The organism is Bacillus sp. FSL K6-1033, assembly GCF_038630765.1.
Taxonomy (GTDB): Bacteria; Bacillota; Bacilli; order Bacillales; family Bacillaceae; genus Bacillus; species Bacillus altitudinis.
The window spans coordinates 2,492,855-2,954,227 of sequence record NZ_CP152041.1; the positions used below are offsets into that span (position 1 = coordinate 2,492,855).

The 461,373-nt window shown below is 41.4% G+C and carries 474 protein-coding genes, 23 tRNA genes, 3 rRNA genes, 2 pseudogenes, 4 riboswitches and 4 other annotated features (2 of these 510 only partly in view); of the genes and pseudogenes, 128 read left to right on the forward strand and 374 right to left on the reverse strand.

Features of this window, described 5'->3' with window-relative positions:
- From dltB to MHH31_RS12780, 4 genes are all read right to left on the reverse strand, one after another.
- On the reverse strand, window positions 1-261 hold the 5' end (the start) of the coding sequence (gene dltB / locus MHH31_RS12765; protein ID WP_035391213.1) for a D-alanyl-lipoteichoic acid biosynthesis protein DltB. The gene continues 924 nt to the left of window position 1, outside the view; only the first 261 of its 1,185 coding nucleotides appear in the window; the start codon lies at window positions 259-261; the stop codon falls past the left edge of the window.
- Window positions 258-1,763: a D-alanine--poly(phosphoribitol) ligase subunit DltA gene (gene dltA / locus MHH31_RS12770; RefSeq protein WP_342494863.1), complete on the reverse strand. Its 1,506-nt coding sequence runs from the start codon at window positions 1,761-1,763 to the stop codon at window positions 258-260. The genes dltB and dltA overlap by 4 nt, the downstream gene beginning before the upstream one ends.
- Before the next feature lie 14 nt (window positions 1,764-1,777).
- On the reverse strand, window positions 1,778-1,927 hold the full coding sequence (locus MHH31_RS12775; protein ID WP_024427820.1) for a teichoic acid D-Ala incorporation-associated protein DltX: 150 nt from the start codon (window positions 1,925-1,927) through the stop codon (window positions 1,778-1,780).
- A gap of 254 nt (window positions 1,928-2,181) precedes the next feature.
- Window positions 2,182-3,456, reverse strand: a complete 1,275-nt coding sequence (locus tag MHH31_RS12780; RefSeq protein ID WP_342494864.1) for a DUF1668 domain-containing protein — start codon at window positions 3,454-3,456, stop codon at window positions 2,182-2,184.
- 1,050 nt (window positions 3,457-4,506) lie between these two features.
- On the opposite strand from MHH31_RS12780, the gene MHH31_RS12785 reads away from it, so the two are divergent.
- On the forward strand, window positions 4,507-5,022 hold the full coding sequence (locus MHH31_RS12785) for a hypothetical protein (protein ID WP_046527223.1): 516 nt from the start codon (window positions 4,507-4,509) through the stop codon (window positions 5,020-5,022).
- 83 nt (window positions 5,023-5,105) lie between these two features.
- Here the strand turns inward: MHH31_RS12785 and MHH31_RS12790 are convergent.
- The 17 genes and pseudogenes from MHH31_RS12790 to MHH31_RS12870 all read right to left on the reverse strand — a co-directional run.
- Window positions 5,106-5,284: pseudogene (locus MHH31_RS12790) on the reverse strand (HNH endonuclease); the annotation flags it as partial.
- A gap of 83 nt (window positions 5,285-5,367) precedes the next feature.
- Window positions 5,368-6,195, reverse strand: coding sequence for a hypothetical protein (locus tag MHH31_RS12795; protein ID WP_342494865.1), 828 nt, complete (start codon window positions 6,193-6,195; stop codon window positions 5,368-5,370).
- 174 nt (window positions 6,196-6,369) lie between these two features.
- Window positions 6,370-6,657 (reverse strand): hypothetical protein, encoded by a 288-nt coding sequence (locus tag MHH31_RS12800; protein WP_342494866.1) that lies wholly within the window; start codon window positions 6,655-6,657, stop codon window positions 6,370-6,372.
- Window positions 6,658-6,782: 125 nt separating this feature from the next.
- Window positions 6,783-7,079, reverse strand: coding sequence for a hypothetical protein (locus MHH31_RS12805; protein WP_342494867.1), 297 nt, complete (start codon window positions 7,077-7,079; stop codon window positions 6,783-6,785).
- A gap of 86 nt (window positions 7,080-7,165) precedes the next feature.
- On the reverse strand, window positions 7,166-7,504 hold the full coding sequence (locus MHH31_RS12810; protein ID WP_342494868.1) for a hypothetical protein: 339 nt from the start codon (window positions 7,502-7,504) through the stop codon (window positions 7,166-7,168).
- Between the two features lie 17 nt (window positions 7,505-7,521).
- Window positions 7,522-8,760, reverse strand: coding sequence for a PIN domain-containing protein (locus MHH31_RS12815; RefSeq protein WP_342494869.1), 1,239 nt, complete (start codon window positions 8,758-8,760; stop codon window positions 7,522-7,524).
- Window positions 8,761-9,538: 778 nt separating this feature from the next.
- Entirely contained in the window at window positions 9,539-9,982 is a 444-nt protein-coding gene (locus MHH31_RS12820) for a GIY-YIG nuclease family protein (RefSeq protein ID WP_342494870.1), read from the reverse strand.
- 439 nt (window positions 9,983-10,421) lie between these two features.
- Window positions 10,422-10,495, reverse strand: a tRNA-Arg gene (locus tag MHH31_RS12825).
- Between the two features lie 120 nt (window positions 10,496-10,615).
- A complete protein-coding gene (locus MHH31_RS12830) occupies window positions 10,616-11,140 on the reverse strand; it encodes a metallophosphoesterase (RefSeq protein WP_008345914.1) in 525 nt (174 codons plus the stop codon).
- A 14-nt stretch (window positions 11,141-11,154) separates the two neighbouring features.
- Window positions 11,155-11,757, reverse strand: coding sequence for an XTP/dITP diphosphatase (locus MHH31_RS12835; RefSeq protein ID WP_342494871.1), 603 nt, complete (start codon window positions 11,755-11,757; stop codon window positions 11,155-11,157).
- A 10-nt stretch (window positions 11,758-11,767) separates the two neighbouring features.
- The gene (gene rph, locus MHH31_RS12840) at window positions 11,768-12,496 is read right to left on the reverse strand and encodes a ribonuclease PH (RefSeq protein ID WP_007501599.1); all 729 of its coding nucleotides are present in this window, start codon (window positions 12,494-12,496) and stop codon (window positions 11,768-11,770) included.
- A gap of 151 nt (window positions 12,497-12,647) precedes the next feature.
- Window positions 12,648-13,709: a GerMN domain-containing protein gene (locus tag MHH31_RS12845; RefSeq protein WP_035701809.1), complete on the reverse strand. Its 1,062-nt coding sequence runs from the start codon at window positions 13,707-13,709 to the stop codon at window positions 12,648-12,650.
- Between the two features lie 101 nt (window positions 13,710-13,810).
- The gene (gene racE / locus MHH31_RS12850) at window positions 13,811-14,629 is read right to left on the reverse strand and encodes a glutamate racemase (protein ID WP_100218322.1); all 819 of its coding nucleotides are present in this window, start codon (window positions 14,627-14,629) and stop codon (window positions 13,811-13,813) included.
- Between the two features lie 7 nt (window positions 14,630-14,636).
- Window positions 14,637-15,077 carry a MarR family transcriptional regulator gene (locus MHH31_RS12855; protein ID WP_007501606.1) on the reverse strand — a complete coding sequence of 147 codons (441 nt, stop codon included), beginning with the start codon at window positions 15,075-15,077 and terminating at the stop codon, window positions 14,637-14,639.
- A 149-nt stretch (window positions 15,078-15,226) separates the two neighbouring features.
- On the reverse strand, window positions 15,227-15,451 hold the full coding sequence (gerE, locus tag MHH31_RS12860; protein WP_003184172.1) for a spore germination transcription factor GerE: 225 nt from the start codon (window positions 15,449-15,451) through the stop codon (window positions 15,227-15,229).
- Between the two features lie 206 nt (window positions 15,452-15,657).
- The gene (locus MHH31_RS12865) at window positions 15,658-16,974 is read right to left on the reverse strand and encodes a citrate:proton symporter (RefSeq protein ID WP_024718630.1); all 1,317 of its coding nucleotides are present in this window, start codon (window positions 16,972-16,974) and stop codon (window positions 15,658-15,660) included.
- Between the two features lie 155 nt (window positions 16,975-17,129).
- The gene (locus tag MHH31_RS12870) at window positions 17,130-17,990 is read right to left on the reverse strand and encodes a LysR family transcriptional regulator (protein WP_007501609.1); all 861 of its coding nucleotides are present in this window, start codon (window positions 17,988-17,990) and stop codon (window positions 17,130-17,132) included.
- A gap of 135 nt (window positions 17,991-18,125) precedes the next feature.
- Here MHH31_RS12870 and MHH31_RS12875 point away from each other — a divergent pair, with 135 nt between their 5' ends.
- Window positions 18,126-19,256 (forward strand): PrpF domain-containing protein, encoded by a 1,131-nt coding sequence (locus MHH31_RS12875; protein WP_046344165.1) that lies wholly within the window; start codon window positions 18,126-18,128, stop codon window positions 19,254-19,256.
- A 142-nt stretch (window positions 19,257-19,398) separates the two neighbouring features.
- Here MHH31_RS12875 and MHH31_RS12880 read toward each other — a convergent pair whose 3' ends face one another.
- From MHH31_RS12880 to MHH31_RS12900, 5 genes are all read right to left on the reverse strand, one after another.
- Window positions 19,399-20,115: a biotin--[acetyl-CoA-carboxylase] ligase gene (locus MHH31_RS12880; protein ID WP_039166900.1), complete on the reverse strand. Its 717-nt coding sequence runs from the start codon at window positions 20,113-20,115 to the stop codon at window positions 19,399-19,401.
- Between the two features lie 71 nt (window positions 20,116-20,186).
- Window positions 20,187-20,645 carry a thioesterase family protein gene (locus tag MHH31_RS12885; RefSeq protein ID WP_007501614.1) on the reverse strand — a complete coding sequence of 153 codons (459 nt, stop codon included), beginning with the start codon at window positions 20,643-20,645 and terminating at the stop codon, window positions 20,187-20,189.
- 123 nt (window positions 20,646-20,768) lie between these two features.
- The gene (gene sdhB / locus MHH31_RS12890) at window positions 20,769-21,533 is read right to left on the reverse strand and encodes a succinate dehydrogenase iron-sulfur subunit (RefSeq protein WP_008345969.1); all 765 of its coding nucleotides are present in this window, start codon (window positions 21,531-21,533) and stop codon (window positions 20,769-20,771) included.
- A gap of 1 nt (window position 21,534) precedes the next feature.
- Window positions 21,535-23,295, reverse strand: a complete 1,761-nt coding sequence (gene sdhA / locus MHH31_RS12895; protein ID WP_008345971.1) for a succinate dehydrogenase flavoprotein subunit — start codon at window positions 23,293-23,295, stop codon at window positions 21,535-21,537.
- A 37-nt stretch (window positions 23,296-23,332) separates the two neighbouring features.
- Entirely contained in the window at window positions 23,333-23,941 is a 609-nt protein-coding gene (locus MHH31_RS12900; protein ID WP_007501622.1) for a succinate dehydrogenase cytochrome b558 subunit, read from the reverse strand.
- Window positions 23,942-24,224: 283 nt separating this feature from the next.
- Between MHH31_RS12900 and MHH31_RS12905 the strand changes: the two genes are divergently transcribed.
- Window positions 24,225-24,668: a YslB family protein gene (locus MHH31_RS12905; protein WP_008345974.1), complete on the forward strand. Its 444-nt coding sequence runs from the start codon at window positions 24,225-24,227 to the stop codon at window positions 24,666-24,668.
- Window positions 24,669-24,800: 132 nt separating this feature from the next.
- On the opposite strand, the gene MHH31_RS12910 is transcribed toward MHH31_RS12905, so the two are convergent.
- The 3 genes from MHH31_RS12910 to MHH31_RS12920 are packed head-to-tail and all read right to left on the reverse strand — an operon-like array spanning window position 24,801 to window position 29,606.
- Window positions 24,801-26,594: an ABC transporter substrate-binding protein gene (locus tag MHH31_RS12910; protein ID WP_096881713.1), complete on the reverse strand. Its 1,794-nt coding sequence runs from the start codon at window positions 26,592-26,594 to the stop codon at window positions 24,801-24,803.
- Between the two features lie 20 nt (window positions 26,595-26,614).
- Window positions 26,615-28,135 (reverse strand): ABC transporter permease, encoded by a 1,521-nt coding sequence (locus MHH31_RS12915; protein ID WP_342494872.1) that lies wholly within the window; start codon window positions 28,133-28,135, stop codon window positions 26,615-26,617.
- Window positions 28,136-28,148: 13 nt separating this feature from the next.
- The gene (locus MHH31_RS12920; protein ID WP_342494873.1) at window positions 28,149-29,606 is read right to left on the reverse strand and encodes an ABC transporter permease; all 1,458 of its coding nucleotides are present in this window, start codon (window positions 29,604-29,606) and stop codon (window positions 28,149-28,151) included.
- 129 nt (window positions 29,607-29,735) lie between these two features.
- Here MHH31_RS12920 and MHH31_RS12925 point away from each other — a divergent pair, with 129 nt between their 5' ends.
- On the forward strand, window positions 29,736-31,484 hold the full coding sequence (locus MHH31_RS12925) for an ABC transporter ATP-binding protein (protein WP_135009377.1): 1,749 nt from the start codon (window positions 29,736-29,738) through the stop codon (window positions 31,482-31,484).
- Between the two features lie 43 nt (window positions 31,485-31,527).
- Here the strand turns inward: MHH31_RS12925 and MHH31_RS12930 are convergent, their stop codons facing one another.
- The 15 genes from MHH31_RS12930 to zapA all read right to left on the reverse strand — a co-directional run bounded on the left by MHH31_RS12930 (window position 31,528) and on the right by zapA (window position 48,403).
- On the reverse strand, window positions 31,528-32,763 hold the full coding sequence (locus MHH31_RS12930) for an aspartate kinase (RefSeq protein ID WP_056705939.1): 1,236 nt from the start codon (window positions 32,761-32,763) through the stop codon (window positions 31,528-31,530).
- 131 nt (window positions 32,764-32,894) lie between these two features.
- Window positions 32,895-33,072, reverse strand: a riboswitch (Lysine riboswitch).
- A 61-nt stretch (window positions 33,073-33,133) separates the two neighbouring features.
- Window positions 33,134-34,906 (reverse strand): excinuclease ABC subunit UvrC, encoded by a 1,773-nt coding sequence (gene uvrC / locus MHH31_RS12935; RefSeq protein ID WP_178896981.1) that lies wholly within the window; start codon window positions 34,904-34,906, stop codon window positions 33,134-33,136.
- A 139-nt stretch (window positions 34,907-35,045) separates the two neighbouring features.
- Complete coding sequence (trxA, locus tag MHH31_RS12940; protein ID WP_007501629.1) at window positions 35,046-35,360, reverse strand: thioredoxin; 315 nt, start codon at window positions 35,358-35,360, stop codon at window positions 35,046-35,048.
- Window positions 35,361-35,606: 246 nt separating this feature from the next.
- A complete protein-coding gene (locus MHH31_RS12945) occupies window positions 35,607-37,085 on the reverse strand; it encodes an alpha-N-arabinofuranosidase (protein ID WP_342494874.1) in 1,479 nt (492 codons plus the stop codon).
- Between the two features lie 75 nt (window positions 37,086-37,160).
- Entirely contained in the window at window positions 37,161-38,138 is a 978-nt protein-coding gene (locus MHH31_RS12950) for an electron transfer flavoprotein subunit alpha/FixB family protein (protein ID WP_144667219.1), read from the reverse strand.
- Window positions 38,139-38,182: 44 nt separating this feature from the next.
- Complete coding sequence (locus MHH31_RS12955; RefSeq protein WP_144667216.1) at window positions 38,183-38,956, reverse strand: electron transfer flavoprotein subunit beta/FixA family protein; 774 nt, start codon at window positions 38,954-38,956, stop codon at window positions 38,183-38,185.
- A 31-nt stretch (window positions 38,957-38,987) separates the two neighbouring features.
- Window positions 38,988-39,767 carry an enoyl-CoA hydratase gene (locus MHH31_RS12960; RefSeq protein WP_342494875.1) on the reverse strand — a complete coding sequence of 260 codons (780 nt, stop codon included), beginning with the start codon at window positions 39,765-39,767 and terminating at the stop codon, window positions 38,988-38,990.
- A gap of 25 nt (window positions 39,768-39,792) precedes the next feature.
- Window positions 39,793-40,377 carry a TetR/AcrR family transcriptional regulator gene (locus MHH31_RS12965; protein WP_017367816.1) on the reverse strand — a complete coding sequence of 195 codons (585 nt, stop codon included), beginning with the start codon at window positions 40,375-40,377 and terminating at the stop codon, window positions 39,793-39,795.
- A gap of 174 nt (window positions 40,378-40,551) precedes the next feature.
- Complete coding sequence (locus MHH31_RS12970) at window positions 40,552-42,261, reverse strand: AMP-binding protein (protein ID WP_144610573.1); 1,710 nt, start codon at window positions 42,259-42,261, stop codon at window positions 40,552-40,554.
- A 100-nt stretch (window positions 42,262-42,361) separates the two neighbouring features.
- Entirely contained in the window at window positions 42,362-42,817 is a 456-nt protein-coding gene (locus tag MHH31_RS12975; protein ID WP_007501636.1) for an Imm63 family immunity protein, read from the reverse strand.
- Between the two features lie 162 nt (window positions 42,818-42,979).
- Window positions 42,980-43,384, reverse strand: a complete 405-nt coding sequence (locus MHH31_RS12980; RefSeq protein ID WP_007501637.1) for a DUF350 domain-containing protein — start codon at window positions 43,382-43,384, stop codon at window positions 42,980-42,982.
- A 14-nt stretch (window positions 43,385-43,398) separates the two neighbouring features.
- The gene (locus MHH31_RS12985; protein WP_024718639.1) at window positions 43,399-45,756 is read right to left on the reverse strand and encodes an endonuclease MutS2; all 2,358 of its coding nucleotides are present in this window, start codon (window positions 45,754-45,756) and stop codon (window positions 43,399-43,401) included.
- Window positions 45,757-45,777: 21 nt separating this feature from the next.
- On the reverse strand, window positions 45,778-47,490 hold the full coding sequence (polX, locus tag MHH31_RS12990) for a DNA polymerase/3'-5' exonuclease PolX (protein ID WP_058336554.1): 1,713 nt from the start codon (window positions 47,488-47,490) through the stop codon (window positions 45,778-45,780).
- Between the two features lie 114 nt (window positions 47,491-47,604).
- Window positions 47,605-48,138 (reverse strand): CvpA family protein, encoded by a 534-nt coding sequence (locus MHH31_RS12995; RefSeq protein WP_008345997.1) that lies wholly within the window; start codon window positions 48,136-48,138, stop codon window positions 47,605-47,607.
- Window positions 48,139-48,145: 7 nt separating this feature from the next.
- A complete protein-coding gene (gene zapA / locus MHH31_RS13000; protein ID WP_008345998.1) occupies window positions 48,146-48,403 on the reverse strand; it encodes a cell division protein ZapA in 258 nt (85 codons plus the stop codon).
- Window positions 48,404-48,537: 134 nt separating this feature from the next.
- Here zapA and rnhC point away from each other — a divergent pair, with 134 nt between their 5' ends.
- Window positions 48,538-49,461, forward strand: coding sequence for a ribonuclease HIII (gene rnhC / locus MHH31_RS13005; RefSeq protein WP_082627008.1), 924 nt, complete (start codon window positions 48,538-48,540; stop codon window positions 49,459-49,461).
- A gap of 41 nt (window positions 49,462-49,502) precedes the next feature.
- Here rnhC and pheT read toward each other — a convergent pair whose 3' ends face one another.
- The 3 genes from pheT to MHH31_RS13020 all read right to left on the reverse strand — a co-directional run bounded on the left by pheT (window position 49,503) and on the right by MHH31_RS13020 (window position 54,087).
- Window positions 49,503-51,917: a phenylalanine--tRNA ligase subunit beta gene (pheT, locus tag MHH31_RS13010; protein WP_058336553.1), complete on the reverse strand. Its 2,415-nt coding sequence runs from the start codon at window positions 51,915-51,917 to the stop codon at window positions 49,503-49,505.
- A 15-nt stretch (window positions 51,918-51,932) separates the two neighbouring features.
- On the reverse strand, window positions 51,933-52,967 hold the full coding sequence (gene pheS / locus MHH31_RS13015) for a phenylalanine--tRNA ligase subunit alpha (protein WP_041506748.1): 1,035 nt from the start codon (window positions 52,965-52,967) through the stop codon (window positions 51,933-51,935).
- Window positions 52,968-53,343: 376 nt separating this feature from the next.
- Window positions 53,344-54,087, reverse strand: a complete 744-nt coding sequence (locus tag MHH31_RS13020; protein WP_058336552.1) for an RNA methyltransferase — start codon at window positions 54,085-54,087, stop codon at window positions 53,344-53,346.
- 113 nt (window positions 54,088-54,200) lie between these two features.
- Here MHH31_RS13020 and sspI point away from each other — a divergent pair, with 113 nt between their 5' ends.
- Entirely contained in the window at window positions 54,201-54,422 is a 222-nt protein-coding gene (sspI, locus tag MHH31_RS13025; protein ID WP_008346010.1) for a small acid-soluble spore protein SspI, read from the forward strand.
- A 45-nt stretch (window positions 54,423-54,467) separates the two neighbouring features.
- Here the strand turns inward: sspI and cstA are convergent, their stop codons facing one another.
- Window positions 54,468-56,264, reverse strand: a complete 1,797-nt coding sequence (gene cstA, locus MHH31_RS13030) for a carbon starvation protein CstA (RefSeq protein ID WP_039168858.1) — start codon at window positions 56,262-56,264, stop codon at window positions 54,468-54,470.
- Between the two features lie 349 nt (window positions 56,265-56,613).
- On the reverse strand, window positions 56,614-57,702 hold the full coding sequence (locus MHH31_RS13035) for a M42 family metallopeptidase (RefSeq protein ID WP_017358255.1): 1,089 nt from the start codon (window positions 57,700-57,702) through the stop codon (window positions 56,614-56,616).
- Window positions 57,703-57,881: 179 nt separating this feature from the next.
- Between MHH31_RS13035 and MHH31_RS13040 the strand changes: the two genes are divergently transcribed.
- The gene (locus MHH31_RS13040) at window positions 57,882-58,286 is read left to right on the forward strand and encodes a hypothetical protein (protein WP_008346017.1); all 405 of its coding nucleotides are present in this window, start codon (window positions 57,882-57,884) and stop codon (window positions 58,284-58,286) included.
- A gap of 17 nt (window positions 58,287-58,303) precedes the next feature.
- Here MHH31_RS13040 and MHH31_RS13045 read toward each other — a convergent pair whose 3' ends face one another.
- From MHH31_RS13045 to MHH31_RS13080, 8 genes are all read right to left on the reverse strand, one after another.
- Complete coding sequence (locus MHH31_RS13045) at window positions 58,304-58,570, reverse strand: DUF1294 domain-containing protein (RefSeq protein ID WP_008346019.1); 267 nt, start codon at window positions 58,568-58,570, stop codon at window positions 58,304-58,306.
- A 63-nt stretch (window positions 58,571-58,633) separates the two neighbouring features.
- Complete coding sequence (gene rplT, locus MHH31_RS13050; RefSeq protein ID WP_007501659.1) at window positions 58,634-58,993, reverse strand: 50S ribosomal protein L20; 360 nt, start codon at window positions 58,991-58,993, stop codon at window positions 58,634-58,636.
- 31 nt (window positions 58,994-59,024) lie between these two features.
- Window positions 59,025-59,225, reverse strand: coding sequence for a 50S ribosomal protein L35 (gene rpmI, locus MHH31_RS13055; RefSeq protein WP_003216324.1), 201 nt, complete (start codon window positions 59,223-59,225; stop codon window positions 59,025-59,027).
- A 25-nt stretch (window positions 59,226-59,250) separates the two neighbouring features.
- Entirely contained in the window at window positions 59,251-59,766 is a 516-nt protein-coding gene (infC, locus tag MHH31_RS13060) for a translation initiation factor IF-3 (protein WP_024718649.1), read from the reverse strand.
- A gap of 71 nt (window positions 59,767-59,837) precedes the next feature.
- Window positions 59,838-59,969: a sequence feature (ribosomal protein L20 leader region), on the reverse strand.
- Window positions 59,970-60,097: 128 nt separating this feature from the next.
- Window positions 60,098-60,793, reverse strand: coding sequence for an antiholin-like protein LrgB (gene lrgB, locus MHH31_RS13065; protein WP_172793272.1), 696 nt, complete (start codon window positions 60,791-60,793; stop codon window positions 60,098-60,100).
- Window positions 60,794-60,807: 14 nt separating this feature from the next.
- On the reverse strand, window positions 60,808-61,251 hold the full coding sequence (lrgA, locus tag MHH31_RS13070; protein ID WP_035391171.1) for an antiholin-like murein hydrolase modulator LrgA: 444 nt from the start codon (window positions 61,249-61,251) through the stop codon (window positions 60,808-60,810).
- Between the two features lie 137 nt (window positions 61,252-61,388).
- Window positions 61,389-62,126 (reverse strand): LytTR family transcriptional regulator DNA-binding domain-containing protein, encoded by a 738-nt coding sequence (locus MHH31_RS13075; protein WP_041506746.1) that lies wholly within the window; start codon window positions 62,124-62,126, stop codon window positions 61,389-61,391.
- A complete protein-coding gene (locus MHH31_RS13080; protein ID WP_041506745.1) occupies window positions 62,123-63,880 on the reverse strand; it encodes a sensor histidine kinase in 1,758 nt (585 codons plus the stop codon). Before MHH31_RS13080 ends, MHH31_RS13075 begins: the two co-directional genes overlap by 4 nt.
- 177 nt (window positions 63,881-64,057) lie before the next feature.
- Here MHH31_RS13080 and MHH31_RS13085 point away from each other — a divergent pair, with 177 nt between their 5' ends.
- A complete protein-coding gene (locus MHH31_RS13085; RefSeq protein WP_024718651.1) occupies window positions 64,058-64,837 on the forward strand; it encodes an HAD family hydrolase in 780 nt (259 codons plus the stop codon).
- Window positions 64,838-64,892: 55 nt separating this feature from the next.
- Here the strand turns inward: MHH31_RS13085 and MHH31_RS13090 are convergent, their stop codons facing one another.
- The 20 genes from MHH31_RS13090 to MHH31_RS13185 form a co-directional block, all read right to left on the reverse strand.
- The gene (locus tag MHH31_RS13090; protein ID WP_058336769.1) at window positions 64,893-65,813 is read right to left on the reverse strand and encodes a methyl-accepting chemotaxis protein; all 921 of its coding nucleotides are present in this window, start codon (window positions 65,811-65,813) and stop codon (window positions 64,893-64,895) included.
- Between the two features lie 171 nt (window positions 65,814-65,984).
- The gene (gene thrS / locus MHH31_RS13095) at window positions 65,985-67,925 is read right to left on the reverse strand and encodes a threonine--tRNA ligase (protein ID WP_007501674.1); all 1,941 of its coding nucleotides are present in this window, start codon (window positions 67,923-67,925) and stop codon (window positions 65,985-65,987) included.
- Window positions 67,926-67,970: 45 nt separating this feature from the next.
- Window positions 67,971-68,218, reverse strand: a binding site (T-box leader).
- 43 nt (window positions 68,219-68,261) lie between these two features.
- Window positions 68,262-69,131, reverse strand: coding sequence for a putative sporulation protein YtxC (gene ytxC / locus MHH31_RS13100; protein ID WP_039168873.1), 870 nt, complete (start codon window positions 69,129-69,131; stop codon window positions 68,262-68,264).
- A 60-nt stretch (window positions 69,132-69,191) separates the two neighbouring features.
- Entirely contained in the window at window positions 69,192-69,830 is a 639-nt protein-coding gene (locus MHH31_RS13105; RefSeq protein WP_058336551.1) for a TVP38/TMEM64 family protein, read from the reverse strand.
- 32 nt (window positions 69,831-69,862) lie between these two features.
- Window positions 69,863-70,792: a primosomal protein DnaI gene (gene dnaI, locus MHH31_RS13110; protein ID WP_008346034.1), complete on the reverse strand. Its 930-nt coding sequence runs from the start codon at window positions 70,790-70,792 to the stop codon at window positions 69,863-69,865.
- A 17-nt stretch (window positions 70,793-70,809) separates the two neighbouring features.
- Window positions 70,810-72,231: a replication initiation and membrane attachment family protein gene (locus MHH31_RS13115; protein ID WP_168948481.1), complete on the reverse strand. Its 1,422-nt coding sequence runs from the start codon at window positions 72,229-72,231 to the stop codon at window positions 70,810-70,812.
- Window positions 72,232-72,330: 99 nt separating this feature from the next.
- Window positions 72,331-72,789 (reverse strand): transcriptional regulator NrdR, encoded by a 459-nt coding sequence (gene nrdR, locus MHH31_RS13120; protein ID WP_003216720.1) that lies wholly within the window; start codon window positions 72,787-72,789, stop codon window positions 72,331-72,333.
- A gap of 4 nt (window positions 72,790-72,793) precedes the next feature.
- Window positions 72,794-73,180 carry a hypothetical protein gene (locus MHH31_RS13125; protein WP_017358264.1) on the reverse strand — a complete coding sequence of 129 codons (387 nt, stop codon included), beginning with the start codon at window positions 73,178-73,180 and terminating at the stop codon, window positions 72,794-72,796.
- 184 nt (window positions 73,181-73,364) lie between these two features.
- Complete coding sequence (speD, locus tag MHH31_RS13130) at window positions 73,365-73,745, reverse strand: adenosylmethionine decarboxylase (protein ID WP_003216492.1); 381 nt, start codon at window positions 73,743-73,745, stop codon at window positions 73,365-73,367.
- A 235-nt stretch (window positions 73,746-73,980) separates the two neighbouring features.
- Window positions 73,981-75,003: a glyceraldehyde-3-phosphate dehydrogenase gene (locus tag MHH31_RS13135; RefSeq protein WP_144679819.1), complete on the reverse strand. Its 1,023-nt coding sequence runs from the start codon at window positions 75,001-75,003 to the stop codon at window positions 73,981-73,983.
- A 172-nt stretch (window positions 75,004-75,175) separates the two neighbouring features.
- Window positions 75,176-75,781, reverse strand: coding sequence for a dephospho-CoA kinase (gene coaE, locus MHH31_RS13140; protein WP_024718656.1), 606 nt, complete (start codon window positions 75,779-75,781; stop codon window positions 75,176-75,178).
- A 13-nt stretch (window positions 75,782-75,794) separates the two neighbouring features.
- Entirely contained in the window at window positions 75,795-76,427 is a 633-nt protein-coding gene (gene ytaF, locus MHH31_RS13145; protein ID WP_007501684.1) for a sporulation membrane protein YtaF, read from the reverse strand.
- Window positions 76,428-76,601: 174 nt separating this feature from the next.
- Complete coding sequence (gene mutM / locus MHH31_RS13150; RefSeq protein ID WP_337902818.1) at window positions 76,602-77,435, reverse strand: DNA-formamidopyrimidine glycosylase; 834 nt, start codon at window positions 77,433-77,435, stop codon at window positions 76,602-76,604.
- A 25-nt stretch (window positions 77,436-77,460) separates the two neighbouring features.
- Window positions 77,461-80,100, reverse strand: coding sequence for a DNA polymerase I (polA, locus tag MHH31_RS13155; RefSeq protein ID WP_342494876.1), 2,640 nt, complete (start codon window positions 80,098-80,100; stop codon window positions 77,461-77,463).
- 254 nt (window positions 80,101-80,354) lie between these two features.
- On the reverse strand, window positions 80,355-82,097 hold the full coding sequence (locus MHH31_RS13160) for an ATP-binding protein (RefSeq protein WP_017358268.1): 1,743 nt from the start codon (window positions 82,095-82,097) through the stop codon (window positions 80,355-80,357).
- Window positions 82,090-82,818 (reverse strand): response regulator transcription factor, encoded by a 729-nt coding sequence (locus MHH31_RS13165; RefSeq protein ID WP_007501691.1) that lies wholly within the window; start codon window positions 82,816-82,818, stop codon window positions 82,090-82,092. The genes MHH31_RS13160 and MHH31_RS13165 overlap by 8 nt, the downstream gene beginning before the upstream one ends.
- Before the next feature lie 187 nt (window positions 82,819-83,005).
- Window positions 83,006-83,944 carry a malate dehydrogenase gene (mdh, locus tag MHH31_RS13170; RefSeq protein WP_007501693.1) on the reverse strand — a complete coding sequence of 313 codons (939 nt, stop codon included), beginning with the start codon at window positions 83,942-83,944 and terminating at the stop codon, window positions 83,006-83,008.
- Between the two features lie 34 nt (window positions 83,945-83,978).
- The gene (gene icd / locus MHH31_RS13175; RefSeq protein WP_024424789.1) at window positions 83,979-85,250 is read right to left on the reverse strand and encodes an NADP-dependent isocitrate dehydrogenase; all 1,272 of its coding nucleotides are present in this window, start codon (window positions 85,248-85,250) and stop codon (window positions 83,979-83,981) included.
- 146 nt (window positions 85,251-85,396) lie between these two features.
- The gene (gene citZ, locus MHH31_RS13180) at window positions 85,397-86,515 is read right to left on the reverse strand and encodes a citrate synthase (protein ID WP_008346063.1); all 1,119 of its coding nucleotides are present in this window, start codon (window positions 86,513-86,515) and stop codon (window positions 85,397-85,399) included.
- Window positions 86,516-86,889: 374 nt separating this feature from the next.
- Window positions 86,890-87,354: a DUF441 domain-containing protein gene (locus MHH31_RS13185; RefSeq protein WP_007501699.1), complete on the reverse strand. Its 465-nt coding sequence runs from the start codon at window positions 87,352-87,354 to the stop codon at window positions 86,890-86,892.
- Window positions 87,355-87,454: 100 nt separating this feature from the next.
- On the opposite strand from MHH31_RS13185, the gene ytvI reads away from it, so the two are divergent.
- Window positions 87,455-88,573, forward strand: coding sequence for a sporulation integral membrane protein YtvI (gene ytvI / locus MHH31_RS13190; RefSeq protein ID WP_024718659.1), 1,119 nt, complete (start codon window positions 87,455-87,457; stop codon window positions 88,571-88,573).
- A 24-nt stretch (window positions 88,574-88,597) separates the two neighbouring features.
- Here the strand turns inward: ytvI and MHH31_RS13195 are convergent, their stop codons facing one another.
- The 7 genes from MHH31_RS13195 to dnaE all read right to left on the reverse strand — a co-directional run bounded on the left by MHH31_RS13195 (window position 88,598) and on the right by dnaE (window position 99,026).
- Window positions 88,598-88,987: an FxsA family protein gene (locus MHH31_RS13195; protein WP_007501703.1), complete on the reverse strand. Its 390-nt coding sequence runs from the start codon at window positions 88,985-88,987 to the stop codon at window positions 88,598-88,600.
- 99 nt (window positions 88,988-89,086) lie between these two features.
- Window positions 89,087-90,847, reverse strand: coding sequence for a pyruvate kinase (pyk, locus tag MHH31_RS13200; RefSeq protein ID WP_024718661.1), 1,761 nt, complete (start codon window positions 90,845-90,847; stop codon window positions 89,087-89,089).
- Between the two features lie 27 nt (window positions 90,848-90,874).
- Window positions 90,875-91,834 carry a 6-phosphofructokinase gene (gene pfkA, locus MHH31_RS13205; protein ID WP_017358271.1) on the reverse strand — a complete coding sequence of 320 codons (960 nt, stop codon included), beginning with the start codon at window positions 91,832-91,834 and terminating at the stop codon, window positions 90,875-90,877.
- A gap of 339 nt (window positions 91,835-92,173) precedes the next feature.
- On the reverse strand, window positions 92,174-93,151 hold the full coding sequence (gene accA / locus MHH31_RS13210) for an acetyl-CoA carboxylase carboxyl transferase subunit alpha (protein ID WP_008346075.1): 978 nt from the start codon (window positions 93,149-93,151) through the stop codon (window positions 92,174-92,176).
- Window positions 93,136-94,011: an acetyl-CoA carboxylase, carboxyltransferase subunit beta gene (accD, locus tag MHH31_RS13215; protein ID WP_008346077.1), complete on the reverse strand. Its 876-nt coding sequence runs from the start codon at window positions 94,009-94,011 to the stop codon at window positions 93,136-93,138. The genes accA and accD overlap by 16 nt, the downstream gene beginning before the upstream one ends.
- Before the next feature lie 305 nt (window positions 94,012-94,316).
- Complete coding sequence (locus tag MHH31_RS13220) at window positions 94,317-95,549, reverse strand: malic enzyme-like NAD(P)-binding protein (protein ID WP_007501712.1); 1,233 nt, start codon at window positions 95,547-95,549, stop codon at window positions 94,317-94,319.
- Window positions 95,550-95,690: 141 nt separating this feature from the next.
- A complete protein-coding gene (gene dnaE, locus MHH31_RS13225) occupies window positions 95,691-99,026 on the reverse strand; it encodes a DNA polymerase III subunit alpha (RefSeq protein ID WP_342494877.1) in 3,336 nt (1,111 codons plus the stop codon).
- A 137-nt stretch (window positions 99,027-99,163) separates the two neighbouring features.
- Between dnaE and MHH31_RS13230 the strand changes: the two genes are divergently transcribed.
- The 3 genes from MHH31_RS13230 to MHH31_RS13240 all read left to right on the forward strand — a co-directional run bounded on the left by MHH31_RS13230 (window position 99,164) and on the right by MHH31_RS13240 (window position 100,300).
- Window positions 99,164-99,505 (forward strand): YtrH family sporulation protein, encoded by a 342-nt coding sequence (locus tag MHH31_RS13230; protein WP_007501717.1) that lies wholly within the window; start codon window positions 99,164-99,166, stop codon window positions 99,503-99,505.
- A complete protein-coding gene (gene ytrI, locus MHH31_RS13235; RefSeq protein ID WP_007501718.1) occupies window positions 99,502-100,005 on the forward strand; it encodes a sporulation membrane protein YtrI in 504 nt (167 codons plus the stop codon). The genes MHH31_RS13230 and ytrI overlap by 4 nt, the downstream gene beginning before the upstream one ends.
- 109 nt (window positions 100,006-100,114) lie before the next feature.
- A complete protein-coding gene (locus tag MHH31_RS13240; RefSeq protein ID WP_008346082.1) occupies window positions 100,115-100,300 on the forward strand; it encodes a hypothetical protein in 186 nt (61 codons plus the stop codon).
- 49 nt (window positions 100,301-100,349) lie between these two features.
- Here the strand turns inward: MHH31_RS13240 and MHH31_RS13245 are convergent, their stop codons facing one another.
- Entirely contained in the window at window positions 100,350-101,291 is a 942-nt protein-coding gene (locus tag MHH31_RS13245; RefSeq protein ID WP_342494878.1) for a bifunctional oligoribonuclease/PAP phosphatase NrnA, read from the reverse strand.
- Between the two features lie 147 nt (window positions 101,292-101,438).
- Between MHH31_RS13245 and MHH31_RS13250 the strand changes: the two genes are divergently transcribed.
- Window positions 101,439-101,741 (forward strand): YtpI family protein, encoded by a 303-nt coding sequence (locus tag MHH31_RS13250; protein WP_008343164.1) that lies wholly within the window; start codon window positions 101,439-101,441, stop codon window positions 101,739-101,741.
- A 201-nt stretch (window positions 101,742-101,942) separates the two neighbouring features.
- On the opposite strand, the gene MHH31_RS13255 is transcribed toward MHH31_RS13250, so the two are convergent.
- The 3 genes from MHH31_RS13255 to MHH31_RS13265 form a co-directional block, all read right to left on the reverse strand.
- Window positions 101,943-103,265: a CBS domain-containing protein gene (locus MHH31_RS13255; protein WP_007501721.1), complete on the reverse strand. Its 1,323-nt coding sequence runs from the start codon at window positions 103,263-103,265 to the stop codon at window positions 101,943-101,945.
- A 404-nt stretch (window positions 103,266-103,669) separates the two neighbouring features.
- Window positions 103,670-104,383, reverse strand: coding sequence for a DsbA family oxidoreductase (locus MHH31_RS13260; protein ID WP_058336546.1), 714 nt, complete (start codon window positions 104,381-104,383; stop codon window positions 103,670-103,672).
- Window positions 104,384-104,705: 322 nt separating this feature from the next.
- On the reverse strand, window positions 104,706-105,647 hold the full coding sequence (locus tag MHH31_RS13265) for an oxidoreductase (RefSeq protein ID WP_144679811.1): 942 nt from the start codon (window positions 105,645-105,647) through the stop codon (window positions 104,706-104,708).
- Window positions 105,648-105,928: 281 nt separating this feature from the next.
- On the opposite strand from MHH31_RS13265, the gene MHH31_RS13270 reads away from it, so the two are divergent.
- Window positions 105,929-106,516: a TetR/AcrR family transcriptional regulator gene (locus tag MHH31_RS13270; protein WP_235672207.1), complete on the forward strand. Its 588-nt coding sequence runs from the start codon at window positions 105,929-105,931 to the stop codon at window positions 106,514-106,516.
- A 595-nt stretch (window positions 106,517-107,111) separates the two neighbouring features.
- Here the strand turns inward: MHH31_RS13270 and MHH31_RS13275 are convergent.
- From MHH31_RS13275 to sppA, 13 genes are all read right to left on the reverse strand, one after another.
- On the reverse strand, window positions 107,112-107,795 hold the full coding sequence (locus MHH31_RS13275; RefSeq protein WP_017367834.1) for a metal-dependent hydrolase: 684 nt from the start codon (window positions 107,793-107,795) through the stop codon (window positions 107,112-107,114).
- A 66-nt stretch (window positions 107,796-107,861) separates the two neighbouring features.
- A complete protein-coding gene (locus MHH31_RS13280; protein ID WP_342461890.1) occupies window positions 107,862-108,617 on the reverse strand; it encodes an SDR family oxidoreductase in 756 nt (251 codons plus the stop codon).
- Window positions 108,618-108,712: 95 nt separating this feature from the next.
- Entirely contained in the window at window positions 108,713-109,618 is a 906-nt protein-coding gene (locus tag MHH31_RS13285) for a phosphotransferase (protein WP_342494879.1), read from the reverse strand.
- 119 nt (window positions 109,619-109,737) lie between these two features.
- Window positions 109,738-111,111: an argininosuccinate lyase gene (argH, locus tag MHH31_RS13290; protein WP_008343150.1), complete on the reverse strand. Its 1,374-nt coding sequence runs from the start codon at window positions 111,109-111,111 to the stop codon at window positions 109,738-109,740.
- On the reverse strand, window positions 111,108-112,319 hold the full coding sequence (locus MHH31_RS13295; RefSeq protein WP_008343148.1) for an argininosuccinate synthase: 1,212 nt from the start codon (window positions 112,317-112,319) through the stop codon (window positions 111,108-111,110). Before MHH31_RS13295 ends, argH begins: the two co-directional genes overlap by 4 nt.
- Window positions 112,320-112,492: 173 nt before the next feature.
- Complete coding sequence (locus tag MHH31_RS13300) at window positions 112,493-113,008, reverse strand: molybdenum cofactor biosynthesis protein B (RefSeq protein WP_342461892.1); 516 nt, start codon at window positions 113,006-113,008, stop codon at window positions 112,493-112,495.
- A 99-nt stretch (window positions 113,009-113,107) separates the two neighbouring features.
- Entirely contained in the window at window positions 113,108-114,292 is a 1,185-nt protein-coding gene (locus MHH31_RS13305) for an acetate kinase (protein ID WP_024718669.1), read from the reverse strand.
- Window positions 114,293-114,521: 229 nt separating this feature from the next.
- Window positions 114,522-115,496 (reverse strand): class I SAM-dependent methyltransferase, encoded by a 975-nt coding sequence (locus MHH31_RS13310; protein ID WP_007501729.1) that lies wholly within the window; start codon window positions 115,494-115,496, stop codon window positions 114,522-114,524.
- An 88-nt stretch (window positions 115,497-115,584) separates the two neighbouring features.
- Entirely contained in the window at window positions 115,585-116,085 is a 501-nt protein-coding gene (gene tpx, locus MHH31_RS13315) for a thiol peroxidase (protein ID WP_007501731.1), read from the reverse strand.
- 112 nt (window positions 116,086-116,197) lie between these two features.
- A complete protein-coding gene (ytfJ, locus tag MHH31_RS13320) occupies window positions 116,198-116,650 on the reverse strand; it encodes a GerW family sporulation protein (protein ID WP_007501733.1) in 453 nt (150 codons plus the stop codon).
- A 14-nt stretch (window positions 116,651-116,664) separates the two neighbouring features.
- On the reverse strand, window positions 116,665-117,372 hold the full coding sequence (locus tag MHH31_RS13325) for a DUF2953 domain-containing protein (protein WP_008343138.1): 708 nt from the start codon (window positions 117,370-117,372) through the stop codon (window positions 116,665-116,667).
- Window positions 117,373-117,473: 101 nt separating this feature from the next.
- Window positions 117,474-117,998, reverse strand: a complete 525-nt coding sequence (locus tag MHH31_RS13330; protein WP_138278862.1) for an RDD family protein — start codon at window positions 117,996-117,998, stop codon at window positions 117,474-117,476.
- 14 nt (window positions 117,999-118,012) lie between these two features.
- Complete coding sequence (sppA, locus tag MHH31_RS13335; RefSeq protein ID WP_024718673.1) at window positions 118,013-119,014, reverse strand: signal peptide peptidase SppA; 1,002 nt, start codon at window positions 119,012-119,014, stop codon at window positions 118,013-118,015.
- Between the two features lie 448 nt (window positions 119,015-119,462).
- Between sppA and MHH31_RS13340 the strand changes: the two genes are divergently transcribed.
- The 8 genes from MHH31_RS13340 (at window position 119,463) to MHH31_RS13375 (ending at window position 127,968) form a co-directional block, all read left to right on the forward strand.
- On the forward strand, window positions 119,463-120,266 hold the full coding sequence (locus tag MHH31_RS13340; RefSeq protein WP_008343132.1) for an NAD kinase: 804 nt from the start codon (window positions 119,463-119,465) through the stop codon (window positions 120,264-120,266).
- Window positions 120,267-120,518: 252 nt separating this feature from the next.
- Window positions 120,519-121,961, forward strand: coding sequence for a DEAD/DEAH box helicase (locus MHH31_RS13345; RefSeq protein ID WP_342494880.1), 1,443 nt, complete (start codon window positions 120,519-120,521; stop codon window positions 121,959-121,961).
- Between the two features lie 189 nt (window positions 121,962-122,150).
- A complete protein-coding gene (locus MHH31_RS13350) occupies window positions 122,151-123,206 on the forward strand; it encodes a fatty acid desaturase (protein WP_007501745.1) in 1,056 nt (351 codons plus the stop codon).
- Between the two features lie 115 nt (window positions 123,207-123,321).
- A complete protein-coding gene (locus MHH31_RS13355) occupies window positions 123,322-124,458 on the forward strand; it encodes a sensor histidine kinase (RefSeq protein ID WP_024718676.1) in 1,137 nt (378 codons plus the stop codon).
- Entirely contained in the window at window positions 124,455-125,054 is a 600-nt protein-coding gene (locus MHH31_RS13360; RefSeq protein WP_342494881.1) for a response regulator transcription factor, read from the forward strand. The genes MHH31_RS13355 and MHH31_RS13360 overlap by 4 nt, the downstream gene beginning before the upstream one ends.
- Before the next feature lie 190 nt (window positions 125,055-125,244).
- Entirely contained in the window at window positions 125,245-126,165 is a 921-nt protein-coding gene (locus MHH31_RS13365; RefSeq protein WP_025207786.1) for an iron-hydroxamate ABC transporter substrate-binding protein, read from the forward strand.
- Between the two features lie 109 nt (window positions 126,166-126,274).
- The gene (locus MHH31_RS13370) at window positions 126,275-126,964 is read left to right on the forward strand and encodes a response regulator transcription factor (RefSeq protein WP_047945292.1); all 690 of its coding nucleotides are present in this window, start codon (window positions 126,275-126,277) and stop codon (window positions 126,962-126,964) included.
- Window positions 126,964-127,968, forward strand: a complete 1,005-nt coding sequence (locus MHH31_RS13375) for a sensor histidine kinase (RefSeq protein ID WP_342494882.1) — start codon at window positions 126,964-126,966, stop codon at window positions 127,966-127,968. The genes MHH31_RS13370 and MHH31_RS13375 overlap by 1 nt, the downstream gene beginning before the upstream one ends.
- Window positions 127,969-128,042: 74 nt before the next feature.
- On the opposite strand, the gene MHH31_RS13380 is transcribed toward MHH31_RS13375, so the two are convergent.
- A complete protein-coding gene (locus tag MHH31_RS13380; RefSeq protein ID WP_342494883.1) occupies window positions 128,043-129,287 on the reverse strand; it encodes an FtsW/RodA/SpoVE family cell cycle protein in 1,245 nt (414 codons plus the stop codon).
- A complete protein-coding gene (locus tag MHH31_RS13385) occupies window positions 129,278-129,622 on the reverse strand; it encodes a PadR family transcriptional regulator (RefSeq protein ID WP_045034159.1) in 345 nt (114 codons plus the stop codon). Before MHH31_RS13385 ends, MHH31_RS13380 begins: the two co-directional genes overlap by 10 nt.
- 298 nt (window positions 129,623-129,920) lie before the next feature.
- Between MHH31_RS13385 and MHH31_RS13390 the strand changes: the two genes are divergently transcribed.
- Window positions 129,921-130,682, forward strand: a complete 762-nt coding sequence (locus tag MHH31_RS13390; protein ID WP_007501759.1) for an ABC transporter ATP-binding protein — start codon at window positions 129,921-129,923, stop codon at window positions 130,680-130,682.
- Window positions 130,672-132,609, forward strand: coding sequence for an ABC transporter permease (locus MHH31_RS13395; protein ID WP_342494884.1), 1,938 nt, complete (start codon window positions 130,672-130,674; stop codon window positions 132,607-132,609). Before MHH31_RS13390 ends, MHH31_RS13395 begins: the two co-directional genes overlap by 11 nt.
- 40 nt (window positions 132,610-132,649) lie before the next feature.
- On the opposite strand, the gene MHH31_RS13400 is transcribed toward MHH31_RS13395, so the two are convergent.
- Window positions 132,650-133,999, reverse strand: a complete 1,350-nt coding sequence (locus tag MHH31_RS13400; RefSeq protein WP_025207791.1) for an amidohydrolase family protein — start codon at window positions 133,997-133,999, stop codon at window positions 132,650-132,652.
- A 105-nt stretch (window positions 134,000-134,104) separates the two neighbouring features.
- Window positions 134,105-134,692, reverse strand: coding sequence for an NAD(P)H-dependent oxidoreductase (locus MHH31_RS13405; protein WP_342461896.1), 588 nt, complete (start codon window positions 134,690-134,692; stop codon window positions 134,105-134,107).
- A gap of 116 nt (window positions 134,693-134,808) precedes the next feature.
- Between MHH31_RS13405 and MHH31_RS13410 the strand changes: the two genes are divergently transcribed.
- On the forward strand, window positions 134,809-135,243 hold the full coding sequence (locus tag MHH31_RS13410) for a MarR family transcriptional regulator (protein ID WP_226650678.1): 435 nt from the start codon (window positions 134,809-134,811) through the stop codon (window positions 135,241-135,243).
- 52 nt (window positions 135,244-135,295) lie between these two features.
- On the opposite strand, the gene MHH31_RS13415 is transcribed toward MHH31_RS13410, so the two are convergent.
- From MHH31_RS13415 to MHH31_RS13445, 7 genes are all read right to left on the reverse strand, one after another.
- Complete coding sequence (locus MHH31_RS13415) at window positions 135,296-135,472, reverse strand: hypothetical protein (RefSeq protein WP_342494885.1); 177 nt, start codon at window positions 135,470-135,472, stop codon at window positions 135,296-135,298.
- Between the two features lie 32 nt (window positions 135,473-135,504).
- Entirely contained in the window at window positions 135,505-135,684 is a 180-nt protein-coding gene (locus MHH31_RS13420; protein WP_342494886.1) for a hypothetical protein, read from the reverse strand.
- Window positions 135,685-135,714: 30 nt separating this feature from the next.
- Window positions 135,715-136,329, reverse strand: a complete 615-nt coding sequence (locus tag MHH31_RS13425) for a LysE/ArgO family amino acid transporter (RefSeq protein WP_342494887.1) — start codon at window positions 136,327-136,329, stop codon at window positions 135,715-135,717.
- Between the two features lie 136 nt (window positions 136,330-136,465).
- A complete protein-coding gene (locus MHH31_RS13430) occupies window positions 136,466-138,046 on the reverse strand; it encodes an acyl--CoA ligase (protein WP_047945286.1) in 1,581 nt (526 codons plus the stop codon).
- A gap of 220 nt (window positions 138,047-138,266) precedes the next feature.
- Window positions 138,267-138,479: an alpha/beta-type small acid-soluble spore protein gene (locus tag MHH31_RS13435; protein WP_003216385.1), complete on the reverse strand. Its 213-nt coding sequence runs from the start codon at window positions 138,477-138,479 to the stop codon at window positions 138,267-138,269.
- Window positions 138,480-138,568: 89 nt separating this feature from the next.
- Entirely contained in the window at window positions 138,569-139,774 is a 1,206-nt protein-coding gene (thiI, locus tag MHH31_RS13440; protein ID WP_007501769.1) for a tRNA uracil 4-sulfurtransferase ThiI, read from the reverse strand.
- Between the two features lie 4 nt (window positions 139,775-139,778).
- Window positions 139,779-140,921, reverse strand: coding sequence for a cysteine desulfurase family protein (locus MHH31_RS13445; protein ID WP_060832557.1), 1,143 nt, complete (start codon window positions 140,919-140,921; stop codon window positions 139,779-139,781).
- Between the two features lie 202 nt (window positions 140,922-141,123).
- Here MHH31_RS13445 and brnQ (MHH31_RS13450) point away from each other — a divergent pair, with 202 nt between their 5' ends.
- Window positions 141,124-142,467 carry a branched-chain amino acid transport system II carrier protein gene (gene brnQ, locus MHH31_RS13450; RefSeq protein WP_039170258.1) on the forward strand — a complete coding sequence of 448 codons (1,344 nt, stop codon included), beginning with the start codon at window positions 141,124-141,126 and terminating at the stop codon, window positions 142,465-142,467.
- A 213-nt stretch (window positions 142,468-142,680) separates the two neighbouring features.
- On the forward strand, window positions 142,681-144,024 hold the full coding sequence (gene brnQ, locus MHH31_RS13455; RefSeq protein ID WP_024718689.1) for a branched-chain amino acid transport system II carrier protein: 1,344 nt from the start codon (window positions 142,681-142,683) through the stop codon (window positions 144,022-144,024).
- A gap of 40 nt (window positions 144,025-144,064) precedes the next feature.
- Here the strand turns inward: brnQ (MHH31_RS13455) and ezrA are convergent, their stop codons facing one another.
- Entirely contained in the window at window positions 144,065-145,768 is a 1,704-nt protein-coding gene (gene ezrA, locus MHH31_RS13460; protein ID WP_342494888.1) for a septation ring formation regulator EzrA, read from the reverse strand.
- 336 nt (window positions 145,769-146,104) lie between these two features.
- Here ezrA and hisJ point away from each other — a divergent pair, with 336 nt between their 5' ends.
- Window positions 146,105-146,920: a histidinol-phosphatase HisJ gene (gene hisJ, locus MHH31_RS13465; RefSeq protein ID WP_047945281.1), complete on the forward strand. Its 816-nt coding sequence runs from the start codon at window positions 146,105-146,107 to the stop codon at window positions 146,918-146,920.
- Here hisJ and refZ read toward each other — a convergent pair.
- A complete protein-coding gene (refZ, locus tag MHH31_RS13470) occupies window positions 146,890-147,555 on the reverse strand; it encodes a forespore capture DNA-binding protein RefZ (RefSeq protein WP_342494889.1) in 666 nt (221 codons plus the stop codon). The genes hisJ and refZ overlap by 31 nt on opposite strands.
- 126 nt (window positions 147,556-147,681) lie before the next feature.
- On the opposite strand from refZ, the gene MHH31_RS13475 reads away from it, so the two are divergent.
- The 3 genes from MHH31_RS13475 (at window position 147,682) to MHH31_RS13485 (ending at window position 149,910) form a co-directional block, all read left to right on the forward strand.
- The gene (locus MHH31_RS13475) at window positions 147,682-148,182 is read left to right on the forward strand and encodes a GAF domain-containing protein (protein ID WP_041092574.1); all 501 of its coding nucleotides are present in this window, start codon (window positions 147,682-147,684) and stop codon (window positions 148,180-148,182) included.
- Window positions 148,183-148,491: 309 nt separating this feature from the next.
- Window positions 148,492-149,094, forward strand: coding sequence for a 30S ribosomal protein S4 (gene rpsD, locus MHH31_RS13480; RefSeq protein ID WP_007501777.1), 603 nt, complete (start codon window positions 148,492-148,494; stop codon window positions 149,092-149,094).
- Between the two features lie 255 nt (window positions 149,095-149,349).
- Complete coding sequence (locus MHH31_RS13485; RefSeq protein WP_024718693.1) at window positions 149,350-149,910, forward strand: hypothetical protein; 561 nt, start codon at window positions 149,350-149,352, stop codon at window positions 149,908-149,910.
- 9 nt (window positions 149,911-149,919) lie between these two features.
- Here MHH31_RS13485 and MHH31_RS13490 read toward each other — a convergent pair whose 3' ends face one another.
- The 3 genes from MHH31_RS13490 to MHH31_RS13500 all read right to left on the reverse strand — a co-directional run bounded on the left by MHH31_RS13490 (window position 149,920) and on the right by MHH31_RS13500 (window position 151,524).
- On the reverse strand, window positions 149,920-150,519 hold the full coding sequence (locus MHH31_RS13490) for a cysteine hydrolase family protein (RefSeq protein ID WP_284725589.1): 600 nt from the start codon (window positions 150,517-150,519) through the stop codon (window positions 149,920-149,922).
- A gap of 49 nt (window positions 150,520-150,568) precedes the next feature.
- Window positions 150,569-150,781 carry a hypothetical protein gene (locus MHH31_RS13495; protein ID WP_039170275.1) on the reverse strand — a complete coding sequence of 71 codons (213 nt, stop codon included), beginning with the start codon at window positions 150,779-150,781 and terminating at the stop codon, window positions 150,569-150,571.
- Window positions 150,782-150,876: 95 nt separating this feature from the next.
- On the reverse strand, window positions 150,877-151,524 hold the full coding sequence (locus MHH31_RS13500) for a triacylglycerol lipase (protein WP_041092577.1): 648 nt from the start codon (window positions 151,522-151,524) through the stop codon (window positions 150,877-150,879).
- Between the two features lie 202 nt (window positions 151,525-151,726).
- Here MHH31_RS13500 and MHH31_RS13505 point away from each other — a divergent pair, with 202 nt between their 5' ends.
- Window positions 151,727-152,068, forward strand: a complete 342-nt coding sequence (locus tag MHH31_RS13505) for an antibiotic biosynthesis monooxygenase (protein ID WP_039170277.1) — start codon at window positions 151,727-151,729, stop codon at window positions 152,066-152,068.
- Between the two features lie 128 nt (window positions 152,069-152,196).
- On the opposite strand, the gene tyrS is transcribed toward MHH31_RS13505, so the two are convergent.
- The gene (tyrS, locus tag MHH31_RS13510; RefSeq protein WP_342461899.1) at window positions 152,197-153,465 is read right to left on the reverse strand and encodes a tyrosine--tRNA ligase; all 1,269 of its coding nucleotides are present in this window, start codon (window positions 153,463-153,465) and stop codon (window positions 152,197-152,199) included.
- A 53-nt stretch (window positions 153,466-153,518) separates the two neighbouring features.
- Window positions 153,519-153,756: a binding site (T-box leader), on the reverse strand.
- A gap of 59 nt (window positions 153,757-153,815) precedes the next feature.
- Window positions 153,816-155,540, reverse strand: a complete 1,725-nt coding sequence (gene acsA / locus MHH31_RS13515) for an acetate--CoA ligase (RefSeq protein ID WP_285526409.1) — start codon at window positions 155,538-155,540, stop codon at window positions 153,816-153,818.
- A 155-nt stretch (window positions 155,541-155,695) separates the two neighbouring features.
- On the opposite strand from acsA, the gene MHH31_RS13520 reads away from it, so the two are divergent.
- Genes MHH31_RS13520 through MHH31_RS13530 form a run of 3 tightly spaced genes read left to right on the forward strand, consistent with a single transcriptional unit; the run spans window position 155,696 to window position 158,165 of the window.
- Window positions 155,696-156,328, forward strand: coding sequence for a GNAT family N-acetyltransferase (locus MHH31_RS13520; protein ID WP_212361457.1), 633 nt, complete (start codon window positions 155,696-155,698; stop codon window positions 156,326-156,328).
- A gap of 38 nt (window positions 156,329-156,366) precedes the next feature.
- Window positions 156,367-157,008 carry a CBS and ACT domain-containing protein gene (locus MHH31_RS13525; protein ID WP_017358312.1) on the forward strand — a complete coding sequence of 214 codons (642 nt, stop codon included), beginning with the start codon at window positions 156,367-156,369 and terminating at the stop codon, window positions 157,006-157,008.
- On the forward strand, window positions 157,005-158,165 hold the full coding sequence (locus MHH31_RS13530; RefSeq protein WP_144680007.1) for an acetoin utilization protein AcuC: 1,161 nt from the start codon (window positions 157,005-157,007) through the stop codon (window positions 158,163-158,165). Before MHH31_RS13525 ends, MHH31_RS13530 begins: the two co-directional genes overlap by 4 nt.
- Window positions 158,166-158,208: 43 nt before the next feature.
- On the opposite strand, the gene ccpA is transcribed toward MHH31_RS13530, so the two are convergent.
- The 11 genes from ccpA to MHH31_RS13585 all read right to left on the reverse strand — a co-directional run bounded on the left by ccpA (window position 158,209) and on the right by MHH31_RS13585 (window position 169,782).
- A complete protein-coding gene (gene ccpA, locus MHH31_RS13535; RefSeq protein WP_008343056.1) occupies window positions 158,209-159,210 on the reverse strand; it encodes a catabolite control protein A in 1,002 nt (333 codons plus the stop codon).
- 450 nt (window positions 159,211-159,660) lie between these two features.
- On the reverse strand, window positions 159,661-160,737 hold the full coding sequence (locus MHH31_RS13540) for a bifunctional 3-deoxy-7-phosphoheptulonate synthase/chorismate mutase (RefSeq protein ID WP_017358315.1): 1,077 nt from the start codon (window positions 160,735-160,737) through the stop codon (window positions 159,661-159,663).
- Between the two features lie 214 nt (window positions 160,738-160,951).
- The gene (gene ytxJ / locus MHH31_RS13545; RefSeq protein WP_007501805.1) at window positions 160,952-161,275 is read right to left on the reverse strand and encodes a bacillithiol system redox-active protein YtxJ; all 324 of its coding nucleotides are present in this window, start codon (window positions 161,273-161,275) and stop codon (window positions 160,952-160,954) included.
- A gap of 30 nt (window positions 161,276-161,305) precedes the next feature.
- A complete protein-coding gene (locus tag MHH31_RS13550) occupies window positions 161,306-161,776 on the reverse strand; it encodes a YtxH domain-containing protein (RefSeq protein WP_007501807.1) in 471 nt (156 codons plus the stop codon).
- Window positions 161,777-161,805: 29 nt separating this feature from the next.
- Entirely contained in the window at window positions 161,806-162,222 is a 417-nt protein-coding gene (locus tag MHH31_RS13555; RefSeq protein WP_017367864.1) for a DUF948 domain-containing protein, read from the reverse strand.
- 223 nt (window positions 162,223-162,445) lie between these two features.
- On the reverse strand, window positions 162,446-163,744 hold the full coding sequence (gene murC / locus MHH31_RS13560) for a UDP-N-acetylmuramate--L-alanine ligase (protein WP_008343047.1): 1,299 nt from the start codon (window positions 163,742-163,744) through the stop codon (window positions 162,446-162,448).
- A 302-nt stretch (window positions 163,745-164,046) separates the two neighbouring features.
- Window positions 164,047-166,794, reverse strand: coding sequence for a DNA translocase FtsK (locus MHH31_RS13565; protein WP_342494890.1), 2,748 nt, complete (start codon window positions 166,792-166,794; stop codon window positions 164,047-164,049).
- Window positions 166,795-166,993: 199 nt separating this feature from the next.
- Window positions 166,994-167,599, reverse strand: a complete 606-nt coding sequence (gene ytpR, locus MHH31_RS13570) for a YtpR family tRNA-binding protein (RefSeq protein WP_007501813.1) — start codon at window positions 167,597-167,599, stop codon at window positions 166,994-166,996.
- 16 nt (window positions 167,600-167,615) lie between these two features.
- Window positions 167,616-168,428 (reverse strand): DUF1444 domain-containing protein, encoded by an 813-nt coding sequence (locus MHH31_RS13575; protein ID WP_008343044.1) that lies wholly within the window; start codon window positions 168,426-168,428, stop codon window positions 167,616-167,618.
- A gap of 18 nt (window positions 168,429-168,446) precedes the next feature.
- Window positions 168,447-168,767, reverse strand: coding sequence for a thioredoxin family protein (locus tag MHH31_RS13580; protein ID WP_003217665.1), 321 nt, complete (start codon window positions 168,765-168,767; stop codon window positions 168,447-168,449).
- A complete protein-coding gene (locus tag MHH31_RS13585; RefSeq protein WP_282745488.1) occupies window positions 168,754-169,782 on the reverse strand; it encodes a PTS sugar transporter subunit IIC in 1,029 nt (342 codons plus the stop codon). The genes MHH31_RS13580 and MHH31_RS13585 overlap by 14 nt, the downstream gene beginning before the upstream one ends.
- A 200-nt stretch (window positions 169,783-169,982) precedes the next feature.
- Here MHH31_RS13585 and MHH31_RS13590 point away from each other — a divergent pair, with 200 nt between their 5' ends.
- On the forward strand, window positions 169,983-170,429 hold the full coding sequence (locus MHH31_RS13590; RefSeq protein WP_007501817.1) for a YtoQ family protein: 447 nt from the start codon (window positions 169,983-169,985) through the stop codon (window positions 170,427-170,429).
- Window positions 170,430-170,636: 207 nt separating this feature from the next.
- Here MHH31_RS13590 and MHH31_RS13595 read toward each other — a convergent pair whose 3' ends face one another.
- The gene (locus MHH31_RS13595; protein ID WP_017358321.1) at window positions 170,637-171,710 is read right to left on the reverse strand and encodes a M42 family metallopeptidase; all 1,074 of its coding nucleotides are present in this window, start codon (window positions 171,708-171,710) and stop codon (window positions 170,637-170,639) included.
- A gap of 199 nt (window positions 171,711-171,909) precedes the next feature.
- On the opposite strand from MHH31_RS13595, the gene MHH31_RS13600 reads away from it, so the two are divergent.
- Window positions 171,910-172,224 (forward strand): PepSY domain-containing protein, encoded by a 315-nt coding sequence (locus MHH31_RS13600; protein ID WP_003217759.1) that lies wholly within the window; start codon window positions 171,910-171,912, stop codon window positions 172,222-172,224.
- A 40-nt stretch (window positions 172,225-172,264) separates the two neighbouring features.
- Here the strand turns inward: MHH31_RS13600 and MHH31_RS13605 are convergent, their stop codons facing one another.
- The 3 genes from MHH31_RS13605 to trmB form a co-directional block, all read right to left on the reverse strand.
- Entirely contained in the window at window positions 172,265-173,962 is a 1,698-nt protein-coding gene (locus MHH31_RS13605; RefSeq protein ID WP_008343042.1) for an NAD-dependent malic enzyme, read from the reverse strand.
- Between the two features lie 73 nt (window positions 173,963-174,035).
- Window positions 174,036-174,884, reverse strand: a complete 849-nt coding sequence (locus MHH31_RS13610; RefSeq protein WP_277518923.1) for an MBL fold metallo-hydrolase — start codon at window positions 174,882-174,884, stop codon at window positions 174,036-174,038.
- A 116-nt stretch (window positions 174,885-175,000) separates the two neighbouring features.
- Window positions 175,001-175,642 carry a tRNA (guanosine(46)-N7)-methyltransferase TrmB gene (gene trmB / locus MHH31_RS13615; RefSeq protein ID WP_025207815.1) on the reverse strand — a complete coding sequence of 214 codons (642 nt, stop codon included), beginning with the start codon at window positions 175,640-175,642 and terminating at the stop codon, window positions 175,001-175,003.
- A 189-nt stretch (window positions 175,643-175,831) separates the two neighbouring features.
- Between trmB and MHH31_RS13620 the strand changes: the two genes are divergently transcribed.
- Entirely contained in the window at window positions 175,832-176,107 is a 276-nt protein-coding gene (locus tag MHH31_RS13620) for a YtzH-like family protein (RefSeq protein ID WP_024719286.1), read from the forward strand.
- On the opposite strand, the gene MHH31_RS13625 is transcribed toward MHH31_RS13620, so the two are convergent.
- The 4 genes from MHH31_RS13625 to thpR all read right to left on the reverse strand — a co-directional run bounded on the left by MHH31_RS13625 (window position 176,104) and on the right by thpR (window position 179,678).
- Window positions 176,104-176,904 (reverse strand): phosphotransferase family protein, encoded by an 801-nt coding sequence (locus tag MHH31_RS13625; protein WP_025207816.1) that lies wholly within the window; start codon window positions 176,902-176,904, stop codon window positions 176,104-176,106. The genes MHH31_RS13620 and MHH31_RS13625 overlap by 4 nt on opposite strands.
- 284 nt (window positions 176,905-177,188) lie before the next feature.
- Window positions 177,189-178,118, reverse strand: coding sequence for a YegS/Rv2252/BmrU family lipid kinase (locus MHH31_RS13630; protein ID WP_342494891.1), 930 nt, complete (start codon window positions 178,116-178,118; stop codon window positions 177,189-177,191).
- 47 nt (window positions 178,119-178,165) lie between these two features.
- Window positions 178,166-179,101, reverse strand: a complete 936-nt coding sequence (locus MHH31_RS13635; RefSeq protein WP_342494892.1) for a hypothetical protein — start codon at window positions 179,099-179,101, stop codon at window positions 178,166-178,168.
- Window positions 179,102-179,126: 25 nt separating this feature from the next.
- Window positions 179,127-179,678 carry an RNA 2',3'-cyclic phosphodiesterase gene (gene thpR, locus MHH31_RS13640; protein WP_342495498.1) on the reverse strand — a complete coding sequence of 184 codons (552 nt, stop codon included), beginning with the start codon at window positions 179,676-179,678 and terminating at the stop codon, window positions 179,127-179,129.
- Window positions 179,679-179,768: 90 nt separating this feature from the next.
- Here thpR and cysK point away from each other — a divergent pair, with 90 nt between their 5' ends.
- On the forward strand, window positions 179,769-180,701 hold the full coding sequence (gene cysK, locus MHH31_RS13645) for a cysteine synthase A (RefSeq protein ID WP_342494893.1): 933 nt from the start codon (window positions 179,769-179,771) through the stop codon (window positions 180,699-180,701).
- 219 nt (window positions 180,702-180,920) lie between these two features.
- On the opposite strand, the gene MHH31_RS13650 is transcribed toward cysK, so the two are convergent.
- Together MHH31_RS13650 and pepV are read right to left on the reverse strand one after the other, a co-directional pair.
- Window positions 180,921-181,538, reverse strand: a complete 618-nt coding sequence (locus MHH31_RS13650) for a Type 1 glutamine amidotransferase-like domain-containing protein (RefSeq protein ID WP_041093424.1) — start codon at window positions 181,536-181,538, stop codon at window positions 180,921-180,923.
- 30 nt (window positions 181,539-181,568) lie between these two features.
- The gene (pepV, locus tag MHH31_RS13655; RefSeq protein WP_338704057.1) at window positions 181,569-182,969 is read right to left on the reverse strand and encodes a dipeptidase PepV; all 1,401 of its coding nucleotides are present in this window, start codon (window positions 182,967-182,969) and stop codon (window positions 181,569-181,571) included.
- A gap of 94 nt (window positions 182,970-183,063) precedes the next feature.
- On the opposite strand from pepV, the gene MHH31_RS13660 reads away from it, so the two are divergent.
- Both MHH31_RS13660 and MHH31_RS13665 read left to right on the forward strand, forming a co-directional pair.
- On the forward strand, window positions 183,064-184,362 hold the full coding sequence (locus MHH31_RS13660; RefSeq protein ID WP_342494894.1) for an NCS2 family permease: 1,299 nt from the start codon (window positions 183,064-183,066) through the stop codon (window positions 184,360-184,362).
- Between the two features lie 369 nt (window positions 184,363-184,731).
- On the forward strand, window positions 184,732-184,953 hold the full coding sequence (locus tag MHH31_RS13665) for a DeoR family transcriptional regulator (RefSeq protein ID WP_008356419.1): 222 nt from the start codon (window positions 184,732-184,734) through the stop codon (window positions 184,951-184,953).
- 122 nt (window positions 184,954-185,075) lie between these two features.
- Here MHH31_RS13665 and MHH31_RS13670 read toward each other — a convergent pair whose 3' ends face one another.
- Window positions 185,076-185,792: a pseudouridine synthase gene (locus tag MHH31_RS13670; RefSeq protein WP_017367874.1), complete on the reverse strand. Its 717-nt coding sequence runs from the start codon at window positions 185,790-185,792 to the stop codon at window positions 185,076-185,078.
- Between the two features lie 16 nt (window positions 185,793-185,808).
- On the reverse strand, window positions 185,809-187,431 hold the full coding sequence (locus MHH31_RS13675; RefSeq protein WP_017358331.1) for a polysaccharide biosynthesis protein: 1,623 nt from the start codon (window positions 187,429-187,431) through the stop codon (window positions 185,809-185,811).
- A 175-nt stretch (window positions 187,432-187,606) separates the two neighbouring features.
- Here MHH31_RS13675 and MHH31_RS13680 point away from each other — a divergent pair, with 175 nt between their 5' ends.
- The 4 genes from MHH31_RS13680 (at window position 187,607) to MHH31_RS13695 (ending at window position 191,403) form a co-directional block, all read left to right on the forward strand.
- Window positions 187,607-188,878, forward strand: a complete 1,272-nt coding sequence (locus MHH31_RS13680; protein WP_050827578.1) for an NAD(P)/FAD-dependent oxidoreductase — start codon at window positions 187,607-187,609, stop codon at window positions 188,876-188,878.
- A complete protein-coding gene (locus MHH31_RS13685; RefSeq protein WP_056705471.1) occupies window positions 188,875-189,072 on the forward strand; it encodes a hypothetical protein in 198 nt (65 codons plus the stop codon). Before MHH31_RS13680 ends, MHH31_RS13685 begins: the two co-directional genes overlap by 4 nt.
- 140 nt (window positions 189,073-189,212) lie before the next feature.
- Entirely contained in the window at window positions 189,213-190,745 is a 1,533-nt protein-coding gene (locus tag MHH31_RS13690) for a BCCT family transporter (protein WP_342494895.1), read from the forward strand.
- Between the two features lie 133 nt (window positions 190,746-190,878).
- The gene (locus MHH31_RS13695; RefSeq protein ID WP_025207826.1) at window positions 190,879-191,403 is read left to right on the forward strand and encodes a CbrC family protein; all 525 of its coding nucleotides are present in this window, start codon (window positions 190,879-190,881) and stop codon (window positions 191,401-191,403) included.
- Window positions 191,404-191,588: 185 nt separating this feature from the next.
- Here MHH31_RS13695 and MHH31_RS13700 read toward each other — a convergent pair whose 3' ends face one another.
- The 7 genes from MHH31_RS13700 to MHH31_RS13730 form a co-directional block, all read right to left on the reverse strand.
- A complete protein-coding gene (locus tag MHH31_RS13700; RefSeq protein WP_003217582.1) occupies window positions 191,589-191,771 on the reverse strand; it encodes a sporulation protein Cse60 in 183 nt (60 codons plus the stop codon).
- Window positions 191,772-191,873: 102 nt separating this feature from the next.
- A complete protein-coding gene (locus MHH31_RS13705; RefSeq protein ID WP_017358336.1) occupies window positions 191,874-192,185 on the reverse strand; it encodes a rhodanese-like domain-containing protein in 312 nt (103 codons plus the stop codon).
- Window positions 192,186-192,239: 54 nt separating this feature from the next.
- On the reverse strand, window positions 192,240-192,923 hold the full coding sequence (locus MHH31_RS13710; RefSeq protein ID WP_035702083.1) for a YesL family protein: 684 nt from the start codon (window positions 192,921-192,923) through the stop codon (window positions 192,240-192,242).
- Window positions 192,924-192,947: 24 nt separating this feature from the next.
- The gene (locus MHH31_RS13715) at window positions 192,948-194,237 is read right to left on the reverse strand and encodes a Gfo/Idh/MocA family oxidoreductase (RefSeq protein WP_342494896.1); all 1,290 of its coding nucleotides are present in this window, start codon (window positions 194,235-194,237) and stop codon (window positions 192,948-192,950) included.
- Window positions 194,238-194,255: 18 nt separating this feature from the next.
- Window positions 194,256-194,780 (reverse strand): lipoprotein YteS, encoded by a 525-nt coding sequence (locus MHH31_RS13720; RefSeq protein WP_342494897.1) that lies wholly within the window; start codon window positions 194,778-194,780, stop codon window positions 194,256-194,258.
- Window positions 194,777-195,889, reverse strand: coding sequence for a glycoside hydrolase family 105 protein (locus MHH31_RS13725; RefSeq protein WP_342494898.1), 1,113 nt, complete (start codon window positions 195,887-195,889; stop codon window positions 194,777-194,779). The genes MHH31_RS13720 and MHH31_RS13725 overlap by 4 nt, the downstream gene beginning before the upstream one ends.
- An 18-nt stretch (window positions 195,890-195,907) precedes the next feature.
- Window positions 195,908-196,873: a sugar ABC transporter permease gene (locus MHH31_RS13730; RefSeq protein ID WP_008343019.1), complete on the reverse strand. Its 966-nt coding sequence runs from the start codon at window positions 196,871-196,873 to the stop codon at window positions 195,908-195,910.
- A 231-nt stretch (window positions 196,874-197,104) separates the two neighbouring features.
- Here MHH31_RS13730 and MHH31_RS13735 point away from each other — a divergent pair, with 231 nt between their 5' ends.
- Window positions 197,105-199,405, forward strand: a complete 2,301-nt coding sequence (locus MHH31_RS13735) for a helix-turn-helix domain-containing protein (RefSeq protein WP_342494899.1) — start codon at window positions 197,105-197,107, stop codon at window positions 199,403-199,405.
- A 35-nt stretch (window positions 199,406-199,440) separates the two neighbouring features.
- Here MHH31_RS13735 and MHH31_RS13740 read toward each other — a convergent pair whose 3' ends face one another.
- Window positions 199,441-199,812 carry a helix-turn-helix domain-containing protein gene (locus tag MHH31_RS13740; protein WP_008343017.1) on the reverse strand — a complete coding sequence of 124 codons (372 nt, stop codon included), beginning with the start codon at window positions 199,810-199,812 and terminating at the stop codon, window positions 199,441-199,443.
- A 154-nt stretch (window positions 199,813-199,966) separates the two neighbouring features.
- On the opposite strand from MHH31_RS13740, the gene MHH31_RS13745 reads away from it, so the two are divergent.
- Window positions 199,967-201,154, forward strand: coding sequence for an MFS transporter (locus MHH31_RS13745; RefSeq protein ID WP_342494900.1), 1,188 nt, complete (start codon window positions 199,967-199,969; stop codon window positions 201,152-201,154).
- Window positions 201,155-201,167: 13 nt separating this feature from the next.
- Entirely contained in the window at window positions 201,168-202,007 is an 840-nt protein-coding gene (locus tag MHH31_RS13750) for an aldo/keto reductase (protein WP_342494901.1), read from the forward strand.
- Window positions 202,008-202,051: 44 nt separating this feature from the next.
- On the opposite strand, the gene MHH31_RS13755 is transcribed toward MHH31_RS13750, so the two are convergent.
- The 6 genes from MHH31_RS13755 to MHH31_RS13780 all read right to left on the reverse strand — a co-directional run bounded on the left by MHH31_RS13755 (window position 202,052) and on the right by MHH31_RS13780 (window position 209,658).
- Complete coding sequence (locus MHH31_RS13755) at window positions 202,052-203,551, reverse strand: extracellular solute-binding protein (protein WP_342494902.1); 1,500 nt, start codon at window positions 203,549-203,551, stop codon at window positions 202,052-202,054.
- Window positions 203,552-203,576: 25 nt separating this feature from the next.
- Window positions 203,577-204,437 (reverse strand): carbohydrate ABC transporter permease, encoded by an 861-nt coding sequence (locus tag MHH31_RS13760; RefSeq protein WP_098680761.1) that lies wholly within the window; start codon window positions 204,435-204,437, stop codon window positions 203,577-203,579.
- 218 nt (window positions 204,438-204,655) lie between these two features.
- A complete protein-coding gene (locus MHH31_RS13765) occupies window positions 204,656-205,408 on the reverse strand; it encodes an NAD(P)-dependent oxidoreductase (RefSeq protein WP_216896114.1) in 753 nt (250 codons plus the stop codon).
- A gap of 51 nt (window positions 205,409-205,459) precedes the next feature.
- A complete protein-coding gene (locus tag MHH31_RS13770; protein ID WP_017367887.1) occupies window positions 205,460-206,362 on the reverse strand; it encodes an alpha/beta fold hydrolase in 903 nt (300 codons plus the stop codon).
- A 130-nt stretch (window positions 206,363-206,492) separates the two neighbouring features.
- The gene (leuS, locus tag MHH31_RS13775; protein ID WP_017367888.1) at window positions 206,493-208,907 is read right to left on the reverse strand and encodes a leucine--tRNA ligase; all 2,415 of its coding nucleotides are present in this window, start codon (window positions 208,905-208,907) and stop codon (window positions 206,493-206,495) included.
- Window positions 208,908-209,004: 97 nt separating this feature from the next.
- Window positions 209,005-209,226: a binding site (T-box leader), on the reverse strand.
- A gap of 102 nt (window positions 209,227-209,328) precedes the next feature.
- Entirely contained in the window at window positions 209,329-209,658 is a 330-nt protein-coding gene (locus MHH31_RS13780; protein ID WP_008343006.1) for a DUF4257 domain-containing protein, read from the reverse strand.
- Window positions 209,659-210,084: 426 nt separating this feature from the next.
- On the opposite strand from MHH31_RS13780, the gene MHH31_RS13785 reads away from it, so the two are divergent.
- Window positions 210,085-210,888, forward strand: coding sequence for a PAS domain-containing protein (locus MHH31_RS13785; RefSeq protein ID WP_342494903.1), 804 nt, complete (start codon window positions 210,085-210,087; stop codon window positions 210,886-210,888).
- 84 nt (window positions 210,889-210,972) lie between these two features.
- On the forward strand, window positions 210,973-211,671 hold the full coding sequence (locus tag MHH31_RS13790; protein ID WP_046344266.1) for a m protein repeat family protein: 699 nt from the start codon (window positions 210,973-210,975) through the stop codon (window positions 211,669-211,671).
- Window positions 211,672-211,731: 60 nt separating this feature from the next.
- On the opposite strand, the gene MHH31_RS13795 is transcribed toward MHH31_RS13790, so the two are convergent.
- The 8 genes from MHH31_RS13795 to MHH31_RS13830 all read right to left on the reverse strand — a co-directional run bounded on the left by MHH31_RS13795 (window position 211,732) and on the right by MHH31_RS13830 (window position 217,200).
- Entirely contained in the window at window positions 211,732-213,042 is a 1,311-nt protein-coding gene (locus tag MHH31_RS13795; protein ID WP_342494904.1) for an ABC transporter permease, read from the reverse strand.
- On the reverse strand, window positions 213,032-213,730 hold the full coding sequence (locus tag MHH31_RS13800; protein ID WP_017367892.1) for an ABC transporter ATP-binding protein: 699 nt from the start codon (window positions 213,728-213,730) through the stop codon (window positions 213,032-213,034). The genes MHH31_RS13795 and MHH31_RS13800 overlap by 11 nt, the downstream gene beginning before the upstream one ends.
- 21 nt (window positions 213,731-213,751) lie before the next feature.
- The gene (locus tag MHH31_RS13805) at window positions 213,752-214,735 is read right to left on the reverse strand and encodes an ABC transporter ATP-binding protein (protein ID WP_052320829.1); all 984 of its coding nucleotides are present in this window, start codon (window positions 214,733-214,735) and stop codon (window positions 213,752-213,754) included.
- Window positions 214,729-215,607 (reverse strand): ABC transporter ATP-binding protein, encoded by an 879-nt coding sequence (locus tag MHH31_RS13810; RefSeq protein WP_007501894.1) that lies wholly within the window; start codon window positions 215,605-215,607, stop codon window positions 214,729-214,731. Before MHH31_RS13810 ends, MHH31_RS13805 begins: the two co-directional genes overlap by 7 nt.
- Entirely contained in the window at window positions 215,600-215,992 is a 393-nt protein-coding gene (locus MHH31_RS13815; protein ID WP_024719312.1) for a GntR family transcriptional regulator, read from the reverse strand. The genes MHH31_RS13810 and MHH31_RS13815 overlap by 8 nt, the downstream gene beginning before the upstream one ends.
- 17 nt (window positions 215,993-216,009) lie before the next feature.
- Complete coding sequence (locus MHH31_RS13820) at window positions 216,010-216,189, reverse strand: hypothetical protein (RefSeq protein WP_008342991.1); 180 nt, start codon at window positions 216,187-216,189, stop codon at window positions 216,010-216,012.
- 265 nt (window positions 216,190-216,454) lie between these two features.
- Window positions 216,455-216,787 carry a hypothetical protein gene (locus tag MHH31_RS13825; RefSeq protein ID WP_024719313.1) on the reverse strand — a complete coding sequence of 111 codons (333 nt, stop codon included), beginning with the start codon at window positions 216,785-216,787 and terminating at the stop codon, window positions 216,455-216,457.
- A 137-nt stretch (window positions 216,788-216,924) separates the two neighbouring features.
- The gene (locus MHH31_RS13830) at window positions 216,925-217,200 is read right to left on the reverse strand and encodes a YtzC family protein (RefSeq protein ID WP_017367895.1); all 276 of its coding nucleotides are present in this window, start codon (window positions 217,198-217,200) and stop codon (window positions 216,925-216,927) included.
- Between the two features lie 152 nt (window positions 217,201-217,352).
- Between MHH31_RS13830 and MHH31_RS13835 the strand changes: the two genes are divergently transcribed.
- Together MHH31_RS13835 and MHH31_RS13840 are read left to right on the forward strand one after the other, a co-directional pair.
- Window positions 217,353-218,318, forward strand: a complete 966-nt coding sequence (locus tag MHH31_RS13835; RefSeq protein WP_017358356.1) for a TIGR01212 family radical SAM protein — start codon at window positions 217,353-217,355, stop codon at window positions 218,316-218,318.
- On the forward strand, window positions 218,315-218,893 hold the full coding sequence (locus MHH31_RS13840) for a class I SAM-dependent methyltransferase (protein WP_017367896.1): 579 nt from the start codon (window positions 218,315-218,317) through the stop codon (window positions 218,891-218,893). The genes MHH31_RS13835 and MHH31_RS13840 overlap by 4 nt, the downstream gene beginning before the upstream one ends.
- A 19-nt stretch (window positions 218,894-218,912) precedes the next feature.
- On the opposite strand, the gene MHH31_RS13845 is transcribed toward MHH31_RS13840, so the two are convergent.
- The 3 genes from MHH31_RS13845 to MHH31_RS13855 form a co-directional block, all read right to left on the reverse strand.
- Complete coding sequence (locus MHH31_RS13845; RefSeq protein WP_342494905.1) at window positions 218,913-219,689, reverse strand: sporulation protein; 777 nt, start codon at window positions 219,687-219,689, stop codon at window positions 218,913-218,915.
- A 231-nt stretch (window positions 219,690-219,920) separates the two neighbouring features.
- Complete coding sequence (locus tag MHH31_RS13850) at window positions 219,921-221,000, reverse strand: tetraprenyl-beta-curcumene synthase family protein (protein ID WP_017358359.1); 1,080 nt, start codon at window positions 220,998-221,000, stop codon at window positions 219,921-219,923.
- Between the two features lie 29 nt (window positions 221,001-221,029).
- The gene (locus tag MHH31_RS13855; protein ID WP_019743683.1) at window positions 221,030-221,809 is read right to left on the reverse strand and encodes an alpha/beta hydrolase; all 780 of its coding nucleotides are present in this window, start codon (window positions 221,807-221,809) and stop codon (window positions 221,030-221,032) included.
- A 45-nt stretch (window positions 221,810-221,854) separates the two neighbouring features.
- Here MHH31_RS13855 and MHH31_RS13860 point away from each other — a divergent pair, with 45 nt between their 5' ends.
- Window positions 221,855-222,370, forward strand: a complete 516-nt coding sequence (locus MHH31_RS13860) for a gamma carbonic anhydrase family protein (RefSeq protein ID WP_008342977.1) — start codon at window positions 221,855-221,857, stop codon at window positions 222,368-222,370.
- A gap of 141 nt (window positions 222,371-222,511) precedes the next feature.
- On the opposite strand, the gene asnB is transcribed toward MHH31_RS13860, so the two are convergent.
- A complete protein-coding gene (gene asnB / locus MHH31_RS13865; RefSeq protein ID WP_008342976.1) occupies window positions 222,512-224,410 on the reverse strand; it encodes an asparagine synthase (glutamine-hydrolyzing) in 1,899 nt (632 codons plus the stop codon).
- A gap of 148 nt (window positions 224,411-224,558) precedes the next feature.
- A complete protein-coding gene (gene metK / locus MHH31_RS13870; protein ID WP_274660700.1) occupies window positions 224,559-225,761 on the reverse strand; it encodes a methionine adenosyltransferase in 1,203 nt (400 codons plus the stop codon).
- Between the two features lie 195 nt (window positions 225,762-225,956).
- Window positions 225,957-226,091, reverse strand: a riboswitch (SAM riboswitch).
- 226 nt (window positions 226,092-226,317) lie between these two features.
- Here metK and pckA point away from each other — a divergent pair.
- Window positions 226,318-227,904 carry a phosphoenolpyruvate carboxykinase (ATP) gene (gene pckA / locus MHH31_RS13875; RefSeq protein ID WP_007501908.1) on the forward strand — a complete coding sequence of 529 codons (1,587 nt, stop codon included), beginning with the start codon at window positions 226,318-226,320 and terminating at the stop codon, window positions 227,902-227,904.
- A 40-nt stretch (window positions 227,905-227,944) separates the two neighbouring features.
- Here the strand turns inward: pckA and MHH31_RS13880 are convergent, their stop codons facing one another.
- Genes MHH31_RS13880 through MHH31_RS13905 form a run of 6 tightly spaced genes read right to left on the reverse strand, consistent with a single transcriptional unit; the run spans window position 227,945 to window position 233,081 of the window.
- Entirely contained in the window at window positions 227,945-228,187 is a 243-nt protein-coding gene (locus MHH31_RS13880) for a DUF2584 domain-containing protein (RefSeq protein ID WP_017358362.1), read from the reverse strand.
- Window positions 228,188-228,226: 39 nt separating this feature from the next.
- Entirely contained in the window at window positions 228,227-229,021 is a 795-nt protein-coding gene (locus tag MHH31_RS13885) for a prolyl oligopeptidase family serine peptidase (RefSeq protein WP_342494906.1), read from the reverse strand.
- 26 nt (window positions 229,022-229,047) lie between these two features.
- Window positions 229,048-230,529: a phytoene desaturase family protein gene (gene crtI, locus MHH31_RS13890; RefSeq protein WP_342494907.1), complete on the reverse strand. Its 1,482-nt coding sequence runs from the start codon at window positions 230,527-230,529 to the stop codon at window positions 229,048-229,050.
- Window positions 230,526-231,653: a glycosyltransferase gene (locus MHH31_RS13895; protein ID WP_342494909.1), complete on the reverse strand. Its 1,128-nt coding sequence runs from the start codon at window positions 231,651-231,653 to the stop codon at window positions 230,526-230,528. The genes crtI and MHH31_RS13895 overlap by 4 nt, the downstream gene beginning before the upstream one ends.
- The gene (locus MHH31_RS13900) at window positions 231,638-232,384 is read right to left on the reverse strand and encodes a lysophospholipid acyltransferase family protein (protein WP_342494910.1); all 747 of its coding nucleotides are present in this window, start codon (window positions 232,382-232,384) and stop codon (window positions 231,638-231,640) included. The genes MHH31_RS13895 and MHH31_RS13900 overlap by 16 nt, the downstream gene beginning before the upstream one ends.
- A complete protein-coding gene (locus tag MHH31_RS13905) occupies window positions 232,353-233,081 on the reverse strand; it encodes a carotenoid biosynthesis protein (RefSeq protein ID WP_268418637.1) in 729 nt (242 codons plus the stop codon). The genes MHH31_RS13900 and MHH31_RS13905 overlap by 32 nt, the downstream gene beginning before the upstream one ends.
- Window positions 233,082-233,254: 173 nt before the next feature.
- On the opposite strand from MHH31_RS13905, the gene MHH31_RS13910 reads away from it, so the two are divergent.
- Genes MHH31_RS13910 through MHH31_RS13920 form a run of 3 tightly spaced genes read left to right on the forward strand, consistent with a single transcriptional unit; the run spans window position 233,255 to window position 235,823 of the window.
- Window positions 233,255-234,256 carry an ABC transporter substrate-binding protein gene (locus tag MHH31_RS13910; RefSeq protein ID WP_024719321.1) on the forward strand — a complete coding sequence of 334 codons (1,002 nt, stop codon included), beginning with the start codon at window positions 233,255-233,257 and terminating at the stop codon, window positions 234,254-234,256.
- A gap of 15 nt (window positions 234,257-234,271) precedes the next feature.
- Entirely contained in the window at window positions 234,272-235,042 is a 771-nt protein-coding gene (locus MHH31_RS13915; protein ID WP_017367905.1) for an ABC transporter ATP-binding protein, read from the forward strand.
- Window positions 235,029-235,823, forward strand: coding sequence for an ABC transporter permease (locus MHH31_RS13920; RefSeq protein WP_007501924.1), 795 nt, complete (start codon window positions 235,029-235,031; stop codon window positions 235,821-235,823). Before MHH31_RS13915 ends, MHH31_RS13920 begins: the two co-directional genes overlap by 14 nt.
- A gap of 30 nt (window positions 235,824-235,853) precedes the next feature.
- Here MHH31_RS13920 and ytkD read toward each other — a convergent pair whose 3' ends face one another.
- On the reverse strand, window positions 235,854-236,330 hold the full coding sequence (ytkD, locus tag MHH31_RS13925) for an RNA deprotection pyrophosphohydrolase (RefSeq protein WP_008342951.1): 477 nt from the start codon (window positions 236,328-236,330) through the stop codon (window positions 235,854-235,856).
- 246 nt (window positions 236,331-236,576) lie between these two features.
- Here ytkD and MHH31_RS13930 point away from each other — a divergent pair, with 246 nt between their 5' ends.
- A complete protein-coding gene (locus MHH31_RS13930) occupies window positions 236,577-237,230 on the forward strand; it encodes a TerD family protein (protein ID WP_342494911.1) in 654 nt (217 codons plus the stop codon).
- 22 nt (window positions 237,231-237,252) lie between these two features.
- Window positions 237,253-238,035, forward strand: a complete 783-nt coding sequence (locus MHH31_RS13935; RefSeq protein WP_039168326.1) for an AIM24 family protein — start codon at window positions 237,253-237,255, stop codon at window positions 238,033-238,035.
- Between the two features lie 193 nt (window positions 238,036-238,228).
- On the opposite strand, the gene MHH31_RS13940 is transcribed toward MHH31_RS13935, so the two are convergent.
- From MHH31_RS13940 to MHH31_RS13955, 4 genes are all read right to left on the reverse strand, one after another.
- A complete protein-coding gene (locus tag MHH31_RS13940) occupies window positions 238,229-238,537 on the reverse strand; it encodes a hydrolase (RefSeq protein WP_342494912.1) in 309 nt (102 codons plus the stop codon).
- 43 nt (window positions 238,538-238,580) lie between these two features.
- The gene (locus MHH31_RS13945) at window positions 238,581-238,985 is read right to left on the reverse strand and encodes a phage holin family protein (protein WP_008342944.1); all 405 of its coding nucleotides are present in this window, start codon (window positions 238,983-238,985) and stop codon (window positions 238,581-238,583) included.
- A 157-nt stretch (window positions 238,986-239,142) separates the two neighbouring features.
- Window positions 239,143-239,334, reverse strand: a complete 192-nt coding sequence (locus tag MHH31_RS13950) for a hypothetical protein (protein ID WP_008342942.1) — start codon at window positions 239,332-239,334, stop codon at window positions 239,143-239,145.
- A gap of 124 nt (window positions 239,335-239,458) precedes the next feature.
- On the reverse strand, window positions 239,459-239,896 hold the full coding sequence (locus MHH31_RS13955; RefSeq protein ID WP_007501934.1) for a Dps family protein: 438 nt from the start codon (window positions 239,894-239,896) through the stop codon (window positions 239,459-239,461).
- 131 nt (window positions 239,897-240,027) lie between these two features.
- On the opposite strand from MHH31_RS13955, the gene ytzI reads away from it, so the two are divergent.
- Window positions 240,028-240,174, forward strand: a complete 147-nt coding sequence (ytzI, locus tag MHH31_RS13960; RefSeq protein WP_017358370.1) for a YtzI protein — start codon at window positions 240,028-240,030, stop codon at window positions 240,172-240,174.
- Window positions 240,175-240,182: 8 nt separating this feature from the next.
- Here the strand turns inward: ytzI and MHH31_RS13965 are convergent, their stop codons facing one another.
- Both MHH31_RS13965 and MHH31_RS13970 read right to left on the reverse strand, forming a co-directional pair.
- Window positions 240,183-240,620, reverse strand: a complete 438-nt coding sequence (locus tag MHH31_RS13965; RefSeq protein WP_342494913.1) for a FixH family protein — start codon at window positions 240,618-240,620, stop codon at window positions 240,183-240,185.
- A gap of 123 nt (window positions 240,621-240,743) precedes the next feature.
- A complete protein-coding gene (locus MHH31_RS13970) occupies window positions 240,744-241,217 on the reverse strand; it encodes an S-ribosylhomocysteine lyase (protein WP_008342935.1) in 474 nt (157 codons plus the stop codon).
- Between the two features lie 128 nt (window positions 241,218-241,345).
- Here MHH31_RS13970 and yidD point away from each other — a divergent pair, with 128 nt between their 5' ends.
- Window positions 241,346-241,570 (forward strand): membrane protein insertion efficiency factor YidD, encoded by a 225-nt coding sequence (yidD, locus tag MHH31_RS13975; RefSeq protein ID WP_008342933.1) that lies wholly within the window; start codon window positions 241,346-241,348, stop codon window positions 241,568-241,570.
- Between the two features lies 1 nt (window position 241,571).
- Here the strand turns inward: yidD and MHH31_RS13980 are convergent, their stop codons facing one another.
- Window positions 241,572-242,138, reverse strand: coding sequence for a carbonic anhydrase (locus tag MHH31_RS13980; RefSeq protein WP_017358372.1), 567 nt, complete (start codon window positions 242,136-242,138; stop codon window positions 241,572-241,574).
- Window positions 242,139-242,351: 213 nt separating this feature from the next.
- Between MHH31_RS13980 and MHH31_RS13985 the strand changes: the two genes are divergently transcribed.
- Window positions 242,352-243,344: a zinc ABC transporter substrate-binding protein gene (locus MHH31_RS13985; protein ID WP_342494914.1), complete on the forward strand. Its 993-nt coding sequence runs from the start codon at window positions 242,352-242,354 to the stop codon at window positions 243,342-243,344.
- 77 nt (window positions 243,345-243,421) lie between these two features.
- Here MHH31_RS13985 and MHH31_RS13990 read toward each other — a convergent pair whose 3' ends face one another.
- Window positions 243,422-243,664 (reverse strand): type B 50S ribosomal protein L31, encoded by a 243-nt coding sequence (locus tag MHH31_RS13990; RefSeq protein ID WP_342494915.1) that lies wholly within the window; start codon window positions 243,662-243,664, stop codon window positions 243,422-243,424.
- A gap of 175 nt (window positions 243,665-243,839) precedes the next feature.
- Here MHH31_RS13990 and MHH31_RS13995 point away from each other — a divergent pair, with 175 nt between their 5' ends.
- The 4 genes from MHH31_RS13995 to MHH31_RS14010 all read left to right on the forward strand — a co-directional run bounded on the left by MHH31_RS13995 (window position 243,840) and on the right by MHH31_RS14010 (window position 246,684).
- A complete protein-coding gene (locus tag MHH31_RS13995) occupies window positions 243,840-245,171 on the forward strand; it encodes a cytochrome ubiquinol oxidase subunit I (protein WP_017358375.1) in 1,332 nt (443 codons plus the stop codon).
- Between the two features lie 22 nt (window positions 245,172-245,193).
- On the forward strand, window positions 245,194-246,240 hold the full coding sequence (locus MHH31_RS14000; RefSeq protein WP_169476099.1) for a cytochrome d ubiquinol oxidase subunit II: 1,047 nt from the start codon (window positions 245,194-245,196) through the stop codon (window positions 246,238-246,240).
- Between the two features lie 68 nt (window positions 246,241-246,308).
- On the forward strand, window positions 246,309-246,467 hold the full coding sequence (locus tag MHH31_RS14005) for a DUF1540 domain-containing protein (protein ID WP_008360682.1): 159 nt from the start codon (window positions 246,309-246,311) through the stop codon (window positions 246,465-246,467).
- Window positions 246,468-246,492: 25 nt separating this feature from the next.
- Entirely contained in the window at window positions 246,493-246,684 is a 192-nt protein-coding gene (locus tag MHH31_RS14010; RefSeq protein ID WP_060781324.1) for a hypothetical protein, read from the forward strand.
- Window positions 246,685-246,789: 105 nt separating this feature from the next.
- Here the strand turns inward: MHH31_RS14010 and menC are convergent, their stop codons facing one another.
- The 6 genes from menC to MHH31_RS14040 all read right to left on the reverse strand — a co-directional run bounded on the left by menC (window position 246,790) and on the right by MHH31_RS14040 (window position 254,233).
- Window positions 246,790-247,914 carry an o-succinylbenzoate synthase gene (menC, locus tag MHH31_RS14015; RefSeq protein ID WP_008342917.1) on the reverse strand — a complete coding sequence of 375 codons (1,125 nt, stop codon included), beginning with the start codon at window positions 247,912-247,914 and terminating at the stop codon, window positions 246,790-246,792.
- Window positions 247,901-249,361: an o-succinylbenzoate--CoA ligase gene (locus MHH31_RS14020; RefSeq protein ID WP_144667047.1), complete on the reverse strand. Its 1,461-nt coding sequence runs from the start codon at window positions 249,359-249,361 to the stop codon at window positions 247,901-247,903. The genes menC and MHH31_RS14020 overlap by 14 nt, the downstream gene beginning before the upstream one ends.
- A 70-nt stretch (window positions 249,362-249,431) precedes the next feature.
- A complete protein-coding gene (gene menB, locus MHH31_RS14025; RefSeq protein ID WP_039168312.1) occupies window positions 249,432-250,250 on the reverse strand; it encodes a 1,4-dihydroxy-2-naphthoyl-CoA synthase in 819 nt (272 codons plus the stop codon).
- Between the two features lie 14 nt (window positions 250,251-250,264).
- Window positions 250,265-251,095 carry a 2-succinyl-6-hydroxy-2,4-cyclohexadiene-1-carboxylate synthase gene (gene menH / locus MHH31_RS14030; protein ID WP_268418601.1) on the reverse strand — a complete coding sequence of 277 codons (831 nt, stop codon included), beginning with the start codon at window positions 251,093-251,095 and terminating at the stop codon, window positions 250,265-250,267.
- Window positions 251,080-252,822, reverse strand: coding sequence for a 2-succinyl-5-enolpyruvyl-6-hydroxy-3-cyclohexene-1-carboxylic-acid synthase (gene menD / locus MHH31_RS14035; RefSeq protein ID WP_144667041.1), 1,743 nt, complete (start codon window positions 252,820-252,822; stop codon window positions 251,080-251,082). Before menD ends, menH begins: the two co-directional genes overlap by 16 nt.
- Window positions 252,815-254,233: an isochorismate synthase MenF gene (locus MHH31_RS14040; RefSeq protein WP_017358381.1), complete on the reverse strand. Its 1,419-nt coding sequence runs from the start codon at window positions 254,231-254,233 to the stop codon at window positions 252,815-252,817. The genes menD and MHH31_RS14040 overlap by 8 nt, the downstream gene beginning before the upstream one ends.
- Window positions 254,234-254,616: 383 nt before the next feature.
- On the opposite strand from MHH31_RS14040, the gene MHH31_RS14045 reads away from it, so the two are divergent.
- The 3 genes from MHH31_RS14045 to MHH31_RS14055 all read left to right on the forward strand — a co-directional run bounded on the left by MHH31_RS14045 (window position 254,617) and on the right by MHH31_RS14055 (window position 256,971).
- Entirely contained in the window at window positions 254,617-255,555 is a 939-nt protein-coding gene (locus tag MHH31_RS14045) for a 1,4-dihydroxy-2-naphthoate polyprenyltransferase (protein WP_058337238.1), read from the forward strand.
- Window positions 255,556-255,672: 117 nt separating this feature from the next.
- Window positions 255,673-256,407, forward strand: a complete 735-nt coding sequence (locus MHH31_RS14050) for a TraR/DksA C4-type zinc finger protein (protein WP_342494916.1) — start codon at window positions 255,673-255,675, stop codon at window positions 256,405-256,407.
- Window positions 256,408-256,494: 87 nt separating this feature from the next.
- Window positions 256,495-256,971, forward strand: coding sequence for a tryptophan-rich sensory protein (locus tag MHH31_RS14055; protein WP_008342900.1), 477 nt, complete (start codon window positions 256,495-256,497; stop codon window positions 256,969-256,971).
- A 76-nt stretch (window positions 256,972-257,047) separates the two neighbouring features.
- Here the strand turns inward: MHH31_RS14055 and MHH31_RS14060 are convergent.
- The 24 genes from MHH31_RS14060 to MHH31_RS14175 all read right to left on the reverse strand — a co-directional run bounded on the left by MHH31_RS14060 (window position 257,048) and on the right by MHH31_RS14175 (window position 264,379).
- Window positions 257,048-257,119, reverse strand: a tRNA-Glu gene (locus tag MHH31_RS14060).
- 7 nt (window positions 257,120-257,126) lie between these two features.
- Window positions 257,127-257,217: transfer RNA gene (locus MHH31_RS14065), tRNA-Ser, on the reverse strand.
- A gap of 3 nt (window positions 257,218-257,220) precedes the next feature.
- A tRNA-Asn gene (locus tag MHH31_RS14070) sits at window positions 257,221-257,295 on the reverse strand.
- 6 nt (window positions 257,296-257,301) lie between these two features.
- Window positions 257,302-257,378, reverse strand: a tRNA-Ile gene (locus MHH31_RS14075).
- A gap of 16 nt (window positions 257,379-257,394) precedes the next feature.
- A tRNA-Gly gene (locus MHH31_RS14080) sits at window positions 257,395-257,468 on the reverse strand.
- A gap of 11 nt (window positions 257,469-257,479) precedes the next feature.
- Window positions 257,480-257,555, reverse strand: a tRNA-His gene (locus MHH31_RS14085).
- Between the two features lie 24 nt (window positions 257,556-257,579).
- Window positions 257,580-257,652 (reverse strand) — tRNA-Phe (locus MHH31_RS14090).
- 17 nt (window positions 257,653-257,669) lie between these two features.
- A tRNA-Asp gene (locus MHH31_RS14095) sits at window positions 257,670-257,746 on the reverse strand.
- A 15-nt stretch (window positions 257,747-257,761) separates the two neighbouring features.
- A tRNA-Met gene (locus MHH31_RS14100) sits at window positions 257,762-257,838 on the reverse strand.
- 22 nt (window positions 257,839-257,860) lie between these two features.
- A tRNA-Ser gene (locus MHH31_RS14105) sits at window positions 257,861-257,953 on the reverse strand.
- A gap of 7 nt (window positions 257,954-257,960) precedes the next feature.
- A tRNA-Ile gene (locus MHH31_RS14110) sits at window positions 257,961-258,037 on the reverse strand.
- A 4-nt stretch (window positions 258,038-258,041) separates the two neighbouring features.
- A tRNA-Met gene (locus MHH31_RS14115) sits at window positions 258,042-258,115 on the reverse strand.
- A gap of 26 nt (window positions 258,116-258,141) precedes the next feature.
- Window positions 258,142-258,214, reverse strand: a tRNA-Ala gene (locus MHH31_RS14120).
- Between the two features lie 8 nt (window positions 258,215-258,222).
- A tRNA-Pro gene (locus MHH31_RS14125) sits at window positions 258,223-258,299 on the reverse strand.
- A 7-nt stretch (window positions 258,300-258,306) separates the two neighbouring features.
- Window positions 258,307-258,383 (reverse strand) — tRNA-Arg (locus MHH31_RS14130).
- An 11-nt stretch (window positions 258,384-258,394) separates the two neighbouring features.
- Window positions 258,395-258,480, reverse strand: a tRNA-Leu gene (locus tag MHH31_RS14135).
- 12 nt (window positions 258,481-258,492) lie between these two features.
- A tRNA-Gly gene (locus MHH31_RS14140) sits at window positions 258,493-258,564 on the reverse strand.
- Between the two features lie 30 nt (window positions 258,565-258,594).
- Window positions 258,595-258,677 (reverse strand) — tRNA-Leu (locus tag MHH31_RS14145).
- Between the two features lie 7 nt (window positions 258,678-258,684).
- A tRNA-Lys gene (locus tag MHH31_RS14150) sits at window positions 258,685-258,760 on the reverse strand.
- Window positions 258,761-258,797: 37 nt separating this feature from the next.
- Window positions 258,798-258,873 (reverse strand) — tRNA-Thr (locus MHH31_RS14155).
- A gap of 33 nt (window positions 258,874-258,906) precedes the next feature.
- Window positions 258,907-258,982 (reverse strand) — tRNA-Val (locus tag MHH31_RS14160).
- 558 nt (window positions 258,983-259,540) lie between these two features.
- Window positions 259,541-259,656 (reverse strand): 5S ribosomal RNA (rrf, locus tag MHH31_RS14165).
- A gap of 61 nt (window positions 259,657-259,717) precedes the next feature.
- Window positions 259,718-262,648: ribosomal RNA gene (locus tag MHH31_RS14170) — 23S ribosomal RNA — on the reverse strand.
- A 182-nt stretch (window positions 262,649-262,830) separates the two neighbouring features.
- A 16S ribosomal RNA gene (locus tag MHH31_RS14175) occupies window positions 262,831-264,379 on the reverse strand.
- Together the 16S, 23S and 5S rRNA genes form the textbook arrangement of a ribosomal RNA operon.
- A 435-nt stretch (window positions 264,380-264,814) precedes the next feature.
- Window positions 264,815-264,917: riboswitch (TPP riboswitch) on the forward strand.
- Window positions 264,918-265,013: 96 nt separating this feature from the next.
- On the opposite strand from MHH31_RS14175, the gene thiT reads away from it, so the two are divergent.
- Window positions 265,014-265,589, forward strand: a complete 576-nt coding sequence (gene thiT / locus MHH31_RS14180; protein WP_007500615.1) for an energy-coupled thiamine transporter ThiT — start codon at window positions 265,014-265,016, stop codon at window positions 265,587-265,589.
- A gap of 240 nt (window positions 265,590-265,829) precedes the next feature.
- Here thiT and MHH31_RS14185 read toward each other — a convergent pair whose 3' ends face one another.
- Window positions 265,830-266,384 carry a GNAT family N-acetyltransferase gene (locus tag MHH31_RS14185; protein WP_342494917.1) on the reverse strand — a complete coding sequence of 185 codons (555 nt, stop codon included), beginning with the start codon at window positions 266,382-266,384 and terminating at the stop codon, window positions 265,830-265,832.
- Between the two features lie 170 nt (window positions 266,385-266,554).
- On the opposite strand from MHH31_RS14185, the gene MHH31_RS14190 reads away from it, so the two are divergent.
- The 3 genes from MHH31_RS14190 to ftsW are packed head-to-tail and all read left to right on the forward strand — an operon-like array spanning window position 266,555 to window position 269,501.
- Window positions 266,555-267,193 (forward strand): DUF1232 domain-containing protein, encoded by a 639-nt coding sequence (locus tag MHH31_RS14190; RefSeq protein WP_342494918.1) that lies wholly within the window; start codon window positions 266,555-266,557, stop codon window positions 267,191-267,193.
- 14 nt (window positions 267,194-267,207) lie between these two features.
- Entirely contained in the window at window positions 267,208-268,362 is a 1,155-nt protein-coding gene (gene rodA, locus MHH31_RS14195; protein WP_342494919.1) for a rod shape-determining protein RodA, read from the forward strand.
- The gene (gene ftsW / locus MHH31_RS14200) at window positions 268,359-269,501 is read left to right on the forward strand and encodes a putative lipid II flippase FtsW (protein ID WP_342494920.1); all 1,143 of its coding nucleotides are present in this window, start codon (window positions 268,359-268,361) and stop codon (window positions 269,499-269,501) included. Before rodA ends, ftsW begins: the two co-directional genes overlap by 4 nt.
- A gap of 31 nt (window positions 269,502-269,532) precedes the next feature.
- Here the strand turns inward: ftsW and MHH31_RS14205 are convergent, their stop codons facing one another.
- Window positions 269,533-271,080 carry a flotillin family protein gene (locus tag MHH31_RS14205; RefSeq protein WP_008344044.1) on the reverse strand — a complete coding sequence of 516 codons (1,548 nt, stop codon included), beginning with the start codon at window positions 271,078-271,080 and terminating at the stop codon, window positions 269,533-269,535.
- 11 nt (window positions 271,081-271,091) lie between these two features.
- Window positions 271,092-271,622 carry a hypothetical protein gene (locus tag MHH31_RS14210; RefSeq protein WP_342494921.1) on the reverse strand — a complete coding sequence of 177 codons (531 nt, stop codon included), beginning with the start codon at window positions 271,620-271,622 and terminating at the stop codon, window positions 271,092-271,094.
- 205 nt (window positions 271,623-271,827) lie between these two features.
- Here MHH31_RS14210 and MHH31_RS14215 point away from each other — a divergent pair, with 205 nt between their 5' ends.
- Window positions 271,828-272,307: a DinB family protein gene (locus tag MHH31_RS14215; RefSeq protein ID WP_035389190.1), complete on the forward strand. Its 480-nt coding sequence runs from the start codon at window positions 271,828-271,830 to the stop codon at window positions 272,305-272,307.
- A 40-nt stretch (window positions 272,308-272,347) separates the two neighbouring features.
- Here MHH31_RS14215 and MHH31_RS14220 read toward each other — a convergent pair whose 3' ends face one another.
- Window positions 272,348-273,556, reverse strand: coding sequence for an iron-containing alcohol dehydrogenase (locus tag MHH31_RS14220; RefSeq protein ID WP_025207855.1), 1,209 nt, complete (start codon window positions 273,554-273,556; stop codon window positions 272,348-272,350).
- Between the two features lie 27 nt (window positions 273,557-273,583).
- The gene (betB, locus tag MHH31_RS14225; protein ID WP_041507663.1) at window positions 273,584-275,053 is read right to left on the reverse strand and encodes a betaine-aldehyde dehydrogenase; all 1,470 of its coding nucleotides are present in this window, start codon (window positions 275,051-275,053) and stop codon (window positions 273,584-273,586) included.
- A gap of 207 nt (window positions 275,054-275,260) precedes the next feature.
- Here betB and MHH31_RS14230 point away from each other — a divergent pair, with 207 nt between their 5' ends.
- Both MHH31_RS14230 and MHH31_RS14235 read left to right on the forward strand, forming a co-directional pair.
- Window positions 275,261-275,818, forward strand: coding sequence for a GbsR/MarR family transcriptional regulator (locus MHH31_RS14230; protein ID WP_024719673.1), 558 nt, complete (start codon window positions 275,261-275,263; stop codon window positions 275,816-275,818).
- A 72-nt stretch (window positions 275,819-275,890) separates the two neighbouring features.
- Window positions 275,891-275,963: transfer RNA gene (locus MHH31_RS14235), tRNA-Ala, on the forward strand.
- Between the two features lie 59 nt (window positions 275,964-276,022).
- Here the strand turns inward: MHH31_RS14235 and MHH31_RS14240 are convergent.
- From MHH31_RS14240 to MHH31_RS14340, 21 genes are all read right to left on the reverse strand, one after another.
- Entirely contained in the window at window positions 276,023-276,469 is a 447-nt protein-coding gene (locus MHH31_RS14240) for a hypothetical protein (protein ID WP_025207857.1), read from the reverse strand.
- Window positions 276,470-276,570: 101 nt separating this feature from the next.
- On the reverse strand, window positions 276,571-277,389 hold the full coding sequence (locus MHH31_RS14245) for an N-acetylmuramoyl-L-alanine amidase (RefSeq protein ID WP_045034522.1): 819 nt from the start codon (window positions 277,387-277,389) through the stop codon (window positions 276,571-276,573).
- A gap of 19 nt (window positions 277,390-277,408) precedes the next feature.
- A complete protein-coding gene (locus MHH31_RS14250) occupies window positions 277,409-277,672 on the reverse strand; it encodes a phage holin (protein ID WP_019743388.1) in 264 nt (87 codons plus the stop codon).
- A gap of 12 nt (window positions 277,673-277,684) precedes the next feature.
- Complete coding sequence (locus MHH31_RS14255; protein WP_017367922.1) at window positions 277,685-277,897, reverse strand: BhlA/UviB family holin-like peptide; 213 nt, start codon at window positions 277,895-277,897, stop codon at window positions 277,685-277,687.
- Window positions 277,898-277,933: 36 nt separating this feature from the next.
- A complete protein-coding gene (locus MHH31_RS14260; protein ID WP_284725630.1) occupies window positions 277,934-278,077 on the reverse strand; it encodes an XkdX family protein in 144 nt (47 codons plus the stop codon).
- The gene (locus MHH31_RS14265) at window positions 278,074-278,394 is read right to left on the reverse strand and encodes a hypothetical protein (RefSeq protein ID WP_045034524.1); all 321 of its coding nucleotides are present in this window, start codon (window positions 278,392-278,394) and stop codon (window positions 278,074-278,076) included. Before MHH31_RS14265 ends, MHH31_RS14260 begins: the two co-directional genes overlap by 4 nt.
- Before the next feature lie 12 nt (window positions 278,395-278,406).
- Window positions 278,407-279,804, reverse strand: a complete 1,398-nt coding sequence (locus MHH31_RS14270) for a hypothetical protein (RefSeq protein ID WP_342494922.1) — start codon at window positions 279,802-279,804, stop codon at window positions 278,407-278,409.
- A gap of 44 nt (window positions 279,805-279,848) precedes the next feature.
- Window positions 279,849-281,012 (reverse strand): hypothetical protein, encoded by a 1,164-nt coding sequence (locus MHH31_RS14275; protein WP_073415528.1) that lies wholly within the window; start codon window positions 281,010-281,012, stop codon window positions 279,849-279,851.
- Entirely contained in the window at window positions 280,984-281,193 is a 210-nt protein-coding gene (locus MHH31_RS14280) for a phage portal protein (protein WP_072368326.1), read from the reverse strand. The genes MHH31_RS14275 and MHH31_RS14280 overlap by 29 nt, the downstream gene beginning before the upstream one ends.
- Window positions 281,190-281,519, reverse strand: coding sequence for an XkdW family protein (locus MHH31_RS14285; protein ID WP_342494923.1), 330 nt, complete (start codon window positions 281,517-281,519; stop codon window positions 281,190-281,192). The genes MHH31_RS14280 and MHH31_RS14285 overlap by 4 nt, the downstream gene beginning before the upstream one ends.
- Window positions 281,520-281,529: 10 nt before the next feature.
- On the reverse strand, window positions 281,530-282,408 hold the full coding sequence (locus MHH31_RS14290) for a hypothetical protein (protein WP_160758056.1): 879 nt from the start codon (window positions 282,406-282,408) through the stop codon (window positions 281,530-281,532).
- A 15-nt stretch (window positions 282,409-282,423) separates the two neighbouring features.
- Window positions 282,424-282,807, reverse strand: coding sequence for a phage tail protein (locus MHH31_RS14295; RefSeq protein ID WP_017359000.1), 384 nt, complete (start codon window positions 282,805-282,807; stop codon window positions 282,424-282,426).
- Window positions 282,808-282,818: 11 nt separating this feature from the next.
- On the reverse strand, window positions 282,819-283,742 hold the full coding sequence (locus MHH31_RS14300; RefSeq protein WP_041507672.1) for a YmfQ family protein: 924 nt from the start codon (window positions 283,740-283,742) through the stop codon (window positions 282,819-282,821).
- A complete protein-coding gene (locus MHH31_RS14305) occupies window positions 283,729-284,775 on the reverse strand; it encodes a baseplate J/gp47 family protein (protein ID WP_039169972.1) in 1,047 nt (348 codons plus the stop codon). Before MHH31_RS14305 ends, MHH31_RS14300 begins: the two co-directional genes overlap by 14 nt.
- Entirely contained in the window at window positions 284,768-285,190 is a 423-nt protein-coding gene (locus tag MHH31_RS14310; protein WP_041507673.1) for a DUF2634 domain-containing protein, read from the reverse strand. Before MHH31_RS14310 ends, MHH31_RS14305 begins: the two co-directional genes overlap by 8 nt.
- Before the next feature lie 14 nt (window positions 285,191-285,204).
- Window positions 285,205-285,471: a DUF2577 family protein gene (locus MHH31_RS14315; RefSeq protein WP_039169977.1), complete on the reverse strand. Its 267-nt coding sequence runs from the start codon at window positions 285,469-285,471 to the stop codon at window positions 285,205-285,207.
- Window positions 285,468-286,478 carry a hypothetical protein gene (locus MHH31_RS14320; RefSeq protein WP_017367933.1) on the reverse strand — a complete coding sequence of 337 codons (1,011 nt, stop codon included), beginning with the start codon at window positions 286,476-286,478 and terminating at the stop codon, window positions 285,468-285,470. Before MHH31_RS14320 ends, MHH31_RS14315 begins: the two co-directional genes overlap by 4 nt.
- An 11-nt stretch (window positions 286,479-286,489) precedes the next feature.
- Window positions 286,490-287,158, reverse strand: a complete 669-nt coding sequence (locus tag MHH31_RS14325) for a LysM peptidoglycan-binding domain-containing protein (protein WP_007500584.1) — start codon at window positions 287,156-287,158, stop codon at window positions 286,490-286,492.
- A complete protein-coding gene (locus tag MHH31_RS14330) occupies window positions 287,151-291,089 on the reverse strand; it encodes a transglycosylase SLT domain-containing protein (protein WP_342494924.1) in 3,939 nt (1,312 codons plus the stop codon). Before MHH31_RS14330 ends, MHH31_RS14325 begins: the two co-directional genes overlap by 8 nt.
- 55 nt (window positions 291,090-291,144) lie before the next feature.
- Window positions 291,145-291,282, reverse strand: coding sequence for a hypothetical protein (locus tag MHH31_RS14335; protein ID WP_008344097.1), 138 nt, complete (start codon window positions 291,280-291,282; stop codon window positions 291,145-291,147).
- 41 nt (window positions 291,283-291,323) lie between these two features.
- Complete coding sequence (locus MHH31_RS14340; RefSeq protein WP_012011040.1) at window positions 291,324-291,764, reverse strand: phage portal protein; 441 nt, start codon at window positions 291,762-291,764, stop codon at window positions 291,324-291,326.
- 152 nt (window positions 291,765-291,916) lie between these two features.
- Between MHH31_RS14340 and MHH31_RS14345 the strand changes: the two genes are divergently transcribed.
- On the forward strand, window positions 291,917-292,006 hold the full coding sequence (locus MHH31_RS14345; RefSeq protein WP_072368332.1) for a putative holin-like toxin: 90 nt from the start codon (window positions 291,917-291,919) through the stop codon (window positions 292,004-292,006).
- A gap of 275 nt (window positions 292,007-292,281) precedes the next feature.
- On the opposite strand, the gene MHH31_RS14350 is transcribed toward MHH31_RS14345, so the two are convergent.
- The 18 genes from MHH31_RS14350 to MHH31_RS14435 form a co-directional block, all read right to left on the reverse strand.
- The gene (locus MHH31_RS14350) at window positions 292,282-292,725 is read right to left on the reverse strand and encodes a phage tail tube protein (protein ID WP_003213309.1); all 444 of its coding nucleotides are present in this window, start codon (window positions 292,723-292,725) and stop codon (window positions 292,282-292,284) included.
- 1 nt (window position 292,726) lies between these two features.
- The gene (locus MHH31_RS14355) at window positions 292,727-294,073 is read right to left on the reverse strand and encodes a phage tail sheath family protein (protein ID WP_024719687.1); all 1,347 of its coding nucleotides are present in this window, start codon (window positions 294,071-294,073) and stop codon (window positions 292,727-292,729) included.
- Between the two features lie 3 nt (window positions 294,074-294,076).
- Complete coding sequence (locus MHH31_RS14360) at window positions 294,077-294,289, reverse strand: hypothetical protein (RefSeq protein WP_008344108.1); 213 nt, start codon at window positions 294,287-294,289, stop codon at window positions 294,077-294,079.
- Entirely contained in the window at window positions 294,276-294,731 is a 456-nt protein-coding gene (locus MHH31_RS14365) for a phage portal protein (RefSeq protein ID WP_203143598.1), read from the reverse strand. The genes MHH31_RS14360 and MHH31_RS14365 overlap by 14 nt, the downstream gene beginning before the upstream one ends.
- A 4-nt stretch (window positions 294,732-294,735) precedes the next feature.
- Window positions 294,736-295,233 carry an HK97 gp10 family phage protein gene (locus tag MHH31_RS14370; protein ID WP_342494925.1) on the reverse strand — a complete coding sequence of 166 codons (498 nt, stop codon included), beginning with the start codon at window positions 295,231-295,233 and terminating at the stop codon, window positions 294,736-294,738.
- Window positions 295,230-295,586 (reverse strand): YqbH/XkdH family protein, encoded by a 357-nt coding sequence (locus tag MHH31_RS14375; RefSeq protein WP_017367938.1) that lies wholly within the window; start codon window positions 295,584-295,586, stop codon window positions 295,230-295,232. Before MHH31_RS14375 ends, MHH31_RS14370 begins: the two co-directional genes overlap by 4 nt.
- Window positions 295,583-295,966, reverse strand: a complete 384-nt coding sequence (locus MHH31_RS14380) for a DUF3199 family protein (protein WP_342494927.1) — start codon at window positions 295,964-295,966, stop codon at window positions 295,583-295,585. Before MHH31_RS14380 ends, MHH31_RS14375 begins: the two co-directional genes overlap by 4 nt.
- Before the next feature lie 13 nt (window positions 295,967-295,979).
- Window positions 295,980-296,903, reverse strand: a complete 924-nt coding sequence (locus tag MHH31_RS14385; RefSeq protein WP_008344119.1) for a phage major capsid protein — start codon at window positions 296,901-296,903, stop codon at window positions 295,980-295,982.
- 22 nt (window positions 296,904-296,925) lie between these two features.
- Window positions 296,926-298,014, reverse strand: a complete 1,089-nt coding sequence (locus MHH31_RS14390) for an XkdF-like putative serine protease domain-containing protein (protein ID WP_061420044.1) — start codon at window positions 298,012-298,014, stop codon at window positions 296,926-296,928.
- A gap of 35 nt (window positions 298,015-298,049) precedes the next feature.
- Window positions 298,050-299,507 (reverse strand): phage portal protein, encoded by a 1,458-nt coding sequence (locus tag MHH31_RS14395; protein ID WP_056702593.1) that lies wholly within the window; start codon window positions 299,505-299,507, stop codon window positions 298,050-298,052.
- Window positions 299,504-300,805, reverse strand: a complete 1,302-nt coding sequence (locus MHH31_RS14400; protein WP_342495499.1) for a PBSX family phage terminase large subunit — start codon at window positions 300,803-300,805, stop codon at window positions 299,504-299,506. The genes MHH31_RS14395 and MHH31_RS14400 overlap by 4 nt, the downstream gene beginning before the upstream one ends.
- A gap of 8 nt (window positions 300,806-300,813) precedes the next feature.
- Window positions 300,814-301,461, reverse strand: coding sequence for a phage terminase small subunit (terS, locus tag MHH31_RS14405; protein WP_007500563.1), 648 nt, complete (start codon window positions 301,459-301,461; stop codon window positions 300,814-300,816).
- Window positions 301,462-301,613: 152 nt separating this feature from the next.
- Window positions 301,614-302,132: a sigma-70 family RNA polymerase sigma factor gene (locus MHH31_RS14410; protein ID WP_342494928.1), complete on the reverse strand. Its 519-nt coding sequence runs from the start codon at window positions 302,130-302,132 to the stop codon at window positions 301,614-301,616.
- Window positions 302,133-302,256: 124 nt separating this feature from the next.
- Window positions 302,257-302,463 carry an XtrA/YqaO family protein gene (locus MHH31_RS14415; protein ID WP_008344129.1) on the reverse strand — a complete coding sequence of 69 codons (207 nt, stop codon included), beginning with the start codon at window positions 302,461-302,463 and terminating at the stop codon, window positions 302,257-302,259.
- The gene (locus MHH31_RS14420; protein WP_342494929.1) at window positions 302,460-302,864 is read right to left on the reverse strand and encodes a holliday junction resolvase; all 405 of its coding nucleotides are present in this window, start codon (window positions 302,862-302,864) and stop codon (window positions 302,460-302,462) included. The genes MHH31_RS14415 and MHH31_RS14420 overlap by 4 nt, the downstream gene beginning before the upstream one ends.
- 102 nt (window positions 302,865-302,966) lie before the next feature.
- Window positions 302,967-303,161 carry a hypothetical protein gene (locus MHH31_RS14425; RefSeq protein WP_226650593.1) on the reverse strand — a complete coding sequence of 65 codons (195 nt, stop codon included), beginning with the start codon at window positions 303,159-303,161 and terminating at the stop codon, window positions 302,967-302,969.
- Entirely contained in the window at window positions 303,139-303,291 is a 153-nt protein-coding gene (locus tag MHH31_RS14430; protein ID WP_162835675.1) for a hypothetical protein, read from the reverse strand. The genes MHH31_RS14425 and MHH31_RS14430 overlap by 23 nt, the downstream gene beginning before the upstream one ends.
- Window positions 303,292-303,309: 18 nt before the next feature.
- A complete protein-coding gene (locus tag MHH31_RS14435) occupies window positions 303,310-303,549 on the reverse strand; it encodes a helix-turn-helix transcriptional regulator (protein WP_017358976.1) in 240 nt (79 codons plus the stop codon).
- Window positions 303,550-303,708: 159 nt separating this feature from the next.
- Between MHH31_RS14435 and MHH31_RS14440 the strand changes: the two genes are divergently transcribed.
- From MHH31_RS14440 to bioB, 3 genes are all read left to right on the forward strand, one after another.
- Entirely contained in the window at window positions 303,709-304,086 is a 378-nt protein-coding gene (locus MHH31_RS14440) for a helix-turn-helix transcriptional regulator (RefSeq protein ID WP_007500560.1), read from the forward strand.
- Window positions 304,087-304,329: 243 nt separating this feature from the next.
- Window positions 304,330-304,680: a hypothetical protein gene (locus MHH31_RS14445; RefSeq protein ID WP_003213146.1), complete on the forward strand. Its 351-nt coding sequence runs from the start codon at window positions 304,330-304,332 to the stop codon at window positions 304,678-304,680.
- Window positions 304,681-304,828: 148 nt separating this feature from the next.
- Complete coding sequence (bioB, locus tag MHH31_RS14450; RefSeq protein ID WP_342494930.1) at window positions 304,829-305,824, forward strand: biotin synthase BioB; 996 nt, start codon at window positions 304,829-304,831, stop codon at window positions 305,822-305,824.
- A gap of 152 nt (window positions 305,825-305,976) precedes the next feature.
- On the opposite strand, the gene MHH31_RS14455 is transcribed toward bioB, so the two are convergent.
- The 4 genes from MHH31_RS14455 to MHH31_RS14470 all read right to left on the reverse strand — a co-directional run bounded on the left by MHH31_RS14455 (window position 305,977) and on the right by MHH31_RS14470 (window position 309,059).
- Complete coding sequence (locus MHH31_RS14455; protein WP_342494931.1) at window positions 305,977-306,330, reverse strand: stress protein; 354 nt, start codon at window positions 306,328-306,330, stop codon at window positions 305,977-305,979.
- A gap of 171 nt (window positions 306,331-306,501) precedes the next feature.
- Window positions 306,502-307,335, reverse strand: coding sequence for an undecaprenyl-diphosphate phosphatase (locus tag MHH31_RS14460; protein WP_024719699.1), 834 nt, complete (start codon window positions 307,333-307,335; stop codon window positions 306,502-306,504).
- A 124-nt stretch (window positions 307,336-307,459) separates the two neighbouring features.
- Entirely contained in the window at window positions 307,460-308,602 is a 1,143-nt protein-coding gene (locus MHH31_RS14465) for an AI-2E family transporter (RefSeq protein ID WP_024719700.1), read from the reverse strand.
- Window positions 308,603-308,666: 64 nt separating this feature from the next.
- A complete protein-coding gene (locus MHH31_RS14470; protein WP_058336850.1) occupies window positions 308,667-309,059 on the reverse strand; it encodes a MauE/DoxX family redox-associated membrane protein in 393 nt (130 codons plus the stop codon).
- Window positions 309,060-309,259: 200 nt separating this feature from the next.
- Between MHH31_RS14470 and MHH31_RS14475 the strand changes: the two genes are divergently transcribed.
- Window positions 309,260-310,249, forward strand: coding sequence for a Gfo/Idh/MocA family oxidoreductase (locus tag MHH31_RS14475; protein WP_342494932.1), 990 nt, complete (start codon window positions 309,260-309,262; stop codon window positions 310,247-310,249).
- Window positions 310,250-310,304: 55 nt separating this feature from the next.
- Here MHH31_RS14475 and MHH31_RS14480 read toward each other — a convergent pair whose 3' ends face one another.
- The 5 genes from MHH31_RS14480 to MHH31_RS14500 all read right to left on the reverse strand — a co-directional run bounded on the left by MHH31_RS14480 (window position 310,305) and on the right by MHH31_RS14500 (window position 319,539).
- Window positions 310,305-310,829 carry a type 1 glutamine amidotransferase domain-containing protein gene (locus MHH31_RS14480; RefSeq protein WP_008344162.1) on the reverse strand — a complete coding sequence of 175 codons (525 nt, stop codon included), beginning with the start codon at window positions 310,827-310,829 and terminating at the stop codon, window positions 310,305-310,307.
- A 90-nt stretch (window positions 310,830-310,919) separates the two neighbouring features.
- Window positions 310,920-312,908: a methyl-accepting chemotaxis protein gene (locus tag MHH31_RS14485; protein WP_007500550.1), complete on the reverse strand. Its 1,989-nt coding sequence runs from the start codon at window positions 312,906-312,908 to the stop codon at window positions 310,920-310,922.
- A gap of 370 nt (window positions 312,909-313,278) precedes the next feature.
- Window positions 313,279-315,255: a methyl-accepting chemotaxis protein gene (locus MHH31_RS14490; RefSeq protein WP_268430793.1), complete on the reverse strand. Its 1,977-nt coding sequence runs from the start codon at window positions 315,253-315,255 to the stop codon at window positions 313,279-313,281.
- Between the two features lie 177 nt (window positions 315,256-315,432).
- Window positions 315,433-317,421 (reverse strand): methyl-accepting chemotaxis protein, encoded by a 1,989-nt coding sequence (locus MHH31_RS14495; RefSeq protein ID WP_274660895.1) that lies wholly within the window; start codon window positions 317,419-317,421, stop codon window positions 315,433-315,435.
- 126 nt (window positions 317,422-317,547) lie between these two features.
- Window positions 317,548-319,539: a methyl-accepting chemotaxis protein gene (locus MHH31_RS14500; protein WP_024719706.1), complete on the reverse strand. Its 1,992-nt coding sequence runs from the start codon at window positions 319,537-319,539 to the stop codon at window positions 317,548-317,550.
- Between the two features lie 156 nt (window positions 319,540-319,695).
- Here MHH31_RS14500 and MHH31_RS14505 point away from each other — a divergent pair, with 156 nt between their 5' ends.
- Entirely contained in the window at window positions 319,696-320,436 is a 741-nt protein-coding gene (locus MHH31_RS14505; protein ID WP_008345763.1) for a protein-glutamine gamma-glutamyltransferase, read from the forward strand.
- A gap of 21 nt (window positions 320,437-320,457) precedes the next feature.
- On the opposite strand, the gene MHH31_RS14510 is transcribed toward MHH31_RS14505, so the two are convergent.
- The 6 genes from MHH31_RS14510 to MHH31_RS14535 all read right to left on the reverse strand — a co-directional run bounded on the left by MHH31_RS14510 (window position 320,458) and on the right by MHH31_RS14535 (window position 324,636).
- On the reverse strand, window positions 320,458-320,706 hold the full coding sequence (locus MHH31_RS14510) for a hypothetical protein (RefSeq protein ID WP_041091815.1): 249 nt from the start codon (window positions 320,704-320,706) through the stop codon (window positions 320,458-320,460).
- A 24-nt stretch (window positions 320,707-320,730) separates the two neighbouring features.
- Window positions 320,731-321,762, reverse strand: a complete 1,032-nt coding sequence (locus MHH31_RS14515) for a nitronate monooxygenase (RefSeq protein WP_342494934.1) — start codon at window positions 321,760-321,762, stop codon at window positions 320,731-320,733.
- A 14-nt stretch (window positions 321,763-321,776) separates the two neighbouring features.
- On the reverse strand, window positions 321,777-322,178 hold the full coding sequence (locus MHH31_RS14520; RefSeq protein WP_025207889.1) for a secondary thiamine-phosphate synthase enzyme YjbQ: 402 nt from the start codon (window positions 322,176-322,178) through the stop codon (window positions 321,777-321,779).
- Window positions 322,179-322,314: 136 nt separating this feature from the next.
- Complete coding sequence (locus tag MHH31_RS14525; RefSeq protein ID WP_024719710.1) at window positions 322,315-323,607, reverse strand: hemolysin family protein; 1,293 nt, start codon at window positions 323,605-323,607, stop codon at window positions 322,315-322,317.
- Window positions 323,608-323,655: 48 nt separating this feature from the next.
- Complete coding sequence (locus MHH31_RS14530; RefSeq protein WP_024719711.1) at window positions 323,656-324,330, reverse strand: zinc metallopeptidase; 675 nt, start codon at window positions 324,328-324,330, stop codon at window positions 323,656-323,658.
- 81 nt (window positions 324,331-324,411) lie between these two features.
- Window positions 324,412-324,636 (reverse strand): hypothetical protein, encoded by a 225-nt coding sequence (locus MHH31_RS14535; protein WP_008345775.1) that lies wholly within the window; start codon window positions 324,634-324,636, stop codon window positions 324,412-324,414.
- A 126-nt stretch (window positions 324,637-324,762) separates the two neighbouring features.
- Between MHH31_RS14535 and MHH31_RS14540 the strand changes: the two genes are divergently transcribed.
- Window positions 324,763-325,749 carry a potassium channel family protein gene (locus MHH31_RS14540; protein WP_041091818.1) on the forward strand — a complete coding sequence of 329 codons (987 nt, stop codon included), beginning with the start codon at window positions 324,763-324,765 and terminating at the stop codon, window positions 325,747-325,749.
- Here MHH31_RS14540 and MHH31_RS14545 read toward each other — a convergent pair.
- From MHH31_RS14545 to MHH31_RS14565, 5 genes are all read right to left on the reverse strand, one after another.
- Window positions 325,746-326,147 (reverse strand): YugN-like family protein, encoded by a 402-nt coding sequence (locus MHH31_RS14545; RefSeq protein WP_008345780.1) that lies wholly within the window; start codon window positions 326,145-326,147, stop codon window positions 325,746-325,748. The genes MHH31_RS14540 and MHH31_RS14545 overlap by 4 nt on opposite strands.
- Window positions 326,148-326,176: 29 nt before the next feature.
- The gene (locus tag MHH31_RS14550; protein ID WP_342494935.1) at window positions 326,177-326,395 is read right to left on the reverse strand and encodes a spore germination protein; all 219 of its coding nucleotides are present in this window, start codon (window positions 326,393-326,395) and stop codon (window positions 326,177-326,179) included.
- Window positions 326,396-326,712: 317 nt separating this feature from the next.
- Window positions 326,713-328,068, reverse strand: a complete 1,356-nt coding sequence (locus MHH31_RS14555) for a glucose-6-phosphate isomerase (protein WP_342494936.1) — start codon at window positions 328,066-328,068, stop codon at window positions 326,713-326,715.
- 126 nt (window positions 328,069-328,194) lie between these two features.
- A complete protein-coding gene (locus tag MHH31_RS14560) occupies window positions 328,195-329,367 on the reverse strand; it encodes an iron-containing alcohol dehydrogenase (RefSeq protein WP_008345787.1) in 1,173 nt (390 codons plus the stop codon).
- 119 nt (window positions 329,368-329,486) lie between these two features.
- Window positions 329,487-330,650 (reverse strand): iron-containing alcohol dehydrogenase, encoded by a 1,164-nt coding sequence (locus MHH31_RS14565; RefSeq protein WP_017358962.1) that lies wholly within the window; start codon window positions 330,648-330,650, stop codon window positions 329,487-329,489.
- 144 nt (window positions 330,651-330,794) lie between these two features.
- On the opposite strand from MHH31_RS14565, the gene MHH31_RS14570 reads away from it, so the two are divergent.
- A complete protein-coding gene (locus tag MHH31_RS14570; RefSeq protein WP_008345792.1) occupies window positions 330,795-331,031 on the forward strand; it encodes a DUF378 domain-containing protein in 237 nt (78 codons plus the stop codon).
- A gap of 66 nt (window positions 331,032-331,097) precedes the next feature.
- On the opposite strand, the gene yugI is transcribed toward MHH31_RS14570, so the two are convergent.
- The 3 genes from yugI to MHH31_RS14585 form a co-directional block, all read right to left on the reverse strand.
- A complete protein-coding gene (yugI, locus tag MHH31_RS14575) occupies window positions 331,098-331,490 on the reverse strand; it encodes a S1 domain-containing post-transcriptional regulator GSP13 (protein ID WP_024719717.1) in 393 nt (130 codons plus the stop codon).
- A 198-nt stretch (window positions 331,491-331,688) separates the two neighbouring features.
- Entirely contained in the window at window positions 331,689-332,882 is a 1,194-nt protein-coding gene (locus tag MHH31_RS14580; protein ID WP_039169726.1) for an aminotransferase, read from the reverse strand.
- A complete protein-coding gene (locus tag MHH31_RS14585) occupies window positions 332,883-333,383 on the reverse strand; it encodes an Lrp/AsnC family transcriptional regulator (protein ID WP_007500517.1) in 501 nt (166 codons plus the stop codon). It abuts the gene before it with no gap.
- 178 nt (window positions 333,384-333,561) lie between these two features.
- On the opposite strand from MHH31_RS14585, the gene MHH31_RS14590 reads away from it, so the two are divergent.
- Window positions 333,562-334,386, forward strand: a complete 825-nt coding sequence (locus tag MHH31_RS14590; RefSeq protein WP_017358960.1) for an alpha/beta hydrolase — start codon at window positions 333,562-333,564, stop codon at window positions 334,384-334,386.
- Here the strand turns inward: MHH31_RS14590 and MHH31_RS14595 are convergent.
- On the reverse strand, window positions 334,383-334,643 hold the full coding sequence (locus tag MHH31_RS14595; RefSeq protein ID WP_045034535.1) for a YugE family protein: 261 nt from the start codon (window positions 334,641-334,643) through the stop codon (window positions 334,383-334,385). The two genes, MHH31_RS14590 and MHH31_RS14595, sit on opposite strands and share 4 nt — an antisense overlap.
- 83 nt (window positions 334,644-334,726) lie before the next feature.
- Here MHH31_RS14595 and MHH31_RS14600 point away from each other — a divergent pair, with 83 nt between their 5' ends.
- The gene (locus MHH31_RS14600) at window positions 334,727-335,902 is read left to right on the forward strand and encodes a MalY/PatB family protein (RefSeq protein ID WP_342494937.1); all 1,176 of its coding nucleotides are present in this window, start codon (window positions 334,727-334,729) and stop codon (window positions 335,900-335,902) included.
- Between the two features lie 133 nt (window positions 335,903-336,035).
- Window positions 336,036-337,328 (forward strand): HAMP domain-containing sensor histidine kinase, encoded by a 1,293-nt coding sequence (locus MHH31_RS14605; protein WP_008345807.1) that lies wholly within the window; start codon window positions 336,036-336,038, stop codon window positions 337,326-337,328.
- On the opposite strand, the gene MHH31_RS14610 is transcribed toward MHH31_RS14605, so the two are convergent.
- Complete coding sequence (locus tag MHH31_RS14610; RefSeq protein WP_008345810.1) at window positions 337,329-337,505, reverse strand: hypothetical protein; 177 nt, start codon at window positions 337,503-337,505, stop codon at window positions 337,329-337,331. It lies immediately after the preceding gene.
- 93 nt (window positions 337,506-337,598) lie between these two features.
- Here MHH31_RS14610 and MHH31_RS14615 point away from each other — a divergent pair, with 93 nt between their 5' ends.
- A complete protein-coding gene (locus MHH31_RS14615) occupies window positions 337,599-337,991 on the forward strand; it encodes a kinase-associated lipoprotein B (RefSeq protein WP_342494938.1) in 393 nt (130 codons plus the stop codon).
- Here the strand turns inward: MHH31_RS14615 and kapD are convergent.
- Complete coding sequence (gene kapD / locus MHH31_RS14620; RefSeq protein WP_008345814.1) at window positions 337,988-338,605, reverse strand: 3'-5' exonuclease KapD; 618 nt, start codon at window positions 338,603-338,605, stop codon at window positions 337,988-337,990. The two genes, MHH31_RS14615 and kapD, sit on opposite strands and share 4 nt — an antisense overlap.
- Window positions 338,606-338,823: 218 nt before the next feature.
- Here kapD and MHH31_RS14625 point away from each other — a divergent pair, with 218 nt between their 5' ends.
- The 3 genes from MHH31_RS14625 (at window position 338,824) to MHH31_RS14635 (ending at window position 342,441) form a co-directional block, all read left to right on the forward strand.
- On the forward strand, window positions 338,824-340,002 hold the full coding sequence (locus tag MHH31_RS14625) for an MFS transporter (protein WP_220482436.1): 1,179 nt from the start codon (window positions 338,824-338,826) through the stop codon (window positions 340,000-340,002).
- Window positions 340,003-340,110: 108 nt separating this feature from the next.
- A complete protein-coding gene (locus tag MHH31_RS14630; protein WP_024719722.1) occupies window positions 340,111-342,012 on the forward strand; it encodes a transglycosylase domain-containing protein in 1,902 nt (633 codons plus the stop codon).
- An 18-nt stretch (window positions 342,013-342,030) separates the two neighbouring features.
- Window positions 342,031-342,441 (forward strand): thiol-disulfide oxidoreductase DCC family protein, encoded by a 411-nt coding sequence (locus MHH31_RS14635; RefSeq protein WP_017358953.1) that lies wholly within the window; start codon window positions 342,031-342,033, stop codon window positions 342,439-342,441.
- A 43-nt stretch (window positions 342,442-342,484) separates the two neighbouring features.
- On the opposite strand, the gene MHH31_RS14640 is transcribed toward MHH31_RS14635, so the two are convergent.
- Window positions 342,485-343,042 (reverse strand): YufK family protein, encoded by a 558-nt coding sequence (locus MHH31_RS14640; protein ID WP_017367952.1) that lies wholly within the window; start codon window positions 343,040-343,042, stop codon window positions 342,485-342,487.
- A 185-nt stretch (window positions 343,043-343,227) separates the two neighbouring features.
- Between MHH31_RS14640 and malK the strand changes: the two genes are divergently transcribed.
- The 7 genes from malK to MHH31_RS14675 all read left to right on the forward strand — a co-directional run bounded on the left by malK (window position 343,228) and on the right by MHH31_RS14675 (window position 352,218).
- The gene (malK, locus tag MHH31_RS14645; RefSeq protein WP_017367953.1) at window positions 343,228-344,829 is read left to right on the forward strand and encodes a malate sensor histidine kinase MalK; all 1,602 of its coding nucleotides are present in this window, start codon (window positions 343,228-343,230) and stop codon (window positions 344,827-344,829) included.
- Window positions 344,822-345,529, forward strand: coding sequence for a response regulator (locus MHH31_RS14650; RefSeq protein ID WP_024719723.1), 708 nt, complete (start codon window positions 344,822-344,824; stop codon window positions 345,527-345,529). Before malK ends, MHH31_RS14650 begins: the two co-directional genes overlap by 8 nt.
- Before the next feature lie 395 nt (window positions 345,530-345,924).
- Window positions 345,925-347,007: a BMP family protein gene (locus MHH31_RS14655; RefSeq protein ID WP_017358951.1), complete on the forward strand. Its 1,083-nt coding sequence runs from the start codon at window positions 345,925-345,927 to the stop codon at window positions 347,005-347,007.
- 159 nt (window positions 347,008-347,166) lie between these two features.
- Window positions 347,167-348,702, forward strand: coding sequence for an ABC transporter ATP-binding protein (locus MHH31_RS14660; protein ID WP_058336865.1), 1,536 nt, complete (start codon window positions 347,167-347,169; stop codon window positions 348,700-348,702).
- Window positions 348,695-349,741: an ABC transporter permease gene (locus MHH31_RS14665; RefSeq protein WP_025207902.1), complete on the forward strand. Its 1,047-nt coding sequence runs from the start codon at window positions 348,695-348,697 to the stop codon at window positions 349,739-349,741. Before MHH31_RS14660 ends, MHH31_RS14665 begins: the two co-directional genes overlap by 8 nt.
- The gene (locus MHH31_RS14670; RefSeq protein ID WP_008345835.1) at window positions 349,742-350,701 is read left to right on the forward strand and encodes an ABC transporter permease; all 960 of its coding nucleotides are present in this window, start codon (window positions 349,742-349,744) and stop codon (window positions 350,699-350,701) included.
- A 179-nt stretch (window positions 350,702-350,880) separates the two neighbouring features.
- Window positions 350,881-352,218, forward strand: a complete 1,338-nt coding sequence (locus MHH31_RS14675) for a 2-hydroxycarboxylate transporter family protein (protein ID WP_017367956.1) — start codon at window positions 350,881-350,883, stop codon at window positions 352,216-352,218.
- 253 nt (window positions 352,219-352,471) lie between these two features.
- On the opposite strand, the gene MHH31_RS14680 is transcribed toward MHH31_RS14675, so the two are convergent.
- On the reverse strand, window positions 352,472-352,681 hold the full coding sequence (locus MHH31_RS14680; protein ID WP_019744044.1) for a hypothetical protein: 210 nt from the start codon (window positions 352,679-352,681) through the stop codon (window positions 352,472-352,474).
- Window positions 352,682-352,900: 219 nt separating this feature from the next.
- Here MHH31_RS14680 and MHH31_RS14685 point away from each other — a divergent pair, with 219 nt between their 5' ends.
- Genes MHH31_RS14685 through mnhG form a run of 7 tightly spaced genes read left to right on the forward strand, consistent with a single transcriptional unit; the run spans window position 352,901 to window position 358,677 of the window.
- Window positions 352,901-355,312 (forward strand): Na+/H+ antiporter subunit A, encoded by a 2,412-nt coding sequence (locus tag MHH31_RS14685; RefSeq protein WP_058336866.1) that lies wholly within the window; start codon window positions 352,901-352,903, stop codon window positions 355,310-355,312.
- Window positions 355,309-355,740 carry a Na(+)/H(+) antiporter subunit B gene (locus MHH31_RS14690; RefSeq protein ID WP_008345843.1) on the forward strand — a complete coding sequence of 144 codons (432 nt, stop codon included), beginning with the start codon at window positions 355,309-355,311 and terminating at the stop codon, window positions 355,738-355,740. Before MHH31_RS14685 ends, MHH31_RS14690 begins: the two co-directional genes overlap by 4 nt.
- Window positions 355,740-356,081, forward strand: coding sequence for a Na(+)/H(+) antiporter subunit C (locus MHH31_RS14695; RefSeq protein WP_003213576.1), 342 nt, complete (start codon window positions 355,740-355,742; stop codon window positions 356,079-356,081). The genes MHH31_RS14690 and MHH31_RS14695 overlap by 1 nt, the downstream gene beginning before the upstream one ends.
- Window positions 356,074-357,552 (forward strand): Na+/H+ antiporter subunit D, encoded by a 1,479-nt coding sequence (locus MHH31_RS14700; RefSeq protein WP_342461934.1) that lies wholly within the window; start codon window positions 356,074-356,076, stop codon window positions 357,550-357,552. The genes MHH31_RS14695 and MHH31_RS14700 overlap by 8 nt, the downstream gene beginning before the upstream one ends.
- Window positions 357,553-357,558: 6 nt before the next feature.
- Entirely contained in the window at window positions 357,559-358,038 is a 480-nt protein-coding gene (locus MHH31_RS14705) for a Na+/H+ antiporter subunit E (RefSeq protein ID WP_008345848.1), read from the forward strand.
- Window positions 358,038-358,319, forward strand: coding sequence for a Na(+)/H(+) antiporter subunit F1 (locus MHH31_RS14710; protein WP_008345849.1), 282 nt, complete (start codon window positions 358,038-358,040; stop codon window positions 358,317-358,319). Before MHH31_RS14705 ends, MHH31_RS14710 begins: the two co-directional genes overlap by 1 nt.
- Window positions 358,303-358,677, forward strand: a complete 375-nt coding sequence (gene mnhG, locus MHH31_RS14715) for a monovalent cation/H(+) antiporter subunit G (RefSeq protein WP_003213369.1) — start codon at window positions 358,303-358,305, stop codon at window positions 358,675-358,677. The genes MHH31_RS14710 and mnhG overlap by 17 nt, the downstream gene beginning before the upstream one ends.
- Window positions 358,678-358,767: 90 nt before the next feature.
- On the opposite strand, the gene MHH31_RS14720 is transcribed toward mnhG, so the two are convergent.
- The 6 genes from MHH31_RS14720 to degQ all read right to left on the reverse strand — a co-directional run bounded on the left by MHH31_RS14720 (window position 358,768) and on the right by degQ (window position 363,586).
- On the reverse strand, window positions 358,768-359,157 hold the full coding sequence (locus MHH31_RS14720; protein ID WP_017358943.1) for a hotdog fold thioesterase: 390 nt from the start codon (window positions 359,155-359,157) through the stop codon (window positions 358,768-358,770).
- Window positions 359,158-359,180: 23 nt separating this feature from the next.
- Complete coding sequence (locus MHH31_RS14725; RefSeq protein ID WP_007500477.1) at window positions 359,181-359,822, reverse strand: response regulator transcription factor; 642 nt, start codon at window positions 359,820-359,822, stop codon at window positions 359,181-359,183.
- A gap of 80 nt (window positions 359,823-359,902) precedes the next feature.
- Window positions 359,903-362,209, reverse strand: coding sequence for an ATP-binding protein (locus tag MHH31_RS14730; protein WP_268361539.1), 2,307 nt, complete (start codon window positions 362,207-362,209; stop codon window positions 359,903-359,905).
- A gap of 13 nt (window positions 362,210-362,222) precedes the next feature.
- Window positions 362,223-362,393, reverse strand: coding sequence for a competence pheromone ComX (gene comX / locus MHH31_RS14735; RefSeq protein WP_034317154.1), 171 nt, complete (start codon window positions 362,391-362,393; stop codon window positions 362,223-362,225).
- The gene (locus MHH31_RS14740) at window positions 362,371-363,294 is read right to left on the reverse strand and encodes a polyprenyl synthetase family protein (RefSeq protein WP_008345863.1); all 924 of its coding nucleotides are present in this window, start codon (window positions 363,292-363,294) and stop codon (window positions 362,371-362,373) included. The genes comX and MHH31_RS14740 overlap by 23 nt, the downstream gene beginning before the upstream one ends.
- Window positions 363,295-363,445: 151 nt before the next feature.
- Window positions 363,446-363,586 (reverse strand): degradation enzyme regulation protein DegQ, encoded by a 141-nt coding sequence (degQ, locus tag MHH31_RS14745; protein ID WP_003213123.1) that lies wholly within the window; start codon window positions 363,584-363,586, stop codon window positions 363,446-363,448.
- A gap of 505 nt (window positions 363,587-364,091) precedes the next feature.
- On the opposite strand from degQ, the gene MHH31_RS14750 reads away from it, so the two are divergent.
- Entirely contained in the window at window positions 364,092-364,445 is a 354-nt protein-coding gene (locus MHH31_RS14750; RefSeq protein ID WP_342494939.1) for an inner spore coat protein, read from the forward strand.
- 36 nt (window positions 364,446-364,481) lie between these two features.
- Here the strand turns inward: MHH31_RS14750 and MHH31_RS14755 are convergent, their stop codons facing one another.
- The 9 genes from MHH31_RS14755 to MHH31_RS14795 form a co-directional block, all read right to left on the reverse strand.
- Complete coding sequence (locus MHH31_RS14755; RefSeq protein WP_342495500.1) at window positions 364,482-365,708, reverse strand: HDOD domain-containing protein; 1,227 nt, start codon at window positions 365,706-365,708, stop codon at window positions 364,482-364,484.
- A gap of 140 nt (window positions 365,709-365,848) precedes the next feature.
- Window positions 365,849-367,318: a nicotinate phosphoribosyltransferase gene (locus tag MHH31_RS14760; RefSeq protein WP_007500472.1), complete on the reverse strand. Its 1,470-nt coding sequence runs from the start codon at window positions 367,316-367,318 to the stop codon at window positions 365,849-365,851.
- A gap of 17 nt (window positions 367,319-367,335) precedes the next feature.
- Window positions 367,336-367,887 carry an isochorismatase family cysteine hydrolase gene (locus MHH31_RS14765; RefSeq protein ID WP_025207909.1) on the reverse strand — a complete coding sequence of 184 codons (552 nt, stop codon included), beginning with the start codon at window positions 367,885-367,887 and terminating at the stop codon, window positions 367,336-367,338.
- A gap of 60 nt (window positions 367,888-367,947) precedes the next feature.
- Window positions 367,948-368,355 (reverse strand): YueI family protein, encoded by a 408-nt coding sequence (locus MHH31_RS14770; protein ID WP_046344389.1) that lies wholly within the window; start codon window positions 368,353-368,355, stop codon window positions 367,948-367,950.
- Between the two features lie 27 nt (window positions 368,356-368,382).
- Window positions 368,383-368,631: a YueH family protein gene (locus MHH31_RS14775; RefSeq protein WP_024719734.1), complete on the reverse strand. Its 249-nt coding sequence runs from the start codon at window positions 368,629-368,631 to the stop codon at window positions 368,383-368,385.
- 95 nt (window positions 368,632-368,726) lie between these two features.
- Window positions 368,727-368,948 carry a spore germination protein gene (locus MHH31_RS14780; RefSeq protein ID WP_008345878.1) on the reverse strand — a complete coding sequence of 74 codons (222 nt, stop codon included), beginning with the start codon at window positions 368,946-368,948 and terminating at the stop codon, window positions 368,727-368,729.
- 101 nt (window positions 368,949-369,049) lie between these two features.
- A complete protein-coding gene (locus tag MHH31_RS14785; RefSeq protein ID WP_008345880.1) occupies window positions 369,050-369,271 on the reverse strand; it encodes a spore germination protein in 222 nt (73 codons plus the stop codon).
- 68 nt (window positions 369,272-369,339) lie between these two features.
- Complete coding sequence (locus tag MHH31_RS14790) at window positions 369,340-370,443, reverse strand: AI-2E family transporter (protein ID WP_039168924.1); 1,104 nt, start codon at window positions 370,441-370,443, stop codon at window positions 369,340-369,342.
- Between the two features lie 184 nt (window positions 370,444-370,627).
- Window positions 370,628-370,864, reverse strand: coding sequence for a YuzF family protein (locus tag MHH31_RS14795; protein WP_003213721.1), 237 nt, complete (start codon window positions 370,862-370,864; stop codon window positions 370,628-370,630).
- A gap of 180 nt (window positions 370,865-371,044) precedes the next feature.
- Between MHH31_RS14795 and MHH31_RS14800 the strand changes: the two genes are divergently transcribed.
- On the forward strand, window positions 371,045-372,529 hold the full coding sequence (locus tag MHH31_RS14800; protein WP_342494940.1) for an alpha/beta hydrolase: 1,485 nt from the start codon (window positions 371,045-371,047) through the stop codon (window positions 372,527-372,529).
- Here the strand turns inward: MHH31_RS14800 and MHH31_RS14805 are convergent.
- The 8 genes from MHH31_RS14805 to MHH31_RS14840 form a co-directional block, all read right to left on the reverse strand.
- On the reverse strand, window positions 372,526-373,059 hold the full coding sequence (locus MHH31_RS14805) for an HD domain-containing protein (protein WP_007500462.1): 534 nt from the start codon (window positions 373,057-373,059) through the stop codon (window positions 372,526-372,528). The two genes, MHH31_RS14800 and MHH31_RS14805, sit on opposite strands and share 4 nt — an antisense overlap.
- Window positions 373,060-373,203: 144 nt before the next feature.
- Window positions 373,204-373,947, reverse strand: a complete 744-nt coding sequence (locus MHH31_RS14810) for a (S)-benzoin forming benzil reductase (protein ID WP_235701800.1) — start codon at window positions 373,945-373,947, stop codon at window positions 373,204-373,206.
- 97 nt (window positions 373,948-374,044) lie between these two features.
- On the reverse strand, window positions 374,045-374,542 hold the full coding sequence (gene essA / locus MHH31_RS14815; protein ID WP_274660903.1) for a type VII secretion protein EssA: 498 nt from the start codon (window positions 374,540-374,542) through the stop codon (window positions 374,045-374,047).
- Window positions 374,523-377,420: a type VII secretion protein EsaA gene (esaA, locus tag MHH31_RS14820; protein ID WP_342494941.1), complete on the reverse strand. Its 2,898-nt coding sequence runs from the start codon at window positions 377,418-377,420 to the stop codon at window positions 374,523-374,525. Before esaA ends, essA begins: the two co-directional genes overlap by 20 nt.
- Window positions 377,417-381,892, reverse strand: a complete 4,476-nt coding sequence (essC, locus tag MHH31_RS14825) for a type VII secretion protein EssC (protein ID WP_342494942.1) — start codon at window positions 381,890-381,892, stop codon at window positions 377,417-377,419. The genes esaA and essC overlap by 4 nt, the downstream gene beginning before the upstream one ends.
- 51 nt (window positions 381,893-381,943) lie before the next feature.
- Window positions 381,944-383,257: a type VII secretion protein EssB gene (gene essB / locus MHH31_RS14830; protein WP_024719741.1), complete on the reverse strand. Its 1,314-nt coding sequence runs from the start codon at window positions 383,255-383,257 to the stop codon at window positions 381,944-381,946.
- Window positions 383,258-383,271: 14 nt separating this feature from the next.
- Entirely contained in the window at window positions 383,272-383,511 is a 240-nt protein-coding gene (locus tag MHH31_RS14835; RefSeq protein WP_008345897.1) for an EsaB/YukD family protein, read from the reverse strand.
- Window positions 383,512-383,606: 95 nt separating this feature from the next.
- The gene (locus tag MHH31_RS14840; protein ID WP_003213769.1) at window positions 383,607-383,900 is read right to left on the reverse strand and encodes a WXG100 family type VII secretion target; all 294 of its coding nucleotides are present in this window, start codon (window positions 383,898-383,900) and stop codon (window positions 383,607-383,609) included.
- A 407-nt stretch (window positions 383,901-384,307) separates the two neighbouring features.
- Here MHH31_RS14840 and MHH31_RS14845 point away from each other — a divergent pair, with 407 nt between their 5' ends.
- The 3 genes from MHH31_RS14845 (at window position 384,308) to MHH31_RS14855 (ending at window position 387,497) form a co-directional block, all read left to right on the forward strand.
- A complete protein-coding gene (locus tag MHH31_RS14845; protein WP_008345900.1) occupies window positions 384,308-385,537 on the forward strand; it encodes a PucR family transcriptional regulator in 1,230 nt (409 codons plus the stop codon).
- Between the two features lie 110 nt (window positions 385,538-385,647).
- Window positions 385,648-386,784, forward strand: a complete 1,137-nt coding sequence (gene ald, locus MHH31_RS14850; protein ID WP_342461937.1) for an alanine dehydrogenase — start codon at window positions 385,648-385,650, stop codon at window positions 386,782-386,784.
- Window positions 386,785-386,900: 116 nt separating this feature from the next.
- Complete coding sequence (locus tag MHH31_RS14855) at window positions 386,901-387,497, forward strand: biotin transporter BioY (protein WP_304717711.1); 597 nt, start codon at window positions 386,901-386,903, stop codon at window positions 387,495-387,497.
- A gap of 47 nt (window positions 387,498-387,544) precedes the next feature.
- Here the strand turns inward: MHH31_RS14855 and MHH31_RS14860 are convergent, their stop codons facing one another.
- Together MHH31_RS14860 and MHH31_RS14865 are read right to left on the reverse strand one after the other, a co-directional pair.
- Complete coding sequence (locus tag MHH31_RS14860; protein ID WP_024719743.1) at window positions 387,545-388,873, reverse strand: Na+/H+ antiporter family protein; 1,329 nt, start codon at window positions 388,871-388,873, stop codon at window positions 387,545-387,547.
- Window positions 388,874-389,012: 139 nt separating this feature from the next.
- Window positions 389,013-390,503: a leucyl aminopeptidase gene (locus MHH31_RS14865; RefSeq protein WP_008346787.1), complete on the reverse strand. Its 1,491-nt coding sequence runs from the start codon at window positions 390,501-390,503 to the stop codon at window positions 389,013-389,015.
- Between the two features lie 326 nt (window positions 390,504-390,829).
- Here MHH31_RS14865 and MHH31_RS14870 point away from each other — a divergent pair, with 326 nt between their 5' ends.
- Entirely contained in the window at window positions 390,830-391,306 is a 477-nt protein-coding gene (locus MHH31_RS14870; RefSeq protein WP_024719744.1) for a divergent PAP2 family protein, read from the forward strand.
- Window positions 391,307-391,346: 40 nt separating this feature from the next.
- On the opposite strand, the gene MHH31_RS14875 is transcribed toward MHH31_RS14870, so the two are convergent.
- From MHH31_RS14875 to MHH31_RS14890, 4 genes are all read right to left on the reverse strand, one after another.
- Entirely contained in the window at window positions 391,347-391,991 is a 645-nt protein-coding gene (locus tag MHH31_RS14875; RefSeq protein WP_024719745.1) for a 3D domain-containing protein, read from the reverse strand.
- Window positions 391,992-392,090: 99 nt separating this feature from the next.
- Entirely contained in the window at window positions 392,091-392,411 is a 321-nt protein-coding gene (locus MHH31_RS14880; RefSeq protein ID WP_003212933.1) for a YuiB family protein, read from the reverse strand.
- Between the two features lie 81 nt (window positions 392,412-392,492).
- Window positions 392,493-392,618, reverse strand: coding sequence for a YuiA family protein (locus MHH31_RS14885; RefSeq protein WP_008346797.1), 126 nt, complete (start codon window positions 392,616-392,618; stop codon window positions 392,493-392,495).
- Window positions 392,619-392,753: 135 nt separating this feature from the next.
- Window positions 392,754-393,971 (reverse strand): NAD(P)/FAD-dependent oxidoreductase, encoded by a 1,218-nt coding sequence (locus tag MHH31_RS14890; protein WP_160758061.1) that lies wholly within the window; start codon window positions 393,969-393,971, stop codon window positions 392,754-392,756.
- Window positions 393,972-394,361: 390 nt separating this feature from the next.
- Between MHH31_RS14890 and yumC the strand changes: the two genes are divergently transcribed.
- A complete protein-coding gene (gene yumC, locus MHH31_RS14895) occupies window positions 394,362-395,360 on the forward strand; it encodes a ferredoxin--NADP reductase 2 (protein ID WP_039181175.1) in 999 nt (332 codons plus the stop codon).
- 46 nt (window positions 395,361-395,406) lie between these two features.
- On the opposite strand, the gene MHH31_RS14900 is transcribed toward yumC, so the two are convergent.
- On the reverse strand, window positions 395,407-395,613 hold the full coding sequence (locus tag MHH31_RS14900; RefSeq protein WP_008346803.1) for a hypothetical protein: 207 nt from the start codon (window positions 395,611-395,613) through the stop codon (window positions 395,407-395,409).
- Between the two features lie 202 nt (window positions 395,614-395,815).
- Between MHH31_RS14900 and MHH31_RS14905 the strand changes: the two genes are divergently transcribed.
- Entirely contained in the window at window positions 395,816-396,235 is a 420-nt protein-coding gene (locus MHH31_RS14905; protein ID WP_342494943.1) for a hypothetical protein, read from the forward strand.
- Between the two features lie 113 nt (window positions 396,236-396,348).
- On the opposite strand, the gene erpA is transcribed toward MHH31_RS14905, so the two are convergent.
- From erpA to MHH31_RS14920, 3 genes are all read right to left on the reverse strand, one after another.
- Window positions 396,349-396,711 carry an iron-sulfur cluster insertion protein ErpA gene (gene erpA, locus MHH31_RS14910; protein WP_017358921.1) on the reverse strand — a complete coding sequence of 121 codons (363 nt, stop codon included), beginning with the start codon at window positions 396,709-396,711 and terminating at the stop codon, window positions 396,349-396,351.
- Between the two features lie 73 nt (window positions 396,712-396,784).
- On the reverse strand, window positions 396,785-397,639 hold the full coding sequence (gene dapF, locus MHH31_RS14915; RefSeq protein ID WP_047945357.1) for a diaminopimelate epimerase: 855 nt from the start codon (window positions 397,637-397,639) through the stop codon (window positions 396,785-396,787).
- A gap of 270 nt (window positions 397,640-397,909) precedes the next feature.
- Window positions 397,910-398,146, reverse strand: a complete 237-nt coding sequence (locus tag MHH31_RS14920; RefSeq protein ID WP_008346813.1) for a YuzB family protein — start codon at window positions 398,144-398,146, stop codon at window positions 397,910-397,912.
- 246 nt (window positions 398,147-398,392) lie between these two features.
- On the opposite strand from MHH31_RS14920, the gene MHH31_RS14925 reads away from it, so the two are divergent.
- Complete coding sequence (locus tag MHH31_RS14925) at window positions 398,393-399,460, forward strand: NAD(P)/FAD-dependent oxidoreductase (protein WP_047945358.1); 1,068 nt, start codon at window positions 398,393-398,395, stop codon at window positions 399,458-399,460.
- 48 nt (window positions 399,461-399,508) lie between these two features.
- On the opposite strand, the gene MHH31_RS14930 is transcribed toward MHH31_RS14925, so the two are convergent.
- Both MHH31_RS14930 and MHH31_RS14935 read right to left on the reverse strand, forming a co-directional pair.
- Window positions 399,509-399,739, reverse strand: a complete 231-nt coding sequence (locus tag MHH31_RS14930; protein ID WP_008346816.1) for a hypothetical protein — start codon at window positions 399,737-399,739, stop codon at window positions 399,509-399,511.
- 102 nt (window positions 399,740-399,841) lie between these two features.
- On the reverse strand, window positions 399,842-400,171 hold the full coding sequence (locus MHH31_RS14935; RefSeq protein ID WP_008346819.1) for a YuzD family protein: 330 nt from the start codon (window positions 400,169-400,171) through the stop codon (window positions 399,842-399,844).
- A 121-nt stretch (window positions 400,172-400,292) separates the two neighbouring features.
- On the opposite strand from MHH31_RS14935, the pseudogene MHH31_RS14940 reads away from it, so the two are divergent.
- Window positions 400,293-400,592: pseudogene (locus MHH31_RS14940) on the forward strand (NifU family protein).
- Window positions 400,593-400,636: 44 nt separating this feature from the next.
- Here MHH31_RS14940 and MHH31_RS14945 read toward each other — a convergent pair.
- The 6 genes from MHH31_RS14945 to yutH form a co-directional block, all read right to left on the reverse strand.
- Window positions 400,637-402,607, reverse strand: coding sequence for a S9 family peptidase (locus MHH31_RS14945; RefSeq protein WP_342494944.1), 1,971 nt, complete (start codon window positions 402,605-402,607; stop codon window positions 400,637-400,639).
- Window positions 402,608-402,710: 103 nt separating this feature from the next.
- Entirely contained in the window at window positions 402,711-403,643 is a 933-nt protein-coding gene (thrB, locus tag MHH31_RS14950) for a homoserine kinase (RefSeq protein ID WP_007500423.1), read from the reverse strand.
- A complete protein-coding gene (thrC, locus tag MHH31_RS14955; RefSeq protein ID WP_024719751.1) occupies window positions 403,640-404,704 on the reverse strand; it encodes a threonine synthase in 1,065 nt (354 codons plus the stop codon). Before thrC ends, thrB begins: the two co-directional genes overlap by 4 nt.
- Window positions 404,704-406,005 (reverse strand): homoserine dehydrogenase, encoded by a 1,302-nt coding sequence (locus MHH31_RS14960; RefSeq protein WP_024719752.1) that lies wholly within the window; start codon window positions 406,003-406,005, stop codon window positions 404,704-404,706. The genes thrC and MHH31_RS14960 overlap by 1 nt, the downstream gene beginning before the upstream one ends.
- A 222-nt stretch (window positions 406,006-406,227) precedes the next feature.
- Window positions 406,228-407,196 carry a D-glycerate dehydrogenase gene (locus tag MHH31_RS14965; RefSeq protein WP_342461945.1) on the reverse strand — a complete coding sequence of 323 codons (969 nt, stop codon included), beginning with the start codon at window positions 407,194-407,196 and terminating at the stop codon, window positions 406,228-406,230.
- Between the two features lie 74 nt (window positions 407,197-407,270).
- On the reverse strand, window positions 407,271-408,311 hold the full coding sequence (gene yutH, locus MHH31_RS14970) for a spore coat putative kinase YutH (RefSeq protein WP_035389301.1): 1,041 nt from the start codon (window positions 408,309-408,311) through the stop codon (window positions 407,271-407,273).
- A 113-nt stretch (window positions 408,312-408,424) separates the two neighbouring features.
- Between yutH and MHH31_RS14975 the strand changes: the two genes are divergently transcribed.
- On the forward strand, window positions 408,425-408,925 hold the full coding sequence (locus MHH31_RS14975; RefSeq protein WP_024719755.1) for a phosphatidylglycerophosphatase A: 501 nt from the start codon (window positions 408,425-408,427) through the stop codon (window positions 408,923-408,925).
- Between the two features lie 42 nt (window positions 408,926-408,967).
- Here the strand turns inward: MHH31_RS14975 and MHH31_RS14980 are convergent, their stop codons facing one another.
- Genes MHH31_RS14980 through MHH31_RS14990 form a run of 3 tightly spaced genes read right to left on the reverse strand, consistent with a single transcriptional unit; the run spans window position 408,968 to window position 410,489 of the window.
- Window positions 408,968-409,738 carry a TIGR01457 family HAD-type hydrolase gene (locus MHH31_RS14980; RefSeq protein WP_045034552.1) on the reverse strand — a complete coding sequence of 257 codons (771 nt, stop codon included), beginning with the start codon at window positions 409,736-409,738 and terminating at the stop codon, window positions 408,968-408,970.
- Between the two features lie 21 nt (window positions 409,739-409,759).
- A complete protein-coding gene (locus MHH31_RS14985; RefSeq protein ID WP_017367989.1) occupies window positions 409,760-410,194 on the reverse strand; it encodes a DUF86 domain-containing protein in 435 nt (144 codons plus the stop codon).
- 19 nt (window positions 410,195-410,213) lie between these two features.
- Window positions 410,214-410,489 carry a YutD-like domain-containing protein gene (locus tag MHH31_RS14990; RefSeq protein ID WP_008346837.1) on the reverse strand — a complete coding sequence of 92 codons (276 nt, stop codon included), beginning with the start codon at window positions 410,487-410,489 and terminating at the stop codon, window positions 410,214-410,216.
- Window positions 410,490-410,609: 120 nt separating this feature from the next.
- Between MHH31_RS14990 and MHH31_RS14995 the strand changes: the two genes are divergently transcribed.
- Entirely contained in the window at window positions 410,610-411,245 is a 636-nt protein-coding gene (locus tag MHH31_RS14995) for a YhcN/YlaJ family sporulation lipoprotein (protein WP_039168956.1), read from the forward strand.
- 39 nt (window positions 411,246-411,284) lie between these two features.
- Here the strand turns inward: MHH31_RS14995 and lipA are convergent, their stop codons facing one another.
- The gene (lipA, locus tag MHH31_RS15000) at window positions 411,285-412,181 is read right to left on the reverse strand and encodes a lipoyl synthase (protein ID WP_008360456.1); all 897 of its coding nucleotides are present in this window, start codon (window positions 412,179-412,181) and stop codon (window positions 411,285-411,287) included.
- 323 nt (window positions 412,182-412,504) lie between these two features.
- Between lipA and MHH31_RS15005 the strand changes: the two genes are divergently transcribed.
- Window positions 412,505-413,449 (forward strand): M23 family metallopeptidase, encoded by a 945-nt coding sequence (locus tag MHH31_RS15005; protein WP_226650614.1) that lies wholly within the window; start codon window positions 412,505-412,507, stop codon window positions 413,447-413,449.
- Between the two features lie 81 nt (window positions 413,450-413,530).
- Here MHH31_RS15005 and MHH31_RS15010 read toward each other — a convergent pair whose 3' ends face one another.
- Entirely contained in the window at window positions 413,531-413,761 is a 231-nt protein-coding gene (locus MHH31_RS15010) for a hypothetical protein (RefSeq protein ID WP_008346846.1), read from the reverse strand.
- A gap of 223 nt (window positions 413,762-413,984) precedes the next feature.
- On the opposite strand from MHH31_RS15010, the gene MHH31_RS15015 reads away from it, so the two are divergent.
- Window positions 413,985-414,449 carry a DUF2691 family protein gene (locus tag MHH31_RS15015; protein ID WP_342494945.1) on the forward strand — a complete coding sequence of 155 codons (465 nt, stop codon included), beginning with the start codon at window positions 413,985-413,987 and terminating at the stop codon, window positions 414,447-414,449.
- A gap of 78 nt (window positions 414,450-414,527) precedes the next feature.
- Here the strand turns inward: MHH31_RS15015 and yunB are convergent, their stop codons facing one another.
- The 4 genes from yunB to MHH31_RS15035 all read right to left on the reverse strand — a co-directional run bounded on the left by yunB (window position 414,528) and on the right by MHH31_RS15035 (window position 418,029).
- The gene (gene yunB / locus MHH31_RS15020) at window positions 414,528-415,298 is read right to left on the reverse strand and encodes a sporulation protein YunB (protein ID WP_007500406.1); all 771 of its coding nucleotides are present in this window, start codon (window positions 415,296-415,298) and stop codon (window positions 414,528-414,530) included.
- Between the two features lie 69 nt (window positions 415,299-415,367).
- Window positions 415,368-415,673, reverse strand: a complete 306-nt coding sequence (locus MHH31_RS15025) for a DUF1805 domain-containing protein (RefSeq protein WP_007500404.1) — start codon at window positions 415,671-415,673, stop codon at window positions 415,368-415,370.
- A gap of 67 nt (window positions 415,674-415,740) precedes the next feature.
- On the reverse strand, window positions 415,741-417,114 hold the full coding sequence (locus tag MHH31_RS15030; protein ID WP_249855604.1) for a bifunctional UDP-sugar hydrolase/5'-nucleotidase: 1,374 nt from the start codon (window positions 417,112-417,114) through the stop codon (window positions 415,741-415,743).
- 63 nt (window positions 417,115-417,177) lie between these two features.
- Window positions 417,178-418,029, reverse strand: coding sequence for a DUF72 domain-containing protein (locus MHH31_RS15035; protein WP_173408250.1), 852 nt, complete (start codon window positions 418,027-418,029; stop codon window positions 417,178-417,180).
- A gap of 317 nt (window positions 418,030-418,346) precedes the next feature.
- Between MHH31_RS15035 and MHH31_RS15040 the strand changes: the two genes are divergently transcribed.
- The gene (locus MHH31_RS15040; RefSeq protein WP_342494946.1) at window positions 418,347-419,519 is read left to right on the forward strand and encodes a helix-turn-helix domain-containing protein; all 1,173 of its coding nucleotides are present in this window, start codon (window positions 418,347-418,349) and stop codon (window positions 419,517-419,519) included.
- A gap of 64 nt (window positions 419,520-419,583) precedes the next feature.
- Complete coding sequence (locus tag MHH31_RS15045) at window positions 419,584-420,741, forward strand: oxalate decarboxylase family bicupin (RefSeq protein WP_342494947.1); 1,158 nt, start codon at window positions 419,584-419,586, stop codon at window positions 420,739-420,741.
- 48 nt (window positions 420,742-420,789) lie between these two features.
- Here the strand turns inward: MHH31_RS15045 and MHH31_RS15050 are convergent, their stop codons facing one another.
- Together MHH31_RS15050 and MHH31_RS15055 are read right to left on the reverse strand one after the other, a co-directional pair.
- Entirely contained in the window at window positions 420,790-421,983 is a 1,194-nt protein-coding gene (locus tag MHH31_RS15050) for a tetracycline resistance MFS efflux pump (protein WP_008346860.1), read from the reverse strand.
- Between the two features lie 163 nt (window positions 421,984-422,146).
- Window positions 422,147-423,382 (reverse strand): alanine--glyoxylate aminotransferase family protein, encoded by a 1,236-nt coding sequence (locus tag MHH31_RS15055; RefSeq protein WP_342494948.1) that lies wholly within the window; start codon window positions 423,380-423,382, stop codon window positions 422,147-422,149.
- 173 nt (window positions 423,383-423,555) lie between these two features.
- Here MHH31_RS15055 and MHH31_RS15060 point away from each other — a divergent pair, with 173 nt between their 5' ends.
- Window positions 423,556-424,434 carry an endonuclease gene (locus MHH31_RS15060; protein WP_017367997.1) on the forward strand — a complete coding sequence of 293 codons (879 nt, stop codon included), beginning with the start codon at window positions 423,556-423,558 and terminating at the stop codon, window positions 424,432-424,434.
- Between the two features lie 120 nt (window positions 424,435-424,554).
- Here MHH31_RS15060 and MHH31_RS15065 read toward each other — a convergent pair whose 3' ends face one another.
- The 10 genes from MHH31_RS15065 to MHH31_RS15110 form a co-directional block, all read right to left on the reverse strand.
- Window positions 424,555-425,013 carry a hypothetical protein gene (locus MHH31_RS15065; RefSeq protein WP_025207927.1) on the reverse strand — a complete coding sequence of 153 codons (459 nt, stop codon included), beginning with the start codon at window positions 425,011-425,013 and terminating at the stop codon, window positions 424,555-424,557.
- 125 nt (window positions 425,014-425,138) lie between these two features.
- On the reverse strand, window positions 425,139-425,858 hold the full coding sequence (locus MHH31_RS15070; RefSeq protein WP_173408254.1) for an IucA/IucC family C-terminal-domain containing protein: 720 nt from the start codon (window positions 425,856-425,858) through the stop codon (window positions 425,139-425,141).
- 21 nt (window positions 425,859-425,879) lie between these two features.
- On the reverse strand, window positions 425,880-426,917 hold the full coding sequence (locus MHH31_RS15075; protein ID WP_047945372.1) for an iron ABC transporter permease: 1,038 nt from the start codon (window positions 426,915-426,917) through the stop codon (window positions 425,880-425,882).
- Window positions 426,910-427,926, reverse strand: a complete 1,017-nt coding sequence (locus MHH31_RS15080; protein ID WP_342494949.1) for an iron ABC transporter permease — start codon at window positions 427,924-427,926, stop codon at window positions 426,910-426,912. The genes MHH31_RS15075 and MHH31_RS15080 overlap by 8 nt, the downstream gene beginning before the upstream one ends.
- Before the next feature lie 70 nt (window positions 427,927-427,996).
- Complete coding sequence (locus MHH31_RS15085) at window positions 427,997-428,950, reverse strand: iron-siderophore ABC transporter substrate-binding protein (protein WP_007500381.1); 954 nt, start codon at window positions 428,948-428,950, stop codon at window positions 427,997-427,999.
- A 139-nt stretch (window positions 428,951-429,089) separates the two neighbouring features.
- Window positions 429,090-429,992, reverse strand: a complete 903-nt coding sequence (locus tag MHH31_RS15090; RefSeq protein WP_342494950.1) for an alpha/beta fold hydrolase — start codon at window positions 429,990-429,992, stop codon at window positions 429,090-429,092.
- A gap of 71 nt (window positions 429,993-430,063) precedes the next feature.
- A complete protein-coding gene (locus tag MHH31_RS15095) occupies window positions 430,064-430,975 on the reverse strand; it encodes an alpha/beta hydrolase (protein ID WP_342494951.1) in 912 nt (303 codons plus the stop codon).
- A 291-nt stretch (window positions 430,976-431,266) separates the two neighbouring features.
- Window positions 431,267-431,695 (reverse strand): phosphate-starvation-inducible protein PsiE, encoded by a 429-nt coding sequence (gene psiE / locus MHH31_RS15100; RefSeq protein ID WP_008346998.1) that lies wholly within the window; start codon window positions 431,693-431,695, stop codon window positions 431,267-431,269.
- A 38-nt stretch (window positions 431,696-431,733) separates the two neighbouring features.
- Window positions 431,734-433,041: a HAMP domain-containing sensor histidine kinase gene (locus tag MHH31_RS15105; protein ID WP_342461953.1), complete on the reverse strand. Its 1,308-nt coding sequence runs from the start codon at window positions 433,039-433,041 to the stop codon at window positions 431,734-431,736.
- Complete coding sequence (locus MHH31_RS15110) at window positions 433,028-433,723, reverse strand: response regulator transcription factor (protein WP_024719771.1); 696 nt, start codon at window positions 433,721-433,723, stop codon at window positions 433,028-433,030. The genes MHH31_RS15105 and MHH31_RS15110 overlap by 14 nt, the downstream gene beginning before the upstream one ends.
- Before the next feature lie 237 nt (window positions 433,724-433,960).
- On the opposite strand from MHH31_RS15110, the gene MHH31_RS15115 reads away from it, so the two are divergent.
- On the forward strand, window positions 433,961-435,166 hold the full coding sequence (locus tag MHH31_RS15115; RefSeq protein WP_342494952.1) for a DUF418 domain-containing protein: 1,206 nt from the start codon (window positions 433,961-433,963) through the stop codon (window positions 435,164-435,166).
- A gap of 78 nt (window positions 435,167-435,244) precedes the next feature.
- On the opposite strand, the gene MHH31_RS15120 is transcribed toward MHH31_RS15115, so the two are convergent.
- Window positions 435,245-436,183, reverse strand: coding sequence for a WYL domain-containing protein (locus MHH31_RS15120; protein ID WP_342494953.1), 939 nt, complete (start codon window positions 436,181-436,183; stop codon window positions 435,245-435,247).
- An 83-nt stretch (window positions 436,184-436,266) separates the two neighbouring features.
- Here MHH31_RS15120 and MHH31_RS15125 point away from each other — a divergent pair, with 83 nt between their 5' ends.
- A complete protein-coding gene (locus tag MHH31_RS15125; protein WP_342494954.1) occupies window positions 436,267-436,911 on the forward strand; it encodes an NAD(P)H-dependent oxidoreductase in 645 nt (214 codons plus the stop codon).
- 78 nt (window positions 436,912-436,989) lie between these two features.
- On the opposite strand, the gene MHH31_RS15130 is transcribed toward MHH31_RS15125, so the two are convergent.
- From MHH31_RS15130 to MHH31_RS15230, 21 genes are all read right to left on the reverse strand, one after another.
- A complete protein-coding gene (locus MHH31_RS15130; protein WP_342494955.1) occupies window positions 436,990-438,846 on the reverse strand; it encodes an alpha/beta fold hydrolase in 1,857 nt (618 codons plus the stop codon).
- Between the two features lie 57 nt (window positions 438,847-438,903).
- Complete coding sequence (locus MHH31_RS15135; RefSeq protein WP_342494956.1) at window positions 438,904-439,470, reverse strand: TetR/AcrR family transcriptional regulator; 567 nt, start codon at window positions 439,468-439,470, stop codon at window positions 438,904-438,906.
- Window positions 439,471-439,887: 417 nt separating this feature from the next.
- Window positions 439,888-441,285 carry a Fe-S cluster assembly protein SufB gene (sufB, locus tag MHH31_RS15140; protein ID WP_007500362.1) on the reverse strand — a complete coding sequence of 466 codons (1,398 nt, stop codon included), beginning with the start codon at window positions 441,283-441,285 and terminating at the stop codon, window positions 439,888-439,890.
- A gap of 17 nt (window positions 441,286-441,302) precedes the next feature.
- Window positions 441,303-441,749 carry a Fe-S cluster assembly sulfur transfer protein SufU gene (sufU, locus tag MHH31_RS15145; RefSeq protein WP_008347017.1) on the reverse strand — a complete coding sequence of 149 codons (447 nt, stop codon included), beginning with the start codon at window positions 441,747-441,749 and terminating at the stop codon, window positions 441,303-441,305.
- Window positions 441,739-442,959: a cysteine desulfurase gene (locus MHH31_RS15150; protein WP_035389339.1), complete on the reverse strand. Its 1,221-nt coding sequence runs from the start codon at window positions 442,957-442,959 to the stop codon at window positions 441,739-441,741. The genes sufU and MHH31_RS15150 overlap by 11 nt, the downstream gene beginning before the upstream one ends.
- Entirely contained in the window at window positions 442,959-444,272 is a 1,314-nt protein-coding gene (gene sufD, locus MHH31_RS15155) for a Fe-S cluster assembly protein SufD (protein WP_342494957.1), read from the reverse strand. The genes MHH31_RS15150 and sufD overlap by 1 nt, the downstream gene beginning before the upstream one ends.
- 18 nt (window positions 444,273-444,290) lie before the next feature.
- Entirely contained in the window at window positions 444,291-445,076 is a 786-nt protein-coding gene (sufC, locus tag MHH31_RS15160) for a Fe-S cluster assembly ATPase SufC (RefSeq protein WP_007500355.1), read from the reverse strand.
- 211 nt (window positions 445,077-445,287) lie between these two features.
- The gene (locus MHH31_RS15165; RefSeq protein ID WP_162835676.1) at window positions 445,288-445,425 is read right to left on the reverse strand and encodes a hypothetical protein; all 138 of its coding nucleotides are present in this window, start codon (window positions 445,423-445,425) and stop codon (window positions 445,288-445,290) included.
- Window positions 445,426-445,640: 215 nt separating this feature from the next.
- A complete protein-coding gene (locus tag MHH31_RS15170; protein WP_024719777.1) occupies window positions 445,641-446,009 on the reverse strand; it encodes a carboxymuconolactone decarboxylase family protein in 369 nt (122 codons plus the stop codon).
- Window positions 446,010-446,318: 309 nt separating this feature from the next.
- Window positions 446,319-447,140, reverse strand: coding sequence for a methionine ABC transporter substrate-binding lipoprotein MetQ (gene metQ / locus MHH31_RS15175; protein ID WP_007500351.1), 822 nt, complete (start codon window positions 447,138-447,140; stop codon window positions 446,319-446,321).
- Between the two features lie 14 nt (window positions 447,141-447,154).
- Window positions 447,155-447,823 (reverse strand): methionine ABC transporter permease, encoded by a 669-nt coding sequence (locus tag MHH31_RS15180; protein WP_268448441.1) that lies wholly within the window; start codon window positions 447,821-447,823, stop codon window positions 447,155-447,157.
- Window positions 447,816-448,841, reverse strand: coding sequence for a methionine ABC transporter ATP-binding protein (locus MHH31_RS15185; protein ID WP_041508106.1), 1,026 nt, complete (start codon window positions 448,839-448,841; stop codon window positions 447,816-447,818). The genes MHH31_RS15180 and MHH31_RS15185 overlap by 8 nt, the downstream gene beginning before the upstream one ends.
- A gap of 155 nt (window positions 448,842-448,996) precedes the next feature.
- A riboswitch (SAM riboswitch) is annotated at window positions 448,997-449,105 on the reverse strand.
- A gap of 102 nt (window positions 449,106-449,207) precedes the next feature.
- Entirely contained in the window at window positions 449,208-449,549 is a 342-nt protein-coding gene (locus MHH31_RS15190; protein WP_008347033.1) for an SCP2 sterol-binding domain-containing protein, read from the reverse strand.
- Between the two features lie 120 nt (window positions 449,550-449,669).
- Entirely contained in the window at window positions 449,670-449,972 is a 303-nt protein-coding gene (locus tag MHH31_RS15195; RefSeq protein ID WP_007500346.1) for a thioredoxin family protein, read from the reverse strand.
- A gap of 11 nt (window positions 449,973-449,983) precedes the next feature.
- On the reverse strand, window positions 449,984-450,328 hold the full coding sequence (locus tag MHH31_RS15200) for a toprim domain-containing protein (RefSeq protein WP_008347035.1): 345 nt from the start codon (window positions 450,326-450,328) through the stop codon (window positions 449,984-449,986).
- 131 nt (window positions 450,329-450,459) lie between these two features.
- Complete coding sequence (locus tag MHH31_RS15205; protein ID WP_008347037.1) at window positions 450,460-450,696, reverse strand: YusG family protein; 237 nt, start codon at window positions 450,694-450,696, stop codon at window positions 450,460-450,462.
- Window positions 450,697-450,740: 44 nt separating this feature from the next.
- Entirely contained in the window at window positions 450,741-451,124 is a 384-nt protein-coding gene (gene gcvH / locus MHH31_RS15210) for a glycine cleavage system protein GcvH (protein WP_008347039.1), read from the reverse strand.
- 66 nt (window positions 451,125-451,190) lie between these two features.
- On the reverse strand, window positions 451,191-451,547 hold the full coding sequence (locus MHH31_RS15215; RefSeq protein ID WP_029575395.1) for an arsenate reductase family protein: 357 nt from the start codon (window positions 451,545-451,547) through the stop codon (window positions 451,191-451,193).
- A 110-nt stretch (window positions 451,548-451,657) separates the two neighbouring features.
- Window positions 451,658-453,439, reverse strand: coding sequence for an acyl-CoA dehydrogenase family protein (locus MHH31_RS15220; RefSeq protein ID WP_052320613.1), 1,782 nt, complete (start codon window positions 453,437-453,439; stop codon window positions 451,658-451,660).
- 14 nt (window positions 453,440-453,453) lie between these two features.
- On the reverse strand, window positions 453,454-454,629 hold the full coding sequence (locus MHH31_RS15225; RefSeq protein WP_008347045.1) for an acetyl-CoA C-acetyltransferase: 1,176 nt from the start codon (window positions 454,627-454,629) through the stop codon (window positions 453,454-453,456).
- 12 nt (window positions 454,630-454,641) lie between these two features.
- On the reverse strand, window positions 454,642-457,029 hold the full coding sequence (locus tag MHH31_RS15230; RefSeq protein WP_342494958.1) for a 3-hydroxyacyl-CoA dehydrogenase NAD-binding domain-containing protein: 2,388 nt from the start codon (window positions 457,027-457,029) through the stop codon (window positions 454,642-454,644).
- A gap of 199 nt (window positions 457,030-457,228) precedes the next feature.
- Between MHH31_RS15230 and MHH31_RS15235 the strand changes: the two genes are divergently transcribed.
- The 3 genes from MHH31_RS15235 to MHH31_RS15245 are packed head-to-tail and all read left to right on the forward strand — an operon-like array spanning window position 457,229 to window position 457,988.
- On the forward strand, window positions 457,229-457,366 hold the full coding sequence (locus MHH31_RS15235; RefSeq protein ID WP_008347049.1) for a YuzL family protein: 138 nt from the start codon (window positions 457,229-457,231) through the stop codon (window positions 457,364-457,366).
- 10 nt (window positions 457,367-457,376) lie between these two features.
- The gene (locus tag MHH31_RS15240; protein WP_235655693.1) at window positions 457,377-457,628 is read left to right on the forward strand and encodes a hypothetical protein; all 252 of its coding nucleotides are present in this window, start codon (window positions 457,377-457,379) and stop codon (window positions 457,626-457,628) included.
- A 12-nt stretch (window positions 457,629-457,640) separates the two neighbouring features.
- Window positions 457,641-457,988, forward strand: coding sequence for a spore coat protein (locus MHH31_RS15245; RefSeq protein WP_342494959.1), 348 nt, complete (start codon window positions 457,641-457,643; stop codon window positions 457,986-457,988).
- 31 nt (window positions 457,989-458,019) lie between these two features.
- Here MHH31_RS15245 and MHH31_RS15250 read toward each other — a convergent pair whose 3' ends face one another.
- The 3 genes from MHH31_RS15250 to MHH31_RS15260 form a co-directional block, all read right to left on the reverse strand.
- Window positions 458,020-458,271, reverse strand: coding sequence for a YusU family protein (locus MHH31_RS15250; RefSeq protein WP_008347055.1), 252 nt, complete (start codon window positions 458,269-458,271; stop codon window positions 458,020-458,022).
- A 72-nt stretch (window positions 458,272-458,343) separates the two neighbouring features.
- Window positions 458,344-459,174, reverse strand: a complete 831-nt coding sequence (locus tag MHH31_RS15255) for an ABC transporter ATP-binding protein (RefSeq protein WP_008347057.1) — start codon at window positions 459,172-459,174, stop codon at window positions 458,344-458,346.
- Window positions 459,175-459,319: 145 nt separating this feature from the next.
- The gene (locus MHH31_RS15260; protein WP_171465740.1) at window positions 459,320-459,766 is read right to left on the reverse strand and encodes a YusW family protein; all 447 of its coding nucleotides are present in this window, start codon (window positions 459,764-459,766) and stop codon (window positions 459,320-459,322) included.
- Between the two features lie 113 nt (window positions 459,767-459,879).
- Here MHH31_RS15260 and MHH31_RS15265 point away from each other — a divergent pair, with 113 nt between their 5' ends.
- Window positions 459,880-460,722, forward strand: coding sequence for an oxidoreductase (locus MHH31_RS15265; protein WP_342494960.1), 843 nt, complete (start codon window positions 459,880-459,882; stop codon window positions 460,720-460,722).
- A 244-nt stretch (window positions 460,723-460,966) separates the two neighbouring features.
- Here MHH31_RS15265 and MHH31_RS15270 read toward each other — a convergent pair whose 3' ends face one another.
- Window positions 460,967-461,373, reverse strand: the 3' portion of a protein-coding gene (locus MHH31_RS15270) for a trypsin-like peptidase domain-containing protein (RefSeq protein ID WP_041507747.1). The gene runs 964 nt beyond the window's last position; only the last 407 of its 1,371 coding nucleotides appear in the window; its start codon lies beyond the right edge, outside the window; its stop codon occupies window positions 460,967-460,969.

A 461,373-nucleotide genomic window follows, 5' to 3' on the forward strand; every position in this document is an offset into this window, starting at 1 on the left:
CACTGCCATATAGAAGACAGACGCACGGTTCGCCTTCAGCCGGTACGCAAGGTATAGGCGGATGATCAAGACTTGCCACACTGTAAACAAGAACAGCAACAAAGCGCCATGTGCATCCTTTGAGAAAATAAGCGCGAGTGCCACAACCGTTGCAAACATGTTGTAGCCCTGCATTCTTTTGCCGCGAAGACCAAGAATCATCGTCGGCAAAAGAAGAATACCAATTAGAATGAAGAAAAAGAATGAACTAAACGGAATCATAGAAGAACCTCTTTCGCGATTCTTTTACGGTCAACCTTCCCGTTTGGCGTCATGTACAGCTGCTCAAGGTAGACAAACTTTCTTGGAATCATGTACGCAGGAAGTGAATCCGCCATTTCTTTCTTAATCGCACTTGTCAGCTGATATTCTTTTTCAAAGGAATGCTCAGTTGGGACAATTGCTGCAATTAAGTACTCCACATGCCCGTTTGGCTGGAATGGCACAATCACACAAGCATTGACATACGTTGTCTCGCTCACATGATATTCAATTTCTTCAAGCTCCATCCGGTATCCATGTAGCTTAATTTGATAGTCCAGACGACCGTGGCACGTAATCAAACCATCCTGCGCCACACCTGCGTCACCGGTGCGGTAAGCAGGGCGTCCTTCGTATTCAAAGAACACTTTATCCGTTAAGGCTTGTTCACCTAAGTAGCCTCTCGTGACGCTTGGCCCCACGATGACAATTTCCCCTTTTTCCCCATCAGGGAGTGTCTTGCCTTCTTCATCTAATATGACGATATCTGTATCCGGTTTGGCATAACCCACTGGTAAAGAATCGTGCTGATCAAGAATCTCCTGCGTGACTTCAATCGATGTAATCGCAACAGTTGCTTCAGTTGGACCATACGTATTAAAGACCTGCGCCTTAGGAAAACGCTCAAGAAGCGCACTTGCTACAGAGACAGGAAGCGCCTCACCGCAGAAAAGGAAAACGTTTAGCTTTGGTAATAGCTCCCCTGTAAAGGAAGGGTCCATTAAACACATTTGCACAAAAGAAGGTGTTGATGTCCACACTTCAACGTCAGATTGACCAAGTGCTGCAAACATATCCTTCGGCTTATTCACAAGATCTTTCACTAAACAGTAAAGCGTGCCGCCTGATTGAAGCGCTGGATACAAATCCATCACTGATAAGTCAAAAGAAAATGGTGCTTGATTTAAGAACGTGCGCCCCTCACCAATTGGGAAATCGCGGCACATCCATCCTGTAAAGCTTTCTAAATTGCTGGCTGTTACCTGAACGCCTTTCGGTTTCCCGGTACTGCCAGACGTATAAATAATGTAGAAAACATCATCTTGTTGAACCCACTGCGTGGATGGCGGTGCTTCTTTTTCAAGTGCTAAAAGCGATGCCGCACTCTTCACTTCAATGTGTTCTTCTACATCTAATACATTCTGCTCATTTGCACATATCAATAGACTTGCTTTTGAGCTTTCAATGATTGAGACGATGCGCTCGACAGGTATTGAGATGTCGACCGGAATATAAGGTCTGCCTGATTTCACAGTACCTAAGAAAGAAATCAGCATCTCTGGCTCCATATGACCGTATACAATGACAGGTGCACTGTCAGTTGCGACAGCATCGATCGCACCAGCCATTTGGTCTGATAGACGCCAAAGCTCATCATATGTGATCGAAGCATGTTGAGAAACAAATGCTGGCTGTGTCGGTTTCGTTTGTTGGTATTCATGAATCGTGTGTAATAGTTTCATAGTTTAATCTCCAATTAAAAATCGTTGTAAATGAATGATCCCGTATTTGCTGTATGGAATCCGTAAATAAAGAACAATAATAGCAAAATAAGTAAGTAAAAGCTTGTATATCCTATCCATTTTACAGACTTATTTTCTGATAGCTTTTTGAATAGCATATTGATAACCTCTTTTCTTTTGACACTTATAAAGACGCATGGATCATCAAAAGAGTTTCATATCAAAACATAAAAATTTTAAGAATTGATGAAAAAAAGATGTCCAAAGTATGAACGTGTCTTCAGGCAAAGCTGTCTTATTGTAACAAAGATTTAATGTAATTGAAATGAAATGGAAGCTTAAATTTGCCTTAAAATTGGTGAAAACTGTCGAACAAACGCAAAAGCCACCTAGTTTGACTAGATGGCTTTGATATCAATTACTTCTTATATTTATTGACCTCGAACATGAGAATGTTGTTGAATACCACATAGTCCTTTTTACTTTCAAAAGGACCTTTGTTGTTGTCATGCTCGTCAATTTCATAAAACCCAGGACCTTCGCCGGCATCTCGCTTTTTGTACCAGGATAGGAAAGCGTTGACTTCTTTCACGGAGAGGTCATACTCTTTTTGCAAACCATTGACCATTGTGATGATGAGGAGAGCATCGCCGTCTTCATCTGTTGTATCGTCTTTTGGTGGTGTGGTTGGTTCTGGGTCTTTGTCGCCAGGTGGTTCAGTTTCAGTGTTTTTAAGACTCTTTAATGAGATAGATAAATTAGATTTGAAATTTGCTCTAGCGTTAGTTGGGGCACTTGAACTTTGTTCAACTCCTCCAATTACATAGAGCGTATCATTAACAAGTGCGGATACATGTCCCATTCGATAAGGTGCAGAAGTGTTAGGTATAGTTTTTGATGTCTTAGTTTCTAAATCATAGAGTGTAACTCTAGAAACTCCACCCGTTCTTATAATATAATTTTCATACATGACTGCAGAATAATAGGGTGCAATAGCTCCACCACTACTAACTCCCCTCCATTGATCTACTATAGGATCATATTCATAAATTCCTTTTACTAAGACCTCTGATCCAGATAAAATGTAAAGCTTATTCTTCACAACCACTGCATTTCCCGAAGTAGCTTCAAAATTAAATTTTTTCTTTTTGGTCCATTCTTTTGTTTTCAAATCATAACTAAAGGTATTGTTGTACCTATCTGCCTTTAATGCACTATCGTATCCAACTACATAGATCTTCCCATCAATGGCACCTGCATATAAATTGTAAGCAGATACCTTTCTTTCAAACGGGAGCTCTACTGAATCTTCCCAAGTATCCATTTTGATATTATAAACTTCTACGCTATTTGTTAATCCTTGTTCTGTTCTCCCCCCCATTACATATATACGATCATCAACAATTACACTGGCAGCACCCATGCGGCCTGTCTTCATACCAGCTTTTTCTGACCATTTATCTAACTTCGGATCATATACAAAAGTAGTATTAGAATATGCCTTACTTGGACCCGTTCCACCTATTACATAGATTTTCCCATCATATACTTCACTTACAGCTCCTACTCTTGCATCTGGCAACTCCGCCCGTTCTTTCCATTCAAGAGTATCTGTATTTTCCGCTTTAATCGATTGTAATGGATAACATAATGCTGACAACAGCAAAACGAAAATAAAAAGCCATTTTTTCAAGATAACCACTCCTTCAATTTGTTTACATAACAAATATCGGATAGTTATTTATTTTTTTCATGTTTTTGTTACTTATATATATTTATTACTTATTTACTTACTGTTTCCCCAATGCGCCTATAAATTTCTAAAATCAGACTTCCGCATTAGAATCATTTCATATTTTTCTATTCCTCCATCAAAAAAACCCATGATTCATGGGTTTTTTCTCAGTCCGTTATTAAAAAATCCGTCACAAGGCAAACAAGTTCCACGTTTTCATCCAGCCCTCAAAAGCTTGGATACACACACTGTCCCCAATACCAATAGAAAAGATCTCTAAATCAGCTTTCTCCTGAAAGCGCGTGACTAACTAGCTTCTTGTATCCTCATAACATTTCTCAAATTTCTCTTCAAGTGCATCATATATGTAATCATGTTCGGAAAGTATAAATCTCAAAGCATGCTCTTCTATAAAATACCCTTTTCCAGTATCAACTCTGTAGCCAAAGAACTGCTCCCCTTGTCAATCACTGATTTGATTTTGTACACCCCAGAATTCCTCCTTACTCATTTCATATTCTCCTTCTACTATACACCTTAATTTTTTAAGTTAGAGAAAGAATGTTCTTTCTATTTAACATTAATCTCTGCGGTGACTGAGCAGGAGATTCGTAAGGCTGTTAAGAAGCTTGTCTTAATTAATGTTGTATTAGAATGAGATAAAGAGAAGAAAAAATGAAGGTTCATTAAAAACGCCCTTCCTGTGGGAGGGGCTGTGTAATTAACTATTTTCTTTGGAGTATTTTTTTATCAATGATTCACTAATCCTGCTTACGATATAGATCGCAACCGCTAAAATTAGCATCAACGGAAACATACCTAAACGATTATCTGCAACATAAACAATGATCCCCACAATGATAGCTACTACGATTGCCGTTAAAAAATGCTTCACCGCCATCTCACCCCTTTGTTTAAATCATATACATTTTATTACATAAAAGTTGGAATTAAAACACTTTTTTGATTATAATGAAATAAATTACATTTTTTACAGAAAGAAGGTTGATGAAAATCTTTAGATCTTTGTTTCTTGTTAGTTTGTCTTTGGTGTTAATGCTTTCTGTCAGCAGCACTCCTTTATTGGCGCAGCAGAATGAAGTGATTTCTAAAAATCAAATAAACTATGAACCTTCCCTATATGTTACTAATGAGAACTTATTAAACAATGAATTGGAAGCTCGAGCAAAATGGGACGGACAATTCTCATCTAATTACACTATACCTTCTTATGTAGTTGCATCAGCTGCCACCTATGGGATGTTTCATATTACAAGATACTTAACTGCAACTTTACAGCTTGGACCTGCTGCAGCTGCTGCGTTTGCTGGGATGGTATCTGGTTATGTCTCGGCAAAAGGTGAAATAAAATTAAAAGCAGTACAAAAGTATAGATGGCTTAAGAAGTATACTAAAGCTGAATACCAAGCAACCACAAAAATATATGTTAATGGTAAATACAAAACAACCACAACAAAAAAATGGATCTCGGAAGTAGATACTAACATCGATCGTGTTAAATAACAAAAAAGTCCCTTCATTATTATGGAAGGGCTCTTCAGTTTACTATTGTTACCCATCGTGATATTCAGATGCAGACGTGATATACACATGCTTTCAAGGTTGTTTAGTCTAGGCGTTTGTTTAAGTCTAGTTCCACTTTATGATGAACCATGACAGCAGGAACGACACGAGCTTGTTTTAAACAGCTTTGACAAAGATAATTGTCTCTCATTAGAACAAGTTGTCTTGTCTGTTTCCATTCTCTTGATTTATAAAAAGTGGAAGACGCTCTCAATTTTCACCTAATACCATCATAACCGCTCTCAAACAAAATGCTTTGCCAAAAGTGTGCCATTTTATCAAAACTTATATAATTGCCTTGAAGCCACTACCTGTCCCTGTATATTCAACTTTCTTTATCGCTTCTAAGTCAACATATTCACCTTCTTCTTGTGTATCGTAATATGTAAAGTGTTTATATTTGATGAACACAGTAATTACTTGAGAATCTCGAGAAGAAAAGTTTCGATTGATTTCATTTAAAAAACTAATAATGTCTATTTTTTCCTTATTTTCGTATTTTTTTCTAACCCAGTATTTAAAATCATTAATTATTACTTTTTCTGGGATAATTCTAATGGATTCACCTTTAGCAATTTTTGTGTCTAAATCTGAAGTTTTCTCATTAAGTTTAATTAATAATTCGTCTAATTCTTCTCTGCTTATAGATTGCTCTTCCTTTTTAAATAATCCTTGTATTAATTCCTCGGTGCCATTTCTGTAATCTGAAACAGATTTTAATAATTCTTGTCTAAAATCAATTAATTCTTCTAATGTTTCTTTTAATTTCTGTATAGTATCTTGAGAAACTGATTGTGACTCAGCTAATTTCTCAGCAGTCTCTCTAATATCAACGATAGACTGCCTTTGACCAGCTACGTCTACTAAAGTCATTAAAATAGCTATAACCGCTAGTATTATAGAAATTCCTGTAGCCATAACATTAACTTGATTTCCGGCATCTTTATCGCTACCAAAAGCTAATACTAATGTAAATGTAATGATTAAGAGTGCAATAATAATATTGTATACAAAATGACCAATTCCTATTTTTTTATTTATCACCATAAATCCCCATTCTCTTTTTAAAGACATTATATAACTAGAAAAGTTATTAATCCACCAATTAACCATATCTATTATTGTGTCTACCTCAGGGAATCGCTGAATCCTTTGCCCCTCTTGCTGTTCAGCGATTTTATTTAAAATGAGCTGGACATTTTCTCGTTATGGTGAGTTAATGAAAATAATCTCAAAAAAAGCCCACGTTTAGTACCGAGCACTTTCAACTAACTCTATACACCTATTTCAATTTGATATAGTGCTTAGAATCCCATTCTCAAAATATAAATACTTATTCCCTTTATAAATCCACTGCTCCATAGTATGATCTGCTGTTTGAATTTTTTTTGTTTTTTTAGGCTTCCCCCATCCTTCAATTAATACTTCTTCTTTAGATATACCAACAGAAACACTTTGAGGCCTATTAGTTCTCTCTTCTATCACAGTTGCTCTTTCTCTTATAGCAGAATACTTTTCGGCTTCTTCCACTTCCTTAATATTTTCTTGAATTTGATCATCTTTATCCTTTTGCAAAGAATCTATGTGTTTTTTATTATTTTATTGGGTTTGAAGAAAATCTAAATCTGCATGACTGTTTTTGTATTTTACTTTATCTAACATTGCATCAACATAAGTATAATCATCATAATTATCTAAACTCACTTTAGCACTTTTAACTGTTCTAACTTTTTGTATGCGGAAGCTATAAAATAATAATCTTTTTTAAATTCATTTTCTAAATCCCTAGTCTCTTTAATAACATGATCATATTCTTTATTTTTAATAAAATTAATAATTTTTTTGTCTTCTTTAGTGAGGTCATGTTTCTTTTGTGTCATTTTTTCTTCTCTTGATGATTCTTTAAGTTTATCTCCATTTAACTTAGTAACATTTTGATTAGAGCATCCGAATAAAGCAACTAAAAGTACGGATAAAACAAGAAGAAAATTTTTCATTGGAAACCTCCATATTATTTAAGTTCAAGTGACTAAATAACCCGATTTTTAACATATCATTTAGAAAAAGCACCCCTTAGGATGCTTTATTTACTAAAAATAAGTCGGTAAATCATTTCTTCATTGCGAATATCTTCTTTAAATTTTGACCTATCCAAAGAGTAAAGATACCATTTTTCATGACTATTAGAGGAATTAGCTAACTCCACTTTTATGATATCGGGAAAACTGTATGTATACTCTTCACCATTTTCTGGATTCTCCAAATGAATCAATAAAAGTACTCCAGTTCTAGTTACAAATAAATCATGACCAAGTATTTTATGCCATATACTCTCATCAAATCCTAGAATATCAGGTTCATAACTAATTTGAATCCTTTTAAAAATATTAAAACAACTAATCAAATTTTTATCAAATTTCATTTATATCCTCCTATTTTTTAAAAGAGCTCATTATAGACATAACGACTAAAGCTATCAATATCCACTATAAGGCCTGACACATCATTTATTAATTTAATTTCAATATCGTTCATTAGAATTTCTAATATAATTTCAGTATATGGTCTACCAAATTTCTTTTTAAGTAGATTGAATAACTCATCGAAGTATAGAGGTTTTTCATTAAAATAGTGCAGCTTATTTACTATGAATTTACAAAATTTAATCATTAATTCACTCTTATCTTCTTCACTTAATTCATTCATTTTAAATGAAAAAGGGATTTTAAATTTTTCACCTTTCATATTATAAAAAATAGCATCTTCGTATTGCTCTTCAAACAACTTGGTTTTAAACGCTTCACTTACTTCTTTAACCTCTGAAACAGCTGATTGATCTAAACCACCCTTTATTTCTATAAATCCAATAGAGCTAAACATATAAAAATCTTTCTCTGATTTATTAGAGAATTCATTCAACAATTCTACTCTAGGACCAATAATTCTTCCTTTAGCTTCATACCACCAATCTTCTTTTTTTTCATCGGTTATGAAAATTATATTTGTGTTATTTTCGACGGCATAATCTAATACCTGTTTCCAAAGAATGAAGTCACCATACTTGTTTTGAATCTGTACCCCATTATAATATTTAATACCTTTTTTATTTTTAACATCCTTATAACCAGGTGGTATTTCGTTATTAAATCTATTGTCTGCTTCTTTCATAATACCTTTCAATTCTTCTTCAGAATAGGGGTTACCGACTCTATGACTATACAAATCAGTGATTTTTGATTTTATCGAATCACTTTGTAAAAGATCATCTTCTTCACTAATCTTTTTTAAATTATGTACCTTTACCTCAATTACTTTTTTAATCTCGTAAACTAAAGAATCTAAGTCATCTTTATGTCTCTTTTTAAAATTTGACAGATCTTTATTGAGTATGTCTCTAATTTTGTCAGGTATCTGTTGAAAAGCTGAACATACTTTTTCATTCGATCCTCTCTGTTCTAAAATAACTGATTTTCTATTGTAATGATATTCTAATCCTACATGATGTGGCATCCATAAATTTTCTTTATATTTATCTAATAGCTCGAGAATTTGATCTGAAGTTTCCTTAGTGTATCTATATAAGTTCAATAAAACGTTAGTATCAATAACAATTATGGACTCTTCCCATATATTTTTATCTTCTTTATCAAAATAAAATTCGCGAAATTTCTCTTTCAATCTAATTCCTCCTATACAGATTTCATAATGATTATCGAACATAATTGCCTAATTTGAAGTAAATGCAAATTTTGTCGAACGAAACACCATCTGCTATAAAAAGGTCCTTAAATTTATGACCTATTACAACAAACCTACTCTCTTGGAATATGGGGTTTCCTGATAAAAAGTCGAATTTCATTTTTAAACTAATTACTGAAACATTAGAAACATCCACCTGTCATTAGTACAGGTGGGACTATAAACCGAAGTCTTCCATTGTCTTATCCATTGCACCTTGTGTAATCCCGATATATCGTAATGTAACGTCAAATGAGCTTTACATATCTAAAGAATGGCGTCTGACCACGCTCTAGATTTACATATAGCTTATCGAAAACAACATGATAAAAGCAGAGATATCTTTACTTTTGAAATGACTTATTAGAATACACCTCTATAATCGATTATCTTTATCGAACAACATCAGTTTATCACTATCTTGGTTAATCACTTTACCACACTAAATTACACCTATTATTCGAGTCGTGTCGGAAATTTACCGAATGATGTTTGAAATAGTAAGGTCAACTTCCTCTAGACCACTCAGAATCAATATTACTACACCTCATTCTAAACCTGTGAATAATTTAAAAAAGCTCTGGCAACCATTTAAGGTGCTTCAGAGCCATCCGCTTCTTTTTCCGTTTTTACGTAATTAATCAACATAGTTGAAAGGTCAATTTCATCTTTGTTATAGCTTAATTTGCACTGCATTAACTTTTCATTTATTTTTTCACTACCTATTTCTAGCCCATCTTCCTTTTGCCGTATCCCAATTATCAAGTTCAGCTTTATTATATAGCTTTTCTTTTTCGTTATAAGTTTGGAGCCAACTTTTTTCAAACCTATGTAATTGTGATTTATTACAATATGTTAATATTTTAAATACAAGGCTATCCTTTCCGTATTTTTTAAAATCTTCATTTATTTCTGCATAACTATGCTTTCCTGATTTTATAGAGGAAGCATGGGATTTCAACCTGCCAAAAATATGATGTGAGCTACCTACATAAAATCGGTTAGTTTTAATGTTCTGAAATACATATATACCTATTAAATCTTGAGTATCGAATCTATATTTTTCTTTTCCTAACTCCCACACATCATCAAACGATAACGGTTTATTTAAATGTTTCAATTCCCATTCAGTATAATTTTTTCTCGTTGTTTTCATTCCCATTTTCCTTACTCCTTGTTCTATAAGTGATGTCATAAAAAAATAAAAAATTCTTTCTCAAATGAAACCTATCTTTTTTCTCTTTTTACCCTTTTAATTGTATCATAGCTTTCTTGCACTAAACTGCCTCATTAGTTTAAGTACATTCTTTCACAATCCAATATAGCTCATTGTGACAAACAGAATAGAACATTGTTTATTCTTATTAAAATCACAGTTTTATTAATCGTTGTGTAATGATAACTGACCGCCCTTCGAGTAGCCCATCTACATCAATTTTTACATCTAATCGTCCTTTACTTTTGATCACAACAAAAAACCTCCTATACCGAAAGTGATATAAGCCAATAACAGGTGTAATTTCTTACGTGACCGTTATACTGACCGTTTCACTATACGATATAAGAGGTTGATTTAACGGGCTTTCTTACCCGATTTAGTACGTCCCAGGAGAGATTCGAACTCCCGACCGACGGCTTAGAAGGCCGTTGCTCTATCCTGCTGAGCTACTGGGACATGTTGTTATGTAGTGTGCTTTGGCGTATTACCTCAGCGACAAGATTTATTATATTACTATTGTTCTTTAAAGTCAACGGTTTTTCGAAAGTTTTTTCATAAGGGGCAAATGCTGCACCCTTATGAAATACCTTCCAATGTGACAGTGTTTTCGAGGTCTTGTATGACGTGACCTTCGTCCGTGAAAAACTGTACGTTTGCTTCGCTTCCATCTAGTGTCAGTATAGCATAGCTGCGCTCTTTGCGCACTCTTGGCAGGTGCACGCTGCCTGGGTTAATGAGGAGTTTTCCTCTTAGCAGTTCACTGCCTGGGATGTGCGAGTGGCCAAAGCAGATAATGTCTGCGCCTAGCTCTTCTGCACGGTAGTAGACTTGAAGCAAGGATTGTTTGATGCCATGCAGATGTCCGTGAGTGAGAAATAGTTTTCCGCCTCCATCCAGTGGGAGCAGGAGTTCTTCTTCAAAATCGCCCATAAAGTCACAATTTCCTTTGACGACTTTGTATCCTTCGAGTGCTGGGTGGTTCGTTTCGAGTTCTGAATCTCCGCAGTGAATCATCATGTCCACTTCAGCCGCATGCCTCTTGGCAATGGTTTGAAGTTCGTCTGTGAGTCCATGACTGTCACTAATGATGAGTATCTTCATGGCTTCATTCCCCCTTATTCATTTGCGTCTAGCAGTGATGAAAGCTTTTGAAGCGCGACCGCTCGATGGCTGATCTTGTTTTTTTCCTCTGGTGATAACTCGGCCATCGTCTGGTCTTTGTCTTTGACGATGAAAATTGGGTCGTATCCGAAGCCGTTTTCGCCGATCGGTTCTTCTGCGATAAAGCCTTCTACTGATCCTTCTACCGTTTTGGTCTCTTTCCCCGGTATACTGACAGCCAGGGCACATCTGAATCTAGCAGTGCGGTCTTCTTTTTCGATGCCTTGCAGCTCATTCAGCACCTTTTCCACGTTCTCTGCATCGTCTTTATGCTCGCCCGCGTACCTCGCTGAATAGACGCCAGGTTTTCCGCCAAGGTAATCAATCGACAGACCCGAGTCGTCTGCAATCACCATTTCACCTGCTTTGGCTAGAATGGCCTCAGCTTTGATGATCGCATTTTCTTCAAAGGTATGTCCTGTTTCTTCAATCTCTTCCGTAAATCCGATGTCCGCTAGTGTTTTGACCGTGAATCCTTTTGGCTCAAGAATGGCTTTGAATTCTTTCGCTTTGCCCGCATTGTGCGTTGCGATGATGGCAGTTTTCATCCTGATCAAACCCTTCTCTTTATTCGATAACTTCTCCTGTCACTGCTTTTTGCTTTTCAATTAATTCTTTGATGCCTTTTTCGGCTAAATCAAGCAGTCCGTTTAGTTGTTCTCTTGAGAATGTCGCTTCTTCGCCAGTACCTTGAAGTTCAACAAAGCGTCCAGCGCCTGTCATGATGACATTCATATCCACTTCAGCTGAAGAATCTTCTTCATAATTTAAATCTAACAGAAGTCCCTGTTTAGAATCAATTCCGACGGATATTGCGGCTAAATAATCAGTGATCGGATTTTCTTTCAAAACGCCTTCTGATTGAAGCTTTTGAATCGCTAGTGTCATGGCCACAAATGCACCTGTGATAGATGCTGTGCGTGTTCCACCGTCTGCTTGAATAACATCACAATCAATCCAAATGGTGCGCTCACCAAGCTTTTCTAAGTCAACGACTGCGCGCAGAGCTCGTCCAATTAAACGCTGGATCTCCATTGTACGTCCTGTGACTTTTCCTTTAGATGATTCTCTTATCGTTCTTTGAGCCGTTGCTCTAGGAAGCATGCTATATTCTGCTGTAATCCAGCCTTTTCCTTCTCCTCTTAAAAAAGGAGGTACGCGGTCCTCGATAGATGCGTTACAAATCACCTTCGTATTTCCCGCTGAGATTAAGACAGAGCCTTCTGGGTGCGTGATGTAGCCTGCCTGTATTTCAATTTTTCTTAATTCGTCGTATTGTCTTTCATCTAATCTCATGTTTTACCTCCGTTACAATATACATTCCGCGCGGGTGTCAGCGGGGTTCTCCTATTAACTTTGACAACCTCGATCCGTTCTAATCGCTTGGAATAAAAAAGAGGCAGCGAATGTGCATGCCTCTTTTTCTCCATTATATCAATGTGTGACGTTAAAAACTACCTGTATTCACTTGTTCTGGTCTTGAAACTGGCTTTGTGAGTTCTGTTCCTTTTTCGTTCACAAGCTCTGCCTTTCCGTTTACCTTCACAGACACGCTTTTCACATCTGGCAGCTCTGTTAATGTCAGCACAATGCTATCAAGAACTTTTTGTGAAATGACTTTTTTCTTTTCATCTGCACTGCCAAAAATGGATTCATTGAAATCAAGTGTCACATGACCGTCTTTTACTTTCGGGACATCATTCAGCTTCACATCTTGATCAAAGTCTGTCAGCAATTGGCTTGTTTTGCTTGGCCCAGAGACGAGCTCATCAATGGCTGCTGTAATTGGATCATCATCGTCTTTTGGCGCTCTTTTGGTCACCGGGACATAGTACGTCTGTTTGTCAGATTCAGCTAAATAGTAGACGGTCACAGGCTTTGTTGATGTCATATCAGCCGCAGCCTCGTGCTGAATATTAATGCCGTCCTCTCTGCTTAAATCATCTGAAATCGGCGTCCCATTCACAGGCATCTCTTTTAATTCATGGCCATTCATCTTTAATTTGACTTTCGCTACTGAATCAAACTGCGTTAATGTCCAAGTGACCGATTGCAAAATGCGCTGTTCATCTTCTTTTTTATAATTTTTGAATTCATTTGAGAAATCCACAACCGCAGTGCCATCTTTAATATCGACAGATACGCTCGTGTCCGCCGGCAGCACGGCTCTGAATCCATTTGGCATCAAGTTAGAAATCGGTCCCCCGTCTACGAGGTATTCAAGTGTTTGTTTCGCACTTCCTTCGTTTTTCGGTAGCGGAATGGATTGAGACACAACATACCCATTTTTATCAATTAAATATAATTCTCTCATGACGGTATCTGCTTGCTTCTCTTCTTTTCCTTCTTTCGCTGTTTGTTTCTCTTCTTTATTTTCTTTCACAAACGTGACATTTTGTGGTGGATCAATCTCTGTTTTCGCTTGGTCTGTTTGAAACAATCCGCATCCTGATAAAAGCATGGCTGACGCAATACACGTAACAGCTGCTGTAGTTCCTTTTTTCAGCATACTTCACCCTCCTCTAGTGGTTTGTACTAGTATGTATACGAGCTCCCTCAGAGGATTAGACCCTTTTCATAAAAAAATAACCCACTTCCATGAGAAGTAGGTTATTGCTGATATACGTGTTCAAGCGAAACCGTTTCGACCTTTCCTGGCAGGTAGCCGAACCAGTCTTGAGCGATGTTTTGAAAGTTTTGCTGCTGCCCTGTTGTATAAAAAGTATGAACAGGCTCTTCCTTCGAATCATTTAACAGCCCTTTATATGAAAGAATGGTGCTCGCTTCTCTCGCAGTCTCGTCTCCTGAAGAAATGATGTTGACGCCACTGCCCATAAAGCGCTGAATCGGTTCTTTTAAAATCGGGTAGTGTGTGCAGCCAAGAATAAGCGTATCAATGCCTGTTTCTTTCATCGGTTCAAGAGAAGCTTTTACGACTTCATCTGCTGTATGATCTAAAAACGTACCACTTTCCACAAACGGCACAAGCATTGGACATGCCAGACTTTGAACAGTTAGTCCTGCTTTTAAAGAAAGCAGTGCTTCTTTATAGGCTTCACTTTTGATCGTATTGGCTGTGCCGATGACGCCAATATGCTGATTGTTTGTGACCTTGATCGCTGTGCGGGCTCCGGGCTGGATCACGCCAATGACCGGGATATCAAGTGTTGCTTTAATTTCATCAAGTGCTATCGCCGTCGCAGTGTTACACGCAATGACTAGCATTTTAATATGGTGATGTCTTAATAGGTAGTGCGTCATTTCCCATGTATACTGAAGAACCTCTTCTTCTGCTCGAGGGCCGTATGGACATCGTTTTGTGTCGCCTACATAAATAATTTTTTCTTTTGGCAGTTGTCTCATGATTTCCTTCGCAACGGTTAAACCGCCTACGCCGGAATCAATCACGCCGATGGGTTGATCCAACAAAATCGCCTCATTTTCTTTTCATTTGCTGCTGTAGTTTCGTTAAAGATTGGTTGAAAACGATGGCTTCTTCTTCTGAGAAAGCCCCTAGAAGTTCACTGACGTATTCTTGGCGTTTGACAATCACTTCTTGAATGATCCGCTCACCTTCAGGCAATAAATGAATGCGAACCACGCGGCGGTCAGACGGATCTTTCACCCGTTCAACAAGTTCACTTTTTTCCATTCGATCAATTAAATCGGTTGTCGTGCTGCAAGCCAAATACATCTTTTGTGATAGCTCACCTATTGTCATATCTCCGAATTCATAAAGCCACTGAAGCCCTACAAATTGAGGAGGTGTAATCGTATATTGATTCAGAATTTCTCTACCTTTTTGCTTAATGATTGCAGCAATATGGCGCAATGATTTTTCAATTTCTGCAACATGGCCTGACTCATTCGTTTCCATTTCATTGATACCTCACTATAGCATCTCACTTTGATTAAAACGTACATTCCTATTTTCCTCGTTTTTCAAAGAAATTGCAAGAAGAGACTCATGGAAACGATATAGAAATAACCGGCTCCTCCCTGGTGCGGAAGGAAAACCGGCTGACGTTAGAGCTCTAGCTCACCCATACGCAGAAGCTCGACTACGGCCTGTGAACGACCTTTAACTCCTAGCTTTTGCATGGCATTCGAAATATGATTTCGAACAGTCTTTTCGCTAATAAAAAGCTCGCTTGCAATTTCTTTTGTTGTTTTATCTTGGACGAGCAATTCGAATACTTCTCTTTCTCTTTTGGTTAATAGCGGCTTGGATTGAAACTCTTTCTCCTTCAAGTATTGTAACCCTCCTTGCTAAGGTGAGAGCTCTAGTCTCTATAGAATGGGATTCTGTATAGTCGAGATATCATATGCCGGGTACTTGAGGTAGGTGACGTTAAAATCGAGAATTCCCGCAGATCAGCGTCCAATTTCCTCGCCTTCAAACCGCACAAAAAAGGACGAGTGCTCTATAGAGACATCGTCCTTTATCAAACAAGCTTTTAAAATATCGAAATGGCTCCTGTTAAAAGAGCAATAAGTGTTGTAAACAGGGCTGTGAGTACGGTCCATAGCAGTGCGTACTTTTGCAAATCACCAATATCTTTATTCAGCATACTCACAAGCAGTAATGTGGAAGCGACAAGCGGACTCAGTAAATGGACAGGCTGTCCGATAATAGAGGCGCGCGCAATTTCCACTGGATCAATTCCGTAAGCTGCGCCGGCTTCAGCTAAGATTGGCAGCACCCCGAAATAATAAGCATCATTTGAAAGAACAAATGTAAATGGCATACTCGTCAAAGCGACAATGAGTGGAAAAAATGAGCTATATGAATCCGGAATCATGTAAATGACCAAGTTAGCAATGGACTCCACCATTTTTGTTCCCGAAAAAATGCCTGTGAAAATTCCTGCTGCAAACACAAGGGTAATGACCGTTAAGGCATTTCCTGCATGCGATAAAATCCGCTCGCGCTGATCTTCAACTTTTGGATAGTTGATCATAAGCGCAATGACAAAGCCAATGAGAAAGAGTACAGGAATCGGTACGATATCCAATACAAGTGTGGCCATGACAGCAATCGTCAGGAAGAAGTTGACCCAAATCAGGTTTGGTCTCTTCATATCTGCAACGCCATCTTCAATTGATGCCGCCAATTCTGGAGAGATCGAGACCTCTTCTTTATACTGAATCTCGGCAACCCCAATGCGCTTCCGTTCTTTTTTTCCAAGAACATACGCTGTAAAAAGGATAAAAAGACCGCCCCCTATCATCGTCGGGAGTAATGGAATGAAGAATTCCGCTGCATCTAAACCAAGTGCAGCAATCGCACGAGTAGCTGGACCGCCCCAAGGCGTCATTCCACTCATAATGCCTAGTGATAATAATGAAATCGTCCCTAAAATCAGTGGGTTCATCCCAATTCTTAAGAAAAGTGGCAACATAGCTGATACGGTAATCATGTACGTTGTCGTCCCATCACCATCTAATGCAACAAGCATAGACAAAATCGCTACCCCAAAAGCAATTTTGACCGGATCGCCTTTCACAAGACGTAAAATCAGTTTGATCAATGGGTCAAACAATCCAGCATCCAGCATGACACCGAAAAATAAGATGGCAAATAACAATAAAGCAGCAGATGGTGCAACGGTCTTGAGTCCATCAAGCATCATGTCCCCTAATCCGCTGTAAAATCCACCGATTAATGCAAAGATGATTGGCACAACGGTGAGAGCCACCACCGGATGCATACGTTTTGTCATAATAAGAAATGTAAAAGTCACGACCATCAAGATCCCTAAAATAGCTAGCACTTCATATCCCTCCATCCTCTTCTTTACACGATCCACAAGCACCCCTTTTGCACTTGCGGCCCGAAATGTTAGCGCTTTCTATTTCAAGGATATAATAGCTTTTTTTATAATGAAAATATCGATTTTTTCGTCTATTCAATAAATTTTTTTTATAATTAGCCTTGCTGACTTCTTAAAAACTCAATGAATGCTTTCACAACAGACAAATGAAGGGAATCTGGCTGGTACATGAGCCATGTATCTCTTAAAACAGGCTGTCCATCTTTATACGAAAGACCTTTTACAAATAGCTCATCACTTGGTCTGAGGCAAATTTCCGGGACAATGGCATAACCTAAACCATGCTTCACCATCTCTTTTGATGTATCTTGCCTGTCTGTCTCCATTGTCACAAGCGGAGGCATCGTGAACGTCTCCTGCCACCATCTGTTAATCAATCGTTTTAATGAACTATCCGTGTGATAGTCAATGAGCGGCAGTTTTGGTAGGTCCTTTAGCTGTATTTCTGATTTTGAAATGATACAAAGGCGTTCTTTATCAAGCAAAAATCGCTCTCCATTCCAGTCGTAATCTCCTCTTAAAATCCCTAAATGTACACTTGATGTCCCTAATAAATCCATGACTTTTGTGCTCCATCCTGTGTTCACCATAAATTGAACATGTGGATACTGCTTAGAAAACTCTCTTAAAATTTCCGGCAGTTTATATTGAGCAAAGTTACTCGACACCCCTAGTCGGATCGTTCCTTTGACCTTTTTTTGCATATTGAGCATGCCATCTTTCGTTTGCTGGAGCTGCTTGAGCATGTCATTTGCGTATTTAGCCAAGTATTCGCCCTCTGATGTAAATTCAATGCCTCGTTTTCTTTTAAAGAAAAGCTTCATGTCAAATTCCTCTTCAAGCTGTTTCAATCGATAACTTAAGGCAGGCTGCGAGACAAATAATTTTTCTGCCGCTTTTGTGATGTTCTTCTCTTCATATAGCACCTTTAAAAACCGCCAATCTTTCTCATCCATTGTGTGCCCTCCTTTTAACCTTGTTATAAAAATAATTTATCGGTTTCTCTTAAAATAATGTATTTAACTTATTTCTTATTATACTTTACCATTTTGATTAGATAAATAGTAACTAAACAATTGAGGGTGAGAGCAATGAGAAAAGTTCCAATCACAATCATGCGAGGCGGTACAAGCAAAGGGGTCTTCATTCAAGCCAATGATGCACCTTACGAACACGATGAGCTCGAAGCATTTCTATTAGACATTATGGGCAGCCCTGACAGGCTACAGGTTGATGGAATCGGGGGCGGTAATTCTTTAACAAGTAAGGTGGCCATTATCGACAAAGCTACTCGTCCAGATGTGGATGTGAACTATACGTTTGCACAAGTCAGCATCAATGAAAGATTTGTGGACTTTAAAGGAAACTGCGGGAATATCTCATCAGCAGTTGGGCCGTATGCCATCATTAAAGGACTTGTCCAAGCAGTTGAGCCTGTCACAACGGTACGTATTTTGAATACCAACACGAATAAAATCATTGTGGCAGAGGTAGAAGTCGAGAACGGAGAAGTGAAATTTGAAGGACAGGCAGAAATTCCAGGAGTGAAAGGAACAGGTTCTCCCATTTATTTATCCTTTGAGAAACCTGAAGGCGCTGTCACAGGTAAAACCTTTCCGACTGGAAACAAAATGGATACGATCCAGACAAAGTTTGGAGAGATTCCGATCTCAATCGTTGACATTGCAAATCCAATCGCCTTTGTCCGTGCCAAAGATATTCAATTAAAAGGAACTGAATTACCTGAAGAGTTTACAGACGAATTGCTGGATGATTTAGAAGAGATTCGTTCCATCGCTGCTGAAATGTGCCACTTTGCACCAAAAGAACTGGCCACATTACAGTCTCCAGCTGTTCCTAAGCTTGCAATTATTAGCGAGCCTGCTGATTATGTAGATACAAATGGAATATTGAGAAGAGCAGCAGATATGGACATCATCGTTCGGATGCTATCGATGCAAAGACCGCACCAAGCACTTGCCATTACCGGATCTGTCTGTGTGTCAGCCAGCTGTTTCATGGATCAAACGCTTCCGGCACAGCTGTTTGAAGGTCAAGATGATACACTTCGAATTGGTCATCCTGCTGGTATTATGCAAACTGAAATTGATATCTCACAAAACAGAGTGAAAGTCATTCGAACCGCAAGAGAAATCCTAGATGGAGTGGTCTTTACAAAAAAAGACTACATGGTTCAACCTCAAATAAAAAGAGAAGCATAAATGAGACGTCATCTTGTCGACAAAGAGCTAAAATGAACTGATTTTAGCTCTTTGTCTTTTTTTCAGTGTGAAGATCTTAAAGCAATCCGTTCTAACATCGAATACAACGGTTTGTCTACACACTCATCGAACAAGAAATTGTCTACTTGGGCGGTGCATCAATATCTCCTGCTGAATGGGCTTTTATATGTCCTTGATCATCTTTTAACTGAATATGACCATAACGGTTCACACCACAGCAAATCCCTTCCTGCCATGTTTGCTTTTCACGATCTAATGAAATACGAAGCGGTTGATTCAGCCGATATAATCGTTTGTTGTAGAGGGCAGTGAGGGCTTCAAATCCTTCCATTTGCCAGCGTGCATGGTATTTTTCAAAGGCCGCTGCCAAATCTTTCACTAGCTGGTCCGCTTTCACCTCAGTCAGTTCTGATAGGCAAACGGTTTTATACGGAACGTGCTCCGGCTTTGTCTCTACATTGATGCCCACACCGATGTAAATGGCGCTGCGGTCTGCTTCAATTAATGTGCCAGATACTTTCGCTTCATTAATCAATAGATCATTTGGCCATTTGATTGCCAGCTGATCATCTTTTCTCATGAGTGGTTTGAGTACATCATAAATGGCGAGTGCCGTCAGCGGGGCAATCGTTGATTGGGTGGAGATATCTACTGGCGGTTTTACTGTCATCGTGACAGCCACATTCCCTGTAGGTGTTTCCCACGGTCTGCCAAGCCTGCCTCTCCCTGCTGTCTGCTGCCGGGCATATACGGCAAATGAAGGGGCTTCTCCTTGCTGAATGAGCCTCTTCGCTTCATTATTTGTACTATCAATGGTGTCGTATTGAAAGATCTTCATGTGCTCTCCTTTGTTTCTTCTTCAATATGATTCTTTTATTATAACAAAATGAAACAAGTGACCGTGATTCTTTAATGTCGCTGGGCCTGAAAAGTCTCTTTTTCCTCTTCTGTAAACGGTACAGGGGCACCGGTGTCTTTACTTATTTGCACCATCGTGACTGAGCCTGTAAAACACGGTTCTTGCTGTTCATTTTCTCCTAAATAATGAAGGATGAGAGAGCTTGATCCAACCTTTTCTGGCTTTACATACACACGCAGCCTCTCACCGATTTCCACTTGCTTGATGTAATCACATTGAAGGTTTGCCACGACCGTAATCGTCTCTCGCGCTCGCTTCATTCGTTTATCTACAATTCCCGTTTTTTGAAAGAAGGCAATCCGCGCCTCTTCAAAATACACAAACGGGGTGACATTGTTCATGTGACCAAACATATCCGTTTCTGAAAAACGGACGGTTGTTTCCACATAAAATCGAAACGATGCCCTCCACTCTTCAAACGGTTCTTCAATATATGACGGCAGCCTCATTTGATCCACTCCTTATTCGCAAACAAAACGCCTCTCCCGAATTGGAAGAGGCGTTTGTTATGTTATTGCATCCAGCCTCTTGTAAACACTCATCATGATTGGCAAGGAGGACTGAATGTGATGTTATTCTGCGTGATCGCTTCCGAAGAAGTTACGGAAAGCTTGTAATGTTGTATCTCGGTTAAGTGCTGCAATTGATGTTGTGAGCGGGATTCCTTTCGGACAAGCCTGCACACAGTTTTGAGAGTTCCCGCAGTTTGCAAGACCGCCATCACCCATAATTTCTTCTAAACGGTCAGACTTATTCATTGCACCTGTCGGATGTGCGTTAAATAGACGAACTTGTGAAAGCGGTGCAGGGCCCATAAAGGAAGACTTATCATTCACGTTTGGACAAGCTTCAAGGCAGACACCACATGTCATACACTTCGAAAGCTCATACGCCCATTGACGCTTTTTCTCAGGCATTCTCGGTCCAGGTCCAAGATCATATGTGCCATCAATCGGCACCCATGCTTTGACTTTTTTCAATGAATTGAACATACGACTTCGATCAACCTGCAAGTCTCTCACAACCGGGAAAGTTTTCATCGGCTGAAGACGGATCGGTTGCTCTAATTTGTCGATCAGTGCTGTACATGACTGGCGAGGCGTTCCATTAATGACCATGGAACAAGCGCCGCATACTTCTTCAAGACAGTTCATGTCCCAGTTAATAGCCGTTGTTTTTTCACCTTTTTTATTGACCGGGTTACGTCTGATTTCCATGAGTGCGGAAATGACGTTCATATTTGGACGGTAAGGGATTTCGAATTCCTCATCATAAGGCTTGCCATCTGCTGTATCTTGACGTGTGATAATAAATTGAATCGTGTTTTTTTCACTCATCTTATTTCTCCACCTTTTTCTTCGAGTAATCTCGTTTACGAGGTGCAATTAACGATACATCGACGTCCTCATAGTGGAATGCAGGTTTTTGGTTTTTCCCTTTGAACGTAGCCATCGTTGTTTTTAGGAATTCTTCATCGTTTCTTTCTGGGAATTCCGGTTTATAGTGTGCGCCTCGGCTTTCATTCCGGTTGTAAGCCCCAATCGTAATGACGCGTGCCAGCTGAAGCATGTTGTCAAGCTGACGCGTGAAGGCAGCGCCTTGGTTGCTCCATGAAGCTGTATCGTTGATGTTAATATGCTTATAGCGCTCCATTAGTTCTTCGATCTTCTGGTCTGTTTTTAAGAGCTTCTCGTTGTAACGAACCACTGTAACGTTATCCGTCATCCATTCTCCAAGCTCTTTATGAAGCACATATGCATTTTCTGTGCCATCCATGCTAAGGATGTTGTCCCATTTCTCCTGCTCTTTCTTCACGGCACTGTCGAATGTTGCAGATGATAAATCTTCTGCAGACTTTTCAAGACCGCTAATGTATTTCACAGCATTTGGTCCAGCAACCATTCCGCCGTAAATCGCAGAAAGCAATGAGTTTGCACCAAGTCTGTTTCCGCCGTGCATAGAGTAATCACATTCTCCTGCAGCAAACAAGCCCTTGATATTCGTCATTTGATCATAATCAACCCATAATCCGCCCATTGAATAATGAACAGCCGGGAAAATTTTCATCGGAAGCTTACGCGGGTCATCACCCATGAATTTCTCATAGATTTCAATGATTCCGCCAAGCTTAATATCTAGCTCTTTCGGATCTTTGTGAGAAAGATCAAGGTATACCATGTTCTCTCCGTTGATCCCAAGCTTTTGCTCAACACATACGTCGAAAATTTCACGCGTTGCAATGTCACGCGGTACAAGGTTCCCGTATGCTGGGTACTTTTCTTCAAGGAAGTACCAAGGTTTTCCGTCTTTATATGTCCAAACACGTCCACCTTCACCACGAGCTGATTCACTCATGAGACGCAGCTTGTCATCTCCTGGGATCGCTGTTGGGTGAATTTGAATGAATTCTCCATTAGCATAATGAGCACCTTGCTGATAAACGATCGATGCAGCTGATCCGGTATTAATCATGGAGTTCGTTGATTTACCAAATACGATACCAGGACCGCCAGTTGCCATGATGACAGCATCTGAACGGAAGGATTCGATTTCCATTGTCGTCAAGTTCTGCGCGACAATGCCTCGGCATACTTCCTCGTCATCTAAGACAGCACCAAGGAATTCCCAGCCTTCATATTTCGTCACAAGACCCGCTACTTCATAGCGGCGAACCTGCTCATCTAGTGCGTATAATAACTGCTGACCTGTTGTCGCACCAGCAAATGCTGTACGGTGGTGCTGTGTTCCCCCGAAACGGCGGAAGTCCAGTAATCCTTCTGGTGTTCTGTTAAACATTACACCCATACGATCAAGTAAGTGGATAATGGACGGCGCTGCTTCACACATTGCCTTTACTGGCGGCTGGTTAGCTAAAAAGTCTCCGCCATATACCGTGTCATCAAAATGCTCATAAGGTGAATCTCCTTCACCTTTTGTATTGACCGCTCCGTTAATTCCGCCCTGTGCACAAACAGAATGCGAACGTTTCACAGGTACGATTGAAAATAGTTTAACAGCTGTTCCCGCTTCTGCTGCTTTGATAGTTGCCATGAGACCAGCTAAGCCGCCTCCGACAACGATGATGCTAGAATTACTCATTGTAGCCCCTCTCCCTCTTCTACTAATCTATTTCCTCTTAAACAAAAGCGAAAATTGCTCTTAGCCCTACATATGAAAGCGCTATAAATATACCTAATGTCACATATGTGGAGATTCTTTGTGAGCGTGGTGAAACTGTAATTCCCCAGCTGACAGCAAATGACCACAAGCCATTAGCAAAGTGGAAAATAGTAGATAAAACGCCGACAATATAGAAACCTAGCATAAATGGAGAGCTTAAAATATTCGCCATCATGTCATAGTTTACTTCAGCTCCAAGCTGCGCTTGTATGCGTGTTTCCCATACGTGCCAAGTGACAAAAATCAATGTGATGATACCTGTAATCCGTTGCAGTCTGAACAACCAGTTTCTTAAGTAACTGAAGCGAGACGTGTTGTTTTGTGCCGTAAAGGCTATGTACACCCCATAAACAGCATGATAGATCAGTGGTAAGAAAATCACGAACAGCTCAAGTGCATATCTGAATGGAAGCTGTTCCATAAAGTGTGCAGCTTTGTTAAACGCCTCTGGTCCATTCGTCGCAAAGTGGTTAATCACTAAGTGCTGTACTAAAAATAGACCGACCGGAATGACGCCAAGCAAAGAATGCAATCTCCGATAAAAAAATTCTTTGTTCCCCGACATTACTTTACCCCCTAGTAAAAAAAGTGCAATTGCTTGAAAATTGTCTTACCCCCGCTTCTTTCAATTGTAAGCACTTTATTCAAATTTATTGACAATTTCATTTTACTCCTATGTCAAAAAAGCGTCAAGAAACCGCGTACATAAATTAAAATTTTCCGAAATTTAAAAGTTTTAAATCAAAATTCGTTTTACTACAATAAGAATTTCTTAGACTTCAGGGAAAACTCTGTCATCATATGCCCACATAAGCTATAATAAATTGTTGAAAGAGGGGAGCCATACAATGAATAAATTCGAATCTAACTTAGAACAGCTAAAAGAAATTGAAGTCAATGGATTTGCCTACGAGCTGATACGCGAAGTTCTGCTGCCTGACATTCTTGGTCAGGATCATTCATCTATGATGTATTTTGCGGGTAAACTGCTTGCTCGTAAATTTCCTCAAGAGTCATGGGAAAAGATCCCCGAATTTTTCCATGATGCCGGATGGGGAACTCTCACGATGGTCCATTCTAAAAAACAGGAAATTGAGTTTGAGCTCGAAGGTCCACTTGTATCGAATCGACTCAGCTATCAAAAGGAGCCATGCTTTCAAATGGAAGCAGGTTTTATCGCTGAACAGATTCAGCTTCTCAATGAGCACGTGGCTGAATCCTATGAACAAGTAAAAAAGCGTGCTGATAAAGTCATTTTAACCGTTAAATGGGATTTAAGAGACCCTAGCTAACACTGCTTATGAAAGGCGAGGACTTCGTGTCACGCCTTTTTTATATACCCTTCTATCATAGCATACACACAGAAGCTGGATTTCCTTTCATCAGAAAAACATCTACCCCCATTCGGAGTAGATGCTCCTTTTTCATTTTTTACTTTTTTGATATGTCGTTAAGTATCCCTTCACCTTTTCTGCGTCTGGCTTTAACTCATTTTTTGTTTCGACAAGCGGACTGACTGTGGATGAAGCCTTGTTTTTATGACCTTGATAGAAGTTGACGAATTCCTCTTGATTGATTGAGTAAAGGATGGCTTTTCGTAATTCTTCACTTTTTGCCACTTCGCGTTTAGATGTGTTAAATAATAGATAAGCAACCGCATTGCTCTGATTTTTTTGCAAGGCGAGCTTGCTGTCTTTCTCGACCACATCATATTTTGTTTCAGGAATACCATTAAAAATATGAATTTCACCATTTCGAAGTGCAGACAGTGCACTATCAGGATTTTCAATAAATCGAACGGTGACTTGAGAAATGTTTGGCTCGTTCTCTGTGCCTTTCATATATGCAGGGTTTTTATAAAAAACGGCTTCATAATCGTTTTTATACGATAAAATGTATGGACCACTCGCAAACAATTGATTGTTATACATTTTTCCTTCCGTGATTGTACGCTGATCACCATATGGGATATCCTTTGCTGGATCAAAGGCATCCATATCATATGTGTTTACACGCTCTATCTGTTTCTTAGAAACAATTCCTGCTGATTGATGGGCTAAATAATTTAATACTTGCGGGAATGGCTCTGTTGTCGTGATCTTGACCACTTGATACGCACCTGCTTGATTGTCTGCATCTTCTTTATCTTTTACGAGCTTTTGCACCTTCTGTTGCACATCTTTTTCTAATTCTTCTTTGATCGTACCGCCATTACCAGATGTTGCTTTCAGTTCAGATAGATCGGTAACAACCTCTGCGCTTTGAATATGCTCATGCAATGAGTATGTACGATGGTCTGGTACTGCGTTTTTATCCTTGGCTCTGTTCAGTGAAAAAACCACATCATCTGCACCTACGCGTTCACCCGAATCCATCGCTTTTTTATTCTCCACCTTTGCAAAACGGATATCGTCTCTTAATAAGAAGTAATAATGTGTTTTATCTTTTGCTGCGGCATGATTCCAAGAAAGTGAACCTTTTGATGTGACTTTATCATCATCTGTCAAATTCACAAGTCTTACATACATATTTGTATTCAGTGTATTAATTGATCCATCATTGCCTTTGATCGGATCAAGCGATGTAAGGGAAGCCAGTGCCTGCTGCGTGATGAGCGGATCTTTATTTCTTTTGGATGAATCGTTAAAATCAATTGATTCCCATGCAACTGCCCGAGATTTAGCTAGACGAACGGTCTTCTCATTGATCACACCTTTGTTCACACCTTGAGCTTTCAATGAATTGTAAAGCGGCGCAATATAGGCCTTATCAAAGACGAGACGCTTTTCTAATTCTTGATACGTTTGAATGTATTCGACAGGCGTTTCTGTTGCTGCTTTGTCAATCAATTGATCGATTTGTTTATCTGACATGATGCTGTTATCAGCACCGGTTTTAAACAGGCCACGAACCGCATAATCAGGGTTCCCCGTCACAGTCGTCCAACTCGAAAGAACAATGTCATAATTCCCGGCATCCTTTTGAGCTGTATAGCTGCCATAATCAGGCTGAATATTGAGTTTTACTTTAAATCCACTCTTGACCAATTGATCTCGAACAATATTCAGGTCATCTTCACTGCTACTCATTCCAAGTAATTCAATGGTTTCTTTCGACGCTTGACTACCTTCTTCATTTCCTACACTTGACTTCGTATTGACACAGCCTGCTAATACGAGAAGCAATATGATGAGCAATGGTAATACACTTTTTTTCATAATATTTCCCCCTTGTGTTTTTACATTTCATCTAATTTTGGATCTAACGCATCCCGTAATGCGTCACCTAAAAAGTTAAATGATAAGACAAGCATGATAATGGCGAGCCCTGGAAAAATTGCTAGATAGGCATGAGATTCTAGATAGGTACTCCCCGCTTTTAATATATTTCCCCATTCCGGAATATGAGGTTCAACACCAAGGCCCAAGTAACTCAAACTACTTGTCGCAATCACTGCCGACCCAATTGTCAAAGTGGCTTTCACAATCATCGGCGCGAGTGCATTAGGGACAATTTCTTTAAAAATAATAGACCAATCACTAGCACCTAATGCACGGGCTGAGTGAACATATTCGAGATTAGAAATCATCATGACATTGGCACGCATTGTTCTGGCATAGGTCGGAATCGCTCCTACACTAAGAGCAATGATCAAGTTCACAATATTGGCTCCAAATGCTGCAATGATCGCGATCGCCAGCAATATGCCAGGGATGGCATAAAGAACATCCAGCAGCCGCATAATGACATGATCTATTTTTGGCGTGTAGTATCCTGCAATCGCCCCCAAAAAACCTCCAATGACAGCTGGAATAAGGGTTGAAATGCAGCCAACGAGTAAGGAAATTCTTGCCCCAAAGACAATTTGCGAAAATACATCACGGCCAAATTGATCAGTTCCAAGTGGATAAGCAAGACTTGGTGTTTGCAAAATAGCACCATATTGATTTTCAACCGCCAAGTCATAATCGAAGGTAAACACACTCCACATTGACAGAGAAAAAACAAAAACAATGAACAACAGTCCTAGCATCGCTGCTTGGTTTCTCGTTATTTTCTCCCAGATGGAACGCCATTTTTCAAAACGATATTTTTTGATATGTCCTGTTTTCACCGCAAGCTGTATCGCAAGAAGAAGAGCAAATACGTTGCCCATCACAGATGAAAACACAAGGGCAATAGCAAAATATGTTCCTGCTACCGGTGATACCTTTCTATCCTCCTGCTTGATGACAAACACAAATACTGCCGTATAAAAGAGACCGATGACAAGCAGAATCAGCATAGCAAGTGGAAAGGAATCCGTTACATAGGGTTTGAATAAATTAAGAGCGGACAAAGCCATGATCACGATATGATTGATCAGCATGTAAAAAGCAAATATATATGCCAGAGATTTTCTTTCTTTTATGAGACTAAAGGCAAAAACGGTGATGATGAGATGACCGGCCAAAAGACTCAACAGCTGCACATAACCTAGACGCCTCGTGAAGGTTTGAATTACACCTGTCTTTTCTAGATCATTCTTCATTTTCCATGAAATACTGACTTGAATAAGCGAAAAGAAAAGGTAAATAAAAGATACACTGAACATCAGTGGCTTCACGGTTTGATTCGCAATATCAACGCTGTTTATAAAGAAAAGAATGGTCATGACAATTGATGCAACAGATGTGAATTTTGCGCCAATATACTCGATAGACCGCTTTTTCACGTGATGCTGCTCATGAGAGTGAATCGACTTCATCGTTGCTGACATTCCTACACCTACTTCAATATTGTTTCATCTTTGATCTAATACGAGGATCAAAAAATGCATATAAAATATCAATGATGACATTCACGACGGAGATGGTAATCGCCACATATACAACCCCTCCCAAAATACTCGGAATATCAGGAATAAACTGCTTATCAACAATATAGCTTCCAATCCCACTAATGTTGAATACCTTTTCTGTAACAGCCGCTCCTCCAAGCATGCCGCCGAAAAGCAGTCCAATGACGGTAATAATCGGAATCATGGCATTGCCAATTCCATGTCGCCATAGAATATACTGCTGACTTAGCCCCTTTGCTTTTGCTGTAATCATGTAATCTTCATGAATAACTTCGAGCATAGATGACCTGGTCATCCGAGCAATCGAGGCAGTTAACCCCGTACCAAGGACAATGACTGGCATGAGTAACGATAACCAATTTTCTGGGGAATACGTGGCGGGAAGCCATTTCCATTTAATCGAAAAGTTCAAAATGAAAATGAGTCCTTGCCAAAAATTTGGAATAGACAACCCAAGTAATGCGATAAACATGAACGAATAATCAAAAAATGAATACGGTCTTGTTGCAGAAATAACCCCTATTGGAATGGCAATCACAATCGCCATGACGAGTGACCAAACAGCTAATGTGAGCGTGATAGGAAATTTACTCGCTATGCTTGTTGCCACTTCTTCATTTCCGGTAAACGATTTTCCTAGATCAAATGTGAAAAGTCCTTTTAAAGCATTCCAAAGCTGTTGGATATATGGTTGATCTAGACCATATAGGTGATTAAAAGCTGCGATTTGCTCCTTTGTTGCGGATTCTCCAAGAATATTTACTGCTGGATCAAATGGAGAGAAATAGAGAATGGTAAAGACAAGAATGACTACACCGATAATCACCAATACACTCATAAGCAGCCGTTCAACAACATATTTCAAGAATGCATGCCGGTATAAAAAAAGCAGAATGTACATTGGTAAGCCTGGAATCAATGTCACCATAAGAAAAAGCCGTTTAGATAATAGTGAAGCAAAAACCGTGTGAAACGTGACTTTCGACTGACCTTGTTTTTTGAGCTCTTCCTCAACCTTCAATTTCACTGTTTTTTGAAAGGCTTCTTCTGTCCACTGGTGAGTGAGGCTGTCGATCTCATGTGGATCTATTTTTTCATGGAAGAATTCTTTTTTCCTCAACACTTGCTGCTGAATATCCGCTCTCATTTTCTCTTTAACACCGGAAACATCTAAACGAGCCTTCACTTCTTCTAATACATGAATATATGTATCTTGTTTACTCTTATGTAAATAATAAAAAAACACAAACAAATGCACGGGTAAACCAACAATCCACAGCACTAATTGATATGCGCGGCGCGATTGAATGTCTTGAAATATTCGACTAACCCAGGATGGATGAGATACGCAGCCAATCTCATCATGTTTTACAGCTACCATTCTCGACAACCCATCGTTCCCCCTTTCACATGAATGTTCGTTCCAAAAAGTTAATTGCATTATTCCGATCTGTATAGTAAAGTTTATGCTAGCTTCATTTGAAAGTCAATATCCATATCATACAGGTGGTGGAAAAAATTGAAGGATTTAGCACCTCTTCTAACAGTGAAGGATTTACATATATCTTTTCACACACGAGATGGCGAATTAGAAGCTGTCCGTGGCATTAGCTTTGAAGTAAACAAAGGAGAAACACTTGGTATTGTCGGGGAATCAGGAAGCGGGAAAAGCGTAACAGCCCGGAGTATTTTACAACTCCTTCCATCACCTCCTTCTTTTTTAAAATCAGGACGCATCACCTTTCAGGGGGAAGAACTCACAACAAAAACAGAAAAAGAAATGCAGGCTGTAAGAGGGCGGGATATTGGCATGATTTTTCAAGACCCTATGACGTCTCTCAATCCAACGATACGGATCGGACCCCAAATCGCTGAAAGCTTAATCAAACGCAAGAAGCTTTCAAAAGAAGAAGCCAGACGACAGGCCATTGACCTGATGAAACTTGTAGGGATTCAGCATAGTAAGGAGCGCTATCAGCAATATCCTCATGAATTCTCTGGCGGTATGCGTCAACGGATCGTCATTGCCATCGCTTTAGCCTCTCAGCCAGCCTTGCTTATCGCAGATGAACCAACGACTGCACTCGATGTGACGATACAAGCCCAAATTTTACATGTGATGAAGGATATTCAAGAACGGTTTGGGACATCGATTATTTTCATCACACACGACCTAGGCGTTGTTGCCGGAATGTGTGATCGGGTGGTTGTGATGAAAGAAGGAAAAATTGTCGAATCCAATACAACAGAAGAATTGTTTGAGAACCCTCAGCATGAATATACAAAACAGCTTCTCAATTCTTTGCCTCGTTTACATGAAAAGAAAAAAAACAAGAAAGATTTTGATGCCATACATATCAAACATCATCCGCCTTTACTGAAAGTTAAATCATTATCTCAGCACTTTCAAATCGGTAAAGGGCATGTGCTAAAAGCGGTTGATCAGATTGATTTTTTGATTAAACGCGGAGAGACACTGGGGCTTGTTGGCGAATCAGGTTCAGGGAAATCAACCACTGGCCGAGCGATCCTGCGCTTAAACGAACCAACAGATGGAGATATCTTATTTCAAGGCATTCCAGTCCACCGTCTGTCGAAAAAAGAAATGAAAACGATGCGGCGGCATATGCAGATGATTTTTCAAGACCCTTATTCATCTCTAAATCCTCGCTTTAAAGTGCTGGATATTATCGGACAGGCGCTTGATCTCCACAGGTTAAGCACAAACAACACCGAAAGAAGAAAAAGGGTGGAAGCACTGCTTGAGATGGTTGGCCTCAAGCCGTCACATGCCGATCGGTACCCTCATGAATTCTCCGGAGGACAGCGCCAGAGAATTGGAATCGCAAGGGCGCTTGCCGTCGAACCACAATTGATTGTATGTGATGAACCTCTGTCTGCACTTGATGTTTCTATCCAAGCGCAAATCGTACGCTTATTAGAGGATCTTCAGAAAAAGCTTGGGTTGACTTATTTATTCATTGCACACGATTTGTCGATGGTGAAACATATTAGTGACCGAGTGGCTGTGATGTATGCTGGTAAAATTGTTGAATTAGCCGAAAGTGAGGAGCTTTACAACAATCCGCAGCACCCCTACACAAAATCGTTACTTTCAGCTATCCCTATACCTGATCCTAAAGTGGAAGCAAAGAAGGAAAGGTTCGTTTCGGCAGAACAGATGGACGAAGATCCTTATCATTTACAGAATGCAGAGCTAGTAGAAATATCAAAAGATCACTGGGTTGCCATTCCAACAGCACAATAAAAAAGAGGTGTACCCGCTACAATGGGTACACCTCTTTTGTTGTTTAAGAATGAGCAGCGGCGCTCACCTTTGATAATTCAAACGCATCATGAAGGGCTTCTACCGCTTTCACCATATCTTCACGATCAACGACTGTGGAGACTTTAATCTCAGACGTACTGACCATTTTCACTTGAATGTCTTTTTGAGCTAACACAGCGAACATTTCAGCCGCAACACCTGGGTTTGAGACCATACCAGAGCCAACGATAGATACTTTGGCTAATTTGCTTTCTGTCTCAATCTGCTCATAACCAAGCGCACCTTTGTATTCTTCTAATACTTCAACTGTTTTAGACAAATCATCCGTTTTCACAGAGAAAGAGATAGAGGTCTGATTGGTGCTTGTGACAGACTGAATGATAATATCGACATTGATATTTTGCTTTGCAAGTGTCGTAAAAATCGTCGATAGCGTTGTTAAACCGCTTGAAAGGCCGCATACCGTCACGCGTGTCATCTGATCTTCAAATGCAATGCCTCTTACAACTAAATTTTGTTCCATGGATGATTCCTCCTCAATTAACGTACCCGATTCATTTTCAATACTAGAACGGACTTCTAGTGGGATTTGATAATTTTTCGCAAATTCGACCGCTCTCGGATGCAGCACACCTGCTCCTAAATTGGCTAACTCAAGCATTTCATCGTATGAAATTCCTGCAAGTTTTCGCGCAGATGGCACATAACGAGGATCTGTTGTAAACACACCTGGTACGTCCGTATAAATATCACATTTGTCCGCTTTGAGTGCCGCAGCTAGTGCCACAGCAGTCGTGTCTGATCCACCACGCCCAAGTGTTGTAATATGTAGATCATCCGCAATTCCTTGGAAACCTGCTACAACGACGACTTTTCCCGCACTCAGTTCTTCTTTGATTCTTGCTTCATCGATGTCCACGATTCTTGCATTTCCGTGCACCTTCTCTGTTTTCATCCCAGCTTGCCAGCCTGTAAAGGAAATGGCATCATAACCTTTTGCTTGGAGTGCCATTGCTAATAATGAAATGGTCACCTGCTCACCAGTTGTCAGTAGCATATCCATTTCTCTTTTGCTTGGATCATCTGTGAGTTCTTTCGCTAGGTCTACTAGAACATCCGTTGATTTGCCCATCGCAGACACAACCACGACCACATCATTTCCTGCCTCGCGTTCAGCGATGACTCTCTCTGCGACATTGCGAATTTTTTCTGTCGATCCAACAGATGTTCCACCAAATTTTTGTACAATTAGTCCCATGTCTACCACCCTTTTTCAAAAGATCACGTGTGAGAGAAGAGGCTGCGGAGACTGCTCTGTTCACTGCAAATAAAAAAGCAATGAGAGAACAAATCTCCCATTGCTTTAAAATCATCATCAAACGATGCAAACAATGAGATAGCCCTCCAAGAAATGAATTCTTGACAGCCCTACATTTCTTCAATGTACAGCCAGCGAATAAAATGAGTGGATTTTATTCACTTCGGCGACGCTCCCCTTTCAGCCCTCTTCCTAGATCCCCTCGATCTCTGAAGGCTTACTCTTGAAGTTCGCACCTCTATCTTCAACAAACAACACGTTCATTTATTAAATTAGTCACATCTTAACAGACTTTTGGAAAAAGTACAATCTATTTTTTTAATGCCTCCATTAAAAGTTCAGCCGTTTGTTTCGGAATACCAGCGTCCTGAAAATCCTGGATAGAGGCTTCTTTCATCTTTTTCACAGAGCCAAAATGTTTCAGCAACTGCTTTTTGCGCTTTTCCCCGATACCTGGGACATCGTCTAGAATAGACTGGAATGCATTCTTCCCGCGCAGCTGCCGATGAAAACTAATCGCAAATCGGTGCACTTCATCTTGAATACGCTGCAATAAATAAAAGGCCTGACTATTCCGTTCGAGCACAACAATTTCAAGCGTATCACCCATCATAAGATTCGATGTCCTGTGTTTTTCATCTTTCACTAGACCTGCCACAGGAACAGACAGATTTAATTCATTTTCGAGCACATCTATGGCTGCGTTGATTTGTCCTTTTCCTCCGTCGATTAAAATCAAGTCAGGAAGCGGCAGTTCATCCTTTAACACACGGGTATACCGCCTTCTAATGACTTCACGCATGGAAGCATAATCATCGGGCCCCTCAACGGTTTTAATTTTGTATTTTCGGTATTCCTTTTTATACGGCTTCCCGTCTTGGAAGACAACCATAGCGGATACGGGGTCTGCTCCTTGGATATTGGAGTTATCAAAAGCCTCAATCCGGTATGGCATATAAATATTGAGTGCATCGCCAAGCTGCTCCACTGCACCAATTGTCCGTTCTTCATCACGCTCTATAAGCGAGAACTTTTCTTTGAGAGCAATTTTGGCGTTTTGGTGGGCAAGTAAAAGCAAATCCTTCTTCTTTCCTTTTTTCGGCTGATGAACATTCGTTTCAAGCAATTGCTCAATCATCTCTTGATCGACGCTGTCTGGCACCAAAATTTCCTTCGGCAGAAAATGGTTGTTCTTCTCATAAAACTGCCCCATAAACGTGAGAAATTCTTCCTCAGGGTCTTGATACATCGGAAATAGGCTGACATCACGTTCAATTAATTTCCCCTGTCTGATGAAGAAGACTTGGACACACATCCAGCCCTTATCATAAGCATAGGCAAACACATCACGATCAGATAAGTCACTCATCGTCATCTTTTGCTTTTCCATCGTTGAGTCAATATATGCGATTTGATCTCTCAGTTCTTTTGCCCGCTCAAACTCTAATTGTTCGGCCGCTTCTTGCATCTTTTCTGTTAATTCTTTCTTGATTTGCTGATGTCCTCCGTTTAGAAATCTTGTGATTTCGTCGACGAGCTGTTTATTCGTTTCTTCAGAAATGTCATACACACACGGAGCAAGACATTGTCCAAGATGATAATAAAGGCAGACTCGGTCAGGGAGTGTCGCACATTTTCTAAGTGGATATAAACGGTCGAGCAGCTTTTTCGTTTCTCTTGCTGCTTGTACGTTTGGATATGGACCGAAGTATTTCCCTTTATCCTTTTTCACATTGCGGGTGACAATCAGCTTAGGATGACGTTCATTCGTAATTTTAATAAAAGGATACGTTTTGTCATCCTTGAGCATGACATTGTATTTCGGGTCATATTTTTTGATTAAATTCAGCTCTAAAATAAGTGCCTCAATATTTGAAGAGGTGACAATGTATTCAAAGTCTTCGATTTCACTGACAAGCCGCTGCGTTTTGGCATCATGAGATCCTGTAAAATAAGAGCGGACCCTATTTTTTAATACCTTTGCCTTTCCCACATAAATGATCGTATTTTGTCTATCTTTCATTAAGTAACAGCCTGGTTGATCAGGTAAGACTGACAGCTTTTCTTTGATCAATTTGTTCATATTTTCATCCGTCCTTGTTTTCCTCTTTCACTCCTTCTAGTGTATCACGAACATTTGTTTTATACCACGATGAAAGAAAAGCGGCTCTCGACTATACGAGAACCGCTTTTGAGATCATGCCACGCGGGCATAGATCGGTTTATAGATGTTTGTTTACAAGCTCAGCTAGTGCTTCTTTTGGTTTGAAACCAACAGACGTTTCGACGACTTCACCGTCTTTTAAAACAAGAAGTGTTGGGATACTCATAACGCCGTATTTACCAGCAGTTTCTTGGTTATCATCCACATCAATTTTTACAATTTTCATTTTATCGCCCATTTCTTGATCAAGTTCTTCAAGAACTGGAGCAATCATTTTACAAGGTCCACACCAAGGTGCCCAAAAGTCTGCAAGAACAACACCTTCTGCAGTTTCTTGTGAAAATGTTGCGTCAGTAGCTTTTACGATTGCCATTATTCATTCCTCCAATGTAAATTATGCTTTTTAGTATAGCATCTACCAATGTGACTTGCGAATGAAATGCTTACGAATCATTTTTTATGAAATGAATTAAAAAACAAACCGTATAATCGCACCAATAACAACAATCGCACCGATGATCATCAGAATGGTTCTAAGCATATGACATAACTCCCTTTCCGCTTCATTTACAATGTATGATGCCCCAACATTCTTCTCATCAAACATTGAAATATGCGATCAAGCCAGATCGACGGTCAACATTACAACCGACATAGGCGGCAGATCAATAGTCAGCTCGCCGTGCTTAACAGCAAATTGCCGAAAGTCCGCAGGCTGAACGGAATGAGGATCATCGAACGTGTTGTGCGCATTCATCCGATCAGCAGTCAGCACACGGCCAGTGACCTTCGTTTTTGCATCGATTCCCTCTATCGCAAGAGATACGTCTTTTTTTTCATGGGGATCCACATGACAGAAACTAATATGCATCTTGTCAGATGACCGCGAGGCTGACACACTGACTTGAGGGATTTTTTCACCCCGGCGTTCATACGAAGGAGCATTCAATTCTACTTCAAGCGCTTCTTCTTCTTGATGCACTTGAAACATATGAAATACGTGATAGGTAGGTGTCAGGAGCATCTTTTCGTCCTGCGTTAACACCATCGCTTGCAGCACATTGACGGTCTGGGCAATATTCGCCATATGAATCCGCTGGCAATGGCGATGAAAAATATGAAAATGCAAGGCACAGACTAGAGCATCTCTTAATGTGTTTTGCTGATACAAAAACCCTGGATTTGTCCCCGGTTCTGGATCATACCATGTCCCCCATTCATCAATAATCATCCCGATTCGCTTGTCTGGATCATAACGATCCATGATTTTTCCGTGTTCCACGACAAGCCGCTCCATTTCAGACGCCTTTTTCAGCGTTGTAAACCACTCATCCTCATCAAAATCGGTCGCAGACCCTTTTTTCTCCCATGTTCCTGGGACCGTATAGTAATGCAAACTGAGCCCATCCATCCAAGGCGCTGCACGCTCCATTAATACTTTTGTCCAATTCACATCATTTGAATTCGCACCGCATGCAATTTTGTAAATGCGCTGACCAGCAAATTCTCTCACATACGTTTGGTAGCGTTTATATAAGTCTGCATAATACTCTGGCGTCATATTTCCACCACATCCCCAGCTTTCATTGCCTACACCAACATACGTCAGCTCCCACGGTTCTTGTTTTCCATTTTGAATCCGCCAATCCGACATAGGTGTCCCTTTAGGAAATGTGATATATTCAATCCATTCTGCTAATTCTTGAACAGAGCCGCTTCCAACGTTTCCACAAATATAAGGCTCACATTCAAGTAATTCACACAGTCTCATAAATTCATGTGTACCAAACGCATTTGATTCAACGGTACCACCCCAATGAGTATTCACCATCGGCTTTCGTTCACTCAGATCACCGACGCCGTTTGCCCAATGATACTCGTCTGCAAAACAGCCGCCCGGCCACCTCAGCACCGGGATATGTAAGGCTTGAAGTGCCTTTAGTACATCGGTACGTATCCCCTCAATATGGTCAATCGATGAGTCTTTCCCTACCCAAATGCCGTCATAAATTCCTCTTCCTAAATGCTCTTGAAAGTGTCCATAGATGTGTTTAGAAATGCGTCCAATCACTTCATTCACTTTTACTGTCCCATTCACTTGTAAACCGCTCCTTTGTTTCGTGATGACATACAAAAAAACCCAGAATACCTAGGCATTCTGAGTGTATGAGCGTTAAGAATGGATATTCATCTTTTTTAACTCTTCATTTAAAAGCGGAACGACTTCGAATAAGTCACCGACAATTCCGTAATCGGCAATTTTGAAGATTTCAGCTTCTGGGTCTTTGTTGATCGCAACAATGACTTTACTGTTGGACATACCGGCTAAATGCTGAATAGCTCCTGAAATCCCGCAGGCAATGTAAAGGTCAGGTGTGACGACTTTACCGGTTTGACCAATTTGCAGGGCATAATCGCAATAGTCAGCGTCACATGCACCACGCGAGGCACCGACTGCTGCGCCAAGCGTTTGGGCAAGTTCTTTCAGCGGTTCAAAGCCTTCTTTGCTCTTGACCCCCCTGCCTCCTGCGACAATGACCTTCGCTTCAGATAAATCTACACCTTCTGATGTTTTTTTAATGACTTCCTTCACGATTGTTCTTAGGTTTTGAATATCGACAGAAACTGGCGTCACTTCTCCGCTGCGTGACGCATCACGCTCCAGCGGTGCCACGTTGTTTGGACGGATAGTAGCCAAAAGCAGACGATCTGTTGAAATGACTTTTTCAAAAGCTTTTCCTGAATAAATCGGTCTAGTGAAAACAAGATGTTCACCGGTAACGCTTACATCTATTGCATCTGAAATTAAGCCTGTTTGCAGGCGTGCAGCTATTTTAGGTGACAAGTCTTTTCCGATCGATGTATGACCGAAGAGCACTGCATCAGGATTGACATGATCTAATATTGCCTGAAGCGCCTGCGCAAAACCATCAGACGTATAATAAGAAAGATGCGGGTGCTCGACGATCATCACATGATCCGCTCCATAATAAAGCAGTTCATCCGCTTGGTCTTTGACGTGATCCCCTATTAAAACGCCAATCACTTCACCGCCATCAGCCATCTCGTGAGCGGCAGCAATCGCTTCAAACGTCACATTTCTTAATTTACCGTCACGACTTTCTCCAAGTACAACAACTTTTTTACTCATCCTTTAAGCTCCCCCTTGTTCTCGTGATATCGTAAAGTGGATGTTTAGATGACTTTTGCTTCATTTCTTAGCAGGTCTGTCAATTCCTTGACCTGATCCTCAAGCTCGCCGCTCAGCACCTTGCCACCCTCTTTTTTCTCCGGTAAGAAACGTTCGATTGTTTTGATTTTATATGGCACATCGTCTTCATCTAGATCTAAATCGTCTAATTCTAATTCTTCTAAAGGCTTTTTCTTTGCCTTCATGATCCCTGGTAACGATGGATAACGAGGCTCATTGAGACCTTGCTGCGCAGTGACCACTAGCGGGAGCTCGGCAGAAATCACTTCCACATCCCCCTCTGCATCTCGCTCAATTGAAGCAGTGCCGCCGTCGATTTGAATACTTGTAATGGTTGTGACATATGGAAAGCCGAGTAATTCAGCAAGACGCGGGGCTACCTGTCCAGACCCGCCGTCAATCGCTACATTCCCTGCTAAAATTAAGGAAGCTTCTTTATCTTTGAAATAGTGATATAGAATCGTAGAAGCGGAAAACTGATCCCACTCCTCCAAATCATCTTCAACATTTAATAAAACGGCTTGATCGCAGCCCATTGCAAGTGCTGTTCTAAGCTGTTTCTCCGCATCTTCATTGCCAACTGTCACGACCGTTACTTCTCCCCCGTGCTCATCCCGAAGCTGAATCGCTTCTTCAATTGCGTACTCATCATAAGGATTAATAATGAACTCTGCCCCATCTTCTTGAATAGCACCAGACTGAATAGAGATTTTCTCTTCCGTGTCAAACGTACGCTTCATTAAAACAAAAATATTCATTCATTTCTCCCCCTTGTGTCGTACTAATCCCTTATTCCCCTTTAAAATTCGGTTTGCGCTTTTCGATAAAAGCCTGGATGCCTTCTTTGGCATCATTCGACTGGAACACCTCAGCAAACTTTTTGGCTTCCAGCTTCATTCCGCCATCATATGAGTACACTTTTGTCGCATTCAATAACTCAAGCACATACTCAAGCGTTTTAGGGCTTTTCGCTGCAAATTTCGCCGCCAATGTTTTGGCTGTTTCCAGCGCTTCTTCTTCTGTTTCCGCAAGTTTTGAAACAAGTCCGCAAGCAAATGCTTCTTCCCCTGTAATCGGCTCAGCTGTTCCCATCATTTCAAGTGCTTTAGCTGATCCAACATAGCGAGGCAGGCGCTGCGTTCCGCCGAATCCTGGGATAATACCGAGATTTAATTCCGGCAGTCCCAGCTTTGCATCTTTTGTTGCGATTCGAATATCACATGACATCGCCAACTCAAGCCCGCCGCCTAATGCTGCCCCGTGAATGGAAGCAATCACCGGCTTTGGACATTGTTCAATTCGTTCAAACACTTGCTGTCCTCTGTCTGCAAGGCTGGCATAATCAGATTCTTCCTGCAAGGTCGTAAATTCTTTAATATCAGCACCTGCTGAGAAAAATCTACCTTCTCCATGAATGACAATAGCTCTCACTTCACTGTTTTGTTCAAGCTGATCAAACATGTCGTTGAGTTCATTGAGAAGCTGAGAGGATAAGGCATTTGCAGGTGGGTGTTGAATCGTGATGAGTGCTGTCTGTTCGTCTTGGTGTAAGCTAAGTATTTTTTCCATGTCAATCATCCTTTTTCAATTGTCTTTAAGATTGATGTATTCCGTTTAAGAGAAGATCATGTACACTTTCTGCGAGTGCAGGCAGGTCATACTTTTGATCATTCATGACCCATGTTGTAGCGGTTTCGTCAATCGTCCCAAATACCATTTGTCTCGCTAAGCGGACATCTAGATTTTGTCTAAATTCTCCTGTCTTCTTTCCTTCGGTTAAAATGGAGTCTAGCATATTTAAATACCCTTTCAGCACCTCATTGATTTTTTGGCGCAGTTCAAGGTTTGACTGCCTGAGTTCAAGCTGTGTCACAAGGGCCAAATGATGGTCTTGCGATAGCAGGCGAAAGTGTTCTCGAATGAGGAGAAGAAGCTTTTCTTTGGCAGACGGTTTCTTTTGAATATCGTTTTCCATCCGTTCGATGAATTGTCCCATTTTTTCTTTGAACAACGAGATCAAAATGTCCTCTTTGTTTTTGAAATAGAGATAAATGGTTCCGTCTGCTACCCCTGCTTGTTTGGCAATCTTTGAAACTTGTGATTGATGGTAGCCGTTCTCTGCAATCACCACAACGGCTGCATCAATAATTTGCATGTACTTCGGTCTTTTCTGCTTCAATGTGCTTCGTCCCTTTCTAAATTGAATGAGCATTCATTCATAACTTTATGTTAAAAAGAAACGAGTGATTTGTCAAGTGATGTTCTTCTTTCTTTTCAACCTTTAGCATACCAGAGCAGACACGTACAATTCAAATCATCCGGCCGCTTGACCGGATGATGCTGGTTCATTCTCTCATTGATCGACTGGTTCTTCTGTTGAAGATGATTGCTTTCTTTTTTCTTCTTCAATTAACACTCTGCGCAAGATTTTCCCTACAGCCGTTTTAGGCAGTGATTCCTTAAATTCGTAGACACGCGGCACTTTAAATGAGGCAATTCTTGTTCTAACAAAACGATCCAGTTCATCCTCTGTTACATAGGCATCCTTTTTCGGGACAACAAAGGCTTTTACTGTTTCCCCTCTATACGGATCTGGAATACCCGCCACAACCACTTCTTGTACAAGCTCATGCTCATAAAGGGCTTCTTCAACCTCTCTTGGGTAAATATTATAGCCGCTCGCGATGATGACATCCTTTTTCCGGTCTACGATATAGAAAAAACCATCCTCATCCATATACCCAATATCTCCTGTGAAAAACCAGCCGTCTCTTAACACTGCCGCAGTCTCCTCCGGCTGATTCCAGTATCCTTTCATGATTTGAGGACCTTTGACGATAATCTCTCCGTGCTCATATGGCGCTTTGAGTCCACCCGTTTCTTCACAATAAATACCGGCATCTGTATTCGGCCAAGGGCACCCGATACTTCCTATTTTGTTCGCTCCCCATAAGAAATTGGCATGAGTGACAGGAGAAGTTTCTGAAAGTCCATACCCTTCCACCAGCCTTCCTCCTGTTAGTTTTTCAAAACTCTGTTTGACTTCAACAGGAAGAGCAGCCGATCCGCTTAAGCATGCGGTGATGGATGATAGGTCATACTTTTCAATATTCGGATGATGAAGCAGGGCAATATACATCGTTGGCGCTCCTGGGAACAGCGTCGGTTTCTGTTTTTCAATGGTCTTCAAGGCATCCGCTGCATCAAAACGCGGAAGAAGAATCATTTGATGACCTTCTTTGACTGCAAGGTTTAGCACGGTCGTCATGCCGTATACATGAAAGAACGGAATGATCCCAAGAATCCGCTCTTTTCCACGGTTCGTTTTATACATCCAGGATGTACACATTTCTGTATTGGCTACTATATTTTCGTGTGTGAGCATGACTCCTTTTGGTAAACCGGTCGTTCCGCCTGTATATTGCAAAACTGCGACATCCTCTTTCGGTTGAAAGGATATTTGCGGAATCCGTTCTCCTGACGATTCTTTCATGATCTGTGAGAAATGATGAATGGTCTCACTCTTCTCCACTTGGATGACCATGTTGTTTTTCCTTCGCTGGACAATCGGAAACAATATGTTTTTCGGAAATGGCAAGTAATCTTGTAATTTTGTGATGATCAAATGTTCCATACTTGTCAGCGCTTTCATTTTATAGGCCTTTGGATACAGTAGATCGAGAGTGATCAGCACCTTAGAGCCGCTGTCCTCCATTTGATATTCCAATTCTTTCTCCGTATAAAGCGGATTGGTTTGAACGACAATGCCGCCTGCTATTAAAACCGCATAATAAGAAATCACCGATTGCGGGCAGTTTGGCAGCATAATCGCTACTCTGTCGCCTTTTTTGACACCGATGTCAATCAAGTGACTGGCTAATTTCAGTGCATCTTCTTGTAACTGCTGGTAGGTGATGTTTTTTCCTAAAAAATGAATGGCTGTATGCTCAGGTGCTGCCTCTGCGGAGCTGAATAAGTAAGATTGCAACGTTTCATTTGGGATGGTGAGTTCGTGGGGAATTTGATTCGGGTAATGCAGAAGCCAACGTTTATCTGACTGCATAAAAACCCTCCTTCCTGAACTTTCGTACTATTTTATTATAGCAAACTTTTCCTTATGGCTGTTTGCTTTTTTCAAATCGAGCTCGTTCCATGACACATCTTCATTTTTTCGCCGGTGTTTCTATAGAGGCTCTTTTCCCTTCATGATGCCACTTTTCGTATAATCCACCGATCGCACGAAATGACTCATGGACTCTCTCCACAATCTGTTTATGGATACTAGGGTCATTAGGTAAATGTGTGTGGATGTTGTCCACTTGATATTGTCTCATCATGTCTAGATACACAGTTAGAAAGATGGTGTCTTCTAAAATCCAATAAACGACTTCATCCGCCTCTTTTGTTCTTTTATGAAGCACTTTAATCCCTCGTTCATATTGAATAAGAATATAGCCGGCTGGATCAATTTCAATATAGGGGCTCAAATCATCAAAAAAACCAGTCGTTTGAAAAGGACGTGCAATATACGGTTCATATATGTCTTGGGGAAGAGATGTCTTTTTGAGACAACTGTCAATGCGCTTTATGAGTTCGTCTTTTTGCAAGATTTGATTCATTCTGATTCGCCGCCTTTGATGAGTGAAAAGCTGTCAAGGTTTTCCCTGACAGCTTTCTATAATGTATTCTTCATTTTACAGGAACATGTAAACAGCACCAATAACCGCAAAAGTGCAGGCAACTACAATTAATACTTTGGCTAGTTTTTCCATGTCGTCTCCTTAAATGCCGGCTGCTACTACATAAGACAGCCCAACAGAAATAATGAGTGAAATAAACCCGACCGCTCTATTATCATTCTCAATCTCTTTGTCTACTTTAAATCGTGGTGTTAAAAATTCAAAAATGAAATAGCTGACGAGCAGCATCACAAAGCCGTATACGCCCCATCCGACCATTTGAAGAAGCGAGTTGTGCTGGGCGATGGAATGCTGAAAGACATTGGCAATCCCAAAAATCTTCCCGCCGGTTGCCATAGCAACAGCTAAGTTCCCCCGCTGAATCTCTTCCCAGTTTTTATAGGAGGTCACGAGTTCAAATATGGTAAGAAATAAGACAAGACATAGGACGGCCACGCTGTAATAGGCGGCAATTTCCACAAGTTCATTTTCCCAAAAGGCTTTCATGCGTTTTCTCCTTTTTACTTTAATTCGACGATGGTGACGCCTGATCCTCCCTCGCCTTGTTCTCCAAAACGAGCATTTTTTACACTACGGTGCTGTTTTAATAATTCCTGGACCCCTTTTCTCAAGGCGCCAGTGCCTTTACCGTGAATGATCGACACGCGCGGATAGCCAGCTAAGACGGCATCATCTAAGTATTTCTCGACTCTGCTTAAGGCATTCTCATAACGCTCTCCTCTTAAATCAAGCTCAAGTGATACATGATAGTCTTTTCCTTTGACCGCCGTGATGGCTTTCTCTTGTTTAAATTCCGGTGCTGATTTGATAAATTCCATATCTTTTTCTTTTACTTTCATTTTTAGAATGCCCATTTGGACACTCCATTCTTTGTTACCCGTTTGTTCGATGAGCGTTCCTTTTTGGCCAAACGTCAGCACTTTGACTTCATCGCCTGGCTTTAGCTGTCTTGCTGCTTTTTTCACTGGCTCTGGTTTTTTCTTACGGTCAAACTCAGGGACAGCTTCTTCAAGACGCTTTCTCGCATCAATGAGTTCATGTTCTTTGAATGAACGATGCTCACTTTTAATGGACCGAAGCTCTTGAATAATCTCTTCTGCTTCTTTTGTTGCTTGTTCAATTTTTTCTGCCGCTTTTTGTTCAGCTTCTTCCAGCAGTTTGTCCTTTTGTTCATTCCATTCAAGGATTTGTTTTTGCAGTTCTTTATGGAGCTTCTCTGCTTCTTTTCTATAGAATTCCGTCTCATGCAGTTCTTCTTCTGCTTGTTTTTTGCTGTCTTCTAATGAAGCAATCATCTGATCGACTTCATTATGTTCTGCGTGCATATCTGCTTTTGCACGGTCAATTAAATGATGAGGCAGTCCTAGACGCTTGGAAATTTCAAATGCATTACTTCGTCCCGGCACCCCGATGAGCAAGCGATATGTAGGGGATAAGGTTTCAATATCAAACTCTACACTCGCATTTGTGACGCCTTCTCGGTTATACCCGTATGCCTTCAGCTCAGGATAGTGAGTCGTTGCGATGACGCGCGCATTTGTTTGATGAACTTCATCTAAGATGCTCATCGCAAGTGCTGCACCTTCAGCAGGATCTGTTCCTGCACCTAATTCATCAAATAACACGAGTGAATTAGACGTCAAATGCTTTAAGATATCCACAATATTGACCATATGAGATGAGAAAGTACTCAAGCTCTGTTCAATAGACTGCTCGTCTCCAATATCAGCAAAGACTTGATCGAATACAGCCACTTCTGATCCTTCTTCGACTGGAATATGAAGACCTGCCTGCGTCATCAGCGTAAGAAGTCCGAGTGTTTTTAAAGTGACGGTCTTACCGCCTGTATTTGGACCTGTGATGACGATCGTAGAAAAATCTTTGCCCAGCTCAATATCATTTGCCACAACCTGATCTCGGGGCAATAGGGGATGTCTTGCCCGTTTTAAATAAATCTCCCCTTGGTTATTCACAGTAGGTTTTGTGGCTTTTTCTGCTTTTGCATATTTGGCTTTGGCGAAAATAAAATCTAATGTCTGAAGTTCATTCACATTATGAAGCAATTCATCAATGTGCTCTGACACACTCGCTGTCAGCATTTGCAAAATCTTTTCAATCTCTTGCTTTTCTTTTAGGCGAGTTTGCTGCAAGGTGTTATTTAAATCTACGACCACTTGCGGCTCAATAAAAAGAGTTGCGCCTGAAGAAGATTGATCGTGAACAATCCCTCCATAATTCGAGCGGTACTCTTGTTTTACGGGAATGACAAACCGATCATTACGAATCGTCACAATGGTGTCTGACAGCATTTTCGAGGCAGATTGTGAACGAATCATTGATTCTAATTTATCTCGCACTTTTGATTCTAGTGATCGTAACTGCGTTCGTATGGTGCGGAGGGCTGGCGTTGCGTGATCAAGCACTTCTCCATTATCACCAATACAGCTTTCGATTTCTTTTCTCACGTCTGGCAGTAAAATCAGCGATTCTGCATATGTATGAAGACGGGGTATCTCTACTCCGTCCTCATACATAGAGGCGAGAAAGTGCTTCATGTTTTTTGTGGTATATAACAGCGCCGCAATTTCCATCAGCTCAGAAGGGCTTAATATACTGCCTATTTCTGCTCGTTTGACTCCTCGTCTAATATCCGTTAACCCGCCAAACGGCGCAGATCCTTTTAAACGAATCACATCTTGCGCTTCTGCTACCTCTTCTAGCAGATGCTGAATGCTCTCGATATCTGTGAGTGGTATTAAGTCCTGCGCTTTTTCTTTCCCTAAAGTCGAAGCAGTATAGGACATGACTTTTTCTTTTACTTTATGAAATTCTAATGATGCTAACACTTTTTGTTGCAGCATGGTCCAGCCTCCTAACGACTACCTGTCACGCGTTAAAAACTTTTTCATCTCATTGAGTGAAAATGTATTCACGACATTTGCTTTTGGTGTCCAGCCCTTTCTTGCAGCTGTGACACCGACGTCCATATGATCGAGCATGGCGATGTTGTGTGCATCTGTGTTGATCATGATGTTCACACCCGCTTCGTTTGCTTTCATTAAATGCTCTGTTTTTAAATCCAGTCTTGACGGGTTGCTGTTGAGTTCCAGTGCAGTGCCCGTTTTTTTCGCAAGCTCTATGAGCTGATCAATATTTAAGGCATAGCCGTCTCGTCTACCGATCAAACGGCCAGTTGGATGAGCAATTAAATCCACATGCTGATTATTCAAGGCATTTTCTAGGCGCTCCATAATGACTTCCTCCGGCTGAGAGAAGCTAGAATGAATAGAAGCAATGACAAAATCCATGTCTGCTAGAAAGTCATCATCATAATCTAACGATCCATCCGGCAGAATATCCATTTCGACCCCTTTGAAAATGTGAAAATGCTCGAATTCTTGATTCAGCTTGTCAATTTCTTTTGCTTGCAAACGCAAACGTTCTTTTGTTAAACCGTTTGCTACTTTTAAATATTGTGAGTGGTCTGTAATGGCCATGTATTCATAGCCTTTTGCGATACATGCCTCTGCCATTTCGCGAATAGAAAAAGCGCCATCACTCCATGTCGAGTGCATATGAAGATCGCCTTTGATATCTTTTCGTTCTACAAATTGCATACTTTCTTTATACGAATCAATCTCTACTCCGGTTTCACGAATTTCTGGCGGAATGAGCGGAAGTTGGAAATGTGCATAAAAAGCGCTTTCGTCTTCAAATGTTTTCACATCCCCAGTTTCGATCGTTTCAACCCCATATTCACTAATACGCTCACCGCGCTCCTTCGCAAGCTGGCGCATACGAATGTTATGATCTTTTGAGCCAGTGAAATGGTGCAGTGTTGTTGCAAATTGGTCTGTTGTCACAAGCCGGAAATCTACACTGATTTCAAAATCAAGTGCAAGCATGACCGATACCTTCGTATCACCGCTCGCAATGACATCTTTGACATCATCAAGAGCAACAAGTTGTTCTCTCACTTGTTCAGGATTATCAGTCGCAATGATGTAATCTAAATCTTTGACCGTTTCACGCGCACGTCTTAAACTACCCGCTCTTGAAAAGCGGATGATTCCCTCCATCTGTTCCAGCGCATCATCAATTCGTTCTGCCACATCTAATGCAAAACCAATTGGCAGTCGTTCTGGCTGCTTTCCTGCCTCCTCAAGAGCGGCAAGAATCTTTTCTTCTGTTTTTTTGCCAAACCCAGCAAGCGTTTGTACTTTTTCCGCTTCACATGCTTCTTTTAAAGACTGTGCATCGTGAACACCAAGCTCTTGGTAGAGCTTAGCAATCTTCTTCCCACCGAGTCCTTGCAATTTTAAGAGCGGGACAAGTCCTTCAGGCACTTCTTTTTTTAATTGTTCGAGTGTTTCAGACTGTCCTTTTTCGATATACTCTGTGATCACAGCAAAGGTTCCTTTTCCAATGCCGGGTAATGCTAATAGGTCATCTATTTGAGAAAGACTGCGGTCATCTTGTTCCAGTGCCGCAGCTGCTTTACGAAAGGCAGAAATTTTAAAAGGATTATCTCCTTTTAGCTCCATATAGACTGCAATTGTTTCAAGAAGTTTGATAATATCTTTTTTATTCATCTCTCATCCTCCAGCCACTTTGGCATCTTCCTATATAAATATACAAACTTTCCCTTCATCCTACAACTTTCTGTCATGGAATGAGAAAAAACTTCTCCAAGAAAGGAGAAGTTCTTAAACTCCATACGTCGACCAGAGGTCTTTGACAAGACCGGACAGGTAAGGGGTGCTATTTACGATCACATCTGCTAACATTGATTTGCTCATCATGGTTTGAAGCGCATCGACTGGAAGTAATGCAGCCACAAACAATAGAATAAACACAAATAGATAGGTTTCAAGAAATCCTAAAACAGCGCCAAGCAGTTTGTTGACCTGTTTAATCACAGGGATACTTGCAATGGTTGTGAGCAATCCGCCGATGATAGCGAGCAGGATTTTGGTCAAGATAAACAGAATGATAAACGCAATGGTATTATAATAAGCTGTTTCTAGATTCCCACTAAAGAAAGCGAGCTGCGCTTGACCGCCGCTAAAATTAGGTGCTGGAATCCACGTAAGCTGTGGTGCAAGTGACTGATAAAACATAGAAGCCACTAAAATAGAAACAACAAAGCTAATCAATTTAATAAATTGAAGAATAAACCCGCGTTTTAGACCGACAAGCGTTCCCATAAGAAGCAAAAACAAAATGATGATATCGATCACGGTAATTTCATTCCTTTTCTTTTAGATGAAGCTCTAGTTTTTCGTATTGCTCTTTTAATTTCAAGTAGTCGTGGACGACATTGACTGCTGTCAGTACAGCTAATTTGTTTATATCAAGGTATGGATTTTTTTCATTGATTTCTCTCATTTTATCATCAACAATTGAAGCAACATGTCGCATATGCATCTTCGTTTCTTGGCCGATGATCGTATAGGACTGTCCGTAAATCTCAACTGTTGTTTTCGTTTTACCGCCGTCAGACAACGTTTCTCCTCCATTCCACGAGAATCCTAGTCTCTATCATAACATGTTTAGACATTGAATGGAAAGACGAGCCCTTCCCTGTTATGGTACACTTTAGAAATCAATGATATCAAGGTAAAAAGGAGTTATCCACTGTGCCCCAATCCGTCTTAAAAGCAACATCAGAAGACATGAAAAAAATGAAGAGCGTGTACGCTCAGCATTTAACTGACACTTTGCCGCCAGGCGCTCTTTTTCAAGCAAAGGTTCCCGGCTGTACGATTACAGCCTACAAATCTGGAAAAGTACTGTTCCAAGGACAAAAGGCAGAAGCTGAAGCGAGTCAGTTCAACCATTTACAAACAGCTGAAACAAAAAGCAAAAAAACGCCATCCATCACACAGTACAGCCCACCACCCGGCATTGCTTCCATGTCGGTTATTGGCTCAGATGAGGTCGGTACTGGCGATTATTTTGGACCCATTACGGTCTGTGCGGCTTATGTTGATTCCAGTCAGCTTGCTCTCATGAAAGAGCTCGGGGTGAAAGACTCAAAAGGACTAAAAGATCCGCAGATTATCAACATTGCCAAAGACTTGATCAAAACCATCCCGTTCAGCCTTCTCGTGCTTCGGAATGAAAAATACAATGCGATGCAGGAAAAGGGCATGAGCCAAGGGAAAATGAAGGCACTGCTTCATAACCAAGTCATCACCTCCGTGCTAGAAAAACTGGATGGCAAGAAACCAGAAGCCATTCTCATTGACCAATTTGCCGAACCAGGCATTTATTTCAGGCACCTTGCGGGGAAAAAGATCATTCGGGAGCGTACATATTTTAGTACGAAAGCAGAAGGCATCCACTTATCGGTTGCTGCAGCTTCTATTATTGCAAGGTATGCTTTTTTAATTGAAATGGATAAATTATCAAAAGCAGCGGGCTTTGACATTCCAAAAGGGGCCGGTCCGCATGTTGACAAAGCGGCAGCAAAGCTGATGAAACATCACGGCGAAGAGGCTTTACGCCAATTTACAAAACTTCATTTTGCCAACACCCAAAAAGCGAAAAAATGGTTATAATCAAAAAAGAGCTATCGCCCATAAAGCGATAGCTCTTTTTATTATCCGCGCAAGACGGCTTGATACGTATCTTCTAATGCTTTCAATACGTTTGTATGAACAGCCGTGACTTCTTCCTCGGTCAACGTTTGTTCTGGGTTTAAATATTGCAGAGAGAATGCAACAGATTTCTTGCCTTCTTCCATATGCTCACCCTCATACACATCAAAGACGGAAAGGTCTGTGAGCAATTGGCCGCCAGCTTCATAAATGACTTGCTCCAGCTGTCCGCTTGAAATATGCTGATCGACGACAAGTGCGATGTCTCTTGTCACTGCTGGGAATCTCGGAATAGCCGTATATTTCATATCCTCTGTTTCAGACGTCATCACATCTGTTAAATCAAATTCAAATACATACGTTTCTTTTAAATCTAATTCTTTTTCCACTACTGGATGAAGTGCAGCTACAAAGCCAATCACTTTTCCATTTAAATGAACATCGGCTGTACGTCCTGGGTGAAGGCCCTCACGCTCTGCTTGAACATACGTGATCTCTTCTGATACACCAAGCTTTTCAAACAGCCCTTCTGCAATACCCTTCGCTACATAAAAATCGACAGCTTTTTTCTCGCCCTGCCAAAGATTTTTATGCCAAAGACCTGTTAACGCACCTGCCACATGCTCTTTCTCAACTGGTTTTGCGCCTTCCGTTTCCGCTAAGAAAACAGAACCCGTTTCGTAAAAGGCGAAAGAATCAGCTTGTCTTGCTAAGTTATATGCGACAGAATCAAGTAAGTTCGGCAGAAGGCTTTGTCTCAGCACACTGCGTTCCTCACTCATTGGCAGGGAAAGTCTTGTTTGATAAGCTGGATTTAAAGCAAAGGCTGTGGACTTATGCTGATTCGTTAATGAATACGTAATCGCTTGAGAAAGCCCTGCGCCCTCTAAGAAACGTCTCACCTTTCTGCGCTTCACTTGGTATGGCGTGAGACCGCCAACGGTACCAGCTGTCGCAGGCAGTGTAGATGGAATATTGTCGTATCCGTATAATCTCGCGACTTCTTCAATGAGGTCCTCTTCAATCGTAATATCCATTCTACGGGAAGGAACCGTTACGACAAGCACATCATTTGATTCACCCACAGTAAAGCCTAGTTTGTTGAAAATCTGAATCATATCTTCTTTTGAAATGCTCATGCCAAGCACCTTGTTCACACGCTCAGTTGATACGTGGATGACATTCATACTTGTTTCAAGGTGGTTTTCCTCAACTGTACCGCTTAGCACTTCACCGCCTGCATAGGTGCTGATCAATTGCGCTGCTCTTTCGGCTGCTGATGTCGTCCGCTGCGGATCGAGCCCTTTTTCAAATCGTGTGCTTGATTCACTGCGAAGCCCTAAGTCTCTAGATGCTTGACGGACGGTTTGACCGTTGAAATATGCCGCTTCTAAAAGAATCGTTGTCGTCTCATCACGCACCTCTGATTCAAAACCGCCCATGACACCTGCAACAGCATGCGCTTTTGTGCCATTTGTAATGACAAGATGCTTCGAAGACAATGTACGTTCTTGTTCATCCAGAGTTTGAATCATTTCATTTTCAGCCGCTTTACGTACGACCACCTGCTTTGAACCAAACCGGTCATAATCAAAGGCATGTAGAGGTTGACCGTATTCAAGTAAGACAAAATTCGTAATATCCACGACGTTGTTAATTGGGCGGATACCTGCATTCATCAATCTTGTTTGCATCCAAAGCGGTGCTGGTCCAATCTTTACGTTTTTAATGATCTTCGCTGCATAAAGTGGATTCGCTTCTTGATCCTCAATTTTAACAGAAATATAGTCTGCTGCTTTTTCAGAAGAAGTGTCATGCGCTGTATCAGGAAGCTTGATGTCTCTCCCTAAAATGGCGGCAACCTCATAAGCCACTCCTAGCATATTAAGAGCATCGGCACGGTTTGGTGTTAAGCCAAGTTCAAGTACCGCGTCATCTAATTGAAGCGCTTGAAGGGCATCATCTCCTGGTTTCACGTCATTCGGGAAAACAAAGATACCTTCTGCATATTCTTTTGGTACGAGCTTGCTCTCTACGCCTAATTCTTGCAGAGAACAAATCATGCCATGAGACTCTTCACCGCGCAGTTTTGCTTTTTTAATTTTAAAGTTTCCAGGAAGGACTGCACCAACCGTTGCGACAGCCACATGCTGTCCTTTATCCACATTTGGAGCCCCACATATAATTTGCACCGGTGCGTCTTCGCCGATATCAACAAGACATTTGTTTAATTTATCCGCATTCGGATGCTGTTCACGTTCAATGACGTGTCCAACGACAACACCTTTGATGCCTTCGCCTTTATACTCAACGGCTTCCACTTCAATTCCGCTTCTTGTGATTTTCTCTGCTAATTCATCCGGCTGAATGCCTTCTAAATCGACATAGTCCTCTAACCATTTATATGAAACAAACATGTTGATTTCCTCCTCTTAGTCCTGCTTAAATTGCTTCGTGAATCTAATATCATTTGTGTAGAAATGACGAATGTCATCTATGCCGTATTTCAGCATGGCAATACGTTCAACACCCATTCCAAAAGCAAAGCCTTGATAACTATCTGGATCAAATCCGCTCATTTTCAATACATTCGGGTGTACCATTCCTGCACCTAAAATTTCAATCCAGCCTGTTCCTTTACATACAGAACAGCCTTTCCCGCCGCATTTAAAGCATGACACATCAACTTCAACGGAAGGTTCTGTGAATGGGAAAAAGCTTGGGCGCAGTCTAATTTCACGATCTTCACCAAACATTTTTCTTGCGACTGTCTCAAGCGTTCCTTTGAGGTCACTCATGCTAATATTGTGATCGACCACAAGTCCTTCAATTTGCATGAATTGATGGGAGTGAGTGGCATCATCGCTGTCACGTCTATATACCTTACCAGGGCAGATGATTTTCACAGGGCCTTGGCCTTTATATTTCTCAAGTGTACGTGCTTGAACGGGTGATGTTTGCGTTCTCATGAGTGTGTCTTCAGTAATATAGAAGCTGTCCTGCATATCACGTGCCGGATGTTCTTTTGGAAGATTGAGCGCTTCAAAGTTATAGTAATCTGTTTCTACCTCTGGGCCCTCTTCAACGGTATAGCCCATGCCGATAAATAAATCTTCAATATCTTCTACGACAATCGTTAATGGATGTCTTGCCCCGATTTTGATCGGACTTGCTGGTAATGTGACATCAATGGTTTGAGAAGCCAGTTTCTTTTTCACTTCTTCTGCTTCTAGCTGCTCATTTTTTTCAGCAATGGCACCAGCAATCTGCTCTCTCACTTCATTTGCAAGTGCGCCCATTTTTGGTCTTTCTTCAGCGGAAAGCTTGCCCATTCCGCGCAGCACTTCTGTAATCGGACCTTTTTTCCCTAAATATTGAACACGAATATCATTGACTTCTTTGAGCGAGCTGGCTGCTTCTACCTTCGCTATCGCTTCTGTTTCAAGCTGTTTTAACGTTTCTTGCATGAGTGTTATCCTCCTTTTAATATACAAAACCGTCTGAATAAACGGGTGTTTGATTGTTTGAAGACAATAAAAAAACCCGCCCCTCCAAAAAAGAAGGGACGAGTTGTGGTCGCGGTACCACCCTTGTTAAGCACAAATATATGTGCGAATAAGCTTCATTGACATAACGGAATCAAACGAATCCGGTTCACCTTTACGCAAAACCTGCGGTCCCGGTGACAACTCCAGAGGTGAATTCCTGTTTCAGCATTCCTTAAATGCACTTTCAGTCTACGATGCATTCTCCCTATTAGGACGCTCCGTGAAACAATCTTCCTCTATCATGGTTTTTAAAATATTAGTTTCATTATAGTGAAAAATAGGACGTGATGCAACACTATCCGCGCAAATGATAGACAAGAACCGCTGCTGCCACAGCCACATTTAATGATTCCGCTTGTCCGTACATTGGAACATATAAATTTTGATCTGTCATTTGAAGAATCTCTGGATCAATACCTGCTCCCTCGTTGCCTACAATTAACGCAAATGGACCTTCTGATGCTATGTGTCTATACTCTTTCGCATCTTTCAAAGCACTGCCATATACAGGTATGCCTTGCGCCTTTAATGCTGGAATTGTCTGTTGTAGCGTTTGTTTTAAGATAGGCAGGTGAAAATGAGACCCTTGTGCTGAACGGAGCGTTTTTCCGTTAAACGCATCAACGGTTCCATCCCCTAGAATCACAGCATCAAGCCCCGCTGCATCTGCTGTCCGAATGAGTGTGCCTAAATTCCCCGGATCCTGCACTGCATCTAACAGAAGCATTCGTTCATACTTATTCTCCTCAAATACAGGAATTGTACAAACCGCTGCGATTTGCTGAGGTGTTTCCGTTTCCGTCATCGCAGTAAAAGCCTCTTCACTTAATTCATACAACTCAATGTCAGGCTCGATGTCAGCAGGGAGCATATCAGGCGTTGCGACCATTAACTCTTTCACAACCCCGCTTTTTAATGCTTCTTCTACTAAGTGTTTTCCTTCAACAAGGAATAGCCCTGTTTTCGTTCGTTCTTTTTTTGTATGGAGCTTTTTCCATTGTTTAATGTGTGCGTTTTTAGCTGATTCTATATATTTCAAGCGACTTTAACTCCTTTAAATATCATGAATTTATTATATCTCAAGCACACTACATAATAAACCTGTCTTTGAGACAGAATAGGACTATCACCATCAAAAAAGGAGTGTGGGCAATGGATTTTAATTTAAGAGGCGCAGTGATTCAAAACATCACTGGCCATAATCAAGAGCAGCTTGAGCATACGATTTTAGATGCGATTCAAAGTGGCGAGGAAAAAATGCTGCCAGGGCTTGGCGTTTTGTTTGAGGTGTTATGGCAAGAGGCATCAGAAGATGAAAAAAATGAAATTCTTGAAACATTAGAGCAGGGCTTAAAGCCTGAGCATCAGCAATAACAAGAAGCCGGTTTGCTTATCTATGAGCAAGCCGGCTTTGTTCATTTAGCCAGTGATTGGCGTCTCCATTCGAAGAGCTGGATCGCGCCAAATCTCGATCCATTTTTTAATAGCGAACACGATAATGACAAAACCTAAAATCAGCATAATCATCGAAAGCACGGCATTCAGTACACTGTAGCCAGATGCTTCAGGATTGAGATAGACATTCGCAACCATCCAATAACCAGCATAATTCACCGTCACATATAAGTAAGCAAGTGGAATTAAACAAGTCAACATATACCGCCTTTTATCCGCAATTTTCAACACAACCGTCGCTCCAATGATTAATCCGACCGAGGCCATTAGCTGGTTTGACACGCCAAAGAGTGCCCAAATGGATCCAATGTCTCCAGAGTAAAGCAAGTATCCCCACATAAAACAAGCAAGTGCACTTGCAAAGACTGACCCTGGTACCCAGTCATTTCGTTTCAGCGGTTTATATGCTTCTCCAAAGAAGTCTTGGATCAAATATCGTGCGACACGGGTTCCTGCGTCAATCGCCGTTAAAATAAAGACGGCTTCAAACATAATCACGAATTGGAAGAAATAAGAGGCCAAATGACTAAAGAACGGAATACCCGTAAAGATGTAAGCCATCCCTACAGCTAATGTAACAGCTCCACCTGTTCTTCCTTCTAAGTCAAGACCGATTTCTTTGCTTAGTTGAGGAAGATTCTCGACACTCATACCAAGCGTACGGAACACTTCAGGTGTACTATTAATTGCAAAATAATCTCCCGGATGAAGCGCAGTAGCGGCAATTAACGCCATGATTCCCACTAAACATTCTACGAGCATCGCGCCAAACGCCACCGGCTTCATATCACTCCAACGATCTAGCATTTTTGGCGTTGTGCCAGAGCCAACAAATGCATGAAAACCAGAAATCGCACCACAAGCAATGGTAATCGAAATAAAAGGCCATACAGGTCCAGCTAAGACAGGCCCTCCTCCATTTACAAACTCCGTAAACGCCGGAAATTGGATGGTTGGATTAACCACAAAGATTCCCGCAATCAGCGCGATGAAAACACCAATTTTCATAAAACTGCTTAAATAGTCTCTTGGTGCCAAAAGCAACCAAACCGGCAGGGCCGCAGCAAAGAACGCATAGATTGGCAGGGCAAGAGCAAGCGTTTTTGTATCAAGTGTTAACAAATCTCCAAGTGCTGTTCCTTGAATATTCGGTCCAAGGAATACCCCCAACATCAGTAATATGAATCCCGCAGATGTCGCCAGCTTTAAATTGCCTGTCTTTTTATAATAAAGGCCGACTCCCATCGCTATTGGAATGGTAATACCAACTGCAAAGGTTCCCCAAGGATTTCGTTCTAAAGCATGAAGCACAACCATGGACAGTCCTGCCATTGTAATTGTAATAATAAATAACATGGCGAGCCCTGTGCAAAATCCTGCCACAGGACCAAGCTCCTCTTTCGCTACCTCGGATAGTGATTTCCCCTTTTTTCGCATCGAAGCAAACAAGACCACAAGATCATGAACAGCTCCGCCAATCACCGCTCCAATTAAGAGCCAAAGGAGACCAGGTAAATACCCAAATTGTGCGGCTAAAATCGGACCAACTAATGGACCAGCAGCGGCAATTGCAGCAAAGTGATGCCCAAATGTGACCCATTTGTTTGTTGGCACATAATCTTTCCCATCCTCGAGTGCATGAGCCGGTGTAGGATGATCATCTGTGACCTTTAATACCTTCACCATCATAAACGTGCCATAGAGGCGATAGGCAATCGCTAAAATACACATCGATCCTATCACAATTGAAACCGCATTCATTTAACCATCCCCTTTTTATAAACAATTTGTTACAAATATAACATAAATTGAGTGATTTTTCTTTCTTTTAAAACCAAGTTGACAAATAGGAATAATTGATTTAATATAAAATAAGCTTCACCTACTTCCATAAACTCTCTTTTGACAGAGCCTCAATTGGCTCTGTCCTTTTTATTGATTTCATCTTACATAAATACAAGATGGATCACATGTGCCTTCCTCACTAGAAAAATATCACTTCATTTACTGAAAACAGTTCTTTTGACACAACTTACATTCCAAAGTTCATTTCCTGGGAAATTCAACGCAATTAAAAAACCTTTCCCCATACTGAGGAAAGGTTTCATCATTAAGAACCGTACGTAATTTGTTCGACCGTTTTTTGATCAAGTCTTTTGATGACTTCTGTTAAAAGCTTCACCGCATTTTCATAATCATCTCGATGAATCATGGCTGCATGGGTATGAATATATCTGCTTGGAATCCCGATGGATAGTGATGGAACGCCATGACCTGTTAAGTGAATACCTCCAGCATCTGTTCCTCCACCTGGCATGGAATCATATTGATAAGGAATGTTTAATTCATCTGCAGTTTGGACAACAAAATCGCGAAGCCCTTTATGAGAAACCATGGAAGCGTCGAATACAACAATCGTTGGTCCTTTGCCAAGTTTGCTTGTTGCTTCTTTTTCAGTAATACCTGGTGTATCACCTGCTACTCCAACATCAATAGCAAATCCAATATCAGGCTGGATGGTAGCTGCAGCTGTTTTAGCTCCTCGCAAGCCAACTTCCTCTTGGACAGTTGCTACACTGTATGCAATATTTTCATGCTGAGTATCCTTTAAATTCTTCATGACATCAATCGCTACTGCACAGCCGATACGGTTGTCCCAGGCTTTTGCAAGAAGCATTTTTTCGTCATTCATTACCGTAAACTCAAAGTAAGGTACGATTTGATCTCCAGGGAGGACGCCCCATTCCATTGCCTGTTCTTTGCTCGAAGCCCCAATATCAATGAACATATCTGTGATTTCGATTGATTTCTTTCGTGCTTCTGGTGATAAGACATGTGGCGGTTTAGAACCAATCACACCTGTAATGTCTCCTTTTTTCGTCACAATGGTGACACGCTGCGCCAACATAACTTGTGACCACCAGCCACCGACCGTTTGAAAACGAATATAGCCTTTGTCATCGATTTTTGTCACCATGAATCCTACTTCATCTAAGTGACCAGCAAGCATCACTTTAGGCCCATTTGCATTTCCTTCCTTCTTAGCAATTAAGCTGCCAAGGCGGTCTGTAGAGACTTCATCCGCATATGTTTCTATGTATGACTGCATGACTTTTTTTACATCACGTTCATTTCCTGGAATCCCTTTTGCATCCGTTAGGTCTTTCAGCATAGTTAATGTTTGATCTAGTTTTGTCATTCTGTGTATCCTCCTTTTTCTTCATGGTGCATTCTTATTATACAAAACCTCTTTCGTTCAATACGATCTTTTTATGAATATTTTTTCGTTAATCGAAATATTTTTTTAAAAAAAGTTGAAACCTTTTGTCTTTCTCATTCGTAGTACATCAGATAACGGTATTGGAGGTGCATCCTGTCATGTTTGTCATCCTCATTAGACTTGCTCTTGTTGCATTGCTTGTCTATATATTCTACATGGCGGTAAAATTCTTCTCAAACCCGAGAAGAAAGCTGAAACAAGCACAATTAAAAGAAGGCTTTTATTTTATGGACGAACAGCAAAATGCCCGTAAAAATTTTAATTTCGTCTATAAAGGTGTCTTGTTTGAAGGGGAGAAGCATGTTCCTTCTAAGGATCATCCTCTGTTTGTCCACTCCATTTACGTTTGGACGGAGTCACCTGAGAAGCTAAATGAATTCACATTAGAAGACTTTGAAAAACTTGAGGAAAACATCATCGAACGGTATCCTCAAACAAAAATTGATTGGGATCAGCCCATCAAAAAAATCAAACAAAAAAAGGGAGCAGACACGCCGACTTAACGGCGTCTGCTCCCTTTTCAGATGAGATTGAGATAGACCAATATCACCAATTGGACAACAATTAAAGCAGGCATACCCATTTGAAAGGCAGGATGCTTTGTTTTATGACGGAAATACTGCATGCCAAGAAATGACCCAGCAGCACCAAAAAGTACTGCGGCACTCCATAAGTGCGCTTCTGATATTCTCCATTTGTGTGCTTTCGCCCGGCGTTTATCCTCTCCCATGAGACAAAACCCATAGACATTGACCAAGATGAGCAGCACGATCAGAGCGATATTCATTGATTTCACCTCACATGATGAGAAAAAAAGATCACTCCTTGGCGGAATGATCTTTTATATGACTTACTTGTCTAGTTGTGCTTTTGCAGCATCAGCAAGCTGGTTGAATGCGTTTAGGTCATTCACAGCAAGATCAGCAAGCATTTTGCGGTTTACTTCGATACCAGAAAGCTTTAAGCCATGCATTAAACGGCTGTAAGAAAGACCGTTCATACGAGCTGCAGCATTAATACGAGTGATCCATAGTTTACGGAAGTCACGTTTTTTCTGACGACGGTCACGGAAAGCGTAGTTTCCAGATTTCATCACCTGTTGGTTTGCTACTTTATATAATCTATGTTTTGAACCGAAATAACCTTTTGCTAATTTAAGAACCTTTTTACGACGCTGACGCGACACAGTTCCGCCTTTTACTCTTGGCATTGTAATTCCCTCCTATGTTTCCTATTCCAGATTACTTGATGTTTGCAAGTTGTTGTTTGATACGTTTGAAATCTCCAGCACTTACGATTGCGCTCTTACGCAATTTACGTTTTTGCTTTGTAGATTTGTTAGCGAACAAGTGACTTGTGTACGCATGAGAACGTTTAAGTTTACCAGAACCTGTTTTTTTGAAACGTTTAGCAGATCCGCGGTGAGTTTTCATTTTTGGCATTGGATGTTTCCTCCCTCTGTTACTTTTACTTTTCGACTTTTGGTGCAAGCATGAGGAACATGCTGCGTCCGTCCATCTTAGGTTTTGTTTCTACTGTTGCTACTTCAGCGCAAGCTTCAGAGAAACGGTCTAACACGCGCTGTCCGATTTCTTTATGCGTAATCGCACGGCCTTTAAAGCGGATAGAAGCTTTCACTTTATCTCCCTTTTCAAGGAATTTGATTGCATTACGGAGCTTCGTGTTAAAATCATGTTCATCGATTGTCGGGCTCAACCGAACTTCTTTTAAGCTAATGATTTTTTGATTCTTACGTGCCTCTTTTTCCTTCTTCTGTTGTTCGAATCGGAACTTACCGTAGTCCATGATTCGGCAAACAGGTGGTTTTGCGTTTGCAGCAACTAACACAAGGTCAAGATTGGCTTTCGTAGCAATTTCCAGAGCTTCCTGGCGGGTTTTAATCCCCAGCTGATCGCCATTTTGTCCGATCAAACGAACTTCACGCGCACGAATACCTTCATTAACTAATTGATCTTTGCTAATAGTGAGCCACCTCCATGAGATTTTGAATTGAGTTCACAATTCATTTTGACCATTTCGTTGTATGTTTTACAGGCAAACAAAAAGTGTGGGCATATAAAACACCCACACTGCGAACATTTGCATGAAAAAATAAATGTACGGTCAACCTGTCAACTACAAACATGTGTCAATCAGGTGAGAAGCGGGTGCTTCTGCTTGTGATATCTATTCAATTCGTTAACTATTCTACACAATTTTCATTTGTCCGTCAAGTAACCGAACTCTTGAAACAACTTTTTCATTTTAGCATGACGAAACGTTTTGGGCAAGCTTTTTTCAAACAATGCTGCGATTAAAGAATCAATTGCAAGAAGATTGGGATGACAATTACGGTGACAACCCCTACTACCACCACAGCGATACTCGCCATTGCCGCTTCCACTTCCCCCATCTCAATCCCAACAGAAACGCCAAGCGCATGTCCAGATGTACCAAGTGCAAGGCCTTTGGCCACTGGGTTTTTAATCCGAAACAATTTTAAGAAGAAGGCACCTAGCGCATAGACAATCACCGCATTAAAAATGACTGCAAAGGCTGTAATATCTGCAATTCCGCCAATATCTTTTGCAATTGGCAAAGCAATCGCTGTTGTCGCTGCTTGTGGGAGCATGCTTTTCATAACAGCAGCATCAAGATGAATCCCTTTTGCTACTATATAAACAATCGTAATAGAACAAAGTGAGCCGACAAAAATAGCGGATAGAATTTGCCACCAGTATTTCTTCAGCAGTGCTCGCTGTTTATAAAGAGGAATCGCAAACGCGATGGTCGCAGGCTCTAAGAAAAACTTGATAATCTTACCGCCTTCATTATAATCTGCATAGGAAAAACCGCCAATTTTCAAAAACAAAATGCCTAACACCATGGCAACAAATAGCGGGGTGAATAAGAAGAAACCTTTAGACTTTTTAAATAAAAATGTGCCAATCCCAAAGGCCACTAATGAGACGACAATGCCAAAATAAGGACTCATAGTACTTGTACCCATCTTACACCTCTCCTTTAATGCGTAGTTGAAGCTGGTTTATTTGAATGAGAAGGAGTGGATTTGCTCTCCTTTGTCTTTTGTCGCTGCTGTGGTCTTTCTGATAACTGCATCAGAAGCTGAGAGAACAGCCCAGTGGCGGCAAGTAACATAATGGTTGCAATGATAATCACACCCACTACCTGTACCCCTACTTCTTGCATGACACCTAATGATTGAATGACCGAGATACCAGAAGGAACAAATAGAAAACTAATAAGACCTGTCAATGAGCTACCTAATTGCTCTACTTGCTCTAGTTTCACAATCTTTGTTGTTAATAAAATAAATAAAAGAACCAAACCAATAACAGATGCTGGCATCGGAATCGGTAAATACATTGAAATGAGATTAGAAACGAACATTACCGTTGCAAAGATAAATGCTTGAGATAGAAATCCATATACTTTTGTGGCACTCATGCCCTTTCACCTCTTTCTTCGACTGCCCTCAGTATATGGCATGAAACAAACAAATGAAGCGTTTACAATAAAACTCACCTAATATCCTGACTGAAATGCAAAAAATGAGGATTGAAATGCAAATGAAAAAAGCCGCCCTATTCTAATAGGAGCGACTTCTTTAGTTCTTTCGCATATGTTCGGCTGACAGGGACGATAGACCCGTCTATCATATGAAGATTATACGTTGAATTAAACCAAGGCTGCACTTCTTTCATATGAGACGTGTTGACGATATAGCTTCGGTGAACTCTCATAAAATAAGCCTCAGGTAATTTCTTTTCAATGACCACAAGCGGTTCTGTCACCTCATACATTTGATCTCTTGTTTTCACAACCTTTTTTCCTTCACTAAGCCCTATATACATAATCTCGTCAACCTGCAAGATCACAATAGACTCATCGACAGAGATCGCTAATTTTTGGTTGTGAGAAAATTTGTCTTCTGAAAGAGACGGCTCCTGCGTCTCAATAGCTTTCCACTTCTTAAACTTTTGCATCGTTTGCAACAGCCGCTCTTCATCAAAAGGCTTTGTTAAGTAATCTAGTGCACTCACCTCAAACGCCTTCAGCGCATATTGATCAAATGCTGTAGCAAATACAATCGCCGGCGGATCAGACATTCGGTTGAGTCTTTTGGCAATATCAAATCCATTCTCACCTGATAAATCGATATCTAAAAAGAGCAAATCGGGCTTATGATCGACCATCCGGTCAAAAGCAGATTCTATATTTTCCGCTTCCTCCATTTGAACATTCTCTTTTGTTCTTTGTAACAAATATTTTAATTCGTCTCTTGCTAAAACTTCATCATCTACAATCAATACCTTTATCAACGAGAATCATCCTTTTTTACATAATCCATTGGAATGCGAAATGAGATGTCAGTGCCATTGCCGCTATGAATGGATAAAGCAGCTGGCTGGCCAAAAATTCCTCTTAGCCGCTGGTCTAAATTATAAAGTGCTGTACCTGTTCCTTCTTTTGATTCAACTGGCGATTTTAATAATTGAGCCATCTTGTCGTCTTCAATCCCCTGGCCATTATCTGTGACTTTCATATAGACATGCCCATCTTTTATCAAAGCGGATACGATGACTTCACAATTTGTTTGATGTTTAGGAAAAGCATGTCTCACTGCATTTTCAACAAGCACTTGAAGCACAAAGGGAGGGATCATGACCTGTTCCAGCTCTTTTTCAATTTGAAAGGTCACTAGATATTTATTTGGAAATCTCGCTTGCTCCAGTGATAAATAAGCCTCCACATGCTGAATTTCTTTATGCATTGGAATAAGCAGCTGGCGAGCACCTTGTAAATTCGATCGAAAATAAATACTCAGCTGTAGTAGCAACTTCCTTGCCATCTCTACATTCGTTCTACACAAAACGGAGATGGTGTTAATGGCGTTAAATAAAAAGTGCGGATTCACCTGGGCCTGAAGCGCCTTGATCTCTGCATCTTTCAGCAGACGGCTTTGGGTCTCAGCCTCCCCAAGCTCAAGCTGTGTGGAAAAGAGCATCGCCAAACCTTCTGCAAGCTCTTCTTCTACTCTGCTTAATCCGACTGGAGAATTGAAATACATTTTTAATGTTCCAATTGTTTGACCATTAGACGTGAGTGGAAGCACTATGGCTGCTTCAAGCGGGCAGTGGGCGACTGAACAATTGATTTCATCTTTTGAGTGCGCCTTCATAATCTTCCCACTTATCAACACTTGCTTAGACAGTCCTGTAATCAGGCTTTTCGATGGAATATGATGATCTGTTCCATCACCGACATGCGCTAAAATCTTTTCCGTATCTGTTAAGGAGACAGCATCTGTTTCTGTTAAACGATGAATGATTTCTGCCACACTTTTACATGATTGTTCGTTTAGCCCTTGCCGGAAATAAGGAAGTGTTTGATCTGCGATAGAAAATACTCGATGCGTCTGCATTGCTTTCGCCTGCTCTTCTTGGCGAATTACTGACTGTAAAATAGATAAAAAGATAAAACTCCCGATTCCATTCACAAAGATCATCGGCAGCGCAATAATACTCACAAGGCCCCAAGCATCAGCAAATGGCTTCGTAAACAGAAGGATAATGACCATTTGTAAAGATTCCATCGCTACACCAAAAATCGCTGCTTGCCGCGGTGTGACCATTCGATTCTTCCGCTTAAATCGCCTGCCGACATAGCCTGCAATCACACCGGCTAAAATGGAAGAAATTGCACAGCTAAGCGCGGTGCTCCCTCCTAGTGAATAGCGATGAATGCCAGCTAAAAGCCCAGCACCAATCCCAACAAACGGCCCCCCTATTAAGCCGCCCATTTCGATCCCCATAATTCTCGTATTGGCGATAGAACTTGATGAGCCTAAGTGATATGAAAATTCGTGGTTCATCACAATCTGCTGCTGGATTTCAATTCCAGTGTAATTGCTGATGATACTAAAAGAAGCAAAGATAAAGACAAGGATTGCCTTTTTTCGAAATCCTTGATTATGTAGTAAGAGATTGCGAAAGCCCTTGACATGGGCAAGCACAAATCCCAAAATAACGATGATTCCTACACGCTCAATCATCATAATAATTAAATGAAGCAAACCGGCCACCTCAATTGATGTATGTGATATCTACTGTCTATCTATTCTATCATGCACGGTCAATGCTCAAAAATCTCTCAAATCTTTTCTTTATTGCCCTCTGCTTCTATTGTAAAATGAACATGAGCCTGTCACATGCAATTGAGGGTAACTACATACATAACAAGGGAGAAGATCATGAAAGCCGTATTTTTCGATTTAGATGATACTTTGCTTTGGGATGAAAAAAGCATTCATACCACTTTTCAGGAAACATGCAGGGAAGCGGAAAAGAAATATGGACTTGATCCAGAATCGTTTGAACAGATCGTGCGTGAAGAAGCAAGAAAGCTGTACTCTTCTTATGAAACATATGATTATACTGTTATGATTGGCATTAATCCTTTTGAAGGACTGTGGTCTAATTTTAGTGAGCCGATTAGCGAAGGCTTTCAAAAGCTGAACGCCCTTGCACCAGAGTATCGCAAAAACGCATGGACGAACGGCTTAAAAGAGGCAGGAATTGACGATGAAGCATTTGGTCAATACTTAGCAGATTTCTTTGCAGCAGAGCGCAGAAAACGCCCGTATGTCTATGAAGAAACGTATCCTGTTTTAGAGCGCCTGAAGGGCACCTATGAATTACTCCTTTTAACAAATGGAGATCCTAGTCTGCAAAAAGAAAAACTTGCAGGTGTTCCGGAACTTGCCCCTTACTTTAATGAAATTGTGATTTCTGGAGATTATGGAAAAGGAAAGCCTGATCCTGGCATCTTTGAGCACTGCCTTCAGCTGTTAAATCTCACAAAAGATGACGTCATCATGGTAGGAGATAATCCAAAAACAGATATTCTCGGCGCTTCTCGCGCTGGCATCCAAACCGTTTGGATCAATCGTCATGGCAAGAAAAATGAAACAGATGTGACTCCAGATTATGAAATTAAAGACTTACACGAATTGTTTGATATTTTAAAATAAACCATAGGAAAAACACCCTTCTCCTGATCGAGATTGGGTGTTTTTTCGTTTTCGGCTATACAATTGCTGCTAAACTTTGTGCTTGACGATCTAAGCCGCGTGCTGCTTCTCCTACATTCATGAATTCCTCGCTTGCCTGCTTGACAAGATCCCGGTTTGTAAACACGCTTGTCTTTGCACGGCTTGTTCCGTTGCTGACCTTTTCAACTTCTAAATGGATCGCCTTCACATAACGATCCACCTTTACGATCGCTTCCTTTGAATCTGTCGCAAGCTTACGGATTTCTGCCGCGACGACACTAAAGCCATTTCCATAGGAACCCGCATGCGCAGCTTCTATGGCCGCGTTCAATGCGAGCAGCTGCGTTTGGGAAGCGATACTGTTAATCGTTGTAGCAATTGAGCTGATCGACTCCACCTGCTCTGTTAACCCTTCTAGCAAACTCATGTTTTGATTAGTTTCATTCGCAATATGTTCAAAAGAAGCATTTACACTTTGACTATGCTGGATGCCGATTTCCGCTCGCTCCATTAATTTTGCAGACATATCCTTTAGGTCTTCTACTACCTGCTTCATTGTGTTTTCTCTCTCCGTAATATCTGTTGCCACTTTCACGACAGCCACTACATTCCCCTCTTCATTGAGCACTGGTGTATACGTCGCTTCAAGCCATAAGGTGTCACCGTACTTCGTGATCCGCTGCACCTTTTCCTGAAACACTTGACCATTCTTCAAACGCTTCCAAAACATTTGATAACTTGCGTCTTCTGCAATATGCGGAGGACAAAACTGTCTATGCTTTAAACCAATCATTTCTTCCTTTGAATATTTCATGGCTTTTGCAAAAATATCATTGACCCATAGGACCTTACCTGTGACATCAAATTCAATCATCGCCAGTGAGTGCTCTAGCGCACGAAGCACAGCTGATTGCTCCAATACTTGTGTTGATAAAGTATTTGTTGTTTGAATCATTGCTTTCATTCCCCCCATTTGCCTCTCTCTAATAGTACATACTTACCCATACTTTCGTACTATCTAAACGTATCATTTGCGCAATTGGATCACTAGTGGAGAATTTTTTTCCATAAGAAAAAAGCCAGCAACCTCAATAGATAAGATCACTGACTGTTTCGTTCGCCTTCATTATTTTTTTGCTTCTGCGACTGCATGTTTCACAAAAGCTTCGAGGTCCATTGTTTCTGAATCTTGTTCCCCATATTTTCTTACATTGACCGCGCCATTTTCTGCTTCTTGATCACCGACAACCAGCATGTACGGAATCTTTTGCATTTGCGCTTCTCTAATTTTGTATCCTATTTTTTCATCACGACTGTCTAGTTCTACACGCAGTCCTTCAAGCTGCAAACGTTCTTGCACTTTTTTCGCGTAATCTAGATGGACAGATGGTGAAACCGGGATGACTTGGAATTGTACAGGTGCTAGCCATGTTGGAAGAGCTCCTTTGTATTCTTCAATTAAGAAGGCAACGAAGCGTTCCATTGTGGACACAACTCCTCTATGAATGACAACTGGACGATGGTGTTTTCCATCTTCTCCGATATATGTGAGATCGAAACGCTCTGGAAGTAAGAAGTCTAGCTGTACAGTAGACAAAGTCTCTTCTTTTCCAAGAGCTGTCTTTACTTGGACGTCAAGCTTAGGACCATAAAATGCCGCTTCGCCTTCTGCTTCATAGTAGTCATGTCCAAGCTCGTCCATTGCATCTTTCAGCATAGACTGTGCTTTATTCCACATTGCATCATCGTCAAAATACTTCTCAGTATCTTCTGGATCACGGTAAGATAAGCGGAACGTATAATCATTTAAGCCGAAGTCTTGATACACTTCTTCAATTAGGCGAACTGTACGAATGAATTCGTCTTTGATTTGATCTGGACGAACAAAGATATGGGCATCGTTTAATGTCATCCCACGAACACGTTGAAGGCCGGATAAAGCACCTGACATTTCATAACGGTGCATTGTACCAAGCTCTGCAATCCGAATTGGTAGTTCACGATAGCTATGCGGTTCATTTTTATAAATCATCATATGGTGCGGACAGTTCATTGGACGGAGAACAAGATCTTCATTGTCCATTTCCATCACAGGGAACATGTCTTCTTGATAATGCGCCCAGTGGCCTGATGTTTTATACAATTCTACACTCGCAAGAACGGGTGTATACACATGCTCATAACCAAGGCGTACTTCTTTATCAACAATATAACGCTCAATGACGCGGCGAATTGTGGCCCCTTTTGGCAGCCAGAGCGGAAGACCTTGGCCCACCTTTTGAGAGTTCGCAAACAGTTTCAATTCTTTGCCTAGTTTACGGTGATCACGCTCTTTTGCTTCTTCAAGCAGACGTAAATGCTCGTTTAATTCCTCTTTGCTGAAGAAAGCTGTTCCGTAAATACGCTGAAGCATTTGGTTGTTACTGTCGCCTCTCCAGTAAGCACCTGCAAGGCTTAACAGCTTGAATTCTTTGATTTTCCCTGTAGACGGCAAGTGAATACCACGGCATAGATCGAAGAATTCACCTTGCTCATAAATTGTGACGGCTTCGCCTTCTGGGATTGCTTCTAACAGCTCTAGCTTCAATTCATCACCAATTGCTTCAAAGCGTGCTTTCGCTTCTTCTCTTGAAACTTCAATGCGCTCAATCGGCAAATTGCTGTTAATGATTTTTTTCATTTCTTTTTCAATCTTTGGTAAATCTTCAGGTGTAATCGCTACATCGATATCGACATCATAGTAAAAGCCATTTTCGATGACAGGGCCTACGCCAAACTGGACGTGATGCTCCTTTCCATAAATGCGTTTGATTGCCTGTGCAAGCAAATGCGCTGTGCTGTGTCGCATAATATCGAGCGCTTCTTCACTCTTATCTGTGATGATCTCGATTGTTCCACTTTCTAACAGCGGCGTACGCAGATCTATTTCTTTGCCGTTCAATTTACCGGCAAGCGCTTTTTTCTTTAGGCCTGGGCTAATTGATGCCGCGATGTCTTCTGTTGTAGCTGTTTTATCAAACTCCTTGACTGCTCCATCTGGAAATGTAAGTTGAATTTGTTCTGACATCTCTAGTCACTCCTTTTTTTGGCAATATAAAAACCCCGCCCCCTGGAAAGGGACGAGGTTGAATAAACGGAATCGTGGTTCCACCCTTTTTCCCGTATTTGCAGCTTGCTTTGTCAAAAGCAAATACGGCTTGTGGTTCAATAACGGGAATTCCCGTCAGCTATTACTAAACAGTTCACAGCTGATGTTCAAAGGTGGTAAAGCAAATGGTCCTCTGCTAGGAAGCTTTCAGCCACGGCTTCCCTCTCTTTAAGCGGGTGTTCATTTGTTCATGTCCTTATCAATACGGTCTCTGTATGAAGTTACACCGTATTATAAAACGTTTTTTCGTGAAAATCAAGAAAGCTTTTCACTTTTCTTTTCCAAATGACTAGGAACAAATTGAACATGCTGTTCCTGAAACGAATGAGAAGGGAATACCTCAACTCTTTCTTGAAAAATATTTTGAATGGTTTGCACCATCGAGTGACCTGTATCATCTGTAAATAGGTCAATCTTTTGTGGCGCAATGGATACAAGCGGTGCAATCAACTGCGAATCAATATACATTGGATGCTCTCTTACAAACTGTCTGTCTATGTATTGTTTTTGATCACGCTCAGAAGCGTACCGAAATTCCCAAATCATCAGGCGGTCCTGATGCACAACATGTACTTTTTCAAGCTTAGGTTCTCTTGACATCACATAGTCTCGAAGGGATTGAATAAAGTTTTGATATTCTTGTTCCATTTTATATTCTTCAATGGATACTTCAACATAGTTCTTCAGCCTTCTGTCATACGCTGAGAGCCTAAATGTCATAAATGAACCAATGGAAAAAACACCTTTCTGTAAAGAAATCGTCTCAAGCTCTTTTTTTAACAGATCCTCCCTCGGTGGGTCTTGATGAATTCCAGGAATATCATCTAGATCCCCTTTCATGATGCTATGGGCGATTGAAAGAATTTGGTGCTGCTCTTCTGGATCTTTAAATAAGTATGTGTTTTCAAGGATGCTGCGCATGCGTTCATTTTCTTTGCATTCCAAAAAAAAGTGAATCAGTAATGTCCGCACAATGTGCTCTATGGCTTCTCCTGATTTCTTCGCTTCTATGAGAAGCCGGTCTTTCCCTTGTTGAATCGAAATGTGATGCCGACTGTCCAAGTGTTCAGCAAGATGTAAAAAAGCGGCGGTATCATATTCATCTTCAAAGATTATTTCAAGCATGTTTGTCCCCCCTAACGACATCTGTTACATATATATGGGGGGAACATAAAAAATAGACGCCTAAAATAAATCAGGCATCTTTCTTTTTAAAATCAGTGGCACTGAGATAAAGATCAAATAAATCAAACAAACAATCGCTAAGGCGGCATAATTTCCGCTCACAAAGCTTGATCCAAGGACATTTAACGCCACAGTACCAGGTATTAACCCTAAAAAAGTCGCCGCCGCAAATGCACGATAATTCGCACGTGAAGCTGCTGCGGCATAACTGACAAAATCAAAGTGAATGGGCGCAATGCGTAATAAGAGGATATAAAGAAATCCATGCTCTTGAATACGGGACGTCACCGCTTTTAGCTTCCGATTGCTTGATTCGGTTTCCTGCTTGTTTGAACGGAAGGTTGAGGCAAGCAGGAAAGATCCTGTTGCACCTGCTGTCGCACCAGCTAAGGCATAAATGGTCCCAAGGACACTGCCGAATGCCAAACCTGCTGCTAGCGAAAAGACGGTGAGAGGGACAAGCACAAATGGACGAAAAAGTGATAAGAAAAGAAAGACAAAGGGAGCTAGCATCCCAAATTGAAGAATCCAATTCTTCACATCTTTCGGCGACAGTTGAAAATGCTGTTTGTTGAGCCACCATAGCACAGCAGCTAGGACGCCAATCACGAGGAAAAGCAGCCATTTTCTTTTATTCATTTCATCCGCTCCCCTTCACGTGACCTATCTTTTTATAAATGACGGCGATTTTCCCCTTCAAGCAGAACTGGTTCAGCTAGGTAGAGAATACGTTCCATTAATCGAGCTGCCTTCACCTCTTCTTTTTCCCCGCGCTGTGAGTACGTAAAGTGATGCTTTAACTCATTCGGTGAGAAATTAGAAGAGAAAAAAGTCGGCAGCTGCTCTGCCATGCGGTATTGCAAGATTGTTCCTAAAAGTTCATCTCGTACCCAGCTTGTCATCGACTCTGCTCCAATATCATCAAGCATTAAAATTGGTGTTGATTTGACCATATTCAGCTTCTCTTCGAGTGTATGATCAGCTAACGAATTTTTTAACTCTCTCACAAATTCAGGCACGTATACAAGGAGAGATGGATACTCTTTTACCGCTAGCTGCTGCGCAATCGCTGCCAGAATAAATGTTTTTCCGACCCCAAACTTTCCATGTAAATAGAGGCCTTTTCCCTTACCTGTTTCATCATAACTTTGCAGGAATTGACCTACTTTTTGAATGACTTCTTGTCTTCCAACCACATTTAAATCAGCAAACGTCGCTTGAAGAACATTCTGTGGAATGTACATACTTTTCATAAGTTCTTGCTGTTTTTTCTGTCTATCAAGTCGCAGTTTGACAGGACAAGGGGAATATTCAATATCAATGCTCTGACCTTTGATCACAAGCTTCGGGTGATACCCGTCTAAAATGACATTTACATTCTCTTCCTCTAAGCAGTAAGAACAGCCCTTTGATTGTTGTACATATTCAAAGAGCCTGTTCAAGCTGCGATTGATCATGTCTTCTTGGATGTCCTCTTGATGCTCCTTTAAAAAAGCTTTTACATCTTCATCAGCTAGGACACTTTCTTTAATCTGATTGTATCTCACGCGAAAATCTACCCGCCCTTTTAGCTGATCAAATGAACGACCGATCGGTTTCATCTCCATCTCACCTCACATTAATGTGCATTGTACTTTTTCATATTATTAAACTGATCTAACAATTTTTCTTTTTCTCGTTCGAGGTCCTCTGTAGACAAGTCATCTGTCTGTTCTTTTGGCTGTTCTTTCGTTTCAGCTTCTTTCATCCAGTCAGGCAGTTTCTCCTCGCGGATCACTTTTCCTGATCCATATGATTGACGCTTATTTTTTTGCTGTGCCCATTCTGTCATTTGCCTGTTCTCTTCTTTGGCAATTTTCATAGCAGCTGCCACTGTTTTGATTTTCTTTCGCACCCAGTGGGCGGCGATTTTCTGCATATATGTTTTGGACAGCTTCATATCCGTTTTTAGCAGTGTATAGTAGATCAGGACATTCATGACCCCAGGCTCTAGCTGCTGCTCAAGCATAATATCTTCAACAATTCTTAAGTCTGCATACGTCGGCTCAATGCCATCTGCCATATCTTTTAGAAGCTCTCTAGGCGAAATATGATCAAGCTTTTCAATCAATTTCGCATCAGGCGCATCTGCACCTGAATTCTGCGTGACATTGTGACGTAAATGCCTTGGCTGTTTTTGATCAATCAGCTTCGGCTGTTCACCTCTGTATTCAATTTGATACCAGTCTCTCGCTGCTTTTCGCAGATCCTCAGTTGATATCATCTGATCTGAACCACAGGCACCTGCGACAATATTTTGCATTTGCAGCGGGGTGATGCCATAGACGACCGCTAACTTCTTAATTGTCTCTTTCACTTGCTTTGTCAAAGCTTTTCTTGGAATCATCATGTCCGACATGCCTGCTAACAATAGATCAAAATCAAAAGATTCATCTGAAAGCGGTGCAGGCTGACTTGAGCCAACTGTCACATATTCGTAACCCTCGTCAAGCGATGACGCCTGATTGATTTCCTCTGTCATCTTGCGCTCTCCTGGCTGCAAGACGTGAAACACTTCTTCAAACGATCGGGAGATGTTCTTTGCATCAGCAGGAACTCCTGGATAAGAAAAATAATCACGAAGCTGCATATATTTTGCTTTCTCTACCCGATGATACAAAAGGACATTCAGCATACCGTCTTGGAAAAATTCATCCGGTCTCAGCGGCGGCACGAGCTCATATGTAAACAGTCTGCCTTCTTCCGTTTCCTGTTCATATGTGCGGAGTAATCCGATCGCTTCAAGCTTTAAGCGCTCCTCAAAAATATCATTTAAATTCGTTTGCAGCATCACCATCAGCTGACGGTGAGGTGCGGGTTTCCCCCACATTCGATTTTGTTCCAGCTCTCCCCACAGCGTCATGTATAAACTGAAAGCGGACATGCCAATAAGCGGCTGATATAAAAGAGTTATAAGCTGTCTATCGATGTCACCGAGCAATGAAGCGCTTTTGACGACATACGGATCGACGGCTAGCACTTCCTTCCAATGCTCTGTCATATGCTGATCCTCCCTTAATACGGTTGTCTTCATTGTACACTCTTTTTGCGTTTTACGCTTTACGCAGGAAAAAGAGCATGAAGAATCTTCAGCTCTTTTTTAGCGTTCTTTCTTTAATAAATCTTTTAATTCATCAATAAATACATTGATATCTTTAAATTGACGGTATACCGAGGCAAACCTGACGTAAGACACTTCATCAATTTTCGCCAGCTCGTCCATCACCATTTCCCCTACAAGCTCGCTTTTCACCTCTGACATGCCTTGGTTACGCAATTCCTTCTCGATGTTAAAGCAGACATCCTCGAGCTGTTTTAAAGCGACAGGACGTTTTTCACATGCTTTGATGAGGCCTCTCAGCATCTTTTCCCGGCTGAATTCTTCTCGAATTCCTTCTTTTTTCACCACAATCAATGGCAATTCTTCTAATTTTTCAAACGTCGTGAAGCGATATTGACAGCTTTCACACTCTCTTCTCCGACGGATGGACTTCCCTTCATCTACTGGTCTTGAATCAAGCACCCTTGTGCCAAGGTGCTGACATGTGGGACATTTCATTTCATCAGCTCCGATCTCTTCTTGGAAGTTGTTTGTCTAGTTCTTTATAAAGGGACAAAACAGCCTTTTGACTGTAGCCAAAGTCTGTGGGCAGTGCTGTTTCTGTTGTCACATTAAAATCGACAGCTGTTTCAAAAGGACGAATTGAAATGACAGTCGCCACGAGAAAAGCTTTTTTCGGCGTTCGTATGTTTGCGCTGATTTCACCTCGTTCTGCTGAAACAGATGTCACTTGATAGGAATCGTTTCTTGAAAGAACGGCTTCTACCGCTTGGAAAACTTGAGTTTGTGTCGATTTGTAGTAATGGCTTTTCAGCTCTGACACTGGATGATGGTCAGATGTTTCTGTATGATTTGAAATGAATCGTTTGAGCTTTTGTCCTAAAGTCATACACGTATCCCCTTTGTCATAAACCCTCTTCTTTATTTTATAAAAAAAACCTTTGTTTTCCTAGAACAAAAGTATAGACAGGTTGGATCATGCTGGATGTCGTGTATGGAACAAATATAAAAAGGAGCATAACACAAAGGCATTTAATGCTTTTGGCCAGCTCCCATTGCAATCTTTTTTATGTTTACAGTGCTTTGGCTTGCGCCTGTTTCACTTGTACAGGTCCCATGCCTCGAGGAATTTCGATGTTTTCTCTTGTTTCAGCACCTAGTTCATCTCCGATATGATCTGCTGCAATATTCGGATCTAGATCGCCGCAAGTATAAACATCTATGCTCGCATAACCATGTTCAGGAAAGCTGTGAATTGTCAGATGAGATTCAGAAATAATGACAACTCCACTTACTCCTTGAGGTGCAAATTTGTGAAAAGCAACCTCTCTTACTTCAGCTCCTGATTTCAAAGCTGCATTTACAAACGTTTTTTCAATAAAATCCATGTCGTTCAGTTTATCACAGTCGCATCCCCATAACTCGGAGATAACGTGACGTCCGATTGTTTCCATCATGGACCCCCCTTAAACAAGAATGAAAGAGTGAAGTTCTAAGCAGCCGGACCGGACATATACCACGGGGGAAAGTTAGTCCAAAGAGGTCCTAACCCTTTAAGTATACCCGAATGAGTCTGCGAACAAGAAGTTCACGAAAAATAGTATACTTTGTTTAGACCCATTTTGCAAGCTGTGTTTTTAGTGGGATTTTCTCTCATTTCTTGAAAAGGGACGTTCAGTCTTCTTCATTTCAAACAGCTGAAAGCTCTTTCATCTGGGAACCAACAAACTTTACAAGATCAACCACTCTGCAAGAATAGCCCCATTCATTGTCATACCATGCAAGAACTTTTACTTTTCTGCCTTCCATCACCATCGTTGTAAGTCCATCAACGACAGCAGAATAAGGGTTTGTGTTAAAGTCTGTGGAGACAAGTGGTTCATCGGTGTAATCTAATATGCCAGCAAGAGATGTTTTTGAAGCCGTTGCAAAGGCAGCATTGACCTCTTCTGCTGTGACATCTTTTTTCAAGTCGACCACAAGATCAACCATCGATACATTAGAAACTGGCACTCGAAGTGCAAGTCCATGTAATTTCCCTTTCATGTGCGGCAGCACTAAAGAAAGCGCTTTAGCGGCACCCGTCGTCGTTGGAATGATGGACTGGGCACATGCTCTTGCCCGGCGCAAATCCTTGTGGGGGTTGTCGATATTTTTTTGATCATTTGTATAAGCATGAACCGTTGTCATTAAACCGTTGTCGATGCCAAATTCATCATCTAACAGCTTGACAACTGGTGCTAAACAGTTTGTTGTACAAGATGCATTTGAAATAACGACATGCTTTTCAGGATCAAGATCATCCTCATTGACACCCATCACAATTGTAATGTCTTCATTTTTACCTGGAGCTGTAAGTACGACCTTTTTCGCTCCGGCATCTATATGGCCCATCGCTTGATCTTTTGAATTAAATTTCCCTGTTGCTTCGATCACGATATCAATCCCAAGCTCTCCCCATGGAAGCTGCTTTGGGTCTCTATTATTGAGCAAAAGCACTCTTTTGCCATTGACAATCAACGCGTCATCTTCTGCTGTCACATCGCATTCGTAACGTCCATGATTTGTGTCATATTTAATTAAATGTGCTAGCGTTTCGGCAGGATAGCTTGCGTTCACCGCTACAATTTGAATTTGATCATCAAGCATTGCTTTTCTGAAGACCATGCGTCCAATTCTGCCAAACCCATTGATCGCTGCTTTTACCTTCATGAACAGGTCACTCCTCTATTATGTGTTATACTCAATAAATTTATTTATGAAATTAGTATATCACATTAGAATGTAATTGCCAGTATATAAACGTATATTTTCAAAAAAGGGCTGTTCTTTGCAATGAAATTGACGAAAAAAGCATAAAAAAAGAAGAGTACTGTATGTACTCTTACTTATCTGTATGTTCCCATTCGTTTAATATGTTCTCTAATTGCTTTCTAATAAAAGCAAGATCTTTTGTGTTTTCTATCACGCGGTCTGCTTTTTGGCATTTTTCCTCAAGAGGCTGCTGGGAGTGAATGCGATTCAGTGCTTCTTCCTCGCTCAGGTCGTTTCGATTCATGAGCCGCGACAGCTGCAATTCAGGCGTCGTGTACACAACGATGATGCGGTCGACTAGCCCTTCCAGCTTGCTCTCGAATAGGAGCGGGATATCAAGCACAACAAATGTTTCATTGTTGCTCACCCCTTCATCACGCTGCTCGAGCATTTCCTTTCTGACTTCAGGATGAACGATGGCGTTGAGCTTTTTTCTTTTCTCTTCATCAGAAAAAATGATCGCTCCAAGCTGCTGCCGGTTCAGTTCACCATTTGGCAGAAGAACCTCTTCACCAAAAGTTTGAACGATTTGATGAAGGGCAGCCGATCCTTTAGAAACCGCTTCTTTTGCAATGATATCAGCATCCACCACCCGAATGCCTTTCTCTTTTATCATCTGCGAGACTGTGCTTTTTCCGCTAGCAATCCCGCCTGTTAATCCAATGACGAGCGTCAATTCGTTTCCTCCTTTACAGCTTCCACACCCCAATTAAAATGAGCAACAGCCCTGGTAAGCATGCGAGTTTATCGATCCAGCGCCAATTGGCCAAATAATGACCTGCACGCAGGCCGATGCATACAAAAAGAGAACTCATCACAGCGACCGTGATGCTCATGACAATTGGAGAAAAACCAAGAATCGCTGCACCAATCCCTGCACCAAATGCATCGATGGATAAAGCAATTCCAAGAAGCACCGCTTCCATTCCATTAATGGTGCCAGAGCGGTCAATATCTGCACTTGTAGGCTTTCGCAAAATATGAATGACAAGCCCAAGAGACTGCACTTCTACATTGAGAAGTGTTTTTTCATGAAGGAGCAAATCACGCTCTTTCGCTGGTTTATAAAATTGATACAGAACCCAAAGTCCGATGGCAATTAAAATGCCTCCACCCAGTTTATCTGTCACTGAGACAGGGAGGAATGTCGTGAGCAGGCTGCCAATCAGCATGGAAATGAGCAACACAATTCCTGAACAGCAAGCAATAATAACGATGGCTTTAAATGGAATCCTCATCTTGCGAAGACCATACGTAAAACCTACAGAAAAGCTGTCAATGCTGACGGCAATAGCTAAAAACAGAAGCGAAAACGAAATCATACCTGTACTCTTCCTTTCTGTTCATGCAACGATGATCAAGAGTCTCTAGGCGTCCTTAGACTCTTCTTCACTATATGAAGAGCAGGTGGGCTGTGTGTCAGTCTACACCTTGCTGAAAAAAGAATGTTTTTTATCGTATGCATGGCAAAAAGGAAGCATGCTGACGGCTTACCTTTATGAAGGGCGTTTTTGGCAGGTCACACAAAAATGAGTGCCGCGCCCTCCCACCACTGTTTTCTCTATGATACTGCCGCACGTCTGGCAAGGTTCTCCCCGCCGGTCATATACAAGAAGCTGTAATTGAAAAGTCCCAATATCACCTTGTGAATTGATGTAGGAGCGAATGGTGCTGCCTCCTGCATCAACAGCCACTTGAAGCGTGTCAATAATATGTTTGTGGAGCACCTTGCAAGATGCAAGACTTAGCTGATTCGCTTTTGTTTCTGGATGAATGCCTGATTTAAACAGCACTTCATCTACATAAATATTACCGAGACCAACCACGATTTTTTGATCAAGTAAAGCCGTTTTGACCACGCGGGAGGTTTTCTTTAATTGCTCCCATAAATATTCTGGTGTAAATGAGTCTGAAAAAGGTTCATATCCCAGCTGTGATAGCGGAAGTTCTTTTTCTTCTTCGCCTGGCAGAAATAGATGCATCGTCCCAAATTTACGAACATCATGGTACCGAAGTTCGGTACCGTCTGTGAACGTAAAGACGACGTGTACATGTTTATCATAAGGCTCACCAGTTTCATGTACACGGTATTTCCCTTCCATTCTTAAATGGGAGACCATCACATAGTGGTCTAAATGAAAGAGTAGAAACTTCCCTCTTCTTTCAATGGTTTGAATGGTTTCTCCTACCATCCTTCTAGCGAACTCTTCCGGTTCCCCAGGACGTTTGATGATATTTGGCCATTTGATATCGACCGTTTCAATCGTTTTTCCTTTGACTAACCGCTGAAGAGTGCGCCGGACGGTCTCAACCTCTGGTAATTCCGGCATGCTCCTCGCTCCTTTTTCTCTCTCTTTATTTTGCGTCGTACCAAGATGGACCTGAAGCGAAATCGACTTTTAGTGGCACATCGAGCTGAAGTGCGCTTTCCATGACTTCAGGGACGATTTTTTCTAATATGGCGATTTCTTCTTTTGGCGCTTCAAAGATCAGTTCATCGTGTACTTGCAATAACAGATTTGCCTGCAGATTCTCTTCTTTTAACTTTCGTGCCATATCAATCATCGCTTTTTTGATGATATCGGCGGCACTGCCTTGGATCGGTGTGTTCATTGCCGTTCTTTCCGCAAAGCTTTTCACATTAAAATTACGGCTTGTGATATCTGGGATATATCGTCTGCGTTTAAGAAGCGTGGTCACATACCCTTTTTGTTTTGCTTCCTGCACGATGTCCTCCATATAGGTTTTCACGCCTTTAAAGCTTGTTAAATAACGTTCAATGAAGGCCGCTGCTTCTTTTCTTGTAATCCCAAGGTTTTGAGACAGTCCATAATCACTAATTCCATATACGATTCCGAAGTTGACAGCTTTGGCCTGTCTTCTCATAGAGGAAGTCACTTCTTCTTCTGAGACATGGAACACATCCATGGCTGTTTTCGTGTGAATATCCATATCTTGCGTAAAGGCTTCAATCAAGTTCTCATCTTGAGAAATGTGCGCAAGGACACGTAGCTCAATTTGAGAATAGTCAGCTGCAAACATGAGCCAGCCTTCTTTTGACGGAACGAACGCTTGACGAATTTTTCGGCCTTCTTCTAAACGAATCGGGATGTTTTGAAGGTTTGGGTCTGTTGAGCTTAGTCTTCCTGTTTGTGTAAGTGCCTGATTAAATCTTGTGTGCACTTTATGCGTATCTTTGCGCGTCACTTTCATTAAGCCTTCCACATAAGTGGATTGCAGCTTTCCTATTTGACGGTAATGCAGAATGGAACGAATAATTTCGTGCTTGTCTTCAAGCTTTTCAAGGACATCCGCAGACGTAGAGTAGCCTGTTTTGGTCTTTTTGATAACCGGCAGTCCTAATTTTTCAAATAAAATCACACCAAGTTGCTTCGGTGAATTGATGTTAAATGTTTCTCCTGCTAACCGATGAATGGTTTCTTCATATTCCTTCAGCTTCTTCGTGAGTTCTTCACCCATTTTCTGAAGACGTTCAACATCCACTTTTACCCCAAGAGATTCCATTTCACCTAAGATGAGGGCAAGTGGCAACTCTAAATCTTCATACAGCTCATGCTGATCATTCTTTTCTAACGCTTCAAGGGTCAAATCATGCAGCGCAGAGATCGCTGCTGCTTTTCTTCCAAGATGGTCTTTTAGCTCTTCTTCAGGTGGAATCGCCTGTTTCGCTCCTTTTCCGTAAACTTTTTCATCGGAAAGGGCAATATTCAGGCCATATTCCTTCGCCACACTTGCAACGTCCTCATAGGATTTCTGCGGATTGACCACATAGGAAGCGAGCAGGACATCGTTATCGACACCTTTTAGATCAACATCATGCCATCTGAGCGCAACAACCGCTCTTTTGGAATCAAAGACCCATTTCTTCTTCGTTTCATCCTGTACCCATTGTTTAAACGCTTCAGATTGCAGAGCATCTTCTTTTGTCATAAAAAATGCACCGTTCTCATTATGGATCGCAAACCCTATCAAATCGGCTTCGTGATAATTGTCTCCTAGCTGTTCTACCACAAGTGCAGCGTGACCTGTCAGCATGTCCTCTGTGACATCTGTCATTTTCTTTACGTCTAGTTCGTCTATTTCTACTGGTTCATCTGATTCTGGCGCTTCTCCTAAACGCTCTAGCAGCGTTTGAAAGCCCAGTTCTTTATAAAGCGAGATGACCTGCTCCATGTGAGGACCTTCATAGGCGAGCTCTTTGCTTGACACATCTATTGGTGCTTCTACGAGAATCGTCGCCAGCTTTTTACTCATCACCGCTTGTTCTTTATATTCTTCAAGCTTTTCTTTTAGCTTTTTCCCGCTGACTTCGTCAATATGATCAAGCAGATTTTCAACCGTTTCAAACTGCTTTAGTAATTTAATCGCTGTTTTTTCACCGACACCAGGCACGCCAGGGATATTGTCTGATGAGTCTCCCATCAGCCCTTTCATGTCGATGATTTGATCTGGTCTGAGGCCGTATTTCTCTTCAATATGGGCCGGTGTGTAATATTCTACTTCTGTGATGCCTTTTTTCGTAATGGCTACTGTTGTATGGTCTGTTGAAAGCTGCGTTAAGTCTTTATCTCCTGAGAAGATTTTGACCTCAAAGCCGTCCTTTTCTGCCTCTACAGCCAGTGTGCCGATAATGTCATCCGCCTCGTATTGCGGAAGCTCGTACCTTTTCACTTGATAAGCATCTAATAGCTCACGGATGAACGGCATTTGTTCTGATAGTTCTGGCGGAGTTTTTTGTCTTCCGCCTTTATATTCCTTAAAGGTCTCGTGACGGAAGGTGGTTTTACCCGCATCAAATGCTACGAGCATATGAGTCGGCTTCTCGTCTTCCAGCATCTTCATTAAGATCATCGCAAAGCCATAAATGGCATTTGTATGTACGCCTTTATCATTGGATAATAGCGGCAAAGCAAAAAAGGCTCGATAAGCGAGACTGTTTCCATCCACAAGTACTAATTTCTTTTGATCTGTCATCTTTTAATCCTCCATCGACTGAGCCGGCTCAGCCGTCTCTTTCGCACATTGTATGTTCATTTTATCAAAGTTTATTTTGAAAAGAAAATAGACGAGCCTGCATAAAAAAGGGACGAAAACAACAAGTGTTTTCGTCCTTCCAAAATTGGCTCCTTGGATGAAGGGGTTCCTATTCATCCTACCAATGATTGATTAACAAAACATGAATTCATTGTAAAGATCATGTAAATTTTAACGCCACTTTCCATTCTTCTCTATTTTGACTTTAAACTCACAGTAAACGTCGTCCCTTTGCCTTGTTTGCTATGAACAGAAATCGTTCCTTCATGTGCTTCGACAAGGTGTTTGACAATGGCAAGACCAAGCCCTGTACCGCCTGAGTTTCTACTTCTATCTTTATCAATTCGATAAAATCTCTCGAATATTCTTGGAATCTCACTCTTTTTCATACCGATCCCTGTATCTGCTACATCAAATTCATAGCTGTCTTTCCTCTGTCTTGCTGTGATCGTGACACTTCCTCCCTCTGGAGTATAGGTGAGGGCATTATTGATCAGGTTGAGGAAAATTTGTTTTAATCTCAACGGATCTGCCATGACATAGACCGGCTCTTTCGGGACACGCACTTGCAGGTCAATGCCTTTTTCAGCAGCCTTTTGTTTTAGCAGCACTTCAATCTCTTGAATGATTTCTGTCGCATTGGCTTCTTGAATATTCAGCTTAAAATGCTGCTGTTCAATTTTCGAGAGATCAAGCAAGTCTTGGATGAGCGTTTCTAAACGAATACTCTCTTTTAGGATGATGGACAAAAATTGTGTCAGCGCTTCTTTATCGTCAATGGCACCATCCAGAAGTGTTTCAGAAAAGCCTTTAATTGACGTGATCGGTGTCTTTAATTCATGTGACACGTTAGCGACAAAGTCTTTTCGCATCTGTTCTAGCTGCTTTGTTTCTGTCACATCATGAAAGACAAGAACAATCCCTTTCCATTCATCGTCTGTACTTAAGATCGGGACACCATCGACTTGGAAATAACGGCGCTCGATGTCAACAGCGAGACGTAAAAACTTTCGGACCTTGGTTTCTGTCATGAAAATTTCGTCTATTAACTCAATAATCTCTTCATGGGTAAAGGCTTCATGATACAGCTTGTGCATGTAAATATGTTTTTGCACTTTGAATTGCTTGCGGAATGTTCGATTGACTAAGTGGATATAGCCCATTTTATCAATCAAAATAATCCCCGCTCCAATGTTTTCAATGACTGTTTGCAGACGATCTCGCTGCATTTCGCCAGCGCTTGTCATGTCTTGAAGACTTTCTGCCAGACGCTTCATTGATGTATTGAGTTCACTTGTTTCAATGATCAGCTCTTCATAGTTATTTGTATCATAGTTCCCTCGTTCAAGCTGTTTGGCCACCTTTGTGGCATAATCAATCGGCTTTACATACTTCATCGACATGCGATAGCCAAAGAAGACGATGATAATGATGGCCGAACCAAGACAAAAGGCTAATGCAAGCCAGAGCTGGCCGTCAATCTCATTCAAAGGCTGGAATGAAGCATGAAGAAATAAATATCCCGCCGGTTCGTTTTGTTTCATCATTGGGACTGCATAATGAAACAGCGCATCCTTCTCATCCTCAATGAACGTTCCTTTTGTTTGGAGCTGCTCACTTTTCAGTGTGTTTAAAATGACAGCCCTTTGTTCTGCTTGACCCGTTGTATGTATGATATTCCCCTTCACGTCCACAATCGACGCATTCATATCGAGATGCTGCTTTGCTTGATTGAGAATCTTCTTGTTTTGCTCCGCATTCAAATCTTCAACATTCATAGAAGAAAGGAGAAAACTCGATTCCTTTTCCATTCGTTCGGTTAATTTTGTTTCATAGAAAATATGAAACATATGATCCAAGAAAAGACCAAGCGCAACAAACACAATAAACAAGAGAAAAATGAGCCCAGAAAAAAGGCGGGTTCTCACTTTACTCATTTGGCTTTGGCTCCTCCAATTTGTAGCCTAAGCCTCGAATGGTTTTAATATATGTTGGTTTTTTCGTGTTCTTTTCAATTTTGTCCCGCAAGTGGCTGATATGCACATCCACAATACGAGTATCACCTGCAAAGTCATAATTCCAAACCGCACTTAACAATAGATCACGCGTAAGGACACGGCCTTTATGCTTAGCCAAATAAAGAAGCAGTTCAAATTCCTTTGGCGTGAGCTCTAGACGTTCTTCTTGGAAATAGACTTCGTAATGTTCAGGTAAAATGCGCAGGTCTCCAATTTTGATTTGGTCTGCAATGATCTCTTCCTTCTCTTCTTGCACGGGAGCCGGCTGAGATTGCTGTGCTCTTCTCAAAATGGCTTTTACCCGAGCACCCACTTCTCTAGGACTGAAAGGTTTTGTCATGTAATCATCGGCTCCAAGTTCAAGACCGAGCACCTTATCAAATTCATCGTCCTTTGCTGTCAGCATTAAAATAGGGAACATCATTTTTTGAATTCTCAGTTGTTTGCACACTTCAATGCCGTCCATTTTCGGAAGCATTAAATCAAGCACAATCAGATCAGGCTGTTCACTTGCTGCTTTTTCAAGCGCTTCTTCTCCGTCTCTTGCTGTGACGACATCGTAGCCCGCCCTTTCAAGGTTATAGCTTAGAAGTGTTACAATTGATTCTTCATCATCCACAACTAATATTTTTTTATTCATGTTGTGCCTCCAATTAGTGATTTCCCCTGCATCCGGTTTTTTGTATCTTATGTGAAAAGCGAGAAGTCATGCTTTCTCTTTCATTTTAACGAAAGCTTAACAAGAGAACAATTTAAAATTTCGACAAGATTGGCTTTGTAAACAAAAAGAAGACTCCTCATAAGAGAAGCCTTCTTTTTTATTCATATTAAGACAATACTTTCATGACGTTCTTTACAGATTCAACAGAACGGTCAAGCTGACTTCTTTCTTCTTCTGTCAGCTCAAGCTCGATGATCTGCTCAAGGCCGTTTCCACCTACGATTGTTGGAACTCCAAGGTAAATGCCTTCGTAGCCATATTCACCTTCAAGGTATGCAATCGTCGGCATGACGCGGCGTTGATCTTTTAAGATCGCCTCAACCATTTCAACGAGTGAAGCAGCAGGTGCATAATACGCACTACCGTTACCTAATAGGTTGACGATTTCACCGCCACCTTTTCTTGTTCTTTCAACAATTGCATCAATTCGCTCTTTAGGAATTAATGTTTCCAGCGGGATACCGCCTGCATAAGAGTAACGTACAAGAGGAACCATGTCGTCCCCATGTCCGCCAAGAACAAAGCCCGTCACATCTTTCACAGATAGGTTTAATTCTTGAGCAACGAACGTACGGAAACGTGCTGTATCAAGAATTCCTGATTGTCCGATGACTTTTTCTTTTGGTAATCCTGATTCTTTATAAACTGCATATGTCATTGCATCAACAGGGTTTGTTAACACAACAATGATCGCTTCTGGAGAATATTTAACGATTTCACGTGTCACACTGCGCATGATTTTTTCATTTGTTGACACGAGGTCGTCACGGCTCATTCCCGGCTTTCTTGCAATTCCTGCCGTAATGACCACGACATCAGAACCGGCTGTATCTTCGTAGTTAGAAGTTCCTGTAATATTCGCATCGAAGCCTTGAACAGGGCTTGCTTCCAGCATGTCAAGTGCTTTCCCTTTTGTCGGGTTCTCAAGCTGAGGGATATCCACTAATACGACATCCGCTAATTCTTTTTGAGCTGTTAGAAATGCTGTAGTTGCTCCAGTAAAGCCTGCTCCGATGACAGATACTTTTTTACGCTTGTTTGCCATTTCCTTTTTCCCCTTTAACTTTAAAGTTTAAGAATCAAGACAAGTTTTTGATGAGCTCGTCAGCAAACTCAGAACATTTCACTTCTGTTGCACCGTCCATTAATCTAGCAAAATCGTACGTGACGACTTTAGATGCAATTGTTTTTTCAACAGATTGAATCACTAGATCAGCAGCTTCTTGCCATCCAAGGTGCTCAAGTAAAAGCACGCCTGATAGAAGAACAGAAGATGGATTCACTTTATCAAGACCAGCGTATTTCGGTGCTGTTCCGTGAGTCGCTTCAAAAATAGCGTGTCCTGTTTCGTAGTTGATATTTGCACCAGGTGCGATACCAATTCCACCAACTTGTGCTGCAAGTGCATCAGAGATGTAGTCTCCGTTTAAGTTCATTGTTGCGACAACATCGAACTCAGCTGGACGAGTTAAAATTTGTTGAAGGAAAATATCTGCAATGCTGTCTTTGACAATGATTTTGCCAGCAGCTTCTGCTTCACTTTGCGCTTTGTTTGCCGCATCTTTTCCATCTTGTTCTACAATACGATCATATTGTGCCCATGTAAAGACTTTGTCGCCAAACTCTTTTTCAGCCACTTCGTAGCCCCAGTTTTTGAAGGCTCCTTCTGTAAATTTCATGATGTTTCCTTTGTGAACAAGCGTCACAGATTTACGGCCTTGGTCAATCGCATATTGGATCGCTGCTCTGACAAGACGAGATGTTCCTTCTTCAGAAACTGGTTTGATTCCGATACCTGATGTTTCTGGGAAACGGATTTTATTCACACCTAATTCGTTTTTCAAGAAGTCGATTAACTTCTTCACTTCGTCTGATCCTTTTGCATACTCGATTCCTGCATAGATATCTTCAGTGTTTTCACGGAAGATGACCATGTCTGTGTCTTCTGGACGTTTCACAGGAGATGGTACACCTTTGAACCAGCGAACTGGACGTAAGCATGTGAATAAATCAAGCTCTTGTCTTAGTGCCACGTTCAATGAACGGATTCCTCCGCCAATTGGTGTTGTCAGTGGTCCTTTGATCGCGATTAAATATTCACGAATGTCTTCAAGTGTTTGCTCTGGAAGCCACTCGCCAGTTTTATTGTAAGCTTTTTCACCTGCATATACTTCTTTCCAAGTGATTTGCTTTTCACCTTTATATGCTTTTTCTACAGCTGCTTCAAGAACTCTTGATGCTGCTTTCCAAATGTCAGGACCGATTCCGTCCCCTTCGATAAACGGGATAATTGGATTATTTGGTACATTCAATACGCCGCCAGTAACTGTAATTTTTTCGCCTTGTGACAATGATATTACCTCCCAGGTTATGTAGTGAATATTTGAAACTTCCAAGCTTGATGTCTGCAAGCCAAGAAGTTTTTCACGTGATTCGTTTTTTGTTGATATGGAGGCTGATTGGTTTAGATGGATCAGCCTCCGCTATTCTATAAACATTAGTCTCTTTCACTGATCGGAACAAACGTTTGAAGATCAGGTCCAATATAGTCAGCTCTTGGACGGATCAGACGGTTGTTGTCATATTGCTCTAAAATGTGAGCAATCCATCCAGAGAATCGGCTGATCACGAAAATTGGTGTAAACAAGTCATGATCAATTCCAAGACTGTGATAGACAGAAGCAGAATAAAAATCAACATTTGGTGGAAGATTTTTCTCTGATGTCACGATTTCCTCTGCGCGTACAGACATTTCATACCATTTTGGCTCGCCTGTGAGATTTGTTAAGCGCTGGCTCATTTCTTTTAAATGTTTTGCACGCGGGTCACCCTGGCGGTAAACGCGGTGGCCAAAGCCCATAATTTTCTCTTTCTTCTCTAGCTTACCATGAATATAGGAATCTACGTTTTCAACTTCGCCAATTTCTGAGAGCATCTTCATTACGCCTTCATTCGCGCCGCCATGAAGTGGTCCTTTCAATGCGCCGATAGCCGCTGTTACACCAGAGTAGATATCTGATAGTGTAGCAACACATACGCGTGCTGTAAATGTCGATGCGTTTAATTCGTGATCCGCATGTAGAATGAGCGCTTTATCAATCGCTTCAATTTCTACTGGTGAAGGCTCTTCGCCGTTTAGCATATATAAGAAGTTTGCAGCATAGCTGTATTCTTCTTTTGGCTGTACAGGCTCAAGTCCCTTTCGAATACGTGAGAATGCAGCGACAAGTCCAGAAATTTTCGCTTGTAAGCGAATGGCTTTTCTGTAATTCGCTTCTTTGTCCATAATCTCTGATTCGTCATCAAGTAAACCTAATAAGGATACCGCTGTACGAATCGCAGACATTGGATGAACCCCATCCAGCGAATAAGATTTAAAGTGCTCAATGATCTCTTGCGGAATATGAGCATTTTCATTGAGCTGCTGCTTTAACTCGCTTAGCTCCTGCTCATTCGGCAGCTTTAAGTGCCATAACAGGTAGACAATTTCTTCGAAAGTCGCTTTTTCAGTTAAATCATCGATATTGTACCCTACATAAGTAAGAGTATCATCAATAATTGAGCTTACGGATGAAGTTGTTGCCACGATACCTTCAAGACCTCTTGTTGCTGTCATGTTCAATCTCCCCTTTTTAAAAAGATTCCCCTTCGTTGCAAAATTCTCGCTTTTTGAAAGCGCTATCCAACCAAAATAGGCTGGCAGGTTTAGAAAAGAAAATGCTTACATTTACCTATACGGTTAGAGCGCTTTTAGCCTCATATCTCGTGTTTGATCAATGAGTTCAAAATTAAGCCTATTCCCATTATAAACAATAATCAGACATTTGTTAAATGTTTAACTATAATTTTTTTTGATATTTTTTTTTCCAGCCTTCCGGTTCGGGCATGGAATAAAGGGATTTTGCTTCTTTTAATATATTTAATTATGTTTTTTTGCAAAAGCTCACGCCAGAAAAAAATCAAAAGAAAGTGGCATGAGCCACTCTCTTTTTAACCGCTGAAAAATTTCACTGCTTGCATCGCTAAATAGGCAATTCCAGCACCAATCAGCGGGCCAACAGCCACACCTTTGAATAAGCTGACTGCCAAAATCGTACCGAATACAAGTGCTGCTGTGATATGCGGATCGTTTTCGAGTAGCACAATGCCGTTTTTTGCAATTAATGCTACTAATATACCCGCTCCAAGAGCTATCCAAGCATAGGAAGATTTCATCGCTTCTCCAAGTTGTTTAAATCCAATGTCCCCTGTTGCGATCGGTACAAGCACAGCGATCGTGATGACCGTCACACCCCAATTGATACCTTTTGATTGCAGAACCGGGAATATTTTTTGATCCAGGCCAATCAGCTTAATGGCAATCAGCACAGAGACCGCTAAAATTAACGAATTGTTTTTTGCAATAAGTGCAATAACGAGTAAAAGAACCAAAAACAAATTTGCTTGAGTAAACATACGCCGCTCCTTTCTTTCTTTTTATTGCGACCTTTTCATATTACTAATCTTTTTGAATAAAATGAAGTATCGGACATGCTTGTTTTTTGGAGGGGATTGTGTGAATCACACTTATGTGGGCATTTTTTTGCGAAGTTTGATGATTTTCAGCATCGCCGTTTGTGCGGTTGTTTTTTTATATCAGTCTTTTCCGTTTTTATATCCATTTTGGATTGCATTTGCCGTGTCGTGTTTGATTCATCCAGCCGTATGCAAAATTGAAAACATGACCGGGATGCCAAGAGGTTTTGTTGTCATCATTGTGTTATTACTCTTTTTAGTGGCAGCAGCTGGATTCATGACACTTTTAGTGGCGGAAATCATTTCAGGAAGTGCTTATTTAGCAAAGGTCCTGCCAGGTCATCTTGATCAACTGATTGGGATCGTGGAACGTTTTTTCACAGATCAGATTTTGCCTTTATATCATGATTTGACTGCTCAATTTAATACACTTCAAGCAGGTCAAAAGGAATCGATTTTAGGACAAATCCAAGCACTTGGTGACGAAGCAGCGGCAAAAATCGGGACTTTCCTTTCAAAAACTCTTGAATTCATTCCAGCTTTTTTAGGTCTTTTGCCTGACGCAGCAGCGACGCTTTTATTTTCCGCACTAGCGACTTTTTTTATCACAAAAGATTGGTTTACGTTAAAAAAATATGGTTCTCGTATCTTTCCCGCCAAATGGATGCTTCATACACGTGCCATTTTATCTGAAATCAAAAAAGCCATTTCTGGCTTTATGAAGGCCCAGCTTCTCCTTGTTGCCATGACCATTGGGATCGTGCTGATTGGACTTTTCATCTTAAAGGTCGAGCATGCGATTGTGATTGCTCTATGTATTGGTCTAGTTGATTTACTTCCTTACATCGGGAGTGGCACCGTTTTTCTTCCGTGGATCATTTACTCCGCCATGACAGGAAATCTTTCACTCGCCATTGGACTAGGCATTTTGTATATTGTGGTGCTCATTCAAAGACAAATATCAGAGCCAAAAGTCTTAAGTAAATCAATCGGTCTTAATCCTTTAGCAACACTTGTGGCGCTGTTTGTCGGGTTAAAATGCTTTGGTTTTCTTGGACTTGCACTCGGTCCCGCTTCTCTTGTCGTTTGGCAGGCGTTTCGTAATGCAGGGGTTTTCAGAGACCTTTATCAGTACATTCGGTATGGTGCGCAAAAGTAAAAGAGACCTGATGCGAAGGTCTCTTTATCGTATAATCGTATAGCGTTTGCGATTGGACATGTTTCTAAGCCAGCGCTCAAAGAGCGGTTTGATCCGTTTTCTTGTCATGGGAATGAGCAGCACAGCCCCAATCAGATCAGAAAGGAATCCAGGTATGAGCAGCAGCAAACCACCGATCAGAATGCAGAAACCATCGACAATGGTGGCCCCTGGCATTTTGCCATACTGTAAATCTCGCTGCACTTTCTGAAATGCTTCTATTCCTTGTTTCCTTGCAAAGTAAGCACCTAGTGCACTTGTCAGCACAATAACTAGCATCGTTGGTAAAATACCAATGATGTTACTTGAGATTAAAAATAAACTAATTTCCACTGCCGGGAACAGAATCAATAATAGTAGAAAATATTTTTTCAACCATATCACCTCATGGGGTCTCTTTCATCGAAAGCTGTTTACTTTTTTTAGTGTAACATAAAAAAAAAGAGGAGTCAGATAACTCCCCTCGTGTGTGATTTAAAGGACGCTTGCACGGCCTTTGTAGATCGCTCCGCGTGCTGGATCTACTGTAATCTCTTCGCCTTCTTTTAGAAGTGTTGTGGCACTGTCAAGACCGACAATGACTGGAATGCCAAGACTAAGCCCAACGACTGCTGCATGGCTTGTTAGACCGCCTTCTTCCGTGATAAGGGCAGACGCTTTTTCTAAAGCACCCATCATATCACGATCTGTGCAGTTTGCGACAAGAATCGCACCATCGTACATTTTTTCCTCTGCTTCTTTTCCGCTTTGTGCAATAACAACCGGTCCAAATGCAGATTTACGGCCAATTCCTTGACCCTTCGCAATGATGTCACCGACAACATACACTTTCATTAAGTTCGTTGTACCAGCTTCCCCAACCGGCACACCAGCTGTAATGACAATCAAGTCGCCATGTCTTACATAACCAGATTCAATAGATTTTTCTACTGCATTCTCTAGCATTTCATCAGTAGATGACGTATTTGATCCACTCTTCGCAAATACACCGAATACGAGAGATAGCTTTCTTGCTACTGATTCGTTTGCTGTGACTGCAACGATTGGTGCTTTAGGTCTATATTTTGAAATCATTCTCGCTGTATGACCGCTCTCAGTAGGTGTCACAATTGCCGCCACATCAAGCTTCATTGCTGTGTGCGCAACAGATTGACCGATCGCATCTGTAATGCTGACCTCTACTTCTTCGCTTCTGCGAGAAAGGATTGCTTTATAGTTAAGTGCTTCCTCTGAACGTGAGGCAATGTTGTGCATCGTTTGCACAGCTTCAACTGGATATGTTCCTGCTGCTGTTTCACCAGATAGCATGATCGCATCTGTACCGTCAAAAATAGCATTTGCCACGTCACTTGCTTCCGCACGAGTTGGACGAGGGTTACGCTGCATGCTGTCCAGCATTTGAGTTGCTGTGATGACAGGCTTGCCTAAACGGTTGCATTTTTTGATCAGCATTTTTTGAACAAGTGGTACTTCTTCTGCCGGAATCTCTACACCAAGATCTCCACGCGCGACCATCAGTCCATCTGATACCTCAAGGATTTCATCGATGTTATCAACGCCCTCTTGGTTTTCAATCTTCGGAATGATTTGAATGTCAGCTGCGTTGTTCTTTTCAAGTAGCTCACGAATTTCAAGAACATCAGAAGCTCGTCTCACAAAAGAAGCTGCGATGAAATCGACACCTTGTTCAATTCCAAACAGAATATCATTGGCATCCTTTTCTGTAATACCCGGCAAGTTCACACTCACACCTGGTACGTTGACACCTTTTTTGTTTTTCAGTGTGCCTGTATTCATTACTTTTGTGACGATTTCTTTTCGGTCCTTATTTAACTCTTTTACTTCTAGACCAATCAGACCATCATCTAATAAAATAGTTGAGCCCACTTCTACATCATGAATTAAATCTTCGTACGTCACACTGATTTTTTCAGTGTTTCCCACAATGTCTTCCATACTCACGATAAGATCAGCACCAGCAACTAACTCAATTGAGCCGTTTTCAACTGTGCGTGTACGGATCTCTGGACCTTTTGTATCAAGAAGGATCGCAATGTCCTTGCCTAAAGTTTTACCTGCTTTGCGAATGTTTTCAATACGTGCACCATGCTCTTCAAAATCTCCATGAGAGAAGTTTAGTCTGGCTACATTCATTCCTGCTTCAATCAATTCAGTCAGCTTTTCAATGCTTTCACTTGCTGGACCGATTGTACAAACGATTTTTGTCTTTCTCATTACTGTTCCTCCTAAGGTCTTCTCGTTTTATATAGAGAGCTCTTGTGAAAGTCGGTACATATTTTGATCGACTGTATGCTTTTTATCTAAGATGTCTAAAATATCGTGATGAACGAGTTCGTTGCTTTGAATACCTACACAGCGTCCGCCTCTTCCTTCAAGAAGAAGTTCTACTGCATACGCTCCTAGGCGACTTGCGAGCACTCGGTCAAACGCACTTGGAGAACCTCCACGTTGAATATGTCCTAAGACAGATACACGCGTTTCAAGGCTTGTCTCCTCTTCAATTCTCTTACCAAATTCGACACCGCTGCCTACGCCTTCTGCGACGATGATGATACTGTGCTTCTTGCCGCGCTCATGTCCTCTTCTTAATCTCGCAATAATTTCGTCCATGTCATAGTCTGCTTCAGGAATCAAAATCGATTCAGCTCCGCCTGCAAGACCTGACCAAAGGGCAATATCCCCAGCATGTCTTCCCATTACTTCCACTACGTATGTACGTTCATGAGATGTGGCTGTATCACGAATTTTATCAATGGCATCAATGACTGTATTTAGTGCTGTATCAAAGCCAATAGTGAAATCAGTACCAGGAATGTCATTGTCAATCGTGCCAGGGACACCTACACATGGAAAACCGAGCTCTGTTAATTTCTTCGCTCCCATGAATGAGCCATCTCCACCGATGACAACAAGTCCTTCAATACCGAATTTTTTTAAGTTCTCAATCCCTTTTTCACGACCTTCAACTGTCTTGAATTCAGGACATCTTGCCGTGTAAAGTTTTGTTCCTCCACGATGAATGATATCGCCTACTGAACCTATTTCGAGTTTCTCAATTTTACCGTTAATTAGACCTGAATATCCATTATAAATACCGTAAACTTCTACATTATGGTAAATTGCTTTCCTTACAACTGCGCGCACAGCTGCATTCATTCCTGGGGAATCCCCACCGCTCGTTAAAACTCCTATACGCTTCATCTTTTTCACCTCAGAGACCATATATGAATTAAACATACCATTTCCACTGCTTGAAAACAATCATGAGCAAAACCGGATGTTTTCAATACGAATTTCTAAAACCGTACTTATTATACAATTAAATAAAATGTTTTTAAACAAAAGTTAAGAAAGTCATGAAAGCACTTTGTTCAAAAAACAGTTGATTCAAGTGCTATAAACCTTGTCAAATCAACGTTTTCAGACGTTTCAAATTTTATGAAAACAAAAGAAAATTATTTTCAAATAGCGCTTACATCAGATCGTTTTGATGAAAAAAGACGAAAAAAATAAACGCCAGCCAAAAGGCTGTACGTTTATTTAGTTTACCCCAATATATTGATTTTCAATCGATACTTTACCGATTGCTTTGTATTTTTGATATCTTTGTTCGACTAATTCTTCAGGCGATTGTTTGAGCAAAGATGTAAGTGACTGTTTTAATGTTTTTTCAATGTAGGCTGCTTGTTGTTTCACGTCTCGGTGTGCTCCACCTTGCACTTCTTTAATAACATCATCTATAATATCTAATTCTTTTAGGTCTGGAGCGGTAATTTTCATTGATTCTGCAGCTTTTTTCGCAAGTGATGAGTCCTTCCAGAGCAGTGCTGCTGCACCTTCAGGTGAAATCACTGAATATGTTGAGTTCTCTAGCATAAATAGGTGGTTTCCTACGCCTAAGCCTAGTGCTCCGCCACTTCCGCCTTCTCCAATGACAATACAGACAACCGGTACACGAAGTCCTGCCATTTCGAAAAGGTTTTTCGCAATTGCTTCACTTTGCCCACGTTCTTCAGCTGCTTTACCAGGATAAGCTCCTTTTGTATCAATAAAGCAAATGATTGGACGATTAAATTTATCTGCTTGTTTCATCAAGCGCAATGCTTTACGGTAACCTTCTGGATGCGGCATCCCGAAATTACGGCGCAAGTTTTCTTTTGTGTCTTTTCCGCGCTGATGACCAATGACTGTGACAGGAAGTCCTTTAAACGTAGCAATTCCTCCAACGATGGCTTCATCGTCGCCATAAAAACGGTCACCGTGACATTCGAAAAAGTTATCAAACAGCTCTTGAATGTAATCGAGAGTTGTTGGGCGCATCGCATGACGAGCAATTTGTACTCTGTCCCACGGCTTTAAATTTGTATAAATGTCTGTTTCAAGCTTACTCAGACGCGTTTCAAGGCGCTCAATTTCCGCACTTAAATCCATCTCTGAGTTTTGTGTGAACTTTTTCAATTCATCAATTTTCGCTCGAAGTTCAATGACAGGTTTTTCAAATTCTAGTTCTCCAGCCACTCTCGTTCACCTCCTGTGCTGTGTAGTGCTAAGATTTGGCCTAATGTTTCTTTCATTTCTGCACGGTGAATCACAGCATCTAGCTGACCATGCTTCATTAAAAATTCAGCCGTTTGGAAGTCCTCTGGTAGGTCTTCACGAATGGTTTGTTCAATGATTCTGCGACCAGCAAAACCAATTAATGCACCAGGCTCTGCAAAGTTGTAATCACCGAGAGACGCAAAACTAGCTGATACACCGCCAGTTGTCGGATTGGTCATCACAGAGATAATCAGACCTTGATCCTCGCTGAACAGCTTTAATGCTGAACTTGTTTTTGCCATCTGCATCAGACTAAGAATCCCCTCTTGCATTCTTGCTCCTCCAGATGCAGTGAAGATGATAAATGGCACCTTGTCCGCTTTTGCTTTCTCAATAGCTAATGTAATCTTTTCACCAACGACTGAGCCCATGCTGCCCATACGGAACGTGGCATCCATGACAGCAATGACAGCACTTTGACCTTTAATTTCACCTTTTCCTGTTACGATGGCTTCATTCAAAGATGTTTTTTCTCTGTCTTTCTGAAGCTTTTCTTCGTAGCCCGGGAAACCGAGCGGGTTCTCAGAAATGAGGTGACCGTTAAATTCTTCAAATGTGCCTTCGTCTACAAGGCTTTCAATACGTTGTTTTGCATTCATTTGCAAATGTCTGCCGCAATTCATGCAAACACGTAAATTTTTATCTAGTTCTTTGGTGAGCATTATTTTTTTACATTGCGGACATTTGGTCATGATGCCTTCAGGCACATCTTGACTTGCCTGTTCAGAGGGTACAGATGCATATTTTTTCTTTTTACTGAAAATATTCTTGATTGACAAATGACTACCTCCCTTTTTGAAGGGTTTTTTCTTTACACGCACATCCACTATTATAGGACATGTCATAACTGTACCGAAACTATTGTACTTTTTTTGTCAAACGCTGTCATCCTTCATTCAATTTTTTCAGTGGGGAATTGATGAGAAATGAGTATAGGTTTGGGGCGCTGAGTAGTTGGTATATGTGAATTGTGAACGTCTACAAAAAAATCTCATTTAGGATGAAAAAAATTTCGTGTAAGAGAGGAAATGGTGCACGTTTTTCCTCCAAATTCAGAAAGAACGTGCACACTTTTCCAATTCGATTACTCGCCGATAATCGTTAATTTTCTTGTTTTTTCTGCAACAGCTTCTGGGTCTACTTTGATTCTTGAAACGCCCGTTTCCATTGCTGCTTTTGCCACTGCTTTGGCTACCGCTGGCGCTACTCGTGCATCAAATGGCGCAGGGATAACGTATTCCGCTGACAATTCTTCATCTGATACAAGGGAAGCAATCGCTTCAACAGCTGCAATTTTCATTTCTTCGTTAATGTGTGTCGCACGTACATCAAGCGCTCCACGGAAAATACCAGGGAATGCAAGGACGTTGTTCACTTGGTTCGGGAAGTCAGAACGACCAGTTCCTACAACACTTGCACCTGCTGCATGTGCATCTTCTGGCATGATCTCTGGGTTTGGATTCGCCATTGCGAAGATGACAGGATCTTTTGCCATTTTTCCAACCATTTCTTTAGTTAAAGCACCTGCTACTGAAACGCCGATAAAGACATCTGCGCCTTCAATCACTTCTTCTAAAGAACCTTCTTTACGATCTTGGTTCGTGAATTTAGCTACTTCATTTTTCACTGCATTCATACCATTCGGACGGCCTTCATAAATAGCGCCTTTTGTATCACACATGATGATATCACGTACACCGAAATGATAAAGAAGTTTGATAATCGCAATTCCTGCTGCTCCAGCGCCGTTTGCAACCACTTTAATTGAAGACATTGATTTTCCAGACAGCTTCAGTGCATTCACAAGTCCTGCCACTGTTACAATCGCTGTCCCGTGCTGATCATCGTGGAAAACAGGAATGTTTGTCTCTTTTTTCAAACGCTCTTCAATGATAAAGCAGTTTGGTGCTGCAATATCTTCAAGGTTCACGCCGCCAAACGTCGGCTCAAGAAGCTTCACTGTTTCAACGATTTTGTCTACATCGTTTGTTGCAAGTGCGATTGGGAATGCATCAACACCTGCAAAGCTTTTGAATAAGACAGCTTTTCCTTCCATTACTGGAAGAGATGCTTCTGCCCCAATGTTTCCAAGCCCTAACACAGCACTTCCGTCTGTGACAACAGCGACCATATTGCCTTTCATTGTATAATCATACACTTTGCTTGTGTCGTCATAAATATCTTTACATGGCTCTGCCACACCTGGTGAGTAAGCCAAGCTCAAGTCTTTCGCATTTTTCACTTGTACCTTTGATTTTGATTCGAGTTTGCCTTGATTCTCTTTGTGCATATGTAATGCTTCTTCTCTTAATGACATGTGATGAACACTCCTTCAAGTGGAAAATGATTTAATGAATTGCTAAGTTGATAAGCACATACTTGGCAGTTTAAATACACAGAATCTTTAAAATGATAACACAATAGGTGAAATTGTAAAACATATTCAGACGATTTGTCATCATTTAATCACAACGTTTTGTTCACCTAGCAGCTCTTTTAACTGGAAAATGACCGCATGATCTGCATGAACTTTGTATGCATCTGGAAGTCTCATCGTCTTTTTTTGCTTTTCATAATACAAATAGACATCTGCTTCTCCCCTGTGCATGGAGATCACTCGCTTCACTTGTTCTAGCAGCTCCTGCGTATGGTTCTCTTCTTTGACTCGAATGTAGACAGATTCTTTTCTTTTAGAGCCCATCTCTTCCAGTAGAACAGCTTCTTGCACGATGATTTGACTGCTCTCATTTCTGACATCTATTCTGCCTTCAACATAAAGCATTGCGCCCTCCTCAAGTAAGGGGGACAGCTTTCTAAATTGCTCTGGAAAGACGACACCTTCCATTTCTCCCGTTTCATCCCCGAATGTGACAAATGCCATCGATTGTCCATTTTTTGTCCGAATCGATTTCACCTTTGTCAAAAGACCACCCATTGAGATCTTTCGCTTTATATAGGAAGAAAGTCTGATGATTTCCACTGCACCATTCTCTCTTAAGCGATCTCGATACGCTTGTACTGGGTGATTTGATAAATATAACCCGAGTGCTTCTTTCTCAAATTGCAAAAGATCGACAAGCGGCATTTCTTCTATCTCCGCATATTTTAACTCAAGTGGGAAGGTTGTATCCCCAAGAAAGTCCAGCTGATCCTCAGGTGTTAAAAATGACACATGGTCTAACGCAATATCTATCGATGCTAATAACGAAGCACGATTTGGATGAAGCTCATCCATTGCCCCTGAGAAAATGAGGGCTTCAATCGTTTTTCGGTTGACACTCTTTGTTGATACCCTTGCGCAAAAATCAAATAAATCTTCAAATGGCTTTTCCTGTCTTGCTCTGTATATATCCTTTACAGCTGACACTCCGACATTTTTGATCGCTCTTAAGCTGTAGCGGATCTCCCCTTTTTCAACCGTGAATGGAAATTCGCTCTTATTAATAGAAGGCTTCAACACCGATATCCCTTTTTCCTTTGCCTCATAGAAATATTGAGCCACTTTGTCTTCATTTCCAATCACACTCGTTAAAAGACCGCACATAAAATATAACGGATAATGCGCTTTTAAATAAGCAAGCTGAAAGCCGATCATGCTATATGCAACAGCATGGCTTCTATTAAAACCATAGTTTGCAAATTTGACGATTAGGTCATAAACGTCATTTGCAATGTTAACAGGATACTCCTTTTTTAGGCATCCTTCAACAAAATGGCTTCGCTCTTCATCAAGCACCTTTTTATCTTTCTTTGAAACGGCTCTTCTTAGTAGATCGGCCTCGCCCAGCTGAAAGCCTGCCATCTTTGCTGCAATCAGCATGATTTGCTCCTGATAGACGATGACCCCATATGTATCCTTTAAGATGTCATACAAATCTGGATGCGGGTAGGAGACTTTCACTCTGCCATGCTTTCGGTCGATAAAGAGCGGGATATTCTCCATCGGCCCCGGGCGGTATAAGGCATTGACAGCCACGATATCTTCTAGACTAGAAGGTTTCAGTCGTCTCAGCACCTGACGCATACCTTGTGACTCCAGCTGGAAAATCCCCGTTGTATCTCCCGCTGATAACAAATCAAACGTTTTCTGATCTTCATATGAAATGTCACTAAAGTTAATGTGGACGTTTTCCTGTCTTTCAATCTGGTTTTTAATGGATTCAATTAATGTTAAGTTTCTCAAACCTAAAAAATCCATTTTCAAAAGACCGAGATCTTCTAAATAATTCATCGCATATTGCGTCAAATACACTCCATCATGCCCTTCTTGAATAGGCACGACTTGTGTGAGCGGCTCCTCACTTAGGACAACGCCGGCTGCATGTGTTGACGTATGTCTTGGTAATCCTTCTACCTTTAAAGCGGTTTGAAACACTCTTTGCAGCTCTTCAGATTGCTGGAGCAGTGTTTTTAATTCTGAGGAGACTGTAACCGCTTCTTTCAGTGTCGTCCCTGGCTTTGATGGGATGAGCTTTGCAAGGCGGTCTGCTGCTTTTGAATCAATTCCCATCACACGTCCGACATCTCTTAAAGCTGCCTTTGCGGCAAGTGTTCCAAACGTGACAATTTGCGCCACATGCATATCCCCATATTTGTCTTTTACATATGAAATGATTTCATCTCTTCTCGTGTCAGGAAAATCGATATCTATATCTGGCATGCTGATGCGTTCAGGATTTAAAAAACGCTCAAATAAAAGCCCGTGACGGATCGGATCGACATCTGTAATAAACAGAACATACGCAACTAAAGAGCCTGCTGCTGATCCCCGGCCAGGACCTGTGACAATGCCATGATCATGAGCATACTTCATAAAATCCCACACAATGAGGAAATAATCACTGAAATTCATTTTTTGAATGATGCTCAGCTCATACTCAAGCCTTTTGATATATGTGTCATTTGAAGCAATCTGTCTTCGTTTCATGCCTTCTTGGCACACTCTTCGTAAAAATTGATCAGCTGTTGATTGATCAGGCGTCGGATAGGTTGGCAGTTTCGTCTGGCCAAGATTTAAATCGACCTCGCAGCGGTTTGCAATCTCAACCGTTCTTGCCAGCAATTCTGGATCATCACCATACCACTTCATCATTTCTTCGATCGATCTGAAATGCTTGTCTCCTTGGTCTTCCTCAATTTCTGATAGCTGCTGGCCTGCTTTAATGGCTTTTAAACATGTATATGCGGTTTTGTCCTCTTGATGGATATAGTGGACGTCACCTGTTGCCACAAGCGGGATGTTCGCCCTTTTTGAGAGTTCCCTGAGCTTATGAGACAGCTCTTCGTCCTGCTGAAACGGCTGAACGGCTAAATACACATGTTCCTCACCAAAAAGATCTTTTAAATGGCTGGCCGCATCCCTTGCTTCATCTAGCTGATCATGTTGCAGCAGCGTTTCAATATAGCCGGATACGCCTGGTGTGATGGCAATAAGGCCATGATGATAGGCTTTCAGCCATTTCTCTTTCAGGCCGGTTTTTGATTTTGATTTCAAGACACTGCTAATTTTGATCAAGTTTTGATAGCCTTCATTGTTTTTGGCAAGGAGGATCAAAGGATAAGCCTCTGTCTCTTGTTCATCTATGAAGACAGAAGCTGTTAAACCGATAATCGGTTTGATGCCATGTGTTTTACATTCCTTATAAAATTCAACCGTTCCATACATCACATGGTCATCGGTAAGAGCGAGCGCTTGATAGCCAAGTTCTTTCGCCTTTAATACGAGCTCCTTGACCTTCGCTGCACTGCTCAACAAGCTGTATCCACTGTGGACCTGAAGATGAACATAGGACATGCTTAATCCACTCCTTTCGTCTAAATTCATTCTTTCATTATAAAACGCGATGCGGTGAGAAACAAATGTTCTTTCTTTTCCGCTCGTTCATACTTGTCCAGCATTCGCCATATATTGAATAGAGTGAGGTGGGAAAAATGGATGTGAAGGAAGCCTTTATTCCAAACTTTATTAGCTGTTATTTTATCGCACTAGGGGTTATTTTGGGCGGTGCCATTATAGGCGGGGTAGGTGCATATTTATCTGGTCAGCCGCCGCTATCAATTATTTCAAGTCTTGCCAACCGCTTAAAAATTTGGGCACTTGTTGCGGCAATCGGTGGAACTTTTGATGCGGTCTATAGTTTTGAAAGAGGGATTTTCGAAGGGAACACACGTGATATTTTCAAGCAGATCTTGCTCATTATCTCTGCTATGGGCGGTGCGCAAACGGGGTATCTCCTGATTACGTGGCTCACACAGGAGCATGTATCATCATGAGGGTGCCTGAGCTGTATAAACGTCCAGGCTGGCAGCGTTTTTTTGCTGGGATGATGTTCGGCGCAATTATCAGCTGGCTGATTTTTCTCTTTACTTATGGCACCTTTCAGGAGAAGCAGGTGACACTGCTCAGAAGCCAGCAGCACCATATGGACAGTCTGAAAGAACAAATCACACTCTATCGGGAAGATTTGCATAAATTAAATGAAGACAATAAGCAGCGTCTGCTTATTCAGAGCGTAGACGTTCACCTCGTCAACCGTGAGCAGTACAAAATCCCGGAGCCAGATACCTTGAAATTTGAAGATCAGGTGAAAGAGGATATCTCAGAGGTGATCACAAAGGATATTGAAAGTGTGTATAAAACAAAAGAGCTCTTAAAACGGACTGTGGAAAATAAAGAATATACGATTAGAGAAAAGGCATACCGCGCCAAAGTCACCGAACTGACCATCTATACAAAGCTTTCGCTTGAAGTACGTATTTCCTTTGCTGAATAATAGATGATGTGGAATTTTTATGAATTTCTGCACTCAATGATCGCTTTTCACTTGTTATTTTTATACACTAAAAGAAGAACGAGATGATCATAAGAAAGAGGTGAGAACAATGGAGGTTTACAGCTATCGTCAAATGGCACGAGACAAAGCAAGCCGGATTAAAGACGGCATGTGTGCTTATGCTGAGACAGAAATGATGGCCCATTTAATTAAAAAAGAATTAAAGCATCAAAATCTCCAAGCCTATGAAGATTCAACTGACATCGGCTGCTGGTTTATCCCTGTATCCAAGTAACCCTTTTCTCAAAGCTCAAAAAAAGAGAGGGGGACTTGAAGCCCCTCTCTCACGATGGTGATTTACATACTTCTTCTAAATCACTCAAAATCTCATCTGCAACTGCCCAATCATATATGGACGCACCGGCTGCAAGCGGGTGACCTCCGCCATGATATTTTTTAGCAATGGTGTTAATGACGACGCCTTTTGAGCGGAATCTCACACGAATCTGATCGTTCTCTTCCACAAAAAAGACCCATGCCTTAATCCCTGCAATATTTCCAAGTGTCCCAACAAGCTGTGAGGCTTGCTGCGCTGTTGTTTGGAACGACTCCAAAATGTCACGTTTAATAAAAACAGAAGCTACGCCATTCTCTGATAAAGAGATATGTTGAAAAATATAGCCATTTAATTTCACGACATTCAAATCTGTCTCATACAATTGATTGAAAAGGTCTGATGATGAAAACGGATATTCGATGAGTTCACCCGCATATTTGAGTGTCTTTTTCGTTGTGTTTGGGAAAAGGAAACGGCCTGTGTCTCCTACAATGCCGGCATAAATGAGTTCTGCCGCCTTTGTATTCAGCTGATATCCTTCTTCTTTCCCCTCTAAATACAGCTCATAAATCATTTCACTGACAGAGCTTGCTTCTGTATCAACCCAAAGCAAATCACCATACGGATCTTCATTCGGATGATGATCAATTTTCATCAGTTTATCGCCCATTGAATAGCGCTGATCATCAATTCTTGCTTGATTCGCAGTGTCACAGACAATGACAAGGGCACCTTTGTACACTTCATCCGGCACGTCATCTAATTCATATAAAAATGAAAGAGATGGCTCTGGGGTTCCTGTTGCATAAATATTTTTTTCTGGATAGGTGGCACGCAAGATTTCCGTAAGGCCGCACTGTGATCCATATGCGTCTGGATCAGGTCTTACATGTCTATGAATGATGATGGTGTCATATAATGATATGGTTCTAATCAGTTCTTTTTTCATAAATACTCCTTCTTATGCGATACTCTTTTTATTATTAAATCATAATCTACCCAGACAGAAAAGTGAGGAATAGACAATTTATTCTAGTAAGCAAGCCTATTTACGTTTAAAATAGGGTTGTAACCACTTACAATGGAGGCTTGGCACATGCTTGTTTTGATTGTGTTTATTATTTGTTCTGCCATGTTTTATTTATACTACAAAGCAAAGAATGTCCGTACGAACCGGCCGGTCGAAAAGAAATTCTGGTCTGCTAAATCAAGTATGGCACTTGGCTGCTTTGTCCTGCTCTTCGGTGTGAATCAATTATTTTTAAACCGCTCGTCACTCGCATTTGTCATTGGGTTTGTTTTTGTTGCAGTTGGTATCGGCAGTACATGGGCCGGATATAAAGCCTATAAGCACTATCTTCCGCTCTTTTTAAAGGAAGGCGAAAAAGACCACGCATAATAGAGAAAGGGCTAAAATGAACTTGATTTTAGCCCTTTCTCTTCTTTTCAGCGTGTTAGAAAACCTTTGCAGTCTAGGAAGGACAGCTACTTTTACGGAGCGAATTTGTCATTCGTGAGCACCAGCACGCAGGACTGACAAAGAATGCGAGGGTTTGTTTACACGCTGAAAGGGCGCATTCATGCCGCCCTTTTTTGCCATTTATCCTCTCTCCATCAGCTGCACCATCAACATCGCTTTGCCTACAATATTTGACTGATGGTAAACTTCCACTTCCAGCTTTCCAAACTTGCGCCCAACTTCTAAAATATTCGGTTTGATCTGTATCGTGGATTCCATTTGAACCGGTTTTAAGAAATAGACAGAAAGACTTTCTACAATTAGTTCACCTTTTTTATGAGACTTTAAGAAGCGGTTGGCTGATTCGATTAAAATTTGTGTAAACACACCGTACGAAATATTGCCGAGCTGATTTGTCATTTGTGGTGAGACTTCATATTGGTACACCGCATCTGTTTTTGGTTTTTCTGTATCGGCTTCCTTAAACCCTCTAGAAACGACATCATCCAGCTTTTCACCGACCTGCGGCTGCTTTTGAATCATTTGCAGCGCCTTCAGCACGTCCTGACGGCTAATCATCCCAATCAGCTTCGCATGATCATTTACAACTGGCAGCACCTCAATACCTTCCCACACCATCATTTGTGCAGCTGAAGCGACAGATGTTTTGCCAATAACGGTCAGCGGATTTTTTGTCATCACCTTTTCAATCGGTGTAGAACGGTCATGGCCTGCAATATCCTTTGAGGTCAAAATGCCGTGAATTTTCATTTGATCGTCTGCTACCGGGAACCGGCCGTGCCCGGTTTCATAATTCTTTTCATACCATTTCTCAAGTTTGTCTTCTGGCGATAAATAGACGGTCCGTTCTATCGGCGTTAAAATATCCTCCACAAGCACAATTTCTTTTTTAATCAACTGGTCATAAATGGCCCGGTTAATGAGAGCCGCTACGGTAAATGTATCGTAGCTTGTTGATAAAATGGGCAGCTCAAGCTCATCTGCGAGCTGAATAATTTCATCATCTGTTGAGAATCCGCCCGTGACCAGCACAGCCGCTCCCGCCTCTAATGCTTGCCGGTGAGCATTGATTCGGTTTCCGACGATTAACAGGTTGCCTGCTGCTGTGTATCGCATCATCGCATCCAGTTCCATTGCACCGATGACAAATTTATTTAACGTTTTATGTAAGCCGGCTCGTCCGCCAAGTACCTGACCATCAATGACATTGACGACTTCCGCATATGTCAGCTTTTCAATATTCTCTTTTTTCTTCTGTTCAATTCGAATGGTACCGACTCGTTCAATGGTGCTCACGAACCCTTTATTTTCAGCATCCTTAATAGCCCGGTAAGCCGTGCCTTCACTGACTTTCATTTCTTTCGCTATACGCCGGACAGAAATTTTCTCTCCGACATCCAATGAATCAATATACGATAAAATTTGCTCATGCTTTGTCGCCAATCCCGTTCACCCTTTTTGTTTTCAGCGTTTTCATCTATATTTCATTATAAAGGCAGGAGGCTTTTAATAGCAATTTGTCTTTTACACGAGCACAATAAAGGCAAACAAAAAAACCGGCTTTTTTGTGCCGGTTTTAGATGGGGGAAATCCGAGATAAGTCCAAAAAGCGCCATACAAATGTAAAAAAATGAAAAAAGAACACAAAGGCCCTCCATTAAGCTGTTTTAAACCCTAACCCCAGCCTTCCATCTAAAGGTTCAGGCAGTTCTTCTAAATCAATGACGTAATCGTTCCATAAGATAAGGACTAAATACACTTAGGTCATCCGGGTCTATGTTAGTTCCAAAACTTATTCCCCAAAACAAAGTTCCATCTAAACAAATCAAAACCTTTTTGAAAAGTCATTAAAATTTACATGTTCCATCTGAACAATAATCATCGAGCGACGGCTCTAATTTATGCTCTTCAGCCTTAGCCTTCGCGTAATCTTCTTGCCAAACATTTTGTAATGTTTCTAAAAATACTTGGCTAGGTTGCGCTCCTGAGATGGCATATTTGTCATTCACTACGAAAAAGGGCACACCTTGAATCCCAATATTTGATCCCTCGGCTTTATCAGCTGCAATATTCTCGTTATATTTATCATTTACTAAAACATCCAAAGCTTCGTTGACATCAAGACCTATCTCACTTGCAAGTTGAACAAGTGTTGCATGGTCACCGATGTCTAGTGAATCCGTGAAGTGAGCTTTCATAATACGCTCTATGAACTCCTTCATTTTACCTTTCTCTTTTGCATAATAAGAAAGACGATGTGCATCATATGAATTTGTAGGAATCATTTTATCCATTTGATAATCTAATCCAACTGCTTTCGCTTGTTGCACCATGTGATCATTTAACGCTTTTGCTTTTTCATATGGGATACCATGTTTTGAAGATAATACTTGATGGATATCCATCCCTGTATTTTTTTTCGCATATGGATCTAATTGAAAACTACGAAATACGACTTCTACCTCTTCTTTATGTTCAAACTGTTCTAACCCTATTTCAAATTTACGTTTGCCAATATAACAAAAAGGACAAACATAATCCGACCATATCTCAATTTTCATTTTGAATGCTCCCTTTTAAGCTGATTTAATTATTATAGACAATGGGCATTTTTCTGTTCAATTGGCTTTGCTGAGTAGCGGCATATATGAATTTCACCACATTTTCCCTAGTGACGGACAGTTTAGCCTACCAATCGCCGAATGAATAATCATAAGATTGCCCTTTGTGTTTGACATTAGGATTATTCATTCGTACAACCGTCCTATCTAGGTTCGATTGTTTAATTATTCCTTCCATCTTCTTCATTTTTGGTGATTGATGCCGGATTATACCCCAATGGAGATATCTTGTTCACTACACCCTTTCTCTTGTTATACAGTTTCAAATTACAGGAGGCAAGCCGGGATCGATCCCTGTCATATCAACGGATACATCCCACAGTCGCTTGGCAAGCTTCGGATCTTTCGCCTCCTCTGAGCGGGAACATTCACGGGAAGGTCCCCGCAACTCGCCTAATCCTGACGGCCCGTAATAGCCGCCTGGCTTTATCTTCCCTGTGGCTGCGTGCAACGCGCCCCAGGCACCCATGGCCGGTTTGGCAAAGAACAGGCCGATCAACGGCATCATTACTTTGCCAGCCATGTTATCGCGTCCAAGGTCCGTTCCCACAAGGCCCGGGTGACAAGCCACGACTGTTACTGGTGATCCCGCCGCCCGCAACCGCCGGTCCAGCTCGAAGACGAAGAGCATATTCGCGAGCTTACTGGCGCCATAGCGCGGGAGCCATTTGTAGCTCTTTTCTGCATTAAGGTCTTCCCACTCGATTTTCGCGTCTTTGTGTTGACCGCTACTCGTGACGACGATGCGCGACCCAGGCGTTTCCATGAGCTTGGGCAGCAACAGCGTGGTGAACGCGAAACAGCCAAGGTGATTGACGCCGAACGTCAGCTCGAAGCCTTGCACAGTGTGCCTCAGTTTCGAACCTTGCACGCCGGCATTGTTGATCAATACATCGATGCGTGGTTCCTTGGCGGCCAATTCAGCTGCACTCCGCACACTCTCCATATCCGCCAAGTCGAGGGGCAGGAAAGCTAGGTCCGCTCCCGGGGTCTTCCTCCGAATCCGATCCATGGCTTCTTTCGCCTTCGCATGGTTGCGGCAGGCCAGCAGCACACGTGCACCTCGTGCTGCAAGCACTTGCGATACTTCGAAGCCAATTCCAGTATTGGCCCCGGTGACGATGATGCATTTGCCCGATTGGTCAGGTACATTTTCATCCGTAAATCCTGTGTGACCGCTTGCCTCAAAAATAGTGATGTTCATGGTCTTCTGCCTCCTTGTGTTATGATAGGTACTATTTTATTTATTAACAACCAATTGTCTTTTCAATTTTTGGGTATGATTCTGAATGATCACAATAATTAGCTTGATAAAACCCTCCCAAAAAAACATGTGTTATTTAAGCAACATACGTTGTATAATTGATGATAAGATGAAAAAGAACTATCAACAACCACCAAAATGGCTAACATGTTGTTTACCCAACACTTCTAATGTATTGTCGTTTTTAGACAAGATGATGAACCCTAAAAGGAGAAGAAAAAATGATTATGCCAAAAAAAGATCCGAGAATACTTCGTACAAGACAATTGATTGTAGACTCTTTTCTTTCGTTAGCTAGTGAAAAAGATTTCAACCATATAACGGTACGTGATATCACAGAAAAGGCTACTATTAACCGGGCTACATTTTATGCGCACTTTGACGATAAATTTGATTTGTTACATTCTACAATCACCAATACATTTACAGACAAATTGAAAAAAAGACTCAATGATCACGATGGATTCAATGAAAAAGTCATTGCAAATATTTTTCTAGCCATGTGTGATCACCATAAAGAGATAAGCGACCTATGTCCTAAAGGTTATCAATCTTTAGGAACTATTATCGAAAGTAAAATTAAAGAGGAGTTACAGAAGCTAATAGCTGATCTTATGCTAAAAGGAACTAACAACATCATAGAATTAGAGGATAAACAAATGGTAACAACCCTATCTACTATGCTAAGTTGGGGGATATACGGAGCTGCATACACATGGAATAAGGATGGAAGACTTATTTCATCAGAAGAGCTAGTGACTAAGACCCTGCCTATCTTTAGAAATGGCATGAGTAAATATTTCTTTTAAAGAAACTTATGTTAATTATAAAAAGTAGCGATAAACTTTTGGTATTAACTGTTTTATGATAATAAGTTAAAAACTCCAGTCATCGTAATTTAACAATCGGGCACTATTGTTGAATAAAACTTAGATTTTCAAACGACTTTATTGTTAAATTTTTAGTGTAGTGAAGTATCTTACATCAAAAATTAAATAACTACAGTTTTAACCCCGTCCTAAATTTAGAACGGGGCTATGCATGTTTGAGACTTTAAAATTAAATAACTTTATTGCCATATTACAGGAGGGCTTATACGGAAAGCTAAAAGCATAATAAGGGCTTATGTACTTTTATTTACATTTTCTTGCATCTGCATGGCGCTTTTTGGACCTTATCTCGGACTTACCCCTAGATTATTGGCAAAGGGCTAAAATGTACTCTATTTTAGCCCTTTGCCTTCTTTTTAGCGTGATAGAAAACCTTTGCAGTCTAGGAAGGTCTAGCTCAGGAGCGGAGCGAATTTGACATTCGTGAGCACCGGCGCGCAGACCTGACAACGAATGCGTGGGTTTATCTACACACTGAAGCCAATATTTGTGTGCCGATTTTTCTGCATCTTGATTAAATATCGATGGATTCTCCGCTGTTTAATACGTGACCCACGCCGCCATGCAAGCTGTCTGCAAACGCGTGAGGATCTTGCTCAATCGGCGGGAATGTACTGTAATGAATCGGTACGACTTGTTTCGCACGAAGCCACTCTGCTGCGATTCTTGCATCGTCTGGTCCCATTGTGAAGTTATCACCTATTGGCAGGAAGGCGAGCTCAATATGATTCAGCTCCCCAATGAGTTTCATATCCGAGAAGAGAGCCGTGTCTCCAGCATGATAAATTGTTTTGCCTTCAGCAGTAAATAAAATACCGGATGGCATCCCTGTATACGTAATCGTTTTGGATTCTTCATCAATGACCGCTGAGCCATGGAACGCTTGCGTCAGCTTGACTTTACCAAATTCAAATTCACGTCCGCCACCAATAGAAAGCGGGTGTGTTTTCACCCCTTGCCAGCCTAAATAAGTGGCAAGTTCGAATGGCGCAATCACGAGTGCGTCATTGTTTTTAGCGATTTCAATCGTGTCTCCGACGTGATCTCCATGCCCGTGCGTGAGCAAAATCACATCGGCTTTCACATCTTGCGGTTTGATCTCTGTATGCTTATTTCCATTTAAAAATGGATCAATCCAAATATGGTATCCGTTTGTTTCAATGTGTACGACTGAATGTCCATGATATGTAGCTTTCATGTAAATATATCCACCTTTCGAATTTGATCTCATTTTGTCTATTCCCTCTATAAAAAGCTGAAAAACTTAGTGCCTGTGAATTACATTAAGACCACCTGTTGCTTCAATGACGGTTCCTGTAATGAGGTCTGAACGGTCATCACATAGAAATGAAATGATACGACCGATATCCTCACCTGTCCCAGACCGACCAATCGGTGTTTCATCGTCTTTTATCTGACGTGCTTCCTCTATCGTTGATTCTTTCATGTCTCCAACGATTTTGCCTGGACACACCATATTAGCGGTGATGCCGTTTTCGGCTTCTTCAATCGCAATGGTTTTCGTCAATGACGCAAGGCCCACTTTTGCCGCTCCGAAAGCTGATCTGTGCATCCAGCCTGGCGCATGGTCTGCTCCTTGGAAGCCATACGTGATAATGCGGCCAAAGCCTTGTTTTCTCATCATAGGGATCACCATTCGGAACAAATGGAACACTGCGGATAGGTTGCCTTCCATCATTTGATACCATTCGTCTTCAGAGTAATCCGCGAGTTTTTTTCGTTCAAAAATATAAGGTCCAGCATTATTGATCAAGGCGTCAATCCGCCCAAATCGCTCTACTGCCAGCTCGACCATGTTTTTTAAATCTTCTTTGTTTGTCACATCGCCTTGGACAAATTGAAGCTTTTCTTCGTATTCTTGCAGTTCTTCTTTCATCTGCCAGACAGCTTCATCATCACTTCGATAATTGACTGTCACAGAATACCCCATATTCAGTAAAGACTCGGTGACTTTCCTGCCAAGTCCTTTAGAACCCGCTGTTATTAATGCGTGTCGCACACAATCTCCTCCTAAAACAAAGGTTGCAAGTTCATGTGTTTCTTTTGTTATCTTTACTTTACTATAAACCGGCTCCCTTCGCACTTTTGAACCCTTTAACAGTGAGGGGAAAAACGTATAGGGTGATTCATCCACTTTTTCATATCCCATGAACCATGGATATCGAGAAGCAGCGAAACAAACCGATAGCATTCTCTCACCTCATGAAGCTGACGAGGAAGCGGGTAAATCTCTTCATACCCTAATTGAACCGCTTGTGCAGCTTCTTTCGTCAAAAGGTATTCGAGTGCAATCAAATCAAACGCAGCTGGTCCAAATACAACATATTCCGTATCAACTAGACTCGTCACTTGATCATCGTCTTCAATATATTGCGATGGGTCTAAATCAATTAAAATGAGACTGGCTGCATCAGGAGGACTTAGCTTTTCAAGCTTTTGCTGCACCTTTTCTGCATAATTCTGATATTCAGGCTGATCAGCGTAATAGTGGCTGATGAGTTTGGAAACTGCCTTTTTTAACAGCGCATGGAATTCTCTCAAATGTCTCTTTTCTCCCCCATATACTGCACCGAAAAAGTTTGTTTGATATGAATGAAGATGCGCTAGTTTCCTCCCGTAATCCCTATAGAATTGTGCTGAACGGCCCTCAAAAGATGTTAAAGGGATTCCTTCTACTTTTTCCATGACATAAAAGTGTTTCCCCGCCTTCTTCACTTTACGAACAACTTTCGGAATATGAAAGGAATTCGTATGAGACAGCTTTTCATTGATTTCATCAAGATGCTCCTGTACAGTACGGGCATCTACTCCATAAATCATGTTAATCCCATACACAAATTCACTTTCTTCTCTTGCAGTTTTAGGAGATTTCACTACATATTCCGTCTGATCTTGCAAGGAAATCAGCCACACATCATTAGCCCGGCCGTCGTATGGTTCTCCTAACGTTTTCACTGATACGATAGGCTGATCAAACAAAGCCTGAAGCGTTTTCTTCATGAACTGTTGTCACTCCTTATTCAGCTTGACACTGGTATGGTTTCATTTTCTCCAGTGAAGATCAATCTCCTTTTTCCCATGACAAAAAACCATCCGTATAAACGAATGGTTTTGGCGAATTACGCTAGGCAGGCTTTTGCTTTTTCTAAAGCGAGCTGAATTTGTTTGAATCCAGTTCCACCTGCACTTGTTCTTTTTTCAACAGCAACATACGGATCAAGAACAGTGTAAATATCTTGTTCAAAGAGGCCGCTTGCTTCTGTAAATGTTTCAAATGGAAGGTCACTTAAATAGATGCCTTTTTGAATGCATGTATACACAAGCTTCCCAACGATTTCGTGTGCTTCACGGAATGGCATACCTTTTTTCGCAAGGTAGTCTGCCACTTCGGTCGCATTTGAGAAATCTTCTTTTGTTGCTTTTTTCATGACATCTTCGTTCACTGTCATCGTTTGAATCATGCCTGTGAAGATTTGCAGGCTGCCAGCGATCGTTTTCACCGTATCAAACATGCCTTCTTTATCTTCTTGCAAGTCTTTGTTATACGTAAGCGGCAAGCCTTTCATAATCGTGAGCAGTCCCATCAGGTTGCCATATACTCTGCCTGTTTTTCCGCGGATCAATTCAGCCATATCCGGGTTTTTCTTTTGCGGCATCATGCTGCTACCTGTTGCGTACGTGTCATCAAGCTCAATGAATTTGAATTCTTGAGAGCACCATAAAATGATTTCTTCACAAAGACGTGACAGGTGCATCATCACAAGACTGCTATTAGACAAGAACTCTAAAATGAAATCACGATCACTCACACCATCAAGGCTGTTCTCGTAAATATGGTCAAAGCCCAGAAGCTCTGCTGTATATTCACGATCAATCGGGAATGTCGTTCCTGCTAACGCTCCGCATCCAAGTGGTGACACATTAATCCGCTTCAATGAATCTTGAAAACGCGCTTTGTCCCGCTCAAGCATCCAAAAGTAGGCGAGCATATGATGAGCAAAGGAGATAGGCTGTGCACGCTGTAAGTGCGTATATCCTGGAAAAATCGTTTCAACGTGCTGTTCAGCTTTTTCTACAAGCACTGTTTGAAAAGAAGAGATCAGCTCAATGATATGCTCTACTTGGTTATTCAAATATAAATGCATATCGGTTGCGACCTGATCATTCCGGCTTCTCGCTGTGTGCAATTTGCCGCCAAGCGGACCAATCTCATCAATGAGCATTTTTTCAAGGTTTAAATGAATATCCTCATAATCTACTGAGAAATCGAGTTCATCCGCCTCTGCCTTTTTCATGAGCGTATTCAGTCCGTCTTTGATTGCAGCGGCCTCCTCATCGCCGATGATACCGCATTTATTCAGCATACTTGCATGGGCAAGGGAGCCGGTCAGATCTTCTTTGACTAATTGTTTGTCGAAATGAATGGATGCACCAAACTCATCGACCCATTTTTCTGGTGTTTTTTGAAATCGGCCTCCCCAAAGCTTTTTCATGCTTTAACCTGCTCCTTTTTGTTCACGATGCTGTTTACTTTTGTTGGTAAACCCCAAAGGTTAATAAATCCTACAGCTGCATCATGATCGAATTCATCTGCTTTTGTGTAAGTTGCTAGATTTTCATCATAAAGTGAATATGGTGATTTACGTCCTTCTACAATGGCATGGCCTTTAAATAGTTTCACACGCACAACACCTGTTACGTTCTTTTGCGTTTCTTGTAAGAATGCATCTAGTGCTGATTTAAGTGGTGAGAACCATAAGCCGTTGTATATTAATTCAGCCATTTTTTGTTCAACGATTGGCTTAAAGTGTGCTACTTCTTTAACAAGCGTTAAGTCTTCAAGTTCTTTGTGTGCTTTTAATAGGGTAACTGCACCTGGGCACTCATACACTTCACGAGATTTGATTCCAACAAGACGGTTTTCAACATGATCGATTCTGCCTACACCATGCTGGCCAGCAACTTCATTTAAATGAAGGATCAGATCGGATAATGAATACTGGATTCCGTCAATAGCTGTTGGTTTTCCTTTTTCAAACGTGATTTCAATGATTTCAGGTGTGTCAGGTGTTTTTTCAAGTGGATTTGTCAGATCATAAGCACCTTCTGGCGGCGCTGCCCAAGGATCTTCTAAAATACCACATTCGTTACTTCTGCCCCAAAGGTTTTGGTCAATTGAATATGGGCTGTCTAAGTTTATCGGAATTGGAATCCCGTGCTTTTGTGCATAGTCGATTTCTTCATCACGAGACCATTTCCATTCACGCACTGGTGCAAGAACTTCTAGGTCTGGATTCAATGCTTTGATTGATACTTCAAAACGAACTTGGTCGTTTCCTTTACCTGTACATCCGTGTGCAACGGCTACGGCATTTTCTTTCTCTGCGACTTCCACTAACTTTTTGGCAATGAGCGGACGAGATAGTGCAGACACAAGTGGGTATTTCCCTTCGTACATCGTGTGTGCTTGCAGTGCAGCAAGTGCAAATTCTTCAGCAAACTCTTCTTTTGCGTCGATCATGTAAGATTGAACAGCTCCGACTTGAAGTGCTTTTTGTTGAACGAATGCTAAATCTTTTCCTTCACCTACGTCCAGGCAGCAAGCAACAACTTCGTATCCTTGCTCCTGTAACCATTTAACTGCAACAGAGGTATCAAGACCTCCGGAATATGCTAATACGACTTTTTTATTTTGTGACATGTTTGAAAAGCTCCTCTCGCTTGTTTTGATTCTGTGAATGTTTTTTGCATAAAAATAAGTTTTAATTTATAAACATGCATTTAGTATGTATACACTGTAACAAGGAAAAATTGTTTTTTCAACCCCTTTATGAAAAAAACTCTGCCAAATTTTCTTGGCAGAGTCATTTTGGGCTATTTTTGATCTTTTTCAAGCTCTCGCAAGACATGAGGAAGCTCTGGAATAATGAGTTTGGTCATGGCTAACCGAACTGCTCCGGTAGAGCCTGGTGTGGCAAAAACGGCTTTTTGGTTAATCACCCCTGCCGTCGCTCTAGATAAGATAGCGGCTGATCCAATATCTTCTGTATAGCTCAGCTTGCGAAAAATTTCTCCAAAGCCCGGCAGCTCTTTTGAGAAAAGAGGTGTAATGGATTCAATCGTGACGTCCCTTGCTGCAATACCAGTTCCCCCGTTTAACAAGACGGCATCAATCTTCGCTTCACTTGTTCCTTCTAAAACGGCGTCTTGAATCGCTCCAATGTGATCTTTCACAATATCGTATGCAAGAATAAGGTGCCCTTGTTCTTTGAGCAAATCAATCATCAGACGGCCGCTTTTATCTGTTTCTTTTGTCCTTGTATCACTGACGGTAATGACTTTTACATGAAGCCTCGTTTTCGCTTCGCGTTTATGTTCTTCGACGCTCATATCTTCACACCGCTCCTTTCATATTGCCTCACATTATAGCATGGTGATTTCAATAGAAAAAAGCCCTTTTCCGCTGAGGAAAAGAGCTTCAAAAGGATGTTACGCTAAACGCATAACGTCTCTTGCAATCATAACTTCTTCGTTCGTTGGAATCACGATGACTTTTACAGGAGAGTGAGGGTAGCTTATGAATGCTTCTTCGCCTCTCATGTTGTTAAGAGATGGATCCCAATATACGCCCATGAATTCTAGACCACGAAGTACACGTGCTCTCACTTCTGAGCTGTTTTCACCGATTCCAGCTGTGAAGATGATGGCATCTACACCATTCATTCTCGCTGCATAAGAACCGATGTATTTATGAATACGGCTTGCAAAAATATCTAGTGCTACTTCAGCACGGTCGTTTCCTTCTTCTGTCGCTTCTTCGATATCACGAAGGTCACTTGAAAGACCAGACACACCTAAAAGACCACTCTTCTTATTCAAAGTAGAAAGTACTTCTTCCGCTGTATGTCCTGTTTTCTCCATAATAAATGGAATAAGGGCAGGGTCAATGTTACCTGAACGTGTTCCCATTGCAACACCCGCAAGTGGTGTGAAGCCCATTGACGTATCGATTGATTTTCCGCCTTCAACTGCTGCGATACTTGCACCATTTCCAAGGTGGCAAGAAATCAAACGAAGCTCTTCAAGAGGACGGCCTAATAGCTCTGCTGCACGCTCTGTTACGAACTTATGGCTTGTCCCGTGGAATCCGTATTTACGAATACCAAAGTTTTTGTAGTAGTCGTACGGAAGGCTGTATAGGTAAGACTGCTCTGGCATTGTTTGGTGGAACGCTGTATCGAACACAGCAATCGCTGGTACGTCAGGCAGAATTTGTTTGAATGCTTTGATTCCTACAACGTTTGCAGGGTTGTGAAGTGGTGCAAGCTCTGAAAGCTGATCAATGTCTTTGATGACTTCATCTGTTAAAACAACAGAATCGCTGAATTTTTCTCCGCCGTGAACGACGCGGTGTCCTACGCCATCAATTTCATTAAAGTCTTTGATGATGTTAAATTCAATTAGTTTTTCAAGCAGCATTTTAACCGCTACTGCATGATCTGGAATATCTGTGACTTCTGTTTTCTTTTCTCCATCTACAGAAATCGTGAAGATACTGTTGTCCATTCCGATTCTTTCAACAAGACCTTTTGTTAAAACGGTTTCTTCTGGCATGTCGAACAATTGGAATTTAAGAGATGAGCTTCCTGCGTTGATTGCAATAATTTTGGACATTACTGTCGCTCCTTTTACTCAGTTGTTATATAAGGTTTCACGTTTTTTCGGTGCTATATTCAACCTGTTTGAACGGGTCTTTTATAGTTTAACGATAAGTCCGAAAAATATCTGACTTTTTCATTTAAACATTGAAAACTTTGCATTTCAAGTACACCTTCGAACTGTTACCGCTTACATCAATAAGTCGTTATTTTCTGAATAATAAAATAGCCAGACATCACTCTGGCTATTCTTTCGTTTCTTTTTCTTCTATAAACCATTGGTCTAATTTTCTCATGACGCCAACCATTGCTTCTTTCTGTGAGAAAGATGGCAGATTGGCAAATAGCATACGTTTCGGTGCTTCGAGCCCCTCTTTTTTCTTTTGCATCACAAATAAGCTTTTGGCATGCTTTTTGTCTTTGAACATAGAGACTGGCAGCTGAATTAACGCATTCATATATGCATGTTCTTTGATGAAATCCTTTAATTGTACGCTTTCTTTTCCTTCAAACAAATCGTTTGGAATGATGAAGAATAAGAAGCCGCCTTCTTTCGTGTAACGCAGACTTTGCTCAATGAATAAATAATGCGCAAAGGAATGACCTTCTTTTGCCTTTAATTCATAGTCTTTAGCGCGCTCATCATTTGGATAAAACCCGACAGGAAGACTACATACAGCAACATCTGCTGGTGAGATAAGAAGCGGCTCAAGGCTGTCCTGGTGGAATAGCTCTACTTCTTTTTCTTCTAAGTTCGCTTGTGCCCACGCAATTTTAATGAGCACGTCATCAATTTCAGAGGCAAAACCGCGTGTTGTTTCTGCTGTTACATTGTTGAGGACCGCAAGCAGTAAATTCCCTGTTCCCGCTGCTGGATCAAAGACAACCAGCTCTTTTTGTCCTTCTAAAAATTTATTGACCAAATAGCTGACAAACAGACCAATTGTATCAGGTGTCATCTGCCGGTTTGGATGTGAAATATCCTTTTGTCCTTTTAATACGGCGAGCTGAAACGCTTTACGAATCTGCTCATGATCATAAGAGGCGAAATCTGCTTTCTCTATTAAATCTTTTAGTAAACCGTTTCGATCATTTGCCTGGAAAAAGGCTTCTCCTGCTTCTGCCAATGCTTCAATATAGGAAATGTTCTGTTCCTTTTTTAAACGAATTGAAGCTGTATCGAGCAGCTCAAAAATCGTACTCACTTGATCTTTCTGCAATGCTTTTCTCTCCTCGCTTTGTTAAAAGCTATATGTTCTCATTGAAAAGAGCCCCAGTATGAAGCCGGAGCTCTTGTCGATGCTGCTTTTATAACAGTGATTTCGCAGCCTCAATGGCTTTTTCATAATTTGGATGATTGGTTGCTTCGCTTACGTACTCAGTGTAAACCACTTTTCCGCTTGGGTCTAATACGAAGACCGCACGCGCCAATAAACGCAATTCTTTCATATATAAACCAAACGCTTCACCAAATGACATATCTCTATGATCAGATAATGTTTCAACATTTTCAATTCCGTTTGCTCCGCACCAGCGTGCTTGTGCAAATGGTAGGTCTGCACTAATGGTATAGATATTGACCGGACCTAAACCGGCTGCCTCTTCATTGAAACGTCTTGTTTGTGCGTCACACACACCTGTATCAATAGAAGGAATCACTGAGATAATCGTCACTTTTCCTGTTAAATCAGAAAGTGAAACTTCCCCTAGTGAGTTCGTTAATACCGTGAAATCTGGAGCCTGCTCGCCTACTTTCACTTCATTTCCTACAAGCGTTACTGGGCTCCCTTTAAATGTGATCGATGCCAAAACAATTCCTCCCTTATCAAATGTATGGTTCTATCATAGTAGAGAAAGCAAAAAACTGCAAAGCCTAATCGTCCATTTTGAAAAAAAAGTTAACTGCAGGGCAGCTAACTTTTTAAAGGTCTATGTCATCTAGTTTTCGTTCTTTGTGACGATGCTCCCGTTCATCCTTTTTAAACATGTGCTGAAGACGTTCAATTGCTTGAGGAGCAGAATCCAATATTTTATCAAGCAGATGTGTGTGTTCATCCAAATGAAGCATTCGTACGCCATTTGTTCCCACAATTAAAAAGGCGATTGGTGTAATCGATACTCCCCCACCGCTTCCGCCTCCAAATGGGAGTCTCGGTTCTTTTCGTTCTTGTTCATCAGACCGTTTTTCTTTCTTTTGGTTACCGTTGAATTCACTGCCGCCGGCTGCAAATCCAAAACCAACCTTTGACACAGTGAGAATGACACTGCCGTCAGGGGTTTCGACTGGATCGCCGATGATCGTGTTCACATCAATCATTTCTTTTAAGTTTTCCATCGCTGTCTTCATCAGACCTTGGATTGGATGATCTGCCATTTTCGGGTTCCTCCTTAAACAGATGATTCATTCTTCGTTGCTTGAAGAGAGGCATTTTTTCTCGCCTTTCTCCCTTTTAACCAATGGACAAGTAATCGAATGGCTGCAAGCATAGCATGTCCAATCCGAAAATAAGCTATACATGCAAAGTGTGTCTGTGACACATTGTGCTGAAAAGCGGGAATCACTTCATAGACGGGTTTGTGCTTAAAGGTGAGATGCTCCTGCATAAAGGCAAGAAGTGCTCCTTTGACTGACCACACACCACCGGCTGCTACACCTGTTAAAGCTGCGTCATGAAAACCAATCCATGTGGACCAGTGAAATGAGACGATTTTTATATGAATGAAAAACTTTCGCATGATCCGGTTTAGATCGACAATTTCTTTTGTAATACGCTCCATTTGATGAAGGATTTCCTTCACATCACGTTTTCCCACTTTTTTATGCATGGTTTCTTTTTCTTGATTAGGCGTTTTGGTGCTGGCCATTTTCTTTTCACGAATATCAATCGTTTGATCTTCCGTATTCACTTTCACCATCGGAATGTCTTTCTTCAATCTGACGATTCCATATAACGTGATGATCTTCACCGCAATATGGTCATTGTCATTTGCATGTGAATAGTCCAGTGAAATGGTCACTTTCATAAAGATCAATAAGATCACAAGGAACAAAAAAGCGGCGATCCAAACGTACAGCACTGTGCTCACTTCCTCCATAACAAATGATGCTTCCTCTACGATTATGGCTCTCCTTCTGGATTTTATACCCAATCACCCAAAAAAAGAGTTTGACCGGTACCCGGCCAAACTCTCTTTGATTATGCGTTTGCTTCTGTTTTTTCATATAAATGTTCATGAACAACCACTGTATCTGCAAAGTAGTCATGAACCCCTTGCTTTTTCGGCGTGAACCCAACCACAGCATAGAGAACAAAAAGCGTATTAATATATCGCCCCACAATTTCTCTAAAGAAAATGACATCCCATGGCAGCTTCTTCTCCGGCTGAAGTGAGACGACTTTGATTCCAAACACCATCTTTCCAAGTGTTTGTTGGAAAATCTTCGTCATGATCGCAAAATAAAGCAGAAAGACAATTGTGGTTGTGACGGAAAATGGGGAAAACCAGCCTCCACCTTTTGACCAGCCAAAGAGACTAAAGATTGGAGAAACCGTCAAATGGTTAACACCCCATACGACGAGCCAATCTAGGATAAATGCCCAGAATCTAATCCAGAAACCTGCAAAGGCCTGCGCTTCAATTGAAGTGCGCTTCGCAAGAGTCGGCCTTGATTCTCCCTCTTGGCTGCGACTTTCCGTTACTTCATCGAATGTAGAATCCATCTATGATCCCTCCTTTATTTTGAATAGAGATACATCGGTTTAGACCCATTTGAGCCAGCCAGTGTTTCTTTTAAGTTCAGAAAATCAATTTCGCTTTTAAAGAGCTTGCTTGCACTCATATTGAAAAGAGAGTTCCAGCCGAAGCTTTGAGAATAGCTGATCACTGTCGCTCCTTTTAACCCTTTTTCATTTTTCTTCATTGCTTTTAGAGCATCTTCATAGTACCCAAGCTCATCCACTAATCCGTTCGATTTCGCCTGTGTTCCGTCATAGATTCGGCCGTCAGCAATCTTCTTGACGTCCTGCTTAGACATGCCACGTCCTTCTGAGATGACTTTCACAAAGCCTTCATAAGAGTTGTCAACCATGCTTTGCATGATGTCTCGCTCATCTTTTGTCATATCACGATTTGGTGACATGATGTCTTTGAATTTTCCACTTTTAATGGTTTCATATTTGATGCCTAAATTATCTGCCAGCTTTGCATAATTCAAACTTTGCATGATGACCCCTAGAGACCCTGTTAACGTTTCAGGTGAAGCAAAGATTTTTTTCGCTGGAGTGGATACATAATAGCCGCCAGAAGCCGCCATTGAACCCATAGAAACATAAATTGGCTTCTTCGCTTTCTTTACTTCTTCTAATTTTTTATGTATTTCAGCACTTTCATAGACACCGCCGCCAGGAGAGTTGACGCGCAGCAAGACACCTTTCACAGACGCATCGTCTTTTGCTTTATCTAATTCTTTTAAGAACGCACGATGATCATATGCTTCCCCGCCTAGAAGGCTGGATGCACCGCCGTTATCTTGAATCGTACCATTAATCTCAAGTACAGCAATTTTACTCGCACCGCTTCCATCTTCTAGTACCTTTTCTTCGATTTCGTCCCCGAATTGATAGCTCATCTTATTATCATTGAAGCTTTCATACAAGGCCGTCGTGATACTAATCACAATCGAAAAGCCGAAAACACCAAGTGCAATGATTAAGGCTACCCATCTTTTCGCATTCATTTCTTTCTCCTCCTTTTTGTCTCACTTCGTTCATACGAATACACACATGAAATGTTTCACAGGAACTGTGGTTTTTTTACATTTCATTTCAACATATGATAGCACCGATGTGAAATGACGATCAACTTTACATCTTCTATCATTTGCTCATCATGACGAAAAATTGGTTATTTTATCCTCTTCCTACATCTAATAGATCAGATCATTTCCACAACGAAACGCCCAGACCTCTCTAGCCTCCAAAATGAGCTATTAAATTATGCTCAAAGTCAGCGTTTTCTAATCACTTACAATGACTCATTTCTCAAATGGAAGCCTCTATCATGATGAAGCGTCTTTCTAATATTTTTACTTTCATATGAAAAAAGTGTAAAATGTGAGCAAGGGTTTTCTATGTAAGCCCTTTACTACTCGAAATCTATTTTTGACAACAAAGGGGAGAACGTCAATGACAGACAATCGTCGCAATGTATTTTTCTTTTACAAAAAAGATCATGAATTGGATGGACACATTTCTTCTCTGGAGAAGCTCGCTACTGATCAAGGCTTTCACGTCGTAAAGCGTGCAGAAGATGCCCATATCATTGCTTCAATTGGTGGAGATGGTACATTTCTTCAAGCGGTTCGCAAAACGAACTTCCGGGATGACTGCTTGTATGTAGGGGTATCAAAAACAGAGAATTCGCACCTATACTGCGATTTTTCGTTAGAACATTTTGATAAAATGATTGATGCCATGAACACTGAACAGATTGAAGTGAGAAAATATCCGATCATCGATGTAAGCGTTGACAGTACAAACCAGTTCCATTGCTTAAACGAACTGTCGATCCGCTCTAGCATCATTAAAACATTTGTCATCGATGTGTATATAGATGATTTCCATTTTGAAACCTTTAGAGGCGACGGGATGATTATTTCCACTCCAACCGGTTCAACGGCCTACAATAAATCTGTCAACGGCGCCGTGGTGGATCCGATGCTTCCGTGTATGCAAGTAACCGAGCTGGCATCGCTGAATAACAACTCATACCGTACACTTGGAGCTCCTTTCATTTTAAGCAGTGACCGCAAGCTGACACTAAAGGTTGTTCAGGACGGTAACGACCATCCGATTATCGGTCTTGATAACGAAGCGCTAGGTACAAAACATGTCAAACAAATTGATATTGGCCTTTCTGGTAAAGTGATCAAAACGGTCAAATTAAAAGATAACTCCTATTGGGAAAAAGTAAAACGCAGATTCCTTTAATCAAAAAGCTCCTTTACGGGGCTTTTGTTTTCTTTTCAGCGTGATAGAAAACCTTTGAAGTCTAGGAAGAGTGAGCACCGGAACGGAGCGAATTTGACATTCGTGAGTACCGGAGCGCAAATCTGACACCGAATGCGAGGGTTTGTCTACACGCTGAAAGCTCCTTTACGGGGCTTTTTTTCATGTCTTTTCATTCACGGTCATGATTATGGTATGATGTCACAAGTATGAATGTACGAAAAGGAGAACACGATGACATTACAACAATTTGATCAATATCCATTAAGCGATGATTTAAAACAAGCGCTAAAAGCACTTCACTTCCATACACCTACACCTGTTCAGCACGAGACCTTATCCGTTGCTTTTTCAAAACAGGATCTGATCGTCAAATCTCAAACTGGCAGCGGCAAGACGGCAGCCTATGGTCTGCCGATTTGTGAAATGGTCGATTGGGCTGAAAATAAACCTCAAGCCCTCATCCTCGTTCCAACGCGAGAACTTGCCATGCAGGTCAAACAGGATCTCACAAGTCTTGGACGATTGAAACGAATTAAAGCCGCAGCCATTTATGGAAAAGCCCCTTTTCAAGCTCAAAAAGTAGAGCTTGCACAAAAAAACCACATTGTGTGCGGAACACCGGGACGAGTCTTGGATCACCTTGAGAAAGGTACTCTTTCCTTAGAAAACCTTAAATTTTTTGTATTAGATGAAGCGGATGAAATGCTGAACATGGGTTTTATTGATCAAGTCTCTTCTATTATTCAGTATCTGCCGCCAAAGCGCATGTCAATGCTGTTTTCAGCGACCATGTCTGATGAGATGAAGAAATTAAGTGAACAGTTTTTATATTCACCAAAAGTAATTGAAATTGCACGGGAAGAAACGTCTGTACCACAAATCACTCACACCGTGATTGAAACGGAGGAAGAAGCGAAATTCTCTCTTCTTCAGCGTACGATCGTGATTGAAAACCCAGATAGCTGCATTATTTTCTGTAATACACAGGACCGAGTGAACGAACTCACAATGAAGCTGGATGAATGGGATGTGCCTTGTGACAAAATTCACGGAGGCATGAGGCAGGAAGACCGCTTTGCTGTCATGGATGAATTCAAAAACGGGGAATTCCGTTATTTGATCGCAACCGATATAGCAGCCCGAGGAATTGATGTCAGTGATATGACACATGTCATTCATTACGACCTACCTTATGAAAAAGAACGCTATATTCATCGGACCGGAAGAACTGGCAGAGCGGGTAAAAGCGGGAAAACGATTGCGTTTATGACAAGGCACGGGCAGCAGCTCATTGAAGAATTAAAGCAGGAAGCTGGCATTCATTTTCAGACTCAGCCTTATCCTACAAAAGAAGACGCAGAACAGCATGTAGAAAGCTTTGAAGAAAAGATTGAAACGCCGATTCAAAAGGAAAATAAACAAGCTGGCGTTGAAAAGGATATTATGAAGCTTTATTTTAACGGTGGGAAGAAAAAGAAGCTGCGGGCTGTTGATTTCGTTGGGACCATTGCCAAAATAGAAGGCGTTGCCTTTGATGACATTGGGATTATTACCATTCAAGATACGAAAACATACGTCGATATTTTAAACGGCAAAGGCCCTCTTGTGCTGAACGCCATGCGCCACACAACGATTAAAGGCAAGCAGTTAAAAGTACATGAAGCACGTGCATAAAAAGTGAAGGCTAAGCGCCTTTACTTTTTTTATTTAAAATAAAATAAGCTTACAACCCTTGAACCATCAGCCTTCCCCGCATCCAACATGACAAATGTCATATTGAATACATGATGGGTGCTACTATGAGCATGACACCTTTCCTTCTATACTTTGAAGTAGAAAGAAACGGAAAGGACTTGAACGTTCATGACGACTTCAACAAACACACAGCAGCAAGCCACTTTAAGAAAACAAGTTGGCCAATTCTCTGGTGCTAATTCGAAAAAAAGTATCATTCAACTCTTTAATACATTCATTCCATTTTTGGGGCTTTGGTTTCTTGCCTATTATAGCCTGAACATCTCCTACCTTTTAACCCTCTTCTTTGCGGTGATTGCAGCTGGTTTTTTAGTACGTGTCTTTATTATTTTTCACGACTGCTGCCATCAATCCTTTTTTAAACAGAAGCCGCTGAATCACCTGTTCGGTTTTGTAACGGGCGTACTCACCCTCTTCCCTTATCTTCAATGGCAAAGAGATCATTCAATTCACCATGCCACAAGCAGTAATCTAGATAAACGAGGTACTGGCGACATTTGGCTCCTGACAGTCAAAGAATATCAAGAAGCATCAGCTTGGACGAAATTTCGCTACAGATTTTATCGTAATCCTTTTGTGATGTTTATTTTAGGACCGATCTTTGTTTTTCTCTTAAAAAACCGTTTCAACGTCAAAAATGCTCGTAAAAAAGAGCGCTGGAACACGTATTTCACAAACGTGAGCATCATTGCGCTAGCAACTGCAACGTGTCTTCTTTTTGGCTGGCAGGAGTTCCTGCTTGTCCAAGGTCCAATCTTCCTGATCTCAGGATCAATCGGCGTATGGCTGTTTTATGTGCAGCATACATTTGAAGATTCTTACTTTGAAGCAGATGAACATTGGAATTATGTGCAGGCGGCAGTAGAAGGCAGTTCTTTTTACAAATTGCCAAAGCTTCTTCAATGGTTAACAGGCAATATCGGCTATCACCATGTTCATCATTTAAGTCCGAGGGTACCGAATTATCACTTGGAGCATGCACATGATCATAGTGAGCCGCTTCAAAATGTTCCAACCATCACTTTAAAAACAAGTATCGAATCAATGAAATTTAGACTTTGGGATGAAGAAACGAAAGCATTCGTTACCTTTAAAGAAGCACGGCAATCTAAGAAGATGCCCGCACCTGTCATTAAAGGAGACATTCTGAAGAAAAATGCATAATTGGTGCAAGCTCTTTCTTACTCTAGAAGGAGCTTGTTGCCATTTACAGGATGCAACCGTAAGTTGAATTTGATAAAGTAAGGAAAAGAACGAAAACGGAAAAGGTGGCACACGGATGAAAAAACAGTTTAAAATTCAAAAATTGCATGGGATTTCCCCCTATATATGGGCCATTTTTTTCATCCTGCCCTTCTATTTCATCTTAAAGACGCCTACGACTTTAGGTATTGTCATTGGCATTATTTTGAACGTGGTTTTTTTCGGAGTGTATCGTTTTGCCTTTGTCGCAAAAGGCTGGTCTTTATATGTCTTCGGTCTTTTATTGATTGCGATTTCTACAGGCTATGTGATGCTCTACAGCTATATTTATTTCGCTTTTTGTATCGCCTATTTCAACGGGCATATCAAAAGAAAAGTCCCTTTTTATATCTTATACTATATTCATCTAGGGAGCGCCGCCGTAGCAGTGAACTTTAGCTTGATTTTAAAAAAGGGATGGTTTCTCACACAAATTCCTTTTGTTGTGATCACACTTATTAGTGCCATTCTGCTCCCTCTCAGCATTCGAAGCCGAAAAGAACGTGAACGCCTTGAAGAGAAATTAGAAAATGCCAATGAACGGATCGCCGATCTTGTCAAACTTGAAGAAAGACAGCGCATTGCTCGTGACCTGCATGATACACTTGGACAAAAACTCTCTCTTATTGGTTTAAAGAGTGACCTTGCCCGTAAGCTCGTGTATAAAGATCCTGAACAGGCTCGTGCCGAACTAAAGAGTGTTCAGCAGACAGCTAGAACGTCTCTAAATGAAGTGCGGAAAATTGTTTCTTCCATGAAAGGTATTCGGATCAAAGATGAGATATTGAACATCAAGCAAATCCTTGAAGCCGCCGATATTGACATGATTTATGATGAAAAGGAAGCGCCGAAACACATCTCTCTTCTGAACGAAAACATTGTGAGCATGTGCATCAAAGAAGCCGTAACGAATGTCGTCAAACATAGCGATGCCACTGTCTGTCAAATCACCATTCATCAAAAGTCAAAGGAAGTTGTCATTACAGTTGAGGATAACGGCACATTTAAAGGCGGTGATCCATCCTCTCAAACGAAGGGACATGGCCTTTTAGGGATTAGAGAAAGATTGGAATTTGCAAATGGACGCCTGCACATTGAAACAAAAGACGGGACGAAGCTGATCATGAGTATTCCAAATGATTCAGCAGCGAAAGATAAGGAGGAAATAAAATGATTAACATCTTTATCGCAGAGGATCAGCAAATGCTGCTTGGTGCTCTTGGGTCGCTTCTCGATTTAGAAGACGATATGACCGTTGTTGGAAAAGGGACAAACGGCCAGGACGCCATTGATTTTGCTCAAAAACATCCGGTCGATATTTGTTTAATGGATATTGAAATGCCAGGAAAATCTGGTCTCGATGCCGCTGAAGAACTCAAAAAGTCTGATGTGAAGATCATCATTTTAACAACCTTTGCCCGTTCTGGCTATTTTCAAAGAGCACTGAAAGCTGGCGTTAGCGGCTACATGTTAAAAGACAGCCCAAGCGAAGATTTGGCAAGTGCCATCCGCAACGTGATGAAAGGGAAAAAGGTGTACGCCCCTGAATTAATGGAAGACTTGTACAGCGACGAAAATCCTTTAACTGAACGAGAAAAGTCTGTTCTAGAACTCGTCGCAGACGGAAAAAACACAAAAGAAATCGCCAAGGAACTCAGCATAAAAAGCGGCACTGTCCGAAACTACATATCCGTTATTTTAGATAAACTAGAAGTCAAAAACCGAATTGAAGCCATCACTCGTTCCAAAGAAAAAGGCTGGTTTAAATAAGAAAAAAGATCAGGTCAGACACTGCCTTGATCTTTTTTTCTTTTTATCAGAATTCCTCTATCCACTGCTAAAATATCATTGACAACAAACCTCACTTCTATGGTATGATATCTGAGTGATAATAATTATCATTATCACTCATACAACCAAATACACGGCTGATGTGCCGATTTCAAAGGAGTTTACATTCATGAAGAAAATATTGTTCCCTCTGATGCTCATCTTCGTACTTGCGTTGAGCGCATGTGGCAATAGCAGCAACTCTTCCTCAAATAAAGGAAAGCAATCAACGTCATCGGACACGATTACATATCAATCTGAAAATGGACCTGTGAAGCTGCCAGCAAATCCAAAACGTGTTGTTGTTCTCGCCTCTTATACAGGAAATGTCTTGTCACTTGGTGTGAACCTTGTGGGCGTTGACTCTTGGTCAAAAAAGAATCCACGTTTCAAAAAGAAATTAAAAAATGTGGAAGAAGTATCCGATGAAAATGTAGAAAAAATCATGAAGCTAAAGCCTGATGTCATCATCGGTTTAAGCGGTGCAAAAAATGTAGAAAAACTGAAAAAAATCGCCCCTACTGTTTTATTCACGTATAACAAAGTCGATTACCTTCAGCAGCATATTGAAATTGGAAAAGTCTTAAACAAAGAAAAAGAAGCAAAAGCATGGGTCAAGGATTTCAAACAGCGTGCAGCTGAAGCTGGCAAAGAAATCAAAGCAAAAATCGGTGAAGATGCAACCGTATCTGTCTTTGAGAGCGGCACAAAAGATCTTTACGTCTTTGGAGATGCATGGGGTCGCGGAACAGAAATCCTCTACCAAGCAATGAAACTAAAAATGCCTGAAAAAGTAAAAGAAAAAGCATTAAAAGCTGGTTATTATGCGGTATCACAAGAGGTCATCCCTGAATTTGCAGGAGACTATATGATCATTAGCAAAAACAGCGAGATGGACAATTCCTATCAAAACAGTGAAATCTATAAGTCCATTCCTGCTGTGAAAAAACATCGTGTGTATGAAGCAAATGCGGAAGAGTTTTACTTTAATGACCCACTCACACTTGAATATCAATTATCATTCTTTAAAAAGCACTTTTTAGGTAAATAAACCGAAGCAAGGGATCTCTTCCCTTGCTTTTTTGCTGTCTGCTTCTAGCGGGAGTGCCTGTTTTCCGCTACAATGATGTACAAGTAATTCAAAAAGTGTGGTGCTCGTTTTGTTTAAAATTTTGCTGATTGAGGATGATACAACCCTCTTCCAAGAAATCAAAGAACGTTTAGTCAACTGGTCTTATGATGTGTATGGGATCAACAATTTTCAACAGGTCATGCAGGAGTTCACTTCCATCCAGCCTGATTTAGTCATTATTGATATTCAGCTGCCAAAGTACGATGGATTTCATTGGTGCCGGATGATTCGGCATCATTCTAATGTGCCCATCATCTTTCTTTCCTCTCGTGATCATCCTGCTGATATGGTCATGTCGATGCAGCTTGGAGCTGATGATTTTGTACAAAAGCCCTTTCACTTTGACGTTCTCATCGCCAAAGTAAGTGCTGTTCTTCGCCGAGTCCATGATTATAATGCGGAACCAGCCAACTTAAAAGTCTGGTGCGGCGCTACCCTTGATCTCGAAAATAATACAGTGACAAATGAAAACGGTGAGGTTGAATTAACAAAAAATGAGTTTTTTATTCTCAAAGAATTGATTCAACATAAAAACCATATCGTCAAAAGGGAATCTCTCATCCAAGCTTTATGGGACGATGAACGATTCGTGAGTGACAATACACTCACTGTAAACGTCAACCGCCTTAGAAAAAAACTAGACGAAATCTCCCTTGGCGCCTTCATTGAAACAAAGGTGGGTCAAGGTTATCTTGCAAAAGAAAAGGATGATCAATGATGCTGCAAGCATTTCTAAAAGAACGACGAAGCTGGATCTTGTTCTTTCTTAGTTTGCAGCTTCTCATTCTCTTTGTTGCATATTTGGATACAACGATTCCACTCGCTTCTCTTTTTTATATCGTGCTTTTGTCTACATTACTCTTCATTGTTTTTCTTTTTTTTCGTTATCGGAAAGAAACTGCTTATTACATGCAACTGAAAGAATGGGATGAAAACATAGACCATCAAATACGTCTCAAACCCTCTTCCCCCTTTGAACAAATTGTACAGGAGGCAACGTCAGAGCAAATCGACCGATACCGCCAGATGACGGCTAAGCAAAAGACTGCGCTGGAAGAAGAAAAAGATGAACTGCTCTCATGGATACACGAGGTGAAAACGCCGCTCACGGCGATGCACTTAATGATTGACCGCATAACAGAACAGCCGCTCAAATCAAATATGACATATGAATGGCTTAGAATACATTTACTCCTTGATGCACAGCTGCATCAAAGCAGGATCCAACATATTGAAAATGATTTATTTATTGAAAAACTGGATCTCCAAAACATGCTAACGAAAGAAATCAAAGCGCTCCAATCGTGGTGTATGCAAAAAGGAATTGGCTTTGACCTTTTATTAGAAGAGCGAGACGTATTAAGTGATACAAAATGGTTATCCTTTATGATCAGACAAGTGCTGACAAACGCCGTCAAGTACAGCCAATCATCTGACATTTTCATCGAAAGCAAACAAATGAACGAACAAGTGGTGCTCACCATCACAGATCAAGGCAGAGGAATTGACCCAAGAGACGTGTCCCGTATTTTTGAAAAAGGCTTTACCTCCACAAGACATCACAATGACACGGCCTCCACAGGCATGGGGCTCTATTTAACAAAAAAGGGAGCTGACGCTCTTCATATCACGATCGAGGTCAACTCCACATTAGATCAAGGGACAACTTTCACCTTTATCTTTCCGAAAAAGAATGATTTTGTGCATATTGCGAGCATGTGAACATGCAGTTCAAGAAACCCAATCTCTTCATCCAACGATGCATTGAAGAGATTGGGTTATTTTATACAGCCATATCACGCTACTTCACGGCACATTTCTCCTAGCTGTTTCCTTCTATAAATACTCATTAGCAGCCCGACTGACATCATTTCTAGAAGAATATGAGATCCCCCATAGCTCATAAAAGGCATGGAAACTCCTGATATAGGCAATAATCCAAAGTTTGTGAAAATACTTAAGATAAATTTTGCTGCAAATGTGGTTGCCAAACCAATCATTAACATCTTGCCATAAGCAGATTGAACTCGTTTCGCTGTATGAACTACTCTATAAATCAAAGTCACAAACAACATAAAAACGGCCAATCCTGCGAACCATCCGAATGAATAAATGATATACGTCAACATCCAATCAGTGTGAACATCATACAATGCGTACGGATTTATCTGAAAACCATTTGAGCTAAATTCATGAAGTGAGTATTGGTAAAAGTGGGCCATATCAGCTTGATAAAGAGAAAATAATTGAACAATGAGATAGACAATACCTGCTGCTGCAAACGGAATAAGCTGTCTCATTCTTGCATGAGATACATACATCATCGTTATGCATATGACCATAAAGGTGATGGTTGCAGAAAGAGATCCGACTATATGTAATAAAATAATGGGTAAAGTGACAATCGCTAACCCTAGCCAGGACTTGAAACCATTCTTCCAATTCCAAGATTGGTAAATGCCCGCTAACGAAATAATCATCAGAAATGGAAAAATTTCAGTCAGATTGATCGATCCATTATTTAAGCTTAAAAAGAGAATACCGTTCACTCTTGTCCCAATCATCATTGTAAGAATCAGCATTCCAATCGTTCCTATATATAAATGCCATGAATAGGGTAAAAAGCGCCGATAATCAAAAGCAAACAGCCCAAACATCAACGCAAGACCAAATACATAGTAAATGAGACTTTTATAAAAGATATTCGTGTCTTGAAAATGAAGTAAATGAGAATGAAACTGAAAATAATACATCACAAACAGCCCAAATGAACAAGTAGCTAGTACAAGAAGTATCGTTTTAAAGTCCACTTGAGTTTTGTGTGTTTCATGGAGCTGCATTCCGAGTATGGCTGCATCTCCAATTTGATCGAGCGCTTGATTTACCGCCTCTTCTTCTGACATGCCCGCACTGACCGCTTCCTCTTTCAGTGTGTATAAATGATCACGAAGCTCAAGCTTTATACTTGCATGTACGTCTTTATTTTTGATTCGTTTACACACATTTTTGATATATTGTTCAAATTTTTTCTCTAGTCCCATACGACTTTCTCCCCATTCAAAACGCCATCTACTGCATCTTTGAAGACATTCCATTCTTCTTTCTTTTCTTTCATAAACGCTTTGCCCTGTTCATTAATCTTGTAATACTTCCTTTTTCGATTGCCATTCCCTTCGCCCCAGTAAGACACAATGAATCCTTTCCCCTCCAAAGTGTGCAAAATAGGATAAATGGTTCCCTCTTTGAAGCTAAAAATCCCTTCGGATTTCGACTCTAATTGCTTAATCATTTCATATCCATACATTGGTTTTTCACTTAACAAGCTTAAAATAAGGGTAGCAGTACTCCCCTTTAGAAGCTCTTTACTCACTTTCATCCATTGTCACCTCTAATACATAGATTTACTATGCATATATTTGATATGCATATCTTACATGAAATCACATACTCTGTAAAGGTTCATCAGAAAAAAACAAGAAATTTGATACATCATCGCGAAAAACAGATAAAATAATTGAATAACAATCTGAATTCTACATAAGGCTTTGACATATAAAACAAGCATGTGACAACAATGTCACATGCACGTCTGTTTTGTTCGCCAAATCGCAGGAAGTCTGGTCAGCTTCTTTTTATACTAGAGATATCAATTAAATAAAAAAGGGGTTCGACAGATGAACATTTTAGAAGCTCGCAAGTTATATAAAAGCTATGGAAATAAATTCAATAAACAAGAGGTGCTGAAAGGCATTGATTTGACGATAGAAGCTGGAGAATTTGTCAGCATCATGGGGCCATCAGGCTCGGGGAAAACGACCCTTTTGAACGTATTGTCATCGATTGATCATGTGTCCAGCGGATCGATTCGGATCGCAGATGCAGAAATGACGCAAATGAAAGATCAGCAGCTCGCTGAATTTAGAAAGAAACAGCTTGGCTTTGTTTTTCAGGATTATAACTTACTTGATACACTCACGGTTAAAGAGAACATCCTCTTGCCATTATCCATCTCCAAAACGCCTAAAAAAGAAGCTTTTGAACGCTTTCAACAGCTTGCAGAGGATATGGGGATTTATGAACTAAGAGACAAATATCCAAATGAACTGTCTGGTGGACAAAAGCAACGGACATCTGCGGTACGTGCCTTTATTCACGAACCAAGCCTTATTTTTGCCGATGAACCAACCGGAGCACTTGATTCCAAATCTGCGTCTGACTTACTGAACAAGCTGCAAGAATTCAATCACAAGCGCAAAGCAACCATTGTCATGGTGACGCATGACCCTGTTGCAGCCAGTTATTCAAGACGAGTGATTTTTATCAAAGATGGACAGATCTATACACAATTGAATAAAGGCGCACTAGAGAGAAAGATGTTTTTCGAGGATATTATGAAAACGCAAGGTGTTTTAGGCGGTGTGAAGCATGAACATTAATCAGCTCGTCTTCCGCAATCTGAAGAAAAACTTAAAAAATTACTATTTATACGTGTTTGCACTTGTATTTAGTGTGGCGCTCTATTTTTCCTTTGTCACCTTGCAGTATTCACCAGCACTTGATGATGTGAAAGGGTCTATTAAAGGCGGTGCATCCATTAAAGCCGCTTCTATTCTGCTGATCGCCATCGTCGGCATCTTCCTTTTATATGCAAATAGCATTTTCATCAAACGTAGAGGAAAAGAAATCGGTCTCTTGCAGCTCATTGGAATGACGAAACAAAAAATTTCCAAGCTGCTCCATGCAGAAAATTTTATCCTCTATATGATTTCGATGGCTATTGGAATATTGGCCGGATTTATCGGTTCAAAGCTGATGCTGATGGTTCTATTTAAAGTGACAGGTGTTCATGCAATTGCCAATCTTCATTTTTCTGGCACGGCTCTTCTGCAAACAATCATCGTGTTTCTCTTGATTTATGTTGTCATCATGCTAAGAAATAGACGTTTTATTCAAAAGCAAACGATCTTAGCTTTGTTTAGAACAACCTCTTCTACAGAGCAGCGTATTAAAAAAATCTCTGTCTTTGAAATCATCATCGGGGTTCTAGGCATTGCCTTTATCAGCTCAGGCTATTACATTTCTTCTCAGCTTTTTAGTGGCTCATACACATCGATGTTTTCGTTATCTTTAGCCATGATCTATATTTTAGCTTCTGTCATTATTGGTACTTTCCTGTTCTATAAAGGCTCTGTTTCATTTATTGCCAATATCGTACGAAAAAGAAAAAATGGCTATCTTGCCATTCATGAAGTCTTGTCTTTATCGTCGATCATGTTCCGTTTAAAATCAAATGCATTGCTGTTAACGATTATTACTACCGTATCTGCACTTGCCATCGGTTTGTTATCACTCAGCTATATCTCCTACTACTCAGCAGAAAAAACAGCTGAACAGCAAATTCCAGCACATTTTGTCATGGGATCAGAGAAAGATGCTGGCACATTCACTCGCGCACTTTCTGATCAGCATATTGCCTATGAGAAAAAGCAGTTCGAGGTCATTCAAGCCGATTTTGATGCAAATCAGATCATGGATACAAAGTTAAGCAGTGTGAATAAAGCTCCAGGAGTTCTGACACTACCTGTAATCAGCGAGAAAAACGTACCAAATATTCATGTGGAGAACAACGAAGTCATGCTAAGCGGCTACAATGATTTATTGAAAAAATTCATGCCGATTAAAAGCTCTGGTGATGTGAAACTTTTAATAAAAAAACCAATTGATTTAAAAGTAATTGATATGAAAAAGGATCATTTAATCTCTTACCAGTTTACTTTTGGCGGCCTACCTGTTGCTGTCGTCAGTCAAAACGTCTTTGAGCAGCTTGATCAAAACAAAGACCCTAAGCTGCAGCGTGAGAATAACCAATATATTGCGATCAATATAAAAGATGAAGGAAAAGTTGAACAAGCCAATGACGTCTTTATGTCTGCGAAATTGAGTGATGAAAGTATGTCTAGATTTGCTACCACTCAGCAGCAAAAACAAACCATCGGACTGATGATGTTTGTAGTTGGATTTTTAGGCCTCAGCTTCCTTGTGACATCAGGCTGTATTTTATACTTCAAACAGATGAATGAGAGCGAAGAGGAACAAAGCTCATACACGATTCTGCGTAAGCTTGGTTTTACGGAGACAGATCTCTTAAAAGGCATTCGGCTCAAACAGCTTTTCAACTTTGGCATTCCGCTTCTCGTCGGGCTCTTGCACAGCTACTTTGCTGTACAATCTGGCTGGTTTTTATTTGGCAGCGAACTGTGGACACCTATGCTGATTGTCATGGCGATTTATACCGTTTTATACTCCGTCTTCGGATTCCTATCTGTCCAATATTATAAAAAAGTCATTAAAGAATCGTTGTAAAGTATTCCCCATAGGCAGTGGCCTATGGGGATATTGCACGTCATTTTGTTGATTCAAACTGATGCGATAAAATATGATCTCTTGCCGCATAAGCTTTTTGTTTGATCTCTTCTACGTTCACTCCAACTAGCTTCCCATTTTGTTTCACTGCTTTTCCAGCCACATAGACAGAATCAACATTTGAAGGGTGTGCCGTTTGCACAACTGCCCCAGCTGGATCTGTCATCGGAAGAAGATTCATGCTTGTCCGATCGATCAAGATAAAATCAGCTTCTTTTCCAGGTGTGAGTGAGCCGATTTTGTCATCAAGCTTCAAGGCACGAGCCCCGTTTATTGTGGCTGCTTCAAGCATTTGCTGTGCAGACAATCCAAGTTCAGGTCCTGGCATCGTCCCTTCCATCAATAAAGATTGATTTTGAATCGCCCGCTCCGCCTGTAGTCCGAATTTCATTTGGGTAAATAAATCTCCGCCTGTCGCTGTCACCACATCTACACCAAGCGTTGGCAGAACGCCATTTTCAATGGCGAGCCCTGTGACAGGATATCCGTGTCCCATCATCATTTCAATCTCAGGTGTAATTGAGATAGAGCTTCCGCTGTCAGCTAACATCTTCATTTGATCTGCATCAATTGCATTGATATGCACCATATTCAAATCAGGCCCGAGCAGCCCTGCTTGATGAAGCCGCTCAATCGATCGATCCGCCGCTCCCCAATTTCCAAAGCCAATGTGCATACTGCATAATGCATCTAGTGATCTCGCTGTTTCAATTTCAAAGACGGTCGTCTCCCATGAAGAAAATTCAGGTCCACGAATGGCAAGTCCCATCGTCAACAGCTGATCCGATGATTGAAAATGTTTTTGTTTCACGCGGGCTGCGTCTTCCATATTCGTGAGCGTACTCTCTCTGTCCCAATACGCTGCATCTCCAGAGGTACCAAAACCAAAGACCGCTCGAATACCCGCATCTTTTAAACCTCCAATGAGTTCTTCTGTATGATCCATAGAATTGATCATCGTCCAGTCGAAAAACGTGGTTACTCCTGCATCTAATGCCTCTAATGCGCCTAAATAATTAGCAATTCGATCATCTGATGGACGTCTCATCGCCCCATAGTTGCCATAATAAATTTTGCTCAAATACGTTTGCAAAGACCAATCTGTTCCGATTCCCCGTATGACAGACTGCCACACATGACGATGGGTATCCACAAGCCCTGGCATGATGACCATGTCAGACGCATCAACAACATCAGCACCGCTTACTTCAATCGAAGGTCCGACTTCTAAAATATGTGCCCCTTCAATTAATAGATCTCCCTTCTCCAGAAAACCTAAAGATGGATCAAGTGTGATAAGAGCCGCATCTTTAAACAATGTTTTCTTCATCCATATCCCCCTTTTCAAATAAAGAGAATGAGTCACTCACTCTCTCTGTCATTTTAAGACATAACAGGTTCAAATTAGAAGAAAAGTGACTCAAGGAATGTGGTTTTATGAGCTGATATTCCGAAAATAGTTGTATATCCGTTTTAATTTCACGTCATGCTTCCCTTTCGGACTTTCCATCATGCCAAATTCAAAGAACTTCACCGGTTTAATCCCGACATATTGTAAAAGAGCTCGTTTCATTAACACCTTGTGGGCATTTTGCAAAAAGAAGAAAGGGTAGTGGGTCGGTCCTTGCATTGTCGATACACATACAGCCCTCTTTCCTTTTAACAAGCCTTCTGGAAGCAGCCCGCCTGTTTGACGGTAAGCAAAATTCGCTGCAAACATGCGATCAATAAAACCAAGTAGCATGGCTGGCGGCCGCCCCCACCAAATCGGATAAACAAACACGATGTTGTCTGCCCATTTGATTTTCTCTTGATATTCTTGAATCTCAGGGTCCTTATGCATATCACGTCTTTTTTTCTCTTCATTAAAAATAAGTACAGGGTCAAATTTGTCTTGGTATAAATCTATGATTCTCACTTCTTGAACGTTTGGATTTTCTTCACTGCCCTTTAGGATTTCTTTTAAAAAAGCACCATTTAAACTATTGTGATGGGGGTGAGTATAAATAATGAGTACATTCATGGCTTGGCTCCTTTAGTTATCATTTGATAATAAAAAGCATACACCCCTCTCATTTAGTTGTCAAATGATAATTGTTTTTCGATAACAAATTTGGTATGGTACGTAGGAGGTGAAAAATGATGAAAAACCCCCATTTTTTCAAAGAGTTTGTCACATTTGCTTCTACTTTTTCTGAGCTGAAACATGCTATGATGAGCAAGATCAAACCATCTGATCTAACCACTCTACAATATTTGATTCTGGAGCAGTTAGCCGTCAGTGAGCCGCTAACACCTAGTGAAATCGCCGATTGTCAGCACATGTCTCTTCCGAATGTCAGCAGAGAATTGAAAAAGCTTCACGAAAAACAATTCATTGATAGACAAGAAGATAAAGATGACAAGCGAAAACATGTCATTATGCTATCTAAAAAAGGCCGTGCGTGTATGGACAAAGCATTTCAACAAATTGAATCCATGCTCATGGACAGCCTTTCTTCCTCTGACCAAAATCAAATGGATGATATCGTACAAGCTCTCCGTCTATTAAATCAAACCATCTTCAAAAAATGATCGAATGAAAAAAGCATGAGCGTATCGCTCATGCAAATGATTTTTGAACACATTAGTAAAGAGATGCTAAAAGATACGTGATGAAACCTACTATTGGAATAATCGGGATCATCAGCTTCAATGTTTTATTCGTATTCTTATATAAATTCCACAACAAGACTGGTACACAAAACGTCAATGTATCAAAGACAGCAAGCACTGCCCCTTTACGCTGTTCTTTATGAGCCATTTGAAAACCTCCACATCCAATAAAATACATTTTTATAGTGTAGCATACATTCTATTTTGATCATTTCCTCCAGGTAATTGAATCGTCAGCAGGTCTGATAAAAATGAACAGGATGTAACTGAAGCTTCTCCCGAGATAGTAGACAATAAAAAAGCGCCAGATGTTTTCCATCCAACGCTTTTTCCCATGACATGTTCAGCACTCATTTTCATGCATCACGTCTCTTTTGCTCTATGTATCCTTTATCCAATAAGCTGATAGGCGATATATAACGCAACTAGCCAGATCATGACCGCAGAGGCTTTATTGATCCGGTTCATCCACTTGCCGTTTGTATCTAGCTTTCCTAACATTTTTCCGAGAAAGGCAAGACCCATAAACCATAACCACGAGACAATGATACAGGCTGCGGTAAATGCCACCTTTTCCGCCCCATGATATTGAAGAGAGTTCGTTCCTATCACTCCTATTGTATCGAGAATCGCGTGAGGATTTAAAAGTGAGACGGAACAAGCAAATATGATTTGTTTTCTCACAGGCATCAGGTCTATCTTTTCTTGATTACCTGTTGCGGAGCTCGTGTTCCAAACTGACCACCCCATATAAAGTAAAAAGAAAAATCCAATGATAAAAAGACCCATTTGCAAGATAGGAATGGTGAGTACAACAACCGAAACCCCAATGACAGCTAAAGTAATTAAAAGTGTGTCGCAGAGAGCAGCTGTAATGACCACAGGCAGTACACGATATAATCGCGGCTGAAGGGCTCCTTGCTGAAATACAAATACATTTTGTGCGCCCAAAGGTAAAATAAGACCAAAGGCAAGCACAATCCCATGAATTATCGCAATCGACATTTTCAGAACATTCTCCTTTTCAAGTCATCCTTACACATTTTAACATAAAACATCATGAACGAATTTTACATATTTGATTTGTCCAATAAAAAAAGCGCTGGATGATTTTCCATCCAGACGCTTATTGTTTCTACTGTTATGATGATTTTCGTGCAAGCTCTCTTTCTCTCAGCTCGACACGTCGAATTTTCGCTGACGGAGTTTTTGGTAGCTCGTCAATGAATTCGATTTCTCTTGGATATTTGTACGGTGCTGTTGTATTTTTCACGTGTGTTTGCAGCTCTTTAATCAGCTCATCGCTTTGTGCAGATGCATCACGCAGGACGACGTATGCTTTCACGATTGATCCTCTGATTTCATCTGGACTTGCCACAACCGCACATTCTTTCACTGCTGGGTGTTTAATCAGCGCATCTTCGACTTCAAATGGACCAATTGTATAACCTGAGCTGACAATGATGTCATCCCTGCGGCTTTCAAACCAAAAATACCCGTCCTCATCTTTTTTCGCACGGTCACCGGTAATAAAGTAATCCCCGCGGCGCTGCGCCTTTGTACGCTCTGCATCTTTGTAGTATTCCTTGAATAAAGCCGGCGTTTCAAGATGAACGGCAATGTCACCTATTTCTCCTGGAGCACAGATCTGGCCATTCTCATCAATGATCTCTACTTCATTGCCAGGTGTTGGTTTGCCCATGCTGCCTGGCTTGATGTCCATTCCTTTCAGCACCCCGACTAGCAGCGTGCTTTCTGTTTGCCCGTAACCATCTCGCACTTCGATATCGAAATGCTTTTTGAACGTATCGATAACTTCACGGTTGAGCGGCTCTCCCGCAGAAACAGCACTATGCAATGTTGGTAGCTCGTACTGACTGAGGTCATCCACTTTTGCCATAAATCGATATTCTGTTGGTGTACAGCATAGAACATTGATTTCATTTTTTTGAAGCAGCTCTAAGTACGTATTCGGATTAAATTTACCTCCATAAACAAAACCTTCTGCTCCGCTTCCTAAAACAGATAAGAGAGGACTCCACACCCATTTTTGCCAGCCTGGTCCTGCTGTTGCCCATACTTTATCCCCTTCATTAATGGAGAGCCATGCTTTGGCCGCAGTACGTAAATGTGCATACGCCCAGCCATGTGTATGAACAACCCCTTTTGGGTTACCTGTTGTGCCTGATGTATAAGAGAGAAACGCCATGTCTGTACGTGTTGTGTCTGCCAATTTCAACTCGCTTGACTGCTCTTCCTTTTGCGCAACAATGTTTGTCCAGCCATGATCATTCTCACCAATCGAGAATGTTTTGAAATCTTTTGGCTGGTTGGTTCCTTCAAACGATTGAATGAATGATGCGTAAACAATCGCTCCTTTTGCTTCTGCATGCTCAATTCGGTAATCTATATCTTTAGCGCGAAGCATTTCTGAACAAGGAATCACAACCATTCCTGTTTTTAAAATGGCTAAATAAATGCTGTATGCCTCTAGCATACGAGGCACCATCACAATGATTTTATCGCCTTTTTTAAAGCCTGCATTTAATAGAACATGACCAATTTTATTCGCCTCTTCCACTAATGCTGCATATGTCACATGCGCTTCATGGCCATTACCGTCCTGCCAGTGCAGGGCGATTTTCTCCTGGTCATGACTGAACGCTTCAATCTCACTGACTAAGTTATATTGTTCTGGTGCAATTAAGTCTTCTCTTTTCATGGTACAGCTCCTTTTAGCCTCTTTCTATGAAACGAATCATGTTTCAATTTACCTATTCTAACACTCATAACTGAAAAATGCTTGAATTAGGACCTACTCCTAGTATTATGCCATAATTTTTTCATTTCGTCTTCTTTTTTAAAAATATTCTAACAATTTATGTACAAAAAAAGAGCGGGAATGAACCCGCTCATAAGCCATAGCTTTTTAATTGTGTGTCTTAGAAAGATCCGCCACCCATATGTTGTTGAGCGTAAGATACAAGACGCTTAGTGATTTCTCCACCAACTGATCCGTTAGCGCGAGCTGTTGTTTCTGGTCCAAGGTTTACGCCAAATTCTGAAGCGATTTCGTACTTCATTTGGTCGATCGCTTGTGCAGCGCCTGGAACGACTAATTGATTAGAACTGCTTTGTCTGTTTTGTTGAGCCATGTGTTCTCACCTCCTTGTGAATATAGAATGTGTAGAAACACATGACTTCATGCGATTGATTTTATGGTAATTATTATGAAATTTTTTATTTAGAATAAATCAGCGAATTTGTCAGCTGCTTTCTTTTCATTTGTGACAACGATTGTTTCGATCTGCTCCACTGCCTCGTCAAGCATTGGCTCGAATTCAGCAAAGCTTTCGTAGCGTTCTACTTTTTCAAGCTTTGGTTTTGTTTTTGGAGATGGCGGCGTAAAGATCGTGCAACAATCCTCAAATGGCTGAATGCTTGTCTCATATGTGCCAATTCTTCTCGCTTCTTCGATAATGTCATTCTTATCCACGGCAATTAGCGGGCGAATGATCGGTGTGTTTGTGACATGATTAATGGCATACATGCTTTCAAGTGTCTGACTTGCCACTTGACCAAGGCTTTCACCTGTAATAATGGCAAGCGCATCACGCTTGGCTCTTATTTTATCTGCAATTTTGAGCATCATTCTTCTCGTTGAAGTCATCGTATAGTTTTCTGGTACTTGTTTGTGAATGAGCTCTTGGATTTTTGTAAAAGGAACGATGTGAAGCTTGACTTCGCCTCCATAGGCAGCTAAGCATTCCGCTAGATCAATGACCTTTTGCTTGGCACGTTCACTTGTATAAGGTGGGCTAAAGAAATGAACAGCTTCAATTTGAATGCCTCGCTTCATTGCCTGATAGCCGGCCACTGGGCTGTCAAAGCCGCCAGAGAGCATCAGCATCGCTCTTCCGCTTGAACCCACTGGCAGTCCGCCTGCACCTTTTACATCTTTAAATGTAATGTACGTCGCATGTTCTCTTATTTCAATTCGCAAGTGAACATCTGGCTGTTTCACATTAACGGTTAAGTTGTCTGTATTCCTTAGAACATGTCCACCAATTTCTCGGTTCATTTCATTTGAATCAAGCTCAAATTGTTTATAAGAGCGTTTCGTTGAGACCTTAAATGTATTTCCTTGTTCATACACTTCCTGAACCGCTGAGAGTGCCGCTTCTTTGATGGCATCAAGATTTGTCTCACATTTTACAGCCAGGCTAAAGCTTTGAATGCCAAATACACCTTTAAGCTGTTCTGAAATCGGTTCAGGGTCTTCTCCGTTTAGCATGATCGTAATGCGGTCTCTATCAGATGCATACTTTAATGCTTCAAAGTCTTTTAATACAAACCGGATATGCTGTCTTAGTTTTTCGATAAATTTCTTTCTATTTTTCCCTTTTGTTGAAATCTCACCAAAACGGACTAAAATATGGTCATACTTCATGTTGTTATCTCATTCCTTTTAATTTTTTCACACTTTGTGCGATCGATGTGATGATTTGCGGCGCTAGCTCTGGTCCTTGTCCATATGTCAAACTGATTCTCATGCTGCTTTTGGCTGCTTCTTCTGATTTTCCCATCGCCAGCAGGACACGGCTTGGTTCCTTTTTCTTAGCAGAACAAGCAGACGTTGTTGAAACGTAAATGCCTTCTTTTTCGAGCATATGCAGCAGGACTTCAATTTGAATACCTGGCACTGAAAAATTCACAATGTGCGGTGCACTATGCGTCAGCGGTGTGTTTATGACGACGCCTTCTATCTTTCCAAGCTGCTGCTCTAGCTCCTTTTTTAAAGCGATCATCTCATCATGATGCTTGTTTAAATGTTCAAATGATTGCTTTATGGCTTTTGCTAAGCTGACAGCTCCAGCAGGGTTCTCAGTCCCTGAGCGAAGGCCAAGTTCTTGCTCTCCTCCTGTGATAAAAGGTGCAAGTACGATCTCTTTCTTTAAAAAGAGGGCACCTGTTCCCTTCAGGCCGTGAATCTTGTGGCCAGACATCGTTAAAAGATCAATATCCATCTCTTTAGGCAGCGGAACCTTGCCAATTCCTTGTACGCCGTCGACATGAAAAATCGCTTCTTTGGCATACTTCCGAATGATGCTGGCCGCTTCCTCTATCGGCTGAATCGCGCCTGTTTCATTGTTTACATGCATGAGACTGACAAGCACTGTATCAGGGCGAAGCACTTCTTTTAAATGCGTCATATCTGCACGGCCATGCTCATTTACTTGAATATAGGAAATATCAAAGCCAAATAATGTTTTCAGCTGTTCAAACGATTCAATGACAGATGGATGCTCAATCGCTGTTGTGACAATATGTCTGCCTCGGTTCATCTTGGCAAGAGCAGCCCCTTTGATGGCAATGTTATTTGCTTCTGTTGCACCTGAAGTAAAAATAATCTCATATTGTGTAAAACCTGTATAGTGAAGGATTTGTTTTCGCGTTTCACTTAATAGACGGCTCGCATCAATTCCAAGTTGATGCAGCGAAGACGGATTCCCAAAAAAACGCTCACTCACTTGCTGATGTACTTGTAAAACCTCTGGATAAGGCTTTGTTGTAGCACTATTATCAAGATAAATCATATCTTAAACTCCTTACAAAAAAACTTAAAAAATAAATGCATTTATATGTTACCATAATGAAGTCAGACAGAGAATTTTCTGAAAATGGCAGTTGACAACTTTTTATTTTCACTATATCATCCATAGTGCAATTGTCATATAAACACCTAAATTGTCAGAATATTTAAATTTGACACAATACACTGATTGAGGAGGGACTATTTTGAATAATAGTTTAAGTATAAAAGAAACATTTGCTATTGGACTAATGCTTTTTGCATTATTCTTTGGTGCAGGAAATATGATTTTCCCGCCTGTTCTTGGACAATATGCTGGTGAAAACGTATGGCTTGCCATCGGGGGATTCCTACTTACAGGCGTAGGTCTTCCACTATTAGGGGTTATTGCTGTCGCCCTTACAGGTACCGGAGCCAAAGGTCTTGCCGATAAAGCACACCCTAAATTCGGGACTATCTTTACCGTTATTCTGTATTTATCCATTGGACCATTTTTCGCCATTCCACGAACTGGTACGGTTTCGTATGAGATAGGATTAGCTCCATTTCTCTCAGGTGCCCAAGCCACTTCATGGGTACCACTATTCATCTTTACCGTAGTGTTTTTCACTATTTCATACTTGCTTGCGTTAAATCCTTCAAAGCTGGTTGATCGTATTGGTAAAATTTTGACACCGATCTTATTAACTGTTATTGCTATTATTGTCATTAAAGCCATTGCTACGCCAATGGGAATGATCGGTGCTCCAGATAAAACATATGAGGCAAATCCGCTTTTCACTGGATTTTTAGAAGGCTATAAAACAATGGATGCACTTGCTTCTATCGTATTTGGAATCGTCGTGGTGACAGCTGTTAAGGACAGAGGCATCACAGAGCGAAAATCTCTTGCAGCAGCTTGTATTAAGGCAGGACTCGTAGCAGCTGTTGGACTGGCACTCGTGTACATTTCACTTGCTTATGTGGGTGCTTCAAGTCCCGATGCCACGGGAATGGTTGGAGCAAATGATGGCGGCAAACTGCTTTCACTTTCTGCCAACTTTTTATTCGGTTCTGCTGGTAACATTGTTCTTGGCGCAGCCATTTTATTCGCTTGTTTAACGACGAGTGTTGGACTTATTTCATCTTGTGGAGAATACTTTTCAAAGCTCTTCCCAGCACTTTCTTATCGTACCGTCGTTCTAATTGTTTCTTTATTTAGCACATTCGTTGCAAACCTCGGACTGGCACAAATCATATCTCTGTCGGTGCCTGTACTCGTAGCGATCTATCCACTGGCCATTGTCATTATTTTATTATCGTTCCTTGACCGCTGGATTAACGGCAGAAGAATCATTTATATCACTTCTCTCATCTTTACTGGTTTCTTTGCCATCATTGATGGATTATTAGCTGCCGAAGTGAATCTAGGCGGATTGCCTGGCATCTTGAAATCAATTGTTCCGTTTTACGATTTAGGCATTGGCTGGATCATACCAGCTATTATCGGTGCTTTGATTGGTGTACTTATTTCCATGTTTACCAGCCCACCAAAGCAACTTGCCTCATAACATCACAAACCAAAACATCCCCTTCCAAAGAAGAAGGGGATGTTTTTTTATTGTTCTTCATATACTAAAATAGAAAAATTCATGACTTTTGTACGAAAACACATGTTGACATCAGGCGTACATCCTTTATAATTAGTGATTGTTAATGATGAACGGTTACCTAGCAACTAATTAACAGAATATTTCAACATAATAATGGAGGCTTTAAATGCAATGAAGGCAACTTTGTCGACGAAAGATACGGTTATCATAGGTTTTATGCTGTTTGCTCTATTCTTCGGCGCCGGTAATATGATTTATCCACCAGAGCTTGGGCAATATGCTGGGCAAAATGTGTGGAAAGCAATGGGCGGATTTTTATTAACAGGTGTAGGTTTACCTCTTCTAGGGATTATTGCAATCGCTTTGACAGGTCGAGATGCGAAAGGATTAGCTGATAAAGCTCACCCAGCTTTTGGAACAGCGTTTACCGTCATTTTATATTTATCTATTGGGCCACTTTTCGCTATTCCTCGTACAGGAACGGTTTCATATGAAATTGGTGCACTACCCTTTTTAGCTGGTGTACCAGCTTGGCTCTCACTTCTTTTATTTACACTGGCCTTTTTTGGTATTACGTATTATCTTGCACTAAATCCAACGAAAATTGTGGATCGTGTAGGGAAAGTGTTAACACCGATTAAATTTACGATCATTTTGATTATTATCGTCAAAGCCATTTTGACACCAATGGGCGTCATTGGCACACCTGATGTGTCCTATAGCAATGGATCATTTTTCAAAGGGTTTTTAGAAGGCTATAAAACCATGGACGCTCTTGCATCTATTGTGTTTGGGGTTGTTGTCATCAACGCCATTAAAGGACGTGGTGTAACAAGTAAAAAAGCACTCACATCTGCTTGTATCAAAGCAGGCCTCATTGCAGCTTGCGGATTAACATTTGTTTATCTATCACTTGCTTATTTAGGCGCTTCAAGTACACACGCGATTGGTTTTGTTGGAGATGGTAGTAAAATCTTGGCTCAGTCTTCTCAATTTCTTTTTGGCAGTTTAGGTAATATTGTGTTAGGCGCGGCGATTACGGTTGCCTGTTTAACCACAAGTATCGGTCTCGTGACATCGTGCGGAGAGTATTTCTCAAATTTATTACCTAAACTTTCTTATAAAATGGTCGTTACACTCGTCACATTATTCAGTTTTATCATTTCAAATTTTGGACTTGCTCATATTATCGCTTTTTCAGTACCTGTGTTAACTGCGATTTACCCGTTAGCGATTGTGATTATCGTCTTATCACTTGCTGACAAATGGCTTGGTCATAGAAGACCTGTGTATGTCCTTACTTTGATTTTAACTGGCTGCGTCAGTCTGTTTGACGGCTTAGCAGCGGCGAAACTGCCGATTGGTCCTGTGAAAGATCTCTTTCAAACGATCTTGCCGCTATATGACCTTGGCATTGGCTGGATTGTACCTGCCATACTCGGAATCGTAATTGGATTTGTGATCTCTCTATTCACTTCTTCTGCTTCAGAAGAACGCCAAAAGCAAGCTTCATAACATGGAAAAAGCTGAAGTCCTAAAATGGACTTCAGCTTTTTTATTGATGCTGATATTCTTTTTCTTGCTGAGTTAAAAGCTTCTGGACGGCTCCAGGTGATGCTTTTTCGACAGCTGCTGCTGCCACATCAAATGAATCGTTATAATCATAGGCATAAAATCTTCGTTCTGCCTCTTTTAATTGCTCTGAAAGAATGTGGTTTTGACTTCTAAACCGGTTGCCGTATTGTATAATCCGTTCAATTTGATCCACTTTACGAAGCATGTCATGTGTTTCATCAACCACTTGTCTGACTGTTTCAGAGGCTTCTTTTAATTGCTGGTTCACTGCTAGCATATTCAGCGGCAAATTCTCTAGCTGCTCCTGCACTTGCTGAATCATCTCCTGCGCTTTTTCAGCACGGTCTTTGATGTCAGCAGGCACACCTGGAATGTTGCTTTTGTGCAGCTGGCGCACTGTATCTGTCAGCATGGTTTTAAGTTCAGCCAATGTTTCTCTTGCCTGTAATTCTTCTTTTCGTAACGATTGAAGGTGATCTTTAAACGCTTCATGAAGCGTTTTGGCTTCCTCAATAAAGGTCTCAAGCTGATTGATTTCATCCATTAATAATGTGTATGCGACATGGTCACGATCAAGCTTCTCTCGTATTTGCTTCATGAGCTTTTCAATTTCTTCTAATCGTTTTTCGAAGGCTTTCTGCTGATCCAGCTCTCCCGCTGTCAGCTTGTAGCTTTCTTTCACAAGAGTCGTTTCTGCCTTTGTCTGCGTGTGGTCTTGTTCAAGTTTTTCAAATGCTTCGGTCAGCTCAGGCATTTTGCTCTTGATTTCCTGACCTGCTTCTACTTCTGCTTCTAACTGATCATACAGCGTCTGAATCGCATCATCAATCATTTGCAGAATGCTTGATGCTTCATCTAAGTTGAGTTCATCAATCAGCAGTTTCTCCGCCCGGGTCAGCTGTTTATTCAAGTTCTCCAGCTCTTTTGTGATCTGGATGTGCTCTAGCTTGTAGCCTTTGTCTGTCATTTCTTTATAACCGTCTTTCAGCTTCGTCAGCTGACCTGGCACCGTTTGTTTGCAGTCTGCGATGAGCTTCGGTACATCATTGATATATAATTGCAGCTGATCGAGTCTGCGGTCTTGCTCAAGCAAAATTTTCCTTGCTGTCATGTAGTTTCCGTTTTCTGTCTCTTCCTCATACTGCTTGATCCCTTCCCAGGCCTCGTCCAAGTCCTGCTCCATTTTGTCATAAAGGGTGCCGTATAAATGGCTGTAAGCAAGTAGATTTTTTCGTACCGTTTGATATTGCTCTTTGACCTTCTCGATGTCTTTTCGGTTTTGCTCTTCACTTGTGACAAGGTCTGCAATCTCTTTTAAAATGTCTTCGATGTTTGAATCAGCAGCGGTGAGCAGATCTCCTATATGTGCAAGAACTTGCTTCGCTTTGGAGAATCGATATTTATCAGAATACTCCTCTGCATCATATAATAGCTCCTCTACCTTTGGAAGATGGGCTGTGACGATATCGTCCCACTCTGCACGCCATCTTTCAAAAAACTGCTCTGTTTCTCCGGTCATTTTTAAATGTTTGATTTTTGAAATTTCTTCTACAATTGATCTGTTTAAAATTTCAATTTTCCATGCTTCCAATCGGTCAATCTCTTTATATATATTTTTTCTGAGGAAATAACCGACTGAAAACAAAGCAAGCAAAATGACAATTAAACCGATGATAAACTCCATAATGAGCCCCCTTGTTGTGATCTAAGTGATGTCAGGGTAGTGTCCCGAGTAGACCTGAGAACCCTTTCGTGTCCGCTTTGCATTTGTTTTTTATAAGCAGGATTGTATTTTTCCCAATACGATCCATTCACGGTTTTATGTATGTTTTTTCAAGAAAGTCATTCAGGCTTTCTATCATTTGATCACATGTATTGATGTGACCTGTTTTTATGTATGCGGAAGCTGTCGTTTTCATTGTTATTATGATACCATGTAACCAGCATTTTTGGTCATGATTTTTCATTATTTTCGCTGATAAACATGACGTTTTTCAAAATATCGACAAGAGGTGACGACATGTTGAAACAAGATGCACATTTACATACGCCATTTTGCCCGCACGGTACGCTTGATCCTTTTCATTCTTATATTGAAAAAGCAATGAAAAAGGGATTTGATTCCATCACCTTTACCGAGCATGCCCCGCTGCCTCCTTCGTTTCGAGATCCAACGCCTGAGCAGGATAGCGCCATGAAGCTTCGAGACCTTGAAGCCTATTTGACGAAGCTGGATCAGCTGAAACAGGAATACAAAGGACAGTTAATAGTAAAAACTGGGCTTGAGGTCGACTATATCAAAGAGTATGAAGAGGAAACAAGTGCCTTTTTAGACTGTTACGGCCCTGAACTAGACGATAGCATTTTATCTGTTCACTTTCTTCCTGCTGGCAATGATTATATTTGTCTTGATTTTGATGAGCACGCCTTCAAGCAGCTGATCAGCATCTATGGCAGCACCGAACACGTCTATCAAAGCTACTATGACCAAATTCATTCTTCTATTCTATCATCTTTAGGTCCATATAAGCCAAAGAGAATCGGTCATATCACCCTTGTCCAGAAATTCAAACAACTTTTCCCATACGAAATGTCGCCAGAACTATGTCAAAGGGTCACCCTTTGTCTTGAAGAAACGGCAAAAAAAGGCATGTCCTTAGATTTTAATACATCAGGTCTTCGTAAAACATATGCCAGAAGTATCTATTTAGATCAATGGATGATTGATCTAGCAAAACAGAAAAAAATTCCGCTCATATTCGGGTCTGATGCCCATCAAGCGGAAGATCTCGGGTATGCGTATGATCAATTTGAAGACATCATGAGTTTCAGGTGAGGAACAAGTGCGGGTTCATTTGGTTCTAACAGATGATGAAGCGACCGGCTCAGTTCCTTATAGTACGTTTGATAAAAGTAAGGCTCGTTTGGGTTGATATAAAGCACCTCTGTTAAATATTGCGGCTGTAAATATGGCATCATCAGAAGTGATTTTAGCTGGATCATAAATGATGAGAGTGACAGCTGCTTACAAATCACATGGGTGCTTTTTCCTTTTTCAATGATGAGCTGAAACAAGTATTTTTCCTTTGTTAAATAGGTGGACATGATTTCCCTGATCAGCGTTGAATCAATGGTCACCTCTCGATAAACGAAACGGGTTAATTGACGATTTTCATGCTGATAAGATAAAATATCAAAAACCACATGAAGTAAACATTCTTTTGCATGACGGGTTTCCATGTGCTGGATGTGTGATTCAATCATTTGAATGTACCCTTCATAAAAATCGGATACGAGTTGCTCAAGTAGCCCTCCTTTTCCTTGAAAGTAATAAGATATATGGGCAACGTTGACGTTTGCTTCCTTCGCAATCTCACGGACAGAGGTTCCAGAAAATCCTTTTTGGTTAAAAAGTCTGATGGCAGCTTCAATAATACGATCTTTTGTTTGCACGGTTGTTGATGTTTTCATCCGCTCACCCCTCTTCATGTGTACATACTTCAAGGTGAAGGCGGAAGTTCCTTTAATCATTGCTCGACAAATCCCACATGCGAAGCGCAAGTTATGTATTTTTGAGATAGAAAGTAGGAGATTTTCATGTTTCATGTCGAAAAACAGTCTGGTGATCCATCGAAAGACTATCAATTACTCATCAAACAAGTAGAAGCGATTACGGATGGTGAACCTGATCTCATTGCCAACCTAGCCAATGCTGCGGCGCTGCTTTATCACTCGCTTCCTGAAGTCAATTGGGCAGGATTTTATTTAGCAAAAGGCGGAGAGCTTGTGCTTGGTCCATTCAACGGACTGCCCGCATGTGTACGCATTCCTTCTGGAAAAGGGGTTTGCGGTACAGCATTTGCGACAGGTGATGTACAGCGTATCGCTGATGTCCATGCATTCCCTGGTCATATTGCATGTGATGCAGCATCGCAATCTGAAATTGTGATCCCACTTAAAGTAAATGGACAAATCATTGGGGTACTCGATATTGACAGTCCAGTGAAAGATCGTTTCAATGAAGTGGATGAAACGTACTTAGTTCAATTTACAGAGGTTCTCCAAAATGCGTTATCAGCCTCTACTGATGCGTCATGATGCTTGAAAAGCAGACAATATGTCTGCTTTTTTGTTTTGCTTTCTTCCCGGATGAATGCGACCACGTTTGACATTCTCCTCTTTAAATAGGTTGACTTCTCCTATCTGGCGTCATATAATAGAGTTTGTGTGAAATATGGCAGCCTTTTTGTTCGGCTTTTTTGTATCATTTTGTTCCTTCTATATGGAGGTGCATCTTGTAACTCCCTGCTGCTGGAGCGAGGATGCATGAAAACATAATGACGGAAAAGACAAAGAACAGACGGTTTTTATTTTTCACAAATAAAAACAATAAGGAGGAGTCACATTATGGCTCGCTATACAGGTCCAAGTTGGAAGATTTCCCGCCGTTTAGGCATTTCATTAAGCGGAACAGGTAAGGAACTTGAAAAACGCCCTTACGCTCCAGGCCCACATGGTCCAGGACAACGCAAAAAACTATCTGAATACGGTTTACAATTACAAGAGAAGCAAAAGCTTCGTCACATGTACGGTGTCAACGAACGTCAATTCCGTACACTATTTGACAGAGCTGCTAAACTTCCTGGTAAACAAGGTGAAAACTTCATGATCCTTCTTGAAACTCGCCTTGACAACCTAGTATACCGTCTTGGCCTTGCTCGTACGCGCCGCCAAGCTCGTCAGCTAGTAAACCATGGTCACATCCTTGTTGATGGAAGCCGTGTAGACATCCCATCTTTCTCTGTGAAACCAGGTCAAACGATTGCTCTTCGTGAGAAATCTCAAAACCTTGCAGTTGTGAAAGAATCAGTTGAAGTGAACAACTTCGTACCTGAATACCTTACTTTCGATGCTGAAAAGCTTGAAGGAACTTTCACTCGTCTTCCAGAGCGTTCTGAATTAGCGCCTGAAATCAGCGAACAACTAATCGTTGAGTTCTACTCTCGTTAATTTCATGACTCTCTCAGAGAGTGATCAAACAAACCCTAGAGACCTTGATTGTTCAAGGATTTCTAGGGTTTTTTGTTTGGTTTTTTGTTTGGTCTTTTGTATGATACTCTCTAGCTACAAATAACTTATTTGCACACAAGAAAATTAGAACACCGATTACTCTTTACTCTTTTTCGTTTTCCTCTTACAATTACATTTACTGGATAACTCACAACTTAAAACAATAATGTAAGGAACGTTAAGGAGGAAAGCAATTTGTCGATCATTTCATTTATGTTAGCACTTATGCTCATTTCAATTGTTATCTATGCGGTTTTGAGAAAGACAAAAGTTGTCGATGAAGCGCCTGGAGCTATCGCTGAAATTCTCCTCATTTTACTCATCTTTTTTTCGATTAGTTTTGTCATCATCATTCCAAGTTCTGTACTTTATGTTGTTTCATTAGGAGTGAATTTTCTTTTTGGAGAATATATTACCTATGCATCATTTCTTTCATTATTGACCTTCTGTCTATTCGTCAGTGGGATTGTTCTTTTTTGGTCGATCTTTTTAGTATTCATTGGTAAAGGAATTTCCTCTTTGCTAAGATTTCCTCAATGGTTCACGTTTATCTTTGAATTTTTACTCTCATGGATCGTTGTGCATTTCTCAATTAAGTTTGTACTTAATATGAACATAGTCAATGTCTCCATTTGGGAGCACGGCACACTCATTTTATCTTTCTTTGTCAGCTTCTTATTTATTGGAATTGATCTTATCTACTCAAGTATTGAACAACGAAAACAGCCGCTGGATGAACAAGCAAAAAGCTCCTAGAGATGATTTCTAGGAGCTTTTGCTTGCCCAATTTGTGATCAGCTGCTCAGTTGTCAGGACAGTCGCAAATTCGTCATGCAGTGTTGCAAGTGAAAGGCGATGGATCGTTTCTGGGTCATAGTATGTACCGGTTTGATCTGTTAAACCAAAAGCGGCTGTTGCATCTGACATGAGGTATGTCTCAAAGCCTAGGTTTCCACTCATTCTTGTTGTGGTAGATACGCAGTGTGGTGTTGTGAGTCCAGCAATCACAACAGTGTCGATCTCGTTTGATCTTAGTTGTTCCTCTAAGTTTGTGCCTATAAAGCTGCTGTTGACTTTCTTTTGTATGACCGTTTCTTCATCTAGCGGTTTGGCGATCTCTTTGAAGGAGTGCCCTTCATTTGCTGGATAAAATAAGGAGTGCGGCTGATCCGATGTATGCTGAATATGAATGACTGTCCATCCTTTTTCTCTCCAAAACGTCAATAGACGACTGATATTCTTCTCTGCATCTAGGTTATTCCGTTCTCCCCATTTTTCGTGCTCGAATGCTTTCTGTACATCGACCATAATCAAAGCCTTTTGATGTTGTTGCACAAATACCCACCTCCGAAGATTCTCGTTCATTATATGTAGTGTAAGGAATGGCGGTTGATTTGTACATGTTTTTATTTGGCTATGTACGATGTTTTGTCTGTTTTTGCAGTAAAAAGACAAACCACACACTGGCTATTAAGTAATAGATACCAATGATGGATGTACAATTAGATATGACTTCTGCCCATTGCACTGATTTGACGATTGCCATCCAGATCATATAGATGATCAGAAATGAACATGGGAAATAGAGAAAGTAGCCCAAGAAAGCATATTTGAGTTTTTGCGTCATCTTTTATCCTCCTAAAAATCTTCTTCAACACCTAGCAGCACCCATATAACCATGACATCAAAAAAGACAGCACAAATCGCTGTCTTTTTGATTTTTTAATTCGTATTCTGTCCTCCGCCATTCAATCCTTCTTTCACATAGCCTTTGACTTGGCTTGAGGTTAATAGACCGATATGTCCAACACCGTGGATGAGGACGTTTCTCGCACCAATCAAGCGAGAGAGGCTGTTGACGACAATGAGATCGGCTGAGCTATAGACGGATGTGTAAAGAATTTTTTGATTTGGATCGGTGCCTGGTAATGCTCTGAGTGAAACGAGTCCATTCGCTCCACCAAGTGTGACGACGTTTTCAATTTTATCTCCGCCGTCTAGGTTCTTAATATAGTATAACGTGTTCGCACCGCCCATACTATGAGCCACAATATCTACTTTTTTGGCGCCCGTTTTGGCTAGTACATCTTTGACGAATCTAGAGAGCCTCGGGCCATTGTTCAGGTTATTGCCCGTTTTGTCTATGAAATCGATTGCAAAAAGTTGGTTTTGATCCCATCCCTGTGATACCAAGTATCGTTTGATCGAAGCAAAGTTATAAGACGCACCACCCATGCCGTGTACCATTACAACCGGATTATGCTCAGCCGCTTTGGCTTCTTTCGGCTGGATGAAGGCTATTGAACCTAGCACTAAGGCAAGGGCAACAAGAATTTGCAAACTCTTTTTCTTAAATCGAATCACTTTCATTCCCCCTTATTCATCTTATTCGACTCTATTTTATACAAGAAAAATATGTCAGAAAAGTGAACAAGGTAATGTTTATAAGATGATTTTACAGAAATATAAATAATCATAAAGCACCTTGGACTTTTTTAAATTAAAACAAAAAGACTACGAGCCCCTCTATCTTTCATATATAATGTGAATAGACAAAAGGAGGTTCTGCTAGATGCTGTTTACTCAAACACCTGCACTACCCTATTATGCCGTGATTTTCACATCAAAACGAACAAATGTCGAGCAGAAAGAATACGCCGTGGCTGCTCAAAAAATGGAAGAATTAGCGAAAGAACTAGACGGGTTTCTTGGAATAGAAAGTGTACGAGATGAACATGGTGTTGGAATCACTGTCTCTTACTGGGATTCATTAGCAGCCATCAAAGAATGGAAAGCACATACAGCACATCAGCGTGTTCAAAAAAAAGGAAAAAAAGATTGGTATGAATCCTATACAACCCGAATTTGTAAGGTAGAACATGCTTATACAAACGAAGATTCACTTCTTGAATAAGAAACAGACAAATGAGAGAAAACCGCTCTGTAAAAGCTTAATTCCTACTTCTGAATAAAAAAGAAAAGCACCTCAATGTATATGAACAATTGAGGTGCTTTTCATGATACTTACTGTTTCATAAGGATTTATTTATACGTCACAAGGAAATATTTCTTTTTCCCTCTTCTTAAGACGGTAAATTGGTTTTCAATTCTATCTTCAGCTGAAAGGACGTATTCTTTGTCGGTTTGTCTCTCTCCGTTGATGGAAACTGCGCCATTCGTGATATCTTCACGTGCTTGGCGTTTTGATGGAGACAGTTTTGATTCGACAAGAACATCAACAAGTGTTAATTCTTCTGCACTGTCTTTCTCCATTGATGGCACATCTTTAAAGCCTACTTTCACTTCTTCTGCTGTAAGAGATTTGATCTCGCCTTTAAATAGCGCATTTGAGATGTTGACAGCCTGTTCTAGTGATTCACGGCCATGCACAAGTGTTGTGACTTCTTCTGCCAAACGGCGCTGTGCTTCACGCTTTTCAGGGGCTGTTTGCACTTTTTCTTCGTACGATGCGATCTCTTCTTTTGATAGGAACGTAAAGTATTTTAAGTATTTCACGACATCACGGTCATCTGTGTTAATCCAGAATTGGTAGAATTCATATGGTGATGTTTTTTCTTTATCTAACCAGATGGCGCCGCCTTCCGTTTTCCCAAATTTCGTGCCGTCTGCTTTTGTCACAAGCGGCATTGTGAGACCAAATGCTTTTGCGCCTTCTGCTTCAGACTTACGGATCAACTCAAGTCCAGATGTGATATTTCCCCACTGGTCACTTCCGCCGATTTGCAGCTTACAGTTTTCATTTCTGTAAAGGTTCAAGAAGTCTAACGATTGCAGGATGACGTAGCTGAATTCTGTGTACGAAATACCTGTCTCAATCCGTGAGCTGACGATATCTTTTGCCAGCATGAAGTTCACACCGAAGTTCTTCCCAATATCACGAAGGAACGTGATGACATTCATTTGGCTGATCCAGTCGTAGTTATTCACGATAACGGCTGGATTCTCGCCTGCTTCAAAATCAAGAAATTGAGAGAGCTGGCCTTTGATTTTCTCTGACCACTGTTCGACGATTTCTGCTGGGTTTAGTGAACGTTCTGCTTTTTTGAAACTTGGGTCACCAATCAGTCCAGTTGCGCCGCCAACAAGTGCAATCGGATGATGGCCTGCTTCTTGGAATCTGCGCAATGTTAAAATTGGCAGTAAGTGACCAATGTGCAAGCTGTCAGCTGTTGGATCAAAGCCGGAGTATAGCTTGATTTTTTCTTCTGCTAATAATTTTGTTAAACCTTCTTCATCTGTTTGCTGCTGAATTAATCCTCTGAACGATAATTCTTCCATCAATTGACTCATATCCAAATCTCCTTTTTTTACAATTCAACATAAAAAACGCCCCTTCGAATGAACGAAGGGACGATATATATCGCGGTACCACCCTGCTTAAAAGACAAAACAACACGTCTTTTCACTTACACTGATAACGGACAGATCCGTTCTTTCACTAATCAGGCAACATGCATGCTCCTTTTCGTAAAAGCGGTTCGTGAGGGTAATTCGAATATCTCTTTGTACTGACTCGCACCAGCCGTCAGCTCTCTTGGACAGGGAAAGATGATTCTACTGAATCTCAGTCAAAACCTTTTCATATTCAACTAAAGTCATTTTTAACATACTTTTGATATCAAGTCAACTGACGGAAGCGATTAATCTTCCATTGTCGAGAGATCGCCAGCAGGTAAATTCAGTTCCCACGCTTTTAGCACACGTCTCATAATTTTACCGCTTCGTGTTTTTGGCAGTTTGTCTTTAAACTCAATTTCTCTCGGTGCTGCATGTGCAGCGAGTCCTTTTTTCACAAACGTACGAATCTCTTCTTTCAGCTCATCTGTCGGTTCGTATCCGCTTCTAAGCGCTATAAATGCTTTAATAATTTCACCGCGCACAGGATCTGGTTTTCCGATGACACCAGCCTCTGCAATGGCCGGATGTTCCACCAATTTACTTTCTACCTCAAATGGACCGACCCGCTCTCCTGACGTCATAATGACATCGTCGACACGTCCCTGGAACCAGAAGTATCCATCTTCATCCATATAAGCTGAATCTCCTGAAACATACCAATCTCCCGGCATAAAGTAAGATTCATATTTTTCAGGATTGTTCCAGATCGTATGCATCATAGACGGCCAGCCCTTTTTGATGGCAAGGTTCCCCATCCGGTATGGCGGAAGTTCATTTCCGGCATTATCTACAATCGCAGCTTCAACGCCTGGAATTGGTTTCCCCATCGAACCTGGTTTGATATCCATGCATGGATAGTTACAAATCAGCTGTGCACCTGTTTCTGTCATCCACCAAGTGTCATGAATTCGTTTACCGAATACAGCGTCTCCCCAGCGAATCACTTCTGGATTAAGTGGCTCTCCTACACTTAACACATGACGGAGTGAGCTGAGATCATATTTTTGAATGAGATCGTCTCCTGCTCCCATCAGCATTCTGAAGGCTGTCGGTGCACTGTACCAAACGGTCACACCAAGCGATTCAATGGTTTCGTACCACGTATCAGGATTGAACCTGCCGCCTAAAATGACATTCGTCGCTCCATTCAACCACGGAGAAAAAATACCGTACACCGTCCCTGTTACCCAGCCTGGATCAGCTGTACACCAGTAGACATCTTCTTCTTTCAAATCAAGTACCCATTTACCCGTCTGGCCTTGCTGCACCATTGCGCCATGAACATGGAGCACACCTTTTGGCGTACCAGTGGACCCTGACGTGTAATGAAGCAGGTATCCATCTTTTTCATCCATCCACTCGATTTCAAGTTCCTTCGCTGACTGCTCAAATGCTTCTTCAAAGTGAATCGTCCGCACACCACCTGCATCCTCTTTTTCACCGCCGACAATGATGACGGATTCAAGCTTTGGAAGTTCTGCAAACGGAATCCGCTCAAGCAGATCAGGCGTTGTCACAATCACTTTTGCCTCACTATTTTCTAAACGATCTTTGACGGCACCTTCCATAAATGCCTCAAATAACGGACCGACGATCGCACCAATTTTGACAGCACCAAGCAGTAGAAAATAGAGCTCAGGTGATCTTGGCATAAAGATAAACACGCGATCCCCTTTTTGCACATGTGCCTGTTCTCTTAATAGATTTCCTGCTTTGTTTGTCTTGATTTTCATATCCCTGAACGTATACTTTTCATCCCGCTCTGAATCTTTGTAGTGAAGCGCCACCTTGTTTTTACGAAACGAGTCCGCATGTCTGTCAATCGCTTCATAAGCTGCATTTACTTTTCCTGTTTCATACCAAGAGAAATTTTTTCTCGCTTCCTCCCATGAAAATTCTTTGTATGCTTGCTCATAATCATTTAAATGATAGTCCCCTTTTACTGATGGTAGCGTTTCCACTTTCATCAAACAGTCCCCCTTTGCATACGTTTACAATGACCATTATAGTATAGATGACTTTTTTTCTCAATTTTTAAAAAACTTCTGATGAAACCGTTTTAATTATTGCAAGATTTAAGATAAAATAGAGACGACTCACTAGAATTTGAGGCGGTGGATACGTGGAGCATCCTAAAACTTATTATTCAAAAACAATTACGAGAGAAACAGGCACCATCCTGATTGAAGGCCCGGTACCTGCATCAGAGCTGGCGAAATATAGTTTTCATGAAGGACTAACGGCATTTCGCACGCCTGAGGAACAGAAACAAGCACTTGTTGAAATAGCAGGTCTTCCTGAAGGACGTATTATCATTGCTAGGGTGGATGAGCTTGTCGTAGGCTATGTCACGTATTTGTATCCTGATCCGCTTGAACGCTGGTCAGAAGGCAACATGGACAATTTAATTGAGCTCGGTGCCATTGAAGTCGCTCCTCCATTCAGAGGCTGCTCACTTGGCAAGCATTTACTGGATGTGAGCATGATGGATGAGCAAATGGAGAATTACATTATCATTACAACTGAATATTACTGGCATTGGGATTTAAAGGGGACAAAGAAAAACGTGTGGGAGTACCGCAAAATGATGGAGAAAATGATGAACGCCGGCGGTCTTGTCTGGTTTGCAACAGACGAGCCAGAGATTAGCTCACATCCAGCCAATTGTTTAATGGCCAGAATTGGGAAACATGTGAGTCCTGATTCGATCGAGCGTTTCGATCGTCTTCGCTTCCATCAGCGCTTTATGTATTAACGTTCAATTCGTTTTTTTGGCAAAGGGGATTGGTAAACATGATGATTGAACAAATTATGGAGCGTGATGTGATCACGCTGCGCAAAACCGATACGATTGAAGAAGCCATTCAAAAAATGAGTGCACATCACATTCGGCATATTCCCATCGTATCTGAGCAGGGATCTGTCATTGGGATGGTGACAGATCGGGATATTAAAAATGCCAGTCCAAGTATTTTTGAAACAGAGAAAAGGCAGCTTTTTATTCAGCGGCCGGTTGAAGACATCATGGTGCTAGAGACGATTACCGCTCATCCGCTTGATTTCGTTGAGGAGATTTCAAGTGTCTTTTTTGAACACGGAATTGGCTGTCTTCCCGTTGTGAGACGTGGCAAGCTTGTAGGGATCATCACAAAAACAGATTTACTTCGTACGTTTGTAAGACTAACAGGTGCAGATCAGCCTGGATCACATTTAGAGGTTGAAGTAGCGCAAGTGACAGAGGGTCTTGCAGACATTACGTCCATTTTAAAAGAACAGCATATTCAAATGCTGAGTGTACTCGTGTACCCACATGCCAATGAAGCCTCTAAAGTGCTCGTCTTCCGCCTTCAAACGATGCATGCAGATCATGTGATGAAGCTGATTCGTGCAAAAGGTTATAAAGTGCTCTGGCCTATGGAGCAGACGATCAAATGAAGGAAGCGACCTTTGTTTTTTCACCATCTTTTCAAACGTACCAGTTTCACCAAGATCATCCCTTCAATCAGCTTCGCGTCTACTTAACTTATGATCTTCTTCAAAAAATGAAGGCATTAACGGATGATGAGATTGTCGCACCTCGTATGGCGACGCTGGAGGAATTAAAGCTTGTCCATACAGCAGACTACATTCAAGCAGTACAGCGGGCAAGTGAAGGAAAACTGTCCACCACAGAGGGGGAACGTTATGGTCTTGGCACTGAGGATACCCCGATGTTTGCAGGGATGCATGAGGCAGCTTCTCTCCTAGTTGGCGGGACATTAACAGCGGTTGATCAAGTGATGCTTGGACATTCGCAGCATGCGCTCAATCTTGGCGGCGGGCTTCACCATGGATTTAAAGGGCGTGCTTCTGGCTTTTGTATTTATAATGACAGCTCTGTAGCCATTCAGTATATTCAAAAGACATATGGCGCTAGAATTTTATATATTGATACAGATGCTCATCATGGCGATGGTGTACAGTTTAGCTTCTATGATGATCCAGAGGTATGTACTGTTTCCATTCATGAAACAGGGCGCTATTTGTTCCCTGGAACTGGACAAGTACAGGAAAGGGGTCATGATAAAGGCTATGGCTATGCATATAATATCCCGCTTGACGCATTTACAGAAGACGAATCATTTTTAGAAGCCTATCGAACAGCAGTGACAGAGATTGCTGCTTTTTTTAAACCAGATGTCATTTTGACGCAAAATGGAGCAGATGCCCACTATTATGACCCTTTGACGCATTTATCTGCTACCATGAAAATATATGAGGAAATTCCTAGAATTGCCCATGAGCTGGCGCATCAATATTGTGATGGAAAATGGATCGCTGTGGGCGGAGGCGGCTATGATATTTGGCGTGTCGTCCCAAGAGCATGGAGCCGCATTTGGCTTGAGATGAAAGGCATCACACCACCAGATGCGCTTCCTCAGGAATGGATTCGGGCATGGGAAAAACAATCGCCTGTTCCGCTTCCATCCACATGGCTAGATCCTGACGATTTATATCCACCGATTCCAAGAAGAGCAGAAATTACAGAAAAAAATGCACAAACGGTAGAAAAAGCACTCATGCCTGTGCGACGAGAAAAGAAAAAGGCATAAAAAAAAGCAGGCGTCCACTGATCAAGTGAGCCTGCTTTCTTTTTTATTTCGTCGATTGTCTTTCTTCGATTCTATGTGGCAATTCAACAATTTGATCTTCTACTTGTTCTTTGTTCATGAGCTTTGTCAAAAGTCTCATCGCAACAGCGCCAATATCATAAGTCGGCTGAACAACTGTTGTCAATTGAGGGCGCACCATGAGGGATAGTCTTGTGTTATCAAAACCAATCACTTCTAAATCTTCAGGAATTGATACGCCTCTATCCTGCGCTCCATGAATGACACCTAGCGCCATTTCGTCAGTAGCTGCAATCACAGCCGTCGGCTTGTCAGATTGCTCAAGCAGATTAGCGAGCGCTTCAATACCAGAGTCATATGAGTAGTCTCCTTCAGCAACAAGCGCTTCGTCAAATGCGATACCAGCTTCTTCAAGCGCACGCTTATAACCAGCAAGCTTTCTCATAGAGTTAATTGGTTCTGACATTGGTCCAGATACAAACGCAATTCGTTTATGTCCTTTTTCAACTAATAGCTGAACTGAATCATAAATGGCTTGTTCATAGTTAATGTTGACTGATGGTGTTTGTGCCTGCTCTTCAACAGATGCTGCAAGTACAATGGGTACAGGAGAGCGCTTAAATTCTTCCACATGCACATCTGTAATGTTTCCGCCCATAAAAACGATTCCATCTACTTGTTTGCCAAGCATTGTGTTTAACAAATGAAGTTCTTTATCAGTATTTTGGTCTGAGTTGCTCAAAATAATGTTGTACTTGTACATCGTCGCAATATCTTCAATTCCTCGTGCAAGCTCTGAATAGAAGATACTTGAAATATCAGGGATGATGACCCCAACTGTTGTGGTCTTTTTACTTGCAAGGCCTCGTGCGACTGCGTTTGGACGGTAGCCGAGGCGATCAATTGCTTCAAGCACCTTTTTTCTTGTTGTTGGTTTTACGTTTGGATTACCATTAACAACGCGTGATACCGTTGCCATACTTACGTTTGCTTCTCTTGCTACATCATATATTGTAACATTATTCACATAAATCACTCCTTCAAATACACTTCATATCTATAGCATTCACCAATTGGATAGAGACATGTCAGATACGAGGAAAATAATATCCTATTTGTCATTAAAACGATGAAAAGAGACACATAATTTTTCAATCTACATCAAAATGACATTCTTTTATGAAATTATACACGTTTTTTCTTCATATGAAAACGTTCCCTTTCTTTTTATAACTAAATTAAACAAACTTTAATGAGCTTGTTACCTGTAAATTGAATCATATTTCACCAAAAATCGTCGCAAACGTCAGCTATGACAATGATCTTAGCAGATTCTATCGAATTTTAAAAATGAAAACATTGTGAACAAGCGTATTTTTAGCTTGCAATGTGCTCTTTTCCTTTCATTGCCAATTTTGATCGTATTTTTTCATGAAAAAACCGCCGGGCTGTCATCCGGCGGCTTTTCTATTTATGATTATGCGTGAATGTTGACAAGTGGTCTTAACGCATCTAACCATTTTTCGAATTGTGGAATGTCCATTTGCTGCGCTGAATCAGATAGGGCAACAGATGGATCTGGATGCACTTCTGCCATCACACCGTCTGCTCCAATCGCAAGAGCTGCTTTAGCTGTTGGAAGAAGTAGATCTCTGCGTCCAGTTGAGTGTGTCACGTCAACAAAGACTGGTAAATGTGTCTCTTGTTTCAAGATTGGCACAGCCGAGATATCTAGTGTATTTCTTGTGGCTGTTTCGTATGTGCGGATGCCTCGCTCGCAAAGGATGATTTGGTCATTTCCTTGTGCGATGATGTATTCAGCTGCATTGATGAATTCTGAAATTGTTGCTGCTAAACCGCGTTTTAAAAGAACTGGTTTGTTCACTGATCCAGCTTCTTTTAAAAGCTCGAAGTTCTGCATGTTACGTGCTCCAATTTGGATGACATCGATATGCTCAATCGCTTCTTCAATATGAGCAGGATTCACGATTTCACTAATAACTGCAAGACCGTATTCATCTGCTACACGTTTTAGAATTTTTAGACCGTCTACGCCAAGTCCTTGGAAGTCGTATGGACTTGTGCGAGGCTTAAATGCGCCACCACGAAGAAGTTTTAGTCCCTGCTGTTTCGCTGCTGCCGCTACTTCTGCAACTTGCTCGTAGCTTTCAACGGCACATGGCCCAACGATGAAACGTTGTTTTCCGTCACCGATCGCTTCTCCATTGATATTTACAATTGTATTTTCAGGTTTTTTCTTACGAGAAACAAGAAGTGCTTTGCTGTGGTCATCTTCTTGAAGCTCTAAACCAGCTTTGAAAATTTCTTTGAAAATATGTTGAATCGTTGAATTTTCAAATGGGCCATCATTTTCTTCAAGAATTTGATTAAGCATTGTGCGCTCTCTGACAGGGTCATAACGGTTGACACCTTGCGCTTCTTTAGCCTTTCCAATTTCTTTTACAATGTTTCCTCTTTCATTGATCAGTTTTAAGATTTGAAGATTTAGTTCATCTGCTTGCTGTCTCAATTGTTCCAATTCATTGTTGCTCATTTTTGTCATCCTTTCCTCTGCCCGCTCTCGCTTTTTATTTTTGATCTCTTATAATAGGGTTTATTATAAACAAAGATTTCGGAATTGTCACGAAAAAATTCTTTATTACCCAAACGCTTTTAAGTGATAAAGTATTATGTGTAAGATTATAGCATACTTTTGATGCAAGTAAACCTTTTTTATAAAAAAAACGTCAGCAATCGCTGACGTTTTTCTACATGTTATGTTCAAGCGCTTCTTTTGTAATGCTTGAGTGAGAAGCATGCCACTTTACTTTGCCACCGCTAAAGATGAGTGCCTGCGGGCTTTCGTGCTTGATCCCTGACTTTTCAGTCACATAGGATGAAAGCTCTCTTGTGTTTTGAATTTGCAAGAAATAAGCAGGGACATCCTCATGTTCTGACGCAAACGCTTCAAACTCTTGAAAAGCAGCTTGGCTGATTGGACATGTCAAACTGTGCTTAAAAAAGACAAAGGTTCCGTCTTGATTCGTTAGTTGATCAAACTGTTCTTCTGTTTCTATGAGTTGTTTAGACATGATGTGCTCCTTCCTAACTTAAGCAGCGAGTTAGCCTTTCGTAGATTGTTCTACTTTTTCTTTGACATCTTTGATGCCGTCTTCAATGTCTGCTTTTGCTTCTTGTGCTCTTACTTTTGCTTCATCTGCTACATCTGAAGCTTCATTTGCAATATTTGCTGCAGCATCTTCTGCTTCGCTTTTTACTTGTTTAGCTTTTCCAGCTGTACGATCTTTTATGTCTTTTACTTTGTCTAAAATCTGGTTTGACTGCTCTGCTACAAGCTGAGACAATTCAGATGTTTTGTCTTTCGCAATCGTCACATATTCAGTGCCTTTTTCCTTTGCATCTGTTGTAAGACGATCTGTTTTTTCTTTTAGGGCATTCGCTTGGGTGTTCAAATCATCGCGAAGCTCTTTCCCTGACTTTGGTGCTAAAAATAGTGCCGTTGTTGCACCGATAATGCCACCGATAAGTGTTCCGATCAAAAAGTCTTTGCTATTGATTCCGTCTTTGCTCATGATTATTCCTCCTATGCGAAAATGGTTGTTTATTGTTGTTTACGCTGTTTCCATTTTTTATAGATTTCAAGTGCTGCGTTACTCCAGCTTACCACATCCGTGACTTTCTCTTGATTTCGTTCAACGGATGAAGAAACCGCACCAGCTGCCTGCTTTATGCTTGTATTAAATTGGTTGATCGAGCCACCAATTCCCTGCACCGCATCCACAACTGTGTTAAGTTTTGCCGATTTGTCTTGAATATCTTCAGCAAGCTGATTGGTCTTATGTAGCAACTGTGCTGTCTCTGTGGTGATGCCTTGCATCTGTCCTTCAAGACCTTCTAAAGTTGATGCGACATTCTTTAATGTCAGCTGTAAGGATTTCAATGTTTTGGACAAGTAGATGACAAGAATGAGGAAAGCGATTGCGATGAGTGCAACGCTTAAATAGAGAATAATAATCATCTGATACCTCCTTTGCTGCGGGCATATTCAATTCAATACCCTCTCGTTGTATCATTCAAACATCGCCTAGAATGACCGATTGAATAATAATTCTACACTTATTCGCCAATTCCTGTCCACAGCGAACGAAAAAAAGCGGCACATCTTGTCACATTTAGCCCCTTTGTCACATTTTATTCAAAATAAAAAAGCGCCGATTGAATCGGCACTTTTTGACAGACAATTATACTGCGACTTTCTCATAAGCACGAAGATACTTTTGAATATCTCCTGCTCCCATAAAGACCAAGATCGCATTTTCATGTGCTTTCAGCACAGATGTCTCTTCTTCTTCAATCAATTGGGCTTGCGGAATTTTTTCCCGCAAATCTTCAATGCTTAGTTTCCCAATGTTTTCACGAGCTGAGCCGAAAATATCACAGAGGTATACATAGTCTGCTTTTTTCAGACTGTCCGCAAATTCACTTAAAAATTGCTGTGTACGAGTGAAAGTGTGCGGCTGGAAGACTGCCACAATATCACGGTCTGGATACTTTTGGCGAGCTGCTTCGATCGTGACTTCAATTTCAGTCGGATGGTGCGCATAGTCGTCAATTAAGACTTGTTCACCGACTACTTTTTCATTAAAGCGTCGTTTCACACCGCCAAATGTCGTTAAAGCACCTTTGATGAGCTCTACATCAATGGCCTCATAGTGGCATAATGCAATAACCGCTAATGAGTTAAGGACATTGTGGTTTCCGTAAGCAGGAATGTAGAAGGTATCATAAAACGTATTACGTACAAATACATCAAATGTGGTGCCTTCTGTGTTTTTCACAACATTTCGTGCTTGGAAATCATTTTCTTCATTGAATCCGTAGTACACAACAGGTACTTTTGCTTGGATCTTGAGCAGATGCTCGTCATCACCGCAGGCGATAATGGCTTTTTTCACTTGAAGTGCCATGTTTTGAAACGCATCGAACACGTCATCAATATCCGTGAAATAATCAGGGTGATCAAAATCAATATTGGTCATGATCGCATAGTCTGGATGGTAGCTGAGGAAATGTCTGCGGTATTCGCACGCTTCAAATACAAAATACTCGCTGTTTTCTTTCCCCATTCCAGATCCATCACCGATTAAGTAGGAAGTTGGTTTTGCCGCTTGCATCACATGTGCAAGCAGACCTGTTGTCGATGTTTTACCATGAGCACCAGTAATTGCAACGTTTGTGAATGAATCCATGTATTCTCCAAGAAATTTATGATAACGAATGACAGGAATCCCTTCAGAAAGAGCACGCTCAATCTCAGGGTGTGTATCTGGGAATGCATTTCCTGCAATCACCGTCATCCCTGGCTGAATATTATCTGGGTCAAATGGAAGAATTTTAATATTTCGTTCTTCTAATGCTTTCTGTGTAAAGATATGTTTTTCGATATCCGATCCTTGGACAGTATACCCAGTATCATGAAGAATTTGGGCCAGTGGACTCATACCTGTCCCTTTTATTCCAACAAAATGATAAACAGTCATAATTGTACCTCCAACAAACGTCTATCTGACTTACAGTATATGACGCTCATTTCAATTTGCAACTTGTGATTTTTGTCTCTAGCTGATCACAAATCGCAGCTCCAAATAAAGATTTTTTTCCGATCTTCCTATTCTAATCAATATTAACTATGATTAGTATCCGACAACTTTCCCATTTCTAACACCTGCTTTCGCTCATTTTCGTTAAAAAGCGTTCAGACAGGCATGCGAAAAGCGTCCAATTCAAAAATTGCACCTATGTGCTATCATACCATGTTTATCAAAAAAATGAAGTGGTTTGTTTAGATCAATTGTTCTAAGTCACTCAGTGTCATGAGGACCTCTCTTGGTTTACTGCCTTTTGCCCCAGAGATCATCCCTTCACGTTCCATCATATCAATCAATCTCGCTGCTCGATTGTAGCCAATTCTAAATCTTCTTTGCAAACTGGATGTACTTGCACTATTTTGCTCGATGGCGAATCGGCATGCGTCCATAAACAATTCATCTTCGTCTGTAATGGCAGAGCCTTGGAGCATCAATTCTTCCTGTTCAAAAAGGAACACAGGTTTGCTCTGTTTTCTCACATGCGCTACCACTTCATCAATCTCTCGATCTGATACAAAGTTCCCTTGCAGCCTTGTCGGTTTGCCAGAGCCATTTTCTAAGAACAGCATGTCTCCTTTTCCGAGAAGCTTTTCAGCACCTGCCATATCAATAATGGTTCTTGAATCCACTTGGCTTGAAACAGAGAATGCAATTCTTGTTGGGATGTTTGCTTTAATGAGGCCTGTAATGACATCAACAGAAGGTCTTTGCGTCGCAATGAGTAAGTGAATCCCGCATGCTCTTGCTTTTTGGGCAATTCGGCAAATGCTTTCTTCGACTTCATTTGGTGCGACCATCATTAAATCAGCCAACTCATCAATGACAACGACGAGATATGGTAGTTTTTCACCCATTTGTTTTTCTTTCACCAGTTCGTTAAATCGTTTGATTTCTCTCACACCAGAGTGTGCAAACAGTTCATAGCGTCTTTCCATTTCATCTACTACCCATTTCAGGGCAGCTGTTGCTGTCTTGGCATCAGTAATAACTGGGCTCACAAGATGCGGAATGTGATTATACGGCGCCAGTTCGACCATTTTAGGGTCGATTAACAGCATTTTCACTTCATCAGGTGAGGCTTTAAACATTAGGCTCACGAGAATGGTATTAATACAGACACTTTTCCCTGAACCTGTTGCTCCGGCAATTAAGCCGTGCGGCATTTTTTGCAAATCAACCACAACGGGCTGACCGGAAATATCCAATCCGAGCGCTGCCGTTAATGGAGATGGGTTGTCTCTAAAGGCACTGCTTCTGATCATTTCTCTCAAGAAAACCATTTTACTGTGAAGGTTCGGCACTTCGATTCCAATCGTGTTCTTCCCAGGAATCGGCGCTTCGATTCGAATATCTTTTGCAGACAAACTGAGTTTGATATCATCTGACAGGTTTGTAATTTTGTTCACTTTCACGCCTGGTTCAGGATGCACTTCAAATCTTGTAACAGAAGGACCTTGCGTCACATGAACAACACTTGCTCTGACATTGAAATTTTTCAGTGTGGCATTGAGCAGTTCTGCCCGTTCTTTCACCCATGTTCCGTCCTCTTCTTTTTGTGCTGGCGGAACGTCTAGAAGGGCTAAACTCGGAAATACATATCCTTGTGCATCTGCCGTTTTCTTCTGTCCTTGCACGCGCTGATCACTTTTTAACATCATGACGTTAAAAGGAACGGTGGAGGTTTGACCGCTTGAGCGCTTTGGCTGTGGAGAAGACGGTTTTGGTTCTTCACGTTTTATTTCAGGCGTTTCTTCAGGTGTTTCCTCAAGCTCTTCTGCCATATCCGCGGCGATCTCTACTTGTCCAGAGTCAGCAAATTCATCTGATGCTTCTTCAACTGGCATGACTTCATCATCTGTTAATTTTTCTACCGGCAGAGAATCATCATCTTGCGAATCCTGTATGATCACCGGTTCTTCTTGTTCAAATGCGGCCGCTGACACGTCTGCTTGACTTTCTTCTATCCATGTAGCCTCTGTTGTTTCCATAGCCTCTACTTCATTCTCTTCCAGCACCGCAGTTTCTTCTACTGGGCTTTCTATCACCATGTCGAGTGCTGGTGATGCGCTTAAAGCTGTTTCAAATGTAAAGCTCTCTTTTTTCTCAGTATCATCTTCAAGCGGAATCATCGGCTCTTCTTGTTCAACGGTGACTGCCTGTTCTTGCTCCATCTCTAGAGGCTCGTTAGATGCTTCAGCTTGCTCCATATGTAAGGATGCTTCTCGATCGTCTTTGGTCTGTGACAAAGCTTGATCTTGATCCTCTGTCTCACTGAAAGGCTCGTCATATAAACGTTCCATCGTTGATTGAACGTGATCTTGATAAGCGAGTTCCTCTTGCAAAGTAAGCGGCGTCGTGACAGATTGCTTCTCTGCTTGTTCTGCTCTTTGGGCTGACATCATGTCTTCCATACGTTGTTCTTTTCGTATAGACGGGATGTTCATTTGCTGTCTTACATTCCGTTCACGCTCTGCTTCTTCTGATAACAGTGTGACACGCTGTGACGTTTCTTCTGACGATTTCATTTTGACAGAAGATGTGTCTTCTTTGGCTGCTGCATGTTTTGGACGCATATCCTGGTGGTAGCCATAGATGGGTGAAGGGATTTGCTCTGGTTTAAAAGGCTTTTTATTGAGATCAGGCTGCACCGTTTGTTTTGGCTGATAGGTCGTCTGCTTTGCCTTTGGCTGACTTGGCCGCGTGCGCCTTCTTTCTTGTTGCTTTGCTGCCTCACGTGCAGGTTCATCTGGAACGAGAGGAAAGCGGAAATTGCCTTTTGGATATTCATAATACACTTTCGTATCTTCAACTTTTTTATATTCTTTATGCTGTTCAACAGCTGGCTGCTTTGGTGCAATCGGACCTGTTTCAGGCCTCTCAGCTTTTTCTTCTTTTTTTTCTTCTCCTAAAAATACACTAAAAAATTTATCTAACCAACTCATCATTTATCACTCACTTTAACTCCCCTTACGTTTTCTTGGGCGATTTTTAGTATACCATTGCTTTTTCATGCAGAAAAGCGAGAAAAGTGCTACGCTTTGCTGTTCATGCTGTCTGTAGATGAAAAAAAGTCACTAAGTACGTACTTAGTGACTTTTGGTATAACACATTCTTCGCTCATTTGTACCCGTTTATGGGAGGTTACGCTTCAAATGGTTCGCCAGCTTGGCGGCTTCCTTCTAGAACAAGGATTCCTTTTTCAGCAGGCGCATTCGGAAGATCTAATTCTTTTGCAGAACAAATCATTCCGCTTGAAGGAACACCTCTTAGTTCAGCATCTTTGATCACCAAACCGCTCGGCATCACAGCACCGACCTTTGCAACCACAACATATTGACCTTGATCAACGTTTGGTGCACCGCACACGATTTGTAAGGTTTCATCGCCAACATCTACTTGGCAAATGTTCAGTTTATCTGCATTCGGATGTTTTTCTTTTTCCTTCACATAACCGACCACAAACTTAGGTGATAGATCAACTGTTAATGTTTCACTGACACCGTTGCGGTTTAAAATTTCATTGATATCTTGAACAAGCGTTTCAGAAAGCGGTACAGATCCGTTTTCTTCAATTTTCATGTAAGTAGATGCATTGAAAATATTAAAACCTGTTGTTTCTTTTGTGTCTTGATTGAAGATTCTTACGACATCTCCAAACGTTTCATGACCTACTTCTTCTCTTGTTACATCTTTCAATGAAATAAGGAGTGTGTCGCCGACACCTTCTGCATTATAAAAAACGTTCATTCTTCAAAATTCCCTTCTACTGCTGTTTTGGTCTGCTTTTTGCAAGAATAAAGATCGGTTCAAGCTTGCCTTCGTCATATAAAAATGACAAGGCCGTAATCGGAACCGTGCCGCTGGCGAAGAAGCTCATCGACATTTGCCCTAAAATATCATAGCCTGATTCATTGCGTACATCTGCAATGATGAACACATCTTGATGGGGAACGGAAATGGCCATTTGCCCCTCTACTTTTTGCGCGTATTCTTGTAAAATCGATTCATTTAAAATTCTGCTTGCATCGTACCCGTCGTTTGCACGGAAGAAATAAAAACGGTTGCCCGCCACTTCATCCATTTTCACCACAGTCTTTAGTGAACGGACGTTAAAACTTGCGGTTTCTCTGATTCGTTCTTTTGTCCAGTTTTCCTTTTGCAGCATCTTCTCGTCAATTAATCTGTAGGTGCTTCCAAGATCAAGTGCATAGTAGATTCTTGTCTCTGCTGTATGCTCATCAAAAACGAGCGGAATCTCATCACTTGATGTTTCTGGAAAGGATGTTGAACGAATGACCGGATAAATGTGCTTCTCTTTGCCTGAGATGTGCTGCGCTTCACCTTTCATAGCGCTGAGCGCCTCTTTCACATAATAAACAATCTCATCCAGTGTTTCATCAGGCTTTACTTCCCACTTTGCAATAATCGGCGGGAGCTCAAGCGTGATGCCCTTTCCTGTATGTTTATCTTCCACACGAAGCGTATCTTTTTCCCTGTCAAACTGGTGGGTCCAGCTGTCGTTCGTCAGACGGCTTTTCAATTGATTGGCAAGCTGTCTTGATGTCATTTTCGCCATGATAAGACTCTCCTTTCGTTATTTAGAAAGAGAATCTGTTAAAAATGCTTCAATCTCTTCCTTTGTCTTACGATCTTTGCTAACAAAACGGTTGATCTCTTGTCCGTTTTTAAAGACTAAAAAGCTTGGAATTCCGTAAATTTCCCACTCTGCACAAGTGTCGATGAACTGATCTCTATCCACATAGAAGTATTCAAATTCTGGATAGTTTGCTTCAAGCTCTGGCAAAAACGGCTCAATAAATGTGCAGTCCGGGCACCAGTCAGCTGAAAATAGTAATACGGTTAAGTCTTCTTGAATCACTTTTTGTAATTCTTCGTTTGATTCAATTTTTTTCATGTTTGATTCCTCCAGTTTGTATACTTAAATCTCCGAATTGTATATAGCCTTTCTTTCTCATCCATTCTGATACTACCAAACTAATCACTGCCGGGCCAACGATATGCAAGAGAGCAATAGCGAGGAAAATGGAAGGATGAAATCCCATGACTGTGAGAGTCATGAGCTGGCCGACAAGACCGCTCGTTCCCATACCCGCTCCTGCCGCATTATTGACCATCCCAAAGCCAATGATACCAATTGGCGCAAGAATCAGTCCTGCAATCGTCGGCGGAATGAGAATGAGCGGATTTTTCACAATGTTCGGCAGCTGTAGTTTTGATGTTCCAATGCCTACCGCAGCAAGACCGCCAAAACGATTTTCCCTAAATCCTGCAGCAGCAAAGCCGACCATCTGCGCGCAGCAGCCAATCGTTGCCGCACCAGCAGCAAGACCGCTTAAATCAAGCATCAGCGCAAGCGCAGCGCTTGAAATCGGTGAGCTAAGAGCAAGTCCAACAATGGTTGCAACCAGCATGCCCATGATGAGTGGACTTTGGTCAGTCCCCCATACGATCAGCCTGCCGAGCCCTGTCATCACCGCCTGAATCCCAGGGCCGATGAAAGCAGCAGTGAGAAAACCTGTGATAATGGTCACAAGCGGCGTTAAAATAATATCAATTCTTGTCTCACCACTGATCAGTTTGCCTAATTCCACACCAATGAGAGCAGCCACGAAGCTTCCAGCAGGTCCCCCAAGCTCTGCTCCGGCGGCACCTGAAACAACACTTGCGAAAATAATTAAAGGAGAAGCGTTTAAGCGATAAGCAACCGCTACGCCAATTGCTGGTCCCATCAGCCCCATTGCGAGCGTTCCCATTTCCACGATGAGAGGAAATGATAACAGGCCGCCTGCTGTTTTTAAAATCAGCCCTACCACTAATGTAGCAAATAGACCTAAAGCCATATAAGAGAGTGCATCAATAAAATAGACCTTTGGCGAAAGGGAAATACCCTTTCTTTTTAAATAAGTCATCAACGTCGTCTTCCTGCTTTCTCATAGGAAAGACGAAGAGGCCTGTCCTTCCCATTATATGTAGTCTTCTTACGATGAAAAATAGTCTCTACCATGAATATCATAATCATATTTTTTTTGCTTTATCAAGCACTTCTTGTGTAACATGAAAAGAAACAGGGCAAACCTTTACTAAGTTTGTGCACAAGGAGGAGATTGTTATGCAATTAACGGTTTATTTAGCTGGAGAAATTCATAGCCAGTGGCGCGATGAGATTAAGGAAAAAAGCCAGTCTTTGAAACTACCAGTGACGTTTGTTGGTCCAATGGAGAATCATGACCGATCAGATAACATCGGAGAAGATATTTTAGGCGGGCAGCCAAATGCCATCTTGAAAGACGATGCGGCTTCTGATTTGAACAATTTCCGCACCGAACTATTATTAAATAAGGCAGACGTTGTCATCGCCCGCTTTGGTGAGAAATATAAACAGTGGAACACGGCAATGGATGCTTCTTCTGCCATCGCCAAAGGAAAACCCCTTATTTTGATTCGTCCTAAAGAATTACATCATCCACTAAAGGAACTATCAAACAAAGCAAATATCACTGTCGAAACAGTGAATCAAGCAATTAAGGCGTTGTCATACGTGTTTGAACAAGAATAAGAAAAAGGGCTAAAATGAACTTGATTTTAGCCCTTTTTCTTATTTACAGCGTGATAGAAAACCTTTGCAGCCCTAGGAAGGTCGAGTACCGGCGCGGAGCGAATTTGACATTCGTGAGCACCGGCACGCAGGACTGACAAAGAATGCGAGGGTTTGTCTACACGCTGAAGGCTGTGCTCTTAAAAGAGGCAGCCTTTTTCTTATCGTTTACACTTGTTGATAAATCGAATCCACCGTGCTTTGATCACAATTTTTCACAAGACGAACAATTAATTCTTTTGCCGCTGCATAATCATCCACATGCAAGACAGAGTGACTTGTATGAATGTAACGCGCACATACACCAATAACAGCAGACGGTACACCTTGATTTGAGATATGGACACGTCCAGCATCCGTACCGCCTGGCGATACGAAATATTGATATGGAATATTGTTTGTTTCGGCTGTATCGAGGACAAATTCTCTCATGCCTCGGTGCGTAATCATCGTGCGATCATAAATACGAAGAAGTGCACCTTTTCCAAGCTGGCCAAATTGTGATTTGTCTCCCGTCACATCATTTGCGGGACTCGCATCTAGAGCAAAGAACAGATCAGGCTGAATCATATTCGCAGCTACCTCAGCCCCTCTGAGCCCTACTTCCTCTTGGACGGTTGCGCCTGAATATAGCTGACATGAAAGAGCTTCGTCTTTTAATTCTTTCAATAATTCAATGGCAAGTCCGCACCCATAACGGTTATCCCAAGCTTTGGCTAAAATCTTTTTTGGATTGGCCATTGGGGTAAAGACCGTTGCAGGAACGATTTGCTGCCCTGGGCGAACGCCAAGCTCTTTCGCTTCTTCTTCACTGTCTGCACCAATATCAATCAGCATATCTGACGGTTTTACTGGTTTGCTTTTTTGTTCTGGTGTCAGAAGGTGAGGAGGTGTGCTCGATACAACGCCCGGAATTGGCCCGTGATCCGTATGAACATCCACACGCTGCGCAAGCATCACTTGACTCCACCAGCCGCCAAGTGTTTGAAAACGAATCATTCCGTTTTTCGTAATGGATGACACCATAAAGCCGACTTCATCCATATGACCAGCCACCATAATCTTCGGCGCGTTCTCTGGGCCTTTGCGGACACCAAACACTCCGCCAAGACGATCCTGTATGAGTTCATCGGAATATTTCTCAAGTTCCTTTTTCATAAAAGCACGCACATGGTGCTCATTACCTGGAGTTCCTTGTAGTTCTGTTAAATTTCGGAAAAGCGACATTGTTTCTTCGTTCATTTGACAGTTACCCTCATTTCTATGTAATGACCATATAAATTCCTATAAAAATAACACTCACTTTATACTATAAGAATTCTTTCGGTTTTCCAAGTATCTCTCCAGAAATTTTGAATATGCTTTCAAGTATTCGGATTTCTTAACATCGCTGGACAAGTTTTGTATAATGGAAAAAACAGCAATACGGAGGTGCAGCACGTTGAAGTTAAAACATGTTCTGATTGGTGCGAGTATTGGCGTAGCCGCTGCAATTGTTGCAAAGAAAGTCTTTTTCCCGACGTATATCTCGTCTGAAAAAGCGTTAAAAATTGTGAAATCCGCTTTTAAACAGCGCGGTCCGATTGATGGCTCTTGGATTTATACTGTACCAGAACCGTATACCGTAAATGGTGAAACGATTGATGTGTACAAATCTGGCATTACACGCTCCGCCTTTGGCGAGCTGGAACAGTATGAAGTCATGATTGATGCAAAAACAGGCATGATCGTTGATGTCATTGATTCTGTTGCTTAATAAGAAAGCTTCGCAAAGACAAGTCCTTGCGAAGCTTTTTTTAGATGGCTTTGATTTTTTTGTATACAGGGTGCCACATGGCGTCTTGCACAGCCTGAATGAGGTCATCAGGGGTTTCTTCCGCAATTCCTTCGTCAATCGCTGCTTGTGCCACACGGACAGCCACTGTCGCTGAAACCGTTCTGAGCTGATCAACACTTGGAAGCATCGCAGCACCCGGTTTTCCGACATTGACCATGCTCGCAATCGCTTCAGCACTCGCAACAAACATGCTGTCTGTCATGAGCCGGGCTTTACACACAATCGTTCCAAGACCAAGCCCTGGAAACACAAGGGCATTATTTGCCTGCCCAATTTCATATGTCACACCGCCATATTCAACGGGATCAAACGGGCTTCCCGTTGTGACAAGCGCACGTCCTTCTGTCCATTCAATGAGATCTTCCGGCTTTGCCTCTGAAAGAGGTGTCGGGTTAGACATCGGTAAAATCGCTGGCCGCTCTACATGTGACGCCATTTCTTTCACTATTTCCTCTGTAAATGCCCCACCTACAGTTGAGGTACCAATTAAGATCGTAGGTTTCGCCTGCTTCACGACCTCTAACAAATCAATTGAATGCTTTGGACCATTACGTGCATAATCCTTCACTTCATCAGAACGTCTTGCATACGGCTTTTGGAATGGCTGAATGTCGGGTGAATCATCTGTGAGCAATCCCGTTTTATCAATACACCAGAAATGATCATATGATTCCTCTTCTTTGACACCATCTCTCACGATGGCATCACGAATTTGCTCGGCTATACCAATCCCTGCTGTACCTGCTCCAAAGATCACGATTCGGTGATCTTTCAGCGGAACCTTCGATGCTTTTGCACAAGCCAGAACGGCAGCAAGTGAAACGGCTCCAGTTCCTTGAATATCATCATTAAACGTACAAATACGGTCCTTATATTTTTCCAAAATGGCGCGGGCATTTTTTGTACCGAAGTCTTCCCAGTGAAGAAGTGCATTTGGAAAAGTCGCACGGGCAAGCTCAACATATTGATCAATAAACTGATCATAGCGCTCTCCTCGAACGCGGGAGTGCTGATTTCCCACATAAAGCGGATCATTTAAAAGGCTTTCTTGGTTGGTTCCAGCATCAAGCACCACTGCCAGTACACGGCTAGGATCAATACCTGCTGCGGCTGTATAAACAGCCAGCTTCCCGACTGAAATGGCGATTCCGCCTACACCCCAGTCACCGATGCCTAAAATTCCTTCTGCATCTGTTGCGACAATGAGATCAATTGATTCATCCACTCCGTAAGATGCAAAAATTTCTTCCATTCCTTCTAGGTCATCAATGGATAAATAAATTCCTCTTGGCTTTCTATACTCGTGGCTGTAACGCTGAATCGCTGTTCCTACGGTCGGTGTGTAAACAATCGGCAGCATTTCTGCCAAATGCTCATTTAATAATTTATAAAAGAGCACTTCATTTCTGTCATGAAGCGCAGTTAAATAGACATTTTTCCCAAGTGCGTCTGGCTGTGCTTTGAACTGTTCATATGCACGCTTTGCTTGATCTTCTAGTGTTAACACCTTCGGCGGCAGAAATCCCTTTAACCCAAGCTCTTCCCGCTCTTCCTTTGTAAATGCGACCCCTTTGTTTAAATAAGGGACAGACATGACTTCCATCCCTCTTAACGGTGTCTCGATGACATCACCATGTACACGATAAAATTGATTCACCTGCACTCTTCCTTTCACAAGTTCATTTTGTCGTTATTTTGTGTGAAAGGTGAAAAAACATACAGATGATCTTTTATCTTCCGGTTTCTCTTTTGACCTCATGGGTCATTGCCCCGTCTTCATCCCACTTTACAGCACGGTAGATGGCATCATGATAAAACAAGTACCATGCATTGTTTTCTTCGGCAAATGCCTGCCATTTTTGCTTCGCCGGGATCGAGGTCATTGGATAATCATCGTATGCCAACACCCAAAGCGGGTTTTTATGAGCGTGTGTCGGCATGATATCCGCTAAATGAATAGCTGTTTCTCCCTGACTTGTGAGCGTTAAGATGCTATGCCCATTGCTATGTCCACCTGTATGATGCAGGCGAATGCCTTCTGTTACTTCGATGCTATCTTCAAATGTCATGACTTGATCGGCAACAGGCTCCCAATTTTCTTTCCAATATGTATTTCTTGAGCGGATGTTCGGTGCTCTCATTTCGTCCCATTCAATTTTGGACGTGATGATTTTTGCCTGCTGAAAAACAGACACGAGCTCATCGCCTTCACATTTTGTCAGCCCGCTTGCATGATCAAAATGCAAATGAGTCATTAAGACGTAATTTATATCAGATGGGCGCAAACCGAGAGCTGCAAGTGATTCTTCTATTTTCGTTTCCTCTGTGACGCCATAATTGCGTTTTTGTTTCTCTGTCAGCTTCCCTGACCCGATGCCGGAATCTACTAACAGATGAAGACCGTTCCACCGTATGAGCATTGGATCACACCGTAATTCAATTTGATTTCGATCATTCACAGGGTATTTTTTTGACCATAATGGCTTTGGCACCACGCCAAACATGGCACCGCCATCCATGTGTGTATCTCCCCCATTTAACCAGAACAGTTCCATTTCACCTATTTTCATTGTCTCCATTGCTGTCATCCCTCCTTTTTCTATCGTAGCAAATACAAAGGAAAATCGCATGTGCTAATCTTTTTATCAAAAAAAGCTGACCGCAATCGTTCGTTGCAGCCAGCTTTGTTCGCTTGTTATTCAGGGAATTTTACTTCTGATCGATAGATCGGTTGTCCCATGGAAGAGAATTTCTCTTCATATTCTGTCATGACATTTCCTTCGAGACCATCCTCATGTAAATCAAGGCTCACATATGTTAAAAGGAGTCCGTAAGACGAAAAGCTTTTCAAGGAATATTCAAATAGTCCGCGGTTATCGGTTTTGAAATGTAATTCACCGCCTGGACGGAGGATCTGTTCATATCGCTTTAAAAAGGCTTTAAACGTCAACCTACGTTTTTCATGCCTTGATTTTGGCCACGGATCAGAGAAGTTCAAATACACCCGGTCAATCTCATTTTCCGCAAAGACATCTGTCAGTGTCTCTGCGTTGATGTTTAGAAGCTTTACGTTTTCTACATCTGTTTCTTTGATTTTATCGACTGCCGTCACAATGACACTTTTAAATAATTCAATGCCGATATAGTTTATCTCAGGATGAAGCTTGCCCATTCCGGCAATAAAACTCCCTTTTCCTGTACCGACTTCGATATGGATTGGATGATCATTTCCAAACAGCTCATGCCATTTCCCTTTGTATTGTTCAGGGTTAGCTAAAGCGATATGAGCATTTTCAGCTAAGTAATCATCTGCCCATGGTTTATGTCGCATTCTCAATTTGATACACCTCTATTTTCTTTACATTTTATCAAGATACCATGAAACATAAAGAGCCGCAAGACAGCATCTTATCCGCACATATGAAAAAGACCAGCTGCTAATTGGGCTGGTCTGCTTCATGTATAAAATCAAAGCTGAATGCACAGTTTAACCACATAAATGACACGCCCTGAAAGGAGCATACGTATGGGATTAAACCGCCAACATCAGCTTCAATTAATCAAAGATATTTTAACTGATCACCAGCTGGATTGCTGTGGGACTGTTGCAGAATATGAACAGGTGGGACGCGTGATTCAATTAATGCTGGCAAAAGAAGATTTGGATGCTGACGTTCGTCAGCTACTAACAGATATTTATGATTACAGCCAAAAAGGTACCTCTGTCAGTTCAATTGATGCACATATCGAAGCGCATCAATCGCATCTATCTGACTGGGTCGAGAACATTCCACTGTCTTAATGGATGTTTAACCGTTTTAAGAGTGCATGTAGCTCGGCTTGCACTTCTTTTTGCGCCTTTTCATTTCCTTTTCTTTTATGCCAAACGACAAACGAGACGGTTTCAGCCAGCACATACCATGCCATGCGTTTTCGCAAGTTGTCGGTCAGCGGAGCACCATACATAGAGAGCCAGCTTTCCCAGTTCTCTTCTTCAACATAATGGTATAAGAGCGGTCCAAGATCAATCGCTGGATCCGCAATCATTGCCCCGTCCCAATCAATTAAATAGAGCTGGTTTTCATCTGTCAGCAGCCAATTATTATGGTTGAGGTCACAATGGCATACGACCTTATCCTCGAAATGAACTGCCTCCACATGTTTCTCTAAATACTGGATGGCGCGCGTGATATCATGTGAGTCAATCTGCTCTTTTAAGATCGATGCCTTGAGATGCATCAAGATCGATGCCGGGTCAAGCGAGTGCTTTTCTAATCGTTTCAGCATATCGAGCAGCTCTTTTGATGTATGAATTTTTCTTAGCTGCTCCGCTACAGGACGGTCATTCATGTCCTTTGGCTTCAGCTCTCTGCCGCTCAGCCAGTGCTGCGCAGTGATGACATCCCCATTTTCCATCCGTTTTGTCCAGACAAGCTTCGGCACAATGCCTTCAGCTGACAAAACCGCAAGAAACGGTGACGTATTGCGTTTTAAAAATAGCTTTTGGTCATTGTGTGTTGCGAAGTACGCATCTCCCGTAGCGCCTCCAGCAGGAGAGATGTGCCATTCGCTACCTAATATTTGTCCCAACCAGTTCATATCAATTTTCAACCCATCATTTCTTAAAATATTTTAAATCATGCTTTTTTAGTCGACAAAATTCAGCCGATTGAGATCAATTGGCTGTTTATTTTTTATTTATATGATCATAAAAACAAAAAGGACAGCTATTGAGAATGAGATGCTAAACAATAGCCGTCCTATAGATTTTATCGCTACCTTCTTATACTCGTCAAGCAAAACTAGAAAATCAGGACAAGAACCTTATGAAAAAGGAAGTCTTTTTTCATGTTTCTTTTGCTCGTGCGCACACTGGCTGCTTCTTAGCCACGTAATTTTAACGATCGCTCACTAGCCTTAACAAACACTGGAGTGGCGCCAATCACTTCTCCATCAGCGTGAAATAGGATTTTTTCATCTGCCTCCAAGTAGGCTTCTTCATGCTGAAAAAGGGTGACTCCCTCCATTACAAGGTGCTTTTTAAAAACCATTGCACTTAAAAATAAGATGACTTTCAATGGATTCAAATCCGTGACAACGATTGTTTGAAATCCTGATTGCCTCGCACTTGCTTCCGGCGCTGCTTCCAGCCCACCTCCATAATATGGGTGATTACATACGATCACAAACCACACTTGGCGAAAAACTTTTCTCTCATTTTCAATAAAAAGAGCAAGGTCAAACGGTTTGAAAGACCATAACGAATGTAGAAAGGACAGCGGGTAGATGATAAACCCGAGTTTGAGTCGGTTGAGCCACTTTTTCCCTCTAAAATGGACCGTTCTCTTCAAGACATGCGCATCAAAACCAACACCAATATGATTGAGAAAAAGAACAGATTGCGGACTTTCTGCATGATCTTGAAAGGAGCCGAGAGAAATTGTTTTCGTCAGCATCCTCTTTTGTTTTCTCACTTCTTTGATCACATCATGACGCTGGATGCCCAGCCCCTTCGCAGCATCATTCCAATGACCTGCTGGGACAAAGCTTAGCTGCACATGATCAATTTCTTTTAAACCATTCAGTACTTCATGAAATGTGCCGTCACCGCCAATGACGATCAGCCGTTTCAATCTGTCGTCTTGCATAGCGCTAATCTGTCTCGCCAAAACTTCGGCATGTCCTTCATGCTGGGTAAGAAACGATCTGTATGAGATCTCTACCTTTTGTAATTCTTTCTCTATGCTTCTCCAAGTGCGGAGTCCTTTTCCTTGTCCTGCTGCTGGATTGACGATAAAGTACCATTCATTCATATATTAGCTCCACTCAGGTCTCATTTTTTGGTGACCTTGATATGCCTTTAATCGAGCCATTCCTGCCTTCTCTTGCTGTCTGATTCACCATAAGCGAGCAATGCCTTTGTCGCTTTGAATTGCTGGTGCTTTGTCGGCGCCGTGTTTTTCCGCTGCTTGTCAAACCAATCCTCCGCTTTCTTCTTATCGACAACCTCCATCCCGAATGGAACTTCGGGCAAATCAATATACGAGGTGCGGCTGATGAGGATTTTTTTCACAGGAAGCTCTACACCACTTTGCTGTAAAATTTTTGACACAACAGTTCCAGAGCGCAGAAGGCTTGCGCAAGGGTTCAAGACGGATTGAACAGCTTTTCCCGTCGCCCGCTTTTCCCAAAAACGTTCCTTCGATCCAATATATACGCTGTCTGGCTCTGCTTCTAAGAAAGATAAACAGATGACTTCAAGCGGTGTAATGAGCACTGGACACAATTCCATTTCAGCTTTTTGAATGAGCAGCACCGGCTTGTACATCACAAAATAAGAATCTGGCAGCTGCCTTGCAAGCATCCGCAGCTTTTCATCATAGCGAATGTGATGGGAGACAGTTGAAATATGAGAGATCGTCGAGCTGGCCCATTTTAACTGAACATCGTAAAGATGATCTTTAAAAAAGTGAATCAGCTTCGTTTCATCGGTAGGAACGTTTGTAAAGACACCTTGTTCTATATCTGTTGGCTCGTTAAAAAGACTCAGGTCCCGTTCCTTTTTCATATCGGCTTCTTTTTGCTTTCTTTTTAAGGAGAATTTCTTTCTCTTTTCTTCCTCTTGTTCAGGTGCTTGCTCGATGGCTTGGTCAGCCTGCTTTTGCATCTGCTCTTTGGAAGCCTTTTTTAACTCGTCCCATCTTTGTTTTTTCAACCGAATGAACTGATTGATGTAATGATGCGGGTCTTGTTCATATCGTGATATATAATCTTGGATTTTAATAATTTGCGCCATCTGCTGCTCACTCCAACCTCTAGAATCATTTATGTAGTGTAAATTGTTTGATCGCGTGATAACGCGGGGTTTCTTTTAGACGGATTTCAAATAAAGCGATACTAGAAACCTCCATCGAATATGGTTCTTTCCGTAAGGGTGCTTGTTCTATATAGGACTGTTCCCTATTCCATTTGCGCGCAATCGTCATATGTGGATGAAAGGGTCTCTTTTCGACAGGATGACCTGCTGTCAAAACGGCTGCTTTCACTTTTTCTCTTAGATCCATCAAAGGTTTACTTTCACTAGGCTTTGCAAAAAAGACTCTCGGCCGCTCCTTTTGGCCAAATATCCCTACTTCATTCAGCTTCAGCGGGAAAGCAGACACCTCAGGAGACAGCTGTGCAAGTAGCTCAGAAATCTTATTTAAACGGTCCTCTGGAATCGCACCTAAAAACACAAGGGTGACATGATAATCAATGGGTGCTGTCCATTTTTGAAAGGAAAGTCCGCTCCTCTTGTCTATATCCGCTTTTATTTGATACGCGAGTTGTTCAGGGATTGGAATCCCGATAAAATAATGACGGCTTTCGGCCATATTTTCACCTGTCCTTTTTAACAAACTTTACGAATCCCCATTGATGATAGTATAACTAAAGTAATGCGGAATGAGAAGAAAGGGTGTCACATGATGAAGGTTGCACAAAATATAGCTGAATTAATAGGTCATACACCACTTGTAAAATTACAGCGCCTTCAGCCAGAACATGGCGCTGCTGTTTATTTAAAACTGGAATCATTTAATCCTAGCGGAAGTGTAAAAGATCGGGCTGCTTACAATATGATCCTTGAGGCAGAAAAACAAGGAAAGCTCACAAAAGGGGCAACGATTATTGAACCAACAAGCGGGAATACAGGAATTGGCTTAGCGATGAACGCTGCTGCAAGAGGCTACAAAGCCATTCTGATCATGCCTGATACGATGACCCAAGAAAGAATCAATATTTTAAAGGCATACGGCGCACAGGTCGTCTTAACCCCGGGGGAGGAAAAAATGCCAGGCTGTATTCGCAAGGCAGAAGAATTAGCTGCTCAAATTCCTAACAGCTTTATTCCCATGCAATTTGACAATGATGCGAACCCCGATGCTCATAGAGGGACAACGGCTGTAGAAATTATTGATGCAGTGCAACAGATTGGACAGCCGCTTGCCGCTTTTGTCGCAACTGCTGGAACGGGCGGAACCATTACAGGCACTGGAGAGGAACTCAAAAAAGCATTCCCGGAATTGACGATACATGTGGCAGAGCCAAAGGGGTCACCTGTTTTATCAGGCGGGAAACCTGGCAAACATAAGCTTGTTGGCACAAGTCCAGGATTTATCCCACATATTTTAAACGAACAGGTGTATGATGAGATTGTGCAAGTGAGTGATGAAGATGCTTACGACATCACACGAAAGCTCGCCCGTCTTGAAGGTATTTTAGTCGGTCCATCATCTGGCGCGGCATGCTATGCAGCCATTGAAGCAGCCAAGCAAATGCCAAAGGATCACATTGTCATTTGTATGACAGCAGACACGGGTGAACGTTATTTATCAAGTGATGTGTTTCAAGATTAAAAAAGGAACAGGGCGTATGCTCCTGTTCCTTTCAGATTGTTGACAAAGGGCTAAAATGAACTTTATTTTAGCCCTTTGTCTTCTTTTCAGCGTGATAGAAAACCTTTGCAGCCCTAGGAAGGACGAGTACTGGCGCGGAGCGAATTTCACATTCGTGAGCACCGAAGCGCAGGACTGACACCGAATGCGAGGGTTTGTCTACACGCTGAAAGGAACAACTCAGACCGTCTTGACCTCAGTCTGTTCGCCTGTCACAAGTAAAACTTGTTCATCAGTGAGCGGGCATAAAGAGAGCGTATTTTGATCTTTCTCTATGATATGCTGCGCTGCTTCACCTAAATAAGGATTGTTTATATGCGGTACCGGATAGCTGTTGATCTCATTGAATCCTTCAAAGGAAGATAATTCTAGCGCTTTCTCTTGATCATCCATCAGTGAGATGTATTCAATGCTTGGCGCCATGATAATACTCCCCGCGGATTCTCCGATATACAGCTTGCCTTTACCGATCTCTTCTTTCAATACACGATCGAGCCCGTGCTTTCTTAATTCTTGCAGCAAATAAAAGGTATTGCCGCCAGATACATACATGACATCATTCTTTCCAATGATCTGTGTGATTTCCTGAACCGTTTGCCCGGTCAGCTGAACAGTCTCTACACGCATTTCTAATTGATGAAAGGCTTCTTTTGCTGCATCGACATAGTGCGTGACTTCTTCCACTTCACTGGCTGCCGGAATGAATGTCACACTTTTTCCTTTTAAGGTGTCGCCTGCAAAGTCAGACAAGAGAGAATAGCTGTCTTTGAATGAAGAGCATAAGAACATTTTTTTCACGGTGAAACCCCTCTTCTCTTTCCTTCTTTTTTATTTCGCCAATTCATACATGGCTTGTGCATATAGCGCAGTTGCTCGTAGTAAATCATCGATTTCGATATATTCATCCTTTTGATGTGCACAATCAGGTCTTCCTGGGAATAGAGGGCCAAAGGCAACGCCTGCTTCTAATGACCTTGCATACGTTCCTCCCCCAATCGCAATCAGATGGGCAGGATCTCCTGTTTGTTCTTCGTAGACACGCTGTAATGTTTTCACAAGTGGATGGTCTTTTGAGACGTGATGAGGAGGACTGTCATCAAATTTCTCAATCGCTGCCCCTTTTATTCGTTCAATCCCTTTTTTGACTTCCTCACCGTCCGCTGTTACGGGATAGCGGACATTCAGCCCAAGCTTCGCTTCTTCGTTTTGCGAATAGCGGATTGTGCCAACATTCAAGGTCAAGTCACCACTAATATCATCTTTACAAGCGATGCCGAGTTTTTGTCCTCTTGTGTCTTGATCAAATAAAGCATTTATTTGTGATGTAAAAGCGAGCCCTCTTTCATCTAATTCATGCGCACATAAGAAATTCGCCATATGAATGCCCGCATTTGTGCCATTCGCCGGCTCCATTGCATGAACTGAAACACCTTTTAATGTGAATGTCAGTCCATCTGCTGTATGGTTTGTCTCACCGGTTAACTGATTTTCCGCAAGATAGGCTGCAAAAGCCGTTTTTAAGGCTTCAGCATCGTGATCATTTGCTGCTGCCACAATTGCGCGAGCCTCATCTGGAACCATATTGAGACGCATGCCTGATGTGAATTGCTTAAGGATGTAGCGCTTGTTTTCTTCCGATTGTTCGTATGTAAAGGATACGACAGCATCAATGATTCCTTTTTCAGCATGAATAATTGGAAAATCAGCATCTGGCGCAAACCCAATTTGCGGCATCGCCTCATGCTTGAAATAGTGATCGACGCATCTCCAATCGCTTTCTTCATCTGTGCCGATGATGATTCGAATCTTTTTCGACAGCGGCAGACCGGCATCTTTTAACATTTTCAATGCGTAAAACGCCGCCATGGTCGGCCCTTTATCATCAATGGCTCCTCTTGCAAAGATTTTATTTTCTCTTATGTCCGCTGAAAATGGCGGGGTTGTCCAGTCGTCTCCCGCAGGCACGACATCCACATGGCATAGCACACCGACGATATCTTCGCCTTCTCCATATTCAATATGACCAGCATAACCATCAACATTTTTCACTTTGAAGCCCTCGTCCTGCCCTTTTTTGAGCATATACTGAAGAGCCTCATCCACTTTTTCACCAAACGGTTTTCCTGCTGTGCCGCCTTCTTCATCCAAGACACTTTCAATTTGTAAAAAAGATTGTGTATCCTGAATCAAACTGTCTTTTTTTCGTATGACTTCTGCTTCCCAATTCATTTTTCCATTCCTCCTTGAAAAAAGGTTGCAATCCACCCTTAAAACGAATATTATATTAAGTGTTTTGTAATAATGTTCGTAAATGGAGGATTTTATGTTTCAGTTAAAAGAGAACCAAACCAACATAAAGAAAGAATTACTCGCTGGTATGACGACATTCTTTACGATGGTATATATTGTAGCCGTCAATCCAGGAATCCTTTCAGATGCAGGCATTCCTTTTGACCAAGTCTTTACTGCAACCATTATCGCTGCTGTTGTCGGTACACTCTGGATGGCACTCTTTGCAAACTATCCGATTGCCATTGCACCAGGTATGGGGCTGAATGTCTATTTCACCGTCACTGTTGTCGGTGGTGGGGGTCTCAGCTATCAAACAGCATTTAGTGCGGTATTTGTTGCTGGAATACTCTTTATCATTTTATCGTTAACATCCCTTAGAAAACAACTCATTGAGGCGATTCCAGATAATTTAAAGTACGGGATTACAGCAGGTATCGGACTATTTATTGCATTCATTGGGCTAAGACAGTCTGGAATCATCACTGCTGATCCACAAAATCTTGTGAAGCTTGGCAATTTAAGCTCACCTGTTGTCATTTTGACACTCGTTGGTTTAATGATTTCTGTCATATTAATGGTTCTTCAAGTGAATGGAGCGCTGTTTATCGGCATGTTAGCAACCACGTTAATTGCACTTGCAACAGGTCAGCTTCATTTTCCTAAAATGCTAGTGGATACCCCAGCACTGCCTGAAGGAATGCTGATTACAAATCCATTCGCTGCGTTTGGCGATGTATTTTCCCATCACTTGTATGCTGTTGTCTTCTCCTTTTTACTTGTGACGATTTTTGACACAACAGGAACAATGATCGGGGTTGCGGAACAAGCAGGTTTAATGAAAAATGGTCAGCTCCCAAAAGTACGCAGAGCCTTACTTGCTGACTCTGCTGCGACGACAATTGGCTCAATGTTTGGAACAAGCCCAACCACAGCTTACATTGAATCTTCATCAGGAGTGGCTGCTGGCGGAAGAACTGGACTGACCTCTTTAACCGTTGCTGCATTGTTTATTGTGGCTTTGTTTTTTGGTCCGCTCGTTCAAGCCATTTCGTCTTTGCCGTCCATCACTTCACCTGTCTTAATCATTGTCGGCTGTTTGATGATGAATTCAGTGTCACGTATTCGCTGGAATGAGCTTGACGAAGCATTTCCTGCTTTTCTTGTGATTCTTTCCATGCCGCTGACATCAAGCATCTCTACAGGAATTTCACTAGGATTTATTTCATATCCACTTGTGAAGCTGGCAAAAGGAAAATGGAAAGAAGTGCATATTCTTGTGCTCATTTTTGCCGTCTTATTTTTCGTGCAGCTCTTTTTCTTAGAAGGATAACCAAAATAAAAAGACACATTTCTCATTTGAATGTGTCTTTTTTGTATGAATGATTTTTTATTTTGTAAATTTTCTGTGTTTATTTTTTACTCTTTCTTAAGTGGCAATTTTCTTTATACACCTTGTGTTTATTGGGTTGTAACCGGATTCAAATCATGATATATACCATAATTTCATTCATGAAGACAAGTTTAAAAACACGTAAAGTTGACTTTTTGGTGGAACTAGATGCATAATAACGTGTATAATAGAATAAAACATTAAGAAACACGAACATTTACCATTGTTGCATGTCCTTATGTCGCAGTTTTAGTGTAGTAAGTTGTGGTTAGTCAAGTCCATCCGATCTTATTGATAGGGAGTGGTTTTTTGAAACCTTCAACAAACCGTATGATGACTCGAATAAAATCAGTTTATATGTTCATTCAAGAGAAAGGTCTTGTGACGACACAAGAGCTGGTTGATGAATTCGGGATCACACCTAGAACCATCCAAAGAGACTTAAACGTGCTTGCCTATAACGATCTTGTTCATAGTCCAAGCAGAGGCAAATGGGAAACAACGAGAAAAAAAGTAAAAATATCATCATAAGCGAATAATGAACTTCCATATAACAAAAAGAACCGGCGATATGCCGGTTCTTTTCATTTTGCTGACAAAGGGCTAAAATGAACTTGATTTTAGCTCTTTGTCTTCTTTTCATTTGCTCTATATTAATCACGATTGATTAAACTGTCTAACTCTTCCTCCGTCAATTCACGGTATTCTCCTGGCGCCAAATCTTCGTCTAATGAAACAGCCCCCATCGAGAGCCGTTTTAAAAAGATCACTTCATTGCCCACGGCTTGTGCCATCAGCTTCACTTGATGGTACTTCCCTTCAGTAATCGTTAAACGGATTCGTGTATCTGCCTCTTGGTTGGCATCTACTTCAACCTTCGCTGGCTTCGTTCGGTAGTCGTCTAAAATCACAACTCCCTCTTCAAGACGAGTGATGTCTTGATCTCCAAGCGGGTATTTTAGATGAACTTCATACGTTTTCGGGACATGCTTTTTCGGAGATAACAATTGATGAGCAAGCTGGCCGTCATTTGTAAGGAGGAGGAGACCGACTGTATCCTTATCCAGTCTCCCCACAGGGAATGGCTCCCTTGCAATATCCTCTGGCTCTAGTAAATCAACAACCGTCTCATCTCGCAGATCCTCCGTTGCTGAAATGACACCGTCTGGCTTGTTCATCATGAGATAAATGAATTCTTTATACTCTACACGCTCTCCATGCACGAGCACTTCATCATTTGTTGGATCGACATGATCTTTCACCTGCTTCGCCACTTCTCCATTCACTGTGACAGCCCGGGCCTTGACCAGCTTCTTTACATCTTTCCTTGAACCAAAGCCGGTATTGGCCAGCAATTTATCAAGCCTCATGCTTCTCCACCTCTTCTTAACTCTTTTTTCTTAAAAATGATGGCATCCGGCTGCCAAGTACACGCTCTAACAATCCAACTTTATAAGATAAGAACATATACACACCGCCGCCAGTGATCATTGAAATCAAAATAACAATACCCGCTTGTATGATTCCGCCTTCATATGAAATGACTTGACTCACAAGCTGACATGTCACATAAGCCACTACAGCCATGATTGCCGTTAAAATACCAATTAAAATAAACCGTTTGAAAATCCTGCGGAACGAATAGCCTGCATGGCGCTTGATCATGATGAACATATACAAAATCGAGGCACTGTAGCCTAATGCCGTTGCAAGCACAGAACCGTTTCCTTGCAGCCAGCTAATCAGCGGGATATTGAGAACCGTTTTAATGATAATCCCTAACAAAAGACTGACGATCGCAAATTTTTGTTTGTTAATCCCTTGTAAAATCGCTGCGTTAATGGTGAATAAAGAAAACAGTAACGCAACAGGTGCATACCAAAACAAAATAGAAGTCCCAATCTCAGGATGCACAGACGGATAGAAAAACCAATAAACTGGTCCAGCCAATGCCGAAATACCAAATGAAGCAGGCAGAACGAAGAATAAAATGACCTGCATCGTTTGATCAATTTGTCGATTCAGCAGCTTGTAATTTCGCGCTGTAAAGGATTCCGTTATGGTAGGAATCAATGTTAAACCAAATGCAGTTGCAAGTGACACAGGAATCATGACAAGCTTCGGTAAATATAACGTCACAATAGACAGAACCGCTGTACTAATATCCTGATGTCCTGATGCAATCATCGCTCTGTTAATTGTATTTGTATCAATATAAGAATAAATCGGAATGGCAAGCCCAACAAACACATAGGGTGCTGCATAACTGAACAGCTCTGTAAACATTTGCTTATAAGATAATCCAGAATAGTCCCCTGTATTCGGCTGCATTGCCAAAAGCCGATCTTTCCGCTTCAGCCAATATAAATAAAGCGTAAATAGACCGCCAAACGCACCAATGAGTGCGGCAAATGTGGCATAACCAACCGCAATAACAAGACCGCCGTCAAGCACTTTTAAAATGATAAACGTCGCTGTTAATAGGAAGATGATTCTGACAAGTTGTTCGATGACTTGGGAAACAGCTGTCGGGCCCATCATCGAGTGCCCTTGGAAAAACCCTCGCACAAGACTCATAATGGGTACAACCAATAGACCCAAACTGACCATCCGAATCACATAAACCACTTGATCGACCGTCAAACCGCCCGTTTCATTCGATCCTCCAAGCTGAATCTTGGCAAAGATCGGTGCGGTCAAATATAAAATAGAAAAGGCGATAATACCGGTGACAAGCATGACCGACATACCCGCCCTGAACATTTTTCTTGTTGTCTCATAATCGCCGATTGCATTATATTTAGAGACGAATTTCGATACCGCTGTTGGAAAACCGAGCGTAGCAATACTTAAAAAGATCGTATACTGATTGTATCCATATTGGAATAGCGCACCACCAGTCGCTCCGACCATTGCGCTAAATGGAATTAAGTAAATCATACCAAGAATACGAGAGAGATAAGTCCCTATCGTTAAAACCAACGTACCACGAAGCAGTTTATTAGACATGCGCTTAACCACCATTTTTCTAATGAATATTCAACTTAACTATTTTAACACATCATTTCATCGCACAGGTAACAAATCCAATACAGAAGTCACAAAACCAATCAATTCATATTTCAGCCTTCCCCAATCTTCGTTATAATAGAGAAATGACTGAAAGTAGAAAGAGGAATGTAACATGAAACATTATGATGTCATTGTCATTGGCGGTGGACCTTCTGGACTGATGGCCGCGATTGCATCGGCAGAACACGGTGCATCGGTTCTGTTAATTGACAAAGGAAACAAACTTGGCAGAAAGCTCGCCATTTCTGGCGGTGGACGCTGCAATGTGACCAATCGCCTTCCAGTAGAAGAAATCATCAAGCATATTCCCGGAAACGGCCGTTTTCTATATAGTGCATTTTCTGAGTTCAATAACGAGGATATTATTTCGTTCTTTGAAAATCTAGGTATTGAACTAAAAGAAGAAGACCATGGACGTATGTTCCCTGTCTCAAACAAAGCACAATCTGTTGTGGATGCCCTATTAGATAGGCTCCGCGTGCTCAATGTGACCATTCGAACGAATGAAAAGATTAAAACCGTTCTGTATCAAGACGGACAAGCAGCTGGAATTGTTACAAATAATGATGAAAAAATTTCAAGTCATGCCGTTGTCATTGCTGTTGGCGGGAAAAGTGTGCCGCATACAGGCTCTACTGGCGATGGCTATGCATGGGCAGAAGCCGCTGGTCATACCATTACAGAGCTCTTCCCAACCGAAGTACCCGTCACGTCAGACGAGCGTTTTATTAAGGACAAAGTGCTTCAAGGTCTTTCATTAAGAAGTGTTGCCGTGAGTGTTTTAAATAAAAAAGGAAAACCCGTCGTCACTCATGTCATGGATATGATCTTTACACACTTTGGCTTATCAGGTCCTGCCGTTCTGAGATGCAGCGGATTTGTTGTGAAGGAACTGAAAAAGCAGCCGGCCGTCCGCCTTCAAATTGACTTATACCCAAAGCTCAATGACGAGGAACTTTTCCAAAAGCTTCATCGCGATCTAAAAGATGAACCAAAAAAAGCCATTAAAAATGTCCTGAAATCTTGGATGCAAGAGCGCTATTTATTGTTCCTTTTAGAACGAAATGGCATTGATCCACAGGAGACATTTTCTGGTCTCGCTAAAGATAAACTGCGCGCTTTTGCTCATGATTGTAAACATTTCATCGTCCATGCAAATGGGACGCTTTCTTTAGATAAAGCCTTTGTTACAGGTGGCGGCGTTTCTGTCAAAGAAATTGAACCGAAGAAAATGGCATCCAAAAAAATGGCCGGTCTTTATTTCTGCGGAGAAATTTTAGATATTCACGGTTACACAGGTGGTTACAATATTACGTCAGCACTTGTGACAGGCAGGTTAGCTGGCATGAATGCCGCACTAGAAGTAAAGGAGAGATTTCAATGATTAGACGCGCACTTCCGATTGTCCTTGCAGTTGTCATTAGTTTGACAGCCGCTTTCTTTATGAAGCTGTCCATTACCCCGTTAAAAGTCGCCATTATTTTAGCGTTTACGATTTTCGCAGTTTGTTTAAAAGAATATGTCTACCGTCTGCGCAAACGAATTGAAGAAAAGTCATCTTCACATATCGATGGTTGATAAATGGAAGCAAAACATGTTACGGTAAAATAGAGGTCGAGTGAGAAACTCGCCTCTTTTTGTTTGAAAATAGTTGAGACAGGGGATATTAAACAAAATCCTCTGCTTAAACGTGTAGAACAACAGGAGAGTGAGATGGTGTGAAAAACGTATCAAGTGTATTTTGGATTGTGATTGCTATCACATTTATTGCCGTTCTATGGGGAGCCTTTTCTCCAGAATCACTGCAAAATGTGACAGATCAAATTCAAACATACATTACAAATGACTTTGGCTGGTATTATTTATTAGTCGTATCACTGCTTGTCGGCTTTTGTCTATTCTTTATCTTTAGCCCTATCGGAAAAATTACATTAGGTAAGCCAGGTGAAGAGCCTGAATTTGGTCTTTTTTCTTGGTTTGCGATGCTGTTTAGTGCTGGAATGGGCATTGGGCTTGTTTTTTACGGAGCCGCTGAACCGATCAGCCACTTTGCCATTCAATCCCCAACAGGCGAGACGGAAAATGCACAAGCCTTCCGTGATTCCCTTCGTTATACCTTTTTCCACTGGGGACTTCATGCATGGGCCATTTATGCAATTGTCGCCCTTTGCATTGCATACTTTAAATTTAGAAAAGATGCACCTGGATTAATCAGTTCCACCTTATACCCAGTATTCGGAAACAGAATTCATGGATGGATTGGAAAAACCATTGATTGCATCGCAGTATTTGCAACGGTGGTCGGTGTAGCTACTAGTTTAGGACTAGGTGCCGCACAAATTAATGGCGGATTAAACTATTTATTTGGAATTCCAAATAACTTCCTGACTCAGCTCATCATTATTGCAATCGTCACGGTCCTGTTCCTTCTCTCTGCTTGGAGCGGTATTGGTAAAGGGATTAAATATTTAAGTAACACAAACATGATTCTTGCTGCATTACTCATGATCTTTTTACTTATTGTTGGACCAACTGTGTATATTTTAAATTCATTTACTGATTCAATCGGACAATACTTATCAAATATTGTACAGATGAGCTTTAGATTATCACCAAATGATGCTGAAAAGAGAGAATGGATTAATGGATGGACCATCTTCTATTGGGCATGGTGGATCTCTTGGTCGCCATTTGTCGGTATTTTTATTGCAAGGGTTTCACGCGGGAGAACCATTCGAGAATTTTTAATTGGTGTCTTAGTGGCTCCTTCCATCCTCGTGTTCCTTTGGTTCTCGATCTTTGGTGTATCTGCAATGGACTTACAACAGAACAATATCGTCGATGTTGCAAACATGTCTACTGAAACGATGCTGTTTGGTGTTTTAAATGAATATCCACTTGCCATGATTACTTCTATTCTGGCACTGATCTTAATTGCGGTATTCTTTATCACATCAGCAGACTCAGCTACATTCGTTCTCGGAATGCAGACAACCTATGGATCATTAAATCCAGCGAATAGTGTAAAGATCAGCTGGGGTATTATCCAGTCAGCAGTTGCGGCAGTGCTCTTATTTTCAGGCGGTCTTGAAGCCTTGCAAAACACAGCCAAACTTGCTGCTTTGCCGTTCTCTGTTGTCATCATTTTAATGATTGTTTCACTGTACAAGTCATTAAATGAAGAACGAAGAGCGATTAAACAAGCAAATAAGTACAATAAACCAAGAAGTCCAAGAGTAAAAAAAGCATAATCATCACAAGAGAAAAGCCGTTCCTCATCCGAACGGCTTTTTTTCTCGTTGAAATAATTGAAGATTGTCATGACATCGCGTATTCCGATAAAATAGTGTTGAATCATCACTTTTCTACATAATGGAGGTTTATATGACGTTACCTACGTTCAAGTACAACCCAGACCCAGTTTCATTACATGTGATTAAAAAAGAGCAGACGATATGCCCCGTTTGTGAGAAAGAACGAGATTATGTATATCATGGTCCTTTTTATTCTGTTGAAGACGTTTCTGGCATTTGTCCTTGGTGCATTAAAGATGGATCAGCTGCTCAAACATATAATGGAATGTTTCAAGACGATGTGAGTTGTGATGACGTCGATCATGAAGAATATATAGATGAACTGATCTTCAGAACGCCGGGTTACCGCGGATGGCAGCAGGAATATTGGTTAAGCCATTGCGGGGATTTTTGCGCGATTGTGCAGTATGTTGGTTGGAAAGAGATTGAGCATTTAGAAGAAGAACTCTCAGAGGATATTGAAGAGATTTGCAGCGGTGGACATTTCACAAAAGAGAACCTGAAACAATGGCTCGTGAACGGAGGAGACTTGCAAGGCTACCTCTTTCAGTGCGTTCACTGCAAAAAGCATCGTTTACATATTGATGCTAGTTGATCATATCAAAAGGACCTTTATTTGAGCCCTTTTTCTTCTTTTCAGCGTGATAGAAAACCTTTGCAGACTAGGAAGGACGAGTACTGGCGCGGAGCGAATTTCACATTCGTGAGCACCAGCACGCAGGACTGACAACGAATGCGAGGGTTTGTCTACACGCTGAAAGGACCTTTCAGCAGGTCCTTTTATTTTTTATATAAAATGAGCGCTGAAAAACAGTAGAGCTGCTCTCCTCCTTGCTCACAGATCACCGCCACATTGTATTTGATGTCAATAATTTGGTCGTCGTCCATTCCTTTTAAAAAAAGATTGATTTCGCTTTGCAGATCTTTCTCGTGTTCTTCATCAAATACAGCTACCTTCAGCACATATGCCACTCTCCCTTCTCTTGCTACTCTATTTTTATGCAAATAGAGACGGACATATGAACAAAAAAAAGCCTTCCATCTTGTCGATGAAAGGACTTCTTTTTACAGCTTCGGTTTTGTTTCTCCTGTCCATGCAAGCATGCCGCCAACGACATTGGTTGCTTGATAGCCTTGGTCTTCTAAGAAATAGCAGACATTCTCACTGCGTTTACCAGAACGGCAAATAATATAATACTCTTGCGTCTTATCAAACGCATCTAGCTTCTCAGGAATATCGCCCATTCGAATATGGACTGCCTCTGGAATCATGCCTTCTGCTACCTCTTCATCCTCACGCACATCGACGAGTTGAATGGCTTCTTCTTGCTCTAGCTTTTGCTTTAATTCTTCTATTGAAATTTCTTTTACTGACACGACTCTCATCTCTCCTTTTATTCACGGTGACACCATTATAGCAAATCATACACATCACTGCGTATTCACCCGCTTGGATTGAAGGAAAGACGGGAATCGTTTCTTCACATCAACTGCCGGCTGTTCGCTTTCAAACTCTATCTTTTTAAACACTTGATAGGCTAGCCACATGTGGCCATATGCGAGAATGCTGATGCTAAAAAACGGCACGATCCCTGGCAAATAAGCAAATAGGATAAAGAGAATAGCCGAGAAAACGAGCATAGAGAGCGTATATTGCAAATACGAGATACCAAGCAGAAGGGAAAATTTCAAATAAAGACGCTTTTTCCAATCATAATGAGCCAGCAGCGGAAAGATATAAAACAAGCTGACAATAAACAGAAAACCAAAGATATAGATCGCAAAGCGAAGCACGTGTAAAAACCAACTCGTTGGATAAATATAAGCAAGGTCTACATAAATAATTGTCCCGATGATGACCAGCACCACTCCAATGACATTAGAGCGTACAAATTCTTCGCGGTATACTTTCCAAAAGGTTTGAAAGACGCTGACTTGCTCATGCCCTTGTATCCACTTTCTCATCACAGAAAATAACGCTGTTGTTGCAGGCATGAAGCCAAAGATTCCAAGCCCAAGTAAAGTGAACAAAAGCCATAACAAATTCGTATAGGCAAGTCTCATCACCCACTCACACATGCGCAACATTCTGCTCATTGATCCATCATGATCCATCTCTCTTCCCTCCTCTCTTTCTCGTTACACCGTCTCTTTTTGAAACAATTCTTCTATTTCAATCGGACGTTTTTCTGCAACTGAGCGCCACATGCCTTCGCCAAGTGCAATGGAATAAGCCCCCGCCTCTGCTCCTGCCGAAATGTCATAAGGAATGAGCGGATCTTTTCCTAAAAATAAATCTGCTAATAATAGCGGATCTCCGCCTCCATGACCACCTGATTGTTTCACAACTTCAATCGTTTCTTTTCCACCAAACATCGGGTAGTATGCAATTGTCTGTTCAGGGAATTGAAAAGGGATTCTCGATGGCACATGAAACTCATTTGTTTCAATCCGTCCCTTCGTCCCGTTAATCGCAAGCCGGTAGCCTTCATATGGCGCTGAAAATTGAATCGAATAACTTAACAAAGCCCCCTGATCATAAGCCACTGACGCCACATATGTATCCTCAATATCAATTTCCCGATCAAAAATACAAGCATCCGGGCGATAATTTGAGTATTGCTTTGACTGCTGCTCACCCGATTCAATATGGTCATCCTCCACCTTTGTGCGCTCTACCCGCGGATTCCACCTTGCTTCATAATGACAGGTATCTCTTACATGACAGGTTCCACAATATCGATTCTCTTCACCCTGCAAAGGATTCCAAGGACTTTCATCCCCATAATAATTCAGTGCGCCATAGGCAAATACTTGCTTCGGCTTTTGATCAATCCACCAGTTGACCAAGTCAAAGTGATGGGTCGATTTATGAATAGACAGACCGCCTGAATATTGACGCGAGCGGTTCCACCTTTTAAAATAACTGGCTCCGTGATACGTATCAATGAGCCAGCTTAACTCAACAGACGTGACCCTTCCAATCTTTCCATCTAAAATGAGCTCTTTTATCTTTCGGTGGAATGGATTGTAGCGATAATTAAAGGTGACGGTGACCTTCCCTTTGCTTTCTGCCTCTTTTTCCATCACCTGTTTGGCGTCTTTTGCTGTTGTGACCATCGGCTTTTCCGTTATGACATCCAGATCATGATCCAGTGCCTGCAGGATATATGTGACATGTGTATCATCTCGCCCCGCCACAATGACGATATCTGGTCTTGCTTCCTTCACCATCTGACCAAATGCATCCTCATGAAAAAATGAGACGCCCCCTAGTGATGGAAAACGCTCCTGACAAAGTGTATACCGCTTCTCATCTACATCTAAGAGCCCTGTAATCCTGTAATGCTCATTGAAATCCTCGGTGAGCGGTTTGATAAACATATTGAAAGCACGGTGACTGAGCCCGCAAACAGCGACCCTTTTCACATTCCCCCACCCCTTTTTCTATTGGTTTTCACGAAGCTGCTTCATGAGAGACAGTGCCTCTTTAGATTTCTCCGCATACACAGGTATGAAGGCGACCATATCTCGGTGTAATCGAAAGGTATAGCCATTTAGCTGCTTTGTTCCTTTCTTGATTTGGACCGCATAATCGACTGTATTTCCCGTCTTTGCATCTTCCACCGTATATGGTCCTGCCCCTTCGCCATCTATCCGCATCTCTTCAAGCAGCTGAAAGCTTTCAGGGTCATCATATGTTCTAAACATTTCTTCCGGGACAAACATCACGTCCCCCTCTTTTGCAGTTATTTCAACAAGAAGTTTTTCAGGAATTGCAGGGAAGATGTGAACGTCGTATGTCTCCTGATTTGGTTGAAAAGCTTTCTCCACTAATTGGTCTTTCATTGCTTTTGACATGTCAGAAAAAATAAGGACATCAATCCCCTCTGTTTTCCCCTGACAGGCGGACAAATAAAAGGCAGCGATGAAGCTGAGGAGCCATGCCGCAGCCCTTTGATACCGCCTCATACCTTTTGAAACACAGACAGCTTTTCTAGTTCAGTTAACGCCATAATAAAAGCGCCTGCTCCATGCAAATCATTCGTGCTCCGCTCTCTGCCAACGTAATAGTCATAAAATCCCGCAGATGTTCCAATACAAATATCGTTCACCGTAAAATCGCCGTTGTCTTTTTCCTTCGTTTTATATTGAATCAATCCTTGATACGCTTTGACCACATGATCAACATATCGAAGACTGACATATCCTTCATTCATGGCTTTTGCCATCGCATATATGAATAGACATGACCCTGAGCTTTCAAGCCAATTGTCGCTATGACTTCCTTTATCAATGATTTGATGCCATAGACCCGTTTCGTCGTCCTGATATTTTGCCACACTTTCCAGCATATCTGTCAGTGTGTCCTTCCACACTTTTCGTCCTTCATGTCCTTCTGGTAAATCTTCGATCATATCGGCTAACGCAAGGACATACCAGCCAAAGGATCTTGCCCAAAATTCTGGGGAACAACCCGTCTGTTGATCAGCCCATGGCATCACTTTCCGTTCATCCCATGCGTGATAGTAAAGGCCCGTTTTTTCATCTTTGGTATGCTTTCTCATGAGATGCTCTTGATGGATGACCATGTCCACCAGCTCCGATTCTCCTGTCAACTGGGCATACTTTAAAGCAAAAGGCCCACCCATATAAAGACCATCTAGCCACATTTGATAGGCATAATTGTCTTTATGCCAGAAACCGCCCTCAGACGTGCGATTCAGCGTCCGGTAAAGCCCCCGAAGCTTTTCTGCTGCCTTCCCATACCGCTTCTCTCCCGTTCTTTCAATCAGCGGGAATAAAATGAGCCCTGCTTGAATGGCATCAAGCTCGTCTCTGCGGAATAACAGATTCCCATGGTCATCAATGAGTGAGTCAGCATAATTTTTCACATAATCAAAGTACGCCTCGTTTTCTGTTGCTTCGTAAAGCTTCATCACTCCGCAAAGGAAAACCCCTTGATGATAGTGCCACCTTCCAGCTGGCGGAAGTTCAATCGGTGTATACGCTTTCATTATTGTTTGTGCTAATTTCTCTGCATGCTCAAGCGGTGATCCCTTTTCAATCGATAATGTCATTGGTCTTCATCTCCCCTTTTAATAAATCCCTTCTTCTCCAAACTTCTTCGCTAAACGGTTCGCCATCATGACCAAAATAAGTCCAACGGCTGCTTTAAATAAACCAACAGCGGTACTATAGCTGAATTGTCCTTGCTTCAGACCAGCTGTATACACATACGTATCAAAAATCTCTGCAACTTCCCTGTTGGTCGCATTGAGTAATAAATAGACATGTTCAAATCCAAGCTCTAATGTATCACCGATTTTTAAAATGAGTAGTACAACAATGACACTTTTAATCGCAGGAAGGGTGATGTGCCACATTTGTCTGAGTCTGCCGGCTCCATCCATTTTTGCTGCTTCATATAGCTGCGGATCTACTGCTGTAATCGCTGCAAGATAAATAATGGTTGACCAACCCGCTTCTCTCCAGATTACCTGCAAAATGTACATGGGTCTAAACCATTCTTGACTAAGAAGGAAGTTAATCTTTTCTCCTCCGAAGAAAGCAATCAATTCATTGATTAACCCGCCATCTACCGTTAACAAAACAAAAGATAAGGACACGACAATCACCCATGACATGAAGTGAGGAATATAAATCATTGTCTGAACAAATTTCTTAAACAGTGCCAATCTGACCTCGTTTAAAAGAAGGGCTAATAAGATTGGAATCGGAAAGAAAATCACGACATTCATGGCAAATAAAATGAGCGTATTTTTTAATAAGATGAAAAATGTTGGTTCTGTAAATAAGCGAATAAAGTGTTTGAAGCCAACCCACTCACTGCCAAGAATTCCGAGAAACGGCTGGTAATCTTGAAAGGCAATGATCAGCCCCCACATAGGGACATATTTAAAGACAAGAAAATAAAGGAGCCCTGGCAAAATCATTAAATACAGAAATTTTTGACTAAGTAATTGGTTAAGTAAGCGCTTTCTCTTTTCTTTTTTCAAAGCTGCCGCAGGCACACCCTTGGCAGTGACATCCTGTGTTTTCACAGATAAAGCCTCCCCTCATGCTGATGCATGTGTTAACTGTATCTTAAGGATGAAAAATCCGTCTACAATCATATCATCAGATCATATTTACTCAGGGGAAGCTACTCAAAACGTTACATAAAACATAAGAAAATGATCCTAATCTCAGAAAATGATTATTGACAAACCTACCAGATTTTTGGATTAATAAATTAAGGGGAAAAGATTGTTTCGTTTGAAATGGGGGGTTTTATGAAAAGAAAGCAGTATAAATTTTATTACAAGCTGGTGACGTTTTTTTTCGTGCTTAGTACAATTCCTGTTATTATTGTCGGTATTTTTTCTTATCAGCATTCGCAAAAAACTGCACTCGAAAATATTTCAAATGAAAAGCTGGACAGCGTCAAACAAACGCAATCCAATATTGAGCATATTCTAAAGACAGTAGATCATTCTCTCACTCACTATGTCAGTTCGCCGCCTCTCCTTCAAACACTGGCAGAACCTTTAAATCCAGACCAATTCCAACTTTATAATCAAGTCCAGCAAGAACTGAATTACCTGCAAACCTTCGACACCGATCTCTCCAATATTACACTTGTTAGTAAAATGGAAGATTGGTATATGAACAATTCTGGTCTTTATCATGTCTCAAACGGAGATCAAGAGAAAGCGTTAACCTCTTACCTCAATATTCCGAGTCATTCCAGCTGGGCACTTGAAGAAAATAATCCACTTGTCTCAACAAAAGAAGGAAAGACATCCTTTTGCAAATACAATGTGAATTTAATCAAGCAGCTTCCGATGAACAGTGTCCAAAAGAAGGGGATCGCCGTCGCCAGCATTCCAAGCTGCATGATTGCTGACAACATGCCTGACTTCTCTCAATCTGATAGTATGTTTGTCATTGATACAAACGGAAAAGTGCTGCTACATAATCGAAAAGAACAAATTGGTGACTCGTTAAAAAATCAAGATTTCGTCAAACATGTCCTGTCACTTGAAGAACGATCCGGACAATTTGATATGAAAATCGATGAACTAAACTATCAAATTACGTTTCAAAAATCAGATTATAACGAATGGACATACTTATCCTTTGTCTCCATTCCAGAACTAAAGCAGCAAACGAAATCAATCGGGTGGATCACCTTTATTATTTGCTTTATTTTGTTAGCGCTTTCATTATTATTTTCATGGTTTGGCTCTAGACACTTTTATAAACCGATTCGCTTATTATACGAATCCTTTGCACGTAATGAGTCGTTTTTGCATAAACAGCCTTTCCAAAATGAATTTGAGCTCATCGAATCGAGCATTAAACAAATGAAAGATCAAAACAATGATCTAGAGGAACGGATTGAGCAGCAAGTGACCCACTTACAGCAATACTTTATGGTGCGGCTGCTGCTTGGCAAACTGACGGAAGAAGAGATTCACAACCGATTTCAAAGTCTAGGCTTTCCTCGTGACTGGTCCCATTTGTCCATGCTTGTGACCCAAATCGATACACTAAAAGGAACGCCGTATGAAAAAAAGGATGCAGACTTGCTTTTATTTGCGATAAACGGACTGATTGAGCAGATTATTCCGCTAGAGGAGCACCTTCAGCCGACCGTTGTCAATCAGCATCAAACGACGATTGTTCTCAATCAATCGAAGTCAAAAGAGGAATTTACTGAATATTTAAATCAATTAGCCGAAACAATTCAGCAGCGGATTGAGGAAGAGCTGGGCTTATCGATCAGCATTGGGATCAGCCGCCCATTTAAAGAGTTACCTATGGCCAAACATGCTTATATTGAAGGGAAAGAAGCCCTAAAATACAGGCTCAAAGCAGAGAAAAAATCCATTCTTTTATACGAGCACATTCAGCAAGGAAAGACGTTTAAGACTCATTTCCCAAAACAGCTGCAGCATGATTTATTTGATGCCATTAAAGCAGGCGATCAAGGCAAGGCAGATCACTATTTACATGTGCTTCTGCAATCCATTTTTTCTAAAAATGCTGGACCACATGAGTACCAGATTGCTCTCGCTCGTTTTTTAAACAATCTCATCGAGCTGATGCATTTGCTAGGCATTGAATTGTTTGAAGTCGAAGATAATAAAATGCTCTATGATACGATCTTTGAGTTTAAAACGTTTGAAGATACAGAAGCGTGGCTGAAACACGAGATCATTCGACCCATCATTGATCAGCTCGGCGCGCGTGAAGACTCTCAATATAAAAATATCTCAGAGAAAATCATTCATATCATTCATCAAGAATTTGACTCAGATCTGACATTAGACGAAATCGCTACACGCCTGCACTACAATCCAAATTATTTAAGCAGTATTTTCAGAAAGGAAATGGATATCTCCTTTAGTGAATATCTCTCGTCTTACAGACATCATGTCGCCAAAAACTGGTTGGTGGAGACGGATATGTCGGTGAAAGAAATTTCGGAAAAGCTAAAATATAAAAATCCGCAAAATTTCATCCGCTCCTTTAAAAAGCTGGAAGGCACAACACCTGGGAAATACCGCGATCAGAAAAAAGGCACATAAAGCAAAGTCCCGCTCTCACAAGAAGCGGGACTTTTTTATTTAAACTGTTCATTTAGAATACTGTCTTCCAGCACTGAAAGCGGCTCGCCATACACTCGTTCAATATGGGCTGCCCCCCAATCACATAACGCATTCAAAATTCGCTCAAGTGACTGTCCGTATTCACTTAATTCATACTCCACTTTAGGCGGCACTTGTTCATATACAATGCGGTTAATCACACCGTCATTTTCAAGCTCTCTCAGCTGCTGTGTGAGCATTTTTTGCGTGATATTTGGCATGAGGCGCTTCAGTTCACTCGTCCGCTTTTTCCCATGTGTTAAATGACATAAGATGACACACTTCCATTTCCCGCCGATCACTTCAAGCGTTGCCTCCACAGAGATATTATATTTCTTCTTTTCCAACGTCTCTTCACTCCTTTTGATGCTGTACAGGCACTTTTTAGTACCTATATTACAAAAAAGTACGTACTTTTTTTTCTGTCATCTATGTTAGATAATAACTCTTGCCGATCGGCTTCGTCTATTAAAATGTCATGAAAGAAGGATGTGAATCACTATGCAAAACAAACAAAATCACTTTGCCCTTCTCGCACTAGCGATTAGTGCATTTGCTATAGGTACAACTGAATTTATCTCTGTAGGTCTCCTACCGATGATCTCAGAGGACTTTGGCGTGAGTGTCAGTCAGGCCGGCTGGACCGTTTCTTTATATGCGCTCGGTGTTACCTTTGGCGCACCAATTCTAACCTCCCTGACTTCCGCTATGAACAAAAAGACATTGCTTTTGCTCATTATGCTCGTCTTTTTGATCGGAAATACACTCGCCACGATTGCCCCGACCTTTTCTGTACTCTTAATCGGACGAGTGATTTCAGCCCTATCACATGGCGTATTTATGTCGATTGGTTCGACCATTGCCGCAAGCCTTGTGGTGAAAGAAAAGCGGGCAAGCGCTATTGCCTTTATGTTCACTGGTTTAACAGTCGCTACTGTGACCGGTGTGCCATTCGGTACGTTTCTTGGTCATGAGCTCGGCTGGCGGACGTCATTTGGTGTGATTGTCATGATTGGCCTAATCGCACTGATTTCTAACTATTTCCTTGTTCCGTCTCAATTGAAACAGGGCGTAAAAACAACGTTTAAGGATCAAGCAGCCTTATTAAAGACGAAAAGAATTTTGCTTTTATTTGTCATTACTGCTACAGGGTATGGAGGAACTTTTGTCGTCTTCACCTATTTATCCCCTCTCTTGCAGCATGTGACAGGTCTTGCGCCTGGAATAGTTGCCTTGATCCTGCTGTTATACGGGATGACCATCGCCGCTGGGAATGTCATTGGCGGAAAAGTAGCGAATAAACAGCCAATGAAGGCACTGATTTATATGTTTATCATTCAAAGTCTCATCTTGTTTATCCTTAGCTTTACTGCTGGATTTATGACACTCGGGATTGGAACTGTGATGCTGATGGGACTGTTTGCTTTCATGAATGTACCCGGCCTTCAAGTTGCCGTCGTTGATTTTGCAGAAAGGTATACACCTGGAGCTGTCGATGTTGCTTCCGCTCTGAATATCGCTGCCTTTAATGCAGGTATCGCCATTGGTTCATTTTTAGGTGGCATCGTGACAGATACCCTTGGGCTTGTGCATACCGGCTGGGTTGGCGGCATCATGGTGCTCATGGCGGCCATACTCACGATGGTGAGTCATCAAATCGAACAAAAAGAATACAAACAAACCATTTAAAGGAGTCTTTCATATGAACGATTTACAAAGTACAAAAACATTAAACAACGGCGTCCGCATGCCAGGATTTGGTCTTGGGGTCTTTCAGGTTGAAGAGGGAACGGAATTAATTGAAGCTGTTAAAACAGCCATTCAATTAGGATATCGCAGTATTGATACAGCTTCTATTTACGGCAATGAAGAAGGTGTTGGACGAGGCATACAACTTGGTCTAGCAGAAACAGGCCTTCGCCGCGAAGACATCTTTGTGACATCCAAAGTGTGGAATGCCGATTTAGGATATGAAGCGACACTAAAAGCATACGAAGACAGCCTGAAAAAACTTCAGCTTGATTACCTTGATCTGTATTTAATTCACTGGCCAGTTGAAGGGAAATACAAGGAAGCCTGGCGCGCGCTTGAAACGCTGTACCGTGAAGGAAAAGTCAGAGCAATCGGTGTGAGTAACTTCCAGCCGCATCATCTAGATGAATTATTGAAAGATGCGGACATCATTCCAGCGATTAATCAAGTCGAGTTTCATCCAAAACTCACGCAGGAAACGCTGTTTACGTATTTGAAAACACATGGTATCCAAATGGAAGCCTGGTCACCACTTATGCAGGGAGAACTGCTAAAGCACCCGCTGATCACAGAGCTTGCGGGCACATACAGCAAAACATCTGCTCAAATTATTTTGCGCTGGGATGTGCAAAAAGGCGTCATTACGATTCCTAAATCAACGAAAGCCCATCGTTTAAAAGAAAATGCCGATATTTTCGATTTTGTCCTATCTGATGAGGATATGAAGCGCCTGTCTGCCTTAAATGAAAATAAACGAATTGGTCCTGATCCAGACAACTTCGACTTTTAATGAAAACACCCCCGCTTTTTACTAAGCAGGGGTCTTCATGTTCATCATTTTGATTTTTTAAATGAAGCTTCATATTCTTCTATGATTTTATTTCCACCATTTGATTTCCACTTCTCTACATCTTTCTTAAATTGTTCTTCGTTGATATCACCAAGAATGAACTTATAGGTCGCATCATCGATGATTTTCTTCAATTCATTTCCTCGCGCTGATGCTGTTTCTGAATACAGGCTTTCAGCAGGGTTAGCGACAATGATGTTTTTATTGTCTTCTTCTAGCTCTTCATATTTTGTACGAACTGCATCGCCTTTATTTTTCAAGTAACGTTTATCAATCCCTACGAGGCTGACAAGCGGCTGTACATCTGTCTGCCAGCTTTTTATTTGGCTTTCTTCCCTCACAAATGTATTTCCATCTTGTTTGTTATAATGCTTTCCATCAATCCCATACGTCATGAGACCATACACGTCTTCTTCTGCAATGCGGTCAAAGAAAGCCAAAATTCTCTTTAACTCTGCTTCTGATTTGACGCTTGTTTTAGGGAAGGCGAAGATGCCATTATGGCCGCCTGATGCCCATACACGTTCTTTGCCATCTGGGCCTTTGATTCGGTTGATAATATCCACTTCCATATTCTTATCTGTTGCATCATCTCTTAAGTTCACTGCATCTACCATATTTCCAACATAGATACCCGCTTTTCCTTGTGAGAACAATTCTTGCTGCTGCGTTTTGCTTGTGACTGGGAAGTCTTTGTTTATATAGCCATTGTCACGCAACTTTTTCATATATTTCATTGTATTCATATACTCATCTGTCATAAAGTCTGGCGTAAATTTGCCGTTTTCTTCTTTCCAATCTGTTGGCATTCCTTCATAAGAACCGAGCGTTTTAAATGCACCGTAAATCAAATCGTTACGGTCTGTAAAACCAATTGTATCGTCCTTACCATTTTTGTTCGGATCTTTTTCAGTAAATGCCTTGGCTACTTCATAAAGGTCATCCAGCGTTTTAGGTGTATCCAAATTTAAATTTTCAAGCCAATCCTTTCGAATGACAATCCCTTGTCTTGAAAGTGGTCTCTCTCTATAAATGCCATAAAGCTTCCCATCGATAGAGGCATTTTTATTAATCAGTTCGTTCATCTTACTTAAATTTGGATAATCCTTTAAGTATGGACCGATTTCCCAGAACATGCCTGATCTGAACGCATTGATAGCAGATGAATTCTTAATGTCTTGAATCGTCACAATTTGCGGGAGGTTCCCTGCGGCAAGTGCTGAATTTAAACGGTCTTCTTTCACCGCATCAGGCACCCACGTAATATCAAGCTCTGTATTTGTGAGCTTCTCAATCTCTTCTAGCACTGAATCTTTCGGCGGCTGCTGATGATATAAAATCGCCATCCATGTCAGCTTCACCTTTTTGTCTAAATCAACCTTTTCATCTGATGAACTTGCCCCTTTACTTGAACAAGCTGACAGAATACCACTTGCGGCAAATAACAAAACAAAGGCAATCAGCCATAATTTCTTTCTCCCCATAAGATCCCTCCGTTATTCCATCTTTTTAACCCTTTACAGAACCTAGTAATGCCCCTTTGTTGAAATGCTTTTGAATAAATGGATAGACAAGCAGAACGGGAATGGTCGCCACGACGATGACCGCCATTTTAATAGTTTGGTCTGGCGGCGGTGTTGATGAGCCCATATCTGACATATCTCCCTGCATACCGCTTGATACAATGACGATTTGTCTTAACAGGACCTGAATTGGCCATTTCACCGAATCGTTTAAATATAAAATGGCTGTCATGTACGTATTCCAATACGTCACGGCATAAAAAAGTGAAATCGTCGCAATAGCTGGCAAAGAAAGTGGCAGTACGATTTTAAAGAAGATCCCTAAATCGTTACAGCCGTCCATCTTCGCTGATTCTTCAAGGCTTGCTGGTATGTTTTGAAAGAAGTTTTTCAAAATGATCAAATTGAATGCATTGATGGCCACTGGCAGAATGAGTGACCAGTAAGTATCAAGCAGCCCAAGTGTTTTCACGACGATAAACGTCGGAATCATCCCTCCGCTAAACAGCATCGTGAAGACAACGAGAAACATGAGGGTTCTTCGGCCCTTTAGCTCCTGACGAGACAGCCCATACGCCATGAGTGAGGATAAAAACATGCTGACCGCTGTTCCAACGAGTGTCACAAGAATGGATACAATCAGGCTGCGATACACAATATCTGTAGAAAAGATATAGCGATAGGCCTCTAGAGAAAACGTCGTTGGAAACAAAATAAACTTCTTTGAGATGACCTCTTCTACTGTCGCAAAAGAGGCGGCAATGACATGGATGAACGGGAGCACACATATTAATGCGAACATGAGTAGAAAAGAGTAATTAAATACATTGAACAATCGGCCTTTAATAGAACGATCTATGTTCATCACGCCCTTTCTTTGTAAGCGTTATCATTTCGTCTGAACATAAGCTGCAGCCTTTGACGATATCGTGATTAAAATGTAACAAACGGGGGAAGAAAGCGTCTATAATCATCATGACAGACCACAGAGATGATCATGCCATTCGTGCTTTTAGCCTCATCAATGAAAAGAAAAAGATCATGAGCTAATGTCATGATTATGCCCTATGCCTGATCGTTTTCTTTCAGAATTTCTGCCGTATTGACATCTGGCCTGTAGCCTAACTCCTGCTTCGTTTTCTCAGTAGACCAAGGTTTTCCTTCGTTTTCTGATACGGCATAATAAGTCCCGAATGGAACATCCGTTTCGATGGCAGCCTTGATCATGCCGAAAAGGTCTTCATGTGAAAGAAGCGTTCGTTTCGTTCTTTTTTTGGTGTGCAATCCTTCTATCTCGTCTGTCACGACGGTTCCAATTCTCAAATTGATGACAGACATACCTGTTTGATCGTGAAACAAACGCCCAAGCTGTTCGGAAGCAAATTTTAAAATGCCATACACATTTTTCGTTGCTGGTACATCATCAGTCGTAATTTCTCGCCCTAGTAAGGAGTGACCATCTTTTTCATAGCGATCTGTCACATGGTTACTGCTTGCAAAAATGACTTTTGGAATGCTTAACCTGGCCGCTGAACGAAACATATTATACGTGCTTATCCAAAACACATCATTCATTTTTGCAAACTCCTTTTCATTCATCACATCATGCGTCATGTCTATGTTTAAAAGATGAATGATCACATCTGTATCTCTTGGAATGGCTTGAAACAACTCCTCATCATTCGCCGCATTTGCAAAAATGACTTCTTCTACACATCTTGTTTGATCAATGATGGTCAGGTCATACTCCGAAGAGAGCTCTTTAGTTAATAAACGTCCGATGACACCACATCCGCCAATCATGGTGATTTTTTTCATCTGTTTCCTCCTTCATCTCTATCGGAGTAGTATGTCCATGCCGTCTATTGATTACAGCCACTTTTTCAAAAAACGTGTAGCCTCGTGGCGCATAGCAGCCGTTTCAAAATGACCTGCATGTAAACCTACAAGCTGATAACGTTCCTTTAAGGAAGCAGCTTGATAGGCTTGACTTAATGTCTGTTGAATTCGTCCAACACCTTCAGCAGGTGTAAGCTGATCATGCTTTCCAACTAAGCTTAAATGCGGTCTTGGGAAAATCATTTCTTGGATGTCAGCTGCTGTAAAGTGCTTAGCTAAGCTCGGTACATAATAGTAAAAACCGTGTCTATCTAAATGATTTGTTTCAATCAATGTGTGATGATCAACCTGTGCGCAAAGATCCACACACACACTGACCCTCTCATCAAGTGCTGCCGTCCACCATGAAAGAAGGCCGCCCATTGACATCCCAAAAACAGCTAAACGCTCTGGAAGCACATCAGAGCGGGACAGCAAATAATCAATTGCACACATGCTCTCATACAGCATCATGCCCCACATCACTTTTCCTGTTAACAGCATTTCTTTGAAAATTTCACTTTCTGTTCTTCCCCTTCTTTCACCAAATCCCGCGTGATCAATCGCCAACACACTATAGCCTTTTGAAGTGAATTCTTTCGCGTATGAAGGCGCTTGCAAATAATGAGCCCCCTTCAATAACTCTTCTTTCCCATCCACATAATTCCCACCATGAGAATGCTGAAACAAGACAACAGGTCTTTTTTTCACTGTATCTTTCGGCTTCACAAAATAAGCCGGAACTTCCTCCACTCCATGAATAGAGAGAATGAGTGTTTCTACTAAGTACGATTCACGTTCCTCAATCTTTAACGTATACGCCTCCACACGATGGCGCTCCGGCATTTCCCCTAATAAACTGAGCAGTTGTTCACGTTTGCTTTCCTTTTCCATTGACGTCACTCCTCATTTTCTTGATCAACTTGTTAAATACGAGATTGATGGAGGAATTACCTTGTTTTCGACAAAATTATGTCCCGGGAAATAAACAACACCCATCGGCTGATACCGATGGGTGCGTTCATTAGTTCGCGACAATATTGACAAGTTTTCCAGGAACCGCAATCACTTTACGGATTGTTTTCCCTTCAAGCTGTTCTTTTATCCGTGCATCATTTTTCGCAAGCTCTTCTAGCTGCTCTTTTGTTGCATCAGCAGGAACCGTTAATTTTGCTTTCACTTTTCCATTTAGCTGTACGACAATTTCCACTTCATCATCGACAAGTTTTGACTCATCATATTGCGGCCATGCTTCATAAGAAATAGACCCTTCATGACCAAGTTTATTCCAAAGCTCTTCCGCTACATGCGGTGCAATCGGAGAAAGAAGTTTCACAAATCCTTCTGCATATTCTTTCGGCAGTGTGTCAGCCTTGTATGCATCGTTGATGAACACCATTAATTGTGAAATCCCAGTATTGAAACGTAAGCCTTCATAATGATCCGTTACCTTCATGACGGTTTCATGGTAGCTGCGCTCTAATGCGCCGCCAGATTGCTCTGTCACTTTATCACTGATGGAGCCATCTTCATTTGTAAACAGACGCCATACACGATCTAGGAAACGACGAGCACCATCAAGACCTGTTTCAGACCAAGCAATCGACGCATCTAAAGGTCCCATGAACATTTCGTACAGTCTTAATGTATCTGCACCATGAGATTCTACGATATCATCTGGGTTGACAACATTCCCTTTTGATTTACTCATTTTTTCATTATTTTCACCAAGAATCATTCCTTGGTTGAACAATTTCATGAACGGTTCTTTTGTTGGAACAACACCAATATCATACAAGAATTTATGCCAGAATCGTGCATATAGCAGATGAAGCACAGCATGTTCTGCTCCACCAATATACACATCAACCGGAAGCCATTTCTTCAGCTTTTCAGGAGATGCAAGTTCTTCTGTGTTATGTGGATCAATATAACGTAAGAAGTACCAGCAGCTACCTGCCCATTGTGGCATCGTATTGGTTTCACGGCGTCCTTTTTTACCTGTCACTGGATCGACAACCTCTACCCAATCTTTAATATTCGCTAAAGGTGATTCACCTGTTCCGCTTGGCTTAATCTCAGTCGTCTTAGGCAAAATCAGTGGAAGCTCTTCTTCTGAAACAGCTGAAGATGTTCCGTCCTCCCAATGAATAATTGGAATTGGCTCTCCCCAGTAACGCTGACGGCTGAACAGCCAGTCTCTTAAACGATAAGTGACTTTCTTTTCACCTTTTTGATGTTCTTCCAGCCATGCAATCGCTTTTTCAATTGCTTCTTCTTTCCCTAAGCCGTTTAAGAAATCAGAGTTGATGTGCTTTCCATCACCTGTGTAGGCTTCTTTGTCAATGTCTCCACCTTCGACAACCTCTTTGATTGGAAGATCGAATGTTTTGGCGAATTCATAATCACGCTCATCATGAGCAGGAACTGCCATGATCGCTCCAGTGCCATATGTGGCTAACACATAATCTGCAATCCAGATCGGCATCTTTTCCCCATTCAATGGATTGATGGCATAAGCACCTGTGAAAATGCCCGTTTTCGTTTTAGCAAGATCTGTTCGCTCTAAGTCACTCTTAGACTGAATTTCTTTGATATATGCTTCAACTGCTTCTTTTTGAGCAGCTGTTGTAATTTTTTCAACTAGCGCATGCTCTGGTGCAAGAACGGCATATGTTGCACCAAATAGTGTATCAGGACGTGTTGTAAACACAGTAAACTGTTCGTCATGTCCTTCTACTTCGAAGTGAACATGTGCACCTTCAGAACGTCCAATCCAGTTGCGCTGCATGTCTTTGATGCTTTCAGGCCAATCAATGTCTTCTAAATCTTCTAATAGCCTGTCCGCATATGCTGTAATTTTTAGCATCCATTGCTTCATTGGACGTCTTTCAACAGGATGCCCTCCGCGCTCACTTTTCCCATCAATGACTTCTTCATTTGCAAGGACTGTACCGAGTGCTGGGCACCAGTTTACAGGTACTTCATCAATATACGCCAATCCTTTTTCGTACAATTTCAAGAAAATCCACTGGGTCCATTTATAATAATTCGGATCTGTCGTGTTAATTTCTCGATCCCAATCATACGAGAAGCCCAATGATTGAATTTGACGGCGGAAATTATTAATGTTCTCTTCTGTAAATGCAGCTGGATCATTTCCTGTATCCAGCGCATATTGTTCCGCTGGAAGACCAAATGCGTCCCATCCCATTGGATGAAGAACATCGTAACCCTGCATACGTTTCATACGTGATAAAATATCCGTTGCTGTGTATCCTTCAGGATGCCCTACATGAAGCCCTGCTCCTGATGGATAAGGAAACATATCTAGCGCATAAAACTTTGGCTTATCTTCCGAGTCAGATGTGGCGAATGTTTTATGTGTCAGCCAATAATCCTGCCACTTTTTTTCAATTTCCCGATGCTGAAAACTCAATGTGAAAACCTCCTTTAATATGTACGGCTTTATCTGCTCAGATGACCACTGCAAGAATTCAGATTTTTCTAAAATCAACAAAAAACCCTCATCCCTGGAAAGGGACGAGAGATTTTTTGGTTCCCGCGGTACCACCCTTGTTAGCGTCATGAACTGTTCATACGCTCACTTAATATCTTTAACGCAGACATGCGACAGAAGCTTTAACGCAACTGCAACTCTGAGGCGAGTTCAGAAGCAGATTTGATTGACTTTCACCAGCCGTCAATTCTCTAAAGACAAATGCTGCTTTCCTACTACTCCTCTTCACTGTTCTTATCGTAACCGTCATCTAAGTAGTATTTTATAGAATTATGATCATAAGTGCAAGCAGGTTTGTATACAATGGGAATGTACCCTAGACTAGGGTAAAGTGAGGATATTATTCGTGTGGAGATCGGTTATGACGGTTGGAGCCTGCATCCTGTGAACGTTCTTCTCTCACAAAATCGAAGCTTCGCAGAACTGCTTCTCCTCCGTAACCTGAAATAATGGATAAGATGATTAAGTGCAGACTAGATTCGGGATTTGAGGATAAGACAAGCAGTGTAGCAGCAATCATCCCAACGAGCCAATCTTCAATAAACCCTAGATAAATAAACTTCTTTGTCATTCTGGGCTTCTCTAGCCTGCCTTTTTTCTTTACGTGACCGAGAATGCCCATGACCCCTCCAATGGCGCAAGCAATAATGACTTGTTGCAGCATTTTCATCACCTTCCTAAAGCCCTTAGAATAGTAAAGCGACTTCAGGCTGTCCAGCCCCCTGTAATGCCATTCTGCTGTTCCGTCATAATCCATGTAAAAGGTCTATTCTCTCTAACGAAGAAAAAAAGCTTGTTTCTTCCATTATATGTGAATGACCCAAAAACAATCTTGATGCATTGGAATCATTTTCACCTAATCCATATTAACTATTTTTGTCATTTTATGAATTATCCTCAAATGATCCCTTCTTTTTCTAATGAAAAGTCTCCTTACTTACTCTATTCTAATGGAGGACAAACTATGATGACAAATTTAACAAAGCGATTGCAATCATTGAAACAGAACATATGTTATGTTACGTTTAAAAAGAATTCATTTGGTTTTAAAAAAAACCATCTTAAATGTCTGATAGTAGCAGCAAAGGAGGGTAATATGGTCAGCTCGAACATCTTCGGCTTGCAAAAACAGCTTGAACTCATAAAAAAAGCGCTGGATCATGCGCGGATTGGTGTTGTCATTACAGACCCTTCTTTAGAGGATAACCCTATCGTTTATGTGAATCATGGCTTTACACAAATGACTGGATATAAACCAGATGAGATTCTTGGACGTAATTGTCGATTCCTCCAAGGAAAAGACACAAATCAAGAGCAACTTGCCTTAATACGTCACGGAATTCAAAACAAAACACCTATTACCACACAGCTCAAAAATTATAAAAAAGACGGTACTTTTTTTTGGAATGAACTCAATATAGATCCTCTATACATTGAACAAGATGACAAAACATTTTTTATTGGCTTTCAAAAGGATATTACAAAGCAGAAAGAATATGAACAACTCCTAGAAGATTCCTTACAGGAAGTCACCTCTCTGTCGACGCCAATTGTCCCAATCAAAAATGGTGTTTCCGCTCTTCCACTCATCGGAAAATTATCAGAAGAACGCTTTGATGCCATCGTCGCGAAGTTAACTTGTATATTAGAAGATTCAAAGGATGATTATTTAATTGTCGATCTTTCTGGTTTAATTGATGTCGATGATTCCGTTGCAGCGCGAATTTTCAAACTGCATCACCTGCTGAACTTAACTGGAACTGAACTCATCATCACTGGGATCAAACCACAGCTTGCGATGAAAATGAAAGACTTAGATGCAGACTTTCAGAATACGATCACTTATTTAACGGTAAAAGAAGCAATCAAAGGATTGCCATTAGCTGAAAACCCTGTATAAACAGGGTTTTTTTAATTGAACCGCTCCCCAAAATGGAAAAATGAGGTATGATAGGTGTAAATAGTGATATAGGGGGGCTGCCAGATGATGATGTTACTCATCATAGGTCTTTTATGTATTTGTTTCGCCATAGGATATGCCGTCAATTTCTTATTACTTAAACACCAAAATCAACAAATCTTTTCAAAAAAACTCTTCTATCCTTTTTTGACCATTGGTCTTGTTTTTTCTATTATGTCATTACCGTTTGCCGGCACAGGTGCTCCGAAAGCACAAGCAGATCCATCTTCTGAACAGCTGCTGAAAGAGCAAAAACAATTAGCATCTGACATTTCTCGTCTAAAGGAAGACAAAGAAACGCTGACGGCCTCTTTAGAAGACGTGACCAAAGAAAAAGAAAAGCTATCCAAGAAATTAGAAACCATCACCTCCGAAAAGAAGACAGTCAAACAGCAAGAAAAAACCATCCATGAGCTTGAAGAGAAAATAGACAAGCTCACCTCTACAAACGAAACACTCAAAAAAGAACACCAGAAAGTAAACAAAGACACCACGTCATCGGCCCAGCGATCTGCTCCTAAAGATGATGGGTCGAATACTGGCGGTCATGAGTCACAAAAAGAAACAAAAAAAGAATCTGCCGCCTGTAATATTAAAGGAAGTGTCAACGGCATATATCACACACCGAGCAGCAGATACTACTCACGGACAAAAAACGTGACCAAAATGTTCTGCTCCGTAGAAGAAGCTGAGCGTGCAGGGTACCGGGCACCAAAGCAATAAACATCTTTTGACGATAAAAAAACCTCCTGTCAGCCCAATATAGGTACAGGAGGTTCTTCTTTAAATTTCTCTTCTTAATGCTGTTAATACATTCGTTTTTGTCGCCTTACGTGCTGGATTGAGTCCAGAAATAATGGCAACTCCTGCACTAATCACTGTTGCTGTGATCACAAGGCTTAGCGGAATATAGGAGAAGGTGATCGAGAATTGATCACTTGATCCCCCTTCAGACATGGAAGACAAAATTGCTGGAATGATTAAATTCACTGCAAAACTAACGATGTACGAGATGATGATCCCGATGATCGATCCAATCACCCCAATATAAGCACTTTCCATGAGGAACATTCGCTTAATAATGGAAGGATTCGCACCGATGGCTTTCATGATCCCAATCTCTTGTGTCCGCTCTGTTACGGCCATTGTCATCGTATTGAAAATGCCGATCGCCGAAATAATTACCGCAATACATCCAACAAAGATGAGTCCAATTTTAAAGACTGTAAAGAACATATCCATTCCTTCAAGCTGATTCGTCACAGAGATGACTTGATAGCCGTCATCTGTCAGCTTATCTGTGAGCGCACCGACATTGTCGAACTTATCAGCATAGACAGACGTCATTTTTTCGACATTTCCTGCATCAGGAGACAGATCGAGCACTTGACTAAATTCTTTTTCATAAGCATTCGGAATAAGAATTTTATGATCCTGCTGCCACTCCAAATTCGGTTTCTTCAATACACCGACGACACGGAAATCGAACGTCTTTTCTTTCACCACTTCATTTTCTTCATTCAGTTTTGGCACCTTGATTTGAATGACTTTGTTTAAAATTTCCTTCGTATAGCCTTTTGGCTCTTCCGGTGTATCTTCACCATTTGATGTCTGATTCATTTCTTTTTCATAGTCTTTTCGTTCTTTTTCCGTCCAAAGTTGTTCTGCCATTTGATACCCAACTACAATTTCATTCGCCGATGTTGGGACTTTTCCACGGTCTAGTTCAAGGCCTGCCTCTTTTTCTTCTTTCATATCTGTCAGTACAGCCTGCGTATCACTTGAGCGATTATCGAGCTCGACGTGAACCGATGGAATGATTGACGTTCTTGCAACGACAGATTTCGCATGATCATATTTCTTTAAATCGTTAACCTTGACGTCACCTTTTTCTTTGCCTAACACTTTAATTTCTGTGATAATTTGTTGTTTCATGATTTCATCTTGAGCCGATTTTTGCAGACCAAAACCAACTGACGCTAGAACGATTAAGAAAGAGCATGCCATTGTCGTTGCAAGTATGGTCATAAACACACGCAATCTATTTTTCTTCATATTTCTTCTGATGAATTTGACCTGATCTCTAAATTTCAATGGACTGATCCCCTTTCTTTAATACACCATCATGAAGCTGGAACGTTGTGTCTGCGATTGAAGCGACTTCATCGTCATGTGTAATGATGACAAATGTAATTCCTTTTTCACGATTGAGCTGCTGGATAAAGGCCAGAATTTCGCCTTCAGTTTCTGAATCCAGACTGCCTGTTGGTTCATCCGCTAAAATAATAGACGGATTAAGGATCAAGGCTCTTGCAATACTCACACGCTGCTGCTGTCCACCTGACAGTTCATTAGGATAATGTCCTGCGTGATGTTCAAGACCAACTCGTTTCAGCATTTCCTTTACTTTCACTTTTCGCTCAGACGGCTTCACACCTTTTAAAGTGAGCGGAAGTTCAACGTTCTCATATGTTGTTAAACTCCCGATCAATTGAAAGCTTTGAAAGATAAAGCCAAAATGATCTAACCGAAAGTCTGCCCATTCTTTCTCATTAAAGCCGGTCACATTGGTGCCATCAACGATAATTTGTCCGCTTGTTGGCGTAATATATCCCGATATTAAATTCAGTAAAGTTGATTTCCCCGAACCGCTTCGTCCGACGATACATGCAATTTCGCCTCTTTTAATAGACAAGTCAATGTCTTTGAGCACAGGAATCTCGTTCTCCCTGCCCTTTTTCCCAATTTTAAACACATGATCTAACGATTGAATTTGAATCATCTCTACTCCCCTGCTCTCTGTTTATCTTTTTCGATAGATTAAGAAATAACTCGTCAGTGCGCCTACAGCTCCACCGATGCACATCCCAACAAAATATCCAATTAATGAATCTGAAGAGAAACCAACCCAGCCAAACCCTAAGACGCCAAACACGATCACCATAATTTGAATTGGGCGATCCATTATTGAATAAAGGAAGAATCGGCCATTTCGTTCAATTGGATGTTTAATAAAGCTAAACAAGCCTATAAGGTAAAATAGCAACATCATGACAATTGGAACGATGTATTCTTCACCATTGAACCAAAGCGGATATTCCTGATAAAAACTGTTAGCTGTAATATAAGTAATGGGGGAAATGGGCGTGATCAAAAAATTAAAGATTTTATCCAGCCACATCCCGCTTGTTTTAAAGATAAAATCTAAATGAAGGATTGGTAAACCAATCACTAAGTAAGGTAAAATAGCTGTACTAAATCCAACGATTGCTTGAGAAATAGCACTCCCTGTTAAAGCACCTGCTGCAAAAAACAAACTATAGATCATCAAGGCTGACAACAGTGCAGAAACATAAAGACTGTTAAATCCAGGTGTCTCTATTGGCCCAAGACCTAATTTTAATAAATAAATGAGAAGGTATGAAACAGCATGAACACTTGCAATAATTCCAGCACCTAAGAAAAACTTTGTGTGAAAGATGGAACTTCTACTAAACGGCAAGGATACGGTAAAGTCCATCTGCCCTTTATTTCTTTCAAATCCTAGCTGAATCACAGCAAAAAATATTCCCATGACCCATGAAAGTGAGAGAAATGCGTCCGTCTTAAAAATATAAGTGAATGTTGTTGTATCCATTAGACAGTCTCGGTTATTCAAACAATCTTGAAAGGTTGAGTACTCCATTAAGAGGGATAATGGCGTCGCAAAGATCGCAACAAGCATCACTAAAATGAATGTCAGCTCAGACTGCTTCCATTCCTTATATAACAATTGCCGCTTTACCATCTGCGTTTCCCTCCAAACTTCGCAATGAATACTTCTTCTAAATTTACAGGCAGTTCATGCCACACTTTTGGTTCAAGCGATTTCAAATACTCTTTTGCTTCTTCATCTGTTTTGAGTACAAGTGCTGTATAGAACACACCCGCTTGATCTAAAATGGCAACGCCTTTTTTTCTAATACTTAAGTTCATATCCTCTTCAAATGCCATCTGGATTTTAACGTAGTCATTCTTTAATTCATCTAAATCCATAACACTTGTGAGCTGATTTCCTTCCAAAAACCCGATTCGGTTACACATACGCTCAATATCCTCTAAACGGTGAGATGTAATTAAAATCGTTGTTTGTCGTTCTGCCACCTCGTCAATCATCAGCTGAAGAACGTCATTTCTTGTGACTGCATCAATCCCGTCTGTCGGCTCATCTAACAAAATGACTGCTGGTTTGATGGCAAAACTTAAAATGAGGGACAGCTGCTTCTTTAAACCTGTCGACAATTCACGGTATTTCACTTTTTCCGGAATCTCATACCGGTTCACAAGCTCATTGGCATATGTCACGTCAAACTTTGGATACAGTTGTTTTAACAACTTCACAAGCTGTCCATAATTGTACCGGTCAAAGTAGGGATTTACGACTGGCATATACACAATATTTTGCTTCACTAACGGGTGGTCTTTTACGAGTACATCTTTAAAATAAATCTCTCCTTCATCTGGAAGAAGGATTTGCTGAATCAAGCGAAGAAGTGTTGTTTTACCAGAGCCATTCCGGCCAAGCAGACCAAAGATCTCTCCTTCGCCTATCTTGAAGGAAACGTTGCTGAGTACTTCACGTCCATTTAATTTCTTTGATACATTTCTGACCTCAATCAACTTGTTTTCCTCCTTTTAGACTTGAGCTGATCTCCTCCAGCCACTCTTTGAGTTGATGAATATCAATACCGGCATAATGAGCTTCAATAATGAGTTGCCTTAATTGCTCCTTCATCTCTAACACCTTCCCTTCATTCAGCTTTAACTGTGCACCTTCTGTCACATACGTTCCACGGCCTCTTAATGTTTCAATAATTCCTTCCCGTTCAAGCTCTTTATACGCTTTGCTGACGGTGTTTGGATTCGCAATAATAATGGTGGCAAGCTCTCTCACAGAAGGCAGTTTGTCACCTGGTTTCATCACGCCTTTTAAGCACAAAATTTTTAACTGCTCAATGATTTGTTCATATATTGGTGCAGCGCTTCTTGGATCTATTTGAATCATGATGGCTCCCTCTTTTCTCATTCATGCTTTTGCAGTCCTATCGCTTGATCATGTCCTTGCATTAAAGGGACCGAATTTGGAATAAAATCTTTTTGAACTTCAAAACCAATGAAAACGAGAACGAAAAAAAATGTACATGCTAACGCAACAGCCAGCACCATCCACTTTAAATTGATTGGTTTTTTTTCTTTTTTCATGGTTAAACACCTTTCTTCACGTTTAAGTGTCTGTAGTGTATTAGTTGATGTAGTACACTTAATACAATATAGACACTTAATTGAAAAGTCAAGAGACTCTAGAAAAAAATAGGCAGACGAACCAGATAAAATGACGAAGCTACTTAAAAGCTTTCGGAAGCCAGGTTTGCTTCTGGTTTAGGGTGTTCAACACGTTAATAACTTTCATAATCGCCTGAAAAAGTGCATAATAAAAGACCCCGAATATTGAGGTCTCTACAATGTTTTAATTAGATACTATTACTTTGTTTTTGGACTTGCTTTTGAACAGGATTAGCACCCACCATACTAATAAAAATATATAGCCTATAACTGTAAAGATAGTCCAAACTGCACCCTGTCGCAATTGACTAAATAAGTGTTCAAATTCATTCATTCCTTCTACTCTACCAATGCTATTTATCAGGCTAATAATCGGAATTGTAACAGTAAATACAATGGTTAGAATGGACAATCCCCTATGTTTATTTTTCACAACACTGAATATTGCGGTTCCTAATGTTGCTAAGAAAAACAAGTAATATAATGCCCAAAACCAATCAGGAAGAGTCTCCAACATTTCTTCTACCCCCTTGAAGATATTTGCAATTTCTATATATAACATACTTTAACAGAATAAAAACCTATTTATCCAAAAACAACTTTGCGAAAACAGCCAAAAAATAAAAACAGACCCTTAAAAGAAGGATCTGTTCATCATTCGTTCTCGTATGAAATACCTAAAATCATTTGGTTTTGCAGACTTTGAATTTGTACACGCGTTCTGTCTAAACGTTCTCTTTGCTGATCATTGGCGACATCTTTTAACTTTTCTAATTCATTCACCGCATCCTCAAGCATGAGCTGCGCTTTTGAAAATTCTTCTACGTTATAATGTTCTTGGCGAGAGCTCAAATCAAACTGTTCGCTTGCAAACTCAAGAGTCTCAGTGCTTTTTTGGACAAATTCATCGATTGATTTTCTAGTTGCCATCTAGCCATCCCTCCATTTCATCATTGCTCTCGCCTATTTTGCCCACGTAAAGCTTTTTCACTAAAGAAAATGTTGGACAGATTCAATTGTCCTCTTTCGTGATTTTTGTTAAACTTTAAGGATGCCTATTATTATGCAAGGAGGTTACTGACTTGGATCAGCATAACCCTTTTTTATATTCAAACAGCGAGAAACGTTATCACACATGGAATTATCATTTGCGTGAGCACTTTGGTCATAAAGTATTTAAAGTCGCATTAGACGGCGGCTTTGATTGTCCAAACCGTGATGGTACTGTCGCACATGGAGGCTGCACATTTTGCAGCGCAGCAGGATCTGGTGATTTTGCAGGGAACCGGGCGGATGATCTCATCACTCAATTTAATGAAATCAAGGACCGGATGCATACAAAATGGAAAGATGGAAAATACATGGCGTATTTCCAAGCTTACACAAACACACATGCGCCGCTTCCTGTTTTAAAAGAAAAATACGAAACCGTCATGAATCTGGATGGAGTGGTTGGTTTATCGATTGCCACAAGACCTGATTGTCTGCCAGATGACGTCGTGGAATATTTAGCTGAGTTAAACGAACGGACATATCTATGGGTTGAACTTGGTCTACAAACTGTACATGAGCGGACAGCGATGCTCATCAACCGTGCCCATGATTATGAATGCTACGTAGAAGGTGTAGAAAAACTGCGAAAACATGGCATTCGAGTCTGTTCACATATCATCAACGGTCTTCCTCTTGAAAACCGAGATATGATGATGGAGACAGCAAAAGCTGTCGCTGATTTAGATGTGCAAGGAATTAAAATTCATCTACTTCACCTGTTAAAAGGAACACCGATGGTAAAGCAATATGAGAAAGGCAAACTAGAGTTTCTCAGCCAAGAGGAATATGTCCAGCTTGTCTGTGATCAGCTGGAGATCCTGCCCCCAGAAATGATTATTCATCGTATTACAGGCGATGGTCCCATTGAATTAATGGTAGGTCCAATGTGGAGTGTGAATAAATGGGAAGTGCTCAATGCCATTAATGCTGAGCTTGAAAGACGTAACAGCTACCAAGGCAAACGCTTCGTCAGATTGGAAGAAGCGGCAAAATGATTTTAAAACGGATGCTCCCTTTTAGTAAAGAACTGTTAGAACGTGCTTGTCAAAAAGGCGATATTGTCATTGATGCAACGATGGGAAATGGCCATGATACACGCTATTTAGCTGACCTTGTCGGGAGAGATGGACAAGTTTTCGCATTCGATGTACAGAAGGAAGCCATTGAGCAAACAAGCAAAAGACTTGGTGAGCACTATCCAAACGTTCACCTGATCCATGACGGACATGAACAACTTGCTGAGCATCTGCCAGCGGATGCTTATGGTCACATATCTGGTGCAGTGTTCAATCTTGGATACTTACCAGGAGGCGATAAAACCGTCACAACTCAGGCCCATACAACCATTGAAGCGATCAAACAGCTCATGGATTGGCTTAAGCCTGGAGGTCTGATCGTTCTTGTGATTTACCACGGGCACCCCGAAGGAAAAAAAGAGAAGGACATCCTTCTTGATTATTGCAAAACCCTCCATCACGAAGAAGTACAGGTAATATCTTATCAATACATGAATATTCAAAACGATCCGCCCTTTGTGGTAGCCATCGAAAAAAAACTCAAATCCTCTTAATGGATTTGAGTTTTATTATTTAATAAGCGTATTGGTCAATGATTTCTTCAAGCACTACTTCTAGCTCTTCTGCATCTGCAAGCTCTGATTGAGTAAAGCGGACACGTACAAGCTGTTCTCCGTCATTATACATTTCTTCCAGCCAGCCACGCAGCCCCCTTGCTCTGCGGTCAACTTCAAAAATGAGATCTAGCCCCTCTTCATCAATGAAGAAAATCACCTCTAACTCATCAAGCATTTGACGATAATAGTCGGAAGTCGGTATGAACTCAAACTCTTGAACAAAGGGAAGGCGGCGCCTGAAATAAGGTGCTTCTTCACAGTCTGCTTCATGAAGGTGAAAGCCTAAGTTTCCAACAGCTTCAAGCACACGTTTCACCCACGGGTGCGCGCTTACAAAAATGCGGTCATGATCAGATTTATCAATACCACCTTGAATATCAAGGTCTGTCACAACAGCCACCTCTACTTTACCTACAGTCATTGGTGTATCAAGAGGAAGGTGAAACGAGAATGTAAACTGATGAGCTTCCGCAGGCTGAATCGTGAATGATTCAGTCACTCGGACAGAATGGATGGTTGTGTGTTTTCGTTGCTCTTCATCATCTTTTACAATGGTGTACCATGTTTTCAACTTTAAATCAATATAGCGAATATCTTGAGGCACTTTTCCGCCCTTCACATGGACTGTTCCCTTTACTTCTTCTCCCGGTTCATACGCATCTTTCTCCAAAATTGTATCCACTTTTGCTGCACCGATTCCTACACTTGCTACAAACTTTTTAAAAAACGACATATTCGACCTTCCCCTTTTTTAAGTTTTTCAACAAATATACGTCATAAGGAGTAGATACGATTCATTCAATTCATACTTTTCTCCTATTTTTCGTACACTAAGAATAATATCGGCAGCAAATAAGAGGATTGTAATCATAAAAGAACTGTACATGTTCCAAAGCGAAACAGTTCAAAACAAAAAAGCTTGTAGAAAAACATTTTCTACAAGCTGATGAGCTTATTTTATACGTTAAGAAGATTTCATCCAAGGCATTTTCTGATAGGTTCGATAGGCTCTGCCATTGATATAGAAAAAGAACGATGTTTTCCCGCTTGATTTGATCAACCGCTTTGCCAACTTGTTCATCTCTTTTTGAGCTGTCACTTTTTCATCAGACAAATAGACCGCAAGTAACCCTCTATTGATTAGTTTGTGAAAATTCTCGTGTGGAATGCCTTTCAGCTGTTCATCCGCTTTTTCAATAAAATGCTGTAGTCTATCCATCATCTCATGATGAGAGTTGTAGTACGAGCAAAAATTCAAATCGCCTTCCAGCCTGTCCTCTTCTTGGTCGATTAAATAGTCCAGTAAGATGTGCAGACCTTGAATATAAGGGAAATAGCTTTCGTAAATTTGCTTCGCCTGCTTCTCTGTAAAATCAGGCTGCAGTGCATAAGCCACAAGACAGAAAATACCCAGCGTTGATCCTGCACATGCGGAAAACTCATACCACTCCATCTTCGGTAAATCCTTTTCATACTGGCGGAACCATGACTCTAATCGAGGTTCACGCTCATGAGGAACCACATGCTTATGTACTTGTAAATCACTATAATAATCACACAGCGTATGTAAATAGGGCTGAATGATCGGATAATGTGCTAGACGTGACAGCACATCTTGGCACGTCCTGACTAGCGCATGCAGGTACCCATGATCCTCTTGATCATCACGGAATTGATAATACGGCTTAAGCTCCGCATGAATATCGAGTGCATCTCTCATTGCCTGATGCAGCATATGAAAATCCTTTGGATCAAGTGATGTACTGCGGTCACACAAGTTATCTAAATAATCGCTAATCGTTTGGTACGCCACAATGAATTCAATACACGTTTCCTTCGCTTCACCTGCAAGCAGAGATAAAATTCCCCCGCCTTCACAGTGAAAGGTTTTACTGGATATGCTCGCTAGTGCCTGCGTTCTCAGTTCTTCGTTTTCAATCATTTCTGCATGAGCCCGCCACTTTTTTAGCTCCTGATGAACTAGCGGAAAAATATCTTTATACACCTTCGTCATCAGTGCAAAAGGACGTTCTGGTACTGACAAATCAATCCACCCCCAACTTAAGCTCACAATCAAATATATTGATCAGTAAAGGCTCTTGCCGCCTTAAACACATCTTCTCGCTCGGGCTCATTAAAAATTTCATGATAAAGCCCTTCCCATTCACGGTATGATTTATTGGTTGATTCAATGCCATTGAACCATTTCATCACTCTTGTTTTATCTACAATCTTGTCATCGCCTGCCTGCATGAGCAGGAGTGGAATCGACCGAAAAACATTCGTAGGCTGCATCGCCGCATCGATATTTTTCACCAGTTCTCGATACCAGCGAACCGACACCTTCGTCACATAAAGCGAATCATTCGAATCTGCCTCTATCACATCTTGATTCCGTGTGGCAAGTTCGATCGACAGCCCAGATTCGACTTTAAAAGACGGCGCCAGCACATTTAGCCCTTTTGACGCAAAATCCATCAGCTTCTTTGGTTTAAATTGCAGACCTAAACAAGGTGATGATAAAATAAGGCCATCAATCTTCGTATGGGTATACTGCTTGAACCATTCAATCGAAATCAGTCCCCCCATACTATGTCCAAGTAAAAATGTCGGAAGTCTGAACGACTTCGCATGTTCAATCCATTCATCCACTGTATCAATGTATTCTTGAAAAGAACGAATGTGGCCTCTCGCACGTGTCGATGTCCCTTGCCCAGGCAGGTCACCCATGACGACGTGATAGCCTGCATTTCGCCACATTTCGATCAGCCATTTATATCGGCCATGATATTCACTAGCACCATGTACAATGACAATTGTACCAACCGGTCTTTCAGCATGCCAAGTCCACAAAGTAAACACCTCACAAATGTTGTATTAAGAAAGGAAGTCGAAAAAGTGATTTATCCATATCATCAGTTTACACCTGAGATTCATGAATCTGTCTTTGTTGCAGAAAACGCCACCATTACAGGTGATGTCACAATTGGAGAATATTCAAGCGTTTGGTTCCAAACGGTCATTAGAGGCGATGTAGCTCCTGTGAGAATTGGAAAAAACGTCAACATTCAAGACTTATCCTGTCTGCATCAAAGTCCTGGAAAAACACTTCTTATTGAAGATGGTGCTACCATTGGACACCAAGTCACATTACATAGCTCTATCATTCGAAAAAATGCCCTCATTGGCATGGGATCCATCATTCTCGATGGTGCGGAAATTGGCGAAGGAGCCTTTATTGGTGCAGGTAGCCTTGTCCCGCAAGGAAAAGTCATCCCAAAAGGTTCACTCGCTTTTGGCCGTCCAGCCAAAGTCGTTCGCCAGTTAACAGATGAAGATATCCAAGACATGGATCGTATCCGCAGAGAATATGTAGAAAAAGGACAATACTATCGTTCCCTTTTATCGCGTTAACATCATACATGTATCTTCACTTTATCATGTTTTTTTCAGGATATTAAGCAATAACTGTGTACCGCTTGTTATTTTACCCTTTTCCACTACTTTCTATCATGACAAAAAAGGTTTTCAGCACAAAGCTGAAAACCTTTTTCATTAGCTAAAAATAACTTCTTTCGGCTGGTGATTCAACTGCTCTGGATCAATGCTGCGCTCTACATAGATGCTATGCCAGATCATAAAGATCAGGACAGTCCAAATCTTACGGCTATGATCTGCTTTTCCAGCACAATGATCATTTAATAAATCAAGAACATATGCCTTGTTAATGTATTCATCTGTCTGACTGTTTTTAATGATATCTTTCGCCCAAGCGTTCATCTCATTTTTCAGCCAATGACGAATTGGCACAGGGAAACCTAGTTTTTTACGGTTTAACACATGGTCCGGTACAATGCCTTCTGCTGCTTTACGCAATAAATATTTCGTTGTACCGTCTTTCGTTTTCAACTCTTCTGGAATTTTAGAAGCTGCTTCAAATACGACCTTATCAAGGAATGGAACACGAAGCTCAAGAGAATTCGCCATTGTCATCTTATCTGCTTTCAGCAAGATATCCCCGCGCATCCACGTATGGATATCAACATATTGCATTTTGTTAATATCGCTGTAGCCTGCACTTTCCTCGAAGTATGTTTTCGTCACGTCTCGATACGTGATGTTCGGATCATACTGCTTTAAGAGGTTTTTCTTTACTGGCTCTTCAAAGATTTTCGCATTGCCGATATAACGTTCCTCTAATGGCGTACAGCCGCGAACGATAAAGCTTTTCCCTTTCATTCCTTCTGGCATTAAACGAGCCAGACGAAGAAGAAGCTTTTTCAGCATGGATGGTACAGATTCAAAAGGCTTTAGAGACAGCGGCTCACGGTAAATATTATATCCACCGAATAGCTCGTCTGCTCCCTCACCTGAAAGAACAACTGTGACTTGTTTTTTCGCTTCTTTTGCTACGAAATACAATGGAATCGCCGCTGGATCAGCCAAAGGATCATCTAAATGCCAGACGATCTTTGGAAGCTCATTCATATATTCCTCAGGAGAAATCACAGCACTAAAGTTTTGCAATCCCAGCTTATCAGCTGTTTCTTTTGCTACATCTACCTCACTGAATCCATCCTGCTGGAAACCAACAGAGAATGTCTTCAGTTCAGGGTGAAATTCCTTTGCGACTGACACGATGAAAGAAGAATCGATCCCGCCTGATAGGAATGAACCAACAGGCACATCACTTCTCATATGGACTTTTACAGAATCATAGATAGCATCACGTACTTCTTCTACTAATTTCTGCTCTTGTGTTTGTTCAGGTTTGAATTGAACTTTCCAGTAAGTCTTAAATGCAATGTCTTGGCCTGGACGCAGTGTAAACTGATGACCTGGCTCGACTTTGTGCACTTTTTGATCAAGTGTATTTGGCTCAGGAACGAACTGAAAAGACATGTACTGCTGCAAAGCAGTCTCATCAAATAAAATGTTCTCATTCACAGCCATTAAGCTTTTGCGTTCAGAAGCAAAGTACACTTGGTCATCCATTTGTGTAAAATAGAGCGGTTTAATGCCGAAAGGATCTCTTGCGCCATATAATAACTGCGCTTCTTTATCCCAAATTAAAAATGCAAACATCCCGCGAAGCTTCGATGCCGCTTCTTCTTTATAGTGGCGATATGTGGCAAGAAGGACTTCCGTATCAGAATCTGTGCTGAACGTATAGCCTTTTTTCACAAGCTCTTCTTTCAGCTCCACATAGTTATAAATTTCTCCGTTGAAAATAATCCAATATTTTTCATCTTCATAAGAAAGCGGCTGCTTTCCGTGTTCAACATCTATAATACTTAAACGTCTAAATCCAAATCCTACATGCTCATCATGAAAGTACCCCTCATCATCCGGACCTCGATGAACGATGAGACGATTCATTTGCTTAATTAACTCTTCCTGCTCAGTAGTTTCGGACAATGGACGGTGATTAAATACACCAACAAACCCACACATATTATTGCCTCCACGTTATGTTATTTCTTAAAAGTAGACCTATAATTAGACAGTATTTTGTCCAATTTTGTTTCACATTTTTACGCTTTTTGTAGAATTTTTTTTAATCAAAAGGAAAACCGCTTAAAATAAGCGGTTTTGTATGTTGTTATTCTCCTAATGCTTCCTTGCGAAGCGTGTCGGCTTTATCCGTTTTTTCCCATGGAAGATCCAAGTCATGACGGCCAAAATGTCCGTATGCAGCGGTTTGTTTATAGATCGGACGACGTAAGTCAAGCATTTTAATAATGCCGGCTGGACGAAGATCAAAGTTTGCACGTACCACTTCAATTAATTTCTCTTCAGAGGCTTTTCCTGTTCCAAATGTATCAATTGAAATGGAGACAGGCTGTGCAACACCAATTGCATAAGCAAGCTGTACTTCACATGAATCTGCAAGACCAGCTGCTACGATATTTTTCGCTACATAGCGAGCCGCATATGCTGCCGAACGGTCAACCTTCGTTGCATCCTTACCAGAGAAAGCACCACCACCGTGACGAGCATACCCACCATAAGTATCAACAATGATTTTACGTCCAGTTAAACCAGCATCCCCTTGAGGTCCACCGATAACAAAGCGGCCTGTTGGGTTGATGAAGTATTTTGTTTCTTCATCGATCAGTTCACTTGGAACGACAGGGCGGATGACATGCTCTTTTAAGTCGCTTTGAATTTGTTCAAGCGTCACTTCTGGTGCATGCTGTGTAGAAATAACCACCGTATCAATACGAACTGGTTTGTTTTGTTCATCATATTCAACTGTTACTTGAGTTTTTCCGTCTGGACGAAGGTATGCAAGTGTTCCATTCTTGCGTACTTCTGTTAAACGGCGAGATAATTTATGTGCAAGAGAAATCGGCAGTGGCATAAGCTCTTCAGTTTCGTTGTTTGCAAAACCAAACATCAGACCTTGGTCACCTGCACCGATCGCATCAATTTCTTCTTCAGTCATTGTTCCTTCACGTGCTTCAAGCGCTTTGTCTACACCTTGCGCAATATCAGCAGACTGTTCATCAATTGATGTAAGAACCGCACATGTTTCCGCATCAAAACCATATTTCGCACGTGTGTAGCCAATTTCCTTAATCGTGTCACGCACCGTCTTTGGAATGTCGACATAAGTAGACGTTGTAATCTCACCGCTTACTAATACGAGACCGGTTGTTACAGAAGTTTCACAGGCAACACGTGCATTTGGATCTTTCTTTAAAATTTCATCCAAAATGCTGTCTGAAATTTGATCACAGATTTTATCTGGATGTCCTTCGGTCACTGATTCTGAAGTAAATAAACGACGATTTTGACTCATAATGGCTATTTCCTCCTGTACAAGACCACATCATCCCAAGATGAGGCCTCCAATATGATACGGAACTCGTTCCCTCTTATATTTCAACATGTTTATATTAGAGATGTTATTGGCAATTTGTTCATATGATATCCCAAAAATAAAAAAACCATTTCCTTCATTGCGAGGAAAGGGTCTGAGATCGCATGCCTTTCACTCTTATCGCTCAAGGTGTTCTTGTACCTTGCATCAGGTTAGCACCTTGGTTTCTCAGCATGTTCATGCCTTTTTCATAAGAAACCGGTTGCTGGGCTTCATCGGGCCTGTCCCTCCACCAACTCGGGATAAGAGTATCCGTTCAATAAGATATCTTATCTTAAACCCTTGCGTCATGTCAATGGTTCATAGGAATTATCTCCCCTTTTTTTCACCTCATCATTAGCATCACCAAAAAGCATATTTTCATAGCAGAAATGAAAAAACACACACAAAAATGTTTAAATAGTATAGACTATTATTATCAATGTGTTATACTAATCAAAACAAACAAATTCAACGGTAAAGGAAGGGTTTTTTTATGAACTCAGTGGATTTAAAAGAAGATTTGCAGTCATTGCTCTCATTAGAAAATACGCACCAAAATTTATCTGTTCCGAAACTTGTTGAAAAGATTTTGGCACGTAATGAAGGCGTTTTAACTTCAACTGGTGCTGTGCGCGCCACAACGGGTGCCTACACTGGACGTTCGCCTAAAGATAAATTCATCGTAAAAGAAGAAAACTCTGAACATAAAATTGATTGGGGTCAAGTGAATCAACCGATCTCGAAAGAGGCATTTGATCGTTTATATACAAAGGTTGTGTCATACTTAAAAGAACGTGATGAACTATTTGTCTTTGATGGCTTTGCCGGTGCTGACGAAAAATACCGTATGCCAATTACAGTTGTAAATGAATTCGCTTGGCACAATCTCTTTGCAAAGCAGCTATTCATCAGACCTGATGGATCAACACCATCATCAAACGAAAAACCTTTCACCATCTTATCTGCACCTCACTTTAAAGCAGATCCTGAAACAGATGGCACAAACTCTGAAACGTTTATTATCGTTTCTTTTGAAAAACGGACGATTCTGATCGGTGGAACAGAATATGCAGGAGAGATGAAAAAATCCATTTTCTCTGTTATGAACTACCTGCTTCCTGAACAAGATATTTTATCAATGCACTGCTCTGCTAACGTCGGTCAAGAAGGCGATGTTGCTTTATTTTTCGGCCTTTCAGGTACTGGAAAAACGACGCTTTCTGCAAGTGCAAGCCGCAAGCTGATTGGAGACGATGAGCACGGTTGGTCTAACACAGGTGTCTTCAATATTGAAGGCGGATGCTATGCAAAATGTGTGAACTTAAGTGAAGAAAAAGAACCACAAATTTACAAAGCCATCAGCTTCGGATCAGTGCTTGAAAATGTAGTACTTGATGAAGAAACACGTGAAGCAGATTATGATGACACATTCTTTACTGAAAATACACGTGCGGCTTACCCAATCGAAATGATTGATAACATCGTGAAACCAAGTATTGCAGGTCACCCATCTGCCATCGTCTTTTTAACAGCTGATGCATTCGGCGTTTTACCTCCAATCAGCCGTTTAACGAAAGAACAGGCGATGTACCACTTCTTGAGCGGTTACACAAGTAAATTAGCGGGAACTGAGCGTGGTGTGACGTCACCAGAAACAACGTTCTCTACTTGCTTTGGTTCACCATTCTTGCCACTTCCTGCTCATGTCTATGCTGAAATGCTTGGTAAAAAAATCGATGAGCACGGCGCAAAAGTATTCCTTGTGAATACAGGCTGGACTGGCGGCGGCTACGGTACGGGCAAACGAATGAATCTTGCTCATACAAGAGCAATGGTGCAGGCAGCGATCGAAGGCGATCTTGACAACGCTGAAATGATCACTGACGACATCTTCGGATTACACATCCCGCTTCATATTCCAGGAGTGCCAGATGAAGTGCTTCAGCCTGCTAAAACATGGGACGATCAAGAGGCTTACAAAGAAAAAGCAAACTTCCTTGCAAATGAATTTAAAAAGAACTTCAAAAAATTCAGCCATGCAGCAAGTGATATTGAAGCAAAAGGCGGACCACTCGTCTAATCAAAAGGAAAAAGCTGAGGGAATGAATCCCTCAGCTTTTTTAGTTCGTTGAATGTAATGACACAAGACGGTACGTCACCTTCGTGATATTGTCTGTGAGCTCCAGCTTTTCAACATGTGCTGTTCCCGTTTTTTCTCCGTCTTTCGTTTTACGCACCTCAAGCGGAATATTTAATGGATAAATGCGGTACCCTTCCTTCATGAGCTCAAACACATTTTCTTCAATTCTTGTCTCTTTTCCTTTTGTGACAATCATTGTATTAAATTCAACAGGCATTCCCATAATGAAAATCCCCCTACTTTCTATATTTCTTTCTACCGTTTATTTTACCACATTTCCGCCTTTTCGGCTGTGCATCCATGTCGTCAACCGTCTGACAATCTCCCGGTTATGCTGTGGCGGGAAATAATGATGATATCCGCGAAAATACCATGTTTCCACAGACTTGCCATGCTGACGCAGGGCATCTTCTAATAAATACGCATGCTCAATGGATACATTCTCATCCAGCTCCCCATGAATGATTAGGACAGGTGCTTCAATTTGGTGCACATGATTCAAAGGCGTTCTAGCCTCATATGCTTCTGGTACCTTATGCGGAGGACCTCCTATCACACGCTTCATCATTCTTCTCATATCCACACGTTCTTCATAGGTGAGCTTCATATCACTTACGCCTCCCCATGTCACAAAGGAAGCGGCCTCATGCTTCATTTCAACAGCGGTCCATATGCCCATAATTCCGCCGCGGGAAAAACCAAAGATATGAATGCGCTCCTGCTTCACCTTTTGATGATGTTTCAACAGCTGAAATGCAGCAAATGCATCTTTCCTGTCTTCTCCGGCAAAATCCTCGTTCCCTTCGCCTCCTTGATTCCCTCGGTAGAAGGGCGCAAAGACGACAAACCCTTGCGCAGCAAATTGCACAATTCGGCCAGGTCTAACCATTCCCACATTTTTAATGCCGCCCCGTAAATATAAAAAACCGTCATAGAGACCTTCTCCGGCCGGTTCAGCGAGCAGCCCCTTCACCCGAAGTCCATCGGCCTCATATGTCACTGTATATAAGTGAATATGCGGATGTGGCGCCGGGAACCTTCTCTTTTCCACAATCACTTGAATTCTCTCCTTTTCATTCGGTGTTACGTTAAATGCTTGATAATGGCCTCTGCGACGAGCTGGCCTGATTTTGTCACCATCGGAGTGCCGCCGCCTGGATGACTTGTGCCACCAACAAACCAAAGTCCTTCAATATCCTTTGATTGATTATTGATGCGAAAAAATGCCTGCTTGAATGAGTTTGACGACATGCCATAAATGGCCCCATGATACGCTCCCGTTTTTTGCTGCAAATCAAGCGGGGTTTGTACCGCTTCAAATTCTACAAGCTGGTCAAGATCAAAGAGACCCTTTTCCTTTAGTTTTGTTTTCATATGCTGGCCATATGTCTCCTTTAGCATGTCCCAATTTTGCTCTTTTGTCACATATGGCGCATTGGCCAATACAAACAAGTTGCTTCTTCCTGGCCCTCCGCTTAAAGCTGGCTCTGAATGACCTGAATAACAGATGTAAAGCGTCGGATCATGAGGAAGCTGTTTTTTCTGAAAAATATCCTTGAATTCTTGTTCATAATTCTCTGGAAAAAACACGTTGTGATGAGACAGTTGTTCATAGACTTTAGAGACGCCCAACAAAAGAACAAAACCTGATAACGATGGCTCAATGTTTGCCAGTTTTTGATTTCCAAAGCTCGGGCGGTCTTCTTCATCAATTAATTGGCGATAAACAGTCAGTGCATCTGCCCCCGCAATGACTTGATCTGCCTCATATAACTGCTGATCCGTTTCAACTCCTTGGATTCGCTTATTCTTTACATGAATCTTTTTGACTGGTTCATTGAGATGAATTTGGACACCCAATTCCTTTGCCAGTGTCTCAAATGCCTCAACTAAACGATACGTACCGCCCTTAATACCATAAATGCCTTTTTCTCCTTCTAAATAAGCCATCATATTAAAAATAGCAGGTGCCTCGTATGGAGAAGAGCCAATGTAAGTCGCATACCGGCCAAACATCGCCAATGTATGAGGATGACGAAAATATTGACGCAGCAAGCGCTGAACAGATGTAAAAGGTTTGACAGCAAGAAGGGCTTTCATTAGCTTGACATCCGCTTTATCCTTCCAGGTCAATAATAAACGATTTAAAAACTGATCCTCTGCCATTTGAAAAAGCTTCTTCGATTCCTGTAAAAATGCCCGGTATTGCTGTGCATCCTCTGGACTAAAAACTGCAATTTGTGATTCCATTTGCTCAATATCTGGCGTAAACTCGACCGTATGTCCATCTGAAAAAACGTTTTTAGTAAGGGGGAAAATCGGATAAAACGTCACATAATCCTCCATTCGTCTATGACAGGAGGTAAATACTTCCTCAAAATACGCCTTGATTGTAATGGTACTCGGTCCTAAATCAAAAGAGTAGCCAGACGCTTGATGGCGTTGTAATTTCCCGCCTAAAGAAGCTTCTTTTTCTAAAATGGTGACCTGGAAACCGCGTGACTGTAAGCGAATCGCAGCCGATAACCCGCCAAGTCCGCCGCCAATAATGATCACTTTTTTCATTCGTACCTTCTTCCTTTCCATTCATAGCCTTCTTTTTTCAGCCCAATTTTCATAGAAGCAAAACCAATGGCAATCAGGCTCATGATACTGACAGGCAATAAAAAGGCCATCGTAGACGTTCTTCCATTTTCGATATCAATGACCGCTTTAATGGATACACCCAGCCCGTAGCAAAGAAGGGCTAAACAGAGATTGACCACATCAAAATGAATCAGTGCGATCATAAAGCAAATAACAGGAACTACATAAAGGACGGAGTATAAACAAAAGACACTGCTTAACAAAGCAATGTTTCGATTCACTCCCGGGAACAAATTTTTCCGATATCCTTCCCATACTTCCTGTCCACTCTCATACATTCTCATGTAGACAAAAGAATGAATACTTGCCAGTGTGAACGGAAAGCCCTTCTCTTTCACTCGTTTAGCCAAAGCCATATCATCCACAAGAGAATCCTTGATCGCTTCATGACCACCTATTTCGTGATAACAGTTCTTTTCAATGGCAATAAAGCCGCCATGTGCTGCGGCAAAAGCAGGATGTTGAGATGTTCTGACCCACTTCACTGGCAGATGACAGCCAATCGTAAACATCATCATAGGAACGACAAGATGCTCAAAAGGCGTTCCCGTTTTTTGCTCTGGGAAACCTGAAAGCATGCCCGTTTTTTGTATGCATAACTGTTTGTACACCGCTTCAATAGCTCCTTGTTTTAAGCGGACATCTGCATCTAAAAATAACAGCCAATCAGAAGATGCTGCCTCAGCAAGCTGGGAACAAGCATATGATTTTCCAAGCCAGCCGCGCTTCAATACTTGACCTGACTGAACGCGAATCCATGGATATTTCTCTGCGAAGCCCTCTGCAATCATTCTCGTCTGATCTGTCGAGTGATCATCCAGCACGATCAACTCTTTCGGATGGAGACGCTGATCAACAATCGACTGAAGGCAGGCTTCCAGCCGTTTTTCTTCATTTCTCGCTGGAATGAGGATCGATAATGAAATGCGTTCATCAGGTGAAAGAGATGCCGGCTTGAGTACAGGAAATTGCTTCATATTCCAAATCGTAAACATCAATTGGCAGAGCAGCAAAACACTGATGACAATTAAGAAGATCGCCATGTTTTCACCCACTTTTTAAAGGAATCAAACGCATCACTAGTTGACCGGCTTGTCCTTGTCACCTGCCTAAAATGTTCGTTTGTTGAAAAATCTGGATTAGCAATAACCTGTGCTTGATGTGCGTTTAACTGTGTTTCAAGCAGGTCTCCGAGTAAACTTGTTACTTCCTTACTCCGAAGTGATCCGCCAGCTACCAGGACATCTTCTCCAAATTCAACCGATACCGTCGGTTTTTGAAATTGATTAAATGTATAATGCAGTGTCACAGGTTTGATGACGACCTGCTCAAATTGCCTGACTAAAAAAGAAGCTCCGCCTTCCAGTTCAAGCGGCCTTATGTCTTGGTGCATAATTTTCCCCTGCGGGAAGAGCCACACAGCCCCGCCAGCCTCCATCTTCTCCTTTGCGGTCATTAATGCCTGCTTGACACTTTTCAGCTTCTCTTTATGAACTGGAAATGCACCAAGTTTTTGAAAAAAAGCATATTGCTTCAACTGCTTCTCTTCCATCATCATGGCATGATCCAGCTCAGACATTTGTTCTATTAAAAGAAAAATGATCAGTCCATCCCACCATGAACTGTGATTAGCAAGATAAAGAACAGGATGCTTCTCCTTTGGGTCAACCGTACCTTTCATCATGACACAGCGAAAATGTTTGTTCAGTAAATATCGTTCAAGATAAAAATAAAAGAGTCGTCTAAACGATCGGTTTTTGTCGCTTTCTTTCAAATCGAACCCTTCCTTCACACAAGATGACAATGATCAGTGCTAAATAAAAAATGACATCCAGCCCGCCCTTTAATGCTAAAAGACCAAAGAAGAACACCATGGCCTGATAAATACACCCATTCCAGCGCAATGCCTGCTGATCAATTGATACGAGCGGGAACAGAAATGAAAGTCCTGCTCCAATGATACCCCAGCTGACAAAATTCTCAAAAGGGATACCAAAGAAACCTCCGCCGTCATACCACACCCAAAACTTTCGTTCAGCCGCTACCGGATCTAATATGAGATCAAGCAGTACAATCCATATACCCGTTTCGACGGCTCGTTTCCACTTCGATTGTTGTCTTGATAAAAAAAGACTATTTAAAAACACACCAACCCATGCAAAAGCGATCGTCAAAGGCACTCCCGCCACAAGAAATCCAAGTGTCGGATAATAATCATAGGCCCCAAATGGAAAATCAGTTGTGATCCCCACCCATTCAACTGTAAACGTCAACACACCCACAATGGCTGCTCTTACGATCACAAAGCTCCATGCCCCGTAAATATTTCGGCCAATCTCAATGACGCAGCAGGCATAAAGCACAAGAAAGATACCATTCGCAAACTGAAGCCATGCCGGCACTTCAAAAAAGACCATTAAAATAAGACCTACTACATACCAACCAACAAATACCCAACTCAATCTATACACGAAACCGCTCCTTTATTTCTGCCAAATTCAAGAAAGCATTCATGCTTCTAGTATAGAAAAAAAGACACGTTCTATAAATAAACAATGCGCTTCTTATTTCATCTAGGCACTCACCAAAAATCCCTTTTGACATACTTTAATTAGTGATCTAGAACAAAGGAGGCGAATTACTCTTGAATCGTTCCATTAAAGTCAGACTGGCATTCATATTCGTTGTCCTGCTCTTTATTCCATTTGTCGCCTGTAAAAAAGACCAAGAGCAGACCGTACAAGTAGCCGAGGTGACCCATTCGGTCTTTTATGCACCACTTTATGTCGCCCTATCCGAAGGATTTTTCAAAGATGAAGGCTTAGAGGTTGAATTAAAAACCACTTGGGGCGGCGATAAAACAATGACAGCTCTCTTATCTGGCGGCGCTGATATCGCTCTGACCGGATCTGAATCTTCTATTTATGTGGAAGCACAAGACACGAAAGACTCTGTCATGAACTTTGCACAGCTGACACAAACAGACGGTACATTTCTTGTTTCAAGGGAAAAAATCAATCAATTTTCTTGGGATCAATTGAAAGGAAAAGACTTTCTCGGACAACGGAAAGGCGGCATGCCGCAAATGGTCGGTGAATATGTCCTGAAAAAAGAAGGCATTGATTTGAAACAAGATCTTCGCATGATTCAAAATATTGATTTTGCCAACATTTCAGGTGCTTTTTCCTCTGGAACTGGCGATTTTGTACAGTTATTCGAACCGACAGCTTCCTTAATTGAAAAAGAAGGCAAAGGGTACATTACCGCCTCCTTTGGTGAGGCTTCCGGCAAGGTGCCTTATACCACCTTTATGGCAAAGAAGAGTTACTTAGAAGAAAACAAAGAGACAGCTGAAGCCTTTACTCGTGCCATTTACAAAGCGCAAAAATGGGTCAAAGCAAAGAGCCCTGAGGAGATTGCCAAGACAATCCAATCTCAATTTCCTGATACAGACCTTGATGTCTTATCAACAGCTATCAAACGCTACAAACAGCAGAACTCCTATGCAACAGATCCCCTTCTAAATGAAGAGGAATGGAACAAATTACAGGAAATCATGAAGGCAAGTGGTGAACTGCCGGAATTTATCCCGTACAAACAACTTGTCGATTCATCCATTGCCAAGAAGGTCACAGATCACAAATAGAACAGGAGGTAGCACATGTCTTTCCTTCAAATTGACCATGTGACCCACACGTACTTCTCTTTAAAAGAAAAAACAACGGCCATACAGCACATCAATATGGAGATCACTCAAGGTGAATTCATCTCATTTATTGGTCCTAGCGGCTGCGGGAAAACAACCTTGCTTTCCATCATCGCAGGCATTACGCCACCCTCTGAAGGTCGAATTTTAATCGAAGGAAAAGAACCGAATCAACAGGAGCATCAAATCGGTTATATGCTCCAGCAAGATTATTTGTTCCCATGGAAAACGATCAAGGAAAATGTCATTCTCGGGTTAAAAATTGCAAAACAAGATTCACATGAAGCCACCTCAGCTGCCCTTAGCTTACTGCCAAAGCTTGGACTCAATGATGTCGAAGAAAAATACCCGAAAGAGCTGTCAGGCGGGATGAGGCAGCGTGCGGCTCTCGCCCGAACGCTTGCAGTTGATCCCGGCCTGCTTCTGCTAGATGAGCCATTTTCAGCACTAGATTACCAGACGAAACTGACATTAGAAGACCTCGTCTTTCACACATTAAAAAACTACCAAAAAACGGCTGTTCTTGTCACGCATGACATCGGCGAAGCCATTGCGATGAGTGATCGCATTTTCTTATTCTCAAAGCATCCCGGCTCTATCCAGCGAATGTTTACCGTCCCCGATGATCTGAGGGCACTCTCTCCTTTTGAAGCGAGACAGACAGCAAGTTTCCAAGAGCTCTTTCAAACGATTTGGAAGGAGCTGAAGACAGTTGAAACACAGTGATCTTTTACATGAAGCCTATCGAAAAAAAGTTCGAATGGAAAAACGCATGACGCGAGTCTACCAGTTGATCATTTTCGCCAGTTTCTTTTCACTTTGGGAGCTTGCGAGCCATTTCAGACTGATTGACCCGCTCATTTTCAGTTCACCATCTGCCGTCTGCCAATTGTTTGTACAAAAATTATCAGATGGTTCATTAATTAATCATATGAGCATTACGCTATTTGAAACAGTGCTCGGCTTTCTACTTGGTACTTTTTGCGGCATTTTATTAGCCGCCGCCTTATGGTGGTCCACCCGTCTTGCAAATGTACTTGATCCTTATTTGGTTATTTTAAATGCGATGCCGAAAGTCGCTCTCGCCCCCATTCTAATTGTTGCCCTTGGACCAGGCATGATCAGCATTGTCGCGATGGGTGCCATTATCAGTGTGATCATTACCACCATCGTCATTTATACAGCCTTTCAAGAAGTCGATGAGAATTATTTAAAAGTCATGAAAACCTTTGGCGCGAAAAAAAGAACGGTCTTCCGTGAGGTCATTTTGCCAGCAAGTATTCCAACGATGATCTCTGCCATTAAGGTCAATGTTGGTCTTTCTTGGGTTGGGGTCATTGTGGGAGAATTCCTTGTTTCCTCAAAAGGACTCGGCTATATGATCATCTATGGCTTTCAAGTCTTCAACTTTACACTCGTGTTCTTAAGTCTTTTCATTATCGCTGTCTTCGCCACCATCATGTATCAGCTTGTTGAATGGCTGGAGCGCCGTTTTCTGCAAAAATAAAAAGCGCAGGGTCATTTCCCTGCGCTTTTTTTAACGAATCAAACCGTTCTTTTCTAAATAAGCCAGACTTTGTCTTAAAACATCATCTTTCATAATAAAACTGAAATTTTTATTTTTTGCGATGGATCTTGGTAAGTCTGCGAAAAGAACGGGTCCTTTCGTTTCAAAATACGTGTCCTGCTTGACGAGCCTTTCAATATCAGCGAAATAAATATTTTTGACAATGACTTTCTCTCTGCCAAGCACCTGATATTGACCAATATACGTTAATTCACGAACAACAGCACCCGTCTCTTCGTGAATCTCTCGTATAGCGGCTTGATCTGCTTCTTCATTTGGCTCTACTTTCCCTCCTGGAAATTCGTAGCCACGATCCTCATGTTCAGTAAGCAGCCATTTTCCTTGATAGCGGCAAATGGCCCAAACATGCTTAGGATGACTTGAAAAAGGCTGCTCTTCAAAAGAGAGCTTGACCGTATTATGATAATAGTCTTTAAATACATGCATGTGAAATCCCTCATATCCTGTCCTTGCTTCTTGTAAAACATCATACCACAGATCACATTTCTCTGAAGAATTTTTATAAAAAGTGAAACAAACGAGTGCTTCTATCTCGTCTGTATGTAAAATAAGTATTCTTGCTAAAACCTTTTTATCATCTCCATCCTCATCCCATTTTAATCATGAAACCTTTTGCCCATGATGACGTAAATCAATAAGTGTTTGTCCTACACAGACGAGGAGGAAACCAGCATGAGCATCACAAATGGATCAAAACAAGAAAATAACAAAGCATGGCCAATGAGGCAACATGAGAAAGAAGACGCTTCTCTTGAGGCAGTGAAGAAACACCTCATGAAAGGACAAAAGTTAGATTTAACAAAAGACAATCCAAATGTAGATCAAATTCATATCGGACTTGGCTGGGACTTATCTGGTCAGCCAATTGATTTAGATACGCAAGTGTTTCTCTTAAATGAAGAGGACAAGCTTCTGTCTCCAAAACACCTGATCTATTATCATCAGCAGCAAAGCTTAGATGGAGCTGTTCGCCATCTAGGTGATCATCAGGTCGGCGGAGGCCATCGGGACAATGAGATCATCATTATGCAGCTAAGCAGAGTCTCACCCGATATTCATAAAATCGTCGTAACTGCCACCATACATGATGCACACGAGCGGGCACATCATTTCGGACAGGTGACCAATGCCTACTTGCGCCTTTCAGATCAAATCACACAACAGGAGATTTGTACCTTTCAGTTAACAGAGGATTATTCATTTTGTACCTCCATCATTTGTGCTGAACTAACGAGAGTTGAGAACGAATGGAAAATCACCGCTACCGGACAAGGTACGCCCCTTGATTTAAACGACCTATTCCGCATCTACGGATTCACATCTTGACAAAGGAAAGGAGCTGGCACAAATGGGATTTCATTTCAACACGATCGAAGAACTGACCTTACAAGCAGAAGGCAACGGGATCTTTTTTGCCAAAAAAGGCGCGATGATTGCCGATCAAGGCACATTTCAATACCGTAAACGATTACTTGGGACGAATAAAGGAAATATGGTCAGCCAAGTATTTAATCATATTAGCAGAAAATTAACAGGTGAAAACCTTGAGATGATGGAAGTGAGTGGACAAGGCACTTGCTACTTGGCTGATTCTAGCGAGCATGTGACCGTCATCAATCTTGAGCCGAACGGTCCTTGGCAACATGTTAGCGTGGAAAGTGAAGATTTACTTGCCTTTACTGAAGAATGTCACTATGGCGTGACACCAGTAGGCGTTGGGATTATATCACAGAAAGGGCTATTTACTTCAAAGCTCTCGTATCAAGGTCACGGGGCGCAGGTTGCCATCAAAACAAATGGAAACCCGCTGATTTTAAAAGCACCTTGCCGTGTAGATCCTGACGCCATTGTCGCTTGGACGGGCAAAGCACCGAAAGTCAAATTAGATGTGAACTGGAAAACGTTCATTGGACAAACATCAGGCGAATCCTACTTGTTTGAATTTCATGAACAGGACCAAATTGTGATTATCCAGCCATCTGAACGAACATCTGGAATGCGGATCGGGATAGATGATAACCGGTACAAACCCCAGAGTCAGAGTACCTCACACGAAATCACCAACTCACAGCAGGAAAATAGAGGCGGAATCAGTGATCTAATCGGCGGTATCTTACAGCCTCGAAAATAAAAGCATGTAGAATGTCTCTACATACTTTCAGATCGTTGACAAAAGGCTAAAATGAACTTTCTTTTAGCCTTTTGTCTTCTTTTCAGCGTGATAGAAAACCTTTGCAGTTTAGGAAGGACGAGTACTGGCGCAGAGCGAATTTGACATTCATGAGCACCTGACAAAGAATGCGAGGGTTTGTCTACATGCTTTTTCAATTCATCAGTCCATTGGTCTCAATAAAGTTCTTTGTCTCTTCGTTACCGAGATCATGAATCATCGAGTAAATTTCTTTTCTTTTCCTATCCATTTCGTCGTTTGGACTATCATAATAATATTCAAGAAATGGAACATGCGCCCGAAAGAAACCTTTCCAATCTGTCATATACTGTTCATCAAAATACTCTCTTAACTGCAAGATTTGGTCATCATCTGCTTCTATCTGAAATTGCCAAGCAGCCGCGTCTCTGTGCTGTGAGATTGATCCGTCTTGAACGGATACATAGTATGTGTGTCTCGCCATCTGATTCATCCTTTTTCCTTTAGTATGACCAGATATGAAGAAATTACGGCTTTTTGCGCAATTTATTTTTAATCATGTCTAACACATCAATAAACAACTGTGGAATGGGAATTCCGAGAGCTCTGGCTGTTGAAACAATCTGGTACGATTCATAAATAATATAAAAGATGAGCGCTAAATCCTTAATTGTCCCCCCAGTCTTCAGCATGACATCGAAGAAATGTGCCATGGATATTAAAGAGATCGTCACAACCTTTCGAACAAGCCTGGTCAAAAAACGCTTCATCGTAAGTTGTCCAGTCACAGATTCTCTTAGGCTTGAACAAATTAATTCTATAGCCATGAGTGTCACTAATATCATGAGTAAATATCCTGCTCCACCAAACAGAAAGCCCATTGCCGACAAACTGACTGTAAACAACGAAAAGATGCCTAAATCCTTGCTCACTTGGCATCAACATCCTTTCATAGTGGAACTTCTTACCTCAATAGTATATGCCGCATTTGATGAATAGCTTGGACGACAAAAAATAAAGGCATGGTTAGCTGTTCAAAAAATTCGTGAAGCGCATAAAAAGAGCCGCCTGTGACGGCGGCTTTCTTGGTTAAACTCTGACATCAATAAACGTAGCATCTGAATCTTTGGGCTGAACAGCTTGAGGCTGCTGCTGCACTTGATCGAGCATCACCATGGCTTGGGCTGTGTTCGTGGCAAGCTGTGAATTCAATAAACTGATATTAAGTGTTTTTTGAATACTCGCCACTTGCTGGCTCATCATTCCTGCAATTGAGGACATCTTCTCCCCTCCCTTCCCTTTTCTCTTCGGCTGAAAGCCCCATCAATTCAATGGGCTGTCTGTCACAAATCCACAAAAAAAGAATGCCGATCTGTTTGATGATCGACATTCCTTTCACATTCGCTTATCCTAAGTATGCTTTGAGCATCCAGTTGTGTTTTTCAATGGATTGATGAATCGCAAGCAGCATATCGCCTGTTGTTTCATCGCCAACTTCTGCAGCCAGCTCCATGCCTCGCTTAAGTTCTTCTGCAATATTAGAGAAATCATCATACAGATTTTTCACCATTTGCTCGGCTGATTCATTGCCTTCCGCTTCTTGAATGCTAGAAATTTCTAAGCACTCTTTCATTGTCGCAACAGGTTGTCCATTTAATGCGAGCATACGCTCAGCCAAATCATCGATATAAGTGGCTGTTTCTGTATATAATTCTTCGAATTTTTCATGGAGTGTAAAGAAATCTTTTCCCTTTACATACCAGTGATAGTTATGTAATTTTACGTAAAGCACAGTCCAATCTGCTACTTGTTTATTGACGACGTTTAATAATTTTTCAGACATGTTGATTCCTCCTTATGTAGTTGCGTTTAGTATGGGATTACCCTTTTTTTATTATACTGAAACCTGCCATCATTTTCTTCTATTTTGACCGCATGAAATATATGTTAATATGGAAATAAGGAGGGAGTTAGATGCTGTTACTTGGGATTATCAGCTTTATCATTATCTCAATCGTTGTCTTTTTATCACTGTGGACGACATCAAAGGCTTATGATTACAAGCATAAAGTCGATTCACCACAGGATGCTGAACCAAACCAACGTCCTAACCCAAAATAAAACCGCTTTCAATGATGTGAGGTATCTTCTTCTTCAGTAGATGAACTCTCTTTTTTCACATCACCTACATGGATGTTTGTCTTCGGCATATTATGCTGCTGTTTAGCTGTCACATGGACTTGTATGATATAAAGGCCATCTTGTTTGAAAGCTGTATGCAATTCATATACACCTTTCTCCTTTTTCTTTGGCTGAATCATCTTGCTGTTATCCTTGTCGCCATCTTTCCACACTTCAAATTCAACATCATCTGCATCATCAACAGGCGTATCACCATATGTGACAGCTGCTTTTACGATAACGTTTTCATTTTTCTCTACTTGCTCCGGCCCTGTTAGTTTGACTTCTAATAGCTCAGGCACTTCTCCCTTGTCATTGCTCGCTGCCGAGTTTCCACATGCACTAAGTAATGCGAGCATCAAAATGATTCCTACCATTTTCCACATTCGTGTATCCCCCTTTTTTTACTGACATGTCCATTTTAACAAATATCCCCTATTTTAACAGCTCTCGTTTCATTTCATATAAAAAACCGGACATTCAATATGTCCGGTTCATCATCTTACTGATTATCCAAATACTTTTAATAGCTCTTCTTGATCCTGAGACAGCCAGAAACGCATTAAACGTTTTGCTCCTTCAAGATCATGAAGCTTCGCTTGACCGCACTGCTCTTCATTTGCAGCAGGAATTTCTGTTACTTCCACTGCATCTTTGAATGTTGCATCAAGCAGTTCAACGATCTCTCTTGGTGTCGGTGCACCGCTGACAACTAAATAGTAGCCAGTCTGGCAGCCCATCGGAGAAATATCAATGATATCAAAATGATCGTATTTCTCTGAGTGTGTTCTAATATTAAACGCAAGTAAATGCTCTAATGTATGAATCGTATCAGGTTTCATTGCCTGCTTGTTTGGTTGACAAAAACGGATATCAAATTTGTTCACTTCCCCATCTGATCCCACTTTATGAACGCCGCAATGACGAACGTAAGGTGCTTTTACAGCATTATGGTCAAGTTCAAAGCTTTCAACTGAAGGCATTAATCACCACTCCTATAATTGCAATTTCCTATATTATAACATATTGTTCCGACCAGTTTAGTTTATAAAACTTCCCTTCCTTGTCCTTTTTTCTTATACTGTGAAAAGACAGACAAGGAGGAACCTCTATGAAACAAATTTTTATCGGCATCATTCGCTTTTATCAAAAATGCATTTCCCCTCTAACACCGCCGAGCTGCAGGTTTTACCCCACTTGCTCAAACTACGGGCTAGAGGCGATCAAAACGCATGGCGCTTTAAAAGGCGGCTGGCTCACGATTAAGCGAATTTTAAAATGTCACCCGCTGCATCCTGGAGGCATGGATCCGGTCCCGCCTAAAAAGGAAAAATAACTTACTTTTCTTCATAACCGTTGACAACTAAGTCAAGCTTACCTGTTCCAGGATCAATGACAAGACCATGTACAGGCACATCAGATGGAAGAAGCGGATGATTTTTAACGACAGATACACTGTCTTTCACACTTTCTTCAACTGAGCTAAAGCTTTTGAGCCACTGTTGAAAATCGATTCCTGAGTATTCCAGTACTTCAATTCGTTTTTCTGGAATACCACGCTCAATGGCTTTATTTAAGAGTGTTTCGCTGTCTATTTTACTCATACCACAATCGTGATGCCCAATGACGTACACCTCGTCAGCATTCAATTCATAAACAGCCACTAAAATGCTTCGCATAATACTTCCAAATGGGTGAGAAACAAGAGCGCCAGCACTTTTGACAATTTTAATATCGCCATTTTTCATGTTCATGGCACGCGGAAGCAGTTCAACAAGTCTTGTATCCATACATGATAGAATGACAGCTTTTTTCTGTGGAAACTTCGTTGTTGTAAACTCTTCATATCGCTTCTCTTCAATAAATTGTTGGTTATATTCGATGATTTCGTCTAAAAGTTTCATAAGTTTGTCCATTCCTTTTTCTTTTTTTAAAAATAAATATAGCACAATGTTTTAAATTTCGTCACGTTTTGACGTCTATTTTTTTAGAGGAAACATCTTCTGATGAAAATTTTTTATTTTCCTCTTTTCAAATCGTAATTATTACGATACAATAACTCAGGACATTAAATCGTAATCATTTCTATCTAATAGGTTGAGAGGAGACATTCTTAGATGAAAAAAATCTTTTTTATTTTAACAGCTGCTTTATTAGCGGTCGGTCTTGCCGCTTGCTCAAGCAGTGCGGGGACAAATGCTTCAAAAGGAAAAGCAGACGGGAAATTAACCATTTACACGACGATCTTCCCTATTCAAGATTTCACTGAAAAAATTGGCAGCTCTCACGTGAACGCTCAAAGTGTGTACCCTGCCAATGCAGATGCACACAGCTTTGAACCAAGTTCAAAAACGATGGTTGAAATGGCTGAAGGAGATGCCTTTATTTACAGCGGAACAGGTGCTGAAGCATTTGCTGATAAAACGGCTTCTACATTAAAAGACCAAGGCGTGAAAACAGTGAAAGCAGCCGAAGGCATCAAGCTATTATCAACACAAGAAGAACATGCTCATGAAGAAGGTGAGGACCATGATCACGATCATGAAGGTGAAGATCATGACCATGATGGACACGACCACGGAGATAAAGATCCCCATGCATGGCTAGACCCTGTTTATGCACAGCAAATGGCAAAAAACATTAAAGACACACTCGTTTCACTAGATCCAGATCATAAAGACGAATACACAAAAAACTATGAATCACTAAAAAAAGAATTACAATCGTTAGATCAGGAATTCAAAACAACGTTATCTAAAGCAAAACATAAAGAAATTCTCGTTTCTCACGCTGCATACGGCTACTGGGAAAAACGCTATGGCATTAAGCAAATCAGTGTACTAGGACTCTCTGCTTCTGAAGAGCCTTCCCAAAAACAGCTTGAAAATATCGTACAACAAGCAGAAAAGCATCACATCAAGTATGTCATTTTTGAAAATAACGTCAGCAGTAAAGTATCAGATACGATTCGCAGTGAAATTGGGGCAAAAAGCCTTACACTGAAAAATCTAGAATCCATTACAGAAGATGATGCTAAAAATGGCGAAAGCTATGTCAGCTTAATGAAACAAAATTTAAACACATTAAAAACAGCTTTAAATGTTAAATGAATTCATGAACCCCGTGCGATCAGCCGGGGTTTTTTACTGCACAAAAAAACACACCATGATCAGGTGTGTTTCTTTGTTTACATTTGATATTTTTTCTTAAACTGCTCCGCTCTGCCGCCTTTTTCTCCGAATTTCTGGCGTCCTGTATAAAATGGATGCGTATCAGAGCTTGTCTCTACTTTAATGACAGGATAAGTCTTCCCATCTTCCCACTCTACGGTCTCATGTGATGTCTTTGTTGATCTACTTAAGAAGCGGTAACCGCTGTTTACGTCCAAAAATACAACTTCATGTGAGATTGGATGAATATCTCTTTTCAATGTCAAAACTCCCTTCATCATTAAAACGTAATGATTACGCTTTATAGTTATATTCTACTCCCCCTTTTACAACTTGTCAAAAAACAAGCTTTCTTAGTCAGGAAGAATAATCTAAAAATGGTGGAGAATAATAAACACCATCAAAAGAGATGCGATAAGAAAGGCGGAGAAAAAATTGACTGATCTCGTTTTAGCTAGAAGTCTGTTCGGCACAACAATGGGCTTCCATATTATTTATGCCTCGCTTGGCGTAGGCATCCCGCTAATGATTTTGTTAGCTGAACTCATCTTTCAAAAAACGAAAGACCCGCATTATGCCATCATGGCCAAACGATGGACAAAAGCGCAGGCTGTTCTGTTAGGTGTTGCCATTCCAACCGGTACCATTGCTGGTACGCAGCTTGCCCTTCTATGGCCTGGTTTTATGGAGGTCATCGGAAAAGTCATGTCACTGCCATTTCAAATAGAAATTTATGCTTTCTTTATTGAAGCATTATTTATGTCTATTTATGTGTACGCAGCAGATCGATTATCACCAGCCATGCGCATCATTACCGTTATTTTCGTTGTCATTGGTGCAGCAGCTTCAGCGATTCTCATTACAAACGTACATGCTTTTGAAGGAACACCCGCTGGCTTTCAAATGGTCAATGGAGAAATAACGAATATCGAACCTTGGAAGGCATTTTTCAATCCTAGTTTTGTTGTAACTGCTACTCACGTAGTACTGTCTGCTTTTACAACAGGCGCTTTTGTCATTGCTTCTGTCGCTGCATTTAAAATGTTGAAAACAAGAAAAAACGAAAAGCTCTATACCTTTCATCGAAAAGCCCTTTTTCTTGGACTGATTGTTGGTGGACTTTTCTCTTTTCTCACAGCCTTAAACGGTCACGAATCAGCTCAGCTTCTATATGAATATCAGCCTGAAAAATTAGCGGGTGCTGAAGGATTATTTGAAACGCAATCACATGCGCCTCTAGCCATTGGCGGTTTTACTGATGCCAATACGCAAGAAATCAAAGGAGCTATCGAAATCCCTTGGGCACTTAGTTTTCTTGCAGGAAATAGCTTTGATACTGTGGTTAAAGGGTTAAATGATTTTCCTAGGGACGAGTGGCCGCCTTTATTTATTCACACATTATTTAACGGAATGGTCATTATCGGCTCATTGCTCATTTTCTTTGCTGTGTTAGCACTGTTTTACCGCAAAATTTTAAAACGCGATCATTATCCAAAATGGCTGCTTGTCCTTTATTTATTTGGCGGGCCTCTTAGTCTTTTGGCGATTGAATTTGGCTGGATCTTTGCCTGTACAGGCCGTCAGCCATGGGTGATTTATCGAATGCTCAAAACCTCTGAAGTCGTCACATCATCAGGGTCTATCGGTACACTTTTCATCCTTTTTGCCATTGTCTATCTCATTTTAGGCATCGCAACTGTGATTGTACTGACGTACTACTTTAGAAAACATTCAATTGAAGAAGACTTACGGTTAACAGAATCTTAAAAAGGGAGCGATCTTGATGCAAATGGATGTAACAACTGATGCACTCATTGCAATCACCATCTTATGGGGATTCGTGTTTATCTATGCAGTGATGGCATCAATGGATTTCGGTGCAGGATTTTGGTCAATGATTTACATGAACAAAGAGCAGACAAAGGCCGCAAATATCGCAAATAAGTATCTTTCTCCAACTTGGGAAGTAACAAACGTCTTCATTGTGGCCATCGTCGTTGCCTTGTTTAGCCTGTTTCCAGGTGCAACATTTGTGCTAGGCACTGTTCTATTAATACCTGGCAGCATTATTTTGTTACTCCTTGCACTGCGAAGCGGATTTCTCGTCTTCTCTCATTCACTGCCTAAAAAATATAGAAAAGCCGTGACATATATTTCAGGAATTAGCGGCTTTATTATTCCGTCCATCCTCATCATGGTTCTCCCCATTACACATGGTGGATTCATTTTTCAGGAGAATAATGTCTACTCATTAGATTTAGGATTGGTCTTTACAAGCGCAAATGTCTATTCTTTCGTAGGTTTTGCGATTTTCAGTACCCTTTTCCTCTCATCTTTGCTTTTAGCTGATTTTTCTAATGTTGCAAACGAAGATGAGGCTTATAACATTTATAGAAGAGGAGCACTGATTACAGGTCCACTTTCTCTCATGATGGCTTTCTTTATCATGCTCACACTGAGAAGTGAGGCCAATTGGCTGTTCACAAAAATGATGCAGAACATCCCGATCCTGCTTGTTTCTCTACTCATGTTTTTGCTTGCAGGTTTGGCTCTATTTTTACCAAACAGCCGCTTTAAACATCGGAAAGGGAGACCACGTTTAGCGGTTATCGCCATTACAATTCAATATTTCTTAGCAAGCTATGTGTATGGACATGCGCATTTGCCCTATATGGCCTATCCTGATATTACCATCATGTCTGGGTTTACAGATCCCGTCACATTTAGGGCATTATTTATTACGTATATTGTAGGGTTTATCATCCTATTCCCTGGGTTCTACTTCTTCTGGAAATTGTTTATGAAAGATAAGCGTTATATTCGTCAGGAAGATTAACATGAATGAACGACCCTTACTTCGGTTACATTATAGATGAAAGACATACTCAAAAGGAGGTCATCTGTATGAGTCAAAAAATCCTTTGTGAAGTAAACAACTGTTCCTACTGGAATGCTGGAAATCGTTGTGGTGCAGATGCAATTTATGTCGTCAGCCATACAGGAAATACGGCTGAGAAAAGTGAAGAAACTGACTGTAAAACGTTTAAACCTCAAGATCTTTAAGTCTCATTAAAGGAGGCGCTTCGCTTTGAAAAACGATCGGCTTACTCAAACGTTTCTTGAAGAAATTCAGGACGCGGACGAGGCTGCATTTTATCAAGCAGCTCACTCCTTTTTAAATCTTTGGGATTATGAATACGGACATGTTTCCGACATGCCCAATGACATGCATCAGTATATTGGCCAGCTTGCTTACGACAGCGAGCTTGTAGAAGAGTAAGAAAGAGCGGATGACCGCTCTTTCTTTTTGTTCAGACAGGAAGGAAAAACTTTCCTCAACTATACAGTGGTTCTATTGATGGTGCAAATGGCGATTCATTCGTTTTCATTTCACAAAATCATGTTTTGTAAACACATCAATTTTATCTGAGAAAGAACGAAGCGCTTGATAATCAACTTCTACACCCATACCTGGAGAACGCGGTACTTCAATAAACCCATTTTCAACTTTAATTTCAGGAAAAATGATATCCTGCTCCCAATATTTCGACGATGCTGAAATATCCCCAGGAATCGTAAATTGCGGAAGTGATGCAAGGGCCACGTTTTGCGCGCGAGAAATGCCTGTTTCAATCATTCCACCGCACCATAACGGAATCTGCTGCTCCTTGCAGAACGCATGAATTTTAAGAGCTTCAGTCAGCCCTCCAACTCGTGAAGGCTTCACATTAATAATCTGACAGCTTCCAAGTTCTACAGCTTTTCTCGCATCATCTAAAGAACAAATACTTTCATCCAAACAGATTGGTGTTTTTAAATGCTTTTGCAAATGCCGATGATCGACAATGTCATCTGCGGCTAAAGGCTGTTCAATCATTAATAAACGAATATCGTCGAGCTGCTTCAGTTTGCTAATATCTTTTAATTCATAAGCAGAGTTTGCATCCGCCATTAACGGAAGGTGAGGGAAAGACTCCCTTATCTTTTGTAGAAGTCCAATATCTTGTCCCGGCTTAATTTTCACTTTCACACGCTGATAGCCTTGATCAACAAATTGCTCGATTTGCTGAATCATATCATCTATTGGTCCTAACCCCGCAACGACACCAGATGGAATTCTATCTCTAGTACCGCCTAAGACGTCACGTAAGGACTTATTTTCTCGCTTCGCATAAATATCCCACACAGCTGCCTCAATTCCCGCTTTGGCCATTCTATTGCCTTTAAAATGGTACAAGCTGTCTGGTATGTCCGAAGGATGTGTAAAAGATCGGGTCAGCACGTTCGGGATAAAGAAAGCCCTGAGCATGTGATAGCAGGTCTCGATGGTTTCTTCTGTATACCACGGAGAAGAGAAGGCAGATACCTCTCCCCATCCAGTTAATCCTGTTTGATCTTTGACCTCGACAATAATAAACTCACGCTCTGAAATGGTCCCAAGGCTCGTTGTAAATGGCTGTTTGAGTTTCATCGTGACATGATATAAGATCACACGTTCAATTTGAATCATCTAAAAACCCCTTTGATTTGAGTCTGTGCCTCTGCAATTTATTCGACGCATTCCTTGGCAGCTCATCCACAAAGTGAAAAGCGGCGGGCCATTTATACTTGGCTAATTGCGACTGACATAAAGCATAGAGCTCATTCTCCGGAATCTGCTCATCTGTCACAAGGAAGGCAGCAGGTACCTCTCCCCATTTTTTATCATACATACCCGTCACTCCGGCTTCCTTTACATTTGGATGTGTTAAAAGAACTGCTTCAATTTCTGCTGGATAAATATTTTCTCCGCCAGAAATAATTAAGTCTGACCGCCGATCAAGCACAAATAAGAATCCGTCCTCATCTACATAGCCAATATCACCCGTTTTCAGCCAGCCCTGCTCAAATGCAGCAGCTGTTGCCTCTTGACGATAAAGGTAGCCTTTCATGACATTTGCACCTTTTACCATGATTTCACCATGCTCAAAAGGACGACACGGACGATCCTCATCTTGAATCTTTAATTCACACCCAAAAAGGGGCTTTCCCGCTGATCCAAGCTTTTCCACACTAAATTCGGGCGCAAGGGTCACAATTTGCGAGCAGGTCTCCGTCATACCGTACGATTGAAACACAGGAAATCCTTTCTCCTTACTCTCTTGAAGCATCGCATAAGGCGCAGGGCCTCCGCCTAACAGCAGGCAGCGCAAAGAAGACGGACATTCTTCAAGTCCACTTAATAAACGGGACAGCATGGTTTGAACAACTGACAACATCGTCACTCGATGCTGTTCAATAGCATTCTTGACTTCATCGACATCAAACTTTTGATGAAGCACGACAGTCATACCGTATATGACCGATTTAAATATAGCGGATAAACCGCTTATATGAAAAAGAGGCAAGGCAATGAGCCAGCGGTCGTCCTCCCTGATCCCTAAATTCAATGCCGAGGAAACAGCACTATGAAAATGATTGCCAAACGTTTGCTCCACCCCTTTAGGGCGTCCTGTCGTTCCAGATGTATACATAATCGTCGCCGTCTCATTTAAATCAATATCATGTACGACCTTCTTTTCCATATCATGATCTGCATCAGGTAAAGTCTCTATTGTATAAACAGGTAAATCACCATGATGCTCATTTGCATATGCAGGCTCTGTTAATAAAGCCATGACTTTCGCATCTTCCAGCTGAAAACGTCTCTCTGCTTTTGTTAACTTATTGTTCAATAACACAATCTTGAAGCCTAATAAAAAACAAGCGTGAACAAGCATGACCATATGAGGATGGTTGTTCATTAAAATCGCAACCGTATCCCCTTTTTTAAAAGAGACACGTGTCAGTCGATTCGCAAGTTGGTCTACATCATTCGCTAAATCACGAAATGTCCACTCTTTGTCTTGATAAATGAGTGCGACCCGGTCTGGCGTTAAATACGCACGGTGCAGTAGCCAATTGGGTTGCTTCATCATGACACCTCCTTTTCATAAAAGAAAACAGCTCAGTCTGATGCACTAAGCTGTTTTCATCCATATCATTGAATCAAGGGAAACGAGGGAACTGACCGAAGTCTGGCTTCCGTTTTTCCTTAAAGGAATCGCGTCCTTCTTTTGCTTCATCTGTTGTGTAATAAAGAAGGGTCGCATCTCCTGCAAATTGCTGAATACCAGCTAATCCATCTGTGTCAGCATTAAATGCAGCTTTCAAGAATCGTAAAGCGGTCGGGCTCTTTTCTAGCATGTCCTCACACCACTTCACTGTTTCTTCTTCCAGCTGCTCTAATGGTACAACTGTGTTGACAAGTCCCATATCAAGCGCTTCTTGTGCATTGTATTGACGACATAAGTACCAGATCTCTCTTGCTTTCTTATGGCCCACAATACGTGCAAGATAGCCAGACCCATAACCAGCATCAAAGCTGCCCACTTTTGGTCCTGTTTGTCCAAAAATCGCATTGTCTGCTGCAATCGTGAGGTCACACACGACATGAAGCACATGTCCGCCGCCAATCGCATAGCCCGCAACCATCGCAATAACTGGTTTTGGAATGACACGAATTAAACGCTGTAAGTCTAGTACGTTTAGACGCGGAATTTGATCGTCTCCTACATAGCCGCCATGACCGCGTACTTTTTGGTCTCCACCAGAACAGAATGCTTTACCTCCAGCACCTGCAAGGACAATGACACCAACTTCTGAATTGTCACGAGCACGTGAGAATGCATCAATTAATTCACTTACGGTCTTTGGTGTAAAGGCATTATGTACGTGCGGACGGTTAATGGTGATTTTTGCAATCCCATTATATGTTTCATATAAAATTTCGTCATACTGACGCTCAGTTTGCCATTCAATAGCCATCAATATTTCCTCCTCTAATCTTGCGATAAAATAAACTCACTTACTATTTTACCAAAAAAATGTGGTTGTTCCACATGAACTGTATGCCCGGCATGCTCTGCTACTGTGAATTGACTGTATTCAAGCGCCTGCTGCATACGTTTGGCGATGTGACAAAACTTTTTATCAAGTGTTCCGCAAATGAGTAAAACAGGCTGTTTTATCTGCTTTAATGCTTGCCACATAGACGGCTGTGAACCGGTTCCTATACCTTCTAAGCTGCGAGCCAGCCCGTTAGGATCGGCTTTTAGCCTTCCCTCTCTCAGTTGCGTTAGCCTGTCCGCTGGCAAGGATTTCTGCGAAGCAAACAGCGGAATGTTCTCCCAAAAATCCACAAACTGCGCTAATCCTTCATGTCTGATCTTTTGAGCTAGCTGATGATCATGATTCAGCCTCTCCATCCGCTCTTTAAAAGAGTTCAGCCCTGGAGATGTACTCTCAAGAATCAGTTTGTTTACACGTTCTGGGTAACGGGAGGCAAATGATAAAGCAATACGCCCTCCCATAGAATATCCGAGAATGTTCACTTTGTGAAGCTTTAATTGATCTAAAATCTCAGCAAGATCTGCCAGCTGCTGGGACATTGCATATCTTCTTATACTCTTTGGTGAGTCTGTGCGGCCATGTCCAAGCAAGCTGACCTGAATCAATCTCGTATGTGTTTGTGTATAAGTATTCAAAAAAGCCCAAGAAGCTGCACTCCCTGTAAAGCCATGTAAACATAACGTGGCATTTTCAGCAGATGGGTTATGGTCTATCACCTCATACGCCACACCATCGTGCATTCGTATTATGAGTGAAGGCATTCTTTTTTCACTTCCCTCAATATCTCGTCCATCATTTGGCGATGTTTGCCAACGCGAGAATGCCGGTCAGTTTCAATCTCAATTAAATGAAGCCCTGGTTCTTGGATATGCGCCAAGTACACATCTTTTAACTCTTCTTTCGTTGTTGGCTTCGAATAGGTTCCCCCATATAGCTTTGATGCATACTCAAAATTCAACCCAGTCGGCGTACCAAAGAGCTTTTCATAATACGGTTCATCGGATGCCTGCGGAAGGAAAGAAAAGATTCCTCCACCATCATTGTTTAACAATACAACCGTGAGCGGAATGTCCATTAGCTTAGCTGCAAGAAGACCGTTCATATCATGGTAAAAAGATAAATCGCCGATGACTAAAGTGATGGGTTGTTTCAAGGCTGCATATGTTCCAAGAGCTGTGGACACAACACCATCAATACCATTTGCTCCGCGATTCGCCATCATCCGAAACGGTTTTGACTGCGTTTCAAAAAAGGTATCGACATCTCGAATAGGCATACTATTTCCGATAAAGAGCACACTCTCTTTTGGCAAAAGGTGCTGCAGCTGACGATAGACATTTCCCTCAAATGTCAGGTCCTCATCATTGTATTGATTTACATGCATTCTAAATGAAGAATTGACACTCTGCCAGCGTCGTAAATAAGATGTATCCTGACGCTTTTCCGCTCTCATCAAGACTTCTTCTACAAAAGAGGCTACATGACTTTCAATCATGTATGATGCGCTTAAACCAGGATCTCGATAACCACCCGCAGCATCGACGACAATCTGCTTCACTTCCGCATGCTTTTCTAGCCACTTAAATAATGGCTTAGACACAGGCATCGGTCCAAAACGAATGACCATTTCAGGCAAGAGATGCTGCTGCAATGCCTCATCTTTTAACAAAGAATCGTATGCATCTATGATGTATTCTTCACTTTCATGTCCATTTCGCAAAAGAGAAAGCGGGTCAGCTAAAATAGGCAGATGCAAAGCTTTTGCAAGACGTAACACTGACGCCTGCTCTTCCGGCGAGTGAAGTTCACCAGCAACAATGATTCCTTTTGCCGCTTTGTTCATGATAGACACTAATTCTGACATAACCCGATCATCCGGACGAGCTTGACCTGCTGCTAAAACTTTGTTCGCAACTCCTTCTTCTCTATCAAAAGGATCAATAGACAAGTCAGGTAGCAATGGTTCTCTCAGCGGCACATTAACCTGAACTGGTCCCTTTGGCTCCTGCATAGACACATGACTTGCCCTAGCAGCAGTAGTTTGGACATACCGCAGCATCGTTTGGCTTTCTTCTGGCAAGGCTAAGTCTGTGAACCATTTAACAAACTTACCGAATAAGAATTGCTGATCAATCGCTTGAGGTGCCCCAACCTCCCTCAATTCGTGCGGCCGATCAGCAGTTAAAACAATCAATGGTACCCGAGAATAATGTGCCTCGACAACGGCTGGGTAAAAGTTAGCTGCTGCCGTACCTGATGTACAAATGAGTAGCACTGGTGTTTGGCTCGCTTTCGCAAGACCCAGTGCATAAAAAGCAGCAGACCGTTCATCCACTAACACATGGACATTGATTTCTTGATGAGCAAGAGCGAGCATCGCAAGCGGTGTTGAACGGGAGCCAGGACAAACAACTGCCTCATTCACACCACTTTGCACAAATTCATCCATTAATCTGCCAATATATCTTGTCATGATTTGATTATTCAATAGGACGACCTCCAAGAGCAGACAGCATTGGTCTTAATTTCACTTGCGTTTCTTCATACTCTTGTTTTGCAAGGGAATCCTCTACAATTCCACATCCAGCAAACAAACGAACTTGGTCTTCCTCAATAAGACCTGATCGAATGGCGACAGCAAATTCTCCATTGTCCTTAGAATCAATCCATCCCACTGGCGCCGCATACCAACCACGTTTCAACGGTTCGATTTCACGAATCACCTCTACCGCTTTTTCCTTAGGATATCCTCCAAGCGCTGGTGTTGGATGAAGCTGTTCAATTAATGAAAAGAGTGAACAGCTGCTTTTAATTTCTCCCACAATGGGTGTAAATAAATGCTGAATGTTTTTCGTTTTATAAAGACTTGGTTGATTTGGCTTATGCACATGATGGCAGTTTGCTTCAAATGCCTGCTCAATCATATTCACGACAATTTGATGTTCAATCAAATTTTTCTCATCATGAAGCAGTTCCTCACCTAGTGCCTGATCTTCTACTTCATCTTGACCACGTACAATGGAACCTGCCAAACACGATGAAAACACTTCACCACCGCTTTTTTTCACTAAACGTTCAGGCGTCGCCCCGACAAATGCTTGTCTTCCCTGCTCTATAGCAAATACATAACTCGTTGTTTGATGTTTTAGTAATTCTGCTAATAGTGGAGCGAGTTCTATTTGATTTTTATAGTGAAGCAAGACTTCTCTTGCTAAAACAACCTTTTCATATTCGTTCACACGAATGTGTTCTGTCGCTTCATGGATTGCTTTCATCCATTCCTGGACATCTAACTCTTCCATATGAACAAGCTCAGCTTGTCCATGATTTCTGACAGGCAATGCATCAAAATTAGAAGCTTTCTGTTCTAACTCTTGAATGAGCTGATGAACATTCCCGTCCACCTCGTTCCATTCATTGATCGTTAGAAACGTGCCTTCTTTTGAAACAGTCAGCATCATCGATGGCACAAAAAAATGAGCCTCGCCAAATGCTTCCCAGTGACGCGCCTTTTCTTCGTATGGATCAAATGAAAATCCTCCAAATAAAAGCGGACCAACTGCCGCTTGCTTTAACTCCTTCTCATCATGAAAATGGAACATATGCTGTTTCAGCTGCTCCCATTCTTGATGGACGATATTGAATCGTTCTTTGCCTTGCTCTGATGATTTAATCACGGCCGCTCTGCCAAGTCCAGAAAATATCATTTGGCTTTCTGGATCAGACCAAAAAAACCGCTCGCCTAAAAAATCCGCTTCGCCGCTTTGGAAAAAGGCAAGAGGATCCAGATCGTCAACTCTTCTGGAGTAGCTTATCAAAACAGCATGGTTGACGTTATTCGCTTCTTCTAATGTCGCAAGCGCTTCCTGCCGGAAAGTACTTTGCACTGTTGTCACCATGATACATTCCTCCAAAATCCATGAAATAACATATAAAAATAAAACCATCATGTAAAAAAATACATGAACATTCGAGTATGTCGAATGACCTGCTTTTCTATTATAAACCTTAACAGATGAACTTAGTAAAGAAAACAGCTTTTAAAACCTCGAATCCTTATTATATCACGCTTTCAAGATTTTTTCGCTCCCGCTTATTGAAATGAGAACATCCCTTAAAAAATGGTAAGACCTGTTCGAAGATCAAGCTTTCTCTCTAGATGGGAACGATTAGCAAACATCTTTTTCTTGTTTCATCGCATCAATATATTGACACCTTTTTGAACTTTGCTAAACTGGAATTTGGACGTGTACGTATTTTTTTATTTAAAGGAGTATATTTTATGCAGCATCAATCGATATCAGATCAGCTTTCACCAATTAAGCCTGATAAAAACTGGCGGATTTGGTGGAATTTACTACGACCGCATACATTAACAGCGGCATTTATTCCCGTTACTTTAGGAACTGTCCTAGCACTTCCGAGTGATCAAATACATGTTGGGCTATTTTTAGCTATGCTATTTGCATCGATGTTTATCCAAATTGCAACGAACATGTTTAATGAGTACTTTGATTATGTTCGCGGATTGGACAATGAGAAATCTGTCGGTATCGGCGGAGCGATCGTGAGAAACGGTGTAAAACCAAAAACAGTTTTAGGCCTCGCTTATGCCTTATTCGCGCTTTCTTTATTACTTGGGATCTATATTTGCATGATGTCTAGCTGGTGGATTGCACTCATAGGACTAATTTGTATGGCAGCAGGCTATTTTTATACCGGTGGCCCTGTACCAATTGCTTATACACCATTTGGAGAACTTGTATCAGGTGCTTTTATGGGACTAGGCATCATTTTAATTAGTTTCTATATCCAAACAGGAACATTGACATCAAAAGCTGTGCTCATTTCATTACCTATCTCTATTTTAGTTGGTGCCATCTTACTGTCGAACAATATCCGTGATTTAGACGGTGATAAAGAGAATGGACGAAAGACACTTGCTATCCTAGCTGGACGTAAAGCGGCAGTCAACATCCTACTTTCCATGTTTGTGATCTCATATGTACTCATTTTTGTTTATATCTTTATGGATATCGTGGGTCTTTGGAGTCTTCTTGTCTTACTCAGTGTGCCAAAAGCTTATACAGCCATTAAAGAATTTAAGCAAAAAGAAAAACCAATTGAATTAATGAATGCCATGAAGTCGACAGCACAAACCAATACGTTTTTTGGTTTCCTGTTAACGATCGCATTGATCTTACAATATTATCTCGCATAACACGAAACGCCTGCAGCCGCAGGCGTTTTTTATTGAAGAATTGCTTCAAATTGGCACAAGTCTTACATAAAAATTTGCTCATACTAACAATATGTTTGATATGAAAGGGTGATCGCTTTGTTGTCTAAAAACGAATTACATCAGTTGAAGCAGCGACTTCTCGATGAAAAACAAGAAATTGAAGCCAAAAGCCATGATGATGAACAGAAAGTATCATTTCCTTATGATTCAGTGGGCGAACTGTCAGCCTATGATAACCACCCTGGCGACCAAGGGACAGAACTATTCGAACGCGGAAAAGACATTGCCTTAAACAGTTTGGAACATGAGCATCTTTCCGATATCAATGAAGCACTCCAAGCAATGGCAGACGGCTCTTATGGTTTGTGTAAAGTGTGTAAAGCCCCTATTCCTAAAGAACGCTTAGAAGCCCTTCCCACCGCCGTCACATGCACAGAGCATTCAAAAGAACAGACCGTTTCACAAAACCGTCCCATTGAAGAGGACTTAATAAGTCCGCCCTCAGGGCAATTTGAAAATGAAGAAAGTGCTGCATATGACGGAGAAGATGCCTACCAAGACGTAGAACGCTATGGGAACTCTGATACCCCATCCGATATGGAATTTCCTCCATTGACATACGATGATGTGTATACACAATCAGAAGATGAAGATTATGTGGAAGACTATGAAGAGTTTGCAGCTGCTGATATTGAAGGAAAAGCAAGCAAGGTCTATCCAAATAAAGCACACGAAGCTTATGAAGAAGCATTAGATGAAGAAGGCGTCATGACAGTGTTTGGTGACTTGAAGCCTTACGAAGAAGATCCTTATACTAAAAAAAATCATTAGTCCCCACATATTGGGGGCTTGATGTTTATATCATGTAATAATTGGGAAATAAGTTGAAGAGTGAATTGATTGGGAGGAGATTTCTGGATGGCTAAAAAAAGTATCATTTGGGCGGTTATCGTCTTCTTTATTACATACGCATTATTTTCTATTGCAGGGTTCCTGTTCCCTATCGACAGAGAATGGTATGACGCACTAAATAAACCTGAATGGACACCTAGTGGTGGTGTCATCGGTGCGGTCTGGGCTGTCTTATTCGCCCTCATTTCGTTATCTGCCGCCATCATTTATGCAAAGTATGGTTTTCAAAAAATCACATTACCATTTTGGATTCTGTTTCTTTTAAATTATGTATTCAATCAAGCCTTTAGCTTTTTTCAATTTACACAAAAAGATCTATTTGCAGCTACGATCGACTGCCTGCTTGTAGCACTGACAGCACTCGCACTTGTCATCGTCTCACGTAAACTAAGCAATGTTGTCCCAATTTTATTGATTCCTTATGTTTTATGGGGATTCTTTGCGACATACTTGTCTTATACGATCTATTCCATGAATATGTAAGAAAAGACCGCTATGATGGCGGTCTTTCGTTTTGTGGAAAATAAAAAAGAGGTCTTTATTAGACCTCTTTAAAAAATGACCCGTACGGGATTCGAACCCGTGTTACCGCCGTGAAAGGGCGGTGTCTTAACCGCTTGACCAACGGGCCAGAAAAATGGCGGAGAAGGAGGGATTTGAACCCTCGCGCCGCTTGCGCGACCTACACCCTTAGCAGGGGCGCCTCTTCAGCCACTTGAGTACTTCTCCATTTGGCTCCGCAGGTAGGATTCGAACCTACGACCGATCGGTTAACAGCCGATAGCTCTACCACTGAGCTACTGCGGAAAGTCATGGTGGGCCTGAGTGGACTCGAACCACCGACCTCACGCTTATCAGGCGTGCGCTCTAACCAGCTGAGCTACAGGCCCATGAACGATATGCAAATGGAGCGGGTGATGGGAATCGAACCCACGACATCAGCTTGGAAGGCTGAGGTTTTACCACTAAACTACACCCGCAAAAATATGTATGGGGCGATTGATGGGAATCGAACCCACGAGTGCCAGAGCCACAATCTGGTGCGTTAACCACTTCGCCACAACCGCCATACTGATATTTATTTGTAAAAGTGGCTCGGGACGGAATCGAACCGCCGACACACGGATTTTCAGTCCGTTGCTCTACCAACTGAGCTACCGAGCCATGTATTCATTTGAAAATGGCGGTCCGGACGGGACTCGAACCCGCGACCTCCTGCGTGACAGGCAGGCATTCTAACCAACTGAACTACCGGACCATTAGAGAAAAAATTTGGTTGCGGGGGCAGGATTTGAACCTGCGACCTTCGGGTTATGAGCCCGACGAGCTACCGAACTGCTCCACCCCGCGATGATATCATTTTTTAAAAATATGGCGGAGGAAGAGGGATTCGAACCCCCGCGGGCTTTGACACCCCTGTCGGTTTTCAAGACCGATCCCTTCAGCCGGACTTGGGTATTCCTCCGTATAGATGGTGGACCTTGTAGGACTCGAACCTACGACCGGACGGTTATGAGCCGTCTGCTCTAACCAACTGAGCTAAAGGTCCTTTATAGCGGCGGAGGGGATCGAACCCCCGACCTCACGGGTATGAACCGTACGCTCTAGCCAGCTGAGCTACACCGCCATGATATAAAATAATCTTTTAAAAAGTGGAGCCTAGCGGGATCGAACCGCTGACCTCCTGCGTGCAAGGCAGGCGCTCTCCCAGCTGAGCTAAGGCCCCATAAAAGATGGTCGGGAAGACAGGATTCGAACCTGCGACCCCTTGGTCCCAAACCAAGTGCTCTACCAAGCTGAGCTACTTCCCGATCTTAATGGCGCGCCCGAGAGGAGTCGAACCCCTAACCTTTTGATCCGTAGTCAAACGCTCTATCCAATTGAGCTACGGGCGCTTATTTTATAATGCCGAGGGCCGGACTTGAACCGGCACGGTAGTCACCTACCGCAGGATTTTAAGTCCTGTGTGTCTGCCAATTCCACCACCCCGGCGTGGATGGTATAAGCGGAAGACGGGATTCGAACCCGCGACCCCCACCTTGGCAAGGTGGTGTTCTACCACTGAACTACTTCCGCATTACAGGATTTCTTTATGTTGTTTGGCAATGCGGGTGAAGGGACTTGAACCCCCACGTCATAAAGACACTAGATCCTAAGTCTAGCGCGTCTGCCAATTCCGCCACACCCGCATGAAAATGGTGAGCCATGAAGGACTCGAACCTTCGACCCTCTGATTAAAAGTCAGATGCTCTACCAACTGAGCTAATGGCTCGCTTTTAAAGCGACTTGTCTATCTTACCATATGAAAGTGGTGCCGGCAAGAGGACTTGAACCCCCAACCTACTGATTACAAGTCAGTTGCTCTACCAGTTGAGCTACACCGGCTTTATCTATCCTAACATTATGTAAGAATAAATATGGTGGAGGATGACGGGCTCGAACCGCCGACCCTCTGCTTGTAAGGCAGATGCTCTCCCAGCTGAGCTAATCCTCCACTATGTAGGAATCTCTCGATCCGACAAAGATTATTATATACAGGTTTTACTCATTTGTAAAGGCTATATTAAAAAAATTTTATTTCATTTTTCATGACGTATTTCTTTTAACAGTTGATGTTGATGTTACCAGTCAAAACAGCTTCAATTCAGCGATTAACAGCTGTATTTCTCTTCTCTATATTCTCTTTAAAAACGAGTAAATCCTTTAAAAATATCAGCAGCCTTTCAATTTTTATACTTTAATGATATAGATATTTCTTTATTTCAACTGTTAAACGCAATGAATGTTTTGATTTCAATAAAATAGACTTATACAACTCCATTTAAATGAATGAATTTGTATCAGGCATCTATACACCTGCTATTCTTTCTCTCTATTACTTTTCTCCATACTTAAAAGTGAACATGCTTCACAGACTTTCACGTTGATTTAGAGCATCTCCACGCTTGTAGTAAATTAAAACAACCTGATTTATACCACATATGAATCAAGGTGATCTTCTTTCAAACAGCACAAAAAAGACCAGTTCCAATTGGAACTGATCCTTTGAAAAGCTTGGCGGCGTCCTACTCTCACAGGGGGAAACCCCCAACTACCATCGGCGCTGAAGAGCTTAACTTCCGTGTTCGGTATGGGAACGGGTGTGACCTCTTCGCTATCGCCACCAAACCTGATGGAGAGAATGTTCTCTCAAAACTAGATAACAATGTTCATTTTTCACATTAGAATATAGGTTAAGTCCTCGATCTATTAGTATCTGTCAGCTCCACGTGTCACCACGCTTCCACCTCAGACCTATCAACCTGATCATCTTTCAGGGATCTTACTTCCTTGCGGAATGGGAAATCTCATCTTGAGGGGGGCTTCATGCTTAGATGCTTTCAGCACTTATCCCGTCCGCACATAGCTACCCAGCGATGCCCTTGGCAGAACAACTGGTACACCAGCGGTGCGTCCATCCCGGTCCTCTCGTACTAAGGACAGCTCCTCTCAAATTTCCTGCGCCCGCGACGGATAGGGACCGAACTGTCTCACGACGTTCTGAACCCAGCTCGCGTACCGCTTTAATGGGCGAACAGCCCAACCCTTGGGACCGACTACAGCCCCAGGATGCGATGAGCCGACATCGAGGTGCCAAACCTCCCCGTCGATGTGGACTCTTGGGGGAGATAAGCCTGTTATCCCCGGGGTAGCTTTTATCCGTTGAGCGATGGCCCTTCCATGCGGAACCACCGGATCACTAAGCCCGACTTTCGTCCCTGCTCGACTTGTAGGTCTCGCAGTCAAGCTCCCTTGTGCCTTTACACTCTGCGAATGATTTCCAACCATTCTGAGGGAACCTTTGGGCGCCTCCGTTACATTTTAGGAGGCGACCGCCCCAGTCAAACTGCCCACCTGACACTGTCTCCCTGCCCGATAAGGGCAGCGGGTTAGAAGGTCAATACAGCCAGGGTAGTATCCCACCGATGCCTCCACCGAAGCTAGCGCTCCGGTTTCCAAGGCTCCTACCTATCCTGTACAAGCTGTACCAACATTCAATATCAGGCTGCAGTAAAGCTCCACGGGGTCTTTCCGTCCTGTCGCGGGTAACCTGCATCTTCACAGGTACTATAATTTCACCGAGTCTCTCGTTGAGACAGTGCCCAGATCGTTGCGCCTTTCGTGCGGGTCGGAACTTACCCGACAAGGAATTTCGCTACCTTAGGACCGTTATAGTTACGGCCGCCGTTTACTGGGGCTTCAATTCGCACCTTCGCTTACGCTAAGCGCTCCTCTTAACCTTCCAGCACCGGGCAGGCGTCAGCCCCTATACTTCGCCTTACGGCTTCGCAGAGACCTGTGTTTTTGCTAAACAGTCGCCTGGGCCTATTCACTGCGGCTTCTCGGGGCTTTAACACCCTAAGAAGCACCCCTTCTCCCGAAGTTACGGGGTCATTTTGCCGAGTTCCTTAACGAGAGTTCTCTCGATCACCTTAGGATTCTCTCCTCGCCTACCTGTGTCGGTTTGCGGTACGGGCACCTCTCACCTCGCTAGAGGCTTTTCTTGGCAGTGTGGAATCAGGAACTTCGCTACTAAATTTCGCTCGCCATCACAGCTCAGCCTTCACGGGAAACGGATTTGCCTATTTCCCAGCCTAACTGCTTGGACGCGGATATCCAATACCGCGCTTACCCTATCCTCCTGCGTCCCCCCATTGCTCAAATGGTGAGGAGGTGGTACAGGAATATCAACCTGTTGTCCATCGCCTACGCCTTTCGGCCTCGGCTTAGGTCCCGACTAACCCTGAGCGGACGAGCCTTCCTCAGGAAACCTTAGGCATTCGGTGGACGGGATTCTCACCCGTCTTTCGCTACTCATACCGGCATTCTCACTTCTAAGCGCTCCACCAGTCCTTCCGGTCTGACTTCACTGCACTTAGAACGCTCTCCTACCACTGTTCGTAAGAACAGTCCGCAGCTTCGGTGATACGTTTAGCCCCGGTACATTTTCGGCGCAGAGTCACTCGACCAGTGAGCTATTACGCACTCTTTAAATGGTGGCTGCTTCTAAGCCAACATCCTGGTTGTCTAAGCAACTCCACATCCTTTTCCACTTAACGTATACTTTGGGACCTTAGCTGGCGGTCTGGGCTGTTTCCCTTTCGACTACGGATCTTATCACTCGCAGTCTGACTCCCAAGGATAAGTCATCGGCATTCGGAGTTTGACTGAATTCGGTAACCCGGTAGGGGCCCCTAGTCCAATCAGTGCTCTACCTCCGAGACTCTTACCTTGAGGCTAGCCCTAAAGCTATTTCGGAGAGAACCAGCTATCTCCAGGTTCGATTGGCATTTCACCCCTACCCACACCTCATCCCCGCACTTTTCAACGTGCGTGGGTTCGGGCCTCCATTCAGTGTTACCTGAACTTCACCCTGGACATGGGTAGATCACCTGGTTTCGGGTCTACGACCACGTACTCATGCGCCCTATTCAGACTCGCTTTCGCTGCGGCTCCGCATCTTCTGCTTAACCTTGCACGGGATCGTAACTCGCCGGTTCATTCTACAAAAGGCACGCCATCACCCGTTAACGGGCTCTGACTACTTGTAGGCACACGGTTTCAGGATCTATTTCACTCCCCTTCCGGGGTGCTTTTCACCTTTCCCTCACGGTACTGGTTCACTATCGGTCACTAGGGAGTATTTAGCCTTGGGAGATGGTCCTCCCGGATTCCGACGGAATTTCACGTGTTCCGCCGTACTCAGGATCCACTCTGGAGAGAACAACATTTCAGTTACAGGGCTGTTACCTTCTTTGGCGGGCCTTTCCAGACCTCTTCGCTTATATCGTTCCTTTGTAACTCCGTATAGAGTGTCCTACAACCCCAAGAGGCAAGCCTCTTGGTTTGGGCTGTTCCCGTTTCGCTCGCCGCTACTCAGGGAATCGCATTTGCTTTCTCTTCCTCCGGGTACTTAGATGTTTCAGTTCCCCGGGTATGCCTTCTCATACTCTATGTATTCAAGTATGGATACTACTCCATTACGAGCAGTGGGTTTCCCCATTCGGAAATCTCCGGATCAAAGCTTGCTTACAGCTCCCCGAAGCATATCGGTGTTCGTCCCGTCCTTCATCGGCTCCTAGTGCCAAGGCATCCACCGTGCGCCCTTTCTAACTTAACCATTTCTTACTTTAGAAAGAATCACTATGTGTGATGAACTTTGCATTGCATTCAATGTGAATGTATTACTTATTGTTATCTAGTTTTCAAAGAACAATCCTGTCTCGCTAGAGACATGTTTGAAGGAATGATCCTTCAAAACTAAACAAGACGAAAAACGTACGCTGCTCCATATATCCTTAGAAAGGAGGTGATCCAGCCGCACCTTCCGATACGGCTACCTTGTTACGACTTCACCCCAATCATCTGCCCCACCTTCGGCGGCTGGCTCCATAAAGGTTACCTCACCGACTTCGGGTGTTGCAAACTCTCGTGGTGTGACGGGCGGTGTGTACAAGGCCCGGGAACGTATTCACCGCGGCATGCTGATCCGCGATTACTAGCGATTCCAGCTTCACGCAGTCGAGTTGCAGACTGCGATCCGAACTGAGAACAGATTTGTGGGATTGGCTAAACCTTGCGGTCTCGCAGCCCTTTGTTCTGTCCATTGTAGCACGTGTGTAGCCCAGGTCATAAGGGGCATGATGATTTGACGTCATCCCCACCTTCCTCCGGTTTGTCACCGGCAGTCACCTTAGAGTGCCCAACTGAATGCTGGCAACTAAGATCAAGGGTTGCGCTCGTTGCGGGACTTAACCCAACATCTCACGACACGAGCTGACGACAACCATGCACCACCTGTCACTCTGTCCCCGAAGGGAAAGCCCTATCTCTAGGGTTGTCAGAGGATGTCAAGACCTGGTAAGGTTCTTCGCGTTGCTTCGAATTAAACCACATGCTCCACCGCTTGTGCGGGCCCCCGTCAATTCCTTTGAGTTTCAGTCTTGCGACCGTACTCCCCAGGCGGAGTGCTTAATGCGTTAGCTGCAGCACTAAGGGGCGGAAACCCCCTAACACTTAGCACTCATCGTTTACGGCGTGGACTACCAGGGTATCTAATCCTGTTCGCTCCCCACGCTTTCGCTCCTCAGCGTCAGTTACAGACCAGAGAGTCGCCTTCGCCACTGGTGTTCCTCCACATCTCTACGCATTTCACCGCTACACGTGGAATTCCACTCTCCTCTTCTGCACTCAAGTTTCCCAGTTTCCAATGACCCTCCCCGGTTGAGCCGGGGGCTTTCACATCAGACTTAAGAAACCGCCTGCGAGCCCTTTACGCCCAATAATTCCGGACAACGCTTGCCACCTACGTATTACCGCGGCTGCTGGCACGTAGTTAGCCGTGGCTTTCTGGTTAGGTACCGTCAAGGTGCAAGCAGTTACTCTTGCACTTGTTCTTCCCTAACAACAGAGCTTTACGATCCGAAAACCTTCATCACTCACGCGGCGTTGCTCCGTCAGACTTTCGTCCATTGCGGAAGATTCCCTACTGCTGCCTCCCGTAGGAGTCTGGGCCGTGTCTCAGTCCCAGTGTGGCCGATCACCCTCTCAGGTCGGCTACGCATCGTCGCCTTGGTGAGCCGTTACCTCACCAACTAGCTAATGCGCCGCGGGTCCATCTGTAAGTGACAGCCGAAACCGTCTTTCATCCTTGAACCATGCGGTTCAAGGAACTATCCGGTATTAGCTCCGGTTTCCCGGAGTTATCCCAGTCTTACAGGCAGGTTACCCACGTGTTACTCACCCGTCCGCCGCTAACATCCGGGAGCAAGCTCCCTTCTGTCCGCTCGACTTGCATGTATTAGGCACGCCGCCAGCGTTCGTCCTGAGCCAGGATCAAACTCTCCGAGGTATGCAGGATGCATATCACACATGCGTTGCTACACGATGTAGCGAACTTAGCATGTGATCATTTCCTGCCTCGCCAGTTTGACTGACTACCTATGATGTATCATAGGATTTTTTATAAAAACTCGAATTAACAGGTACGTTTTGTCTTGTTTAGTTTTCAAAGATCATCTTCGTTATCGCTCAGAGGCGACTTTATTAATATAACATTCTATCAAGATGAAGTCAACAACTTTTTTCTTGAATGTTATTTCTCAACCGCGCTGTTTCAGCGGCGAATACAAATATAACACCTTTTAAAAGAAGAAACAAGTATTTTTTCTAAATAATTTATTTTTCCTGATCTCTTCCTATATATTCGTACAAAAAGGGCTTAACTCCGTAATTCACTATTGTTGATCCTGTAGGTCTTTAGTATATTTATAATAGATTGAAATTTAATAACCGCAGGGGGAGCCTCGTGCTGAGAGTGAACAATTCGTTGTTCTGACCCTTTGAACCTGTCAGTTAATACTGAAGTAGGAATGTGGAATCACTTGCATACATGCATGTATGCAAGCCGATATGTTTTTCTATGAATCACATACTCATCCTGACATGGTCTCTCCTTGCACAATTCGTGAAAAGGGGATTTTTTTATGCAACAATCAAATCAATTAGTACGACTGATGGAGATCGCCATCATGACTTCTCTTGCACTTGTTTTAGATTATTTATCAGGTCTCTTTTTAAGAATGCCAAACGGCGGGTCAATTGCACTGATCATGATTCCTGTCATTCTCATGTCCATTAGATGGGGCGTGTCTGCTGGATTTATCATCGGTGTGTTAATCGCAGGACTACAGCTGATGAACAATCCTATTATTGCTACACCTGTACAAGGATTTCTCGATTACTTTGTCGCATCTGTTGTGATTTGTTTAAGCGGGCTATTCTCAGGATCAATTAAAAAAGCCATTCAGGATAAAAAGCGAAAGAAACAATTCTTCTATATTATCCTAGCTGTATTTGTCGCCAGTTTCTTCAGACTGCTGACGTTCTTTATTTCAGGTGTAGTTTTCTTTTCTCATTATGCACCAAAAGGAACACCAGGATGGGTGTATTCATTAGTTTATAACAGCACATATATGATTCCTTCATTTATCATTTGTAGTATTGTTCTTTGTTTACTCATCCCTAGTGCGTCTCGTTTGGTTTTTCCTCGACAAAAATAACCCAGCTGTTTCAGCGGGTTATTTTTTTATGCATAATTTGCTGCTCTATTGAATCTATTAATAGTAGAAGATTTCATGCTGGAGGTACGACAATGAATCCTTACTCCATTATGCTGTGCTGTTACATCCTCAGTCTCGCCTACTTTTTGGCCAGTTTCTATGAGGCATTAAAAATAGCAGGTGTGAAAGGAAAAGTAGAAGCTTCTCCTTTTATATCTTATATTTTACTCGCCACCCTTTTTACTTTTTTCTCTCATTATTACTGGAAGCTGACGATATAATCTGTTGAATCTGAGCACTTAGTACAGACAGCTCCCATCCATACCCTATTTCTTCATGGTTCTCACCAGCCAGCTCAAACTGGCTGGTGACGGCAAAACTAGGTTGAAGTTTTTGATAAAATTGCTTCGCTGAATTTTGCTCAAATACCCAGAGCAGCATATTCTGATAGCCTTTCTCTATTAAATAATCCACTCCTTTTGCAATCAAAGCCATACCCGCTCCTGATTTCTGTTTTCTCTGCAACAAATAGATGGCATAAAGCTCGCCATCATATATTGAATATTTCTCATCACGCTGTTTTCCGAAGGAAGCAAAACCAAATACTCCGTCAGCATCCTCTGCGACAAACGTGCCTTCAAGCGACCTGCTTCTCCAGCTCTCTTCCCGCTCCTCTACATTCAAAGCATCTAAATACTCTTGTGAAATAATGCCGTGATAAGTCGTTTGCCAGCTCTTCACATGAATTTCGGCAATTTTAGGAATATCATTATGTACTGCATGTCTAACCTTCATCTGCACACCCCTTTTAGCCATTTTATAGTCTATGTTTCATATGATAAGTTGCTATTTCATAAAATTCAATCCTTAATGGATATTCGTTGACATTTCGTCAACACCCCTATATATTGGGTACGACTTCTTCTATTGAAGAGTTGAACTTTATGAAAAGGGGGAAGAAAGAGATGGAATTTAAAACAACTGAGCTTCGGCAGTTTTTAAAAGAACAACTGCAAATACGTTCTCTTTCATTAAGAGAACTCAGTACACAAACAGAAATTGATAAAGCCACACTGTCTAGAATCATGAACGGAAAAAGAAAACCAACTTTGAACCATTTACAGCGGCTTTCAGATGCTCTACACATTTCTTTAGATGATCTATTGGCCACGGCTGGATTTTCAATTAAAAACGAAAGAGTTCACGGTAATACGTTCATTCAAGCCGTAGAAGAGATTGAGCGAACGCTGAAAGATCATGATGTCTATGACGGGACGTTCAGCGAGAATGAATTGAAACAGAAGTTAAATGAATATGAAACCTATAGTCAATCAGATGAGGGAAAAGAAACAATCTCAGCAAATTTTGAAAAAAAGATAGATACGATAAGTGGTGTTGGACCATTTCTTGATCAATTGAAAAGCATGTACTGCTCGTTCATGAGCGGACGGGGGACTTCTCGAGAATTGATGTTGATGGGAGGCGCATTACTTTACTTCATTATGCCCGTTGATTTAATACCAGATTATATTTTTCCGATCGGCTATATTGATGACGCTGCAGCGGTGCAGGTCGTATTAAACCAGCTGACAAATAGGTCATAGCAGGTGACGGAGACATGAAAAAACAGAACAGCATTGACTTCGCATTATTATTCACTGTCATTTGCTTCTTTGTGATCAGCCTGCTGGCTGTGTATAGCGGATCGGGACAGTATGAAACGCAAGATATGTTTTATTTCGTCAAAAGACAAGTTTTCTGGTATATCGTCGGCTTTTGCCTTATGGCGGCAGTTGCTTACTTTGATTATGAACTGCTTGAGCGGTTATCTTTTCGATTATTTGCAGGTGGTCTCTTCCTCATCATTCTCGTTCATTTTTTTGGCACGAATCAAAATGGCTCCCAAAGATGGATCAGCTTGGGGCCCATGAAAGTGCAACCATCAGAATTTATGAAAATTTTTGTCATTCTTCTGTTAGCGGCTATTTTAAATCGATACAAACATCAGCGCTTTTCGTTTAAAGAAAGCATGATTCCTACAATGAACATCATATGCTGGACCGCTGTTCCTTTTTTCCTGATTTTAATTCAGCCAGATTTGGGGACGGCACTTGTGATCTTGTCTATTGCTTTTACACTGATGCTTGTGTCAGGCATTTCAAGTAAGATGATCGCTGCATTAATCGCTTCTTTTCTCGCGCTTCTTGCATTTTTGACCTACTTGCACAATGAACATTTTGAGCACTTTACAAAAGTGATTAAACCTCATCAGCTTGATCGCATTTATGGGTGGCTCTCCCCAGATGAATTTGATTCGACATATGGGTATCAACTGAAACAAGCAATGCTTGGCATTGGGTCAGGACAATTATCAGGAAGCGGGTATACAAAAGGAAATCAAGTACAAGGGGGAAATATCCCTGAAGCCCATACAGATTTTATATTTGCAGTCATTGGCGAGGAGTTTGGTTTTATCGGCGCCTCCCTATTGATCTGTTTATATCTTATGATGGTCTATCGAATGATTCATGTGGCTATGCATGCGAATACCCTTTATGGGCTTTATATATGTGCTGGAGTGGTTGGGCTGATCGTTTTTCAAGTCTTCCAAAACGTTGGGATGACAGTAGGGCTAATGCCTGTGACTGGTCTTGCCCTTCCTTTTATCAGCTATGGGGGCAGTGCGCTTTTAACCAATATGATCGCCATTGGCCTTGTGTTTAGTGTCAATCTGAGGTCCTCATCCTACATGTTTGGACGTAACTGGGATTGAAGGTGATGTCATTGATTCTTTCTCACCTAAAAAAAATCGACTACATTCTTGCTGGGACGATTGTTTGTCTTTGTTTCTTTGGATTACTGATGGTGTACAGTGCGAGTTATCCTTTAGGCGAAATAAAATATGGACAGGGCAGCTACTTCTTCATGAAACAGTGGCAATGGCTTTTGATTGGGTTCTTCTTTTTCATCGCTGCGGCCCTGGTTCCATATCAAGTTTACCGTAAATGGATTCGGTGTCTTGTGATGCTGTCATTGTTATGTCTTCTCCTTGTCCTGCTTCCTGGAATCGGTGTTGTCAAAAACAATTCACAGCGATGGATTCAATTGGGCTCTCTGATCATCCAGCCGTCTGAGGCTGTGAAATTAGTGATGATCATCTATTTTGCCTATGTATATGCAAGGAAACAAGCGTACATTACATCCTTTAAAAAAGGAGTCCTGCCTCCACTTCTTCTTTTAAGTCTAGCTTTTTTATTGATTTTAAAACAGCCAGATTTAGGTACAGCAGTTTCTATTTTATTGAGCTGCGGTATCGTCTTATTATGTGCTGGACTTAAAACACGCCACCTCATTCTACTAGGTTCGACGGCTGTGGCAGGGATCACTTTTTTTGCTGTGACCGCTCCTTATCGTTTGAAACGGATCACTTCTTTTCGTGATCCTTTCATGTATGAAGATGGAGATGGTTATCAGCTGATTCATTCTTATCTCGCCATGGATTCAGGAGGACTGACCGGGAATGGTTTAGGCGGAAGCATACAAAAACTAGGATTTCTTCCTGAAGCCCATACAGATTTTATTATGGCTATCATTAGTGAAGAGCTGGGAATCATGGGGCTGTTGTTTGTGATGGGTGCCTACCTACTCATCATGTATCGCGCCGTTCGAATCGTTCAAGGTTTACAAGATCCATTTGGAAAGCTATTAACGATCGGGCTTACTTTTCAAATTATGATTCAAGCAGCCTTTAATCTAGGAGCTGTCTTTGGGCTTCTCCCCATTACAGGCATTCCTCTTCCCTTTATTAGCTACGGCGGATCTTCATTGGTGTTCATGATGATATCTGCAGGCATTCTTGTGAATCTCTCTTCATCTATCAAAAGACACCGGCATGTGCCCCAAGTAAAATAGACACCCTCTATCAGAAGGTGTCTTTTGATTTTTATTCTTCTATTTGACGATCAGCGATTTCTTTTTTTCTTGGCTGTTTGATTTCATTCGTCAGTTCTTGGATGCTTTGTTTCACATTGCCTTTGCCAGAGAAATTCTCAATAATTTCTTTAACATCAATTCCAGAGGAAGCTTTCAGACTTTCTTGAAGACTGGACATAAGGTTTGTCGCATAGCCGGTCACTTTGTTGGCGCCGCTGCCTTCCCCGTTACCACCTGTATCAACAACTGTAATTTTATCAATGTTAGAAAGTGGAGCAGATACTTGTTTCGCATATTCAGGTAGCATTTTCACAATCATATCAAGAATCGCCGCTTGGCCATACTGTTCGAATGCTTCTGCAATTTTCTCTTTCGCTTCTGCTTCCGCAAGTCCTTTCAACCTAATGACTTCTGCTTCTGTTTCCCCTTTTGCACGATCGGCTTCCGCTTTGGCAAGCCCGTCAATCCGAACTTTCTCTGCTTCTGCTTTTGCCATTGCTTCAATGCTGTATTTCTTCGCATCTGCTTCTGCAAGACGCTTCGCTTTTTCCGCCGCAGCCGACTGCTCAACAGCATAACGGTCCGCATCTGCTTTCTTTTTCACTTCAGAATCGTATTGACGCTCACGACGCTGGATCTCTTTTTCTTCTAATTCAATTTGCTTCTGACGTTCAATGATTTTGACTTGCATTTCTTGTTCAGTTACGTGCTGACGATTACGAGCTGTTTCAAGATCGTACGCTTGGTCAGCGCTTGCTTTTGCTGTATCTTGTTCACGTCTGAATTCTGCTCTTTTCAGCTCATTGATTTTTTCTGCTTCAGCGATTTCAGTGGCACGCTCAAGCTCAGATTTCTTCGCATCTTTATCTGCTTCTGCACGTTTGATACGTGTTTCTTTATCTGCTTCTGCTGTCGCAATATCTGCATCGCGTTTCACTTGAGCAATTCTAGGTTTACCTAGTGATTCTAAATAGCCATTTTTATCACGGACATCTTTGATTGTAAACGATACAATGACAAGACCCATTTTCGCTAGATCTTGAGAAGCGACACGCTGTACTTCTTGAGAAAATTTCTCTCTGTTTTTATAAATCTCTTCAACTGTCATTGACCCTAAAATGGAGCGAAGGTGTCCTTCTAGTACTTCTCTTGCTTCATTTTCACGATCTTCTTTTGTTTTCCCTAAAAACTGCTCTGCAGCAGTGGCGATTTCTTCAATTGATCCGCCAATTTTAATGATGGCCGTTCCATCCGCCATGACCGGTACACCCTGTTCAGTATAGACTTCAGGCGTTGAAACATCTAGCTTGCTAGATAGTAAGCTGAGCGGCTCTGCTTGTTGAAAAACAGGGAGTACAAAGGTACCTCCACCTCTTACAATCTTAATCTTGTTTCCACCTTCATCCACGTGGACATTTTTACTTCCGAGGTAACTTCCTGTGACGATTAATGCTTCATCTGGACCAGCTGTCCGGTATTTCGAAACAAATACACCAATAAGTGCAATGAGAATCACAAGCACAATTCCAATAATAATTAATATGGTTGTTCCTGGCATAGCATTCCCTCCTAGATTTCTTCATTTGGTATAACAGATAACACGCCTTTGTTCACTTCGACGACCAGCACCAGGGTTCCATATGGAATCTCCTCTTCGTCGAAACTGACGGCAGGCTTTGAGATTTTTCCGCTGTTACTAATTAACAGCACTTCTCCAAACCCATCTTTTGGTACAGATACAATGATCTCCCCAGTTCTTCCTTTTAGGTCGGCCTCCGTATATGAAAGAGATTCTTCAGCAGAGGAAAGCGGGACTAAGACAAATACATGTAAACAAGTAACGAGAACCACTGCGAGGATGGCAGATAATACGGCGCCAAGTCCACTTCCTACAATTGCTGTTTTTTCAGAGATAAATCCTCCAGCCGAGAAAAAGGTAAGAAATGCGAGGATCAATGTTGGTTGAAGGAACGGGACAGGAATCGCTTCAAACAATCCATCAAATACATCGCCAAAAAAGACGAAAACAAGCGTCAGGATTCCTGATACCATCAATATGTATAAGTACAGCGTCTGAAGAGGCAGCCCAAACACATCCATCTTCCTCACCCTTTCTTTATGAAATGAGCAGCCTTTCATTCATTTAGACCATGCTCACATCCAAGTGTATTCCTTCTAACAGGTAATACGAACCACTTTTGTAAAGGTTTCATTTTTCATCACAATTCATTAAAGGATTTCTCGGATAGCTAAAGAATGATTGTCTTGTACCAGTATGATAAAATTTGATCTTGAGGTGAGAGAAATGAGTTTATTACATGAAGCAAGACAAGAATTGTGGCAAGAGCTGCAAGGATTGAGCGAAGAACAATTAAATCAAAAATTATCTGATGATACTTGGAGTATTCAAGAAGTTGCAGATCATTTAAAGAAGATGGACCTAGTTGCAGCAAAACATCTAGCTGCCGAGGGGAAAAAAGCACCGATTAAAGAATATGAGCCAAAGCCGGTGGAAATGGCAGAGGATCGTTCAAGAAAAGCCACCGCGCCTAGTATTGTTGAACCAGAGCGCAAGCATGTGACACCTACACATTTAAAAGATGAGCTTGATACAGCTCGTGAGAAATTAAATCAAATTTTATCAACGTTTACAGAGGAAGATTTCAAACGCGTGATTGCACATCCTGTGTTTGAAGAACTTTCATTAAAGCAATACCTTGATTTTATCGGCGCACATGAAAAGCGCCATATTCATCAAATTAAAGAAATTAAAGAACAGCTATAAGATGTAAAAAAGACTCCCTTTTGGGAGCCTTTTTTCATTGTTACACTGTTTTAGGTGTTAAATCAAAGCAGCGAGCGTAAATCCAGTTGTATGCTTTTTCGTTGAGGTCTCTTGGGTTTCCAACTGTTTGCGGATCTTTCATTGCTTCTTTAGATAAACGGTCGATCATATCTTTTGGTACACCTTGTTCTTCTAATGAAGGAACTTCTAGGTCTTCCACTAAATCATACATCCAATTCACTGCTGCTTTTGCAGCTTCCTCTGTTGTCATTCTGCTTGTATCAATCCCGAATGCTTGCGCAATTCGAGCGAATTTCTCTGGGTACCCTTTCCAGTTATATTCCATGACAGGTCCCATCATTGCCGCTACACATTGACCATGTGCGACTGGAATAATGCCTCCAAGCGTTTGGCTCATCGCATGGGCTGCGCCAGCTGATTCACTGCCATAGGAAAGTCCGGCAAGCATCGCAGCTTGTGCCATGCCATATCTTGCTTCCAAATCCTCTCCATCGGCAAAGGCACGGCGAATATAATGAGCAGCATATTCAATGGCCATGAGCGCTACCGCATCTGTAATTGGCTGAGCAAACTTCATCGTATAGCATTCGATCGCGTGCGCAAGCGCATCGATACCCGTCATTGCCGTCACATGCGGCGGCATAGATACATGAAGCTCAGGATCAATCACTGTTAGGTGAGCTGCAATGAGCGGTCCACCTGTGTTGAATTTGAATTCCCTTTCTTCGTCAGTGATCACTGCCCACTGCGTGACCTCTGAACCTGTACCAGCCGTTGTCGGAATTGTGGTTAACGGAGGGATTCTATTTTCAAGCGGTTTTTTCCCCTCAGCCGCTTCGTAATCAAGAACTGATCCTTCATGAGTCGCTTCCACACCGATAGCCTTCGCTGTATCCATTGAGCTTCCGCCGCCTACTGCGACTAAACCATTACAGCCTTCTTTTTCATATAACGCAGATCCTTCACTCACTAAACGGACTGGCGGGTTTGGTTCTACTTTATTAAATAGAACCACATCAACTTGCGCTTCTTTTAATGAAGCAATCACTGGATCTACAACACCTGCTTGATAAATACCAGGATCTGTGACAAGCAATACCTTTGAAACGCCGTATGCTTTCACTTCTTCCCCAACATGTTTCACTGCCCCAATGCCATGCTTGATGACAGTCGGAATTTCAAACGTATGGAATTTTTGCATGCTTTCAATTTTCATATTTAACGTCATATAGAATCTCCTCCAGATAAGTGATATTTATTTAAACCAATGAACCGCTTCTGGTTTTGTATTTCGATATAAATGTTTTAGTTCCGTATATTCTTCAAGGCCCGTACGTCCTAATTCACGTCCAAGACCTGATTGTTTATATCCGCCCCACGGTGCTTGGGCAAAATAAGGATGGAAGTCGTTGATCCATACCGTGCCTAATCTTAATTGACGAGCCACTCGTTCGGCTTTGCCGATATCAGAAGACCACACCGCTCCTGCTAAACCATAAATCGTGTCATTTGCCAGCTCGATGACTTCTTCCTCTGATCGGAAGGATTCGACAGTGAGGACTGGTCCAAACACTTCTTCCTGAACAATTCGCATGTCTGATGTACAGCCTGAGAAAATCGTCGGCAAGTAGAAGAATCCTTTTTGAAGCTCCTCTGCATCAGGTCGTTTCCCACCTGTTTCTAATGTTGCGCCTTCGTCTAAACCGATGCTGACGTATTTTTCTACTTTTTCTCGATGCTCAGCTGAGATGAGCGGTCCGCTCTGGGTTCCTTCATCAAAGCCGTTGCCTAGCTTGATTTTTTTCGTACGCTTCACCAGTTCTTCTAAAAATTCATCGTGAATGGATTCTTCCACTAACAAGCGTGAACCTGCTGAACACACTTGCCCTGCATGGAAAAACACAGCATTCATTGCCTGGTCAACCGCTACGTCTAAATCAGCATCTTGAAAGACGATATTCGGGTTTTTCCCGCCGAGCTCAAGGGCGATTTTCTTCACATTCCCGCTGGCTCCCTGCATGATTTTCTTACCTGTTTCAATACCGCCTGTGAATGAAATTAAATCGACTTGGTCATTGACAGCCAGCTCATCTCCAACAGTTGCTCCAGGTCCAAGCACTAAGTTGGCAACGCCTGCTGGAACACCCGCTTCTTCCATAAGTTTGAAAACTTTGATCGTGGTTAATGGTGTAATTTCACTTGGCTTTAGTACGATTGTATTTCCAGCTGCAAGGGCAGGAGCGATTTTCCAGCTCGCTTGAAGCAATGGATAGTTCCAAGGAGTGATTTGACCGCATACACCGACAGGTTCTCGGACTAATTCGCTTTTTGAGTTTGGAATAGGCGATGCAATGATTTCCCCGCCATCCTTATCAGCAAGACCTGCATAATATTGAAATACATTCGCAATATCGTCCATATCTGCTTTGCTTTCCTCTAATGTTTTGCCCGTATCAAGTGATTCTAATTTGGCTAATTCATCTAGGTCTCGCCTAATCAATTCCGCAATTTTGAACACAATATTTCCTCTTTCAAGTCCAGGCATGTTTGCCCAATCACCTTGATCGAAGGTTTTTCTTGCTGCCTTAATGGCTAACTGCGCGTCATTTCTTGATCCTTCACTGACTGTCGCGATCACTTCTTGATTAAATGGATTGATGATATCTCTTGTGTCGCCACTCTTAGCGCCAACCCATTGTCCATCGATAAATAGTGTTTGACTCATAGAAGGAACCTCCTCTGATTCTCTTTGGTAAGTTTGTTAAATAAAAATTTAACGTTTTGAACATAATTAACTTAACATGTTCAAATTTTTCTGTCAAAGGGTGGATATGCTTCTTTTATTTTGACATTTTGCATTCTTTCGTTAACATATAGTCCATAAAGATTTTTTTGAACGTATTGAATTCACTTAATAGAAAGCAGGGACAAGATGAAAAAGCAGGAACAGCCACAAGCAGAAGAACGCATTTTAGCTGCTAAAGATCTCGTCATTGATTCCATCGCTGAAACAATGGATCTCTATGGCATTACTAGAAGTGCGGGTATTCTATATGGGACGATGTATTTAAATGAGGAAATGACGCTGGATGAAATGCGTGAAGAGCTGCAAATGAGTAAGCCTAGTATGAGTACGGGTGTGAAAAAACTGCAAGACATGAATATTGTCAAAAAGACCTTTCACCGTGGCCGAAGAAAACATAGCTTTGTTGCTGAGAAAGACTTTTTTAAGTTTTTCATGAACTTCTTCCCGCAAAAATGGGAACGAGAGGTTGAGGTCAATCTAGCAGCGATTGAAGAAGCGCAAGAACGCCTTCAAGATGTAGCTCGTGATGAGCAGGCGGCGGAACATGAAAGAGAGGAAGCGAAACAGCTCATTGAACAGCTTGAAAGCTCAAAAGCCTATTATGATTGGCTTAGACGATTAGCCCACTCGGTTCATTCGGGAGAAATCTTTGACTATATTCCGATTGATCAGAAAGAAAAATAGCCGGGGTGTTTGTGTTTTACAGCTTGAATTTTACAGGAGGATTGATTATAATAAGTTATGTCGTAATACTTCGGGGCATTAGCTCAGCTGGGAGAGCGCTACGCTGGCAGCGTAGAGGTCAGCGGTTCGATCCCGCTATGCTCCATTATCAAAAGCCTATCCAATGATGGATAGGCTTTTTCATTTGATTTTACTCATAAGAGATTATTTGTCTGGTTCTTGAATTTGATAACCAAAGACTCCTTTTATCTCAACATCCCCACAGCCTTCTTTTTTGGTCAGTTTAATACCATGGGGTCTATAAATGTAACGCCCACTTGATAAAATTCGGTCTGTTGCACTTAGATCATATTGGTTACCTGTATACTCTTTGACTGATGACGGAAAATCCGTTCCTGATAAGGATGTTCTGTAGAGTGTCACCTCTAGAGTACAACCCTCTGCATTTAGTATAGAAAATTGGTAGCCATAAGTAGATGGATATTGTTCAGGATTATTTTGACCTCCTGGTACCCACAGATCTTTTTCCTGTTCCGTCATGATGAAATCAACTTCTACTTCTCGATAAATGGTCTTAGCTGCAACCTTTTCCATATTAAAATGGAACATGACAATGAAACAAAGAGACATCATTACACTTATCCGCTTCATACAACCCCTCCATTCATTTTTACCATTATACAACAAATAACTCCAAAAATGGTTTTATTTTACTTTTTATAATAGAAAAGGGTTGATTCATTCCATATGTGTTAACTTTCTATGACCTTTCTTAATGTTTCTTTGGTCTTTGGACCATATATGCCATCTGGGGTTAACCCATGCATCATTTGAAATCGAGACACTGCATTCGCAGTCTTGGGTCCGTAGTACCCATCGATTCCATTATTGATCGCTCCCTTATCAGGATAAAAATAAATCGATGCTAAGGCTTGTTGTACAGCTTTTACAGCTGACCCTTTTGTAAGAGGCTTCGTCACTTTTAAAATACCTGCAGGCAAACTGTATGTTTTTTTGACCTTGTTGGTTTTAGATGTTGATCTCGTTGATATGGTTTTGATAGATGTTTCTTTCACAGGTTTAGCTGTTGTCATTTGACTTGATGCTGATGCAATACCAGCTTTGAAGCCATCCCACCGATTTAACAGCTTACGCGGACACTCTTTCCCGCTCCAATGCTTATGCGGCACCACGTTTGATAAAGGAATTCCTAAATCCCCCATCAGTTTTCGAATGAGCCATTGGGCGTTTTCAACGGCTTGTTCAAAGTTACCGCCTGCATTTTCACAAATTTCAATTCCAATTGATTTCATATTGCCGGTTCCCCTGCCATCTCCTGCGTGCCAGCCATTTTCGTTTAAAGGTAAATGCTGATAAATGACCTGATCATCGACCGTGTAGTGCCAGCTAACCCCGGTACTTGCCCGAGCAACAAATGCTGCATGATTTGCCGCATCAGCCCCCCGTCCAGTGTTCGATGTATTATGCACCGTAATATAGAGCGGCTTCATCCTGTTTCCTGGTCTGTTGCGATTTTGTTTTGGGATGAGTGCTTGAATGATCTTCACCATATTGTTTCTCCTTCAAAAATTATTTTGTTAACCCTCTTTGTTTCAGGGCATCTTTTTGCAATTGACCTTTATAGGTCACATAATTATTTTTAAACCAAGCGATCACGGCAGTGACCATAGTGAAAATTGTGGAACCTGCCACATATAGTGCCTCTCCTGCGGTTTGCACTTGCTCCTCGCTAATCGGCAGCACTGTTTGTCCAAACATGACAAGCGTTTGGTTGATAAGCGCAATAAAAAGAAGCACTGTGCGAATCACAGTGCCTTTGTCGAATGTTTTCATGATGTTTTCCTCCTATTTTAAATTCCGTTCAATTTTATCGAGCTTGTCGATCACGACGTCATACTTCTCACTAAACTTTGCTAACACATCATTTTGCGCCTCGATTTGCTCATTGAGTTTGTTTTCTCGTTCTTTTGTAGTGTTGAGAACATAAAACAGAATCCAGCAAAAAAGAACGGCGAATGGGCCTTGTGTCATTAAGTTTTGAACGACATCTACTTCCATTTGAATCACCTTCTTTCCGGCAAAAAAATAAAGCCATTAGGCTTTGTATATTTCTCCAGTTATATTTTGATAGTCTTCTGCCGAGATCCAGCCAATGCTTACATAAAATGCAATGTCCTCTGGGCCGTAACACTTCCAGTCCCAGAATTGTTTGATATCCGCTACAGTTGGAAACATCATTCTGAAGCACCTACTTTTTGCATAGCTAATAGCTGCGTTAATTGTTTTGATAACAAAGCATTTTGTTTCTTTAAAAGTTCGATATCACTTGGCGGGAGTGGGGCCGGTTTTAAGCTGTCTATATACTCTTGGGTCGCTGATTCATACCATTGTTGTTTTTTTACATCAAATGCTGCTTTATAGAAGGATGGATTATTAGGTGGAGCAATTGTTGTACATTGATCTGGCACTACATAATTTCCTTCGTCATCCACCTGAGACACTTCTATAGGTCTGACCAATTCGTATCGATGATTGTATTCATAGACTTGTATCATACTATCACTTCCTTAATTTAATGGGATGACCGTGTCTAAATAGTAGCCAGTTACCGCACTATCATTTGCTGATAATAAACCAGTTAGCTTTAGCTCTCCTGTTTTGTATATAAGTAATTTACTATGACCCGTTGTACCTGATACGGGAACTGATACTACTAGTCCTTTATCTGGTAAGCCTGTAATTGGAATACTTCCACAGATAACTTCTCTATTTGCTTTTAGGTGACCTCTCAACAATAATAAATTTCCCCATCTAGTATATTCAACTGGTCTTTCTCCAATAGAAGAACCATTACCTAAGGTTACATTTAGCCACTTAACATTTTCAAAATCAGCATCAGTCACTAGTTTTTTCCATCCTTTAAAAACACCATCAGTATGGACTGTTCCGAACCAATGAGTGTTGTCGTAACTTCTGCAGACATGAATGGTCTTTCTACCATTTACAGTTTCTAAGATATCGATATTAAACCAAGAAGAATCATTATCGACAGGCATATTTACAATATTAGATCCTACAGCAAAGTAAAAGCCGGATGGCAGCGTTAAAATATCAGTTCCTATTGACATTGAAAGTCTTAATCCCTTTGAATTTAATAGGTTATGGTCATTGAGACGTTTCCAACCGCTCCACTCTTGTTGTGTACCCGTTACATCAGTTGTTGAACGGTTAATATAAACATCTCCTGTATTGTTTGCACCGATGACCCATCCATAGGTATTTTCACTAAAAACAGACAAAGCCCTCATGGAACTTCTTGTCGGAAGATCTGGATGTGCTTCATGAATGTACCATGAATGAACTCCCGGCAATTTTATCAGCTTATCTAAAATACTAGGATCATCCGCATTAATTCTTTCAAAAGCTTTTCCATCGTCAGCAGTAATTTTAGATAATTGTCCTGCATCCCATTTATTTTTTTCGTTTTGAGTAGGCATTTGCAGCCAATTGATCGCAATGTCATTCACATGATAGTAAAAACAAAATGCATTACCTGAAGTGTCGATTGCGATTCCTACACCGATATTATTTTGACCTACTAGCTGAAAGCCTCTTAATGCAGCATTTCCTATAGCTGGAGAATCGACTACTCCAGAACCACCTGGCGCATAAAATGAGCAAGCCCCTAGCGCTTTAATTCCCTCGTAGATACTGCCACCAGCAGGGATATTAATCAATTGGGACCCGTTACCATTTGTCAGTTTATATAGCTGTGATTCATTCCATTTTTTCTTTTCTGAACCAGATACGTGAGGAATTGGATCTCCCTTATGAAGGTTGAATTGTTCTAGTAGTTCCTGATCATTTTCAATCAAAATTTTCACTAAATCGTTAAAGAGATCTGCATGAGCTTTATCACTCGTCTTAAAAGGTTGAGGTGTTTTTATGATTGTTTCTCCTTTCAAAAAAACTATATTATTTAAGCGATATTATGATAACAGCAGCTAGTTCACTTCGTTCTAAATCGGAAACCAAACGTGATAAATTCATTAGGATTCAGATCATTAGAACAATATTGGACACAAACTTTTCCATCTGTCCCGATTGATGTCCTATGAATTTGTGGTGTACTACTCTTACCTATGCTTGACGCTACTCCAATAAAGTGAGTCGATTGTATTGGTCTAAATCCTTCTTTTAAGGTAAAAGCAACAGAGTCAAAACCAACCTTACCACCGGTAATTGACCCAATAATTTCAACCACACCTAATGCATCTTTACTATATTGCACGGTGTGGGGAATACCATCGACAGAATTATATATTTTCCAACCATTATCGAGCTGCGGAAGTTCTACCTTGTTCCACTTCACCTCTTCATCCGCAGCAGTCAGTAATCTACGCCAGCCCTGCCAGCCTAAATTTAAATCAAGATAGTTCGTAAAGACGTTATTGCGATAATCTACAGCAATCACCCATCCAAACGTCCCCTTGTTATTACTGTCCGCAGATGTAAAGTGATAAAAACCGCGTGCAGATAAAGCTGAAGGATTGTCCTGTACACCAGCTGGAGAATAAAATGTGCCAAATGTTTTTCCCGCCTGTGTAATTTTATCGAGTAAACTCTCTGTAGTTCCTACAGATACACGTACGCCCCCCGTGTCATTTGTAATTTTAATTAATTGGCTGCCATTCCATTTATTTAAATCTGATAAATTTGGTAGAGGTGTCCACGTAATCGTAGTGTGACCAGAATTGTAGTAAAAACTATATGCATTCCCCGCTATGTCTACTGCAAAGCCTGCTCCTATATTATTTTGGCCAACTATTTGCATACCTCTTAGTGATATATTTGACGGTGATGGAGAATCTTCGACTCCAGAAGCTGCATAAAATGTACATGTCCCTTTATCCTTAATCGCATCAAATATTTTTGAATCAGCAGAGACATTGATAAGCTGCATACCGTTATCTGCTGTTATTTTATAAATTTGTGATTCATTCCACTTTTTCTTTTCCACATCTGAGGAATGTAAATTGACATCACTTTTATGAGTTAAAAGTTGCTCAAGTAGCCCCTGATCATTCTCAAGTAAAACCTTTACCATGTCATTGAATAAATCAGCATGGGCTTTGTCGCTAACTTCAAATGACTTTGGTTTTTTTATCTCCATTTCGATCTACTCCTTCTTTTAGAAAGTTTGGGTCAATTTCTTTTAATTGCTCTAAAGTCAGTATGTGCTGGTGATATCCCTCTTTCATCTCTTCCATTGAACAATCCCCTAATTCAATGGCTTGTTTGACCAACTCAGGTGTCACCCATTGAAAATATAATGCCATGACCCAATAATTCATGTTTCACTCCCTCCTTTAATGAAGAGGATCTCATTTTTCAGCGCTTTTAGTTCGTTTGTTAGAAGATCACATTGGTGTTCAAGTTGTTTTCTCATCAGCTTTTCTTTGGCTACTTCTTGTGCTAGATAATCTAGTGGAAGAGGTGGTTGATACCTCGGGTTGGGTTGGGATTCCTCCCACCATTTTTTCAATTCTTCTGCCGTTGGCTTTGGCACATTTAAATGCCACTCGTTTATATACGAACCGTCACCATCATTTCTTAGTTCAAAATCTTTTTGGGGGTCCGCTTCGGGGTATTTATACTTAATGGCTTCATATAAAATCATCAGAATCCTCCTACACTCTCGGGAAATTTCGTCCGCCTATTTCCGTAATATCGAAATAGTTGTACCAACCTGAATTATCAGATACATAACGACTAACGTCTCCGTCATACCCTACATATAGGTACATTTCTAAATAGTCCCCCTTATTAGCCGGTACATTTGCAGCACCATAAAGTCCCATACTAAAGCTCAACGTATCAGATGGGCTTACCGGACTTTGCCTTTGTTGTGCAATATTTTTATATCTTTTTCCATTCAAATAGATCGATAATTCAAAGTTCGCGTATCGTTGAAAGCTTTCAATATAAACACCTGCATTTACTAAATACATTCCATTTTCAGGGCAGATGAAGCGATTATTATTGATATCAAAATTGTTATGACTATCTTTTATTTTTCGATTAAAAAGGACTTTTTGGTACTCTCCCTTGGTTAACAGCTGCTTACCAGTTGTACCAATATTCGTATGAAGAAAACCCGATATTTTGTGCCACTCGGTCCAACCAGAGGCAATATACCACTGTCTAAACCAAATACCTGTACTAGTAAAATAACTACCTGCTTCATTACCATTGCCATAATAATATTGTACAAAACGATACTCGTTTATTTTTTCGTTCTTCACAAAACCATATCTTGTAGGGTATCCAGTATCATTCGATTCAGTAATAGCCATCAACGTAATGCCAATTGGATATTCCTCACCGCTGACTGATGCATCTTGAATGGCTTGGTCGCCTGTTAAAATAAACAAGCTTTCATTCGTGATCCCTGCTATTTGTTGACTGAGCGCATTGTCATTCTCCACAAGTGTGTTGACCATCCTGTTAAATAAGTTGGCATGGGCTTTGTCAGAGGTTTCAAACGGTAAAGGTGATTTTATGTCCACTTCTTTTCCCCTCCATTAATAAATATCATCAATCTCAAAAACAAATTCGATGTCGCCGTCTTTTTGTTTGTCTGTCATGGTGCGGATGGCGGTGAATTTGCCGGCCTCGTCGACAAGGGCTAGTTCATTGATGACTTCGCCTGCGAGTTCTCCTTCAGCGATGGTGCAGGTGTAGCGGATTTTTGCCGGTTCCATGAAGGTAAACGAGTCAATATTTTTTTGAATCAGTTCTTTTTTGAGTGCTTGTTCGGTTCCGTCAAGAGAGATCGGTTTTCCATCCTTTGTTCCTCCATTTCCGAATGCCATTTTGACGACTTTTGTGAGTTTTGTTCCTTCTGCTCGTGCCTTTGCCATTTGTTGACGTGCATAGAGTGTGGTTACGGTTAATTGATCAGCCATTGTGATCCTCCTTATAGGTCTATTTTTTTAGAAGTTGCTGCTAGCATTTTTGATCCATCAAGCGGAATGGATCCATCGAGAATCCAATAATGCTCCTTGATCAGTAAACTGCCGCCTTGTTCATTTTGAACATGTACCGGTAAGCGGAACGTCATCCTCTTTTTCGTTTGATGTGAAAGCTGGTTCTTTGCGCGCAAAGTCAGCGTAGTTGCTTGCTTCGTTTCATGCGATGCTCCAGTCATGACATAATTCAGACGATATGCTGTTTCTTTCTCTTGTTGAAGCGGCATTCTCATCTTTAATGAATGCCGAAAGCGAGCAGGGACCTCCGTAGTACCTCGTATCCCGCTGAGATAGAACGTTCCATTTAATACGAATTCACCATTGAGTAAAATTGGAATATGATCGAAAAAGCCCACTCTGCTTCGCAGTGTGAGCCGCTGGTGATGATCATTTGTTTCATGAACATCGGTATGATGAATGGCGGTGAACGTATACGCCAAATGTGCTGGCTTTAACGTTTCGAGTATTTCGACGATATATCTTGTGTTTTGCAGGTCATCCAGGTTGACACGCAATGCAAAATGATAACGATTGGTTGTAAGTCGGATGATCGCACTCGGATTTTTAAGAAATCGATTCACAGATTTCTCTAATGACAGATACGTAATTGGTGGGATGTTCGACATCATATTAAGTAATCGCGCTCTGCGCAGCTCAATCGAATCATCTGACTCTCGCTGCACCTTGAGCATTCTTTCCCACCGATTCAATCCCCACGTCGCTGTTAAAGGGAAAAATTGATCCGTTACATCAAAAATGGATTCATCCAATTGTTCAAACTCTGGCGCCTCCGTTTTTAGTAAATGATCCACATCATAAATCTCTGTGAAATAAGGCGGCAAGTAGTTTTTCATTTCATCAAGTTTGCTCAATAACCTTCACCTGCCTCAGACGTGGTATCTCAATGTCCTGTAATACTAAGTTTTTTGACTCCCCATTCAATAAGACGTTTGCATAATCGGACACACTCTCTGAATGGTACAAAATATCATTTAAAGCGGACATTCGAATCGTACTTTTTTCAAATGCGATTGATTTTAACAGTGCTTTGACCTTTTCTTCTATTTCTTTTTGCGCACCCTCAAGTGTCCAGTCCATCTGAAGTTCGACGGACACTTCTACGTCAATATCCAGCCACTTGGCGCTTTCCACAGTTGCTTTTGAGCCAATAGGAGCTTGTCCTTCTCCTTCTCCCGGTACAGGATCGATATACTCCTGGACCCTTTTGACAAGAAGCTCAGATGCTACATCTAGATTGCCATCTGTGATGACAATTTTGACCGTTCCCTCTCCATTCCATAGCGGGAATACTTTCGCTCTGCCGACACCAACCACTTCCTCGGCCCACTTTTTGTAATGTGCTCTGTTGGCACTGACAGCCTCTCGCCTTGCGCGTATTAAATACCGATCGTATAATGACGCATCATCTTCTTCCTCTTGCCCTGGTATCACCAATTCCTTCATGATCATCGACTCTAGACCCGGAATGGTATCAAGCGATAGCAGCGGCTGACCTGTTAATTGCCCATTGCCGACTGTACCTGTTGTCTCGCATTCTAGTGTACCGTCCTTTGAAAATTGAAAATAAACATCTTCAATAAAGAATCTTGATCCTGCTGGAATATTTACGTTCTCTGGTTGAATGGTTACGGACCAGACCGCTTTGGTGGCTGGCTTTCGTTCAATCCCCACTTCTGCTGCTCGTCGATCTAAAAATTCCCCCTGTGCTGTATCAGCAAAGACAAGCTCAAATACTTGATCAAGCCAAATATACGACTGAGCCAGTTCAGCAGCAGCAGGTGCCAAGGCATTCCAAATGACGCTGTTTTCTCTTTTATCTATGTCATCTGGCAGCCTGTCCAGCATTCTTTCCATCAACGCCTCATACGTTTGCTCCTCAAACATCTCCCTCCATCACCTCCTCTATTTCTAATGTGCCTTCATCTGTGACAATGGCTAGTTTGACTTGAAAGGCATCATTTTGCTTCGTGACCTCTATCTCTTCAATATGATCAATCCGCTCATCAACGACCAATGCTTCTTCTAGCAATCTTGGAATCTCCATTTCTTTGTATTCATCTGTTGCTTCTGTATCGGTCAATAGCTCCTGAATTTCAGTACCAATGTCGTGACTGTAAATGGGGTGTGCATAGCGCTCTGTTCTCAATGTCATATAAATAAATTGACGGATCGATTCAATGCCTGTAATGGCTTCATTTGTCAGCCTACCATTTTCAAAATCTATGCGATACGTCGTCGAGGTTTCTACCTCTTCGTCTTCTTCTGTTTCCTCGATTTCTTCCTCTGGTGAAAGTGCCACATTCATCACCTCCCTTACAATTTGTCGATGATGTAAAAGGACTGCCCTCCTGCCATTGCAAGTACCATAATGCTGTCTCCCTTTTTCAACTCATCATCCTCACCCTTATTTAAGCGTTTAGGCCAAATAAGCAGTTCTTCTGGAATGATCAGCTTACTATTTTCATTTAATCGGATGTGAAGAGGCGAAGCCATTGTGACCTCTCCAATCACCAGATCAATTGGAGAAGCTGCATCTACTGCATTGACAGCGAGTCGTTTAATCGCTTCACTTAATCTCATGCTTGATCACCCTTTGGCATGGAATTTTTCTCAACGACGTCAATTGTCATGGTGTGCTTCACTCCATTGAATTCATGCTTGTCTTGATCGATCCAGTAGGTTTTTTTGATGTTGATTTCAGGGATTTTCAAATAGATTGGCAGACCGCTTTGCAGTTCAGGGATTCCTAGTGCTTGTATGCTTTTCACTTCTTGTTTGACGCCTTTTTTTTCAGCTAGGCGTACTTTCGCTCTTTTTTGAAGCTGCGGCTGGTTGATTTGACCTGTGACCGTCTCCACATGCTGTAAAATGCCGTACTGACTCTGACCCGCTTTGTCCTGTTCGATCACCACAATATCTGATTTGCTACCTTTTTTCTTATTCTTCCCCTGTTCGTCTACAGACGTGCGCATCTTCACACGTGTTGCTGTCTCTTCAATGGAGGTGCTGTACTGATAACCGATGAGGTTGACGCCTGATTCAATGACCCACACGTCCTCTGGATCGGGCCAAGCTCTCAGTCCCATCTTGCCTTTAGCAGAATAAATTTGATAATTTCTACCGGTTTGCCGCTTCGTTTCCTTCAATGCTTTTAAAATGATGTCATATAAACTCGTGTCATTTTTAAAAACGAGAGACTTCATGACATGTCCTGTATTTGCGATGGATGTCATAGGAATTTGAAAGTCTGCCCCGATCCGCCTCAAAATTTGATCTGCCCGTTGATTTGAAAAAACATATACATCTTGGTTTTTCACTAAATATTGGAGCATATCGTATGCGGTAAAGGTCAGCTTTCCTTCAACAGGCGTCCTAGAAAACACGATGCCTCTGAACAGCTCTTTTCCTTTCCATTTAAAAAGAACCGTGTCTCCTTCTGAGACACGGTAATATGTTTGACTGCCTTGCTTTGTGATAATGTTCGCCTGAATAGAGCGAGGGGCCTGATACCTTTGCCCCTGAAGTGTCACACTCTCTGTGACAAGCTCATACATCGTGCCGCTTCTAATGGCAAAAAGCTCAATCAATGTCAGCCCCCCTATTGTGGTATTTTCAATTTTTGCCCTGGAAAAATCCAATGTCCCGGCTGTTTAATATTCCGTTTACTTCGTTTGATCATCGCTGCTTTATTGGCATTCCAAATACGCCGCCATTTTGTACTATCGCCATAAAAACGGCCTGAAATGGCCCAAAGAGTATCTCCTTTTTTGACAGTGTACAATTTTGGTGGTGTTTTTGAGGGTCTTTTCTTTTTGGTTTGTTTCGCTTTTTTCTTCCGTTTGATTTTCCTAGGCGATGCGGTTTTATATTCCTTTAACTCGATCGTAAATTCACGATCACCTATGTCATAAGACCCTTCCTTGTGAGTGAAACTCTCAATGCTGCACGTCATATTGATTTTAGTCCCTGTCACAATCAGTCGCACAGACTTCTTTGAACGCATCATTCGTTCAATTTTCGCTATTGCATTCTCTGGTGATGGAATGCTTTTATATTCAGCAATTGGCGAATATTTCTTAGGAAATAATGAGGTGAATGATACTTGTTTAGCCGATGGTACATCAATAAAAGTCAGTTCTCCAAAGGAGGAGACCTTCACTGTTTCATTTTGTACGTTATTTGTAATCTCAAGTTCGGATGGAAGCACAGGGAATCGCAACTTCTCCTTGCCTTGGGAAATCCACAATTGATACACTGATTTACCCATCGATCACGACCCCTTTCGTTCCTGTCTGAAGCTCTACTTCCAGTTCGTCTACAAGCATTTGTCTAATTTTTTCGACAAGCGATTGCTGATCCTGTCCATTATGGAAATGCTGATCACCATTGAACTGGATGGTGATTTGTTTATTACCAGACGTTGTTGCAGTCCCAGCTGACTGTGCTGAGGTGACTTGCTGCATCTGTGATTCTGGTAAAGGAGCAGATGCATTTGATGGATCATAGACTTGCATCCCAAGTGCCTTTGCTGCCTGCGTCAATAAATATCTCCCGCGAATGCCTCTTTCTTCTGGAATAATCCATTCGCGTTTGTTTCCTTCACCGACTCTAGCTACCTGCTCCTGAGTAATCAGACCGCCATTGGCGTAGCCTTTATAAGGACCGCCTCTTCTCATACTCCGTAATCCCGGTGTATTGAAGACTGTTCCATATCTGCCCTTAATGTAGTTAATGGCTGCTACGGCATTATGAATTGGGTTCCAAATATCATTCATGCCCTTGCCTTTATTGGAATGGAAGGTCGTTCCAATGGTTTGCATTAACCCTTTAGAAGGCGTTCCCTTCTTGGCGTTGGAATCCCACAAGTTGATGGCTTTCGGGTTACCATTTGATTCGTGCTGAGCGATTGTCATAAGACCTGGAAGCCAGCTCATCGATGTGCCAGTCGCCATCAGAGCTGCCATGAGCCATTGCTGAACACTAAGACCTGAAGCACCCATACCGCTGAACGCTCCGATTAATGAACCCGCTTGATTTTCAGCAAACTTTTTCACATCAACTGAATCGAGCCCTTTGACGACACCGATCGATGCGAATTTCCCTAGACTCATCATGACACGCGAAGGAGAATGAATGTCTAGTTCTTCTCTAAACGCCTGTTCCACTTTCTTCGCCATTTCTTTGGCAGCTTGTGTGACTTCACTTGCTTTTGAACGCATGCCGCTATTGAAGGCGTCGATCATTCCTGAACCCCATCCTGGTGATTCTTGTTTGGCTTGCAGGAATGGTTGTTTGACGTGTTGGTCTACGTATTGGCTTGTGCCAATTGATGTGGCATTTTGACCTGTTGCAAAGCCACTAACAGTTCCAGAACCCCAAGTTGGTGATGCTGTCATCACTTGTTGGTATGGTGCTTTTACACGACTTTGCAAAAAGCTGTCAGTTCCTGTTGGTGTCATTTGCTGGCCAGTAGCAAATGCCGATACCGTTTGTTGTCCGTACTTTCCTGAATCTGATGTCATTTGATTAAATGGCTGCTGAATGTTTTTTTGCTTCCATTGATCAAGTGAAACCACCTTTTGATTCAGCCCTTGTTCAAAATCATGATTAAATTGCTCGCCTATGCTGGCAGATTGGATGTTTCCATTCATTGAAACCGTTCCACCAATCGAACCGGCAGAAGTATTTGGAGCTGCTGGAGCATTAGGCGTTATTGGAGCTGAAGAGCTAGAAACTGGACTTGCTGCTCCGCTGCTGCTTGGCACAACAGACATTCCAAGATGAGAAGCAGCCTGTGCAAGCAGCATCTTCCCGCGTCCCCGGTTATTTTGAGTTGGAATGACAAATTCGTTACCTGCTTCACCAATCCATGATAAGGTAGGTTGGGTGATATAGCCGCCTGTGGCTTTTTTATCAGGATCTCCAAATAAATGTTTTACTACAAAATTAATGCCATCGCCCGCTTTGTCAAAAATCTTTTTAACCCAGTTAAATGCTTTAGAAAAACCATCACTTATGGCACCAGCCACTTTTACGATCGGTGTCTGAATATTATCTTTAAACCATTTGGATAATCCATTCCATATATCTGTCACCACTTTATACGCTTCTTCAAACTTCTTACCAATGCTATCTTTGATGGTTCCAACCGTTTCTACAAGCGGATTCCATACATTGTTCATAAACCAAGAGGATACTGCTCCAAAAATTGATTGAATGGTTTTCCACGCATTTGATAATGCTGTCCAAATCCCAGTAGCGACTGTAACAACTGTGCTGCTTAGCGGTGTCCACACATTCTCAATAAACCAGCCTGCTACTGCACTGAATGTTTCTTGTATCCACGTCCAGGCATTGACTAGACTTGACCAGATCGTGGTTGCTACTGTAACGACTGTGTCGCTTAGCGGTGTCCAGACGTTTTCGATAAACCAGCCCGCTACTGCACTGAATGTTTCTTGTATCCATGTCCAGGCATTGACTAGACTTGTCCAAATCGTGGTTGCTACTGTAACGACTGTACCACTTAGTGGTGTCCAGACGTTTTCGATAAACCAGCCTGCAACTGCACTGAATGTTTCTTGTATCCATGTCCAGGCATTGACTAGACTTGTCCAGATCGTGGTTGCTACCGTGCCAACCGTGCTGCTTAATGGCGTCCACACATTTTGGATAAACCAGTCTGCGACTGTAGACCACACTTCAACAATTTGATCTTTGATTTCAATGGCTTTTTGGCCAATCTTCTCAAATCCGCCGCCATCAAACCATTTTCCAATTGTTTCACCGATAGATTCTCCGCCCATACTGCCAGCGATGCCGCCTACTAGGCCGCCGATGGCTGTGCCTACTCCTGGTACTACACTTCCAATAGCTGCACCTGCTGCTGCACCTGCCATCCCTCCGGCGATGCCGCCTCCAGTCGCACCGATCTTTTCACCAGCATTCTCTTTTTTCATACCGATTAGATTTGTTGCACTAAGTACACTGCCTAGAATAGGTACTTTCTTTAATAATTTGCCGCTCCCTTTACCGATATTTTTCAACGCATCCCCTAATTTACTTGGAGGTCTTCTATTCATTTCGGTTCTTGTTGTGGCATTTGGATTTCTAGGTTGTCTTGGTGATTGACCATTTCTATTTTTGGTTTTAGTAGATCCTCCCCTGCTTAAACCTCTTGCACAACAGGGACAACAACTATTGCGAAACAAACCTTTACCACCTCGCGGCTGAGGTTTATTGTTGGGAGCTGCATTTGTTGGTGCTGTTGTTGGCGCCGTTGTTGGCGCTGTTGTTGGCGCCGGAGTGGTACTGTTATTTTCACTTGATTGATCACTTGCACCTAAGAGTCTATCTAATCCAGTTTTCACCAATTCATCTAGTTTTTTTTCAGGATTAAACTTAATCTTCTCTTTTATTCTTCCGATTACATCTTGCTTGTACTCTTCCATTTTATTTTCAACCCAAGGAAGTGCCTTTTCGTCCCAAAACTTTCTAGGACTTAATTTTTCTTTCACCTTGTCTGCAACATCACCTGCATATTTTTCAATTTCACTTAATCCTTTATTAGCAAGGCTCTGGAGCCAACCCTGTTTAGGTTCATCCGTTTTAACCGACGGACTAACAGCCTCAGGTTCTTTTTTTATGTTTTGTTCTTTCACAACTGACTCTGCCTGATCTCGTTTTTTCAACTTACTCTTTGCATTGTCTTGAACAGATACTCTGATTTCGTGTTTAGCCATTGTCAAGCTTTTGAGTGTCTTTTTGATTCGTTGAATGGCAGCGGTGGCTTGGTCAACCATGTTTAATCTCATATAGTACGTTCTGTTCATGAGCTGAAGGATTGATTTTTTGATTGATGACATTTTTCCTGACAACTGATCATTCAGTTTGAACGTCAGCAGGATTGGACTTGCTTGTGATTGTTTTAAGCGATCTATACTGGATTTAATGACATCTAGTCCTTTTGCTTGAATGGATATGACCATTTGTTTCGGTATCATGTTCAGCTGGTTTGTTAATGATTTGAGATCACGATAGATTCCTTGATCTAGCTTCATGGATAATACAGAAAACCTTCTAATCGATAAATTGAGGTTCCTTAGCTTCTTTTCATCCATTTCCAGGCTTATTTTCACCGGTTTTCTAAATGGTTTGAGCTGCTTCTCAAACGTTTGAAATCGTTTTTGAATGCGCAACAGCTTCTTTGATACTTTGTCTTCTAATTCAAATCGTGCAGTGAGCTTCGCCAGTTTATTTCCCTCCTTTCTTTGCTTCTTTTTCTAGCATGTCGAGTTTGTAGCTAATGAGTCCGAATAAGAATGCCTTAAATTGTCTTGGTGCTTCGTATAAATCGAGGAGTTCTGATGGGGAATAGTGAAGCTCGTGCATGGCGTAATATAAAAACACCGCTTCCTTATCCCCATCTTTTATTAGTTTTTTGCTGCTTCTTCTAAATCTTCAATTTCGTCTTCAAATCCATTGATTTCAATCGCTTTGTTTAACCAGTTTGCATATTCACCGCCGACAGATAAAACACGTTTTGCAACTTCAACTGGATCTTGTGTGCTGTAGGCTTCTCTTAATTCCTTTGAGCGGAAATCTGGATAAATCGTCGATTCAATGGCAATTCGTGCGTAGAAGCGCTGGCTGTCTAAGTCTTTCACACGACCTCTGCCTTTGACATTTTTGAACGTGGTGTTTTCTTTTTCCAGTTCATCAATACGTTCCGTGGTAATCGCTTTGAAGACAAAAGGAATGACATTCCCTTTTTTATCAACAAAACGCTTAGAAATTGGTACTTTGACCTCTTCTGCTTCTACTGTTTGTCCTGGCATAAAAAATGAAAGATCAAATGTTTGTTTTTCGCTCATGTTTAAAAACTCCCTTTTGTTTGTTTTTTTTGAATACAAAAAAGCACATCCATTTTTGAATGTGCTTTCCAATCTTTTCATGTATAATTGAGAACGTACAATTGAACGGCTTGCTCAAGGGCGTCTGGCTCATCCCCGATAGGAAGGGGGTGATGCTCATGTCAACATTCCAAGCACTGATGTTAATGCTTGCTTTCGGGTCATTTATCATTGCCCTGTTGACATATATAGACAAAAAATAGACTCCCCCTTGAGCTTTGGTAGGTGAAAGGGAAAGTCTATCCTGAACATCCTATTCGATTAGCCAGCCCCTTGAAGGGCCTCATTGTACATTGCCGGGATGTTAGCGCATCCTAGCTTCTTTTTATTGTATGCAAATCGCTTTGCATGTAAACATAATGTTGTGTGTCATTTATTGCAATGTGCATTACAAATGCATTCATTTTTCATTACATTTGCATTATAGCATATTTGGTTTTTATTTAGCTAATTAATTAGCTAATTTCCTCCGCATTTCTTAGAAAGAATTCTTCAGCTTTTCAGGCAGATCAAAGTCTTCAAATGTAAATGGAACTTCTTCTTCAAGTGCCTCTGAATCGACATCTAGTCCAGCAATTTTAGCTGAATCAAAGTTGACATCGAATAATGTCACACGCTCTGTGCCTCGGCCTGATGATTTATCATCAATTACCGCTTGAAGAGTGAAATAAGGATCTTCCCCTTTTTTCACATAGTTGAGCATGAGTTGAACGAAACGTGACGTAACTTTATAGAATGTTGCCGTTCCTGTTCCGTTTGCCCCAGTTGTTTTATGGCCAGTCATTCGGCGGCCCATTACGTTCACTTCTGATTTATTTTTCTCCACGTTTGCTTCAAACGTTTTGATAAAGGCAAGTTCCTCACCTTCTAAGAAAAGACGACCTTCTTTACCTGAGATTGTATTTTGCGCTTTAAAAGCCATCTTACTTCACCTCCACATTGAAATAGAATTTTTCTGCTGCGTCTACTGGCTGTACTGCTAAATCGATGATAAATCCATCACGATCTTCATTGAGGCCAATGACGATATCTGTTTCTGAGTTAAAGCCTGTAATACCGCTGCCATCTTGAAGTTGTGTGAGATACTGTGTAATCAGTGTTTTCACAAGCTGCACTCCATCATCAGATGCTGGAATGTCATTGCCATTGGCTTTGCGTAATTTAATCAAATTTTTCAGTTCAAATGTTAAATCATTGTTGATTGCATCTAGCACACGGATGATTTTGTTTTTCGCCATTTGCTGGTTCTTTTCAACCGTGAAGCTTGTCAAAGAGTTAATATCTTTTTCAACGCTCACCGTGCGGTCTCTTGCATCAAAAGTGAAAAGAAACTCTCCTTGTGATAAACGGTATTCTACTTGATCATTATCAAGACGCTCTAATGTATCGACTGCGCCTTCGTATTCAACAAAGGTCAGTGACTGATTAAAAGTCGCTCCTGCACTTGCTCCTGCGACCCAAGCTGTTGTTTGAGCAGGCGCGAGTTCTGTTCCGTCTTCTAAAACAACACCGCTTGTGACATTGATGATTCCTTCTTGATCAGCTGCATAGTTAGCCACAACGCCTTGTACCTTACGTCCTTGCTTATTACGTAAACGCTCAATAAATGACGCGAATGTTGCTTTTAATTGCTCACTATTATCGACTGGGAGTGCAATGACATCAAAGTATTCCGTTTCAGCTGCTTCTAGGAAAGCTGTATAATCTGCGACACTTGCCACACCGTTTTTCCCGCCGCTTAAAGCCGCTCCAGCAGTAATGACCGCTTCGCCTTCACCAGAAAATTGAACGTATTTGTTTTTCACAAGATCTTTGACATCTGTGACCACCTGTTTATCGACAATATCTGTTCCAAGATAGGTAATGACGTCACGTTTTGTGCTGTCGAGTACATTTTCTGCCACTTGAATGGTAATCTCATTTCCTTTTTGACCACCATAATTGGCTGTGACCACAAAGTTTTCTGCGATTTCCGCTTTGGCTGGCTCTCCTTCGTTTAGGCGGTAAAGCAAGACCGTTTGCGCTTTTTTCTTCGCTTCACGGAAAAGAAGAAGTGACTTATCATCAATGTTGAGCCCGACCTTTTTATTTAAGTCTTCCATATCGGAAACGGAAATAAAGGTTTTTGGTTCTCCCCAGCTCATGACAAGAGGAAGTGCAACTGTTCCTCGCTCGCCTAAAGTAATTCGCTGCTCTGCTGTTGTTTTAAAATTAAAGTAAATGCCAGGACGCTTTTTCTCTGTACCTGGTGTAAAAGTGCCTCCGTTCATCCTTTAAACCTCCTTGGACAAAAAAGCATCGATGTGCTTCTTTGCTTCTGTTTTTGTAATTGGTTGATGTTTGATATAAAAAAGAGCACCTTCAAGGATTTCTGGTTTTACCCCAAAAAGATCCTTACTGTGCTCTTTTAAGGCTTCAAATGAAAAGCCAAATTCTTTTTCTTCGCCCGCTGTTTGATCGAGCTGTGTTTTTTTAGTCTTGCTCACGTTTGATCACCCCATCTGAAAAATTGATATCTTCTAGGCTTGGCTGTTTATCTCGGTTGTACCAATAGCTGCTATCCCACGTCAGGACAATCGCTGCTACACCTTGATCTATGATTCTAGTTTCCACTCTTTTTATGCGGACATAATCATCAAGCACCTCTCCATCTTCATTGATCATCTGAATGATTTGACGATCAGCAAGCAATGCATCGACGACTGTTTCCGCCGCATCATGCGCTTTTTCTGTATTCATATGAAACACTTTCACTTGCAGCGAATAAGATTTCATAAAAGTAGACACTGTATCTGGACCACTAATGACAGTCACTGGCGGCACATAAACAGATGGCACTTGAAAACGCTCTGGCAGAAGACGATCATACATTTTCACTGGATAGCGTGTGTATATATAATGCATGATTGCCCCGACTTCTTGATTCATTCCATCACCTCCCAAAATGTCGATCGATCCAGCTTTGAAGCTTTCGATCCAGCGAGTGTTCAAACATTTGTTCATAGAGCATGACGGCATGATCCCAGTACCCATTTCCTTCAATCCATTGAGATGAAAGCATCATGCCAGTACTGGCATTCGGATCATATTCAAAGCGGCTGCCGTTCCATCTGCCAGGCACCCATCTTCGTTCTCCATTTGAAGAAATGGCATGTCCATCATTCACGTAAGAGGCATAATCGAGCTGTGTCCCTACTTCTAGCGTGAGCCCGCCTCGGGAAGTGAGAAAGTGATTCTCCTTGTCACCTTTTTGAAAGGAATTGAGGAGACGGCCTGTATCAACAGCCTTTTCTTTGATGATTTCATCTTGAATGATGTCTAAAAACTGTAAGCCCATTTCCTGTAACCACTCTTGATATTGCGCCATTAAGCCGCCACTATTTGCCTGTTGGAGCTGGGATAGCAGCCGGTCAAGTCCATCAATTTTCATAGGTTTTCCTTTCTGACGGCCATCACTTCCATGTGATGATTTTTCACTCTTTTTGGCTGCTGCAACTTAAGTGAGATGCCGTTCCACACCATTTTGTCATGCAAGCGAATGTCGCTTGCTAAAGGGAAATGGACGAGATAGGACTGATAGATGACTGTATTCGGTTCTTCTTGTACGAGTGACTGGCTTTTTTCTACAACATAGCAAGCCACATCTCTCATACTTGGTGTATCAGGATAAGTGAGGTCCGTCTGCAGATCCCCTGCTGGTATACCAAATTTGCCGCGGACTGCCTCCTCATTCTCTAAGTGAAAAAGATCACAGCGATCCGTTAATAGAGAATCATAGCTCATAATGATCTCACCTTTAAATTGGCGCTGCCGCCAGTTAATGAAGGTTCAATATAATCAACAAGAAGGGCATACACATAAGGTCTGCCTTTTACTTTGTCCGCTGCCTTTGCATATGAATAATCACCCATTTTTTCTGAAGTCAAGCCTTTCATCATGGATTCATCATCATTCAGCATGGCAAAATACTGGGCCATTTTTAATAAGGCGATCCTTGCTTTTTCAGGAATGGGCTGATATTTTTTATGCGTAAAATCGTGCCCGACAATTTGAAATACCGCTGCTTCTGCTTCAATAATATCTGCCGCTAGTCTCTCTACAGAACGATTTTTCACGCGATCAAATACAGAATAGGCTTGTAGTTCCTCAGCAGAAATGATCATAGCCTGCTGTCACCTACTCTTTCACTTTCATTACTTTGGCTACAGCATCCTCTTCCTCAAATTTGCTGTCGAGCTTCGCTGTCAGAACAATGATAAACTTACGGCTGCGAATATCTTTTTCTACTTCAATACGAATATTGCGAGAAAACCCTACGATAATGTTTTTCGGATGTGTCAGTAAAATATCTGATACGTCTGTTCCTTCTTCATCATATGGCTGCATATTGGCAAGACCTTTGACCGGAACACCGAATGCAGAAGAAAGTCCGCCTTGAATCGCCGCATCTCCGAGACCTGTCTGACGGTTTGCTACTTGGTCTTTCCACTCGACCTCTAAACTTGGGGATGTATAAAAACGGAAATCCTGAGGTACACGTAAATATTTTGACGGCATCGCTTTATAGGCTTGTTTGAACATTTGACGGCTAATTTCCGCTCCATTCGCATCGACAATATGAGAAACTGCCTGTTTTCGTACGCCATCCATTTGAGCTAAAAATGGATCTTGTGATGTTGTATCACCGTTGACGATCAGTTCTTCAATATCGACTGCTGCTCGTTCCGCCAGCATTTGCATAATGGTCTGCTGAATCCCGTCTTTTTCAATGTTGTTTTCAATGCTGTCGTACGTCATATGGATCTCAGCAATGACTTCTTTTGCATTGAGCTGGACAGTGCTTGTCGCTGGGACAACACGGTCTTTTGCATCAAGCGCTTTGCCTTCTTCTGCTGGGCGTAAAATGCGCTGACCGAAGCCGATTTTTTCGATTTTTTGTGAATCACTTTCCATTGGAATGATACGTGCATCATTTAAAACGGTTGGTGTATTTTGCATCATTCTAATGAATGTGTTGGATTGGGCTGCGTTCATGAGACCGCCTGTTTTTAAGCTGGCAAGTGTCATTTCAGCCTTGCGAATCAACTCTTGATTTCTCACACTTTTTCCTCCTTATTTAGGCTTATAGTAAGCCATCCCATATGGGCTTTGTCATATCATTTTGTGTATCGTGATTTGTTTGTTTAGAAATGCCCCGCGCTTTTTCAAGCATGTGTATCCGCTCTGAAATAGGCAGTAGCTGTTGCTGAAGCACTTCCTGAATCGCTGCTTTTTCTCTGCCTGCTGATTTCTCTAAGGAAGAGAGCTGATGACGAATTGGCGCAACCACTTGCTCCAGCACTTTTTGTACAGGTTCTTCTTCACCTGTTTGATCTGTCCCTTGTTTATCCGCTTGTAAAACGTTGTCGATGGCCATTTTTGCTTTTTCTAGTTCGCGTACTTGATCAGTCGTTAATCCGGCATCTTGCTTTTGAACGGATGCTGGTCTTTCACCAATCGTTTGGAGGACATCATTTGTTTTCAACACATCCTGCACGATTGGAATCAATTGTTCAAGTGCCGCTCTTACGCTAGACTCATCACCATCACTTGACTGCAACGTTTCCAGCAGATGATCTAAAACGCTCCAAAATTGTTGTGGCATATTTGCACCTTCCTCTTTCAAAAAGAAATTTTTCAGCAAAGAAAAAAGCCCTCTCTCGTTCGTTTCTTGAGATAGGAGCTGATCGTGTTCCTCTATTGCGATGATGTCTGCTGTTCCAGCCATTGAGTAGCCTGTAATATGGCCTTGCTGAATTTGGTCCCAAATATCTTGTGATGCCTTTGTCACAAGTACCCAAGATCCTTTTTGAATCAGCTCCCCGCCTACTTCAAAATCCGCTGGGGCAATGTATGATTCGACGACTTCGCCAACACCATCTTGAAAATCATGCTGTTTATCAATGTGACGGGCATCTTTCATAAAACCGTGTGCTGCTCTTTCAATTTCTTTGGCCGACATAAAGTCTTGATGTGCATCAGGTGTATTGGGTTCATACACGACGCCATATACGAGGCGATGCGCATCCTCTGCCTTCGTCAGGACACTGACTTCTTTTTGAAAGTCAGGCTGCTTTTTCTTTGCTTTCATCAAGAAAAATTTCTTTTGGTTGGCGGCCTTGTCCACATAGGAAACATGTGTAATTTTTGCGTTTTTTAATTCCCTTGGCATATGTTCACCCCCTTTCAAAAAAAGCTCACGTCCTTCTATTTCTTCAGCTGGTTTGACTCGGATGGAGACAGACCATCAGCTGTTTTTATGCGGCTTTCTAAAGGTCGGTGGTAGAATTCTTCCGGCCATTCCTCTAACGTCTTACCAAGAATACGCCCCGCAAGATCTCGCAAATCATTTGGCGATACTGCCCCAGCCTGAATAAATGGTGTCAGAACCTTCGCTATCTCTAATGGATCTCTAAAGTCAGGACCATTTAATAGAAAGCGGACATGCCATATATCTAAATCCGGGAGAAAAAGAGTATTGAGTTTCCCTGTAATAAGATGCCGCTCTGGCTGAAACACTTGCTCCTCCGTTGTTTTTCGCGCGGTATCTGCTGTAGCCTTGTTATAATCTTGTGACTCTCCTGTGTAAATAGGCGGCAGACGAAAAGCGGAGCGGATTTTGTTTCTCGTCTTTTCATCGTATTCTAAAAAGAGCGCATCCTCTTGCAGGATTTCCGCCAAGGATTTAAAGTTCACTTTGACATTTGATACATCTTCTTCACCTGTTAATCCTTTTTCTGTCGGAAGCCCTTCTACTTCAAGCAATAAAAACTTATGCGCATGATCAGACCCTTCAATATCATCCATATAATCTTGTAGCTGCTGATAAGAAGTCTCTGACAGCATGCCGTTTTCAACAATGATGGCACCAGGTACATGCCTTCCTTGCTTAAAATAAAGATAATTCAGCTCTTCTGCTTTTCGTGCGCCATACATATTGACGATGTTGCCAATCCAGCGGGGAATCCCATACGTCCCACTGCCAATTTTAAAATGAATGACTTCTGTTGCTTGAAGTGGTTCTGGTGTAGCATCATCGTACTTGCCTGTTTCATAATTTAATATGCGCGGATCACCATACTCCTTGAAAAAGACTTTCTTCTCATTGATGACCTGCACATATTTTCGGAATCGTTTCTTGCGATTCATCGTCTTTAATTCGCCGTTTTCTGTGTAGCGGAATTCGACGTCGACTGGCTCACTCAGCTTGCAAATGCGAATATGGAGTGCATCCAAATACTCGATTCCTGCCGGCTTTCCTTGTCCATCCCGCAGCACCTCTAAAAAGCCATTTCCTGTTTTCTCCCGGTCTTCTAGGACATAACCAAGAATCACGTCAGCAGACTCATCATAGTTCATGTATTTCGTAAACTCTTCGAGTCTTGTCCATTCCTTCTCGGCTGTCTTCTTTTTGACCGGTTTTACATCTTCCGCATTAAAATCAAAGGCGTATTCCACCCCAAAGCCAAAGCCTAAAATGTTTGTTCGATACGCATCTATACATTGCTGAAGAATCGTTGAGTATTCTGCCATGCTTTTTAATTCATTGATATGGTAGGGCGGCGGGACAATGTCATCTTTTTCGTATGAAAATTCATCCTCATACATTTGTTTTGTATGATCAGACATGTTGGCCTTCATAATCGTTGCTTTTAATTGTTTCATTGTATGGACCTCCTCTCTCGGTTTGGACGGACACGCTCTGAAGCAGTCTGTTTCAAATCGGTCACCTCATAATCATCTAGCGCATACCAAATGGCGGATAATGTGTGTGGGTCGATTTGAAATTCATCTTCCTCTAAGCGGCCGTTCTTATCTGCCTTATAGGTTAGTGATTGAAGTTCATAGATGGTATAAGGGCAAGCATCAGAACAAATGATTTTCTTAAATCGTTTGATTTTCTTTGTATATTGCAAACGTGACCCTTGGAACTTATGCGCAGCGACCATTTGAAATCCGCGCTGCCGAAAATAGTGAATCGTTTTAGGTTCTGCTGAGTCTGCCTTAATGAGTTCCTTTGATTCAACAAATTCTTTCAGATCAACAGCTGTTTCATCATCCGTTTTCCCGCGGTCGTAATATTCCCAATAAATATATAAGTACTTTTTTTCATGATCGACAGCTAACCGAATGAGCGCATTGTAGGATTCGACAAATCCAAAATCCATCCCCGCTCGTTTCAGCGGTCTTTCAATCTGCCCGATCGCTTCTAATACGTCAGCATGCTGTCTGACCTCAAATTGCGGAAACACTTTTGTGCCATTGATACCGAAGTATCCCTTCCTTGCAATTCGATAAAGATCTGGATCGTATTCTTTCAGCTCATCCAGCTGCTTGACATAGCTTTTAGGAAGAAATAGATTGTCTTCTGCTGTTGAGTGGTGATAGTACGTATCTTTTATCACGATGGTTCGCTGTTTGTATAAGGTTTCGTCATCAAGGACAAAACGTTTCAGCTGTTCATCTCGAAAGAAATGTCTGTACGTCCAATTATCCTGACCAACGGGATTCGTCGATAACATCATATAAAGAGGTAAAACCGGATGTCTCAGCCTTCCAAGCAGTTCTTTAAACCCTTCATATGAAACCTCGGAACACTCCTCAATCCAAATAATTGAGATGTTGTTAATCGACTTCAATTTCTCAGGCTTGTCCAGTCCTTTAAATAAAATGCTGCTCCCATTGCGAAAAGTGAGAGCAAGCGGTGAACTGCGGCATTTTACTAGATGATCGATGCCAAGATCGCTGACGATTTCTTGTAAAAGAGAGTAGGTCGACTCCCGGTGCGTATCATACACTTCTCGAATGACAAGTGCTGTCCGTTTTTCCTCAAGCAGTTTTAAAATCAGCTTTAAAGCAATGTGATAGCTTTTGGAGGAGCCATAACCGCCTACTAAAAACTGAAACTTTTGATTCCAATCGAACAAAAAGTGTTCAAAGTGAGGATTGACTTCTTTTTCAATCAACGGCGTCATGAATCGTCCTCTTTTCTTTTGATCATGATATGAAGATCTTCTTCTTTTTCCTCACGAACTGCTTTTTTTGTTTTTTCGATTGTCAGCTCAATTTGCTTCAGCTTTAATCTTCGTTCATCCTTCGCATGAGCGAGCTCTTCAAACTGTTTAATCAGCCGTCTTAGTTCTCCCATTGCACGAGATTGGGCATTTAAAAAAGTAGCATGCCGATCCCATGAAAATTGAAACGAAAATTCCTCTGCCGTGATCTCTGGCTCTGGATGAATGCCTTCGCCTGTTTCTTCCTCTAATGAAGAAGGCAAGTACGTCGCCTTTTTCAGTTCTTTGATCATGTCATCTTGATCTGCTACATGCATGATGCGCTGCGCTCGAATAATGGCTGCGTATTGAATTTGAATTTGATCCCAGATGATATCAAGAGATGTGCGCCCATCCATTTTTTCCATGATTTCAATCGTTTCATCTGAAAGAAATTGATGAAAGATCGAGTGCGCCTGCTTTGACGGTGTTTTTTGTCTTTGCCAGCCGTATCGTCTTTTCCATGATTTAACGGTATGGATGGAGACGTTGTAATGATCGGCTAGTTGCTGGTACGTCATCCCTTTCATATAATCCTGCTTAGCCTCTATTCGTTTATCTTTCATTTACATTCACCTGCCGCCTCCTTTTAGTTCGAATGATTCCCTGAAGAGAAATCATTTGTGCCGGGCTAGCAAACATTCGTTTGGTCTTTCTAACTATAGGTGGCAACTGTAAGACAAGCTTTTGAAGATTGATGTGATGAAAGAAAAAACGCCTATTCAGCAGCTCTGAATAGGCGTTCTTGTACTTTTTTGGACATTTTGATCCGAGCTCTTTCCATATGTTTTTGGACTGTTCCTTTTTTTACATCTAGCATGATCGCAATCTCGCTAAATGACAGACCCTGCGTTGTGTGCATAAAAAATACGTCCTTCTCTCGATCTGTTAAAACAGACAAAGCTTCATCGATTCGCCTTTTATCCCGCTCACTTACCTCTCTTTCTTTCTCTTGAATGAGGGTGTATTCATGTGATAAAGCCTCTAATACCTCTTGATTAGCAAGAATGGTGCGCTGATACACAGACCGTCTATCTAATCCTCTGCGTGCGCCTGGCTCTCTACCGATTTGAAGCCATTCCACCACGTATTCTAAATCACTGACCATACTGGCGATCATTTTTTGATCATGTTTGTCCTGATCTGACATCTGTTTCTCTTCTTTGTCTTTCAATTGTTCATATCGTTTTCTGGCATCTTTTAAACTTCTTTTATATTCAATCAATAAATCTTGCATCTATGCTCTCTCCCTTTTTTAAGAAAATAAAAAACGGACACCAATCAGCCCCTTTTTATAGGGTCTTGATCAGTGTCCGCAGGCTTTCCGTCTTGGACTTATTCAGTTGTTCTTGTTCATCAGACTAGCTGATTTTAAAACCAATCTCATGATCGACTCTTGCAAAATGTCCTTTTGCTGTTTGAATAATCGTTTTTCCATGCTCAGGTACATCCATCATATAAGCCGTTCCTACGTTTCCATCTAACACAATGACTTGAATCTTTCCTTTTTCCATTTCACCGACAAATGTCTGGTTTTCTTGAATCATGAGTTGTTTTGGCTCGTTCATATGCTTGTCTCCTTATTTGGTGGTGAGGATCTCATATCATCACCCATCGTATTTAAAATGATTTCCATTCGAGGACGCATGCTATAAAACTGTGAAACTCTTAATTCTACAATCTGTAAAGAGACGTCATCGGTAACGGCATGAAGTGCTTCTTGTATATACTGCAAATTTGGTTGAAGAATGCTGATGTGAACCGGGCGTAACAAGCCTTTTTCTGCAGATGTACGCGTGTCTTGGCTGTTCGCTAGATCAATGGGCATATTGTAAAATGAGCGAATGTCGAGTGATAATGCGCCTTTTATTTTGCTTGAGCATTGCGCTTTAGCGGCTGTTTGAATTCTGTTTATCAATGTCTCTTTTGTGCATAAATGTTCTTTTTCAATGATAAAATGAAGGACCATGCTACGATCTCCCGTCATCCTTCGCCCACTGCCGAATGTCTTGTTCGTTTTGACCCGCATTGAGCAAACATTTCAGGAATGTCATGATTTGCTTCAATCGATTCATGTCGCATTCATCCTTTCCTTCTTCTTGTCATCAACGGCTTTTTCTGCCATGAGGGTCATGTATGTGCGTTTTTCTTCTGCCGTGGGGAAAGCAAAAATCGGCTCTTTTTGATGAAAAGTGATCCAGCCGCCAGCTTGTACTAGGCAATGCTGTGCTTCTTTTCGGGCATCAAATGTCATCTGATGTCTCATCATCATCAAATCCTTTCTCACGGTCCTCGTCCTCTAATCGATAACCATTTCGGGACATTTCATATGGCCAGTAACGTTTTGGATAGCCGAAATCATTCATTTGTGTCACCATCGGATGTTCGATATTCATTCTGTTTGTCTCCCCTTTTTAAGAACGGTCTTCCTCAAGACTATTACTCTTTTTGTGTAACTTTTGACCAAAAAAAAGCTCTTGAACACCGATATTTAGCAAATCTGCAATATGCTTGGCTATTTCTAAGCTGGGCTTTGTTCGGCCCATTTCTATATTTGCATAGCCACTCGTGTACTTATATCCAAGTTTTTTCGCCATATACGTTTGTGTTTTTCCTTGTAATATTCGTTCTTCTCGTAAATTTTCAAGTTTCATGTTTCCACCTCTTACTCATTATGTGTAAGTTATATTCATTATGATAATATACACAAAACGGGTAAGTCAATCATATTTTTATTCTTTTTGTGTATTTATTTATCTTTTCCGTGTAATTCATGATAAAATTTACACATAATATGAAAAAAGGTGTTTCCGATGGATAATTTGACTGGAAAGATTCTAACTGAATTAAGAGAGAAACATGGATGGAGTAAGTCTACCGTTGCCAAAAAACTCGGTTTAAAGGCGATGTCGACCTATGCTAACTGGGAGTATGGATTGAGAAAGCCAGATGGTGAAATGATTGTGAAAATCGCCGAGTTATACGGGGTCTCAACAGATTATCTTCTCACAGGTAAAGACAAAAACGCCTCTGATGACGATCTTGCAGATGATCCTGATTTGCAAATTGCGTTTAAAGCTGCCTCCGATTTTTCTGAAGAAGCACGAAGACAAACCATCGACTTTATTAACTACATTAGAGAGAAAGAGAAACAAAAAGGCCGTCAGCCAAAACAGACAGACGACAAATAAAAGATCTCTTTTCATAAAGCATCACATAGCTGGGTAGATACCCAGCTTTTTTTATGTCTCTTTTTCCCCCTAAACAAGAATGACATATGAATAAAAAATCATGTGTTTTTTTGGTAAAATCGTCTTCCCCTACATAATATGTGACAATTTTCACCAAAAATACTCATTTTTCCACTTATTTTGATTGACATATAATTCTATTATTATTAATATATGTATATACCAAAAAAAGGAGTGTTACCGATGAAAAAATTAATGAAAGCTTGTACATTGTCTTTAGCTGCTTTAGGTGCTCTTACGTTCTTCCAAACAGAAGGTGCTCATGCAGCTGCACAGCCTAAAGAACCAGTTATAGCAAAAGCTCCTATTATGAATAAAGTGATTACGGTGAACCGCACACTTACTGTAGGTTCTTCAATCGCTGTTTCACTTCCAGCAAGTCAAATTTCTGTCTCAGGCGCAACGTATGCCATTCAATTAGACCAAACTGCTCCAAACTTCACATGGATCCGTGCTGTACAACGCGGTTCTGTTACAGTGTCTTACTATAATTCACTAGGTGAGCTTGTTATTAACTATATTACTGTTCGTTAAGCGATTTTTTTCATATGAAAAGGCGATGACTATATGTTCATCGCCTTTTTGTGTTTTTACTTTTAAGCTGCTTACCAGTGCTTGCCAATCTCTATCTATTATGTTAACTTTTAATAAAAATAAGTTTACATATTGAGAGGGGCTTATGATGGGAAAAATAACGTCTTTGTCTTGGGAAACGATCGTGAAGAAAGCCATCAATCATGAACAGATTACGATGGAAGAAGGTCTAAATATTCTTGGAGCAGACGACGCAGAGTTGCTGCCTATTATGCATGCAGCTTATCAGGTGAGATTTCATTTTTTTCAAAAAAAGGTGAAGTTAAATATGATCTTTAACGCCAAAAGCGGATATTGTCCTGAAAACTGCGGGTATTGTTCACAATCGGTGATTTCAACAGCTCCTGTTGAGAGGTATACAATGCTTGACCAAAAAACCATTGTGGCCGGTGCGCGTGAGGCGTTAAAAAGAAAAGCAGGGACTTATTGTATTGTAGCAAGTGGGAGAGCACCTTCGCACCGTGAATTAGATGAAGTCACCGCAGCAGTAAAGGAAATTACCGAGACAATGCCTTTGAAAGTTTGTGCATGCCTTGGGTTATTAAATGAAGAAAAAGCGAAGCGGCTGAAGGAAGCGGGTGTTCATCGGTATAATCATAATCTCAATACACATCAAGATCATCATGCTCAAATTACAACGACCCATACGTATGATGACCGCGTATCGACCATTGATAAGGTCAAACAGTCAGGGATGTCACCATGTTCAGGGGTTATTATTGGAATGGGCGAAACCAATCAACAAATTGTCGAAATGGCTTTTGCGCTGAGAGCCCTTGATGCGGATTCGATTCCCGTCAACTTTCTCCACGCAATTGAAGGAACGCCTCTTGAACATCAAGAACGCACACATCCGATCAAAGCGTTGAAGGTTTTGGCACTGATGCGATTTATCAACCCGGCTAAGGAAATTCGAGTATCTGGGGGAAGAGAGTTTAATTTGCGAACGCTTCAGCCTCTCGCATTATATGCAGCGAACTCTATTTTCGTAGGCGATTATTTAACGACAAAAGGACAGCAAGTTCAAACCGATCATCACATCATTGAAGATTTAGGTTTTGAAATAGAAGAATGTGCGCTTTAAAAAAGTCTGCCGATGGATCGGCAGACTTTTGACGTTGAGATTAGAATCTTTTATGGAAATCGACAGTACCGCTTCCTTCTTCGCGGTCAAAGCTACCAACAAAAGTCCAGTTAATATAGCCGCCGTCACCATTGTTGACAAACGTACCATCTTCAAATACCAAACGTAATGCCGTCATATTCAACACTATCATAATAAACAACATTGTTCAGTCCGCTAAAGTCATGATCTTGGCTTAAGTTTTGAACAACTACGTTGTAATTTTGACCTGCTTCATAGAATGCACTGTATGCCGCATTTTTTACAAATCCATCACGATTTTGAGATGATTTGACTGCTTGTTCAATTTTATCGGCAATGGCTACTGGATCAATCGAGACACTTCCATCGACACCTGTTGTCGTAGCAGCTTCAGCCTTTTGACCAAAAGTCGTAAGAGATAAAGGGACAGCAACCATTGACGTAGCAATCATAGAGCTAACAAAAAATTTACTTGTTTTCCTCATTATTTCTAACTCCTCCTTTAATTGGTATGTTTATGTACTACCCTTTTCTTTGTCACTTAAACACTAATTTAAGAAAAAACTTCATTTTCTACCAATTAAGAGGCTGTTTTTACTGTTTAAAAGGGCAAAACAACAAAAAAACTACTCTTTTAAAAGAGTAGTTTTCCATCATTACATAAACAGGATAAATAAAATCAGACCTAGGATGATTCGGTAGATCGCAAAAGGCACAAGTTTGATTTTATTAATCAGTTTTAGGAAGAATCGAACAACAAAGAGAGCCACAATAAACGCACTCACAAAGCCCACAATAAAGAATGGAAGCATGTCTGTTGTTAAATATTCGGCATTTTTTACAAGTGTTAAAAGGCTTGCTCCCGCCATAATCGGCATGGCCATAATAAACGTAAAGTCAGCCGCCGCGCGGTGATTCAGACCAAGAATAACACCACCTGCTATTGTAGAACCCGAACGCGAGAAGCCTGGCCATAGTGCTAAACATTGAAATAACCCGATATACAGCGCTTGTCTGTACGTCATATTATCCACAGAGCTTGTTTCTGTTTTACGTTTATTGATCCAATCAGCGACAAGCATCAGCACAGCCCCTAAAATCAAACCGACAGCGACCGTTCTCACATCAAACAAATATTTATCAATATAATCTTCAAATAAGAATCCTAAAATGACGGCTGGGACGAGTCCAACAGCAATTTGAGCAATGGTCAGCTTATGTCCGCTGCGTTTTTGTTCTTCTGTGATATTTTTCTTTAAGCCTAACAAGTTCAAAATACGATCTTTAAACACGATCATGACAGCTAAAATAGAACCTAACTGAATCACGACTTTAAATGTGTTTGCAGCCTCTGGCGTAATGATGTCTTTTGATTTTAGCCAAAGATCATCAACAATGATCATATGCCCTGTAGACGAGACAGGTGCATACTCTGTTAATCCTTCGACAATTCCTAAAACCAGTGCCACGAATAAATCCCATAGATTCATGATTTTCTTTCCTTTCAATTCTGATCTTTTGAAGGCAAACATCTATGTCCACATAAAGACAAGCTTTCTTTTTCGAAAGCTCGTCTTTATGATACTATATTTTTTTCTAAAAAAGATTATGACATCAAACCTTTTCTTCTTTATACAAATTGGATCGCATTTTGAACCAATCAAACAGGTGGGTCGTGATCACTTTCAGAACGGCATATGTCGGAATCGCGACAATGATGCCGACTACGCTGAACAATTTACCTGCTGTTAATAGAACAAAGATAATCGTGATCGGATGGATATGAAGGTTTTTCCCCATGACCTGAGGAGAAATGAATTTCCCTTCAATAAGTTGAACCACTGTCCAGACAATGATCAGTTTCAGTAGCATAATAGGTGATGTGACAAGTGCAATCACAATCGCTGGTGTAATGGCAATTGTTGGCCCAAGGTAAGGCACTACACTTGTACATGCCGCAATAATCGCCAGAAGCAGCGCATAGTCAAGTCCAATAATCAGATAACCGATTAAAAGAAGAACACCGATACAGAAGCTGACAATGATCTGTCCAAGAATATAAGAGCTTAAGCGATGGTTCATTTCGTGAAGCACGATATGTGTATGCTCTCTAAACTTATTCGGAATAAATTTCAAGAAATAGTCAGGCAGTTTTTTGCCGTCTTTTAATAGATAAAACAGAATGAACGGAACCGTCACGATCGAGATGATAATTTCAGTAAGCGCCCCTAAGAAAGTGCCGACTCCGGTAAAAGTACTTTCCAAAATCTTCGTTGCTTGACTTGACGCTTTACTCACCAATTCAGAGACGTTAAAATTCATCGTTTTCTGCGCCTGATTAATGAAGTTGCTTCCTGTTAGTTGTCGAATCTGTTCTTCTACCGTATCAACGTATTTTGGCAGATTATGAAACAGACTCATCGTTTGTGCTTGTAAAAAAGGAATAATAGATACAATGGTCACTGTAATGATCCCAATAATGACGATATATAAAAGCAAAATCGAAAAGATCCGTTTGACCTTAAATCTCTCTAATAAATTCACAATTGGATTTAATAAATAATACACAACCCCCGTTAAAATAATCGGTAAGGCAATGGTTTTGATGAGTACAATGAGCGGTGTGAAAATAAAAGATGCTTTCATGAAAACAAGGATATTCAACCCTATTAATAGCAGGATGAGTAAAAAGAGAACAAACTTGTTATCAAGAAAAAATTTTCTAAATCGACTGCTCCACATTTGCATAGAATTCATATCTTTCCTCCAAACACGGGCTATTTTATTAGTAAATTGTACACTACTTGATCATCATTTGTGATCATTGTTTCAGCTTTTCTTCCAGTTTCGCAATGGACAGGGCCCATCCAATCAAAATCGGTTGTCCGATTAATCTCATCCATAACAAGGCTTGTTCTGTGCTCTCTTGCCCTGGAAATGGAATCCCTTCTCTCGCAGCAAATAGGTTCGCAGGGAAAATGAGCACCAGATAGACAGCGATCATTTTTGCTGCCACACTCCTTACGTTTGGAAGAAGCAGTAAAACGGCCAGCAGCCATTCCAAGCATGCGGTGGCATAAATGATGCCATAGGGAAATGGCCATCCAGACATCATGCGGGCAAAGCCGCTTGGCTCTATCACATGAAAAACACCGGCTGCTATAAATAAAAGCGCGAATGCGTATGTACTTCCTATATGTAGGATGCGCTTCATGTTCGTTTCCTCCTCCCTCCTTCTCAAGTATTACCCGAATGAAGGAGGAAACTATCCACTTTTCGTACATTTATATTCTTTATGTAAGACGCATCAGCTAAGGTAAAGGTTTCATCCGCTTTTCAATAAAAAAGAAGATTCTTTCATACAAACGCTTTCAAAGCATGTATAATCAGAGAAAAGCAGAAGGAGGGAATGTGATGATTCGATTTGCTGTCATCGGAACGAATTGGATTACAGATCGATTCTTACAGGCTGGTGAAGGAGTGGCGGATTTTACATGTACGGCCGTCTATTCTCGGTCTGCTGAAAAAGGACAGGCATTTGCAGACAAGTATGGCATTGATACCGTCTTTACTAATTTACAGCAAATGGCGGCAAGTGATGCGTTTGATGCTGTGTATATCGCAAGTCCAAACGCCCTTCACAAAGAGCAAGCGATGCTGATAATGGCGCATCAAAAACATGTATTATGTGAAAAACCATTGGCCTCTCACCGGAAAGAGGCTGAAGAAATGATTGCTGCTGCGAAAAAATATCAGGTGTGCTTAATGGAAGCGATGAAGACCACATTTCTGCCGAATTTTCTTCAAATCAAACAGCATCTTGATCAACTAGGCCCCATTCGGCAAGTGATCGCTCATTACTGTAAATATTCCTCAAGATACGATGCCTACCGAAACGGTGAGATTCCAAATGCTTTTAAGCCGGAATTATCCAATGGCTCCTTAATGGACATCGGCGTGTATCTTGTCTTTCCCATCATTTATTTATTCGGGCTGCCACATCAAATCACCGCGAGAGGCTATACACTTTCTTCTGGAGTTGATGGGAGCGGTTCATTACTTTTACAATATGAAGGGCATCAAGCACTGCTTTTTCATTCAAAAATCTCAACGTCTCATGTATCTGCTGAAATTCAAGGGGAGGATGCCACAATGGTGATTGATCAATTTCACCGTCCTTCTCGTATCACCATCCATGATCGAAATGGAAAGCAAACCGATATTTCTCTCAAAGATGATCAACCGGCTATGTATTATGAAATCGATCACTTCATTCAATGCATCAAGCAAAAAAAGGGACAGTCGCCAGTCAATACATTTGCCTTATCCGTTCAAACCATGTCCGTCATGGACGAGGCGAGAAGACAAATGGGCATTATCTATCCAGCCGACAGACAAATGTAATGAGGCATTGAATGAACAAAGGGCGTTTTACAGCCCTTTGTTTGTTCGTGTGAATCTAGTTTGCCGCTAATACATCGGCAAATGCTTTCACATATGGCGGAAGGTCCGGCGGGCGTCTGCTTGATACAATATGACCATCTGTCACAACGGCTTCATCAAACCATTCCGCTCCAGCATTCGTCATATCATCTTTAATACCAGGTGTACTCGTTACTTTTTTACCTTTCAGGATACCAGCAGAAATGAGCACCCAGCCGGCATGACAGATTTGTCCGATCGGTTTGCCCTTTGCATCAAACGTACGAACGATGTCTAATACTTCTGGATATCGGCGCAGTTTATCCGGTGCCCATCCCCCAGGAACGAGAACCGCATCATAATCATCTGCTTGAATGGAATAGAAGTCTGCATCTGATACAGCTGGCACTCCGTACTTCCCGATATATTCATGATCTGCTTTTTCGCCTACGAGATGGACAGTTGCCCCCTCTTCTCTTAATCGCAAAACGGGATACCATAGCTCTAAATCTTCAAAATCATCACTGACTAACGCAATGACCTTCTTATTTGATAAACGCATAACATCTCTCCTTTTCTTCGGATTTCCTCTATTGTACGAGATCATCTCTTAAAAAGAAAAGCGGTTCCCCTTGAGGAGAACCACTTTCCATTATTCACTGATCTTGAATTTTTTAATTAAGTCACGCAATTCTTCCGCCATTTGGGAAAGCGTCGTCGAAGAAGAACTAATCTCTTCCATTGATGCCAGCTGTTCTTCTGCTGATGCTGCGATATCTTGAATACTTGCTGAACTCTCTCTCGATACATCTGCAATTTCATTCACTGCTTTAGAAATTTGCTCAGATCCTTTTGAAAGCTCACGAACTGTCGTATTCATTTCATTGATTCTTGTCGCAATTTCTGCCGTTTGCTGATTGATTTGTGAGAAGCTTTCTTTTGTTTGGTCTGTAATTGATAGACCATTTTTTACTTCTTCATTCACAGATTTGAACATATTTTGAGACGTTTCAATTTCAGAGACAATTTCTTTGACGAGTTTTTCAATCTCTTTTGCAGAATCTGATGATTGAACTGCCAGTTTACGGACTTCTTCTGCTACAACCGAGAAGCCTCTGCCTGACTCACCCGCACGTGCTGCTTCAATGGCTGCATTCAGAGCCAGTAAATTCGTTTGATCTGCTATACCGTTAATGACACCTAAAATGTTGGTGATATCTTTTGATTTATGCTCTAATCCGTTGATCACACTTTCAGCTTCTTTCACTGAATGATCAATCGTTTTCATTTGGCCAACTGTCTGTTCAACAAGCTGTCCACCTGTTTCTGCGACTGTTTTTGATTGAACCGATGATTCTGTAATGACATCAGATGTTTGTGCAACTTCATTTAGCCCTTCGTTCATTTGTTTCAAGTGGGCTGCACTTTGTTCCACCATTTCGCTTTGATTTTCGTTTCCATTCGAGAATGTTTCAATGGATGATGTTATATGTTCGGTTGCTTTTGTCGTTTGACCTGCACTTGCCGTCAATTCTTCAGACGATGACGCCACGTTCTCAACAGATGTCTGTACAGCTTGGATGACGTCTCTGAGTGACTCACTCATTTCATTAAAACTTGTACCGAGCTGACCAATTTCATCCTTTGATTTAACATCAATTTTTTCTGTTAAATCTCCTTCGCTAATCTTCTTAGAAGAGGAGACAAGCATGGAAAGTGGTTTTGTAATAGAACGGATGATAAAGAAGATGAGAATACCGCCAATGATGAGCGCACCAGCTAATATAATGGCCGCCATATTGAAGACTGGCTGCGCCGCTTCTTCTACTTCATTGACAAACATTGTACCGGCAATTTTCCAACCAGTCGCTTTGTTTGTTGTGAACTCCATTTGCTTTTCTTTCCCTTCAAACATATAACTCATTGAACCTTTGTCTTGTGTATAAAGCTTGTCTACCCAATCACCTGTTAATTTTGTTCCTGCTTTTTTCGTTGGATGTGCCACGTATGTTCGATCTGGGCTGCCGATAAAAGCATGACCTTCTTTACCAATATTGATACTATTAGACTCTTTTACTAGATTCGCAATGTCCAGGTTCATGGCAATAACACCAGAACCATCCTCTAGTTTTTTAGAAATCGTCACAACAAGCGTACCAGTTGATGCGGTTGGATATGGAGCGGAAACAGACAGCTCACCGTTTTTCGCCCAGCCATCTTTGTACCAATCGCGCTCAGTTGCGACATAATCAGCAGGCATTTTTTGATTTGGATATCTTGAGAACACTTTTCCATCACTTGAAGCAACAAAGATGCCTTCTGTGTCATCATTCATGCTCATGAACTGCTCAAAGCGTCCTTGAATATCAGTCGTTCCTTTTTGTCCCAGCTTTTTCTTCGTAATCCATTTGCTAAAGAAATCGGCTGCGTCTGTTTTTACTTTCACAACCTTCGTAATGTTTTTGTCCAGCTGTTCTACATTTTCCTTTGCACTTTGCATGATTTGATCATTTAAAGAGGTGCTCGCCGTATGATATGAAGAGAATGCCAATACGATAATTGGGCATAAAAGAATAAATAAGAAAGAGAAAACGAGCTTTTTTGATATAGATGGTTTTTTGAAATACTGTATGAAATTCATAAAAAAGAAAACTCCTTTTAGTAAGATAGTATATATATCGGAAGTACTACTAGGTTCTTTACTTTTTTAACTTATTAAAGTCTAAATAAGTCCAAAATACCCAAATTATGTGCAAATAACGGAAAAACCCCTGACGTCAAAACGTCAGGGGTTCCAGATTATTGACAAAGGGCTAAAATGAACTTTATTTTAGCCCTTTGTCTTCTTTTCAGCGTGATAGAAAACCTTTGCAGCCCTAGGAAGGACGAGTACTGGCGCGGAGCGAATTTGAATTCGTGAGCACCAGCACGCAGGACTGACACCGAATGCGAGGGTTTGTCTACACGCTGAAACACCTGGCGTCAAAACGTCAGGTGTTCCACTATGACTCTTATATTTTAAATTGTTTGATGAGCTCTCTCAGTTCTTCTGCCATTTGAGATAAAGTGGCGGAAGATGAGCTGATCTCTTCCATTGATGCCAGCTGTTCTTCTGCTGAAGCCGCAATATCTTGGAAACCTGCGGAACTTTCACGTGAAAGCTCTTTGATTTGATTGACTGCTTGTGAAATATCGTTTGAGCCATGAGAAAGTTCTTGGGCTGATCCGTTCATTTGTTTCATTTGTTCTGTCATTTCTGATGTCTTATGGGTGATTTTCTCAAAACTCACTTTCGTTTCATCTGTAATGTTTAATCCAGATTGAACTTCACCTGCTACTTGTCTAAACATCTTCTGCGACTTTTCAATTTCATCTACAATTTCGTTCGTTAGGCTTTCAATTTCTTTTGAAGAGCTGCCTGATTGCTCTGCCAGCTTGCGGACTTCTTCTGCGACCACAGAGAAGCCTCTTCCTGCCTCACCTGCACGCGCGGCTTCTATCGCTGCATTTAAAGCGAGGAGGTTCGTCTGATCTGCAATGCCGTTGATGACTCCAAGAATGCTTGTAATGTCCTTAGATTTCTGTTCTAGCCCTGCAATCACAAGCTCTGCTTCTTTCACTGCTTGTTCAATCGTTTGCATTTGACCTGCTGTTTTTTGAACGAGCTCTCCACCAGCCTGAGCGGTTTTGCTAGACTCGATAGATGATTCCATCATGTGAGAAGTCGTGTTGACCATATGTGATAAACTGCGATCCATGTCGTTTAGCTGGACAGAGCTTTTTTCAATCATCTCATTTTGATGTTCAGTGCTGTTTGAGAACTGTTCAATAGATGAGGTAATATGCTCAGTTGCTTGGGCTGTCTGTCCTGCGCTAGCCGTTAATTCTTCAGATGAGGCAGCAACATTTTCAATTGAATTCTGGACGGCTTGAATGACTTGTTTCAGCTTTGCCGACATATCGTTAAAGCTCTGTGCAAGTTTGCCGATTTCATCATGTGTGCGCACCTCAATATGCTGGGTAAGATCCCCCTGACTGATTTTCTCAGCCGATTCAGAGAGCTCTATGAGTGGTTTTCGGATCGATTTAATAATAAAATAAATCGCGATTCCACCGATGACAATCGCAGCAGCTAGGATGATCATGGTTAAGTCAAGCACTGGCTGTGCAGCTTCCTTCACTTCGTTGACATACATGGTCCCCGCGAGCTTCCAGCCTGTCGCTTCATTTGTGTCATAAAACATTTGCTTCGGCTGTCCGTTGAATTCATATTCGAAACTGCCTTTTTTATTGTGATACATTTTTTCGATGAAATCGCCTGTCAGTTTCGTCCCGGCCTTTTCCGTTTTATGAGCAATGTAACGTTGGTCTGAGGTAGCAACAAACGCATAACCTTCTTGACCAATTTTGATGCTGTTTGTGTCTTTCACAATTGTGTTCAATCGTACATTTATGCCGATAACACCAGAACCATCTGCTAACTGTTCTGATATTGTGATGAGCAGGTCATCTGATGACTTGTCTGTAAAAGGATCTGAAATGATGAGTTTGTCATCTCCCATTGATTGTTGAAACCATGGTTCATTTTTTGCGCTTTTGGCACTGCCTTTATGAATCTCGGAATATTCAGTTAGTTTACCATTCTGATCTGCAACAAATACTTCTACGACATCGTCGTCTGTTTCCGATAGTTGCTCTAATTTCACCTTAAGTAAATCCTTATTTTTAGAGGCCAGTTCCTTTTTTTTCACCGATTTAGATAAATATGAAACAATATCAATTTTAGGCTGTACATCTTTATTGATCAGTTCATTTAATTGATTCACACCATTTGCAGCGCTAGACATAATTTCATCATTGAGAGACTTAGACGCCACTTCATAGGAAAATGCGGCCAACACAAGAATGGGCACTAGGAGAATCGCTAAGAATGCAGTAATTAATTTCTTTGACATCGTAAAGTGCTTAAAAAAGTTGATTTTTTTCATGACTCTACTCCTTTTGGTTTATGATTTAGGATCATCCCCCTCTATTCTTAGGTAATACGGATTATTTTTCAAGGTGTAATGTTCAAAAAACCACCAAAATAAGCATATTTACCTATTTCTTTCGATTTATTCACTTCAAAAAAAGAACCCCCGAGCTGGAGGTTCTTTTCATTTGGTTTATTCGACTTTAAATTTGCTAATCAAATCACGTAATTCTTCTGCCATTGAAGAAAGGGTGGCAGAGGATGAGCTGATCTCTTCCATTGATGCCAGCTGTTCTTCAGCTGAAGCGGCAATGTCTTGAATATTGGCGGAGCTTTCACGTGATACGTCTGCAATCTCACGGACAGCCTCAGAAACATGTGCAGATCCTTTTGACAACTGGACAACTGTTCGATTCATTGTTTGGAGCTGATCTGAGATTTCTTTGGTCATGTCGAAAATATTGTGGAAGCTGACTTTCGTTTGTTCAGTAAAGCTTAAGCCTGATTGAACTTCTTGATTTACTGCTGTGAATACTTCTTGTGATACATCAATATCTTGAACGATTTCTTTGATTAAGTTTTCAATTTCTTTCGCTGAGTTGGCAGATTGAACAGCAAGTTTTCTTACTTCTTCTGCTACAACGGAGAAACCTCGACCAGATTCTCCAGCTCTTGCTGCCTCAATTGCTGCATTCAGCGCAAGTAAATTCGTTTGATCTGCGATGCCATTAATGACACCAAGAATCTGGGTAATATCTTTTGATTTGCTTTCTAGCGCACTGATGACATTCTCTGCTTTTTTCACTGATTGATCAATCACGTTCATTTGAGAAGCGGTTTTTTCTACTAGCTGTCCGCCTTCTCCTGCAATCTCTGTTGATTTGATGGATGAAGCGGTAATCGATTCAGCCGATTCATTCATGTGCTGAAGGCCTCTGTTCATTTCTTCTAACTCTTCTGAGCTTGATTCCACTTTATCATTCTGGCTTTCGTTACCAGTAGAGAATTGTTCAATGGCTAATGTAATATGCTCTGTTGCTTTACTTGTTTGTCCTGCGCTTGCGGTCAGTTCTTCTGATGAAGAAGCGACATTTTCAACGGAGGTTTGGACGGCACCAATGAGGGATCTTAATGAGTCAATCATCGTATTAAAGCCTTTACCAACTTGTCCTATTTCATCATCTGATTGAATCTGAAGTTTATCACGTAAATCACCATCGCTGACCTTTTTCGAGAAACGGGCCAGATTGGATAATCTATTTGAAATAGAGCGGACAATAAAGAAGATGAGGGTTCCTGCTACAATCAGTGTCACACTGAACACAATAATGGCTGTATTGAAAACGGGTTTAGCTGCATCCTCTACTTCTGATACGAGCATCGTGCCGCCGATTTTCCAGCCGGTTAGTTCATTGGTAACATAAGCTACCTTTTTATCTGTTCCATTGAGTGTATAGCTGCCGTTTCCTTGTTTGTTTTTAAAAATAATGTTCGCCAAATTCTCATTGACTTTGCTTCCTGGCTTTTGGGTTGGATCTGCTAACACAGTTTTATCCTTCTCCATGATGAAAGCATATCCTTTTTGACCTATTTTGATTTCTTTTAGCTTTTGAATGAGGCTGTCAATTTCCATATCAAGACCAATCACCCCTGAGCCATCTTTCGTTTTTTGGGCAATGGTGATGACCATTTTACCTGTAGATGCTGCGACATATGGCTTCGTGATGACTTGTTTACCATCAGCACTCATGGCCTCTTGATACCATGGACGCTCTCGCGGGTCATAGCCTTCAGGCATTTTTTGAACTGGGTATTGCATGAACAAACCCTTTTCTGAACCTGCATAAATGGCTGAGACATCTTTTTCATTAATTTTTCCATATTGCTGCAATTCTTTAATGGTAGCTTTTCTATTTTTTTCTTGAAGATTAACCGCTTTGAGATCATCTGTAAACAGAGTCACAGCCTCTGCCTTGTTCCCAATATTCTCATCGATTAAGGTATCAAATGCATTGACCTGACTCATTGCACTGCCCATAATCTGCTTGTCTAACTCTGTTTTTGATGTGAAAAATGCACTGATTGTGAGTGCGACGGTTGGCAGTATGAGGACTACCAAAAAGGCAATAACTAATTTTTTAGAAATGGATGGTTTTTTGAACCATTGGATCATTTTTCCCATTTTCTCTTTCCCCCTTTACTTCTCTAAAGTTATTATCGGATGAAAGGTTTATTTTTAGAGGGCTGGAAATGACGTTTAAAAATAAAAAAAATACCCAGACAATTCTGGATATTTTTTCATCGTTTTTTAATCAATTTTAAATTGACTTGTCAGCTCTTTTAGTTCCTCAGCCATATTGGCAAGTGTGACAGAAGAGGACGAAATTTCTTCCATAGATGCCAATTGTTCTTCAGCAGATGCCGCAATATCTTGAATGTTCGCCGCACTTTCTCTTGAAACTTGACGCATCTCTTGCATGGCTTGTGATACAAGTTTTGACCCGCTTGATAGGTCAACCGCTGTATCATTTAATTGAGTGAGCTTTTTCGACATACCTTCTGCCGCCTCATAGATGTTTTGGAAGCTTTCTTTTGCTTCTTCTGTCATCCCAAGTCCTGCATTTACTTCTCGGTTAACAGCTTTGAACATCTCTTGAGATTTGGAAATTTCCAACACAATTTCTTGGATCAGCTTTTCAATTTCTTTCGCTGAATCTGCAGATTGGACCGCTAGTTTTCTGACTTCCTCTGCTACGACAGAGAAACCGCGCCCTGATTCACCTGCTCTTGCTGCTTCTATGGCTGCATTGAGTGCAAGTAAATTCGTTTGATCTGCGATGCCATTAATGACATTTAAAATGCTCGTAATATCTTTAGATTTGTATTCTAATTCTTTCATGACTTGTTCGGCTTCTTGTACAGATGTATCGATATGTTTCATTTGATTCGCTGTGCTTTCAACGATACGTCCGCCTTGTCCAGCCGCTTCTGTCGATTGAATGGAGACAGCAGTCACTTCTGATGAAGTTTGTGACATACCTTGTAATCCTTCATTCATTGCGACAAGCTGATTCGTGCTAGATTCGACTTTCTCATTTTGTGCTTCATTCCCATTTGAGAATTGTTCAATCGACATGGTGATATGCTCTGTCGCCTGACTTGTTTGGCTGGCACTAGCAGTCAGCTCTTCTGAAGCTGAAGCTACATTGTCGACAGATTGCTGGACCGCTCGGATAACTTCACGCAAAGATTCACTCATCTTACTAAAGCTTCTTGTGAGGTCTCCTATTTCATCCTTCGATTTGGTTTCGAGGGTTTCCGTTAGATCCCCTTCACTCACCTTTTCTGAGAAATCAACAAGCCTTCTAAGTCCAATTGTGATGGAGCGAACGATAAAGAAGATCGCAATACCGCCAAGGATAAAAGAAGAAATTAAAAGAATAATGGCAGAATTCCAAACTGGCTGTGCTGCTTCTTCTGTTTCTGATACAAACATCGTTCCAGCAATTTTCCAACCTGTTAAATCATTTGTTACAAAAACGAGACGTTTTTGCTCTCCTTTATTCTCATAAGTTGATGTTCCTTCTTTGCTGCTGTAAAGGATTGATGAAATATTTTCAGTCACTGCAGATCCTGATTTTTCTTCTGGATGAGCGACAATCTGTTTATTTTTATTCGCAATAATTGGATATCCTTCTCGTCCAATTTTAATATCTTTGATTTTATCGACGATATCCTGAACATCAATATCAATCCCAATGGCTCCCGATCCGTCCTTCAGACGCTGAGCGATTGTGACAACCATGCCGTTTGTTGTGGCAGAGATGTATGGATTGGTGACCACAGGTTCACCTTTTTCGTCCTGCATCGCCGCTTTATACCAATCACGAGTTGTTGGATCATAGCCTTTTGGCATGTCTACTTTAGGGAACTGAATAAAGTCACGATTTTTACTTGCTGCATAAAATCCAACCACATCGTCTTCATTGATTTTACTGTATATCTCAAAATGCTCATACAGTTCGTCCTGGTTTTTCTTTTTAAAGTCTGCAGCACTGGATGTTTCGGTAAACAGTTTGACTGCGTTCTCCTTATTCAAAAGCTTTTGCTCGATCATGTCATTCAGCTCATTGACTCTTGCGTTTGCTCCGTACATGATTTCATGATCTAATTCTTCTTTGGCAATCTGATATGAAATCGTACTGAGTGTAATGATAGGCAAGACGAGAACAAGTGTGAATGAAATAATCAGCCTTTTAGAAATCGATGGTTTTTTCAACCATTTTATGATACTTTTCATGTTTTTCCTCCTTTTAAACGTTATGTTTTATATCGGACAGCTTCATATTATTTTCATGTTTTTCAAATAAAAAGGATGTCTTTTTGTTTATTTCCACAAATTGATTCCTTACCCAAGCATCCCGCATACGCTAATACAAAAGGGGGCGCTTTTCATATGATTATCCTTTCAGGACAGCCAGTGACAAATGAGCAGCTGGCATCGTTTCAGCTAGAAGGACAAAAGCGGATCATTTTGATGCAGTTACAAGCCTCAAATGATACGTTCCGTTATAGGCAGGCATCTGATTTGTTATTTGAGGTGACTTTAAGATCGAATATCATGAATGCAGCAAGAGATTTGAATAAGAGCGGTGCCTCATTTGCTATCTTTCAAAGGTCCCGTGCGAATGACGCCTATTGGCGTGTATCAGAGGCCGGAGCGTTAGAACTGCGCTATCAAGTCGAGCCATCTACGGGGATTAAAGACATCTTTGAAAATGGCTCAAAATATGCCTTTGAATGTGCCACAGCGATTGTCATTGTGTTTTATATGGGAGTCTTGCAAACGGTAGGAGACGAGAAGTTCAATCGAAGACTTAGAAGTTTAACACTGTATGACTGGCACTATGATACATTGTCCATTTATACAGAGCGCGGAAATGATTTTATTTATGGGGATTGCCTATATTTCGAGAATCCAGAGTTTAGCTATCAACAGTCTCAATGGCGCGGAGAAAATGTGATTTACTTAGGGGAAGATCAATATTATGGGCATGGGCTTGGGATCTTAACAGCTGCAGAGATTATCGATAAATTAAATGCCAGAAGACGGCCAGGGGCGGTTCAGTCCGCTTATTTACTGCCGCAGACTACTAGGATGGATGTTATTTATCTCAGGCAAATGTTTGGCAGCTAAAAAAGGCCTCTTGTCTATAGGTTATGACAAGGGGCCTTTGTATGCCTTGCGTTTTCGGTAATCATGGAGCGTGCCAAGCATTGCGTTTGCTAGGATTTCCATTTCTTCTAGATCGTTTCTTGTGACTGGAGGGTCGTGCTGATTCCATTTCACATAACGAACGAAATAGTAATGACGAATGGGGGTAAGAACGGCAGGGGAGTGCGGAAAATCATCAAATAGAAATTCAATTTGTCCTTTTTTCCGATATGAATGTTTTAAGATTTCCATCCTGTCACACCACCCATCATCAAATTATATCTGCGTGAGTTCATGCATGATCTCTTCAACGGTTAAAATGGAATGAATACGGCCAACCCCCTGACCTGCCCAAAGAGCCATTTGTTCTGGGTTTCCTGCAGCAGCTGCCGCTTTTCGCATCGGTGTTGTCCATACATGCTGTATAGGATAGGGAAGAACCCGGTCTTCATTTCGTCTTTCTTCCTCCATCCACTGATTGACAATACCTCTGGCCTTTTTTCCAGAGAAAAGCCGTGTCATCGCTGTTTCACTGCCTTCTGCCTGTAACAGCGCCTTTTTGTACACATCTGCCGCAGCACTTTCTTGACTCGCTAAAAATCGTGTCCCTATTTGAACCACATCTGCTCCAAGTGCTAGTGCAGCTTTCATAGTGGTCCTGTCTGTGATACCTCCAGCGGCAATCAATGGGATATGACAGACAGACCTGACATCACTGATCAGGCAGAAAAGTCCCTGCAGAGCATCTCCCTTTGAATGTAAAAAGGTGCCTCGGTGCCCTCCTGCTTCGCTTCCTTGCAGAACAATGGCATCCATGCCTTTTTCTTCTAAAAGCAGTGCTTCTTTTTTTGTTGTAGCTGTTCCGATGAGAAAGATCCCCTTTTGTTTCAGGTGATGAATGGTTTGTTCGTTTGGACAGGCAAATGTAAACGACACAGCTGGGACTTCTTCTTCTTGAAGAATGTTGATTTTTTGTTCATAGTCCTTCCATAATTCTTCTTCGCTAGGGATTATCTGTGCTTCTGGTATGACAGGCAGCCGATCTGTCCAAAATGATACATCTTCTGTTTTCGTTTCTGAAATGGGTTCAGGGACAAACACATTCACTTGAAATGGACGAGATGTCAGCTGTTTGACCTGTCTGATTTGCTGCCTCATCTTTTCAGGCTGTACATAACCACTTGCTAAGCTGCCGAGACCCCCATATTGTGAAACAGCGGCGACAAGCTGCGGCGTCACCGCTCCTCCTGCCATTGGTGCTTGAATGATGCCATGTTCAATTTGAAGTAACGCTGTGAATTCTCCCATCTTCTCCCCCGCCCTTACTCGTTAGATGACACCTGTACATAAAAGTGACGATGTCTCGGTCCGTCAAACTCACAAAAATAGATTCCCTGCCACGTTCCAAGCACAAGATCACCATGATGGACAAGAACGTGCTGAGATGCTCCCATATAACTAGCTTTCATATGCGCTGCTGTATTGCCTTCCATATGACGATCTTTTGAATGTTCCCACGGAAAGACTTCGTCAAGCCGGCGCAGCATATCACGTTTGACGTCTGGGTCGGCATTTTCATTAATGGTGATTCCAGCCGTCGTATGTGGACAATAGACCATAACCGTTCCGTTTTGAATCCCAGTTTCCCGGACATATTGCTGAACTTCATGGGTAATGTCTATCATGTCATCGTGTTTGTCTGTTTGTACGTTGATTTTTTTCATTTCACTGGCTCCTTTTGATCATGTCTATAAAACCATACCCTTTTTATGTGAAACCAATCACTGCCGGTTGGCAGAAACAAATCTTCTTACCTAAAGTTTACCAAGCAAAAAAACCTCGTCAATAGCTCCGAGGTTTTTAGGAAAAGTGAACCTTTTTTACTTCTATGGTTCGAATATGATGATCTTCTGCATCGACAATTTTAAATTCACAGCCTTCTGCTTCAATGATATCTCCAATGTCAAAATCAATTTTATGCGTCATCATCCAGCCGGCAATTGTATCAACATCATCATTTTCAATCGCTAAATCCAATAAATCATTTACTTCATCGATCAAGGCTTTCCCATCCATGACATAGTGGAAGTCACCTTTTTTCACAATATGCGGGGTTTCATCTTGATCATATTCATCTCGAATCTCGCCCACAATTTCTTCTAATATGTCTTCAACTGTGACGAGACCTGCTGTTCCGCCGTATTCATCTACAAGCACCGACATATGAATCCGTTCCTTTTGCATCAAAATCAACAGTTCTTGAATCGGTGTACTTTCAATGACACGAATGACAGGGCGCATTAAGTCTTCAATGGACACCTCTTGATTGAGAAAACTTGCTTTAAATACGTCTTTGCTATTGATCACACCAATGACATGATCTTTGTCTTCTTTAATGACAGGATAACGTGTATACCTTTCGTTCAGCATATAATGCGTCACGTCTTCCAGGCTCTGTTCAATTTCAATGGCAGAGATTTCTGTGCGCGGGATCATGATCTCTCTCGCCACTCGGTTATCAAATTCAAATATTTTATTGACATATTTGTATTCAGATTGGTTGATCTCGCCCTTTTCGTAGCTTTCAGACAGGATGAGACGCAATTCTTCCTCACTGATCGCCACTTCATGTTCTTTGACAGAATGAAAACCAAATAATTTCACAATGCCTCGTGCAGCCCCATTTAATGCTTTAATAAACGGGTACATGACTTTATAGAAAAAAATAAGAGGTTTTGCCGTCACAAGACTGACGGCTTCTGCCTTTTGAATGGCAATCGTTTTGGGAGCAAGTTCCCCAACGACAACATGCAAAAACGTAATGATCACAAAGGCAATGATAAACGATATGATGTCTGTCAAAGCGGAATGAAGCCCTGCCTTTTCAAAAAGCGGATGCAGGAAATGTTCCACTGTTGGCTCCCCTAACCACCCTAAGCCTAATGCCGTGATGGTAATGCCAAGCTGACAGGCAGATAAATATTCATCAAGGTTGGTTGTCAGTTTTTGAACATGAATGGCTCTCTTATCACCGCTTTCAATCAGCTGATTGATTTTTGAACCTCTAATTTTCACAATCGCAAATTCAGTGACAACAAAAAATGCTGTCGCAGCAATGAGTAATAGGACTAAAAATACGTTTAAAATATACAAAAAAACCCTTACCTAACACGGGTAAGGGCTCACCTCCTCTGGCGTCAATTAATCATTACGGCCATTTAGGAAGATCATTACAAAACGGAGCAATTCAAACAGGGAGACAAGGGCCGCTGCTACGTACGTAAGAGCTGCGGCATTTAACACCTTGTTCACGCCTCTTTCTTCACTGCTTCTAATGATTCCTTCTGAAACAATGATATTCTTTGCACGAGAACTTGCGTTAAACTCAACAGGCAATGTCACTAGCTGAAAGAACACAGCAGCTGAGAACAGAACGATCCCAAGCCCGATTAAGTTAAGGCTGCCGAGCAATAATCCACCTAGGAAAAGAAGCGGGGCAACACCAGATGCAAAGTTCACGACAGGGAAGATCTTATGTCTCAAGACAAGCGCACCATAGGATTCCTGATGCTGCAAGGCATGTCCAACCTCGTGTGATGCGACTGAAATGGCCGAAATGGAATGGCCATAATACACTGGTTCAGATAAACGAACCACACGCTGCGTCGGGTCGTAATGATCAGTCAAAGTTCCTCTTACCGGTTCAACGGGTACATCGTATAACCCGTTGCGATCTAAAATATATCGAGCGGTTTCAGCACCTGTTTTCATACTGGCAGCTTCAACCTTTGAATACTTTTCAAAATTATTCTTTACTTTAAATTGTGCCCAAAAAGACAATCCCAATGCGGCAAATGTTAAAAAATAAAAAAACAGCATGCTCATCAGCTTCCTTTTTATTTTATATATTTATTTACAATTTTAATGACTTTTATGTAACGTGTACAGCAAAAAGCACTAGGTCTTTTTAAGGGGAATCACTACACCAATGAAAAAGAAGAACATTCCGATGCATGCTGTATAAAATGTCACCGTTCCATATAGGTCTTGAAAAAAACGAAGCCACGAAAAATCATTCATAAAATGGTTCACCGCATTTAAATCAAACACGAGTAAAATCACCGCAGATGATAAAAAGTGTGCGCCGATAAAAAGAAGTACGGTCTTTTGAACAAACGACATTCGCATTCCCTCCTTCTTCTCTCTTATTTTAAGATATGGGTTCTGTTTCAATACATGACGATGATGAAAAATTGTTTCCTAATCGGGCATACTGACATTAGCAGTCTCCCTGAAAGGACGAGTTCGATGAAATCAAACCGTATCTTCATTGCCTGGCTAAGATGGCCTCTTTATGTTCGCATTGCGATCATCATCTGTTTCTTGCTTCTCTTTTTTGGACAATTAATCGTCATACTTGAACCAAAGCAGTATCATACGATCTTTGATGGGATCTGGTGGGCTCTCATTACAGTCGCGACGGTAGGCTATGGTGATTTTGTGCCGCAAACCATGCCTGGGCAAGTAGCAGGGATGGCGCTTATTTTGATCGGCGCCAGCTTTGTCACTGCATATTTTGCCACGCTTGCTGCCGCTGTATTTAGCAAACAGCACCATTATGTAGAGGGGAAGGTGGCTTTCAAGGGGAAGGGACATCTCATCATTGTCGGCTGGAATGAGAAAACGAACAAACTGCTTCAATCGTTTCAAACCATTGATCCCGCCATGCCGATTGTACTCATTGATGATTCCTTAAAGGAAGGACCTCTTTTAGAGAATGTCCATTTTATTAAAGGCCATGGTACAGAGGATGCCACACTTCGCAGAGCAAATATTATGAGTGCTGATACATTGATGATTACCGCAGACCAGCATGAAAATGAAGTGACGGCTGATATGCAGAGTGTCTTAACCTTGCTTGCCGCAAAAGGATTAAATCCTTCGTTATATTGTTTAATTGAAATTTTAACCGATCGCTATGTGAAAAATGCTGAGCGGGCTGGAGCCAATCAAGTCATCCATACTTCTGATGCCGTGAATCATTTAATGGTGGAGCATTTTCTTTTAAAAGAACAGCTCATGGCGTTAAAAATAAAAAGAAACATGACCCTCCATAAACAGATCACTATCATTCCAGTACCAGCTTCATTAGCTGGAGAGACATTCTTAACGGCACTTCATCACTTTCTAGAGCACCATGTGATCATTGTAGGCGTACAAAAAAAAGAAGGACCCATGATGAATCCTCCTTTTGGATATGAGCTTCATCCAGAGGATGAGCTGATCAGCTTTTAAAGCAGTGCATCTTCTAATTCTTTGACGAGTGAAAAGCCAATTTCAGCGTAAGCCTTTGACACATCCCCGTCTTTCTCTTTCGGTTCTTGGAATTGGTTAAAAGATGCCCCTACATTTCCAACCATCGCATGGTCATCTAATTTATCTTGATAGACATGCTTTAAGAGAAATGGATGTCCCATTTTCACCACAACGCCTGGCTGATCCAGCTGTCCTTTCTCGGCTGTAAACGGAACTCTGAGAAAGGTATAGCCGTCACGGTTGTCAATTTTATAATCAAAATATCCATGATCATAATCCCAATTCCCATTAATGACATATCCGAGCGGCTTCATGTTTTCTTCTAAATGGTACAGTGAAAAGCTTTCACCAGTCAGCCTAGATGGTACATGAATCATACAGAACCCTCCTTTTTGTATAGGGTTCGTTAAAGAGAGGAATTCATACATTTGCCTTTCGTGATTTGCACATCGTTTGTAAAAGCAGCATCAAATAAGCTTTGGCTGGATGATGCATTTGTCTCGTTCACACTGCCCGCTCCTGATGTTTCTTTCGTAGCACTCATTGGACAAATCCGCCCAACATTCCCAAAGTTAACGATGGCCTGCCCGGAAATGTCATGGATATAAATATGATTTGTTCTCATCGCTTCATCAACCTCCTCCATTGATTATTCTATGTACAGAGCTTAGGGAGGCTTGCACTGACACCATGAGAACATAAAAAAAGGCACACCTTATGAAAAGATGTGCCTTAGCGTGTAGACAAACCCTCGCATTCGTTGTCAGTCCTGCGCACTGGTGCTCACGAATGTCAAATTCGCTCCGCTCCAGTACTCGTCCTTCCTAGACTTCAAAGGTTTTCTATCACGCTAAAAAGAAGACAAAGGGCTAAAATACAGTTCATTTTAGCCCTTTGTCAACAATCTGGGGCACACCTTATGCAAAGATGTGCCTTTTATTCTTATGATTGTTTGAGACGGCTCTCAAGTTCTGCCTTTTTCTCTTCGAAGCCCGGTTTTCCTAATAAAGCAAACATGTTCACTTTATACGCTTCTACTCCAGGCTGGTCGAATGGATTGACGCCTAGTAAATACCCAGACATCGCACATGCTTTTTCAAAGAAGTACACGAGATATCCGAATGTATAAGCATCCATTTCAGGAATTGTCACAATCAGGTTCGGTACTTTTCCATCCGTATGAGCAAGCATTGTGCCTTCAAATGCTTTTTTATTGACGAAATCAACCGTTTTTCCTGCAAGATAGTTTAACCCATCAAGGTCTTGTTCTTCTATTTCGATGACAAGTTCATGTCGTGGCTTGTCTACATTCACGATGGTTTCAAACAAGTCTCTTCTTCCTTCTTGTACATATTGACCAAGTGAATGAAGATCCGTTGAGAAGTTGGCAGATGAAGGATAGATTCCTTTTTCATCTTTCCCTTCACTTTCGCCGAATAACTGCTTCCACCACTCCGCAAAGTACTGTAAGCCTGGCTCATAGTTAATCAGCATTTCAATTGTCCGTCCTTTATTGTAAAGAACATTACGGACAACCGCATATTGATAAGCCGCATTTTCTGAGAGCTCAGATGAAGCGAAGTCTTCACTTGCTTTGGCAGCACCTTCCATCATTTGATCAATGTCTGCACCGCTTACAGCGATTGGCAATAGACCAACTGCTGTTAAGACGGAATAGCGTCCGCCAACGTCATCAGGGATGATAAATGATTCATAGCCTTCTTCAGTTGCTAATGTTTTGAGTGCCCCGCGTGCCTTGTCAGTTGTTGCATAGATGCGTTTTTTCGCTTCTTCAGCACCATATTTTTCGATAAGGAGCTTTTTAAAGATACGGAACGCAACGGCTGGCTCTGTTGTTGTACCAGATTTTGAAATCACATTAATGGAGAAATCGGCATCTTCTAGCAGATCCATTACATCTGTTAAATAAGAAGAACTGATGTTGTTTCCAATAAAGATGATTTGCGGTGTTTTGCGTTTGCCTTTTGGCAAACTATTATAGAAAGAATGGTTTAAAAACTCAATGGCCGCACGTGCGCCAAGATAAGAACCACCAATTCCAACAACGAGTAATACATCAGAATCAGATTTAATCTTTTCTGCACTTTTTTTAATGCGGGCAAATTCTTCGCGATCATATTGCTTCGGTAAGTCAACCCAGCCTAAATAATCACTGCCAGTACCCGTTTGTTCATGAATATTATGATGGGCCACCTTCACAAAATCTTTTAAATATGTAAGCTCATGTTCTTGAAAGAAAGGTAACGCTTTCGAGTAGTCAAATTGAATATGTGTCATCGCTTGTAAGCCCTCCATTACGTTAGTTCTGTCCCTTTCACTTTAGCGGAACTAGCTATTGAAATCAAGTGATCGTCATTGGTGCAGCAAAAAGCCGCTCCTCATGAAGAGAAGCGGCCATCCAAATTATAGAGAAGCTTTCAAAATCGCTAAAATGTCATCACGGCCAAGTTTCATAAAGTTACCAAAACCACCATATTCCATTTCTTTTGCTGCGATGTCAGCAATTTTGTCCAGTTGATCTTCACCAATATCATAATCCGCTAAACGGCTCGGTGCACCGAGGCTTGTCCAGAAGGCTGACAGCTTGTCGATTCCTTCTAATGCGATGTCACGATCCGATTTTCCTTCTGTCTCAATGTCAAACATGTTCAACATGAGGTTTTTAAAACGTTCGACATTATGATCAAGTGTATGACGCATCCAGTTTGGGAAGAGGATCGCAAGTCCACCTGCATGCGGAATGTCATAGACTGCTGATACTGCATGCTCAATCGTATGTGATGCCCAGTCGCCAAAATAGCCCATTTGCAGCGTGCCATTTAAAGCAATTGTTCCTGCATAAAGGATGGTTTCACGGTGCTCATAGTTTTGTAAGTCTTCAAGTAGTTTTGGTGCTGTCTCAATGACTGTTTGAAGAACAGCAAAACACATCCGATCTTGTAGAGGCGTGTTTTTGACGTTATGGAAGTATTGTTCAAATACATGGCTCATCATATCAACCATGCCATACACCGTTTGATTCTCTGGCACAGAATATGTGTGCTCAGGATCTAAAATTGAAAAAGCAGGGTGCGTGACTGAACTGCCCCACACGTACTTTTCATTTGTTTCCCAGTTCGTGATCACAGAATCCGGGTTCATTTCTGAGCCTGTCGCTGCAAGTGTCAATACTGTGCCAAATGGCAGTGCTTTTTGAGCGGTCGTTTTCTTTGAAATAATATCCCAAACATTCCCGTCATATTCAGCTCCAGCTGCAATGGCTTTTGTACAGTCGATGACACTTCCCCCACCAACTGCTAATAAGAAATCAATGTTCTCATTTTGGCAAATGTCGATCCCTTTTTGCACTGTAGTGAGACGAGGGTTCGGTTCAACTCCTGACAGTTCAAATACGTCAGCCTCTGCTTCATTTAAAGCGCTGATGACCTTATCATAAAGACCATTTTTCTTAATACTGCCTCCACCATATACAAGAAGCACTCGCTTTCCATAACGAGCGAGTTCGCTTTTTAGTCCGTCTAGTTGTCCTTTTCCAAACATCAATTTCGTTGGATTATAGTAAATAAAGTTTTCCATCTGTTCTACATCTCCTTAAAACATTTATATCCAAAAACATGAAAGACTACTGTAACATATGTACATGCAGAACTCAAAAAAGATAACTGCTTAAAAGCAGCTATCTTTTCCATGTTCGATTATAAAGAAGCGTTTAAAATAGCTAGAACATCTTCTTTGTTCAGCTTTTTAAATTGGCCAAATTCACCACGTGCCATTGCACGGTCTGCAATCAGATCAATTTTCTCATCGTTGATGTCATAGTCAGCTAAACGATTTGGTGCGCCTAGACTTGTCCAGAAAGCAGAAAGTTTTTCGATTCCTTCTAAGCCAACTTCTTCGTCTGTTTTGCCCGCAGGGTCTACATCGAATACACGCACTGCTAATTGCTTGAAGCGACCTGGGTTTTCTTGAATGACATGCTTCATCCAGTTCGGGAACAAGATCGCAAGACCGCCTGCATGCGGGATGTCATACACAGCGGATACCGCATGCTCAATATTGTGAGATGCCCAGTCTCCGCGTGCACCCATTGAAAGCATTCCATTCAGTGCAATGGTGCCTGTGAATAAAATCGTTTCACGAAGCTCATAGTTTTCCAAATCATTGATCAGCTTCGGTGCTGTTTCAATGACCGTACGAAGAAGTCCTTCACACATACGATCTTGGTAAGGTGTATTCTCCGTGTGATGGAAATATTGTTCAAATACGTGAGACATCATGTCGACCATGCCATAAATCGTATGGTTTTTTGGCACAGTAAATGTATTGACTGGGTCAAGAATAGAGAATTTAGGGAAGACAGCTGGACTGCCCCATCCGTATTTCTCATTTGTTTCCCAGTTTGTGATGACGGAACCAGAGTTCATTTCAGAACCTGTCGCGGCAAGTGTTAATACTGTACCAAATGGGATGGCTTCCATTGGGACATGCTTACGAGTGACGATATCCCAAGCATCTCCATCGTATTTCGCACCAGCTGCGATCGCTTTTGTTGCGTCAATCACGCTACCGCCGCCGACTGCCAATATAAAGTCAATTTGGTTCTCTTTGCAAAGCTCAACCCCTTTTCTGACCGTTGTTAAGCGCGGGTTTGGCTCAACACCAGCAAGCTCAGTAATTGCAGCTCCTGATTCTTTTAAGATGCTGACAACTTGGTCATAAAGGCCATTTCGTTTAATGCTGCCTCCACCATATACAAGCAATACGTTTTTTCCGTAGTGTTTTAGTTCATCTGAAAGGGCTGATACTTCTCCCTTTCCAAAAATTAATTTCGTTGGGTTCCAATAAGTAAATCGATCCATGTGATCTCCTCCTCGCGCTACATTATGCGCCTCTTTCATTCCAAAAGTAAAGTAATTTGCTTTCATCCATTTTCTTACGCATAGTTTGGCTAAAAATCTGCAAAATATAAATGTATTGATACTGTAGCGAAAGGAGGAATCACGATGAGTGCTATTCAGCGTATTGCCCTCGTGCTCACGATTATCGGTGCTATTAACTGGGGACTAATCGGCTTTTTTCAATTTGACTTAGTAGCAGCGATCTTTGGCGGTCAAGGTGCTGCATTATCACGTATTATTTATGGTCTTGTTGGAATTGCAGGTCTTGTCAATCTTGGTCTGTTGTTCAAACCTAGTGAAGAAGCTGTCCGCCGTGACGAGCCAAATCCAGAGGTCCGCTAATGAAAAAGACATAAAAAAAGACTGCCTATGAGGCAGCCTAAGGCACCGTTTGAAGCGGTGCTTTTTTTATTTCTTGATAAGGTCTTTACGGTTAGATTGCTCAATCCACTCTTCAAGTTTATCTTTCAGTGTATTGAAACCTTGTGGTGCAGCAGCTTCTTCTTTCGCTTGCTGTGGTCTTTGTTTCTTTGGCTTGCTTTCTTTTCTTTCTGGTGCATCTTGTGTCGCACGGATAGAAAGGCTGATTTTACCTGCATTTTCATCAACAGAAAGAACTTTTACTTGTACTTCGTCACCAATTGAAAGGTGCTCGTTGATGTCTTTTACAAAGCCATGTGTTACTTCAGAAATATGCACAAGTCCTTGAGTTTCTTCATCTAATGCAACAAACGCACCATACGCTTGTAATCCTGTTACTTTACCAGTGTAAACACTGCCTACTTCAAACTTTGTCGCCATGATAACAACTCCTAAATAAATGTTTTAATATTCGTTTATACGCAATTAAAAACTATATCACAGAACGCTCTTTTACGCAAAATATTTTTTAATTGGGTTTAGATCAGTTTAAAAGGGGGAATACCTGAAAACAAGAATGCTTTCTAGTATTCCCCCCTAATTTGAGAGGCATGAGTCCAGATGGATTGATGCCTTTTTTTATTTTAAGATAGCAGGTGCTTCTTCTTTCACTTGTCTATTCTGTAAAAAACGCTGGATTCTTGAAAGTGATTCTTGCAAGTGATCGAGTGACGACGCATATGAACAACGAATATGGCCTTCACCACTTGGACCGAATACATTTCCAGGGACAACCGCTACTTTCTCGCTAAGCAGCAGCTCCTCAGCAAATTGTTCTGAAGTCATGCCTGTGCTTTTAATGGACGGGAAAGCGTAAAACGCTCCGTTTGGCTGGTGGCAAGTGAGTCCAAGTTCATTAAGAGAGCCGACAAACAAATTACGGCGCCTTCTGTAGCTTTTCTTCATTTTCTCCACATCTTCAAGTCCATTTTTTAATGCTTCTTCTGCGGCATATTGTGCCATAGCTGGTGCACACATCATAGAATATTGATGTATTTTCAGCATGGCATCACGGAGGACTGGCGGTGCTGCCACATAGCCTAAGCGCCAGCCTGTCATAGCGAACCCTTTGGAAAAACCGGAAATCAAAATCGTTCTTTCCTTCATATCTTGAATCGCCGCCACACTCGTAAAAGCTTCATCGTACGTCAGCTCTGCATAAATCTCATCCGTGATGATTAAAAGATCATGCTCCTTTGCAAACTGAGCAATATCTTCAAGCTCTTCTTTCGAGTAAACAGACCCTGTTGGGTTTGATGGAGAGCATAGCAAGATGGCTTTTGTTTTCGGCGTCAGCTTCGTACGAAGATCAGCAGAATCGGCTTTAAAATCTTTTTCAGCCGATGTACTTAAATAAACCGGTACACCGCCCGCAAGTGTCGTCAGAGCCCCATATGCGACGAAACAAGGCTCTGGGATGATTACTTCGTCCCCATTGTTTAAAATGGCGCGAAAGGCCAAATCAAGCGCCTGGCTGCCGCCAACGGTAATAATGAGTTCTTCTTCAGGACTGTACTCAATGTGAAACCGCTTATATAAATAATGGCTCAATTCTTTTCGCAAAGAGAGCAGCCCAGCATTTGCTGTATAAGAGGTCAGTCCTTGCTCTAAAGACATAATACTGGCTTCTCTCACATTCCAAGCTGTCACGAAATCCGGTTCGCCGACCCCGAGGGAGATAACCCCTTCCATTGTGGCTGCCAAATCAAAGAATTTCCGAATACCTGACGGCTGAATGCTTTGTACCGTTTCAGATAAATAAGACTTTTTCATTTAAGGAGACACCACGATTCTTTTGTCATCGTCCCCTGTTTCAAAGACTTTCCCATCATGCTTATATCTTTTCAAAATAAAGTGGGTAGTGGTTGAAACAACAGAATCAAGTGTCGATAATTTTTCAGATACGAAGCGGGCGATATCAGACATGGATCTTCCTCTGATCACAACAGATAAATCATACACGCCTGACATTAAATACACGGACTCCACTTCTTGGAACCTGTAAATGCGTTCAGCAATTTCATCAAAACCGACGCCTCTTTTTGGGGTCACTTTCACATCAATCATCGCTGTAACGCCTTCGTGTCCGTCTACTTTTCGCCAGTCAATCATGGTCGAATAATCAATAATGACTTTTTGATCTTCCAGCTTTTGAATAATGGCTTCTGCTTCTTCTGATGTCACACCTGCCATTTTTGCAATTGTATTTAAATCGGCGCGGCTGTTTTCATCTAAAATCTCTAATATTTCAGTTTCTTTTTCGGTTAGTTTCATTGATTTCACACCTCTGATTGTAAAAAGCTAGTTTTAAAAAATCTTCTGAACATTATAGCACGTTTTTCCCATTATGCTAAGCAGGGAAAAGATTCTAATCGTAGCTTAAAATCCACTTTTTAGGGTACAATACAGTCACCTAACAGAGAGTGAGTATCAAATATCGGAGTTGATGAGTGTGGACATTGTACAGCCATCCTATATGAAAAGTAAATTCGGTTTAGATATCTATTACGAACACTATCCAAATGAAGGTAAGAAGACATTGATTTTGATTCACGGCCTTTTCTCATCTACCTTCAGCTATCGAAAGCTCATCCCGCTTCTGAAACAAGACTTCAATTTAATTGCGATTGATCTGCCTCCATTCGGGCAGTCCGAAAAATCGAATACGTTCATTTACAGCTATCGCAACATGGCAAAAATCATCATTGAACTAGCTGGTTATTTGCAGATTCAGCATGCGATCCTCGTGGGGCATTCCATGGGGGGACAAATTGCTTTATATGCTGCCTCTGAGCGTCCCGACCTATTTGAAAAAGCCGTTCTTTTATGCAGTTCAGGGTATATGAATAAGTCCAAAAAGTCGCTTGTTTACAGCACTTATATTCCTTATTTTTATCTCTATTTAAAAAGAAAGTTGTTCAAGCAAGGTATTATGAAAAATTTAACCGCTGTTGTGCATGATCATTCGATTATTGATCAAGAAATGGTGGACGGATATTTAAAGCCTTTTTCAGATGACCAAATTTTCAGAGGTATTTTTCGTTTGATTCGGCACAGGGAAGGCGATTTAGCGTCGGATGTCTTAAAGAAAATGGAGACACCTGTCCTGCTGATTTGGGGGGAGGAAGACCGGATCGTTCCTATTCAAATTGGCGAAAGACTGCACAAGGATCTGCCGCATTCAACCTTTCACGCATTAAAAAAAACCGGGCACCTCATCCCTGAGGAAAATCCGGTCTTTGTGTCTGATCAAATTGGTCATTTCAGCCTGTCTTAAAACGAGCAGGAGCTACCTTCTCTTATGACAAAAAGCTGATTTGCGATATGCTGACAGCTTTCCATCGGAAGAAGCTGATCAAATGAGTGATGGTAAATGGCTTGAATGTCTTTCGCGAAAGATAACGGGTCTTCTGCGTCGTATAAGGCACTGATGACGTCAGCAGGCTCCGTTTCGTAAAAGTCCTCTCCATACTGAAAAGGGTCCCATGCCTTAATGATTTGAATCATCTCTTCTACAGCTTGACTATCTTTCATGGGGATCACCGCTTATAATAAATTTTGTGATGTTTATTTTAGCACAACCAAGAGTGGTTGAAAAACGGCTAGAGGTGGGTTTCATGAATTTCGACGAACAGATCATACGTAAAGGTTCAAAATCAGTCAAATGGGATCAAGCAGAGTCTTTGTTCCTGACAACAGATGCGCTGCCAATGTGGGTAGCAGATATGGATTTTAAAGCGCCCCAAGTCGTGCTTGATGCTTTAAAAGAACGATTAGATCACGGCGTATTCGGCTATGCATTTCAGGATCAGGAAACGCAGCAAACAGTAGCTGACTGGCTCAAAAGAAGACACGGTTGGACGATACAAACAGATGCCGTCACCTTCACACCAGGTATCGTGACAGCACTTAGTTTTGCGGTACAAGCCTTTACAGCTCCGAATGATGAAGTGGTCATTCAGTCACCGGTGTATACGCCCTTCTATCAAATGATTGAAAGAAATGGACGTATCGTCTCAACCAATCCTTTAAAAATAGAAAACAACCGTTACATGATGGATTTTGATGATTTAGAGAAAAAATTAAGCAGACCAGAAGCAAAGCTGATGTTTCTTTGTCATCCGCATAATCCTTCAGGGAGAGCTTGGTCAAAAGAGGAATTAAAGCGTGTAGGAGACCTATGTGTACAGTACGGTGTCACCGTCGTGTCAGATGAAATTCATTCGGATCTGATGCTTTACGGACAGCCGCATGTGCCTTTTGCCAGCCTTTCTGATGAGATAGCTAACATCACGGTAACGTGTATTGCACCGAGTAAAACATTTAATTTAGCTGGTCTTCAGGCATCTGCCATTATCATTTCTGATGAAGAAAAAAGAACCCTTTTCACCAATGAATTGCAAAGAAATGGATTGTCTAAACTGAATGCCTTTGCGATTCCTGCCATGGAGGCGGCCTATCGCCACGGAGATGAGTGGCTTGATTCACTTGTTCTTTACCTCGAAAATAATATGAAGATCGCAATGGATTATATTGATGAATATCTGCCGAGCATGCGTTATATGAAACCAGATGCTTCTTATCTATTATGGCTGGATATTCGTGATTATGAGCTCACTCAAGCAGAATTGAAACGTAATCTGCTGAAAAAGGGCAAGGTCATACTAGAGCTCGGAAACGTATATGGGCACGAAGGAGACGGCTTTATTCGAATGAATCTAGGCTGTCCTGCCGGAACAGTAAAAGAAGGTATGAAGCGCCTTCATCAAGCATTCACTCTATCATCCGAATAAAACCATTTCTATCAAAAGAACATCCTAACGGGTGTTCTTTTTAAAGAAAAAAACCCTCCTATTATCATATCTACTTTGTACATGAAATGATATAATGAGAGGAATTACAATTATTTACGAGGAGAGCATTTAAATGGAAATGTTCAAGGATTTTCTGCTCCATGTATCTTTTATTCTATTTCCAATTTTTTTATATCATGCACTATGGCTAAGCCGGACCCCTGCTCATTTCCCTAAAACGAATAAACTGCTCATCACCATATTTGCATCCATTTCATCAGCACTATGTATTATGTATCCAGTTGGTTCGATTTTAGATTTGCAGACTGGGCTTCAATCGATTCCCCTTGTACTGGCTATTTTATACGGGGGATATACCGCCGGAATCGTCGCTATCTTAGTTAGTTCAACCGTAAAGTTCGTGATGTATGGCTCTTTTTTATGGGTTGGATTGATTGTTGTACCGATTTACTTTTTCATTCCTTTCCTGCTTTACCGGAAATGGCGCCAATATTCTAAGCAGAGAAAGCTGTTATACGGAGTCCTAATTGCGTTATCAAAAGGGATGTTTATTTACATTGGACTGCTTGTGGTCAGCTTAATTGAGTACAGCCCTGCATTCATTATGCAACAAAAGCTGCTCGAATTATTTTTCTCAACTCTTTACTACATATTCTTTCTTGTGCTGAGTATTTATTCCATTGAGTTTGTGAAAGAGAATGCGCAAATGAGAACACAGCTTGTCCAATCAGAGAAACTGACGATTGTGAGTGAACTTGCAGCAAGTGTCGCCCATGAAGTCCGCAATCCACTGACGGTGGTGAGAGGATTTATCCAACTGCTCTTTTCAAGTGACAATACGAAAGAGCCGTCAACCAATAAAGATTATAAAAATCTCGTTTTATCTGAACTTGACCGTGCGCAGGATATTATTACGAGCTATCTTGATATTGCGAAACAAAATTATTATCAAATTGAGTCTCTCAATTTATCTAAATTACTTGAAGAGTGTGCATCGCTGATGACATCCTATGCGAATTTTAAGTCGGTCACGATTCATCAATCGATTGAACCAGACTTATACATACAAGGTGATGAAACGAAAATCAAACAAGTCATGATTAATTTAATCAAAAATGCAATCGAAGCAGCGCCCGAACACGAAGGTAAAATCGAACTATTTGCTTCAAAAGAAAATCATCGAATCTGCCTTTATTTCGTTGATAACGGTGTAGGCATGTCAGAAAGTCAAATGAAAAAGCTTGGTGAACCCTATTACACATTGAAAAATAAAGGAACAGGGCTTGGGTTGACAGTGACATTTTCCATCATTGAAAATCATCATGGAACCATTCGTTTCAAAAGCTCATTGCAGTCTGGTACAACAGTCACCGTGAAGTTTCCTGAAGATACAAGAAGAAAATGATCAATCCATTTTTTTTGTCCTTTTTTCATCGATCTGCTCCTGCTTTTTAGAAGCACGAACGATCAGACGAAAGCAAATAAATGCAGCAGCAAAGAAAAGCACCGTCGTGATTGCCGCAGGGATATACTCCCTTTTATCTTCAGGAAAATACAGTAGAAAGAATATGATGAACGACATGTTCCGCTCTTCCCCCTTTTGCTCGTTTACTTCACTATATTGGCTAAAAGAAAGGAAATACCTTCTTATGCGAAGGAAATGGAGGAATTTCATATGACAGACATTCAGATTGGACAAATCGTGAAAGGTTTTTACAAAACAGGTGTTTACATTGGGGAAGTGACAGCCGTTAAACCATCTACTTATCTCGTTCAAGTAAAAGCGGTTTTAACACACCCCACTCAAGGTGACCTGCATCATCCAAAAGAAGCGGACGTACCTTTTTTTCAGGAAAGACGGGCTTTGGCCTTTAGGGAACAGACGAACATCCCTCATCATATGGTCAAGCCTTATGATGGCGACATCCCTGATTATCAAGTATCACTGAAAGACGCCGTAGACAAATTGAAAAAAGGGCTCAGTTCGGATGATTCCAAGTGGGCTGAAAAATCAAGAGCGTGCCTCTCTTCTCTTGAAAAAGATTATTTTCCAGAAGACGCCCGCTAATCTGCCGAATCAAAAAAGTGAGAGAAGTCAATGAGTTCACCAATTTTGGTTGTTTGCGGATTTTCCACATAGGATCGATCTTTTTCAAAAAGGGTGAACAGCTGATAAGTGGTCATGGCATCATCAAGTGCTTTATGATGCTTACCAGCTCCTTCACTGCCGTACTCCTTAGCTGCTTTCCGAAGTCCTGTGAGTGTTCTATCCCCAAAAAAGGTTTTATATTCAAAAGCCAGATCCCTTTGATTCCCCTTAAAAGGAAAACCAATATGATTGAGCATACAGTTTTGCTTCAGTACCTTCATGTCCATATTTCCCCATGTGATAATCTCACAGTCTTCTCCCCCATCGAGTGACACGAGCTTCTCGATAAACGCCTCAAAAGAAATCCCGCTTTCTACATCCTGCTGCGTAATGCCAAGGAACGATTTACAGCGCTTTGTCAGCTTCGGGAACTTTTTCGGTTTGACATAGCTTGAGAATGTGTCTATGATCGTTTCATTTGATGCTTTGACGACACCGGCTTCAATGATTTCCGGGAAAAAATTTTGCGGATGATATTTCCCATCAGGCATCGTAAATTCAAAATCGACCACAAGCAGCGTCTTCTGTTCCATCAGTCTCACCCCACTTTCTCGTCTGTTTTCCATCCTGCTACTATTATATTAAGACGGACTTTGAAATCACTTCATTTTCGTGAAAATAATGCAGATTCACTATGCCCAACCTATTCATCAGATGAAAGATCGTTTATTTTCCTTTATAATTATTAAGGAACACGAAATAAATAAAGAAGGTGGTCTTTATCACAAACAGGAAGAAAAACTTGTACATCATGTGGTTTGTGAACTTTTTTGTATCTGCCAGCATTACAATGATCGTCCCTTTTTTATCACTTTACATAGAGTCTCTTGATAGCAGTTATTCGAATGAATTTGTTCAAAGATGGAGCGGCTATGTCTTTGGGGTTACGTTTTTAACAGCCTTTCTCATTTCTCCAATTTGGGGACGGATTGGTGACCGGCATGGCTATAAAAAGATTTTGCTCATTAACGGCATTGGGATTGCAACAAGCATTTTATTAATGGGGCTTGTTCAAACCGTTTATCAACTATTTGCGTTAAGGCTTTTCATGGGGCTTGTGACAGGCTTTATTTCGACTTCGATGGCACTGATTTCTGCACAGACCGAAAAGGCAACAGCCGGTAAGACCCTTGGTACAATGCAGATGAGTAATGTCGCCGGAGGGTTATTCGGTCCATTAATGGGTGGATTTATGGCAGACAGTGTCGGATTCATTTATACATTTTTCTTAACAGCCGCTGTCATATATGTGTCAGCGATTGTCATTATCTTCGGTGTGAAAGAACAGCCGATCCGTTCAAAAGAAGCAAAACGGGTTTCTTACTCACGGAAGGACGTCCTTGTCCATATTTTCAAACAGCCTTTACTTGTCGTCACCATGCTTCTCACATTCATTACGCAAGTCGGGAACTTTAGTATTCAGCCGCTTTTAGCCTTGTACATTCATGATTTACACGGCCCAGTCAACCTTGCCTTTTATGCAGGACTGGCGTTTTCTGCAACCGGGCTTGGCAATTTGCTATTTACACGGAAATGGGGAGACCTTGGAGATCGTATTGGTCACGATAAGGTGCTGCTTGCCCTTCTCATCCTCTCCTCCATTTTATTTATCCCGCAAGCGATGGCAGATTCCTACGGGATGTTAGTCATCTTCCGTTTCTTATACGGGATGGCACTAGGTGGCATCATTCCTTGTACGACGGCCTACATTCGCATCAAAGCGCCTGCCTCTATGCAAGGGGAAGTGCTTGGTTACAATGTCAGCTTCCGCTTTCTTGGAAATGTCGTCGGACCCGTCATAGGCGGCATTGTGGCGAGTCATTACGGAATTCCAGCTGTCTTTTATGTTACCGCAGGCATTTTCCTTTTCGGGGCATTATTTTTATGGGCGGTCCGCTCACAATCAAAGACAAAAGAGAGGAGTGTCTGATCCATCATCAGATACTCTTTTCTTCTGTCTAAATGCCTTGTTTACTAGACTTCACGTCTATTCTTTTCTAAAAATAACCTTCTCGTAATCGCAAAAGAATGGTACGATATGGCTAGAAATCCGAAGAAAGTGAGTGACCTCATGTTTCGTGCAATCATTGGATGGTTATTACTTGTTGCCCTCATTCCATTATTTGTTCTGACTTTTTATCTATCAAAGGAAGAAGCCGCAAGTGTAAAACCTGTTAACGAAGTGCTTGATCAAAAAATCAAGCTGGAAAAGGTAGACTTTTCCCAAAACAGTTATATGTATGATCGAGATGGTTCTCTTATCTCTGAGATCGTATCAAACGATGAGAACCGTGTTTTCGTGAAGTACGATAAAATTCCTGATTCCGTCAAGGAGCTGTTCCTCCGATCAGAGGACCGCAACTTTTATGACCATAAAGGCATTGACTTTATGGGCGTGATTCGTGCCCTTGCCGCAAATGTGAAAAACCATGGCATTAGCCAAGGCGCTAGCACCATCACACAACAGTTATCCCGTAATTTATATTTAAGTCATGAACGTTCATTCAGCCGAAAGTTTACAGAACTGCTCTATTCCTATGAGCTCGAGCGAAAATTTACAAAAGAGGAAATTCTCGAAAGCTATTTAAATACGATTTATTTCAGTAACGGGGTTTACGGTGTCGGTTCTGCGGCTAATTACTATTTTGATAAGCCGCTTAGTTCTTTGACGCTTGCACAGATGGCATTTATTTCTGCGATTCCTAACAACCCTACGCTGTATGACCCATTGAAACAATTCAAACATACAAAGAAACGCCAGGAACGGCTGCTTGGTATTTTAGAAAAAGATGGTGTCATTACAAAGAAGCAATACAAAAAAGCAGTGAAAGAAAAAATCAGCTTGTCCTTAAGTGAAAAGAAAAATCTTTACCCTGACTATGTGACATACGCCAATGAAGAATTTACCGATCTGGTGTCTGATCAGGAAGGCTTTACAAAACGATTGAAAAAAGCCAAAACAGCTGGCGCAAAAAAAGCAATTCAAAAAGAATTATCAGAAAAGGTCAGTGCATTGCTTCAAGATGGTGTGAAGATTTATACAGCACTAGACCCTTCCTTACAACAAAGAGCGGTTTATCAGCTCAATGCACAATTGCCTTATCAAGGTGTGGAAGGCGGTTCAGCAGTCATTAACCACCAAACCCATCAAATCGTCGCACTTGCTGGCGGGAAGAATTATAAAAAGTTTGATTTCAACTACGCCTATCAAGCGCAAAGACAACCAGGTTCCGCCATTAAGCCGCTGTTAGATTATGGCCCTTATATTGATCAAACCGGTGCCACGGCATCAAGCAAAATCAGTGCCGGCAAGTTTTGCAGTAGCGGATATTGCCCGCAAAACTATAATCATAAAACGTATGGAACTGTAACACTTGAAACAGCCTTTAAGAACTCTTACAATACACCAGCGATTCGTATGCTTGATACAGTCGGTGTCAAAAAAGGCTTCAGCTATTTAGAAAAGTTTTCATTCGAACATATTGTCGCAGATGATTACCGCCTCCCTTCTGCACTTGGAGGATTTACAAAAGGCTTCTCGCCGCTAGAAATAACCGATGCATATACCGTGTTTGGCAATCAAGGTGCCTATACGCGAAATCACTCCATTACAAAGGTCACAGACTTAAACGGCAAAACCCTTTACAAGTGGAAAGAGTCGCCGAAGCAAATCTATTCTCAGCGTACAAATGAAACAATGCGCAAGCTGCTTGCCTCTGTTGTGAAAAGTGGAACAGGGAAAAAGGCGAATTTCAATTCTCCTTACATTGGGGGAAAAACAGGGACATCCAATGACTACAAAGACATTTGGTTTGTTGGCCTGACAGATCAATACACAATGGGTGTATGGGTAGGAAGAGATAGAGGAACCGTTGAATCTATTTATAGTTCAAGCCCGCACTTACGTATTTGGAAACAAACTATGCAATACGCTAGATAAACAGGAGGTTTGATTGCGATGCATTCAACACAACCCTCTCACTTCATTTTATTTGACGGTGTCTGCAACGTGTGCAGTGGTGCTGTTCAGTTTATCATCAAGCGCGACCCGAATGAGCGGATGATGTTTGCTTCTTTACAATCAGATACAGGGCAGCGTATTTTAAAAGAAAACGGCTTGCCTTTAGATGAGTTCAATTCATTCATTTATATTGAAAATGGGACCCTTTATATGAAGTCAACAGGCATCTTAAAAGCGGCGCGGCATTTAAAAGGGATATACAGATGGAGCTATTTACTCCTCGCGATCCCTCGTCCAATCCGTGACTGGTTTTATCAACTCATTGCAAAGAATCGCTACAAATGGTTTGGTCAAAAAACATCCTGTATGATGCCTACACCTGATATTCAGAAGCGGTTTCTTCCATAAAAAAAGCATCCTCCATCATCGGAGGATGCTTTCTTTCGTCTGATTAAGCTGGCAGACTCGCCATCACACTGTTATAAAGCTTAATAAATAAGTACAAAATGCCGATCAAAAACGTGGCCCAAAACAGCAGATTAAACATCATAAACCCAATTAAATTCAGCATGGAAAGTGATTGATAAATGCGTACCACAACCCAGATAAAATAGACGAGACTTGCTAAAACAAAAAGTCCAACAAGCAAAATGAGCTGCTGCGTCAATAGAAATGCAAGTAAGCTGGCAAACAAATAGACAACCGATGCAATCCGAATTTTCTTTAAGTTCTCCCCTTCAGGGTCCTTTGCAAAAAAGAGCAGTGCCAACTCTAACACCGTATCTGCAATGAGTTTTAAAGCAGATAAAATCATAAAATAAACAAGTGCAAATGCGGCAAATAAAGCAAGACGAATGCCCTGTTCAGAGAAAAATTCCAGCATTCCTTTTAAAATTCCTGCTTGGGTCAAGAAGTCAGTCGTGATACCTACTGTAAAAATAGAAAAGGCAGAGCTGAATAGCAAAATCGAAATCAGCGGAAAATATCCAGTCAAATATGTATTTTTCATAAATAGATCCTTTCTCATAAGCTCATTTTTATTATGGCTCACTTAAAACGGATTGACAAGATGCTTTCCAAGTAAACTGGAATCTAAATCAAATTTGTGATTTTGCACGTACATTCCTTCACAAACTTACATTTTCCCGTTAAAGTATTACTATTACGAAAAAATTGCGCGTTAGGGGTATACTCGTGAAAAAAACTTTAAGACTGCAAACACGGCTCACGATCTTTGTCTGTATTGTTGTCCTGATCTCCCTCTGTATCACATTCTTTACGATCTGGTCAGAAACAGCCAAAAATATTCATCAGCAGGAACGTGATATCGCCCTCTCCACTGCCAAAATGGTCGCAGAGGCTCCGATCACAGCAAAATCATTGGAAAAAGATCAATCATATACAGCACTGCGAAAATATACAACAAGTGTTCAGCGTATTACCAAAACCGAATTCGTTGTCGTCATGGATATGAACGGTATCCGCAAAACACATCCGAATCCGCAAAAGATTGGGAAGCGGTTTGCTGGCGGTGATGAAAAACCGGCATTACAGGGTAAAGAACATATTAGTACCGCATCTGGAACACTTGGCAAGTCCATGCGTGCCTTTGTTCCTGTTTATAACCAAGATGGCAAGCAGCTCGGGGCTGTGGCAGTTGGGATTACATTAAAGGAAATTGATTTAATTATTCATCAAAGCCTGCTCCCGCTCTACTTTGTCACATCGCTAAGCCTTTTATCTGGCATTATCGGTGCACTCATTGTGGCACGTAAAGTAAAGAAGATTATGTTTGGACTAGAGCCAGATGAAATTGCCACATTATTAAAAGAACGAAGCGCTATGCTAGAATCAACAAAAGAAGGCATTCTTGCCGTCGATCAGCACGGTAAAATAAAGCTGGCAAATGCAGAAGCTAAACGTCTTTTTCATAATATGGGCATTATGGTTGACCCTAGAGAACAAGATGTACAGGCCCTTCTTCCTTCAAGCGGCTTAAAGCAAGTAATCGAAACACGGAAACCGCTGCTTGATCGCGATGTCAGAATGAACGGACTGGAGCTGGTCTTTAATGAGGTGCCGATTACGGTAAAAGGGGAAATTGTCGGAGCGATCGCAACCTTCCGTGACAAAACAGAAGTCAAACACCTGGCTGAGCAGCTGAGCGGGGTGAAGATGTATGCCAATGCACTTCGTGCCCAGTCACACGAATTTATGAACAAGCTTCATGTCATTTTAGGATTGGTCCAGCTAAAGAACTATGATGACCTTGGCACCTATATTAAAGATATTGCGATTTATCAGCAGACAGAAACAAATGAAATCATCAACCATGTGAAAAACTCAGTCTTAGCCGGGTTTTTACTAGGAAAACAAAGCTACATCAGAGAACAAGGCGCAGCTTTAGAAGTCAATTGCAGTACACAGGTACCAAACTCGGAGGACCCAGCAGTCACACATGACCTTATTACGGTCATCGGTAATCTGTTAAATAACGCACTCGATGCCGTTTCCCATACAGAGAACAAAAATATCTCCATCTCATTCAGATATGTCCAAGAGCAGCTTCATATTGAAATTACAGACACAGGGGTCGGTCTGACAAAAGAAGAACAGGACATTATGTTTGATCAAGGCTTTTCAACAAAAGGAGAAGACAGAGGATTTGGCCTTTACTTTGTTGACCAAAGCATCAAAAAACTGAACGGACATATGATCGTCACAAGCGAAAAAGGAGAAGGAACGACCTTTAGTCTCCGTATTCCATATAAACAAAAGGAGGATTCACATGATTAATGTGTTGATCGTAGAAGATGACCCAATGGTCGGGGAGCTGAATAAACGCTACTTGACCCAAATAGAAGGATTTGAATTAAAAGGGATTGCCACCTCATTTCAGAAGGCACTAGACATCTTAAAATCAGAAATCATTCACCTTGTATTGCTTGATATTTATATGCCTGGACAAAATGGGCTCGCCCTATTATCAGAAATTCGTGAGAAAAATCATTCCGTTGACGTCATCGTCATTTCAGCTGCAAATGAAGTGGATGTCGTACAGCAAACGATGCGAAACGGAGCTGTCGACTATTTAATCAAACCTTTTGAGTTTGAACGCTTCCAATCAGCACTGGCAGAATATAAAAGAAAACATGCCCTATACCAAACGATGAACAGCATCTCTCAAAATGATTTAGACGCCAAGCTTTTTCATAAAAAAGCAGAGGCGGAAAAAGTCCTGCTGCCAAAAGGCCTGACGAAGAGCACACTCAAACTCATCTGGACAAGCATTCAATCATTCGGTCAGCAGGCTTTCACGACCGAAGACCTAGCCAATCATACTGAAATCTCCCAAGTTTCGATTAGAAAATATTTGAAATTTCTTGAGGATATCGAAGTGGTTGATGTGGAAATGGCATACGGGACAATCGGCCGCCCTGTTTTCCAATATAAACTGAATACAAGCAACATGAATTTGATTCAGCAATATCTTTAATTTGACACATCTGACCTTTCACAAAGGCCAGATGTTTTTTTATGGCATACGATGTCACAAACCCCTTGATATCAGTGGTTCCACTGTAGTAGAGCACATCATAAAAGCGGCATTATATCATATTTGAGCACATAAAAAGACATCGAATTTAGCCTTTTAACATTTTTTTAAAAATAAAACAAATTTCTATTTATTTATTCGATGGGAAATGATAAATTATGATTGATTAGTTCAACGAGATATAAGTCTGATGTCTTACATCTTCTCTCCTGTTTCCATCAATTTCAAAAGAATGCAGGATAAAATACCCTTTTCACAAGGATAGGAGAAGGCAAGAGTCGGTCTTTTTTCGCGAGACTTTTCTGAAACTTTTAAATTTTATAGGGGGTTATGTTTTGAAGAAGCGCAAAATTGGACTTGCATTGTCCTTAGTCGTAGCAGCAGGAACCATCCTTGGAGCATGCGGCAACTCTGGCTCAAACAGCGGTGAAAACAAAAAAGATAAAGATCAATTCACTGTTGCAATGGTAACTGATGTCGGTGGTGTCGATGACAAATCGTTTAACCAATCTGCTTGGGAAGGTTTACAAGCATTTGGGAAAGACAACAATTTAACAAAAGGTAAAAACGGCTTTGATTACTTACAATCAAAAACGGATGCAGATTATCCAACAAATTTAAATACACTTGTTAGACAAAAATTTAACCTGATTTATGGTATCGGCTATAAAATGGAGAGTGCCATTTCTAAAATAGCTGATCAGCGAAAAGATTCCAAATTTGCAATTGTGGATGCAGTTGTTGATAAGAAGAACGTAGCTAGTATTACATTTAACGAAAACGAAGGGTCATTCCTTGTAGGTGTTGCAGCGGCTCTTTCTACAAAATCAAACAAAATTGGTTTTGTTGGCGGCGTTGATTCTGAATTAATCAGAAAATTCGAAGTTGGTTTCCGTGCAGGCGTTGAAGCAGCTAATCCAAAAGCAAAAGTTGAAGTGAAATATGCTGGTGCATTTGATAAAGCAGACATCGGTAAAGCAACAGCTGAAAGTATGTACAAATCTGGCGTTGACATTATTTATCATGCAGCTGGAGGTACTGGAACGGGTGTCTTTACAGAAGCAACCAATTTAAAAAAGGCAGATCCAAATCGAAATGTTTGGGTCATTGGTGTTGATAAAGACCAGTATGACGAAGGTAAAGTACCTGGAACAAAACAAAGTGTCACTCTTACTTCTATGATTAAGAAAGTAGACACAGCGGTACAAGACTTAACAACAAAAGCAAAAGAAGGTAAATTCCCTGGTGGCGAAGTCATCACGTACGGTCTGAAAGAAGGCGGCGTTGACATCTCTCCATCTCAAGAGAATCTTGATAAAGATGTATTGAAGAAAATCGAAGAATGGAAACAAAAAATCATCAAGGGTGAAGTGAAAATCCCTGCAACACGTGATGAACTAAAAGATTTTAAAGCTTAATTTGTGCATCGGGATAAGCGCGTCTTATCCCCTTGCCTCTCCTTTACCTCCTCTTTATCCGTAAAAGGTGGTAAAAGAAAAGCTGCAGCCTTGTTTTGCAGCTTTTCTTTTGCTAGTTTTTATCTTCATCAGCACCCTAAAAAAGGAGCGGTTAAACCTGTGGATTATGTCATTGAAATGTTGAATATACGCAAAGAATTCCCTGGCATTGTAGCAAATGATAACATTACGCTACAGCTAAAAAAGGGCGAAATTCATGCGCTGCTTGGTGAAAACGGCGCTGGAAAATCAACGCTTATGAACGTGCTTTTCGGACTGTATCAGCCTGAAAAAGGTGAAATCAAGGTACACGGAAAAACGGTTACAATCTCAAGTCCAAATGATGCAAGTGATTTAGGCATTGGAATGGTCCATCAGCATTTTATGCTAGTTGATACATTTACTGTGGCTGAAAACATCATTTTAGGAAAAGAGCCAAAGAAATTTGGAAAGATTGACAAAGAACAAGCCATTCAGCAAGTGCAGGAACTTTCTGACCGTTATGGACTGAAAATAGATCCTGCCGCTAAAGTATCTGACATCTCAGTCGGTATGCAGCAGCGAGCAGAAATCTTAAAAACACTATACCGCGGCGCTGACATCTTGATCTTCGACGAACCAACAGCCGTCTTAACACCTCAAGAAATAAAAGAACTCATACAAATTATGAAAAACTTAATCAATGAAGGCAAATCCATTATTTTAATTACCCACAAGCTAAAAGAAATTATGGATGCCTGTCATCGCGTGACCATTATCCGAAAAGGGCAAGGTATTCGTACACTTGATGTGGAACACACAAACAAAGACGAGCTTGCCAGCTTAATGGTCGGCCGCGAAGTCTCATTTAAAACAGACAAAAAAGCAGCCTCCCCTGCTGAAGAAGTCTTGCAAATTCAAGATCTCACTGTCAAAGATACGCGAGGAATTGAAGCCGTGAAACAACTCAATTTATCAGTGAAAGCCGGTGAGATTGTCGGAATTGCGGGTGTAGACGGAAATGGTCAATCTGAATTAATTGAAGCCATTACAGGTCTGAAAAAATCCGAATCTGGCACGATCATGCTAAACGGGAAAGCCATTCAAAATCTCCCGCCTCGTAAGGTCACAGAATCTGGTATCGGACACATTCCTCAAGACCGTCATAAGCACGGACTTGTCCTTGATTTTTCAATTGGAGAAAATATTTCCTTACAAACGTATTATCAGCGTCCATATTCGAAGTTTGGCTTGATGAATATGAAAAATATTTATCAAAAAGCAAAACAAATCATTGCTGAATACGACGTACGGACACCTAGTGAATATACAGAAGCACGTGCGCTATCAGGGGGTAACCAGCAAAAAGCCATTATTGGCCGTGAAGTGGACCGAAATCCTGATTTATTAATTGCCGCACAGCCGACACGCGGACTTGACGTCGGAGCCATTGAGTTTGTTCATAAGCGTCTGATTGAACAAAGGGATGCAGGCAAAGCCGTTCTGCTCATCTCCTTTGAGCTTGATGAAATTATCAATGTCAGTGATAAGATTGCCGTTATTTTCGAAGGCAGCATTATTGCCATTGTTGATCCAAAAGAAACAACAGAGCAAGAACTTGGTCTGTTAATGGCTGGAAGTACGCAACAGGAAGTGGGGAAAGAAGCAAATGTCTAATCGCTTAACAAATCTGCTGATTCCGCTTATAGCCATTGTACTTGGTCTTTTCGTTGGGGCCATCATTATGCTGGCAAGCGGTTATAGTGTCATCGAAGGTTATAGCGCCCTTTGGAATGGCGTATTCGGTGAAACGTATTATATGGGAGAAACCATCCGACAAGTCACGCCTTATATTTTATCAGGACTTGCTGTTGCCTTTGCATTTCGGACAGGCCTCTTTAATATCGGGGTAGAAGGTCAACTTCTCATTGGCTGGATTGCATCTGTATGGATAGGAACAACCGTCCATGCACCTGCGTATATCCACCTGCCTCTTGCACTGATCACTGCAGCTGCTGCTGGTGCATTATGGGGCTTTATTCCTGGGTTTTTAAAAGCACGTTTTTATGTTCATGAAGTGATTGTCACTATTATGATGAACTACATTGCACTTCATGTGACTAATTTTATTATTACAAATGTTCTTACAGATCATAAAGATAAAACAGATAATATTAATTCGACTGCCTCATTACACTCTGATTTTTTTGAAAAAATCACTGATTTTTCAAGCATGCATAACGGAATCATTGTAGCTGTCCTATCTGCCGTTATTATGTGGATCATTATCCAAAAAACCTCTAAAGGGTTTGAATTGCGTGCTGTTGGTATGAATCAACACGCATCCCAATATGCTGGAATGAATGTGAGAAAAAACATTATATATTCCATGCTCATTTCTGGTGCCTTTGCAGGGCTTGCAGGTGCGATGGAAGGGCTCGGAACCTTTGAATATGCATCAATAAAAGATGCCTTCACTGGCGTTGGTTTTGATGGAATCGCTGTTGCCTTATTAGGCGGAAATACAGCTATTGGTGTCGTCTTAGCGGCATTATTGCTTGGTGGATTGAAAGTCGGTGCTTTAAACATGCCGCTTGAATCTGGCGTACCGACTGAGGTCGTTGATATTGTGATTGCGATCATTATTCTTTTCGTTGCCTCAAGCTATATCATCCGTCTTGTCATTCAACAATTGAAGAAAAAGGGGGGAAAATAAGTGGGATTTCTGCAAATTCTTGAAATCATCGTCCCGGCTACACTTGTATATGCTGCACCACTTATTTTAACCGCTCTTGGAGGCGTCTTTTCAGAAAGATCAGGTGTCGTCAATATCGGTCTTGAAGGTTTGATGGTCGTCGGAGCATTTTCTAGTATTATCTTTAACTTAATGTTTGCTGATACGTTTGGTGCCTTGACCCCGTGGCTCGGTCTTCTTGTTGGTATGGCCATTGGCGGCGTGTTCTCACTCATTCACGCTGTTGCCACTATTACGTTCAGAGCAGATCAAACGGTCAGTGGTGTTGCGATTAACATGCTTGCCCTTGGTGCTACGCTGTTTGTTGTCAAACTGATTTATGGCAAAGCACAAACGGATAAAATTACAGAACCTTTCTATAAAGGAGATATTCCCCTTTTAAGTGACATTCCGATCATTGGTGATATTTTCTTTAAAGATGTGTATTATACGTCCATTCTCGCATTAGTTCTTGCGGTTGTCGCTTGGTTTGTTTTATTTAAAATGCCGTTTGGCTTGCGACTTCGTGCAGTCGGAGAGCATCCAATGGCAGCTGATACAATGGGAATCAAGGTATACCGGATGCGCTATATCGGCGTCTTCATTAGTGGTCTATTTGGCGGTCTTGGCGGAGCTGTGTATGCATCGACCATCGCTCTTGATTTCTCACACGCCACCATTACAGGACAAGGCTTCATTGCGCTAGCCGCCCTTGTTTTCGGGAAATGGCACCCATTTGGCGCTATGGGCGCTGCTTTATTCTTTGGATTTGCACAAAGCTTAAGCATCATTGGCTCTCTGCTTCCGCTGTTTCAAGATATCCCGAACGTGTACATGCTCATTGCACCATATGTGCTGACGATCCTAGCTCTTACTGGCTTCATTGGACGAGCAGACGCACCAAAAGCACTTGGTACCCCTTATTTAAAAGGAAAACGATAAATAAATACCATGTATGATCAATCCCCTGAAGGACAAACTATCTTCAGGGGATTTTTGTATGATAAAAACGACAAAACCCCCGTTTATTTTACTTTTATTACACTTAATTTAGTTTAATAAATAGATGAGTGTCACAGAATCTTCTACAATTGAGACAAATAGCATTTGGGGGTGTTTATGTGGCTAATACACAACAATTGAAATCGATTACAAACGATTCTGACAATAATAAAAGCGTTTTCCGAAAAATTCTTTCTTGGAAAATTGGTGTTATTGATCTACCTGTGTATATAGTGCTTGCAGCGATTATTTTAACTGCCGCTTATTTTAATAAAATTCCAGCAAATATGCTTGGTGGTTTCGCTGTTATTATGATTTTGGGGATTTTCCTAGGAGATGTAGGACAACGTATTCCAATCTTAAAAGATATTGGTGGACCGGCGATTCTTTCTTTATTCGTACCATCGTTCCTGGTCTTTTTTCATGTTCTGAATCCAAACTCGTTGGAAGCGGTTACGTCTCTGATGAAAACGTCGAACTTCCTATACTTCTATATATCTGCTCTTGTAGTAGGTAGTATTCTTGGAATGCAACGAACTGTTTTAGTGCAAGGCCTTATTCGTATGTTTGTTCCTCTTGTTGCAGGTACAATTACAGCTGTAGCTGCTGGAATTCTAGTGGGTCTTCTAGTTGGTTACACACCGCATCATTCGTTCTTCTTTATCATTGTACCGATTATTGCCGGTGGTGTCGGTGAAGGGATATTGCCATTATCAATTGCTTATTCACAAATTCTTGGTGTATCAGCAGAGTCATTAATTTCTCAATTGATTCCGGCTGCTGTCATTGGGAACGTCATTGCCATCATTTGTGCTGGCGCAATGAAAAAGCTTGGTGAAAAACGTCCTGAACTAAACGGGAATGGACGACTTGTTAAATCAAAAGAAGCAAATGAAATCTTTGAACAGCCTGACATGGATACTAAAGTTGACTTCAGCTTAATGGGTGCAGGTGTACTTGTTGCTTGTACAACCTTTATCTTTGGCGGCTTATTAGAAAGTTTTGTTCATATTCCAGGTCCAATCTTAATGATTGTTCTTGCTGCATTAATCAAATACTTAAACGTGATGCCTCAGCATTTGCAAAACGGCTCACAGCAGTTCTACAAGTTTGTATCGAAAAGCTTTACATGGCCTCTAATGGTTGGTTTAGGAATTCTATACATTCCACTTGATGATGTGGCCACTGTTATTTCGATTCCTTTCGTATGTGTATGTATTGCTGTTGTTCTAGGCATGGTTGGTTCTGGTTACTTTGTTGGTAAATTCATGAACATGTATCCAGTTGAATCTGCCATTGTGACTGGTTGTCACAGTGGATTAGGCGGTACTGGTGATGTTGCGATTCTTTCAGCTTCTGGAAGAATGGGCCTTATGCCTTTCGCTCAAGTCTCTACACGTCTTGGCGGAGCAGCAACCGTTATTTGCGCAACAATCTTACTTAGAATGTTTACTTAAAAAAGAAACAAAAAGCATGTCCTTTTCGTAAGGGACATGCTCAGATAATTGACAAAGGGCTAAAATGTACTTTATTTTAGCCCTTTGTCTTCTTTTCAGCGTGATAGAAAACCTTTGCAGTCTAGGAAGAACCTGACATTCGTGAGCACCGGAGCGCAGGACTGACAAAGAATGCGAGGGTTTGTCTACACGCTGAGCATGTCCTTTTCGTAAGGGACATGCTTTTTTTATATTTCTTTTCTCCCATACATCCTCATTCATCAGCTAATACAATTCGTATATACTCCCGAGGCTGAAAAGGATACTGTTTCGCCTGCGGATAGGTCATATGGAGGAGTTGTTCAGAAAATAGCGGCCATTCACTCCCGGCCTGCCACCTTTTTTGATCATTTCGTTCAATCAAGAATGCTCCTCCTAAAATCGTGCAGAATATGCTTAAGCTGATGGCGATCTTTCGTTTCATTTGATCAGCTCCTTTAAGAAAAGCATGTACGAAATACAAAACAATATACAACGAGTTTCATTTTTGATAAAATATTTTTTGTGGTCAAAAGAACTCAAAACAAATTCAATTTGTCGTAAATCAGTTCAAACCAATGCACTATGTCTGTATTTACGCTATAATTTTAATTACCAGTTCTTTAGAACGTGAATTTATATTGATCAAAGGAGGTTCATTTTCTTGCAGCTTATTCACTTCGCCATCCTATCACCTTTTTTACTTGCCTTTGTCGTCCCTTTTCTTTTTAAATACGTAAGGCGTATACATACAGGATGGTTTGTTCTCATCTTGCCTATTCTTTTATTTACCTATTTCATCCAAATGCTCCAGATCACCTCGAATGGACGAACGTTGTTCTCACAAGCTGAATGGATTCCCTCTCTAGGGATGAATTTCACTGTATATGTAGATGGTCTCAGCCTGTTATTTGCTTTACTCATCACAGGTATTGGTGCACTTGTGGTACTGTACAGTATTTTCTACTTATCAAAGGAAAAAGAACAGCTTGGCTCTTTCTATACGTATTTATTAATGTTTATGACCGCTATGCTCGGTGTTGTCCTCTCTGATAACATGGTCGTACTTTATTTGTTCTGGGAGCTAACAAGTATCTCTTCCTTCCTCTTAATTGGGTATTGGTATAAGCGTGAGCGTTCTCGTTACGGAGCAACCAAATCACTGCTTATTACTGTGTTTGGCGGATTAGCTATGCTTGGCGGCTTCATCCTCATTTACCTGATCACTGATTCATTCAGTATTCGCGAAGCAGTCAATCAGCTTCAGCTCATTATGGCATCACCTTATTTCATCCCTGCGATGGTTCTCATTTTACTAGGGGCCTTCACGAAATCAGCGCAGTTCCCATTTTATATTTGGCTGCCTGATGCTATGGAAGCACCAACCCCTGTAAGCAGTTATCTGCATTCTGCTACTATGGTCAAAGCCGGTATTTATCTGGTTGCCCGCTTTAGTCCGATTTTTGCTATATCAGAGGTGTGGTTTTGGACCATTTCGATTGTCGGACTTATCACACTATTCTGGGGATCTTTCCACGCCGTTCGGCAAAATGATTTGAAAGCCATTCTGGCCTTCTCGACAGTGAGTCAACTCGGTATGATTATGCTCATGCTAGGAGTAGGCGCAGCTGCCATTCATGAAAACAACCCTGCCTTTTTTGGCGCAGCCGTTCTTGCTGCTATTTTTCATCTCATTAACCACGCGACTTTTAAAGGAAGTCTCTTTATGGCAGCAGGGATTATCGATCACGAAACAGGTACACGTGATATTCGCAAATTAGGTGGATTAATGACCATTATGCCAATTACCTTTACAATTACGTTAATTGGTACATTCTCGATGGCTGGACTCCCGCCTTTTAATGGATTTTTAAGTAAAGAGCTATTTTTCACAAGTATGATTCGGATTTCTGATATCAGCTTTACGGATGTTTCAACATGGGGGGCTGTCTTCCCTGCTATCGCTTGGCTCGCTAGTGTGTTTACGTTCATCTACAGTATGATGATCGTCTTCAAAACATTTAGAGGCCGTCTGAATGTCGACCAATTGGAGAAAAAACCGCATGAAGCACCGATTGGTATGCTGATCCCGCCAATTATTTTAGCTGCACTTGTGGTCACGTTTTTCTTTTTCCCTAATATTCTTGCCTATTCTGTCATTGAACCTGCCATTCAAGCGATCATTCCTGAAGCCATTCAAACAGGAAGCCGCTTTGCCGTAAAAATTGAAGCGTGGCATGGATTCCAGCCAGAGCTTTACATGACAATTGGTGTAGTTGCGCTCGGTACCATTGGCTATTTAACGCTGTCAAAATGGCGCCCAATGTACAACATATTTAAAGAAAAATGGTCATTTAACGCTTTGTATGATCGGTCGCTTATAGGTGTAGAAAAAGGGTCATACCGCCTAACAAACAGCTATATGACAGGATTCCTTCGTGACTATCTTGTCTATGTATTTGGTTTTATGATTATCGTGCTGGGCAGCGTGATGTTCTACAAGCAAGCCTTCTCATTTCAAACTGAGCACGCTGCATCAATCGGCACGTACGAAGCCATCCTTTCACTTGTGATGGTCGCAGCGACAGTCACGACTGTATTTGCTCGTTCACGCTTAACAGCTATTATTGCGCTAGGTGTTATGGGCTACACGCTGTCATTGTTCTTCGTGATTTTCAGAGCACCTGACCTTGCGCTGACACAGCTCATTATTGAAACCATTTCTGTCGCGCTGTTTTTACTTTGCTTCTATCATTTGCCAAAGCTGAGTCTGAAGCAAAAAACACGAAGATTTAAATTAACAAATTTGATCATCTCATTAGGTGTTGGAGTCGTTGTCACCTGTCTTGCTTTCGCTTCCACAAGCCAGCAGTCTCTTGACACGATTTCCACGTACTTCATTGAAAACAGCTACAAACTGGCTGGCGGAGACAATATTGTCAATGTCATTCTTGTCGATTTCAGGGGCTTTGATACACTCTTTGAGATTACAGTGCTGGCCATTGCGGCACTCGGTATTTATGGATTATTGAAGGTAAAAGCACAAGGAAAACGGAAGAGAGGCGTACGGCGATGAGAAAGATTGATACGAATGATATGCTCTTACAAGTCACTACTAAAATTACAGCATTCATCATCTTGCTTTTCTCACTTCACCTATTTCTTGCAGGACATAACAATCCTGGCGGAGGATTCATTGGCGGTTTGATGAGTGCTGGTGCTGTCGTCCTTCTGCTTTTAGCCTATGACCTTAAAACAGTCAGACGCATTTTACCATTTGACTTTATTTATGTGGCTGGTGTCGGTTTGCTCGTTGCCATCCTAACAGGTATGGGATCTTTTCTGTTCGGAGCACCTTTCCTATCCCATGCATTTGATTATTTCCAACTGCCGTTTCTAGGGAAAACAGAACTGGCGACAGCGGTCCTGTTTGATATCGGTGTGTATTTAGTTGTTGTTGGTGTCACCATGACCATTATTCAAACGATTGGAGAGAAGGAATAATGGAATTTCTAATGTCTATTATCGTCGGAATCATTTTTATGGCAGCGACCTATTTAATGCTTTCAAAAAGCCTTCTGCGGGTCATCGTCGGTACTGCCGTTTTAAGTCACGGCGTCCATTTGCTTCTATTAACAATGGGCGGCTTAAAAAAGGGAGCACCTCCTATTTTGAAAGAGGGGCTCACATCCTATGTAGATCCATTGCCACAAGCATTAATTTTAACAGCCATTGTCATTGCTTTTGGTGTAACATCCTTTTTGCTCGTGATGGCCTTCCGTGCCTTCCAAGAGCTGAGAACAGATGACATGGATCAAATGAGAGGAAATGATCAGCATGAATAATCTCGTGATCCTGCCTATATTAATACCATTACTAGCTGCTACATTATTGATTTTTATGAATAAAAACACCATGCTGTCGAGAGGCTTTAGTGTGTTTGCATCTCTTTTAGCCATTATCTGTAATGTCTATTTGGTCCAAACGATTTTCACAAACGGCATACAAACCCTTTACCTAGGCGGCTGGAAAGCACCGTTTGGCATTGCCCTTGTGGCCGATCAGTTTGCTGCACTTCTTGTTTTGACCGCTTCCATTGTTGGACTTGTCACGGTTCTTTTTTCCTTTCAAACGATTGGGAAAGAAAGAGAGCGGCTGTTCTATTATTCTGGTGTCCAATTCTTGTTAGCTGGCGTCAGTGGTGCCTTTTTAACGGGAGATATTTTCAACCTGTTTGTCTTCTTTGAATTGTTGCTGATGGCATCTTATATGCTCATTGTTCTGGGTGGTTCAAAGCCTCAGCTTCGTGAATCACTGAAATACATTGTGTTTAATATTATCTCATCGGCATTATTTATTGTTGGCGTAGCGTGTTTATATGCAGTCACAGGCACACTGAACATGGCTGATTTAAGTGTGAAAATAGCTGAATCTGGGCAAACAGGGTTAATCACCGTGATTGCCATTCTGTTCCTGATTGTATTTGGCTTAAAAGCTGGGGTCTTCCCGCTTTATTTCTGGCTGCCAGGTTCTTATCATGCACCGCCGGCAGCGATTTCAGCTTTGTTTGGCGCACTGCTGACAAAGGTCGGGCTATATGCGATTGCCAGAGTCTTTACGCTCATCTTTATACATGATACAGGTTTTACACATACAATTATGGCTTGGCTAGCCGCTCTAACGGTTATATTCGGTGTCATTGGCTCTATCGCCTATTCTGATGTGCAAAAAATTGTGATTTATAACATTGTCACAGCTGTTGGTGTCATTTTGTTTGGGATTGCGGCCAATACACCGGCATCACTTCAAGGCGCCATTTATTACCTCATTCACGATATGGTGATCAAAGGAGCTCTATTTATGCTCGCAGGGGCACTGTTTGTGTATGCTGGAACCAATCATCTGAAAAAAATGGGTGGGCTGATTCAATCCCAGCCTCTACTCGGCTGGATGTTCTTCATATCGGCTTTATCACTTGCGGGTATTCCTCCGCTTAGTGGATTTGTTGGCAAGCTGAAAATTGTTGAAGGTGGGTTTTCTGCTGGGTACATGACGTTCTCTATCCTTATTTTACTGTCCAGTCTTCTTGTCCTTTATTCTGTTATGAGGATTTTCATGCTCGCGTTTTGGGGAGAGGATCAGGATATGCGAAGAAGAAAGCCATCCATTAGAGGAATGGTGTATCCTGGGGTACTGCTTGTTATCTTATCGCTTGCGATTGGATTAGGCACAGAATTCATTGCACCTTATATCAATCAAGCTGCGGAAATGCTTTCAACACCAGAAAAATATATTCAAGCTGTGCTGAAGGAGTAGATGAACATGGCCTTTCAAATATTATTAAACGCTCTCCTCGCCTTTACATGGATGTTTATGAATGATACATACAGAGCTGCAGACTTTGTATCAGGCTTTGCACTAGGGATGATCGCCATTTTTATGCTACGGCGATTCTTCCCGCAACGTTTTTACGGTTATGCCCTTTATGCGATTTTCAAGCTCGTCATCATTTTTATCAGAGAGCTGCTTCTTGCCAATTTGAGTGTACTCAAGACGGTGTTATCTCCAAAGCTGAAAATCAAGCCTGGTATTTTCGCCTTTCGTACAGATTTAAAAACAGATTGGGAAATCACCATACTGGCCAATATGATTACATTAACACCTGGTACACTGGTCATCGATATTTCGGATGATCGTTCGATTTTATATATTCATGCGATGGATATTGAAGATGCTGAAAAAGCCATCCACGATATTCGGGTATCATTTGAAAAAGCGATTCAGGAGGTGAGCGGTAAGTAATGGAACTGATCTTGCAAATGTCACTTGGAATTCTTGCGCTGTCTACTTTGCTTTTTGTCATACGGGTCATCAAAGGACCTTCTATCCCTGATCGCGTTAGTGCGCTTGATGCGATAGGAATCAATTTAATTGGGATGACAGCCATCGTGTCTATCTTACTGAAAACCACTACGTTCTTTGAAATTATTTTACTGCTCGGTATTCTTGCCTTTATCGGCACTGTCGCTTTTTCCAAATTCCTTGAGAAAGGGGAAGTGATTGAAAATGATCGTCATCGCTAAAGCGATCGTGATTTTCTTTATTCTGCTTGGCGCCATCCTCTGTTTGATTTCAGCCATTGGTGTCCTTCGCCTGCCGGATGTTTACACACGTATGCATGCTGCATCAAAAGCATCGACACTTGGTGTTGTTCTCATTTTAGTTGGTGTATTCTTTCATGAATGGTTTCTTGCAGGGATCATCTCTGCGAAAATCCTGCTTGGGATTGTCTTTATCTTTCTGACCGCACCAGTCGGCGCTCATTTGATCGGAAGAGCCGCTTATAACACTGGTGTGAAAATGGACAAACGAAGTGTCCAAGATGATTATGGCGGTTTCCGTAACTTCGTCATTAAACGAAAAGAAGACTCTTATTTATAAATGAAGAACCTGATATTCAGGTCCTATTCACTTTACCTGCATGTTCATAAAAGGGTATTAAAAAAAGCTTCCGCTGCACCGGGAGCTTTTTTATATGCGATCAATGACAGCGAGTGTACATCTTGACGTACAGATATGACGGTCTCGATCATCTTTTATATCGATTTGGAATACCATTGTACGCCGTCCAACATGTACAGGAACAGCTGTAGCTGTCACCACTCCATCACGTACAGATTTTAAATGATTGGCATTGATTTCAATACCTGAACAAACCTGCTTCGTTAAATCCAAATGAGCAGCGGCACCCATGCTTGCCACTGTTTCTGCTAGAGCAGCTGATGCTCCTCCGTGCAGTAATCCAAATGGCTGTTTTGTTCGGTGATCGACTGGCATTGTCGCCACGCATCGTGACGTATTGCATTCCACAATCTCAATCCCCAGTGCCTCAAGCAGTGTATTTGAACCACTCACATCCATCAAGGCCCTCTCCCTTCACACGTTTACAGCACACTTTCCGATTTTGCAATTAACACCGCTTCTGTTCGAGATCCAACATTCAGCTTATTAAAGATGGAGGTCAAACTGTATTCAATCGAGCGTTTGCTCAAATGAAGCACATCGGCGATCTCTTGGTTTGTGTACCCTTTTTCCACTTCTCTTAAGATTAAACATTCACGCTCTGTTAGCAGCTCATGATCCGTCTGCTGCGCCTGTTCTGGCTTCTCTTGCTGCTGTGAAATTAATTTCTTTAAATAGGATAGCTGAATGACAACTTCTCCTTGCAATGTGCGGTGTATGTATTCAATGATTTTGTCTTTTGTCTCTGTTTTACTTATTGCACCATGCAATCCAGCTCGAATGGCCTCTTCGAAATAATCATCTACTTCATATCCTGTATAAATGATAATTTTCACTTGTTGATTCGTTTCTAGAATTTGTTTGGCAATGTCCATTCCATTGATATCCCCGAGATTTAAATCCATCAAGATCACATCATAGATGGAAAAGTCATGCGTCTTTAAAAAGGCGCCTTCTGCATCAGGACTTAAACAATCGACTGATAGCTGCTGATCTGATTCTAATATGCTTTTTGTCCCTTCCATGACAGCCGGATGATCATCAATGACCAATATCTTCTTCATGTCTTCCTCCCTTTAAATCACTCACTTCCATTTTATATAAAAGACTTGGCAGATGCCAAGTCTTATTCCTTAAGAAATCGTTACAATTCCATTTCAATTTTCACCTTGAGCCCTTTTTCAGGTGCTGTGTGAATTTGAAGCTTTCCATTTAGAGCTTTGACTCGTTCCCTTATGCCAGAAAGACCCATGCTCATCGTGTGCTGATCAAGCTGGCTTGCATCAAATCCGACTCCATCGTCCTCATAATGGAGAACAACTTGATCTTTAATACAAATGAGCATCACTAAGACTTGGCTGGCCTTAGAATGCTTCAACGCATTGGATAGCAGCTCCTGCACTATCCGGTAAATATTCAGCTGTGAGTCAATATCAATGTCCAATTCTTTATCAAAGCGGGTTGTATTCAGCCTAATATGAAATGGCGCTTCCTCTTGAATTTGCGAAGTCAGCTTCGAAATTGCCTTCACTAACCCCAAATCATAGAGGAGCTGCGGCCGAAGTTCATGACATGTTTCTCTCGTAGTTTGAATCACCTTAGACATTTGTTCATTCCATGAGATCAATGAATTTTCAATAGATGTTGGGCATTGGTTGTTTTGGAAATTGGTTAAGAACATCTCGGACTGTCTCTTCAGTGAAATCAAATCCTGCAGCACAGAATCATGAAGATCCCTCGCTAAATCTGAGCGCTGCTTCTCTTCCATGGCGAACATGACTTTCTTCAGCCAGGCGGGATTGGCTTCCCGCTGTTTCAAATCCTCAAGATGCTCCATCAATTCTTCAATCTTGACGACATTTTCTAAACTGACACTTGTGTAAAATGCCAATGTTTTCAGCCATGAAATTTCATCGCGGGTTAGCTTAGGTGTCCGTAAATTAGATAAACAGCAAATCACAAACGAGTGACCGCCCCGCTCACCAATTTTCATCATGAATCCTTTATCCAACCCGATGATTTTACCAACTTCACCTAAAATATCTTGAAATTGATCTACATACTCTTTCCATAGCTGGCTTTCTTCTATTGATTCATCAATTTCAACAATTTGTCCATCTGCCTTCACTTCAAGCACAAAGGCTTTGTTCACAACAAGTACTTCTAAGATGGTGTATTTTAAATGATACAATACTTGATGAAGTGATGACGCCTCACGAATAAGCTGTGTAAATTTAAAAACGCTGTCCTGATAATTATGCTTTTCCGAAAAACGCTTCAGGCGAAAACGGAAATCGATGATTTCTTTGAAGTAGAAGACGGTGAGCATAAGAATGTACGTGATAATCGTAAATTTCACTGTATAGAAATTTGCATTTGGCTTTTGAATAAAATCAAAAATAACAACCACTAGTATTGTTGGTGTAATCGCTAAAAAGCCGTAGTATTTAATCCTCCCCATAAAGAAATCAACATTATACAGTTTATTTGACATAAATTGGTATACTAAGAAAAAAGGAATTAAAAGAACAAACGATGCAACAACATAAGGTGAAATAAAATATATACCAAAAAAATAAGGAATGATAAAAAATAGCATGAATGGACTGAATGCTGAGATTAAAATGAGTGCAAATGCTCGAAGTACATTGCTGACTTCATTGTCTTTCAATTTTTTAGCAGCCCTTATAGTGATAATAATCGAAAGGAAAGCCAGAACAAAAAATGAAAGTAAATTGACATATGCTAATAGATCTACTGGTCCTGCTTTATTTTTATAGAATAAAACTAATAAAACGTTAGTAACTGGAACTAGATACAAATAAAAAAGAACTCGACGACGAATAATCTCTGTTCCTAATTCTTTTAAATATTGATACATAAAGTGCATATATAGTGGAGGTACAATATTCATTGTAACGATTACAAGAATACGACTGATAGCCTCTCCTTTTCCAGAACCACCAGAACTTACATAACCTATAGACACCGCCAAAAGAAATAAAGCTAAAATATATGCTGACTCTTTTTGGTTTGCTTTATTCATTTTTAAAATCATAAATATACAAAATAGACAGATGGAATAAAGAATGACTGGTATTAGATAAATAAACAGATTCGCTTGACTCAATAACCTTACATTCTCTAAATCAATTTTATCACCATGTCTATCAACGACTAAACTTTTAACATTAGCTAAAAAACCTCTTTTAACTTCTTCAACTGGTTTGTTATTCCCATTCACTTCAAGTATGATATCGCCTTTCCTAACTCCAGCTAGATAGCTATCTGTAAAATTATCGACATCCACTACCTCAAGTTGACCGTGACTATTTTCCTTAACAGCTGCTCCAACAAAAATATTAAATACGTTGATATAAGAGATGTAAATCACATAGATGAAGCTAAGGATAACTAATATAACTGTTAACTTAGAGTAAAACTTTCTCATAATATTTATCTACTCAAGCAGTTGCCCATATGATTGCTTTAATAACGTCTTCTTTCTGGAATCCGTCAACAATAATACTTGCAGTTTCTTGATCAACGTGAAGCAATGATGCGTTCCCATTAACGATTTGATTTAATGTTGAAGGATTCTCCACTAAATAACTAACCAATTCCTGAATTTTCATCTTCTCCATCTCCATTTAAAAAAAGTATCAGTTTTTTCTTTTTTGAAGCCTCTAAATGTAGTTTCTTGAATGCTTCTTTAAACTTATTTCTGAGAAGGTTTCTCATAATAAATACATATTGTTGAGCACCAGATTTTTTTAATTTATCCTTTAATTCTTCAGAGCCGGCACTCTTATCCTTTGATTGAAAATAACTGAGCAAGTCTGAACTAGATGGATTAAACTCATTTTTCAAGTAAACTAGCGGTAATGTTTGCATTCTTTTAAAGTCAATATTATCTTTATTAAAAAGACCTAGATAGTCATTTTCAAGCTGTTCCGCCATTCCTAGGTAATAAGCATATTCTTCTACCTTCTTTTCAAAAGAACCTGTTGCCAAAACAACACCTAACACACAAGGTAATACAAACAGTGACCCTGCTTTTAACTTCATGATATTTAAACAATCCTGCTCATTCTCTGGCTCCAGTGTCATATCTATATGCTGCCCTTGCATTGACTGAATGGAATAAGAATATACATTGTTTAAAAGCTTCGCTCCATGATCAAGCTTTGAAAACACATCAAAACTCAATGCAAAGAGAACATTCGCCGCATTAATCGCAATTCCGCTCTGACATTTCATCCAAGGATACGAATCATTATCCTGATCTTCAATATCATCTAATATATCGGCAGATAAGATGAGAAGTTCAATCCCTGCTGCCAGTTTTGTAATCGCTTGCTTGTCTTGTCCGCCAAATGCCTCATAATGTTGGTAAGCCAATTGCCCAAAAGGAAATTCATTCTTTATATCTGTAAATTCGAGAAGCAGCTTTTGTAAATCATTTTGCCTGACTGCATGTTGAATAAAATCAGACATTTTCTGCTTGATTTTTGTATTCTCTAGATAGTTTAGCATACTCGATCTTGATCCTCACCCTCTCGCCTCTTATTTTACTAAAAAGAAATAAGCAAATGTCCACTGACATCACTATTTAACAATTATATAATAATATATCCTTTTTTTGTATGTATTTGGATAAAAAAAAGACTTGATGGTTATCAAGTCTTTAAGAAATTTTCACATATTCATATTTGTCGTATTGATCAATGCTTTTGTTAATGTTATGAAGAGAAGCCGTTGTTTCTCTAATTTCGTTTTCAAGTTTCCATAATAGTTGTTTAAGTTCTTCGATTTCATACTTTTCCATCGATTCCACTCTCCTTTTTTGGAAGATCAATGTATTTGTGTATGTTGATTGGGTCATAAGTATTTGATCTGTTACTAACAGTGTAAATGCTATTGAGTATTTTTTCACCGAAAAGTATGCACAAAATGTGTGCGTGATACCGCAAAATTCAATAGGTCTTTTTTCATCATTTTCAGACTTTTCAAATGATACTTTTATCTCAATTTCAAAGGAAATACGTCATTTTTGCGACATGAACAGGCATCATTCGTCACAATTCTCATGATGCAGAACGTACGATCCCCTCTGTTTCCTCGGTTTTTCATGTTATAGGTCAGACGACAGGCTCTACTGTAGACACCGCAATTTTTTGGCGACATTCACCGAAATTGACCGCAAAAGTACCTATTTTTATGATGAATATGCAAAGGTAGAAAGATCATTTTGATTCTTTATTCGGATTTTCTTCATACATTTAGAACAGATATCCGTCCAAATTCACTTCAATGAGAGAAGAGGTGACCATGTGTTTTACTATGTTCCTTATCCGCCTTTGCAGGTTCCCGCAATAGGGAACGCATACCCGCGAACACCTATGACTTTTCCTCCAGTAGATGCTCATGCGTTTCAAAAGGCTGCAAAGGAATCAACCCGTCTCGTGGCTGATGCATCCCTCATTACACAGCAGATTTCCGGTTCGCTTTCGTTTGGACAGCGAATCATGGAAGCTGCTGAACGTGCTGACACCGCAAGTGTGATTCGAATGCTGAAGCAGATTGGGGTGAAAAGCAATATCGATATCCGCTTTAGTCCAGAAGGCATCCGTATCTACTTATCCCTCACTTCCAGCAGGCTTTTTCTACTTTTACAGTGGGGATAACAAAGAAAGAAGCCGCTCTAGTGTGAGCGGCTTTTCTTAAGATTCAAACATTTTATGACACCATTCAATGGCTTCTATATAACAGCCGTAGGCTTCCTGCTTAGGGAGACTTCCACCTAACATCTCATCATCCCATTCATTTCGTTCAATACGTTTGGCAACGTCTAACACAAGGAAATAGTCATTTTCATAGCCAAGCAGTGCCTCACCTACTTCATCCGAAAGAGGCAGTTCTTTCACAAGTTCAGTAATGTCCGCCCTGACAAGCGTATCAATGAGTGAAAACATACCTGTTAGCATATAAGAAGCGGGATGCTCTCGTTCAGTCCGACTAGCAATGAGTTCACACGTTTTGGCACGAATGAACGACATTTTGATGATTTCCTTTTGGCTTGAGTTGGCTTGGACATTCAGTTCTTTAAATGAAAGGATAAAGATCCATCGCCGTATTTCATTAAACCCAAGCAGGATAATCGCCTGACGAATACTCTTGATTTGATAAAGACGTCTCATGCCACCAGAATTCAGCATTTTTAATAATTGATATGAAAGGGAAAGATCACTTTCTATAAAGTGCGTCACGGTCTGAATATTCGGCTGCTCCTTGCTCAGCTCATTCAATAGCTGATGGTATGCGTGGAAGCTAGTCGATAAGGCTCGTCCCGAAATGACGTGCGGCTCACTAAAGAAATATCCTTGAAACAAATGGAAGCCAGCTTCTAACGCTTCTTCATATTCTTTTCGCGTTTCTACCTTTTCAGCAAGGAATCGAAGTCGATACTTTTTATATGTATGTAAAATGTCTCTTCGTTCTTCACATGTTGTTTTCAGAAAATCAATTTTCAAAATATCAATGCAATAGAGGAGTTCATCAAGTAACTTGTCATGAAAATGTATTCCGCTCAGAAAGAAATCATCGAGCGCAATCGTGTATCCCCACTTTTTTAATTGCTTACATCTCATAATAAGTGCCGGGGTAATCGGTACATTTTCTAATATTTCGATCACAAGCTGATGTGGATCAAAATAAGTGAGCAGATCAGACGAAAGCAAGCTTTCGGTGAAATTGATGTAGCATCGTTTTCCTTCTGTCAGTGTTTCGATGCCAATGTTTAAAAAACTATTGATAATGAGGTCCGTTGTCGCTTGATCACCATCTTCAGCGCTATATGTATTGGTTTCACTATCTCTATAAAGCAGCTCGTATGATACGACTTGTTCTTTTCTGTTAAAAATAGGCTGCCTTGCAACAAACACCCTCAACTGCTCCATTCCTCCTTTATGCAATGACAAACAAGATGTGCTTTCAGTATACCAAATGATTGCCCATAAGGTTCATTTTGAATCGTCCAACATGAAAAAAAAGAGACCATCTGGCTTGATGATCTCCTTTCCCGGGGTAATCAGCTTTCATAAAGCTCTTTTTTGATTTTATTTTTCACATCATGGATAAACTGCATCTTATTATCCCAGCATTTTTGACTCAAATCGACTGGGTATTCTTCTGGTTTGCTGATTCGTTTGTATTCCTCCCAGAAGAGTCCGAGACTGTCCTGCACATATGCTTGAATCGTTTGGATATCTGGATTATCATACACCAGCTTCCCTTGTTCAAAAATTGGGACATGAAGGTCCTTTGCCACAAAATTTGTCACAAATTTACTGATAAATGTATGAACTGGATGGAACATTTTCAGCTTATCTTCACTTTGAACATCTTCTTCTTCAAGGGCAATGTAGTCTCCCTCAGAGTGATGATTCAATTGATTGATAATGCGATACACTCGTTTACGGCCTGGTGTTGTCACTTTCTCTGGGTTAGAAGAAATTTTGATCGTGTCATTCATCTGACCGTTTTCTTCAATCGATACAAGCTTATATACAGCACCAAGAGCTGGCTGATCGAATGCGGTAATCAGTTTCGTTCCAACACCCCATACATCAATTTTTGCACCTTGTGCTTTTAAGTTCATAATGGTGTGTTCATCAAGATCGCTTGATGCAATGACTTTGGCGTCATGGAATCCAGCTTCATCCAGCATCGTTCTCGCCTTTTTAGACAAGTAGGCAAGGTCTCCGCTATCAAGTCTGACCCCAATAAAGTTGATTTTATCACCGAATTCTTTCGCTACCTTAATCGCATTTGGAATGCCTGATCTGACCGTATCATATGTATCCACTAAAAAGACACAGTCTGTATGTGTTTCGGCATATTTTCTAAATGCAGTATATTCGTCGCGATATGCTTGTACAAGGGCATGGGCATGTGTGCCTGATACGGGAATATTGAAGCGTTTCCCTGCACGGACATTACTTGTTGCCTGAAATCCGCCGATCAGTGCTGCTCTTGCTCCCCACATGGCTGCATCCATTTCATGCGCACGTCTTGTTCCGAATTCTAATGCTGTCTCATCTTCAATGATTCCTTTAATACGAGCCGCCTTTGTTGCAATTAGCGTCTGGAAGTTCACGATGTTGAGCAGTGCCGTTTCAATTAGCTGCGCTTCAACAAGTGTTGCCTCGATGCGCATAATAGGTTCATTCGCAAAGACAATTTCTCCTTCTCGCATTGAATGAAGTGTCCCTGTAAATGACAATCCGCTTAAGTATTCAATGAAATCGCTTTTATAACCGAGTTCATCTTTTAAATATGCAAGGTCGCTCTCGGTGAAGGAGAAGTCCGATAAATATTCAATCGCTTTCTCTAAACCAGCAAATACAGCGAAGCCGTTGTCAAATGGAAGCTTTCTAAAGAAGAGTTCGAAGACTGCCTTCTTCTCATGAATGCCGTCTCTCCAATACGTTTCTGCCATGTTAATTTGATAAAGATCTGTATGTAGTGATAAACTGTCGTCAATAAACCGATGCTCCAACTTCCATTCTCCTTCCCTTACTTAACCACTTTCGCACCAAGCGTATGCTCAAAGTGAGAAAGTGCCCACTCGTGCCCCGCTTCATTAAAACTCGCCACGGCATTCTCATGAATCACAAGTTCAAAGCCTTTATTGTACGCATCAACAGCTGTATGAAGTACACAAATATCGGTACACACTCCGGCTAGGTGAAGTTCAGTGATGCCACGCTCGCGCAGTTTCATTTCTAATTGAGTGCCTGCAAAAGCAGAGTATCTTGTTTTTTCCATATAATAGACATGTTTTAAATGTGTTGACGTGTGAAATAGTGAACTTAGTTTTCCGTAAAGTTCAATTCCTTCTGTCCCGCGAATATTATGGGGCGGAAATAACTTTGTCTCTGGATGATATGGATCTTGCTCTTCATGATGATCGACGGCAAAAACAACAAAGTGTCCTTCATCAATAAATGAAGAAGTGATCTCTGTGATCTTCGACTCAATCGCCTGTCCAGGCTTTCCGCACGTCAGTTTTCCATCGTCTGCAACAAAATCAACTGTATAATCAATACAAATCAATGCTTTGCCCATCCGCATCTCTCCCATATGCTCTTTTGAATCATTATAGCTTATTCATTTCACTAGGGAAACCTATTCAACAGATTCACGAGAAAAAGCTTTTTGAAAAAGCTCATCTTCTATATAGATGTGCTCTTGATTGATCGCATGCGGCACCTCTATCACAAGCCCAAAAGGTGAATGTGACTCATGATGGTTGACCACTTTAAAAGAACAACCAGCGGCATTTGCCATTTTGACATATGGAGAATAAGAAGCATATGACAATTCACCATTTAAAAGAACAGTGGCCTCTCGGTTTGCCTTCAATACTTGCTCTACCTCTTGATACGGTTTATGTCTCGATACTTGCCCTTTTGTCAGAGCGAGAAGAGCACGTTCTCTTAATGAGCCGAGAAACATTCTTCGTTCATCGGGTTTTGTTTCAGCATGTCCAAATATCCCTTGCTGCAAATAAAAGTCTACGGATTCTTCTTTCATTGCTGTGTTCACTCCTGGTTTCTGAATTTACATTTCTGTGACCCAGTGCACAATTTTTTGTGCAAGTTCACGGGCTTCGTCTATTTCTACTCTTTTGTTTAAAGATTGTTCAAGTGCTTGCTCAAGCTGCGTTTTTTCGTCTTCATATGCAATAGAAATACTCCATTCTATGTCAGGTACAGCGACAAGCGTTTTATATTCTTTTTTATTTTCATGTAAATATACATTGTAGGTTGTTGGTTGCCCGCTTGTCAGATGCGCTTTTCTTATTTTCATTTGATTTGTTTTACCCCCCTTTTTCTTCTTCCTTCTTCTATCCATTGTACCATAAAAAAAGACAGCTTCTGAAAAGGAGACCCTTTCAAAGCTGGCTATGCGTTAAAGCTCTTTTGCTGGCTGATCAGGTTTGAATCCCAAACAAATGTGACGTTCGGATTGTTGAAAAATTGAACAAAGTCTCCTGCATTATAGGTACCTGAACCACCAGCGGAATGATCCACACTTTTTGGCGAAATGGCAAACACATCGCCGAAATGTGCAGAGCCGTTTCCTATGACACGGTCAATATGAATGGGTCCAACAATTGCTGGCATCTTTCCACCACCTTTACTACCCTCATCATATGCCTAGCGGAACAATACGTGTCTATCCAACATAAAAAAGACAGCTGATATGTCATATGATCAGCTGTCTTTTATGCATTAAATGATTGGGGCTGGCCAAACAGTGTAAAGTCCCAAAGCATGGTGGCATTCGGATCGCTTGTAAGGGACATATAATCACCTGAATTAAAAGCTCCCGCTCCACCGGTCGAGTGATCTACAGCCAAAGGGGCAATGGCGAGAACGTCACCAAAAGTAGCCGAGCCGTTTCCGCCTAAAGACTCAATATGGATGGGTCCAACAATCGCAGGCATCTTCCTTCTCCTCCCTATTCGCTTATGTGAGTTATGTTATGCAAAAAGGGAAAAGTTGTGCATCTGCCCTAAACGTTTAAATGCTGTTCTTTTCGAGAGCGCTGACGCAGCTGAACCAACCTGACAATATTGAGTGTGATGGCTTTCAGCAGCGCATAGACAGGGACGGCAAAAATCATGCCAAGGATTCCGCCAAAACTTCCTGCCCCAATTAATAGCAAGATAATTGTTAACGGATGTGTGTTGAGACGTTTTCCAATGATCAATGGAGAAATGACGTTTCCATCGATCTGCTGAACAACAAGAATGACAATAACAGTCACAACCGCTTTTCCAGGTGAATCAAGAAAAGCAATGAGCACAGCTGGTGCCGCACCAAGATATGGCCCAAGATATGGAATGACGTTTGTCACCGCAATAATGATGCCGAGAATGAGCGCATATTTCACACCAATTAATAAGTATCCGATAAAACAAGCAACTCCGACAAATAAACAAACAACGATTTGCCCTTGTATGTAAGCAGCAAGCGTATCGTTTAATTCTTTAAAAATCTTCAATCCTTCCTTACGGTAAGGCATTGGCAAAAATTGAACGAGCTTGTCCGGAAACTTATGCCCGTCTTTTAGCATGTAAAATAAAATGAATGGAACGGTAATGACAGCGAGGGCAATATTCGCAATCACGCCAAACACCGCCGACATACTGGAAGCAATATTTTCCGGTAAATCTTTTAATGTCGAAACGATCGACTGTTCAAACTTCGAAACAGACACATAATCTTGGTTCATCATCCACGTAAATGTTTTAGAATGCGAGAAATCGTTGATAAATTTCTGCATGTCCGTGACATACCCCGGGAAGCTTTTGACAAGTCCACCCACCTGCGTGACAATGACAGGTCCAGCAGCATTGACAATAAACGTGATAAGCCCGATGAATAGAAGATAAATAATCAGAATGGCGAGCGTCCTAGGTATCTTCTTCGACAAAAATCGAACAATCGGATTAAAGATGAAAAAGAGAATACCTGCCAGTAAAATAGGAACAAACAACGTTGAAGCAAATAAAATGATCGGCTGAAATAAAAACGAAACTTTTGTTGATACGTACACAATCAGTAAAACCAGTAATATTTGGAATGTCCAAAAATGAACTTTAGATTTTAACAAAGATGCTCCTCCTGTTACGTATTGACCTTATTAAAAAACTACTATTCAACCCACCTTCTGTCAACTGCTTCTTGTTTTAGAACCATATTTTTTGAAAAAAAAAGAACAATTGGTATATCATGCACTTTTTCCAGATATACATTCTGTAAGCATTGAAAAAAGCAGACATCTGTGCGTCTGCTTGTTACACTCTTTCACTGTGATCAGGCATCACCGACACGATTTGCTGGATCCGCACATAAAACACTGATTTTGCCCCCGCCTCAATCACAATATGATCCGGCATCACTTCCTTCAACTTTCCACGTACTGTATCTTTCACTGTTTGAACAATCAATCTCATACCGACTACTTTCTGCAATGTTTGATAAACATATGGATCAACTAATGAAACAAGCTGTGGACTTCCTTGTTGTGCCATGCTACCTGCCCCTTTACTTGTGTATTTACCCACAGCGTATGCAATGACCCATGTGAGTGTCACTCAGCAAACCCACAACATTATTACCGTATTTTTACATTTCATATTTTTTTACAATTTTTAGAAGTATAATAGATTGGTGCTGCCAACATCTTAAATTATTTGAAGAGGTGAATGATCTTGAAAAAATTAATCTGTATCGTTGCTGTCATGCTCTTACTATCCTCTGCAAGTTATGCGCACGCAGGCACAATTGGAGATGCACCTGGTACACCAGGGAAGTGGTTTAAAGGAGAAGAACCGGTACAAAAAGACCTGTCAAAACCCCCACTTGTTTTTGTTCATGGCATAAACAGTTCTTCCTCCACATGGTCTGATCGAAACGATATGGCAAAACAAGCTGTTCTGAACGGATACGAAAGCGCGTTCATAGATTTATATCCAGATCAGGACATGAAAAAGAATGGGAAACTATTAGCAGAAAAGTTAAAAGAAATCTATGAATTTTTCGGCAGAAAACTGATCATAATCGGTCATAGTAAAGGCGGAGTGGATACGCAGGCTGCACTCGTGTATTACAACGCTCATCCATATGTTGAGAAAGTCATCACACTGGGCTCTCCACATTATGGGACGCCGCTTGCGGATTTAGCCTATAGTAAAGGCGGAAGCTGGCTTGCGCAAATCCTTGGACAAAAGAGCGATGCGCTCTATTCTCTGCAAACCGGGATGATGGCAGCTTTTCGAAGTGAAACCGACCGGCTGGAGACGTTTCCTCATAAATATGTGACCTATTCTGGTTCAGAATGGGGAACCTTTGGCGGAGTGCTTTATTTAGGCGGCATGTATTTAAAAAGCTTTGGTGCAAACGATGGCGCTGTGACGGTCAGCAGCACAAAGCTAGCATATGCAAACAATATTTTAACAGGAAAGTGGGATCACTTTTCGATCAAAAACGGCACAAGCATGTTCCCCGTATTTCAGACACAGCTGCGTGCAAGTACCGCAAGCGCTGAAAGCGAAGACGAACAAGAGCAAGAACCAGTTTCTTCGGAGCTAAATACAAACGTTTATGTGAAAGGTGGAGAAAGTGAAAAGGATAAAACAGAAGCGTTCTATGTAGAGGAAGGAACGAATGGCCTATCGATTCAGTGGTTAAATGAAAGACAGGAAGCCAATCCGGAAATCGTTGCGCCAAATGGCGATGTCTTAACCAATTTGACGACATCGGAAGCATCATTCCCATATGAAGGCGCCTATTCACACCATTTGCAAATCAATAAACCCGTTCCAGGAAAATGGACGATTCGATCAAATTCAGGAAAAAAGGATCCTTATTTGCTACTTGTATCCTTTGATTCACCATTAAATGAAGAAATCAAAATCGCTGCAGCGAAATCAGGAGATGCATCGACACATTCAAGCAAGCTGATTAAACGATTAAGCAAAACTGTAGAGACCATTTATTTTAAAGATGCCGAGAAGGATCATCCACTGAAAACGAGCTCTTCATCAGCCGTTCAATTGAAAAAAGAAGGTGCTTATTCCGTCACGGTTCATTACACAGGTCTCACTGCGTCAGGGACATCGGCATTTAACCGTACTGTGATTCGCACATTGTATGTGGATCAGCACGGAACGATTCATGGAGATATTCCATATTAAACAGAGCGTTTCATGGGCTGAAGCGCCTGCTGCACCTTCTCATCCAAATCAGCAATTTTTTTGAGCGCAAGTGATTCATCTATTTGTCTGTAATGATGGTGTCCACCAGGCTCTTCGTCCATTTCATCTGCTTTCTTCACAATTTGCTGGAGTGTGTCCTTATGCAGGTCGCCCTCTGGCAAATATGAATCTGTGTGAAGCAAAATCGCAAGGGCAATCTCTTTGGCTGCTTTTGGTTCCTCGCCTAGCCGTATGAGCAGTTTATGTGCCCGCTCTGCCCCTTTAATGGCATGAATATCATTCCGTCTATATGTCTCATAATCCCATTCTCCGCCTGCTGTATACCATTCATAGTGGCCGATGTCATGCAAGAGTGCTGCTTTCACAGCAAGATCCGGGTTAATCCCCGCCTGCATCGCCAGTTTGAATGCGTGATAAGCACAAGCAATGGCGTGGGCTTTTCCTGAACGATTTAAATATTTTTGAGCGACTGGATGGGTGTAAACATCCATTAATGTAACCTTTCTCATGGAAACCCCTCCTTATCTATATTTTTAGCATCCTAACATATTCTGAAAAGAAACTCAAATGTTCTGTCATATTTCCGATGAGTCTCAAGATTAGCTTATGCTTAATAAGCTGTCTTTGCTTGTACAATACGAAAAAAGCAGCCGTTATGACTGCTTTTTTCCATACTCACGGGCATCGTATACACAACCGCCAGCTGGGTCATCTGCTAGAAGGTCGAGTAAAATACCGGCCACTTCATCTGGGCTCTTTAGCGTACCTGTTTCATGTAATTGCTGAAACCGCTCAATTTGTTCAAAGTCCTGTTTGGAGGATTTCCGAATCTCTCTCTGCATATCCGTATCAATCGTACCGGGTGAAAAGGAAAACGTGGTGACAGGATATGCTTCGTCCTGTTGTTCCTCATGTAAAGTCCTCATAAACATATCAAGCCCTGCTTTTGAGCTACAATAGGCACTCCATCCTTTGTACGGATTTTTAGCTGCTCCAGAAGAAAGATGCACGATGGTTTTCTTCCCTTCAAGAGATTGTGTCTCTCTCACAAACACATGACTGAGCAAAACAGGGATGACAAGGTTCAGCGTATAATGCTGATGAAGCGTATCTTCTCCGCCTTGCCCTGCACGCTTGATAGGAGTGACCATTCCTGCATTATTGACAAGCAAGACGTCATCAGCGTCTGCGAGAGTTTGCGAGGACAAGATGCCCTGAAGCCACTTTGCAGCCGATTCCTCATCAGTGAGATCGACCTGTGAATGCGTGAGGTGTGGATGGGATAGTGGCGACTCACTTCTTGCAGCGGTATACACGTTATCCCCGCGTGAAAGTAGCTGTTTGACAAGTGCTAAACCAAATCCTTTTGATCCGCCTGTGACGATTGAAATTCGAATGACAATCTCCTCCCTTGATAACACTATTTTAAATAGTGAATCGGTCTCACATCAAGCAATCTGCATAAAGAAAAGCCTGCCCTTTTCATAAGGCAGGCTATTTCTTTTCCGTCTTCACATTCACCTTTGGAATGAGAATGATCATGACAATGATGCCAAAGGCGATCAAGATGCCAAAAATGATTGGCAGAAGCGCCGATCTCTGCTTTTCATGATCATCGCCAGAAGGCGTTGATACAGCCGAATCGCTGAAAGAGATATCCATCTCTTTCATCATACGAGCTGGCGTTTTAGGCGGATTTTCTTTCAGATCACTAAAAATTTGCGGCGAAAGTTGACCACCAGAGGTCTTAGGCGGGTCAGCAAAGTGAATGTCCGTTTTGACTTTAGATGTTGTTTTGCTTTGTTCGTATTTCGTTTGATCCCTCAATATACTCGAATTAATATTGAGGTTCTTTTCTTGATATTCATTCGGCTTGACATTCGTATCCGTATCTTCACCTGTAGCAGCAAAAGCAGCAGGACTGAGGAGAAAAAGGGATATGACACCAAGTGCCATCCCTTTGACGAATAGATTAAGCCTCATGAGTGACATCACGTTCCTCTGTTTTGTCTTTCCATAGCTTCTTCACTAGTGGAATGACCATGAACAATATCGTTAAAATCAGTAGCCCTGTGATGCCCATACCGAAGTTGTCTCCATTTCCATATTGGATGGACAAATACACGTCTGTCACTGGATTTGTAAAATGGAAGTTTGGCATGACCAAATCAATTAACGGTGCAACAAAGAAGAAAATAAGCGTCGTTGCTGCCATCCATCCGGCAATTGAACCGAAAAGGAAAGCTGTGCGAATAAAGGCAGAGCATGCCACTAGTAGCAAAATCGTAAAGATCGACCATTGAATGGCTTGGTCATCAGCTAGTTTGTAAATGTTGAGTCCAAACAGGCTGATCATGAGCCCGACTAGCAGATTTAAAATACCAAAGAGTGCACCTTTGACCAGCATTGGCGCTGACGCATAGTACGAGCTAAAAAAGCCAATCAACAAACTGCTGATCATCACAATAACCAAAATGACTACTGGCGGTACAGTCTGCGTTTTTTCTTCTGGCACATCGCCGCTAATTTTCAGCGGATTAGCTAAATGGTTATACACATAGTTGCTGTTGCCTTGATCGTCTAAAGTGTTGCCTAAAATACCCTTTAAATCTTGTTGAACAAGCTTCGTAGAATTGACATTCTTACTCCAGTTTTCGTTCAACGTGTCTGCTTTTTCTTGAACGGTTGTGACACTTTCTTCAATATTATTCGTATAATCGGCCACCCCTTTTTGGCGGTCGGTTAACGAGCTCATATTTTCAGAAAGACGAAGCACTTCCTGACCAATTGAATCCTGTGCACTCACAACAATCGAACTGCCCGCAAGGTCTGCTGTATACACCGCATCTCCTTGATCAGCCATTTGTTCAGCTACTGTGTCCGCACTTTCAGAAATGGCATTTAACTCCTGTTCCATACTTGCCTGCTGAGTCGAAATGTATTCTGCGTAGCCATCTGAGAATTTTTGCATCTCATCAATAAAGGTAGACACATCATCATTTGACGTCAGCATCTGATTTTTGAGTGTATCCCAGTTTTCCGTTTCTTCTTTTTTGATGGAAAGGATGGACTGGATTTCATCTCCTTTTGTGTCTAGTAGAGATGAGTTGTTTGTTGGTTGATATAGATTCCCAAGCATCATCTCTAGCTGAGACAGTTGATTGGAGTATTCCATTAACTTTTTGGTGCTTGTTGAATTTGTTTTAAACTCTTGATCAAATATTTTCGTATTCACAGTGTTGCCAATCGGCGAGTTTACTCGTTTCAGCTCTTGCACTTTGTTTAAAATAGAGGATTCCTGATTTTTGATTTCATTCGGAATGACGTTATATCGATCTTGTAACCTCAGAATCATCTTTTCAAGCTTCTCTACTTTTTTCGTGAGGCTTTCAAGCTCCTTACTCATTTGACTTACTTTGTCTTTCAATTGGTCGTTATGAGCGGCCGCTTTTTCTTGAATCTTCTTTTTCACTTCTTCTAAACGATTAGACAGTGCTTTTAGGTCATCTTTTGATTGATTCGTGCCGCTGTTATCTGGCTGAACAGCATCCTGACCATTTTCCCCCTCTTTATCATCTTCATTAGTAGGAGGTGCAGTCTGATCTTCTAATTGATCAGCTAGATCGTTCATTTCCGATGAAATTTGCGAGAGTTCATTTGTTTCATCATCTAAGTTAATGCCAATCTCTTCTGGGTTCTCATTATCTTGATCTGATTGCCCGTCATCATCAGGATCAGCTGGCTGCTCGGGTGCGTTGATTAGCTCTTGCCTTTTTGTCTCTAGCTTATTCTGCAAGGCGATGATCTTACTTTTATAGGCCTCTAAGTATTGACCTTCATAATTCTTCAACAGCTCTTCTTGAGACGCCTTCACAAGGTCCGTTAATCCCGACGATTGCTTAGGGATTGCGTCTTCTCTTGCCTTTTGAACGGATTGAATTGCGCTGTCCGTTGTTTTAAGCTGACTTTGGACCCCATTGATATCGGTTTTGAGTCCGCCCATTTGATCGCTAAAGCTGCGGGCATTTTGGTTTTGAATCTCCGCAAGCTGTTTGAGTCCTTGCTGGATTTGTTTTTTACTTGTCGATTGCGCTTTGATCAAGAGATCCTTTTGTTTGTCTTGATACTGCTGATATTGATCGACTACTTTTACGAAATCCTTCAGCTGGCTTTTCGCTTCTTCTGTTGTACTTAAACCGTCTTTATACTGTTTTTGTGAATCGGCCATCGCATTTTTTAGTTCTTCTATTTGTTTCTTCTGCTGCTGGACGGCATCAGATAGTTTGTTTGAATTTGGCTTATAGAAGTTGTACATCGTGTTTTGGAATTCGACCTCTTTGCCAACAATATGCTCAAACTCTTCTCTGACATTGCCGATTTCCTGTGATACAAAACTCCAATATAAAGTCGACATTTGTTCATTCATTTTCTTTTGAGCATTTTCTAGCTCTCTTTGTACTTTTTCTTTATTCACTGCATTGAGCTGATCTTGGATTGAGAATTGGATAGATGCCTTCTCAGGATGATCCTTATCATAGCTCAGCACATTTTTAGAGAAGTCAGATGGAATATAGAGAACTGCATCGTACTTTCTATTTTTCAGGCCATTTTCTGCCGCACTTCGATTGACGACTGTCCATGTGTAATCTGGACGCTCTGATAATGCCGCCACCACATCCTGTCCGAAACGAGCGGTATTTTCACTTTCGCTCGCCCCCATATCCTCATTGACCACGGCAATGTTACGTGTGGCATTCTTTTTCTGTTTTGCCGGATCATCCCCAATGAGATGGAAAAATAGAACCGGCAAGACGAGAATCAGTATCATGGTCGACACGATTTTGATGGAGCTTTTTTGCTGGTCTGTCATTGAACACTCTTCCTTTCTACCGCACATAAAGGAACCTGGATTTTCTTCTCTTTCCCGTTTTCAACCAAATATCCGAAGCCTGGCTGAATCTCTGGTTCTTGTCTTGCATACGGAAGCGGTATGATGTTTTGCTCTGATTTTTTCATCAGTAACATGGCATGACGAACCTGTTTGATTTCGTTTGTGAGTGCATCATAGCCTTTACTGAATTCGGTATGATTTCCTGACGCGATCAGGCTGAAGCCTAAGTGTGTATATGACTTCATGAAATCAGCCAATTGATCTTGAAGACGCGGGTCGATTGTCTGCTGAAAACGCGTAATGCCATCAATCACAAGCACAATTTGAGAGAACGACAACTGATCAGTCTCTCCTCGGCGCACAGCTTCGACGTACATCTCTTCACGCACCTTGAATAAACGATCTATTTCCTCTGCCCATTCTGTGATATCATCCTTTGTTTCAAGGTAATCAATGTTCTCTTCTTTTGCATAATGAGAGAGCCCCCGATCAATCGAATCAAAGACAGCCAGCTTCTCAGGTTTTGCTACTAATAGCTGATCAAGCATCAGCTTTGTCACATTTGTTTTCCCTCGCTGCGTTTGACCGATGATGAGGCAGTGTTTATTCTTCTTCAAGTCAAAGTAAACAGGTGCAACAGATTCCTCATCTAGTCCGACTGGAATGTCATACGGCTGTTTTTGTTCTTCTAAGCGACTCTCTAGCTCCCAAATGGTCAGTTTATCAGGAAGCATTGGTACAGGTTTTGGTTTTTCAGCTGATTCAAAGCGATCATGAAGAAGCTGGATCTCTTGTTTTAAATGCTCAAACAATTCGAGATCATTCTCTCCTTCAACTGGCAGGAACATTTGGGCAAAGTAAAGCTCTTCTTTGTTGATAATGACTCGTCCTGGAATCGGCTCTAAGCTGAATTTCGGTCTGCCAATAATGGAGTATGCCTCTCCTTGATCCATTAAGTAATGGACAATCTTTGTTTTCAAGTTGTTCATAAGAGATTGACGGACTGCGTTGACACGAGTCGCTGTGATTAAGAAATAAATGCCTAACGATTGTCCATCACGGCTTAACTGAATAAATTCAGATTCGAGTTCATGCATTTCGTCTTTCACAATGTCAAAGTTGTCAATCACGATAAATATGAATGGAAGCTTTTTCTCATTCAGCGCATTGTACATTTTGATATGACTCATTTCCTGCTGTCTAAATAAACGCTTGCGATATTCAACCTCTTCACGAAGACGCTTCATCGACTTTTGAATCTTTCTCATTTGATCCATTAAGAAATAATCAGCCGTATGCGGAAGTTTGGCAAGCGGTAGCAAGGTGCCGTTACCGAAGTCATAAATATATGCATGCCATTCTTCAGGTGAATATCTTTCTGCGAAGCTCATAAGCAGTGTGGTTGCAGCAAGTGATTTGCCGTAGCCGGATGAACCGAAGATGCCAATATTTCCATCCTCCATCATTTGATAAGAAAGTGGATGCTGGCTTTGCTGATCTGGCTCATCGACAAGAGCGAAATGGAAGACGTGCTCTTCACTTGATGCATAACGTGTTTTCGGAATCCGTTCTTCAAGCGGTGGAAGCCATGGACTCGGAAGCTTTTCAATTCCAAGCTCCTGCTGCATACGTTCAATTTCATCCACAACAGCGGAAATTTCCGTCACTGTCTCTTTTTTCACAGCCGGCTCTGTACTTACCCCTGATAATGGGATCAGTCCAGTGTCTGTTACAATGGCAATGTCATCTTCTGATCCGTAGCCATCTTCCATATACGGTGCACCGCTCCACGCCGATTGGAATAATTCATAGATTTCATTGTTCCCCACTTGTAAATATCCACGACCTGTCACGGTAATCGACGCTGCATCACTATTTTTCAAAATTTCCTTACTGTCTGATGCATCTTGTACCTTTAATGCGACTTTAAAGCGGGAGTTACTCCAAATTTGATCATCAATGACCCCGCCAGGCTTTTGTGTCGCTAAAATGAGATGGACACCGAGACTTCGTCCAATCCGCGCAGCACTGACAAGCTCTCTAATAAAATCTGGCTCTTCACTTTTTAATTCAGCAAACTCATCAGAGATTAAGAACAAATGAGGCATCGCCTGTTCCGCCTTTTTCTCTTTATAGAGTTTCGTATAGTCATTGATATGATTCACATGATACTGATCAAACAAGCGCTGCCTTTTCTTCAGTTCACTTTTAATAGAGGCAAGCGCTCTTTCACTAAAGTTTTTGCTGCCTTCAATGTTTGTGATCGTACCAAGTAAGTGCGGAATATTTCGGAACGGCTGCGCCATTCCGCCTCCTTTGTAATCAATGAGCAGGAACGCCACTTCATGCGGGTGAAAGTGTACAGCCAAGGATAAAATATACGTCTGTAAAAACTCACTTTTTCCTGATCCCGTTGTTCCCGCTAACAGACCATGTGGGCCATGTGCTTTTTCATGCAGATTCAGATCGACAATATCGTTTTTTCCTTTATAACCGATAGGCACAGATAATGACTTTGCTGTTTCAGATGTCAGCCATTTTTCACGAATGCCAATGTCATCTACCTGTTTGGCATGAAACAGGTCAAGGAAGGAAACCGTTTCTGGAATTGAGTTGGTCATCCCGACTTGATGATCTAATGTTCTTAAGGTTCTGGCAAACAGCTCATTGTCCGCTCGCTCATGTGCATCCAGCTGAAATGGAATTCGTACGGCCTTCTTATGCTGAATGAGAATATCTCCTTCTTCTTCGTTAATGTAACGAACAAGCGTTGAAATATTTTCAGCCAAGCTTTCCTTTGTTTCTGCCGCAAAGATAATTGAGATGCCTAAATCCGTCCGGCTGCCTTCTAGGTATTCTAAAATCACATGTTCCGCAATAAGTTCATGGTTTGTCACGATAAACACAAAGTGAGGCGTAAAGATTTTTTTCTCTTTTTCCTCTTCCAGATCACGCTCTCGCAAAATTTCATAAATAGAAGACAAGAGCTGATCACGTGTTTGTTCGTTATATATAAACCCTTTCCCGTATGTATGAGGAAGTTGGAAGTGCGGCAGCCATTTCATCCATTCCCAGTTCTCATACTCCTGTTCATTAAAGATAAAAACAAATCTCAAATCATGATAGCTGTGCGAGAAAGCAAGCTGGCCGACAAGCTGGTGAAGCTCATTTTTGACAATTGCCGGTTTTCCTATTAATCCGGTTGGACCGTCCGCAAGACCGAACGTAATCGGTACATCTTTTACCTCGCGATAGACGTTTTGCATATGCTGTGTTTGTTCCATTAAGTCATCGATGTCACGATTGGCCATATCGCCGCCGCTCGTCGATAATTCATAACTTGAAGGAACTGCACCTGTCCCTAGACGCAGCTGTAAAAAATCATCACTGACAAGTGTCTTTTCCCAAATACGCCCGCTGATTTCTGACGTCAAATATTTCATTTGTTCAAAGGACGGATAATGATACGTTAAAATAAATTGTTGACGGTCATACAGTTCTTGCAGCTCTTTCCGCTTATTTTCTAAGTAAAGCGAGTAAACGCGTTGCCGCTTCTCTTCTCGTCTTTTGCGCTGTGATTTCTCTTTAAAATATTGAACGGACGAAGTAATTAACGTCATAATAAACATCGCCATTGACACGACAATAAAGATGCCTCGCGGCTGTACAAGGGCCACGATCCCCATGACAATCAGCATGACAAGCGGTGGAAGAACCACGAGCCAAAGTCCTCTGCCATTATTTTCACTCTCCTGTGAAGGAAAGCTGAAAGACACCCGGTCATCTGGCAGATCGTAAATCAAACGTGGTGTTCGTCTATATAAAGGATATTTTTGTTTCGTTTCGGTACTCGGCGGCCTTGTTTTTTCTAAACGTGTTTGAAATGGTTCAAATGCTGTTACTTGCAATAAATCATCATCTTTCAATGACAGCGTCAAAAAGTTCCAAAACAGCTCATCTCCAGCAAGAAGCTGCTGTGGACCGTGCAACTGTTTCCCGTTCACATAGATCGTCTCATCTTGGGGAATGACATACCAAGTGCCTTCTATTTTTTCCAACGTGAAGGATTTGGCATCTTGAAACATTGAATGAGCTTGTTCTTTCCACACATCCGCTTCATCTATTTCTTCACTTGAAATAGTCACTTCGACTCTATTTCCTAGGTAATAAATGGATTGATCATGATGTGAATCCATCAACATGAGTGTGAGTGAACCAACCTGATATGGTTCATGTGGAAGTAAGTGACCTTTCTTTTTTTCGCCCTGATAAAGAGAAAAGCCGTCATTCGTTTCATCTGGAGATAAACGAATCAACCCTTCATCAAACGAAAGGGAAGGAATCGTTACTGTATGCTCTATTTCAGGTCCAATCACAGCTTCTCGGTTGAACTGCTCATCTAAACGGACAGTTTGATAATCTTCCTCATAAAAAACCCATAGAAGACTCAAACGCTCCACCTCCTCATCGGACAGCACCAACTGTCAGTTGTATCGAAAGAATTATTTTTTCTCATCTTTTTTCGTCTGAGAGGTTTTCTTTTTTGCATCAGATTCTTTCTCTTTTTTCTCCTGATCGGCTTTTGACTGCTCTTTTTGTTCAGCTGTTTCATCTGTTTGGCTTGCATCTGAGGAGTCATTGGTGCTCGTCTCCGTTGTTTCTTTTTCTTCATACTTCGCCATTTCCTTAATGATTGGATCTAGCTGTTTTTGTTTTTCTTCAGCAGATAGGCTGTCGTCATTTTGAATTTCATTGCGGTAGGCGACGAGTGCTGTGAATATGTATCGGTCGTCCCCGAGCACCCTTGCAATATCCAGAGCTTCCTTGCTATTGCCTTGTCCAATATGAATCCAGAACAGGAAGTATTGCGGGTCTGTCTGCAATGTGTACGTATCCGTGATTTCTTTTTTGTGCTGGTCAAGCAATAGATTCCCTTGATTCGTTTGCACATACGAAATGGCCAGTTCATATTGAAGAGAGACTGGCATTTGATCGGCTTTGTATTTTTCGAGCGTATCCACCACTTGGCTGTACTGTTTGTTGAGATAATATTTGTTCGCTTCCACATACGCTTCTTGTTTCGGCATGGCGAAAAAGAACGTGTAAATGGTATACACCAATGCAGGAATCAAAAGAACAAGGAGACCAAGTCCAATGTATCGTTCGATCTTCCATTTCTTTTTTGGAATGGTTAAGAGCGTCTTTTCTTTTGCTTCGATGGCTTCTATGTTTTGTTGAATCAAAGCAGACAATTCTTCCAGTGACTGTGTATCACTTATTTCCTTTGCCAGCTCAGATAATTTCAACGTATCATGATAAGCCAAATATTCTTGAAACTGATATTCATGGTCCACCACTCGAAGAATGACGGCTTTGACCTCTTTTAACAGACGATGTTGGTCGGTTTCATATGGCGGGATGCTTTCTTTAACCCCGTAATGCAAAAATGCAGGCGCTAAGCCTTGATGAAAAACAATGTTTTCAGGAGAAACAATAGGATGCAGCCGCTTCACGTCGTGTTTGCACACTGCATCGACAAGCTGGTATGAAAAAATCCATTTGCTTTTTTCATCCTTTGCATGGATGAAACGAAATTCCTGATAGGCAGGAGGCGGTTGAATCGAAATGATGACCTCACCTTCGGTTAATTGGATCTCTTTTTTAAATGAAGGATTGATGTCTTTAATCGGTGCCGCTTCTAAACCGTCTAAGAGTTTAATTGTCTCTCTTTGAAAAATGAAGGTGTAAGTGCCTTCCTCTTTTTTCATGACTGCTTCTAATTGTTCTTCTAAATAGGAACTCTTTTTATCTGCCATTTACAAAAGTCCTTTCATAGTATTTCCAGCCTGTCTCCTGTGGTGATTCCACAGTCTGACAGCTTATATTCGCCTGAAAACACAGCTTTCTTATTGACTACACGCACCCATCCGCCATCTCGTTTAGGTAGTGAGATTTGTTTTGCCTGCCAGGCGATATGGATGACTTGTTTAATATGTAAATAATTTGATAGTCTCAAATCAAACACACTGCCATCATAGTTTTTTAAGTCGATGGTAATATCGATATACACAAATTTCCACCTCACAAAATAGAAAGAGCGCCGGCATCAACTGACAGACTCGGCGCTTTTTCTGCTTTTCACACTTAGAAAGGAAATCCCTTTGATTAGCCGCGGATTTGGCTAGCGATGTCTTGGTCAGTGCTTTCAAGTGTATTTGCAGTTTGATCAAGCTGATTGCTGACATCTGTTAATAGATCAGACATTTTGATGAATGAAGGTTTAAGCTGTTCGTATTGATCAGCGAATGCTTCACTAGAAGCACCTTCCCACATTCCTTTTAGGTCAGAGATCATTCTATTTAGACGATCAACTTGGTTTAACACTTCTTGACTTTCAACACCATATTGCTTAGCGGTCGCTCTTAGTTCTTCTGGGGTTACGCGAATAATTCCTGACATATTCCTCATTACCTCCCGTGCATAGCCGCCATATAATGGGCTAATCCACTTATTTTTTGACGTTATTATTATAAAAACAGAAATGATACACAGTCAAACAAATCTGTTTTTATTTTACAAAATGAGTCTATGGAATTACTGTTTTTTCGCTCTTTATCTATTATTTAACAGTTTTTTGGTCATATATTCTTAATAAAAGGGCGTGCACTTCCATGAATCTTTCCGCCTATTGATTTTTTACTACATTATTATTGTACTATTTCTTTTTGTGATCAACGCATGACCAATGTGCTCATTTCTCAAGCTTTTTGTTTTTTTAATGATTATGGCATTTTTTTGTTGATTTACGTACCTGATTCTCTTCATAATGTAAGTACGTGAAATATTCGAAAAAGCAGGGGTTTTTTATGACAAAAAAGACAGATCCATTTAAGTATAGCCTTGATCGTTTAGAGGATGTGGCAGACCAAATTAGTGATGTGCTCAATTGCCCTATTACTATAGAAGATACTCATCATCGATTATTAGCCTATAGCACACATAATGATTTCACTGATCCCGCCAGAACTTCAACCATTATCTCCCGCCGTGTACCGGAAAAAGTCATTAATCGGCTTTGGAAAGACGGTATCATTCCTACACTCCTTAAAACAGATGAACCGCTTCGCGTACCTCAAATTGCAGAAGTCGGTCTATCCAGCAGGGTTGCCATTTCCATATGGAAAGACAAAGAGGTGCTCGGCTTTATCTGGGCAATTGAATCCACGCAGCCTTTTTCAGATGAAGAAATGGACCTTCTCAAGATGGCAGCACATGCCGTGAAAAACAAATTACTCAATTTACAAATTCGAAAAACGAAAACAGAAGAACGCAATCAGGAGCTATTTTGGAAGATGCTCACAGGACATATTCATGAAAAGGATGAGATGCTTGATCTCTTCTTGAGACTTGGAATGAGGTGTCCAGACACGTATGCGATTATTATTTTTCGCCTTCGTGATGAACTCACTGAAGATACGGAAAAGAAGCTCTCCTATCTGCTTGAAACAACGCAGCAAGTGCAGGTGCTGTTAACGACTGTTGATTTTAACGAATTCATTATTCTTGTCTCGCCAAAAACAGAACATCCGCTTCAAGATATTAAACAATTCACAAGCGGCATGCTAAAGCAGTTGTCTGATCGGTATCAGCTCCATGACGTTCAAGCGGCCATTGGTGGAATTTACGATCACATTACTCATATTCAGCCATCCTATAAAGAAGCACTGGCCGTCTTAAAAACAAAAGAACGCTTTCCTGTGGAAACAGAACAATTAAACAGCTTTTCTGAACTGGGTATTTATCAATACTTAGATGTGCTTGCTGAAAAACGAAAGGGATCGTCTTATTCCAGTTACTCTTTATCAAAGCTTGAGGATTACGATCTCAGGCATCATTCCAACCTCGTCGAGACCCTTGAACGGTTTATTGATTGTGACAGCAACGCCAATATCGCCGCAAAGCAGTTAAATATTCATATCAACACATTGAATTACAGACTGAAGCGGATTACGGACATTGCAGAAATTGATTTAAAAAACATGAATGAGAAAATGACCATTTATCTTGATATGAAGCTAAAAAACGTCCCTTTGTGAAATTTCACAAAGAGGCGTTTTTTAATTTTTTCATTCAACCGAAGAATTTTCTAAACTTTCAGGATACACTAGACATACAATATCAATAGATAAGCATAGGAGGAATTGATATGATCATCGGCATTCCGAAAGAGATTAAGAACAATGAAAACCGGGTCGCATTAACACCAGGAGCAGCATCTCAATTGCTTTCAGCTGGACACCAGATTTTAATTGAAACGAACGCTGGTTTTGGAAGCGGTTTCACTGATGACGATTATGTATCTGTTGGTGCAGAGATTCTTGATCAAGCGAAAGATGTGTGGGCATCTTCTGATATGATTATGAAGGTAAAAGAACCATTACCTGAAGAATATGCTTATTTCAGAGAAGGTCTGATCTTATTTACGTACTTGCACCTTGCAGCAGAGCCCTCCTTGGCTGAAGCATTAAAACAAAAAGGTGTAACAGCCATTGCTTATGAAACGGTAACGGACGGAAAATCACTCCCTCTATTAACGCCAATGTCTGAAGTAGCAGGTAGAATGGCTGCTCAGATTGGTGCTCAATTTTTAGAAAAGCCAAAAGGCGGAAAAGGCATTTTGCTCGCCGGCGTGCCAGGAGTATCGAGAGGGAAAGTCACCATTATTGGCGGCGGCGTCGTTGGAACAAATGCAGCGAAAATGGCGATCGGACTTGGCGCAGATGTCACCCTTATTGATGTAAATGCGGAACGATTACGTCAGCTGGACGATCAGTTTGGTCATCAAATGAAAACGTTAATGTCTAATCCTGTTAACATTGCAGATTCAGTGAGCGAGGCAGACCTGCTCATTTGTGCGGTTCTCATCCCAGGTGCTAAAGCTCCAACCCTTGTCACAGAAGAAATGGTGAAACAAATGAAGCCTGGTTCTGTCATTGTCGATGTAGCCATTGACCAAGGCGGGATTGTGGAAACAATCGATCATATCACAACACATGATCAGCCTACTTATGAAAAGCACGGCATTTTACATTATGCTGTTGCCAATATGCCAGGAGCGGTTCCGAGAACATCGACAGTTGCTTTAACAAATGTCACGGTCCCATACGCACTGCAGATTGCAAATAAAGGCGCTGCAAAAGCGATCAAAGAAAACAAGGCGATTGCTGAAGGCGTCAATGTGATGAACGGATATATCACCTATGAAGCTGTCGCTCGTGATCTCGGCTATGATTATGTGCCTGTTAGTAAAGCCCTTGAAACCTCTTCCATGACCGAAGCTTAATATTTAGCCCGCCCTTTTCAGGGGCGGGTTTTATTGTTAACCTAAAATAAAAATGAGTTGACAAAAGAATCTCTTCCCCTTAATCTATTTGTACAGATAAGACAGGGGGAAATATCATGCAAAAGAAGACAAGAACAGCTGACTTTGTGCTCGTCGGGATGTTTGCTGCACTCATGGCTATCGGAGCCAATATCACATCCATTGTGCCATTTTTACAGGTCGGCGGAATCCCACTTACGATGCAGCCGTTTTTTTGTGTGCTTGCTGGTCTTTTGCTGGGCAGACGACTTGGCGCATTGGCCATGATTGTCTATGCTCTTGTTGGGATCGCTGGTGCACCTGTATTCGCACAGTTCTCGGCGGGTCTAGGCGTTATTTTAGGAAAAAGCGGTGGCTTTGTGTTATCATACATTCCTGCTGCATGGCTTGCCGGATTCATTCTTGAAAAAAGACAAAACCCTGGTTTTAGCCGCTTTTTATTTGCAGCCATTGCAGGAACGACCGTGATGTATGTGATCGGGACAACTTATACGTACATCGCATTAAATGTATGGCTGAACGCACCAATCTCTTATCAAACCACATGGTTCTTCATGATGTGGTTTATGGTAAAAGACTACGCGCTGACCATCCTCCTTGCGATGCTGGCACCTAAAATTTATCGATCGGTTTCAAAAGCCACATCCTTTCGAAAAGAACAAACAGCTTCCTAATATCAGAAAAGGTTCCTTTACTCTATGAGTAAGGAACCTTTTTTCATTTATAGCATAATTGCCGCAAGCCAGCCGAACAAGACGAGCGGGATATTATAAAAGGCGAATGTTGGGACACATGTACCCCAAATGTGGTGATGCTGTCCATCCATATTCAGTCCAGATGTTGGTCCGAGTGTACTGTCGCTTGCAGGTGAACCTGCATCTCCTACCGCCGCAGCTGAACCAATAATCGCAATAGTCGCCATCGGGCTGAATCCTAAGTGTAAACAAAGCGGGACAAAGATCGTCGTAATAATCGGAATCGTTGCAAATGATGAGCCAATGCCCATTGTCACTAGCAGACCCACCAATAGCATTAAAATAGCCGCTAAGCTTTGGCTGTTTCCGATAAATTGAGAAGACGCCTTGACGAGAGATTCAATATCTCCTGTTTTCGTTAAAACATTGGCAAATCCAGCTGCAACAAGCATGACAAATCCGATAAATGCCATCATGTTCATGCCAGATGTAATCAGCGCATCTGCTTCATCACGTTTCATCATTCCAGTTACAAACAAGACAAGCAAGCCTGCAAGCGCACCGAAGATCATCCCTTCGACTCCAAGGCTTTGAGAGAGATATAACTGAACAATAAGTGATACAAGGATCGCAAGTCCAGCAAAGAATAAGCTCTTTTTTGTATATGCTGATTTTTCTACATCCGTAATGTCACGATTCTCATATGTTTTTGGCTTACGATAGACAAAAAGTGAAACGATCAAGCCAACAACCATGCCGCCTACAGGAATCAGCATCGCATACGGAATGTCTGCTAAATTCACTGTTAAACCTGCATCTTTCATGTTGTCACGAAGCATTCCGTGAAAAATCTGTCCAAAACCGACCGGAAGTAAAATATATGGTGCAGTAAGTCCGAAAGTCATCACACATGCTAGCAGTCTGCGGTCAATTTGAAGCTCGTTAAACACCTTTAATAATGGCGGGATTAAGACCGGAATAAAGGCAATATGAACAGGAACAACGTTTTGAGAAAAACAAGATACAATCAAAATGACCAGAATAATGAGCACTTTTGATAATGTTTTTCTTCTTGAATCGCCTTCTTTTCCAAGAAGCTTCACAGCTCCTTCGACCATGGCATCAGGAAGACCCGTTTTCGTCAGGGCGGCTGCGAATGCACCTAATAGTGCGTAACTAATCGCCACTGTCGCATTTCCGCCAAGACCGTCAGTGAACGCTTGAACTGTTCCCCCTAGACCTAATCCACCTGCAAGTCCGCCCGCTAAAGCGCCAAGTGCCAGCGCAATCACGACATTGACCCGCAGCAAGCTTAATATCAACATTAAAACAACCGCTAAAACAACTGCATTCATGGTGAAACCTCCGAAATCCTTTAGTTTACTAATGTAGTAGATAATTAAAGTACCAACGTATGTTACCATAGAAAATTTACTTCGTCAAATGGCGTATGTCCTACATAAAAAGCTCTGCCAACTGGCAGAGCTTCTGTCTTTATTTCTTCGGTTCAAATCGTTCCACAAATGTTGCTAATGATCTGACCATCACACCTGTTGCTCCTGTTGGCCCGAAGCATGAAGGTTTTTCTGTCGTGGCTGTTCCTGCAATATCTAAGTGCACCCAAGGGGTGTCTTCAGCGAATTCCCCAATGAATGCACCTGCCATGATCGCATGACCATCACGGCCTGGTGAGTTATTCAGATCAGCCATTTTGCTGTTTCTTACTCGTTTTTTATCTTTTTCGGTGATTGGCAGCTGCCAAATCATTTCCCCACATTCTTCTGATGCCTCTTTAAACTGGGCATACAGTTCATCGTTATTTGTCATCACGCCTGTTGTCTCATTCCCAAGTGCCACAATGACACCGCCTGTTAATGTCGCAACATCCACAAGCACAGAGGCACCATGCTGCTTCGCATAGGTCACACCATCTGCTAAAACAAGCCGACCTTCTGCATCCGTGTTAAGCACTTCAATTGTTTTGCCGCTTAGTGAGACAATGACGTCATCTGGCTTCATCGCATCTGCTGAGACCATATTATCTGTTGAGGCGATGACCGCAATGACATTCTGCTCTGGACGAAGTTCACCGATGATTTCCATTGCGCCTAAAACAGAGGCTGAGCCACCCATATCAGTTTTCATCCCTACCATACTTGCTCTTGGCTTTAAGGAATACCCACCTGTATCATACGTAATGCCTTTACCGACAAGGCCGATGACGTCTGTCCATTCTTCCTTGCCTTGATATTTCAATACAATCAGCTTCGGTGGTTCTGTTGAGCCTCTATTAACGGCTAGAATACCGCCCATTCCGAGCTCTTCCATTTGTTCTTTATCTAAAATTTCAATCTCGAATTCATATTTATAAGCAAGCTCTGCCGCATAGGATGCAAGATCAGAGGACGTAAGCATGTTCGGCGGCATATTCACAAGTGTACGAGCCGAATTGACCGATTGTCCGTAGACTTCGCCCACTTTCAAACTTGCCTGAATTTCGGCAGCATCATGATCCGTTGTTGCATAAACAAATTCGATAAAGCGATCCGGTTCATTCGTTTTATGTTTAAAATCTTGTAATTCATATGTAGCTAAAAGGCAGCTTTCAGAAAGGGCATGGGCTGCATCTTGAACAGGCAGATCCTTTCCTGTGAATGTATCAAGCAAAACCGAAACTGCTTGCTTTTTATCTTGATGAAGCTTTTTAAATAAATGCGCAAACACTTCCTTTGCCTCTTCAAACGTGTAATCTGACTCCTTCCCAAGCCCGACAAAATAAATGCGTTTAATGCCGGTTTCAGGGGATGGGAAAAATTTCGAAAGCTGATTTCGCTTAGACGAAATATCGCCTTCTTTTAATAATTCAGTGATTCTTCCTCCATGTAACTCATCCATTTCTTTTGCTTTTCCTGATAATTGGCTCTTTTGAAAAAGTCCGATGGCCAGTGTATCTTTATGTTGCAACTCATTTGTCGAGAAAAACATATTTATCACACGCTCCTTCAATGAACTCCATATTTCACATTGGAACTTCTATTATATCAAAATTTATGTGCTGATACGATCATTGCCAGCCTGTCTTCCCTTGAAGAACATTTATATTTTGGCACGCGGAAGGGCATCATGAAAAAGCGGCAGCGATCCATAGCAGCCTGTCCATGGTCTCCTCGTTCCACATCTACTTTCTTTAATGTTATAATGAACATGGACTTGGCAACAGTTCTTACTGCCATCATTTTTTTATCTTACTAGGGTAAATACTTTATCATTTCGCACGTTATTTTTTCTTAAAGAGAGGATGTTTCTTGTTCATGAGCGTACTGACGAATTTTCCGCTGCTTGCTAGCCTTGCAGCCATCTTTTTTGCACAATTTGTAAAAGTACCGATTCAATTTATCATTTCTAGACGACTAGATTGGTCGCTCATTACAAGCACAGGCGGAATGCCAAGTTCACACTCCGCAGCAGTAACAGCACTCTCAACAGCAGTTGCTTTAGAGCACGGGCTAGGAACATCTATTTTTGCCATTTCCGCCATCTTTGCCATTATTACGATGTTTGATGCGACAGGTGTTCGCAGACAGGCAGGAGAACAGGCAACTGTCCTGAACAAACTGGTCACAGATTTTAACCGGTTTGTTGCCGAGGCAAAGAACTTCCCAAGTGCGGAAGAAAAAGAGAAGCAAAAGAAATTGAAAGAGCTTCTTGGGCATAAGCCGATTGAAGTCTTCTTCGGCGGCTTAACAGGAATTTTGCTCACACTCATCTTAGATTATTACTTCATGTAGAAACGAAAAAGCTTTGGACCTTTTGAGATCCAAAGCTTTTTTATTCTTTATTGGCTTGAAACTGCTGCCGGAACACTTGCATCGATTCTGCTTCATTCAACTGATTTAAGTCTTTTTCTGTCAGCGTTCCTTCACCCTTTTTAATCACATAAACGTCCAGCACTTTTTTACCCCATTCTCTATACACATCATCAACCGTTTCATAATATAAATCAAGCTTATGACCTTTAATCGCTTTCCCAGTATCTGCGACTACACCATAGCCATAATTGGGGATAAACAGGACAGTTCCAATCGGAAAGACAGATGGGTCCGCTGCCACGGTTGAATATAAATCACGTTTTACTTTGACGCCTGAATATGTAATGCCATATGCATGATGTTCTTTCGTCTTACCTGTTGATTCTACACCTGCTGTATAACCTGTGGCGACAACCTTTTGCTTCGGATAATCGTTCCAATTAAATGCTTCTTCGAGAGAAACAGCACGCAAATCGTCACTTTTCACCGCCATCGTCTGCCTTTTTGGATGCTTTAAAAAAGAAGATACGTGCTTACCGGCATCGGTCTCTTTCACCCATGCAGCTAAATCACTTGGTTCTACGCCAGATATGCCCGTAAAGCTTGTCATCAAGGCAAGCATAAACAGAACTGTCATGAACAATCGTTTCATCCATGTTTTCATTTCTATTTGTCACTCCTCTACCCATCTATTTGTTTCCAAACAAAATGGAAACTATGCAAAGGAGAAACAAAAAAACCCACTTGCGTGTAGACAAGTGAGTTAAAACATTTGATAGCCTCTTTTACGAAGAGCATTGATGACAAAACCTGAGGCAATGGCACCAATCAGACCACTTAATAAAATAATGATATCTGCCGCAGCAAGAGAAACGATGCGGTCTCCTATCCCGGAAAAAGCAATGCCTGGTTCTCTTACATAAGCGATCATCTTTTGATTATTGATAATGAAAAGGCATACAATTGGATATAAAATTGCCATAATCCATGACATTCTCAGCAGCATATTCAGCAAAAAGCCAATGCCGAAGAATAACACGAAAAATAAAATAACTGAAATGATAACGACTGGTAAACTGATCACTTCATCTCCACCCCCAAATATCCCATCATTAGTTTAACTTGGAAATAGAGATGAAGTCAATCAATGGAAAAAGCCGTAAAATTAATGCTTCTTTCCTGTCCCTTTACATTCCTCACACGTTTCTGATCCGCCGAGCAATAACTGAAAGTATCCTTTTCCTGAACAATACTGACAAGTTGACTTTTTTTCTTTCGTTTGTGCATTCATATTGCTCACTCCTTAATCTAAATTTTCTGATAATTCATCATAACATATTTTTCTGTCCAGTACCAAGTGAGAAAATATTCCGTAAAACATTAAAAAACGTGTACCACAGGGATACACGTTTTTGTCTATATCGGTTTAGAAGAACTTGAATTTTCCTTTTTTCAGAACAAGTCCTGGTCCGCCAACCATGAATAATGAACGGTTGTCGATGATTTTTTTCATTGCAGAAGCTTTTGTTCCTTGAAGTTTTTTACCAAACGCAACACCTACAGCGTCGTGTTCACCAAGAGAAGCAACTGTTCCTTTGATGTCTGGCTTAAAGCTTTCAAGCGTGCCACCTTTTACTAGTGCTGCAAGGTTTTTCGCTACTGTTTCACCTTGCTGCATCGCAATTTGTGCAGTAGGTGGGTATGGACGATTAATTTCTTCATTGATGATTAATGAGCAGTCACCGATGATGAATACATCTTCATTTTCTGGTACACGAAGATCTGGAGACACTTTTACGCGGCCGCGCATGTTTTCAAATCCAGCTTCTTCAACGATTGGGTTACCACGTACACCAGCAGCCCAAACAACTGTTTCTGCTTTGATTTCTTCTGTATCATCGTCTTTTCCAACAATGATGCCTTCAGGCGTACATTCTTTGATCGCTGTACCGATTTTGAACTCAACACCTTTACCTTGAAGGTAGTTCATCGCATAGTCGATCAATTCAGGATCAAATCCTGGAAGAGCTGTTGGTGCAGCTTCTACACAGATAATACGCACGTCTTTTTGATCAATATCATACTCTTTGCAAAGCTCAGGTACACGGTTTCCAAGCTCACCAAGGAACTCAATACCTGTGAAGCCTGCACCGCCGACAACGATTGTCAGACGCTCTGGACGCTTTTCAGCTTCCGTATTATATGTCGCAAATTGAAGTTCAATGTGCTCACGAAGCTGACGAGCAGAGTTGATGTTAGAGATTGAGAATGCATATTCTTTCAGTCCTGCAATACCAAATGTTTCAGGAACAGCACCAAGCGCAACAACAAGGTAGTCATAAGAAAGTTCGCCATCTGATGTCACAACTTTCTTCTCTTCCTTATTAATGCTTTCAACTGTTGCTTGTACAAAGTTGACACGGGAACTGTTAATCACATCTTTGATTTGATAACGACAACGGTCATGATGAAGAGTACCTGCACTTGCTTCATGTAACCATGTTGTTTCGTAATGATAATTATGCTTGTTCACAAGAGTAATGTCCGCATCATTTGTGCCAAGCTGTTTTGTTAATCTTGTTACAGTCATTAATCCGCCATAACCTGCACCTAATACAACGATTTTCGGTTTATTCACTGGAATCACATCCACCTTTTTTAAATTTGCTGTAAAACGGATAAAGAATTACATATCGTTATTCTCAACCGCTTTGCGGCATTTTATGAAATTTAAACAAAAAAATAAGTATGTGAAAATCTGAACTTTCACCTACAAAAAACGAAAGCATTTGACCGTATCCGACAAAAATTCATAAAAAATTAATATTTAGTTCCCTTAACAATAATAGCGAGTTCTGCTCCTTTTTTCAAGGCTTTAAACTGAAAATCCTTAGGATAAACGGTCTTTCTCTCTTTTTTCCCCTTTTCACAGCATCGGCATCAAAAAACGACAAGTTTTTCAAAACAAGTCAAACGACGATATGTGGTATGATATGATATAGTGATAACAATTTTCATTTGGGAGGATTAAGGAATGCAAGAAGATTCTAAGGTATATGACATTACCGTTATCGGGGGCGGCCCAGTCGGATTGTTTACTGCGTTTTACGGAGGCATGAGACAGGCAAGTGTGAAAATCATTGAAAGCCTTCCTCAGCTCGGCGGTCAACTATCCGCTCTTTACCCTGAAAAATACATTTATGATGTGGCTGGTTTCCCAAAAATCCGCGCACAAGAATTAGTTGATAATTTAAAGGAACAAATGGATAAATTTGATCAAACCATTTGCTTAGAGCAAGCTGTGGAAACGGTTGAAAAACAAGCAGACGGTATCTTCAAACTCGTTACGAATCAAGAGGTTCATTATTCAAAAACGATCATCATTACAGCTGGTAACGGTGCATTCCAACCGAGAAAGCTTGAGCTAGATACAGCAGAATCATTTGAAGGAAGCAACCTGCATTACTTCATCAATGACTTGAACCAATTCGCTGGCAGACGTGTTGCTGTTCTTGGCGGCGGAGACTCTGCGGTTGACTGGGCACTGATGCTTGAGCCAATCGCAAAAGAAGTATCGATTATTCACCGTCGTGATAAATTCCGTGCACATGAGCACAGTGTAGAAAACTTGCACAACTCGAAAGTCAATGTGCTGACACCATTTGTTCCAACTGAGCTCATTGGAGAAGACCGCATTGAACAAATTGTGCTTGAAGAAGTGAAAGGCGATAAAAAGCAAGTACTAGATGTGGATGACGTGATCGTCAACTTCGGTTTTGTTTCCTCCCTTGGACCAATCAAACAATGGGGCCTTGAAATCGAAAAGAACTCTATCGTGGTCAAATCCACGATGGAAACAAACATCGAAGGCTTCTATGCGGCAGGAGACATCTGTACGTATGAAGGAAAAGTCAAATTAATCGCAAGCGGATTTGGTGAAGCACCAACTGCTGTGAACAACGCCAAAGCTTACATGGACCCGAAAGCTCGTGTACAGCCGCTTCATTCCACAAGCTTATTTGAAAACAAATAAGAACGGATCAAAAAAAGGAGTTCCATCTGCGGAACTCCTTTTTTGTTTATTTAAAAATCCCAATATAGGCATTCGCCATTCCAAGTACCATTGCAGCGAGTAACACCACAACAATTCCTGCCACAACCAAAATCACCCGATCCTTCACACGTTCCTTTTTCGGAAGCGGCTTGTCTATCCCGCAAGATGGACATGTTTTCGAACGATACGGAATCAGTTCATGACAGTTCCTGCAATTGATTTGTTCACTCAAACCTCAGCAACCTCTTTTCTGATGACAGTTTATGTTTGGTTCTCATGATACTCTTTTCGAATGGAAATAGCCAGTTGTGAGGACAAGCTGTAACAAAATTGAGCGATTTATGAATTGTTTGAGAAGAAATCGAATCAATGAAGATTTGATCTGTTCAACCGATATAAGAAGGAGAAGATCGTCATGAAGGATAGGTGGAAAGATGATAAAGCGTTTCATGATTAGTTTGAGCTTGTTACTGATAATTGGCGGCTCAGTAGAAGTGTTTGCAAAAGATTATAACAAACATTATGCTCAATTCGCTGCAGGATTGAATATGGATGTTGATCAGCTAGAACCTTTTTTAAAGCGTGTATCCACTTCGGTTTTGGATTCTGGTTTGAGTGAACAAGAAATCAAACAGATACTCACCAACGTTCAAAAAATGAATAAAAACAATGAAACGAAAAAAATGGGCACTTTTGAAGTGGTGTATCTTGGAGAACCGGCCAATATAAAAATTGAGGTTGAAGTCCATGTGGAAGATGGCAATAAAGAAATGGTAATCTATTTGTTTAGCACGGAAGAGTTGGTGGATATCTTGGATAAAGAACTATTGAAAATAGAAGAAGCAATGGAATAAGAGATGCTGACCGAGCATCTCTTTTATATTTGTCTTTCTTAATAAAACAAAAAAAGCCTTCTTGTTCATAAAGCAAACAAACAAGAAGGCTTATCTTTATCCATGGTCAGATATTAACACTCTTCCGGCGTACCGGTATTCGTAGCTGTTCTGAACGAAGAACCGCATCCGCATGACGCAATTGCGTTCGGATTGTCAATCGTGAAACCGCCGCCCATTAGTGATTGTTTGAAATCAATGATGGTGCCGTTCATGATGTCAAGGCTTTCGGAGTCGACAAGGACCTTGATGCCCTGCTGTTCGAACTGCGTGTCTTTCTCAGAAACTTCATGGTCAAAGCCCATTCCGTATGAAAGACCGCTGCAGCCGCCGCCTTTTACGCCCACTCGTAGGAACGCATTTTCTTCTTCATGTTCTTTCATCATATCTTTAATCTGCAATGCAGCAGCTTCTGTAATCGTTACTGGTGTACTCACGATCATCCCTCCTTTTGACTGGATGTTTCTTTTCAATTATAAACGTGATGTTGCCTTTTCTCAAATAAATGGTTTAGAGATAGAATGTGCCGTCACAAATTGTTTCAGCAGGTCCTGTCATCAGCACATGGTCATTGTCTTTCCAGCGAATGATGAGGTCTCCGCCAGCTAGATGAACGGTCATATCCGTTTCTTTTTTCGCATGTCCATTGACAATCGTTGATACAGCCGCAGCACATGCTCCTGTTCCGCACGCTTGCGTAATCCCTGATCCTCTTTCCCACACGCGGAAATGCAGTTCCGTTTCACTGACACGTTCCACAAATTCTACATTGACGCCTTCTGGAAACATGTCATGCTTTTCAATAATTGGCCCAAGTGAATCAAGCGGCGCCTGTTCAATGTCTTCTAAATAGAAAACGATATGGGGATTCCCCATTGAAACAGCTGTTCCATTTAAGGTCGTCGTTCCAAAATCAAGCGGTTCATTAATCGTTGTACTGGCCGGTTCACCAAGCATTGGCATCGCTTCTTTTTCAAAACGAGGTTTACCCATATCTACTGTCACTAACTGAACGTGACCATCCTGCACATGAACAGTCGCCTCAACAAGTCCTGACAATGTCTCAATCTTAAACGTTGTGTCTGTTACGATTTGATGCTCATATACATATTTAGCAACGCAACGCAGACCGTTACCGCAGTTTTTCCCCTCTGATCCATCATTGTTGAAAATGCGCATCTTCACAGGCGCAACATCTGATGGGCAAATGAGAATCATTCCGTCTGAACCGATACCTGTATAAACAGAAGAAACGCGGATCGCTATCTCTGACAGCTGCTCTTCTGGAAGCTGTTCCTTCATCTGATTGACGTATATATAATTATTTCCTAGTCCGTGCATTTTCGTGAATTGAAATGATGTCATGAGCGTCCTCCAAAAATGTTGTTTCTTTATAGTATAAAAGGAGTCGATTCAGGAGACAATCTTATCATCCCCCGTTTTTCATACATAGAAGCTCTTTGCTGCCATGGCAAAGGGCTTTTATTATGCATATGCCTCTTTTTCTCTCGTGTGATGCTTCATTTTGATGATATTTTATTAGCATAACATATTGGATGCGCTTTCTACATTTTCCCCTAAAAAACGGAAACTGAATATATGAAAAAAATGCACCTCATGACCCATGTGGTGCATTTAAAACATGTCGTTTTCCTCTATAAAAGCATAAATACGCTCGACTAGCTGCTCTGCATTTTCTCCAGAAACAAATTCTCCATTCACAAGGGCAAATGGGGAGTCCATACATTTGCCGCAGTAGCTTAAACAACCGTATTCCATTACATCTAAGTTTGGGTCTTTTTCAAGTTTCTCTTTTGCTTCTTGAGACCCTTGTGCAAGATTACTTACACAAAATTCGATCAGCGGAAACACTGTGCTTCACCTCACATTTGCCTTACTATCCTACCGAAATTCCTTCTATTAGTCAAAACATGAGCTCGTTACGCCTATTCCCCGTAAAATGTTTTACTATTTAGGACTAAGTAATGAATATGTAGGTTATTTTGAAACAATTATTGTGGTTTCACAGTAAATTCGATATAATTTTATTTGGTATTTTAACTTAAAGTTTTTTAGTATAAGTGTTTTTCAATGTCTAGGGGGAAAAGGAGAATCGTCATGAAAAATTTAGTCTTGATCGGCGGAGGTTACGGGAATATGCGGGTTCTCCACCGCTTATTGCCAAATCAATTACCTGATGATGTTACTATCACATTAATTGATCGAAATCCTTACCACTGTTTAAAAACAGAATATTATGCACTTGCTGCTGGAACGATCTCTGATCATCACATTCGAGTATCTTTTCCAGAGCATCCAAAGCTGGATATTCAATACGGGGAAGTAGAAAAAATTGATATTGAAAACAAACAGATCTTATTTAGCGACCGTGAACCGATTCCATATGATGATACGGTAATCGGACTCGGCTGTGAGGACAAGTATCACAATGTCCCTGGTGCGAAAGAACATACATACAGCATTCAAACCATTGATCAGTCAAGACATACGTATAACAAATTAAACAATTTGAGTGCAGGTGCAACGGTTGGTATCGTCGGTGCTGGACTTAGCGGGGTAGAGCTGGCCAGTGAACTGCGTGAAAGCCGTTCTGATTTAAACATCATTCTTTTTGACCGCGGAGAACTGATTCTTTCCAGTTTCCCAAAAAGATTAAGTTTATATGTACAAAAATGGTTTGAAGAAAATGATGTAAAGATCATTAATTGCGCCAATATTACGAAGGTTGAAGAAGGAGTTGTGTACAACCATGACGATGCCATTGAAGCAGATGTCATCGTGTGGACAGCAGGAATTCAGCCAAGTAAAGTCGTGCGAGATATGGATGTTGAAAAAGACGCCCAAGGCCGTGTCGTCTTAACTCCTCATCACAATCTCCCTGGAGATGAGCATGTCTATGTCGTAGGTGACTGCGCAAGCTTGCCGCACGCACCAAGTGCACAGCTTGCCGAGGCACAGGCAGAGCAAATTGTGCAATCTCTACAGAAACGCTGGAAGAACGAGCCGCTTCCTGAGACTTACCCGCAGTTTAAGTTAAAAGGCGTACTCGGCTCTTTAGGGAAAAAAGCCGGCTTTGGCTTAGTAGCGGATCGCCCGCTTGTTGGTCGTGTTCCAAGACTCTTAAAATCTGGACTTCTTTGGATGTACAAGCATCACAATGGATAAAATGATGTGAATTTTTTCTCAAAGCTCCTTCTAATGAAGGAGCTTTTATTATGAAACGGCATGTGCCGATGGATGGTTCACTTTGATAGGAGCAAGCGCAAGGATGCAGTCTTTACGAAACGTTCTGATCGTCTTCTTCGATAAACAATACGCTTGTATGAACTGTTCAGTTTGACGATGTACAATGATTTTTCGTTTCGAGCACTCTCCATTTTTCTTCATATAAATCATATCAATCGGTATTTGTTGATGAAGAGATTGTTTTAGTAAATAATTCATGATGCTCACGCTCCTTTTATCTCATTATATACGAACAAATGTTCTAAATCAACCTAAAAAAGGAACGTTTGTTCGATTTGTTTTTCTAAAAAAAAGAACAGCTCATTCACTGCTCTCTTCGTACCCGTATTTCTCCATTTCTTGATAAATATCTTTTAATTTCGGATTGCCCTCTCCTACAATTTGATCCTCAACAAGGACAAGCGGATAAAAGAATTCATCATCAAGAATTCGTTCAGATAATTCTTTTTGGCGTTCGTTTTCAGGCGGGTGCTCAATATCGATATATGTGATGCGAAACGGCTGATTTGGATATTTTCGTTTTAATGCTGCATCTAACCACTCAAATGTATCTTTTGAAGAAGGCAGATTCACGCAACTAGCGCACAGGACATCTCTTCCATATACATAAAGGTCAACGGTTTTGTTCATTTGACAAGCCCCCCATTCTTTCTTTATTTTAGCTGAATTTTCTGTATGAAAAAAGTCAAAATCACTTTTTGTTTCAAGATGAGATTGTGCTATAATGAGAAGGAAACTTTGAAACCAATCAATAGATTTTTATCGTCCAGATGAATATAATGGTGATATGTTGTGAAAGGAGCGATTATATCTAATGACTGAAGTCGAAATGAAAGACCAAGTACAGGAAGTACTGGACAAACTTCGTCCATTTCTATTACGTGATGGTGGAGACTGTGAGCTTGTAGACATTGAAGATGGCATTGTGAAATTACGCCTTCTTGGTGCATGCGGCAGCTGCCCAAGTTCAACCATTACATTGAAAGCCGGTATTGAGCGCGCATTATTAGAAGAAGTACCTGGCGTTGTAGAAGTTGAACAGGTTTTCTAATTCATATATGACATGAAAACGACCCTTACTGGGTCGTTTTTTAATTAGGATAACTTCTCTCTAAACCATTCTTGAATAAAGGTCAGTCTTTGAATACGCTGCCCAGGGTGGCCGCTTCTCGATAAATCATGAGAGGCCTTCGGGAATTTGACTAATCTCGTGTCTTTTCCAAGCTCCTTTAATGCCACAAAAAGCTGTTCTCCTTGATCAACTGGACAGCGGTAGTCTTCATCACTGTGCAGGATGAGAAGCGGTGTATTCACCTGTTTTACATACTTTAGCGGCGAACGATCCCATAGCTTATCAACAGAGTCATAAATATCCCCATCAATCTGCCATTTTGTAAAGAAATAACCGATATCACTGATGCCATAAAAGCTAATCCAGTTCGAGATGGAACGCTGTGTAACAGCTGCACGGAAACGGTCTGTCTGTCCGACAATCCAGTTGGTCATAAAACCGCCATAGCTGCCGCCTGTTACGCCAAGCCTTGTTTCATCAAGAAAGTCATAGGCTTCGAGCACATGATCAACAGCCAGCATGACATCCTCATAATCAACATCACCATAGCTGCCTCTTACCCGGTCTGTAAACATCTGTCCGTATCCATGACTGCCATGAGGATTGATGTACACAATCGCATACCCTTCAGCGGCAAGCATTTGAAATTCATGAAAATACGTATGACCGTACATCGCATGCGGCCCGCCATGAATTTCTAAGATTAGTGGATATGTCTTCCCCTCTTCCATCTGAGCAGGCTTCATCAACCAGCCATGTACAACGTCTTCTTCTTTTGACTGGAAAGAAATTGGTTCAGGTTCGGATATGACATGTTCCTTTAAAAAGTCATCATGCTCAAACGTGATTTGCTTGAGTGAGGATTCCCCTAAAGTCAGCTCATACAGCTCACTAGGCGAGACAGGTGAAAGACGGCTGATCAGCATTTTTGATTCGTCTGGATGAAGACTGAAATTCGTCACATGTTCTGCCTCTAAACGAACGGGATAGGCTAAGCCTTCAATAGAGAAATAATAAATTCCGGTACTCCCTTGATCAGAAACAAGCGCATAAAACCCCTGACTATCCTTTGTCCATTGTGGAAGCTGATTGGCCTCACCCATAGCACTATCCCCTGCCATACAGTTTCCTACATACATATCGAGCATTTCTGACAATTGAACGGTCTTTTTCTCCTTCAGGTCATGCAGCCACAATGACAGGAAGGTCGCATTTTCAAATTCACGTTCGTGTCCAATGTACAAAAGGCTTTCTCCATTTGGAGAAAATGATACAGTCGTGTAAGCGCCTGTTGATTGGGTGATTTTCTTGGATGTACCGTCCTCTAAGGAAAGGAGACAAATATCACTTATGTAAAACGTCTGAGGATTTGATTGAATATACGCAAGCCACTTCCCGCAAGGAGAGATGACATGATTCACATGATGATGCGGCTCACTCGTAACCATCTCTACCTCGCCGGAACGGACATCGATTTTTACAATTTGCGTCAGACGCCCGTCTAAAAAGCCTCTGCCATCTGCTTTATAAGTCAAATCATCATATACGGCCGGAGCAAAGTCATCGCACTCTTCCTTTTTTTCATCATGAACAGATTCTTCTTGTTTTAATGAGACCGCTGCATAAATAAAAGCTCCATCCGGTGAAAATACAGGATGAGAGACGCCGTAAGGAATATTCGTTAAGGTACGAATTCCGCCGCCATCGCTCTGAATGAGTGCGAGCTGAGGGACTTCCTTTGGCTTCTGCAAAATAAACGCAAGCTGCTTTCCGTCTTTTGACCATGCTGGCTGATGATGCTTCCCATCATCAAATGTCCATCGAGACAGCTCCCCTGTCTCTTCATCTCGAACCCATAAATGAATATTGTAATCATCCTTTTTTTCATTCACCGTTACTTTTGTAAAAACAGCCTTTTTTCCATCTGGTGAATAAACTGGATGAGAAACAGACACGATTTGTGTTAAATCCTCTGCTGTTATCAATTTCTTCATCAATAGATCGCCCCCTTTTATGTATCAAAAAATAGTTCGCTTCTCTAAATAATAATCCCTGCTTTTGTTATGAAAAACAAGGATAAAAAAAGAACGTGCGTCTTCACAGCACGTTCTTCATTTGATTCACAGAATGATGCTCGACGACGACACCTTCTACCGGCACCGTCAGTACATCCACTTCACAATGCGGGAAATTTTGGGCAAGCTGCTTTTTCAGCGCTTCTCCCTTCCCTTTTTCCACTAAGGTCAAAATAGTCGGCCCAGCACCACTTAATGCCGTTCCATACGCGCCTTTTAATGAAGCAACGTGCTCCACCTTGGACAGCTCTGGGACAAGCATCGTGCGGTATGGCTGATGAAATAAATCTTTATTCATCATTTCCCCTACAAGCGGCCAGTTCTGCGTCATTAAGGCGGCGACAAGGACGTTACTCACTGCACTCGCACTCACTGCCTGTTTATAGGAAAAATCCTCTGGCAGGACATCACGGGCATCCTTTGTGAGCACTTCATAAAAAGGAATCACGACGACGACATCTACATCCACATGCTGCACTTTAACGGCATGTGTCTTGTCTTCTTCATGAAGACCGATGAGTAAACCACCGAATAAAGAGGCACCCGCATTATCTGGATGACCTTCTACCTCACTTGCAAAAAAGAGCTTCTGATCATCGGTCATCTTTAATTCAAGCAACTGATTGGCGAGCTCAATAGCGGCGACAATGGCAGCAGCGCTGCTGCCCAGCCCCCTTGCTAATGGAATATCACTCCACACTTTGACATGAACAGGCGGGAGTGTTTTTCCAAAGTCATCTGCGACCTTTTTAGCTGTTTGGTAGATCAGGTTATCGGTGCCTGATGGAATACCAGACACGACATCTGTTTCTGCTTCAAACAGCCAGCTATCATGGTCATAGACCGATAGCTTTAAATAGCGGCTGAGCGCCATTCCGACTGAGTCAAAGCCTGGTCCTAAGTTGGCAGTGCTTCCCGGTACTGTGATTGAAAAAAGCATGGAGGCGTTACTCATACGCGTGCGGCCTTTTCTAAATGTTCCAGAATTTGATCTTCATCTGCATCCAGCGTGACCGGTTTGATGTGTGAAATATCAATCGCCGTATTCGGATCTTTTAATCCGTTTCCTGTTAGTACAGCGACGACTTTACTGCCTGGCTTAATTTCTCCAGATTTCACTTGTTTGAGTACACCTGCAATTGATGCACAAGAGCCTGGCTCTGCAAACACACCTTCTTCACGTGCGATCAATTGATAGGCATGAAGAATTTCTTCATCTGTCACTTCATCAATTTTCCCGTTTGATTCATCTGCCGCTGCTACAGCTTGCTTCCAGCTTGCAGGGTTTCCGATGCGAATGGCTGTTGCGACTGTTTCTGGCTGCTCAATGACTTCATTTCTAACGATGGCTGCAGCTCCTTCTGCTTCAAAACCACGCATGACTGGCAGTCCCGTGCCTTTTTTCTCATGATATTCTTTGAAGCCTTTCCAGTACGCTGTAATATTCCCCGCATTTCCAACAGGAATCGCCAGTACGTCCGGCGCAGCGCCGCCTAGCTGCTCACAGATTTCAAATGCCGCTGTTTTTTGTCCTTCAATTCGGTATGGATTGACGGAGTTAACAAGTGCAATCGGAGCTTTTTCACAGATGCTGCGGACAATTTTCAGCGCATCATCAAAGTTGCCGTCAATGGCAATGATCTCTGCTCCGTACATGACAGCCTGCGCCAGCTTACCGAAGGCAATTTTTCCATCTGGAATGATGACAATACATTTCATATCAGCGCGCGCCGCATAAGCTGCTGCTGCTGCAGACGTATTCCCTGTCGATGCACACATGATCGTATCATTGCCTTCTTCTTTTGCCTTTGCGACGGCCATGACCATACCGCGATCCTTAAAAGAACCTGTAGGGTTGACGCCTTCTGTTTTCACATGAAGTTCAATCCCAAGCTTTTCAGATAGCTTTGCGAGATGAATCAGCGGTGTGTTTCCTTCATTTAATGTTAGTTTAGGTGTGTGTTCGTTTACTGGTAAAAATTCTTGAAATTCTTCAATGAGTCCATTCCACTTCATCAGCTTAAACCGTTCCCTTCTACTCGGTACGTGCTCTTCACTTGAACCACCACGTCGAGATCGTTTAATGTTTGCAGGATATTTGAGAAATCTTCTTCTGATGTCTGATGTGTAATAATCACAATTTCAGCAAGCTCATCATGCCCTTTGACAGGAAGCTGAAGGATCTTTTCAAAGCTGATGCCTCTTTCAGAAAAAATCGATGTAATGCGGGAGAAAGCTCCGACTTGATCTCTAACATGTATTCTTAAAAATTGCTGAGCAAATACTTCGGATGATGATTTGATTTTCTTCTCAAATTGCGGTGCAATAAATCCACTGCCATTCACACCAAGACGCATGTTTTTCATAACAGCGACTAAATCTGAGACTACAGCTGTTGCCGTTGGCAGGCTGCCTGCTCCAGGTCCGTAAAACATCGTTTCTCCGACAGCACTTCCGTAAACATAGACAGCATTAAATTCATTGTTGACGGAAGATAACGGGTGATGATCAGGAAGTAAAGTTGGCTGTACGCTGACCTCTACTTTCTCTCCGTCCCGCTGGGCAATTCCAATCAACTTCATTGTATAGCCAAAACGTTTACTGAAATTAATGTCCTCGTCCGAGATGTCAGAGATGCCTTTCACTTTCACATCCTCTAAGTCTACATTCATGGAAAAGCCGAGTCTTGCCAGGATGGCCATCTTTCTTGCCGCATCCAGTCCTTCTACATCCGCCGTCGGATCTGCTTCTGCAAAGCCAAGATCCTGCGCTTCTTTTAATACATCTTCATACGCGCTTTTATCGACATTCATTTTTGTTAAAATAAAGTTCGTTGTCCCGTTCACGATTCCCATCATTTTTGTGATGCGGTCAGAGGCTAAACCTTCCTCTAGTGTACGCAAAATTGGAATCCCACCTGCGACACTTGCTTCATAGTAAAGGTCACAGCCGTTTTCTTTTGCTACATGTAAAAGCTCTGTGCCATATAGCGCCATTAAATCCTTATTGGCTGTAATGACATGCTTCTTCTCATTTAGTGCATCTATTAAATATTGTTTTGTCTCTTCAATGCCGCCCATCACTTCAATAATGACGTCGATCTCTGGATCTCGAATCACATCGTATACTTCAGTTGTGAAGACCTCTCTTGCCACATCCACATCTCTTTTTTTATCGGGATTGCTCACAAGCACTTTTTGTATTAATACCGGACAGCCGATCTGGTGCATTAATTTATCCTGATGATCTTGAATAATCTTAACGACACCGCTCCCCACTGTTCCTAATCCTAGTAGTCCAACTCGAATTGCCTTCACCTGAAATTCCACCTTTCTCCGTAAATGTCCTCTCTAAAAAGACATTTGTTAACCTAACACAGACATTCAATGTACACACATTATAAAGGGGTATCCTCATTTTGACAAGGTAATAAAATAAGAGAATATGAGAATGAAACCGCTTAACAGCTATTTATATCAAGATTCTATATTTTCAAAATATTTTTGTGAGAAAAGCTCCCGAAGCCGGGAAGCTTGAGATTACGCCTGAACTGGCGTTTTGGCTTGCTGATTTTGCAGGACAAGCGCAATATTTTCAGCACATAAATGCATCATGTTTTTTCTCGTTTCAACACTTGCACTTCCGATATGAGGAAGCACTGTCACATTTGGTAATGTCGTTAACGGGTGATCTGGGCTGACTGGCTCCTTGCTAAATACATCCAGACCTGCTCCTGCAATTTTTCCTGTCGTGACAGCATCATATAAAGCATCTTCGTCTACCGTCTGCCCTCTGGAAACGTTGATGAAGTAAGCCGTATTCTTCATCTGCTCAAATGCTTTCTTATTAAACATTTCTTTCGTTTCAGGCGTTAAAGGCGTCAAACAAACGATGAAATCAGACTGCGTAAGCAGCTCATCAAATGCGGCATAGGTCACACCTAGTTGCGCTTCTGCTTCTGGCTTTCTTGAACGATTATGATACAGAACATTCATCTCAAAACCTTTTGCCCGCTTGGCCAGTGCGGTTCCAATACTGCCCATTCCGACAATCCCTAACGTTTTATGATGCACATCAGCACCAGCTAGAAGAAGCGGTCCCCAGCCTGTCCAGTTCCCATCCTTAATCCAATCACTCGCTTCGACAATTCGTCTTGCTGACGCCATCAAAAGCGCAAAGGCTAAATCAGCCGTCGATTCTGTTAAGACGTCCGGTGTATGACATACCGTGATCCCGTGCTTTTTAGCTGCCTTTAGATCAATATTGTCATAGCCGACCGCGAGATTCGCGACCACTTTTAGATTTGGAGCATTTGATAAAAGTGCCTCATCTACTTGATCTGACAGCATCGTGAGCAGCCCATCTGCTTGAGCCGCTTTTTTTTCTAACTCTTCTCTTGGACACGGCTCATCCTCGCTCGTCCACATATCAATATGAGCGACTTCTTTTAATGGTGTAAGTGTTGTTTCATCAAGCTTTCTTGTGATATAAACATAAGGTTTCGTCAAGAAGAACACTCCTTTGGTTGATTTCTTTAAGCATAACGAAAAACGCCTCAAGAGAAAAGAGACGTTTCGTCTGTTCACTGAAACTTCAAATCAGCGGATTGATGAATCCATCCAACAGGAGGAATGAGATGCCCACCGCTGCGCATAGCACTCAATTCTTGAAACACCTTGAGAAAATATTCGTAGCGGTTCGCATCATTTAAAACGTAATCTAATCGTTCTTCATAATAAGATTTTTCATTTTCTCCTGACATATAATAACCTTCGACAATTTCAAAATAATGAAGCGGAAACAGAAGACGGCTGTACAGCAGACGCTTTGAAAATGATGAAAGAGGCGTAACCTGCTCATATTGCTGCAAAAAGGAAAATCCCTCTTCAATTAAATCCTCCTTATGCTGGACAAAGGTTTCTCTTAAATATTCTGCGATATCTCTTGTTGGATGGTCAAATACCCAGTCAACAGGTAAACGAAGCGGCTGCTCATGTGGCCAGGTCATACGTGAAAAGCGCTGATGACAAACAGTACCTGAATCACATTCTTTTGGTTCATCATCAAGCTCTGTATCCACTAAATATTGTATGGCATTTTCCGTTAATCCGAGATAATACGGAAAGGATTCAATGAATTTCTTTTCAAATCGTTCAAGTGGTTTTTGATGCATTTGCTGCATCCAAAAGCCTTCCAGCTGGTCTAACCGTTTTGCCCATAATTCCTTCCAAGCTCCGACACGTTTTGTTTCAGACACCTCATAAGGAAACCCTCTCCCCCTGACATGAAAGGCCGCCAGCTCTGATGCGTGCTGAAATGAACGGCTTGTAACCCGCGGTGCTGCCTTTAATAGAGCGTACAGTTCTTTTCCATGGGTAAAAGTCGGTTTCTCTTCGTTTGTTAATTCAAACACGGCAACGTATGGGTCACCGTCATTCAGTAAATACTGACTGATATGATAAAGCTCTGTGAGTTCTTCTTCTCGCAAATGAGACACGGGAACAATGATGAAGAGAGCTTTCGCCGTTTGAAAGCTCTGATAACTGCCATATGGCATAAATTGACGCACATCAATACCAAATGTGTGATAAATGGTTTCTTTCATGATTTCACCTGCGTTCATAAAATCAGTCTCTTATCATATCGTAGTCGCAGGTTGAGGGATTTATGAATACTATTTACTATCCGAAGCTATTTCACACGTTGTGGACAAATTACGAGGATTGGGTGAGGAACATGCCGCATCATCATGAGATGAACGAAGTAGAAAAAACAGCAAGACGCCGTTTACAAGAACGAGGCGTAACCATTCAAGATATAGCAGACCTTGTCTTCTTTTTACAGGAAAAATATCATCCTGGCTTAGACATGACAGAGTGCATCCACAATGTGGAACGTGTCATCGCAAAACGTGAAGTCCAAAATGCCATCTTAACAGGCGTTGAACTAGATGTTCTCGCTGAGCAAAAAAAGCTGACAGAACCGCTGCAATCCATTCTTGAAACAGATGAAAGTCTATATGGTGTGGATGAAATTTTATCCTTTGCCATCGTTAATATTTATGGCTCCATCGGCTTTACGAATTACGGATATATCGATAAAGAAAAACCAGGGATTCTTGGGAAACTCAACGATAAATCCTCAGGCGAATGCCACACCTTTTTAGATGACATTGTCGGTGCTATTGCTGCGGCAGCATCAAGCAGACTGGCACATAGTGCGAGAAATGCAGAATAAAACACAAAAGAGGACGTGCGTCTGACGCTTGTCCTCTTTTCATTAAGATAATCGTTCAATCCACTCAGATAATGAATCAATGACATAGGTTGGCTGTTTGTCATATTTCTGAAGCAGCTCTTTTGTCGTGACGCCTGTATGGACAAGCAGTGTATCCATCCCTGCATTCATCCCTGCCATAATATCGGTATCATAGTTATCGCCCACCATGAGCGTCTCTGACACATCTGTCCCGAGCACCCGCATGGCCTGTTCCATAATGATAGACTCTGGCTTCCCGATAAATGTTGGCTGCACTGTTGTCGTAACCGTCAGCACAGATGTTAACGATCCATTTCCAGGTAACAGCCCTCTTTCTGTCGGAATGGCAATATCTCCATTTGTTGAAACAAATTGTGCACCTTGACGGATCGCAATGGCTCCTACCGCTAGTTTTTCATATGTAATACCGCGGTCTATTCCAACGACAACGAAATCAGCGTCTTCTTGACCAAACGACAAGCCTTTTTCTTCGATGGCCTGCTGAATTCCTTCTTCTCCGATCACATACACCGAGGCATCTTTCTTTTGTTCTGCGATATAGTTTGCCGTCGCCATACTTGTTGTAAAGACTTGGTCTTCCGTTGCTGGAATATCGAATGAAACCAGTTTCTCTGCTACTTGCTTCGGCGTGCGTGAAGAGTTATTCGTGACAAACAAATAAGGGATGTTCAACTCATTTAACTTGTGAACAAATTGCCCCGCCTCTTCGATCTTTTCTGTTCCTTTATACATCGTCCCGTCTAAATCAATTAAATAGCCTTTGTATTTCATGCTGCTTACAACTCCAATGGTTTATTTAAACGCTGATACTGGTCCAAGCTCCTGCTCCAAGTAAGTGCGAATTCGATTCGGGAAGACTTGCAGCGCCTGTTCTACCTCACTGATGACCTGCAACAAATCGTGATGAACCACTTCTTGGTATTGCTGAACAAGTGTTTTACGGCACGAGACCAGTTTTTTCAGGTGAGTGCCTTCTTCTGTTGGTACAACCTTTTCGTCCACAAGAATATCCATGATGTCGTCATAGCTTCCTGGGTCCCGCATGATAAAGCCGTCAATCATATCATTTCCTGTATCAAGAATACATTCGACGAGCAAATGAACAATTCGTTCCAGCGCTTTTTTTTCTAAAGGGCTTGACCATGTTTGATGACTGCGCATCAAATTATATTGCTCCTCAAAAAAACGTAATGTCTCTTCAATCTTCTTTCTGTCTACGAAATACATCATGACGCTCCCCTTTGCGTTATTTTCTAATCCGCTTTAAGACAAAATAGGCACAGCCAAAATTACAGTATTCATAAATGTATTCATCGAGTGTACTGATTTTTGTATCGAATGTGGCCTTTTGGTTTTGGTCATCAAAGAACCCCTTCAGCCTAAGCTGGTTATAGCCCCAATCCCCCACAATATAATCATACTTATTTAAAATATCTGAGTACCTTGCTTTAAACGCTTCCTCATCAAAGCCGTCTTTGATTTCTCTGACAAGATCAAAGGTAGCATTCTGAATGACGATCATCTTCTCACCTCTTTTTAAACGATCCACCTTTAATGATAATTCATTGGAACAACTCCATCAATTGCTAAAGCATGTTTTTTCCGATTTAGCCGAAGCTAAAGAAAAAAGGAGGTCACATTTATGATGAAACAACTGACAGCCACTATTCTCCTATGCATGCTTTTAGGCGGGTGCGGCTTTCAATCCGGCATGAACCGGCAAGTGGATGAAGATTCTTCCAGTAAGACAATTCGCCTGTCTGATCGTCATGAAGGAAATAATTCCAACATGCCAGAAGCAGATACGAATCGAGCAGGCTATGTTCGTTATCAGCGCCAGCAAGTAACCGATCAGAAGGAAAAAACCCCTGCTTTAAATCGTGAGCACCTTGCCCACGTGATTACAAGTTTAGCCATTCAGCTGCCAAATATAAAGGATGCAGCAACACTTGTCACAGACGAGGATGCCCTCATTGTGTATCGAACAGGCAACAAAAACCGAGATGAATCAGCCGATCAAGTGAAAAAAACAGCGGTTTCTGTTCTCCCTCGTTATTATCATGTGTACGTCTCTGATAACCCAGAGCACTTTCAATCCATTGCCAATTTTTCACGTCTTCAAACCAATTCACGTGATTTTGATCAAATTTTAACGAAAACGATTCAACAAATGAAATACTCTCCTCAAGGCGGAGATATTTCAACGAAAGAAGATGCCAATGGCATGACGAATTCCGATCGGACCATGAGACGAAACGCACCTTACGGCCAAAATTAATACGAGAAAAAACGCCAGAGAGCTCTGGCGTTTTCTTTGTTATGCTTGCGCCTGACGCTTCTTAGACGCTTCGTTTACTTGTTCGTCTGCATGATAAGAAGAACGGACAAGCGGTCCAGCTTCACAGTGGCTAAAGCCTTTTGACATGGCAATTTCCTTCAGCTCTGCAAACTCATCTGGATGGTAGTATTTTTGCACTTTCAAATGCTTTTTCGAAGGTTGTAAATACTGACCAATTGCCATGATGTCGACGTTATTGGCAAGAAGATCATCCATGACTTCAATGATTTCTTCCTTCGTTTCACCGAGTCCAATCATAATGCTTGATTTCGTTGGAATGTCAGGCTGCATTTCTTTTGCACGACGCAAGAATTCCAATGAACGATCGTATGTAGCTCGTGCACGAACTCTTGGTGTTAATCTGCGTACTGTTTCAATATTGTGATTTAAAATATCAGGGCGTGTATCCATTAACGTTTTCAAATTATCATAATTGCCACCCATGTCTGAAGGGAGAACTTCAATTGTTGTGAATGGACTTTTTCTTCTAATGGCACGAACAGTTTCAGCAAATACGCCTGCTCCGCCATCTTTTTGGTCATCCCTTGCAACCGCTGTTATAACAGCGTGCTTTAAATTCATCAAAGCCACTGAATCTGCCACGCGTTCTGGCTCTTGCAAGTCTAACTCAGTAGGAAGTCCGGTTTTCACCGCACAGAAACGGCATGCGCGCGTACAAACAGATCCGAGGATCATAAATGTAGCAGTTCTTCTCACTGCCCAGCATTCGTGAATATTCGGACATTTCGCTTCCTCACAAACGGTATGCAGGTTGTTTTCCCGCATCATTTTTTTCAAACCGGTATAGTTTTCATTCGTATTCAGCTTAATTTTAAGCCAGTCCGGTTTTCTTACGTGCTCTTCCTTCTTTGCCAATTCCATCATCTCCATATGAATTCGTTAAAGGTGCATATACAATCATCTTCCTGCTATATACGATGGATGCAGCTGTTGCCGCAAAAAATTGAATCTTCGGCCTAAGGCCTTTTCTTTAGACACTTTAACATAGTACAGATTGAACAACAAGGGAATGAGCTGCAAAAATACCCAAAAGACTCCTAAAATAACAGAAGAAAATTACTAACATTTTCTTCTTATGAAATAACGTGATCAAACCACACTAAACGGTAGAAGGTATGTTCGAAGAAAGGAGATGAACGTTTGTGAAAGTGGTTTTAGCGATCATCATCGCTCTTTCAATGATTCCCGCATCAGTCCATGCACAAGGGGCAAACAAACAGCCCGATGAATTAAAACAGCGAATGGCACTGTATGAAAAGATCGCCATCACCACACAGGTCCCGTGGTATGTACTTGCTGCGGTTGACCAGTATGAACACAATATACGCAAAAGCAGAAGAGATTTACCAAAACAAACGGGTGTGATTGGCATCTACATTCCCCGGGAAATGTGGATGGGACCAGAAAATCCCAATAAGCAGGATACCTCTCCATTAAGCATTAAAGTGTTCGACGGTATTGGACTTGATGGCAATGGGGATGGAAAAGCGGAAATCGATAACGATGAAGATGTCCTGTTCACGTTTGCTCAATACTTGCTCCATTACGGCAGCAGCATCGATCAATTAAAAATCGCGCTGTGGGATTATTACGGACGTGATCAAACCGTTGGAATCATTTCATCTTTTATGAAGCTCTATAAGCATTACGGCCATCTTGACCTCGGAAAGCATGCATTTCCTCTTCCGGTTGGCGCTGACTACAGCTACAGGAGTACATGGGGTGATGCGAGAGGCTTTGGAGGCAGAAGAATTCATGAGGGCACTGATCTTTTTGCTCATTACGGTCTTCCTGTTCGTGCGACATCGTACGGCGTAATTGAAATGAAAGGCTGGAACCGCTTTGGCGGCTGGCGGATCGGCATTCGAGATATTCATAATCATTATCATTATTTTGCCCACTTAAATGGCTTTGCAAAAGGACTCAAAGCTGGGCAGATTGTAGAACCTGGTCAAGTCATCGGATCAGTCGGAAGCTCCGGTTACGGTCCACCTGGCACAGCAGGAAAATTCCCGCCACACCTTCATTATGGCATGTATAAAGACAATGGACGAACTGAATGGTCGTTTGATCCTTACCCTCATTTAAGGGCATGGGAAAGAGCCGAGCGGAAACGTCGATAAATAAAAGGAGAAGTTTAGCGATACCGCTTGCTTCTCCTTTTGATATGTATCAACATTTCCCCGGTCATCACTTGTCTACTGTTACTGCTTATGCTTTTCTTTCAATCCTAAAACTAAAAAAAGAATACCCATGATGAAAAAAAGGAGATACACAACTGTTACTTCGAGTGGAATCATGTCAAACATCCCTCTAAATAAGTCGACACTCAAACTGTCACTCCCAGCTAATAATATCGATGCTGACATATACTTAGCACTAAATACAATGGCAAATACTAAAAAACAAAACCCGCTTACATGAATTTTCTTCATATCAATCAAATCCTCCTCTCACCTTCATAACAGACGATCGTGAAAAACAGCCTTCAGGATAGCTACACTATTCAGAAAAGGAAAACAATGAACATTTATCATGGCACGTGATCCGTATGGAATCAAGTGGTTAATTAGGATAAGATGAACAGATCACATAAAAAAAAGTCTAAGCATCACAGCCAATGAAAGATTACTTCACAAAGAGTTAGGAGGTTGTTTTTTGAAAAGAGGAATGACTTTTACCATTCCAAATGAATACGGAGTCTTCCTTGGAGAAGTGCTAAAACCGATCGACATCACCAAATTCAGCTGGCGAATCAATACCGAAGACTCGAATATACTAGTTGATGGCCAAAAAGATGAAGAACTTTTTCCTGAAGGTAAAACAGAAATGGACGGTATAGAACTCAAACACCTCATTGAAAACAAGACGTATTATATGATTTTCGCCGATTTACAAGCATATCCAAAAGGGACATTGTCTCATATTAAGACCTATGAAGAATTTATTGAAAGCCAATGCGAGCTTGTTCTTTTAGTGGCCGATTGCTCCTATGTCACGATCTATTGCAAAAATAAGGGAACACTCGAATGGCTATACAAGAATGCAGTTGAATGTGGATTTGAAGACGTGACCTATATCACCGATGAAAATGATGCAAGGACAAGACTGTCTGTTTCGTAACAACAAAACGTTCATCACAAAAACACTATATGCAATCACAGTGTATGAAAAAAACAGCCCAATCCGTCCATTGGGCTGTTATTCTTTCTTCTCCTTTTTTTCTGGCAGAACAATCGATGGAGCGCCTGAATTTGTTCCGCTGCCATTATAATAATCTGGGACATCTCCTTGAACGGCTTGAATGGAGACAGGCACGGAGTTTTTGACGACGATGGTTTCTGAGGCGAATGGGATGATGACTCTCACCTTCACCTCAATGAGTACACTAATATCAATCAAGGCATTGTTGATGCCATAAGGCTTAATGTTTTTTTCAACGTCCGTATGCGGGTCACCAATGACACTGAATCGTACAGGCACTTTTGGTCCTAGGTTGGCGATAAGTGCATTTCCGGACGCTTGCCCAAGCGGAATGTTATATATAATGCCGTCATGTCCATCTGTTTGATCCTTTAATGCTTCTTTTGCCTCTTTTTGAAAATTCCCCTTTTCAATGTCCTCTAGATTTTTTTGAAGGTGACGTGACAGGTCAGCCATTGCTTTCGATGTTGCTTGCGCATTGAAGTCGATAGTTGTCACTTTTCCGTTCTCACTTGTATTCATCACAACCATATCCTTCATATTCTCCTGATCATCTGCAAAATCCTGAACAGAATATTGGATGAGATGATTGGCGATTCGTTCTGTTTCTAGTTCAGCAATGTGAATCAACGTTGGTTTAATGGAACGATTGATGAAGAATAGGCTAATGACAGTTGAGAGCACAAAAAATAATATGGCAAGCAGCATGACATAACGAAATGGCAGAGGGCCCTTTTTATAGGGGCGATAACGGCGGTTCAATCTCAATAAAAAATCCCCCCTTCTCCATTACAAGTGTATGCAGACAGGCGGGGGGATAGGAATCATCTGTTCATTTTATTTCACCATTTTTAATAATGCATCTCTTCCAATTGTGCCAGCATGAATGCCGAGCGACTCAGCGGCATATGTCACAGATTCTAAAGGTGCATCCAGCAATTGCTCGATGGTTCTTACACCGACTGCTCTTCCTGCGATGATTCCTCTATCTGCAAGCTTTTCATTTAGGAGCCCGACATCAAGTGCACCGCACATAATATAACCATGCTCATTTGTCACTGCCATGAAATTGGTCTTTGGCAGTTTGACGGTGACGGCTGTAAAGGAATGGCCATCAATTGTAATAGGTGTTAAATTCACCATATCCCTTCACTCCCTTCAACACAATCTATGTGAAGGGAGGGCAAGTGTTGTTAGGCTGGAGCGGATTTCACTTTGCGTCCTTCAATCGCCAGCTCAGGACATCACGTAAAAATTCCGGCATGAAATATTCAATGTGTTCATGGTCACGTATATGAGGAAAAAGAGAACCAAGTGTATACATATCTACTGTGCCAACTGTATAGGACACGTCCTCTTGGATCAGCTCGCCGTTTACATAAACCTCTTTTACTCGTTTGGCTTCGCCCTCTTCTAATGAATAAGTCAAACCGCTGTATAGCATTTTCCCCATTAATTCTCCTCTGAACCCAAAGCCTTTGATGCGTAGCTGTTCCATTTTTTCTTCACAGCCACGAGACACTGTTTCGACCAATTGCTTCCCAGTAAGTGTCACCCTGATTGGATTAATGGGATGCGGGCATATCCGGTGAATGTCTTCTCTTGTGACGATGCCAGCCTCTAATGAATCAAGCACCATCCCAGCATTCATCATGCCGATATCTGCCTCGCACCATTCTTTAATGGCATCTGTTAAAAGTTGCGGAAGCTGGGAATCATCAAACCACTTTGTTTCGAGCTTTGATTTAATGGATGTCACTTTTTCCTGCATGAGTGACTTCGCTCGTCTTTCTGCTTTCTGTAAAGTCGTGATCGCTTCATCGGATTCACTGATCAGCTGGTCCACTGATTGCACCGTCGCTTTTTTCTCGATGAGCTCGCTACTCGCTGTGTCAATGGTCAGCTCGACACAGCCAATATAATGCCCATACTTTTCAGCACATGCAAGAAGAACGCCATTATCCATCTCGCCCTGTTCTAAAAGATGATGCGTATGTGAGCCTAAGATGATGTCGATTTCCGGGAAGTCATGGGCTACCTCTCGATCATGGATGATGCCTAGATGGGAAAGAAGAACAATGACATCGGCTTGTCCTTTCACTTCTTGTAGCATCTCCCGTATGCTCTCAAATGGGTCTGTAATGTCCCAGCCCAGCTTTTCATAGACAGGTGTATACGCAATGGTCACCCCTAAGACGGCGATCTTCAGTCCATTGTTCAACGTGATCACTTCATAAGGCTTTGCCCACGATGGTCTTTTGCCTTTTTCAAATAAATTAGATAAAATCACCGGGAATTGCGCGTCTTTGTACAATTGGTCGAGCTGCTCATGAGGCAACGTAATGCCTTCATTATTACCAATTGTGACTCCATCATAGCCAAGCTGATTGAGAAGTTTGACATTCACTTTTCCATAATCCGCTTCTGATACAAGGTTTACTCGATCCATATGATCGCCAATATCAAATAAGAGCATCTGATCGTGAACTTGACGCTTTTCTTCAATATAAGCTGCGATTTTTGGCCAGTTTTCAAAGTGGCTGTGCAAGTCGTTTGTATGATATAACCATAGCTTCTGCAGCATGTTGATCTCTCCCTCAAGTTGTCACTGAACCGTATCGTTCAAATTGAAAGCCACAGCTCTCGTTTAACTAAATAAATCTAACTGCTTCGGGGATAAGCTTGAATACGTCAAATCCAGCAAATCAATCATTTGCTGGCCATTCGCTGCCGCATCTCCGCCTGAGTTATTATTAAATACGACATATACATCTTTCGATTGTTGATGCAGGATGTCGATGTTCTTTTTCCATTCCTTTAGTTCAGCTTCATTATATAAATATAAGTAACGAACTTCACGCCAGTTCTCATGATCTGCCGGGTGAAGCCAGCCTTGTTTATTTCTTCCGTGGAAACGGACCAATGTTTTGTCACGGTGTGTGGCTTTTATGACTGGCGGTATAGACCCTTCTCCGACTTGCGGTTCATCACAGACGGAATGAATCCACCCTTCTTTCTCCATAAAGGATAAGGTTTGTTCATAAAACTCGTCTGAAAACCAAGTTCGATTTCGGAATTCGAGTGCACAAGGAATGTTCCCCATCTTCTCCTTACACCATCTTAAATAGTGGACGTGCTCCTTTTTGCAATCAAACCATGGTGGAAATTGAAACAGAACCATCGCCAGTTTCCCTGCTCGAATGAGAGGAGTCAGTGAAAGAATAAAGGCGTCAAACATTTCTTCCTTTGAAGCAAACGGGATCTCGCCTCTTTGATGCCCGGTCATTCCTTGATATGCTTTCACAACAAATTGAAAGGCGTCTGGCGTATCTTTTATCCATTTTTCATGGTTCCGCTCAGGCTGAACAGCATAAAAGCTTGCATCCAGTTCCACAATGGGAAACGTTGATGCGTAGTGAAACAGCTTTTGAGAGCTGCCGATTCTCGGCGGGTACAGACTGTCATGATCGCCCCAGCCAGTTAATCCGATATAAATCATCTATCTCACCTCTTGCCACTTGCTTGTCTAAACGGATTTTCCCATTGAAAGTCTTTGTTTCTTGGGATACCCATCTTTCTGAAAGAAATTCTTCTGTCTACAACATATCATATTTACCCATTTTTCTGAATGAAGATGACTGATGTGACGTGATTTTGCCCTGCCATCTTTTTTGTGATATTACATCACAACTTTCTATCTAAATTGAATGGAGCTGATAACATAAAATTGATATCAGAGACTTTGACAGCGATTGTCCATTTTTTTATTCATCTTCACCAAAGGCTTCAGCTCTAAAAAAAGGAGAATGAGTGGATATGAACATTGTCGATCATTATGTTGAAGCATTGCAAAAAGTGGCCCAAAGAATTCATCAGCCTGTCTATTTGATCAATCAGTATGGACGTATTCTTTTCACCTCACCCCAAGGTATGACAAATCCAGATTGGATACAAATGCTCCGCTTGTTTCACAGTACGCAGCAGCATTATTTTTCTATGGTTCATTCAAAAGAAAGCGTTTCTGTTTTTCCTATCTATATAAACGAACAAGCTTATGATTATTTAGTCGTTCCAGCCTTCATTCACCCTCAAGACGACATGGGGCTACATTTGACAATTGTACAAGCTGTAAATGCCATGTCCATTTTGCGCATCAAACAACATGCCATCAAGCAATCCACAGAGCGAGCCAAAAATGAATGGTTTCGCAAATGGATGGAGGGGATGATTTCCTCAGAGCAAGATGTCACCCGTCTGGCACGCATGTTTGGAGTAAACACAACGATTCCCTATCTATGTATCGTCTGTCAACTTGATCAGAGCAGTCATTTCTCTTGTTTCCTTAAGCAGCAAACCCTTGTAGATGATGTGTTTGCTTTACTTGAAAGCACCCTTTCGCACTGTCCATTTCCCGCCTTTCTTTTTGTCAAAGGAGATATCGGCATCTTCCTTATAGAAGAGACTGGCGGCTGGCAGGCAATGAACAAATCGATCTGCTCTTTTTTAAAACAAATGCAGATCCTTATTAAACAGCATGTGAATACCACCATTTCCTTTGGTGTAAGCTTAAGCGGTTATCTCATCACCGATCTGCCAAAAGGATTCAGTGAAGCTGCCCATGCTCTGCAATCAGGCCAGCTCTCATTACGAGCTGAATATATTCAGTTCTATCAAGCAAAAGATGTGTCAGATTTACTGAAGCTCATCCCACCAAAAGATTTAACAACATTCTATGAGCGGTATCTCCACCCATTATATGAACAATCACAAGTCGATCCAAACCTTCTCCACACCTTATCTGTTTATGTCGAAACACATTGCCATATTTCAGAAACAGCCAAACGTTTATCTGTTCATCGCAACACCGTGATATATCGACTGGAGAAATGTGAAGAACTGCTCCAGATCAGCCTAAAAGATCCTGATGCAACATTGCGCTTGCGATTAGCTTTGCGGATTCAAAAGCACCTTTCATCCGATTCCAATTGAATCTTTTTTTCTTACGCCTCATATATTTTGGAGGAGAAATGTGAATGACAAGGAGTGGTGTCAAATGGATGAGGAGATTCGTCACATCCCGCAACCGATTCGAGACGATGGGGCCGGCGCAACCGATTTAGGCCCGCGAGACGTTCTGCGCGATATGGAGAACCCAGATATGTTCGTTCCCCCTAAAACGGATGCGGGGACGATTCCTAATTTAAAATTTTCATATTCTGATACACATATGCACTTGAATCATGGCGGCTGGTCGAGGGAAATTACCGAGCGAGAGCTGCCTGTTTCAACAACGATTGCTGGTGTAAACATGCGGCTTACGCGCGGAGGTGTTCGTGAGCTTCATTGGCATAAGCAGGCGGAATGGGCATATATGATTTTAGGCAAAGCCCGGATCACATCTGTAGATGCAGAAGGACGGAATATGATCGCTGATGTAGAAGAAGGAGACTTGTGGTATTTCCCGCCCGGTATTCCGCACTCCATTCAAGGTCTTGAGGATGGCTGTGAGTTTCTCCTTGTGTTTGATGATGGTGCTTTTTCTGAATTTGATACGTTCACCATCACAGACTGGTTTGCTCATACACCAAAAGACATTCTTTCTGCTAATTTCGGCGTGTCAATCAAGCTGTTTGATCACATTCCACATAAACAGCGCTATATGTTTCAAGGCTCTTCACCGGCATCCATTGAAAGCCAAACCGTCTCTGATCCATACGGCGGCATCAAACCGCCATTTACCCACCAGCTCCTTCGTCAAAAACCAATCGTGACCTCTGGGGGAACAGTGCGAATCGTCGACTCACGCAATTTTCCAGTATCTAAAACCATTGCTGCTGCACTTGTGGAGGTAAAACCTGGCGGGATGAGAGAAATGCACTGGCACCCGAATAATGATGAGTGGCAATACTATTTAACCGGTACAGCCAAAATGACGGTTTTTGGAGCAGGCGGGACAGCTCGCACCTTTAATTACAGAGCAGGTGATGTTGGTTATGTTCCTTTCGGGATGGGGCATTACATACAAAATATCGGGCAAACGAGCCTTTGGTTTCTAGAAATGTTTAAAAGCGATCGATTTGCTGATATTTCATTGAACCAATGGATGGCCTTAACCCCTCCTCAATTAGTGAAGGAGCATTTGCATGTAGACGATGCATTGATTCATGCGCTGCATAAAGAAAAATCACCAGTCGTGAAGTATGAGCGATGACGAAAAAAACCGATCCATTTGTGCTGATCGGTTTTTTCTATGCTGTCTTTACGATACGGCATGGGAATGTTGCTGCGCTTTTTTCGCCCATAAAATAGAAGCAATGAAACTCATACAAAGCACCAGCGTTCCAAACATAAATGGCAGCTCAATATTCACATCAAATAAAATACCCGCAAGACTTGGCCCGACGATATTCGCAAGGCTCATAAAGGAGGTATTGAGGCCGCCTGCTACCCCCTGCTGATTCCCTGCCATTTTAGAAAGTAATGTATTGAGAGCTGGACGAACAAACGAGGTGGCCGATAAAAATAAAATGGAGCCCGTAAAAATTAGCCAAAAGGAAGGGGCAAAGCGGCAGGCGATCAGCATAAACGCCGCAGCTAAAAGGGCATACCGGACGACACGCATTTCGCCAAATCGTTTCACAAAGGTATTCACTAAAGCACCTTGAACGATGACACCCGCAAGTCCAGCTACCGTAATGACAAATGCAATATCCTTCGGTGTAAAGCCATGTTTTTGGTCCACATATAAGCCAAAGATCGATTCAAAATGAATGATTCCGAAATTCAAAACAAAGGCCAAGATAAACAAAAAACCGTATGGTGTTTTTAAAGCCTGAATCATCTGCGTAAAAGGATTGAAATGAAGCTCTTTATTCAATCGTGCTTCTTCCTGCTTTTCCTTTGTTAAAGTTTCAGGTAAGAACAAGAAAGACAACAGCGTCGACAGGGCTGCAAAGGAACCAGCGATGAGGAAAGGAAAAGCAATCCCAAACTCAACCAAATAGCCGCCTACGCCTGGTCCAATGACAAAGCCTAACGTCATTGCTGCACTAAATAGCCCCATTCCTTTCCCTCGATCCTTCTCACTTGTGATATCAGCGATGTATGCAAACATGGCGGGCATGAGTAAAGCTCCGGCAGCACCACCAAAAAACCGAGACACAAACAGCATCCAAAGCTGATCAGCAAATGCAAAAATAAACTGGGCAATCGTAAAGCCGGCAATCCCGGCAATAATCAATTTTCTGCGTCCAAATCGATCAGTCAGCGCTCCAGCGACGGGTGATAAAGCAAATTGTGTGAGGCCAGTTGCAGCAACGAGGAAACCAAGTGTTTTCCCAGTTGCGCCAAAGGCTTCAATATAACTTGGCATGACAGGAACGATCAGACCAAATCCAAGCATGGCAATAAAAATATTGAGCATCAAAATGTACAATCTGCCCATTTTTTTCATATTAAAACCTCTTTCTTCAAAATAAATGAAAATGATGACAAAAATGATAAGAACTTCTTCAGTATAGCGATATCGCTCTCTATAAGTCTAGTTTTTCAAAAAACAGCGTTTTTTCCCAAATAAAAAATACCCGCTGGTGGCGAGTATTTTGAGAATCCCTTTTTTATTCAGCTTGTTCATAGATGGAAAGAGCCGCCTGTAACCCAGCGCCACAATTGATGGCTGCGCCGTATTTCATCAAGATGGCTTCAAGGCCTGCTAAAACAAATAGAATATTTTCCTTTCGGCAGCTATAGCCCATTGAGCCAATTCTCCATATCCGTCCTGCAAGAGGCCCAAATGAACTCGCAATTTCAATTCCAAAATGATGAAGAAGATCAGCCCGGACCGTTTCTCCGTCGATATCACTTGGAATGACGATACACGTCACGACCGGCATTTTGCAGTCTGGATCACCAAATAATTCAAGCCCCATCGCTTCAAGTCCTGCCATTAAAGCCTTTTCATGAAACAAGTGGCGCTGAAAACGTTCCTCCAGACCTTCCTCTAGCACAAGTCGAACCCCTTCTCTCAGTGCATAAAGCATCGTTGTCGCTTCTGTATGATGATTTAACCGCCTCGGGCTCCAATAATCTTGCAGCTGGCTTAGATCAAAGTAATTGCTTTTGATTGGAGAAATGTCTACCTGTTTTTGCAGTTCGTCCTGTGTTGCAATCCCTTTTTCTACTTTCTTTCTCGATTGTACGACGTCTGCCACTCGTTCATTATATGTGATCGGTGACATCCCTGATGGAACAGACAAGCATTTCTGCGAGCCCCCAATTGCCGCATCGATTTTCCATTCGTCTACCTTGACCTCGACACCACCAATTGTCGCCACAGCGTCTACAATAAAAAGCGCATCAAGCGCTCGGCATGCTTCACCAATTTTCTCAAGCGGCTGTATTCTTCCGGTAGATGTTTCACCATGAACCATCGCAACAATTTTCGGCTTGACTTGATGCATCTCTGCGATGATGTCGTCTTGCTTAAAAACCGTTCCCCATTCACATTCCATTGTATGTACCTCAGCACCATAGCGCTGTCCAATTTCAATCAGCAAATGACCGAAGCGTCCAAAGACCGGAACAAGCATCACATCTCCGGGCTCGATCACACTGGCAAGCACAGCTTCAAGTCCTGAGCGGGACGTCCCATCAATTGGATAAGCCCATTCATTTTCTGTTTGAAAAAGTGATCGTAATAAGGTCATCGTTTCATTCATGATCTCTGTAAATGCAGGGTCAAATTGACCAAGAATTGGTGTACTCATCACTCGAAGGACTCTCGGATCTACTTCGACAGGTCCTGGTGTCATAATGGTTCTAGTAGGTGTGTGTAGTTCTTTCACGTTATCCATCCTCTCCCTTGCTGTGTCCATCCTTATATGCCCACTTATACAGCAATGCTGATAAAATAGCAATCTCTTTTCTTACGAATTGGTTACATAAAATTTACGATACATCCATTTATTTCTTTATGGCAATATGATAGAACTAAAGAGTATACATTCACTATGAAGGAGGAAATAGAATGAAAAGATCTTTATTTGGAACTGTGGCTGCCGGAATCATGATTTTCGGTACATTTGCCGCTCCGCTGCCTCCCGCTGCAAATGCTCAAGGCTTTACTCTGAATGAACCGAGTCAAACCATCACCTTTTCCCCGTTACAGCTACAAACCGAAACATCTGCTCAACATGCGAAAACAACCGCTTCAAGTCAAATTGATTCCTATTACCAATCTGCTGCTGGCAAATCTGGGCCTGCTCTTAAGAAAGCATTACACGATATTATTGATGATCATACGCAGCTATCCTACAGCCAGGTTTGGGATGCATTAAAGAAAACGGATGAAGATCCAAAAAATCCAAGCAATGTGCTTTTGCTCTATAGCGGTATCTCCAGGTCAAAGCAAGCAAATGGAGGAAACGTGGGACAGTGGAACCGGGAGCATGTGTGGGCTAAATCTCACGGCAATTTTGGGACGAGCCAGGGACCTGGTACAGATCTCCATCACCTTCGGGCAACAGACGTACAAACGAATAGCACACGAGGAAATTTAGATTTTGATATAGGTGGAAATGAATACAAGGGAGCGCCGGGCAACTTCTACGACAGCGACTCATTTGAACCTCATAGCCGGGTGAAAGGAGATGTAGCAAGAATGCTCTTTTATATGGCCGTCCGATATGAAGGCGATGACCGCTTCCCAGATTTAGAATTGAACAACAAAGTGAATAATGGAAGCGCCCCTCTTCACGGCAAAATGTCTGTCCTATTGAAATGGCACAAGCAAGATCCAGTCGATCAAATCGAACGGAATCGTAACGAAATCATCTATCAAACGTACCAGCACAATCGCAATCCTTTTATTGATCACCCTGAATGGGTAAGCGATATTTGGGAATAAAAAAGAGAGGCACTGCTATGAACAAGCAGTGCCTCTTTCCATTACTATCTCTATAAAAGATGATCATACAACATCAAACACACTTCTCATCTTATAAAGATTCTGATCATTATGTTATGTTTATTCCCCCAATTTACTAATAATAATTCTTTCTACATTGCGATCTAAACAGAAAAATTCTATTTTGATATCATGCTTTGAATCCTTATAGCCTAAAATTTCATATCCCTGATCGTCATTTCTACGATAATAATTTTCACCTAGATAATCATAGATATCTTTTTTAGTTGAATGAATATTTATTGTGTTGTTTATATTACTTTGATTATTTTCTAAAGAGATTGCCACTATTTCTTTTCTATTATTCACTTTAAAATAATTTGAATTTGAAGTTTTAATCCACTCGTTTTCACTATAGTTTCTCTTTATTAATCCCAACTTCAATTCTCCCACCTTTAATTCAGTAAGATTTGTACTTTTTACTTTAAGAAAAGAGATGTGGTTTTTAAGTGGTTGAATGAAGAACAAGCCAATGATGATGATGAAAATAAAGATGATATATATGATAATTTTTTTCATATCAGTTCCTTCCATAAATGATTATATAATGAAACAATATAACATAAATATCATATTTAAATTTATACATAAATATTTAAGAAAAATCGAATCTAATAAAAAAACACCTTGCATAAGGTGTTTTTTTACTTTAGCGGACAGACGAGACAATAATCAAGGCTCTCTGATTTTTTCTCAAGCTTATAATACATACAGCAAGTCTTTCGATTTGATGTGTCTAGCAAACTTTCATCTAAATTTAAGCTGTGCTGAAAAGGATTTTGCTTCGCTCCGAAAAGATCACCCGATGCCTTCTTCAGAAACAAATAATCCTCCCGTACGCGCTCTTTCATTTTAGGCTCTTCCGTTTCTCGCATCATGCTACGGTAAAGAGAATTGATACGTACCGCTACATTTTCCCATAAAATCGAATACGGAAGTCTTGAAGTACGTTTCAATACATCTAAAAGAGGTGTGACACACTGCGTAAATAGCATGCGGACGACCTGTTCTCTCCACTCATGACGATCTCCTTCTAACTGAACAAATGAACAGAGCGTTTCATCTAGCTCAATTTTACGATCTTCTCTAAAGACACACGCCTCTGGTGAAAACCGGTAGACAGCATCATACATTGTCATCAAGTACAAAGTAGAACTAACAGCTAAATAGGCATAGCGTTTTGAAAACATGGACGCCGCCACTGCTATATTCGGTGCATGCATCGCTTCCTTTTCAGCTTCTAATAAACGTCTGATAGATGCTTCTGAAAAAAGCGCAGCCAGTGTGCGATCAGATGTCATTGGTCCATTTGTGATGTGTACCCCGAAATCAAGTAATTCTCTCTCAACCCACTCTGGCTTCATATCAAAACCCCCATCTTTCGTTTAACGATTTCGCTGTTGATATAACAAATAAATAAAGAACGGTGCACCAATTGCCGCCGTAAAAACACCTGCCGGGACATCTAACGGGAGAAAAGCCGTTCTCGCAACTAAGTCTGCCAGCATCACGAGAATACTTCCAACAAGCGCAGATGCTGGAACAAGCGCAATAAAGGAACGACCGATGATCATCCTTGCCACATGTGGCGCCATCAGTCCGACAAATTCAATACCACCTGCGAATGCAACGGCAATACCGGCTAATGTCACACTCATCAGTAGAAAGAATAACCTTTTTGCCTGTACTTTCACCCCGAGACCTGTTGCAAGATCATCTCCAAGCTCCTTTACATTCATCGTTCTTGCCAGCACCATGACAATCGGTAAAATAATCAATACCCAAGGAAGCATTGCGATGACGTCCTTCATTGTAGAACCATATAAACTGCCCGTCAGCCAGATGTATGACTTGGTCGTGGTCATCGTATCGCTGAGCACAAGAGTAAACGTCACACACGCCTTCATAATGGCGGAAATCCCAATCCCCATCAAGACGAGCGTGATCGGCTTGACGCCTTTTTTCCATGAAAGCAAATAAATCAGGCATGATACCGCAAAAGCGCCTGCAATGGCCCACAACGACTGATAAGCAATAGGCACAGTGCCCATCCAAAAGACGATGAACATAATAGCGCCAAACGACGCACCGCTCGTAATTCCTATGATGTCAGGCGATGCAAGCGGATTTCGAATGAGACCTTGTAAAATAAGCCCCGATACCGCAAGTGCCGCTCCCACTAAAACCGCAAGCAGGGTCCTTGGAATCCTCAACGTATTTAATACAAACGTATTTCCCTCGCCTTGTCCGAAGATATGCAGCAGCACATCAGCAGGCGGAATAAAGCGGCTGCCCATACAAAGGCTCAGAATAAATAAACCAAAGGCAACGCCTGTCAATAATAGTAAAATCAAAAACGTCCGCTTTGAAAATTGAAATGAAATGCGCCCGCCCTTTGAACGCACTGTATATGTTTTAGCCACCTGTCTTCAACCCCTTGCGCACGAGATAAACAAATAGAGGCGCTCCAGCTACCGCCGTCATGACACCAATCGGTACTTCCTGCGGCATGATCAGAAAACGAGCGGCAAGATCTGCGACAAGTAAAAGCGACGCCCCTACAACGGCACAATACGGCAGTACCCAGCGGTGGTCAGGTCCAACAAGCTTTTTCACAATATGCGGCACAAGAAAACCAACAAATCCAATGGATCCTGCGACAGCGACGGAACCTCCTGCTAAAAAGACGACAAGTACCCCCATCGTGATTTTCAGCAGCAGTGTACGCTGGCCAAGCCCTTTTGCAATATCATCACCCGATAAAAGGACATTGATCGAGCGGCCAAGAAGCAGCGCCACAATAGTCGCACCTAGAATATAAGGCAAAACAGGAATTAACATATCAATGCTTCTTCCAGACACTGAACCAGCCATCCAAAACAGGATACTTTGAATCGACTGTTCATTCACGATTAAAAGACCTTGTGTAAAGGACGCAAATAGGGCAGATATCGCCGCACCTGCGAGTACAATTTTGACCGGTGTCAGTCCGTCTCTTCCAATGGAGCCTAGAAGAAAGACGAGCATACCTGCAATGGCAGCGCCTAAAAAGGCCGTCCACATATAACCTGTTAACGACTCGGTAGAAAAGAAAACAATCGAAATCACAATAAAAAAGAGTCCACCTGCATTAATACCTAAAAGATCTGGTGCAGCCAGCGGATTTCTCGTCAATGCCTGCATGAGTGCACCTGAAATTGCTAGACTTGATCCAACAACCGTCGCAATTAAAGCTCTTGATAATCTGGATGTCATGACAATCACACTGTTTGGATCTGACTCATCAAACTGAAGAAACGCATGGATGGTGGCTTTGAGGGAAATTGAGGTTTGCCCAAGAGAAATACTGAGCATAAAAAAGACCAACATCAACACGATGAATCCAGCAAATAGCAGTGCCTTGCTCGAATCCTTTTTTAATAAACTTCTCATCTGATTCCCGCTTTCAATCTGTTATGGAAAAAGGAGAAAATGGTTTTTCACATTTTCTCCTCTGCTACACTTATTTATCAAGCCCTAGACGATCATAAATATCATCAAGCATCATGTTTGCAGCGGTGATACCGCCAGCCATGTTCCAAGTGATTTCATCGACTTTATGCACTTGTTTCGCTTTCACTGCGTCAAGCTGCTTCCATAAAGGATGACTTGTCCACTCTTTATATGCTTTTTCAACTGCTTTATCCTGATCATCCATGAAGTAATAGATCACATCTGCATCCATTTGTGGAATGCTCTCTTTGTCTGTAAGTGTAATGATATCTTGCTTTTTATCTTTGACATTTTTAGGACCTTCAAAGCCTAGCTCTGTTAAAATTGAACCTGCAAACCCAGTTTGATAGATTCTTGCATGATCTGCACGGAAGTTCACCACAGACACACTCATTGGCCAGTTTTTAATGTCTTTCTTTGCTTTTTCTTTGAAGTCAGCGACACGGTCATCCCACTTCGTCAGCAATTCTTTCGATTTGTCTTGCTTGTTTAACGCTTCACCCATTAAATTCACTGTGTCTTTAAAAGTGAACACTGTTTCTGTTGCAACAGTTGGAGCGATTTCTTTCAGCTGATCAAAAATTTGCTCGTGACGGATTTTTGATGCAATGATCAAATCTGGCTTCAGCTTTTCAATTTCTTCTAAGTTTGGTTGTGTTTCCTGCCCAACAATTTTGACACCCTTTAAATCATCTCTTAAATATTTATACGTAGGTGCTTCAAGCCAAGATTCTACAACACCCACTGGTTTAATGCCCATAGCGACGGCTGCATCAGTTGCTCCTTGATACAACGTCACTACACGTTTAGGCGATCCTTTAATTTCAGTTGAACCGATAGCGCTTTCAACGGTTCTTGTTTTCTCATTACTATCTGACTTGCCTTCGCTGCTATTACTGCCACAAGCCGCAAGTAATACGATGGAGAGCACAACTAGTAGCGACCAAAAAGATTTTTTGAACATGTACCTCACCTATCCATTCTATATGTAGTCATATCATTTGATAACGATTCTCATTATCACACTATGATTTTATCATAGAAAAGGATGGTGTCAATGTAAATTTTTAAGAAAAAGGTAGAGTGTTGACTAGTTGTTCAGGTTAAATGGAACTTTTCCACATTTGGATGGTACGCCCAATCTTTTTTCCCGATTCTAGTAAAATGGACAAATGAGTATGGTTTTCTATCACTTGGTAAACAGATTGATTTTTCACCTGCTGATTTGGAAGCGCCAGATATGGATGAAATTTGTCTACGTCGTATAACTCATCCTCGCTTCCAACAAACATGCCATAAGGCTGGTCCAGCCTTGCAAATTGTTTTTGAGGTGCAGATGGCGTTAAGGCAAGAGACATATTGATGGTAATGCCTGTTAAAAGAAGTGGATCTTGTGCAATCACCCATGCTGGGTAGTGAAATCGTACAGCTTCTGAATGCCCCATCAGCCTTCCTTTTGTCATCGCAGATAGCACGAATTTCCAAACTTGAACTGTGGCAAAAGGGACTTGATTAGACTTCGCTGTGTCAGATTTGTAGCCAAATTCAGGAGCAATAAAAAAGTAACCGTCTACTTTTCTTTTTTCATCCCAAGATAGATATTGAAGCAGCAATCCAGCTCCAGAGGAATGACCACAAAGATAAAGTGCTCCTTCGTGCTGCTGTTTGATGACATCCACAACTTGCGAAATATCTTGCCACACGTCAGTGACTTTGGGTGTATCCTCCTTCTTTCCTTCAGAATATCCGTGGCCTCTCAAATCCAGCAAAAACACATTCACGTGAAAATCATGTTGCAATGTATAGGCGATATGCTCATAACCAGCCAAGCTGTGAGCGCCTCCGCCATGAATGATGATCACATTGGTCTGCGTGTTTGTTTCTGATAAAAACGGATAATAAGCAAGACGTATGCCGTCATGTGATTGAATGAACTGTCTTTCTGGAATAGCTACAGGAGCTACTTCCTGCATACTTGTAAATGAAAACGGTTCTGTTTCGTTCATAATTAACTTTTGATCCTCCAATTAGAAACGAGAATGGCTAGAGCATTGCTGGCCATCCTCATGTTCGCATCCTATTTTGTCATATCCCTCAAAGGGAACGTCTTACTCTCAATAATAGCGACAATTTGTTTTAACGCTTGGTTCGCTTCGGGAATAGGGAAGACAGGAAAGACGTGATTCATTTTTGGGTATTCGATATAGTTGATGGGAACACCCTGCTTGTCCGCCATCTCTTTGAATTTCCGGGCATCTGGGAGAAAGAATTCATGAGTGCCAATAAAAACAGAAATTCGTCCTAACGATTTGATTTCTCCATAGATTGGACTGATCAAATGATGTGTTTCATCTGTATTACCTGCATAGGCTTTGCCCGATTCGATTAGTAAATCTAGGTTGAGCATTGGCTCTTTTGGAACCATTTTAGCGATATCAGGATTACTTAATGTCACATCAAGCCATGGTGATAATAGAATCAAGTTTCCAGGCTGCGGAAGACCTTTTTTTGCTAAGTATTGAGCAAAGGCCAACGATAAACCGCCGCCAGCAGAATCACCCATGATGACGATTTCTTCTGGTGTTCCTTTTTCTAAAAGAGCTTGGTAAACTGGGAGAACACTCTCGATTGCATCCATATACTGATGATTCGGTGCTTTAGGATAAACTGGCACATACACCGTACTATTTAATTGCTTCGTCAATCGATCCAAGAAACGCCAATGCCATACGAGCGGCTGCTCAATATAGCCTCCTCCATGTAAAAATAGCACCTGATGATCATCTGGCTGCACATCTGATTTCAACATGTACGTATCGACTGAAAACGTGCTGCTTTTGGTGATGTGATATTTCTTTTTCAACTTCTCAGGCAGCACATAAGGTAATTGATTCGCCATTCTTCGTTCTTCTAAATACCCCTCAACATTTAGTTTCTTCTTTGTAAGTACAAGTAACCATTCAACAAACAAACTTTGAATACTTCGCATACGATCGACCCCTATAGATAGAATGATGACAATCAATGTCTAGGAAAAGAATGGTTTCTCTTTTTCTAAAGCATAACATAAGAACTTGTGAATCCGTTAACTGCTTTGGACAGAATACTTTTTCTATACATCTATTCATTTATGAACACCTGTCTATTTATATTATATTTTCTAGATCCATCATCATCAATTGTCAATCTTTCAATCATTGTTCATTAATCAACACATATTCAAAAACTGTTCATTTAAACACAAAAAAGACGAGTGTTGACCACTCGTCCTTCTTCTTCCTCACTTCACTTCCTCATGCTCATGAGCAGTATCTCTTTTGCTCGCGATAAAGAGTGCACAGGTCATCGCAAGAATGGCCAGTGCCCACCAGAATGTCGATACGGCCTGTTCATGATCAATGATAATCAAACGGATGACAGCTGTGATGCCAATATAAATAAAATAACGTAGCGGAAAATGAAAGTTGGATTTAAAGTATTTAATAATTAAGGCAATAAACTCAAAATACATAAAGAAGATCAGCAGCTCGCCAAGCATTCCATAATAGCTTTCTCCTTTGTTAAACAATGTTTTATAGACGAATTGCACGATGTACCATGTTTCACTAATTAAGAGTACGCTTAGCGCAATCGCTAGAAAGAACAGGCAGATATTCAGAAGGGCTTGCAGAAGATCAGGTACCTTTTGGAAATTGTTGAATCGTTTCATCAGATTGTTTCCCCATTCCATGATGTTGTTTTTGCTCTCTACATTTTGGTATTCCAAAATCGCAGCACGATGTAGTAGGTATCGTTCTTTTCTACACTTTCAAACTGTCCATGCATTCGGGACATCATCCGCTTGATGCTTCGTTCCCCGAGTCCATTGCTTTCCGGTATGATGTCTGTCTTTTTTATCGCATTGCTCACATGGATTTCAAAGACATTTTGGTCGGATAAAAAAGTGATCTGAATGTCCTTTTCAGGATCTGCGTATTTACGTAAATTTGACATCACATTATCAAACACTCTGCCAAGTTCCTCGACGTTTACGTTAAAATAGCTATCCGGCATTTCGCCTACAATAAGGACCGTGAAATTCTCCTGATGCAGCAGGGCGACCTGATCTGATAGAAGATCATAAATCACTTCTTTCACTGCAACGGTTTCAAGCTCTGACTCGTGCTCTTTATCCAGCAGGAAATAGGCAAATAGATTGTCAGACAGATTCTTTAATTGCAGGGCTTTTCCATACGCACTCGCTATATATTGCTCCTTGCGGGTATCCGCTAGAGCCTCCTCTTTTTTCGCAAATTCCAGATTCATGATGAGTGATGTCAGCGGGGTCCTCATATCATGCGACATTTCGGTCACTAAACTGCGGCTCTCTTCCTGCAGATCATCAATGGCCTGAAGCTTGTCCAAAAAGGCTGTTCTTAAATCCTCAATGCTCTTTGCAATCATGGCCAACTCATCATGCCCCTTCACTGTCATCTCATAATCGAGCTCACCGCCTTCAAGAATATGAATCTCTTCACGGATCGTTTGCAAGTAACGTAGGCTTCGGCGAATGCCAACAAGCACAATCAGGAGAAAAATGAGTGTTGCACCAAGCAGTTCTAGTGTAAAGGCGAGATCGTGATATCGAGAGGAGTAAAACCCGTCTACCATAACCCTACCTTCTCCATCGCTAAATTGAACCGGGTAAGAATGACGCTTTGCGTAGTCGGTCACCTTTTCTTTCCCATAGGCCGATTCGTCAGCGGCAGAGTAAATCGAGTCATATTGAAGCACTTCATCCTTGTAAACAGTGAGATTAATATAATCTTCTTTTTTCACCCACTCACCGAATGCTTTTCGATCCGTTGAAGTCAGCTCATGTTCTGAAACGTAGCGGCTGAATGTTTGAATGTATCTGGCTGACTCTGCCTGATCATACTCATCTGAACTCAAATATCCTTCGATCAGGTGATCGGTGATCTTTTGCAGTGTCAAAAAGACAACACCACTTACGATAGCAGCGACCAAAATGAGCAGTGACAGCTTTTTGGTCAGCGTATATTTACGATGTGCCAAACCGGTATCCTCTCCCCCATTCTGTTTTGATATACACGGGACGAGCCGGGTCATCTTCAATTTTGGCACGCAGCTTTCGGATATGCACCATGACCGTATTGTTTGAACAATAAAAATAAGGCTGGCCCCACACGCTTTCATAAATATTTTGAGCAGAGAATATTTTGTTTCGTTTGTTCATGAGCAGTTTTAATATCCGATATTCTAAATCAGATAACTTGATTTGCTGCCCATTTTTCCACACTTCATTAAATTCTTCACTCACCTTCAGGCTACCGCCAACTAAATAGGTTTCTTCCTGTTCCTTTTTTTCCTGATAGATGGTATATCTGCGCAATTGCGCCATGACCCTAGCGTGAAGCTCCTCTTCTGAAAAAGGTTTTGTCATATAATCATCTCCGCCAGCGAGTAGTCCTTCGGTTTTATCCCATGTACTAGATCTGGCGGTCAAAAATAAAATTGGCACATTTGAGGTGGCTCTTATTTGCTGGCACGTTTCGATCCCAGAGATACCCGGCATCATAACATCCAAAATCACCAAATCAAGCGAATCATCTACAACATACAATGCCTGCTTGCCATTCATGGCTCTCAGCACCTCATACCCTGCACGTGTCAGAGATTCCTGCAAAAGATCACCGATCTCCTGATCATCCTCTACAACTAATATTCGATGGGTCATGTCTCAATCACCTCATCCTTCATGATGTTCATTCTTATATGTTATTACTATATATCATCTAGCTATGTGAAAAGATACACCATAAATCTTAAGTGTTTATGAATATGATCAATTGCCATCAAGTTGTCACATTTATTTTCAAAAAATTGGATCTTCATAAATGATTAAGAATTGACCTGTATATTGATTCATTGAAGGATTTATCTTTAGATCCAATACACGAAAAGGAGCATAGATATGAATGTAAACAAGGTAGAACACGGACAACCAATGAGTCTCAAAGAACGGGTGCATTTCTTGGACATCGTACGAGGATTCGCCTTAATGGGGATTATTTTGGTCAACTATTTTTTGATTGTGGATTCGGTCAAGGGATTTGAGATGGAGTCTAATGATGGTTTTCACCACATTGTGAATTGGTTTGCCTCGGGGAAATTCATTACGTTATTTTCTTTTCTATTCGGGGTTGGTTTTATGATATTTATGGATCGAGCCGCTCAAAAGGTGGACAGCCCGAACAAGTTGTTTGCTCGCAGATTAACCATTCTCTTAGGGATTGGTCTTCTGCATGTCACGTTTGTATGGATTGGAGATATTTTAACCTATTATGCTGTCGCGGGCTTTTTACTGCTTTTCTTTTACAAACGCACAGCCAAAACCATCCAGTACTGGCTCATCACACTCTTTGTGATTCAATTGCTCACGCCTCTTTTCACCATGCTGCTCAATACCATCAGTACAGGATCATCAGGCAAGCCGTATTTTGCCGATTTTGAATTGACCAGTCACAACAGTCTGACTTATTTAGCATCGATAGGTGACCGGTGGACGGATATGGTCACGATGGCTTCGAGCTCATTTTCCACCGTCTATTCCATGTTCTTCATGTTTTTACTTGGTGTGTATTTTGTGAAAATGTCGTTTTTCAAAAACATGGAGACGAAAAAAGCGATTTGGAATCGTATTTGGATGATTTGTACAATTGCTTTTCTTATCACACTAGCCAGTACGATTATGACAGCGGTCACCCCTTTTGAACATACGCCATGGATGAACATTGTCTCTGCACTTGAGCAAAATGGGGGATTGACTGGCAGTATGTTTTATATGAGTTCACTTGCGATGCTGTTTCTGCACATTCCTCAGCTGCGAGGTGCTTTAATGGTGTTCACCAAAGTCGGCCGAATGTCCCTGACCTGTTATTTGCTTCACTCCATTATTGGAACAATGCTATTTCTCAAGTACGGAGCTGGACTTGCCGATCATCTTTCACCGGCTGGCACGTTCTTCATGGCAATTGGCGTGTATGCCTTCCTTGTCCTTTTCAGTACGTTATGGTTAAAGCGATTTAAGTCTGGACCGATGGAATTTATCTGGCGTCAGCTGACGTATGGGAAGGTCAATGACCAATCGAAAACAAATACATTTCAGGCAGCGAAGTAGAAGTAATAGAAAAAGGGCGAATTACGACAGTTCGCCTTTTTTCATGTGTTGAGTTTTTGTGATTCAGATACAATCCGTTCATTTTATATATTGATCCATCATTTCTTGCAATTGAGTCAGATAACTTTCTTTTAATTCATCGGGGTATTCAATTTTCACATGTTTCCCAAATGAGATCAAATAGTGAGTCATATACGATAATTCTTCTTGGTTGTATCCCCCTACAATATAAGGCGTATCATCAATGGTCTCCAGTCTCATATTCGGATAATGATTCTTCAAAAACTTCTCTTTCCCTTGTTCCGTTAATCGACATTTAAAAGAGATATCATGATAAGTTTTTTCGTACTCGAGCTGCAGTGCTTTTAATTCTTCCTTCGTAAAAGTGTCTTTCGTTTCTTCTTCGATCATCATGTCCGTCATACAATCACATCTGTAGATGCCCCACTTTTTATTCTGAACATCATATGCTTCGGTAAACCAAATCCCATTTCGATAAAACAACTCAAGAAATTGTAGCCTGGTCCTTTTATGTTCATATTGAGTGTATGTCATCTTCACGATTTGATCTTCCATCATTGCCTGCAATATCAAATCCAAATGATTTTGTTCACTCACTGGCGCGACATGATAGTAATGAATCACATCCAAAATCTCCGTGATCCGATGTTTTCTCTCATCAGGCATTGTAGCAAACAGTTTTTGGCGAATCTGTGAGTAAGACTTTTTAAATGGTGTTGCTGACAACAGATCTAAGGCTTTAAGAGCGAAAAAAATGGCTTGAACTTCATCTATTTGAAAATAGATCGGAACCAATGGAGATTGATTCACGAGCCGATATCCTCCATGTCTGCCATTTTCAACATAAAAAGCTAAGCCCATGGACTCTAGCTCTTCCATATCTCTTAAAGCCGTACGTTTAGAAATGCCAAATTCAGTTTCTAAATCTTTTAATTGAAATGAATATTTATCACTTAAAAAAATAAGCTCTTGGTTTAAGCGTTCTGATTTTTTCATTTGATTTTCCTTCTGAAAAAGGTGACATGTTTTGTCACCTTTATATTTTATACTCAGTTTATCAAAAGAAAAGGAGCATGCATATGAAAACATTCATTATTAACGCACACCCTGATTTCACTCATCAAGAAAGTTATTCAAACAAACTGCAAACACTATTTTTAGAACAGTTTAAAAAAAGATTCCCTCATGAGGAGCCTACCATTTTACATTTATATGGAACTGAAATTCCTCGTATCGAAAAAGACCAGCTGCTACGTATTTGGGATAAGCAAGCATCTGAAAAATCATTAACAGCTGCGGAGGAAAAAATCGCCGCTTCTTCTGCTGCTTTATTGGCTCAATTCAAAGCACACCATCGAATCGTGATTGTATCACCTGTTCATAATTTCAATGTGACATCACGTATGAAAGATTATATAGATAATATCTTCATTGCTAGAGAAACGTTCAAATATACAGAAAATGGTTCAGTTGGTCTGATGACTGACGATTATCGTGTACTTTTGCTTCAAGCAAGTGGCTCAATTTTCACAAATAACGATCGATACACACCACTGGAATTTTCACATCATTACCTAAAAGAAATATTTCAAAACTTGATGGGGTTTCATCAATTTCATATAGTCCGGGCACAAGGAACAGCGATTTTAGATCAAAGGACTATCTTACAATCTGCATCTGATGATATGACGAAAACCTTAGATGCGTTTTATGCACCTCGTTAACCTCTATTTTTTCAAGACCCAGAACGAAAAATTTTGCTCACTTGTCATCAATCTTATTTTTTCGTTTTGGGGTGACTCCTATCTGCTAGTACAAATATTATTGGTGACTAATGCTGCCGTTTCACTCGGATGGCTAAGAGGGAAATGGTGGCCATACGGAACAAAATCAACCTTCCCAAGATGCGATGGCGCAGAATAGCCTCTGTCATACTCCCCCCAAATAATGTGTAGGTTATCCTTTGTGACTTCTTTAAAGTCACCTTGATCGGTTTTCAGTAGTAAATGGTTAAGCTGAACCGTCGTATTTAAAATTCTAGGAGAAGTAAAGCTGTTTCTGATTTTTTCAATATAATGTTTAGGGATGCTCTCCGTGCTTTCAAACAAACCATTTCTTAACACATAACGCTCTATCAAATGAGTCGTTGCCAATCTTAATGTCCATTTGTTCAGAAATTGAGGAACATGTAGTGATTTTGCCTTTTGTTTAGCAACAGGCGGCTGAAGTAAAGTGATGGAATACTTCTTATCTATGTACTTTTGTGCCAAAGCTTCTAGAAGAATATACGCACCGAATGAATGACCGATTAGATGTGCACCATTCGTCGCTTTCTCTATTACTTTTTTCACTACATTTAAATAGATATCTAGAAGATGTTTCTCTCGTTTAAATGGAGAACGCCCCAAACCAGGAAGGTCCAAAATCCATACAGGTTGACCTGTTTTCTCATGAAGCTCTTGTGCTAAAGGAAATAAATCTTCTCCATCACTCAATAAACCATGTAATAAAATAAACGGCTTCCCTTCTCCTTGTAATTGGTAAAGGGTGTTATTATCGCATAATGTTCGTTTAAATAAATGTTGGTGCTCACCATTTTGAGCCATCATTCGATAATCTAGATCAGCTACTACAGCAGGGAAAAATGTCATGACACTCGTCTTCTTAAACCAATCTTCTCCCATTATTTTTTTCACTGAAACATTTGAGAACGTTCGTTTTGTCATAAAATTCAATCCGTCAGAAGGAATGTTTGTGAGTTTACTTACACCACTCTTCATGATAGCTTTCATCAGTGGCAGTGGGACAGAGATGCTAGGTGCCTTCATATTCATATTTTCTGACATAATACTTAATAGTCCAGCAACGTTCTGATCGTGCTCTTTGTCTTCAACAAGTGTATATGTTTGAATAGCCGGCTGCTCCAACTTGAAAACCTGTACAATAAACTTCGCAAACTCATCGTTTGAAATAAGTGGTAACCGATAGTCCTTACCTCCAGGAATCACCGGCATGAGCCCTCTTCGCATACTCTTTACAAGCAAACCCAATCCTGCAATTTGCTCTGTACTCCCTGTTTGACTACTACCAACGACAGTTGGCGGATTAATGACAGAAAGAGGATAACCTACTGAAGATGCCTGTTGACGAATATAAAGATCTGCTAAAAACTTTGTTCTCTCATAAGGATTTTTTATTTTCAAGTAATCGTTTCCTTCTTCAAACACGTCGATGGCAATCTTGCTATTTTGATCATCAAAGGGACTCATATAACCGACAACATGGATAAATTGCTGCAAGCCCTTCAATTGATGAATACTTTTAGCTAATTCACCAATATATTTGGCACCATTTAAAAAGACGGAAGCTGCCTCTTTACTGGTTGCTTGAATATCCATGGGTCCTCCTGCGTGAATGATCACATCCGTTTTCAATACCCTCTCCTGATCTTCAGGACTTAGACCCAAATCAACTTTCGTCAAATCACCTTCAACAAAGTGCATCACTCCCTTTTTTAAAATGCCTCTTTCTTGAAAAATGCGTGTTGCTTTACTTTTCGACCTTACTAAAAGAAAAATGTTCACATCCTCTTTCGCTAATTCTTCGACTAATTGCTTTCCGATAAACCCTGTTCCACCAATTAAAAATACTGTTTTCATATGAGGTCTCCTTTTTAGTACTAAACAGTACTAATTTGATGTAAAAAAAATGCTTCTTTATCGAAGCAAGTTAAATAAATGATCTGCTGTTTTTGTGATAACAGTGGCATCCTTCAATGTTTCTGATATAAATAACGCTCCTTCAAGATTTGTCATAAAAAGTGATGCCACCTCATCAATCTGAATCGAATCTCTGAATTCCCCGTTCTCTACCCCTTGTTTCAGTAATAGAGAAACTTTCTTTTGTAATCCTGTGAAAAAAAGACCTATTTTTTCTTTTATATGTGTGGCCTGTGCAGGACTTTGAATATAAAGAGTAATAAATGGACAGCCGCCCTTATACTCTCTCGACTGAACTCCTTGTGATAATTGCTTTAAAAACAGTTGAATACGATCTTCAACTGAAAATTGGGACTGAGAAATTACGTCGTCTATTGCAGCTTGATACATATCAATCCAATAATCAACGACCCCTTCTAATAATTCCTCCTTATTAGAAAAGTGATAATACACATTAGACTTTGACACTTTGCTAACACGAACTAATTCGTCCATACTCGTATAAGCAAACCCTTTTTCTAAAAATAAAGTTGCAGCTACTTCAAGCACACGTTTTTGATTCATTAATTTTACCTTTGTCATATTTAGAACTATACAGTACTAATTTGAATGTGGCAAGTATTTATTTTGAATAAAGTTGATCTGAACCTCGAAGTTGTTAGCGGCCTTAAAGGTAAAATCATTTCTCCTTTAAAAGGTTCAAAACAAATGTTGTGAGAAAGTATTTCAGAGAAGTTTATAAAAGACATGCATTGAGCATAGCCATGCTGTAAACGTTTTGAATAAGAACTATGTATGGGAAAGGTTAAGACATTCTAGTATAAAAAACAACCGCAGACACGTATCTCCATGTCACCCAAAAATTGAGGACCAAAGGAATTGTATCTGCGGTATGTTCAATAATTAAATTTTGTGGGCGCTTTGTGGGTGCTTAATATAAATATAACGTCTAAACACCTTTAATCCCCTCTATATCAACGGTTAACCAATCGAACCTTCCATCTCGAACTTAATCAAACGGTTCATTTCAACGGCGTATTCCATTGGCAGTTCTTTTGTGAATGGTTCGATGAAGCCCATGACGATCATTTCTGTTGCTTCTTCTTCAGAAATTCCGCGGCTCATCAAGTAGAATAGCTGCTCTTCTGATACTTTTGATACCTTCGCTTCGTGCTCTAATGAAATGTTGTCGTTTAAGATTTCATTGTAAGGGATCGTATCAGATGTTGATTTGTTATCCATGATGAGTGTATCACACTCGATGTTTGAGCGTGCACCCTCTGCTTTGCGTCCGAAGTGAACGATTCCGCGGTATGTGACTTTACCGCCTTGTTTGGAAATCGATTTCGATACGATCGTTGAAGATGTGTTTGGTGCAAGGTGAATCATTTTTGCACCTGCATCTTGGTGCTGACCTTTACCTGCTAGGGCAATACTTAATGTCATACCACGAGCGCCTTCACCTTTTAGGATAACCGCTGGGTATTTCATTGTCAGCTTAGAACCGATGTTTCCATCAATCCATTCCATTGTTGCATTCTCTTCACATACTGTACGTTTTGTCACAAGGTTGAAGACGTTGTTTGCCCAGTTTTGAATCGTCGTATAACGGCAGTAGCCGCCTTTTTTCACGATGATTTCAACAACCGCACTATGAAGTGAGTTTGTTGTGTAAACTGGAGCTGTACAACCTTCTACGTAATGCACGTGTGCGCCTTCATCAACGATGATCAGTGTACGTTCGAACTGACCCATGTTCTCAGAGTTGATTCGGAAGTATGCTTGAAGTGGTGTATCTACTTTTACGCCTTTTGGTACGTAGATGAATGAACCACCAGACCATACAGCCGAGTTAAGCGCAGCAAATTTGTTGTCAGTCGGAGGAATGACTTTTGCCCAGTGCTCACGGAAGATGTCTTCGTTCTCTTTTAATGCACTGTCTGTATCTTTAAACACAATGCCTAGATCTTCAAGATCTTGCTTCATGTTGTGATACACAACTTCAGATTCATACTGAGCAGATACACCTGCTAAGTACTTTTGCTCTGCTTCAGGGATTCCAAGCTTATCAAAGGTTTGTTTGATTTCTTCTGGTACTTCATCCCAAGAACGCTCAGAGCGTTCTGATGGTTTTACGTAGTACGTAATTTCATCAAAGTTTAATGCATTTAAATCTCCGCCCCATTGTGGCATCGGCATGTTGTAAAAGTGCTCAAGAGATTTCAAACGGAAGTCGAGCATCCACTGAGGCTCTTCTTTCATACGAGAAATTTCTTCAACGATCTCTTTTGTCAGTCCGCGCTCTGAACGGAAAATGGAAACGTCTTTATCAGAAAAGCCGTATTTATATTCACCAACATCTGGCATTTTTTTAGCCATCCATTTTCACTCCAATCTTATGATTTGCCGTTATCTTCGGCAGATGCGCCTTTTTCAAGCGCCTTCCAGGATAATGTTGCACATTTGATGCGCGCTGGGAATTTTGCGACTCCCTGCAGCGCCTCAATGTCACCAAGATCAATGGAATCGTCGTATTCTTTTCCTAGCATCATATCGGAGAAAATCTGAGACATTTTCAAAGCTGTTTCAATATCTTTCCCTTTAATCGCCTGCGTCATCATAGAGGCAGATGCCATCGAAATCGAGCATCCTTCTCCTTCAAATTTCGCATCGATGACTTTTTCGTCTTCGATTTTCATCGTGAGACGAATGCGGTCACCACACGTAGGGTTGTTCATATCGACGACAATGCTGTCGTTTAACACACCTTTGTTTCTCGGATTTTTATAATGATCCATAATCACTTGTCTGTACAGTGTGTCTAAGTTTACATTAAAAGACATTCGTAAAATACTCCTTTGTCTTACGGAGCGCTGCCATGAGCTCGTCAATCTCCTCTTCTGTATTGTACAGATAGAAGCTTGCTCTTGCAGTCGCTGATACACCAAGCCATTTCATGAGCGGCTGTGCACAGTGATGTCCAGCACGAATGGCGACACCTTCCGTATCTAGAACAGTTGAGGCATCATGAGGATGGACGTCGTCTAAGTTAAACGTCACAAGTCCAGCTCGGTGCTGCGGTCCGTAAACCGTGGCACCTTCAAGCTCCTTAAAGCGCTCAAGTGCATAAGTCGCAAGCTGATGCTCGTAACGGCTGACTTCCTCCATTCCGATGTCATTTAAGAAATCAATCGCTTTTCCGAGCCCAATTGCTCCTGCAATAATCGGTGTTCCCGCTTCAAATTTCCACGGCAGCTCTTTCCATGTAGAATCATATAGATCCACAAAGTCGATCATTTCACCGCCAAACTCAGCAGGCTCCATATTATTCAAAAGGTCCTTCTTCCCGTAAAGAACACCAATGCCAGTCGGTCCACACATTTTATGCCCAGAGAAGGCGAAAAAGTCGCAATCCAAGTCCTGAACATCAATTTGCATGTGCGGGGTGCTCTGGGCACCATCGACGACGATAATTGCACCGTGATCGTGAGCAATCTTTGCGATGTCTTTAATTGGGTTGATGGTTCCTAATACGTTTGAGACATGTGTGACAGCAACGATTTTCGTTTGATGTGTGATGGTTTGCTTCACATCTTCAAGCGACAGCGTGCCGTCTTCCTGTAACGGAATATATTTCAATGTGGCGCCAGTTGCTTTTGCTGCCTGCTGCCAAGGGATGATATTCGCATGATGTTCCATATGCGTAATGACGATCTCATCGCCTTCTTTAAGGTTTGCTCTAGCATAGCTGATTGCCACTGTGTTCAGTGCTGTTGTTGTACCTCTAGTAAAAATAATCTCCTGGACAGAAGAAGCGCCAATGAATGCTCGAACTTTCTCTCTTGCACCCTCGTATGCGTCCGTTGCTCTTGTGCCAAGGGTATGAACACCCCGGTGGACGTTCGAGTTGTAAGACCGGTAATACTCATTCATTGCATCAATGACAACTCGTGGTTTTTGAGATGTCGCTGCACTGTCCAAATACACCAAATCATGTCCGTTCACTTGCTGATGAAGGATTGGAAACTGCTCACGAACGTCTTTGATATTCATTATTTTACTTTCCTTTCAATCACAGAAACGAGCTGCTTTTTAACTCCTTCAATCGGCAGTTCTTTGACGACTGGATTTAAGAAGCCATAAATGACAAGTCTTTCTGCATCTTCTTTGGAAATCCCACGGCTCATGAGGTAATAAAGTTGAATTGGATCAACACGCCCAACAGAAGCAGCGTGCCCTGCTGTTACATCATCTTCATCGATTAAAAGAATTGGGTTAGCGTCACCGCGTGCTTTCTCACTCAGCATGAGAACACGAGATTCTTGCTCTGCATTTGACTTCGTTGCGCCATGCTCGATTTTACCAATCCCGTTAAAGATAGAAGATGCTTGATCCTTCATGACACCATGCTTCAAGATATACCCTTCAGAGTTTTTACCGAAGTGGATGATGCTTGTTGTGAAGTTTTCCGTTTGATTCCCGCGGCCAACAACAACTGATTTTGTATCACCGAATGTACCGTCGCCCATAAGCTTCGTGATGTTTTCAGACACGACATCTCCATCATTCATCAGACCAAGCGCCCATTCGATTTTACTGTCACGACCATTTGCCATACCACGTCTATTCACATAGACTGTCACACCTTCTGCAAGGTTATCCACTGCACCGTAAGTGACGCGGGCATTTGCACCTGTGAAGACTTCAGACACGATATTGAAGATCGCTTCTTCTGGTGTTGCCGTACTGATGTAGTTTTCGACATATGTCACAGCACTATGATCGTCTGCTACAACGATGACATGGTTGAACAACGTTGTTTCGTCATTTTCATGAAGATAAACGGCTTGAATGGGTGCGTCAAGCTCTACGTTTTTCGGTACATAGAGGAAAGCTCCGCCATTCACTAATGCAGCATGTAGAGCTGTTAGTTTGTGCTCATCCACTTTCACTGCATTTGTCATGAAATATTTCTTCACTAGGTCTCCATGTTCGCGAATCGCTGTATGGATATCAGTGAAGATCACGCCTTTGTCTTTTGCTTCCGTAGAAAGAGACAAGTATGCTGGCGTTTGATCACGCTGAATGTAGACTGTCTTATCTGTGTCCTCTAAATCAATAAGAGACTTCACTTCTTCAGGAAGCTCTTCTAAAGATCCAAATGGCGCACTTTCGACTGTATGCTGTTTGAAATTGGTTAAATTCCATTTAGAAATATTCGTTTTGTCAGGCTTTGGCATTGGAAGGTCTTCTGCTTTTTCAAGAGCCTGTAAGCGAAGGGAACTCATCCATGCCGGTTCCTGATGCTTCTCGGAGAAGCTTTTGACATAATCTTGATCTACTGATAATTTCGTTTCTAATGTCATCAATAATCCTCCTAACGCTTACGCTTCTTGACCAACAGTTTCGTCTTCAATTCCTAACTCTTTTTTAATCCAGTCATAACCTTCTGCTTCTAGACGCTGCGCGAGTTCTGGTCCGCCAGATTTCACAATACGTCCTTGCATCATGACATGAACGTGATCTGGTGTGATGTAGTTCAATAAACGCTGATAGTGAGTGATCATTAAGCAGCCGAAGCTTTCGCCGCGCATTTTATTAATTCCTTTAGAAACAACTTTCAGCGCATCGATATCAAGACCAGAATCGATTTCGTCAAGAATGGCGATTTTTGGTTCAATCATCATTAATTGAAGAATTTCGTTGCGTTTTTTCTCCCCGCCTGAGAAACCTTCGTTTAGGTAGCGCTGTGCCATATCTGGGTCCATTTCAAGGAATTCCATGTTTTCGTCCATTTTGCGGATGAATTTCATGAGAGAGATTTCATCGCCTTCTTCTCTGCGTGCGTTAATAGCCGAACGAAGGAAGTCTGCATTTGTCACACCACTAATTTCAGATGGATATTGCATTGCAAGGAAAAGACCCGCTTGAGCGCGCTCATCTACTTCCATTTCAAGAACATCTTCGCCATCAAGCAAGATGCTGCCTTTTGTCACTTCATACTTAGGGTGGCCCATGATAGCAGCAGATAAAGTAGATTTACCTGTTCCGTTTGGTCCCATTACTGCGTGGAATTCTCCACCTTTTATTTCTAGGTTTACACCTTTTAAGATTTCTTTCCCTTCAATCTCAACGTGCAAGTCCTTAATTGTTAATGTCGAAGCAGTCATATATCGATACCTCCAAAATAATCATTATTCTCAATTTATTCTCATTCTAATTTTATAACAAATTAAAAGTGAATACAACACATTCACGACAAGCGTGAGAGGATGCTCTCAAAATTCTAACAAAAAATACAGGTAGATAAAAGGATTTATGTCGAAAAGACAGTTTTCATAAAGAAAGGACGGGAAACTATTCTCCCCGTCCCTTAGCTATTTAATAGCCTTGTATATTCATTTTTGCGAGCTGCCTTTTCTCATCTCGATAGGACTGCTCTCGTTTATATTCCACTTTCATCCTTAAGTCATGGTCTCTTTCGTACTCTGCATAGCTCATGCCATGAGCTTTATGCATGGCCTTTTCCATCTCGGCGGTATAATCCAATCCCAGTGTACTATGGTCCGAACAAATAATAAACCATTCCCTTCTTTGAGTGTAGCTTTATTGTATCAAAGACATGCGGCTTCACTCAAAAGGGATATAACACGCTATGCTGGCATATTTTCTCACACAACCGGCTGAGAACGACTCAACTCCCTGATATGGAAAAATACCATCTTATCCTTCCCTTAATGCGTCTGTCCTCCAAATTCGTCAATACATTGCTGAACAACTGTGATGCCTTGACTTAGCGCAGCACCGCCGCCAAACGCTGTCGCCACACTGACGACCTCTAGCAAATTCTCTTCTGTTGCGCCTTGATCGAGCGCTCCCTTTGTATGATAGATCATGCAATATTCATCCTGTGCATGAATGCTGATGCCGAGGGCAATCATTTGTTTTTCTTTTTGTGTTAATGAATCGCTCTGAAAGCACTGCTCCGTAAATTCATTGAATTTCTTGCCAAACACCGGCATTTTCTTCTGAAATTCACCCATTGCCGTTTTATAATCCGTCAGTGATTGCTGCATCGATCCGCTCATATGTTGTTCATTCATCTTCATTCCATCCCTTCAGGTCATTTGTTCGTTTTTATTATGAGCGAGATTTGAAAAAATACACAAAAAAACCTCGCTTTGATGAAAGCGAGGTTGCAGATGATTGACAAAGGGCTAAAATGATCTTTATTTTAGCCCTTTGTCTTCTTTTTTCAGCGTGATAGAAAACCTTTGCAGTCTAGGAAGGGCGAGTACCGGAGCAGAGCGAATTTGACATTCGTGAGCACCGGAGCGCAGACCTGACAACGAATGCAAGGGTTTGTCTACACGTTGAAACCTCGCTTTCATGAAAGCGAGGTTTACAAGTTGTTATTCAGATACAGGCAATACTGCACCATCATACTTTTTGTCGATGAATTCTTTGATTTTATCAGAGTGAAGAACTTCCATTAATACCTTGATCTTCTCTGATTTTTCGTCACCTTTGCGAACAGCGACGATGTTTGCATACGGGTTGTTTTTCGTTTGCTCAAGTTCAATTGAATCTTTTTTCGGATTCAATTTATTTTGGATCGCATAGTTAACGTTAATAAATACTGCATCGCCTTCACTGTTTTCATAAGCTTTCGCTGTTAGTTCAGGAGCGATTTTTTTGAATTTTAGGTTCTTCGGGTTTTCTTTGATGTTTTTGACTGTTGCGTTGATTGTATCTACTTTTGGATCAAGCTTGATCACACCAGCATTTTGTAATAGAGCAAGCATACGTCCTTGCTCAGCTACGTTGTTTGTCATGATGATCGTGCCGCCGTTTGGAATATCTTTTACTGATTTGTATTTCTTAGAGTAGATACCGAAAGGCTCAAGGTGAACAGCACCAGCACTTACTAGGTTGTAATCTTTGTTTGATTTATTTTCTTCGTTTAAGTAAGGGATATGTTGGAAAAAGTTCGCATCCACTTCTTTTTCAGCTAATGCTTTGTTGTACATTTTATAATCGCTCAGTACTTTCACTTTTAGATCGTAGCCTTTTTCTTTTAGAAGTGGTTTTGCTTCTTCAAGAATCTCGGCATGTGGTGTTTTTGAAGCGGCAACCGTGATGGTTTTGTTATCGCTTGCGTTATTTGATGAACCGCAAGCAGCTAAAATGCCTGCAAATGCTAGAAATAGTGCACTTAAAATCAATTTCTTCATGAATAATTCCTCCCTTAACGTTTATCAATTTTATTTGTAATCAAATCACCGATTATTTGAATGATAAAGACGATGATCAGAATAAACACAGTGGCTACAAGTGTGACATCTGTATTACCAGATTGGTATCCTTCTACATAAGCAAGGTCACCCAGTCCGCCTGCTCCAATTGCTCCTGCAATCGCAGTAGAGCCAATAAGAGCAATCGCTGTTACAGTAATTCCTGAAATAAGGGCTGGCAGTGATTCTGGCAGCAATACTTTGAAAATAATTGTCGACGTTTTTGCTCCCATAGATCGTGCTGCTTCAATGACTCCTTTGTCTACTTCACGCAGTGCAATTTCAACAAGACGTGCGTAGAAAGGGGCTGAGCCAATGACAAGGGCTGGTAATGCTGCATTTGGGCCTAAAATTGTATGCATTAAAAATTTCGTAAACCCTAGTAAAAGAATAATTAAAATGATAAAAGGAATCGATCTGAAAATGTTGACGACTCCGCCGATGACAGCATTGATCGGTTTATTTTCCCAAAGACCGCCTTTTCCTGTAAGGAAGAGCAGCAGGCCAAGAATAATGCCGATCACAAAGGCAAATGCCAATGAAATGAGTGTCATATAGACCGTTTCACCCGTCGCGTTCCAAATAACCTCTAGATCAACGTTCGGAAACCATTTCTCAAACATGTGTCATCACCTCGATTTCAACCTGTTTGCTTTGGATATAGGCGATGGCTTTTTCAACTTCGTTCTCGTCTCCATTAATATGGATAAAGAGTGTTCCAAACGCGCCTTCCTGCGTTTGAGAAATCTTTCCTTGCAGGATGTTCACATCGACCTTGAAGGATCGAATGATTTCCGTGATCAGCGGCTGTTCGGCAGAATCTCCGATAAAGGACAACCGGACGACCTGACCTTCTTTTACTCTCTCTAGGACGTGCTCGATCGTTTCTTTTGCTTCTTCTGGTTCAGCAAGCTGTTTCACGAATCGTTTCGTCATTTCTTCTTTCGGCTGTCTGAAGACACGTAATACTTCGCCTTCTTCGACAATACGGCCATTCTCCATCACCGCCACACGGTGACAAATTTTGCGAATGACGTGCATTTCGTGTGTGATCAATACAATGGTAAGTCCTAGTCGTTTATTAATATCGGCTAAAAGCTCAAGGATGGAATCTGTTGTTTGTGGATCAAGCGCAGATGTGGCTTCATCACATAGCAGAACTTTTGGATCATTCGCTAATGCTCTCGCAATCCCTACACGCTGCTTTTGTCCGCCGCTGAGCTGAGAAGGATAGGCATTTTCTTTTCCTTCTAAACCGACCAATTTAATCAGTTCGTTTGCACGAGCTCTCCGTTTTGATGTTGGTACACCTGCGATCTCGAGCGGGAACATAATATTTTGTCTCACTGTTCTTGACCAGAGCAAGTTAAAGTGCTGGAAAATCATGCTGATTTCTTGTCTTGCTTTCCGAAGTTTCGTATTCGATACTTCATTGATTCGGTTGCCTGCCACTTCAACGATTCCTTCTGTTGGCAGCTCCAGACCGTTTAATAGGCGAATCAGGGAGCTTTTCCCAGCGCCGCTATACCCGATAATTCCGAATATTTCACCTTTATCGATATCCAAGTTGACGTCTTTCACGGCATCAACATTTCCGCTTTTTGAATGATACGTTTTTGATACATTCTGTAAATGGATCACAGTCTGTTCACCTGCTTTCTTGCTGAATCTATAGGTTGCCATCACATACGTTCATTTATTCTTCCGACTGTTATGACTCTAGCCTGACGCAAGGTCAGTAAAAAAGACCTAACTGCAACGCAAGCAGAAAGGCCTTTTATATCAAATACGCCTTTCTCTCATCTTTCAAAGCGTTGCGGCTTTGAGTGAATTGGCACCAATTTCAGCTATGCTGACGGTTGCCGGGTTTCATAGGGCACGTCCCTCCACCTCTCTTAATAAGAGAAAATATGTTGTTTTATGTGATGTTCATGTTTTTACTAACGTAGAATATCATGCTATCTGAGATATGTCAACGCTGTAAATCGCTAATTTCCAAGTAAACGACTACGTTATCATTTTTCGAAAAAAACCGTTCGTCAGCCAAAGTACCGCTTCTAGTCTAAGAAGTGCTCGAAATGAGCCTTTCACTTTCACTTGTCCTCTGCTGATCAGCTGCTGTAAGGACATGTCTCCATCTAATAATTGCAAAATCTCTTTTCGCTCACCATAAAAGATGAGATCCGATAACTCAATTGCAGGTAGTTTCTTCACTTCACCACGTTCATCCACAATCAATGTACAAGAGTCCGTTTCCGCCTCAAATGTAATCTTCAAGGATGATGATGAGAGCAACGGCTTTAACAATAATCGCTGCCCTGCACTTCCATGGGCTTTCACATTTTCCACATGTATAACCTCCCTGTCATTTGGTTATACATAACATTTCTCTACAAACATCGGCTTGTCCTTTATAAATAGCTCGACAAATTTTCAAATGAATTGCTTGAAATATGACAAAAAACCGCTTTATTTAGCGGTTTCAATCATTTCGTGAAGATATGGAACGGAGTGAAAGGCATAGCCTTTTTGCACGATTTCACCCTTTTTAAACAGGAGAAAGCAAGGGACACTTTCGATCTCAAATGCTTTTGCAAAACTTGGCGAGTAATTTAAGTTATTTTCATAAAAAGGAACTTCCGGCTGCATGGCATCAACCACTGCCAGCATCTTCTTTGCCAGCTGGCATGTTCCGCAAAATGGTGTATATAAGTACAAAAGAAATAAATCGTCCTCTATCTCCTTGAATTCATGCTCTTCAATCTCTTTCATATACGTCACCCTTATAAATATTTCGAATGAACATCAATGTTTGCAGCTAATAGAATAGATGCAATGTGGGCTGACGGTGAAGCGGCCACTTCGCGGTACGTTCTGTCGACAAAAAGATGCAGTGCTTCAGGGAATTCTTTTCGGAATTGCTTCCGCAGTTTGTCGCCAGCATCGTCACTGTCTGCTAATATGTAAACGTCTTTCCCGAATAAATCGTCCACAAGCTGATCCAGCTTCGATGTACTGATCGTGCCATTGGTGCAAATGATGGTAACAGGTTCACTTATGACTTCTTTTAGCTTCTGTTTATCTGATTTACCTTCTACAATGATGACCTTTTCTATCTCGACATTCATCACGATCACCCGGCCCTTTTGACGTTGATTCACTTCTTCCTTAGATTACAATCTTTCATTCGGGTTGTAAAGATTGGGCACTTGATCAACAAAAAGGCTGTAGCATTCACTCACTACAGCCTTATCTGTGATTAGCACCAGCCATTTTCATCGTCACAGTCTACATATTTTTCAGTCCCATGGGTCAACGTATCTGACAGACGATAAAAACGGTTTTGATCATAGGAATAACCTGATTTTAATTCATATTGATTTTCACTAATCATCGTGCCAATCTCTTCGTTTTGATGGTAAAGCACCATGCCGCTCTCTTTGAATCGTCCAGTGACATGCTCTGTTATATCCACCTGTTCTTTTTGAAAAGACAAATTGGACACCCCCCATAAAGGTAGAGTGTCCAATTTCACATGAATTAGTCTTCTTTTGTCATTTCTTCATATTGCTCAGCAGTCATTAAGTTCTCGATTTCAGATGCATCCGCTGGCTCTACTACGATCATCCAAGCTTTTTCGTATGGAGAGTCGTTGACGAACTCTGGGCTGTCATCAAGCTCGTCGTTTACTTCAACGATTGTGCCGTTAATCGGTGCGTATAGTTCAGAAACTGTTTTGACTGATTCTACACTTCCGAAAGGCTCGTCCGCTGTGATTTTGTCTCCTACTTCAGGAAGCTCAACGAACACGATATCCCCTAGCTCAGATTGAGCAAAATGCGTAATACCGATACGCACCTTATCTCCTTCTACTTTGACCCATTCGTGTTCTTCTGAATAACGTAAATCTTTTGGTGTGCTCATTTCATACCCCTCCAGTCTTTTCTTACAATCTATATTGAAGATACCACAATCTGAATGAAAGTTACATCATTTCCAGACGCTTTTAAATGTATCTTCATTAAATCCAACTGTCACTCGTTTGCCGTCTGTTGTAATTGGACGCTTGATCAGCATTCCATTAGACGCAAGTAATTCAAGCTGCTCGTCCTCTGACATTGCAGGAAGTTTATCTTTCAGCTGCAGCTCTCTGTATTTCTGACCGCTCGTATTAAAGAATTTCTTCAGCTCTAAACCGCTTTTTTCGTAAAGGGCTTTTAATGTGTCTTTATCAGGCGTCTCTTCGACGATATGTATGCTGTTGATGTCTTTATTGTGTTCTTCCAGCCATTTCTTTGCTTTTCGGCATGTACCGCAAGATGGGTATTCGTAAAAATCTAAAGCCACCATTTTCACCTCCTGCAAATAGTGACAACATTTTATCACAAAACATGTTAAAAACCTAAATGTATGCTTACAAAAAGGTGCGACATGATATCCGCACCTTTTAAGCCGTCTTATACGATATATTTCTCTGCTTCAAAGATTCGTTTCGCCACCTCACGCTTTTTCGCAATGACATTCATTGGTGTGAATCTTGTCAGCTTGCGAAGGGCTGACAGACTCATACGGAGTGAATCTCCTTCTTCCATGGCAATCAATGATTCTTTCGCATGAGCTTCAATCTTTAAAAAGGCTTCCTGTGTGAAAATTTGTGTATACGCAAGCTTTTGTGCATTTTTTTCTGCGCCTGATGCAGCAATTGCTTTTTCCGTACGCAAGACCGCCGACTCAGCAGCAAAGAGTTCATTGACGATATCTGCTATATTCACAAGGATTTCTTGCTCTTTATCTAATGCTTTTCCATACTTCATCGCCGCCATTCCAGATACCATTAAGGCGATCTTTTTCGCATGGGAAAGTAAGTATTTCTCTTGATCAAGCGGCTGATCACCCGGCTCTTCCGGCATCATCATCATCAGCTCTTCCTGCAGGGTTTGCGCTTTTTGAAGAAGCGGAAGCTCTCCTTTCATCGCTTTCTTCAAGAATGTGCCTGGCACAAGCAATCGGTTAATTTCGTTCGTTCCTTCAAAAATACGGTTAATTCGTGAGTCGCGATAGGCTCTTTCGACTTCGTATTCTTGCATGAAACCATATCCGCCGTGAATCTGCACACCTTCATCCACAATGTAATCGAGCGTTTCAGAGCCAAGCACTTTACAAAGAGAGCATTCAATCGCATATTCTGCGATGGATTGCGCAATTTGTTTCCCATCCTTTTGCTCCTCGTCACTTAACAGACCCATTCTTTGTTCAAATAACCCGACTGTGCGGTATACAGCACTTTCCATGGCATAGAGCTTTGCCGACATGTTGGCTGCTTTTTCGCCAATTAAGCTAAATTGAGAAATTGGTGTTTTAAACTGCTTACGCTGATTGGCATACTCTGCCGATAATTGAATGACTCGTTTTGATGCACCGATTGTCCCTACAGCCAGCTTATAGCGTCCAATGTTTAAAATGTTAAAGGCAATGACATGACCTCTGCCTGCTTCACCAAGCAAATTCTCCTTTGGCACTTCGGCATCTTCAAGGATTAACGTTCTCGTCGAGGACCCTTTAATGCCCATCTTTTTCTCTTCAGGTCCTGTTTTGACTCCAGGAAAATCCTTTTCTACGATGAAAGCAGAGAAGTGTTCACCATCAATCTTCGCATACACGACAAACACATCGGCAAATGCGGAGTTTGTGATCCATTGTTTTTCCCCATTGAGGACATAATGTGTTCCAGCTTCATTCAGGACTGCCGTTGTTTTCGCACCTAGCGCATCAGAACCTGACCCTGGCTCTGTTAGGGCATATGCCGCAATTGTTTCTCCAGAGGCGAGTCCTGGCAGGTACTTTTCCTTTTGCGATTGATTGCCGAACAGCACGATCGGCAAAGAACCGATCCCGACATGGGCGCCGTAAGAAAGAGAGAAGCTGCCTGCTCTTGCAAATTTTTCAGTAATGATGGCTGAGCTGATTTTATCTAGCCCCAGCCCGCCAAATTCCTCAGGAACATCCGCACCAAGCAGGCCAAGCTCTCCAGCCTTTTTCAAGAGACGAACAGAATGCTCGAATTCATGATTTTCAATTTGATCTATATGCGGAACGACATCTTGTAAAATGTAATCTTCTGTTGTTTTCCCGATCATTTGATGTTCATCAGAGAAATCCTCTGGTGTAAAGATATGCTCATAATTCGTCTCATCAATTAAGAAACTGCCACCCTTTTTTACATCTTCCATTGCTTTCATCCTGTTTTCCCCCTTTAGATCAATTCAAAAATGCCTGCCGCTCCCATGCCCCCGCCGATACACATCGTCACAATACCAAATTGTTCATTTCGCCGTTTCATTTCATGAATGAGGGACAGCGTGAGTTTCGTTCCTGTACAGCCTAGCGGATGTCCTAAGGCAATGGCGCCGCCGTTGACATTTACCTTCTCTTCATCGATCCCTAAATGACGAATGACTTGAATCGCCTGAGAAGCAAATGCTTCATTCAATTCAAACAGCCCGATGTCCTTCAGCTCTAGACCAGCGATTTTCAGTGCACGCGGAATGGCTTCAACCGGCCCAATTCCCATGACTTCAGGTGGTACACCGCCAACAGCAAACGCCCTGAACTTGGCAAGCGGCTGAAGAGAAAGAGAAGATGCTTTTTCGCGATCCATCATCATGACACATGCCGCTCCATCACTCGTCTGCGAAGAGTTTCCTGCAGTCACTGTGCCTTTTGTTGAGAAGGCAGGTCGTAACGTTGAGAGAACCTCCTCTGTTGTGCCCGCTCTGACACCTTCATCTTGTGAGAACGTAAATTGGCGTTCTTCTAGTTGATACTGCTCTCCTACCCGTCTTTCTGTCACATCAACGGGAACAATTTCATCTGAAAATTTCCCTTCTTGAAGTGCCTTTGCTGCCTTTTGATGGCTCCTCACCGCAAAAGCATCTTGATCTTGTCGTGTGACCTGATACTTTTGCGCCACTTGCTCCGCTGTGTGGCCCATGCTCATATAGTATTCAGGCGCTTGCTCTGCCAAAAGAGCGTTTGGACGAATGGAGTGACCCATCATTGGGACTTGCGACATCGATTCGACGCCTCCAGCTAAAATGGTTTCTGCCTGCCCAAGCATAATTCGTTCACCCGCATAAGCAATTGACTGCAGACCTGAAGAGCAATAGCGGTTAATGGTAATAGCAGGTACTGTATATGGCAAACCTGCTAACGCCCCAATATTCCTGGCTACATTCAGCCCTTGCTCTGCTTCTGGTGTCGCACATCCGATGATTAAATCATCGATTGTTCCATCATAATCACCGGCACGCTTTAGCGTTTCTTTTACACACAATGCGCCCATATCATCAGGTCTGACATGTTTTAATGATCCTTTTTTGGCTTTCCCTACTGGTGTTCTTGCGCCAGCTACAATCACTGCTTCTCTCATTTTGACTCCCCCCTAGTTACGTAAAGGTTTTCCTTTAACGAGCATGTGCTGCATGCGTGCCTGAGATTTGACTTCCCCTACAAGACTTAAAAAGGCTTCTCTTTCAAGCTCTAATAAGTATTGTTCATCCACCTCTGTACCAAATGGCAATTTGCCGCCAGAAATGACATGCGCTAGTTTTTTCGCAATGGTCATGTCATGGTCTGAAATGTATCCAGACAATCTCATATTTTCAGCAGCCAGCACCATTGCTGCGTAGCCTGTTTCCCCCATCACGGGCACCTTTTGCTTCAGCGGTGCACGATAACCCGCTTCATCAAGATAAAGAACGAGTTGTTTCGCATCATGGATTAAATGATCACCATTCATGCTGATCCGGTCATTTACTCGGAGCATCTTCATATCACGCGCTTCCTCTGCTGATGTAGATACCTTTGCCATCGCAATGGCTTCAAAGGTTTGTAGCGCAGCATCTTGGATCGCAGTTGCTGATGGCTTTTCCGCTCCTTGCAGATGGCGAATATAGAGTTCTTTGTTTCCGCCTCCGCCCGGTATGAGTCCGACCCCCGCTTCAACAAGTCCCATATACGTTTCACTGGACGCTTGGATAGCGGCTGCTGGTAGACAAAGCTCCGTCCCTCCGCCAAGTGTCATACCAAACGGTGCAGCCACAACTGGACGGTCACTATACTTCACCTTCATCATCGCCTGCTGGAACCTGCGAATGACAAAATCAATTTCAAAGAAGTTGTCGTCCTGTGCTTCCATTAAAATTAAGGCGAGATTCGCACCAACACAGAAGTTCTTTCCTTGGTTGCCGATGACCAGCCCTTTATAATTCTTTTCTGTTTCATCTACAGCACGGTTGATCATATCAATGACATCAAGCCCAATGGCATTGCTTTTCGAATGAAATTCAAGCAAGGCAACATCATCCCCGATATCGATCAAGCTTGCACCCGTATTTTTAAAAATGACATCGTGTTTCTTTTTCAATCTAGCTAATGAAATATTCTTGTCGTTTCCCTTTTCCTGTTCATAAGCACCATTCTGATAAAATGCACGGTCTCCTTCGGCATTTTCTTGATAGAACGTGTCATGTCCTTCTGAAAGCATATCTTGCACCCAGGTCGGGATGCTGTGCCCTTCCGCTTCCATTCGACTGACGGCTTTTTTCACACCAATCGCATCCCACAGCTCGAACGGGCCATGCTGCCAGCCAAATCCCCATTTCATGGCGTTATCGATGGACTGAATATCATCCGAAATGTCGCCTTTTAGATGAGCTGAATAAAGAAGAACAGGTGCGGTCATATTCCAAAGCAATTGCCCAGCACGGCCATCTTGATAAATAAGCGCTTTCAATTTCGCTTTTGTCCCCTTTTGCTGCTTGGCAATGTCAATGCCCGGATCCTTTAGCTTTGTCCGTTCTCCGTATGTGAGTGTGACAGGATCAAGCTCTAAAATGGTCTTCCCATTTTTTTGATAAAATCCTTGCCCTGCTTTGCTGCCGATCCACCCTTTTTCAAGCATTCTTTCCATAAACTCAGGCAGCTGAAAAATATCTTTTTCCTTTCCTTCTACCTGTTCATACACATTGCGGGCTACATGAGAAAATGTGTCGAGCCCCACCACATCAAGTGTGCGGAAGGTCGCACTTTTCGGTCTGCCAATAAGAGGACCTGTGACAGAATCGACCTCTCCGATCGTGTATTTGTTCTCAAGCATTTCACGCACTGTGACAAGAAGCCCATAAGTGCCAATGCGGTTGGCAATAAAGTTCGGTGTATCTTTTGCTTCGACCACACCCTTGCCAAGTACATCTTCACCAAATGTTTTCATATATGAGAGTACTTCTGGATCTGTTTCTTGAATAGGAATTACTTCTAAAAGCTTTAAATAACGAGCTGGGTTAAAAAAATGAGTGCCTAAAAAGTGGCGTTTAAAATCAGCTGATCGGCCTTCTGCCATTTTTTCAACAGAAATACCGGATGTATTGCTGGATACGATGCTGCCTTCTTTGCGGTGTTCGTCGATGAGAGAGAATACGTGTTGTTTAATGCTGAGCTTTTCAGTGACGACTTCAATGATCCAGTCAGCATCGTGTAATAAGGAAAGGTGATCTGTGAGATTTCCGGGTGTGATGTATGATAGGTTTTTGGCTGAAGTAAGAGGTGCTGGCTTTTGCTTTAACAATTTTTTCATTGCGTCTTGGCTTAATCTATTTCGAACACTAGGGTGATCAAGCGTTAGCTTTTTTGCCGTTTCTTCCTTTGTCAGTTCATTTGGCACAATATCTAGCAATGTTACTGGTATCCCGATATTGGCTAGATGTGCAGCAATGCCTGAGCCCATGACACCTGAACCAATGACAGCCGCCTTGCGAATATGTTTGCCCATAAATATCCCCCTAAACATTTTGAATGAACAGTCATTCATTTTTTGTCCAAAAAAAAGCAATGCCTCTTTCTTTATCTTAAAAGATTTTCCGAAACAGTTCAATAGCAGATTTCAAAAATTTACACATTCTCATGCGCCTTTCTTTACAGCGTATGAATTAAAGACGAGGGGGAATTGTAAGAATGGAGGTGATGTCCACATGTCTCGTTTGCAAAAGAACCCATCAAAAGCAGGCGTAAGTGCTGCAAGTGTGAAAGGAAACGCAGGTCCATCACAAGAAGCAGACCTAGGCGGTAAAAAGACCAGTCAAAATCAGCAATATAAAAAGAAATCGTAAGGAGGAACACATCTTGAACAACCAGCAAATGAATATGCCCCCACAGGTGATTTCAGTAAAGGATTCCTTGTACCTAGAGGATATGCTGAACTGGAATTTGATTGCGATGAAAAAGGCCCACTTTATGGCCGAGCATTGTCAGGATCAAACATTGAAACAAGAACTCAATCAAGTTGGTCAAATGCATCATCAGCATTACACACAAATTCTTCAGCATTTAGGCAGCTCAGAGCAAGGCCAGTCTTCTGGCTTTATGCAATAGGAGGTAACAGACATGGAACAGCAAAACCAACAAAAAATCGGGAATCCACAAACGTCGGTTCCAACCACTACGAACATGAACGATCGCGACTTTGTCACAGACCTGTTGTCGACTGAAAAATATATGACAAACGGATATAACACAGCGCTCAATGAATTCAGCCATGAATCTCTTTACCAAGATATTCAGCGAATTGCGCTAGAAACACAAAAAACGCAAAGACATTTATATGATGTCATGTTCAAATATGGCTGGTACTCTGTCGAAGCTGCTGAACAGCAAAAGCTCCAGCAGGCACACCAGAAATTCCAGCAAACACTGACTGATCAATCACCGTACGGATCATCACCCATGTCATAAAGAAAAACTGCCAGTTTGAGCTGGCAGTTTTTTAACGGTCTTTATTCGCACGATGAGCTTCATTTAATTGCTTGATCCGCTGAATGGTTTCTTTGATGTCTTCTTTTGCCTCTGGATACGTGTCATTAAAATGCTTGGCTAAAGGCGGCATGCTTTTGGCAATATGAGAATAGATGATCCACTGCGTGACATCTCTTTTCAGTTCCTCATTCGTTTCACCAAGCAGCAGCTCTGTATATTTATCAAGCAGGCCTTCGAGCTTTTCATCTAATTCATTTCCCATTGGTATTCCGCTCCTTTTTTCAGAAAAAAGCCTGACTCTGCGTGTAACAGATGTCAGGCTTTTCACATACGATTATCTTGCAGCAAGAAATGTCTCAGCTTGTGCCTGTTGGACAATACAGCGTCCTCTGCCGTGCGGAATACATAACGGTGTTCCGAATAAAGGATCTGTTGTGACTTGGCAGTTCATATCAAAGACATTTTTCACAAGATCACAGTTAATGACAGTTTCCGGTCTTCCTTCTGCATAAATCGACTTGTCTTTAATGGCCACAAGGTGATGCGCATATCTGCAAGCGAGATTGAGGTCATGCAGAACCATGACAATCGTGCGCTGCTCTTTTTCATTTAAATCAAAAAGAAGATCCAGGATTTCAATTTGGTGCGTCATGTCTAAATACGTTGTTGGCTCATCTAATAGAATAATATCCGTCTCCTGAGCCAGTGTCATCGCAATCCATGCACGCTGCCTTTGTCCACCTGATAATGAATCAACCGTTCGATCAGCAAGGTCTTCCATCTTCGTTGACTTCAGTGCACGATTTACCGCTTCTTCATCTTGCTTTGACCATTGCTTCAGCCAATTTTGATAAGGATATCGCCCTTGCTTGACGAGCTGATGCACCGTTAATCCTTCTGGCGCTTCTGGTCCTTGCGGAAGAATGGCGAGCTGTTTCGCCACTTCCTTTGTTGGTAATTTTGCAATGGAATGACCTTCAAGAAGGACAGAACCACCCATTGGCTTCATGAGACGGGCCAAAGAGCGAAGTAGCGTGGATTTACCGCATCCATTGCTGCCAATAAATACTGTGATTTCACCCTTAGGGATTGACACATTTAGTTCGTCTATGATCATTGTTTCTCCGTAACCTAAGCTTAAACCTTCAGTAGAAATGGCACTCATTCCGCTCAAACGCTCCTTTTCTCATCCAAATTTTTTATATTGAATATCGTCTATGTAGACGTCAAAGATCACTTATCTCAATTTAGTGTATCAGATTTAAGTGATCTTGAAAATCATTTTCAATTAAAAAATGAGAAAGTCTCGTTTACTTTTTCTTTTCGAATGCGCGTTTTGTCCCATCTTCGAGCTTGATATCGACTCGTATCCGCTGATAATCATCATCTAAATTAAAAGCAGATAATAATTCATTGACATATGTTTCGTTCAGCTTTGCACTAGGAATCGACATATCATTGAGCTTCATCTTCATTTCACGTAAAGCTTCTTCTCCTTCATAGCGGACACCATTCATATGATCTCGAATTAGTGCTTCTTCTCTTCCACCAGCTTGACGATAGGTAGCTTCATATAATTCGCTTTTTTGTCCATATTGTACGTGCAATTGCAAATGCTGAAATGGCAATTCCTTCATTTGAACAGCTGACAGACTTTCAGCTTCTGCTTCATGTGGATGTTGTATTGGTTCGATTGAACGACAGCCAGACAGCATAAAGAACAGCACTCCTAGCAGTCCCGCCTTCTTCCAGCACATCATGTGTTTCCTCCTATTTCATAGCATCGTTTTTTATTCTTCTCCAAGCCCCTTTTCGTTATTCAATAAAACAGCAGACTATGGTAGATTAAAACAAAAAGGAGAACCGGAAGATGAATAAAACAGCCATTGTGACTGGTGCCAACAGCGGTTTTGGAAAACTCATCACACTGCGTCTCGCTCAGCAAGGGTACACTGTGATTGCTGGCGTAAGACAGGAGACCAATGCGAAAAATCTTGCCGAAGAAGTAAAGAACGCCGCTTTATCCGAATCAATACATATTGAAGCATTAGATGTGACAGATACACAGTCCATTCAAGCATTTCAGAAAAGGCTTAATGCCTATGCTCCAATTCACTTGCTTGTGAACAATGCGGGAACGGCCTATGCTGGTTTTGCTGAAGAGGTGCCTGTTGATCAGTACCGAGAGCAATTCGAAGTCAATGTCTTTGGTGTGGTGGAAATGACACAAGCAGTCCTTCCGTTGATGACGAGCGGTGCAAAGATATTCAATATGAGCAGTATCAGCGGACTCATGGGAATGCCCGCACTCTCTCCATATGTATCGTCAAAGTTTGCGCTAGAGGGCTATACAGAGAGTTTGCGAATTGAGCTGGCTTCGTTTGGCATTCAGGCCGCTTTGATTGAGCCGGGTTCTTTCCAAACGAACATTTGGAACACCTCCATGAATGAGCAAATGACGCCGCCTGCAGAAGGTTCTAAATACACAGCTATTTATCAAAAGATGATGTCCTATATAGAGGCGCAAAAAAACAACTATGGAGATCCCGGTGAAGTTGCAGAGCTTGTGGTTTCGCTTGCAGAGAAGAAGCGACTAAAGAAGCTAAGGTATCTTGTGGGGAAAGGTGTTCGGCTTTCATTCATAGCAAAGCAGCTCCTGCCTTGGAATGTATGGGAAAACATTATTTTACGGACACTATCCTCAAAAAAATAGACACAAAAAAACAGGTGGATCGATTATCCACCTGTCAGCGTGTAGACAAACCCTCGCATTCGTTGTCAGTCCTGCGCGCTGGTACTCACGAATGTCAAATTCGCTCCGTGCCAGTACTCGTCCTTCCTAGACTGCAAAGGCTTTCTATCACGCTGAAAAAAAGAAGACAAAGGGCTAAAATAAAGTTCATTTTAGCCCTTTGTCAACAATCTAACAGGTGGATCTTTTATCCACCTGTTTTCTTTTATTCGTTATCAGACTGCCCAAGGGTAATATCAAGATTTTTGTTCTTTCCATCACGGATGACAGTCATTGTCGTTTTATCGCCAATTTTTGTTTCTTTATAAAGGATTTCTTTCAGTTGTGAGCTATTCGCTACATCTTTTCCTTTGAACTTGATGATGACATCTCCAGACTTCAAGCCTGCTTTTTGTGCAGGAGATCCTTTTGAAACATCTTTTACATAGATGCCTTTACCGATTTGTTTATCAAATAGGCCAAGTGTATTTTCCTGATACGTTTCAGGCACTTGCTCAAGGTCAATCATTTGTACGCCAAGGTAAGGACGTTCGACTTTTCCATTTTTCAACAGCTGATCTACGATCGGTTTGACATCGTTACTTGGGATCGCAAATCCGAGTGATTCTACTC

What these genes read in the sequence shown, in the direction of transcription:
- MHH31_RS13085 (WP_024718651.1), top strand. Translation starts at nt 64,058, where the DNA reads ATGAAAGCCGTATTTTTCGATTTAGATGATACTTTGCTTTGGGATGAA.
- MHH31_RS13360 (WP_342494881.1), top strand. Translation starts at nt 124,455, where the DNA reads ATGATTAACATCTTTATCGCAGAGGATCAGCAAATGCTGCTTGGTGCT.
- MHH31_RS14490 (WP_268430793.1), bottom strand. Translation starts at nt 315,255, where the DNA reads ATGAAAAAAATCAACTTTTTTAAGCACTTTACGATGTCAAAGAAATTA.
- MHH31_RS14390 (WP_061420044.1), bottom strand. Translation starts at nt 298,014, where the DNA reads ATGCCAAGGGAATTAAAAAACGCAAAAATTACACATGTTTCCTATGTG.
- MHH31_RS13405 (WP_342461896.1), bottom strand. Translation starts at nt 134,692, where the DNA reads ATGAATGTACTCATTATTTATACTCACCCCCATCACAATAGTTTAAAT.
- MHH31_RS14465 (WP_024719700.1), bottom strand. Translation starts at nt 308,602, where the DNA reads ATGAATTCTATGCAAATGTGGAGCAGTCGATTTAGAAAATTTTTTCTT.
- pheS (WP_041506748.1), bottom strand. Translation starts at nt 52,967, where the DNA reads ATGCAAGAAACGTTAAAACAGCTTGAAACAGAAGCGATAGCGAAGGTA.
- asnB (WP_008342976.1), bottom strand. Translation starts at nt 224,410, where the DNA reads ATGTGTGGGTTTGTTGGTGTATTTAATCACCGTCCATTGTCCGAAACT.
- metQ (WP_007500351.1), bottom strand. Translation starts at nt 447,140, where the DNA reads ATGAAGAAATTGATTTTAAGTGCACTATTTCTAGCATTTGCAGGCATT.
- MHH31_RS14020 (WP_144667047.1), bottom strand. Translation starts at nt 249,361, where the DNA reads ATGATGAAGCAACCCAATTGGCTACTGCACCGTGCGTATTTAACGCCA.
- MHH31_RS15135 (WP_342494956.1), bottom strand. Translation starts at nt 439,470, where the DNA reads ATGAATCAAAAACGTGTGCTTGAAGTAGCTGCAACTTTATTTTTAGAA.
- MHH31_RS14730 (WP_268361539.1), bottom strand. Translation starts at nt 362,209, where the DNA reads ATGAGAAAGTTTTACTCTAAGTTAACAGTTATATTAGTTATCCTTAGC.
- MHH31_RS15045 (WP_342494947.1), top strand. Translation starts at nt 419,584, where the DNA reads ATGGATGAGGAGATTCGTCACATCCCGCAACCGATTCGAGACGATGGG.
- MHH31_RS12820 (WP_342494870.1), bottom strand. Translation starts at nt 9,982, where the DNA reads ATGGGAATGAAAACAACGAGAAAAAATTATACTGAATGGGAATTGAAA.
- MHH31_RS13685 (WP_056705471.1), top strand. Translation starts at nt 188,875, where the DNA reads ATGATTAGACGCGCACTTCCGATTGTCCTTGCAGTTGTCATTAGTTTG.
- MHH31_RS13755 (WP_342494902.1), bottom strand. Translation starts at nt 203,551, where the DNA reads ATGGGGAGAAAGAAATTATGGCTGATTGCCTTTGTTTTGTTATTTGCC.
- MHH31_RS14770 (WP_046344389.1), bottom strand. Translation starts at nt 368,355, where the DNA reads ATGAAAGAAGAATCCGTAGACTTTTATTTGCAGCAAGGGATATTTGGA.
- MHH31_RS13895 (WP_342494909.1), bottom strand. Translation starts at nt 231,653, where the DNA reads ATGGCGATCTTCTTAATTGTCATCAGTGTTTTGCTGCTCTGCCAATTG.
- MHH31_RS12905 (WP_008345974.1), top strand. Translation starts at nt 24,225, where the DNA reads ATGAATAAATTCGAATCTAACTTAGAACAGCTAAAAGAAATTGAAGTC.
- MHH31_RS14340 (WP_012011040.1), bottom strand. Translation starts at nt 291,764, where the DNA reads ATGAGCGAAAAACAAACATTTGATCTTTCATTTTTTATGCCAGGACAA.
- MHH31_RS13415 (WP_342494885.1), bottom strand. Translation starts at nt 135,472, where the DNA reads ATGGCTCATAAAGAACAGCGTAAAGGGGCAGTGCTTGCTGTCTTTGAT.
- MHH31_RS14855 (WP_304717711.1), top strand. Translation starts at nt 386,901, where the DNA reads ATGCAAAAGAAGACAAGAACAGCTGACTTTGTGCTCGTCGGGATGTTT.
- MHH31_RS13940 (WP_342494912.1), bottom strand. Translation starts at nt 238,537, where the DNA reads ATGGCGAGACACACATACTATGTATCCGTTCAAGACGGATCAATCTCA.
- sufD (WP_342494957.1), bottom strand. Translation starts at nt 444,272, where the DNA reads ATGACATTAGAAACGAAATTATCAGTAGATCAAGATTATGTCAAAAGC.
- MHH31_RS13365 (WP_025207786.1), top strand. Translation starts at nt 125,245, where the DNA reads ATGAAGAAAATATTGTTCCCTCTGATGCTCATCTTCGTACTTGCGTTG.
- MHH31_RS14335 (WP_008344097.1), bottom strand. Translation starts at nt 291,282, where the DNA reads ATGCACGAGCTTCACTATTCCCCATCAGAACTCCTCGATTTATACGAA.
- MHH31_RS15265 (WP_342494960.1), top strand. Translation starts at nt 459,880, where the DNA reads ATGAATAAAACAGCCATTGTGACTGGTGCCAACAGCGGTTTTGGAAAA.
- MHH31_RS13670 (WP_017367874.1), bottom strand. Translation starts at nt 185,792, where the DNA reads ATGAGGCTTGATAAATTGCTGGCCAATACCGGCTTTGGTTCAAGGAAA.
- MHH31_RS13935 (WP_039168326.1), top strand. Translation starts at nt 237,253, where the DNA reads ATGGGATTTCATTTCAACACGATCGAAGAACTGACCTTACAAGCAGAA.
- MHH31_RS13750 (WP_342494901.1), top strand. Translation starts at nt 201,168, where the DNA reads ATGAACGATTTACAAAGTACAAAAACATTAAACAACGGCGTCCGCATG.
- MHH31_RS13710 (WP_035702083.1), bottom strand. Translation starts at nt 192,923, where the DNA reads ATGGATCATGATGGATCAATGAGCAGAATGTTGCGCATGTGTGAGTGG.
- MHH31_RS13395 (WP_342494884.1), top strand. Translation starts at nt 130,672, where the DNA reads ATGAACATTAATCAGCTCGTCTTCCGCAATCTGAAGAAAAACTTAAAA.
- MHH31_RS15255 (WP_008347057.1), bottom strand. Translation starts at nt 459,174, where the DNA reads ATGAGTGCCATTTCTACTGAAGGTTTAAGCTTAGGTTACGGAGAAACA.
- betB (WP_041507663.1), bottom strand. Translation starts at nt 275,053, where the DNA reads ATGAGTCAAACACTATTTATCGATGGACAATGGGTTGGCGCTAAGAGT.
- MHH31_RS13915 (WP_017367905.1), top strand. Translation starts at nt 234,272, where the DNA reads ATGTCTTTCCTTCAAATTGACCATGTGACCCACACGTACTTCTCTTTA.
- mnhG (WP_003213369.1), top strand. Translation starts at nt 358,303, where the DNA reads ATGATCGTCATCGCTAAAGCGATCGTGATTTTCTTTATTCTGCTTGGC.
- thrS (WP_007501674.1), bottom strand. Translation starts at nt 67,925, where the DNA reads ATGTCAGAACAAATTCAACTTACATTTCCAGATGGAGCAGTCAAGGAG.
- rplT (WP_007501659.1), bottom strand. Translation starts at nt 58,993, where the DNA reads ATGCCAAGAGTAAAAGGCGGAACTGTGTCGCGTCAGCGTCGTAAAAAG.
- speD (WP_003216492.1), bottom strand. Translation starts at nt 73,745, where the DNA reads ATGGAAACAATCGGACGTCACGTTATCTCCGAGTTATGGGGATGCGAC.
- MHH31_RS13435 (WP_003216385.1), bottom strand. Translation starts at nt 138,479, where the DNA reads ATGGCTCAACAAAACAGACAAAGCAGTTCTAATCAATTAGTCGTTCCA.
- MHH31_RS13115 (WP_168948481.1), bottom strand. Translation starts at nt 72,231, where the DNA reads ATGACAGAGCATTGGAAGGAAGTGCTAGCCGTCGATCCGTATGTCGTC.
- MHH31_RS12855 (WP_007501606.1), bottom strand. Translation starts at nt 15,077, where the DNA reads ATGGAAACGAATGAGTCAGGCCATGTTGCAGAAATTGAAAAATCATTG.
- brnQ (WP_024718689.1), top strand. Translation starts at nt 142,681, where the DNA reads ATGAAGGCAACTTTGTCGACGAAAGATACGGTTATCATAGGTTTTATG.
- MHH31_RS14275 (WP_073415528.1), bottom strand. Translation starts at nt 281,012, where the DNA reads ATGGAGATAAAAAAACCAAAGTCATTTGAAGTTAGCGACAAAGCCCAT.
- MHH31_RS14865 (WP_008346787.1), bottom strand. Translation starts at nt 390,503, where the DNA reads ATGTTTTTCTCGACAAATGAGTTGCAACATAAAGATACACTGGCCATC.
- MHH31_RS13820 (WP_008342991.1), bottom strand. Translation starts at nt 216,189, where the DNA reads ATGAAAAAAGAAAAAAAACCAATCAATTTAAAGTGGATGGTGCTGGCT.
- MHH31_RS13045 (WP_008346019.1), bottom strand. Translation starts at nt 58,570, where the DNA reads ATGAATATCGCTCTGATCGTGCTGCTCATCTTGGTCAATGTCTATGGG.
- MHH31_RS13745 (WP_342494900.1), top strand. Translation starts at nt 199,967, where the DNA reads ATGCAAAACAAACAAAATCACTTTGCCCTTCTCGCACTAGCGATTAGT.
- argH (WP_008343150.1), bottom strand. Translation starts at nt 111,111, where the DNA reads ATGAAAAAGCTTTGGGGAGGCCGATTTCAAAAAACACCAGAAAAATGG.
- terS (WP_007500563.1), bottom strand. Translation starts at nt 301,461, where the DNA reads ATGAAAGATAAACGAATAGAGGCTAAGCAGGATTATATGAAAGGGATG.
- MHH31_RS15260 (WP_171465740.1), bottom strand. Translation starts at nt 459,766, where the DNA reads ATGTGCTGGAAGAAGGCGGGACTGCTAGGAGTGCTGTTCTTTATGCTG.
- MHH31_RS14625 (WP_220482436.1), top strand. Translation starts at nt 338,824, where the DNA reads ATGTGGTTTGTGAACTTTTTTGTATCTGCCAGCATTACAATGATCGTC.
- pfkA (WP_017358271.1), bottom strand. Translation starts at nt 91,834, where the DNA reads ATGAAGCGTATAGGAGTTTTAACGAGCGGTGGGGATTCCCCAGGAATG.
- MHH31_RS14885 (WP_008346797.1), bottom strand. Translation starts at nt 392,618, where the DNA reads ATGAATGCACAAACGAAAGAAAAAAAGTCAACTTGTCAGTATTGTTCA.
- MHH31_RS13725 (WP_342494898.1), bottom strand. Translation starts at nt 195,889, where the DNA reads ATGACATTATCGATTGAAAAGGGATCACCGCTTGAGCATGCAGAGAAA.
- thrB (WP_007500423.1), bottom strand. Translation starts at nt 403,643, where the DNA reads ATGAGTAACGCCTCCATGCTTTTTTCAATCACAGTACCGGGAAGCACT.
- MHH31_RS13505 (WP_039170277.1), top strand. Translation starts at nt 151,727, where the DNA reads ATGCTGTTTACTCAAACACCTGCACTACCCTATTATGCCGTGATTTTC.
- MHH31_RS13540 (WP_017358315.1), bottom strand. Translation starts at nt 160,737, where the DNA reads ATGAGCAACAATGAATTGGAACAATTGAGACAGCAAGCAGATGAACTA.
- MHH31_RS14205 (WP_008344044.1), bottom strand. Translation starts at nt 271,080, where the DNA reads ATGCCAGGAACAACCATATTAATTATTATTGGAATTGTGCTTGTGATT.
- MHH31_RS14925 (WP_047945358.1), top strand. Translation starts at nt 398,393, where the DNA reads ATGAAAAATTTAGTCTTGATCGGCGGAGGTTACGGGAATATGCGGGTT.
- MHH31_RS13790 (WP_046344266.1), top strand. Translation starts at nt 210,973, where the DNA reads ATGATGATGTTACTCATCATAGGTCTTTTATGTATTTGTTTCGCCATA.
- MHH31_RS14355 (WP_024719687.1), bottom strand. Translation starts at nt 294,073, where the DNA reads ATGAACGGAGGCACTTTTACACCAGGTACAGAGAAAAAGCGTCCTGGC.
- MHH31_RS12910 (WP_096881713.1), bottom strand. Translation starts at nt 26,594, where the DNA reads ATGAAAAAAAGTGTATTACCATTGCTCATCATATTGCTTCTCGTATTA.
- MHH31_RS15060 (WP_017367997.1), top strand. Translation starts at nt 423,556, where the DNA reads ATGAAAAGATCTTTATTTGGAACTGTGGCTGCCGGAATCATGATTTTC.
- pckA (WP_007501908.1), top strand. Translation starts at nt 226,318, where the DNA reads ATGAACTCAGTGGATTTAAAAGAAGATTTGCAGTCATTGCTCTCATTA.
- ytzI (WP_017358370.1), top strand. Translation starts at nt 240,028, where the DNA reads ATGCTGTTACTTGGGATTATCAGCTTTATCATTATCTCAATCGTTGTC.
- MHH31_RS15195 (WP_007500346.1), bottom strand. Translation starts at nt 449,972, where the DNA reads ATGAAAGAGATTGAAGAGCATGAATTCAAGGAGATAGAGGACGATTTA.
- MHH31_RS14500 (WP_024719706.1), bottom strand. Translation starts at nt 319,539, where the DNA reads ATGAAAAGTATCATAAAATGGTTGAAAAAACCATCGATTTCTAAAAGG.
- MHH31_RS14325 (WP_007500584.1), bottom strand. Translation starts at nt 287,158, where the DNA reads ATGGGTAAATCAGTGTATCAATTGTGGATTTCCCAAGGCAAGGAGAAG.
- MHH31_RS14220 (WP_025207855.1), bottom strand. Translation starts at nt 273,556, where the DNA reads ATGACGTTAAATATGAAAATTGAAAGCATGCAAAAATTCCATACGTTT.
- MHH31_RS13635 (WP_342494892.1), bottom strand. Translation starts at nt 179,101, where the DNA reads ATGGCGCAAATTATTAAAATCCAAGATTATATATCACGATATGAACAA.
- MHH31_RS13845 (WP_342494905.1), bottom strand. Translation starts at nt 219,689, where the DNA reads ATGTCGTTTTTTAAAAAGTTTGTAGCAAGTGTAGGAATCGGTGCAGCA.
- MHH31_RS14295 (WP_017359000.1), bottom strand. Translation starts at nt 282,807, where the DNA reads ATGGCTGATCAATTAACCGTAACCACACTCTATGCACGTCAACAAATG.
- MHH31_RS15235 (WP_008347049.1), top strand. Translation starts at nt 457,229, where the DNA reads ATGTCTCGTTTGCAAAAGAACCCATCAAAAGCAGGCGTAAGTGCTGCA.
- MHH31_RS14720 (WP_017358943.1), bottom strand. Translation starts at nt 359,157, where the DNA reads ATGGATGTGAGTGGTTCAAATACACTGCTTGAGGCACTGGGGATTGAG.
- MHH31_RS15035 (WP_173408250.1), bottom strand. Translation starts at nt 418,029, where the DNA reads ATGATTTATATCGGATTAACTGGCTGGGGCGATCATGACAGTCTGTAC.
- MHH31_RS13325 (WP_008343138.1), bottom strand. Translation starts at nt 117,372, where the DNA reads ATGGAGGAAGTGAGCACAGTGCTGTACGTTTGGATCGCCGCTTTTTTG.
- MHH31_RS14395 (WP_056702593.1), bottom strand. Translation starts at nt 299,507, where the DNA reads ATGAAACAATTAAAAGCAACGATTATGAAGGCCAACATGTCTGATCAT.
- MHH31_RS13625 (WP_025207816.1), bottom strand. Translation starts at nt 176,904, where the DNA reads ATGAACTGGTTGGGACAAATATTAGGTAGCGAATGGCACATCTCTCCT.
- MHH31_RS13785 (WP_342494903.1), top strand. Translation starts at nt 210,085, where the DNA reads ATGGTCAGCTCGAACATCTTCGGCTTGCAAAAACAGCTTGAACTCATA.
- MHH31_RS13800 (WP_017367892.1), bottom strand. Translation starts at nt 213,730, where the DNA reads ATGATTCAAATTCAATCGTTAGATCATGTGTTTAAAATTGGGAAAAAG.
- MHH31_RS14415 (WP_008344129.1), bottom strand. Translation starts at nt 302,463, where the DNA reads ATGAACGAGCCAAAACAACTCATGATTCAAGAAAACCAGACATTTGTC.
- psiE (WP_008346998.1), bottom strand. Translation starts at nt 431,695, where the DNA reads ATGAAACGATTCAACAATTTCCAAAAGGTACCTGATCTTCTGCAAGCC.
- esaA (WP_342494941.1), bottom strand. Translation starts at nt 377,420, where the DNA reads ATGACAGACCAGCAAAAAAGCTCCATCAAAATCGTGTCGACCATGATA.
- kapD (WP_008345814.1), bottom strand. Translation starts at nt 338,605, where the DNA reads ATGGAACAGAAGACGCTGCTTGTGGTCGATTTTGAATTTACGATGCCT.
- ytfJ (WP_007501733.1), bottom strand. Translation starts at nt 116,650, where the DNA reads ATGGCAGATCATCCAATCCAAGGTCTGATGAAGACAGCGATGGAAAAC.
- MHH31_RS13590 (WP_007501817.1), top strand. Translation starts at nt 169,983, where the DNA reads ATGCAATTAACGGTTTATTTAGCTGGAGAAATTCATAGCCAGTGGCGC.
- MHH31_RS14375 (WP_017367938.1), bottom strand. Translation starts at nt 295,586, where the DNA reads ATGAGCTATGATTCTCTATTAACGGATCGCTGTGATCTTTTTCACTTA.
- MHH31_RS14775 (WP_024719734.1), bottom strand. Translation starts at nt 368,631, where the DNA reads ATGAAAATAAGAAAAGCGCATCTGACAAGCGGGCAACCAACAACCTAC.
- MHH31_RS13040 (WP_008346017.1), top strand. Translation starts at nt 57,882, where the DNA reads ATGTTTGTCATCCTCATTAGACTTGCTCTTGTTGCATTGCTTGTCTAT.
- MHH31_RS15055 (WP_342494948.1), bottom strand. Translation starts at nt 423,382, where the DNA reads ATGGATAACGTGAAAGAACTACACACACCTACTAGAACCATTATGACA.
- MHH31_RS13165 (WP_007501691.1), bottom strand. Translation starts at nt 82,818, where the DNA reads ATGAATAAAAAAATATTAGTTGTGGATGATGAAGAATCAATTGTAACA.
- MHH31_RS15200 (WP_008347035.1), bottom strand. Translation starts at nt 450,328, where the DNA reads ATGAATGTCGAGATAGAAAAGGTCATCATTGTAGAAGGTAAATCAGAT.
- MHH31_RS13780 (WP_008343006.1), bottom strand. Translation starts at nt 209,658, where the DNA reads ATGAAAATGCTGCAACAAGTCATTATTGCTTGCGCCATTGGAGGGGTC.
- MHH31_RS13805 (WP_052320829.1), bottom strand. Translation starts at nt 214,735, where the DNA reads ATGGTAAAGCGGCAATTGTTATATAAGGAATGGAAGCAGTCTGAGCTG.
- MHH31_RS14265 (WP_045034524.1), bottom strand. Translation starts at nt 278,394, where the DNA reads ATGATACAAGTCTATGAATACAATCATCGATACGAATTGGTCAGACCT.
- MHH31_RS12785 (WP_046527223.1), top strand. Translation starts at nt 4,507, where the DNA reads ATGAAAATCTTTAGATCTTTGTTTCTTGTTAGTTTGTCTTTGGTGTTA.
- MHH31_RS14285 (WP_342494923.1), bottom strand. Translation starts at nt 281,519, where the DNA reads ATGATTTTATATGAAGCCATTAAGTATAAATACCCCGAAGCGGACCCC.
- MHH31_RS13265 (WP_144679811.1), bottom strand. Translation starts at nt 105,647, where the DNA reads ATGAACATCACTATTTTTGAGGCAAGCGGTCACACAGGATTTACGGAT.
- MHH31_RS14635 (WP_017358953.1), top strand. Translation starts at nt 342,031, where the DNA reads ATGCATTCAACACAACCCTCTCACTTCATTTTATTTGACGGTGTCTGC.
- trxA (WP_007501629.1), bottom strand. Translation starts at nt 35,360, where the DNA reads ATGGCAATCGTAAAAGCTACTGACGCAACATTTTCACAAGAAACTGCA.
- acsA (WP_285526409.1), bottom strand. Translation starts at nt 155,540, where the DNA reads ATGAAAGTGGAAACGCTACCATCAGTAAAAGGGGACTATCATTTAAAT.
- refZ (WP_342494889.1), bottom strand. Translation starts at nt 147,555, where the DNA reads ATGAAAACATCAACAACCGTGCAAACAAAAGATCGTATTATTGAAGCT.
- MHH31_RS15050 (WP_008346860.1), bottom strand. Translation starts at nt 421,983, where the DNA reads ATGAAAAAAATGGGCAGATTGTACATTTTGATGCTCAATATTTTTATT.
- MHH31_RS13240 (WP_008346082.1), top strand. Translation starts at nt 100,115, where the DNA reads ATGGAGGTTTACAGCTATCGTCAAATGGCACGAGACAAAGCAAGCCGG.
- MHH31_RS14930 (WP_008346816.1), bottom strand. Translation starts at nt 399,739, where the DNA reads ATGAATTATTTACTAAAACAATCTCTTCATCAACAAATACCGATTGAT.
- MHH31_RS13880 (WP_017358362.1), bottom strand. Translation starts at nt 228,187, where the DNA reads ATGGGAATGCCTGTTGAATTTAATACAATGATTGTCACAAAAGGAAAA.
- yumC (WP_039181175.1), top strand. Translation starts at nt 394,362, where the DNA reads ATGCAAGAAGATTCTAAGGTATATGACATTACCGTTATCGGGGGCGGC.
- MHH31_RS13770 (WP_017367887.1), bottom strand. Translation starts at nt 206,362, where the DNA reads ATGGAAAAGGAAAGCAAACGTGAACAACTGCTCAGTTTATTAGGGGAA.
- MHH31_RS13555 (WP_017367864.1), bottom strand. Translation starts at nt 162,222, where the DNA reads ATGATTATTATTCTCTATTTAAGCGTTGCACTCATCGCAATCGCTTTC.
- MHH31_RS13285 (WP_342494879.1), bottom strand. Translation starts at nt 109,618, where the DNA reads ATGAAGAAAACGCTTCAGGCTTTGTTTGATCAGCCTATCGTATCAGTG.
- MHH31_RS13250 (WP_008343164.1), top strand. Translation starts at nt 101,439, where the DNA reads ATGCTTGTTTTGATTGTGTTTATTATTTGTTCTGCCATGTTTTATTTA.
- MHH31_RS14215 (WP_035389190.1), top strand. Translation starts at nt 271,828, where the DNA reads ATGAGTTTATTACATGAAGCAAGACAAGAATTGTGGCAAGAGCTGCAA.
- polA (WP_342494876.1), bottom strand. Translation starts at nt 80,100, where the DNA reads ATGACAGATCAAAAGAAATTAGTACTTGTGGATGGAAACAGTCTCGCT.
- ytrI (WP_007501718.1), top strand. Translation starts at nt 99,502, where the DNA reads ATGAGGGTGCCTGAGCTGTATAAACGTCCAGGCTGGCAGCGTTTTTTT.
- MHH31_RS14445 (WP_003213146.1), top strand. Translation starts at nt 304,330, where the DNA reads ATGAAAAAATTAATGAAAGCTTGTACATTGTCTTTAGCTGCTTTAGGT.
- MHH31_RS13420 (WP_342494886.1), bottom strand. Translation starts at nt 135,684, where the DNA reads ATGAAAATGAGTGCTGAACATGTCATGGGAAAAAGCGTTGGATGGAAA.
- MHH31_RS13475 (WP_041092574.1), top strand. Translation starts at nt 147,682, where the DNA reads ATGTTTCATGTCGAAAAACAGTCTGGTGATCCATCGAAAGACTATCAA.
- MHH31_RS13400 (WP_025207791.1), bottom strand. Translation starts at nt 133,999, where the DNA reads ATGAAGAAAACATTGTTTAAAGATGCGGCTCTTATCACACTTGATCCA.
- MHH31_RS13695 (WP_025207826.1), top strand. Translation starts at nt 190,879, where the DNA reads ATGACGTTACCTACGTTCAAGTACAACCCAGACCCAGTTTCATTACAT.
- MHH31_RS12845 (WP_035701809.1), bottom strand. Translation starts at nt 13,709, where the DNA reads ATGCTGAAAAAAGGAACTACAGCAGCTGTTACGTGTATTGCGTCAGCC.
- MHH31_RS13430 (WP_047945286.1), bottom strand. Translation starts at nt 138,046, where the DNA reads ATGAAAAGAGAAGACTTAATTGCACCAGAACAATATAACTTAGTCAGT.
- MHH31_RS14185 (WP_342494917.1), bottom strand. Translation starts at nt 266,384, where the DNA reads ATGAAGGTTAGACATGCAGTACATAATGATATTCCTAAAATTGCCGAA.
- ald (WP_342461937.1), top strand. Translation starts at nt 385,648, where the DNA reads ATGATCATCGGCATTCCGAAAGAGATTAAGAACAATGAAAACCGGGTC.
- yidD (WP_008342933.1), top strand. Translation starts at nt 241,346, where the DNA reads ATGAAACAAATTTTTATCGGCATCATTCGCTTTTATCAAAAATGCATT.
- MHH31_RS12950 (WP_144667219.1), bottom strand. Translation starts at nt 38,138, where the DNA reads ATGAGTAAAAAAGTTGTTGTACTTGGAGAAAGTCGTGACGGTAAATTA.
- murC (WP_008343047.1), bottom strand. Translation starts at nt 163,744, where the DNA reads ATGACTGTTTATCATTTTGTTGGAATAAAAGGGACAGGTATGAGTCCA.
- MHH31_RS13620 (WP_024719286.1), top strand. Translation starts at nt 175,832, where the DNA reads ATGGGATTAAACCGCCAACATCAGCTTCAATTAATCAAAGATATTTTA.
- thpR (WP_342495498.1), bottom strand. Translation starts at nt 179,678, where the DNA reads ATGGCCGAAAGCCGTCATTATTTTATCGGGATTCCAATCCCTGAACAA.
- MHH31_RS13815 (WP_024719312.1), bottom strand. Translation starts at nt 215,992, where the DNA reads ATGATTCAAATAGATCCAAGAAGCGCTGCACCAATATATGAACAAATC.
- lrgA (WP_035391171.1), bottom strand. Translation starts at nt 61,251, where the DNA reads ATGAGTGCCACAAAAGTATATGGATTTCTATCTCAAGCATTTATCTTT.
- MHH31_RS13720 (WP_342494897.1), bottom strand. Translation starts at nt 194,780, where the DNA reads ATGAGGCGGTATCAAAGGGCTGCGGCATGGCTCCTCAGCTTCATCGCT.
- MHH31_RS14350 (WP_003213309.1), bottom strand. Translation starts at nt 292,725, where the DNA reads ATGGCTTTTAAAGCGCAAAATACAATCTCAGGTAAAGAAGGTCGTCTT.
- MHH31_RS14455 (WP_342494931.1), bottom strand. Translation starts at nt 306,330, where the DNA reads ATGAGGAAAACAAGTAAATTTTTTGTTAGCTCTATGATTGCTACGTCA.
- MHH31_RS15005 (WP_226650614.1), top strand. Translation starts at nt 412,505, where the DNA reads ATGATTCCCGCATCAGTCCATGCACAAGGGGCAAACAAACAGCCCGAT.
- dapF (WP_047945357.1), bottom strand. Translation starts at nt 397,639, where the DNA reads ATGACATCATTTCAATTCACGAAAATGCACGGACTAGGAAATAATTAT.
- MHH31_RS13525 (WP_017358312.1), top strand. Translation starts at nt 156,367, where the DNA reads ATGATGATTGAACAAATTATGGAGCGTGATGTGATCACGCTGCGCAAA.
- MHH31_RS14725 (WP_007500477.1), bottom strand. Translation starts at nt 359,822, where the DNA reads ATGAAGAAGATATTGGTCATTGATGATCATCCGGCTGTCATGGAAGGG.
- MHH31_RS14505 (WP_008345763.1), top strand. Translation starts at nt 319,696, where the DNA reads ATGATTATCCTTTCAGGACAGCCAGTGACAAATGAGCAGCTGGCATCG.
- MHH31_RS12880 (WP_039166900.1), bottom strand. Translation starts at nt 20,115, where the DNA reads ATGAAGATCTTTCAATACGACACCATTGATAGTACAAATAATGAAGCG.
- MHH31_RS12870 (WP_007501609.1), bottom strand. Translation starts at nt 17,990, where the DNA reads ATGGATGAGAAAGATTGGCGGTTTTTAAAGGTGCTATATGAAGAGAAG.
- uvrC (WP_178896981.1), bottom strand. Translation starts at nt 34,906, where the DNA reads ATGAACAAATTGATCAAAGAAAAGCTGTCAGTCTTACCTGATCAACCA.
- MHH31_RS13035 (WP_017358255.1), bottom strand. Translation starts at nt 57,702, where the DNA reads ATGACAAAACTAGATCAAACATTAACTATGCTGAAAGACCTAACGGAT.
- MHH31_RS13410 (WP_226650678.1), top strand. Translation starts at nt 134,809, where the DNA reads ATGATGAAAAACCCCCATTTTTTCAAAGAGTTTGTCACATTTGCTTCT.
- rodA (WP_342494919.1), top strand. Translation starts at nt 267,208, where the DNA reads ATGAAAAAACAGAACAGCATTGACTTCGCATTATTATTCACTGTCATT.
- MHH31_RS13680 (WP_050827578.1), top strand. Translation starts at nt 187,607, where the DNA reads ATGAAACATTATGATGTCATTGTCATTGGCGGTGGACCTTCTGGACTG.
- MHH31_RS14000 (WP_169476099.1), top strand. Translation starts at nt 245,194, where the DNA reads ATGGATGTAACAACTGATGCACTCATTGCAATCACCATCTTATGGGGA.
- bioB (WP_342494930.1), top strand. Translation starts at nt 304,829, where the DNA reads ATGGGAAAAATAACGTCTTTGTCTTGGGAAACGATCGTGAAGAAAGCC.
- tyrS (WP_342461899.1), bottom strand. Translation starts at nt 153,465, where the DNA reads ATGAGTCAATTGATGGAAGAATTATCGTTCAGAGGATTAATTCAGCAG.
- MHH31_RS13390 (WP_007501759.1), top strand. Translation starts at nt 129,921, where the DNA reads ATGAACATTTTAGAAGCTCGCAAGTTATATAAAAGCTATGGAAATAAA.
- MHH31_RS14430 (WP_162835675.1), bottom strand. Translation starts at nt 303,291, where the DNA reads ATGAATATCGAACATCCGATGGTGACACAAATGAATGATTTCGGCTAT.
- MHH31_RS14540 (WP_041091818.1), top strand. Translation starts at nt 324,763, where the DNA reads ATGAAATCAAACCGTATCTTCATTGCCTGGCTAAGATGGCCTCTTTAT.
- pyk (WP_024718661.1), bottom strand. Translation starts at nt 90,847, where the DNA reads ATGAGAAAGACAAAAATCGTTTGTACAATCGGTCCAGCAAGTGAAAGC.
- MHH31_RS15110 (WP_024719771.1), bottom strand. Translation starts at nt 433,723, where the DNA reads ATGACCCATCGAATATTAGTTGTAGAGGATGATCAGGAGATCGGTGAT.
- MHH31_RS15150 (WP_035389339.1), bottom strand. Translation starts at nt 442,959, where the DNA reads ATGAATATCAAAGACGTTCGTGAGCAGTTTCCAATCCTTCATCAGCAA.
- MHH31_RS14640 (WP_017367952.1), bottom strand. Translation starts at nt 343,042, where the DNA reads ATGAAAAATACATATTTGACTGGATATTTTCCGCTGATTTCGATTTTG.
- MHH31_RS13660 (WP_342494894.1), top strand. Translation starts at nt 183,064, where the DNA reads ATGTTTCAGTTAAAAGAGAACCAAACCAACATAAAGAAAGAATTACTC.
- MHH31_RS14365 (WP_203143598.1), bottom strand. Translation starts at nt 294,731, where the DNA reads ATGAATCAAGAAGTCGGGGCAATCATGCATTATATATACACACGCTAT.
- MHH31_RS14460 (WP_024719699.1), bottom strand. Translation starts at nt 307,335, where the DNA reads ATGAATCTATGGGATTTATTCGTGGCACTGGTTTTAGGAATTGTCGAA.
- MHH31_RS13500 (WP_041092577.1), bottom strand. Translation starts at nt 151,524, where the DNA reads ATGAAAGTGATTCGATTTAAGAAAAAGAGTTTGCAAATTCTTGTTGCC.
- MHH31_RS14995 (WP_039168956.1), top strand. Translation starts at nt 410,610, where the DNA reads ATGATGAAACAACTGACAGCCACTATTCTCCTATGCATGCTTTTAGGC.
- MHH31_RS13955 (WP_007501934.1), bottom strand. Translation starts at nt 239,896, where the DNA reads ATGTCTGAAAAATTATTAAACGTCGTCAATAAACAAGTAGCAGATTGG.
- MHH31_RS15170 (WP_024719777.1), bottom strand. Translation starts at nt 446,009, where the DNA reads ATGAATGAACAACATATGAGCGGATCGATGCAGCAATCACTGACGGAT.
- MHH31_RS14765 (WP_025207909.1), bottom strand. Translation starts at nt 367,887, where the DNA reads ATGGGCAAAGCATTGATTTGTATTGATTATACAGTTGATTTTGTTGCA.
- MHH31_RS13185 (WP_007501699.1), bottom strand. Translation starts at nt 87,354, where the DNA reads ATGTTTACTCAAGCAAATTTGTTTTTGGTTCTTTTACTCGTTATTGCA.
- thiI (WP_007501769.1), bottom strand. Translation starts at nt 139,774, where the DNA reads ATGAAGTATGACCATATTTTAGTCCGTTTTGGTGAGATTTCAACAAAA.
- MHH31_RS13980 (WP_017358372.1), bottom strand. Translation starts at nt 242,138, where the DNA reads ATGAAACTTTTAGACGAAATCATCGAATATAACCAACAATTTATTGAA.
- MHH31_RS13530 (WP_144680007.1), top strand. Translation starts at nt 157,005, where the DNA reads ATGAAGGAAGCGACCTTTGTTTTTTCACCATCTTTTCAAACGTACCAG.
- MHH31_RS14005 (WP_008360682.1), top strand. Translation starts at nt 246,309, where the DNA reads ATGAGTCAAAAAATCCTTTGTGAAGTAAACAACTGTTCCTACTGGAAT.
- MHH31_RS15010 (WP_008346846.1), bottom strand. Translation starts at nt 413,761, where the DNA reads ATGAAGAAAATTCATGTAAGCGGGTTTTGTTTTTTAGTATTTGCCATT.
- MHH31_RS14990 (WP_008346837.1), bottom strand. Translation starts at nt 410,489, where the DNA reads ATGATCGTCATTCAGAATGCTACCTTTGATCTTGTCAGAGAAATCAAA.
- yutH (WP_035389301.1), bottom strand. Translation starts at nt 408,311, where the DNA reads ATGAACGCAGGTGAAATCATGAAAGAAACCATTTATCACACATTTGGT.
- MHH31_RS13105 (WP_058336551.1), bottom strand. Translation starts at nt 69,830, where the DNA reads ATGAATAAAAGAAAATGGCTGCTTTTCCTCGTGATTGGCGTCCTAGCT.
- MHH31_RS14470 (WP_058336850.1), bottom strand. Translation starts at nt 309,059, where the DNA reads ATGAAGCGCATCCTACATATAGGAAGTACATACGCATTCGCGCTTTTA.
- MHH31_RS12795 (WP_342494865.1), bottom strand. Translation starts at nt 6,195, where the DNA reads ATGGTTAATTGGTGGATTAATAACTTTTCTAGTTATATAATGTCTTTA.
- MHH31_RS15065 (WP_025207927.1), bottom strand. Translation starts at nt 425,013, where the DNA reads ATGAAAAAAATTATCATATATATCATCTTTATTTTCATCATCATCATT.
- crtI (WP_342494907.1), bottom strand. Translation starts at nt 230,529, where the DNA reads ATGAAAAAAGTGATCATTATTGGCGGCGGACTTGGCGGGTTATCGGCT.
- MHH31_RS13445 (WP_060832557.1), bottom strand. Translation starts at nt 140,921, where the DNA reads ATGATTTATCTTGATAATAGTGCTACAACAAAGCCTTATCCAGAGGTT.
- rph (WP_007501599.1), bottom strand. Translation starts at nt 12,496, where the DNA reads ATGAGATTAGATGAAAGACAATACGACGAATTAAGAAAAATTGAAATA.
- MHH31_RS13340 (WP_008343132.1), top strand. Translation starts at nt 119,463, where the DNA reads ATGACAGACAATCGTCGCAATGTATTTTTCTTTTACAAAAAAGATCAT.
- MHH31_RS14250 (WP_019743388.1), bottom strand. Translation starts at nt 277,672, where the DNA reads ATGAAAACATTCGACAAAGGCACTGTGATTCGCACAGTGCTTCTTTTT.
- MHH31_RS13125 (WP_017358264.1), bottom strand. Translation starts at nt 73,180, where the DNA reads ATGACTTTAGGACAAAAGCTCAAACGATTCATTTCAAATCATACAGAA.
- MHH31_RS14230 (WP_024719673.1), top strand. Translation starts at nt 275,261, where the DNA reads ATGAAAAAGCAGGAACAGCCACAAGCAGAAGAACGCATTTTAGCTGCT.
- MHH31_RS12960 (WP_342494875.1), bottom strand. Translation starts at nt 39,767, where the DNA reads ATGGAAAAAATACTTAGCTTACACCAAGACGAACAGACAGCACTCATC.
- MHH31_RS13550 (WP_007501807.1), bottom strand. Translation starts at nt 161,776, where the DNA reads ATGAGCAAAGACGGAATCAATAGCAAAGACTTTTTGATCGGAACACTT.
- comX (WP_034317154.1), bottom strand. Translation starts at nt 362,393, where the DNA reads ATGAAAATTCAGGAATTGGTTAGTTATTTAGTGGAGAATCCTTCAACA.
- MHH31_RS14480 (WP_008344162.1), bottom strand. Translation starts at nt 310,829, where the DNA reads ATGCGTTTATCAAATAAGAAGGTCATTGCGTTAGTCAGTGATGATTTT.
- dltA (WP_342494863.1), bottom strand. Translation starts at nt 1,763, where the DNA reads ATGAAACTATTACACACGATTCATGAATACCAACAAACGAAACCGACA.
- MHH31_RS14935 (WP_008346819.1), bottom strand. Translation starts at nt 400,171, where the DNA reads ATGAACAAAACCGTTGACCTTTATGTATATGGAAGAGATGTCCTGTGC.
- MHH31_RS15090 (WP_342494950.1), bottom strand. Translation starts at nt 429,992, where the DNA reads ATGAACGAAACAGAACCGTTTTCATTTACAAGTATGCAGGAAGTAGCT.
- MHH31_RS13840 (WP_017367896.1), top strand. Translation starts at nt 218,315, where the DNA reads ATGATTTTAAAACGGATGCTCCCTTTTAGTAAAGAACTGTTAGAACGT.
- MHH31_RS13375 (WP_342494882.1), top strand. Translation starts at nt 126,964, where the DNA reads ATGCTGCAAGCATTTCTAAAAGAACGACGAAGCTGGATCTTGTTCTTT.
- MHH31_RS14240 (WP_025207857.1), bottom strand. Translation starts at nt 276,469, where the DNA reads ATGAAGCGGATAAGTGTAATGATGTCTCTTTGTTTCATTGTCATGTTC.
- sdhA (WP_008345971.1), bottom strand. Translation starts at nt 23,295, where the DNA reads ATGAGTAATTCTAGCATCATCGTTGTCGGAGGCGGCTTAGCTGGTCTC.
- MHH31_RS15120 (WP_342494953.1), bottom strand. Translation starts at nt 436,183, where the DNA reads ATGAAAAAATCAGAACGCTTAAACCAAGAGCTTATTTTTTTAAGTGAT.
- MHH31_RS13135 (WP_144679819.1), bottom strand. Translation starts at nt 75,003, where the DNA reads ATGAAGGTAAAAGCAGCGATCAATGGGTTTGGCAGAATTGGACGCATG.
- MHH31_RS13765 (WP_216896114.1), bottom strand. Translation starts at nt 205,408, where the DNA reads ATGAAAAAAATCACCATGATTGGCGGATGTGGTGTCATCGGACGTTTA.
- nrdR (WP_003216720.1), bottom strand. Translation starts at nt 72,789, where the DNA reads ATGAAATGTCCCACATGTCAGCACCTTGGCACAAGGGTGCTTGATTCA.
- MHH31_RS13930 (WP_342494911.1), top strand. Translation starts at nt 236,577, where the DNA reads ATGAGCATCACAAATGGATCAAAACAAGAAAATAACAAAGCATGGCCA.
- MHH31_RS14045 (WP_058337238.1), top strand. Translation starts at nt 254,617, where the DNA reads ATGCAGCATCAATCGATATCAGATCAGCTTTCACCAATTAAGCCTGAT.
- MHH31_RS14315 (WP_039169977.1), bottom strand. Translation starts at nt 285,471, where the DNA reads ATGAGATTAAGTGAAGCGATTAAACGACTCGCTGTCAATGCAGTAGAT.
- MHH31_RS13825 (WP_024719313.1), bottom strand. Translation starts at nt 216,787, where the DNA reads ATGTTGGAGACTCTTCCTGATTGGTTTTGGGCATTATATTACTTGTTT.
- pepV (WP_338704057.1), bottom strand. Translation starts at nt 182,969, where the DNA reads ATGAATTGGGAAGCAGAAGTCATACGAAAAAAAGACAGTTTGATTCAG.
- MHH31_RS13245 (WP_342494878.1), bottom strand. Translation starts at nt 101,291, where the DNA reads ATGAAAAAAGAACTGATTAGAACCATATCATTATATGACACCATCATC.
- MHH31_RS14345 (WP_072368332.1), top strand. Translation starts at nt 291,917, where the DNA reads ATGCTCATGTCAACATTCCAAGCACTGATGTTAATGCTTGCTTTCGGG.
- MHH31_RS15250 (WP_008347055.1), bottom strand. Translation starts at nt 458,271, where the DNA reads ATGGGAAATGAATTAGATGAAAAGCTCGAAGGCCTGCTTGATAAATAT.
- MHH31_RS14840 (WP_003213769.1), bottom strand. Translation starts at nt 383,900, where the DNA reads ATGTCAGGAATTATTCGCGTAACCCCAGAAGAACTAAGAGCGACCGCT.
- ytxC (WP_039168873.1), bottom strand. Translation starts at nt 69,131, where the DNA reads ATGCTTGAAATAATCTTTGAAGATGAATATGATACCGCCGCTTTTTTA.
- sppA (WP_024718673.1), bottom strand. Translation starts at nt 119,014, where the DNA reads ATGAATGCGAAAAGATGGGTAGCCTTAATCATTGCACTTGGTGTTTTC.
- MHH31_RS14380 (WP_342494927.1), bottom strand. Translation starts at nt 295,966, where the DNA reads ATGATCATTTCTGCTGAGGAACTACAAGCCTATTCTGTATTTGATCGC.
- sdhB (WP_008345969.1), bottom strand. Translation starts at nt 21,533, where the DNA reads ATGAGTGAAAAAAACACGATTCAATTTATTATCACACGTCAAGATACA.
- MHH31_RS13735 (WP_342494899.1), top strand. Translation starts at nt 197,105, where the DNA reads ATGAAAAGAAAGCAGTATAAATTTTATTACAAGCTGGTGACGTTTTTT.
- MHH31_RS14305 (WP_039169972.1), bottom strand. Translation starts at nt 284,775, where the DNA reads ATGTTTGAGGAGCAAACGTATGAGGCGTTGATGGAAAGAATGCTGGAC.
- MHH31_RS14980 (WP_045034552.1), bottom strand. Translation starts at nt 409,738, where the DNA reads ATGAAATACAAAGGCTATTTAATTGATTTAGACGGGACGATGTATAAA.
- MHH31_RS15230 (WP_342494958.1), bottom strand. Translation starts at nt 457,029, where the DNA reads ATGGGCAAACATATTCGCAAGGCGGCTGTCATTGGTTCAGGTGTCATG.
- ytaF (WP_007501684.1), bottom strand. Translation starts at nt 76,427, where the DNA reads ATGATTTCGTTTTCGCTTCTGTTTTTAGCTATTGCCGTCAGCATTGAC.
- MHH31_RS12915 (WP_342494872.1), bottom strand. Translation starts at nt 28,135, where the DNA reads ATGTCAGCAACGATGAAGTCGATTCACTCTCATGAGCAGCATCACGTG.
- MHH31_RS13565 (WP_342494890.1), bottom strand. Translation starts at nt 166,794, where the DNA reads ATGAGTTGGTTAGATAAATTTTTTAGTGTATTTTTAGGAGAAGAAAAA.
- MHH31_RS14210 (WP_342494921.1), bottom strand. Translation starts at nt 271,622, where the DNA reads ATGGATGTGTTTGGGCTGCCTCTTCAGACGCTGTACTTATACATATTG.
- MHH31_RS13220 (WP_007501712.1), bottom strand. Translation starts at nt 95,549, where the DNA reads ATGTCATTAAGAGAAGAAGCATTACATATGCACAAAGAGAATCAAGGC.
- MHH31_RS14260 (WP_284725630.1), bottom strand. Translation starts at nt 278,077, where the DNA reads ATGATGTTTCCAACTGTAGCGGATATCAAACAATTCTGGGACTGGAAG.
- sufC (WP_007500355.1), bottom strand. Translation starts at nt 445,076, where the DNA reads ATGACTGCTTCGACATTAACAATTAAGGACTTGCACGTTGAGATTGAA.
- MHH31_RS15095 (WP_342494951.1), bottom strand. Translation starts at nt 430,975, where the DNA reads ATGCGAAGTATTCAAAGTTTGTTTGTTGAATGGTTACTTGTACTTACA.
- MHH31_RS14985 (WP_017367989.1), bottom strand. Translation starts at nt 410,194, where the DNA reads ATGTATTTCGTAGACAGAAAGAAGATTGAAGAGACATTACGTTTTTTT.
- MHH31_RS14665 (WP_025207902.1), top strand. Translation starts at nt 348,695, where the DNA reads ATGTCTAATCGCTTAACAAATCTGCTGATTCCGCTTATAGCCATTGTA.
- ytkD (WP_008342951.1), bottom strand. Translation starts at nt 236,330, where the DNA reads ATGCATGTATTTAAAGACTATTATCATAATACGGTCAAGCTCTCTTTT.
- MHH31_RS13425 (WP_342494887.1), bottom strand. Translation starts at nt 136,329, where the DNA reads ATGTCGATTGCGATAATTCATGGGATTGTGCTTGCCTTTGGTCTTATT.
- MHH31_RS13355 (WP_024718676.1), top strand. Translation starts at nt 123,322, where the DNA reads ATGAAAAAACAGTTTAAAATTCAAAAATTGCATGGGATTTCCCCCTAT.
- MHH31_RS12885 (WP_007501614.1), bottom strand. Translation starts at nt 20,645, where the DNA reads ATGAGGCTGCCGTCATATATTGAAGAACCGTTTGAAGAGTGGAGGGCA.
- MHH31_RS14570 (WP_008345792.1), top strand. Translation starts at nt 330,795, where the DNA reads ATGAGTGCTATTCAGCGTATTGCCCTCGTGCTCACGATTATCGGTGCT.
- MHH31_RS13295 (WP_008343148.1), bottom strand. Translation starts at nt 112,319, where the DNA reads ATGTCACAAAATAAAAAAGTCGTATTAGCATATTCCGGAGGTCTTGAT.
- MHH31_RS14805 (WP_007500462.1), bottom strand. Translation starts at nt 373,059, where the DNA reads ATGAGAAAGGTTACATTAATGGATGTTTACACCCATCCAGTCGCTCAA.
- MHH31_RS12955 (WP_144667216.1), bottom strand. Translation starts at nt 38,956, where the DNA reads ATGAATATTTTTGTTTTAATGAAGCGTACGTTTGACACGGAAGAGAAA.
- MHH31_RS13985 (WP_342494914.1), top strand. Translation starts at nt 242,352, where the DNA reads ATGAAAAAAATCTTTTTTATTTTAACAGCTGCTTTATTAGCGGTCGGT.
- MHH31_RS14740 (WP_008345863.1), bottom strand. Translation starts at nt 363,294, where the DNA reads ATGCTAAACTATCTAGAGAATACAAAAATCAAGCAGAAAATGTCTGAT.
- mdh (WP_007501693.1), bottom strand. Translation starts at nt 83,944, where the DNA reads ATGGCAAACAAGCGTAAAAAAGTATCTGTCATCGGAGCAGGCTTTACT.
- MHH31_RS14705 (WP_008345848.1), top strand. Translation starts at nt 357,559, where the DNA reads ATGGCCTTTCAAATATTATTAAACGCTCTCCTCGCCTTTACATGGATG.
- MHH31_RS12875 (WP_046344165.1), top strand. Translation starts at nt 18,126, where the DNA reads ATGAGAAAAGTTCCAATCACAATCATGCGAGGCGGTACAAGCAAAGGG.
- MHH31_RS12830 (WP_008345914.1), bottom strand. Translation starts at nt 11,140, where the DNA reads ATGAAGATACTCATCATTAGTGACAGTCATGGACTCACAGACGAACTT.
- MHH31_RS14795 (WP_003213721.1), bottom strand. Translation starts at nt 370,864, where the DNA reads ATGGCACAACAAGGAAGTCCACAGCTTGTTTCATTAGTTGATCCATAT.
- menB (WP_039168312.1), bottom strand. Translation starts at nt 250,250, where the DNA reads ATGGCTATTGAATGGCAAACTGAGCGTCAGTATGACGAAATTTTATAT.
- MHH31_RS14695 (WP_003213576.1), top strand. Translation starts at nt 355,740, where the DNA reads ATGGAATTTCTAATGTCTATTATCGTCGGAATCATTTTTATGGCAGCG.
- MHH31_RS15080 (WP_342494949.1), bottom strand. Translation starts at nt 427,926, where the DNA reads ATGAGAAGTTTATTAAAAAAGGATTCGAGCAAGGCACTGCTATTTGCT.
- MHH31_RS14565 (WP_017358962.1), bottom strand. Translation starts at nt 330,650, where the DNA reads ATGGATCGATTTACTTATTGGAACCCAACGAAATTAATTTTTGGAAAG.
- MHH31_RS14040 (WP_017358381.1), bottom strand. Translation starts at nt 254,233, where the DNA reads ATGGTGACAACAGTGCAAAGTACTTTCCGGCAGGAAGCGCTTGCGACA.
- thiT (WP_007500615.1), top strand. Translation starts at nt 265,014, where the DNA reads ATGCAACAATCAAATCAATTAGTACGACTGATGGAGATCGCCATCATG.
- MHH31_RS14710 (WP_008345849.1), top strand. Translation starts at nt 358,038, where the DNA reads ATGGAACTGATCTTGCAAATGTCACTTGGAATTCTTGCGCTGTCTACT.
- MHH31_RS14605 (WP_008345807.1), top strand. Translation starts at nt 336,036, where the DNA reads ATGGAAATGTTCAAGGATTTTCTGCTCCATGTATCTTTTATTCTATTT.
- MHH31_RS12930 (WP_056705939.1), bottom strand. Translation starts at nt 32,763, where the DNA reads ATGGGACTAATTGTACAAAAATTTGGTGGAACATCTGTTGGATCGACA.
- MHH31_RS14425 (WP_226650593.1), bottom strand. Translation starts at nt 303,161, where the DNA reads ATGAGACATCAGATGACATTTGATGCCCGAAAAGAAGCACAGCATTGC.
- sufB (WP_007500362.1), bottom strand. Translation starts at nt 441,285, where the DNA reads ATGGCTAAAAAAATGCCAGATGTTGGTGAATATAAATACGGCTTTTCT.
- pheT (WP_058336553.1), bottom strand. Translation starts at nt 51,917, where the DNA reads ATGTTTGTTTCATATAAATGGTTAGAGGACTATGTCGATTTAGAAGGC.
- MHH31_RS13330 (WP_138278862.1), bottom strand. Translation starts at nt 117,998, where the DNA reads ATGGATTCTACATTCGATGAAGTAACGGAAAGTCGCAGCCAAGAGGGA.
- MHH31_RS15025 (WP_007500404.1), bottom strand. Translation starts at nt 415,673, where the DNA reads ATGGTGAATTTAACACCTATTACAATTGATGGCCATTCCTTTACAGCC.
- yugI (WP_024719717.1), bottom strand. Translation starts at nt 331,490, where the DNA reads ATGGCGACAAAGTTTGAAGTAGGCAGTGTTTACACTGGTAAAGTAACA.
- essB (WP_024719741.1), bottom strand. Translation starts at nt 383,257, where the DNA reads ATGGCAGATAAAAAGAGTTCCTATTTAGAAGAACAATTAGAAGCAGTC.
- MHH31_RS15245 (WP_342494959.1), top strand. Translation starts at nt 457,641, where the DNA reads ATGGAACAGCAAAACCAACAAAAAATCGGGAATCCACAAACGTCGGTT.
- MHH31_RS14585 (WP_007500517.1), bottom strand. Translation starts at nt 333,383, where the DNA reads ATGAAACTAACCGAAAAAGAAACTGAAATATTAGAGATTTTAGATGAA.
- MHH31_RS14055 (WP_008342900.1), top strand. Translation starts at nt 256,495, where the DNA reads ATGGCTAAAAAAAGTATCATTTGGGCGGTTATCGTCTTCTTTATTACA.
- MHH31_RS13965 (WP_342494913.1), bottom strand. Translation starts at nt 240,620, where the DNA reads ATGTGGAAAATGGTAGGAATCATTTTGATGCTCGCATTACTTAGTGCA.
- MHH31_RS13270 (WP_235672207.1), top strand. Translation starts at nt 105,929, where the DNA reads ATGATTATGCCAAAAAAAGATCCGAGAATACTTCGTACAAGACAATTG.
- MHH31_RS13830 (WP_017367895.1), bottom strand. Translation starts at nt 217,200, where the DNA reads ATGGCAACTAGAAAATCAATCGATGAATTTGTCCAAAAAAGCACTGAG.
- MHH31_RS14495 (WP_274660895.1), bottom strand. Translation starts at nt 317,421, where the DNA reads ATGGGAAAAATGATCCAATGGTTCAAAAAACCATCCATTTCTAAAAAA.
- MHH31_RS14410 (WP_342494928.1), bottom strand. Translation starts at nt 302,132, where the DNA reads ATGCAAGATTTATTGATTGAATATAAAAGAAGTTTAAAAGATGCCAGA.
- MHH31_RS14700 (WP_342461934.1), top strand. Translation starts at nt 356,074, where the DNA reads ATGAATAATCTCGTGATCCTGCCTATATTAATACCATTACTAGCTGCT.
- MHH31_RS14650 (WP_024719723.1), top strand. Translation starts at nt 344,822, where the DNA reads ATGATTAATGTGTTGATCGTAGAAGATGACCCAATGGTCGGGGAGCTG.
- menH (WP_268418601.1), bottom strand. Translation starts at nt 251,095, where the DNA reads ATGCCTTCACTCATAATACGAATGCACGATGGTGTGGCGTATGAGGTG.
- MHH31_RS14905 (WP_342494943.1), top strand. Translation starts at nt 395,816, where the DNA reads ATGATAAAGCGTTTCATGATTAGTTTGAGCTTGTTACTGATAATTGGC.
- MHH31_RS13385 (WP_045034159.1), bottom strand. Translation starts at nt 129,622, where the DNA reads ATGAAAGTGAGTAAAGAGCTTCTAAAGGGGAGTACTGCTACCCTTATT.
- MHH31_RS12900 (WP_007501622.1), bottom strand. Translation starts at nt 23,941, where the DNA reads ATGTCGGGGAACAAAGAATTTTTTTATCGGAGATTGCATTCTTTGCTT.
- MHH31_RS13275 (WP_017367834.1), bottom strand. Translation starts at nt 107,795, where the DNA reads ATGAAAGCTACATATCATGGACATTCAGTCGTACACATTGAAACAAAC.
- MHH31_RS13305 (WP_024718669.1), bottom strand. Translation starts at nt 114,292, where the DNA reads ATGTCCAAAATTATTGCAATCAACGCAGGAAGCTCATCTCTTAAATTC.
- dnaI (WP_008346034.1), bottom strand. Translation starts at nt 70,792, where the DNA reads ATGAAACCGATCGGTCGTTCATTTGATCAGCTAAAAGGGCGGGTAGAT.
- MHH31_RS14560 (WP_008345787.1), bottom strand. Translation starts at nt 329,367, where the DNA reads ATGGAAAACTTTATTTACTATAATCCAACGAAATTGATGTTTGGAAAA.
- thrC (WP_024719751.1), bottom strand. Translation starts at nt 404,704, where the DNA reads ATGAAGTGGAATGGACTCATTGAAGAATTTCAAGAATTTTTACCAGTA.
- MHH31_RS14550 (WP_342494935.1), bottom strand. Translation starts at nt 326,395, where the DNA reads ATGAGAACAAATCATATTTATATCCATGACATTTCCGGGCAGGCCATC.
- cysK (WP_342494893.1), top strand. Translation starts at nt 179,769, where the DNA reads ATGATGAAGGTTGCACAAAATATAGCTGAATTAATAGGTCATACACCA.
- dnaE (WP_342494877.1), bottom strand. Translation starts at nt 99,026, where the DNA reads ATGTCCTATGTTCATCTTCAGGTCCACAGTGGATACAGCTTGTTGAGC.
- MHH31_RS13595 (WP_017358321.1), bottom strand. Translation starts at nt 171,710, where the DNA reads ATGAACGAAGAAACAATGTCGCTTTTCCGAAATTTAACAGAACTACAA.
- rpsD (WP_007501777.1), top strand. Translation starts at nt 148,492, where the DNA reads ATGGCTCGCTATACAGGTCCAAGTTGGAAGATTTCCCGCCGTTTAGGC.
- sufU (WP_008347017.1), bottom strand. Translation starts at nt 441,749, where the DNA reads ATGTCTTTTAATGTAAACTTAGACACACTGTACAGACAAGTGATTATG.
- MHH31_RS14870 (WP_024719744.1), top strand. Translation starts at nt 390,830, where the DNA reads ATGAGCGTACTGACGAATTTTCCGCTGCTTGCTAGCCTTGCAGCCATC.
- MHH31_RS14440 (WP_007500560.1), top strand. Translation starts at nt 303,709, where the DNA reads ATGGATAATTTGACTGGAAAGATTCTAACTGAATTAAGAGAGAAACAT.
- MHH31_RS15085 (WP_007500381.1), bottom strand. Translation starts at nt 428,950, where the DNA reads ATGTTCAAAAAATCTTTTTGGTCGCTACTAGTTGTGCTCTCCATCGTA.
- MHH31_RS15225 (WP_008347045.1), bottom strand. Translation starts at nt 454,629, where the DNA reads ATGAGAGAAGCAGTGATTGTAGCTGGCGCAAGAACACCAGTAGGGAAA.
- gcvH (WP_008347039.1), bottom strand. Translation starts at nt 451,124, where the DNA reads ATGAGCACACCAAAAGATTTACGTTATTCAGAAGAACACGAATGGGTC.
- MHH31_RS14860 (WP_024719743.1), bottom strand. Translation starts at nt 388,873, where the DNA reads ATGAATGCAGTTGTTTTAGCGGTTGTTTTAATGTTGATATTAAGCTTG.
- MHH31_RS12810 (WP_342494868.1), bottom strand. Translation starts at nt 7,504, where the DNA reads ATGAAATTTGATAAAAATTTGATTAGTTGTTTTAATATTTTTAAAAGG.
- MHH31_RS13350 (WP_007501745.1), top strand. Translation starts at nt 122,151, where the DNA reads ATGACGACTTCAACAAACACACAGCAGCAAGCCACTTTAAGAAAACAA.
- ytpR (WP_007501813.1), bottom strand. Translation starts at nt 167,599, where the DNA reads ATGAACGTTTTTTATAATGCAGAAGGTGTCGGCGACACACTCCTTATT.
- MHH31_RS14785 (WP_008345880.1), bottom strand. Translation starts at nt 369,271, where the DNA reads ATGCCTGCGATTGTTGGACCCATCCATATTGAGTCTTTAGGCGGAAAC.
- MHH31_RS14245 (WP_045034522.1), bottom strand. Translation starts at nt 277,389, where the DNA reads ATGGTGAAGATCATTCAAGCACTCATCCCAAAACAAAATCGCAACAGA.
- MHH31_RS14630 (WP_024719722.1), top strand. Translation starts at nt 340,111, where the DNA reads ATGGCTAGAAATCCGAAGAAAGTGAGTGACCTCATGTTTCGTGCAATC.
- MHH31_RS13090 (WP_058336769.1), bottom strand. Translation starts at nt 65,813, where the DNA reads ATGATTCAAACAACAAATACTTTATCAACACAAGTATTGGAGCAATCA.
- metK (WP_274660700.1), bottom strand. Translation starts at nt 225,761, where the DNA reads ATGAGTCAAAATCGTCGTTTATTTACTTCAGAATCAGTGACCGAAGGA.
- MHH31_RS14975 (WP_024719755.1), top strand. Translation starts at nt 408,425, where the DNA reads ATGCCGCATCATCATGAGATGAACGAAGTAGAAAAAACAGCAAGACGC.
- MHH31_RS13585 (WP_282745488.1), bottom strand. Translation starts at nt 169,782, where the DNA reads ATGACTTATTTAAAAAGAAAGGGTATTTCCCTTTCGCCAAAGGTCTAT.
- MHH31_RS14435 (WP_017358976.1), bottom strand. Translation starts at nt 303,549, where the DNA reads ATGAAACTTGAAAATTTACGAGAAGAACGAATATTACAAGGAAAAACA.
- MHH31_RS13380 (WP_342494883.1), bottom strand. Translation starts at nt 129,287, where the DNA reads ATGGGACTAGAGAAAAAATTTGAACAATATATCAAAAATGTGTGTAAA.
- MHH31_RS14545 (WP_008345780.1), bottom strand. Translation starts at nt 326,147, where the DNA reads ATGATTCATGTACCATCTAGGCTGACTGGTGAAAGCTTTTCACTGTAC.
- ezrA (WP_342494888.1), bottom strand. Translation starts at nt 145,768, where the DNA reads ATGGAGTTTATCATCGGTTTAATTGTCATTTTGCTTGCTTTGTTTTCA.
- MHH31_RS14845 (WP_008345900.1), top strand. Translation starts at nt 384,308, where the DNA reads ATGACAAAAAAGACAGATCCATTTAAGTATAGCCTTGATCGTTTAGAG.
- cstA (WP_039168858.1), bottom strand. Translation starts at nt 56,264, where the DNA reads ATGAATGCGGTTTCAATTGTGATAGGATCGATGTGTATTTTAGCGATT.
- MHH31_RS15130 (WP_342494955.1), bottom strand. Translation starts at nt 438,846, where the DNA reads ATGAAAACAGTATTTTTAATTGGTGGAACAGGGTTTATCGGAAAGCAA.
- MHH31_RS15180 (WP_268448441.1), bottom strand. Translation starts at nt 447,823, where the DNA reads ATGTTTGAGAAATGGTTTCCGAACGTTGATCTAGAGGTTATTTGGAAC.
- MHH31_RS14875 (WP_024719745.1), bottom strand. Translation starts at nt 391,991, where the DNA reads ATGAAAACATGGATGAAACGATTGTTCATGACAGTTCTGTTTATGCTT.
- MHH31_RS14485 (WP_007500550.1), bottom strand. Translation starts at nt 312,908, where the DNA reads ATGAATTTCATACAGTATTTCAAAAAACCATCTATATCAAAAAAGCTC.
- MHH31_RS14610 (WP_008345810.1), bottom strand. Translation starts at nt 337,505, where the DNA reads ATGTCGTTCATCATATTCTTTCTACTGTATTTTCCTGAAGATAAAAGG.
- essA (WP_274660903.1), bottom strand. Translation starts at nt 374,542, where the DNA reads ATGTCACTCATGAGGCTTAATCTATTCGTCAAAGGGATGGCACTTGGT.
- MHH31_RS14475 (WP_342494932.1), top strand. Translation starts at nt 309,260, where the DNA reads ATGATTCGATTTGCTGTCATCGGAACGAATTGGATTACAGATCGATTC.
- ytxJ (WP_007501805.1), bottom strand. Translation starts at nt 161,275, where the DNA reads ATGTCTAAACAACTCATAGAAACAGAAGAACAGTTTGATCAACTAACG.
- MHH31_RS13230 (WP_007501717.1), top strand. Translation starts at nt 99,164, where the DNA reads ATGGATGTGAAGGAAGCCTTTATTCCAAACTTTATTAGCTGTTATTTT.
- MHH31_RS13575 (WP_008343044.1), bottom strand. Translation starts at nt 168,428, where the DNA reads ATGGCGAAAATGACATCAAGACAGCTTGCCAATCAATTGAAAAGCCGT.
- MHH31_RS14595 (WP_045034535.1), bottom strand. Translation starts at nt 334,643, where the DNA reads ATGAAAGATAGTCAAGCTGTAGAAGAGATGATTCAAATCATTAAGGCA.
- MHH31_RS12980 (WP_007501637.1), bottom strand. Translation starts at nt 43,384, where the DNA reads ATGAAAGCCTTTTGGGAAAATGAACTTGTGGAAATTGCCGCCTATTAC.
- hisJ (WP_047945281.1), top strand. Translation starts at nt 146,105, where the DNA reads ATGTTGAAACAAGATGCACATTTACATACGCCATTTTGCCCGCACGGT.
- MHH31_RS13160 (WP_017358268.1), bottom strand. Translation starts at nt 82,097, where the DNA reads ATGAGTAAAGTGAGAACCCGCCTTTTTTCTGGGCTCATTTTTCTCTTG.
- MHH31_RS13675 (WP_017358331.1), bottom strand. Translation starts at nt 187,431, where the DNA reads ATGTCTAATAAACTGCTTCGTGGTACGTTGGTTTTAACGATAGGGACT.
- MHH31_RS13610 (WP_277518923.1), bottom strand. Translation starts at nt 174,884, where the DNA reads ATGGAGACAATGAAAATAGGTGAAATGGAACTGTTCTGGTTAAATGGG.
- mutM (WP_337902818.1), bottom strand. Translation starts at nt 77,435, where the DNA reads ATGCCGGAATTACCAGAGGTTGAGACCGTCCGGCGCACTCTTCAGCGG.
- MHH31_RS15165 (WP_162835676.1), bottom strand. Translation starts at nt 445,425, where the DNA reads ATGCATAAAGCTCATGGCATGAGCTATGCAGAGTACGAAAGAGACCAT.
- MHH31_RS12975 (WP_007501636.1), bottom strand. Translation starts at nt 42,817, where the DNA reads ATGAATCAAATCTTGCAAAAAGACGAACTCATAAAGCGCATTGACAGT.
- MHH31_RS13970 (WP_008342935.1), bottom strand. Translation starts at nt 241,217, where the DNA reads ATGCCTTCAGTTGAAAGCTTTGAACTTGACCATAATGCTGTAAAAGCA.
- citZ (WP_008346063.1), bottom strand. Translation starts at nt 86,515, where the DNA reads ATGACAGCAACAAGAGGTCTTGAAGGTATCGTGGCAACAACTTCATCC.
- MHH31_RS14945 (WP_342494944.1), bottom strand. Translation starts at nt 402,607, where the DNA reads ATGAAGAAATTGATAACAGCAGAGGATTTAACACAAATCGTGTCTGTT.
- degQ (WP_003213123.1), bottom strand. Translation starts at nt 363,586, where the DNA reads ATGGAAAAGTATGAAATCGAAGAACTTAAACAACTATTATGGAAACTT.
- MHH31_RS14680 (WP_019744044.1), bottom strand. Translation starts at nt 352,681, where the DNA reads ATGAAACGAAAGATCGCCATCAGCTTAAGCATATTCTGCACGATTTTA.
- MHH31_RS13345 (WP_342494880.1), top strand. Translation starts at nt 120,519, where the DNA reads ATGACATTACAACAATTTGATCAATATCCATTAAGCGATGATTTAAAA.
- MHH31_RS15040 (WP_342494946.1), top strand. Translation starts at nt 418,347, where the DNA reads ATGAACATTGTCGATCATTATGTTGAAGCATTGCAAAAAGTGGCCCAA.
- MHH31_RS14780 (WP_008345878.1), bottom strand. Translation starts at nt 368,948, where the DNA reads ATGCCAGCAATTGTTGGACCCATTCATATTGACCGTGTCATAGGAAAC.
- sspI (WP_008346010.1), top strand. Translation starts at nt 54,201, where the DNA reads ATGGATTTTAATTTAAGAGGCGCAGTGATTCAAAACATCACTGGCCAT.
- MHH31_RS13580 (WP_003217665.1), bottom strand. Translation starts at nt 168,767, where the DNA reads ATGAAAAAAATTGAATCAAACGAAGAATTACAAAAAGTGATTCAAGAA.
- MHH31_RS13630 (WP_342494891.1), bottom strand. Translation starts at nt 178,118, where the DNA reads ATGAATGAATGGTACTTTATCGTCAATCCAGCAGCAGGACAAGGAAAA.
- MHH31_RS15070 (WP_173408254.1), bottom strand. Translation starts at nt 425,858, where the DNA reads ATGAAGCCAGAGTGGGTTGAGAGAGAATTACTTGATTTCGGGGTACAC.
- MHH31_RS12805 (WP_342494867.1), bottom strand. Translation starts at nt 7,079, where the DNA reads ATGAAAAATTTTCTTCTTGTTTTATCCGTACTTTTAGTTGCTTTATTC.
- MHH31_RS15115 (WP_342494952.1), top strand. Translation starts at nt 433,961, where the DNA reads ATGAATGTAAACAAGGTAGAACACGGACAACCAATGAGTCTCAAAGAA.
- MHH31_RS15125 (WP_342494954.1), top strand. Translation starts at nt 436,267, where the DNA reads ATGAAAACATTCATTATTAACGCACACCCTGATTTCACTCATCAAGAA.
- MHH31_RS14690 (WP_008345843.1), top strand. Translation starts at nt 355,309, where the DNA reads ATGAGAAAGATTGATACGAATGATATGCTCTTACAAGTCACTACTAAA.
- MHH31_RS13300 (WP_342461892.1), bottom strand. Translation starts at nt 113,008, where the DNA reads ATGAGCGTCGAAGAACATAAACGCGAAGCGAAAACGAGGCTTCATGTA.
- MHH31_RS12970 (WP_144610573.1), bottom strand. Translation starts at nt 42,261, where the DNA reads ATGCAGTCAGATAAACGTTGGCTTCTGCATTACCCGAATCAAATTCCC.
- MHH31_RS14520 (WP_025207889.1), bottom strand. Translation starts at nt 322,178, where the DNA reads ATGAAAAAAATCAACGTACAAACAGACAAACACGATGACATGATAGAC.
- MHH31_RS14580 (WP_039169726.1), bottom strand. Translation starts at nt 332,882, where the DNA reads ATGAAAAAGTCTTATTTATCTGAAACGGTACAAAGCATTCAGCCGTCA.
- MHH31_RS14510 (WP_041091815.1), bottom strand. Translation starts at nt 320,706, where the DNA reads ATGGAAATCTTAAAACATTCATATCGGAAAAAAGGACAAATTGAATTT.
- MHH31_RS15220 (WP_052320613.1), bottom strand. Translation starts at nt 453,439, where the DNA reads ATGAAAGCAATGGAAGATGTAAAAAAGGGTGGCAGTTTCTTAATTGAT.
- MHH31_RS14600 (WP_342494937.1), top strand. Translation starts at nt 334,727, where the DNA reads ATGAATTTCGACGAACAGATCATACGTAAAGGTTCAAAATCAGTCAAA.
- MHH31_RS14370 (WP_342494925.1), bottom strand. Translation starts at nt 295,233, where the DNA reads ATGAAAATTGATGGACTTGACCGGCTGCTATCCCAGCTCCAACAGGCA.
- MHH31_RS13260 (WP_058336546.1), bottom strand. Translation starts at nt 104,383, where the DNA reads ATGAAAATTGAGATATGGTCGGATTATGTTTGTCCTTTTTGTTATATT.
- MHH31_RS14555 (WP_342494936.1), bottom strand. Translation starts at nt 328,068, where the DNA reads ATGACACATATTCAATTTGACTACTCGAAAGCGTTACCTTTCTTTCAA.
- polX (WP_058336554.1), bottom strand. Translation starts at nt 47,490, where the DNA reads ATGAATAAAAAAGATATTATCAAACTTCTTGAAACAATTGCAGTCTAT.
- MHH31_RS13490 (WP_284725589.1), bottom strand. Translation starts at nt 150,519, where the DNA reads ATGAACGAGAATCTTCGGAGGTGGGTATTTGTGCAACAACATCAAAAG.
- MHH31_RS14280 (WP_072368326.1), bottom strand. Translation starts at nt 281,193, where the DNA reads ATGAATTATTGGGTCATGGCATTATATTTTCAATGGGTGACACCTGAG.
- rpmI (WP_003216324.1), bottom strand. Translation starts at nt 59,225, where the DNA reads ATGCCAAAAATGAAAACTCACCGCGGATCTGCTAAACGTTTCAAAAAA.
- MHH31_RS14515 (WP_342494934.1), bottom strand. Translation starts at nt 321,762, where the DNA reads ATGGGAGAATTCACAGCGTTACTTCAAATTGAACATGGCATCATTCAA.
- lrgB (WP_172793272.1), bottom strand. Translation starts at nt 60,793, where the DNA reads ATGGGTACAAGTACTATGAGTCCTTATTTTGGCATTGTCGTCTCATTA.
- MHH31_RS14420 (WP_342494929.1), bottom strand. Translation starts at nt 302,864, where the DNA reads ATGGTCCTTCATTTTATCATTGAAAAAGAACATTTATGCACAAAAGAG.
- MHH31_RS13950 (WP_008342942.1), bottom strand. Translation starts at nt 239,334, where the DNA reads ATGTCCTCAATTGCAGGAATGATGAGCCAGCAAGTGGCGAGTATTCAA.
- MHH31_RS14255 (WP_017367922.1), bottom strand. Translation starts at nt 277,897, where the DNA reads ATGGAAGTAGATGTCGTTCAAAACTTAATGACACAAGGCCCATTCGCC.
- MHH31_RS15030 (WP_249855604.1), bottom strand. Translation starts at nt 417,114, where the DNA reads ATGCTGCAGAAGCTATGGTTATATCATACAAACGACTTGCACAGCCAC.
- MHH31_RS14190 (WP_342494918.1), top strand. Translation starts at nt 266,555, where the DNA reads ATGGAATTTAAAACAACTGAGCTTCGGCAGTTTTTAAAAGAACAACTG.
- MHH31_RS14535 (WP_008345775.1), bottom strand. Translation starts at nt 324,636, where the DNA reads ATGTCGTTTGTTCAAAAGACCGTACTTCTTTTTATCGGCGCACACTTT.
- MHH31_RS14615 (WP_342494938.1), top strand. Translation starts at nt 337,599, where the DNA reads ATGACAGACATTCAGATTGGACAAATCGTGAAAGGTTTTTACAAAACA.
- MHH31_RS13495 (WP_039170275.1), bottom strand. Translation starts at nt 150,781, where the DNA reads ATGACGCAAAAACTCAAATATGCTTTCTTGGGCTACTTTCTCTATTTC.
- menC (WP_008342917.1), bottom strand. Translation starts at nt 247,914, where the DNA reads ATGATTCAAATTGAACGTGTGATCTTATATCATGTCACGATGAAACTC.